Below are 453,388 nucleotides of genomic sequence, written 5' to 3'. Positions count from 1 at the left end.
ACAGACGCGAGCAGATGGCAGCGGAGAACGCCGCCGTGACACGTCGACGAACGCTACCGCCGACGCACGACCTTCGGCCGGGAGTCGCAGCGAGGCGGATCTATTGCTCGAAGCGGGCGTGCGACCCAGAGAGCGGTTCGTCGACCTGATAGAGGCCAACGGCGGCTGGCTCCGTCAGCAGACGCTCGTTGAGGCGACGCAGCTCGCACAGGCGACGGTGAGTCGGACGCTCACGACGATGGAAGAGGAAGGGACGATCACCCGCCGTCGCGTCGGCCGCGAGAACGTCGTCTATCTCTCGGGTCACGAACCGAGCGACCCCGCGACCGAACTCGACACCGGAACGGACGGTCGAACGTCCACGTAGTCGCGGGAGTCCCGCGAGCGGACCGTCCCCCGACTGCGCTCTCCCGAACCACTCGTCGCGGCCGCGTACCGGTCGCCCCCGACCGATATCCTCGCCCTACCGTGAGCGACTAGGCAGGCGCTAGCGGCCGCTCCGCCGCGCAACAGTCTGAAACTCATCGAAACGGTGTGTATGTGCTTTAGTCTCATGGAACGTCGACTCAGTCGATGGCCGCACAAGGGCATTCGGGTACGAACCGTGACCGAGTCCAGCGTGTGCAAGAGGTTCTGAGCGATCCCCGCCGGCGGAGCATCCTCCAAGAACTGGCAGCACTCGCCGACGAGGAGGTGAGCTTCGAGACGCTCGTCGACCGCGTCGCGAAGAGAGAGCCCGTCGACCGCGACCGACTCGCGAGCGACCTCCACCACATCCACCTCCCCAAACTGGCCGACCTGGGCGTCATCACCTACGACGCCCGGAGTCGAAACATCACTCACCACACCTGTCGCGTAGCGGACGTCCTCGCGCTCGCCAGCGAGGCGTTGGGGGGGCTCGATGAGTGACTGTCCGCAGGTCGACCTGACCACCCCGCTCCGTGATCTCCTGTCGGCCGTCGCCGAGCGCCCCGACGGAACGGACGCCGGCTACTTCTGTCGGGCCTGCGGGACGACGCTCGAGATCCACCAGGCCACGTGTCCCGACTGTGGCAGCCGTATGCTCGAGCCTACAGGCGGCATCGAGACTCGACGCGACTGACGCGTCTCGTTCTCGCGCCACCGAGGCGCTGCGCTTCTCCGGACTGCTCACCGCTCACCGACGGAGCCACCACCACGCTGCACCGAGGACGACGACACCGACGACGCCGACGAGCGCGACGACGGGGACGGTCGTCGTCGGTTCGACGATCTCCAGTCCGACCACCGGTGTCGCGGTCCGCGAGACGCCTCGCTCGTCCTCGTAGGTCAGCGTCACCGGCATCGGATGCGTCGTCGCGACGGCGTCGTCGTCGACGGTTACCTGGACGGCGACGCTCGTCGACTCCCCGGGTTCGAGCGTTCCGACGAACGCCGACGGCGCGTCGCTCGACAGCGGGTCGACCGGGTCGACGGACGCGCGGACGTCCGTGAGCGTCTCGTCGCCGACGTTCGTCACGAGGAGTTCGAGGCGGTTGTCGGAGTCGACTTCGACGGTCGAATCGACAGCCTCGACGGTGAGGACGTCCCGCCGCTCGCCGACGACGCGCGAGACGCCGATCCGGTCGCTGACCACGTCGTAGCCGCCGGGCGTCTCGTACGCGACGACGAACTCGAACCGGCGCGGACCGGGGTCGGCGTCGCCGCCGACGGCGACGACGAACTCGAACGGGACGCGGTCGCCGGGGGCGAGGTCGCCGAGCGGGTACTCCCGTTCGAGCGCCGTGAACGACTCGGGAGGTGACCGGACGACGAGGACGGCGTCGGTGACCGACCTCGACCCCGTGTTGACGAGTTCGCCGGCGAGTCGCCCCGTCGCGTCGACGCGGAGCGTATCGTTCACCCCCTGTATCGCGAACGTCTGTTCGGAGTCCGGACGGAAGCTCAACGTGAGGACGCGCGAACTGCGGTCGACACCCCGAGCGTCGCGGTAGTCGACGACGGCACGGAGCGGGTACTCGCGTCGAGCGGCGTCGGCGGCGACGTCGACGACGTACTCGGCACGTCGGGTCTCGCCGGATTCCCACGACCCGACGAACGCCTCCGCACGCGTGGCGTTCTCGACGAAGCGGACCTCGGGGTCCGTCGCGGTGATCGTGACGACCGCGTCGCGGGCGGTCTGGACTCCGTCGTTCGTCACGGCGACGGTGACCGTTCCCCGACTTCCGACTTGGACGTCGCTGTCGACGTCGGTGACCGAGAAGCGCGGGCGGTCGTCGACACGGACGACGAGTGTCAGTCGCCTCGTGACGTCCCAGTCGCTGAATCGGGGTTCGCGGTCCGGGTTCTCGGCGTCGTACCGGACGATGTGGGTGTAGGTGTACGTCACGACGACCGGGAGTTCGTAGCGACCGGGGTCGGCGTCGTCGTCGACGGTGACGGTGAACCAGTAGGGGCCGTGCGTCCCGGTCGGCAGCGTCCCGGCGGGATACCGGCCGGTGGCGACGGTGACGGGTGCCCTCCCCGGTCTGAGTTCGAGCGTCGTCGCTCGCGCGGTCGTCACGCGTTCCAGGTAGGAGGCGGGACCGCCGCGGTCGACCGACCCGGTGTTGGCGATGTAGACCTCGACGACGTTCTCTTCACCCGGGAGGAGGACGTTGTCGGGGGCGAACAGTTCGAGCTCCGGTTCGCCGACGACGGTCTGCTCCTCTTGGGCGGCCGCGGGGGGAACCACCGAACACAGGAGGAGGGCCGCGAGGAGGATACGGAGGGCGATCCGCATAGCGTCAGATAGGACTGTTACGACGATATATGTTCTCTCGACGCCTATCTCGTGGGTATGCCAGCACCCCCGGCGATCGAACTGTCGGGTCTCACGACGTACTACGGCGACGTCCGCGGGATCGAGGAGCTGTCGTTGACCGTCGACCGCGGCGAGATATTCGGGTTCCTCGGGCCGAACGGAGCCGGGAAGTCGACGGCGATCCGGACGCTCCTCGGGTTCCTCCGACCCACCGCGGGCGAGGCGTACCTGCTGGGAACCCCCGTCTCCGACCGTCGCGCGCTCATCGAGGTCAAACGCGAGATCGGCCACATCCCCGGTGACTTCGCGTTCTACGACTCGCTCACCGGTCGTCGTCACCTCGACTACTTCGAGCGCCTCCGCGGCGGCGACCGCCGCGAGGAGTTGGAGGAACTGTTTCCCGCGCCGTTCGACCGGAAGGTTCGGACGTACTCGCGGGGGAACCGACAGAAACTCGCCATCGTTCAGGCGTTCATGCACGACCCGACGCTCGTCGTCATGGACGAACCGACCGCCGGACTCGACCCGCTGGTCCAACAGACGTTCTACGAGTTTCTGGAGGCCGAGCGCGACCGCGGCGTGACGACGCTGTTCTCCTCACACGTCCTCAGCGAGGTGCGGCGCGTCTGCGACCGGGTCGCCGTCATCCGCAACGGACGGCTCGTCGCCGTCGAGGAGATCGACGCGCTGTTGCGGAAGAGCGGGAAGGTCGTCCGCGCGTCGCTCGCCGAACGGCCGCCGGTCGAGTCGTTCGCCCTCCCCGGCGTCGTCCGCGGCGAGTACGAGTCGGGGGGCGTCCTCCGACTCGTCGTCAACGGCGGCTACGACGAACTGCTCGACCGCCTCGCCGGTTACACGGTCGAGGACGTCGAGATACGGGAGGCGTCGCTGGAGGACGTGTTCATGCACTTCTACACCGACCAGGACGTCGACAGCGCGGACGACGGGACGACGCCGGGCGTCGACAGCGCGGGCGACGGAGCCCTGGACGTCGCTTCGACCACGGACCCGACCGATGTTTGAGATCACCGCCTTCGAGACACGTCGCCGCGGCCGACAGACGCTGCTGCTGTCGACGCTACTGGTGGCGACGATCGGCCTCGTCGTCGGTCTCTACCCCTCTATCGCCGCCTCCGGCATCGACTTCGAGGCGTACGTCGAGTCGTTCCCCCCGGAGGTGCGAAACGCCTTCCTCGGGAGCGTCGAGAACATCGGCACCGTCGAGGGGTTCCTCGTCACGGAGCTCTATCAGTTCGTCTGGGTACTGCTCTTGGGAATCTACTTCGGCTACGCCGCCGCCGGGACGGTCGCTGGAGAGATCGAGAACGGCTCGATCGACCTCCTACTCGTCAACCCCGTCTCCCGCTCGCGGCTCGTCGTCGGGAAGTTCTGTTCGCTGCTCCCCGTCGTCGTGGTCGTCAATGCCGTCGCGTGGGTGGCGGTGCTCGTCGCCGTCGCGCTCGTCGACGAGACGGTCGATCCGGTCGACCTGTTCGTCGTCCACGCGCTGTTCGTCCTCTATCACGCGGCGTCCGCGTCGGTCGGCCTGCTCGCGTCGGTGCTCGTCGACCGCGTGCGGGCGGCCCAGGGGATCGCCATCGCGGCCCACTTCGGGCTCTACCTCGTCGACAGCCTGACGCTCGACACCGACTACGAGTGGCTCGGCGACATCGCGCTGTCACGTCACTTCGACGTCGGCGAACTGCTCGTCGCGGGCGACGTCGACTGGGCCGGACTCGGCTACCTCGTCGTCGTCACCGTCGTGCTCGTGGTGGCGAGCGCCGAACTGTTCGAGCGGACGGACGTCGCCGCTTAGGCGGTCAGTTCGATCGCCCGCATCTGCTCTTGATAGCGGGTTCGGATGGTGACCTCGGTGACGTCGGCGACGTCGGCGATGGCCGACTGCGTCTCCTTCTCGCCGCAGAGCATCGAGGCGAGATACACCGCCGCGGCGGCGAACCCCGACGGCGACTTCCCGGCGTGGATCCCCTCGGCGGTCGTGTCTGCGACGATCTCCTCGGCCTTCCGCTCGACGATCGGCGAGACGTCCAGCTCCGAGCAGTACCGGGGGACGTACTGGCTGGGGTCGGTCGGTTCGACCTCGAGTCCGAGCTCCTGTGAGAGATGTCTGTAGGCTCTCCCGACGCGGTCGTGGTCGACGCGTGCGACCTCGGCGACCTCGTCGAGCGTCCGGGGGATCCCCCCGCGTCGCATCGCCACGTGGAGCGCCCCCGTCGCGACACCCTCGATCGAGCGTCCGCGGATGAGGTCCTCGTCGAGCGCGCGGCGGTAGATGACCGCGGCCATCTCCTGGACGTTGTCCGGCGCGCCGAGCGCGGAGACCATCCGGTCGATCTCGCTGAGCGCGAACTGGAGGTTCCGCTCGCCGGCCTCGTTGGTGCGGATCCGCTGTTGCCAGGTTCGGAGTCGGTTCATCTGCTGGCGCTTCTCGCCCGAGAGCGAGCGACCGTTCGCGTCCTCGTCTCGCCACCCGATCTCGGTCGTCAGCCCCTTGTCGTGCATCGCCGGCGTCGTCGGCGCGCCGACGCGCGACTTCTCCTCGCGCTCGGACTGGTTGAACGCGCGCCACTCCGGCCCGCGGTCGATGTTCTCCTCCTCGACGACGAGCCCCGTCTCCTCGTGGATCAGCTCGCCGTCCGCCGTGCGGACGAGTTCGTCGTCGTCGACCTCTTCGGGGTCGAGCCGTTCGTCCGACTCCTGCTCCGTCTCCTCCTTCGCCTTCGACTGCATCTTCGACTGCGTCTCGGTGTCCGACGGCCGGTCGTGTCGTGCCGACTGCGGACGGGCTGTGCGCTGCGTCATACGGCCGGGGCGACCCGTTGCTCACCTCGCTCGTGAGCCCCCGTCGACTGAGACCCGACACTGTCGATCGCTAACTGCGTATGGCATTCCGGCATGGACTTATGATAGATTCCACAACCCAAAAGGGCTTTTGGCTGAAATATTCTCAAGAAAAGAAGCTCTCGAGTGTACGAAACGGGAACGAAAAGCTCTCCCCGAAATTTTATTCCGAGTCTCGCAGTTTCGGCTCTGAAGGTGACGAGGTTCGAATCTCGGCCGACGCAGCTTCTCGGCTTGAGTGGACCGGCCGAGCGGCGACCATGTCGACCGGTGGAGGCTGCCGTTCCGACGAAACGTTCAACTCGTCGGACGGTGTCTCTCTCCGACAGTGAACGTCAGCATCATCGGCAGTGGCTACGTGGGGACGACGCTCGCGGCGTGTCTCGCGGATCTCGGTCACACGGTCACCGCGATCGACGTCGACGAATCCGTCGTCGACCGGCTCAACGCCGGCGACGCGCCCATTCACGAACCGGGTCTCGCCGACCTGCTCGCGGAGCACGCCGGCACCCGCCTCACGGCGACCACCTCCTACGACGCCGTCCGCGACACCGACGTCACCTTCCTCGCGCTCCCGACGCCGTCGCGCGAGGACGGCAGCATCGACACCGGTCTCGTCGAGCAGGGGACGGAGTCGCTCGGCGCGGCGCTCCGCGAGAAGCAGGGCTCACATCTCGTCGTCGTCAAGAGCACCGTCGTCCCCGGGACGACGGCCGACCGCGTCGCCCCGCTGCTCGAAGAGACGAGCGGGAAGCGACTCGGCGAGGGGATCGACGTCGCGATGAACCCCGAGTTCCTCCGCGAGGGACACGCGGTCTCCGACTTCCTCGACCCCGACAAACTCGTCTTCGGTGCCGAGCGCGAGGGGCCGATTGCGACGCTTCGGGAGCTCTACCGGCCGCTGACGGAGCGGGTGGACGTCCCGGTCGTCGAGACGGGCCTCCGCGAGGCCGAGATGATCAAGTACGCCAACAACGCCTTCCTCGCGACGAAGATCAGCCTGATGAACGAACTCGGGAACATCTGCAAGGAGTACGACGTCGACGCCTACGAGGTCGCCGACGCCATCGGTCTCGACGACCGCATCGGGTCGCAGTTCCTCGCCTCCGGCGTCGGGTGGGGCGGGTCGTGCTTCCCGAAGGACGTCGCCGCGCTCGTCGCCGCCGCCGACGCGGCAGGCTACGACGCGAGACTCCTGAAGGCCGCCGTCGACGTCAACGACCAGCAACCGAGGCGACTGCTCGCGTTGCTGGACGACCACGGCGACGTCGCCGGCGAACGAGTGGCCGTCCTCGGTCTCGCGTTCAAGCCCGGCACCGACGACGTCCGCGAGTCCCGAGCGATCCCCGTCATCCAGGGGCTGCTCGACCGCGGGGCCGACGTCGTCGGCTACGACCCCGTCGCGACCGACCGGATGCGCGAGCGGTTCCCGGAGATCGAGTACGCCGACAGCGCCGCAGCCGCGCTCCGCGATGCCCACGCCGCCGTCGTCGTCACCGACTGGGACGAGTTCGCCGCGCTCGGCGAGGAGTTCGAGGCGATGGCTCGCCCGGTCGTCGTCGACGGCCGACACATCGTCGAACGTCGGGACGGTCTCATCTACGAGGGACTCACGTGGTAGCGTACCGTCACAGCAGCGCTGCGAGCATCCGTTCGTCGATCGAACGGTGAATCGTCCGACGGATACGTCCCGCCGACCGTATCAGAATCGGGTACGACTGTTGCGCCGCCGGAAGGCTGCCCCTCTGCTCGACCGGGAGGCCGCTCCGTCGTCCGGTTCTCCCGACACGCCGGCGCGTCCGACTGTCTCGATACACGTCCCGTGAATTCGTACAGAGCTGAGATGCCCAGACGCTAGGCAGTGTAGAGTTATGTCGGCGATGCACGTACTCGTGGTCGACCGTCGACCTGCCGTGGGGTATCGAGCGGCAACCCGAGAGACGAACCGTGACGAAGATGCGACGAGACGGAGACGACCGAAGCGAGGAGTTCGACGTTCCCACAGCGACGGCGACGTACGACACGGAGTTCGGCGACGGCGAACCGGTCTCGTTGGCGGTCGTTCGGGCCGTCGCCGCTGTCACGGGCGTCGAGCCCTCGGTGTTGACGCCGCTGGGAGACTGTATCGAGACCGACGCGCTCGAAGCGCTGTTCGGGATGCCCGGCGGGTCGGTCGCGGTTCGATCGCTCTGCTTTCGGTACGCCGGCTGTCTCGTGACAGTCCGAGGCGACGGGTCGATCTCGCTCGCGGTCACCGCACGAGACTGACCCGAACACCCGGCGCGTTTTACATGACAGTAAACCCGAGTTGTCCCCGGGTCGCTCTCGCCCGAACCCGTTCGATGGCCGTCGATTCTCGCCTCCGTGGCGACGTCTGTGTTATCGGGTATAACAGAGTTTATACCTCACGAGGTGCTACTCTTTATCGTTCCGGGCCCCGCAATCGACCGGTTCGCGTGCCAAAACGACCGGCTTGCGACCCGGAACCTTCTACCGAACGGCGACGCCCGACGAGCGACGGCTTCGCCGCGCTCTCTGTGTCCGTCGATCGAGAAGGGGTCGCCGCGTCGGTCGTGAGATGAGCGTCCGGCCGAGACGAAGCGTGAGCGCCCTCACCGCCGCCGGAGGAGTCGGAACACCGACGCCGTTACCAGCAGACCGACGACGAGAGTCACGAGGACGACGCTCGGTCTCCCCGTGGCTCCGATGGGTGTCGCGGACGTGTCGACGGCGGTGTTCGAGACGTCGTCCAGCGCGGGCGCGCGGGTCTCTTCTCCCGGTTCGGATTCTGTCGTCGGTTCCGGCGTCTCGCTCCGGGGAGATTCCCGCGTCGGTGTCTGTTCGGGGGCGGGTGTCGGAGTGGGCGTCGACGCCGAGTCGACAGCCACCGCGAACGTCGAGAGCCCCGGGGCGGTGGCGGCGTAGCGACCGTCTCCGAGTTCGGTCGTCTCGAGACGGTGCCACGCCGACCCGTCGTACCGCCACAGCGACACCGTCTGATCTCCACCGACGAGCGTCCCGTCGACGGCGACCCGAACCGTGACGGTGTCGACAGCCGTACTCTCGATGCCGTCGGGCGTCACCGAGACGGAGGCGAGCGGTTTCGCGGCGGCGAGTTCCGGAGCCGCCTCGACGGTCTCGACCGTCGAGACCGTGATCGTGTACCGGTTCGTCTTCGACTGCGTCTCCCAGTCGAGACGGATCACGTCGACTCCACGCGACGCCGCCGACCGCGGGAGGTCGGCCGAGAACGACGTCGCGGCCGACCCCCGCTCCACACCGACGAGCGCCCCGTTCTGTCGCCGTGTGACGGTGATCTCGGGTTCCGAGGGGGCGTCGGCCCCACCACTGCTCGCGCTCCCGCTTCCGCCACCGCCACCGGACGACCGGGACGGTTCGGACACGGGGGTCGGAGTCGCCGTCGGTTCTGGCGTCGCCGTCGGCGCCGGGACTGGAGTCGACGTAGGGGTCGGCGTCGGTTCCGGCGTCACGGTGGGCGTTGGCTCCGGCGTCACGGTGGGCGTTGGCTCCGGCGTCACGGTGGGCGTCGGCTCCGGCGTCGCAGTGGGCGTCGGTTCCGGCGTCGCAGTGGGCGTCGGTTCCGGCGTCGTCGGTGTCGGCTCGACGACGCGGAACGTCACGTCCCCGTAGGCGTCGACACCGAGTTCGACTCCCGTCGGGTCGGCCAGTTTCGTCTCGGACTCGACGAGTCGAGCGGCCGTCTGCGTCCCACCTGCTCCGACGAACTCGAACGTGAGTTCGGCGAGCGCCGGTCCGTCGACGCCCCCCTCACGGAGTTGGTTGAACGTGACCGTCCCCTCGTCGACGTTGACCACCGGCGTCTCGAAGTCGTCCGTCCCGTCGACAGACCGCACCCGGAGGATGCTCGGGTCGAACGCGACCGTCGCCTGGTAGCCACCCACGTTCCGGGCGTCGGTCCACACTACGACCGTCGCCGTCTCGCCGGGTGCCCCGTCGAGCGTCCCGCCCTCGGCACCTGCTGTCTCGCCGACGCCGACCGTCGTGGTCGCGGCGACCGCGACGCCGACCGTCTGCATCGATCCCACCGCGACGAGGAGGACGAGCACGACCGAGAGGAGTCGGCCGAGTGAGGCGTTAGGCGTCATCTACCGCCCCGCTCCGATCCTGTTGCGGATCGCGACCGCGTCGGCGATGTCGACGTCGCCGTCGCCGTCGACGTCCGCGGCGGTCTCGTCGATCTCGTCGTCGTAGTGTGCGATCCGCCGCTGGACGAGTTCGACGTCGTCCGTATCGACGTCGCCGTCGCCGTCGACGTCGCCCGCGAGCGCCTCGTCTTCGGGGTCCTCCTCGCTCTCCCCGCCTCCACCGGACGGCGCGAACCGGTCGGCGAACCGAAGGTCGAACCCGAACTCGCTGTCGGCGTCGGTCTCGAACGCGTCGAGGGAGGGGGAGTACGTCCGGACCAGGATGCGGTCGTCGCCGTCGGCCCCTCCGCCGGGGAGGAAGGAGACGAGTCGCAGCCACCCCTCCCCCCCTCGTCGCCGCCGCTGGTAGTCGGCCATGATCTGGTAGACGAGTCGTCCGTCGTCGTTCTCCGACACCCGGAAGCTCTCCCCGCCGTTGCTCGAGAAGTGGCCGTTGAAGACGGCGAAGATCTGACCGTTCGTCCTGACGAGTTCCCGCCACGTCGTCTCGCCGGCGTTCCCCACCGCTCTGTTCGGGTCGGGGTCGCCGTCGACGGTGGTCTCCCCCCAGTTGCCCTGAACGCGCTCCATCCGGTCGCCGTCGTCTCTGAGATACGAGTGCGTGGTGACGAGGGTCGGACGGTCGGGGTACCGACGGAGCAGCTGCTGTGCCCACCCGAACGGAGTGTCCGGGTCGTTCGCGCTCCCCGGGACCTCCCACTCGAGGGCGAGGTGGAGGAACTCGTAGCCGCCGGCCGAGAAGAACTGGTAGTGGCTCAGTCCGTCGGGACCGCTGCCGCCGTACCAACTCCGTCCGTCGTACCGTTGGGGGCCGAAGTACGACCGGTAGTGTTCGATCGACCGCGGGTCGAACCAGCCGACCCAGTCGTGGTTCCCCGGCACCGTCGAGTAGGGGACGACGCCGTCCAGTCGGCCCATCACCTCGTCCATCCGCTCCCACTCCGTTCGCTCCGCGGGGTTCTCGACGACGTCACCACAGTGAGTGACGAAGCGGACGTTCTCCGCCTCGTGGTTGTCGACGACCCACCTCGCCTGGTCGTGGGCGTACGAGACGAGCGACGACTTCTCCGCGTACTTCTGCGTGTCCGGGAGGACGACCACCGTCCACGACTCCGAGGCCGCGTCCGCCCTGGAAGCCACGCCGCCGACGACGAGCGGGGTGGCCACTCCGACGCCGAGCGCCTTCAGTACCGCTCGGCGGCGGACCGAACGGCGGTCACTCCGCATCGCTGTCGAGTCGGTGCAGTCGAGTGTCGTCCCCCCCGTACCGACTCGTCGGCGGCGAGCGCGGAACCCAGTTGACGTTCGTGGACATATTCTCCCGCAAACGTATGTATGTCGCGTGCAAAAGTTATGATTCCTGTAACGATTAGCGTCTCACTACCGTCGACGTTTAACGCTCGATTGTCCCACGTTCGGCCCTTCGTACCGCCGCGATGGTCGACCGGCGAGGTGAGTCGTCACCTTCTCACGCTCGTCGTGACGGCGAGACGGGCGCCGTATCTGGTCTGCGGTGACTCGCTTCCGGCGTGTCGAAACCTGTCGTTTTCGCGGGGTTGGTGGGGCGACGAGACGGGTATCGAGTCGATTACTAAGTCCGTCGCCACCTTTGTCGGACGGTGACTATGCAACCGCTCCGACGAGTCCCCTACACGGCGGGTAGGCGACAGTCACCGCATCGACCTGTCTACGGGAGAGCTTTGCGACGACGCGACTCCACTGACCGACGCCACCCGAGCGTCGCCCGGGGAACCCCGACATGAGCTACTACGACTTCTTCGACACCTATCTCGTCGAAGTGCGTGGAGAGGGTGGACGGGCGGTCGACCAGCACCGACAGATGTACGACCACTTCCGCGAGCGGAACCCCACCCGCGAACCGGATCTCGTCGTCGAGTTGGCGACGGAGACGCCCGATCCCGACACCGTCCTCGGCACGCCGGGGTCGTACTACGGGCGCGACGGCGACCGGTTCGTCGTCCGGAAGGGGTCGAACTACATGACCGTCGACGCCGACTGGAGCCACGTCACGGTCTCACCCAACTGGGAACCGTTCAACGTGGTCTACCCGCTGGAGTACGAACTCAGACGCCGGTTCGTCGAGCAGGGGTTCGCCCTGGTCCACGCCTCCGGCGTCCGGCGCGAGGGGACGACGTTCGTCTTCCCCGCCTGGCGGAGCGCCGGCAAGACGAACACGCTCCTCTCGTTGCTCTCTTCGGGTGGCGACTATCTCGCCGACGACCGCCTCTTGGTGAGCGCCGACGGCTCGGTCCGCGGCTACCCGCTCGGGGTCAACATGCAGCCACACAACGTCGAGTCGTTCGGCGGCGTGACCGACACCGACCGCGAGGACGGCGATCTCAAGTCGCGGGTCGCCACCCTGGTCGAGCAGTACACCGACCGGACCCGCTCCGTCGTCGACGAGGGGCTGCTCTTCCTGACGAGACGGTTCCTCGACGACGGCCGCCGAACCTTCGCGAATCTGAGCGACGTACTGCCGGGGTCGGCGTTCGTCGACCACGCGACGGTCGACAACGTCGTGGTGCTCCGTGCGGCACCGACGAGCGAGACGGTCTCGATGGCGTCCATCGACCCGGAGGACGCGCTGACCGAGACGACGACGATCAACGAGTACGAGTGGAACACGTTGCTCCGGGAGTACTTCGCCGCCTTCGACACGCTGTTCCCCGGAGCCGAGAAGTCCGCCGAGTTCGAGTCGGTGCTCGCGAGCGAACGGCGGATCCTCTCGGAGCTGTTCGAGACGGTCCCCACCTACCGGATGCTCGTCCCCCGCACCCGCGACTGGATCGAGACGGGCATCGCCGACGACCTGGTCGACAGCCTCTCGGAGCTGAGCCAGCGGGTCGAGACCGCGCCGTGACCTGCTGTCGAGCCCTCGAACCCCGTTCGAAGCGACCCCGTCTTCGCTCTCCTTCTCGCCGCGAAACCACCAGTAGTCGGTGACTACCGCACCGTCGCGCGTCTCGCCGTTCGGTTAGCGACTGCCGAATTATGGCACTCGCTCCCGTGTGTGGAGACAGCCCATGGCCCGAGACATCGTCTGGATCACGCTCGAGAGCGTCCGACAGGACCACACCTCTCTCGGCGAGTACGACCGCGACACGACGCCGTTCCTCCGGACGCTGTCGGCCCGCCCCGACAGCGCCGCGTTCACGAACTGCTTCTCGCACGACATCTGGACGCGCTCGTCGAGCGCGTCCATCCTGACCGGACTCACGCCGTCGGCACACCGGACGTGGAGCGAAGACGCCCGCCTCTCCCGTGACGTCCCGACGGTCCCCGAGGCGCTCCGGGACGCGGGCTACCGAACGGCGTGTGTCTCGCCGAACCCACAGCTGAGCGACGTGACGGGGCTGGCTCGCGGGTTCGACTACTTCCACTACCTCGGCAAGCGCACGCTCCTCCGCGAGGCGGGGGTCGTGACGATGGCCCGGTATCTCGCCGGGCTCGACCGCCACTCCGCGGGCTACACGCGAGACACGCCGAAGCACTCCATCGGTTACCTCAACGCCGCGCTCGCCCGGCGACACGTCGACGCCGCGGTCGACGAGGGTCGACCGCTGTTCCTCTACGTCCACCTCGGCGACAGCCACCACCCGTACTACCCGCCGAAACCGTATCAGCACCGCTTCGCCGACGGGTTCGAGATGTCGGTCGACGAGGCGCTCGACGTCTCGATGGACATGTCGGCCGACCTCCACGGCCACATCGCCCGCGGCGTCCCGTTCGCAGACGACGAGTGGAACGCCATCCACGCGATGTACGACGCGGGCGTCTGTCACGTCGACGAGACGACACGGCGGATAGTCGACTACGCCGAAGCGCGGCTAGACGACCCCATCGTCGTCGTCACCTCCGACCACGGCGAACTGCTCGGCGAGCGCGGTCTCCTGGCGCACATGATCGCCGTGAACGACGCCGTCTCGCACGTCCCGCTCGTCGTCGCCGGCGTCTCCGGACTCTCGGGGTGGCACGACGAGATCGTCCAGCACGCCGACGCGATGCGGACTGTCCTCGCCGAGGCGAGCGTCGACGCCGACGTCCCGGTCGGCTTCGACCTCCGTGACGAGCGCCGGGAGTTCGCGGTGACGCAGCGCGGCGGCGACCGCGCCGCCGAGAAGCTGGCGAAGATAAGCGAGCACGACCCCGGGTTCGACGCCTCGCGGTACCACGTCGGCGACCTGACCAGCCTCCGCACCTCCGAGTACCGCTACTCGCAGAGCGACTCCGGCGTGGAACTGTTCGAACTTCCCGACGAGACGTACGACCTGCACGAGGAGCGGTCGGCGGTGCGCGACGACCTCGCCGCGCGCTGTGAGTCGTGGCTGGCCGAGTTCGGCGCGCCCCGCTCGCGGCGAGAGGAGCGTTCGGAGTTCGACGCGTCGATGGCAGCACATCTGAAAGATCTCGGCTATCTCTGAGCGTCTCGGCTCGGGCCGCGTCGCTCGACGTCGGACTGCCGTCTCCTATTCTTACTTATACGTTCACAACTGTCTTGTCGACCCGAACTGAACGGGAGCTATGGTCGACCGCAAAGCCCTCCTCGTCGGTCTCGTCGCCGGGTTGTTCCCGGTGACAGTTCTCTACGTCGACGGCTACTGGAACCCCCTGCTCGCACTCTCCGTCTGGTTCTCGTGGACGCTCGTCGGCTGGCTGCTGGTTCTCGTCGGCCGGACAGACGGTGTGAAGGGATCGCGGTGGTCTGCGCTCCACGTGCTCCTCGTCGTCGGCGGGGCGATGTACGGCGTCAACATGGATCTCCCGATCTCGGAGAGTCTGACCATCGTACTCTGGTTCCTCGTGTTCGGCGTCGGCTGGGCTGCGATGTTGATCGGCGTCCAGATCGGACGTGAAGGGACGGACGCCGCTGCCAACCCGACGGAGACGCCGGCCGACTGAGCGCCTCCGAACCGGCATCGACGAACGGCGAAAATCAGTCCGTAGTGTGACGTCTCGGCCGCCGCTGTGACGTCCGACTCACACCTCGACGTAGTCGAACCCGGCCGTCCGCCACCGTTCGGCGTCGAGACACGCGAGCGTGTCGACGACCAGCGGGCGGGCGACGAGGTCGCGGACGCGTTCGGGGTCGAGGTCGCGGAACGCGTCGTGTGCGGCGGTGACGACGAGCGCGTCGGCGTCTTCGAGCGCGTCGTCGAGGGCGACGAGGCCGAGCGTCCCGTCGTGGTCGTCGACGTAGGGGTCGGAGAGACGGACGTCGACGCCGTCGTCCGGGTCCGTCTGTCCGCCGTCGGTCGCCGTCGCCTCGAGTTCGGTTTCCGAGGCCGCCTGGATCGCCCGGAGTCGGTCGGCGAAGCGCAGTCCGGGACTGTGACGGCTGTCGTCGACGTTCCCCTTGTAGGCGACGCCGAGGACGGCGACGCTCCGCCCCGCGAGCGTGCCGAGTTCGGCCTCGAGGAGGTCGGCGACGAAGTCGACCATCCCCTCGTTGACGCGGCGGGCGCTCTCGACGAGGTCCAGCGAGTCCGACGACTGCCCGAGGAACCAGGGGTCGATGGGGAGACAGTGGCCGCCGACGCCGGGACCGGGGTGGAGGATCTTCACGCGAGGGTGGACGTTCGCGAGCGCGATGGCGTCGCGCGACCGGATGCCGTAGTCGTGGGCGACGCGTGCGAGTTCGTTCGCGAAGGCGACGTTGACGTCGCGGTAGGCGTTCTGCGAGAGCTTCGCGAACTCGGCGGTCGTCGCGTCGGGTGCACGGTGGATCGTCCCCTCGACGAGCGGTTCGTAGAGCGCGACCGCGCGGTCGGTGGACGCGCCGTCGACGCCGCCGACGATGCGGTCGTTGTGGACGATCTCGTACGTGATGTTCCCCGGCAGCACCATCTCGGGGCAGTGTGCGAGCGCGAAGTCGACGCCCGCCGTCAGCCCGGACATCTCGAGGAGCGTCGCGAAGACGCCCTCGGTCGTCCCCGGAGGGACGGTCGACTCGAGGACGACGAGGTCGCCCGGCCGAAGGAGGTCCGCGACGGTCCGCCCGGCGGCCTCGACGTAGCTGAGGTCCGCCCGTCTCGACTCTTCGTCGTAGGGCGTCGGCACGCAGACGAGATGGCAGTCGGCCTCGACCGGTTCGGTCGTCGGTTCGAACTCCCGGTCGAGCGCCTCCAGCACGAACGCCCGGAGTTCGTCCTCCGTCGTCCGGGGGTCGCCCGCCCGGAGTTCCGAGACGAGTCGTTCGTTTGGGTCGTAGCCGACGACCTCGTGTCCGGCGTTCGCGAAGAGCGCGGCCGTCGCCAGTCCGATGTAGCCGATGCCGTGGACGCAGAGCTTCATTGGAGCGTCTCCGTCGCCGTCGCCTCGGTCGGCGTCACTGTCGCCGCCGCCGTGTCGGTGTCCGTCTCGACCCCCGTCAGCGCGTCGAGGATCCGCTCGGCGGCCCGCCCGTCGCCGAACGGGACCGTCCAGTCGGGCTGCTTGCCGAGCATCAGCGACCCGGCGGCGACGACGTCGGCGGGGTCGAGTCCCGCGAGACAGTTCGCGCCGACGTACACCGTCTCGGGGCGCTCGGTGGTGTACCGAAGCGTCACGCAGGGTGTACCGAGGATACAGCACTCCTCCTGGACGCCGCCGGAGTCGGTGAACGCGAGCGCGGCCGTCGACTCCAAGCGGAGGAAGTCGAGGAAGTCCAGCGGGTCGACCACCCGAATCTGGTCGGGGACGTCGACGCCGAACTCGTCGAGCCGCGACTGTGCGCGCGGGTGGATCGGATAGACGACCTCCCGTCCGGTCGCGGCAGCGAACTCGGCGACGCCCGCGAGCAGCGACCGGAACCGGTCGGGGTGGTCGACGTTCTCGGCGCGGTGCGCCGTGAGGAGGTAGAACTCGCCCTCGTCGACGCCGAGCGTCTCGAGGACGGTACTCTTCTCCGCGGCGACGTCGGCGTACTGGTAGGCGGCGTCTACCACCGTGTTGCCCGTCACGACGACGCGCCCGGCGACCCCCTCGCGTTCGAGGTACAGCCGCGTCTCGTCGGTCGGAGTGAACAGGTACTCGGCCACGTGGTCGACGACGACCCGGTTGACCTCCTCGGGCATCTCGCGGTCGAAGCTCCGGAGACCCGCCTCGACGTGTCCGACGTCGACGTTCAGTTTCGCGGCGGCGAGCGCGCCGGCGAGCGTCGAGTTCGTGTCGCCCTGTACGAGCACGACGTCGGGGTCGACGTCGACCAGGACGTCCTCGACGCCTTCGAGCATCGCGGCGGTCTGCCGACCGTGGGAGTCGGAGCCGACGTCGAGGTGGACGTCCGGCGCTGGGAGGTCGAGCTGCTCGAATAACACTCGGTCTAACTCCCGCGAGTAGTGCTGTCCCGTGTGGACGAGCGTGAACGGGACGTCCCGGGCGAGACACTCGCGGATCACCGGTGCGAACTTGATGATCTCCGGTCGCGTCCCGAGCACGATGACGACGCTCTCGGGAGCCTCGCGGACTGTCATCGTTCGCTCCTCCGGTCGTCCGCCGTCGGTGGGGCACGTTGTGCTGTCATATGGCCGACTCACTGTCTCGTATCCAGGTCCGGGACGCGCTTTGTTATAGAGCGCCTGGCGGTACCACGTCACACGACCCACGAGCGGGCCGCACGCCACGTCGCCGTCCCGTCGGCTAGGTCGGGATTAACCGCTCTATTACAATGCCCCGAGCGGCCGTTCTCTCGTCGATGGAGTCCCAACACCGAACCGAGCCCTCACTGACGTTCCGCCACGAGACCGTCGACCCCGACCCGCCGTGCGCCCGTCTCGGCTTCTGTCTCGCCACCGACCTCACCGGCAACGGCCGCGACGACGTCATCGTCGGCGGGGCGGGCAAACCCTACCCCGGCAAGCAGTACGTGCTGAAGGCCAAGGAGAGTCGACTGCCGACGTTCGACGCGCTCCGGACCAGACTGGGGTTCGAGGAGATGCACCTGTTCTGGTACGAGAACCCCGGCTGGAAGCGTCACAAGATGGCTATCGCCCCCCACCTCGACGTCGGGGGCGCGCTCGGCGACGTCGACGGCGACGGCCGCCTCGACGTCGTCGCCGGACAGGGGATCCACCACAACGCAGTCTACTGGTTCGAACAACCGGCCGACCCCCGCGAGCGCTGGACGCGACACACCATCACGACCGACTTCGAGAAGTACCACGACGTGATCGTCGCCGACGTCGACGACGACGGGGACGTCGAGGTTGTCGGGCTCTCACAGGAGAGTCGCACCATCTTCTACTACGACGTCCCCGAGAACCCGTATCGGTCGCCGTGGCCCGCCTCGCACTGCCACGTCGTCGACGACGACGTCCGCGTCGAGGGGGTTCAGATCGTCGACGTCGACGGCGACGGGCGGACCGAGATCGTCGCCGGAACGTACATCTACCACCGGAACGACGACGGGACGTGGCACCGCGAGGACGTCCTCACCGACTGGGACGACGTCCGCGTCGCCGTGGGCGATCTCGACGACGACGGCGAGTTAGAGATCGTCTACTCGGAGGGCGACTCCCCGAAATACGGCTCCCGCCCCGGTCGTCTCGCGTGGGTCGACGGCCCCGACTGGACGCCGACGGTACTGCGCGGCGACCTGTTCTGTCCGCACACGCTCCAGTTGGCCGACTTCACCGGGAGCGGCCGCCTCGACGTCTACGTCGCCGAGATGGGACTCGGCACGAACGACTCCCCGCAGCAGCTGATCTTCGAGAATCTCGGCGACGGGGAGTTCCGCGAACACGTCGTCGAGACGGGGGTCGCCACCCACGAGGGGAAGGTCGCCGACCTGACGGGCGACGGCCGCCCGGATATCGTCGGCAAGTCCTACGGTCCGGACCACCACGTCGACGTCTGGTACAACGAGGGCTGATCGCGCCGTCGTCCGCCGCCTCCCGAGTCCTCCGCCACGTCTCCCCCGCCACCGGCTGACGACTCGTCTCCACATGGTTTAGTGTGGCCGAGCGAGTCTCTCCTCTCATGGACAAGTGGCGGCGGCGCACGGTCTACTACTCGATTCTGCTGACGGGGCTGATGCTCGGCTACGCCGTCCTCTATCACCACGGGATGCGCATCTTCGAGGGAGACGACATCACGTTCCTCCACGCGTTGCAGGTCGTCGTCGAGACGTTCACGACGACCGGGTTCGGCTCCGACGCCCCCTGGCAGAGTCCGGAGATGAACGCCTTCGTCATCCTGATGGACCTCACGGGCGTCGCCGTGATCTTCATGGCGCTTCCGGTGTTGGTGTTCCCCCTCTTGGAGGACGTCCTCTCGACGACCGTCCCGAAGTCGATCGAGAACGGGGTCTCCGACCACGTCGTCATCTGTTCGCACACCCCCCGAACCGACACGCTCATCGCCGAGCTGGACTCGTGGGGCGTCGACCACGTCGTCGTCGAACCGGACCGAGAGCGAGCGACCGAACTGTACGAGGACGACTACACGGTCATCCACGGGGACCCGGAGTCGGTCGAGGGGCTCGAACGGGCAGGACTCGCCGAGGCGCGGGCGCTCGTCGCCGACGTCTCCGATCAGGTCGACGCCAGTATCGTCCTGACCGCCCGAGAGGTGGCCGAGGAGATACCGATCGTCAGCGTCGTCGAAGAGCCGAACCGGACGGCGTACCACCGCCTCGCAGGTGCCGACACGGTGCTCTCGCCGCGTCCACTCCTCGGGAAGAGTCTCGCCTCGAAGGTGACGACTTCCGTGACGAGCGACCTGGACGGCGCTATCGACATCGGTGGCGACATCGAGGTCGCCGAACTCCCGATCCACCGCGGGAGCCGACTCGCAGGGACGACGTTGGCCGAGAGCGGCATCCGGGAACACGCCGGCGTCAACGTCATCGGCGCGTGGTTCCGCGGCGAGTTCGAGAGTCCACCCGACCCGAGGGCGGCGCTCACGAACGGGACCGTCCTGCTCGTGACCGGCCGAGAGGACCAACTCGAGCGGTTGAAAGAGCTCACGCTCTCGGAGATCAGACGGTTCGAACACGGTGAGACTATCGTCGTCGGGTTCGGGCAGGTCGGACGGACGATCGCCGACGCGCTGGCCGAGGCGGAGCTCCCCTACACGGTCGTCGACCGGACGGCGATGGAGGGGGTCGACGTCGTCGGCGACGCAACCGACCCGGAGACGCTGGAAGCGGCCGACATCGACGAGGCCCGGACGGTCGTCCTCGCGCTGCCCGACGACACGGCCGCCGAGTTCGCCACACTGGTGATCCGCGATCTGAGTCCGCAGACCGAGGTCGTCGCTCGCGTCGAGGAGGCCTCCAGCATCCAGAAGATGTATCGGGCCGGTGCGGACTACGTGCTGTCGCTCGCGACCGTGAGCGGCCGGATGATCGCGTCGACGGTGCTCGAAGACGAGGACGTGCTCTCGCTGGACCAGCAGGTCGAGGTCGTCCGGACTTCCGCCCCGAAGTTGGCCGGGCGGACCCTCGGGGACGCGCAGGTGCGCTCGGAGACCGGGTGTACCGTCGTCGGCGTCGAGCGCGACGGGCGGGTCCTCACGGATCTCGGCCCGGACTTCCGTCTCGAGTCGGGCGACGAGGTCGTCATCGCCGGGACGGACGAGGGGATCCAGCGGTTCACCGACTTCGCGCACGACTGAGAGCGCAGGAGCCTCACGACCGCCAGTACGACGGCGTCAACAGCACGAGCACCGGGATGATCTCGATCCGACCGACCCACATGAGAAACGTCATCAGCAGTTTCGAGGACTCGGGGAACGGGTCGTAGCTCTCCATCGGTCCGGCGACCCCGAACGCCGGGCCGACGTTGAAGAACGTCGCCGCGGCGGCGCTCATCGCCTCGAACTCGGAGATCGTCAACTCGATTCGCGAGCCGTCGACGACGATCACGACCGTCGCCACGATGAAGAACACGAGGCTCACGAGGGTGTACGCGTAGATGTCGCGGATCGTCTCCTCGTCGACGACGCTGCCGCTGAGGCGGACCGGACGGATCACGTTCGGGTTCGAAGCGGTGAACAGGTCGCGGCGGAACGCCTTGACGACGACCAGCCACCGGAGCGTCTTGATCGAACACGTCGTGCTCCCGGCCATCCCGCCGATGAACATACAGACGAACAGCAGATGCTTCGCGCCCGACGACCAGAAGTTGAAGTCCGTGCTCGCGTACCCCGTCGTCGTCACGATGGAGACGACCTGGAACAGCGCGTGGCGGACGACCTCCTCGAGGCCCGTGTGCGGGCCGCCGTCGACGATCAGCACGCCGCTCACGCCGAGCGTGAAGACGCCGAGGATAGAGACGTAGAACCGGAACTCGTCGCTGTTGCGGAGGCGGTCGACGTTCCCCTGCAGGACGAAGTAGAGCAGGATGAAACTCGTCGCGCCGGTCGCCATGAACGGGACGATCGCCCACTGGACGGCCGGGGAGAAGGCGGCGATGCTGTCGCCCCGCGGTGAGAACCCGCTGGTGGAGATGGTCGTGAACGCGTGAGCGACGGCGTCGTACAGCGTCATGTTCGGCGCGAGACCGACCAGGTGGAGCCCGTAGAGGACGGCCACCTGGAGGCCGGTCAGCCCGAGGTAGATCTTCCAGAGCAGCGCCGCCGTCTCCGAGATGCGCGGCGTGAGCTTGTTGACGTCTCTGGTCTGCGTCTCCGTCTCCATCAGCTGTGCTCCACCGACCGAGAGCTGCGAGAGCACCGCCGTCGCCAGGACGAGGATGCCGAGCCCGCCCATCCACTGGAGCACCGCCCGCCACATCAGGATCGCCCGAGAGTGGCGGTCGAACTCCGTGATGATCGTCGCGCCCGTCGTCGTGACGCCGCTCATGCTCTCGAACAGCGCGTTGACCGGTTCGGCGAGCACTCCCTCACCGGCGAGGACGAACGGGACGGCGCCGACGAGCGCGATGCTCAGCCACGTCAGCGACACCATCAGGAACGCCTCCCGCGTCCGCAGGTCGGGTTCGTCGGTCAGCTGTTCGAGTCCGAAGCCGACGACCGTCGTGCCGAGTATCGGGAGGGCGAACGGGAGGAGCGCGGTGCCGTCGTACAGCGCGAGCGCCAGCGGGACGAGCAGCGGCACCCACAGCCACTTGAGAATCGTTCCGACCAGCCGACAGCTCACCCGCCAGTCGACCCGGAGTCTCATGCGTCGCCTACGACGAGAGAGGGGACCGAGCGGCCGACGCGAGCGTCGCGTTCGACGGGTGAGCGACGCGCGATCCGCTCCCACCGCTCGTGTTGCCAGCGGCCGGCCGACGTTCGACGATCCTCCATACGGGAGTCGGGTTCGCCGAGAGAGCTGAAAAAACCTCGTCTCGCCGACCCGAGCGTCGAGGTGGCTCTCGCGCCGCTTCCCTGCACCTAAACAGTCACTCTGCGACGCGAGACGCGACGAGCATCTCGCCCGCCTCGACCATCTCCTCCAGCGGGTTCGAGTCGACGTCCAGCGGGAGGTCAACCCGCCCGCGGCGTCGCGCGGACTCCCAGCACGCGAAGATCAGTTCGGTCGCCTGCAGTGCGTTCTCGGCGGCGAGTTCCGGCCGTCGCCCCTCGTCGAGTGCGCTCACGACGTCCGCGACGGCCCGGTCGATGAACGTGGGGACGTCGGAGGTGAGTCGGTCCACCGGGAGGAACGGAACGCGGCTCCCCACCTGTTTGACGGTGCGCCCGACGAGCCCCGGCGTGGGGCCGTGGATGCCGTCGCCGTCCGTGTCGACCGTCTTCCACCCGCCGGACGTCCGCATCCGGAGGGCGGGACCGCCGTCGACGCCGATCTCGAGAGTCCCCTCGCTGCCGACGAGGCGCAGCTCACAGTTCAGCGTGCTGTCGGCTCCGGTCGAGGCGGTGCCGTAGACGCCGTCCTCGTAGCGCCACTGGGCGATGGCTCTGTTCTCGTTGTGGACGCCGAACTGGAGGTTCTCCTCGGAGTAGTCGATCTGTGCCATCACCCACTCCACCGGCGTCTGGTCGGTGACGTAGCCACAGAGGTCGAACAGGTGCGACCCGTAGTCGTAGAGGTTCGGTCCGCCGACGTCGACCCGCTCCAGCGCGCCGATCTCGCCCGCGTCGAGCAGTCGCTTCGCCTCCCGGAACGGGCCGCCGAACCGCCGCTGGTGGTTGAACGTCAGCTGGACGCCGTGGTCGTCGCAGACGCGCACCATCTCGCGGCACTCCGCCCACGTCTTCGCCATCGGCTTCTCGCAGTGGATCGCCCGGACGACGCCGCTCTCGGCGCAGCCGACGACGATCTCCGCGTGGACCGCCGGGGGGACACAGACGCTCACGACGTCCGGTTCGACCTCCGCGAGCAGTCGCTCGTAGTCCTCGTAGACGCGCTCCGGCGGGATCGCGAACGTCTCGGCGAACGCCCGCGCGTTCTCGACGACGACGTCCGCACAGGCGACGAGGCGACAGTTCTCGAGCCGTTCGTACGCCCGCGCGTGTCGGTACGCCATCGCATAACCGTTCGAGTCGGGGCTGTCCGGGTTCGCGCCAGTGCCGACGACCGCCACTGTGTAGGTCATCTCGCTCCCCCGTACGGACTCCGGTGAGATGAGTAGTCGTTCGATAACGTCGCGTCGACGGGCGGGAACGAGTGCCTACTCCCGACGCCGCTCAGGAGTGGGTCGACCGTTCGGGCGGTCGTTTGCCGAGCATCCCGCGGACGCGACCGGCCGTCCGGGCGAGGTTCCCGCCCGAACGGACGAGCGCGTGTTTCGCCGACCAGCCGAGGTAGTGCATCGGGTGGAGCACGTCGTGGGCGATCCTGAGCCACTGCCAGCGGGTGGTCTTCCCCTGTGTGTCCCAGAAGTACGGCGTCTGGCGTTCGAGTCGGTACTGTTTCTTCCAGTAGCCGAGGATCGAGTCGGTGTAGCAGTGGTGGACGAGCAGCGCCGGGTCGTAGTAGATGTCGTAGGCCGCGACGACCCGCTCGGCGAGTTCCTTCTCCTCGTGGCCCCACGTGATGTTCTCGTCCCAGTAGCCGACCGTCTCGAACACCTCCTTGCGGACGCCCATGTTACAGCCCCAGAAACGGGTGACGTACCGCGGCGACTCGCCGAAACTGTAGTGCGGGGTGAAATGTTTGGCGAAGATGTCGTCGCGTGGGTGGACGACCTTCCCCGCGTAGGCGGCCTCGCGGTCGAGCACCGCCGACGCCCGTTCGAGGTAGTCCGGACACGGCTGTGAGTCGTCGTCGAGGAAGACGAGTTTCTCGGCCGCCGCCTCTCGGATCCCCTCGTTTCTGGCGACCGTCACGCGCTCGTCGTCGCGGACGATCACCTCGTAGTCGTCGAACGTTCCGCGTTCGAGGTACGGGATGCACTCGATCTCGGCTCGTGGCTTCAGCGTCGCGATGATCACGCTCAGGTCGGGCATTGAATAGCTGTACTCACAGGCTGGCGGTCGATTAGTATAGACAACCTAACGGCGCGCCGTCGATTCGGCGGTCCGTCCGGCGGCGCGTCGGCGCGTCACCCCTCGTGGCGACGTCGACGAGACGGGTCAGCGGCGGACCGCCGAGACGATGCTCTCGAGGTTGCGGCCGATCCCCCACTCGAACTGCCGCTCGAAGAGGAACACGAAGAGGAGATACGAGACGACGCCGACGCCGACGGAGACGGCGAGTTCGGCGGCCGCCGGCAGGTCGACGCTCCCGTCGACGAACCAGACCACCCCGGCCATGAGGAGACTCGCCACGGTCGGGAGAGCGATCTCGCGGTAGACCTCGATCGTCCGCAGTTCGAGCATCCGGACGGTGACGTAGATGTCGAGCGGCACCATCGGGAACAGCGAGATGATCGTCACCGTCGCGGCCGTCCCGGCGATGCCGTACGCCTCGGTCAACGGCCAGATGAGGATCGCCATCAGCACGACGCGGATCGCCGAGAGCTTCGTGATGAGGTCGGGACGGTCCAGCGCCTTCCACACCGGGCCGAACGTCTGGCCGAGCGCGCGGAGGAACCCGTACACCGCGAGGATCTGCATCGGGAGCACCATCGACATCCACTCGGGACCGAAGAACGTCATCACGAAGTTCGGGGCGACGACGGCGATGCCGGCGGCGACGGGCGCCGAGACGAACGCGTTCAGCCGAAGCGTCTTGCGGAACGTCTCTCGGAGCATCGAGGCGTCGGTCTGTATCCTCGAGAAGGCGGGGAACATCACCGAGGAGACGACGCTCGTCAACTCGGTCGCCGGCGCGTTCGAGAAGCGGTAGCCGTACTGGTAGAACGCCAGCGCCGCGGGGTTGATGAACCAGCCGACGAACGCGTCGTCGCCCTCGCTGTAGAGGAAGTAGAGGATCGAGGAGCCGGTGATCCACTTGCCGTAGCCGACGAGTTGGCCGGCGGAGTCGCGGTCGAACTCCGGTCTCGGCCGGTAGCTGTGCATCGCGTACGACGCAGCCAGTCGGACGACGTCGGCTGCGACGTAGCCCGCCACGAACGCCCACGCAGTCGGTTCGACCAATGCGACGCCTACCGCGACGACGAACTGCGCGACCTCGCCGCCGATCCTGAGGACGAACTGCTTGTGGAACTCGAGTTTCTTCTGGAAGTACATCACGCCCGGGTTCGTCAGCCCGAACAGCAGCGGCGAGAGCCCGATGACGCGGACGAGATCGGTCGCACGCGGTTCGCCGAACAGCTGGGCGACGAGCGGTGCGCCCAGGAACAGCACGGTGAAGATGAGCGTCCCGCGCAGTAGCTCCAGCACCCACATCGTGTTCAGATGTTCGTCGACGTTCTCCTCCTCTCGCTGGACGAGCGCGGCGTTGAGCCCGAAGTTCGTGAACTTCTGGACCGCGCTCACCGAGAGCAGCGCGATGCCGACCAACCCCAACTCCGACGGGCCGATGAGCCGGGCGAGGATGACGAGCATCGCCAACTGGAGGATCCGACCGAAGGCGTTCTGACTCATCGCCCAGAACGCCCCCTTGACGACGCGCTCTGCGGTGCCCCCGCTCGGGACGATCCGATCTAGGAGCGACCGGTCCCCGCTCATCCTCGCACCTCTCCACCGACACCTGCGCTCATACACGAGTGACCGTGCTCGGACAGTATCGTTATGAATCCAGTAATGGACGGTACGCCGCGATTGCGGTGCGACGGCGACGTTTCGTCACCGCTCAGTGAGTGAGTTCGGCGTAGAGTCCCTCCAGCGAGTCGACGGCGGTGCGCCAGGAGTACTCGCGCTCTGCACGTGTGCGGCTCGTCCGCGCCATCGACTCGATGCGCGTCGGCTCCGACAGCAGCGACGAGAGCGCCTCCCGGAGCGCCTCCTCGTCGCCGGGGGCGACGAGGACGCCGTTGTCGTCGTCGACGAGACTCGGGATCGCGCCGACGGTCGTCGAGACGAGCGCGTTGCCACCGGCCATCGCCTCCAGCAGTGCGATCGGCAGGTTCTCCGCGTGCGTCGGCAGCACGAACACCGACCCCCCGTTCAGCAGTTCGCGTTTCCGCGCCTCGCTGACGTACCCCTCGTACGTCACCGCCGCTCTGCGTGCGGCCAACTCCTCGGAGAGATGTGACAGCGGTCCGGAGCCGGCGATCGTCACCTGCATCCGCACGCCCGCCTCGAGCAGGTCGTCGACGGCGGCGACGAACTCCGCGACCCCCTTGCGCTCGATGTGGTTCGAGACGAAGACGACGTGTGGGGGGGAGGCGTCGTACCGGGGGTCGTAGTCGGTCGGGTCGACGGCGTTCGGGAGGACGAACAGTTTGGCCGGGTCGACGTGGTCGCCGACCACGTCCGACCAGTAGTCCGAGAGGACGACGACGCTCGTACAGCGGTCGAAGACGAACGACTGGAACGCTCCGAGGAGTCGCGACTCCGTGTCGACGAACGTGTCGAACGACGAGCCGTGGACGTGGAGGACGACCGGGACGCGCCAGACGGACGCGGCGTAGAGGACGTAGGCGCTCGACTGGAAGAAGGAGTACCAGTGGCTGGTGTGGACGTGGACGACGTCCGGCGGTCGCCGGAACGGGAACCGGACGAGTTGGACGAACGCGAGGAGGGTCGCCCGGAGGAACTGCCACGGCGTCTCGCTGTCGGGGACGGCGACGTCGTAGACGCGTGTCCCGTCGCCGAGTCGGCGGCGCTGCTCGTGGATGTATCGTGCGATGCCGCCCGTCTGCTTCCCCGCCGGGCCGATCAACAGGATCTCTGTCGCCCGCATGAGACAGATGCTCGTCGCTCGACGGATAGTAATGCAGACGCTTACCCGAGCGAGAGCGAGTGTCCGCGGAGACGGAGACTCCACGGAACCACCGAGACGCCCGTTAGCCGAGCGCTAACCCCCTGCGGCCGGGGCGGTCGGTTCGAGCGGGAGTCCCCGCTGGTCGACGTAGTACAGCCGGTAGTCGCCGTTCGTCCGGACGCGGGAGATCCGGGGGTCGACCGCCTCGTCGACGCGCCGGAAGTCGTCGGACTGGTATCGCAGGCCGTGGAAGCCGACGACCTCGCGGCCGACGTCGCGGTCGGAGACGACGAGATAGTACGCCGGGAACTCGGTGCCGTCGCCGCCGCGGAACCGCGTCACGTTCTCGACGCTGTCCAGCTGCGGCCCCGGAACCCCCCAGAGCAGGCGGTCGGGCCGGTCGGCGTTCAGCGCGTCGGAGAACCGACCCGGCCCGGTTCGGACCTTCGCCAGCGGTGCCTCCTCGGGGAGGTCGTCGAACGTCGCGTCGTAGCCGACGAACTGCGTCTCCGGAGTGTGCGAGGAGGGGACGTAGATGTACGGCGAGGGGAAGTAGGCGACGAGCGACAGACAGACGACGAGCACGCCGACGACGGCGAACAGGGTGCGCCCCCGGTCGCCGACGTAGCCGTCGAGAGACCTCGACGCGTAGTACAGTCCGACCGCTCCGAGGATCCCGACGAGCACCATCGCGAACCCGAGGTGACGGAAGAAGTACGTCGAGACGTTGCCGAGGAACTGGACGGCGAAGAACGGGCCGAGCGTCAGCCCGGAGAAGCCGATGTAGGTGATCACCATCCCGCTGTCGCTCTCGCGTTTGTTCACCCGTCCGAACAGCCTCGCGGCGACGAGCGCGGTGGCGAGGGCGACGTACCCCACTTTGACGAGGAACAGTTTGGCGAACAGTTCCCAGATGCTGACCCCCAACCGGGCCGTCGAGTCGGCACGTTCCCGCGCGATACTGCCCGCCCCCTCCCCGGTGTCGAGGAAGGCCAGAAGCGAGTTCACCGTGTTCGCCGCGAACGAGTAGGTCTTCTCGTACTGGAGCGCCCAGTAGACGAAGATGAGGCCGACGACGAACACCTGTCCGACGAGCAGTCGCTGTTGGAACCGCGTCCCGTCGACGTCGTGTGCGGCCCGACGTCGGTAGACGACGCCGACGACGAGTATCGTCCCGAGGAGGATGATGACGTCGACGGCGACCTGCGGGTGGTAGAACACCATCGCGGCCAGCGGCACCGGCGAGAAGAGGCTCACCGCCGAGAGCCACGACGGGAGCGCGTCGTCGTCCGCGGCCCGGGTGACGTGTTTGAACGTCAGATAGAGGACGAACGGGAAGTACAGCGTCCCGAGGGTGTAGCTGTGGAACCCCGGATGCGTGCTGACGTTGTTCATCGGCAGCATCAACATCGCGGTGACGACGGCGACCGGGAGCACTCGCGGATCGCGGAGGACGACCCACACCGAAAGCGGGACGAACACGAGCGTCACCACCGAGACGGTGAGCATCGCGTACATCAGTCCGTACCGGACGGGGACGCCCATCAGCTGTGCCAGCGAGACGGCGAGCGCGTGGCCGCCGGGGTAGATGAGGTCGTAGAAGCCGAACTCCGGCCCGAGCATCGCCCGTGCCCACCCGAGATGCGTCAGCGCGTCGCCGGAGCCGTAGAAGTAGTAGCTCCGCAGGAACGGCAGCGCGAGGAACGCGACCGTCGCGAGGCCGGCGAGTCCGAGGCCGGCGTAGCGGCCGAGTCGGCCGCCGACTACGCTCGCCGTCAGACCGACGGTGGCGGCGGCGACCACGCCGACCCAGAAGAGGAGCGGGGTCGCCGTGTACAGCGACGGCTCGTACCCCGTGGCGGGGGCCGCTCGCGCCGCCAACACGCCGACCGCGAGCGAGAGATAGCCGACGGTGAGTCCGAGGCGGACGAGACGGCCGGGGGTCGGCGACTCCGTGCGAGACAGCGTCGTCAGCACGCCCTCCTTCCGACTCCCGACCGGATGCTCCGTCGACGTCTTTCGAGACATCTCACTCCCTCACTTCGTCGACCAGATCCGCGGTGAGGTCGACGACCTCGCGGTGGACGCGCTTCGCCGTCGAGAGATCCGACCGCGCGTCCCGGTTCGACAGCGACTCGACGTAGTCGACGATAGCCTCGGGGTCCCGCGAGTGGTAGACGTCGCCGGCCTCGATCAGCGCCTGATCGACGGAGATGCGGGTGCTCGGGAAGAACGACACCGCCGGCGTCTGCATCCGCGCGGCCTCGCGGGCCATCGTCCCCGACCCGGTGAGGACACAGCGAGCGTGCCACGCCAAGTCGAGTCCGGACAGCGCCTCCGGCGGGACGTAGAGCCGCGACTCGTCTCCCCCCTCGGCGAACGCGCGGTCGCCGCTGTCGCGCGGGAGGTAGACGACGTTGATGCCGCGGGCCGTCGCGTCGGCGAGGATGTCGGGGACGATGCTCTCCTCGGCGTCGACGTACGTCGCCGACAGCGCCTCCGGGCGGACGACGACGAACGCCTCGCCGTCGAACGGGAGCCGCTCCGGGAACGTCGGGTCCGGCTCGAACGTCGCGACGTACACGTCCTCCTTGTAGCCGTCGTAGCTGTGGACCCGGTCGGGGTCTGCACCGCGGTCGGTGAGCACCTCCGTCCGGAACGCCGCCGGAACGACGTTGTGAGTCGCCTGCGCCTCCAGTCGGTGGTACAGCTCCTCGGACCGGAGCCCGTCGACGTACGCGCAGATGTCGTTGTCCGTGTAGTGGATCGAGGGGACGCCGCGGGCCTTCGCCGCGAGGACGCACATCGCGTTTCGCGAGGAGAGCGCCACGTCCGCCGTCGGCATCCGGAGCGCGAGCTGTGCGGTCCGCAGCGGGATGCCGAGCTTCCGGAGCGTCGGGTTCTCGTAGTCCCTCCCGACGGTGCGGAAGTCGAACTCCAACTCGCGGGCGAGCGGCACCGTCTCGGTCTTCTCGCGGACCGTCACCGTCGTCCGGACGTCCGGAAGCGAGTCGGTCAACGCCTTGAAGAAGAACGGGTGACACGGGCTCGCGAGGTCGACCCACACGTCGACCGGGCGGTCGTCCGCTCCGACGTTCGTCGGCAGTCGGGTGGCCCCCACCGCGTCACTCATCGCCGCCCTCCTCGTCGGTCGCCGGCGTGACGCCGACCCACAGCGTCACCGAGCGGTACGCCGAGTCGAGCGTGGGCTGTTCCGGAGCCTCGCCCCGGTAGACGAGGTAGGCGACGCGGAGGTTCTCCCCCTCGAGCGTCGGCGACAGTTCGTGGGGTCGCTGCCAGCTCTGACCGTCTCGCAGCGTCCGCGAGAACTGAGTGAGCTCCGCCTGCTCGACGACGCGACCGGCGTCGTCCACCCGCTGGAGTTGGACGACGACGGTGTACGCGACCCGTCGCTGCTCGTAGTTCTCCACTTCGAGCACCAACGCCGCGGAGTCGCCGGGTGCGATCCGGTCGGGGTAGTCGCCGGCGACGAGCGACCCGTCGTCGGCCTCGGTCAGGATCGACACCTGCGTGAACGTCTCGCCGTCGTTGGGGGCGACGATCCCGGCGGTGACGACCACGGCGGCGACGACGATAGAGAGCGTGAGCGCGACGTTCAACGCCCGGTCGACGTTCGGAACGTCCCACAGCGCTCGGAGTCGTCGGACGTCGCCGAACGGTAGGACGTACCGGTCGCTCGGCGGGAGTCGAGCGCGGCGGAGGGCGCCGAACAGCGTTCCGAGGGCGGCCGTCGCGGCCGAGACGCCGAGGAGCGACGTCGTCGCGAACGCCACCGCCGCGTTCGCGGTGCCGAGCAGCCACGCGAACACGGGGACGAGCGCGACGCTCAGTCCGAATCCGACCGCGAGGCGTTCGAGGAGTGGAAGCCCCGCCCGGCCGGAACTGGCGACGCCGGCCATCGGCGACCGGACGTCACGGTCGGCAGAGACGGCTCTCTCGGCCGGGAACAACAGTGTCGTGAGCGCGTACCCCGGCAGAAAGAGGAGGAGCACCCCGCCGAGTACCGCCCGGACCGGACCGCCGACGCCCGCGGCGACGACGGCGACCGGGACGGCGACGGCGACGAGCGTCGCGACGACGTCGCCGACGAGCGCGACGAACGACCGGTTACGCATCGTCACCTCTCCGAACAGACGGTCTGAGTCGGCGGTCGACGCGGGGGGGACAGTCGAGTATCACTGCCACCTCATCGGGGACGGATCCGCTTTGTTATAGCTTCTGTAACGACGGACATCGTCGCTTACCGTCGGGCGTCACGCAGGGTCTCCGATACCGAGGGTCGGCGTCGCCGGCTGCGTGCGTGTCGTTCGCGAGCCGACTCGCGACGACTCCGAGACGACGCGTATCGTCCCGGAACGTTCCGTATAACAAAGTCGCCGAGCGCCGACCTCTCTGCAATGGAGCACACCACCACGCCGCTGGTCAGCGTCGTCATCCCGACGTACGGGCGGCCCGAGTTCCTCCCCGACGCCGTCGAGAGCGTCGCCGCACAGACGTACCCGAACGTCGAACTCGTCGTCGTCGACGACCACTCGCCGGAGCCGGTCGAACCCGTCCTCTCGACGCTGTCGCTCGGGACGCTGAAGTGGCGGTGTCTCAGACACGAGGAGAACAGGGGGGCGAACGCGGCCCGACGGACCGGGATCGAGTCGACCGACGGCGAGATCGTCGCCTTCCTCGACGACGACGACTACTGGGAACCGACGGCCGTCGAGCGGCTGGTCGAGGCGTTCGTCGCGGGCGGCCCCGAGGTGGGTGCCGTCGCCGTCGGCGTCCGCATCGTCGACGCCGACGGCGAGCAGATCGGCCGGACGATCCCGGAGTACGACGGCGACATCACGGAGCGCATCCTCCGCGGCGACCTGCAGGCGGCGACGTTCTCGCGGTTCGCCGTCCGTCGGTCGGCCGTCGAGGCCGCCGGCTACCCCGACGAACGGTTCCCGAGTTGGCAGGACAAAGAGTGGCACATCCGCCTCTCGCAGCGCTGTCGGTACGCCTCCGTCGCCGAACCGCTCGTCGTCCGCCGCGTGACCGGCCACGGGCAGATCACCGACGACTTCGAGCGGAAGCGCGACGTCTCCTACCCGCTTCTCGTCGAGAAACACGGTGCGTTGGCGGCGACGTACGGTCCCGACTGCGCCCGCCAGTTCGTCGGCCACCTGAACGCCACGCTGGGGTTCTCGGCGCTCCGGAACGGCTACTACCGCGACGCTGTCGTCCACCTGCTGCGTTCGCTCCGCTACGACCCGACGCGACGGTCGACCTACGGCTACCTCGCGTTGGCCCTCACTGGTCCCGTCAGCTACCCGCCCGCCCGTCGCCTCAAGCAGTGGCTCTCCGGACGACGAGGACCGGTTCCCGGCTGAACGCTCGGTGAGTCGTGCCGCTCGTCTCTGATTTCGTATCGCGTCTAACACTGTATACCTCGAGTGCTTGAGAGCGAAAACGAGCGAGTTCGTCGACCGATGGTCGTTCAGTCGTAGTGCGACTGCAGCCACTGCTCGACCGTCGTGATCCCCGACACCGCGCCGATGTGGTCGACGTCGCCGCTGAAGTGCTCCTCGGAGAGTTGGCGGAGCCGGTCGCCGTCGAAGAACTCGCGGTCGGCCGCGTCGTCCATGAGCCCCGTCAACGTCGCCGCGAGTCGCTCGTCGCGGATCGACCACTGACTCTGCAGCCGTCGGCCACCGTAGGCCGTCTTCCCGCGAACGCGCTGAATCGACGTCCCGACGACGAAGCCGGCGGCGTGGAGCCAGAGCGGTCGCTCGGGGGCGACTCTGGTCCGTTCGTAGGGGATCGACTCTAACCCGTACCCCAGCTGGCGGGTGAGTTCGAGTTTCGCCTCGGCGGTGCCGAACGGGATCTTCCCCTTCGTCGCCGGCACCCAGCCGACCCGCTGGTCGAGCGGCATCTTCGTCACCGCCCGAAGAAACTCCCCGTGAGCGAACGGGACGCGGGTCCCCGCGCGACTCCGGACGAGTTTGTTGCTGGCGAAGTCGCCCCGCGGGAAGTAGTTGCGGTAGTAGCAGTCCATCACCGTCTCGACGTACCCCGACTGCTGGCTCTTTGCGACCTCCTCGCGGTAGGTCCGGTCGAGGTCGACGTCGCCCGAAAGGATGCGATTCACGAGTTCCTTCGACGTCTGGTGTTTCGCACGGTAGAGTGCGTCCTCCGGAGAGTCGCTCAGTTCGATTGCGGCGCGGCTGAGACCGTCGCCCATCATCCCGCCCTGGCCACACGCCTCCAGCAGGATGTCGGTCGGGTCGGCGATGTTGAAGACGGCGGTGAGGTTCAAGAACGTCTGCCAGCCGAGCATCCCGTCAGTCAGCGTCACGGCGTCCGCAAAGTTGTCGACGAACGGGCCCGGGGTGAGTTCGACCTCCTCGTGTTCCAGTCCGAGGCGGGCGGCCACCTCACGGGCCAGTTCGACGTTGCCGCCGCCGGCGGGGTTGGCGTCGTACGTGTAGGTCAGGAGGTCGACGTGCTGGCTCAGTTCGCCGGCCATCGCGCGACTGTCGAGCCCGCCGGAGAGCCACAGACCGACCGAGCCGTCCATCGTCGCCGCGGAGTCGCGGATGCAGGTCCGGTAGGCGTCGACGAGGTTCGGCATGAACGACGACCGCGCCCGCGTGTCGAACTCGAACGTCCAGTAGCGCGTCTTCTCGACCTCGCCGTCGACGTACTCCAGCACCGCCCCCGAGTCGAGAAACGAAACCTCCTCGAGGAGCGTCTTGTCGCCCCAGACGTGACCGATCATCAGCAGGTCGCCGACCGCCCGCTCGTTCACCGTCGGGTTGTCGACCGTCGACGCGACCGCGTCGAGGTTCGACCCGAAGACGAACCCGTCGGCGAGCGTGTAGTAACAGGAACGTGTCCCGAGTTTGTCGGTGGCGACGACGACGCGGTCGCCGTCGGTACAGGCGACGACGAACGGGCCGTCGACGTGGGGGAGGACGTCGGTCGGGTTCTCGAAGACGCTGCGGAACAGTCCGCCGAGAGAGAAGCCGAGGTCGTCGAGGTTGGAGACGGCGCCGTAGAGCACGCCGGTCACCCCGTCACCGTCCCAGTGTGCCCAGCCGCGCGGGTCTCTCGTTCCGAGATGTGAGAGACCGAGCGCGACGTCGCCGCGAGAGAGCGTGACCGTCTCGGGGTCGCCGCTCGTCGGTGCGCTCGCGAGGAGGTCTGTCAACGTCGATTCCGAGAGTGTACCACCGATGAGTCCTGTCATTGCTAGAGCGGTCACGACACGAGGCTCGTGTGTGCTGGAGAGACGCTTCGTCCGGAGCGGTATTGGTTATACGTCCGCTACGTGACCGAAGTGGACGCCGTTTCGGCGTCGAGGGGGTCAGCCGCGCACCGTCGGCGGTGTCAGCCGTGCGACGCTGGCGTGCTCCGACCGTGACCGTCGGCGACGTCGACGGGGCCGACCCTGGCCGGCTGCCGGCGACGTCGACCCCGTGACATCCCGGTTCGCGGCCGTTGCCGTCGCGTTAACCGTGTTATAACAATGCGCTCGTCCGGCCAAGTCGACGTACCGACACATGTACACGCTCTCACAGCTGAAGCGGGCGGTCGAGACGCCGAATCTCCTCTTTCGCGAGGTGAACCGACTGTACCACACCCGCGGGAACAGCCGGTTCAACCCTAGCGGAGTCGACGTCTTCGCCGAGGAGTGGGACAACCTGCTGCTCCTCGACGCCTGTCGCTACGACATGTTCCGCGACCAGCACGCGCTCCCGGGCCGACTCGAGTCGCGCGTCTCACGGGGGTCGCACACGAGCGAGTTCCTGCAGGCGAACGTCGCCGACCGCGACCTGCGCGATACGGTGTACGTGACCGCCAGCCCGATGTACTACCGAAACAGGGACGCGCTGAACGCACGGTTCCACGAGGTCGTGGACGTCTGGAAGGAGGGCGGGTGGCACGACAGCTACCGGACCGTCATGCCCGAGACTATGGTCCGCTTCGCACTCGACGCGGCCGAACGCCACCCCGACAAGCGGCTGCTCGTCCACTTCCTCCAGCCGCACTACCCGTTCGTCGGCGAGACCGGAGTGGCGAACTTCGACCTCGACGACCTCGCCTTCGAGTGGGACGCCGCCTTCGACGACGGGTTCGGGTTCTCCGACGACCTGCTCCGACGAGCGTTCTGCGAGAACCTCGACGTCGCCCTCCCGCACGTCGAGGAGCTGATGCGTGCACTCCCCGGCAGGACTGTCGTCTCGGCGGACCACGGTCAGATGATCGGCGAGCGCTCCCGGCCGATCCCCAGCGTCGAGTACGGCCACCCGCCGGGCACCTACACCGAACAGCTGACGACGGTGCCGTGGCTGGTGTTCGAGAACGGCCCGCGGAAGGAGATCAGACACGGCGAGTCGACCGCTCCCCCGTCGAACCGCACCCCCGTGACCGCAGACCCGGTCGCGTCGACGACCTCCGACGGGTCGGTGCCACGGCGCGACGACTCAGAACCCGACGACGAACTGGTTCGGGACCGCCTCGAGAGCCTCGGTTACCTCTGAGGTGTCCCTCGTCGGCCTCGACTACGTCTGAGTCAACCGCGTCGGGACGGAACCGGCGTGTTCGGCGGCAGCCTCCGGGTCGCGTCCGCTCGACAGCGCCGTTCGTAGGAGACGTTGCTGACGACGAACTCCCCTTGCTGTGCGAGCAACCACTCTCCCTGTTGGGTCGTCAGCCACGTGTCCGTCTCGGAGACGTTGACGTTCCGGAGCGAACTCCCCGGAGACTCGACGAGCCTGACGACGTGCGTCGCGTCCGACACCGAGAGACAGCAGCCGTCGAGCGTGGAGTTGGGTCGACCGCTGATCTCGATCGTCGGGACGAGTCTCGTTGTCTGCCCCTCGACGACGATGTTCGTCAGCGTCACTCCCCACGGTTTCGCCGCCGTCTTCCCGAGACGGGGACGTCGCGGGTCGTCGACGCGGATCGCTCTCACGCCGGGGACGTCGATGCTGAAACGGCAGTTTCGCACCGTGAACGACCCTGCAGAGCCGTCGGCCCAGATCGCCGCGTTGGTCCTGAACGGTGCGGAGTCGTAGACGAACGAACAGCTCTCGATGACGCCGCCACGCTGTCCTCTGTTGCCCGTCTCCCAGATGATCGCGTTGGGGTTGATGTACTCGCCGACGTTCTCCGGGTGTGCGTCGTTGGTGTCGAGGCGGAACGTACAGCCGCGGACGAGCGTCCCCTTCCCACCGATTCGCAGCGACGCCTGGTTGTTGTTCTCGAAGCGACAGTCGACGACCTCGACGCGTCCCGGAGCGCGCGAACAGTAGACGGCGTTCGTCCCGGTGTTCGCGAAGTGGCAGTTTCGGATGCGAAGCGTCCCGACGTGGTCCTCGCCGAGCCAGAGACAGCCCGCGTTGGCGGTCCCGTCGAGCGCACCGTGTGAGACGATGTGCGTCGGTCCCGTCCGCACGTAGCTGTCGACGACGCCGAGCCCACCCACCGTGAGGATCTGCGGGCTGAGGTTGTCCAGCGCCCCGTGCTGGACGATGGGGTTGAAGCCGACGTGTTCGACGTTCTGCACGCGGAGTCTGTCGTCGAGGCGGAGCACGTTGCCGATCGACCCGTCTCCCGGACCGTGATCGAAGGTGACGTTCTCGAGGAGGAATCCGACGCCGCCGCCTCTGACGTTGACGAACTGCCGACCCTCCCGCGAGGGCGTTCTGAACACCACGTCACCCCGTGTGCGACCGCGACCCAGTATCCCGAGGTTGTCGACCGACTCGACGGCGTGGTTCTCGTCGAACCGATAGACGCCCGGTGGGAACTCGAGCAGCGTCCGTCGACGGACGAGAAACGACGCGAAGGCGTCGTCGATCGGTCTCTTCCCCGTGGGGTCCATCCCGAGGTCGGCGACGGCGTCGAGGACGCGGTCGAACTCGACGCCGTACCGGACGGTGCGCTCCGACCGGTCGGGGGCCGGTCCGGGTCTCGTCGTAACGGGGCCGGGTTCAGGTCCGGGGACGTGCGTGGGAGTCTCGGTCTCCGGTCGCTCGCGGACGATCTCCGAACAGCCAGCGAGAGCACTGACCGTCGCCACGGCGGCGACGAGTCCGAGATACTGGCGACGGTCGACTCCACTCACAGCTGCAGATTCTCTACGTGCGAGTTTCGTTATGGAGCCAATAACGGCTGTGTGGCCTGTTTTTGCCACGGAGAAGGAATATCCACGAAGACGGACTACGCCAATTCAGCTCCCGTTAATCGAGATAACCGAGATCGCGGAGTCGGTCGATCGCCTCGCCGTCGGAGTCGTCGTCTCCCCGCGTCGGAGTCGCCTCTGCGACCACGGTTCGACGCGTCTCGCCGTCGACGACGAGCCAGGGGACTTTCACGAGGCTCTCGGCGTACACTCCCGGCGGGTGGCCGTACATCTTCAGCGGGACGGGACACGGGGAAGGGTACTCGCCGACGAGGTTCCCGTGGTCGGAGGTGACGACGGTCCGTCCGGACAGTTCGTCGACGAGCCGCTGGACGTGCGGGAGGGCGACCTGGAGGTTCTCGCAGTAAGCGTTCCACACGTCTCGCTCGCTGACCTTCCCGCGCTGGAGCAGGTCCCACACGTTGAGGTGGTCGCTCGCCGCGGTGTCGCCGGTCGCCAGCCGACGCGAGAGTTCGATGCCCGCCTGGTCCTCGAACAGCGTCCGTCCGAGCTCGCCCACGAACGGGTAGTGCGGCTGGACGAAGTGGCTGACGATGCGCTTGTCGGGGTAGCGTTCGGCGGCCTCCAGCGTCGCCTCGACCATCGCCTCCGGGAGGACGGTGTTGAGGTCGTCGTCCCAGGCGTCCTTCCAGACGGAGACGACGGCGTGGAAGGGGGCGTCGAGGCGGACGTTCACCTGCGGGTTCGCCGTGACGTAGACGACGTCGTCGAACCGCCCCTCGCCGAAGTTCCGCCGGAGGAACTCCTCGGTGTTCGACCCGCGGGAGAGACGAGCGCTCAACTCGCCCTCGACGGTGTTGTGCTCGCGGAACATGTCGTAGCGACACGCGTCGAGCACGAGCAGGTTGTCCCACTCCTCGTCGACGACGGCGACACCTTCCCCGCGGCGGAGATACCGGAAGTACGGCTGGACGACGGCCGTCCGGACGGCGTACGGGACGCCGATCTCGCGCCACCACGAGCGGTCGTTCCAGTGGCGCTTCAGATTCGTGAGCAGTATCGAACGGTCCATCTCACTCGTCCCCCGTCGTCGCGGCCAGATACTCCGCGACGGCGTACGCCATCCACGCCTGACACCACCGCATCAGGGTGAACCGCTTCGTGTAGAACCGGCGTCGCTGGTAGTAGAACTGTCCCTCGCCGGCGTAGAGGTTCGCGAGCGCCCAGTCGAGGATGCGCCGCGCGAAGTCGGTGTCACCGGCTTTCGTGAAGACGAGGACGCCCTGCGCCACGGCGTGAACGTCACGCGGGTACGAGTGCGACTCGTCCCAGTTCGGCGCGCCGTTCGGGTCGAAGAGGACGTCACGATAGAACGACAACGCCTTCGACAGCGTCTCCTCGTATCGCTGCTCGCCGGTCACCTCGTGGTAGTGGAGATACGACTCGACGATGAACCCGTTGTGGTGGTTGTCCATCGACAGATGCGACGCCGACGGCGGGTCGCGGTACGGCCACCCGCCCAGGTCGGTCTGTTTCGTCGCGAGATAGTCCAGCAGCGCGGCGGCCCGCTCGCGGTACGATTCGTCGCCGAAGTAGTCGTAGAGGTCCAGCAGCATCCGCGCACCGATGGCCCCGCCGTTCAGCGTGTAGAAGGCTCCCGTGTAGTGGGGTTGGTAGACGATTCGTGCGCCGCCGTCCAGTTCCGTGTACTTGAGGTCCTCGAGGAGGAAGTCGACCGCCGTGCGTGCGATGTCGGCGTATCGGTCGTCGTGGGCGGCCAGTCGGAGCAACGCTCGCACGGCGTAGGAGGTGGGGATGACGTTCGGCGTCTCGGCCGGTCGCAGTTCGTCCAACTGCTGCATGGCGTGGCGGTGTCCCCCACAGAACCCGCTGTACCCCGGACTCCGGTTGTCGAGGAGCCAGTCGGCGAGGTACGTCGCCTCCGCGAGGTAGAGTTCGTCGTCGGTGTGCTCGTAGGCGGTCAGGTTCGCCATCGCGAACAGCGCAGTCCCCTTGAAGCTCCGCCGTCGCTCGACGAGGAACAGCGGTCTGACGTTCACCGGGGCGCGTTTGATCCCCTCCTGGACCGCGAGGTTGAGCCACTGGTTCTCCACCGGGAGCACTCGGAGGAGCCGACTGCTCATCCCGTCGAAGTAGTCGTACCCCGTGTAGTCACGGTCCCGGGCGTACGCGAGCACGTCGGTCAGGAGCCCGACCGACAGTTCGTCGGTTCGGTGTGGCGATTCGGGCGTCGTACCGTCTCGCGTCCGAAACGCTCGCGAGCGCGTCCGGACGTCGATCGAAGGGAATCGTATCATGGCCTGTGGTTCCGTACCGCGAGCGACCGCTCGGCAGCACGTCCGTGGTGTCAGCACTGCGGAGAGACTCTTTGTTATGCAGTGTGTGCCGGCTCCTCGATCACTGTCCGTCGGTGTCGTCTGCGGCGGCAACTCCGACCGTCGCGTCCGAGGCCGGGGGCGGACGGAGCAGTCGACGTGATTCGCTTCGGCGTGGCGTTCACAGCCACGGCGTTCCGACAGACGGTCGGAACGCCACGAGTATGGCGCGACTAACTGCGCCCGCCGAACCGGAAACGGTGTGATAACTATGTCGTCGACGGTCGACGAACAGTCGTATGACACTCAGCCGAACGTACCGCCTCGCGAGCAGTACCGGACCGGTCCCGTCGCGTGACCGGTCACTCGACGCCGCTACGGGACCCGCCAGACGCCGCTACGGGACCCGCCAGCGACGGAGGGGGTGACGTGATGGTCTCCGCGTCGCTCTCCTGGCTCGTCACCCAGCTGCGACCCTTCTTCGACCTCGTCGTCCCCGCGTTCGTCGTCGGCTTCTTCCTCGTCGCACTGGTCGCCATCGCGCTGAGCGACGACCGGACGGTCCGTAACAGCTACCTCGCCGGCTTCTTCGCGCTGCTCGTCGTCGTCAACCTGTTCGCCCCCGTCACGCCCGCGCCGGTCATCAAGTGGCACAAGTTCTCGGAGGTCCGCGGGACCGAGAAGACGGAGTACGTCTTCCGCGTCGTCGACGTCGACGGCGCAGAGCTCACCTACGACGACGAAGCGACGCTCAACACGGGGAGCGTCGCCCCCTCCTACGTCCGGCTGAAGATGCAAAACGAGTTCACGCCCGCCCAGAACGCCGAGACGGCCCAGTGGCTGTTGGACCGGGCGGCCGTCCACCGCGAACGGGTGACGAACCCCTCGCCGACGCGGTTCCTCTACTTCCCGCGGCACGCGATGGCCGACACGTGGACCCGCGAGACGGTCGCGGACTACGCGGAGTTCACCGGACTGCGGCTGTACCGAGTCGACATGACGCTCGCCGAGGACGGCACCGAGGTGACCGCCTACACCGAGACGCTCGTCTACGAGTACTACGAGGACCGTGGGACGACCGTCGAGATCGCCAGCGTCGACGACGCTGTGGACTCGATGGAGACGGACGACGTTGCAGACGTGACGAAGACGGACGACGTTGCAGACGTGACGAAGATGGACGACGTTGCAGACGTGACGAAGACGGACGACGTTGCGGACCCGCTGGAGACGACCGCCGTCCGGTCGCCTGCCGTCGTCCCCGGAGGTGCGCTCTCGTGAACCGCGACCGCCTGCGCTCGCTCGGGTCGGTGTACGTCAACTACGTCGCGAGTCCGGTCCGTGACTCGCCGGTCAACCTCGCGATGGCGCGCGTCGTCGTCGCGTTCTACGTGATCTGGAAGACGATCTGGATCGACTGGGAGGTGTACCTGCAGGTGCCCTTCGTCGCACTCGAGGAGTACGAGTTTCTGGTCCCGTACGCGTTCCCGCAGCTGCTCGTCGTCGAGAAGTATCTGCTCGTCGTCAGCGTCTGCCTCTTCGCGGTCGGCTACCGCATCAGAGCGACGGCCGCCCTCTCCGCGTTGCTCCTCGGCCACCTCGGCCTGCTCCGGTTCGCGATGAACGGGTTCGGCGGTGGCTCGGCCGTCTTCATCCCGGTGTACTTCCTCGTGTTCTTCGCGCTGTTCGCCCCGCAGGACGAACTCTCCGTCGACGGCGTCCGCCGGACGGGACGGCAGTCCGTCGAGTCGGTCGTCTCCCGACTCAAGGAGTCGCGCCCGCGGCGCTTCCGTGCGGACCCGCTGAAGTACAGCCTCCTCGTGCTCGGGGTTATCTACTTCGGGTCGGCCTTCGACAAGCTGTTTCCGAACCTCCAGAAGTTCCAACCCGAGTGGCTCATGCCGTACAACCTCTCGCGCATCGTCACCATCTTCCACACGACCCGCGACCAGCTGTTCCCGTTCACGCACGAGGTCGTGAACTACCCGCTTCTGATCTTCTTCTTCGCGGTGAGCACGCTCGTCCTCGAAGGAGGGCTCCTCGTCGCCATCCTCTCGAAGCGCTCGGTGACGCCGTTCTTCGTCGGTCTCACCGGGTTCAAACTCTCCTCGATCGTCCTGCTCGGCATCTTCTTCGGCGACGCCGTCGTCTTCTTCATGCTGTTTCTCGCGTGGGACGCGGCGTACCGCTACCTCGCGAGCGACCGGGCGGTCGACGTCGTGTTCGACGAACGCTGTTACTTCTGCGCCCGGAGTCTGTACCCGTTCGAGCTTCTCGACGTGAACGACACGATGACGTTCTACTCGCAGTCCGACCTCCCTGCGCGGTACCAGGACCGACCGGACGTCGACTACAGCAGCGCCATGTACGTCTTCGACGCCGACGGAACGCCGTATCGCGGCTACTGGGCGTTCCGCGAACTGCTCCGGCAGCTCGCCGTCTTCGCTCCGATCGTCTGGCTGATGGGGACGCGGCCGGTCGCCGTCGTCGGCGAACGCGTCTACAAGTACGTCGCCGCCAACCGGAGCAGACACTTCGTCTGTAGTGTCGACCTCGACACCGAACTGTGAGGTCGGGGCGGTCCGAGCGGGACTTGACAACGGCGACGACTGACGCTTCGGTCGGCCCGGTCGTTGATGACCGTCGACCGCGTACTCTCGACCGATGCGCTACTTCGGCTACGACGCCATCATCGACGAGGGCGACTCCATCCAGGCGACGTACGACGGCGGTGCCACCCACATCGGCGTTCTCAACGGTTACGAACCGGACGTCGACTCGTACCCGCTGGTCTTCGACGAGGACCGCCCGTTCGCCATCGAGGGCTGTGGACCCGGCGTCAGCCAGATCGGCCACGAGGACGTCGAAAAGGGGCCGATCGTCGACGTCTCGGGTCACGGTGCGCGGACCTATAAACGAGCACCCACGATACAGAACCTCTCCGTGGTAGGGGGGTCGCCCGGTATCCGTATCCGGTGTGCGCCGTACACCTCCGTCTCGAACGTCTACGTGACCGCTGCGGGTGACGGCGTCGCCGTCGCCGCCGCCGACCACAACTGCTACGGGACGAGTCTGTTCAACGTCCAGGCGTGGAACTGCGGCGGCGACGGCTTCCGCTTGGAGACGGACGCCGGCCCACACGCGACGCAGTTCTTCGGCTGTCAGGCCATCGCCAACAAGGGCGTCGGCTTCCGGCTCGACGGCTACAAGACGTCGATGCTCGGGGGGTCCGCCCAACTGAATCACGGCCACGGTATCGACGTCCGGTCGCCGGCCGTCTCCGTCAAGGACGCCTACATCGAAGGGAACGGTCGGCGCGAGGACTACCCGGTCGAACTCTACGGGCGGGGTGCCCACGGGCTGACCGTCGCCGACTGCTACTTCCACGGCGCGACGCCCCGGAAGGTGTGGCACGACCACGACGACGTCCAGCGAGGGGTCAACCTCCACGAGTCGAAGTCGGTGTCCGTCCGCGACAACGTGTTCCGGGGTTACGGCGACGCCTTCTTCGCTGGCTTCGACACGAAGGCACGACTGGAGGGGAACTTCGCAGTCGACGGGACGCCGCTGCGTTCCGGATAGCGAGCGCGTCGCGACCGACCGCGGCTACACGCCGAGTTCGTCGGCCAACTCGTAGAACGTCTCGATGGTCAGGTCGGGGTCGCCGTCGAACGGTTCGTACGGCGTCCCCTTCCGGTCGACCCAGACGCCCTGCATCCCGGCGTGCTGGGCACCCATCACGTCGAACCAACCGGCCGTGACGTGGGCGATCTCGTCGATCGGCGTGCCGGTTCGGGCGGCGGCGTGACGGTACAGTTCGGCGTCGGGTTTGAACGTCTCCACCTCGTCGGCGCTGATCGTATCCTCCAGTAGGTCGCCGATGTCGGCGTGGTCGACCATCGACTCGAGCATCTCGGGGTTGCCGTTCGAGACGACGTAGCAGTCGTACCCGCCGTCGCGGAGGCGTTCGATGCCGTCGCGGACGTCGTCGAAGACGTCGAGTTCGTGGTAGACGGCGAGGATCTCGTCGCGCTCCTCCTCGCTGACGTCGACGTCGTGGACGTCCAGCGCGTACTGGAGTGCGTCGCGGTTCACCTCGTAGAACGGCTCGTAGACGTCGATGTGGTTGCCGACGAACGTGTACTCCAGCGAGCGTGCCCGCCACAGCTTCGAGACGGGTTCGGGGTCGTCGACGCGCTCGGCCAGCGCCTGCTCTGCGGCGTCGACGTCGACGAGCGTGCTGTAGGAGTCGAACGTGACCGTCGTGACGTCTTCGGGGATGAACGACATCTCTCAGGTGGAGGTCGGAGCGCCGGCGCATTAATCGTGTGGCGGTCGTGTCGTCCGGTCGCCATCCGCCTCCTCGGTCACTCCACCGACCGGACGACGGGGTAGTCGTCGGGGACGGAGAACCCGTGGTCGCGGAGGCGGTCGCGGTCGGTGGCCAGCGAGTCGGCCCACGCAGTTCCGGCGTCGGTCAGGGCGGTCACCCCGTAGCGAATCGGCGCGCCGCGGACCGTCCGCTCGGGGAGGTCGAGACTGACCGTCGCGTACGTGTCGGCCCGCGTGGGGTCGGAGAAGTCGATGGCGGCGGGGAGGTCGACGAACGGGAGGTCGTGTTCGACGGCCATGTTCTCGTAGACGAACGCGGCGTCGATCTTCCCCGCCTCGAGCGTCCGCATGAGCGCCGTCTCCGGGAAGACGAGCGCGTCGTCGAGGAGGTCCGCAGCGGCGAGTCCGCGGTCGTCGGCGAGACGCATCGCGAGCACCGTCCGGTAGCCCAGCGGGTCGGCCTTCGGGTCGGTCTGCCCCACTCGAACGTCCTCGCGACCGAGTCCGGCCGCCCAGTCGTCCGCGATCGCGTCAGCGTGCGGCGATTCGGGGTCGTAGGCGAGGACGAGCGCGTTGGTCGCAAAGAGCGTCGTCTCGGCCGTGATCCCCGTAAAGAGGTCCGGATCGGCCAGCGCGAGCACGTCGGGGTCGCGTGCGTCGTCGACGACGAGGTTCCGCGCGGTCAGACTGCCGTGGGCCTCGACGTCCGCGCCGGCGACGTCGTCGGCGAGGACGAGCAGACTGCCCGCGACGAGCGCCCGTGCAGGAGTCGTCCGCGACTCGCGCGGGCCGCCGGTGACGTACTCGACGCCCTGCAGACCGACCGTTCCGAGCGTCCCGACGGTGAGTCCGCCGGCGGCGACGCGGCGGAGGAACCGTCGGCGGTTCGACGTCATGTGACGCAACTCTCTCAGATTTCGACATAGCTGTTTCGTAACTGGTGATGGTTACGTCGGACGAGGCGAGCGTCGATCAGGTCGTCCCCGACAGTCCCCGTCGAATCTCGATGGCCGCGAGGAACGACTCCTGTGAGACGGTGCCGACGATCCGGTCGCCCTCTTCGACCAACGCGTAGTCGGCCCCCTGCTGGCCGAGTTCGGCGAGCGTGTCGAAGGCGTCCGCGGTCGCCTCGACGCGAAGCGGCGGCGGCCCCATCACGTCGCCGACGGCGACCGCCTCGTGACGCTCTCGCGGGAGACCCCGGAGGTCCGAGAGTCGGACGACTCCGACCACGGACTCGCCGTCGACGACCGGGAACGCCGTCCGACGGCGGTGCAGCATCAGTGCGACGAACGCCGATACCGGGTCGTCGGCCGAGAGCGTCTCCGTCGAGGCGTCCATCACGTCGGCGACGGTCAACCCCGTCAGCAGGTCGTCGACGAGACTCGCTCTCGCCTCGCTCTTGGCCGCGCCGTAGACGAACAGCGCGACGAGGATGAGGATCGGGTTGAAGCCGACGACGCCGACGACGGCGAACAGGAGCGCGAAGGCGACGCCGATGCGGGCGGCGATCCGGGTCGCGATGCCGTAGGGACGCGAGCGGGCGAGCAGCGCACGGAGGACGCGGCCGCCGTCCATCGGGAACGCCGGCAGGAGGTTGAACGCCGCGAGCGTCACGTTGACGACGGCGAGCCAGCCGAAGACGAAGACGACGACGGGGAACCGACTCGGCACGAGCTGGACGACGGCGGCACAGCAGAGTCCGACGAGGACGCTCGTCACCGGGCCGGCGACGGCGATCCAGAACTCGCGGTCCCACTCGCGGGGGATGGCGGAGAACCGCGCGAGGCCGCCGAACACCCAGAGCGTGATCGACTCGATCTCGAGTCCGTACCGCCGAGCGACCCACGAGTGGCCGAGTTCGTGCAGCAGGACGCCGACGAATAGGCCGAGCGCGGCGGCGACGCCGACGACCCAGGGCGTGGTGCCGGCGCGGAGCACGGCGACGTCCAGCGGCGCGGGGGCGAACTGGTTGATGACACCGGCGTAGAGGGCGATCTGCTGACCGCTGCCGATGAGCCACGCCAGTATCGGGAGGAAGACGAGGAGCGAGACGTTGACCCTGATGGGGATCCCCCAGATTCGAGCGACCGTGTAACTCCGCATACCGACTCTACGTCGGCAACGGCATTGACACGTTCGCCGGTTGGCAGCCGAACGAACGCCGAGTGCGACGACCGGCGGAGACGAGCGCCGAGAGCACGTTTCCGCTCAAAACCCGTCTCCGAAGTCGTCGCCGTCTCCGTCTTCTCGTCGAGTGCGGCGTCGGTACGCGAGACGGGTAGTCGACGACTACCTGCTCTCGACCGCAGAGCGCGGATGGTTCTACACACGTTACGAGCCGTGTAACAATACCGCTCTCGCCCGTTGTGTGGGCTGTCATGCAAGCAGTCGTCCTCGCCGCCGGGAAGGGAACGCGTCTCCGTCCGCTCACGGCGGACAGACCCAAGGCGCTTGTCGCCGTCGACGGCGAACCGCTCCTCACCCACTGCTTCGAGGAGCTCCGATCGCTGGGCGCCGAGGAGTTGATCGTCGTCGTCGGCTACCGGGCCGAACAGATCATCGAACGCTACGGCGACGAGTACCGGGGGATCCCCATCACCTACACGTACCAGCGCGAGCAGTTGGGGCTCGCTCACGCGCTCCTGACCGCCGAGACGCACGTCGACGGCGACTTCATGCTGATGCTCGGCGACAACGTCTTCCGGTCGAACCTCGACGCCGTCGTCCAGTCGCAGAAGGAGGAGGACGTCGACGCGGCGTTCCTCGTCGAGGAGGTCCCCTACGAGGAGGCCTCCCGGTACGGCGTCTGCGTCACCAACGGCGACGACGAGATCGTCGAGGTGCTGGAGAAACCCGACGACCCGCCGTCGAACCTCGTGATGACGGGGTTCTACACCTTCTCGCCCGCCATCTTCCACGCGTGTCACCTCGTGCAACCGTCGGACCGCGGCGAGTACGAACTGCCCGACGCGATCGACCTCCTGCTCCGGAGCGGTCGCTCCATCGTGGCGATCCCGCTAGACGGGTGGCGTATCGACGTCGGCTACCCCGAGAACCGCGACGAGGCCGAACGGCGACTCGCCGACGAGCGGACGTCGACGCCGACGCCGCAGGCGGAGTCGGTCGAGGACTGACTCGAAGCGCCGGCCCCCGCTACCCCTCGCTCCGCCCGGCCGTGTCGACGACCGACCGCAGCACCGTCGGTGCCTCGTAGTCGAAGACGAGTTCGAGCAGGCCGACGGCGGCGACGTAGAGCACGACACCCGTCAGCACGAGCGCAGCAGAGGCGAACAGCCCCGCGTCGAGCCCGAACGACTCGCGGAGGCCGTAGACGCCGACTCCCATCGCCGCGCTCGCGAGCGCCGGGAAGCCGACGACCCGGAAGAACCGAGTGAAACTGCCGTCGACGGTCCGAACCGCGACGTACGAGGCGACCGGTTCGGAGAACAGCGCCGAGTTGACGACGACAACCGCCGCCGTCCCGGCGATGCCGTACGCCTCCGTCGCCGGGTAGATCAGTGCGGCGATGAGAAGCAGTTTTCCGAACTGGATCTTCGTCGCGTAGTCCGGGCGGCCGACCGCCTGAAACAGCGGTCCGGTCGTCGCACCGAGCGACCGCAACAGCCCCCACAGCGCCAGCACCTGCATCACGAGCGCCGCCTCCGCCCACTCTGGCGGTAGGAACGTCGCGGTGAACGTCGGCGCGACGACGACGATGCCGACGGCGGTCGGAAACGACAGCACGGTCGTCAGCGTGAGCGCCCGATAGAACGCGCTCCGGAGGCGGTCGACGTCGTCCTGCAGTTTCGAGTATGCGGGGAAAGCCACGCTCGAGACGACGTGGGTGATCTCGGTCGCCGGTGCGTTCGAGAACCGGTAGGAGAACTGGTAGACGCCGAGCGCGCCCGCCCCGAGGAACCAGCCGACGAACGCGTCGTCGCCCTCGTTGATGAGGTAGACGAGGACGCCGGAGGCGGTGATCCACTTGCCGTAGCCGAACAGTTCGCGCGCCTGTCCGAAGTCGAACGAGGGGCGCGGTCGGTAGTCGTGGATACGGTAGGAGACGGCGAGCGCGACGAGCGCACCGGCGACGTCGCCGACGACGAACGCCCACGCGCTGCGGAGGACCACCGCAGCGACGACGGTGACGACGGCGATGGTCGCCGCCTTGCCGACCTTGTAGACGAACTCGCGGTGGAACGCGAGGTTCTTGCGGAAGTAGACGACGCCGGGGTTCTCGAGCCCCTTCAGCAGGGGGAGCACCGCCATCGCCTGGATGAGCGGTTCCGCCCGTGGGTTGCCGAAGAAGGCTGCGACGAACGGCGCGGCGAACACCGCGACGAGACCGATACCCAGTCCGCGGAGCGTCCGGAGCGTCCAGGCGGTGTCGAGGTAGGCGTCGACGTCGTCCTCCCGGTGTTCGATGAGCGCCTCCTCGATGCCGAGTTTGGACACGCGGCGGAGCGCCGCGAGCGTCAGGAGGGCGAACCCGACGAGTCCGAACTCCGCTTGCGTGAGCAACCAGGTCAACGCGCCGAGCTTGAGAAACTGGAGTCCGCGCCCGAGTCCGTTGGCGAGGGAAGCCCAGATGCCGCTCTTGACGGTCTGTTCACCGACGCCCCCGCCGGGGATCAGCGTCGCGATCAGGCGTCTCAGTCGGTCGCGCATCGTCCCCTCACGGTCGCAACGTCGTGGGCAACGTCGCATAACGACAGCGGTCGGTCACGCACGTCGCCCTCAGACCTTCCCGACGACCGTCTCGACGTCGGTCGTCGCGCGGTCAGCGGCGACGGCGAGGTCGTCGGCACCCTGCTCGGCGGCACGGTACACTGCGAGCGTTCGGGCGGCGACGGTGTCCCAGTCGTTTCTGACCGCCCGCGTCCGGTTTCTCGCACCGACCGACGAGAGCTCCTCCTCGCGGACGCGCCGCATCTCGCGACGGAGACCGTCGGGGTCGTCGGGGTCGTAGAGCAGGTCGTTGGCCGACGAGAGCGTGTCGGGGAGACACCCCATCCGCGGGGCGACGACGGGACGCCCGAACGACATCGCGAGGACGGCGCTCCCGGAGGTGAGCACCCGCTCGAACGGGAGGACGACGGCGTCACTGGCGGCGAAGTAGTGCTGCACGTCGTCGTCGGGGACGAAGCCGAAGTCGGCGTGGACGCGGTCGGTTCGCTCACAGGCCGCGAGCAGTCGCGCTCGACGTTTCGGGTCCGTGGGCGGACGACCCGCCACGACCAGCCGGGAGTCGGGGTCGTCCAACTCGTCGAACGTCTCGACCAGTCGCCGAACCCCCTTGTACGGGCGGACGTTGCCGAAGTGCAGGTAGACGGTCGCGTCGGGTGGGAGCGAGAGCGCCTCGCGTGCCTCCTCGCGGGAGACGTCGTCGGGGTAACTGCCGATGTAGTTGCCGTGCGGGACGACGGCGACCTGCGAGACGTCGGTCACGGGGACGTCGTAGGTGTCGACGACCTCCTCGCGGGCGTTCTCGCCGTGCACGAGGAGTCCGTCGCAGCACCGCACGATCAGCCGTCTGACCGTCAACTCGATGCGCGGATGTCGCCGTTCGTGGTCGAGCGTGTTGTGAACGGTCCAGACGATCGGAACCCCGAGCAGTCGACAGACGGCGAGTTCGAACAGTAGCCGGAGACCGAGCACCAGCGTGACGAGCTTGTTGTGCATGACGAAAAGCGAGTGCGCCCAGTGGAGATGCAGCACGTCGGGCTGGTCGCTGAGCACCGACTGCAGGATCGGGAGCGGTGCCTCGTGGTCTCCCGTCCGGACGGCCACGCCCCGGTCTTCGAGCGCCTCCCTGAGCTCTCGCTGGTAGGGGTTGTCGTCGTAGTAGGGCAGAAAGAGGACGTCGAGCGGGGCCTGGTTCGCGGACACGTTTCTCTGAGTGGTTGTATTTCGCGTATCGGGATAAGTCCTGTTGATACAATCGTCCTCTCCGAACAACTTTCTACCCAAACATACATTCCAATCACCACCAAACCAGTGGACGATGACCGAACCAGCGGACGACGCCACCGACGTCGTCGTCGTCGTCGGCACCCGTCCCGAGATCATCAAACTGGCACCCGTCGTCCGAGCACTCCAGCGGACCGACCGACTGGAGTTCTCGCTCGTCCACACCGGACAGCACTACGACGACGAACTCAGCGGGACGTTCTTCGAGACGCTGTCGCTGCCGACGCCCGACCGATTCCTCGACGTCGGAAGCGGCGACCACAGTCGGCAGACGGCCGACGCGCTGGCGGCACTCGGCGACGTGCTCCGGTCTGACGACCCCGACGCCGTCCTCGCCCAGGGAGACACGAACACGGTGCTCGCGGCGGCGGTGGCGACGAGCAAACACGACGCCCGGTTCGGCCACGTCGAGGCTGGCATCCGGAGTTTCGACCGCGAGATGCCCGAGGAGGTCAACCGCGTCGTCGCCGACCGGGTGAGCGACTGGCTGTTCGCGCCGACGACGACGGCCGTCGACAACCTCGCCGCCGAGGGGATCGACGACGGCGTCGTCGAGACCGGCAACACCGTCGTCGACGCCTGTCTCCGTCACCGCGAGCTCGCCGTCGACCAGTCCGACGTGCTCGACCGGTTCGGGCTCGACGCCGAGGAGTACGTCCTCTCGACGATCCACCGGCCGCGGAACACCGACGACGAGACGCGACTGCAAACCGTCGTCGAGACGCTCGACGCCGCCGACCGGCCGGTCGTCCTCCCGGCACATCCGCGACTCCGGAACGCCCTCGACGAGATCGGCTTCGACCTCTCGGGATCGCTCCGCGTCGTCGACCCGCTGGACTACCTCGACTTCCTCGCGCTGCTCTCGTCGGCCCGCGTCGTCGTCACCGACTCCGGCGGCGTCCAGGAGGAAGCTTCCATCCTCGAGATCCCCTGTCTGACCGTCCGGCCGAACACCGAACGCCCGGAGACGGTGGACGCGGGAGTGAACGAACTCGTCGAACCGGCCGCCCTCGACGGTCGGCTCCGCGCCGTCTGTGAGTCCGAACGTCGGCAGATGACCGGTGCGTCGACGCTGTACGGCGACGGCGACGCCGGCGAACGGATCGTCGACCACCTCGCCGCCGAACTGGGTGGACGGCGAGTGCAGTGAGTGCGTTTATGTCGCTGCCGGGCGGCCGTCGAACCACTCGAATGGAGACGCACACGACCGCGACCGACGGACGGAGGCGACGCTGAATGCGCATCGGGATGGTGCTCCGGGGCTTCTTCCCGCACGACATCCGCATCGAGAAGGAGGCGCGGACGCTCGCCGCGGCGGGCCACGAGGTGTCGCTGCTCTGTCTCGGCAAGCCGGACCAACCGGCGACGGAGCGGTTCGAGGACATCGAGGTGCGTCGCATCCACCGCCGGGAGACGTACAACACGGTCCAGCGGACGCTCAAGACGTTCCGGTACGTGACGACGCTGTACGACTCCATCTGGGCACGTGAGCTGCGCGCGTTCGTCGAGAGCGAGGGTATCGAGGCGTTGCACGTCCACGACCTCCCGCTCGTGAAGACCGGGCTCTCGGTCGCCGAGGAGTACGACCTCCCGCTCGTGGCCGACCTCCACGAGAACTATCCGGAGGCCGCCCACCAGTGGCGCGAGGGGATGTCGCGGCCCCGACGACTCGTCCAGAAGACGTTCACGCCGCGTCCCCGGCTGAAGCGGTTGGAACGGAACTGCGTCCAGCGGGCCGACCACGTCGTCGCGGTCGTCGAGGAGGCCCGCGCGCACTACCTGCGCGACTGCGGCGCGGACCCGACGACGGTCTCCGTCGTCTCCAACACGGTCGAACTGTCGCGCTTCGACGACGCCGACCTGTCGGACGTCGTCGACGACGACGAGTTCGTCGTCTCCTACGTCGGGAGCTTCGGCCCCCACCGCGGCATCGAGACGGCCATCCGGGCGATGCTAGACGTGGTCGAACAGGTACCGAACGCGCGTCTCTTGCTCGTCGGGTCCGCCGGCGAGGACGCCTACCAGCGGCGGCTCGAACGCATCGCCGCCGAGAGCGGCGTCGCCGACCACATCACCTTCACCGGGTGGGTCGACTTCGCGGAGGTCCCCTCCTACGTCGCCGGCAGCGACGTCTCCTTCGTGCTCCACACGGAGAACCCCCACACGTCGACGACGATCCCGCACAAGCTGTTCCAGTACATGGCCTTCGAGAAACCCGTCGTCGTGACGGACGTCGGGCCGCTCGGCCGCATCGTCCGCGAGACCGAGTCGGGACACGTCGTCGCCGACGGCGACCACGACGGGTTCGCCGAGGCGGTGGTGGAACTTGCGACGGACGAAGAACGGACGAGAGAGCTCGGGCGGAACGCCCGTCGCGCCGTCGAGGAACGCTACAACTGGGCGAACGAGGGCGAGTCGTTGCTTGGCGTCTACGAGTCGCTGTAGTCCCGACTCGCCGCGTGAATTACCGACGCCGCGCCGTCCCCGTCAGCAGGTTCGACAGCGCCATCACGTACGACCCGACCTCGTAGGCACCCTTGAACTGCTGGTCTTCGACGTTCATCCGCCCGTCGGTCGTCATGAACCGCATCGGCACGCCGAGTCCGCTCGCGTCGGCGAGGTTCACGCCGCGGTCGTTCGTCGCGTAGATCCACTCCATCGCCTCGCCCACCTCTCTATCGTAGTTCTTCTCGCCGCCGGCGGCGTAGTAGTGGGCGACAGCGTTGACGAAGAACGTCTGGTGACACTCGTAGAGGAACTCCCAGTGCGGCGGTCGGCCGTCGCCGGATCCGAGTCGCCGGCGGAGCTCCGCACCCGCGTACGCGCGGTTCGAGGGGTCCTCCCAGACGAACGCGCCGTCCGACCGCATCCGTTCTTCGACCGTGTAGTCGAGCACCTGCTCGACGTTCTCCAGATAGCCCGTCCGTCCCGTCACCTCGATACCCCGCGCCAGCCCCCAGAGCGTGTACATCTGGTTCTGGTGGCGGCGAGTCGTCGGGTTGTCGAAGTAGAACAGCGTCTTCCAGGCGTTCTGCTGGTCGACGATCTCGTACATCGCGGCGTCGATGGCGTCGCCGACGGCCTCCTCGCCGGTGCGCTCGTAGAGGTAGGTCCAGCCGTAGAGCAGGAGACTGTCCTCGCTGTCGGTGAAGTCGAAGCGCCCCTCCGCGTGTTCGAACAGCGTCGTCGCCACCGAGAGATGATCGACGTCTTCGTCGTCTCCGTCGTCTCCACCGAACACGTCCGCAGCGAGGCTGAACGCGACGGTCAGCGGACCGATTCCGTAGCTCGGCATCGCGTCGAGCGTCCGCCCCTGGTCGATCTGGTCGGCGAAGTACGACAGTTGTGCACGGAGTTGCTCGTCGTATCGGTCGTCGCCTTGTTCGGAGACGCGCCACTGCAACAGTCCCATGAGCGCGAACGGCGCGTATCGCCACTCGTTGCGTCGAATCGGCGACCACCCGAGTCCGCCCGACTCGTCGATGTCGTACGCCAGGGCGCGGATCAGTCTGTTCTGGTCTGCGTCCCAGAAGCCGTTCGCCTCGGTCGGCCGGAACAGGCAGTCGAGCGCGTCGTCGAGATACGACTCGTAGTCGAGCTTCTGGACGCCGAAGACGAGGTAGGAGGCGTTCTCCCAGTCGTCCTTCTCGACCAGTCGCTCCGAGAGGTCGCCCGCGAGATCGACCATCGGCTCCTGGACGAACTCTGGGGCGTGCGAACCGTGAGCGTGGAGACGGAACGGGTACTGGTAGATGAGGTCGTAGTCCGCGAGTCGCCACATCGGGTAGAAGATCCGCTTGCCCTCGTCGGGCGTGTAGTAGCGCAGGCGGTACTTCCCGCCGACGTAGTAGGGCGACCGCGGCGTCGGGACGGAGAAGACGTACAGCCCGTCGCTCGTCGTCACCCGCCGCACCTCGTCGGTCAACGTCTCGACGTCCAGAAACCGCCAGTCGTACGGGCCGATCGAGACTGCACCGTCGAAGTGGTCGTCCGGGAACGGCAGTTTCGGCTCCTCGGGTTCGACCCACTCGTAGCGGTCGACGTCGTCGCCGAGCACCTCTTCGGCGTACTCGATGGCGTCGTCCGAGAAGTCGAGTCGCGTGACGTGGTCGGCGTCGAGTCCCTGCGTCACGTTCGACTCCGAGGCGATGTCGAGCACGCGTCCGCGTTCGCCGAGCAGTTCCCACGCCGACTCCTTCTCGGCGTCCCGCAGATACTGGAGCATCGGTGCGACCTCCGGCTGTTTCACCCACCGCTTGAGCACCTCGTCGCGCATCAGTCGTCTCCTCTGTTGACGCGACTGTCTCTTAACTGTGAACGTCCTAAGCGGTCGAGTCGCCTGGAACCGTGGCTCATCGTCGTCCCTCTCCCGGCTCGCGGCGACCGCTGCGACTGCCGTCGCCGAGGCGACTCAGCGCGAACCCGGCGTCGAGCCACCGGTCGGCGTCGAGCACTCCACGGGTGTCGACGACGGCCGCCTGCCGCATCCGTCCGGCCAGTCGGTCGGGGTCGAGGTCGGCGAACTCCGCGTGGCCGGTGACGACGACGAGACAGTCGCTGTCGGCGACGGCGGCGTCGATGTCGGCCAGCGGGTACGCGAAGTCGCCGTCGGCGACCCGCGGGTCCGTCGCGCGGACGTCGAACCCCTCGTTCTCGGCGAGTCGCAGCAGTCGGAGCGCGGGCGTCTCGCGCGTGTCGTCGACGCCTCCCTTGTAGGCGACGCCGAGCACCGTCACTCGGGCGTGAGCGACCGTGTCGACGAGTCGACGGACGTGTCGGAGCGCGTGGACCGCCATCGACTCGTTGATGTCGCGAGCGACCGAGATGAGCCGCGAGTCGGTCGTCGACTGCGTGAGGAACTGCGGGTCGATGGGGAGACAGTGGCCGCCGACGCCGGGGCCGGGCGAGTGAACGTCGACGCGGGGATGCTCGTTCGCCAACTCGATCGCGCGGCGCGTGTCGACGCCGTACTCCTCGCCGAGCAGCGCGAACTCGTTGGCCAGCGCGATGTTGACGTCGCGGTAGGTGTTCTCCATCAGTTTCACGAACTCGGCGGTCGTCGGGTCGGTTCGGTGGATCTCCCCCTCGGCGAACTCGTAGAGGTCGACCGTCCGCTCCCTGGACTCCGGATCGACACCGCCGACGAGGCGGTCGTTGTGGACCATCTCCTCGAGCGTCGCCCCCGGCGAGGCCCGCTCGGGACAGTGGGCGTAGCGGACGTCGCCTGCGGGACCGTCGCGGTCGAGAACCGGCAGGACGAGCCGTTCGGAGGTGCCCGGCGGGACGGTCGACTCCAACACCACGAGGTCGCCGGCGTCGAGTTTCGCGGCGACGGACTCGGCGGCCGCGCCGACGTACCGGAGGTTCGCGACCTCGGTCACCTCGTCCAACGGGGTCGGCGTCGCGATCAGGTAGGCGTCGGCCGCGGCCGGGACCGACGTCTGCGCGTCGAAGTCCCCTTCGACCTCCGCGAACAGCGTTTCGAGACCGGGTTCCTCGAACGGGAGCCCCCCCTCGTTCAGCGTCGTCACGACGTCCTCGTCGACGTCGACGCCGACGACGTCGCGGGTGCGTGCGAGCAACAGCGCGGTCGGCAGGCCGATGTAGCCGAGTCCGACGACGGCGACGGTCATCGGTGACTCCAGACGTAGTACGGTTCGGACATGTCCCAGCCGTCGGCCACCGGGGGGAAATAGGTTGCCAGTCAGCGGGTCAAAGGTAGCCGAGATCCTCGAGACGGCGCTGGGTGTCGTCGTCGACGTTCCGCTGGTGGTCGTCCGCTCGCGCCTCCCGCTTGTACGTCTCGACGTCGACGTCGAAGCGGGCACGTGCCCAGTCGGGGACGCTCGGGGGGGTCGCGGCTCCGTTCTCGCTCTCGCCGCCCGACGCCCGCTGCCGCTGCCAGCACGGTCGCGCGCGGTCGAGGTCGTACACGTCGACGCCGCCCTCGGAGTCCCAGACGGTCTTCGTCTCCGTCTCGTCGTAGACGCAGCGGAGCATCCGGTCCCAGTGGGCGGGGTCGCGCTCGAAGACGTCGGCGTTGTTCGGCGTCAGTCCGACGACCTCCGCGGGGATTCGCTCGGCGGTCACGTCGGGCGTCTCGCCGTTCGCGAGGCCGACGAGGAGGTCCCGTAGACGGAGCTGCGAGACGTAGTCGTCGACCGTCTCGGGACACTCGTGGCCGTCCGGCACGTTGACGACACAGAGCGGGACGTGGAGCACCCCCTCCGAGAGACTGGCGAGGTGGCCGAACAGTCGCTCGTCGGTCTCGGTACCGAGGTTCTCGCCGTGGTCGGCGGTGACGACGAACGTCGTCTCGCGCTCCGTGGCGGCCTGTACCCGGTCGATGAACTGCACCACCTTCCGGTCGAGGTAGTCGATAGCGGCCCCGTACAGCGCCCGGTAGTGCGCGAGGTCATCGGCGTACGCGTCGGGGTCGGCGAGGACGTCGCCGTTGTCGAAGCGCTCGGTCGTCCACGTCGTCGGCACGTCGTGGAGCGCGTCGTCGTACCCGCGGACGACCCGGTGCGGTTCGTGGGCGTCCATGAGGTTGAGGAAGCCGACGAACGGCCCCTCGGCGTCGTCGAACCGCCTTTCGGCCTCCCGGAGGACGACGTTCGCGCCGTCGTCGAACAGTTCGGGCCGGTCACCGAGCGGGCCGTGGCGGACGAGGTCGTTCGCGCGGAACAGCGCCACGTTGGCGAGACTCTTCGCTGGACTGTCGCTGTCGCGGATCTGCCGGAGGAGTTCGACGTACGTCCGGACGCCCTGGTCGCCGTGTTCACGGACGAACGCGCTCGGGTCCAACCCGTCGGGGAAGCGGTGGTAGCGCGAGACGTCACAGAACGCGTCGAACAGCGCGTCGAAGCCGTAGGCCGACCCGGCGTAGACGTTGGCGCTGACGCCGACGCTCCGGTGGTCGGGGAGGTCGCCGAGAAACGTGTCGGCGGGGTCGAGCGCCGTGAAGTCCAGCGCGTGGGTGTGGACGCCGTGCCGATGAGGGAGGCGTCCGGTGAACATGCTCGCGTGACTCGGGGTGCTCCACGCGCTCGCCGCTCGACACTGCTCGAAGGAGACGTCCGCCCGTGCGCGGAGACGCGGGGCGTACTCGTCGAAGTAGTCCTTGCGCACGGTGTCGAGACAGACGAGAACGACGTTTCGGGTCATCGGAGGCGAGAGGGTGGTCGACTCGACACGCGCCGGGCGGTTAAGCGTTCGCGCCCACGTCGCCCGGAAGTACGCCGAGGAACCGCTCGCGCATCCCTTCGTGGCCGAGGACGACCAGTCCGTAGACCGCCGCGCCGACGGCGACGAGACCGATCAGTCGCGGGGCGGTCGTCGGCGGCAGTTGCTGAGAGAGCGCGTAGACGACGACGCCCATCAGGAGCGCCGCCACGACCTGCCAGCCGATGGCCTCCCAGTCGAAGCGGACGTGGACGACTCGGCGGAGATACCACAGTTGGACGAGCGCCGCGACTCCGGCGGTCGTCACCGTCGCGACCGCCGCGCCGAGCAGTTGGAAGTAGCTGATGAGCACGAGGTTGAGCGCGAAGTTCGCCGCGAGCGTGGCCACGTTGACCCAGAAGGCGACGCGCTGGTTCTCCGTTCCCAAGAGCGTGCTCTGGACGACGTCCTTCGTCGCCTGCAACAGCTTCCCGGCGACGAGGACGGTCAGGACGACCCCGCCCGTCTCGAACTGGTAGAGCACGTCCATCGCCGCCTCGCCGAGGAGCGCCGCGCCGACGACGGCGGGGACGACGAGCACCAGCGCGTACGTCAGCGCCTCGGCGACAGCGTGTTCGACCCTGTCGACGGCACCCGACGACATCCAGTCGCTCACGGCCGGCGCGAGCGACGTCCCGATCGCCTGGCCCGCGAGCATCGTCACCGCGCTCACTCGCCACGCGGCCTCGTAGACGCCGACGGCCGACTTCGAGACCAAGACGGCCAGCAGGAGCGTGTCCATCCAACTGTACGCGAGAAAGCTCACCTGCATCCCCGCGGTGTACTTCGAGAAGTCGAACAGGCTCCGGAACGTCGCCCGACTCGGCCGCCGAGGGCGCGTCCGGAGCAGCGGCGTCCCGACGAGCACGGCCGCCACTTGCCCGAGAACGTAGCCGTAGACGAGGCCGACGACGCCGTAGCCGTCGAACACCAGCGCGACGCTCGCGCCGACCCGGACGAGTTCGCCGAGCAGTTCCAGCAGACCGCTCGTCGCGATCCTGCGTTCGCCGCGGAGCACGGCGATGAGGAGCTCTCGACCGGCCCCCAACGCGAGCGTGAGTGCGACCAGCGGTGCGACCGCCAGTTCGACGAGCGCGTTCAGTCGCCCCGCAAACAGCAGCACGCCCGTCGACAGCACGACGAAGGGGACGGCGACGAGCAGGAGCGCACCACCGAGGTAGACCCCGCGCTGACGGTCGCCGTCGGCTCCGCTCAGTCGTTTGATCACCGCGTTGTCGACGCCGATTCGGGTAAACACGCCGAGGACGACGACGACCGTCTCGAACGTGAAGTAGACGCCGAGCCCCGAGGCACCGAGTTCGCGAGCGAAGTAGACGGTGCTCAGAAACCCGGCGAGGCTGATGCCGATGCGGGAGGCGTACAGCGCGACGCTTGAGCGGTCGAGGCTCACGGCGACTCAGCGCAGCGAGGGGAGCGCGTCTCGAACGGTTCGGGCGGTCGACAGCGCGTCCGGACCGAACGGTGCGAGACCGAGGAGCGCCGCGTGGTCGGCCCGTGGCTCCGAGGCGAGCGCCTCAACGAACGCCGTGACGGCCTCCAGTCGGTCGTCGGCTTCCAGCGCGCGGACGCCGCGCTCCCGGGCCCACGCCGCGTGGAACCGCCGTTCGACGTCGGGACGTCGCGCGATGTCGGCGCGGAACTTCTCCCAGATCTGTCGCCGGCACCGGACGTCGTAGTCGGGGTCACCGGTGACGTTGCCGCCGTGGTGGGTCCGCTCGACGAGCACCTCGGGGACGAACGCCCACTCGAACCGCTCGGAGAGACGGACGGTGAGGTCCCAGTCGCAGGCGATCGAGAACGACTCGTCGAAGCCGTCGACCGCCTCGAAACACTCCGCGCGGACGAGTTGGCTGGAGTGCGGAATGATCGTGTTGCGGACGAGTATCTCGGGGTAGACGTCGCCGGAGTGGTGGCTCGCCACCCGCTGGACGACGTCGCCCGCCGTATCCCGGATGACGCCGCCGGTGTAGACGCCGCAGTAGTCGTCGTCGAGTTGCTCGAACACCGCGACCTGTTTCTCGGCTTTCGTCGGTCGCCAGCGGTCGTCGTCGCCGAAGACGCCGACGTAGTCGCCCTCGGCGGCGTCGACGCCGCGGTTCATCGTGTAGGGGATCCCTCGGTTCTCGTCGTTGTGGAGGACGCGAACCCGCTCGTCGGCGTCGTAGCCGGCGAGCACTTCGCGGGTGTCGTCGGTCGACCCGTCGTCGACGACGACCACCTCGACGTCGTCGTACGTCTGGTTCAGGACGCTGTCGATGGCACCGCAGACGTACTCCGCCCGGTTGTAGGTCGGAATCACCGCGCTGACGAGGGCCGTCATACGCGCACAGACCGGCGGCCGCCGCTTAGACCCACCGACTTCTCGGACCGTCCGGAAGGCCAAACAGTCTTACCGCCGCCGGATAACTGCCGAACCATGAGCGACGACACGGGTGAGGTCGAGACGGTCGAGTTCACCGACATCTACGTCGACGACGACATCGTCGAGCGCGCGACGGACGTGCTCCGGAGTACGCGGTACGTGAAGGGTCCCGAACTGGCGTCGTTCGAGTCGGCGTTCGCGGCGGCCTGCGGCGTCGACCACGCCGTCGGCGTCAATAGCGGGACGGCCGCCATCCTGCTCTCGTTGCAGGCGGCGGGCGTCGCCCCCGGCGACGAGGTGTTCGTCCCCGGCAACACCTTCTTCGCCACCGCCTCTCCCGTCGTCGAACTCGGCGCGACGCCCGTGTTCGTCGACGTCGACCCCGAGACCTACACGATGGACCCCGCAGACCTCGCGACGAAGGTCGAAGCGAGCGAGCAACCCGCCGCCGTCCTCCCGGTGCACATCTACGGCCAGCTCGCCGAGATGGACGAGATCCTCGCCGTCGCCGACGACCACGACCTGGCGGTCGTCGAAGACGCCTGTCAGGCACACTTCGCCGAGCGCGACGGTCACCTCGCCGGCACCGCCGGCGACGCGGGCGCGTTCAGCTTCTACCCCTCGAAGAACATGACCGTCGCGGGCGACGGCGGGATGCTCGTCACCGACGACGACGAACTCGCCGATACCGCACGACGGCTCCGCAACCACGGCCGCGACGAGTCGGGCACCCACCGGACGCTCGGGCTCAACTACCGGATGGACGAACTGAAAGCCGCCGTCGGCGACGAGCAGTTGAAACACGTCGACGACTGGAATACGGCGCGCAACGTCGCCGCCCGGCAGTACACCGACCGCCTCGCCTCGATTCCGGAGGTCGTCACGCCCCACGAGGCCGCCGACGCCTTCCACGTCTACCACCTCTACGTGATCCAAGTGCCGGCCGACGAGCGCGAGTCGTTTCGCGAGTATCTCGACGAGCGGGGTATCCAGACGAGCCTCCACTACGAGACGCCGCTGCACCGACATCCCGCCCTGGTCGACCGCGTCGACGACGCCGGGGAGACGACGCTTCCCGTCACCGAACGGCTGTACGAGCGCGTCGTCTCGCTGCCGATGCACCCCCGCATCACCGACGACGAACTCGACCGCGTCTGTACGGCTATCGAGAACTACTTCGCGGACGACGCGGGCGAAACTGGCGCACACGAGGGCGGCCGATGACGACGGCGGAGACGCCCGCAGGCGGGCTCGGCTACGCCGTCATCGGCACCGGCTACTGGGGGAGCAACCACGCCCGCGTCGCCGCCGAACTGCTCGAGGAGGGCGTCGTCGACGACGTGATCCTCTGTGACGTCGACGAGGAACGCGTCGCCGACATGGCCGACGACTACGGCGTCGCGTACACGACCGACCACACCGGACTGCCCGAGTTAGGCGTCGACGCGGCCACCGTGGCGACGCCGTCGCCGACGCACCACGCCATCGCGACCGATCTGCTCTCGGCCGGCGTCGACCTGCTCGTCGAGAAACCGCTCGCGCGGACGAGCGACGAGGCCTGGGAGATCGTCGACGTCGCAGCGGCGCACGATCGGGTGCTCGCCGTGGGCCACATCTTCCGCTACCATCCGGCGCTGTCGGAGCTGAAACGCCGCATCGACCGCGGCGAACTCGGCCGCATCAAGTATCTCACCACGAACCGCTACGCGTTCCGCGTCCCCCGCGAGGAGGCCGGCGTGCTCTTCTCGCTGGCCGTCCACGACGTCGACATCTACAACTACCTGCTGGACGACCGACCCGAGCGCGTCTACTGCGAACTCGACTCGACGGTCCGGGAGGGCGTCGACGAGACGGCGACGCTCACCCTCTCGTACGGCGAGACGACCGGCGTCATCAACGAGTCGTGGCACGTTCCCGTCTTCGGCAAGCGGCGAGACCTCACCGTCGTCGGGACGAAGCGGTCGGCGCACGTCGACTACCTCGAAGATACGGTCGTCGAACTGTACGACGCCGAGATCGTCGACGACGGCGACGTGCTCCGCCGCCGCGAGGAGGGGATGCGTCGCCACGAGACCGAACCGGGCGAACCGCTCCGCGTCGAGGTCGAAGCGTTCGTCGAGGCCTGCGAACGGCGGACGGAACCGCGCGCACCCGGTCGGGTCGGTGCGGAGACGGTCGAACTACTCGAAGCCGCCCGACGTTCCTCCGAGCGAAGCCAGGCCGTCGAGTTCGGCGATCGGCGCTAGCCCGGCGACGCCGCTCAACGACCGTCGTACCCCGCCTTCGTGAGGTAGATCTTCTCTCCTCCGACCCACGTGTACGGCGGTTCGTGCGGCGGGAAGTCCATCGACCGGATGCGGTCGTAGAGCGCCGTCGGGTCATCGGGGTCGGCGAGTTCCGCCGGGTCGACCTCCTTCAGGTCGTCGAGGCTGTCTTTGGTGTAGAAGTAGCGCGGGCCGTCGAACGCCTCTTGTGGCGTCCCCATCTCCAGCACGCTGTCGTCGACGATGGCGGGGAGCGCCTCCTCGAACAGGCTGACGGAGGCCTCCCGGACCTTCTCGTAGAGCGACCGGGCCGTGTCGTCCTCGGTGATCTCGGCGAACTCGCGGTCAACCACGTCGCCGGCGTCGACGTCCTCGACCATGAAGTGGAGCGTCGTCCCGTGTCGCCAGTGGTCGTCCTCGCGGGCGTTCATGATGGAGTGACTGAAGACGTTGCTGCCGCGGTAGCGGGGGAGTTCCGCCTGGTGGAGGTTGAGCGCCGCCTTCTCGGGGTGCGAGAGGAGCTCGGCGTCGAGGATGTTCGGATAGTAGACGCTGAGGAGGTAGTCGACTGGATAGTCGGTCACCGCTCGTTCCTCGTCGAGCGTGAGGACGGGATAGCCGTAGTCGAGCGCGAGGTCGTGGACCGACCCCTCCCACCAGTTGTCGGCGTCTCGCGGGTAGGTGACGACGACCTCGACCGTCACGTCGGGGTGGTCGTGGAGGCGGGTCAGACAGGTCTCGCCGAGTGGGTGACTCCCGAAGAAGGCGACGGATACCATGCTGTGGTTGACTCGACTCGAGACGGCGGGTAAACAGTACCGACGTCGACCGACCGGAGTCGGGCAGACGCGTTCGACTCGGAGGCTGTCGTCGTCTCGGACGTCGCCGACGCTGCCGACTCCTCCGGGACGAACAGATACAGCTCGACCTTCACGAACTGGTGGTGCCACACCTGCGTCCGGCTGTCGTCGACGACGTCGAGGACGCGCTCGCGCTCGGACTCGGAGGCGTGTGAGAAGACGAGCCACGTCCGGCCGCGGTCGTCGGTCACGTTCTCGATCTCCGCGGTCGGCGTCGGCGCGTATCCGGTCCCGGAGTTCTCGGCGACGACGCTCGCGACGGTGACGTCCTCGCGGTCGACGTAGTACTCGACGCCGTAGTCCGTCATCTGGTCCATCACCAACACGAAGTCACCCGACTCGGCGCGCTCGTCGATGGTGTTGCCGACGGCCCGCCACTGCTCTTTGTCGGTGTTCGTGTGGTAGAGCGCGACGGAGGGAACGAGACCGACGACGAGCACGACGACGAGGGCGACCCGCAGATACCGGTTCGGGACGTTCCGGACGCCGAACGCGACGAGCAGGTAGAGCCCGAGCGATGCGGCGATGGTGTACCGCGGCCAGAACAGCGGCGTGACGAGATACGAGAGCGCCAGCAGGCCGCCGAACGGGACGACGAACCACAGCAGCGCGAGCGTCAGCGCGTCGCGGTCGGTCGCGTCGGGGTCGAACCGTGCGCTCGTCACCGCGTCGCGGAGGCGCGAGACGGTGAGTCGGCGGGCGTCGCCGAACCGGACGACGGCGAGCGTCGCCGTCCCGACGAAGGCGGCGAACACGCCGGCGACGACGAGGCTGTTCGTCCCGCGCGGGTAGCCGAAGTAGTCGCTCACGGTCGCGACGGTGCCGTAGAGCGTCGGATACGGGATGTAGTGGTAGCGCGGCGCGCCGCCGATGGCGGCGACGGCGACGAGGATCGCGACTGGACTGACCAGGAGGCCGACCCCGTAGAGCCGTCTGAGCCGTCGCGTCGAGAGCCCGAGCAGTCGGTCGCCGGCGACGGCGTCGAGGCGGACGACGAGGTAGGTCACCTGTGTGAAGACGACGAACACGCCGAAGAAGTGCGTCGCGACGACGAGCGTCGCCGAGAAGAGGTAGACGAGCAGGTGACGACGGGTCGGGCTCTCGCGGAGTCGGACCAGCCAGTAGAACGAGACGAGCGTGAGCAGGGTGAGCAGGCTGTACATCCGCACCTCCTGTGAGTAGTAGACGTGGAACCGCGAGAGTGCGAGGAGCGTCGCGGCGACGAGTCCGACCTGGTGGTCGACGAGTCGTCGTCCGACGGCGTACATGGCACCGACGGCCGCGACGCCGAACACCGCCGAGAGGAGACGCATCGAGACCGCCGACTCGCCGACGAGGACGATCCAGCCGTCGAGGAGAAGGTAGTACAACGGGAGATGCGGCTGGACCTGTGGGATCTGGACGAGCAGTTCGAGCGGCGTCAGCTCCGCGACGAACTCGACGGTGACGAGCTCGTCGGTCCAGAGACTCTCGTAACCCAACCCGTACAGTCGAACCGCGGCGGCGACGACGAGCACCACACCGACCGCGCCGACACGCCGAAGCCGCTCGGACGCTCTCATTGGCTGTGGGCTCTCGGGCGGAGGGGAATAATATTCGGTTACTATCGTCGCGCGAGGAACGGTCAGGGTCGATCTCCGCCCTCTTGACGGCGAACGGGCGTTCTGCGCCGCAAACCTTCGGTTACCGGACTATCCGAAACTGTTGAAAGTCTCCTTATCTGGTTCATAACTACACCGGTGGGGACGCTACGGTGAGTCACATCCATGGCTATCCAGCGGCCACGAAACAGACGGCAGTCGGGTCGCGGTGGGTCCAGCGAGGGCGCATCCACGACGACGACGCAGCTCGGGAGTGACGAGGCCGCACGCGAGGTGTTGGCCGACCTCGACGTAGTCATGCTCTACTTCGACCCGCATCCGGCACATCGAGGGTTTGCCGACGCAGTCGACGCCGATCTCGTCCACTACCGGAAGCACTCGGCGGGACCGCTGTCGGGGACGGTCGTCGAGGACGTGCTCAACGGCCTCCGGCTCCCCGACTACGACGTCTGTCTCGTCGAGGGGTCGGTGCCGCTGTACGCCGCACTCGTCGGACGGGCGACGACCGAGACCGACGTCGTCTATCTGTGTGCGGACCACGGGCTCTACCACATCGGTCGAGACGACTTCGAGGGGAGTTCGGCAGTGAAGTCGCTCCTCGGCCGCTTCGGCGTCCCCGCCATCAAGGGGGCCGCCAGGTGGGGCATCGACGGCGTCGTCGCCGTCTCCGACTTCGCCGCGACGTTCACGGCCGACGTCGTCGGCGACGAGACGCCGATTCGCGTCGCCCACCCGTACGTTCAACCCGACGTGTACGAGAGCCTCGAGCGATGCGACCCGGCGCTCGACCGCAACGTCGCCGTCGCCGTCGGTCGCGACGAGCGGTACAAGGGGTTCGACATGCTCGTCGACGCCTGGTCGACCGTCCGCGACCACCATCCCGACGCGGAGCTCCACGTCGTCGGCGACGACCACCCGACGAGCTACGAGTCGACCGACGGAGTCGTCGTCCACGGCTACGTCGACCGGCTCTCGGAGGCGTTCGCGGAAGCCTCGCTGTACGTCCAACCTTCCCGGATGGACACGTTCCCCGTCAGCACGTTAGAGGGGATGTGTGCCGGTCTCCCCCCGCTCGTGACGACGACGACCGGGACGGCGTCGGAGGCGCGTGCGGTCGACGAGTCGCTGGTCGTCGAACCGACCCCCGACGCACTCGCGACGGGTATCTCGACGTACTTCGACCGACCGACGGACGACCGACTCGCACTCGCCGAGTACGCACGCAGACGGGGTCGGACGTTCGACGCCGAGTCGCAACGAGCGTCGTTTCGGGACGCCTTCGTCGACCTCGTGACGACACTCGACTGAACGGGGTTCGAGAAGCGTCTCGGTCAAAAGACGGTGGACCCGCGAGTGCCTGAGACCCGTGCGGGTCCGTAATGAAGAATTCTCTCTCGGAGGGTAGTTTCGCCGACGGTACCGGTCGAGCTCAGTGTCGCCGCTCGGCGTGGTCGGCGTCGAACGGACGGTCGTCGCGCGGAGCGACGCGCAGTTCGTAGTCGGAGTCGGCCTCCCGAGCGTCGAACACCAGCAGCTCCGGGAGAGAGAGCGGACCGTCCGCGGCGAGCTCCTCGGAGGCGACCTCCTGTCCGTCGACCAGGACGGTCGCCTCGCCGTCGAGTCGGAACGACGCGATCTCACCGGTGTAGCGGTAGCTGTGTCTCGTGTCGCCGATCGCGTCCTCGACGCTCGTCGACGGCAACCCGGCCGACTGCTGTGTCCCCTCGTCTCCCCGAGCGTCGATGCGGTCGGAGACGGTGAGCCGGTAGTTGGCGACCCCGTCGTCCGGACCGACGACGGTCAGCGTCTTCGGTTTCCCTCCCGTGAACGTCGTCGCCGCGTCGAAGTCCGCGAGGTCGACGCGACGGAGTTCGAGACTCGCCTCCCGATAGACTAGCAGCGTCGACCCGGCGTGAACGTCGGTCGACGCGTCGCGTTCGGCCGAGTCCACAGCAGGGTCGTCGTTCGAGCGACTGGCGAGGATGCCCGGGTTCTCACTCTCCGAGGCGTCGTCGGCCGACGCGTCGACGACGAAGCGTACGTCGCCGGTCGCACCGGCGACCGGTTCGACACCGACTCGCTTCTCCTCGTCGGTCTCGACGTCGTCCGTCACCAGATACTCCCCGGCCGGGAACGCGACGAGAGTGTCGTCCGAGAGCTCGGTCAACGCGTCGTCGATCGGCTCCTCGCCCGTGGGGTCCATCCCGAGGTCGTCGACGGCGTTTAATCGGTCGTTGAAGACGTCACTCGAACTCGTTGCGGCGACGGAGGTCGGCATCGTCGCCGCACTGACCGTCCCGACTGCGGTCGCCGTCGCACCGAGTCGCAGGTACTTACGTCTGTTAAGCAACGGTTTCTCGCTCGACGATGCGTCTCGCTGCTGAGACCCATCTGCCGGTTCGCGTGCCATACCTCTGGGTTGCGCGAAGTCGCCAATAAATGTTCCCATAACCGTCCCATCAAATTAGGTGAATGAGGGTGGAATTTATTATTGAATCACAGACTTTCAATATAACGATAATGTGTCGAACGACCGTGAACGACGGCGTACGCGTGGTCTCCGGGATGTTAATGCGCGACTACCGACGAGCACCGGGACGGTCGGAGTATGACACACAGCTGACTCACCGTGACGAGCGGCCACGAGTTTCTATCGCGACTCTCGGTTTACGAGGGCGTCGGGAGCGGTCCGTTCGACCGTTCCCGTCCGAGTCTCGTCGTCGCCCGCTGTCCGCTCAGCGCTCTCTGCTCGATAGCTCCGGCACGAACACCTGGAGATGTGCGTTCTGTCGTGCGTCGAAGACGATCGCCAGGAGGAAGAAGACGATCCCCGCCGCCAGCGCACCGGGCACCAGCCAGACGTCGACGGTGACGGCGTCGACACCCAACGCACCGACCGCGAAGACGAGTGCGACGAGCAGGGCGCCGAGGACGCTGACCCCGCCGAGCGCGTAGTAGAGCGCCGTCGGATGGAGTCGGTCGACGACGTACTTCTGTTTGAGGCGCCACAGGAAGTTCCGGAGGAGGAGCATCGACACGGAAGAGATGAAAGACGGGTAGCTGATGCCGCTCCGTTCCTCGCCGTACAGCGCCGGGTGTGAGACGTCCGCGACTCGGAGGCCGTGGACGTTGAGCGTGACGAGGAGGTCGTTCAGGAAGCCGTAGCGTTCGTACAGGTCGTCGAGGTCGATCGTCTCGAGCGCGTGGCGAGAGATGGCGGTGTAACCGTTCTGTGAGTCCGAGACGTGCCAGTAGCCGCTCGAGATGCGAGAGAGGAACGTCAGCGTCCAGTTTCCGAACAGCCGCCACGCACTCATCCCGAGCCGGCGGGGGTTCTCTCGGAGCCGGTTCCCCTTCGCGTAGTCGACCAGTCCGTCGACGACCGGATCGAGGATGCGAGGGAGGACGGCCGGGTCCATCTGTCCGTCTCCGTTCATCACGGCGACGACGTCGGCCCCGTCGGCGAGCGCGCGCCGATAGCCCGTCGTGATGGAGTAGCCGACGCCGCGGTTCCGCTCGTTGCGGATCGGCGTGACGAACTTCGTCCCCTGCTCTGTCGGTTCGGCCCAACCGTCCGCTCGGAGCGACCGCCGCGTCGCGTTGGCGGCGCGAGCGTGGTGACGGATCACCTCCCACGTGCCGTCTCGAGAGTGGTCGTCGACGACGTACGCGCGGTCGACGAACGCGGGCAGGGTGTCGATGACCTCGCCCACGAACTCGGCCTCGTCGTACGCAGGGACGACGACGGCGACGGTGTGTCCTCTGTACATCTCACATCACTCCGGGGGACGCGTAACGTGGCGGTTGCCGGTCGATACTCGGGGGTCTCGTCGGTCGGTAGGGTGGAATCATCGAAGTCGTAAGTCAGCAGCGACGCCCGTCGTCGACGGGAGTGCTTCTGTAAGAGACTATATCGGTGTGTGACTCTTTGTTATACGGCGGCTTCCCTGCGGACGGGACCGTATAACCGACCGACGGGACCGTATAAACGGCCGACGGGGCAGTGATCAGCGGAAAACGTCACCGTCAGTCGACGACCGCGGGATCGGACGGCCGTTCCGAGGCGACGGTCGTACAGCTCCGCGGCGGTCGGCAGCGTCGCTGTCGTCGAACTGACTGCAAGAGGAGCGTCGATCGACCGGCGACCGACGTCTAGTGACCTGTGAGTGAACGGGTCCGCGTGGTGCTCGACGGACGTTCCCGGCGACGAGCGAGACGTCCGTCGACGTCACTCCTCGTCGAGAAACTGACTCTCCCAGGAACGTCGCTCGCGGAGCGCCTGTAACCCCTCTTCGGAGATCTCGTAGTAGTTCGTTCGTCGGTCGTGTTGGCCTTTGTTGACGTACCCACGGTCGACGAGCGTGTCGAGGTTCGGGTACAGCCGTCCGTGTTTGACCTCACCGATATCTCGTTCGATGCGTTCTTTCACCATCTGCCCCGAGGGCTTGTCCGCTCCCGCGATGACGTACAGCAGGTCACGTTGGAAGCCGGTCAGTTCGAACAGACTCATCTGACAACAGAGTTGCACGGCATCGGATATTGTTAGCCACCCACGAACTCGCCGCCGCAGTCGACTTCGTCCGCAACGACTCTGGAGAACGAACGATTAAACAGAGAGACGAACTGGCGAGACTGTACTCGGAAAGTGAAAGACAGGACCGGGGGACTCGTCGTCAGGCACAGCGAACGGAGAAATAGCTCGATTATAACCAAGTCAACTGCTGCTTTTCTAGTACCAATGACTCCGAGCGAGCGAGCCGAGGACGAATCGAACTGCGTCCGTCGAGGGTACGGCCGCCGATGACCGCCGACGGGGGCCGGCTCTCGACGGACGCACTCTTCCAGATACTGGGCAACTCCCGTCGGCGGTTCATCATCCGCCACCTGTATCGGGCGAACGACCCGGTCGATCTGAAGCAGCTCGCCACGCTGATCGCGGCCGAGGAGGAGGGGACGACGCCCGAGGCTCTCACGGACGAGGAACGCCAGCGCGTCTACGTCTCGTTGTACCAGACGCATCTCCCGACGCTGACCGAGAGCGGACTGATCAGCTACGAGGAGAGCGAACGGACGCTCTCGCTCGACAGACGCGCGCTCGAGACGCACTGCGTCGAGGCGACCGCAGACAGGTGGCTCGTCGGGTACGCCGTCGTCGCGCTGGTCTGTGCCCTCGGCGGCGTCGCGTTCTCGCTCGGGGGAGTCGCCGGGGTCGGCGTTGCCAGCGGTCTCCTCCTCGTCGTCTCGCTCGCGCTCGCCGGTCTCGTCGTCGGGCAGTATCTCCGTCGGACGCGAACGTTCACGCGGAAGTGTCTCCTGTCGCTCGTCGACTGACCGACACGCGCCGTCGACGTCGTCGAGGGCGCGAGTAGTGTCGGACTAAGCGACGTCACCGTTCGACTCGTCGGACGATTCCGAGCGGACACGATAGCCACGGTGACGCTCTTTCTGCGTGACTCGTCTCTCGAAACGCCAAACGAACGCTCGAACGGAGAAACGCACTCGAACGCGGAACTCCGACGATACCACCGACGTACAGTCTCTCCCGACTGTGTTTTTTTCCCGTCAAGTAAGCTCAAAATATGACTATTCGAGCGCGAACCAATCAACGTATGCAGTTAATAGTCAACGATTTAATTATGTATGACGAACAACGTTGGTAGCTGTTGGGGAACAACAGGGCGGACGCCCGAACGTGCAGAACATACCGGAAAACGGGATGTTTATCGGTCACTCGTCGACCTCCGACGACGGCGCCCTGACGAGGATGCGGCCATCAGCCAAGGGGAAGGGAAATGGAACTCCAAACGATACGCTCACGAACCGTTAGCCGACGCGCCGACAGACAAACGACCGAACCGACGCTCTCGAAGGACGAACTCTTCGAGATCCTGAAGAACCAACGCCGACGGGACGCGCTCTCCTTTCTCAAGGAGAACGGCGGGGAGGTGAACCTCAGCGACATGTCAGAGTTCATCGCGGCCAAGGAGAACGGCATCGACGTCGGTGCCCTCTCGTCGAGTCAACGCAAACGCGTGTACATCGGCCTCTATCAGTGTCACCTCCCGAAGATGGCGAACTTCGGCGTCGTCGACTTCGACAAGGACCGAGGGACGATCGAACTGCTCCCGGCCGCCGAACTCCTCGACCCGTACCTCGACGACGACGTCGTCGCCGCCGACTCGAGCGCCGAGCTGCGGATGGGCGCTGCGGCGACCGTCGCCCTGGTGGTCGCCGCCGGACTCGTGGGCGCACCTGTCCTGTCTGCGCTCCCCGCTGCGGGGTGGGCGGTCGTCAGCACCGTCGCGCTCCTCCTGTTCGCCGTCACCGAGGCGGTCGGCATCTGACGGCCACGGACGACCGGACGACACGCTTTTCTCGATCTCACGCACCGAGCGTCGCTTACGACGTCTGCTCGGCTACGCCCGTGCGTTCTCGTTCCCGCTCCACCCGTCGGCGACTGTCGACGGCGAGCGGCGTCCGAGCGGGCGGTAGTCGCCGACGACCGCCGGTAGGTGACCGTTGTGCGCCCGGTCGAATCGACGGACGGCGTCCACGAAGACATCGATCGAGTCCGCTCTCGTGTGTCGTGAGTGAGCGAACGACTAACCCCGAACCGAGAGTGTTCAGCCACCTTATAACAAAGCGACTCGCTCCCCCTCTCCTCGGTATGACCGTAGCAATCCGTCCGTCGTCCGCTGTGGGAGGGCGACGATGACCGTGACCGCAGAGCCGACCGTGTTCGGCGGCGAGAGGGTCCGCGTCGGCGACGACACGATCGCCGACGGGACGGAGGTGGCGTGCTGATGTGCGGCATCACCGCCTGTCTCCGTGCCGACGGAAGTCTCGAACCGCTCCTCGCCGGGCTGAAGCGACTGGAGTACCGCGGCTACGACTCGGCCGGCATCGCACTTCAGAACGGCCACGGCATCGGTCTCGTCAAGTGTGCTGGCGAGGTAGATCTGCTCTGCGAACGGGTCGACGAGGGGCGTCTGCGGGGGACCGTCGGTATCGGGCACACCCGCTGGAGCACTCACGGCCCGCCGACCGACCGCAACGCCCACCCCCACACCGACGAACGCGGCACCGTCGCCGTCGTCCACAACGGGATCATCGACAACTACGCCGCCCTGAAGAGCGGGCTTCGGCGTCGTGGACACTACTTCGCCAGCGACACCGACACGGAGGTCGTCCCCCATCTCGTCGAGGAGGCACTCAACGGCGGCGCGTCCAACGGGGAGGCGTTCCGGGCGGCGATCGCGGCGCTCGACGGCACCTACGCCATCGCGGCCATCTTCGACGAGGAACAGGCGATCTACGCCACCCGGATGGGGTCGCCGCTCGTCTTGGGGGAGGGCGACGACGAGTGGTTCCTCGCGAGCGACGTTCCGGCGTTCGTCGAGTACACCGACCGCGTTCGCTACCTCCACGACGGCGACTTCGTGCGCATCACGGCCGACGGCGTCGAACTCACGGACGCAGACGGCGACGCCGTCGAACGCCCGCTGGAGACGGTCGACTGGGACCCCGAGACGGCCGGCAAATCCGGCTACGACCACTACATGCACAAGGAGATCCACGAGCAACCCGAGGCGCTGCGACGGACCACGCAGGGACGGGTGAACGCGCTCGCGGGAACCGTCGAGTTCGAGGAGTTCGACCCGGGACGGTTCGCCGACGTCACCCAACTCCATCTCGTCGGGATGGGTACTTCCTACCACGCCGCGATGTACGCGGCCTCGCTGTTCGCCACGCGAGGCGTGCCGGCCTACGCGTTCATGGCCGGCGAGTACAGTCTCGCGCAACCGCCGGTGACGGAGTCGACGCTCGTCGTCGCCGTCTCCCAGAGCGGCGAGACCGCCGACACGCTGGACGCCGTCCGGCGGGCGCGCAGCGCCGGTGCGCGGACGCTCGCCGTGACGAACGTCGTCGCCTCGTCGCTGACCCGCGAGTGCGACGACAGCCTGCTCATCCGGGCCGGTCCCGAGATCGGCGTCGCCGCGACCAAGACGTTCTCCTCGCAGGTGACCGCGCTGCTGTTGCTCTGCGAACGGATCACGGTGGACGTCACCGGGACGGCCAGCGCCGAGAGCCGCGAACTCCTCGAGTCGGTCGCACGGCTGGCCGGCGACGTCCAGGCCGTCCTCGACACGTCGACGGCGGCCGACGTCGCGGAGGCGTACGCCGGCAGCGAGGCGTACTTCTTCATCGGCCGCGGGGTGGCTCACCCGGTCGCACTGGAGGGGGCGTTGAAGTTCAAGGAGATCTCCTACGAGCACGCCGAGGGGTTCGCCGCCTCCGAACTGAAACACGGCCCGCTCGCGCTCGTCACCGAGCGGACGCCGGTGTTCGCCGTCTTCACGGGTCGCGACGACGAGATGACGCTCAACAACGTCAAAGAGGTGCAGGCTCGCGGCGCACCCGTCGTCGCCGTCACCAGCCACACCGACGGCGACGTCGTCGACGTCGCCGACGCGGTGCTGGCGATACCGCCCACTCACCCCGACCTCGCGGGCGTCCCGGCCAACGTCCAACTCCAACTGGTCGCCTACCACGCGGCGAACCGACTCGGCCGCCCCATCGACAAGCCGCGGAACCTCGCGAAGTGCGTCACCGTCGAGTGAGACCCGCCCGGACGCTGGTAGGGAGTCCAAGCCGGTCCGGTACGCTCTCCGACCGACCGCCCGCAGTCCCCCGTCGACGACCGTCTCCGGTGCTCGCGACCGGCGACGGCGCCACCCGACTAAACTGCTCGTTGAACGGACAGCAGGAGGCGATTGATTAAGCCGTTATGCGGACTATGACCCTACGTGTCAATGACTGCCGACCAGGCCGACAGCGCCGACGGATCGAACGGTGTCGATTCGACCGCCGTTCTCGACATCCTCGGCGACGCCGTCGCCCGCGAGATACTCCGTCTCGGCAAACAACGGGTCGTCACCGTCGAAGAGTTCGCCGCCCAGTGTGACGTCTCCGAGGCGACCGTCTACCGTCGACTCCGCCAACTCCACGATCTCGGACTCGTCGAGAAGTGCACCCAGTTCGAGGCAGGCATCGTGACCAAGGGAGCCTACCGGACGACGATGGACAACGTCACCGTTCGCGTGACCGAAGACGGCGTCACGACGGAGTCGGGCTCGGACGACAAGTTCGCCGACGCGATCCGGACGGTCAGGCAGACGATCGATCTCGACGGCGTCCAGTACGATCCGAAGGAGAACAGCGTTCAGGTCTCGTTCACGCTCGACGACGACACGTTCCGGACGTTCCTCGACCAGTACCTGTAAGCGAGACGAACGAAGCACACGTTCATGTGCGCTCAGTGGTAACATATACCGTGAAAGACGACGAGATCAAATCACCGGAGAAGGCAGACCAGTACGAGTACCTCGACAGCACCACGGAGGTCGTGTTCATGGTCGAAGACGGCACGGTGCTCACCTTCCGCGAGTATCCGAACGTCGAGGCGTTCGAACGAGCGGTCGAGACTGGCGAGTACGTCGGCGTCAACCAGGGGGTGAAGGAACTCCCCGACATCGAGGCGTTCCGGGATCTCGACATCTGATCTACTCGCCGAGCGTGGAGACGACGGGACCGACAGAAAAGATGATACACCGGGAGAGTCTCCTTCTGCACAGTTATGCGTAGGTACACCTTCGAAGGTAGCACGCCGCCACAGTCCGACTGATGGAACTCCTGTGGGCTGTCGCGTCGCTGGTCGGGAGCATCGTCGGTCTCTGGCTCGGTGCCGAGTGGCTCGTCACCGGTGCCTCGGCGCTGGCGCGTCGGCTCGGTATCTCCGAACTCGTCGTCGGTCTCACGATCGTCGCGTTCGGGACGGGACTCCCCGAAGTCGTCGTGACGCTCGACGCCGTCGCCACCGGTCACACGGATCTCGCCGTCGGCAACGTCGTCGGGTCGAACATCGTCAACATCGCCGTCGTCCTCGGCGTCGTCGCGCTCGTCCGCGCGTTCCCCGTCTCGCGGTCACTCGTCAGACGCGACGGGGTCGTCCTCGTCGGGACGACGGTGCTCGCGACGGTCGCCGCCGCCGACGGCCGCGTGTCGCGACTGGAGGGCGGCCTACTGCTCGCTCTCTGGCTCCTGTATCTCTGGTCGCTGTTCCGGAACCACGGCGAGGGTCCGCGCGGCGACTCCGGGGCGACGACCGAGAGAGAGCTCGCTCGCGCGGCCGGCAAACTCGTCGTCGGCCTCGTCGTCGTCGTCGGCAGCGGCGCGCTGCTCGTCGACGCCGCCACGACGATCGCGCGCTCGTTCGGCATCTCCGAGTGGACGATCGGCGCGACGATCGTCGCCGTCGGCACGTCGACCCCCGAGTTGGTCGTCTCGCTCCTCGCCGCCCTCCGCGGACGGTCGGGGCTCTCGCTCGGCAACGTCATCGGGAGCAACGTCGTCAACCTGTTCGGCGTGCTCGGGCTCGCGGCGCTCGTCGAGCCGCTCTCGGTGACGGCCGCCGCCTTCGGCGGGATGCTGTGGCTGCTCGCGCTCGTCGCCGTCTTCCTCGTGACGCTGTGGACGGGGCGGCGGCTCTCGCGGGTCGAGGGCGGCGCGCTGTTGGGGTCGGAGGTCGTCCGCTGGCTGCTCGGGTTCGGGTGAGCCTCAGAGCGGGACGCCGCCGAGCAGGAGGCCGGCGTCGACGAGGAGGAGCAGCGCGACCACGGCGGCGGCGGTAAACAGACGCCGGACGTCGTGAGCGGGCGTCCGAACCTTCCGCTCGTCGAGTCCGTCACGCAGTTTGCTCGCACCGACCTCGACGAGCGCCGCGAGGACGAACCACAGCGCGACCATCGCGAGCACGAGGTGGCCTCGCGGCGTCCCGAACAACGACTCGGCCGTGTAGCGCGTCCCGGCGAGGTGGCCACCCGAAAGGAGCAAGAAGAGCGCACTCGCCCGCGAGACGGTCGTCAGTTTGCCGACGATGGTCTCGAGCGGTGCAACGTCGATGTCGCCGCTCGCGGCCGTCGGGAGGACGGCGTAGCTGGTGAAAAGCACACTCCCGGTCCACAGTCCGGCGAAGAGCAGATGCGCACTGGCCATCGCGGCGTCGATCACTGCCATATCGCTCCCTTGGAGGGTCGGCACTTAGTACGGCCGATTTCGACGGACAGCGTGGCAGTAGGCCTCCCCTACCGCCCGTCGAGCGAGTACTCCTCCTCGTCCGTCGGGAGCGTTCGCCGGACCAGCGTGGCCGTCCCCCGTCTGAGTCGTTCGGAGACGGACTGCGAGGAGACGCCCAACTCGGCGGCGAGGTCGCCGAGGTCGACGTCGCGGGGGACGTCGAAGTAGCCGGTCGCGACGGCCAACCGGAGCGCCTCGCACTGTTTCTGTGAGAGTCCGTACGCGCTGTCGGACGCCGAGACGTCCGAGTCGAGCCCGTAGAGCCGCCGGAGCGAGAACGAGACGTCCTGTTCCCGACACAGTTCGCTGTACCGGCGGAGCGCGTCGTGGTCGGGGAACCGCTGTCGGACGTCGAGCCCCTCGTGTGTGGCGGAGACGGACAGCTGGGACGCACCGACCTCGACCCCGGCGGGAGACATCACGACCTCGGCCCGGGGGGAGATCTGGATCCGGTAGAGCCGCCGATCGTCCAGTCGTTCGAGCACGCGGAGGGAGGCGACCGACCGGTCGTCGTCGACTGCGGTCTCGAACGCCTCGAAGTCGCCGCCCTCCGCCCACACGAACAGCGTCGGCTCGCGGGGGTTCTCGGCGTGTTCGTGTTCGAGGTGGAGCGTCAACTCCGGAACGGTCCCGAGTGACTCCATGAGGGGGAGGCTCGGACTCGACAGCCGATACTCCGCGATGAGACTCATCAGGTGGCGTCGTCGTCCTCGCCGTCCGTGTCGTCACAACACCTCAGCTTCCCCGTCGCCAACAGCAGGAAGACGAGTCCCTCGACGCGAGCGGCCGTGTAGACCCACGGTTTGACCTCGAACTCCTCGGGCGTCTCATAGGCGAGTCGGGTCGCGACGTCGACGACCTGTTTCGGGAAGAGCAGTTCGACGAGTCCGAGCAGGGCGGCTAGTGTGCGAAGCATCTTCTCGGGGCTACGAACCGAGGTGACAAAAGTGGACGGTGACGAGAGGGGCCACTGCCGGTGCCCGCGATCACGAGATAGCGAGCAGTGCGATGGCGGCGACGGCGAAGAGGAGGCCGAGCAGTTTCGTCGCGGTGACCGACTCACCGAGGACCAGCATCCCCACCACCGCCGCGACGACGAAGTAGAGCGCGCTGACCGTCGTGACCACCGACGGCCGCCCTCGCTGGAGACCGATGTAGAGCGAGACGGTCCCGATCGCCGAGCAGACGCCCGCAAGGGTTCCGAACCAGACACCCCGCGTCGTCATCGAGATCTGCTCTCCGGACACGTGCATGTAGCCGACGACGACGGGGAGAGCGACCAGATACGACACCGTCGCCACCGTCGCCGGTCGCATCGACCTCGCCGCGAAGTTCGCGAAGATGGTCCATCCTGCCCAGGCGAACATCGTGATGACTGCGAAGACGAGTGGTCCGTTCATCTGTGTCGCGACGAACGGGGCGTCGACGGCCGCCGTTCGTCTCACTGTCCTCACTCGTGCACAAAGAGCGGTTCGGCCGACGTCGGCACCGGCACCGGTCCCGACCGCGGATCGGCGTGCCCTATCGGTCGCGGGTGACGACCTCGCCCGGGGCGACCCGGGCGTCCGTCGAGAGGACGACGCCCGCGTTGAGACTGGCGTTGATACCGGTCTTCGTCCCGTCGCCGACGACGACGCCGAACTTCCGGCGGCCCGTCGAGACGCGTTGGCCCTTCACCGTCGTCCGCACGTCCGCCCCGTCGTGTCTGAGGTTGGCGACCGTCGTGCCGGCACCGAAGTTGACGTCGCGGCCGAGCACGCTGTCGCCGACGTACGAGAGGTGACCGACCGTCGCCCCCTCCATGAGCACGCTGTTTTTCACCTCGACGGCGTGACCGACCTTCGCGCCTTCGCCGACGAGCGTCGCCCCGCGGACGTAGGCGTTCGGTCCGACCGACGCCCCCGCACGGATCAGCGCCGGTCCCTCGACGACGACGCCGGGTCCGACCGTCGCACCGTCCTCGACGACGACGTCGCCGCGGAGCACCGCACTCTCGGCGACGTCGCCGCGGACGTCGCGTTTCAGTTCGCCGAGCTTCCACTCGTTGGCCTCCAACAGCTCCCACGGCCGGCCGACGTCGAGCCAGCGGTCGAACGGGACCGACTGGACGTCGTACTCCCGGCAGGCGTGTTCGAGCACGTCGGTCAACTCGAGTTCGCCGCGTTCGCTCTCGCCGACGTCGAGCCACGACTGCGCCTCGGCGGGGAAGACGTACGCACCCGTGTTGACGAGATCAGACGGTGGCTCTTCGGGTTTCTCGACGACGCCCGTGACGGTCGACCCGTCCGTCGTCAACACGCCGTAGTTCGTCGGGTCGTCGACGCGGTACGACCCGACGGCGGCGTCGGTCCCGTAGAGCGCCGTGAGCGAGGGGACGTCGTACAGGGCGTCGCCGTTCAGCACGGCGAACGGGCCGTCTTCGAGATGGGCGGCGGCGGTGCGGACGGCGTCGGCCGTGCCGCGCTGTTCGGACTGGACGGCGTAGGTGACGTCGACGTCGTCGACGCGGTCCCCGAAGTGAGTTCGGACGTCGTCGGCCTCGTACCCGACGACGAGGACGACGCTGGTCGCGCCGGCCTCGATTGCCGCGGCGACGGTGTGGCCGACCAACGGTCGGTCGGCGACCGGGAGCATCGGTTTCGGGCGGCGCACCGTCAGCGGTCGCATCCGAGTGCCCTCCCCCGCAGCGAGTACGACTGTCTGCATACCCGGAGAGTCGCGACCCGACCCGATAGCGTTTCCGCCGCAGGAGAGCGACGACGAGCGCCGTCGCTCGGCGGCTGAAATACTCAAAAAGGACGACCGACGCGAGGCAGTCCGTGTACCCCTACCCGTGCTGCCTGTTGTCCGTCGTCCGATTTCCGTATCAGACAGACAGTCAGGGGAAGTTAAATGTCTTGTGCAACGCGTGGCGTCGTCTCGCACGCCGGAGACGGGGGACGAGCGGGTCCGCTGTTGGTCACTGTTTCACTGCGTTTCGGACTGTTTCGACTTGGGGACTGTCGGATCGAACCGACGTTCGTGACGGCTCCGAAGCGACGTGAACCGCGCGACGTGAACGGGTTTGAACGGAGTGAACGGCGTCGAACGAGACCGAACGGACGACCCGGTTTATCTCTCGTGCAGAGAGTCGGTGAGACACGAACATGAGCGCACAGGACAGTGCAACAGGCACCACCGAAGAGCCGACGAGCGAACAGGAGCACGCCGTCACCGATCTGTCTGCAGACGAAGTGTTCCATCTGCTGCAGAACGCGCGTCGACGGGCGGTCCTCCGATACGTGTTCACCCACGACGACGACGAACCGTTCGAGATGCGCGCCATCGCGGAGTCCGTCGCGGCGTGGGAGAACGACACGACGCTCCAGCGGCTCACCTCGGACGAGCGCCAGCGTGCGTACATCTCGCTCTACCAGTGTCACCTGCCGAAACTCGACGACAAGGGGATCGTCGACTACAATCAGAGCCGCGGCGTCGTCACTCCCACCTCCGCCGTCGAGCAGTTCCGACCCTACATCGACGTCGAGAGCGAGGACGACGCCGACGACGAGGCCGAGACCGAACCGACGGCCGCCGCGCCGCTCTCGGAAGAGTCGAACCGCTACTACGGGACGGCGACGGTCGTCAGCCTCCTCCTCACGGCCGTCTCGTGGCTCGGCGTGGCTCCCGCCGTCCTCTCCAGCTATCTCAGTTTCCTCATCACCGGGCTGTTCGCGCTGGTGACCGTCGGCGTGCTCCGTCAGCGGCGGTTCACCGCGGGATAAGACTCGTTCTTTCGAGCTCACCAGGCGGCGGCGTCGGCGGTCTGCTCCGACGCGGGGAAGGCGAGCACGCTCGCGTAGTAGAACAGCAACTGCGTGAAGGTGTGTGGCTGTGAGACCGCCGTTCGGATTCGACCGTCCTCTCGGATCCACGCCTCGCCCAGGACGTGCGTGTCGGGCGTCGCGTGGTTGTGAGCGATCCAACCGACGCCGCGTCGGACCCGAGCCAGCCGCTCGGGATCGTCGCGCCACCCGGTCGCGAGGGCGACGAGCGCCTTCGACTCGTACATCCCGAAGCGACGCTGCCCCGCCGTGGGTTCGGCGAACGAGGGTTCGACGACCGCCCAGACGTGGTCGAGGTGGCCGCGCATCCGCGGGTGGTCGGCCGCCGCGAACCGTGCGGGCCACGCGAGCGTCGTGTTGCCGCCGGTCCCCGGGAGGATGGGGAGCGCGCGGAGGACGTCCGGGGCGTGGCGGTGCTCCAGCAGTCGGTCGAGCACCGACTTCCCGCTGCTGTACGCCTCTGCCTCGGGGTCCCACAGGTGGGCGTCGATGGCCGCCTGGAGTTCGTCCCGTCGTCGACGGTAGCGCGCCGCGTCCTCGACGGCACCCAGCACTCGGGCGGCCGCGAGCGCGGAGTCGAGCGCCAGCCAGACCGTACTCGCGCCGTGGATCGTCCGCGAGGGGACGACGTTGTCGTCCTCGTGGGCGGCCCGGTGGAGGCCGGTCGTGGCGTCGCGGTAGCCCGCCAGGAAGTCGGCCGCGCGTCTGATCGCCGGGTAGACCTCTCGGAGGTAGCGCTCGTCCCCCGTCGCGCGGTAGTGATCCCAGAGCGTCCAGACGGTCAGCCCCGTCTGGTCGATCTCCCAGGGGATGGGGCCCCCGGCGACGCCGTCGGCGTAGTAGTTCATCACCCAGTTCCCCTTCGGGACGAGCGTGTGACCGAACAGACGGCGTTCGTCGGTCCGCTGGAGCGCCGCGTACCAGCGGTTGCGCTTGTCGGCCCACTCGGAGAGACCGACGACGTTCAGCACGTGGTTGCAGAACGCGCCGTCGCGCGGCCAGTCCTGCGCGTAGGGGCTCTGAGTGGCGATAGAGGCGACGATAGCTCCCGAGACGGGGTCGTAGTTGGTGACGAGCGTGACGAGCGCGCGCCGGGCGACCGCTCGGACGACGGGGTCGTCGGTGGCGGGCATCGGCGCGTCGGCGAGCAACGAGTCGAACCACGCGGCCTTCTCTGCGGCGACGGTCGACGGGTCGAGCGTCCGCGCACGGGCGAGGAGCGCCGAGACCGATTCCCGATCTGTCGCCGCCGCGACGACGACTGTCGCCGTGGCAGCGTCGTCCTCGAACGCGAGCGGCGTCGCCAACACGGCGGTCGGCTTCCCGCTGTGGGCGTCGTCTCCGGAGAACTCCCCCGCGGACGCGCTCTCGTAGGCGTCTCGCGCGTCGGCCGTCTCGTCGTAGCGAGGATCGAACGCGTCGCGGCCGACCTGGTGGTGGTCGCTCCGCTGGTCGAACCCCATCGCGACGCTGACTCGACGCCGGGTGTCGGTCGACTCGTCGACGCCGCGTTTGGTCGCGACGACGGCGTCGAGGTCGACCCGATAGCGAGCGTGGGTGCGGTCGTCGGGGTGGCGTCTGAGGTCGTGGGTCGGGCTCTTGGCTTTCTTCGAGACGCCGAGATGGAAGTGGGCGAACGCGAGCAGCGAGGCGAATTCGACGGGCGAGCATGGGTCTCGCCGGACCGTCACCGCCCGGAGAAGAACGTCTTCGTCGACGGCGACGGTGTCGACGACGCGGACGGTGAGACCGAGCGCGTCCGAGCGGTGTTCGGTGACGACGGTGTCCGATCCGTCGCCGTCGTACCGCTGTGTCGTTGCCCAGTCCCGGAGCCACGTCGTCTCGGCTCCGGCCTCCGTCTCCACGTGTAGACCGAGGAACATCCCCTCGTTCGGATGCGCCCCGTACCGGGGGTCGCTCCGACGCGTGGTGTGGTACTTCACGTGGTTGAAGAAGGACGGCCGCGGCCACCGAAGCACGGTGACCGTCCCCTCGCCGTTCAGCGCGACCGAGAGCCGCTGGTTCCCCGACTGGGCGTTGATGTCCGTCGGCCCGAAGAACTCGGGTGCCTCGCGCAGTCGCAGCGGCGGCAGGAGCGTTCGAAGGCTGCGCGTGAGTCTGCCACCGATCATCGCGGACCGTTGGCGAGGCGAAGAGATAACGTCACTGCCGACCGAGAAACACCGGTCCGACGACGTGTCGGTTGTCTCATCTGTCCCGTCGCGGTCCGTGGCCGGCGGACAGAGCACCGTCGAACCACTCGACGTCACCGAAACCGGGAGAGCGTCACCGAGGAAAGTATATCAGCTCGCATAACAATCTAGTACGTATTCTATGATCGCTGAACCGCCCAGTGACGCAATCTCCGAAGAGATCGAGTCATTGAGTCGACAGACGGGAGCGACGTCGTCTCCGACCGGAGGCGCATCGACCACCGCGGACACGGTCGAACCCGGGGACGTGACGGCTCTCCTCGGGGGTCTCGACGTCGAGACGAGCGAGGAGATCGAGATACCCGAGCGACTCGTCGACCAGGTCATCGGCCAGGAGCACGCCCGCGACGTCGTCACCAAGGCGGCACAGCAGCGTCGGCACGTGATGATGATCGGGTCGCCCGGAACCGGGAAGTCGATGCTGTCGAAGGCGATGGCGGAACTGCTGCCGAAGGAGTCGGTACAGGACGTCCTCGTCTACCACAATCCCGAAGACGGGAACCGCCCGAAGATCAGAACTGTCCCCGCCGGGAAGGGAAAGGAGATCGTGGAGGCTCACAGGGCAGAGGCGCGCAAGTCGGGGCAGTTCCGGTCGTTCCTCGTGTGGGGACTGATCCTCCTGATCCTCGGCTACTCGGTGCTCGTCTCGGGGCAACTGCTCTTGGGCGTTCTCGCGGCGGGCATCGTCTTCCTGCTGTTCCGCTCGACCGCCCGCCGCAGTAGCGCGCTGGTCCCGAACCTCGTCGTCACGGCCGACCCCGACTCGACGGCCCCGTTCGTCGACGCGACGGGCGCGCACGCGGGGGCGCTGCTCGGCGACGTCCGTCACGACCCCTACCAGTCGGGTGGCCTCGAGACGCCGAGTCACGACCGCGTCGAACCCGGTGCGATCCACAAGGCGAACAAGGGCGTGCTGTTCGTCGACGAGATCAACACGCTCGACGTCCGCTCCCAGCAGCATCTCCTGACCGCGATGCAGGAACAGGAGTTTCCGATCACCGGGCAGTCCGAACGCTCCTCGGGGGCGATGGTGAAGACCGACCCGGTGCCGACCGACTTCGTGCTCGTCGCCGCCGGCAACCTCGACGCGATGGCGCACATGCACCCCGCGCTCCGCTCACGTATCAAAGGTAACGGCTACGAGGTGTACATGGACGACACCACCGAGGACTCCCCCGAGATGCGACGGAAGTACGCGCGCTTCGTCGCTCAGGAGGTCGCCAAGGACGGCCGACTGCCGCCGTTCTCGCGGGCGGCCATCGCGGAGGTCGTCCTCGAGGCACAGCGCCGGGCGGGGCGCAAGGGGCGACTCACCCTCGAGTTCCGGAACCTCGGCGGACTGGTGCGCGTCGCCGGCGACGTCGCCCGCTCCGAGGACGCGACTGTGACCACCCGCGACCACGTGTTGCAGGCGAAGCGGCGCGCCCGCAGCATCGAACAGCAGATCGCCGACGACTACATCCAGCGCCGCAAGGACTACGACGTCGCGATGGTCGAGGGGTCGGTCGTCGGACGGGTCAACGGGCTCGCCGTCATGGGCGAGGACTCCGGCATCGTCCTCCCCGTGATGGCCGAGGTGACGCCTTCGCAGGGGCCGGGATCCGTCATCGCGACGGGCAAACTCCAGGAGGTCGCCAGGGAGGCCGTCCAGAACGTCTCGGCGATCGTCAAGAAGTACTCGGAGACCTCGCTCCACGAGCGGGACGTCCACATCCAGTTCGTGCAGGCCGGAGCGGGCGGCGTCGACGGCGACTCGGCATCGGTCACCGTCGCGACGGCGGTCATCAGTGCGCTGGAGGGGGTCGGCGTCGACCAGTCGACCGCCATGACCGGCTCGCTGTCGGTGCGCGGCGACGTCCTCCCCGTCGGCGGCATCACCCACAAGGTCGAGGCGGCCGCGAAGGCCGGCATGAAGCGGGTGATCGTCCCCGCCGCGAACCTGCAAGACGTGATGGTCGAAGACGAGTACCGGGAGCTGGTCGAGATCCTCCCCGTCTCGCACATCAGCGAAGTGCTCGCGTACGCCCTCGACGGGTCGCCGGACGTCGACTCGCCGCTCGGTCGACTGCTCGAGATCGCCGACACGGTGTTCGACGGCGTCGGCCGCGGCGGGAGCCCAAGCCCACAGTAGGCGGTCCCGCGACGTCGACGGTTCTCCCCTGTCCGGGTACTTTTAACTCGAGGCGACCAAGCGTGAGCCATGACGACGCCCTCCGGCTCCGAGTCGAGTCGAACCCGCGATCCCGACGAGGCGTTCTGTCGGGACTGCGGTGTGGTGATCAGCGCACGAGCCGAGATCTGCCCGGAGTGTGGCGTCCGGCAGCTACCGCCGCCGCGGTCGTCCGTCGACGCCGCGCTCGAGGGTGGCAACCCCTTCGTCGCCGCCGCGCTCTCGGCGCTGCTCCCGGGACTCGGCCAGCTGTACAACCGCGAGTTGGAGAAGGGACTCGGGTTCATCGTCGCGAGTCTCTTCGCCGTGCTGTCGGTGGTGATCGTCGTCGGGTTCGTTCTGTACCCGATCATCTGGGTGTACGCCATCTACGACGCGTACACGACCGCGGAGCGAGCAACCGTCGGCCGGGAGAGAGAGTCCACCTGGACTGCAGAGACGACGCGGACGGACGCCGTCGCGACCGACGACATCGACACCGACGACGCCTCGACGACCGATCACCTCGGGGACGCGGACCGTCCCACCGACGGAGAGGAACGGGAGTCGTCGAACTGAGCGGCTGCGCCGAACCGGACGACGGTGCCGTGTCGGTCGGTCTCCCGACCGCCAGATAGTCCCTGTCAGCCTTCTTGACGTACTGGATTTCGGGAGTATGTCGACCATACCGGCGCTGTACGCCCTCGATACTTATGCTACGTTCTCACGTGCCATCGTTCGGTGGGAAGAGAGATGCCAGCGTGTGCAACCTGTGGAGGATACGTGTCGCCCGACTTCGTCCGAGTGTTCGGAGACAACGACCGAACCGTCCGTGCCTGTCTCGCGTGTCGCGGAGCCGAGTCGAAGCCGACCGGCCTCGTCGACTCCGGAGAGCCGGACGCGGTCGACCTCGTCGCGACCACGTCGGAGTCGTCCGAGCAACTCGCCGCCCAGACGGACGCGACGGCGGACGACGAGGACGGACTGTCCGTCACGGTCGACGACTTCGACGACGCCGCCGACTTCGACGTCGTCACACCGGACTCGCCGACGGTGAGCGCGGACGCCGGCCGCTCGCGGTTCGGCTTCTTCCGAGCCGTGTTCTCCAAACAACGACCGTAGAATCGCGTAGCAACGGTCTCGAAAGATCCAGAAACGTTTCGCCGATCACGTTTTGCACCGATTCGAGACGAATCAGACGAAAATAGAATTCATATTGTTTACACTACTTGGGGTCGGCGTGCCTGGGGAAAGGTGGAGTCACCATGAGTACGACTGCACCACAGCCCGCCCTCGAATCGCCCTCCAAAGAGCTCCGACTGGCGAACTACCTGCGCGAGAAGACGGCCGAGAGAGGCGGCGAACTCTACTTCAAGGGGAAGTTCATCGCCGACGACGTCGGCCTCTCCTCGAAGGAGATCGGCGCGCTCATGCTGAAACTCGCCGAGTCCGCCCCCGACCTCGAAGTCGAGAAGTGGTCGTACACGAACGCCACGACGTGGCGCGTCGCGCTGACCTGAACGGTCGATTACAGAAATCGAGGAGAAAGCCCACTCCTTTAGGGGTGGGATGAATCCGACACTACACTTCACAAATCACAGACACAGCGTGGATAACGGTTGCTCCCGTCATCGCTAAGACAGTTCAGTCCGAGATTCAGAGTACAGCGAACCGATGAACCAAGAGGTCACAACCACCGTCCGCGTTCGGCTCCACTCGCTCACTCGACGGAAGGAAGCATTGCTCTCCCGAGAGTACGACGAGTTTCAACGAGCAGTCCACGGAGCCGACGACGTGAACCTCTACTCAGCGACGAAACAACAGGCAAGCAAGGTTCGCACAAACAAGAATCCACGAACGGACACCACGCAGCCTGTCGTTCTCAGAAACGACTGTATCACCATCAAGCAAGATGCTGACACGGTTCTCTCGAAGTGGTGGTTCAAAGTGCCCATCTACGACCCCGAAAAGGGACGTGGGAACAGTATTTGGTGCCCCGCTATCGTTCCCTCGAAGGATGAGTCGTTGATGGACGATAACACCATCCGTGACTCTGAGTTAATTTGCAAAGACGGCAAGTGGTACGTTCACCTCGTCTGCAAGCGGTCTGTGACCGTTGACGAGGCATACGACGACGTGCTTGCCGTCGATATGGGGGCGAAGTGGATTGCTGTCAGCACGTTCCTCTCCGACCGAGATACCCAATTCCACGGGAAGCGCGTTCGAGACGTTCGAGAACACTACAAGCAACTCCGAAAGTCCATCGGGAAAGCAAAGGTGCGACAGGGGAGGAAAGTCATCGCACGTCTCGGTGACAAAGAATCCCGAACGGTCGAAGATGCGCTCCACAAAGTCGCCAACGAGGTTGTCGCTCGCGCACGAGAGCGCAACGCCGTCATCGTCTTCGGAGACATGACGGGTATTCGCTTCGACAACGACGAGGAACGGTACGTCAACGACAAGACACACAAGATGCCGTTTGCGAAGATGGCGAATATCCTCACGTACAAGGCACACCTCGACGGTCGAGCGTGTGTCCCCGTCAAAGAATACGATACATCCGTGACGTGTTGGCGATGTGGGTCACAGAACACGAGTCGTGAGGTACAAGGCCGTGTCGAGTGTCACGCCTGTGGGTTGGACGATAACGCTGACAAGAACGGTGCAACGAACATCGGAAAACGAGCCATTGGCACGGATATCGGAAGCCCGCTGTCGATGGCGGGGGGCGTTGTGGCTCGCCCCGAAACGCAAGTCGTACTCAAAGGAACAAACGGTGAGATGGAACTTGCGAACTCCCTTTCAGACGTGGGCCAAACCTTCAGTGAAGGAAGCCCACGACGTTAGTCGTGGGAGAAGTCACCAGTCGACTTCGGTCTGTTCCGGCGTCAGACTCGCCGGCGTGACGCCGGTCGCGATCAGCATGACGCGCATCTCCTCGCCGACGTCCTCGTCGACGGACGCACCCCAGATGATGCGTGCGCCGGGGTCGACGCGTTCGTAGATGTCCTCGACGACGCCCTCGGCCTCCGCGATGCTCATGTCGGGGCCGCCGGTGACGTTCACCAACACGCCCGTCGCGCTGCTGATGTCGGCGTCGAGCATCGGCGAGCGCAGCGCCGAATTGATAGCGTTGTCCGCGCGGTAGTCACCCTCGCCCTCGCCCATGCCGACGAGCGCCATCCCGCCGCGACCCATGATGGTCTTGACGTCGGCGAAGTCGAGGTTGACGAAGCTCTCGGTCGTGATGAGCTCGGAGATCCCCTTCACCGAGCGCATCAACACCTCGTCTGCGACCTTGAACGCCTGTTCGACCGGGAGGTTACCGACCGCGTCCAGCAGGCGGTCGTTCTGGATGACGATGAGCGTGTCGCTCTCCTCGCGGAGTCGGGAGACGCCACCCATCGCGTTCTCCATCCGGACCTTCCCCTCGGAGGCGAACGGCATCGTCACGACGCTGATCGTCAACGCGCCGGCGTCGCGGGCGGTCGCGGCGACGACCGGGGCCGACCCGGTGCCGGTGCCGCCACCCATCCCGGCGGTGACGAACACCATGTCGGCGTCCTCGACGGTGTCGCGGATGTCCTGTTGGCTCTCGTAGGCGGCGTCCGCGCCGTTCTTCGGGATCGACCCGGCACCGCGACCGCGGTCCTGTCTCCCCTCCGCCCCGAGGAGGATCTTCTCGTCGGCGTCCGTCCCGACGAGGTCGTGGACGTCGGTGTTCGCCGCGACGAGCTTCGTCCCCGTGACGCCGACCTCGGCGAGTCGGTTGACGGTGTTACAGCCGGCACCGCCGCAGCCGACGACCGTGATGTTCGTCTCCAGCGTCTCGAGGATCTCGATCAGTTCCTCGTCCGTCATCCCCGGGTCGGTCGACGACGTCGTCGCTCCACCCAGTTTGCCGTTCGACGACGTCGCGTCGAACGTCTCGTCGTTCTCCAGATCCTCCTGGTCGTGGTCGGGCCATCCGCCGACGTCGTCGCCGAGGTCGGGTGTCTCCTCGGCAGAAGGGACGTCGACATCGTCGTTCTCTCGTGAATCCATTGAGTAGTGGGGGCTTTCGCCCCCGGGGGGAAAAAGTAGACGGCTGCGACCGGCCGGAGCACAAGAGATTTGATACGTCACTGCGTCGACCGTTCGTATGACCGTCTGCCCTCCCTCCACGTCCGCCGGCTGTCGCCCGTCGCTCGGATGGCCGTCTCTCTCCGCTCACGTCTCTCCGGCGGAGCCCACCGAGAGGTGGTGACGTCGTGTCGTCTGAACGACGGCGACAGCGAGGAAGCCAACGAACGCGACGGAACGTGCTGCAGGCCGGCCTCGTCGCGCTCGGCGTCGGACTCGCCGGCTGCAGCTCGTCGTGTCCCGACTCGGACCCACCGGACCCGGACGTCACCTTGCGAGTCGGGGGGACCGAGACGGGGACCACGGCGACCCCACTCCCCGAGCAGACGCACGACTGGTCGCAGTACCGCTTCGACGCGGGTCACACCGGGTTCGGCGACGGCAACACCGTCCCGACCGGAGAACCGCGCGTCGCGTGGCGTCGAGAGCTGACAGCGGCGGGCGCGTCCGACGAGGCCAGTCCGCCGGCGCTGGCCGACGGGACGCTGTACGTCGGCGGCGACAACGGCGGACTCACCGCCTTCGAGGCGACGACCGGAGAGCGACGCTGGACCCACGACCGGGTCGGCACGACGGTCACACCGGCCGTCGCCGACGGGTCGGTTTACGTCCACGACGCCCACGGCGTGGTCTCGCTGGCGACCGACGACGGCACCGTCGAGTGGGAGATGGCGCTCCCGTTGCCGACCGCCGCGCCGACCGTCCACCGCGACGTCGTCGTCGCGTCGGCGAAGCGAGGCGTCGTCGCGTTCGACCGCGAGACCGGCACGCGGCGGTGGGAGGCGGCCGCGAGTACGGCCGAGGGGCCGCCGGCCGCGTTCGGGTCGTCGGTGTTCGTCGCCGACGAGACGCTCGCGGCGTACGACCTCGCCGACGGGACGCGCCGGTCGCTGACGGTGGGCGGCCGCCGACCGAGTGCACCGGTCGTCACCGAGTCGACGCTGTACGTCGGGTCGTACGACGGCCTCCGCGCCAGCGCGCACGACGGTGACGGGCGGTGGAGCTACGAACGACAGACGGGCGGGTTCGCGACGCCCGTCGTCACCGACGAGCTCGTCTACGCAGTCGAACAGCCGCCGGAGGGACCGAGCGCCGTCTTCGCGCTCGACACCGACTCCGGCGAGCCGACGCCGAGGTGGTGTTCCTGGCTCGGCGAGGGGGTCGCACGGGCCGCGACGAGCGACGCCGTCCTCGTCGGAACGGACGACGGTCGCACGCTCCAGCAGTTCGCCTCGCGGTTCGGCGAGGCGGGATGGCAGCTGCGAGCGCCCGGGAGTCTCCGATCGCCGGCCGTCGGGACGGACGCCGTCTTCGCGACGACGGACCGAGGACAGGTCGTCGCACTCGCGGAGGCCGCGGATGCGTAGCCGACTCTCGTCGGAGACAGTTCGGCCGCGGTGGGTGCTGGCGTGCGGCGTCGCGACGCTCGTCGCCTGCGTCCTGGTGATCGTCGGGACGGTCGTCGAGACGCTCGTAGCGAGACCCGACTCGTTCGTGTTCCGCCCGCCCGTCACCCACCCGCAGTTCGTCCACTCGGTCGTCCTCCCGATCACGTGGCTGCTCGCGGCGTTCGGGTTCTGGGTCGGTCTCCTCGGTCTGTGGCTCCGCGACCGCCGAGCGTACGGGACGCTCCGTCATCTCCTCGCGTTCGCGTCGGTGCTCGGCGTCGGCCTCGTCGCGGTGGCGTCTCTCGGGTTCGCCGTGACCCACCTGAACGAACTCGCCGGCGACGTCGCCGAACCGACGGGGGTCGCGAGTGCGTTCGTCGCAGTCGTCGGCGCTGTGCTCGCGCTCGTCGGGCTGTGTCTCTACGGCCTCGTGTTGGCCCGCCGTGGCCCCGCACGGCGGGTCGGCGTCGCGCTCGTCGGCGGGCTCCTGCTGACCGCGGTCGCGCTCTCGGCGTCGGCGTTCGCGACCCTCCTCCTCGCTGTCGCCTTCGGGACGCTCGGCTACGCGCTCGTCGACGACCCCACACCCGCCCCGTCGCCGTCGGCGGAGCCGCGCTGACCGAGAGATACACGCTCCGTCGGTCCCTCTAGAGACGTGCCATGACAGTCCATCGCCCGGAGCCGTGGGTCGAAGCGTTGGCGACGGCGGTCCGACGGATGAGTATCGAGGTCGACGCCGCCATCGTCGAGGGGCGGAACGACGAACGCGGACTTCGCCGTGCTGGCTTCGAGAACCCGGTCTACCGGTGTGCGGAGGCCGACGGGCTCGTCGCGTTCGCCTCGTCGATCTCGGAGCCGGAGGTGGTGATCCTGACCGACTTCGACCCCGCCGGTCGGCGACTGAACGCCCGACTCCGCGAACTCCTTCCGGGGCGTCGCGTCCGCGTCGACTGGCGACGGCGGGTCGGGAAGACGCTAACGGCACACGGACGGCGCGACGTCGAGTCGCTGAACAACCTGTTCGGGCGGACGTGGTAGTCACTCCGGGTCGTTGAGGCCCACCGGAACGCCCTCCAAGGCACCCGGTGGGTGTGGAGTGTGGCATTCCGGTGGTGTCCATGCAAGACGCATGGACGATCGACTGTTTCTCGTCGAACCGGAAGAAACTACTGTTCGACGCTGGTCGAACGTCGAGAGACGCGACCCCTATCGCCGTCTCGGCGAGTCGCGGCCCGTCACTCCGCCGGTTCGGGACATCGACCGGCGACGAGGATCGTCATCTCCGCGTTGACCCGGGTGAGTCCTCGGCGGATGTTGTTGTAGTCCCGGTCTGCGGGAGCGGTCTGCGTTGGCGTTCGACCCATGACACACGCTCGTACGAGGTGTGTTCACTAAGCTATGCACAGCGTATCGGCCGTTGAACCGACGTGAACGGTGCGAAACAGTCCGAAACCGTCGGATGCGCCGCTGTCACCGATTGGCGACGTACCGTGCGACGACGGCGATGGGGATGACCGGGATCGCGAGCGCGGTCACGATCAACACGACGAGGATCACGGCTTTGGTCACCGTTCCCGAGTCGTCCCAGACGGCTCTGGTGATGTCGTCGATGCCACGGGCGACGCGTTGGAGTCGACTCGCCATACAGTCACTCGGCGGCCCACGCGCCTGTGTGTTGCGGCCGAAGCTGTCCGTGCAGGAATATACAGCCCACAGTCGGATACGCGAGGCGGGCCGACTGTGACCCAATGGCCTACGAGATGCACGACCCTGTGTGGACGGGTACTGCATACACTCACGACGATGCGGAGAGAGTCGGCAGCGAGGCGAACGCAGAGCGGTTCTCCGCCGTGGCGGACCACTATCTCCTCTCGGCGTCCGGGTTCCCACCGGAGCGGCCGGACGACCTCGAACTGCAGATCGTCGACGAAGAGATGAATCTCAACCGCGAACTGCTCCGCTCGGCGCGCACACGACTCCAGCGGCTGGACGACCTCGACCCCGAACCGAAAGCCGTCGTCGACGACAGACTCACGACGCTGCTCGCCGAGCACTTCGAGGACGCCGGGTTCGAGTAGCACGGACGTCGACGTCTCGTCTGCCGACTCCGATCGGTGCGCTCGGTGAGCGTCTTTGGATTTCTATAAGCGGCTATATTGGGTTCATAGTATTGTTCATGTCCCTCCTCGGTGAGTGTATGAGTATGCGAACCACCGGTCAGCCGAACTTCAGTCAGATTCGGGACGGACTCGCCCGTGTCGACGCCGAACTCGACGTCTTCGACGCCGACCGACTCCCCGAACCGGCAGAGCCGAGCCTCTAGCCGCTGCCAGCTCGACGTGCGACAGCCTCCGTCGTCGATGGTGAGGAGTCGGAGGGGCGGGCGAGCGGGTGCTTTTCTTCACGTTTGGCCGTTCAATTTACCACCTAGTAGTGTCGACTGATAACACTGTGTGGTGAAGACACACCACACCGGAACGCTCGTCCGAACGACTGCGAACCCACACCATGCACGACTGGATCATCTTCACCGCGGGCCGCCCAGAGTTCCTGTACGGGACGGACTGTACCGTCCTCGAGACGTACCACTTCGGCGACGACGTCGGATCGGCCGCCCACGTCGAGTGTGAGGACCCGCCCTCGACGATTCGACGCTGGGACCGTCGCATCCGAAGCGTCGAATCGAACCACGACATCGGCCTCCGGACCGCACTCGACTTCGTCACCGAGTCGAACGCCGCGGTCGCGACTATCGAAGACGTCCGACAGCTGCACGACGTCCCGACGGACGGAGCGACCGGTTCGGGACAGACGGTCGTCGCGATGGACTCCGGCGTCGACACGAGTCACCCGCTCTTCAGTGACACGTCGGTCCGCCAGGTAGACGTGACTGGCAGCGGGTCCGGCGACGCCGTCGGACACGGGACGGCCGTCCTCGGACAGACCACGCGACTAGCACCCGAGGCGGAGCTGATCTCGCTGCGCATCTTCGGTTCGGAGGGGCAGACGAAGACCAACGTCATCATGCGCGCCTACGAGTGGCTCCACGCACACGTCGACGAGTACGACGTGGTGAACATGTCGTGGGGGTCGAGCGAGGCGTCCGACCAGATCGATCGTGTCCACGACAGACTGGTCGAGAAGGGCGTCCGCGACGTCGTCGCCGCGGGCAACACCGGCGATACGAGCGGCAGTCCGGCGACGGCAGAACGGGCGTTCAGCGTCGGCGCCTGCACCGAGGGCGGGCAGATGGCCGAGTTCTCCTCCTACAACCCGCAGGGGGACAACCCCGATGTCGCCGCCATCGGGAAGGACAACCGCCTCGCGCAGGCCTCCGGGACGACGATGGGGACACAGCTCTCGGGACCGTGGGTGAAAGCGTCCGGAACGTCGTTCGCCGCACCCGAGGTCGCGGGGATGGTCGCGAAGTATCGCAGTCGGGAGGGGGCGGTGTCACCGAAGGAGATCATGACCGTCTTCGAGCGCCACGCCCGTGACATCAAAGGCGAACCACGGGACGGTGCGGGACTCGTCGACTACGCCGCGACCGTCGGTCGGTCGACCGACCCCGACGAGAGCGACGGGGAGTGGCCGACGACGACCGTGCGAGTCGCCGAGGCGGACGCGGGCGACCGACTCACGCTGTCGGACGACTGGTTCGCGTCGGGCGAGTACACGGCGACCCGTCTCAGCCAGTCGGCGACGGAGACGATACTCCATCTGACGCCGGACACGGGGAACGACGGCTCGGAGTAGCGCGACGGCCGCGTTCGGAGACGGTCACCTAGAGGAGCGCGGCCGACGCCCACTCGACGAGTCGATAGCCGAGAAAGACGCCGACGACGCCCATTACGCCCGCGAAGTTCGGCGGAGCGGGGATCGGGACGCCGGCAGCGTTGAACACCGCCCCGGTCAACATTCCAGTCAACGTCGCGAGAAGAACGAGCGTGAGGTCCATCGGTACCCACAGTGAGCAAACGGGTGCTGAAAGGCGTTACGAGAGGCATCGACACCGCTCCGTGTCGGTCTCGGTCGAGCTGTCAGCGCTGCGACGAGTCGTCCGGAATCGCGATGGCTTCGACCGTGAGTCGCCGGAGTTCGAGATCCTCGACCTGTGCGTACCAACCGCCGATGCTGTGTATCTCCTCGCCGTCGTCGACGAAGATGGTGACTTTGCCGGACACCTCCGAGAGCGAGGGGTACTTGTTGTCGACGGTCGACCCAGTGTAGACCAGATCGACGACCGTCCCGGAGATTTCGCGTTCTTCGCCGGTCGACGTGTCGAACCCGGAGACGGTGACGCTAATCTCTGCACCCTCGTGATACAGGGGTGCGACGTCGACGATCGCCTGTCGGATGTTCACGTAGGTGATCGGCGGTTCGGTCCCGTGGGTCGTGTAGACGATCTCCCACGGGTCCCACAGCGACGTCTGGTAGTACCAGTGAAAGACGTACGCGAGTGGACGGTTGTTGGCGACGATACCGAACTCGTAGCCCGAACCGGGCTGTGGCGAGAAACAGATCTTCGACCGGTCGACGAGCGCGACGAAGGGGGTCACGAGTTCACGGTAGCTCACCTCGGTTGCGACGCCCTCGAAGTCGTGGTCGGCGGGCGGGAGTCCATCGCTGTTGTTCTCCGGTGAGATCGAGACCTTGACGACGATGTCTCGACTGTGCGCCTCGTGGAGGACCGGCCGCAGTTCGTGGTACTGCTCCGACGTGACGGCGAGTTGGACCTCGTTTTCGGCCTCGCGGATGAAGCGTCGAGCCTGCTCGAGGACGGTGTCGAGTCGCTTGACGAGCGTCACGTCGTGTTCCCCGAGGTCGGGAGCCTCCCACAACTCTTCGAGTTCGGTGGCCGTCTCGGTGAACGAACTGGCGCGAGTACGGAGGTCTTCGATGATCGACTGCGGGTCGAGCGCACGTGCGCGAAGGCTGTCCTGTTTGTACGTCTCGATGAGCCCGTCGCTTTCGAGGTCGCGCAGCGTGTCGTAGACGCGCGACTTCGGGACACCGCTCGCTTCAGCGACCTCCGTCGCCGACGCGGACCCCTGTTCGACGAGCGTGAGATAGACGTCTGCCTCGTACTGGGTGAAGCCGGCGGCCTGGAGCGTCTCGCGGACTGATTCCTTGTCCATCTTACTCTCTCTAGCGGAGATGGACGTTAATTAGTTACTACTGTAGTTCCAGAGGGCGTAGTTCACTAACTCAGTTCAGATGCAATCTATTCACTACTCTAGTACCAATTCGGCCACCAGAATTTTATATTATAAGAATGACGGGGTAGACGTGTGTTAACGATGGTTACAGACCAATCCGACGACGGACTGACGCGGCGTTCGACGCTCAAACTCGGCGCGGCCACGGGAGCGAGTGCGCTTCTCGGTGGACTCGCCGGTTGTACCGGGGCGATGAGTGGCGGCTCCGAAGGCGGTTCCGGTGGGAACTCGTCCGGAGGCGGCAACGGCGAGTTGGTGACGAAGGATCGGATCGGACGGCAGGATGCATCACAGACGTTGACCCACTGGCTCCTCCCGACGGCGTCACACACACAGGAGGACAACCCCGAACACGGGAAGGTCTACGAGAAGTTCTTCGAGACGTGGGCGGAGAACCATCCTGACACGGCGATCAAACTGCAGTACCAGACGAACTTAGAGCAGATGAAGACGAAACTGCTCCAGCAGGCCGCCAAGGGGAACGCACCGTCGATGGCGCAGACGGACTCCTTCTGGGTGCCGAACTTCACCGACCATCTCCAACCGGTCACCGACGCCATCGACAACCCGGACGACTGGTTCCCCTTCGTCAAGAACGTCGTCGTGCAGGACGGCGAGTGGCTCGCCGTCTGGAAGAACACCGACTGCCGGGCGCTCTACTACCGGCAGGACATGATGGACAGACACAACGACGGAAACCCACCCGAGACGTGGGACGAACTCGTCGAAGTCGGCACGAAGATCGCGGAGAACGAGGGGATGAACGGCTACATGTACAACGGTGGTAAATGGGAGGCCACCACGTTCGACAACCTCGCGATGTTCTGGGCGCAGGGCGGCAATCTCGTCGACGACCAAGGAAAGCCCGTGCTCGACAAACCGAAGAACAAGGAGGCGCTGCTCAACGTCTTCAACTTCTTCAAGCGGACGATCGACTCCGGCGTGACGCCGAAGCGCGTCGCCAACATCAACGACTACGCGCTGCTTCGGAAGGCCGCATTGAACGGCGAGACGGCGATGTTCCTCGGCGGGAACTGGCAGATGGCGTCCATCAAACAGCAGGTCGAGAGCGAGGAGGACTGGAAGAACTGGAAGGTGGCGAAGATCCCACAGATGGAGGCCGACACCAGTGCCACCGGTACGGGCGGGTGGACCGTCGGTATCTTCGAGCAGGACGAGAATCTCCGCAAGCCCGCCCTCGACTACGCCGACATGTTCACCGACAAGGAGAACATGGGCGAGTTCTGTAAGAAGGGTGGCTACCTCCCGACGCGGAAGTCCGTCTTCGAGGAGGTGTCGTACTTCTCGGAAGACCCCTACATGCAGGTGTTCAAGAAACTGCTCGAGGACGGTCGTGCCCGTCCCGGCGTCCCCATCTACCTCACCATCTCCTCGGAGTGGCAGACGGCCGCCGGGAAAGTGATCACCGGGCAGGCCTCGCCGAAGCAGGCGGTGAACACGATGATCGGGAACGTCAACTCGGAGTACGAGGGGTAGTCGATGGCGTCACTCCTCGACTGCTCCGACGGTCACGGGGTCGCGTCCGTCGCCGAGACCCGACGTCGCGAGGCGGGTGATCCCGGATGGCCGTGAACAGCGAGCGGCTTCCAGACCACGTCGCCGGGACGGTGACGTCGATACGAGCGGTGGTCGGTAGACTTCAGCAGCATCCGCTCGGGTGGATCGCACCAGCGGCGCTGTTCCTCCTGGTGTTCCGCCTCTACCCACTCGTCGAAGCGGTGCGGATGAGCTTCACGAACATGAGTCTCGTCGACCCCGAGTACGAGTACGTCGGACTCTCGTCGTTCGTGGACGTCGTCACTGCGCCGTCGTTCTGGACGATGGCGGAGGTGACGCTCGTCTTCGTCGCCGTGAGCGTGTTCTTCCAGATCGTCTTCGGGATGATCCTCGCACTCGCCATCGACTACGGCGTCAAGGAGAAACTCTACGGGAGTGTCTCTACGCGTGTCGCCGTGCTCTCGGCGTGGGTCATCCCCGGCATCGTCATCGGCATCCTCTGGAAGATCATGCTCATCGAGACCAACTACGGCGTCGTCAACTACATCTTCGTCACACTCGGGTTCGACGTCGTGGCGTTCCTTTCGGACCCGCAGATGGCGCTGGTGTCGACGATCACGGCGAACACCTGGCGGGGCACCGCGTTCTCGATGATCATGCTCTACGCCGGACTCCAGCAGGTGCCGACGCATCTCTACGACGCCGCCCGCGTCGACGGCGCCGGTGCGCTCCAGCGGTTCCGGTACGTGACGATCCCGCAGATCAAACCGGTCGTGTTCATCAACCTCGTGCTCATCACCATCTACACGCTGAACACCTTCGACATGATCATGAGTCTCACGGGCGGCGGGCCGGGCCACGCCACCGAGGTGCTGGCGCTGTTCATGTACTTCGAAGGGTTCACCCGGTTCAACCTCGGAGAGGCGGCGGCGGTAGCGGTGTTGATGCTGCTCGTGAACGTCGTGATGACCGCCGTCTACATGCACGTCTTCATCGACGAGGAGGCGATGTGAGATGAGTGCGATCGATCTCCAGTCGCGGGTTGGCGGGGTCGCCGAAGAGCTCTCGGCGTACACGGTACTCACGTACGCCGTCTACGCGCTCGCGATGCTGTTCTTCCTCTTTCCCGTGCTGTGGGTCGTCTCGATGAGTCTCCGGCAGTCGGGCGAGGTGCTCACCTACCCGGTACAGTTCCTCCCGCGAGACGTCACCCTCGAACCCTACGTGCAGGTGATCCAGCGGTCGGAGATGCTGACGTGGCTGTTCAACTCGCTGAAGATCGCGTTGCTCGAAGTCGCGGGTATCGTCCTCGTCACGACGCCGGCGGCGTACGCGTTCTCGCGGTTCGACTTCCGCGGCAAGCGATACGCGCTGTTCGGCGTGCTCCTCTTTCAGATGATCTCGCCGGTCGTCATCGTCATCCCGCTGTACAACATGATGGCGTCGCTGAACATGCTCGACACCCACGTCGGACTCATCCTCCTCTACATCGGGCTGCAGGTGCCGTTCTCCATCTGGCTGCTCAAGAGCTACTTCGACACGATCCCGCAGGGGCTCGACGAAGCGGCACGCGTCGACGGCTGTAGTCGCCTGCAGACGCTCGTCTACGTGCTCCTGCCGTCGATGGCACCCGGTATCGCGGTGGTCGCCATCTTCAACTTCGTCTTCTCGTGGGCGGAGTTCGTCATGGCGTTCACCGTCCTCAGCGACTCGAGTCTCTACACCATCTCCATCGGTCTGTTCTCCTTCCAGGGGCAGTACAGCACCGACTGGCGCGTCATCGCCGCCGCGAGCGTCGTCGCGATGGCCCCGCTTCTCGTCATGTTCGTCGGTCTCCAGCGGTACTTCGTGAAGGGACTCGTCGAGGGGGCGGTGAAGGGATGAGCCGACCCGGACTGCACAGCGACGATCCAATCGACCACAGACAACCAGCAGTCGACCCTATCGATACATGTCACAGCTAACGATCGACACCCTCGTCAAGCGGTATCAGGACGGAACGAACAACGAAATCGTCGCGGTCGACGAGTTGAGCATCGACCTCGGCGAGGGCGAGTTCCTCGTCCTCGTCGGCCCCTCGGGCTGCGGCAAGTCCACGACGCTGCGCTGCGTCGCCGGTCTCGAGCCCATCTCGGAGGGGGCGATTCGGTTCGACGGCGAAGACGTCACCGGACAGACCCCCGAGGAACGAAACATCGCGATGGTGTTCCAGAACTACGCGCTGTACCCCCACATGACGGCGCGGGAGAACATGGCGTTCGGGCTGAAGATGACCTCGAACCTGTCGTCCGCAGAACGGACACAGCGCGTCGAGGACGCCGCCGAGATGCTCGGGATCTCGGAACTCCTCGACGACAAACCGAAAGAGCTCTCCGGTGGGCAACAACAGCGCGTCGCACTCGGCCGCGCCATCGTCCGCGAGCCCTCGGTGTTCCTGATGGACGAACCGCTCTCCAATCTGGACGCGAAGCTCCGGACGCAGATGCGGACGGAGATCCAGCAGCTGCAGTCGGAACTCGGCGTCACCACCGTCTACGTCACGCACGACCAGACCGAGGCGATGACGATGGGTGACCGCATCGCCGTGCTCGACGGTGGCGAACTCCAGCAGGTCGGTACGCCGCTGGAGTGCTACTACGAACCCGAGAACCTGTTCGTCGCGAACTTCATCGGCGAACCCTCGATGAACTTCTTCGCGTTCGAGACTGCGGGCGACACCCTGACAGACGGGTCGCTCACCTACGGCCTCTCGGGACCGCGACTGGACGCGGTCCGTGGCCACGACCGGGTGACGCTCGGCATCCGACCGGAGGATATCGACGTGGTCGAGTCGAGCAGCCCCCACTCTTTCACCGGCACCGTGCAGGTCGTCGAACCGATGGGCGACCAGAACTTCCTGCATCTGGACGTCGACGGGACCGAGATCACGGCCGCTGTCGACGGCGAGTACGACGTTCACGAAGGCAGTACACTCAGGCTCCGATTCCCCGAAGAGAAGATCCACCTGTTCGACACCGACTCCGGCGAGGCGATCGTCAACTGTCAGCGACACAATGCGACGATACCGACCGTCGCGGAGACGGGAGGTGAAGCGGCGTGAGCCTCAAACTCGCCGCCATCGGTCTCGGGCAGCTCTGCCTACACGAACTCGACGTCTACGACGAGATGGACGGCGTCGAACTCGTCGCCGGTGCCGACATCGCCGAGACCGGACGCGAGACGTTCGAGGATCGGTTCGACGCGCCGACGTACGAGGAGTACGAGACGATGCTCGCGGAACACGGCGACGAACTCGACGCGGTCAACATCGTCACGCCGCATACGCTCCACTACGAGCAGGCGATGGCGTGTCTGGAGCGCGATCTCCACGTCTTTCTTGAAAAGCCCCTTGTTACTGATGTCGACGCTGCACAGACTCTCGTCGAAACGGCCGAGACGCGAGGACTCGTCCTCGTCGTCGGCTATCAACGCCACTTCCATCCGGTCTACCAGCAGATCAAGGAGATAGTCGACAGCGGTCGACTCGGCGAGATCCACGCCGCGAACTGCTTCCTCGGACAGCACTGGATCCGGAAGTTCGGTGACGCCTGGCGGACGACCCCCGCACTCTCCGGCGGCGGCCAACTGTACGACTCGGGGTCACACCTCTTGGACACGCTCCTGTGGACGACCGAGACGACCCCGTTGTCGGTCGCCGCGACGATGGACTACCGCGACCACGACGTCGACGTCAACAGCGCGCTCTCGCTCACGCTCGAACGCGACGGGAGGCCGGTGACGGCGAGCGTCCTCGTCACGGCCGACGGCACGGAAGATCCCGGCACCTACGAAGGGCTCACCATCTGGGGGACGAACGGACGACTCACCTACAGTCGCGACAGCCTCACCGTCACCGAACGCGGCGGAGAGACCGAGGAGATTCCGCTGCCGGACGGCATCGACTTCAACTATCTCCTCGAGCAGAAGCTCACCGACTTCGTCGAAGCCGTCCGGGGCGACCACCCGCCGACCGTCCCCGGATCGTTCGGTCAGCGGGTCGTCGCACTCACCGAGGCGGCGTACGAGGCGTACGACACCCAGTCGACCGTCGACGTGAGCGAGTACCTCTACCAGGAATGCCAGACAGAGCCTACCCCCTGAGCTGTGACAACGTCGTCGCGCTCTCGGACGTGACCGAGACCGGGAGCACACTCGTCGGCAAGAACAGCGACCGCCCCCCCTTCGAGTGCCAACCGCTCGTCTACGACGACGGTGAGAGCCACGGGTCGAACGGGACGCTCGACCTCACGTATCGGACGATTCCACAGGCCGAACGGACGTACGCGACGCTCGGAGCTGCGCCGTACTGGTGTTGGGGGTACGAACTCGGGATCAACGAACACGGCGTCACCGTCGGCAACGAGGCCGTGTTCACCCGCGAGCTCGCGACCCGACTCGACGAACTGCCGGACGGGAAGAGTCCCGACGAGGCGGACGTCGCAGACGGGCTGCTCGGGATGGAGCTCGTCCGACTGGGACTCGAACGCGCCCGAACTGCCGAAGACGCGGTCGACGTCATCGCCCGGTTACTGGAGTCGTACGGCCAGTTCGGGTCGGCCGTCGCCGACGAGAGTCACGAAGACGGCGCGTACGACAACTCGTATCTCGTCGCGGACGCCACGGAGGCGTGGGTGCTCGAGACCGCGGGGCGACGCTGGGCAGCGAAGCGCGTCGGCGGCGGGACGGCCGCCATCTCGAACGAGTTGACCATCCGTCATCGCTGGGACGCCGGGAGCGACGACCTCGTGAGCCACGCCGTCGACAACGGCTGGTGGGACGCCGACCGCGAACCGTTCGACTTCGCGGCGGCCTACACCGACCCCGAGGTCCCCGCGCAGGTGTCGCGGATCCGACTCCAACGCTCGCGACAACTGCTCGAAGCGAGCGCACGTGACGGAGGAGTCGCCCGCGAGGACCTACAGAGCCTCCTCAGAGACCACTACGACGAGACGTTTCTGGACGGGCCGAAGTTCAACGCCGCGCTCCCCGACTTCCTCACGCTCTGTATGCACTCGTCGCCGGCGGAGTTCACGTGGGGGAACACCGTGAGTTCGGTCGTCTTCGACCTGCCGACCGACGACGGCGTCCCGACGACGTGGTGGACGCCGATACCTCCCTGTGTCGGGCTCTACGTCCCGTTCTACGTTCTCGGCGGCGAGGTTCCGGACGTCGTCTCGCGCGCAGGAACGGCCGAGCGGTCGGTGCGACCGCCGACCGGGGTCGCCCGCGACGAGTACCGAGACGGCTCCTACTGGTGGGAGTTCATGCGGTTGCTGCAGGCGGTCAAGGGTGACGACCACGGACGAGCGTTCGAACGGAACCACGCGATCGCACGGAGCGTCTTCGACGAGGTAGAACGGCAGTTCGTCGTGGAGGCCGCCGACGTCGAGCAGGAGGCGACAGAGCTGCTCCGAACTGGCGACCGCGAGGCGGCACGTACGCTACTCTCCTCGTTTACGGCCGACTGCGTCGCCGACGCACGGCGCGCCGTCGAGCGAGTCACCCGAATGGTCTCCTAAGCGGGAACTACTCGTCCGTCCCCGAGGGTCCCATCAACTGCCAGGCGTGGCTCACCCACTCGGTGTCGACGTCGAGCCACGAGTCGAACAGATAGTAGTGTACGAGCGAGTACACGGCGAGATAACCGACGACCAGGCAGCCGAACTTCTTGGCGACGTTGCTGAGCATACAAACGCTACGACCCCCCGACGCAAGAACGCTATGGTTCGATCCGTACAATACTCTACGCGGCTCCCCGCTCTCGACCGCGAGAACTCTCGCTGTTCGTCCGTGTCGGTTCCAACGACTTCTCGTCGAGCGTCTCTCGCGACTCGGACCGGAGACGACAGCCTCTGGTTGCGCTTTCCCCGTTCGAGCGGCCTCTCTGGGCGATAACCCTCTCGAACGGACACGATGGTCGGTGGGTGATGTCAGCGACGAATAATCGGAGAATCGAACTCGAGACGGCTCTTCACCACCGAAGACAGTTTCGTTGGAGAGTTGCCGGAGCGTGCAGTTCGACAGAGATGGTTGCACATCACCGTGTTCGGTGCGGTCCGCAGCACCGCGAGCGCGTCCCACCAGCGGGTGCGACGTTCGTCTCTCTCGGGAGCCAATCACACTCACCATCAGATTTAATGTATGGTGTTCACACTTGTTGTGTATGGACAGGCACACCGCCGAGCCGACAGCAGAGGCTCTCCCCGGTCCGAACGCGACGGAGTGGGTCGAGTTCCACACGAAACACGCCGCACCGAGCGAGTACTCCCACGAGTTCGTCTGGGACATCACCCGTGAGGCCGACGGACCGTTCGTGACCGACGTCGACGGCAACGTGCTGCTCGACTTCACCTGTCACATCGGTGCCGCGCCGCTCGGCTACAACAACGAGAAGGTGCTCGGGAAACTCCGCGAGTTCGACCTCGTCGAGCCGATGAAGATCGCCGGGCAGGACATGTACTTCGGCGCGGGCGAGACTCCCGAGGAGAGCGAGTTCCCCGGGTCGAGTCACCTGATGGAGAAGCTCTGTGACGTCTCCAGCCAGTACGGGATGGACACGGTGTTCCTCTCGAACTCCGGGGCCGAGGCGGTCGAGAACAGCATGAAGATCTCCTACGACAACACCCCACAGGCGAAGTACGGCTTCGCCTTCCAGGACAGTTTCCACGGGCGGACGTTCGGGACGCTCTCGGTGACGCGCTCGAAGGAGGTCTACACCCGCCACTATCCTGAGCTCTCCGGGATGCGGATGGTGCCGTTCTGTGACGACCGCGGCTGCAGCCCCGACAGCTGCGACTGTGGATTCTTCGCCGGCGAGGGCTCACAGCTGCGGACCATGCTGCATCCGAAGCACGGTCACATCAACCCCGAGGAGGTCGCGTTCATCGTCCTCGAACCGATCCAAGGCGTCGGCGGCTACCGCTTCCCCAGCACCGAGTTCATGCAGGAGGTCCAGGACGTCAAAGAGCAGTACGACATCCCGCTCGTCGTCGACGAGATCCAGTCGGGCGTCGGCCGCACCGGCGAGATCTGGGCGTCGGACCACTACCCGATCGAACCGGACATCATCGCCAGCGCGAAGGCGCTCCGCGTGGGCGCGACCATCTCCCGCTCGGAGCTGTTCCCGTCGGAGAAGAATCGTTTGGGATCGACGTTCGGCGGCGGCGACCTGCTCTCGTCGATGCAGGGCGTGTTCACGCTGGAAGCTATCGAGGAGTACGACCTCCTCGACAACGCGACCACCCGTGGCGAACAGGCCAAGGAGATGGTCCGCGACGCTGCCCCGGACTACGTCGAGGACGTCCGCGGGAAGGGGCTCATGCTCGCCATCGAGTTTGACACGCCCGAGCGCCGCGACGCCGTCGTCGAGGAGGCGCTCAAACGCGGGCTGCTCACGCTCGGCTGTGGCGCGAAGACGATCCGCCTGCTCCCGCCGCTCGATTCTACGGAACGCGAGATCGAACTCGGCGTCGGCATCTTCACCGACGCGATCGCCGCAGCGCAGTAGGCTCTCGTCGGCTCACGGACGATCTCTTCTCTCGCGGACGATCTCCTCTCCTGTCTCCGACGTCGTGCTCTCGAACCGGCCGACCGGACCGGACCGGAGAACTATCGTTCTCGCACGGCTACTGTGTGCATGGTCAACTTCCCACCCGAGTACTGTCCGTACTGCGGGACGGCGCTCTCGGCCGTCGACCCGCCGACGATCAGCCACTGTGACGCCTGTGACGACTACGTCTTCCACAACCCGACACCCGGCGGTAGCGTCGCCGTCGTCGACGGGGGACGTCTCCTCCTCGTCGAGGACTTCCGCGACCCCGGCGGCTGGAAACTCCCGAGCGGCCGATTCGAGGTCGGCGAGACGCCCCGGGAGGGCGCGATACGTGAACTCGAAGAGGAGACGGGGCTCTCCGTCGACCCCGCGGCGCTCACCTACTGCTACGACGCGACGGTCGAACCCGTAGAGGGGATGCAGTTGGTGACGATCACCTTCGCGACGACGCGCGCGGCGACCACGGGGACGCTCCGAGCGGGGTCGGACGCGACGGACGCACGGTTCTGGAGCCCCGCCGAGTTCGCCGCGTCGGACCACTCGTTCACCGAGACGCACGTGAAGCGGTTCGGCTCCGACAGTCTGTCCTGGTTGCACGGTGTCGCTCGGGCTGCGCTCGCAGCGGGAACCAACTCGGAGGCCGCGTCGCCGTCGGAGGAGTGACGCGACGGGGCGAGTCGACCCGACGTCGGGTCAGTCTAACGTCCCCGACGTGACGGTCACGCCGTCGAGCGCCTCGAGCGCGTCGACGACCGACTGGAGGTGGTCGGGACCGCTCCCTTCGATTCCCAGCCTGACGGGCGTTCGGTTCGGCTCGTCCGCTGCCGTCCGACGCGTTCGCTCCAGAACGTCCAGTTCGGCACCCTGTGACTCGACTGCCGTCGTCACGCTTCCGACGCCGGTCGGCCAGTCCGCGACGGCGACGTCGACGTCGGCGTAGCGACCGAGTTCCATCAGTCCGGCCCGCGCGAGTTCGCCGTGTTCGGTGAGGTTGACGTTCCCGCCGGAGACGACGGCGGCGACGTGTTCGTCGTCGACGTCGACCGCCCCGGACAGGAGCGCGGCGACGGGCGCGGCTCCGGCCGTCTCGACCACCGTCTTCGCCCGTTCTGCTAACAGCGTCAGCGCGACGCTCATCTCCGAGTCGCTCACCGAGACGACGTCGTCGACGCGTTCGCGGACGACTGCGAACGTCTTCTCCAGCAGGCGGGTGTCGGCGATCCCCTCGGCGACCGTGTCGATCTCGGGGAGTTCGCGGATCTCGTCGTGTTCCAGCGACGGCTTCGCGTGGTAGGCACCCTCCGGCTGGACGCCGATAACGCGGATCGAGGGATCGTGCTCCTTGAGGACGGTCGCGATACCGGAGATGAGGCCGCCGCCGCCGATGGAGACGAGGACGGTGTCCAGCTCGGGGAACTGGTCGAGCAGTTCGCGGGCCACCGTCCCCTGGCCGGCGATGACGCCCTCGTCGTTGAACGGGTGGACGAACTCCAGCCCCTCTTCCTCGGCGAGCTCCAGCGCGTACTCGTAGGAGCGTTCGTAGATGTCGCCCTCGACGACGACCTCCGCGCCGTAGCCCCGCGTCGCCTCGATCTTCGCCGCCGGCGTCACCTCCGGGACGACGATCGTCGTGTCGACGTCGAGGAGGTCGCCCGCGAGCGCGACGCCCTGTGCGTGGTTGCCGGCGCTGGAGGCGACGACGCCGCGCTCCTTCACGTCGTCGGGGAGTTGCGCCATCGTGTTGTACGCGCCGCGGATCTTGAACGACCCCGTTCGCTGCATGTTCTCGAGTTTGAGGCCGACCGACGCCGCGCCGCTCAGCTCGGCGAAGGTGGTCGAGACGTCGAGCGGCGTCCGGTGGGCGACGTCGGCGATGCGGTCGTGGGCGGCCGCCACGTCGTCGACGGTGACGACCTCCGGTGCGCTCGGGTCGCTCATCGCTCACCACCGACAGACAGCACGGCGTTCGTCAGCACGTCGACGCCGATCGAGAGGCTCCGCTCGTCGACGTCGAACGTCGAGGTGTGGTGGCTCGTCGGATGGTCCGTCCCGACGATGAGGTACGCCGCGTAGCCACCCGCCTCTTGGACGCGCTCCATCAGGAACGTGGCGTCCTCGCTCGCGCCGAAGTCGGCCGTCGGCGTCACCGTCTCGACCCCGTCGACGCCGCGGGCAGCGTCGGCGACGACGTCCACGAGTTCCGGGTCGCTGTCGGCGCGCGGCGACTCGCTGACGACGTCGACGTCGGCCGTACAGCCGTGCATCTCCGCGGCGGTGTGGAGCGTGTCGACGAGGTTCTCCTTCGTGTACTCCATCAGTTCCGTCGTCTCACCGCGTGCCTCGCCGAGGACGTTCACTTCGTCGGCGACGACGTTGCTCGCGGTACCGCCCTCCGCGCGGCCGATGTTGACTCGCGTCATCCCGTCGCTGTGACGCGGGATCGCGTAGGTGTTCTGGATAGCCGTCCCGAGTGCCTGCATCGCGTTGTCCCCCTCGTTTGGAGCCTTCCCCGCGTGAGCCGACGTCCCCTCGAACGTCGCGTCGACGTGGCACATCGCCAGCGGTCGTTCGATGCCAGCGACGACCTCGCCGGTGGGGTGGTCGAGGCCGACGTGCGCGGCAAGGAAGTAGTCGAGGTCCGCACAGTAGTCGCTCTTCGCCATCGGACAGCCGCCGCCGGAGACCTCCTCTGCGGGCTGGAAGAACACGGTGAACGTCCCTGCAAAGTCGCTGTCCTTGATCGCCTGGAGCACGGCGAGCCCCCACGTCATGTGGGCGTCGTGGCCGCAGGCGTGCATCGACTCGCCGTACTCCGAGCGGAACCCCTCGGCCGCCGGGAGGTGACCCCCGTCGGTCGACTCCTCGATGAACAGCGCGTCGATGTCGACGCGGAGGCCGACCGACGGACCCTCGCCGCGTTCGAGGACGGCGACGACGCCGGTGTTCCCCCCGGCCATCGTCTCCAAGAGCTCTTCGTCGGCCCCGCGCTCGCGTGCGCGGTCGACCCAACGTTCCAAGTCGTCTTCCCCGGGTGGGGCCATCCGGTCGGCCGGGTCGTACGCCTCGGGGCCGACCGCGAGGTCGTCGACGCCGATTCGCTCGATCTCCTCGACGAGGCGGTGAGTGGTGTAGAACTCCCGCCACGCGGGTTCGGGGTGTCTGTGGAGGTCGCGCCGTAACGATACCAGTCGGTCTGTGACCGGTGCGGACATATGAGCCACATTCACACTCGACACACTTAACTGTACACAGGATTCGTTGATGTCGAATACACAAAAAGACTAAGTTGAACAGTGACAATCACAGACTACGGACACGCGTCTCGCCAGACGCAGGTACGAGCTAACCATGAGTGAGCACGCCGACGTTGTCGTCCTCCGAGAGGGGACGGAAGGACTGTCGATGGAATCGTACGCCGACCAGCTGCGCGACCGACTGCCAGACGCGACGGTCGCGCTCGCCCGCACGCCGAAACAGGAGCGCGAACTCGTCGAGGACGCCCGCGTCGTCACGGGCAACTCCATCGACGAGGACCTGCTGGCGCGGGCGGAGAAGCTCGAACTGTTCGCCTGTACGTTCGCCGGGACGGACCACGTCCCGATGGACGAACTCGAGGCTCGGGGCGTCGCCGTCACGAACGCCGGCGGCATCCACGCGCCGGGCATCGCCGAGCAGGCCATCGGTAACATGCTCGTCTTCACCCGTCGCCTCCACGAGGGGTGGCGACGCAAACAGCAGGGGCAGTGGCGTCACTTCCAGTCGAACGAGTTCACCGACTCCACGGTGACGGTGATCGGACTCGGCTCGATCGGCCAGGCGGTCGTCCAGCGCCTGCAGGGGTTCGAGGTCGAGACGATCGGCATCCGGTACACCCCCTCGAAAGGTGGGCCGACCGACGAAGTGCTCGGCTTCGACGAGGACGACGTCCACGAGGCGCTCTCCCGGAGCGACTACGTCGTCGTCGCCTGCCCGCTCAACGACCTCACGCGAGGGCTCGTCGGGAGCGAGGAGCTAGCGACGATGCCGACCGACAGCGTCCTCGTCAACACCGCCCGCGGCGGCATCGTCGACACCGACGCGCTCGTCTCGGCGCTCCGTTCCAACAAGATCCGCGGGGCCGCCCTCGACGTGACCGACCCCGAACCGCTGCCGGCCGACCACCCCCTGTGGGGGCTGGAGAACTGTCTCGTCACCCCCCACACCGGCGGTCACACGCCGAAACACTGGGACCGACTCGCCGACATCGTCGGCGAGAACGTCGAGCGGCTCGGCTCCGGCGACGAGCTCGTGAACCAAGTGCTCGCCCCGGAGCAGAACTGACCGCGATGGCGACACAGGACCCCCGTCTGCAGGACGACGCGTCGGCCGACCCGGCCGCCGACGAGCGAGCGCAGTACGACTACACCGGCGGGTCGGTCGAACGGGAGGGACTCGTCGCCGACCTGCAGGCGCTCGTCGACGGCAACGTCCGCTTCGACGAGTACTCCCGACAGCTCTACGCGACCGACGCCTCCGCCTACGAGGTGACGCCGGTGGGCGTCGTCTTCCCGCAGTCGACCGACGACGTCGCCGCCGTCGTGGACTACTGTGCGGACCGCGAGATTCCGGTGCTCCCGCGCGGCGGCGGCACCAGCCTCGCCGGACAGGCGACCAACGAGGCGGTCGTCCTCGATCTGAGCGTCCACATGAACGAACTCGTCGACGTCGACCCCGAGGCTCGCGTCGCCGACGTCCAGGCCGGCGCGGTGCTCGCGGATCTGAACGCGACGCTCGAACCGCACGATCTGAAGTTCGCGCCCGACCCGGCCGCCGGCGACCGGAGTACGGTCGGCGGTGCGATCGGCAACAACTCGACGGGCGCACACTCGCTGAAGTACGGCAAGACCGACGCCTACGTCGAGGAGGCCGAGGTCGTCCTCGCCGACGGTTCGGTCGCGACGTTCGGCGAGGTGACGCTGGAAGAGCTCCGCGAGCGGGCCGACGCCGACGGCGACGTGGAGAGTCGGATCTACGCCGCGCTCGCGCACGTCGTCGACGAGGAGGCCGAGACGATCCGCGAGGTCTACCCTCAGCTGAAGCGTAACGTCTCCGGCTACAACCTCGACCGACTCGTCCGGGAGGCCGAGTCGGGGTCGGTCAACCTCGCGCGCGTCTTCGCGGGAAGCGAGGGGACGCTCGGCGTGGTGACGGCCGCGACCGTCTCGCTCGAACCGGTGCCCGAGACGAAGTCGGTCGCCCTCCTGACCTACCACGACCTGCTGGACGCGATGGCCGACGTCGACACCATCGTCCGCAACCACGACCCCGCCGCCGTCGAGGCGATCGACGACGTCCTCCTCGATCTCGCCCGCGACACCGAGGAGTTTGCGGAGGTGGCGGCGATGCTCCCCGAGGCGACCGAGACGGCGCTGCTCGTCGAGTTCTACGCCGAGGACGCGGACCACGGCCGACAGCAGGTCGCGGACCTCGTCGCCGACCGTGTACCGTCCGCGACGCCGAGCGTCGAGGGCGACGCCGACGCGGACGACGACGTGGACCGTCCGGCCGACGACCCCGCACGCGCCTTCGACGTGTTGGAGGCGTACGACGCCGAGGAGCGGGCGACGCTCTGGAAGCTCCGCAAGAGCGGGATGCCGATCCTCCTCTCGCGGACCACCGACGCGAAGCACATCTCGTTCATCGAGGATACGGCCGTCCCGACGGAGAACCTCGCGGACTACGTCGCCGACTTCCAGACGGTGCTCGACGAGAACGACACGTTCGCGTCGTTCTACGCCCACGCCGGCCCCGGCTGTATGCATATGCGGCCGCTCGTCGACACCAAGAGTCCGGCGGGGGTCGCTCAGATGGAGTCCATCTCCGACGCCGTGACCGACCTCGTCGTCGAGTACAACGGCTCCGTCTCGGGCGAACACGGCGACGGCCGCGCTCGGACGCAGTGGAACCGGAAACTGTACGGCGAGGAGGTCTGGCAGCTGTTCCGCGACCTGAAGACCGCCTTCGACCCCGACTGGCTGCTCAACCCGGGGCAGGTCTGCGGCGACGTCGACATGACCGAGAACCTCCGGTTCGGCGGCGACTACGACTTCGACGCCGGCTTCGACCCGGCGCTGAACTGGCGGAACGACAACGGCTTCCAGGGGATGGTCGAACTCTGCCACGGCTGCGGCGGCTGCCGCGGCCAGCAGGAGACGACCGGCGGCGTGATGTGTCCGACCTACCGCGCCGCCGAGGAGGAGAGCGTCGCCACTCGCGGTCGGGCGAACATGCTCCGGCAGGCGATGAGCGGCGACCTCGACGAGGACGCCGTCGACACCGAGTTCATGCGCGAGATCATGGACCTCTGTGTCGGCTGTAAGGGCTGTGCCCGCGACTGTCCCAGCGAGGTCGACATGGCGAAGCTGAAAGCCGAGGTCGAACACGCCCACCACGAGGAACACGGCGCCGGCCTCCGCGAGCGACTGTTCGCCAACGTCGACACGCTCAACGAACTCGGGTCGACGTTCGCGCCGCTGTCGAACTGGGCCGCGAAGGTGCCCGGCGCACGAACGGTGCTGGAGAAGACCGTCGGCATCGCCGAGGAGCGGTCGCTGCCGACGTTCCACCGCGAGAGCTTCGAGGAGTGGTTCGAGGCCCGCGGCGGACCGCAGGTGCCCGCCTCGGAGGCGACGCGGAAGGTGCTACTGTTCCCCGACACCTACACCAACTACAACCACCCCGACGCGGGGAAGGCTGCCGTCCGAGTGCTCGAGGCGGCGGGCGTTCACGTTCGCCTCCCCGAGGGCGTCACCTCGACCGGCCGCCCGGCGCACTCGAAGGGCTTTCTCGACCTCTCGCGGGAGCGGGCGGCGACGAACGTCGACGCGCTCGCCCCGCGGGTCGCAGACGGCTGGGACGTCGTCCTCGTCGAACCGTCCGACGCCGTGATGCTGCAGTCGGACTACCTCGACCTGCTGTCGGGGCGTGACGTCGAACGCGTCGCGGCCGCCACCTACGGCGTCTGCGAGTATCTCGACCGGTTCGAGTTCGGACTCGAGTTCGGCTCTGATTCGACGTCTACCTCGCCGGCGACCGATGCCGGCTCGGCATCTACCTCACCGGCGACCGATGCCGGCTCGGCATCGCTCACTTACCACGGTCACTGCCACCAGAAGGCGACGAAGAAGGATCACCACGCCGCCGCGGTGCTCGCCGACGCCGGCTACGACGTCGACGTGCTCGACTCCGGCTGCTGTGGGATGGCCGGCTCGTTCGGCTACGAGGCCGAGCACTACTCGATGAGCAGCGCCATCGGCGAGATCCTCTTCGAGCAGGTCGACGACAGCGACGGCGAGGAGGTCGTCGCCCCGGGTGCGTCCTGCCGGACGCAACTCGGCGACCGCGAGGGCGGCGAGACGCCGACCCACCCCATCGAGAAGGTCGCCGCGGCGCTCGGAAACTGAGTCGCGTCTCCGATCTCGCGGCTGTCCGTTCGGGGGTTCACCGCTGTCCTCTCGTCTCTCCGTTTCTCTCCTCTCACCGCTGTCCGCATCGCTCGTCGTCGACCGTCGACAGCAAAAAAAAAGCAGCAGCGGCGTCCGAACCGACCCGTGGCGTCAGGGCCAGAGGCCGCGCGTCGCTTTGGCCGTCGCGACGCGGTTGAGCGCGACGACGTACGCGGCGTCGCGCCACGTCACGTCGCGCTCTTCGACCTCCTTCCGCACCGCGTTCCACGCTTTCAGCATCTCGTCTTCCAGCTCCTCGTGGACCCGGTCGAGCGTCCACTGGCGGCGGTTGATGTCCTGTAGCCACTCGAAGTACGACACCGTCACCCCGCCGGCGTTGGCGAGGATGTCCGGGAGGACCGGGATCCCGCGTTCCTCGAAGATGGTGTCCGCCGCGAACGTCGTCGGCCCGTTGGCGCCTTCGACGACCAGGTTCGCCTGCACGTCGTCGGCGTTGTCGGCGGTGAGCACGTTGCCGACGGCCGCCGGGATGAGCACGTCGACGTCGAGTTCGAGCAGTTCCTCGTTGCCGAGTTTCCGCGGTGCGTCGTAACCCGAGACCATCCCAGGACGCTCGTCGTGGCCCATCACGTCCTTGGTGTCGAGGCCGTCGGGGTCGTAGATCGCGCCGTCGACGTCGGAGACGGCGACGACCTTCGCGCCCCACTCGTCGAGCGCGCGGGCGGCGTTGGCACCGACGCTCCCGTACCCCTGGACCGCGACGGTGGTGTCCTCGATCTCCCAGTCGTAGTAGTCGATCGCCTCCCGCGTGACGATGGCGACGCTGCGTCCCGGTGCCTCCTCGCGGCCGTACGACCCACCGATGACCGGCGGCTTTCCGGTGACGACGCCGGGCGTGGTCTCACCCTGCTGCATCGAGTAGGCGTCCATGAACCACGCCATCGTCTGGGCGTCGGTGCCCATGTCGGGTGCCGGAACGTCCTGTTTCGGTCCGACGACGTCGCGGAGTTCCTCGGCGAACCGGCGGGTGAGCCGCTCTTTCTCCTCGTTGCTCAGCTCCTTCGGGTCGACGGCGATGCCACCCTTCCCGCCGCCGAACGGGATGTCCATGACGGCGCACTTCCACGTCATCCACATCGAGAGGCCGATACACTCGTCGGCGTTGACCTCGGGGTGGTAACGGAGGCCGCCCTTGTACGGGCCACGGACGTCGTCGTGCTGGGCGCGGAACCCCGTCAGCACCTCCAGCTCGCCGTCGTCGCGCTTCAGCGGCACGGAGACGCGCTGGACCTTCGTGGGGTGTTTGAGTCGCTCGACGACGCCGTCGTCGACGTCGACGTGCGTCGCGGCACGTTTCAGTTGACGGCGCGCGGTGGTGAGCGCCGATTCGGTCGCCTCTTCGCTCTCTGTCGCGTCGACGTCTTCTGCGGTTGATTTGGACATGGTTACGTAGAGAACAGCTCCTGCGGGAAGTCTGCGAGCACTTCGGCGCCGTTCGAGGTGACGCGGAACGTCTCGCTGAGTTCGACGCCGAAGTCGTCGAACCAGAGACCGGGGATCATGTGGAACGTCATGTTCTCCTCGAGCACCGTCTCGTCACCGGGGCGGAGACTGGCGGTGTGTTCACCCCAGTCCGGCGGGTAGCCGAGCCCCATCGAGTAGCCGATGCGCTCCTCCTTCTCGAGGTCGTACTTCTGGATGACGTCGCGCCACGCCTTCTCGACGCGCTCGCAGGTGACGCCCGGTTCGGCGACGTCGAGCGCGGCGTTGACGCCCTCGACGACGATCTCCATCCGATCCTGCATCTCCTGTGGCGGGTCGCCGACGTACGTCGTCCGCGCGAGCGGGGAGTGGTAGCGATGCCGACAGCCGGAGAGTTCGATGATGACCGGGTCGCCCTGCTCGAACGGGCGGTCGGTCCACGTGAGATGCGGCGTCCCGGTGTGGTCGCCCGAGGGCATCAGCGGAACGATCGAGGGGTAGTCGCCGCCGTACTCGTCCGTTCCGTCGATGAGCGCGTTGTAGATGGCGCGCGCTGCCTCAGATTCGGGGACGCCCTCCTCGATGGCGTCGAGCCCGGCCGCCATCGCGTTCTCGGAGATGCGGGCGGCCTCGCGCATGTAGTCGAGTTCCTGTTCGGACTTCTTGACGCGGACCCAGTTGACGAGCAGGGTCGTGTCTTCGAACTCGGCCTCGGGGAGGTTCTGCTGCAGGCGGAGGTAGGACTTCGCCGTGAAGTAGTAGGCGTCCATCTCCAGGCCGATGCGCGCGTCGTCGACGCCGAGATCTTCCAGCACCTCGGCGAAGAAATCCATCGGGTGGAGGTCGTACGGCGACTGGACGTGGTCGTCGCTGTAGGCGCGGATGCTCTCCTCGCCGAGCCAGGTCGTCGCCCGTGCGCCGTTGGCGTCCTGTCCGCGACCGACCCAGACGGGTTCGTCGCGGTCCTGCGTGACGATGACCGCCTGGTGGACGTAGAACGACCAGCCGTCGTACCCCGCCAGATAGTTCATGTTCGCCGGGTCGGCGATCACGAGCGCGTCGAGTTCCCGTTCGCGCATCCGCTCTTTCGTCCGTTCGATTCGCCTCTCGTACTCGCCTGCGGTGAACACTGACTGTGGCATGCTACCCGTTCTCGAAAGTGGATTGGTCGAACAACTATTTTAATTTTTTGTGTACGACGATTACGGTTCGTGTGTATGGGTCGTGACGGTGAGATGGATTCCGGAGTTACGCAGAGACCCGGTCGTCGGGGACGACGCCGTCGTCCCACCCGCGGATGTCGTAGTACTCCTCCAGTGCGTCCTCGAAGCCCGGGATGTCGTACGGAAGCGTGTCGTCCGAGCGGTCGAACCCGCGCTGGTTGTTGAAGTGGCGTTCGAGCGTGACGATGCGGTCGCCGACGGCCAGCAGATCGTCGAAGTCGACGCCGAACAGCATCTCGTAGCGCTCGGGAGTCATGTAGTCCCGAGAGAACTTGCAGACGACGCCGCTGTCGTTGACGGCCATCTGGTTCTCCTTCTCGACGAGTCGCTGTGGCTTCCCCTCGAACCCGGTGGGGTCGTAGGCGTCGTGCTCGTCGACGAGCGGGTACTCCTGCGAGTAGAAGACGGCGTACATGTGGTCCGCCCCGCGGTTCGCGACGGCGTAGGAGAGCCCCTGTCCGTGGAGGACGCGCCCCTCGTGGGCCGCGAAGTCGAGTCCCTTCACCGTCCAGTTCTCGACGCCGAGGTCGTCGTGGACGCGGGCGATGCCCTCCGCGAGGTCGTCGCCGACGCCCTCCCGCTTCGCGATCTTCTCGACCGTCTCGTGGATCAGGTCGACGTCGCCGAACTCGTCTTCGGCGGCGAGGTAGGCGGCGACGGTGTTGCCGGCGGAGATGGCGTCGAGTCCGTACCGGTCACAGAGTTCGTTCGACTTCATCACGTCGACGATGTCGTCGACGCCGGAGTTCGACCCGAACGCCATCGCCACCTCGAACTCGGGACCTTCGGTCTCGACGCCGCGCTCCTCGTCTTTGGTCGGGAGTTTGCACGCGAACGCGCACGCCGAACAGGTGCCCTTCTTGTACTTCTTCTCCTCGATGGCCGACCCGTTGATCCCTTCGACGCCCTCGAACTGCTGTTCGGAGAAGTAGTACGAGGGGAGCCCGTCCAGTTCGTTCGCCAGATCCATCACCGCGACCGTCCCCTGTCGCTTCATGATGTGGTCGTCCGTCGCCGCCTCGCGGTGGATCTCCATCTGCGAGGCGGGGACGTCGATCTCGGGTGCGGAGTCGCCCTCGAAGGTGACCGCCTTCACGTTCTTCGACCCCAAGACGGCGCCGAGGCCGCCGCGACCGAACGCCCGCTCCTCGGAGGTCATGATGGAGGCGAAGCGGACCAGGTTCTCGCCCGCGGGGCCGACGACGGCCGTCTGGTCCGCGCCGACGCCGTGTTCCTCGTCGAGATACGACACCGTCTCGGGGACGGTCGCCCCCGCGAGGTCCGGCACCGACTCGAACTCGACGCCCTCGTCGGTGACGTGGAGGACGAGGAGTTCGTCGCTCTCGCCCGTGATCTCGACGGCCGCGTGACCCGCGTCCGCGAAGTTCCGCGACATGAAGCCGCCGGCGTTCGAGGAGACGAGTCCGTCGGTGAGCGGCGAGACGGCCGTCGCGTTCATCCGCCCGGTGAAGCTCATCGTCGACGCCTGCATCGGCCCGGTCGCGAAGTACAGGCGGTTCTCCGCGCCGAACGGGTCGGCGTCGAACGGGATGCGGTCGTGGGCGAGTTTCGTCGCGACGCCGCGACCGCCGATGAACGACTCTAGGACCTCGTCGATGGCTTCGGTCTCCGTCGTCCGCGTCCCCACGTCGATAGTGAGGAGCGGCCCCTCTGTGTGCAGCATGCCCGAGACAACGTGTCCCGCGGTACTTAATCCTTCACGAAATCTGTGTACGTCATCCGACGTTTCCGTTTTCGTCCCCCGGCCGATCAATCAGAAACTGTGTACAACCTGGGCAGTTTCTGTGGACAAATTATTTATGACTGTTCCTCATTGGCACACGTATGGCAGCAGGACCATCGATCGAGGAGCTGCACTTCGACGAGGCACCGTCAGTCGACTCCGTGCCCGGTTCGAAGTCGCGTGCGCTCATCGAGAAGCAACAGAACATCGACAGCAGCGCCGTCGCCTACCCCGAAGACATCCCGATCGCCTTCGAGGAGGGGAAAGGCGCGACCGTCCGCGACGTCGACGGCAACACGTTCATCGACATGTTCGCCGGTATCGGCGTGCTCAACGTCGGCCACGCGAACCCCTACGTGCTCGAGGCCGTCCACGAACAGACCGACAAGTTCGTCCACACCGTCGACTTCCCGACGGAGGCCCGCCTCGACCTCATCGAGAAGCTCGACGAGATCGCGCCGGGGGCGCTGCAGGGGAACAACAAGGTCGTCTTCGGCGGCCCGACCGGCAGCGACGCCGTCGAGGCGGCGATCAAGCTCGGCAAGTACAACACCGGCGGCGACGGACTCATCGCCTTCCGCGGCGCGTACCACGGCGCGACGAGCGGGGCGATGAGCGTCACCTCGAACAAGAAGTTCAAGGAGGCGTACACGCCGCTGCTGCCGGACGTGGTCCACTCGCCGTATCCGTATCCGCTCGGCCAGGACAAGGCCCCGCAGGAGGCGGTCGACCACGCGCTCGAAGAGCTGCAGGCGACGCTCGAAGACCCCTACGGCGGTCTCGCGAACCCCGCAGGCATCATCGTCGAACCCATCCAGGGCGAGGGCGGCGTCATCACGCCCCCGGAAGGCTTCCTGCAGGGCGTGCGTGACCTCGCCACCGACAACGACGTGCCGCTCATCTTCGACGAGATCCAGAGCGGGCTCGGCCGCTCCGGCCAGTGGTGGGCCAGCGAGTGGTACGACGTCACGCCGGACGTGATGACCTCCGCGAAGGCGCTCGGCGGCGTCGGCTTCCCGCTGTCGGCGACGATGTACGACGAGGAACTCGACACGTGGGGCTCCGGCGACCACGCCGGGACGTACCGCGGCCACGTCGTCGGGATGCGTGCCGGGACGCGCGCCATCGAGTACATCCAGGAACACGACCTGCTCGCCCACGCCCGCGAACTCGGCGAGTACATCCAGACGCGTCTGAAGGAGGCCGGTGACGGCAACCCGCACCTCGCGGAGGTCCGTGGCAAGGGGCTGTTCATCGGTGCGGAGTTCGTCGACGACGACGGCAACCCGGCCGACGACATGGCCGACGCGATCCAGGACTACTGCTTCGAGCACGGCGTGCTCGTCTGGAAGGCGGGTCGCCACGGCAACATCCTCCGCCTGCTGCCGCCGCTCGTGCTCACGCAGGAGCTCGCCGAGACGGCGCTCGACGTCATCGTCGACGCTATCGAGACGACCAGCGCCGCGAAACAGACCGTCTAACCACACCGCACAATGAGTTCAGAGCCGATCGTCACCGACGACGCACCGCGTAACGACAACCCCTACTCGCAGGGGGTCCGCGCCGGCGACACGCTCTACGTGTCGGGCTACGGTCCGGTGGACCCCGAGACGGGCGAGGACGTCGAGGGCGACGTCCAGGCGGAGACCGAACAGGTCCTCGAGAACATCGCCGCCACCGTCGAGGAGGCTGGCGGGTCGCTCGACGACGTGGTCAAAGTGACCGTCTACCTGACGGACCTCGACGATTACGACCGCGTCAACGAGGCCTACGGCGAGCAGTTCGCCGAGGAGCCGCCGGCCCGCGTCTGTGTCGAGGTCTCACGGCTCCCCGACGACGTCCGCGTCGAGATGGACGCCGTCGCTTACCTCGGCTGACGCTCCGCTGACGCACGCTCCCGAGTTCGTCTTCTCTCTCGCCGTGTTCACTCCGCGTCTGGACGTCACCACCGGACGCGTCTCTTCGAAAAGAAGCTGCGACGAGGCGGCTCCGCGTCAGTCGTTCAGCTCTTCGACCCTGCGGTTGCGCTGTTCGGTCGCCTCGTTCACCTTCTCCAAGAACTCGGTCATCTGCTCTTTCATCTCCGAGCGCATCGCCGTCGGCGAGAAGTCCTCCGACTCGGTCAAGAGCCGGACGAACGCGCGCAGCTCCTCGTCGGTGATCTCGTCGAAACTTCCGCCCTCCAGTTTGTCGATCACCTCGTCGACGTCGATCTGGCCGACCGGGTCGACGTTGAAGTCGACCGTCACCATCCGGTAGTCCGAGCCGGCGAGTTTCTGTTCGGCCCGGTTGACACCCTGTCCGAGCATGTCTTTGAACGGGACGTGGTAGCCCATCGTCCCGAGGTGGAGGAAGCCGAGCATGTCGATGATCCCCTGCGTGTAGTCGTCGCGCGCCTCCGACTCGGGGTTGAACACCGTCTCGCGGTCGCGGTCTTCGAGATGCTCGAAGAGGATGCTGAAGTCGAGGATCGCGTTCCGGAGCCGACGGCGGATCCGGTTTCGCTTCTGTTTCTTCGAGTGCTCGGTGTAGTCCGTCTTCCGCTCGAGGAGGAACTCGCGGTCGCTCGGCGTCAGGATCCCCCGTCCGCGGTCGGCGGAGAGCGCCAAGCGGTCGTGGGGACCGTCCCCGTCATCACTGTTTGCCATACACAGTTTGTGTAGACGAATTCAATTAAGGGTTACGAACGTATGCAGAAGTTGTTACTTCTCCGTCGTCCCCGATACGGAGTAATAGCGGTCCGAGAGCCTCCAGCGCGGGAATCGACGCCACGTTCAGGTTGCAAGTTTCGCTCGGCTCTCGATGAAATCAACAACATCCGTATACACCGTCTCCAGTAGCCGTAACATTTATCCTGATGATTCGTGATTGGTGTGGTGTGTCATGGCTCAGGAGGTACTGTGCCATGAGTGGTGGTCGTACGAGACATGAGATTGCAAGATATCGGCGACTGTGGTCGGACGGAGGCGTGTCTGCGCGAGAACTGTCGCAACACGCACGGTAGTCAGACCACGTCGTCCCGGCGAGACGGACAGCATCGCATCGGAGAGAACGACGTCGACGAGGGAGGAGACAGATGAGTCAACGGACCGACCAAGGAGCGGTCGAAGAGTTCCTCGACGAGATCGAACCGATCGTGTTCGCCTTCGGGGCGGGTATCACGCTCCTATTCGTCGCGGTCTTCGCGTTGAACCCGGAGGCGGCCGGGAGTCTCGTCTCGAGTGCGACCGACTTCGTCCTCGGACACTTCAACTGGGCGTTCCTGCTCGTGATGCTGGGGTTCGTCGGCTTCCTCGTCTTCCTCATCTTCGGGCCGTGGGGACGGCTCAAACTCGGTGACGAGACGCCCGAGTTCAGCTACTTCTCGTACTTCACGATGATCTACTCGGCGGGACTCGCCGCGGGTATCGTCTTCTGGGGACCGTCCGAGGCGCTCCTCCACTACTCGACCGTTCCGCCGCTGTACGACGTCGCGGCCAAGTCACAGGCGGCGATTCCGATCGCGGTGCAGTACTCGATGTTCCACTGGGCGATCGTTCAGTGGTCCTGTTTCACCGTCATGGGACTGGGGATCGGTTACTTCGTCCACGAACACGGCGCACCGCTCCGCGTGTCGGCCGTGCTGACGCCGTTCGTGGGTGCGGACAACGTCGACAACCTGGCCGGGAAGACGATCGACATCCTCGCCGTGTTCGCGACGCTCGGCGGCGTCGCGACGTCGCTGGGGTTCATCGGCAGTCAGTTCCTCACCGGTCTCGAGTTCCAGTGGGGAATCCAGCTGGGTGACGCCGGGACGATCGCGGTGATCACGGGGATGACGGCGCTGTTCACCGTGTCGCTCGTGCTCGGCGTCGACAAGGGAATCCGTCGGCTCTCGAACTTCAACATGCTGCTGTTCGGTGCGCTGATGGTGGCGACCCTCGTGTTCGGACCGACGTTCCGCGTGCTCGAACTCAGCACGCAGGCGACGGGCGGACTCGTCGGCGACTTCTTCGAGATGGCGCTGTTCGCCGACTACACGAACGGCGGGTCGTGGTCGAACGCCTGGACCGTCTTCTACTGGCTGTGGCCGCTGGCGTGGTCGCCGTTCGCAGGACTGTTCATCGCACGTATCTCCCGCGGTCGAAGCGTCCGCGAGGTCGCCTTCACCGGCATCGTGGCGACGTCGCTCGCGACGATCCCGTGGTTCGCAATCGTCGGCGGAACGGCGACGATCTTCCAGCACAACGGCACCGCGGACATCCTCGGTCCCGTCAACCAGTACGGCGAGGCCGTCTCGGGGTACGTCCTCTTCGGCGCGATGGACTTCATGGGACTGCCGGTCGGGACGCTGCTGCTGTTCGGGTTCCTCGTCCTCGTGACGACGTTCTTCGTGACGTCGGCGGACTCCTCGACGCTCGCCGTCTCGATGATGACCACCGGCGGGAAGGAGGAACCCTCCGCGATCAACCGCGTCTTCTGGGGTATCCTCCAGGGCGCCGTCGCGTCGATCCTCATGGTCATCGGCGGCGTGAGCGCGCTCCAGTCGGCCGCGATCATCACCGGTGGCCCGTTCGCCATCGTCTGCGTCATCGCCGTCGTCGGCCTGGTGAAGACGTTCAGCGAGAAGAGCGGAAACCTCCTCTTGACCGAGGAGGCGACGGTCTTCAGAAAACCGGACTCGACGAAGCAGTCCAGCTCGACCAAGGTCGCCGCCGGAACGGACGACGACTGACGACGCGGACGGTGGGTCGCCGACTCCGACGCGGTCTCCCGTCTCACAGAGATACAAGGAGGAAGCCCATGACTTTAGTCATGGGAGGAATCCGACCATGTACTTCACCAACAACGAGCAATGGCCAACCGACTCCCCCACGCCAATCCGAATTATCATAAAGAGACAGTTCGATATGTGAACTAACGATGGAGGAGATTCGCACCGTCAAAGTCAAACTCGACGTACCCGACGAGCGGTGCGACGACCTTCATCAGACGAAAGACCAGTTCCTCCACTGTGCGAACACCACCGCAGAGTGGGCGTGGAGACACCCAAACGACTACTGCGTGACCTCGAAACAGAAAGCCGAGAAAGCCCTCTACGAGCGACTTCGCACCGAGACAGAGTTGACTGCAAACCTCGTACAGAAAGGGATTCGACGTGCTATCGAGGCTACCAAAAGCGGTGTCGCACGACTCAAGAAAGGCGACAACACCAGCCAACCACACTTCGATGCGTGGAGCGTCGTCTACGACAAACGCTCTGCGACGTTCCATCGCGACCACGTTTCGCTCTCAACAGTGAACGGTCGTGTTGAGTGCGACTACGTGATTCCCAACGACGCCGAGGGGACGCCGATTGGTGAGTACCTGCTGAACGAGGACTACGAGTTCCGTATGTCCACGTTGCAGTACGACCGCTTCACAGAGTCGTTCTACCTCCACGCACGGATGCGCCGAACTGGAAGCGACGAGCAGTCCGCGACTACTTCTGACGTTCATCAGACTACGTCTGATGGAACCCATCAGAACGCAGAGCGTTCTGAGGACGCCAAGCACAGAACAGTCCTTGGTGTTGACCTGAACGTGGACGGCTCGATCGCCGTGACTTCTACGGGCGCGTTCATCGGAAACGCTGACGAGATGAATCATCGATGCCGAGAGTTTGAGAAGACTCGCGGGTCGATGCAACAGACGGGCACGCGGTCGGCGCACCTGTCGATTCAGTCGATGAACGACCGCGAACACCGTTGGATGCAGGACGAACTACATCGAGTCTCAAACCAGATTCTCGAAGAAGCTCGCGATCACAACTGTACCCATATCGCTTTTGAGAACTTGACTGATATTCGCAATCGGATGGCTGGTGCAAAGCGATTCCACGCATGGGCGTTCCGACGCCTCTACCAGTACGTCGAATACAAAGCCGAAATGCTCGGCATCGAGGTTGAGAAAGTGAGTCCCGCGTACACGTCTCGTCGGTGTTCGTCGTGTGGGTTTACCCACGAGTCGAATCGGCGGTCGAAACACCAGTTCATGTGTCAGAAGTGCAAGTACGAACTGAACGCGGACTACAACGCGAGCAAGAATATTGCTCGGAAACTGCTCAAGAAACTCCACTCGGGGCAGACGTCTTCGAGTGGAGGCGCACCCTGTCAGTGTGCGCTCACGTCAGGGACGCTGAACCTGAATGGCGAGTTCCACGCCTACTCCATTACAGAGGCAGAAGGGGAGTCCACTGACAAGCCCACGAGTTCACTCGTGGGTTACTGACGTATCGGCTTTCCTTTGCTCCTCTCGCTCCCACGAAGAGAGATCGCTCGGTCGAGCCGCCGTCGAGCGACCACACTCTGCTGCAGAACCGGGCGTTTCGGAGGGACGAACGTTTATATGCGGATGCCGTCTGCAGCGCACGATGGACTAGTCACGTGATTGACCGTGGTGAATTACATAACTAATATTGTAACGATACGGTGGCGCCCGACGTCTCTGCCGACGACGTGAGGTACTCGATCGTTCATCGCTCGCGAACGTTTATAACAGGACCGGCCAACAGCCGAGTGAGAAACTGCCTCCACAACAGTACACGGTATCTGTGTACTGTTTGACTGTATTCGATTCCATATTTTCTCTTTCACCATATATAGTGGGTATATAAGCCAAACGTCACTCTATCTCCACTAAATATTGTATAAGGAAACTGAGATCGGCACATGATATACAGATATTGTTAACACTCTTGTCTCGTTTCGGCGAGGGGGACGAACATAGTCCTAAGTAGGTCTGCAGGAATCGGTAGAGCATGCAACCGCGTCGCACGGAGAACGGGCTCAGGACGACCGAGATCTCGCTTCAACTGATCGAACACCTCGTCGAGACCGACGGGGCGACGTTGAGCGAACTCACCGCCGAGACCGACTTCGCGAAGAGCACGATCCACAACCACCTCCAGACGCTCGCACAGTACGGGTACGTCGTCCGCGAGAACAACCGCTACCGGGTCGGCCTGAAGTTCTATCACATCGGCGACTACGCTCGCAAGCAGAACACCGCGTACGACGTCGCAAAGCGCATCGTCACCGAACTGGCCGACGAGACCGAACTGGAGACGGATTTCACGGTCGAGGAGAACGGACGGACCGTCTCGCTGTACGACGTGACGAACTACTCGGACACGCCCTCGTTTCTCGTCGACGGGCGACTGTTCCACATGCACAGCACCGCATCGGGGAAGGCGATCCTCGCCGAGTATCCCGAACCCCGCGTCGACGAGATTCTCGACCAGTGGGGACTGCCCGCCGAGACCGACCGGACCATCACCGATCGGGACGAACTGCTCGCCGACCTCGAGCGGGTTCGCGAGCGGGGGTACGCACTCAACGAGGAGGAGGCGATAGAGGGGCTGTGGGCGGTGAGCAAGGTCGTCAAAGATCCGATCGGGCGCGTCTGTGGCTCGCTGAACGTCTGTGGACCGACGTACATCCACACTGACGAGCGCGAACGGACGATCGTCACGAGTCTCGAAGAGAAAGTCGCCGAGTTCGAACGGCGGATCGCCGAGCAGTCGCCGGAGAGTGGCTGAGGTCGCGTCGCTCCCGACGTCTTCGGCCACGTCGTCGGTCGAGAGGTTCCGGTCGGCCCCGACGTGGCGACGGCGGGCGTCGCGGTGGCCCGACGCACTCTCGGACTGCGCGGGGTCGAACCGGTTCGGCTTCTCGCGTGACCCCCGAGCCACACGACGTTACCGTCTGGCACGAGGAGGTGGCGTGTGAATCACCATGCAGCGATCGACGTCGGCACGGTCAGACTCAGCGCGTTGCTCCTCCGAGACGCGAAGTTCTTCGCGCGGACGGTCGACTCGGAGCCACTCGTCGACGTCGCCGCAGACGCGACGGTGGACGTCGGTGATCCGACTACGGCCGGCGTCCACGAGGTCGCCGTCGACACGCCGCTCGGCGCGTTCGACGCCGCGTATCTCCCCTGGCAGTGGGTCGGGTCGGATGCGCCGACGCTCATCTATCACCACGGAAGCGGCGAACGACCGTTCGACTTCGGGCGGTTCAGCTCGAACTCGTTTCGTCGACTGTTCGTCGGGGACGAGCGAGTGCCGGCCAACGTCATCGCCGTCCGCGCACCGTTCCACGCGGGGTCGAACGCCGAGTACGCCCGCGCGATGGGTGACCTCGAGAACTTCGTCGGGATGCTCGCGGCGTCGGCGGGACTCGTCGAGGCACTCGCCGCACGGGTCGGCGACCGGTCCGCTCGGCCAGTGATCGCCTCGGGGATCAGTCTCGGCGGCGTCGCGACGAACGTCCACCGCGTCTGTTTCGACCACGTCGACGCCTACATTCCCATCTTCGCGGGGGCAGCGCTCGCCGACCTGTTCGTCTCGTCGGCCTACCGCGCACTGACAGCCGAGTCGGCCCGTCGACAGTCGGCGAAACTTCGAGACGTCCTCGACTTCGTCGACTCGTTCACCGCTGTCGGCGACACCGACTGTCACCCGCTCTTGGCGCGCCACGACCGAATCGTCACGTTCGACCGACAGCGACCGAGCTACGACGAACTGCCGCTCTCCGTGGTGAACAAGGGTTGCGTAACTGCTACGAAAAACGGGCGTGAATGGTAGTGTTCGGTAGTAATTCTAATCCAAATTTTTATATGTATATCTAATCTACATAGTGGTAATGGCTGAGTTCACGTTCCAAGGCAAGGAAGCAATCACGAAGGAAGTCACCAAAACTGGGACGGGAGCACACGTTTTCGTCCCGAAAGAGTGGCTTGGTGAAGAAGTCGCAATCATCCGCCTCGACCAAGACTAATCACCACGAATGGCGTCCACACACCTCTCACTCCCGATTCACCTCCCGTTCAAGGAGCGAGAGCGCCACGCTCGATTAGACGCACTCACGACTAAGTAGCAAAAACGCTCATCAAGCGATACTGGACGCCAAACCACCTCACAGGGATTTCCGAATACTCGTATCAAGCGTGGAAATACTTTGACGAGGACGAAGCGTTTGCTGAGGTTGACTTGTACCTCCCGTCGCGGTACAAGCGGTGTGTGATGCAGAAAGTTGGTGAAACGCTTCGCAGTCATGCTGACAAACGCAAAGCGTTCCAGTCCATCCAGTCTGTTCTCCCCGACCACAAGATTCGCCGTATCCACACCCGACGAATCAAAGAACAACTCTGGGACTCAGAGAAATACATCAAATCGGGGTACGTTGACCTGCTCATCGGTCAACTCAACTCATACTACGACCGCCACGGTCAATTCCCTGAATCGTATTTCGAGATTCAGAACTGTCCATCGTACTCGAAAGGTGCGCTTCCGTATTCAGCAGACGACGGCCCGACGAGCGGGCAGGCTGTGAAATACGGATACAACGAGGATGCGCAGACGCTCACGGTCAAACTCAAAACACCAGACACGCTCGAACCGGAGACGCGGGGTGATTGGACGTGGATGGAACACGAACTTGAAGGCTACGAAGCGTTCCACGAACTCCTCGAACACGGCAGTCTCTCCGCACCTTCGTTCCACCCCACACAGACCAAAACAGAGGGCGAATATCACGAACTCTCGTTCCCAGTCGAAGTCGAACATCAAGAGAAATCTGACGACGTTAAAACTGTCTTGGCGATTGACGGAGGTATCCGCAAGGATCAACTACCGTCGTTGTCAACGAGGATGGTGAGCAACTCTCCGTCCCGTATTTCATCCAGAACACTGAGCGAGAACGGATGCGAAATCTTGCTCGTGAACGCAACCAACTCAACTCAAAGCTCACATATTTGCGTCGGAAAGGACGCGACCACACGAACTCGTTCAAGAACGTCCAAGCAGAGTACGAGCGTGTAAACAACAAAATCGTGAACAAGCGAGAGCAACTCGTTCACGACGTTGCGAATCAAGTCCTCGCACTCGCTCTCGTGTACGACGTGGATGCGATTGTTCACGAAGACCCACGGAGTCTCTCACCGCCTCGGGGTGAAGGCCAACTCTCGTGGAAACTCAGTTCGTGGGCACGCCGAGAGATTATCTCGAAAATCGAGTACCGGGCGGACATCGCCGGACTGCACGTGAAGCAAGTGCGTCCGGGCAACACGAGCCGGTCGTGCCCTAGATGCGGTTCTACTGGGCACACTGTGAAGTCGCCTGACCACTCGTTTGAGGTGTGGTGGGGCGGGCACTTCCGCTGTGACAACGCCCGCTGTGGCTTCCAAGCTGACCGTGACTACGTTGGCGCTGTGAACGTGGCGCGCGTGTTCTTCAGCGAGACGGCAACGCTGGACCACGATTTCACGTCTTCCTATACGGGAGACTTTGAAATCGTGCCAGCAAGCCGTTCCGCTGGCTCGCGTCTCGTGTTCGGTGAAGTGCCCCTCGCGTTTACTGGACAGTCGAAAGCGGTGACTGCTGGTGGCGGGTCGTGCTTCATAGCGCCCGCTGTCACCCCGACAGAGACGGAAAACAACAGTAGCAACTCTTGTGCATCAAGCCCAGCGATGCTTGGTATTCCCCGTTTTGTACGGGTCACTATCAATTGCTACCGAAAATAGGAACGGTCACGTGACGGGGTCGCTCGCGACAGGTGCGCTCCGGGAACACGTCTTGAACGTGGTGTCCACCTACGACGACCGGAACTGATCCCGAGTCGCTGGACTCGCATCACTGGCCGGACCCGTGTTCGTTCGAAACTACCGGTCTCTCGGCGTCTCTCACCAGCGCACCGCCGATTGCGCCGCCGAGAGTCGTCGCAGCACAGACGCCGGCGTTCATCAGGACGAAGAGCACCCCGACGTAGAGGCCGCCACCCGCAGCGGGAAGCCAGTTCAGCGGCCCGGGTCCGGGCGGTGCCGTGAGCTCTGCGCCGACCACGACGCCGATCAGGAGGACGAGTGTGAGGAGCGTCCAGAGGAGTCCACTCACGAGCCCCGTGATCGCCCCGCCTTTCACGCCCTCTCGCTGGCGGTATCCGGCGACCCCGCCGCCGACCAGCGGAGCGACCGGTCCGACCATCGGCACGAGTCCAACGACGATCATCGTCACCACCCCGAGCACACCGTTCTTGAGATATTTCGTCGCAACCATGCCTCTAGAGACGTGTGCAGAGTGCTCAACGGCGTTGTTGGCTCTCGTCGAGTGAGAATCGGCTCCGAGCGAACGGGAACGAGCGCGAAGGTGGGGTTCAGGGGCACAAGCTTATGTACTATTGACTGGTCAGACGTCTTGTACGATGAGCTCCCAAGAAGTACGTCTCCAGAGTACGGTCGCTGGGTTCACGGCGACCGGCAAGTTGCACACGCTGAGCGTTTGGTTCATCCTCGCACTCAGACTCATGATGGGACTCGCGTTCTTCCAGAGCGGGTTCGACAAGGTCGTCTCCGGGAGTTTCAGTGCTTCCGGCTATCTCCAAAACGCCCCGCCAGCGAACGGCAGTCCGGTTGCGGACCTCTTCGTAGCGATGGGTAACACCCCGTGGTTCGTGGACTTCGTCGACGTCGCCGTCCCGTGGGGTGAGGTGCTCATCGGGCTCGGGCTCGTCTTCGGCGTCCTGACCCGCCTCGCGGCGTTCTGGGGCGCGTTCATGATGCTGTTGTTCTATCTGGGGAACTGGGACATCGCGCACGGGTACATCAACGGCGACTTCGCGTACATGCTGGTGTTCCTCGCGGTCGCCGCCTTCGGTGCGGGCCGGATCCTCGGCCTCGACGCCTACATCGAGCAGTACGAGATCGACGGCCGACCGCTCGTCGAGCGCTACCCGTGGGCTCGGTATCTCCTCGGGTGAGATCTCGCCTCGAGATTCAGCTGACTCGACGACGTCGACGCGTCCTCAGCGCGTCTTCGATTCGCTCGACGACCGAGCAACGCTCGTCCGTCCCGACCGCCGTTCTGCAGGCTCGACGGCGAGCACGAACCGTCCCGTCAGGACGACAGCGAGCGCACTCACCAGACCGAAGACGACGATCATCGGGAGGGCGACGAGTTGACCGGCGCGAACCTGCAGCACCGCCATCGCCAGTACGGCGAGCCCCAACGTCGCGACTTTCACTAACAGCACGCCGGTAAACACGTACCCCCAGGGCCGCCGTCGTCGGAGCCAGTACGCCGACAGGAGGAACGCGGGGACGAGCACGGCCAGGTCAAGCGACTGGACGACGGGCGTCGGGAGACCGGTCCCGGCGAGTACGGCAGGGACAGTGTCGGCCAGCATCGCCGGGACGAGGTCGGCGAGCCACATCAGCCCCACCGCGACGGCGGCCAGCGACTGGAACCAGACGTACGGGGCGACGCTGTGGTCACCCACGGCCTCTTTCAGCGCCGTCGCGTCGAGTCGAACCACCCCGCCGACGAACGTGTACAGCGTCAGCGCGAACAGAGCGACGTAGACGAGGTAGAGTTCGTTGAACGCCGCCATCAACGCGTAGGTGGCGTAGGTGTAGAGGAGGTAGCCGGTCACGCCCAGCCAGACGACGTAGCCCCGGAGCGACCCGCGGACGGCGGCGGACAGGGAGACGCCGAGAGCAGGGACGGCCACCGCGAGCGTCAGGAGGTCCTGTCCGCGCAGTTGCGGGAGCAGAACGGCCGCGTCGCGATAGACGCCGGGAACCGAGAGCCCCACGCCGGCGGCGACGACGGTGAGCACGAGCGTCAGGACGGACGCGAGTACGTACGGTCGAGACGGAGAGAGCTGGCGATCAGTCACCGTCGACCTCCCGTGACTCCGAGGGTGTCGTCTCGGAACCGACAACGTCGAGACGCCCCTCGACGAACGAGGCGAACTCCGCGGTGAACTGTTCGACCTCGTCCCAGTCGGTGTACTCGTAGTCCCGTGTCGTGTCTGTATCGCCGGTGACGTCCTTCGCGATTCGCTTCAACACTGCTCGCTTGAGGAAGCCGTACTCCGAGTAGCGAAGCGCGCCACCGAAGATCGCGATTCGGTCCGGCCGCCAGCCGGTCGCTTCGACGAACTCGTCGACGTATCCCGCTGCCGCCGCCCGCTTCTCCGCGTCGGAGCTGACAGCGGTGAGACACACCTGGAAGAACCCCGTCGGGAGCGTCGCGAGCGTGTCGCGGTGGGTAGCGACGAACGTCCGAACCGCCGACTGGTGTCTGCCGCCGTGAATCGACGCGCCGACGAGCACGGCGTCGTAGTCGTCGACGTCGACCTCGTCAGCGGACCGAGCGACGTCGACGGCGACGACGGCGTGTCCGCGGTTCCGCAAGGCGTCGACGATTCGGTCGGCGACCTTCGCGGTCTGTCCCTCTCCGGTTCCGTAGGCGACGAGTATCGAAGTCATGGTCGTCCACTAGCCACGACGAGTCACAGACGGATAACCGACCGTCTCGATTCTCGGCACGTGAGAAGCTCTCGTTCGAATGGCACGAGCAGGGCTTCCGGCCGTCGTCTTCCGATTTCACCGCTCGACGACGGAACACGCACGGCGAATTACCGGAGCTCTTCGGTGCGACGGCGGTCGTCCCGGAGACGGTCTTCGCTGGAGTCGCGTCCACCAGCGGGAGACGACGGGTCGCCCTCGTACCCGACGACTTCGCCCCCGAGGCGGGGCCGCTTCGCGAGGTGGGTCGCCCCGTACAGGACGACGGTCCCGATGGCGATACCGACGAGCACGGCACTCGTCGTGGCCTCTGCGAGCAGGTTCAGCCACGGGTCCGGCACCCCACCTTGGACGAGCGCGTCGCGGTCGGCGGGGTGGTAGATGCCCATCGCGTTGATGCCGGCGTGAAAGACAGCGACGGCGAGAACGCTCCCGCCGGTCCCGTTGTACATCCACGTCCAGAGAACCGATCCCGCGAGGATGGTCACGACCCAGAGCAGTTGCTGGGAGAGCGGCCACCCGGCGTGCGTGGTGTTCGCGTTGAGGAACAACGGGAGGTGCCACCCGGCCCACGCGACGCCGACGAGGAGACTCGACGCGAGCGCGCTGTAGCGCTCCTGTAACACGGGGAGCATGAAGCCGCGCCAGCCGAGTTCCTCCTGTCCACCACCCCAGACGACCCCCCACGCCATCGCGAACAGGTAGATGCCGACCAACGGGAGCGCACCGAAGTCGACGGGGCCGCCGAAGAGGACGTAGAGGCCGCTCCCGGCGGCGAGGACGACGAAGGGGAGGCCGAGTGCGACGAGCCACCACTTCGGGCCGATCCGCCAGCGGAACAGCTGCGCCAGCCACGACCGGAGACTGCCACCCGACGCCCAGACCACGACCGCGGCGCCGAGCGGCGGACCGAACGCACCGAAGCCGACGAGGATCGACAGCGTCCACGAGGCCTGCATGTCCGAGAGCGCGAGCAGCGCCTGTACGGACCACGTGAACGCGTAAGTGACGAGGAGGAAGCTGGCGATTCGATGGCGGTCGATCCACGACCGGACGGGGGAGTTGGTGAACGACTTCATCGTCCTATCTATCGGCGCGAGAGAGACTAACCCGCCACCGTCGTTCTTAGGAGGTGAGAATAGTGACATTCACGAGCACGCTACCACGAGAAACGCTCGCTCGGCCGCATCTGTCTCTCGCTCCGTGGAAGCGATTCCCGATCGATGAGAACCGACGATACAGTGACAGCCTGAACTGACGTAACTCTACTCGTGATGATCCCGTTACAGATGCTCGGTGGACCGGAGATACTCGTCGTCCTGCTCATCCTCCTCGTCATCGTCGCGGCAGTCGGCGGGGTGTTGTACCTCCTGACTCGCGTCGGTGGACGGAACGAACGCCTCGACGAACTCGAAGCCCGTATCGACGAACTCGAACAGGGGCGAACGAACCACAGGTAGGCAGTCGAGGCACTGACCTCGACTGCTACGAGCGACTGGATGCAAACGGATGATCGTCTACAGATAAGCAAGGCGAGTGCCTCGGGGCTTGACCCCGAGGGTGAAGCCGACACTCAAACGTGTTCTGTACGTTCGATATACCGTTCAATCGTCTCGCTGGATACCTGTCCCGCCGTTCCGATGTAGTACGACTGTTCCCAGAACCCACCACCCCACAGATATTCTTCCAAATACTGTTCGTGCTGTTCCCACGTCTCCCGTGCTGTGATGCTCTTGACTGTCCGCACAATCTTGGTCGGCGCGTGCTTCGGGTGGGCGGAGAGGAACAGATGTACGTGGTCGGGTGAGATGTGGGGTCGTTCGAGAGACGGAGTCTCTCGTGATCCCGAAAATCGAAGATTTTCGGACGACGACAGTATCTCGTAGTCGTACTCGTCGCAAACGTCGCGGAAACTCGCTTCCAGAGATGCCTCGATTGGTTCGAGAACGTCTCGTGATGACGAGAGACCTGCGGTCTCTCGAACCACTTGACCACGAGGCGGTTCACCCCGTGATGGTGTGGCTGCTGGTGCTCGGCGGTTACCTGCTGGGTCGATCCACACGACGTACGGAGTGACGGATAGCCGGGGACGCGCCCGTCGCCGGTGACCTCTCGGCCGGCCCGAATGTCGTCACTCGCAGAGAATAGACAAACCTCTAAGATGTTTTCGCGTGAATGAGCGAATCGGGTGAACATAGAGTATGACAAGTACGAACCCGTTCAGAGACGTCGAGCGAATGTTCGAGCGAATGAGCCGCCAGTTCGACCAGATGCCCTGGGCACACCGAGAGGAGTGGGACGACCTGTCGTCGGCCGAGGGGATGCAGATCGACCTCGCCGACCACGACGACGAGTTCGTCGTCACGGCCGACCTGCCGGGGTACAGTAAGGACGAGATCGACGTCCAGTGTTCCGACAGTCGGGTGACGATCAGTGCGGAACACGCCGAGGAGACCGAGGAACGCGAAGAGAACTACCTGCGTCAGGAACGCTCACAGCGATCGATGCGGCGGACGCTGACGATGCCGGACCCGGTCGACGCAGAGGCGGTCACCGCCACCTACAACAACGGCGTCCTGACGCTCACGCTTCCGAAGACCGAACCGGACGAAGCGTCCCGGCAGATCGACATCGAGTGAGCGGGCGAGAAGACGCTACGCACCCGTCCCCGTCATCCACCACCCGTACATCTTCGCGCGTTCGTCGTCGGTCGGATGTTTCTTCGTGTGTGCGTACTCCTTGCCTTCGAGTATCTGCCGTTCGAGCGTGTTTCGAGCGAGATGGAGGGCGTGCGCTGCACCGTACCCCTCCCCGGTGCCGACGAAGTGACCCTTGTCGGTGAACAGGCGGATACGCGCCATGAGAAGCGGCGTCCCGCGGAGCTTCTCGTCGTGTCTGTGCAGGTAAACGTTCGCCTCCAGCACCCGCATGTCGCCGAACTTCCGGGTCGTCCGTTCGATCAGCTCCGAGAGCTCTCGGCGTGAGATGTCGTCCAACAGGTCGACACCGACGATCTGCACCGGCAACTGCGTCTCGTCGGTCCACGTCAACGACCGGAGGACGTCGGTCTTCGTCACGATGCCCGATGGCCGACCGTCGACGGTGACGACGAGCGAGGAGATCTCGTTCTCGAACATCGACTCGACGGCGGCGTCGAGTCGCTCGTGTTGCCCGACGGTCACGGCGGGCGTCGACATCACGTCGCGGACCGGGAGATCGAGCATCCGTTCGACGTCGCCGGCGCGCTCGCCGAAGCCGCCGTGTGACCGACCACCGGCGGCGACCGACGGCGGTGCGCCGCCGGCGGACTTCTCCATCTCCCGGGTCGTGAACCCGAGCAGGTCGAAGAGGCTGACGACGCCGACCGCGGTTCCGTCGTCGACGACCGGGAGGTGGGTGATGCGGTGTTCGCGGAGGCGATTGAGCACCTCACCGGTCGACGTCGCCGGATCGACGGTGACGAGTTCCGTCGACGAGACGTCTTCGACGGTCAGGACGCGAAGGAACGGGCGGACGTGTCGGAGGAGGTCGTCTGCGGTGACGACGCCGACGAGTTCCCCGTCGTCGAAGACGGGGAGCAGTTGGGCGCTGCTGCCGAGCATGAGACCGGCGACTCGCCGCACGTCGTCGTCGACCGAGACCTTCGCGACGTGCCAGACGAGGTTGCGGGCCTTCTCGTCGGGGTCGTGGCGGGCCGACGCCAGCTGTCGCTGGGTGACGACGCCGAGATACTCCCCGTCGTCGACGACGACGGCCTTCTGCGTGCTCTCTTGGAACGCACCGAGTAGCTTCGACGCGGGCGTGTCACCGTCGAACGATCTGTACGCCGTCGAGACGATATCCGTGATCTCCATCGTGTTTCACCTGTCAGACAGACGCGTCGGAGAGAGATGAAGTTCAGCCAATCAGTCGAGCTAGCAGACAGTCCGTGCCGACGGTGGGCGAGTCGCGTCGGTCTCCCTTCGTGTCACACAGTTATTACCTCGCTGACCGTCTGTGTCGCTATGGTCGACGTCACTTCCGAAGCGACCTTCCAGGTCACACACGACACCGAACCGTCCGAGACGCTCATCGCGGGGTTCGCCTCGTACGGACTGGCTGGGTTGACCGCCGCCAGTTTCGTCGTCGACGAGTTGGAGTTGGTCGAGACCGGTCACGTGACGTCGGATCAGCTACCGGCGTTCGCACCGTTCGAGAACGGGACGCCACGCCACCACTCGCGGCTGTTCTCGCGCGAGGACCTCGACATCACGGTGCTCGTGAACGACCTGTACATCCCAGTGTGGGCAGTCAACGGCTTCGCGAACGAGATCCTCGCGTGGACGGACGAAAACGGGGTCGAAGAGGTGACCGTGCTCTCGGGCGTCCCGTTCGTCCACAGACCCGGCGAACACGACGTGTTCTACGTCGCGACGACCGACTACCAGGAACATCGACTCCAAGACTCTGGTCTCGAACCCGTCGCACGGGGCTATCTCGACGGGGTGAACGCGAGTCTGATGAACCGCGGCATCGACTCGACGCTCCGGACGGGGCTGCTCGTCACCCCGGTCCACGAGCGCGCGCCCGACGTCGAAGCGTCGATCCGCCTCGTCGACACTGTCGCCACGCTGTACGACGTCGAGATCGACTCGGAACCGCTGCAGGCGTTCGCACGCGAGGTCGAAGAGTACTACCGCGACCTGGCCCAGCGGCTCGAAGCGGTCGAGGAACAGCACCAACCCGACGACCGGATGTACATGTAGGTGGCGATGGCCCCCCTCCGCGAGCGACTCGTCCTCCCGCTCCCGTGGGCGGCGACGATCGTCGCCGTCCTCGCCGTCGGCGTCTTCGCGGCGACGTGGTTCGCCGGGAACCCGTTCTGGGTCGTCGCGCTGGCGACACTCCTCGCCGCAGCGCTCGCCAGTGTCGGCGTCGCCGCCGCCGATGCCGTCCTCGCTACACGGACGGTCAGCGTCGTCGCCCATCTCCTGCTCGGCCTCCTCGTGTTGGCCGCTGCAGCCGTCGGCAGCCTGTTCGCCGTCGCCGAGGGCGCGCTCACGCAGTCGGCCGCCGCGCTCGTCGCGCTGGGCAGCGTGTGGCTCCTCGGCGTCACCCTCCTCGCCGCCGGTGTCTGCGTCCTACGGGAGGCTCACCGACCGCTCCGAACGGTCGCGACGGCGGGACTCCTCGTCACCGCCGTCTGGAGCGTCGTCGTCGCCGTCGCCGTGGGCGGCGTTCTCGTCGATCTGCTCACGGGCGTCGACGTCGGACTCCTGCAGGACCTCCGTGACGACCTGCTTCCGTCGCTGGCGCTCTTCGTCGCGTTCGTCGTGTTCCCCGCGCTCGTGTTCGGCGCCGACCTGCGCTCGGCGACGAGCGCGACGGCCGGAGGTCGCAACCCGACCTGATCGTCGCTCGCCGCCTCACCGTACTGCAGAGACGATCGACGCGACGAGTGCCGCTTCGAGCCCCGTCTGCGCGAAGCTCGGACACGGGTTGACGTCGACCGCGTAGGAGCCCTCGTCGGTCTCGACGAAGTCCACACCCAGCGCACGCATCTCCAAGCGCTCCATGAGCCGCCGTATCCCGTCGACGTGGTCCGGTCGCGGGGTCGTCCGTCCGAGGATCGCTTTCGACCCGAACAGTTTCGAGGTCGCCTGCAGGGTGACGGCCCGGTACTCGGCCCCGTCGTCGACGACGTAGTACTTGGAGTCGACGGGGTCACAGGGGAGCAGCTCCTCGTAGATCTCCCCCTCCCCGTTGAGACGGGGGGGATATCCCCAGTGGTAGCGAGACTTCGCGACGTAGTCGCCGGTCTCGGGTCGTTCGGGGGAGACCGTCGGCACGCGAAACCCGACGCTTTCGAGCGCACAGAGCGCGCTCAGCCGGGAGACACACACCATCACGCCGGTGGCGCTGTTCCACGTCGGAACCCCCCGACGCTCGGCGTCCAGAAGCGTCCGGACCGTCGTCGGCGTCGTACTCTTCGTGACGAGGAGCGAGAGGGTGCGAAGCGTCTCGGCGTCGACGCGACGGGCGGGGTCGAGAAACCGCACCTCGAACCCCCGTCCTCGGAGTCGGTCGGCGACGTCCGAGAAGACGGGGTGGTCGAGTCGGCAGGTGATCCCGATGGGGCCGGACGCGACGGTCATCCTCGGGTCCGGTCCCGGTAGGACCGCTCGAACGCCGCCACCTCGGTTCGGAGTCCGTCGCTCGTCTCGACCGGGTAGGAGCCCGGTTCCCGCAGCGACCGACACGACTCGGGGAGTTTCGAGAGCGTCCGCGCTCTCCGGTCGCGGATCTCCGACAACGGAGGGACGTCGTACACGAGGTCGCCGTCCTCGAAGACGGGGACGAGCAACTCCTCTCCTTCGAGTTCCTCGTCTCGCAGTCCGACGACGTCCCGGTCGAAACGTCCCTCGCGTTCGACGCGTCGGACGCTCTTCTCGCCCGGATACGTCACCTTCCCGGTCGAGAACTTCATCGACGGCTGGAGGACGCCGTCCCGTTCGACGGCGACGAGTTTGTAGACCGTCTCGAGTTTGGGCGCGTCGTCGCTCGTCGCCAGCGCCGTCCCGGGGCCGAACCCGCTCGCGACGCCGTCGCTCCGGAGGAACGTCTGTATCGCGTACTCGTCCATCCCCGAGGAGACGAAGATGTCGGCGTCCGGGCCGAGCAGGTCGGCGACGGTCTTCGAGAGGGTGACGAGGTCGCCCGAGTCGAGTCGCACGCCGACGTCGACGCCCCTCTCGGCGGCGACCGCCTTCGCGGTCCGTGCGCCGGCGACGGTGTCGTAGGTGTCGACGAGGAGGACCGAGCGGTCGCCGTACTCGTCGACGAACAGCTCGAACGCCTCCCGTTCGGTGGGGAAGCTCTGCACCCACGAGTGGGCCATCGTCCCGTACACCGGGATCCCGAACAGTTCGCCGGCAGCGACGTTCGAGGTGCCGTCGAAACCGCCGACGAACGCCGCGCGGGCCGCCTTCACGCCGGCGTCGAGTCCGTGCGCCCGTCGCGATCCGAAGTCGACGAGCGACTGTCCCTCCCCGTCGCGGTCGACGACGTCGCGCATCCGGGCGGCCTTGGTGGCGACGAGCGTCTGGAACCCGAGCTGGTTGATGAGCAGCGTCTCGAACAGCTGTGCCTCCGCGAGGGGCGCGGTCACCTCCACCAGCGGTTCGTTCGGGAAGACCGGTGTCCCCTCGGGAACCGCCCGGACGTCGCCGGTGAACCGAAACGACGCGAGCGACGAGAGGAAGTCGTCGTCGAACCCCTGTTCGCGGAGGTAGTCGAGCGCTCGCTCGCCGAACTGCACCGAGTCGAGATACTCGACGGCCTGTTCCAGACCGGCGGCGACGAGATAGCCGCGGTCGGGCGGGAGTTTCCTGACGAAGAGGTCGAACGTCACGGTCGGGTCGTGACCGTGAGCGTGAGACGCCTGCATCATCCGCAGTTCGTACAGGTCGGTGAAAAGCGAGCGCGTCTCCGGTGTCACGTCTCCGAACGTCGGTGCGCCCATACCGTAACGAACCGGGGCCGGACGAATATACTTTGGCGCGTCTCGCCTCGCTCTGACCGCTCGACGACGCAGACCGGGTGTAGAGCGCTGTCGCTTCGATCGTGTCCGGTCGTTCGCGTCGCCGAGCGACTATAATACCGTCGCCGTCGTACTCGCCCCCATGAGCGAGCGGGAGACATCGGACGACGAACGACCGTACGAGTGTGACCTCTGCGACGACCGGTTCGCGACGCGCGAAGAGCTGAAAGACCACGTCTGGGAGTACCACGAGATGGACGGGGACGTCCCGCCGTAGCCTCCCCGACGGTCCGCGTCGCCGCTCTCGCGTCACCGGTCGTCCCCGATCGGGTGTGGACGAACAGTCGGATGGAGCACCGTTTCGGGCCGAGCGAACACCGGCGTGTGGCAGGCGTTACCGCTCGAAATTCCGGAATGTCTCTTACATCGATAGCGCTGTAACGCAGCTTTCGCGGCGAGAACGAGGCGTCGGTGGCCGCGCTACAGGCAGGCTGCTCTCACTCGTACGACAGCCGCTGGAGGACGTAGCGGTACGTCCGTCCCTCCGTCCGGAGTTCGAGATAGTGTTCGCCGTCTTCCTGTCCGAGTCGGTCGAAGTGGTCGCCGAGCGCGCCCGGGTTCAACGAGTCCGGCGAGTTCTGCACCGCGAAGAACAGCGTCGCGGAACGGCCCTTCACGTCGTCCGTCTGCTTGGCTTTGACCGCGAGGAGTTCGCCGCTCTGCCGGACGTCGACGTCGCCGGTACACGCCCACGTGTGATCGAGATACCGGAGTTCCTTGCCACCGAGTTCTGCCCACTGAGTTTCGACCATACAGTACGTTCTTCGTCACTCCTCATCGTCTTTTCGGCGACTGGACAGGAACCCCGACGGTTCGTGGTGGCGATCGAGCCCTACCCGGACGAACGAGGTCGGCGACCAGCAAGAGCGCCAGAAGCGCGGTCGTCGCGACGATGCCGCCGCCGAGACTACTCCGGACGGGCTCCATAGCGTTATCTCGATTGCATTGCTGAAAAACGTATGTTCGGGCGCGAACGGATACTGTCCCGTCTGCCTAGAGGTTCCACGCGACGGGGAGCCAGAGATACGTCATCAGCGTCAGAAACAGGATGCCGAGCAGGTTCAGCCAGAAGCCGACGCGGGCCATCTGCGGGATGGAGACGTAGCCGCTGCCGAAGACGATGGCGTTCGGCGGCGTCGCCACCGGGAGCATGAACGCCAACGAGGCGGCCACCGAGACGGTCACCATCAGCACGACCGGCGAGACGGCGAGCGACGCGCCCAGACTCGCCATCACGGGGATGAACAGCGAGGCGGTCGCGCTGTTGGAGGTGACCTCGGTGAGGAACACCACGAGCGTCGCCACCGCCAGCAGGACCCAGACGAACTCGACGCCGCGCAACGCGACGAGCGTCCCGGCGATCCACCGGTCCAACCCGCTCAGTTGAAACAGTCGGGCAAGCGAGAACCCCGCCCCGAAGAGCAGCAACACGCCCCACGGGACGCGTGTGGTCGCCTCCCACTCGAGGAGGAACTCGCCTCGCTTCAGGTCGACCGGAACCAGGAAGACGAGAATACCGCCCACCAGCGCGACGGTCGTGTCGGTGACGCCCGGCGCGACGGGTTCGATGACGAACGGACGGAGCAGCCACCCGGAGACGACGAGCGCGAAGACGGCGACGACCCGCCGCTCGCCGCGGTTCATCGGGCCCAGCGCCGCCAACTGCGACCTGACGACGGCCCGACTCTCCGGTACCGTCCGCACCTCGGGTCGGAGGAGCGTGATCAACACGACCCAGGTGACGCCGAGGAAGACGACGGCGATGGGGAGGGCGAACACCATCCACTGGACGAAGCCGATCCGGACGCCGAGCGTCGACTGCGCGATCCCCGCGAGGATCGCGTTCGGCGGCGTCCCGATGATCGTCGCGACACCGCCGATCGAGGCCGCGTAGGCGATACCGAGCATCAGCGCGGTGCCGAAGTTCGACCGTGGGGGTCCGGTCTCGCCCGCGGCGAGCGGTTCCTGCGAAAGCTCGAAGTCGGGAGTCGCGGGCTCCGCCGACCCCCCGGACGCCCGAAACGCGTCGACTTGAGCGACGACTGCCATCCCGATCGGGACCATCATCATCGCCGTCGCGGTGTTCGAGACCCACATCGACAGAAACGCCGTCACGAGCATGAACCCGAGGAGCAGTCGGCGGGTGTCGTCGCCGACGCGGACGAGGACGCCGAGCGCGATGCGCCGATGGAGGTTCCACCGCTCGATCGCCAGCGCGACCAGGAACCCTCCGAGGAAGAGGAACACGACCGGGTCGGCGTACGGAGCGGCCGTCTCGGCGACGGACGCGACGCCGAGCGTCGGGAACAGCAGGATCGGCAGCAGACTCGTCACCGGGATCGGGACGGCTTCGGTCATCCACCACGCCGCGATCCAGAGCGTCCCCGCGAGGACGGCGTTGGCCTGTGGCGACAGTCCCGCTGGGGAGACGAAGAGTCGGACGACGACGAACAGGAGCGGCCCGAGCACCAACCCCCCTCGCTGCAGTCGCGTGTATCCGTCCTCGGTGTCAGTCATTCTATCTGTGACGACGTGTCGACGAGAGCGGCATAATAACTATGCACTCTCGACGCGACATCGGTCGCTCGGACGCGACTGCTGTCGTGCAGCGGGCACTAGGCCCAGCGGCTCGCAAGGCTCGTCGCCCGCTGCAGAGACAGCACGATTAAGTCATCACACGAACAGTTCGAAGACGATGGTGGGTGCGGATCACCTGTGGGCAGACGGCAACTCACTCTCGAGACGCGAGCTACTGGCGACGGTGAACAGTGTCGGACTCCTCTCGGCCGCAGGCTGTAGTACGAGGGAGTCTCCACCGTCGATCACCGCTCCGACGACGGCGCTCGTCGACGAGTCGATTCGCATCGAAGTCGATGGAGTCGAGCCACAGACGGCGCTGCACGTTCGGGCGAGCGCTCGTTCGCGAGAAGGAACCGAGTGGGTAGCGAACGCCCGTTTCGAAGCCGATTCCGACGGCACTGTCTCTCTCCCCGAGCAGGCCCCGACCGACGGCACGTACGAGGGCGTGGACCCGATGGGGCTGTTCTGGTCGATGCGGCCCGACGGCGCAGACCCGAACCGACCGCTCCCCCCGGATACGCTGTTCGTTCCAGCGAAGTCGGCCTACGACGTCACGCTCGTCGTAGAGGTCGACGGCGAATCTGTCGCCGAGCAGACGACGACGCGACGGCTGTTCGACTCCGACATCGAACGGCGGCCCGTCACCGACGACGCCCTCGTCGGTGAGTTCTTCGTCCCGCCGAGTGAGGAACCTGCACCTGCAGTCGTCCATCTCCACGGAGCGGGCGGGCGACCGCATCTCGCGACCGGCCGCTTGTTGGCCTCTCGCGGGTTCGCGACGCTGGTGCTGCAGTACTTCGGTGAACCAGACCCAGTTCCGAACGCGCTGACAGAGGTTCCAGTCGAGTACGTCGAGAGGGCGACGTCGTGGCTCCGGACTCACGACCGCGTCGCTGGCGGGGACGTCGGACTGTTCGGGTTCTCCAGAGGGGGTGAGTTGGCGTTACTCGTCGGCAGTCGGACCGACGACGTCGGGGCGGTCGTCGGCTGGGTACCGAGTGGAATCGTCTGGGAGGGACTCGGGTCGGGACGAACCCCGGCGGGGACGTCCGCGTGGTCGCGCGACGGCGACCCGGTACCGTTTCTCGAACTCGCGGACGCCACCCCGAGAGCACCACCGTCTCCGTCACTGCCCTACTACGAACCGGCACTGACCGACGCGAGCAGTGCCGCACTGGACGCGGCGACGATTCCGGTCGAGAGCGCCGGCGCACCCGTCTATCTGGTCTCCGTGACGGACGACAGACGGTGGCCGTCGACTGTGTTCTCCGAACGTGTCGTCGACCGCCTCGACAGAGCTGGGTATCCGCACGAGTACACCCACGAGCGGTACACCGGCGCGGGCCACTACCTCAGACTCCCGTCTCTCCCGACGGCAGGAACGACGAGAGACCAGTACCACGTCTACGGCGGTAGTCGGGCGGCGAACGCTCGTGCCAACGCCGCTGCATGGCACGGTACGCTGTCGTTTCTCGGACGAGCGCTCGGCGGACAGTCGCCCCGATAGCCGAGGGGCTAGAGTTTGCCCGCGAGGACCTTCGCGGCGGTCGCGATCGGGTCCCAGACGGGGCTGAACGGTGGCGCGTACGCGAGATCGAGGTTCGCGACCTCGTCGACGGTCATGCCGGCGTGGAGCGCAGTCGCGACCGTGTCGATACGCTTGGCTCCCTCCCGACCGACGACGCTCGCACCGAGGACGCGCCCCGTCTCGCTGTCCCCGACGAGAGTGACCGTGAGCTCCGTCGCGCCCGGATAATAGTGAGCACGGGCGGCGTCGGTGATCTCGACGGAGACCGGGTCGAATCCAGCCTCGCGTGCCGCCGACTCCTCGACGATGCCCGTCCGTGCCGCACCGAGGTCGAACGCCTTGACGATGGCCGTGCCTGCGATCGTGCCGACCTCGGTCGGCGTTCCCGTCACCGTCTGTCCGATGGCTCTGCCGGCGCGGTTCGCGGTCAACGCCAGCGGGACGTGCGTCGGTTCGCCGGTGACGACGTCCGTCGACTCCGCACAGTCACCTGCCGCGTAGACGGTGTCGTAGTTCGTTCGGCCGTACTCGTCGGTCGCGATCGCACCCGTCTCCCCAAGTTCGATCCCCGCCTCCTCGGCGAGCGCGACGTTCGGTGCCACACCGACGCCGACGACGACGACGTCCGCTGAGACCGTCTCGCTCTCTAACTGCACGGCGTCGACGCGGTCTTCGCCTGTGAACCCCGACACCGGGGTGTCGAGGTGGAGGCTGACGCCCTTCTCTCGGAGGTGGTCTTCGACGACGGTCGCGACCGACTCCCCGAACGGCTGGAGGACGTGCGGCAGCATCTCGAACGTGTGGACGTCGAGACCACGGGCGTCGAGCGCTTCGGCCATCTCGACGCCGACGTAGCCGCCACCGACGATGGCCGCCGTCTCCGGTCGCTCGGTCTCGACGTACTCGTGGATAGCGGCCGCCGAGTCCATGCTGTGTATCGTGAACACCCCGTCGAGGTCGATGCCGTCGAAGGGAGGTTCGATCGCGCGAGCGCCGGTCGCGACGAGAAGCGAGTCGTACGGCTGCTCGAACTGCTCGCCGTTCGCAGCGACGGTCACGGTCTGTGCTTCGGGGTCGATCGCGACGACTTCGTGACCCGTCCGCAGGTCGATATTTCGTTCCGTCCGGAACTCCTCGGGCGTGACCTGGACGAGGTCGTCCAGCGACTCGATCTCGCCTTTCACGTAGTACGGCAGCCCACAGGCCGCGTACGAGACCCACTCACCCTTCTCGAAGACGACGACGTCTAGCTCCGGCTCTGCGCGCTTCGCCTTGCTGGCCGCGCTCATCCCTGCTGCGTCACCACCGACGACGACGAACGTGTCTGTCATACCAGACGTACGTCCCGAACGACATAAGAACGATAGGCTCGTTCACACGTCGGTACAATCGTCGAAGCCGGTTTGTACCCGGAGCGTACGTCGCCGACGGTCGCACCGACGCGTCTGATCGCCTGAGCGTCTTCGTCTCGTCCCTCCGACGGAAGAGAGCGACACACGCGGAGAGATCTTTGCGCCGTGCTGTCCCTGTTCAGCTATAAGGTAGTGCTCGTCGTTGTATCCGCTCGTGGATGAGCCAGTCAGACACAGACGAGACGGTGCGTCGTGAACCAACTGCGATAACGTCGGAACCGCCCGGGTCGAACGTCGAGACCACCGACGAAGTGACCGTCTACGACGACGAAGTCGAACTTGAGCGGACGATCGGACTCACCGGCGGGGTCGCGATCGGCGTCGGGACGATGGTCGGCGCAGGCATCTTCGTCTTCCCCGGGCTCGCCGCCGGACGTGCGGGGCCCGCCGCGGCGCTGTCGTTCGCACTCGGAGCGGTCGTCGCCCTGCTCGTCGCGTTGCCGACCTCGGAACTGGCGACGGCGATGCCCCAGAGCGGTGGCGGCTACTACTTCATCTCTCGCGGGATGGGGAACCCGTACGGAGCGGTGGTCGGACTCAGTCTCTGGCTCGGACTCGTCTTCGCCTCGGCGTTCTACCTCGTCGGGTTCGGCCAGTACGCCGCCGCGATACTCGCCGAACTGGGACTCTCACTCGGGTCGTCGGCCGTGGCCCCGGCGCTGGCAGTCGCCGTCGGCGTCGGCCTGACGGGTGCGAGCATCGTCGGAACGGAGAACACCGCCAAACTCCAGAACGTCGTCGTCGGACTCCTCCTCGGGATTCTGACGCTGTTTCTCGCCTACGGCGGCCTCGATGCACTGGGCTTCTTCGGTCGACAGACGGTGCCGGAGACGTTCGCCCCGTTCGGCGTCCTCCCGATCCTGACGACGACGGCGTTCGTCTTCACCGCCTATCTCGGTTTCGCACAGGTGGCGACGGTCGCCGGCGACATCAAAAATCCCAGTCGGAACCTCCCGCGGGCGATGGTCGGGTCGGTGCTTCTGGTGGCGGTACTCAACGTCACGACCGTGCTCGTCGCGACGAGCGCGTTCGGCAGCAGCCGGTTGGCGACGTTCGGCGAGACGGCGCTCGTCGAGGTCGCACGGAGTTTCGTCGGCCTCGGGGGTGCGGTCACCATCCTGCTCGCCGGCCTCCTCGCGACGGTGTCGAGCGCGAACGCGTCGATTCTGAGTTCGTCCCGTGCGCTGTTCGCACTCAGTCGCGACGAACTCGTCCCGGCGGTCGCAGGGAAGCTCAACCGCCAGTACAACACTCCGCACGTCGCACTGGCGCTGGCGGGTGGGCCGATCGTCTTTCTCGTCGTGGTCGGTCGCGTCGAGGTGCTCGCCGAAGTCGCGTCGTTCCTCCATCTCCTGATGTACGGACTGATGTGTGTCACGCTGATCGTGCTCCGCCGGCGCTCGCCCGACTGGTACGACCCCGACTACCGTATCCCGGGCTACCCGGCGTTGCCGGCGCTCGGCGCGCTCGCCAGCTTCGGCCTCCTCGCGTTGATGCAACCGCTCTCGCAGGTCGTGGGGGTCGCCGTCATGGTCGGAGCAGTCGTGTGGTATCGGCTCTACGCGTCCGACGTCGTACTCAGGGGGAACCTCTGATCATGTCCGAAACACCAACTCCGACGACGGGTGGGATGACCGTGCTCGTCCCCGTACAGATTCTCGAAAGTGAACAGGTTCCGGCAGCCCTCATCGACGTACTCGCGTCGACGTCGGTAGTCCTGCTCGGCTATCACGTGATTCCCGAACAGACCGCGCCCGAACAGGCACGGGCGTCGTTCGGCGAGCAGGCACGCGAAGAACTCGACGACCTGGCCGCTGCGTTTCGGGACGCCGGGGGGACGGTCGAGACGCGACTCGTCTTCACCCGCGACCCGACCCAGACGTTCGAGCGAATCGCCGTCGATGTCGCTGCCGACGCGGTCCTCCTGCTCAACCCCGCGCCGAGCGTCGACCGCATCATGGTCGCACTCAGCGAGGGGATCAACACCGAGCGAATCACCGAACTCGCGGCTTCGCTGGCGCGCGGGTCCGACGTCACCGTCTCACTGTTCCACGTGGCGACGGCCGAAACCGAGCGGGAACGCGGCGAACGACTGCTCGCGGAAGCCCGCAACTCGCTCGTCGACAAAGGTGTCTCGTCCACCTGGATCGACAGCGAGGTGCTGGTGAGCGAGACGCCCGTGAAGGCGATCGTCGACGCCGCGTCGACCGGAACCGATCTCGTTCTTCTCGGGGAGAGTCGGCCGTCGGTTCGCGAGCTCGTCTTCGGCGAACCGTCGGAGCGTATCGCCGACCACGCGCTCGCGCCGATTCTCGTCGTCCGCCGACTGCCGGCGCTGGCCACCGACGAGACGGCCGACGAGGGGGAGGAAGACGGATGAAGCGAATCGACACGACGGCAGCGAACGGGTTCTTCGACGTCGTCGGTGGCACCGAACGGTCGCAGGCGGCGACGATGGTGCTCGCTCCCGGCCAGTCGACGGGTGGCCCGTCGAACGCCCATGCGAGGAGCGACCAGTGGCTCTACGTCGTCTCCGGGTCCGGGACGGCGACCGTCGAAGGCGAGTCGGTCGACCTCGAAGCGGGGACGCTGGTGCTCGTCGAAGCCGGCGAGACCCACGAGATAGCGAACACCGGGAGGGAGCCACTGGAGACGGTCAACGTGTACGCGCCGCCGGAGTACGCGCCTCGGGGCCGCTGACCGCGTCGACGTCCGTCGCTCGGTCGGTCTCCAGTTCTCTCTCGGCGGGAATCGACGGGTGAATTATGTCGGATGATGACAGACATATACCGTATGACGATAGATGAAATCACCGAGTACGACGTCGACCGGATGGACGACGAGGAGATCCGCGGGTTCCTGTCGAGTCACAGCGTCGGCGTGCTCGGACTGCCGACGGACGGCGCGCCCAGTCTGCGTCCGATGTCGTTCTGGTTCGACGGCGAGTCGGGACTGTATCTGCTCTACTTCCTCGGCGAGCGTAGCAGGAAGGTAGAGCTCAGCGAACAGGCGAACGTCGCCCGCTTTCTCGTCTACAGCGCCGAGACGACGTTCACCTGGCGGAGCGTGCTGCTCACCGGGACGCTCAGCGAGGTCCCCGAGAGCGAGTGGGAGACGGTACAGGAGGACCTCGATAACGCGTGGCGTCCGGACGCGCTCAGACAGGCGCTGGCCGACGACAACATCAGGATTTACCAGTTTCGGATCGACGAACAGACGGGGCTCAGATCAACGGGGATTCCGCCGGGGTTCGAAGAGGACCAGACCGCGTAGCTCCGATCAGAACGCCGTCCACCCCCCGTCGACGGGGATGTTCGCCCCGGTGATGTACGAAGCCCCATCGGAGGCGAGAAACGCCGCGAGGGGGGCGATCTCCTCCGGTTCCGCAGGTCGCCCCATCGGCGTGTGCGACCTGAGGAACTGGTAGAACCGGTCTTGCTCGAGCAGGTTCTCCGTCATCGGGGTGCGAACGAACCCGGGACAGATGCCGTTGACGCGGACGCCCTCGTGGGCGAAGTCGACGGCGACCTGCTGCGTGAAGTTCACGACGCCCCCCTTGGCGGCCGAGTACGACGTCGCCCCCTTCCCTCCTCGGAGGCCGTAGATCGACTCGACGTTGACGATGCAGCCCGCCGACTCCAACAGATGTGGCAACGCGGCTTTCGACCCGTGCATCACGCCGTCGAGGTTAGTCGAGATCACGTCGTGCCACTCCTCGAGGCTCATCTCGTCGAGACTCGTCTCGCTGCCGACCCCCGCGTTGTTCACCAGCACGTCCAGGCGATCGTGCTCGTCGACGACGCCCTCGACGAGGGCTTCGACCTGTTCGTACTCGCGGACGTCACACTGTCGGAACTCACAGCCGATCTCGTCGGCCGTCTCGTTCCCCGTCGACTCGGTCCGACCGCAGATGACGACCGTCGCGCCCTGCTCGACGTATTCGGCCGCGATCGCTCGCCCGATTCCCGACGATCCGCCCGTGACGATAGCTACCTTCCCGGAGAGCATGTCTCTAGTTCGACAGCAAGCACCATAACTCGACGCCCGCCTCGCGCGGTTCGTCGCGTGCTACGTCATCGCGTCGTCGCGAATCTCCGGATGTTCCCGGACGAACGCGACGAGGCGTCCGACGTACGACTCGAACGGCGGGCAGTCGATTCCCGTTCCCGCCAGCGCACGACGTGTGTTCGGACAGGCGTACCGCGTCGGGTGGTCGAAGTAGTCGAGCGTCGCCGATTCCGCAGGCATACCTCGCGCCCGGAGCGACCGCAGCAACCGCTTCACCGTCGGTTTCGGGAGCGGAACTGACAGGGTCCGGTGGCCGGTCGCCTCGGCGACGACGTCGACGAACCGTGGGATCGACAGCGGCGAGGGGTCGCAGAGGTGGTAGACCTCGCCGACGGTGTCGTCTCGCCGACTCAGGTGTGCGATCGCGTCGACGACGAAGTCCCGGGGGACGACGTTCAGTTCCGTCTCGGCCGCGCCGGGGACGGTCGTCAGCACGGACAGCGTCGACGGCTGGGCGAGGAGGAGCCGAAGCAGATAGTACGGGCCGTCGTACTTCTGGGTCGCACCCGTCTCGCTGTCGCCGACGACGATCGCCGGACGGTAGATCGTCGCCGGCAGACCCTCTGCCATCCGCCGCTGGACGAGCAGTTCTGCGCGGTACTTCGTCTCCTCGTACTGATTGTTGAACGTCTGTCCCTCCCGCAAGTGATCCTCGGTGAAGACGCCGTCGTACCGTCCGCTGACGTAGCAGGTGCTGACGTACTGGAGGCAGTCGACGTCGAGTTCCGCGGCGACGTCGAGGACGTGTTCGGTGCCGCGGACGTTCACCGCCTCCCCGACCTCGCGAGCCACCGCGAGGTCGTAGACGGCCGCGAGGTGGTACAGCTCCGTCACCGACGACAGGTCGTCGAGACCGTCGAGGCCGAGTCCGGGTTCGGTGATGTCGCCCTCGTAGAGTCGAATCCGCGCTCGGTCGTCTCCTTCGGTCAGTTCCGACGCGCGCCGCTCGGCGAGGTCGCGGTACTTCGGTTGGACGAGACACGCGACCGGGCCCGAGTCACGGTCGAGCAGTCGTTCGACGAGTTGCGAGCCGAGAAACCCCGGGAACCCAGTCAGGAGGATCTGCGGGTCGGTCGACGCGTCGGCAGTCATCGCCGCCACCGCCGGACGCGTCGCTGGAGGCCGAAGAGTCCGAACGCCGCATCGAGCGCCCACTTCGTCGCACTGCCCGAGGGAAACGCGATCGGGCCGAGGCGGGAGGTGGCGATCGTCTTCGAGTGGAGGAAGCGTCGCAGACCCTCCGGCCCGTGGCGGCGACCGAGTCCGGAGTCCCCGTAGCCACCCATCGGCGCGTCGATGGCCGCCCACCCGGAGAGGTAGGCGTCGTTGACGCAGACGGTCCCGCAGTCGAGCCGTCGCGCGACCGCCCGGCCGCGCTCGCGGTCGGCCGTCCAGACGCTCGCGTTCAGTCCGTACGGTGAGTCGTTGGCCGCGGCGACGGCCGCCGCCGCGTCGGGAACCGCCGTCACCGACACGACGGGACCGAACGTCTCCTCACAGGCCACGGTCGAGTCGGGGTCGACGTCCGTCAACACCGTCGGTTCGAAACAGAACGGTCCCACGTCGGAACGGTGACGGCCGCCGGTGACGACCGACGCACCGGTCTCGACGGCGTCCGCCAGGTGAGATTCGACCCGGTCGAGTTGGCTGGCGTCGACGAGCGATCCGACGTCGGCGCGGTAGTCGAACTCGGTGCCGAGCGAGAGGCGACGCGTCGCACCGACGAACGCGTCGAGGAACGCGTCGTACAGCGGTTCGACGACGTAGACGCGCTCGGCCGAGAGACAGAGCTGTCCCGCGTTCGTGAAGCAGGCGACGACCGCCCCCCGGGCCGCCTCCTCCACGTCCGCGTCGTCGAGTACGACCAGCGGGTTGTTGCCGCCGAGTTCGAGCGAGCAGTCGATCAGGTTCCGCCCCGCCCGCTCGGCGACGCTCCGTCCCGTCTCGGTGTTGCCGGTGAACGCGACGGAGTCGACCCGGTCGATCAGCGCCGGCCCCGCGACCGGTCCCGCACCCGTGACGACTTCGAGGACGCCGTCGGGGAGTCCGGCCTCCTCGAGGAGTTCGGCGAGCGCGAGCGCGACGAACGGCGTCTTCTCGTCGGGTTTGAGGACCACCGCGTTCCCGGCGACGAGCGCGGGAATCGCGTCGGTCACGGCCAGGGTGAGCGGGTAGTTCCACGGCGAGACGACGCCGACGACGCCGACCGGGTCGTAGCTCACGCGCGCGCTGGTCACACCCGGGAAGGCACCCCGGCGGCGTTCCTCCGCGAGGAGCGACGGACCGGCGTCCGCGTAGTACGTACACGACATCGGCACGTCGAGCAGTTCTTCGGCGGCTGTGCGACGAGCCTTCCCCGTCTCCAGTTGAGTCAGGTCGAGCAGTTCCTCGCGACGTTCGAGCACCAGGTCGCCGAACCGGTCGACGACGGCGGCACGGTCGGCGGGAGAGCGGTCGGCCCACGCCGACTGCGCCGCTCGCGCTCGATCGACGGCGTGGGCGACGTCGTCCTCGTCACACGCAGGCACCGACGCGAACACGCTGTCCGTCGCCGGTGCCGAGACGGGGATGCGTTCCGTGCCGGACGCGGTGACACGCTCGGCCAACGTTTCGAACCGCTCGGCCGACAGGGCGGTCGACGCGAACACCGACGTGGAGGTGGCTGTCTCTGACGACATAGCGGAACTATCTGTGAGAGAAACAGGTGGGGGAAGTACATAGCTGTCGGCCCTCTGACCGTCCGCGAGACACGAAGCGAGGGTGATACCGGCCGTGACCCTATCACAAAACTTAGACGGCGACCAGCGGAAGGGTCTGTCGTCTATGCCCTCCACGACGGAACTCGCCATCGAGGCGACCGACCTCCGGAAGAGCTATGGCTCCGAGACGGCGCTCGACGGTATCTCACTCTCGATTCCCACGGGGACGGTGTACGGCTTCCTCGGCCCGAACGGGGCCGGCAAGTCGACGACGATGCGCATCCTCACCGGGCTCTCGAATCCGACGGCCGGACGGGTTCGCGTCTGTGGGACGCCGGTCGAGGACCGACGGGCGTTCGTCCCGCGCGTCGGCTACCTCCCGGAGACGCCGCCGGTGTACGACGAGTTCAGCGCTCGCGAGCAACTCCAGTACAGCGCCGACCTCCGGGACATCCCTCGCGACGTCGCGCGCGACCGGATCGACCGATACCTCGAAGAGTTCGACCTCGCGGACGACGCCGACAAGCGTATCGGCAGCTACTCGAAGGGGATGCGGCAGAAGACGGCGTTCGTCCAGAGCGTCCTCCACGACCCCGACGTCGTCTTCCTCGACGAACCGACGAGCGGGCTCGACCCGCGGGCGGCGCGGCGTATTCGCGAGTCCATCGCCGACCTCGCCGACGCGGGGACGACCGTCTTCCTCTCGACGCACATCCTCCCAGTGGTCGAGGCAGTCGCCGACGAGGTCGGCGTGCTCTTCGAGGGGCGACTCGTCGCGGAGGGGACGCCGGCGGAGCTGACGGCGCGCGCCGAGACCGGTGCCGGCGGGTCGCTCGAAGACGCGTTCCTCGCGGTCACGAGCCACGTCACGGCGTCTCCGACGACGGCCGCGACGACCGCCGAGGACGACGGATGAGCCTCAGACGGGACGTCCGTCACGGCGTCCGCATCGGCCGGGCGGAGTTCGTCCGGAGCCGCCGCGAGTATCTCCAGGACAACCGTCGCATCCTCGGCTTCGTCGTCGCGCTCCTGTTTCTCGGCGGGAACCTGCTGTTCGCGCTGCCGGCCGTGTTCCTGCTCGGCCGGACCGCGCAGTCGGCGAGCGCGATCCCGTTTCTCGGTCCCGCGGCGTCGGTGCTCCCCGTCGGGCTGGTGCTGTTCGCCGCGTTGCGGACGGTCGAGCGGATCAGCGGCGTCGAGGGTGAGTCGTTACTGCTGACGAGCGTCCACCCGCGTGCGGTCGTCGTCGGCCTGCTCGTCGCCGAGATCGCGCGACTGGCGCTGTGGTTCGGACTGCCGATCGTCCTCGTCGCCGCCGTCTTCGCGGCGGGGCTCGGCGCACCGGGACTGCTGGTGACCGGGACGCTCGTGGTGTTCCCGTTGGCGTGCTGTGCGGCCGTCTGGGGGTACGCTCTCGGACTCGCCGCCCTCCGGGGGCTCAGACGGCTGCCGACGCTCCGTCGCTTCCTGAAAGGGGCGTCCGTCCTCCTGTTCGTCGGCGTAATCGTCGCCTCGCAGTTCGTCGGGCAGTATCTCGCGACGGTCGAGGTGTCGCTGGAGTCGCTGCTGTCGGTCCTCTCCGTCGCGCCCGTCGTGGAGTACGTCGCGCTGGCGTTCGTCGGGACGCCGCTGTCGCAACCCGTGGCGCCGAGTAGCGCGCTCGTCCTCCTCGGCGTGCTCGGTCTGACGCCGGTCGGACTGCTCGTCGCGGAGCGACAGGCGACGGCGCTGTGGTTCACCGACGCGCCGCGGTCGGGCAGCGAGTCCGACCGGTCGACCGACGAGCAGGAGTCGGCGTCACGTGAGACGGGAGCCGCGACCCGGAGCCACTTCTCGCCGCCGAAGCCGTTCGCGTGGACGGCCGCGGGCCGCGTCGCGTGGGGCGTCCTCGTCCGTGCCGTCCGCAAGCCGCAGGAACTGGTCCATCTGCTCACCATCGTCTTCGTCGCGGGACCGTTCCTCGGAACGGTCACGCAGACCGGCCTCGGCGGGGAGACGGCGCCGCTGTTCGGAGCCGGTCTCGGCGTCGTCCTCGGGGCGTACCTCTCGGGGGCGGCGTTCGGACTGAACCCTCTCGGCGACGATCGACCGCAGTTTCCCCTGTTGCTCCTGACGGAGACGTCGCCGCGGACGTACGTCGACGGGCGGGCGGTCGCCGGACTCGCCGTCGGTCTCCCGGTGGCGGTCGTGGTCCCTCTGCTCGCGCTGGCGGTCGGCGGAAGCCCGCTCGACGGTGTCGCCTTCGCGCTCGCGGGCGTCGCCGCCTGCCTCGCGGCCGCGCTCTTCGCGCTGGGACTCGGCTGTCTGTATCCGATCTACGACGCGCGAGAGGTCTGGGGGACGGAGACGGTCTCCCCGTCGACGCTGATCACGATGGTGTTCACCTTCGTCGTCGTCAGTGGTGCGAGCGTCGGCGTCTTCACGCTGTGGTTCGCGCTCACCGGGAACCTCCGGCTCACCGCCGTCGCCGTCGTCGGCCTCGGGGTCTACCTCGCGCTGACCGCGGGCGTCCCGTTGCTCTCGTACCGTTACGCCGTTCGACGGTATCGGCGGTTCATCTTCGACTGACAGCACCCGTCTACGCGTCCCGCTCCTGTCTCCCGTCGGGTGCGACGGTGAGCACGGGGACGGGCGACTCGCGGACCACCCGTTCGGTCACGCTGCCGAGGAGCGCTCGCGACAGGCCGGAACGGCCGTGGGTCCCCATCACCACGAGGTCGACCTCGTTCTCCTCGGCGTAGTCGAGGATCGCCCGGTGAACGACGCCGATCCGGACCGCCGCGACGACGGGGACGTCGGCCGCCTCGCCCGCCCGAACGACGGCGTCGACGGCGCTCTGTGCCCGCTCTCTGAGTGGCCGGCGGAGTTCCTCGACGTCGACGTCGGGCGGCGTCCGCAACCCGAGCTCGCCCGCGTCGACGACCGAGAGCGCGTGGACGGTCGCGTCGTACGTGTCGGCGACGTCGACGGCGTAATCGACCGCACGGGCCGCGGTCTCGCTTCCGTCGGTCGGCACGAGAATCGTCGAGTACATGTGAGACTGTTCGGTCACGATACAGATTAGGTTGTCGTCGAATCGGAGCCACGCCGCGTGACAGCAGCTATTTGGGGGCCAGTCGGCAACGGACCCCGTCAACTGCCTCGGGGTCAAGCCCCGAGGCTTGTCAGTGGACTCCCGCTCTACCCGAGTAACTCGGGAGGTCGGAATCGACCATTCGCGTTCAGCGTCCCTGACTTGAGAGCCAGTTGACTCGTGGCTCGTCCAGCACCAGACTTGAGCCAGTGCTGAACAAGACGCCACCCGATGTTTCGAGCAGCGTTATAATCACTGTGCAACTCCTTTCCGCATTTCAAGCACTCAAACTCGTCACCATCACGGTTGCCTTCGTGGGTGAATCCACACTCACTGTGACTGCACCGTTGAGACGTGTATGCAGGATTCACGTCATCCACGTCGATGCCGTATTCTTCGGCTTTGTAATCGACGTGGCGGTGCAGTTCACGGAACGCCCACTGCTGGAACTTACTGGCGTTCGAGATGCGCTTACGGATGTGCTTCAAGTTCTCAAACGCAATCGCTGTGCAATCGTTCTCCACCGCTTCTTGAACGAGTGCTTTGGAGATTCGGTGGAGGTAGTCTGCGCTCCAACGAGCGAATCGTGGCCCGATGCTCTTGATGGTGAGATGCGCCGAACGAGTGCCTGTCTGTTGCAGGTTCCCACGACGACATTCATACTCGTCACGGCGGTGGTTGAGGTAATCTGCATTGCCGAGGAACGTTCCCGTGCTGGTGACGGCCACGTACCCATCCACGTTTAAGTCCACACCGAGAACCACTCCGTTCTCGGATTCTTCGTCGCAAGAAGGGTTAACGTCTTTCTTCACGGCGACGTGGAGGTAGTACGTGTCATCGCGTTTGTGGAGCGTTGCTTCGGCTTTCTCCCATTCATCAGTCCAGTAGTCCTTGAACGGCGTCCCCTCTTCGTAGACTGGCGTGACGTATTCTGCAGTCACGCGCTTGTCTGTGGTGGCGAGGGATACATGGTCGTCGTTGTACGTAATGGTGCGTCCATTATACACGACAACACTTCCTCGGAACTCGGGTTTGCTGGCTTTTTCACCGTCTTCAAGGATTCTGTCTTTGCAGTTCCCGAGCGCCGTTGCAGCGAGATTCCTTGCGGATTGAACGAGGCTGGATTGGAGGGAGAGGTTCTCACGAACGTCAGAATATGTCTCTTTGTGGAGCGTGTTCTTGGTGTCCGTGATGTTGTAGGGGTTGTCGTTCCATCCGTGGTCAGCGACGTGCTGCGCTGCTTGTCGGAACTGCTCGAACGTCTCATCAAGGACTTCGTGGTTGTCCTCGGGAACGTTGAGTTTGAGTTGGATGTTCCGAACAACCTCCATACTTCATTAGTATAGGTTGAACTAGTTAAGACTACATGTTGGAGGAGTCGACCTTGCTATCGAGCGTGGTTTTGGAAGGGTAGTGTCGGCTTCCTCCCCGAGGTCAAGCCTCGGGGTATCCGCCTTGAATTTTCGATGAAACAGTCCAGGTTCCGCTATCTGGGGGTGCTCGACCTGCTTCTCGTCGCCGGGTTCGTCGCGCTGTTCGGGCCGGCGACGCTCGCGTCGAGTATCGTCCTGCCGGCGATGCTGCTCGCCGGCCTCTCGGCGCTGCTGGCCGGGAGCGTCGCCCGCATCGCGCTCGGTCCCGTCACGGTGTCGTGGCGGTACTTCGTCGGCGTCACGTACGCGCTGTTCGCGCTGGTCCTCCCCGCGAGTTATCTCCCGAGTGTCCTCGCCGGCACCGCGGCCGCCGCCGAGTGGCTGTTGTTCGTGGTGGGGGCAGTCGGTGGACTCACGCTGCTGTTCTACGGCGTCGACGTCGTTCGCGACGGCGGCAACTTCGAGATCGAGACCGACGTCGAGCGGACGATCGGCTGAGTCTGTCGCTACAACCTATATTTACGTGGGGGACAATCGGGCACCTGTGCCGCAGAACGAACGCATCGCGATCCTCGGCGGGACGTTCACGCCGATCCACAACGGGCATCGTGCACTCCTACACAAGGCGTTTCAGACGGCCAGCCACGACGGCGACGGCGACGGCCACGTCGTCGTCGGCCTCACGTCGACCGAACTCGCGACACAGATGCGCAACGAGTCGCACGCCGAACTGCTCGGGACGTTCGAGCGCCGGCAGAACGACCTCGAGTCGGAACTCGAGCGGACGAGCGCCGCCTACACGGCGTCCTACGAGATCATCGAACTGGCGGACACGCGCGGCCCCGCCGCGACCCGTCCCGACGTCGACGCGCTCATCGCCTCGCCGGAGGCGAAGGCCCAGCGTCGTGCACACGAAGTGAACCAACAACGCGTCGACAGCGGACTCGGACCACTGGAGATCCACACGCCGCCGTTCGTCGTCGCCGAAGACGGCGTCCGCATCAGCAGCACGCGCATCCGAAACGGCGAGATCGACGTCCACGGCCGGCTGCTGGACGACTCGGCGTGAAACCAGATTGCCGGAGCCGAGTGCGGTGTGCGTCCTCCACGGTCCACCCTCGACTTTGTACGTTTCGCCCGCAAACACGTTGTCATGACGCAGGACGCGCGAGACCGACGGACGACCGACATCGTCCTCTACGGCGGGAAAGGCGGCGTCGGCAAGACGACGTGTGCGGCCGCCCACGCGCTCGCACTCTCGACAGCTGAGACAGACACGAAGACGCTCGTCGTCTCGACGGACCCCGCCCACTCGCTCGGCGACGCCTTCGAGCGAGAGCTGTCCGGCGAGCCCGAGGCCGTGACCGACTCGCTTTTCGCCGTCGAGGTCGACCCCGAGAGCGGACAGGACGCCTACAGACGCGTCGTCGAGGCGCTCGCGGACGAGTTCCGCGAGGCCGGCCTGCGACTGGCCGACGACGACCTCGAACGGCTGTTCGAGGCGGGGCTGGTCCCCGGCGGCGACGAGGTGGCCGCCCTGGAGTACATCGCCCGCTACGCCGACGCCGACTACGACCACGTCGTCTTCGACACCGCGCCGACCGGCCACACGCTACGATTGCTCGACCTCCCCGAGGTGCTCGGCGAGACGCTGGGCGTCGCCGGCGAGGTACAGCGGCGCGTCCAGCGGACCGCTCGCGCGGCCAAGAGCATGATGTTCGGTCCGGCAGCCTACTGGGGGTCTCGTGACGAGTCCGACGAGGTCGCGTCGCTCCAAGAACGGGTCGACGCGGTCGGCGAACTGTTGCGCGACCCGACGCGGACTCGCTTTCGAGTCGTCCTCACGCCCGAGCGGATGGCGATCGCCGAGGCCGAGCGTCTCGTCTCCCGACTCGGCGAGGCCGCGGTTCCGGTCGACTCGCTGGTGGTGAACCGAATCTTCGAGAACGAGGCGGACTGTCCGTGCGACCGCTGTCGGCGCGACGCCGAACGACACGCCCGGCGGCTACGGGAGATCGACGACCGCTTCGACCTCCCGGTCAGACGGGTTCCGCAACTGCCGGACGAGGCACAGGGACTCGACGCGCTGTCGACGCTCGGTCCGTCGCTGAGCGGGTCGTAGTTGCCCTCTCTCGACTCGTGGGGAGTCTTTTTCCGCTACGTCGACGGATACTGTTCGACCGGCGGACGCTCCGAGTCGCCGTCGGCCTCCTCGTCGTACAGCAGTTCGCCGGCGACGAACTGTGCGGTTCGGGGGTCGTCGGGGTTCTCGAACAGCCGCTCTGGCGGGCCGATCTCGACGAGTTCGCCGCCGTAGATGAAGCCGACGCGGTCGGAGAGTCGCTCCGCCTGGTGCATGTCGTGGGTGGCGACGACGACGCCGACGCCCCGCCGTCGCGCCTCTCGGATCGCCTCCTCGAGGAGTGCCGTGTTGCGCGGATCGAGGTTCGAGGTGGGTTCGTCGAGGAAGATCACGTCGGGGTCGACGGCGAGCGCGCGGGCGAACGCGACCCGCTGTGCCTCGCCGCCCGACAGCGACAGCGCGTTCTGATCGGCCTTGTCGGCGAGGCCGACGGCGTCGAGCGCCGTCCGGACCGGGTCGGCGATCGACTCGCGGCCCACCAGGCCGCGGAGTTCGCTCCCGAGACGCGCCCGCCAGGACTGCCGGACGCGTCTCCCGTAGCTGACGTTCCGGTGGACGGGCGCGTTGAACAGACTCGGCTCTTGGAACACCATGCTCGTGCGCCGACGGACCGCGAGTCGTTCCTCCTCCGAGAGCGACCAGAGGTCGGTCCCCTCCCACGCGACCGTCCCGGACTCGGGCGGGCGGAACGCCGAGAGCAGGCGCAGGAGCGTCGTCTTCCCCGTCCCCGAGGGACCGACGACGGTGAGCACCTCGCCGGCGTCGACGCCGAGCGACACGTCGTGAAGGACGGTCTCGTCGCCGTAGCCGACGGAGACGTCGATCGACTCCAGCATCACGACGAACGCTCCCCCCGCCCCTTGTTGCGGAGCCACGACCCGAGCGCGTTCACGCCGAGGACGAGCACGAGCAGGACGACGCCGAGGACGAGTCCGACCTCGTACCGTCCCTGTCGGGCCTCGACCGTGATCGCCGTCGTCAGCGTCCGAGTGTAGGATTCGCCGCCGCTGAACACGATGTTGCCGCCGACGATGAGGATGGAGCCGACCTCGCTGATGGCGCGGCCGAACCCCGCGAGCACGGCGGTGACGATGCCGTACCGCGCCTCCTTGATGACGACGAGCCCGACGTCGAGTTTCGTCCCGCCGAGCGCGTAGGCAGCGTCGCGGACGGGTTGGGCCACCCCCTCGACCGCCGAGAGGCTGACGCTCATGATGACCGGCGTCGCGAGGACGAACTGCGAGGCGATCATCGCCTCCGGCGTGAACGCCAGATCGAGCGCGCCGAGCGGGCCGCTGTTCGAGACCATCATCAGGACGACCAGACCGACGACGACGCTCGGGAACCCCATCCCGGTGTTGATGAGCGCCGTCACCGCCCGCTTCCCGGGGAAGTCGGTGAAGCCGACGACGAGGGCGACCGGGAGACTGAACAGGGTGCTGAGCCCGACGGCGGCGACGCTCACCTCCAGCGAGACGAGGACGATGCTGACGATGTACGTCCAGCCGCCGTCGGGAAGCTGTACTTGCAGTGGGTGCATTGGTCTGTGTCTCAGTAGTCGGCCGGAACCGTCGTCTCGACCCAGTGGAGGTACTGCTTGTCACGCGCCGAGAGCTGCTGTGCCTCGCTCGCGGAGTACCCCTGTGGCACGTACTGTGCGAAGTCGGGTTTCTCGGAGACGGCGTTCGGGAAGAACAGTTGCGACCCGTTTGCGGTGTAGTTTTCGATCATCGACTGCGTCTCGGGGCTGGTGAGGAAGCCGATGTACGCCATCGCGGCCTGGTAGTTGACGTCGGAGTACTTCGCCGGGTTCACCGCCATCACGCCGTAGGGGTTCTTCAGGATGACTGGTCCGCCCTTGAGCGGTCCCTGGACGTGGACGACGAGTCCGATCTCGTTCTTCATCGAGAGGTACGTCCCGCGGTCGGCCAGCGTGTACGCACCCGACTGGTCGGCCTGGACGAGCGTGTCGCCCATCCCTTTCCCGATCTCGCGGTACCAGTTCCCGCTGGGTTCGACGCCGGCCTCCTCCCAGATGATGAGTTCCTTCTTGTTCGTCCCCGAGTCGTCGCCGCGGGAGACGAACGTCGACTGACTGTCGGCGATGGTCGAGAACGCCTCGGTGGCGCTCTCCATCCCGTTGATGCCCGCCGGGTCGTCCTCGGGACCGACGACGACGAAGTCGTTGAACATCACGTCGCGACGGTTCACGCCGAACCCGTCCTGCATGAACCGGTCTTCGGCGTTGCGCGCGTGCACGAGGATGACGTCCGCGTCGCCGTCGCGGGCCGTCCGGAGGCTCGCACCAGTCCCCTTGGGGACCGTCTTGACCGTCACGCCGTAGTTCTCTTCGAACACCGGGTTGAGCTTGTCGAGGAGACCCGTGTCGTAGGTGCTGGTCGTCGTCGCGAGCGTCAGCTCGCCGTCGCCGATCTGTCCCGACGCCTGTGCGCCGGAGCCGCCGTCGCCGCCCGTCCCCGTACTGTTCCCCGTCTGGTTCTGTGGCTGTTCCCCCTGTGACGTACAGCCAGCAAGTCCGAACACTGCGCCGGCCGTCGCCGCCTGCAGGAACCGCCTCCGTTGTATCGTCATGGGAACATCGATGGATGAGAGTCAGTTAACTGTTGTTGTTTCAGCGACGAATGTCGCTACTGGCCGGTAGTCGAGGAGCCGGAGGAGCGGAGAGACACTGTCCGTTCGGCGAGCCGGTCGGCCCTCCGGGCGAGAAAAACGGTGTAGTCGACGCTGTTCGACAGTTCCTGCGACCGCGGTCAACGCCGGCGTTCGACGCGACGACCGATCTCGCTGGCGGTGACGAGCGCGTCGCGGACCATCTCCGGCGTGACGTCGAACGGTTCGTTGTGGATCGTCTCGTCTTCGGCGCAGGCGGCCTCGGCGACGGTCAACAGCTCTTCGTCCGTCGGATCGTCGAGGCCGACGTCGGCGAGTTTCACGGGGAGTCCGACGTCCAGCGAGAAGCCGACGACGTCCTCAACGACCTCGTCGGACTGTCCCTCGAGTACCAACTGCGAGAGCGTCCCGACGTTGACCTTCTCGCCGTGGGTCGCCTCGTGGGTCGCCTCGAGCTGCGTCAGTCCGTTGTGGATGGAGTGCGCCGCCGCGAGTCCGCCGCTCTCGAAGCCGAGCCCCGACAGCAGCGTGTTGGCTTCGGTGACGGCTTCGACGCTCTCGGTGACGGCGTCGTTCTCGACGGCGTCGACCGCCGAGACGCCGTGTTCCCGAAGCGTCTCGTAGCAAAGTTTGGCGAGTCTGTGACCCGCGCGGGTGTCCTTGCCGCCGAGGATGTTGTCGCCGGCAGCGCGCATCGTCGCGTCGGCCTCGAACCACGTCGCGAGGGCGTCGGCGATCCCGGACGTGAAGAACCGGGTGGGTGCGGCGGCGACGAGCGCCGTGTCGACGAGGACGACGTCGGGGTGACGGTCGAGGAAGCGGTACGCCTCGAACTCGCCGTGCTCGGTGTAGACGACCGACAGCGCGCTGCACGGTGCGTCGGTCGAGGCGATGGTCGGCATGGCGACGACGCCGAGTCCGAGGTCCTCGCCGACGGCCTTCGCTGTGTCGAGCGCCTTCCCGCCGCCGGCACCGACGACGAACTCGGCCTGTGCGTCGGCCGCCAGTTCGCCGACGCGATCGATCTCGCTGCTCGAACACTCGCCGCTGAACATCGCAGTCGTGACCGCGGCGTCTCTCGACTGGAGACTCTCGGTGACGTCTGCCTCGACGAGATCCATCACGACCTCGTCGGCGAGCAGCAGCGCCGACCCGCCGAGCGACTCGGTGTGCGTGCCGATCTCCGCGGCGACGCCGCGGCCCTGTACGTACGACTCCGGGGAACCGAATATCTGTGCCATACCCTCGGAAGTTCGCCGCCTGCTCGAATAGTTCTAGGCCCGACTCTCACGGTTCGAGAACGAAGCCGACGCGTCGCCGGTCACGACCCCTTGAGCAGGTGAGCGAGACCGAGCGCCTCGGCGACGACCCACGCGACGAACAGGAGGTACGCGACGAGCAGCAGCCACGCCTCCGCCGTCGTCAACGAGAGGTCGGTCCGGAGCAGTGCGAACAGGAGGACCGTCGCCAGCGTGAGGACGCCGAGCATCGGCACCGCCGCGGAGAAGTTCACCGCCGTGCTCCCGGCGATGAGCACGCCGATCGGGATCGCCACCAGCAGGTCGAACGTGTTCGACCCGAGGACGTTGCCGAGGCTCGTGACGCTGTTTCCGTCCTGCGCCGAGCGGACGCTCACCAGCAGGTCGGGGAGACTCGTCGCCGCGGCGATGATCGTCACCCCGGCGAGGAACTCGGGGATACCGAACGTCTGCCCGAGCGACTCGACGCTCCCGACGAGCAGTTCGACGCCGACGAGGATGATCGCCAGTCCGCCGACGAGCATCCCCCACGAGCGTCCGATCGCACCCCCGCTGGTGTCGGCGACGGTGTCGGAGTCGGTGACGTCCTGCCACTGGATGAACAGATACAGCCCGTACAGAAAGAGCGGAATCGCAGCCAGCGGGCGGGTGACGGTCCCGGTGAGTTGGCCGGTCGTCGACGCCGGATAGTAGATGACCGACAACGCGAGCGTCACCACCAGCGCCGAGACGGCGATCATGTAGAACTGCGCCTCCTTGTAGACGACCGTCCGGTTCGTCTCGAGGTCCTCCGAGACGGTGAGTCCCGACAGTGCCGGGATGACGAGGATGTTGAAGATCGCAGAACCGACGATGGCGCCGACGCCCATGTCGAAGACGCCGGAGAGCGCCGCGACGACGACGCTTGCGAGTTCCGGAAAGCTCGATCCGACGGCGACGACGACAGAGCCCTGGACGACCGCCGGGAGGCCGTAGTACGTCGCGAGGCGGTCGGCCGACTCCTCGAGCCACCCGCTGCCGAACCAGATACAGACCGTGGCGAGTGCCACGAGCACCACGTGAACGAGTGTCGTGTCCGGAAGCACGGAATCGAGTACCATTCTCGGTGCCGACTTTGACGGTGGTCCCAAAGAGCGTACCGGCGTCGACCACACCGACGAGAGTACTCTATATTTCAATTTAACAGAAATTCATCTCAAGCGGATAGTTGACGTGGGTCGAACACCAGTTTTGCGTACCGGCGGCTGTCCGGTCGACGCCGACCGCCTGCCGTCGGAGAAACCTATGTCCAACGAACCAACGAACCTGTCCCCCGCTACGGACACTAGCCACTCGTCGCACAGCACGCTCGTCGACTCGGTTCTGACTCTCGGCGAACGGACCAAAGATGCGCTGCTGTTCAGTTCGACCTATCTCGTCGTCGTCGCGATAGCCGAGGTCCTCACCGTGATGGCCGCGCTCTCGCTGTCGTCGAGTCCGGCACCGCTCGTCGTCGGGCTGGTCACCTTCGCCGTCTACATGGGTGACCGACTCGCGGACGTCGACACCGACGAACTGTCGAACCCGCTGCAGGCGGCGTTCGTCCGTCGCCACGAGACGACGCTCTCGGTGCTCTCCGCGGCGGCGTACGGCCTCGCGATCGCGGTCTCCATCCTCGGCGGCCCGGTCGCACTCGCCATCACGCTGCTCCCCGGTGCGTTCTGGGTGCTGTACGCCTCGGAGTGGCTTCCGGAACTCGGTCTCTACGTCCGTCGACTGAAAGAGGTGCTCGTCCTCAACTCGGCGGTCGTCGCCCTCGCGTGGGCGGTCTGCCTCGTGTTCCTCCCGCTGACGTTCGCCGACGCCGCCGTCACGCCCGCCGCCGTCGTCGTCTTCGTCCACTTCTTCCTCGACTCGTTCGTCAACACCGAGATCCCGAACGTCAACGACAGAGCGGTCGACGAGGCCACCGGCGTCTCGACGCTTCCGGTCGTCTTCGGCGTGCGTCGGACCCGACAGATCGTCTACGGTCTCGATCTCCTCTCGGCCGGTCTCGTGGGATACGCGTTCCTCGCGGGACTGTTCTCGACCGCGGTGACCGTCGCCCTGCTCGTCGGTCTGGGCTACGCACTCGTCGTGGCGGCGTTCGTCGGCCGGACCGAACGATACGCGCGTCTCGCCGTCGCCGGCGAACTGAAGTCGCTCGTCGTCGTGGCCGTCCTCGGCGTGTCGCTCCTCTAGGTCCCGCACTCTGCCCGGCGCGACATCGTCTGTAACCAGACACTCTTCGTCGCAATAACCATCGCACGTTTGATATGTGCCCGCCGCGTCGGGGGCAGTAGCTGTGGATACTCCGCTCGTGCTCACCGTGGTGTTGGCCGCGTCGGTCGCCGTCGGGACGGCGGCGACGATACTCGCCTGGCGGGCACGACCGGAACCGGGAGCGACGCCGCTGGTCGGGTTACTGGTCGGACAGAGCTGGTGGTCGACGTGTCTCCTGTTTCAACTGCGCGCGCCGACCCGCGAGGCGGTGTTGCTCTGGACGGACCTCGCGTGGGTGGGTGTACTCACGATCCCCGTCGCCTGGCTCCTGTTCTCGCTGGAGTACACTGGCCGCGACCAGTACGTCCAACCCCGGTACGTCGGACTGTTTGCCGTCGTGCCGGTCGTCACGGTCGTCCTCGCACTCACGAGGCAGTACCACGACCTCCTGTACGTGACGTCCGTCTCGCTCGGGACGACCGGCGTCCCGGTCGTCGTGGAGGACGGTACGTGGTACTGGGTCGCCGCCGGCTACACCTATCTGCTCGGCGTCGGAGGGATGATCCCCCTGCTCGGCTTGCTGACGAGCGACGCCGCCCCGTTCCGCGGACAGAGCGTCGCGCTCCTCGTCGGACTGGTGGTGCCGTGGGTGACGAACCTGCTGTATCTCGGGGAGGTGCTCTCGATCGGCGGCGTCGACCCGACGCCCGTCGCCTTCGGCGTCTCCGGCGTCGCGTATCTCGGCGCGCTCACGCAGTTTCGACTGTTGGGGACGGTTCCAACGCCGAACGCACGGGCACGTCGGCTCCTCTTCGATCGGATGCAGGAGGGTGCCGTCGTCGTCGACTCGAACGATAACGTCGTCGACGTGAACGACAGCTCGCTCGACATCCTGGGGGTCGACTCGTGTGCCGTCCTGGGAGCCCCCGCAGACGAGGTCATCCCCGAGTACGACCGCCTCCCCGACGACGGGAAGCTCTCCGGCCATCTGACCGTCGAGACGCAGTTCGGCACCCGCCCGTACGACGTGGTCGTCACTCGGATCAACAACGTCCGCGGAACTCCGATCGGGCGCGTGATCCGGTTTCACGACGTGGGGCAACATCTCCGTCAACAGCAACGACTCGAGGTGTTGCACCGCATCCTGCGGCACAACATCCGGACCGAAACCAACGTCATCCACGGCTACGTCGACCAGTTCGCCGACGACGCCAACGCAGAGATCGTGAAGAAGCGGGCGCTTCGGATCGACGAGATCGGACAGAAAGGTCGAGAGGCCATCGAACTGTTCGACACGACGCGCGGAGGCGACCGCCCACGGTCGCTCTCGTCGCTCCTGGGCGACTGTCTCACGGACGCTCGCGACGAACAGCCAGCGGCCACCTTCACGTACGATCCGCTCGACGAGGACGTCGCCGTCGCCGGCGTCCTCGAGTCGGTCTTCTCGAACCTCCTGGAGAACGCCGTCGTCCACAACCCGAACGACGACCCACACGTCCGAGTCAGCGTCCGTCGCGTCTCCGACGCCGACCGCGTCCGCGTCGCCGTCGCCGACGACGGCCCCGGGATCGACGACTACGAGCTGCGCCCCCTCGAAGACGGAACCGAGACGCCGTTGAAACACGGGAGCGGGCTGGGGCTCTGGATCGTCAAGTGGGGCGTCGACGTCGCCGGTGGAACGGTTCGGTTCGCCGCGAACGACCCGACCGGACTCGTCGTCACGGTCGACGTCCCGACCTACGAGCAGCAGTGATCCTCTCCTCACCCTGATCGGCAGGAGTCGAACGTCGACTTCGGAAGTTCGTCGACGTCGCTCCCGTCCACCTCGTTTCTAAATTTTGTGTCTGAACGAAACTTATATACGAGCAGAGCACATACGGATTATTGTGCGTTGAGAGACGCACTCTCCCCACCACCAACCAGCAACGTCGGAATCACGACCGACGCTTTTCTCGTCGGTCGTGTTCGGGGGCGTGCCGCCCTGCGTGACCGCTCGCACGCAGGCCTTCGCTCCTTTCGTCTCAGTCTTTCACGCCACTCGGTACCGGCCGTGTTCGACTCATAGGGGTTATCGTAGCCAACCGGAAGAGCAGAGACGCCCGGCACGCAACGGGGTTCGATGCTTCTAGAGAACAACTATGAGATTCTCCGATAACCCCTATCAGTGTCCCAGCGACGTCTCGAGCTGGGAGACCTCGAGACGAGGGTCGGTCGTCGGAGCAGGCCGTCCCGACGAGAGTCAACCCCGCACCGAATCGACGCCGTGGTACCGCCGAGCGGTCGACTGCCCACGCCGAACGGCGATCGCTGAAACCGGGCGTTGTCGTGGTAATATACTGTTTCACGACTGTTGCAACGATGGGACAGTCTGTATCACATATGTGTCGGGGGCTCGAGGGTAGAGATACGATGAACGACACAGCCGTCGACATCCTGTATCTGGAGGACGACCCGCTCGCGAGTCGACTGCTCGAAGAAGTGTGTCGTTCCAGTCGGACGCGCGCAGACGTGCGGACGGCACGGAACCGCGACGCGGCAGTCGAAGCGTTGACCGCCGGGGAACAGCCGGATCTCCTCTTGGTCAGCCGGGAGTTCGGTGCCGGCCGCGGGCTGGCGACGCTCGAGTCGCTCCGCGAGCGCGTCGACCTCGAGTCAGTTTCGGTCGTCGTGCTCGGTCACTCCGACGACCCGGTCGACGTCACCGACGCCTACGAGCGTGGAGCCGACGCGTACGTCCAGAAGCCGCCGAACTTCAGCGAACTACTGAATCTCGTCGAACCGCTAGTGGCCGCCCCGCGGCGCGCAGAGATCGTGGGGATGTCGCCGCAGATGGTTCAACAGCCGCACCGCGAACGCGCTTGAACGGTCCGCCGAGACGAGCGATCTCGCGTCCCGACTGTCGGTCTCTCTTCGCTTTCTCTCTTCGGTCTCACGACCGTCCCATCGAACGAAACTCTCGCGTGACTAGAACAGCCCGAAGAGCCACTGGAGGATCCCGTCGAGGAAGCCGGAGTTGGAGCGGTCTGCCGGCGTCGGTTCCGACGACAGCGCCCCCGGCGTCGGCGTCGGCTCCGAGGATGAGGACGTCGGAGGTTCCGACGACGTCGTCTGACTCGTCTGCGACGTCGGCGACTGGGTCGGTGTCGGCGACTGGGTCGGGGTGGCGGTCGGCGTCTGCGTGGTCTCTCCCCCCGCGGTGTTGGATTCGTCGAGGATCCCCTGGTCGACGAACGCCTCTCGGAGGGTGACGATCTCGATGCCCCGCTGTTTCGCCTGTCGGATGGCGAAGCGGATGCGCTCCTGCGTCAGGTCGTCCGCGTAGTTGTGTCCGGCGAACATCCCCAGCATCCCGTCGCGCTGGACCGTATCGAGGAAGTCGGTGATCTCCGACTCCGACATACGCTCCTCACGGAAGTACTCTCGTCCGATGCGGTACGGGTCGGCGTCAGCTCCCGGGTTCAGTCCGTCGTAGTCGTAGTTCGCGACGCCGGCGTAGTGTTCTTCGACGATCTCCATCACGGCCGGTCCGCGGCGACCGTACGGGAAGACGAAGTTGTCGACGTCGAACCCCATCGACTCGAGTCGCTCCTTCGACTCTTTCGTGGCTCTCTCCAGAACGTCGTCGGTCAGTCGCTCGTAGGCGTCGTCTTCGACGGCGTACGACCCCTCGACCGGCTCTTCCAGGAGGAGGTAATCACCCCTTTCGTCGCTCTCGCCGCCGACCACCGTGGCGACCTCTCCTTCTTCCGTTTCCTCGTCCGTGATCAGGATAGTGTCGCCCGGGAACCCGCCGTGGAGACTCCGCTCCACGTAGACCCGCTCGTCGCCCGACTCGACGTCCGCGGTGATGGTGATCGGCCCCACCGCTCGGTGTTCGAACGTGTGCGACATGACCTCCCACCCGGCGTCCTGCATCTCCAACAGCTGGTCGCGGCTGAGTCCTTCGTCGTCGGCTTCGACGACGCTCACGATGGCGCCGACGCAGGCCGGCGCGTCCTCCTCGCGGTGGACGGGGAACGCCTTCGAGTAGTCCGACGCGGGACTGTCGTCGTAGACGAACACCAACTGTCCGTTCGATTCCTGAGCGCTGGCGACCGGGATCGCGCTGAGTCCGATACCGGCGGCGGCGGCCTGCACGTACTGCCGTCTCGTGGGAGTCACTGAGTTCATTCTGTAGGGCACCTTCGGTCTACCTCCGAGAGAACGTCGCAGGGCGTTTATTATGTGTCAGATAAACGAAGTAAGCATGTCCTACCCTCTCACGGATCGGCGTCGTCCCGAGCGGGCACCGAATCGAGCCCCTCCCGGCGAGCTGCCGCTCGCTCGATTCGACGGCCGTCGTCTGGCTCGGGTTACGTCCGGCTTCCCCCAAGGCGTTTGTCGCTCGTCCACGTTGGTCACGTGATGGTCGACGCTCGCGAGTACCACGAACGGACGAAACACTCTCCGGCGAGCATCCGCAGCGACTCGTTCTCGCTGGACTTCGAGAACCAGCCGCGACCGTACAAGGTGTACGAGGACCTGCCGCGAGTCACGCCCTCGGAGTCGCCCACACCGCCCACAGAACCGACGCTGTCGGCGATCGCGACTGCGACCAGCGAACCGGAGCATCCCCAGGGAGAGACCGCCGAGATCGACGCACGGACGCTCCACGCGCTCTGTCACTACGCGACCGGAGTCACGAAGGAGATCGAACGCCAGGGGCGACGGATGCGGTTCCGGGCCGCCTCCTGTACGGGGAAGCTGTACCACGTCGATCTCTACGCCGTCATTGGCGATCTCGACGGTCTCGACGCGGGCGTCTACCACTTCGACCCCGATACCGAGGTGTTCGACGTGCTCCGCGAAGGGGACTACCGCGGGGTGCTCGCCGAGGCGACGAACAGCCGGGACGTTGCGACCGCGCCGGTGACGTTCGTCGCCACCTCCGAGTGGTGGCGCAACGCCTGGAAGTACCGCGAACGGACGTACCGGCACGCCTTCTGGGACTCCGGAACGATCCTCGCAAACCTCCTGGCCGTCGCACACGGCGGCGGACATCGAGCGACGGTCGTCACCGGGTTCGCCGACGACCCGGTCGCCGACCTGCTCGGCGTCGACCCCGAGACCGAAGCCCCGCTCGAACTCGTCCCCGTCGGGAGCGGCGACCCCGTCCCCGACGCGCGGGCGGTCGACCCGATCGATCCGACGGAGCGGCCGCTGTCGGAGACGGTCGTCGACTACCCGTTGGTTCCCGACGCCTGGCGACAGAGCAGGCTGGCGGACGCCTCGGAGGTGGAGACGTGGCGTGACCGGGTCGCCGAGACCGTCGAGAGCGGCGTCGCCACGCACGGGGTAGGGGACGGCGAAACCGTGTCGCTCGACCCCGTCGACGCCGAGACGGCGTCGAGTCGACCCGTCGGTGCGACCGTCGACCGCCGGGGGTCGCTCCGCGAGTACAGCCACGACGCCATCAGCGCGCGACTGTTCGCGACGGTGATGGACCGTGCGCTTCGTGGCGTCCCGACCGACTGCGTCGCCGGAGAAACCGGACGTCTCCTCGATTGCTACTGTCTGATCCACGCCGTCGAGGGAGTACCGAGCGGAGCCTACCAGTACCACCCCGAGGAGAACGTCCTCGAACGACTGGGCGAGACGAGTCGTCGGACGGCGGGCCACCTCGCGCTCGACCAGTCGGTCGTCGGCGACGCCGCGGTGAACGTCTATCTGCTGGCCGACGTCGACGGCCTCGTCGAGCGAGTGGGGAACCGGGGCTACCGACTCGCTCAGTTGTTGGGCGGCGTCGGACTGGGACGGCTGTATCTCGCGACCTACGCCCACCGGAGACTCGGCGGTCGCGGGTTCACCTTCTACGACGATCTCGTCACCGAACATCTCTCACCGCGTGCGGAGAACCAGACGCCGACGACGCTGTTCGCGTTCGGGAAACCGGCCTGACCGTCACCCGCTGACGGGCGACTGGCCGGTCGCGCTCTCACCGCTGAGTCGCCCTTCGACGAGTGCGAACAGGGAGTCGAGGCCGATCGCCAACAGTGCCCCCGGGATCGCCCCCGCGAGCAGCTGTGGCGTGTCGAAAAGCGAGATGCCGGTGATGACCCAGACGCCGAGCCCGCCGCCGCCGATGAAGAACGCCAGGTAGGCCGTCCCGACGTTGAGGACGGCGCTCGTCCGGATGCCGGCGAAGATGACGGGGACGGCGAGCGGCAGCTTGATCCTCCGCAGGATCTGGTTCTCCGTCATCCCCATCCCGCGGGCCGCCTCGACGGTGCTCTCGTCGACGTTCTCGAGGCCGGCGACAGTGTTGGTCAGGATCGGGAGGAGCGCGTAGGTGAACAGGCCGACCAGTGCCGGCAGGAACCCCAGTCCGAGCAGGGGGAAGACGAGTGCGATGATGGCGAGCGTCGGGATGGTCTGTGAGACGTTGCCGACGCTCATGACGACGGACTTGGCCCGTTCGTTCCGCGTCGCGAGGATGCCCAGCGGAACGGCGACGACGATCGCCAGCCCCACCGACACCAACACGAGCGTCAGATGCTCCTCGAGGAGGCCGAGGAACTCGTCGGAGTGCGTCACGAGGTAGCTGTACGCCGCCGCGAGCGTGTCGAGCAGCCCCATCGGTTCAGGCACCCCCGTCCGACTGGTGGGCGCGGATGTCCGCCTCCGTGATCGACCCGACGACGTCGTCGTCTCTGACGACGGGCAGCGACGTCGCGTCGGCTTCGATCATCCGCGAGAGGGCGATGTCGACCGTGTCTGTGGGTGTGACGTAGTGGTCGCCGGTGCCGTCGGCGAGCGGCGCGGCCGTCGCGGGCGACGTCTCGGTGACACTCGCCGCCTGGTCCGTCGGTTCGCCGTCGGCGACGTGTTCCGCGTCGACGTCCTCCTGCATGACGTCGCGGACGGGCGTGATCTGCAACTCCTTGAGCGTCCGGTCGGCACCGATGAACTCCTCGACGAAGTCGTTGGCCGGGTCGTGGAGGATCTCCTGAGGCGTCCCGTACTGGACGAGTTCGCCCACGTCGAAGATGGCGATCTTGTCGCCCATCTTCAGCGCCTCGTTGATGTCGTGGGTGACGAAGAGAATCGTCGTGTCGATCCGGTCTTGGATCTCGAGGAACTCGTTCTGCAGCTCCTCGCGGGTGATCGGGTCCAACGCGCCGAACGGCTCGTCCATCAGGATGACGTCGGGGTCCGCGGCGAGTGCGCGAGCGACGCCGACGCGCTGCTGTTGGCCGCCGGAGAGCTCGGTGGGGTACTGGTCGCGATACTGCGCCGGCGGGAGGTCCATCAGTTCGAGCAGTTCGTCGACGCGGTCGTCGATGCGCGAGCGGTCCCACCCCTTCAGTTCGGGCACCGTCGCGATGTTCTCACCGACGCTCATGTGATCGAACAGGCCGATCTCCTGGATGACGTAGCCGATGTCTCGCCGGAGGTCGACCTTCTGGAGCTCTTGGACGTCGGTGCCGTCGTAGTAGACGGTCCCTTCCGTGGGGTCTTGCATCCGGTTGACGAGCGTCATCGTCGTCGTCTTCCCACAGCCGGAGGGGCCGACGAACACCGTCGTCGTCCCGCGTTCGACCGCGAAACTGATCTCCTCGATGGCGACGGTCTGATCCGAGTAGATCTTCGTGACGTCGTCGAACTCGATCATCGTCTCCCGCTGCGATGCGACTGTCGTGTCTGTCGTGTCTGCCGTGTCTGTCGGGTGCTGAGTCATGCTATCGACCTCTGGACGAGCTGCGTACCGAGCGTCGGTTCGACGTCCTCGCCGTTCTTGAGCCTGAACAGCTGTTCGAGGACGCGGAACGTGTAGTCGAAGGCCAGTGCCAGCAGCGAGACGACGACCGTCGAGACGACGATGGCCGCCGGGTAGGCCTCGCTGATGCCGTTGAAGATGGGGTCACCGAGGTTGTTCGCGCCGATGAACGCGCCGATGGCGGCGATGCCGACGAGGATGACGACCGCGTTGCGCACGCCCGCCATGATGACCGGGATCGCCTGCGGGAGTTGGAGTCGCCACAGCCGTTGGGTCTTCGTCATCCCCATCCCGCGGCCGGCCTCGATGGTCGCCTCGTCGACCTGCGTGAGTCCGAGGTACGTGTTCCTGACGATCGGTAGCTGCGCGTAGAGCACGAGCGCGATGACCACCGGAATCTGACCGATGCCGACGAGGGGGATCAACAGCCCGAACAGCGCGATGCTCGGCACCGTCATCATCATGCTCGCCCCCCAGAGGATCCCCTTCCCGAGGCGGTCGTCGTAGGTGCAGAGCACGCCGAGCGGGACGCCGAGGACTAACGCGAGCCACACCGAGTCCAGGACGACGATGACGTGGTTGACGAGCAGCTCCCACAGCAGCGACTGGTTCTTCAGGAAGTACTCGACGTAGGCGTCCACGAACAGGGGCAGCGAGTCGACGGGAACCGCCATCAGAGCACCCCCGTCCGCTGCAGGTACTCTTTGGCGACCGTCTGTGGGTTCACCTTGTCGAGTGCGACCCGCTTGTTGAGCTTCCGCATCTGGTCGGTGGTGAGCCCTTCGCTGATCGCGTTCAACGGTTCTCGAATCGACGGGTTGGCTTCGAGGGTGGGCATCCGAACCATCGGAGCCGCGTTGTACACCGGGAAGAACTTCTCGTCGTCTTCGAGCACCTGCAGGTCGAACTGGATGATCCGCGGGTCGGTGTTGAAGCCGACGCCGATGTCGGCCTCGCCGCCGCCGACGACCTGATAGAGGAGTCCGGAACCGATGTTCTCGACCTGTATCTGCTGCGTGTGACCGTCGAACCCGTAGTGCTTGATGAGACCCGGCCAGCCGTCCGCGCGACTCTGGAACTCCGCGTTCAGCGCGACCGTGACCCCCTCGTCGGTTTCCTTGAGATACGAGGCGAGCCCAGAGAGCGACTTCACGCCGGTCTCGTTCGCCCACTCGGGGTTCGCCATCAGCACGTACGTGTTGTTGAGCGGTGCCCGTCGCAGGAACGTGAGCTCGTGTCTCTTCTCGAACTCCTGTTTGACCTTCTTGTAGAGCTTCGCGGGGTCGGTGACGACCTCGTCGTGCTTCGGCGGAAGGGTCTGCCAAGCCGTGCCCGTGTACTCCCAGTACAGCTGTATCTCTCCGGAGTCGACCGCCCGGAAGTTGGTCGTCGTGCCGCCGAGACCGACCTGATCGCCGACGGTGAGGTCGGTGTTCGCCGAGAGCGCCTCGTAGGCGAGATAGCCGAGAATCTCCTGTTCGGTGAACCGTTTTGAGCCGACCTTGATCGAATCACTCCGCAACTGTGTCGCGAGGGTGAGACAGCCGGAGGTCCCTCCGACAGCCGCCGTCGCGGCGAGCCCACCCCCCTTCCTGAGCAGCCCGCGCCGTGTGTCTTGACTTGGCATACCATCTCATTCTGGAATGAGCACCCTAAGGGTTGACCCACACTAGTTCATCATTTATATACCGAGACGCTCGTGGGGGTGGTGGCGACGACGCCGTCACGCAGGCAAACGTGTCAAATGTGCCGGCAGAAGGTGTGAGACGGCTGTCACCGTCGAGAAGTGTCGACCCCCTCGCGTCGGGACTGTCGGACCGGGTTCCGCTCGCGGGCGACGTCGAGCGCCTCGGGGACGACCGCTGCCGACGCGGTCGTGACGCCGTCGGTGGTCTTGGCGACGACGTCGCCGCGTGGCCCCGCGATCAGGCTCTCGCCGGCGTGGTGACGCCCCGACTGCGACCCGAGGTGGTTCGACCCGACGACGTAGCAGGTCTGGTCCAACGCACGGGCGCGGCAGAGCAGTCGCCAGTCACGGTCGAACGAGCGACGCCACGCCGCGCTGACCGCCAGCAGGTCGCAGTCGGCCTCGGCGTAGGCGACGGCGAGTTCGGGGAAGTTCAAGTCGTAACACAGCAGGAGTCCGAGGCGACCGACGGGCGTGTCGACGGTCGTCGCCTCGGACCCCGCCGTGAACTGCGTCGCCTCCTCGCCCCACGGCTGTCGCTTCCGGTAGGTCGTCTCGACGCCGTCGCCGGAGACGTACACGAGCGCGTTGTAGACGTCGTCGCCGGCGGCCTCGGGGAGTCCGACGACGAGGTCGACGCCGGTGTCGCGAGCGACCGTCTGCACGCGTTCGGTCACGGGACCGGGGACGCTCGTCTTCGTGGCGGGGACGACGTCGAGGTCGTAACCGGTCACGCAGAGTTCGGGGAAGACGGCGACCGCCGTCGCCGCCGGCAGGCGCTCGGCGAGTCGCTCGATCCGGTCGAGGTTCGCGTCGACGTCGCCGACGGTCGGTTCGAACTGGCAGGCTGCGACACGAGGCTGTGTCATGGTCGCTCGCTCGACCTCCGTCGATGGAACATACCCTCACGTTGGCGCGTCGCCGGGGTAACCGTTCACCCCTACATCTCCACGACTTAAATCCTGAACAGGGACGGAAGGAGGTGTATAAATAGCCGCTACAAGTTCGCCCGGAGGCTTAGGGAGGTGTCCCTGTTTGTAGTTCACATACGATGTCACGACGACAGGCCGAGCAGTCGACCGGGACGGCGGATGCGGCGCCGACGCTCATCGACTGCGACATCCACCAGAAGTGGCGCGACCCCGAGGAGGTCGTCGCCTACCTGCCCGACCAGTACAAGGACCGCGGCGTGCAGTCGCCGAGCATCCTCTACGACAACGTCGCTGAGTTCTCGCGTCGCGACGCCGTCCCGGACGACGGGGGGCCGGCAGGGTCCAGTATCGAGAAGATGAAGGAACACCACTTCGAGGAGTTCGGCGTCGACTACGCAGTTCTGACCGGCAACTCCTATCTCAACCTCACCGCCCTGCCGAACCGAGACTACGCCGCCGAACTCGCGGTCGCGAACAACAAGTGGGCCATCGACAACTGGCTCGCGGAGGGCGGCCCGTTCGTCGGGTCGCTGTTGGTCGCCCCGCAGAAACCCGAGCGGATGGCCGAGATGATCCGCGAACTCGGCGACCACCCGCGCGTCGTGCAGGTCGTGATGCCGATGGCCTCCCAGCTGCCCTACGGCCACGAGTACTACTGGCCGATGTACGAGGCCGCCGAGGAGATGGGCCTGCCGATCGCGATGCACCCCTACACCGAGGGTCACGGCGTGACGCGGCCGCCGACGGGTGCGGGCCACCCGAACACCTACTTCGAGTGGCACACGCTCCTCGGGACGTACGCGATGGGTCAGCTCGTCAGTCTCGTCGCCGAGGGCGTGCTCGCGAAGTTCCCCGACCTGAACTTCGTCGTCGTCGAGGGGGGGCTCAGCTGGGTGCCGCACTTCATGTGGCGGATGGACAAAGACTGGAAGGCGCTCCGCGCACAGGTGCCGTACCTCCAGAAGCCGCCGAGCGAGTACGTCCGTGACCAGGTGCGGTTCACCACCCAGCCCATCGAGGAACCCGACGACCCCGAGCATCTCCTGCAGATTCTGAAGATGATGCACGCCGAGGAGACGGTGATGTTCGCGAGCGACTACCCTCACTGGGACACCGACTCGCCGCTGTACGCGCTGCCGCCGATGCCCGAGGAGATGGAGCAGGCCGTGATGGCCGGCAACGCACAGGAGCTGTACGGACTGCCGAACGACCCGACGAGCCTCCCGACCAACTGAGAGACAATGCAGAAACGATTCGAGATCTGTCCGACCGACGAACTGCCACCCGGCGAACGAACGATCGTCGACCTGAACGGCCACTCCGTCGGCGTGTTCAACGTCGACGGCGAGTACTACGCGCTGAAGAACGACTGTCCCCACCAGCGAGCGCCGCTCTGCATGGGGAAGGTGACGGGGACGACGTCGTCCGCCACGCCCGGCGAAGTGGAGTGGCGAGACGACGGGAAGATACTGCGCTGTCCGTGGCACGGCTGGGAGTTCGACATCGCGACCGGCGAATCCGTCTTCAACCCGCACAAGGTCCGCGCGCGGTCGTTCGACACGGCCGTCGAGTCGACACAGAGCGGCGAGGAGGCCGACGCCAACGCCACCGACGGTGGCTGTGACTGCGGAGCGAACATAGAGGGCGAGCAGCCGCCGGTCGACACCTACGAGGTGGACGTCGAGGACGAACAGGTCGTCGTCTACCTCTAACTCTGATGAACACCGAGCGAGCGGTCACGTTCGCACGGTCGGCGACGACCGCGGACGCTCCGGACGGCGTCGACGCACACGTTCGAGCGCGCGTGCTCGACACGCTCGCGGCCGTCACCGCCGGCTATCGACAGGACGGCGTCGACGTCGTCCGCGAGTACGCCACGTCCCATCTCGACGGGACGGAGACGGCGCGGGCGACGCTGCTCGACGGGTCGGGCGAGACGGTGAGCGTCGAAGGGGCGGCCCTCGCGAACGGCGTCGCCGCGAACGCACTCGACGTCGACGACGGCCACCGCGAGGTGAAGGGACACCCCGCCGCGGTGGTCGTCCCACCCGCGCTGGCGGCCGCCGAGGCGGTCGACGCGTCGGTCAGCGAGTTCCTCGACGCCGTCTTCGTCGGCTACGAACTCGCCGTCCGCGCGGGGCTGGCGATCCACGCGATCGACGACGTCTACACGGGGACGGGGTCGTGGGGTGCGGTCGGCGCGGCCGCGGCGACCGCCCGGCTGTTCGAGTTCTCCGCAGCACAGACGGCACACGCTCTCGGCGTCGCCGAGTACCACGCACCGCGGACGCCGATCATGCGCGGCGTCGAGCGTCCCGGGATGACCAAAGACGGCATCGGCTGGGGGGCGTACGTCGGCGTCGTCGCCGCGCAACTCGCCGAAGCCGGCTTCACCGGGTCCGGGACGGTCTTCGACGAATCGTCGGTCGACGACTCGCTGGGCGAGGAGTTCCACGTCACGAAGGGATACCTGAAACCGTACCCGTGCTGTCGCTGGGCGCAACCGGGTATAGAAGCCGTCTTGGACCTCCGCTCCCGAGAGAACGTCGACCCGACGTCCGTCGAGTCAGTTCGCGTCGCGACGTTCGAGGAGGCGACGACGCTGCAGACGCGACGGCCGGAGACGCCCGAGGAGGCTCAGTACTCCTACCCGTATCCGGTTGCTGCCGCGCTCGTTCGAGGGGAGTTCACGCAGGCCGGGCACGCGGCGTCCGCGCGGACCGACGCGGCGACCCTGTCTCTGGCCGACCGGGTCGAACTCGTCGTCGACGACGAGTTGGACGCCCGGTTCCCCAGCGAGTGCCTCGCTCGCGTGACGGTGGAGACCACCGAAGGGACGTATCGGTCGGACGTCACGCGCGGGCGGGGCGCACGCGACGCGCCGCTGTCGACCGGAGAGCGACTGCAGAAGGCGCGGCGACTCGTCACGCCGACGTTGCCGACGAGCGCCGTCGGCCGAGTCGACGACGCGCTCGGTCGCGAGTCGGCGGCGGTCGTAGAACTGCTCGAACCGTGGTGAGCAATCGCCCGTGACCTCGCGAGAGCGGGATACCGTCGCGCGACGTCTTTCGGAGGATTATCGGGCGAGCGGCCGGTAACGGTGACCAGTGACGAAACTCCCGACGCACGATGTCGACGACGTCAGAGACGAGCGGCCCGACGCCCGTCTCTCGGTCGCGATCTCCGGCGGGTCGATGGGCGGGCTGTTCACCGGGATCGCACTCCGCACGGCGGGTCACGACGTCGACGTCTTCGAGCGAGCGAGCGACGGACTCGAGAGCCGCGGTGCAGGGATCGTCGCACAGTCGAACGTCCGCGAGTTCCTCGAAACGCACGAGATCGCACGGCCGACGGCCCTGACGACGACCACGTCCCGCCGACAGTATCTGAACCGCGACGGCACCGTCGCACGGGAGCGCGCCGAGCGGATGGCGTTCACCGGGTGGGACGCGCTGTATCGGGAACTCCGCGAGGAGTTCCCCGACGACCGATACCACACGGGTCGTCGGACCGTCGACGTCGACCCCGGCGACGACCGGGCCGTCTTGACGTTCGAGGACGGGTCGACCGTCCGGGCGGACCTCGCAGTTATCGCGGAGGGCGGGCGCTCGACGACCCGCGAGCGACTCCTACCCGACGTCGAACCCGACCCCGCCGGCTACGTCGCCTGGCGTGGCGTCGTCCCCGAAGGTGACCTCCCCGACGGCGTCCGCGAGACGTTCGACGACGTGTTCGTCTTCTACGAGGGCGAGGACGAACTGATTCTCGGCTATCTCGTCCCCGGCCCGGAGGGCGGAACCGACTCGGGCGAGCGACGACTCAACTGGGTCTGGTACGACGACGTCGGCGGCGCGTCCGAACGGCGGCGACTGTTGACCGACGAAGGTGGCGAGTCCAACGAGTTCTCGGTGCCGCCGGGGCGGCTCCGCCCGGAAGTCAGCGCGGAGTTGCTCGCGGCCGCAGACGACCGGCTTCCGTCGGTGTTCGCCGATCTCGTCGCGGCGACCGACGACGCGTTCGTCCAGACCATCTACGACCTCACCGTCCCCGAGATGCGGTTCGGCCGCGCGTGTCTGCTCGGCGATGCAGCGTTCGTCGCGCGACCGCACACCGCCGCCGGAACGTCGAAGGCGGCGGCCGACGGCGTCGCACTCGCCGACGCACTCGATACTGGTGGCGACGAGCACCGAATCGAGGACGGCCTCCGAACGTGGAGTTCGGATCGGGTCGACGAAGGACGTCGGGTGGTCGAGCAAGGAATCCGGATGGGCGAAGGGTACATCGGCTGATCGAGCCAACCGCGGGGGTTCTGCTCATCATCGGTTGTTCTAGTGGGTCTTCCGAGACGGCCACAGCCGTTACCGGGCAGGCGACTCAAACGTCGAATCGATGAGCGACGCTGAACTTTCCGACCCCGAAGTCGACGAGAAGTACGACACGGGAACCGACGCGCTCGTCTCCCCAGAGTGGCTCTCCGAGCATCTCGACTCTTTCGAGTCCGACGACCCGGACTACCGGCTCGTCGAGGCAGACATCGAGTACGACGAGTCCTACGCGGAAAGCCACATCCCGGGTGCCGTCGGGTTCCGCTGGGGGACTCATCTGCAGGACTCCATCGAACGCGACATCCTCAAGCGCGCGGAGTTCGAGGAGATCATGGAGGATGCGGGCATCACGGAGGACACGACAGTCGTCCTCTACGGTGACGAATCCAACCAGTGGGCTGCCTACACCTACTGGCAGTTCAAATACTACGGTCACGACGATGTCCGACTGCTAGACGGAGGGCGTGCCCACTGGTTCGACAACGACTATCCGACGACCGACGAAGAACCCGACTACACAACCCAAGAGTACGAGTCCGCAGGCCCGAACGAGGAACTGCGAGCCTACCTCGACCGCGTCGAAGAAGTGGCCGCTATCGAGAGCGAGTCCTCTGCGGAAGGCCGTGCCGAGGTCGGTGAGGACTCCGACATCCCGATGATCGACGTCCGTTCAGGTGAGGAGTACCGTGGTGAAATCGTCGCCCCTGAAGGGAGCAAGGAGACGGCCCGTCGGGCAGGCCACATCCCGGGTGCGACGAACGTCACGTGGAAGGAGAACCTCGACGACGAAGGGCGGTTCAAAGACGGCGACGAACTGCGCTCGGTGTACGCCGAGCGAGGAATCGAGGGTGACACCGAAGTGATCACGTACTGCCGCATCGGTGAGCGCTCGTCGATCACCTGGTTCACGCTCCACGAACTCCTCGGCTGGGACACCACGAACTACGACGGGTCGTGGACCGAGTGGGGGAACCTCGTCCGTCAACCCGTCGCCGTCGAGGTCGACGACCCGGCATCGGCCGACGCCAAAGAGTAGCGAGTCGGCTCCAGTGAGTCGCTGATCGGTCTGGTCCGCCCACCGGACCCTCACGCTGGAGTGCTTTTTGACGAAATCGAAGAGGCGAGGTGTCAGTCGTGCTATCTCCGGCCGAGGTCTTCTCCCGGCAGATAGCCCGACGCCCTACGAGCGGTACGTTCTCTCCGAGGCCTACGAGTTCCGCGAGAGTACGCTTCGGTACGACGCGGCAACAGACGAGTTCTACCTCAACATCTCGACACGGCGGATAGACAGCGACGACGCGGAGGTTCTGGCAGATACCGGGCACCCCGACCAAACGGTCCTCAGTATCGATCTCGGCGTCAACAGTCTCGCAGTCGCCTCAACCGGGCGCTTCTGGCAGGGCGATGACTACGACCACTGGTGCCGCGAGTTCGAGAAGCGACGTGGAGAGATGCAACAGCGTGGCACCCAAGCCGCTCACAACGCCTTACTTCGCCTCGGTAAGCGCGAAGAAGCATGGCGGAAACAGTACATCCACACTGTCGCCAACGAACTTGTCTCGGAAGCCGTCGAACACGACTGCGACGTAATCGTGTTCGAGGACTTGACTGATATACGCGAGCGCCTTCCGCACGCGAAGTGGCATCACGTATGGGCGTTTCGACGCCTCTACGAGTATGTCGAGTACAAAGCGCCTGAGCAGGGTGTCTCCGTGGAGCAAGTCGCGCCGAACCACACGTCCGAACGTTGTTCTCGGACGGACTGCGGGTTCACGCACGACGACAACCGCTACGGGGAACACTTTGAGTGCCAGAAGTGCGGGTACGAGGCGAACGCGGATTACAATGGCGCGAAGAATATCGGGTTACGGTACGCCCGGAAACGACGACACAAACTCCGTTCCTCGCCCAAGTCGGGGGGCGGAGACGCAGAAGTAGACCTGCGTATAAATGGTGGGACGTTGAACGGCAAGAGTCACCGGCCTATTGCTGGCGACTGATTGCCGGGAGTCCACATCAAAGCCCCACCCTCAAGGACCGAGGCGCGTATGCGCCGAGGGAGTAGGGTGGGGTAGTTTACACAGCCGAGGCAGAGTCGCGAGACTTCGAGACCGGTATCGCCGAGTCGTGTGTACTCCATCTACCTCGCCTATCGCACCGATGGGCAAATAGTCACACGGCTACCCAGCACACGTCGGCGAACCCTCACCGTCGGACCGTCCCCTCGACCTCTGTATGGAGTGCCTGTCGGACGCCACCACCGGGCTTGAGAACCCGCCATACGACGCTCGGACGAAGTAGTGTAGTCGGGGGGCGCTCCAGCATCAGCACTTGGACGAACGCATCGGTCAGCGCGCCGTCCGAGTGGGCCTTCCGAAGCAACCGATTCAGATACCAGTTGAAGAAGGCAGCGCCGCGCGGCTTCTCGCCTGTCGTCTCCGAGAATCCGAAATCCGCGCCGACGGCCATCGTCCACGCGATGTCGACGAGTTCCGTCGTCCGGTCGAAGAACCGTGGTCCGGCGTCTGCACTCCCACCCGTCGCGAGCACGTCGTGAAGGAGGACGGCTTCGAGTGCGGCGACCGACATCCCCTGCCCGTAGATGGGGTTGAAGCTGGCAACTGCGTCGCCCACGACGACGAGGCCTTCGGGGAACCGAGACAGCCGCTCGTAACGGTACCGACGGTTGGCTGCGAACGGATAGTGGTGAATCTCGCCGTCGACCGGTGGATGTTCTTCGAGTAACTCCCGTATCTCTGTCGCCGGAACGCTCGCTGCGAAGTCGACGAAGTCGTCGTACTCCGTGGGAGGATGGTCGCCGTGAACGCCGTGGAGATTCACGAGCCACCGATTCGCTTCGACAGGAGCGACGACACCCCCACGAGTGCGAGGTGCCTCGGCGAGCGCGCCGAACGCCCGGTGGTCGTCAGCCGGTCGCTGGATGAACGTAGTACTGTAGGCGACGTCGATCTGTACCTCGTCCAAGGCCGGTGGTTGGTAGCCGTGATACTCGAGGAGGGCCGGCGTTCTGCTCGTCCGACCGGTCGCGTCGACGACGAGGTCAGCGCGGACCTGTTCGCTGTCACAGTCCTCAGTTCGAATCTCGATGCCTTCGACCGTGGTCTCCGTGTCGTCGAACAGGTAGCCGGTGAACTGACAGTCCGGCCGGAGTCTGATACGTCCGAGTGCGACGACGCGCTCGCGGACGATCTGCTCGTACACAGGTCGGGTCGCGGAGTAGATCGCGAAGGGGCGGTCGCCGTCGGCCAGGAAGTCGCCGTTGCTGTAGTTGTTGAACTCTGTCTGGCCGTCGACCTTCACGCCACCCGCTTCCAACACCGCCGCGCTGTATCCCGGGAAGAGATGCTCCAACGTTGCTCGCCCGGCCTCCCACAGAACGTGTGGTTGCTGCGCTTGCGGCACTCCTCGGCGGGGAGCGGGCACGTCGGGGAGCGAGTCGCGCTCGACGACGGTGACCTCGTCGAACCCATCGGTGAGCACACGAGCCGCACACAGTCCTGCCATGCTCGCTCCGATTACCACGGCGTGTGAGCCGACTATCTCGAGTCGAGTGCTGTCGTACTCTGGCATCGTGGCCAGCGTCATACGTCCCACACCCCCAGTTCGTGCTCGTAGCTCGGCTCTCGTCGTCTCTCGGCCGAGTAGTGCGTCACCGTCCGTCTGCCTGCTGCGTGCATCGTCACGACACCCGAGTAGAGATCGGTCGTCGACGGAGAAAACCGTAATCAGCACGCGATTGCTGTAGATCAGACGTCAGAACCGGGACTGTATCGGTGGTGCTAGCTGTCGTCGACGACGGTGCCGGTCTCGTCGAGCACGAACGTTCGCTCGTCTCCCTCGTACGAGACGGTGACGCCGAGTCGAGGGGGGTCCGTGGAGACGACCTCCTCGCGCCAGTCGAAGCTCCGCTTCATGGCCCTCCAGTCGTCGAGGACGTGTTCGATTCCGTGGTCGTAGTAGAACGAGACGAGCGCGGGATGGTCGTGGACGGGCGCCCAGCCCGGACTGCGCCACGCGAACTTGCAGGAGCGACAGACGAACGTGATGACGCCCGCGAAGTGCGAACTGCAGCGGTCACAGATAGCGTCGCAAGGGGCGTGGTCCTCACACACGGAGAGCGACCCGTCGACGCTCCCGCCGCACTCCGGACAGACGCCGTCGTTCATCGACTCGAAGCGGTGGATCGAGTAGCGTATCGTCGCCTCGAGAATCTCGTCGGGGTCACGGTCGCGAAGCCCCTCCGGCGGGAGGCTGAAGCCGAAGATCTCCCCACCACGCTGCGGCCAGTAGCCCTCGCAGTGGGGACACCGCGCCCACACGGTTCCGTCGGTGTAGACGATCTCGATCCGACGCTCACAGCGTGGGCAGGTCGCGGCGACGACGGCCGGTTCGAGTATCGGGTTCTCCGTCGCCGTTCCGGCGACGAGCGCGTGGACGATCTCGAAGCCGGGGGCGGTGAGTTCGTATCCGGACTCTGTCCGTCGAACGAAGTGGCCGGTCAGGCGGCCCAGATGGTAGTTGAAGTTGCCGGTGTCGTCGACGCCGACGCGGTCGAAGAGCTCCGAGAACGGGACCGCAGTGTCCGAATCGTACGGTTCGTGGGCTTCCCACAGCGCCCGCAGGATCGCCACCCGCGTCTCGTTGCCGAGGAGAGTGAACGCGTCGTCGGGCGAGAGCGATGGGGGTTCGCCGCCGTCGGGCGAGCACGGTGTAGACGTAGTCTCGTCGAACGAGAACGACATTCGTGAACGTACCACGGGGAGTGAGATAAGCGCCGTCCCCGACCGGCGTCGACCGCTCGGTAGCGGAGCGACTACCGTCGTTCGACCGTCCGAGCGACTCGCAACGCGGTCGCTTCGTCGTTCCACCCGGCGACGATTTGGACGCCGACGGGTTTGTCGGCGGCAGCGCCGCTGGGGACCGAGACGGCGGGATGCCCGCTGCAGTTGAACGGTGCCGTGTTCTCGACCGTCCGGAGCAGTCCCTCGACACCCGTGATCTCCCCGAACGCGGGCGCAGCCATCGGCGTCGTCGGCGTCACGAGCGCGTCGTAGGTCTCGAGGGCGTCACAGACCGTCCGGGCGAACGTCCGCTGGACGCCCTTCGCGGCGACGTACTCGCTCCCGTCGCCGTCGACGAGCACCCCGTTCGTCAGCAGCATCTGGACGACGTTCTCGCCGAACTCGCCTCGTTCGTTGGCCGCGGCGACCGCCGCTCGGAGCGGTTCGGTCGTTCCCGTCCCGGTGGCGTAGGCCGCGCCGTTCGTCCCCACGAACGACGCGAACTCCAGTCCGGCGATCGCGCCGACGGCGGCCGACGCCAACTCGTACCCCTCGAGTGACGTCTCCTCGACCGTCGCGCCGGCGTCTCGGAGTTCTTCGATGGAAGATTCGACTGCGGTGACGACGTCCTCCTCCGCGGCGTCCATCGCCTCCGTGACGACACCGACGCGGAGCCCTTCGACGCCGTCGTCGAGTGTCTCGGTGTACGCGTCGGCGTCGGGCGACCCACGCGTCGAGGGGTCGTTCGCGTCGGGGCCGGCGATCGCCTCCAGAACGCGGGCCGCCGTCTCGACGTCGCGGGCGAGCGGGCCGACGTGGTCGAGCGACTGCGAGAGGTCGACGACGCCGAACCGGGAGACGGTCTGGTGGGTCGGTTTGACGCCGACGACGCCACAGAACGAGGCGGGGATGCGGACGGAGCCACCGGTGTCGGTTCCGAGTGCGGCGTCGACGACGTCCGCAGCGACGGCGGCCCCGCTCCCGCTCGAGGAGCCACCGGGAACGCAGCCCTCGACGACCGGGTTCTCGATCCGACCGTGAGCACACGTTTCGCCGGTGGTGAAGAAGGCGAACTCGTCCATGTTCGTCGTGCCGACGAGCGACGCGCCGGAATCGAGAAGTCGGTCGACGACCGTCGCGTGGTAGTCGGGTTCGTACTCGAAGCCCGGAGAGCCACACGTGGTCGGAACTCCCGAGACGACGACGTTCTCTTTGACGGCGACCTCGAGTCCGGACAGCGGGCCGTCGTCTCCTTCGAGTTCGAACTCGTAGCGAAACGCGTTGTACGGGTCGGTTCCCGGCGAGAGCGTGCTCGGAGCGTCTGCCGTCGGCAGCGACGAGGGGAACGCCGCGTACTGTGCGGCCTGTCCGGCGGTCGCCTCGCGGAACGCGTCGACCGCTTCGTCGTCGAGTTCGATTCCGTGTCGCGCTGCGACCGCACGGACGTCCGCATCTGTGACGTCTGGCATATGTGGTATTCGACGACACACCATATGAAGCCTCGCTGACTCGACAGATGGGTCGACGCCGTCGAACACCGTCCCCGGCGGCGGAGCGACCCAGAGCAGTTATACACCCGCTTCACATCCATGCGAACGATGCTCACGGCGAAGGTGTGTGTCCAGTACGACGGCGACTGGACGGCGGAGCTCGCCCACTACGACGTCTTCGGTGAGTTCGTCGCGTCGACGTTCCGCAACAACCGTTACGTGGGGATGCTGGCGATCGAGTCCGAAGACTGCGACGCCGTCCGGGAGGTCATCGACGCACACGACACCGTCGAGACGATCGACGTCGTCGAACAGTACGAGACCAGCGAGGGGCGGTGTGCCACGACGATGCTGCTCCGCGGGCGGCTAACCGAGGTGACGCCGTTACAGTCGCTGATGTACGAGGGGTTTCTGCCGCTCGGCCCGACGCAGTTGGTCGACGGCTGTGAGTGTTTCGACCTGCTGTTGAACGACCGGGAGGAACTGTCGGAGGCCATCGAGTTGCTCTCGGCGTTCGGCGACGTGACGGTCGAGCGCATCACGCAGGACTTCCGACGCGAGATCATGCCGAGTCGTTCCGAGTGGCAGGAGTTACTGGCTTCGATCCCACCACGGCAGCGGGAGTTCCTGAACACGGCGGTCGAGAAGGGCTACTTCGAGATCCCCCGACAGGTGACGCTCGAGGAGGTCGCAGCCGAGATGGACATCACGAAGACGACCGCCTCGAACCACCTCCGGAAGGTGGAGCGAAAGCTCGTCGAGTTCATGTTGCCGTACATCAATCTGGCCGTGCAAGAGCAGTGACCTACAGGTCGCTGGCGTCCGTCACGTCGCCGGATGTAGTCGACGACAGAGACTTTGGTCCGCCGAAGCGAACGCTCGAGTATGTCACGTGCGACGTTCGAGATCTATCAAGATCGCGAAGAGCTGTGGCGGTGGCGACTCGTCCACGCCAACGGCAACATCATCGCCGACAGCGGCGAGGGGTACGCGAGTCGACAGAAATGTGAACAGGGGCTCGAGAGCGTGAAAGCGAACGCGCCGGACGCGGAGGTCGTGCGAGTCGACAACCGCGAGACGGACGACTGAGAGACCCGCTTCCTGCCTGTAGGGCGTCCCCATCGCCGCTAGCGTCGCACTCCGTCACTCTTCTTCGAGATCGGCTATCTCTTCGTCGGACCAAGTACGACGCTCCTCGGATGCAGAGAGTACTAATATTATTTTCACTATCGATTAACCATCAGTTACTTGAGGTTTAGATCGGGCGACGATATAGAAAAAAGTGAACAGGTTCGGTCTCTCGGTCATTCGAGGTAATCGTCCCGATCGAAGACGGTACCGATACGTTTTGAAGACGTTGATCGCCTCTCTCGATTCTGTGGACTGAGCCACAGAGTAAGGCTGCAGTTTCTCTCACTCCACCGAAATAACGCCCCACAATCGACTTTCTACCCACTACTACTAGAAATTTCGTAGGAAAACCATGGATATATCAATATATACGTACGTCTCGGAGATACTCTCTCAGATCACATAGTCGCGATGTCTCTGGATATCGAACTCACGTATGTCTTCGATATATCGAAATAAAATATATATCAGGTTAATTATAAACTCGGATGTCCGACGCTGAAAGGGACGGCGCGTCCGACGCACTCGACACTCTCTGACGAGCACGCGGATAGCGTCCACGAGACGGTGGGTGACGAATCGTCATTACAACACTATGCCAGTAACATCGTGCTGGCACTTGTCGACGAACGTCCGATCGAGATGTGTTTAGCGATCCGAAACGGCGCTCACCGATACGAGAGGTTGATGCTGACGACGTTGGCCGCTCGCATGACGAGGTCGGGAACGGTCGATTCGAGATACTCCCCTCGCATTCTACTCACGGGACCGGCGACGCTGACAGCGCCGCGGACGACGTCGTCGTTCGTGATGACGGGTGCCGAGACGCAGCGAATCCCCTCTGCTCGCTCTTCCATGTCGAGGGCGTACCCGCGCTCACGGATCTCTGCCAGGTTCTCGAGGAGTGCCTCCCGCGTACTCAGCGTCTGGTCGGTACTGGGCGCCAACCCGTGTTCGTCGACGATCTCGTGGACCCGTTCTTCCGGGAGATGTGCGAGGATTGCTTTCCCTAATCCCGTCTGATGGAGGTACACCCGTGAACCGATGCCCGTGTCGAGAGAGAGCGCGTTCTCGCCCTCTTTCCGGTAGAGGTAGAACCCTCTCCCGTGTTCTTCGACGAGGACGTTCCCCAGTTCGCCCGTCTCTTCGGCGAGTTTGTCGACTTCCGGCACTGCGACGTCGTAGATTTCGTATCGACTCTTCGTCTGTTCACCGAGTTCGAAGAGCCGAAGACCGAGCCGGAACTTGCCGTCCTCTTTGACGACGAATCCTGTCTCCTCGAGCGTCGTGAGGTGGTTGTGGATCGTCCCTTTCGTGATCTCGAGGTGGTTCGAGAGCTCCGTCACTCCTGCCTCGTCCAACTCTGCTAACTTCTCGACGATACTCGACGTCGTTTTGACCGCCTTCACCGGGTTCTTCGCTCGTCCCATACCCCTGCGTGAACATCCAGCCACAAAAAGCTTGTTTGGCTCCTCTAAACAGATTCGGTGGCGCGTCCCAATAAGCTGTTCCGCCGCGACAGCCCATCTAATTCTGCCTCTCTGGATACAGTCGAGTTTCAAGAGGGGAAATAAACCGTCAGTTCGAACTAACGACATCCGTCTCTGTGAGATCTGGTTTTGTAACTCTAAACGCCCATCTCGACTTCCCAGATCGGCGAAAGACTTTACAAGGGGTACAGTAGACATCTTGGTGTCCACTATGGATTACGAGATCGACGGAAACACGGCTATTGTCGCCGCATCGAGTAGCGGACTCGGTAAGGCGTCGGCCAAGGTTCTCGCGAGCGAGGGTGCCAACGTCGTCATCAACGGCCGCGACGAGGGACGACTCGACGAGGCGACCGAAGAGATACGAGCAGTCGCCGAGGGCGACGTACTCCCCGTCCAGGGCGACCTGACGGAGGCCGAAGACATCACGCGACTCGTCAACCGAACGGTCGACGAGTTCGGTGGTATCGACCACCTCGTGACGAACGCCGGCGGACCGCCGAGCGGTTCGTTCTTGGAGACTGACGACGACGACTGGTACCAGGCGTTCGACCTGCTCGTGATGAGCGTCGTTCGTCTCGTCCGCGAGTCGGCACCCTACCTCCGCGAAGGCGACGGCGGCACCATCGTCACCATCACCTCTCGAAGCGTGAAAGAGGCGATCCCGTCGCTCGTGCTCTCGAACTCAGTTCGAATGAGCGTCATCGGACTCGAGAAGACGCTGTCGAAGGAGCTCGCGCCGGAGGTGCGGGCGAACGCGGTTCTTCCGGCCCCCCACGAGACGGCCCGCCAACAGGAACTCATCCAGGCGGCCGTCGACCGCGGTGAGTACGAGAGCTACGAGGCGGGACTCGAGACCAAAGGCGAGATCAACCCACTCGGGCGCATCGGAGACCCGACAGAACTCGGCGACGTCGTCGCCTACCTCTCGTCGGAGCACTCGAGTTTCCTCAACGGTGTCGCGATCCCCGTCGACGGTGGACAAGGAGCGTCGAACCTCTGAGAGAACATGACACGATTAGCACGAACGATCGACGGTCGGCCGATGATCGGCGACGAGGACGGGTTCGTCCCACTGTCGTCTGTCGACCCGTCGCTCACGACGGTTCAGGACGCACTTCCACTAGCCGCAGCGGGTGAACTCCCGACGCCGGATCACGCCCCGAGCAGTCCCGTCTCCGCGGCACATCTCGCATTCGGTGCACCGCTCGAGCGACCGGGGAAGCTCTGGGGGATCGGACTCAACTACGCCGACCACGCGTCGGATCTGAACGAGGACAGCCCGACGGAGCCCGCGAGTTTCATGAAACCCGCGACTGCCGTGACAGGTCCCGGTGGTCCGATCCGGCTCCCGTCACGGGAGATCAGCGACCGGGTGACCGCAGAGGCAGAACTCGCCGTCGTCATCGGTCGAACCTGTTCGGACGTCGCCGAGGCCGACGTCGACGACGTCGTTGCGGGGTACGTCCCGGTGATCGATATGACGGCCGAGGACATCCTCGAGCGGAACCCTCGGTTTCTGACCCGGTCGAAGAGCTTCGACTCGTTTCTCGTGTTCGGTTCGGAACTGATCACCACCGACGAGGTCGGTGCCCTGGACGACCTCTCGGTCCGCACCGTCGTCAACGACGAGGTGGCCGCGGAGAACCGAATACGGAACATGATGACGCCGCCCCGGGAGCTCGTGTCGTTCCACTCGGAGGTCATGACGCTCGAACCGGGCGACGTCATCTCGACGGGAACGCCCGGTGCGAAACATATCGTTCCGGGCGACAGCGTCAGAGCAGAGGTAGACCGCGTCGGCACAGCGACAGCGAACGTCGTGAGATGATCTCGTTCGCTCTCGACTCGCCGGAAGAAATATAACCACCAATTGAGACACACTGACATACACCATGAAGATTGCAGAAGTAGAGAGCTTTGCTGTATCGATTCCGCTGAAAGAACCCGTCGCCTTCGCGACCCGCGTCGTCGAGGAACGCGACCACGCTATCGTCTACGTCCGGACCGAGGACGGTACCGAGGGCGTCGGATACACGCTCGGGTACGGCGGTGCCGACGTCGTCGCACAGGCCGTCGAGAGCGTTCTCGCACCGATGGTCGAAGGCGAGGACCCACGAGACACGTCGCGCCTCTGGCGCGAGATGTTCGACGGGACGGTCCAGATCGGCCGCAAAGGTGTGATGGTACGAGCCATCTCGTGTATCGACATCGCGCTCTGGGACATCAAGGCGAAGGCGGCGGGGATGCCGCTGTACAAGCTTCTCGGTGGGCACGCCGACGAGGTGCCGGCCTACGCGAGCGGTGGCTACTACCGTGAAGGGAAGGGTCTCGAAGGACTCCGTGAGGAGATGGAGACCTACGTCGAACGAGGCCACGACGTCGTGAAGATGAAAGTCGGGCGGAAGTCGCTCGAAGAGGAGGTCGAACGTGTTCGCGTGGCGCGTGAGGCGATCGGTCCGGAGCGGACGCTCCTGATGGACGCCAACGGGAAGTGGAAGAACAAACAGGAGGCCGTCCGTGCCTGCCGGAGGTTCGCGGAGTACGACCCCTACTTCATCGAGGAACCGGTCATGCCCGACAGCCTCGATCTGTACCGCGAGGTCAACGAGTCGCTCGACTACGCCGTGGCGGGCGGCGAACTGGAGTTCAACCGCTACGGCTTCGCCGACCTCCTCCGTGAAGACGCGGTCGAGGTCATCCAACCCGACGTGACGGTCGTCGGTGGCGTCACCGAGTGGATGCGCGTCGCCCACATGGCAGCGTGCCACGACATCCCGGTCGCCCCCCACTACAACTGGGACTTGCACATCCAACTCCTCGCGGCGATCGAGAACGGACTCTGGATCGAGTACTTCTACCGCGACTCGGACGTGAAGGCGTTCGACGACGTACTGACGTACCCCGTCGAAGCGAAAGACGGAATGATCGAACTCCCCCAGCGTCCGGGACACGGCGTCGAACTCGAACGGGACGCTCTCGAAGAGTTCCGCATCTAAGGGTCGAAACGAGCCGAAAAGGCGTCTTGTTTCAGAACTCCAATCGGTCGCCGACGGCCAGTTCGGTGATTGTCGGCGCGGCTTCGTCCGAGTGGGCGGCTACCTCCGTCCGGAACTCCTCGACCTCGTCGCTCCCGGGGACGTAGTGAACGGGCACCACGGTACTCTCGTCGAACCAGCCCGCTGCGACGGCGGCGTCGCGTGGCGGCAGCGGTGCCCGGTCGCCCGGTGCGCTCCCGACGGGTAAGAGCACGACGTCCGGCTCGTTTAGCTCTGCGAACAGTTTGAGGTCGCTGAAGAGCGACGTGTCCCCGACGTAGTAGAGGCTCGCGTCCGAACAGTCGAACTGAAAGCCGAGCGGGATCCCCGAGAGCCGTTGGTCTCCAGCGTCGAAGTACGAGAGGTGACGCGTCTCGAGGACCCTCACTCCGACCCCGTTCGTCTCGAACGCGTTCCCCCAGATGACGCGGTCGAGTTGCGCCTCCGGGATCCCTTCGCTCGCGAGGTAGTCGGCGACGGCCGGTTCGGTGTACACCGTCGCACCGGACGCCTCTGCGATCGGAATCGTATCGCCGAGATGGTCGTACGCGCCGTGGGTGACGAAGAGAGCGTCCACGTCCTCGAAGTCGGAAGGTTCCAGATCGACCCAGTCGGGTTCGACGACCCACGGGTCGACGAGAAATCGAGTGTCGTCGACCGTCAGGTCGAACGACGACAGTCCGTAGTACGTGATGGTCGGTACCGACGATGGCATGAGCGGTGTTCTCGTGGCCGATTACAAGACTGTTCCGGCGAGGTGGTGTGAATCTGACCTGAACACTTTTGTGGAGGGACGACAATCGGTCTCGTACACCTATGACCATGAACGTCCTATTGACGGGTGCGTTCGGCCGGGTCGGGACGGCGATCATCGACCACCTCGCCGACCGCGACGAGTACAACTTCACGTACCTCAATCGGTCGGATCGAGAGGAGTACGAGACGTTCGTCGCCGACGTTTCCGACTACGAGGAGATGCGCCCGGCGTTCGACGACCAAGACGCAGTCATCCACTTGGCGGGGTATCCGGAGACCGACGGGAGTTGGGAGCAGATTCTCGAGAACAACATCGTCGGGATGTACAACACGCTCGAAGCGGCGAAGGACGCCGGCGTTCCGAAGTTCGTGTTCGGCTCCACCAACCACGTCGTCGGGATGTACGAAGTCGAGTTCGCCCCCGAACTCTACGAACGCGACTTCGATCTGACGGTCGACGAGAACTCGCCTCGGCGTCCCGACTCGTACTACGGTTCCTCGAAATCGTTCGACGAGGACCTCGGCCGGTACTACGTCGAGAACGACCAATCGACCGAACAGTTCTACGCGCTGCGGATCTGTTCAGTTCGGCACGAAGAGTACGACCACCCCTACGGCGACGCCGAACACGGCGTCGACCAAGGGAAGTGGGAGCGTGGTAGCCCCGAGTACGAGGAGAAGGTCGCGCGGATGAAGGGGATGTGGCAGTCCCGTCGCGATCTCGCCCACCAGGTCGACTGCTGTCTGCAGGACGACGACGTCGAGTTCGACGTGTTCTACGGCGTCAGCGACAACGACCGTCGGTGGTTCGACATCGAGCACGCCCGGGAGGTACTCGGTTACGACCCACAGGACAACGGCGAGGAGTGGGACGCGCCACCGGAGGGGAGATAAATGTCGGAGAAACTTCTCCTCGACGTCGACCCCGGTATCGACGACGCACTCGCCATCCTGATGGCGCTCGGGAACGAGGACGTCGACGTCGTTGGGCTCACGACGGTAATGGGGAACACGACCGTCGAGAACACGACCCGAAACGCGCTGGCGCTTTTGGAGTTCGTCGACCGGACTGACGTGCCAGTCGCACGCGGGGCGGGCCGACCGTTCGCCGACGAACTCGTCATGGCCGAGTACGTCCACGGTCCCGGCGGCGTCCCCGACACCGTCCGCGAGGCGCTCCCGGATCCGTCGAACGAGCCCGTCGAGCAACACGCAGTCGAGTTCATCCTCGAACAGGCGGACGAACACGGCGACGAACTGACGATCGCGGCCGTGGGACCACAGACCAACCTCGCGTTAGCGCTCGCACAGGACCCCACCCTCCCCGACCGGATCGGCGGGATCTATCAGATGGGCGGCGCGCTGAAGACCACCGGTAACGTCACACCCCAAGCATCGTTCAACTTCTACGTCGACGCCGCTGCCGCCGCCCGCGTCGTCCAAGACGGGTGGCCGACAGTCGTCGGCCTCGACGTGACCGAACCAGCGTATCTCCCGCCGGCGGCACAGGAGCGTTTCCGCGGCCACGGAGCGTACGGCGACGTCGTCGCGGACATCCTCGAGTACAAGGCACAGGGTCCCGACGGGACCGTCGCCGAAGGTGGCTCCATCACGAGCGACGCCGTCGTCTTGGCCGGCATCCTCGGCGATCCGATCACCTACGGGGAGGCGTACGTGGAGATCGACACGACCGGCGGCCCGTCGAACGGTGCGACGATCTACGACGAACACGGCGTCTACGAGCAGCCACCGAACTGCACCGTCGCACTCGACGTGGACGTCGAGCGCTGCCGTGAACTGATCCTCTCCAACCTGGAGAGGTTGCTGCCCGGAGAACCATGAACCGCATACTCGCCGTCGTCGCGCCGACCGAGGCGGATGTGCAACTGCTCGAAGAAGCGGGCGAAATCGCCGCAGCGGCCGGCGTCGAAGTCGTCGTTCTCGCGCTCGCCATAGAGGGTGACGAACACACGTCGCTCGAGGCGATGCGTCGCTGGGAAGGGTTCGAAGACACCGGTAACGACGGGACGGACACCTGCCGTCGTTTCGCCAACCACCTCGGAACTCAGGTTCTCGAACCGCTCGGAGTCGAGTATCTCGGAATCGGGGAACCGGTCGAGAGCATGCGTCCCTCAGGCATGATTATCGAGGTGGCAGAGAACCACGGTTGTGACCACGTCTTCGTCACCAACCGCAGTCGGTCGCCGGCGGGCAAGGCGCTGTTCGGCGACACTGCGCAGTCGGTGATCCTGAACTTCGACGGGTTCGTGACTGTGCGAAGCGCCTGAGAAAAGAACCCGCCCTCCATCGCGATGGAGACAACAGCCAACGAAGAATACACAAACTAGAGTACCGCAGCGAGCGGGAATGTCGCTCTCGGGGACTCAGACGATTGAAACACCCACGAGAGGAATCCCACGACTTCAGTCGTAGGTGGATGCCAACCCGATACGGACTAACCTTCGTCGAAGTCTCGACAGACGGATCTAGTGATACGGGGTGCGAGTCCGTGATCTCAGTTCGGGAGGAAAAGAGGAACAGCAGACAGATAATTTCTCGGCTAGCTTGGGGGGATTCACCAAAGATTTAATATGAGGTAGTGGCCACAGTAGGCTGTCATACAATGTCAAGCACAGAATCTGCGACCAGTGGCGGCCGTATCGAACGACTACGAGAGAACATCGGCGAGGACTTCTCGACGACGACGTGGGTCCTCATTCCGTTAGGGATCGGTATCAACGCGATCGGTGGCTTCATCGCGAGTACGCTGAAGCTACCGTTGTTCCTCGACAACATCGGAACGATGCTGATCGGCATCTTGGCGGGGCCGTGGGCTGCCGCGCTCACTGGCGGGCTCGCGAACATCGTGCAGGCAATGCTCGGTAACCCAGTGCAACTGGCGTTCCTCCCCGTCCCCGTCGCGATCGGGCTCGTAACTGGGTTCCTCGCTCGGCGCGGGTGGTTCGACAGTGTGAAGAAGACGATCGTTCCAGCCCTCGTGCTCACGGTGGTCGCGACGCTCATCGCGACGCCCATCGTCGTCCTCGTGTTCGGTGGCGTCACGAGTTCGGGGACCAGCCTGGTCACCGCTACGCTCGTCGCGACGGGCCGCAGTCTCGTCGAGAGCGCGGCCACTGCCCAGCTCGGCGTCGAATTCGTCGACAAAGGTGGGTCGGCGTTCGTCGCGTACTTCATCGGCAAGTCGGTGCCGACCCGATACCTCCCACCCCAGGGGCAAGATATATACTCGTAGTTGTGGCAAGTAAGAGCACAGAGAGGCAGTATCGGCTCTCGTCGACTACCCCTACATAACAGATCAAACAATGTCTGAATCCGACACCTCGATTTACCAGCCCGGGGAGAGCATCCTCCATCGCATGAACCCAGTAACGGAGATCGTCCTCGCGACCTGTCTCTCGCTGGTCGTCTTCATCGTCGAGAGTTACTACGTTCCGTTGACGTTGCTGCTCGTCTTGCTGGCGTTCGTATTCGTCGCACGAGTTCACGGACTCGTGTTGAAACTGTACGCGGCCGTCGCCGTCCCCTTCGCGTTCTTCCTCCTGCTCATCCAGGGGATTCTCCTCACACCGACGGACGGAACCCCACTCGTCACCTTCTGGTCGGTGACGGTGTGGGAATCAGGGTTCGCACAGGCGCGACTCATCTTCCTCCGCATCAGCGTCCTCATCGTGGCGTTCCTCCTGTTCGCCACGACTGCGCAGCCACAGCGGATGCGAATCGCACTCATGGACAAGGGCGTCCCGAGCAAACTCGCGTACGTCTTCATCGCATCACTGCAGATCATCCCCGAGATTCGCGACCGGGCGGCGTCCATCTCGGACGCACAGCAGGCACGCGGCCTCGACACCGAGGCGGACGTACGGACGCGGATCACCTCGATCGTCGCGTTGCTGGCACCGCTGCTGATCAGTACGCTCATTGTGGCGAACACGCGAGCGCTGGCACTCAACGCCCGTGGGTTTCAGGCGACCGGCCCGCGGACGTATCTCTACGACGTTCCCGATCCGACGGGCGAGCGCGTGCTTCGCTATCTCGGCGGCGTCGCCGTGCTCGGCGCAGTCGTCTGGAGGGTGCTCGTATGAGTCTGATCGAACTGAACGACGTCACGTTCCAGTACGGGACGCAACCGGACGACGAGTACGCCGTGAAAGACGTCGACATCGACATCGAGTCGGGACAGTTCGTCGGTGTCACTGGGCAGAGCGAAGCGGGGAAGGCGACGCTCTGTCGGCTCATCTCCGGACAGATCCCCCACTTCTACCACGGGGAGCGCTCGGGGACGGTCTCGGTGGAGGGGATCTCGACCGACGAGTCGTCCGTCGGTGAGCTCGCTCAGAAGATCGGCTACGTCTTCGAGAACCCGTACGACCAGCTCACGGGAGCGACGTCGACGGTGCTCGAGGAGGTTGCGTTCGGGCTGGAGACACACGGGCTCACTCGCGACGAGATGCGTAGTCGAGCGCGAGAGAGCCTCGCCGCGATCGGCGTCGAGGAATTGGCCGAGCGCAACCCGATGCAGCTGTCCGGCGGACAGTGCCAGCGCGTCGCCATCGCCTCCGTGATCGCGATGCAGCCCGACGTGATGGTGCTTCAGCAGCCGACGGCACAGCTCGACCCCGAGGGGACCGAAGAGGTGTTCGAGGTCGTCGGCAGGATGAACGACGAGGGGTACACCGTCGTGATGGTCAGCCAAGAGATGGAACGGCTCGTCCCTCACCTCGATCGACTCGTCGTGATGGACGACGGCCGCATCGCGTTCGACGGTCCGCCGGACGAGGTGCTCGTCCGAGCCGCCGAAGAGGGACTGCCGGTCTCGGTCCCCGACCCGGTTACCGTCGGTCACCGACTTCGCGACGAGGGGCTCGTCTCTCGAGACGAACCGCTCCCGGTGACGGAGGCGGAGTGTCTCGCGGAACTCCGTCACGTCGTCGACCGACCGTCCGCTGCGGACGCGACGACGCGGGCCCCGACTGTGGACAGTGCCGACAACACCCTGTCTAACGGGGCGGCCGACCCGACAGTCGTCCTCGACGACCTCCATCATCGCTATCCGAGCGGTGTCGAGGCGTTGCGAGGCGTCTCGTTCTCGCTCGAGGAGGGATGTATCTGTCTCATCGGCCAGAACGGTGCCGGGAAGTCGACGCTCGTGAAGCATCTCAACGGGCTTCTCGATCCGACGGACGGGTCGGTGTCCGTCTGCGGGATGAACACGACCGAGCACACGACCGCCGAGTTGGCCCGTCACGTCGGTCTGAGCTTCCAGAACCCGGACGACCAACTGTTCCACAGCACCGTCGAAGGTGAAATCGAGTACGGACCGCGGAACCTCGACTTCGACGACGACGAGATCGACGAGACGACCGATAGAGCGCTGTCGCTGCTCGATCTGGAGGAGCGGCGAGAGCAGAACCCCTACGACTTCGGCCAACCGTGGCGAAAGCGAGTCGCCGTGGCGTCGGTCGTCGCGATGGACACCTCGGTCGTCGTCCTCGACGAACCGACGAGCGGACAGGACGTCCCCGGCTACGAGCAGCTCGGGACGGCGGTCGAACGACTCGTCGACGACGGAAAGCTCGTCGTCGTCATCACCCACGACATGGACTTCGTGCGCGAACACGCCGACCGCACGATCCTCCTCGCACAGGGACAAGTGATCGCAGACGGCGACACCCGCGACGTGCTGGGCGACGACGAGACGCTCGCTCGCTCGAACGTCCACCCGCCGACGATAACGCGAATCGGTCTCGAACTCGGTCTTGGACCACTCCTCTCGGTCGACGAGTTGTTCGAGACGATCAGCAGCCGAATCGACGACACGTCCGTGTAACTGCCCTCCGCATCGTACCCGAATTACACACCACACAACTCATGAATACGAAACTACTGCTCGATATCGACCCAGGTAACGACGACGCGATCGCACTGTTCATCGCTCTCGCCGCAGACGACGTCGACGTCGTCGGCATCACGACCGTCGCGGGGAACACCACGGTGGAGAACGCGACACAGAACGCACTCTCCCTGTTGGAACTCGTCGACAGAACCGACGTTCCCGTCGCCGCCGGAGCGGACCGACCGCTCGCTGACGAACTCGTGACGGCCGAACACGTCCACGGCCCGGACGGACTCCCCGAGGTGGTTCGAGAAGATCTCTCGGACCCCACGACGGAACCGATCGACACACACGCAGTCGAGTTCATCCTCGAACAGGCGGACGAACACGGCGACGAGTTGACGATCGCGGCGCTCGGGCCGCAGACCAACCTCGCGTTAGCCCTCGCACAGGACCCGAGTCTCCCCGAGCGCGTCGGCGACATCTACCAGATGGGCGGCGCGCTGAAGACCACTGGTAACGTGACGCCGCAGGCGTCGTTCAACTTCTACGTCGACGCCGCCGCCGCCGCTCGCGTCGTCCAAGACGCCCACCCGAAAGTCGTCGGCCTCGACGTGACGGAACACGTCTACGTCGACACGGAGGACATCCGAGCGCTAGCCGAAGAGGAAGACCCGCTGCCGACGATGGCCGCCATCTTAGAGTTCAGCATCGAAGAGGTCCGATCGAAGTTCGGACACGACGGCGGGCTGGCGAGCGACGCAGTAGTGCTTGCCGACATCGTCAACGACGCCCTCGAGTTCGAGGAGGCGTACGTGGAGATCGACACGACCGGCGGGCCGTCGAACGGTGCGACGATCTACGACGAACACGGCGTCTACGAGCAGTCACCGAACTGTGAGGTGGCGCTTGGAGTCGACGGCGACGCGTATCAGACGACGGTGCTCGATGCGCTCCGAACGTTCGGTGAGTGAGAGGAGGCGTTCGGACGGCTACTCTCGAGTGTAGGTCACGGTCCGCTCTTCTCCACCGCGGCTGACCGTCGTCTCCGCGGGCGTCGTCCGCGCAACTTCGACGCCACGACGGACGACACGCACGCGAGGCGCACGGCGACGGAGCGCGTCGAACGGATCCGCTGCGTCGAAGACGACGAGCGACCCCTCACACCCCGGTTCGAGTCCGTACTCTTCCTCGCCGACGATGGCGGCGTTCGCCCCCGTCAGCATCTCCCAGAGCGCGTCGACGTCGCTCCGGCCGTTCATGTGCGCGTAGTGAAGCAATACGAACGCCGCGTCGAGGGGGTCGCCGACGCCGTAGTGATACCAGGGATCCATCACCGAGTCGTGCCCGATGCCGACTGTGACGCCGCTCTCGCGGAGTTGGTCGATGCGAGTGTGGCCGCGTCGCCGCGGGTAGTCGTCGTATCGGCCCTGGAGAACGGCGTTGTCTGGAGGGTTCGTCACCACACTGACGCCGCTCTCCGCGAGCAGTGAGACGAGTTTGTTCGCGTAGGCGTTCGAGTACGAGTGCATCGCAGTCGTGTGACTCGCCGTGGTCTTCGCCCCGATACCCCGCTTGAGCGCCTCGCTGGCCAGTACCTCGGTGAACCGCGACTGGGGGTCGTCGGTCTCGTCGATGTGGAGGTCGAGCGGCAGTCCGTGTCTCTCTGCCAGATCGACCGCGATCTGGACGTCTTTGACGCCGTCCTCTCGTGTGTGCTCGTTGTGCGGAATGCCGCCGACGACGTCGACACCCATCTCGATCGCGTCGACGAGGAGCTCTTCGTGAGCGTCTTCGGTCAGGATACCGTCCTGCGGGAAGGCCACGACCTGGAGGTCGACGAGGTCGGAGAGCTCCGCTCGGAGCTCCACGAGCGCCTCGACGCCGGTCAGTGTCCGCTCTGTCGTGTCGACGTGTGTCCGCACGCGCGTGACGCCGTGGCTGACGAGCCACTCGATCGTCTGTCGTGCACGTCGCTTGACGTCGTCTGTCGTGAGTGACTCCTTGCGGGCTGCCCAGATATCGATCCCCTCCGCCAGCGTCCCCGACTGGTTCCAGGTCGGCTCTCCCGCGGTGAGAGTCGCATCGAGATGGATATGTGGCTCGGTGAGCGTCGGCGTCACCAACCGGCCGCTCGCATCGAACTGGTCCGCCGGATCGAACGTCGACGTATCGGCGGTCTTCGGGTCCGTTACGCGCTCTATCGTTCCATCGGTAATGACGACGTCCGCCGCCGACCCATCGAGTAGCGTCGCATCACGCACGAGATACTGTGACATGGACGTCCTTTCTTCCAACGGTTGTAAATCACTATTGCCAAGATTTTGACTGTTCGGCGGCGTCGAGTCGTCGCCTACGAGAGGAGACGGGCGACCCGCCGACAATGGTACCGTCGCGACGACGTCACTCCTCGATCGGATCAGGAAGCTGGGCCGAGCAGCCTTTTCACATCTTGTGTTGTGGTTTTTGCACAATAGTATTCGCCGAGCACACGACTAGAAAAGTCAACTCTACTCGAATATGCCTGTAAAGTAGGAGAATCTTTACTCTCTGTAGAGATCGATGTACGTACGAGTTTACAACTATCTTGCAATATTTACTACATTATCACTTCTACGGTGTTTTTATATACTATTTGACGAATTTGATCTACTACATCAAAATATCTTCTTTAGAGCCGATAATACATTGTTTTCAATTTTGGATAGACGATCTCGTCCTAATATTGTACTTACTACGCAATAGTATGGGAATAAATTTCTTTTTTACTATCCAGAAAACATTTATCGGTGTCCCTATGACGGTAAGTGAATGGCCAAGCATCGATCTGCCAGCGTCGACGATCTCGTCGACGACCTGGTCGTCGCCTCCAAGATCGACGAATCGGGTGCGGCGCGTGGGGAGTTGCTGAATTTCAGAAACCGACCATCCGACGAGACAGACGCTGCTACACAACTCGTCGAGTTGGCAGTACGGCTCGAGACCGGAGAAGTGACGAAAGTCGTCGCCCCAAAAAACCAGTTCTACAGAGTCCTGAACCGACAGGGGTTCACTATCGACGACGTTCATGCGCTCGACGTGTCTTCGACGACGATCCCGCTCCCGTTGCTCTGCACGTCCTTGGGAACGGAACTCGCGACACAGACAGGATCGACCACGAACTGGCTGGTGTATCTCGCTGTCGGATTCGTTGGCAGTATGCTTCTGCTTTCGCTGTTCCTGTAGCCCTCTCTTCTCTCCAGTCGGTGGAATAAGCTTCTAAGAACTGCGTCAGGTGGCGGCCTGACGCAAGCGGGGACAGCGGTGGTATGCCTGAGACCGGGAACGGGTCGAGTTGTTCCGTGACCGCTGTCACTAGCGTTCAACTGTGGGTTCGATATATGCCTTGTGGGCAGAGCTGTCTGTGAGAGTTCAATAACTTCGCTGTTCGAGAACCCAGATCTGTCGAAACGAGTGTGATGAGACAGATATAGAATAATTCAATATGTCATGAAATGATGTCTGACAATCAATACTGGTCGTGGGGGAAACTGCATAATAGCGCCCATATGAACTCACTAAACGCATTCAAGTATCAACAACTGAGTGCAACGATACCTGGTATATGTAATAATCGAGAGTGTATCCTCATCCACGCATGCATGATTTGACTGGCTTCCAGCGCGACCTCCTGTACGTTGTCGCTGGCTTCGAGAATCCACATGGCCTCGCGATCAAAGAAGAACTCGAACAGTACTACGAGAAAGAGGTTCACCACGGACGATTGTATCCGAACCTCGACACCCTCGTCAATAAGGGCCTCGTCGACAAAACGGAGAAAGACAAGCGGACAAACGGCTACCACATTACGAAACGGGGACACCGTGAGCTCACCGCTCGCGAGGAGTGGGAACAGCAGTATCAGTCAGCAACCCACAATTGAACTCGTAGGTGACTGATAATAGGGACCGTACTTGTCTCCGAGGGGATGAAAAACTGAGTCGCGGTGAACTCTCCGAATGAGATACTGAACGCGATGAACTCACCAGCCAGTATTACTGGGAAGATAATGGGGCTCCGTCACGATTGCCGTGAATCGTACGTCGAGGCGTCGAAATACCGATCAAGCGCTGTTGAGCTGTCAGTCTGCGCAAGCACTAGCTGTAGTTTCAGCCGTGCTTTGTGCGTCGGGAGGTCGTCACCGTGGTGGGCGCCGTGCGAAGCGAGCGTCTGTCCACCGCCAGCAGTTCCGTACACTGGTGCTGTCGACCCGGCATAACAGCGAGACGTAACAACGACTGGAATCCCCGCATCAATCGACTGCTCGACGGCATTCCCAAGCGACGTGGTCGCATTCCCTAATCCCGTTCCCTCGAGTACGATCCCATCGACGTCTGCTGCGATTGCCTCCTCAAGTTGTGCACTGCCGACACCAAGGCCGGATGTGACTGTCCGAACGGTCGCAGCCGCGTCGACGTCCTCGAGCGAATCTGAATAGCTTCCCGGTGCTCGATATAGCCGAATCGCCTCACGAGTGAGGACTGCAATTGGACCCTTATCGGGCGAAGCGAACGTATCGAGGGCGTGAGTGTGTCGCTTTGTGACGTCACGGGCCGCGTGAAGCTCCTCGTCGAAAGCGATGTACACGCCCCCCGTCGCGAGAAGTCGTTCGTCAGTAAGCACTCGTACTGCCGTCACGAGATTCGACGGTCCGTCGGCGCTCAGTTCGTCGGCCGATCGCTGTGCACCAGTGAAAACCACCGGCACGTCACTCTCGAGCGTCAAATCGAGTAGATATGCAGACTCTTCCATCGTATCAGTCCCGTGCGTCACAATAACTCCATCCGCCCCGTTTTCGATCTCCTGCTGAATTGCCTCTCGGAGGTCCTCAACTGCTTCGAGATCCATCGTGAAGCTTGGTCGCTGCAGAACCTCGCGGACCGTCAAATCCGCATACTCCTCCAGCTGCGGGATTGCAGCCACGAGTTCCTCGCTTCGTTTACTCGGTGCTGCTCCACTCGCGGTTTGGGTACTCGCAATCGTTCCACCAGTCCCCAAAATTGAGATACTGGGTCGCATCGTTCAATGGTCGCATCACACTGACAATAGTCTGTGGGAGACGGCAGCGACAGGAACCGAATCACCGACAGCTGCCAGTACGAGCAAGGATTTCTGGCTCAACTATCGTTATGATTCTGTCGGGTGAAGAACCACGTGCATCTTATGAGTAAAATTGATGTGGCAATCGGTGTCGACGCGGACTGCGTCGCTGGATGGCTTGGGTCGTATGGCGGGGCCGACTCACCCGCAGACCTCTCACGTGGACTCTCTGCTGGGAAAGAAGGCATCCCTCGATTAGTACAATTGTTCGAGGACCAAGAAATCGACACGTCGTGGTTTATCCCTGGACATACAATCGAGACGTTCCGCGACGAAGTAGATGCAGTCGCTGCTGGAGGTCACGAAATCGGTGTGCACGGATACTCGCACGAAAATCCGACCGACCTGGCTCGTGAGCAAGAAGACGAGATCATTGAAGCCTCGATCGACCTCATCGAAGATGTAACGGGAGAGAAACCAGTCGGCCATCGTGCCAGTTGGTGGGAGTTCAGCGAGAATACACCTGATCTCGTCGAGAAACACGGGTTCCTCTACGACAGCAGTCTCATGGAGACCGAATTCGAGCCGACATGGATGCGAAAGGGGGACTCTTGGAAGAAAATCGAGTACGAACAGGACGCCGAGACCTGGATGGAACCCTACGAGTACGGCGACGAAACCGATATCGTCGAAATTCCGATCAGCTGGTATCGCGACGACATCCCTCCGATGCTGTTCATCAAACAGCCGTTGTACCACGCTGGATACAAGGACCCCGCAATGATGTACGAGCAGTATTACAAGCGTCAGTTTGACTTCCTGTATAACCGCCGCGGCGCTGGCGTCTACACGTTCACGATCCACCCAGATCTCCATGGACTCCCACACATGATCTCTCACCTCGAGGAGTTCATCCAGTACGTCAAAGGTCACGAGAACGCCGAGTTCAAAACCCTAGAAGAGATCGCCCACCGGTTCAAAGACGACCCATCAGTGTACGAATCAGAAGGAGACTACGTGTAGTACCAAGTGCACGTCATCACTCACCCGACCGCACGACAGCATATGGCCGGGCGAGTGAATGTTGCATGAGCTGCCATATTCATCCCAACACCTCGAAAAGCGCCTGCTCTGTCAACAGTCTACTCAAGCGAACACACGAGTGGCGATGGCTCAGCTGAGGACGGGGTGTTTGACCGTCCCACAAGACAGCCAAGCTGATGCTACCACGCAAAAGATGCTTGGAACGTATCCGTCTTGAAACCGTAGGACTGAGCAGACGTTCGGCTTGAAATCCCATGATGGGATTCCCGCGACTTGAGGCGCGGAAGGTGGTCAATCAACGAACACGATCTGGTGCTAGAGCGTCATCTACGCATCAGTGTCTTCGTCTTCGTCTTCGTCTTCGCCCTCATCAGCGAGCTCCGTTAGCTCAGCGTAATTCCCAGAAACGGCGATACCGGTCTGCGAATTAGAATTCGACTGCCAGTTCGATTGGCTGGCCATGGAAGTACCCTCGTCACTATCGAACGTAACGGCCACAGCACCGGATGGTCCGTTGGCATTGCTCTGTCCAACAGATTGGCCTTGTTCGACAGTTGCTGAACTATTCTGGTCGACGGTCGTTGAGCTGTCCGGCTGAGCAGCCACAGAGCCAGCACCCATGATGAGGAGACTGCCAACTGCAGCGACGACAAACAGTAGCTGTGTAGTGCGCTTCATGTTTTGTTCTCTGTGAGCACGTTGCTCACACGAACACATGACACTGGGTTGCTACATGAACACCTCTTATTGTTCTTCTATACATACTGAGTTGTTAGAATTTTATGGGGCTTCTGAAAACGAATATATGACTTATATAGCGCAACTAATTATATATTCTCCGATACACCAATACTTATTAGATTTTCTATAAGTCTAGCTTTACCCGAATTTTATAGACTTTCGAACGAATATCTACAGATGAGTAAGGCGAGTGTCTCAGGGCTTGACCCCGAGGTGATTCACAAGGGGATGTGACTAATCAAACTGTTTCAACACTCGTTTTTCGGGTTCTCTACGGTTGCTTGGGCTTGCTGCACGTTTTGGTTCACCTGGTAGTTGACCTGTTCTGCCGTTGCACTGCCATCATTTCTCGCGACAGCGATCGCAGTGAATTGCTCAGAGACATTCAGCTGCTCAACAAACTGCGTTTGCGTAATGTCAGCCGCAGCCACCTGCTGGGTAGTCTGGTTGCTACCGTTATCGTATGCAACCGCCCAAGAGTCGTCACCGTTGACGTCCCAGCCAGTCACTACCTTCGACGCCTTCGACTGCCCAGTATCGACGTTTAGCGCCGTTGCTTCGGCAATCTGCGCATTGAAGTTCCCCTGGTAGCTGGCCTGGGTCGCTGTCGCTGTACTGTCATCAACGGCGACGGCAGCGGCGATATTCTGCGCATTGGCGTTCAGTTGCCGAACCGCTTGGAACTGCTCGATATCGGCCGCCGCAGCCTGGATGTTGGACTGCTCCGCTCCCTCCCGTGAATGGGACATGTCCTTCGCCGAGAAGTCACCCTCCATCTTCGCATGCGCAGTCACTTCCGTGAGTGATTTCGGATCGAAGTTGATCGCCGTGGCATCGGCGAGTTGCTTGTTCACGTTGAACTGGCAGGTAATCTGTCGGGCTGTCGCGACGCTTCCCTCGCCAACGGCAATGGCGATTGCGACACCCTGCTCACTAACGTTGAGTTGATCGACCGTTTGGGACTGGCCAACCGACGAGTCGGCATCCTGCGAGGATCCCTTACCAACGTTGGCTGCGAGCGCCGCAGCCGTCTGGGAGTTGTTGTTCTCCTGGTAGCTTCGTTGATACGCTTGCGAACAGCTGTCACCAACCGAGACAGCGACAGCGGCACTTTGGGTATTGACGTTTGCCTGTTCAACCTCTTGGACTTGATCGACCGTTGCCTCAGCAGACTGGTCACTCTCATACGTACTGTCACTGACGACCCAGCCAGAGAATTCTCGGCAGCCGGTCTCTCCAACGAAGACAACGTATGCGTTACCGACATCGGTGAATGTCCGCTTTTCTTGTTGCTGTGCTGTGTTTATCGACTGCGCGCTTCCGGCTTGCGTGTTCTCATTGTTTTGGTAGGTGCGCTGGATTGCCTCCGCTTCACCACCATCAATGGAAATCGAAACGGCAACATCCTGCTGTGTGACATTCAGCTGGGTGATGTCCTGAAACTGGATTACTTCCGTCGACGATTGCTGTGAGTTCGCCTTGATATCATAGATGTGCGTGTCAACCCACGAGTCGAGATCGGCTTCCGACGTCTCTGCACCGAAGACGAGGTACAAATCGTCCCCGTCCACGTGCATGCCGTCATGTGAGTCCGCAGTTGCGCGGTCAGCAGTGCTCGACAGAACGCCGGCACCCATCCCGGCTGCTGCGAGTCCTTTGAGATACCCTCTTCGATTAATCTTGTCTCTGCATTCGTTATTTTCTACCATGGCGCACTGTATCAATAGCCTGACTTACACTTTGTTATGAATGTCTTAGAAGATACACTTACCGAGTAACCCGTGATTACTACCGGCTGATACCGTTCTCTCCAGTTGAGCCGAAACAGAGATTGACCGGTTGATCTCCCAACGACCCGGTTCTCGTTTCATCGACTGCACTACAGAATCACAAGACGGCTCTCTATCAACAATGTGCTACACAAGAGCGTGCGTAGGAAGTATCGGATTCACTCTCGTTCCCAGAACGAGACGCCTCGCGTCTCGTCAACGCCATAAACGGCGAGGTTCTCTCCTTGTAGAAACATAGTGAGTTCTGTCTTGACTCTGCAGTACACGCCACCAATCTGATGGTCACTTAACAGACGATGTAAAATATTATATTGGTGTCAAATGAACTCAAACCATGACGACGATACTTCGTGGGGGAGCGGTGGACACATCAAGCGACATTACGTTCGCTGATGCACTCAAGCAGTACAAAGCGACGGGGAACAACACCCTCGTCGTCGGAACCTTTCCACAGACGATTGCATATCAACTGAGTCGCACCCATTTCGGAGCAGTTGAGGAGAGTCGCTATCGAGTCCTCGCAGTTACGAATCTAAACCAGGACACCATCGAACAACGGTTCCCCTCGGAGCTCTCTGCGGTCGATCGACACGACCACACGAGTGTGATTACGTATTCGACGACCGCTCGTGGTGGAACGGCAGCACCACAGTCCTCAAGGAGTGGCCTCTCGGGACCACAGCTCAACTCGGAGCGAGAAGCAGACCTTGATGTCTTTACACACGCACTCTTCGAAGAGATCGACTCGCACCACGCTGCTTCCACGGGTGGATTCGATCCAGCACAGTTGCGTGTCTCGCTGGATGGGTTAGAGCCGTTGCTAGGTATGTTCGGGACTGAGACAGTCGATTCGTTTGTTGCGGAACTCACTGCCGCCATCCGGACGTACGATGGGATGGGGCAATTCTTTCTCTCGTACCCCCGCTCGCATTCGGTCATCGAAACGCTCGAGCAGCACTTCGAGATTATCATGACGGTCGAGCAACAATCTGATGGCTCATATGTCCAAACGTGGGAACTTCCCGAACACAATATCCAGACGCGGGTCCCTCTTCAGACAGATTGATTAGCGACGGTACGAACTGCTACGAAACGTTTGGTCGGTGTAGATGAATGCCAATTGAGCCGAGAATAGAACAACGGGATGACGGTGTCGATGGAATTCGGGTATTTGACCCGATTGACCGACAGGAGTACTACTTCGAGACACCAAAGTCGGTCGTACCTCGGCCAGCGGCGACTGACGAGTTTATCGCGCCACTCGATACGGCTGCACGGATTCGTACTTCGGAGTTGGTGTTGCCAGATCTTACCACGGTCTATGTCCGAGATAGTACTGGCACGGTCGTCGACGAGGTCCAACATCTCTCATCAGCAACCCTCGAGAGCGACGAGTGGTACACCCTTGAGTTGGCTACACCGATCAAGCTCTATCTTCGTCTTCGAGGGCCACTCACAATTACGAACAGTGCCTACACCGAGGTAAGTTGTAAGCATACTCAGACAATCTTCATTGGTGCACGTTCATTCCATGAACAACCAGCGGGCACAATTGAGACACCAGCCGATCCAACGTCGGTGATGGAAGCACTCTCCTACTTTGGAAGTGCGCTCAAAACGACGTCGTGCGAGCGATCATATCCAACACTACGTGGACATCCACCGCTACTCGAAATCTCGGAGGAGAGGGATTCAGTGGTTACACCCGCGGGATTAGAACAGCCTCAGACAGGAGTCTCGATCCACGTTCCCCCAACTTGGGAGTCGGTATTCACTGTTGCACCGCTTGCGTACTACTTTGGGGCTCAGGTCAAGCCGACGTCAAAATCAGCTGAGTTGCGCACAACTGCTGGCGTCCGACATTCGTTGGCGGCACCGGATCTACAGTCGGCGGTAAATCGTGTTCTGAGACACGTTTTTACATTGGATTGTTGTACACGGTGTGATGGAATCTACAACGTCCAGTTGCAGGAGCGAGAGACGATTCTTGAGCAGATTGATGTCGATTTCTCTACCCTCTACAACCAACCACTTGCTGAGCAAATTGGGTCATATCTCAATATCCCGTGGGATATCCTCTCAGAGGTTGTTCCAACGTGGGAATTGTCTGCAGTGGTAACTGAGGATGCTCAAAATACACGGATGCTTCCCTTCCTTGCTGACACATTGGCACTGATGTCCACTCCAGGGAATGATGAGAGAACTCACGAGCCAGTTGATCAGCACACCAAAGCCGAAGCCGACATCCAATCTTTCCTTCGAGGGGCCGCATCAACCACCCGCGGCGACGATAGTTGGGTCGTCGATTCAGCAGTCCCTCCGCAATCAATAGCATCCACTGACGCACTCACACAGGTATGGATTGGTCCACGAAAGACTGCACCGCCAGAGTGGAACTGGACGGTCCCAATTGCACATCAAAATCGCCTTACTCGAGCTCAGACAGAGGGAAATCTCGAGATCGCCGTTGTCCTCAATGACACCGAAATGCGTCGTGAAAAAGAGTTAGTAGACGACGCCTATCGCGGTGATTCTCCGTTCGAAGTTACCATCTTCGATCATCCGACCACTGACGAATTAGCAACCGCATTGGAAGCTGACTTGGACTTTCTCCATTACATCGGTCACATCCGACGTGATGGGATGGAATGTATCGATGGGATACTTGACGTACACGATCTCGAAACCGTTGGTGTCGATGCATTCTTCCTCAATGCGTGTGCGTCACGAGAACAGGGACATGCGCTCATCGAACGGGGCAGTATCGCAGGAGTTGTGACGTCAACTGCAGTCGGCAATAACGGAGCTACAGAACTCGGAGTTACGTTTGCGCGACTGCTTAATGCTGGTTTCACCGTCTACTCCGCGTTAGACATTGCGCGAGGGCAAAGCGAGCAGGGACTTCGATACTCAGTTATCGGTGATGGACGACTAGCAGTTTCCCAAGCAGATAGTGGCGTTCCAAGTATTGTTGAGCTACAGCCTTACGAGGGGACAGAGGGAGAATATTCTGTCACCATGGAGACACACCCCAGCACTGGAAATCGACCAGGAACATGTCTTCTACCACATATTCCAGGTAATGATCGATATTACCTCTGCTTCGGTCCTCTAGAGGAGTTTACACTCTCTAAAGACAAGGTGCAACAATTCTTCTCAATGGAAGACTGTGCAGTATTATATCAAGAAGAGCTACGATGGGCTAATGAAATCGAATTGTAACTCTACGACGTTCAGGGGCCATTTAGTGCTGAGGCATGCCCTGCAAGTGCTGTTCCTGCCTGAGAAATGAGGAGGATAAGTGTGAACAATGCCCCGATCATCTTCGGATGCTGGGACAGATACGCTTTCATGTCGTTTGCTTCGGACATCACACTATCACCTGCAGCGCGGCACATATTTAATATATTTAATAAAATATGATATAAAATATATAAATATTGTAGGTCAGAAAATAAGAAATTGGTGCATAGAGAGACCAACCGGGGGCAGCTCTAGAAATATTGGGTTAACACTTCAAATAGCTGTTGTCTTTGGTGACGGTCGTCCCTGCGAAAGTTGCTGCCTGGTTGCCATGTGTGTGCAGCCACCCCTTCAAGAGCGAGCCCAGCAGAGTGAGTGAAGTATAGTAGAATATCTAACAGAATATGTGGCTATCGTATTTCTCAAAGTGAACGTTCTGATATTCCGGATAGTTGTGGGACACGTCACACTCTCATAAAAAATTATTATGAATACGGGGTGAGCAAGTTAGTCATATGTTGGCACGCGAAATTCTGGTTCGGTTGGTCGTATACCTGTTCTCATCCGACGAGATCCTCATTTACGAGCAACGGCGCTCTGGTGAGACCCTCGTCTCAGAGTGTCGAAACTGTGGGACGACGCTTGAGACGGTGAACACCTCGTGTCCAGAATGCACGTCGACCGAGGTTGCAATTCACCACATTTGAACACGCACTGTCGGTTGCGCAATTTTTGATGACTTGTTACTATGTTGTCTCCACAGCCTATCGCCTCTCGATAGGATTGAAGCAAATCCGCATCCCGGTCAGCTCACCGGTTGATACTTTTTGCTCGTTCGTGGTGTGGCTTCGTCGCGACAAACCGAGAGCAGTCTCTCGAAGCAGGCACTCAAAGCTTGCAGATCGGATGCAAAAATCGGTGACGTCTACTTGGGGGTTACTTCGGCCTCCTCGGTGGGCTGCTCACGAGTCGACTCAGGCGTGTAGGTGTTCATCCCGATGACAGAGTTGAGCGGACACTTCTGCGTGATGCCAGTCGCGGTGAGCACCGCTCCGACGAGGAGCGCAGCCCCCGAAAGCACCAACCCGAGTATACCCGCTGCGAGTGTGATGAGTCCGCCGAGCCCCGATCCACCGAGGATGATCAAGATCGGTCCCGCGATGAGCCGCGCGATTCGATCGTAGCCGCCAACGTTCTTTTTCATGTCTATTGCACCAACCCCTAGGTACGCGCTCTGAAATGATAAAGGAGCGACGTGGTTCCTTGCGTGTGAGAAGGCGCTGTTTCCACGGGAAGGGAGTGCTGTGTTCGCAGGTATCGACTTCAGTCGTCGGACGGTGCATGTTGAGAGGATAGCAGCTCCGAAGTGACGCCATGTGCCTCTCCTCCCCAATTGGGTTTGAGCGTGAGAACACCGAGAAGTAAATCGACGGGACAATCCACGAAACGGGTCTGGTAAGTGTGGGTCGCAGCAACAACTCCGACCCGCTACCCACTTCGTGGACGGTAATAGGAAGTCGGGCCGTGTCCATGCATGGGGTACAGGGTACAATGTCGTTGCGGGAAAAGCCCTGTCCTCAAGGAGTGACCGACCGTCGCAAGGCGGTCGGGAGCGAGTAGGGCAGGGTAGTTTACGTCCCGGTCGGGTTCGCTCCACGCTGTGTGCGTCCAGCCCGCTTGTCTATCGGGTCTTCGAGGTCGCCCATGACCTCCTCGAAGGCGTCCGTCGAGGTCAGGAGACCGACGATCTCGCCGCCCTCGGTGACGAGCGCGAGCTCCTGATTTTCCGTCTGGAAGCGGTCGACGGCGTCGCTGATTTCCTCGTCGGCTGGCAGCGTCATCGGCGACGCGGCGATGTCTGCGATGCCGACTTCGCCACTCGTGAGGTCCTCGAAATGGTTCGTGATCGTCGGGAGATAGACGATGCCGCGGAAGTCGTCTATGTCCTCGCCGACCAGTGGGTAGCGAGAATGGGAGTGTTCCTCGACGAGTGCGAGGTTCTCCTCGGGGGTATTCTCGGTCGAGAGCGCGACAATCTCCTCGCGCGGAACCATGATTGCCTCGACCGGGATCTCGCCAACGGCTAGCGCGCTCATCACCTCCTGCCGGCGTTCTTCGGGCACGTTTCCCTCTTCGAGGGCCGAGCCGAAGCGCTTGTAGAGGCCCGCACGCCCTTGCATGACATCCTCCTCGGTTTCGAGCCACGCGCCGGTCATCTCGACGCCAAACAGCGAAAGCGTCCATTTCGCTGCTCCGTCTCCGAATTGGATGACTGGCCAGATGGCCCGCGTCCACCAGTACAGCGGCGTCGCACAGTATCGACAGACCTGTTTCGAGCGCTCGACGCCGAGATAGGTCGGGGTCTGCTCGCCGTGGGTGAGATGGAGGAGGTTGACGATGAGAAACGCGAGGATGGCCCCTGCGCCGACCGATGCGAGAACGGTGCCGCCGAACAGCGGCTCGAAGATGGCCGTGAGTGCGGGTTCGGCGATGATACCGACCGCGATGCTCGAGAACGTAATCCCAATCTGACAGCTGGTCAAGTAGATCTCCAGGTTCTGAGTCATCTCCCAGGCGCGTTCGAGACCGGGTTCCATGAACTCCGCTTTGGAATACTGTCGCGCGCGGGTCAGCGCGAACTCGATGGCGACGAAAAACCCGTTGGCGAGAATGAGTAACAGACCGGCAATAAGCCTGAGGGAGACTTCGAGCGCAGTCATCGGCATAGTAAGTTACGTGAATGGCGACACGGAAAAACAGTTTGACCGCGAACTGATCCTTCGCACTACGACGAATCTCGTTCTCACGAGCGATCTCAAGCCGGGTCGCTCTGGGAGTCGAATCCCGATGCGTCGCCCTGGCGTTGTTCGCGCTGGTAGACGTCAATGGGGTCTTCGAGTCCGCCCATCACTTCCTCGAAGGCGTCCGTCGACGTTAGCAGACCGACGACCTGTCCCTCTTCAGTGACGAGGGCGAGCTCTTGATTTTCCGTCTGGAAGCGGTCGATGGCGTCGCTGATTTCCTCGTCGGCTGGCAGCGTCATCGGTGACTCGGCGAGGTCTTCGACGTCGATATCGCCGTTTTTGAACGCCTCGAACTGGTTTGTGATCGCCGCGAGGTAAACGACCCCTCGGAAATCGTCGATGTTCTCGCCGACCAGCGGAAAGCGGAGATGTGGATGCTCCTCGATGACCGCGAGGTTTTCCTCGGGGGTATTGTTGGTTGAGAGTGCGGCGATCTCCTCACGCGGCACCATGCTGTCACGGATGGGGATTTCCTCGACGACCAACGCGTTCATCACTTCCTGACGACGCTCTTCGGAAACCTCGCTGTCGTTGAGCATCGACCCGAGCTGCCGGTGGAGGTCTGTCCGCCCCTCGATATCCTCGTCGTCGGATTCGAGCCACGCGCCGGTCATCTCGACGCCAAACAGCGAAAGCGTCCATTTCGCCACCCAGTCACCGACGCGGAGAATCGGTCGAATGACCCACGTGAACCAATACAGCGGCGTCGCGCCGTAGCGGCAGACCTGTTTCGAGCGCTCGACGCCGAGGTAGGTGGGAGCCTGTTCGCCATAGATCTTGTGTACCAGGCTCACGATGATGTACGCCAAGATCACGCCTGCGCCAATCGACGCGAGAACGGTACCGCCGAACAACGGCTTGAACAGCGCTGCGAGCGCGGGTTCGGCGACGATACCCAGTGCGATGCTACAGGCGGTGATGCCGACCTGACACCCGGTGAGGTAGATTTCGAGTTCCTCGGTCATCTCCCAGGCGCGTTCGAGACCGGGTTCCATGAACTCCGCTTCGGAATACTGTCGGGCGCGGGTCAGTGCGAACTCGATGGTGACGAAAAATCCGTTGGCGAGAATCAACGCGGCACCCGCGACGAGACGGAGGAGTATTTCGGGTGCTTGCATTCAGTATAGATCAATCAATACGGCGTTGGGGCAAAAAAGCAGGGGGCAAACGGAGCCGGTTGCGAGGTTGTACTTCGTTTGGCCGTACTGATTTCTATCATTCAGACGCTTGGGACAGTTTGCCGCAGGCATGCCAATCTGCGCCCGCTCGCCTGGCCTTCCGGTCTCTGCGACGCTGTCCAGCTTTTCATCGCCTACGACTCCTGTTAAACAACCATCAAATTAGTATAAATCATACAACTAGATTATTAGTTAGCGGAGTTACACTATATCTGAGAATGGAATCAGTGGGCCAACAGAGAAGCGTACCAGCAAGCCAAGCGACCACTGGGATCGAACGGACGGACATTCATCACGTACTGAGCAACGACCGACGACGATATGTATTATCTGAACTGCAGGCGGCAACAGAACCACTGACCGCTCGGACGCTTTCGGAGTTGGCGGCCGAACGAGAAACCGGGGAGAGCCCCGCACCGAGAGACGTTCGACAGAGCGTCTACGTGTCGTTACTGCAAACGCATCTCCCGAAACTCAAAGAACTGAACATCGTCGCCGACCACGAGGACGGAATCACGCTGACAGCGCAGGCGAGTGTGGTCACAGACTATCTCGCCGCCGACTCGACAGCTGCGCGTCCGTGGGGAGCGTACTACTTTGGGCTCGCATCGATCGGGCTCGCTGTGCAACTCGCCGGGCTGGTCGAGATACCGCTTGTCGAGGAGGTCGCGTTTTCGGGTGTCGTCATCGTGTTAGTACTGTGTGTCCTCTTAGCTGCGTATCATCTCGCGAGCGATAGCGCCCTCGGCTCGAAGCTTATTTCGTGAGCACGACTCGGGGACACGCAGGTTTCTTTGTTAACGGAGACGCTCGTCTCTCGAACAGGAACACAGACGGTCCACAACACTAAACTGCTCGTTCGTGGAATCTGCAGGAAGACAATGCGGCGCCTCCTGGCTCTTGTTCCGATGTTACTGCTGGCGTCCATGATGCTGCTCGACACGACCGCGGAGATCGAGTGGCTATCTCTCCGGTGGCTGCTGGTCGGGTACGTGCTGTTCGGTGGCGTTGGACAGCTACTTCAGGGGTACGCTCGGGAGTCGATCAGCGCCAAATCTCTCTTGTACGTCGCTCCGTCGTCGCTTCTGCTTTCGGGGTTGCTCGCGATGGTGTTGCTCGTCCAGCGACAGGGATTCGACTCTGCACGCGAGGCCACACTGTTCGCCGTGTTGGTTCTGTTCGTCGTCTATCTCGGCATCCACCAGACACAGTGGCGCTTCCTGAAGTCGAGTGGCGTCTATCTCCTCGCGTTCGCGGTGTTGCTGGCCGTGTTCTTCGTTCACGCCGTCCCGTTGCGGCCGGGTAGTGGGCTCGCGACGTTTCCGCTGTTGGCGGGGTTCACGATGGGACTGAACCTGTTCGTCTTTCCGCGATACGTCTCTCGAGATGCGTTCCTCTGGGGGGTGAGCCTGCTTGCGGCGATTCCGACCGTGGTGGGGTTGCGGGCGTACACTCTCGGGCCGTACGAGATCGGGTCGGCGCTCGTCGACCTACGTGGCACGTGGCAGCCCCCCGGCGTGGGGGTGGAGCTTCGTGTGTTGGAGTCGGTGTTCGCGAACCCGAACACGCTCGGCGTGTTGGCCTTCGCGGGGACGTTCGCTGGCATCGCAGTAGCCCGCCGGACGTACGCGTCGGAGGGGTTACCGCTCGTCTGGCTGTTTCCGGTCGCGTTGAGTGTTCTCAACGGCGTCGGGTTAGTTTTGAGCCACAGTCGTGCGAGCTATCTGGCGTTTGGTGTCGCACTCGGATTCTACGCGATCGTCCTCCTGTTCGGTCGCGCCGTGATCCCCTTCGCGTTCACGCTGATGGTCGGACTCGTCGGGCTGTTTCTACTCGGAACGTCGCTGCCGATCGTCGGCGTCGACTCGTCGAACCGGTTCGTCCTCTGGGAGGCGGGCCTGCGAGCGCTGCTCGACGACCCGACTCTCCTCGGTTCGGGTATCGTCGATCCGAGCGGGCTGATCGCGCCGCACCTCCCGACGGAGATCCGCGGCACCAGCCCGCACAACTCTTATCTCTCGGTGTTCCTCCGCGTCGGGTTGCTCGGAGGAGCGGCGTATCTCCTCTTGACGCTCGGGACTCTCTTCGACGGGTTTCTTCACAAAGACCGGGTCGACATAGCGATGCTCGCGCTCGCCGTCGGATTCGCCTTCCACCAACTGTTCGAGGCCTACTCGCTGTTCGGATTCTCCGTCGGGGCGGTGTTGGGGTCGGTCGTCGTCGGCTATCTGGTTCTGGACGGCACGCTCTCGGCCGACGAGGCGTCGGCGACTTCGGTCTGAGAGAGCTTCCCGAGGAGCCGAGTCTCGGTGGATTTTAGATACTCACTCTGTGAGTGATACCAAATGACCGACGTCCGTGCGGCAACTACCTCGCTCCTCGAAGACCGGACCGTCACCGAGTCGACGCTTCGGGAGTTACTCGCCCTCGACGCGGACGGTCCCTGGACGTTCCACGACACGAGTCTCGACTCGGGGACGTTCGGCGAGATCGTGTCGGCGGGGATCGTCGAGAAGCGGGGGGAGGCGTATCAGATCGCCGACCGCGACGCAGTCCGGGCGGCACTGGACGACGAGCGAGCGAGCGATTCGACCGCAGCGAGCGACGTGTTCGGGTCCCACGGGTGGTTCGAGTCGTTCGACTTCGACGGGTTCCGCGAGCGAGTCGGCCCTCGTGCGACCGCCTTCCTCCTCGGCGCGTTGCTGGTCGTCGTCGCGTTTCGTCTGTTCTCGTTTCCGTCGGTGTTCCGAAACGGCGACGTGGTGTTGCTCGGCAACGACCCCTACTACTACCGCTACTGGGTCGAGCAGGCGGCCGCCACTGCGGGCGCGGATGCGTTCGATTTCGGGGCGCTCGCGGAGCTACCGAGTGGTCTGACGAAAGGTGAACCCCTGCTCGTCGCGACGCTGTGGTTCGTGAGTGCGCTCCTCGGGGGGAGTACTGACGTCATCGGTCTCGTCGTCGCGTGGTATCCCGTCGTCGCCGCCGTCACGACCGGCACGCTGCTGTACTTTACTGCGACGACGGTTTCCGGCGACCGTCGAGTCGGGTTGGCGACCGTCCTGATGCTCGCATTGATTCCAGTCAACGCCTATCGGACGGGGCTCGGCTTCGCCGACCACCACGCGTTCGACTATCTCTGGTTGGCACTCACCGCGTTGGCGCTCGTGAGGCTCCTCTCGGAGCGCGAGCGGTCGTGGCCCTACGCTGCCGTCCTCGGCGTGGCGGTTACCGGCCAACTGCTCGCGTGGGACAACGGCGCACTGTTGGTCGTCCCGCTCGCGCTCGTCGCCCCGCTGTACGCGACGCTGGAGCTTCGCCGCGATCGGTCGCCGCTCCGTGCAGGTGCCCCGTTGGTCGCCGGGCTGGCGCTCGCGTCGGTGCTCGTCTGGGGCGCACACGCGACGCTCGGCTGGCACTCGACGGTCGTCGCGTCCGTCCCCGCGCTCCTGTTCGGTGGGTCCGCGGTCGTCTTCGCTCTCGCCGAAGGCGCTCGCCGCGTCGGGCTGTCGGCGACGGCGCTCCTGGGAGCGGAGGTCGTCGGTGGCGTCGGACTGTTGGCGGTGCTCCCGTCGGCGTTGCCGGAGCTCTCACAGGGACTCGATCGCGGGCTCGACACGCTGTTCGCGAGTCGAGAGATCGTCGAGACGACGTCGCTCGTCTCCGGCGAGATGGGGACGCTCGTCGGGCCGCTGTTGCTCCTGGGGTTCATTTTCGCGCTCGGCCTCCCGTACGTCGGCTGGGCGACGCTTCGAGCGGTCCGGCGGCGTGACGCGCAGTGGCTCGCGCTGACGGTGTACGCCTGGTGGTTCCTCGCGCTGTCGCTCGTGCAACTGCGGTTCGCCGGCGAGTTCTCGGTGTTCCTCGCGCTCTTCGCCGGGGTCGGTTTCGTCCATCTGGCGTCCGCCGTCGACCTCGCCGAACCGGTCGGCCTGTTCGACGACGCGACGGCGTCACAGTCGCGACCGCGAGTTCGCGCGAACGGCGGGCAGGAGTCGGAGCTCCAGTTACCGTCGCGACGCGAGGCGATGTCGTATCTGGGCTTCACGGCGCTGGTGGGGAGTCTGAGCTTCGTCCAGATCCCGGTGAAGTTCAGTCAGTTGACCGTGACGGACGAGGAGTATCGGACGGCCGCGTGGATGCGCGAGTACGCCGACGAGAAGGGGTGGTCGTACCCCCAGAACTACGTCCTCAGTTCGTGGGGGATGAACCGCATGTACAACTACATCGTCAACGGCGAGTCGAAGTCGTACGCGTACGCGCGGAACAACTACGACAGTCTCCTGCGGGCGAGCGATCCGGCGGCGTGGTACGAGCGACTCCGGGACCGCGTCGGCTTCGTCGTGACGGGCGACGGGCCGGTCGGCGGGACGGTGGCGGCGAGGTTGGCGAACTACGGCAGCGAGAACGACGGACGCGACGCGCTGTCGCACTATCGGTTGGTGCACACCGAGGGGTCGCTCCGCGTCTTCACGCTCGTCGCGGGCGCGACGCTCACAGGGCAGGCCGACGGCGAGTCGGTGACCGCGTCGGTCGACGTCGACGTCGGCGGCGAGACGTTCACCTACGAGCAGACGGTGGGTGTCGGCTCCGACGGGACGTTCTCGATGACGGTTCCCTACACCGGCGAGTACGACGTCGCCGGAGGGACGTACGTCGTCGACGAGGCGGCGGTGACCGAAGGGACGGAGGTTCGGACGCGGCGCGACGGGGAGTGAGAACGCGTCGAGAACTGACTGTCCGGCGAACGGACAGGAGAGACCGAGATTATTTATTGCATGGACGACAGTGAACGCAGACATGAAGGCTGTCGTACTCGCAGCAGGTGAAGGGACGCGGCTCCGACCGCTCACGGAGGACAAACCGAAGGGGATGGTCGAGGTCGACGGAGAGCCGATCCTCACGCACTGTCTCACCCGACTGGCCGAGTTGGGTGCCGACGAGTTCGTCGTCGTCGTCGGCTACCGGAAACAGGACATCATCAGCCACTACGGCGACGCGTTCGAGGGCATCCCCATCACCTACGCCCACCAGCGCGAACAGAAAGGGCTGGCACACGCGCTGTTGACCGTCGAAGAGTACATCGACGACGACTTCATGCTCATCCTCGGCGACAACATCTTCGACGCGAACCTCGCCGACGTGGTGAAGCGTCAGCGAGAGGACCGCGCGGACGCGGCGTTCCTGGTCGAGGAGGTGCCCTACGAGGAGGCCGGGCGCTACGGCGTGTGCGATACGAACGACTACGGCGAGATCACGGACGTCATCGAGAAGCCCGAAGAGCCGCCGACGAACCTCGTGATGACGGGGTTCTACACGTTCTCGCCGGCGATCTTCCACGCGTGCCATCTCGTGCAGCCGTCCAATCGTGGTGAGTACGAGATCAGCGAGGCGGTGGACCTGTTGATCCGGAGCGGGCGGACGATCGACGCGATCCGAATGGACGGCTGGCGGGTCGACGTGGGCTATCCGGAGGACAGAGAGAAGGCCGAGAAGTTGTTGCGAGGGGAAGACGTAGAAACGGCAGAGACAGTCGCGGACTGAATACTGGCGGAACTCGGTGGATTTTTGCGGGCAGCGATGAGGAAAGAAACACGATGCAGATACTCGTCACCGGGGGCGCTGGCTTCATCGGTGGGCACCTCGCAGAGCGGTTCGCGGGCGACGGTCACGACGTCGTCGCGCTCGACAGCTTCGTCCCGTACTACGATCTCGGTATCAAGGAACACAACGTCGAGCGCGGCCGAGCGGCCGGCGAACGGAGCGACGGGAGCTACGAACTGGCTCGCGGCGACATCCGCGACGAGGAGTTGGTCCGAGCGCACGTCGCCGAGGCGGACGTGATCTTCCACCAGGCCGCCCAGGCAGGGGTCAGAACGAGCGTGGAGCAGCCCCAGACGGTCAACGAGATCAACGTCGACGGGACGCTCAACGTGCTGGAGGCCGCTCGCGACTCCGAGACGGAGCGGGTCGTCGTCGCGAGTTCGTCGTCCGTCTACGGCAAGCCGCAGTACCTCCCCTACGACGAGGCCCACCCGACGACGCCGGTCAGTCCGTACGGCGCGTCGAAGCTGGCCGAAGAGCAGTACGCGCGCGTCTACAACGAAGTGTACGGACTGCCGACGGTCTCGCTGCGTTACTTCACCGTCTACGGGCCGCGGATGCGACCGAACATGGCCATCAGCAACTTCGTCTCGCGGTGCACCAACGGCGAACCGCCGGTCATCTACGGTGACGGGACGCAGACGCGGGACTTCACGTACATCGACGACGTCGTGCGGGCGAACGAGACGCTGCTCGGCACCGACGCCGCCGACGGCGAAGTCGTCAACGTCGGGAGCACGGACAACATCTCGATCCAGACGCTCGCCGAGGAGATCCGCGACCAGCTCGCACCCGAGCTGGAGTTGGCGTACGCCGACCGTCACGACGCCGACGCCGAGCACACGCACGCGGACATCTCGAAGGCCAACGAGCTGTTCGGCTACGAGCCGACGACGACGATCCGAGAGGGGGTCGAACGATTCACCGACTGGTACGACGAGAACCGCGAGTGGTACGAGCCGCTCGTGCGGAACTCCTGAACAGTACGTCTATCCGTACTGATACGTGGTTCACAGACTTTAAGCTAACAGACTGCCCTCGTTGAAACGATGAAGACGAGGGTTCGGTATCGGGTCGCGAGCGTCTCCGGGACGGTCTTGCTCACGCTGTTCGCGGTGCTCCTCGTCAACGAGCCGGTCGTCCAGACGACGGTGACGACGGTCGTCCCCGTGGTTCGGCGGCTTCCGACGGCAGTGCTCTCGGGCGACGAACTGGAGTTGGCGCTGGCGACGACGGTTCTCGTCGTCGTCGGCAGTCTCGTCCCCCTGTTCAAGCCGCGACCGCGACGGATCCTCGACACCCTCCTGTTCGCACAGAAGCGAATCCTCGTCGCGGGGGCGACGCTGGCCGGGATCGGCTACTTCGACTACACGTACCGGCTGCCGCGGTCGACACTCACGCTGTCGGTGTTGGGGCTGCTGGTACTGTTGCCGGTCTGGTTCGTCGCGATCCGGCATCGACCGGCGGGCAGCCAGCGGGCGCTCATCATCGGCGACGACCCCGAGGAGATCGCGGACGTGCTCGACGCCATCGACGTCCCCGTCGTCGGCTACGTCTCGCCGCCCAGCCCCTACTACTCGGAGGCCGAAGAGCCGATCGTCGCGACGGCGACGGTGGCCGACGGGAGCGGGAACGTCCTGCTGGACGATCTGGACTGTCTCGGCGGGCTCTCCCGACTCGACGAGGTGCTCGTCGCGTACGACATCGACACCGCGGTGTTGGCGTTCGCCCAGCCGGACCGCGCGGAGTTCTTCGGCGCGCTCGACACCTGTTACGAGCACGGGGTGAAGGCGAAGGTCCACGGCGAGCACACCAACGACGTGTTGACGAGCAGTTCGCCGGGCGACGGGAAGATCGTCGACATCGACCTCGAACCGTGGGACTGGCAGGACTACGTGTTCAAGCGCGTCTTCGACGTCGCGTTCGCGGCGACCGGACTGCTGGTGCTCGCACCCGTCGTCGTCGCCGTCGCGGTCGCGATCAGACTGGACAGTCCGGGGCCGGTGTTCTACAGTCAGCAGCGGACCGCCGAGTTCGGCGAGACGTTCGAGATCTACAAGTTCCGGAGCATGGTGACCGACGCCGAGGCACAGACCGGCGCGACGATCAGCGAGGAGGACGCGGGCGGTATCGACCCGCGCGTCACCCGCGTCGGGCGCTTCATCCGACAGACCCACCTAGACGAGATCCCGCAGCTGTGGTCGATTCTGGTGGGGGACATGAGCGTCGTCGGGCCGCGGCCGGAGCGCCCCGAGTTGGACGCCGATATTCGAACTGGGGTCGTCGAGTGGCGACAGCGGTGGTTCGTCAAACCCGGGTTGACCGGGCTGGCGCAGATCAACGGCGCGACGGGTCACCAGCCGGCCGAGAAGTTGCGCTACGACGTCGAGTACATCCGGAAGCAGTCCTTTTGGTTCGACGTGAAGATCGTCCTCCGGCAGGTGTGGAGCGTGCTGGTCGACCTGAAAGGGGTTGCGGACGACTGACGGGTGTCTCTGGACGCTATCGAGGGTTTTAATCCGCCGTACTCGGTGGGCAGAGACGAATGAAGATCCTCCGCGTCGCACAGAATCTCTACCCCGAGGTCCCCGGCGGCGGCACGTACCACGTCCACGCGATGAGTCGCGACCAGGCGGCGATGGGTCACGAGGTGACCGTGCTGACGGTCACCGACGACGACTCGCTCCCGCGGCGAGAGGAGCGCGACGGCTACACCGTACTCCGTCGCTCGCCGACGGTCGAGCTGTTGGGCAACGAGATCTCCGCCGGCGTCGCGCGGGAGCTGGCGTCGGCTCGCGACTACGATGTGATCCACGCCCACTCGCATCTGTACTTCTCGACGAACCTCGCGGCGTTGAAGCGGCGTCTCGGTGATACGCCGCTGGCGATCACGAACCACGGCCTCTACTCGCAGACCGCCCCCGAGTGGGTGTTCGACGCCTACCTGAAGACGGTCGGGCGGTGGACGTTCGACAGCGCGGATGTCGTCTTCTGTTACACCGAGGAGGACGAACGCCGGCTGCGGGAGTTCGGCGTCGAGACCGACGTCGCGGTGGTGCCGAACGGCATCGACCAGACGCGGTTCACGCCGGACGGGCCGCGGAGTGAACTGATCGCTGCTGACGGGCCGGTCGTGCTGTTCGTCGGGCGACTGGTCGAAGGGAAGCGACCGAGTGATGCGGTCGAGGCGTTCGCGGGCGTTCGGGAGTCACATCCCGACGCCGAGCTGTATCTGTGTGGCGACGGACCGCTACGCGGGGAGTTGGAGGAGCTGGTTCGCGAGCGCGGGTTGACGGAGTCGGTGCAGTTCCTGGGTCACGTCGACTACGACGAGATGCCGCCGATCTATCGCTCGGCGGACGTACTCGTGTTGCCGAGTCGGGCCGAAGGGTTGCCGCGGACGGTGTTGGAGGCGTTCGCCTCCGGGACGCCCGTAGTCGCGAGTGACTTGGAGCAGGTCGCGCCGATCGTCGAGGAGGCCGGGGAGACAGTCCCAGTTGGGGACGTGGGGAGATTTGTCGACTCAATAGAACGGTTTCTGCGTGACGTAGATGCATACGACGAGAATCCTCGCGAATCTCTTGGCAAGCAGTTCAGTTGGGACCAAACAGTCAGAGAGACAACAAATAGATTAGAGAGCTACTGTAAATGACCGTATTCAGCGATTCGGGTTCTTGCAGCGGTACACGTGACGGAGATAAATCGCACATCGAGGGTTTCTAGACGAACAACTGCCTGGAGTCAAACTACCACGAGTATTCGTGGCAGAACTACGAATGCCGCCCAAACAAAAACGGCCGAACCCAGTATCGTTATCAGGAGGTATTGTGATACTGGTCGCTCGTAGAGATGGTCTAGGAATGTCGGTATGCGGCTAATATGCCAGTAATACATGAGTGCGATAATACTCAGGTACTGAATGAGACTTCGAGCTAGTCTGTAAAACCAAGCGTCCAATATCAGACTAACAGCAAATACGAGGATAAGCACTCCTATTGCGACCTCCAGGACTTCGGACTCAGATATCGAATATCCGTTGAGCCAGAGATACAGAATTATTCCTCCGGCTACTGCAGGGACGAAAAGTTCTGAATGCTCCATATATGTCCGCACTAAAGAGAACACCTGTCCAGGTGTATTGACCGAGAGAAACATCGACATACGCTGAGATTGGAAGGACTTTGCCTCCGCTGGTAAAAAGAGAAGAGCAGTTGCAAAAATCCCCCCCGTCAGTCCTGCAATAATCCATTCGCGAACCTTATTTGAGTGGAGGTAGACTATTGTCGTCGTAGCTGCTGCCAAGAAACCATAGAAGTATTGCGTTAATCCAATAACGCCGATTAAGAACCCCACAAGAAGAGCGTGGGTCATTGTAGTCTTGTTATTGGTCCTGTGTAGAATCCAAAGAAGTGACAAAAACAGTGGAAGGCAGTAGGTATAGTGCCAGAACCCAGTGCTATATGACGACGTCGCAATCGGGGTCAGTCTCCAAACTGCTGTTCCCGACAGTGCAAGCAGAGCCACTCGTCGGTTTGCGATCTCGTCAGAGAGCAGGAACACCACTGCAGGAATGAGCGTGAAGCTGGTCAGTGCTGCCGTGACGTGCGCCACCCGAAGAGCGAGGTCAAAATCAGGATTGAGAAAAGCATAGACGACTGCAAGCGGAAGATACCGCATTGGCGCATCAATTGTGACGAGTGGATTCGCAGTCTCCGCAACGTGTAGGGAGCGTCGGGTTATATGATAGGGATCTTCCCCATCTAAATTAGGAATTGACCATCCCAGTCTAATCGAAATGATAAATAGTGATATAAAGAGAACAGTTAAAAGAATAGTGTCTCGATTAGATTCGATTGACCGATAAAGATCCGCTGTTGATAATTGGACCACGTTTATTGTTCCGACATTTTGATTTGTAATGAGCTTTTCTGTCACTGTCGAACCGAATGGAATTGGGTGGCAGAATTCACAATAAATCTATCACTACTATTTATATTGTCGACCTGAGAAGTCGTTTATTCCTGCCCCCAATCACTAGCATTCGTGTTGAGAGTGTAATAGTCGGATAGGTTCTCTTAACCCCTCGTCAGGTGGTCATCGTGAGAAACCACACCCACTAAGGTGGCTGCCAAATCAGGCAGAACCAAGATGGAGAGCACTAAACGAACAGGGTTTGCGGTCTTTGCCGCCGCTTTTTGCGTGCGCCTTGCGGCAGTTCCAGCGTCGATCGCTGGCCTCAATCCCTATGCAGGAGGCGACGCGATCGGATTTGCAAATCACGCGGTTCGTGCGGCGATTCGCCTTTCGGATTTCTCTCCGCCAGTCATTGAATCCCTGCGAGATACATACGGCATCTGGGGTGCGTTGCTGTCTCCATTCTGGCTGATCCCTGGCCCGAGTCAGATATATGCGACCCTCGGGGTTGCCCTGCTCGGGTCGCTGTCGATCTACAACATCTATGTGCTTGCAACCCATCTTGGGAGAAGCGATCAGGCGGGTCTATATGCGACAATTCCCCTCATCTGTCTCCCCAGTTTCGTCTTCGTCGAGACAACGCTTCTTCGCGAGGCAGCAATCTTGTTCGGGATGACGACTGCAGCCAGAGTTCTCATTGCACCTGGGACACAACTTGGGCGATTCTCAAGAGGGTTTGTCGCCGTTGCTGTGCTGTCTGTGACCGTCTTCTTGCGCTTCGAGAACATTGTGCTTTACTCTGGATCGGTTATAATTGGGATGATTGCGTGGTATTACCCAAATCTGCGAAAACGCAGTATCGGTCGCCCTCTGTTAGCATCGGTGGGACTGATAGGTGTGGTCAGCATGTTCATTTTTGCCTCAAAGATAGCCACCTACTTCAACCAGATTCGAGAGGTCCGAGCTCGCGGACGGACGGCGTATCTTGGAGACGTCATGTTCTCTGGGGTCGCCGATTTTATTGTATTCTCGTGGATTGGAGTGGCCTACCTGCTGTATTCGCCATTCCCCTGGCAGGTCAAAACTATCTCCGATTTCATCATCATGGGTGAATCGATGATTCACCTGTTGTTCACTGTGTTCGCTGTTCTCGGCACTCGGATTGCATTACATCGAAAGATGCCACCAGTTTTGGCGCTTGTCGGCGCGTTTCTGCTGGGAGTAACAGTCTATGGGTTTGGAACGGCAAATGTCGGAACAGCTGTTCGGCATCGACAAATGTTCGTCTGGGTAATTTATTTATTCGGCGGGATTGGGTTAGCCAGTCGTATCCGAGGTACATTCTCGGAGTCAGCGGTTAAACGCTGATAAGTTTGGCGAACACGGAAACACCGCTGCCAACTACGATGCCAGATAAGTTGTTTAATTTGGATTGTATATCTGGTACACTGGGCGTTGGTATCTATTGTGCATGACGACAAATACCATTTGCACGCTTGAACAGAGACACATATCAATAGTAAATAGGGATGAAGAAGATTGAACGAACAAATGTTAGATGAACTAAAGTCCAAAATTCTGTGGATTATCTCGCTCGTAAGATATCCTGAAATGGTAAGATTTCTAATCAATATAGCTCCTGTTTCGACCTCGATTCAGACGGGGTCTGAAGTTGATATTGATATTAGATGTGAATTTAGTGGAGATATTCGTCTAAGTGATGACGTACGAATTGGGAGTCACTCGGTACTAAACGGAGAAATTGAGGTCGGAAAGGGAACAAATCTCAACGGCAGAAATGAACTACATGGAGATATTACAATCGGGAAGTATTGCGCCATCGCTCCTTCGGTTATGTTCAGGCAACATAACCATAGGACAAACAGAGCATCATTACAAGACAAATTCTACCGAGATATGTTCGATATGAGGCTTCCTCAAGTTTCTGACGGGGCGATTACTGTTGGCAACGACGTATGGCTTGGTTCACGGGCAATAGTCCTGTCTGGAGTGACGATCGGCGATGGGGCAATTGTAGGCGCGGGGGCAATTGTGACAGACGATGTGAAACCATATTCTGTTGTAGCGGGAGTACCGGCAACACACAAAAAGTGGAGGTTTTCAGAAGACATCAGAAAGGAGCTACTGAATCTTCAATGGTGGGACTGGTCAGATGAGCAAATAAAGTCCAACCGAGAGTTCTTCAAATCAGACCTTTCTACTGTGGATAGCGTACACGAACTCATAGAGCACTAACTACTCTAAGTACCCCAACTGTTTCAACCGATCTCGATCAACTTCGTGATTTGGCGTCCGGCTATTTTGTTTGAACTCAGGTATTGCTGCAAGAGCCTCGTCAACACTGAAATTTGGCTGACCGTATTTGATTTCAGATGGCAGGTGCGCTTTGAACATCTTCCAGTAATTACGCACAGATGAACTCCGAGCCAATGAGGAATGAGGCCCCTTTACGAGGTGGACACCAAACGAATACATTAGGCGATTTAAACGTGACCCGGTGTGAGAAACGTAACCTCCATTCTTGTCCCACGCACTTCCAGCGATATACGACTTCAGATGTTCGTAGCGCGTTTGCTTCCATACCTCCGAACGCACTAGTCGTTTAGAATCAGGGCTTCGCTGCCAGAGATTTACGCCGTCTGTCCTGTTTGGAAGCTTTCGTTCAAGTGCACCATGTGCAGTTGGTACAACATCTGTTCCAGATAGTAGAACATCCAATTCTTCGTTCAACGGCAAGCCAGCACCAGCGAATACTATGGGAATTTCGACTAACTCAGGGACCATTGGAACAGCGTGAGTGAATAGTTGACCGTGTTCGCCCAAAATCTCTCCATGATCGCTGATGAATATCAATAGCGTGCTTTCTAATTCACCTCTGTTCTCCAATTCGTCTACTATTTTCGTGAACCGGGAAGCTGACGACGAGACACTTTGAGAGTAGAGAGTTTGTAGCTTCTCAACATCCCGATTTTGTTTAAAAAACGAATGCATGTCGTCGTAGCGTTCAAAAGACTCACCATATGGGAAATGTCCCCCACGATCATGGTAGACGTAGACGAATGGCGTGCTTAATTCTTTAAATGGTTTTCTTGGTGGTGAAGCAAGTGCCTCTGGTCGTAAATAAAACTCTTCATCATAATCGTACACAGCATCTTCCGGACCAGAGAACAACGAAGGAAGAACTTGGATTTTCTCATCAAAAGACCATACTTGATGTCCTGATGGGTACTTGCCTGTCAAAATTGAAGGAACACTCGATCCGGTGAATGTGCTGGGGGCGATCGCCTTAGCGGTAATTCCTTGGCTCCGAACCTGGTCAGGAAGTGAATCATACCGAACAGAATCAGAAATAAAAACAACTACATTGTCGACACTCTCAACAGATGCAGCACTTTTTAAAGGTAATTGCGAGCTCATTAGTAGATTCTTCTCTGTTAGCGGAGTGTATTAAATTGGCTACTTAGAGATACGAACTTGCCCAAATTATAATCGAAGCTACTGTTAGAAACATGAGGATTAGATAGTTTCTTGAGAATGGGTGTGCCCCAGTCCGGGTATAGACCTGATAAGAATACAAAACATTCAGAAATATATACGAAATGGTTGTGGCTACTGCCGCACCAACGTAATCAAATTGAGGTACCAAGAGGAGATTTAGTATCAAGTTCGAGCTAGCGGTGAGTAAACCATCAATCATGATCAAACGGGACGAATCTGTCGCTTTTATTATATCAGAGGTAGGGCCAGTGATAGAGTGGAAAAAGAACCCAAAAGCGAGGATTGAAAGAGCAAAATTCCCAACTATGAACTCTTGCCCAAAAAACAGCCTAATAATTGGTCCAGGAAGAAATAGGAGTACCACAAATACCGGTAAAGTACCTAGAAAAATCCATTCTGTAGTAGACTGATAGTCCGATTGAATCTTATCATATTTATTTTTTGAATAGAATTCTGAAAATGTTGGAAGAAGGATATAGCTGAGACTTATCATTACAATCGAGAGGTGATGACCGAGCGGGTAGACGACGTTGTACACACCAACTGACCCCGTGTCGGAAAAGTAGGCAATTACAAATGTATCAACACCAGAATATATAACACTCATACCTGCAGAAATCCACAGTGGGAGGCTGTATGCTACGAGGTCTCTACGCATCTCAATCTGCCCGAGCTCCGAAAATAGAGGAGTATAGCGCGAAAGATAATACAAACCCAATGTTGCGGAAACCGCAAGCGACAGCGTGTGTGCCCCGGCGATAGCGACGGCACCTAATCCAAATAAACCGAAGAGACCAATAATGATCACACGGGATCCTTGCAGACTAAGATCGTCGATTAGAACTTTCGGAAAGGTTTGTTTATTCCCTCTAATCGCACTGACTGCAAGTTGACCTAAGTTTGCCACAGGTATTCCTAAAGCACATACACGAATAACGGGGGTCAGAGAAGGATCGCCAAAGACATCCGAGGAGAGCAAAGGTGCAAATAAGATGATGAGTAGTGAGATGAAAATAGAGACAGGGAATATTATTAAAGAAGCGGACACTAGGATATTTCGCTTCTCTTCGCGTGCATCGTATCGCGGGAGATAGCTACTTACTCCTTGACCTAACCCAACCATGGTTAAGGTTGATACAGCAGTTAGAATGGTTGTTCCAATAGATACCTTTCCGTAACCAATTTTACCTAAGTAGCGAGCAGCGAGTACTGAAACGAGGAAAGACAGCCCAAGCCGAGCCGCCATACCAAGGAAATTAATCCCCCCACTCCTCAAGATTCTTTCAAGTCTTGAGTGAGCCATACATAGGTATTCAAAACACTCGTCAAAGACCTTTGGAAGTCAAACGACAGCTTCGTCCACTACCATGGAAGCAATTATTTAAATACCGGTCAAATAAATTCAGACAAGAATGGTCAGCCGAGTTGTTGCCGTGTGTCCCTCGATAAGTCAAGGGCTCCAGGATTACTCCGAGAACCTTTATTCTGAGGTAATTCACGAAGTCGAGGACTTCCGTATGCTCTGTAACCATGAATATGCGTATTTGGAGAGAAACCCGTCAGCATGTCCGATATATGGGTCCGGACCGATCAGCGATGTTATAGCGACGATAGCGCAGTTGCACAAATTTGATCCAGACGTCGTTCACTCTCAGAGTACGAATTTAGGATTGCTATTCACACTTATTCTCTGCAAGACCTTGTTCGATTTCAAATTGGTGTTAACGCCACACAGTTCTAAGTCTCATTTTGAGCGACCAGTGTACGAGAAGTTCCAGACAGCGATTTACAACATCTGCAATGGGATAATTTGGCATACGACACAGGACGAGGAACGAATGACAGAAGCGGGTGTAACGACGCCGCAAACAGTTATCGACCACGGTGATTATAGTTTCTACACAGATTACCGGACCGACGTCACTCAAACCACGGCGAGAGAAGAACTCGGCATCGCGGACGAGACCCACGTGTTCCTGTTCTTCGGCTATCTGCGTCAGGACAAACGATTGGATCTCCTCTTGGAGTCCTTCGCTCATCTCCCAGACGTTCGGTCAGAAGATGCAACGCTCCTAATCGCTGGACAGTCCATTGACGACGAGCTCACCGCAGACTACCTCAAGAGAATCGACGAGTACGGTCTATCCGAGCGCGTCGAGACGCACATTGGGTTCGTCGAAAACGAGGACGTGCCGCTCTACTTCGAAGCAGCTGACACGCTCGTGACGCCGTACGATACGATCTCTGAGAGCGGCGTCGTCCACATCGGATTTGCGTTCGGTCTCCCGGTGATCGCGACCGAAGTCGAAGGGTTCGCTGAAAGATTCGAAGAAGGTAAAAACGGACTGCTAGTATCGCCGGACGACCGCGAAGAACTCACCGAGGCCTTAGCATACGCGATAGAAAACGAGACAGAGATGCAGGGGATGGGTACTCACAATCGGACACAGGCCGAAGAGAGTGGCTGGGAAAAAATCGCCCGAGAAACGGTCGAATTCTACGGACAATTATGAATCCGAGCGTCGCTGTACTGGCAGACAAAATTGTCCGTGGCGGAGGAGAGTCTCTCCTTCTAGACATCGTCGCTGCAATCGGCAGCGAGGTGGAGTTCGAAATCTGGTGTTTGGGACCGGTCGACGATGCAGTGCGACATGACTTCGAATGCCACGACGTCAACATCTATCGGGTCAGGAAGCAGCCGTACAGTGCGGCTGAAAAATATCAGCTAAAACCACTTCCGGCCGTGGTATCGCTTCTCCGAGAGCGGCGAGTAGACGTTCTTCACGGGTATTCACTTTACTGCAATGTTATCTCAAGGCTCGCGTCAAAAGTCGTTCCAGCTACGAAAAGCGTTAGTCACCACCACGGCGTCACAGACGCACTGTCGGTTCCCCGAATGGCGAACGTGGTTACTGGCAGGCTTTCTGATTGCACGATTTGTGTTTCCGAAGCTGTTTCCAGAGCGATTTATAATGACCCCGACTCACTTACCCGAAGGGTGGCAGGTGACGACATTCAAGTCGTCTACAACCCGATTGATTTCGACCTTCTCAACGAGAGTACGCAAAACTCGAATAAGGTCCTTCGGACATATAACCTCCAGCAGTACGACAACCTGATTGTCAGCGTCGGACGACTCACAGAGTCGAAGAACCACCGTACCTTGATTCGTGCAGCCGCTAATACGAATCCCGATTTAGGTCAGTTCGTCATCGTGGGTGGCGGTGAACTAGAGGAGAGCCTGAATCGCACAATTGAACAGTTCGGTGTCGAAGATCAGGTGACGCTGGTCGGACAAGTGAGCAGAAGCGAAAGTCTCGCTATAATAAGCGAGTCGGACTTGTTCGTGAGTACGTCGATTAGAGAGGGGTTCGGAATCGCATTACTAGAGGCAATGGCACTCGGAAAAGCAATCATCGCATCAGATATCCCAGCGTACAGAGAGATAGGCTCGACCGAATGTGTCTCCTACTTTGAACCGCGAGACGAACAAATACTGTCGAATGCGATTCAGGGGCTGTTGCAGTCGCCAGGGATGCGACATAAGAGAGAAGAACAATCAAGAAAAATGGCACAAAAATACAGTATTGACATCATTTCTCGGGTATATTCTCGGATATACGATCAACTGAGTTAAACAGAGTTGAGGCGGCATCCATCCCCTCTGCGAGGGTTCCTCGCTTCACAAAGAGAAGAGGACCCAACAGGAAGATAGAGAGACCACTTTGAACCAACGGGTATTTTTAATCTCAACTGCTATTTGTTCTTTAAATGTATAACTTCACCATTCATTCTACTCGTCGACCGACTGATCGCAGAGGAAGATGACCAGGCAGAACGTCGTCCTCATTGTGATGGACACGGTGAGAGCGAGTGACGCTCTTGGAGAGTACGACAGTCAACCGGCTGTCCCGGGAATCGAATCACTCGTTGAAGGTGGAACTCGGTTCATGAACAGCTTTTCACCCGCTCCGTGGACGCTACCCTCACACGCGTCGCTGTTCACTGGGACGTATCCCTCGAAGCACGGGGCTCACGCCGACCACAAACGACTCGACGGTGAACTATCGACGCTGGCAGAGTCGTTATCTGATGCAGAGTATGAGACTGTCGCCGTCTCAAACAACACCTGGATTAGTGAAGAGTTTGGATTTAATCAGGGGTTTGAGACATTCTACAAGACGTGGCAGTACGTCCAATCAGAGACCGACCTCGGACGGATAGCCCGTGAAGAAGAGGGGTTCCGGAAAGTGAGCAAAGCAACCAGAGCACTCTTCGATGGCAACCCTGTGACCAACATCGCAAATGCACTCTACGGTCAGTTTTTCAGGAAAAACGAGGACGACGGGGCTACTCGCACGAACGAGTGGATCGACAGTTGGTTGGCAGGCAGAGACGATTCGCGACCTTTCTTCCTGTTTGTTAACTATCTCGAACCACATCTCGAATACCGACCACTAGAGTCGTACGCGAATCGGCATCTTCCCGCGGACGTCTCGTACGAAGAGGCGATGAGTCTATCACAGGACGCCTGGGGGTACATCGTGGGAGACGTCGACCTGACCGAAGACGATCTTGACGTTCTCCACGCACTCTATCGAGCGGAGATCGATTATCTAAGTGAAAAGATAAATGAAGTCGTCCAAATGCTCAAGATGGCCGGTGAATGGGACGACACTCTCTTCATCGTCACGAGCGACCACGGTGAGAACCTCGGTGAACACGGGTTGATGGATCATCAGTATGCTCTCTACGACTCGCTCGTCCACGTTCCATTGTTCATCCATGGTGGTCCCTTCGAAGACGAGGTTGACGACCGCCTTATACAACTCGTCGACATCCCGCCGACAGTACTTGACGTGGTCGGCGTCGGATCTACGAAGATACGTGAGCAGTTCCAGGGGTTCTCATTCCATCCCAACGCCGATGATCAACGTGAGTACGCTATCGCCGAGTACATGGCCCCGCAACCGGCGATGGATGCACTTGAAAAGCGCGTCGGTGACCTTCCCGACCACGTCCGAAAATATGACCGATCGCTCAGAGCAATCCGTACTGATCGATACAAGTACATCCGCGGTTCCGACGGCTCACGGGAACTCTACGACGTCAAGAATGATCCCAGCGAAACAGACAACCTCTTCCATATTCGAGAGGACACCGCAGCCGAACTTGACGAAATCTTGGACGACTGGCTTGATTCCTTTGAGCGAGCAGAGAGCACGGGTGGTGTTTCGATGGACGACGAGACGCAATCACGACTTGAAGATCTAGGGTATCTTCAGTGACGAGGGAACAACGCCAAAACAAGTGTTTTTGCCGACCGCCGTGTTAAAATCTGCCTGACCCACCTGCCTGTAAGCCGAGAGATCTACAGCATAGTAGTGATTCAACCTAGGACAGGCTACCTATCGAATCTGGGGAATCTGATTCAGTTTGCCCTCCACAAACGACGCCAGCCCCTCACTAACCTCCACCCGCGGCTCGTACCCCAACTTCTCTCCGGCCTTCCCCAAATCCGCCACACTCCTCGCAATATCTCCCTCTCGACTTTCAGTATACACGATTTCGGACTCGGACCCAGTAACCGCCCGAATCGTCTCGGCCAACTCCCGAATGCTCACTTCGGTCCCCGTACCCACATTATACGCCTCCCCGACGTGCTCGGTCGTCGCCGCCAGCAGATTCGCCTGCACCACGTCGTCGACGTGCACGAAGTCCCGCGTCTGCGACCCGTCGCCGTGCACCGTAATCGGCTCGTCGTTCAGCGCCTGCTCTAAGAAGATGCTGATCACCCCAGAATAATCACCCGCGACCTGCCGCGGCCCGTAGATGTTGAAGTACCGGAGCGCGACCGTCTCCAGCCCGTACAGCTCGTGATACACCCGCGCGTAGCGGTCGATCGTCGCCTTGTCGATGCCGTAGGGCGAACTCGGCGTGATCGACTCCGACTCCGGCGTCGGCAGCGTCGACGCCTCGCCGTACACCGCCGTACTCGACGCCAGCACCACGCGGGCGTCGACCTGGCGGGCGTACTCCAGCACGTTGAGCGTCCCCGCGACGTTGATCGCGTGGGAGTTGATCGGCTCCTCGACCGACCGCGGGACGCTCACCAACGCGGCCTCGTGAAAGATCACGTCCGCGTCCGGGAAGCCGTCGAACGCGCCCGCGTTGCGGATGTCGTCGGTGAGCAGTTCCGCGCCGTCGGGGACGTTCGAGGTGTCGCCGGAGGTGAGGTTGTCGAGCACGTAGACGTCGTTGTCGTCGACGAGGCTGTCGGCGATGTGGCTGCCGACGAACCCCGCGCCGCCCGTCACGAGCACCGTGTTTCCCGAGAGCATATTTTTAGTTGCTCACACGTCTGAACTGGACGTAGATAATTGTTTTTCTGCAGACCGTCTCTCGCAGTAAACGTCACAGCGAGCTGTCTCGTCGGCGAGCGCCCTCACTCTACCGTGACGCTCTTCGCGAGGTTCCGCGGCTTGTCGATCGACCACCCCAGCCGCGCCGCCATGTAGTAGGCGACCAGCTGCAACTGAATATTCGCGAGCACGGCGCTCGTCCGCTCGTGTCCCTCGGGGATCGAGAGCACGTAGTCGGCGTACCGCTCGACGTCCGCCGCGCCGTCCGTGACGGCGACGACCGGCGCGCCGCGCGCCTCGACCTCCTTGACGTTCCCTATCGTCTTTCTCGCCTGCTCGCCATCGCCGGTGACGATCGCGAAGACGGGCGTGTTCTCGGCCACCAGCGCCAGCGGCCCGTGTTTCAGCTCGCCCGCCGCGAACCCCTCGGCGTGTTCGTAGGTGATCTCCTTGAGACACTCAGTTGAATCGTTACCCTACCTGAATCTAGGCCAGGCTGTTCCGATCACTTGTTGCGATTCAGTTGCGTGGTTTCAGTTTCTCTATCAGTCCGCTCAGCTGGTTCTGGAGGTTCGAACGCAGCACGTAGCAGTTGGATCGTTCGTGCGTCAGTGAGCGTCTCCAGCGAGACGCGAATCTGTGTTCCAAGGAGACCCGCGAAAAGCACGGCACTGTGAAGTACGACGTCGAGACCTCCGACAGTACCGGAAAGCACAGTGAGGCTGAGACTGATGAGCGCGGCGAAACAGACGATTACGCCCGCAATTCGAATCGGCGTCCGCCGAACCGCAGCGGCAGTCTCGGCTCCGACCCGAGCCAGTTGCGAGTGCTGTGCGAAGTGGACCGTGCGAATAAGTAGCCAGTCGAATGCTCGCACAAATGGCCCGACAGTCCGAGTCTCCCGAAGGTCGATAACGACGACCTGTGGGTCCGGTTCAGCGGTCAGCCAGCGATACAGGTAGCTCTCCCGACCCCACGTGAGGAAGAGTCGGTTCCTACTGACCAGCACCGACGTCGTGGCGACCGTCGAGACTGCGTTCTGGAACCGCCGAACGTAGTCGGCGAGCGTTGACTCGTCGACCCATCGACGGAGCGTTACGACAACAGCCCCGATGACGCCGATGACGGTCGACTGCTCGCGTGCTCGCGAGAGCGATGTTTCTGGCATTATGTTGACTCGCCAACCTCGGTAACGGTTCCTTTCACGGTGACGTTGCCGAAGTCAAACGACGCAGTTCGACCGATCTCGAGGGGTTTCTCTCCATACATCGTCTCGTTGCCCTGTGCGGTCGTCTCAAGCGTTACACCAAGCACAACGGTCTGTTTCTGGGGGTGCTCCCGCTCGTAGAGGTTTCCGGCTTCGTCTTCAGTGACAACTTTCGTCGCTGAAACGGATTTATTCTCGATTGCGACGATTCCATCTGTTTCGACTGGGCCGACCGTGAGCGCATTCGCAACATACGGTTGGACCCCCCTGATTTCGACTGTCGTGGCTGTAGACGAGACTTCTGGGGACGTGGATGTGTTATTTGGAGTCGGGTTTGGATCTTCGCTCTCACTGCCGACAACGAGGCCAACCCCTGCAACGACGACTGCTGCCACGAGGAGTACTACCAGTGCGTCGATGATGTTGACTGCACCGAACAGATTCCCTTGGTCATCAATGAGCTTCATGGGTACTCGGTTAGTCGTGGATTTTCACACTGTCATCTTAACCTGTTTGATACGCAAACAGACAATAAATTTCGAACCCGCCTCTTGACATTACTGTTTGAGTCAGGAGACCGAGGAAATCAAACATACTCGGATACAGACGATTTCGCCAACAACTCAGTCAGGCAAGTGTAGACTACAGTTCGTATACTGAATAAAAATCTGGACTTGCTGATCTGCGAGTAATAGCGTTCGTTACGAATGTGAGCGATTGGTTATCCTGCTCTAGTGCGTATACTTAGCACTATGATGCCATGGGGTCATGCCGCAGTTGGCTACCTCAGTTTCTCTCTTCTGTCCCGTCTGGGGTATCGCCGTGCACCGACTGGGGTAGAAACGATTGTACTGGGGTTCGGAACACAGTTCCCCGATCTCATCGATAAGCCACTGGCAGCACTCGGTGTACTCTCGTATGGCCGTTCGCTTGCACACTCGTTGCTTACGATGACGCTCTTGTTTGGTGTCCTCTTCGTCTTGCTCCGCGGGACACAGTACAGGAGCCTGCTCGTCCCATTTGCAGTCGGAAATATCTCACATGCGTTCAGCGATATTGGTGGTTCGCTGCTTCGTGGTGAGCACTTCGGGACGACGTTTCTGGTCTGGCCATTCACATTCGATGTTCCAGCGTACACAGTCCCTGCGTACTTCCAGAACCCGCTCGTACTCCACGTTCTCGGAGATCATACTGCACAGTGGGGGCTCGCCCTCATTGCAGCAGTCGTCTGGCTGCTGGAGGGAGGACCAACTCTGTTTCGTCAATTGCGCACTGAATTTGCAACAAAACAGCGCTGATGCTCCAGATTCGTCGTATCAGAACACGCTTCGAGCGACTTCTAAAAACGAGGTTAAGCTACTACGCCTATGACTCGCGCGCAGTGACGTTGACCCAGAGATGCACCTCTCGATACGAATTGTTCACTGTGGGGTTGGCAGGTGCCTCACCTTTGTAAAGCAGATACGTCAACCGAAGACGCTCTCCAGTGAGTTGCGGAGTAACATTGTGTTTACGCTGCCACGTCTCGTTATCCGCAAGTCGGGTCTGGAATCGACGAATCTCCTGTCGTTCGAGCACTTGTGTGGAGTTGTTCTGTACCTGCACTCGGTGTAACTCCGCAACAACGCTGTAGTTGAGTGTTTCGTGCTCGTTGTTTCCGATGCCGACGTAGAGTTGCTTACTCTCTCCGCGCGTGAATTCTGTTGGGTAATCATCAGCGACGAGTTCACCGTCGTCTGACTCTGTCAGTAGATAGAATTCAGAGAAGGACTCGCCTTGTTTTGGGACCGCAACTGCATACCCGACACTCGCTGTCGCCAATAAGAGACTCACAACGAGGACAATGTTGAGCGCACCATCTGCGCGCGAATCTGGCTCAAACAGCTCTCGTTTACTCGCACCAATCCACGCCTTATAGGGAACGCTGAATCGGTCGTCTTCGGGAACGCGCTGGCGACGCGATGAGGCGATGGCTGCTGAGATGATCGTAAACCCACCAACAGAAACGACAATCGGGAGGGTGCGAATTCCCCACGGCGTGAAATTGAGGATCAGGCCGATGAGCGGTACGATGGCGATGCTCGTCCCGAACGCAAGCGCAACACGCTCGAGGCTATCAATACCGCCGCGTGTTTCGATGTCCTCAAGCTCCTCATCGGGGAGTGGGCTCCCATCTTCGGGGGTGAGTACATGGTCGTCTGCTGGCTTATCGCCTGCTTCAGGGAACAACGCGGCAATGAATGCATACCCAGGCAGAAACAAGACGAACGGAAGACCGAGAATCACACGGAGGAACGAGTCGTTGATTCCCGGCACGAAGACAGCCCCGACAGTCAGGAGGACAAATGCGATGACAGCTGCGAGGTCTGCTGGGAGATGGCGGACGGTTGGAGGCAATAATAATTGCCACGTCCCGCGGTCGGTCATAATTATGCGGAACGAGTCACGGTTGAAAAATCAGTCGGTTAGGACTATCCGTTGAAACGAGTCGTTCGGTCAGTCGTTCTCGGTCGACTGATCGTCTGACTCAAGAATCCCTGAAGAGAGAGAAATAGCCGTTGTTGCCTCATCTGCTGATGGATTGTCTGGGCCGTACACGGCGCGCTCGTAGCGTTCCACCAATTCGTGAAGCTTGGTTGCGTGCTCGCCAACCTGTGCTCGATAGGCGTGATAGAGTTCCCAATGTGTCGCCGCTGCACCCAGTCCCAGATTCGTCGCAAATCGGTGCCGAAGTGCTTCATACGCAGCCTCGATGGCCGTTTCTGTCTGCCCACTCGCAACCCGTTCTCGAGCGAGTTCGAGAAGTGATGTATTCGTTTCTGGTGTGGGTGTCGGTTGTAACGGCGTCGCCGCAGACGTCTCGTCACTCTGGGGGGTCGATGCTGTCTCTGTTGTAGATTGACGGAGATATAGGAACCCGCCACCGGCGAGTAGTGCGACGATGATGAGCCCGCCACCGACCCAGTAGATGAGATTCGAGTCGCTCTCTGGTAGTGGGAGGTCATTCGTCGTGTCGCCAGTGGAAACTGTGATCGGAACCGTCGCTTTGGCTCTCGCACTGCCGAGGTTCGTTCCCTCGCCAGTATAGACTGCGGTTAGCCGCACGTCCGTCGAGCCACCAGCGACGACGTGCTTCGGAACGCGAATCTGTGATTGATACGTTCCGTCGGGGTTGGTCGTACTTGTTCCGACGAGCAAACCATTAACGAGGAACTTGATCTCTTGGCCACTGAGGGTGCGTCCATCTGCTGTCTGGAACTGTCCAGAAACAGGGATCGTCCGCCCGGAGCTTGCGCTTGTATTGAGTGTAAGTTCTGTCGGCGTTTGCTCAACCTGTACCGATTGCGTAGCTGGAGAGGCCGTCACTGCACGGTCGTAGATACCAACCCCGACGCGGAGCGCTTGATTACCGGCCGAGACGTTGGCAGGCAATGTTGTTTGGAAGCGGAAGCTCCCGTCGTCAGTTGTTTGAGTCGTTCCGATCGGAGTCGACCCAATCGACACTGTGACCGGAACCGACGGAACGGGTGTGGTATCCACTGCAAGGTCACCGGTGACTGTGAGACCCTCACCATAGGCTGTCGTCGAGGGAGCCTCAGCGAGTTGGAGTGTTGCCTCCGTCTGGGTGACTGCAACGTCGACCGTCTCATTGGCACCAAGGTAGATCGAGGCCGACTCTGGCACGTATCGGACCGTCATGTTCTCACTCGAGAGCGGCAGGACTGTCGGTCGGTACGTCAGCGAAAACGTCCCATCACTGTCGGTCGTCGTTGTCACATTGCGGCCGCCCGTCTCGAGACGGATCGTCTGGTCTGCAAGCGCTGTGCCGTCCTCGGTGGTTAGTTGTCCACTCACCTGTAGCGGCTCTTGAAACGATACCTGTGACTGACTGATCTCAACGTCCAGTTCTGTTGGCGTGAACTCCTCCTCAAGTACCGACTGCTCTTGGGTCGAGATGTCCTGTTGAATCTCGTCAACAGATTCCTGTGCCTCAGTGAAGTCTGCCCCAGTCTGATTCGAAAGTCGTGTGTATGAGTTGTTCAGCTGTGTCGATTGGCGATTTGATCGCTGAGCAAGGTTTGTGAGTTCACGCGCGAGTTCACGCGCACGCTCCTCGTTGCCGTTCTGTTTCGCCTCTTGATATGCATCGTATGTCTGGCGGAACTCACTGACAGTCGTCGTGTAGTTCCGTTGGGTGTTTTGGGTCGTCTCGAACCGATCTGCAGTCCGCTCATTGCCCGTCTCACCTGCGACGTCGATGTACTTCCCCAGTGTCTCAGAGTAGTCATCGCCAACGAGCTGTCGAGCTTGTTCGTACTCTCCTTGGCTCAACTGAACGCTACTTTGTCCCAGTCGTTCAGCAAGAATGCGTGCGAGATGTGATTCGAGTCCGGCGAGATTGCCATCCTGATTCGTCGAATCAGGATTTTCGTGTTGGACAGTCGTATTATTCTGTTGTTGGAAGACATCCGACTCGAGTGCTGCTTGCTCGGCGTGACTCACACGGGAGGAGGCGTGTGACGACCCCGTTGCTGCGGCAGGCGGGACACAAAGCGAGGTTAGTAGGACTACCGCAAGGATGAGTACCCGCCATCGTGAGTTGGGCCACGGGGTCACATCAAGACGATATCGATGACCGCATAAAGATACTTTCGTCTCAATCGACCACTAGCCCAAAGAAAAGAAATTGCGCAAGCTTCAATTGTTCCGCTTGGATTCATTCGGACGATGCACCCAACGCGTCGATACTGGACGCTGGCCGGACTCGGCGCGTTCTTCGTTCTATTTGCTGTCGTTATCGACCGTCCACTCGCGCTTGTCGGAGCTGTTGCTCTCGGGTCGGTCTTGGTAGTGTCGCAAGCGATGACGGTCGCGTCGTTCACGAACACTGACGACGGACTCTCAATCGAGTATTCGGTTTCTCAATCGCGCGTTGCCGTTGACGACACCGTCTTTGTGACGATAACTGCTCGACAGACAACTGTGAGTGACGTTGGTGTGACGGTAACGGCACAGCCACCGCTTGCTGCACACTCGGTTCCTGAATCCGATCGAAAACTCTCTCTCGCACCTGGTGAGACCTCGGAGACGAAATCGTTCGAGGTGACTGTTCCAGTGGCCGGTCGTGTCGAACTTGGCGAGCCGCGAGTCGAGTTGGCTGATGAGCAGGGCCTCTTCACCGAGACGTATCAGCGTGGCCCAACTGAGTCGTTTACTGTCGAACCACGTGCACCCCGCAATATTCACATCGGACAGGGAGGCGAACAGATGCTTGGCGCCTACGGTGACCATCCAATGAACCAAGCCGGTGCTGGCCTGACTCCCGCGGGCCTCCGACAGTACCTCCCCGGTGACACACTGAATCGAATCGACTGGAAGGCAACAGCCCGGCATGCCTCTCCGTACGTTCGTGAGTACGAGGTTGAGGCTGAGCGAACGACGCTACTCGTCGTTGATCACCGCGCAGCCATGAACGTCGGCCCAGCAGGCCAGACAATGTTGGATTTCACTCGGGAGGTTGCACTCGGTATTGTCCAATCAGCCCGGGAGAACAACGATTCACTTGGGTTCTACAGCGTAGGTGATGCAGGCTTAACGACAACGCGGCCGCCGAGTGCGACGTCAGGTGGCTATCGACAGATTCGTCGAACGCTTCACGAACTCACACCGACCCCACAGGAGACACACACAACCAGTGAACAAACGACTACCGCTCATCCGTCTACTGCACGGCAAGCGTCACAGCGACTTGCAAACGACCAGTCGATGTTTGCCGGTCGAATCCGGCCATTCCTTGATGCGAGCGACGTCTACGTTGAGCGGATTCAAGGCGATGCACTATTCGAGGCTGTTCGCCGGGCACAGATGCATGAGTCTGGAAAGACCTGGACCATTCTCGTAACTGATGATACCGAACGCGACCGGATTCGCGAGACTGCTCGCATCGCCTCGAAGCGTGGGCACAGTGTGCTCGTGTTCATGACACCGTCCATCTTATTCGAGACGGGGACATTGGCTGACCTTGAGACGACATATCAGCGGTACGTTGACTTCGAGGAGTTCAGACGTGAATTGCAGGACCTCTCTCGTGTCACTGCCTTCGAAGTTGGTCCGGGCGATCACCTGAGTACGATTCTGCAGATGCAACGTGCAGGCCCACAGCAGGGAGGGACAACCCAATGAGTACGTCTGTACACCCAAAGGAGGCAACTCCATGGTCGTGGTCACGGCCGACGCTTCTGGCTGGGCTTGGAACTGTCGTGACAGTTGCTGTGTGGGTGTGGCTCACCGGTCCGCTTGCGCTGCTGTTTGGCGGAGTACTCGCTGTTGGTGTTCTCGCTTTGTCTGCACCCTTTGCGTTCGCCCTTGGACAGGTGCTTGTCTTTGGGGTTGTGACCGACGGGACACCCGTTGGACTTCTCCTCGCTGAGAGTGGGTTATTTCTCATCTTACTCTCTGAATACGCGTCGACGACCCATTCGCGTCGTCGTCAACTTGCGACTGTCGCTACCATCGCTATTGGTGGCGTCGTCGGCTTCCTTGCCGTCGTCCTTGGTGGCGATGTGTGGGTCGTTACGATAGCTGGCGTCGTGCTTGCGTCGCTTATTGCCTACGGGCTTCATCGGTTCGAGCTCGTCCAACTTGACCTCGTTCTCGAAAATTCATGAGCCAACAACAACCACTCCAGAACGGTACTGGCACAGAGACAGAGGGTACTGACAATGACCTCCGGGCCGAAGTCGAACTGCTCGAAGAGGAGAACCGACGCCTTCGCGAGCAGTATGTTCGGGCCCGACGAGCGAGCTATCGACGAAGCGCCCTTGGATTGGGTCTCGTTGGTGGGATCGCCGCCCTCGGTGCCGTGGTGTTTCCGGCCGCACAGACCGTGTTGTTCGCACTGGCTGGAATCGGCATCTTTGCGGCCCTCTTGACGTACTATCTCACGCCCGAACGATTCATCGCCGCCGACGTTGGTGAGCGCATCTATACGGCGCTGATGGACAACGAGACGGCGCTCGTTCGTGAGCTTGGCTTGTCGGAGACGCGCCTCTACGTCCCGGATGAGGCGGAGACTGTCCGGCTGTTCGTTCCCCAGCACGCCGAGTACGACGTACCAGCTGACGACGAACTCGAATCGACACTCGTGGTCACAGAGAATGAGCGTGAACGTGGGCTTGCACTCATACCGACCGGTCAGAGCCTCTTTGAAGAGTTCGAGCAAACTGTGTCAGGCTCGCTTGGGTCGACGCCCCAGGAACTGAGTACCCAGTTGACGGATGCACTGGTGAATGTGTTTGAGTTGGTCGAGACGGCGACTGCAGAGGTAGACCGAGAGGATAGCCGTATCACTGTTGCAATAGCTAATAGCGCCTATCAGGTTGATGACGATGTTGATCACCCGGTTGCATCCTTCCTCGCGGTTGGTCTGGCGGTTGGATTAGAGAGGCCAATTAGGACGGATGTGTCGATCGATCCCAGCGATGACAGCGACGTCGACTTCCGTGTGACATGCCGATGGGACGCTGCATCAACCTCGACGTAGTGATCGCTGTCGCTCAAATCTCTCTTTGGAACCAGAACCGACGCGAACTCCGAGCGGCGCTACCGTGCTGAATCGACTGACGCCGCCTCGTCAGAATCGATGTTGTGCTGAGGCAACGGGACAGTATCGAGAATCTCGGACACAATTTCTTTGCGAGAGCGCCCACTGAGTTCGGCTTCCGTGCCGAGGATCAACCGATGAATAAGCACGTTCGGTGCGAGTGCTTTGATATCGTCCGGTGTGACGAAGTCACGGTCACGAATTGCGGCACGTGCTTTCCCGGTGTTGAGGAATGCGAGTGACGCACGAGGAGAGGCACCATGTTTGATGAGTTCCGACTCACGCGTCGCAGCGACGACATCGAGGATATATTCGTGGACCTTCTCATCAACGTAGACGTCGTTCACAGTCTCGCGTGCGGACAAGAGGTCATCCAGTGAGACCGTTTGTTCGACGGCATCAGGACCAAGCCCTGGGTTCGAGTCGAACCGCTTGAGCATTTCTCGTTCGTCAGTACGCTGGGGGAGGTCGACGATGTACTTCAGTTGGAAGCGGTCACGCTGTGCTTCCGGCAGCTCGAACGTTCCCTCCTGTTCGATTGGGTTCTGCGTTGCAACGACCATGAACGGCTTCGGGAGTTGAAGGGTGTCTCCTTCGATTGTGACTGTCCCTTCCTGCATCGCTTCGAGCAGTGCACTTTGTGTCTTGGGCGTTGCACGGTTGATCTCGTCTGCAAGGACAAGATTTGCGAACACCGGGCCGCGCTGCAGTTCGAACTGCCCAATGTTCTCTCGATAGATGTGGGTCCCCGTGATATCGGCGGGCAGGACGTCAGGTGTCATCTGAATCCGCTGATAGTCTAACCCAGTGGTGCGTGCAAAGAGATTCGCGATGGTCGTCTTTGCAACTCCTGGGACGCCCTCAAGAAGCGTATGTCCGCCCGTCAGCATGGAAATCGCAAGGCCTTCGACGACGTCTTCGTTGCCGATGAGAACCGTGCCAGCCTCATCACGGATGGCCTCGAAGACTGCTTTGGGATTACTCATTGTTTGATTCGTCTGATTGGCGGTCTAAAATACCTGTTATTACGCGTTGCATACGACTGGCTTCCCACTCTGGATGATGTTTCCGAAGATACGCGATGAGTGCTGCTTCTGTGCCATGGGTGCTCCAATCAGCCGCGGGGTAGTCGGGCTCAGTTCCACTCAGTCGACGAAGCACTCGTGGTGGCTGAAGCCAGAGCATGAGTGCGCCAACGCCAAGCGTGCCGACGAGGACTTGGAGAAGTGGCGTGCCACGAATCACAAGGAGTGCTACAGCGAGGGGCGGCTGTTGGCCCGCATGCGAGTAATCCAAGAGAACGTGTTCGTGCGCACCGAAGAGGTTCTGCGTGAACTGCTGGTTGCCCGGGCGTTCGAGCATTGCGTTAATGAACAAGCTGGGATCACTGATGACGATAACACGACCTTTCCCGACTGATTCGGTCGTCACAACCGGATACTGCTGGAGTGTCTCGTTTTCGTCGAGTTCTTCGTTCCGATTCGTATCGAGATAAGAGAACTCAGAGGAGCGTACGAGTACGCGTGACCCATTCGGTTCGATGACAGTTCCGTGATTGACCGTGAGTTGACTCACGTTCTGGGTGAGCGTGCTGTTGGTCACGTTCGTCGCCACGGGCATTGCAGGCGAACGGTAGTTGTTCCGCTCATCTCGGAGAGGCCGTCGGTCGACTGACGCATTTGCCCCGACTGTTCGCAGGAGGTCGTTGCTGTGTGGCCCATAATCCTCTGCAACAACGAGTGTTCCCCCTGCTTCGACGAATTGGGTGACACGATGTGTATCCGTCGTATTGTACGATTCGGCAGGCGAGAGTACGACGGCAACGGTCTGGTTTGTATCTGCTGTGTTGTAGGCACTCGTATTCAATGCGATTTCACTGCTTGCGCCAGCGGTCTCTGCTTGGTTTTGCAGCGCCGAGGCGCCGTCCCAGGCCGCGTTGTACACACCAAACGCTGCGGTTGATGTGCTGGCCGCAATAATGAACGCAAGTCCAACGACTCCAATGAGTGTGATGAGTAAGAGACGAGGGTAGTCATCACGAAGCTCACGCCACGTCATCTTAGAGCACTCCCTCCGGGAGGATCTCGAGAATCCGACGGACAACGATGTAGCCGAACACGGCGAGTCCCACAGCGATAATCCATTTGAGTCTGGCTCGCCACGTGGGCGTTACACTGAACGGAGCCGTGAGTTCTACCACGACGAGAAAGCCAATGAGACAGACGACAAAAAACAACTCGAGGGTGAGCGCATCGAGAAGTGCAAGCACAAGCAGTGCTGCGGTCATCCACGCAACCTGTGCGCGAATAAAGCGTTCTCGACGCGTGGTGACCATAGCCGGGACTGAGTGAGGGAGGCTTACTAAAGTATCGGAGTGTCTGTGGTGAATACAACCAGGAGTCACCAGCAGAACCGTTGAGATTCACAGCGACCGTGTGCTATTTCTACAGCGATATTTTGTTAAATCAGACCCGATCTCATCGAGTAAGTGTGCATTATTCCAGAACATAGATTCTCGTCTGAGATAATGACTGGTTAGAGCGATTTTTTGCAAACTCATAATAATTGACTGTCATGTCGTTGCTAAACCTGTATGCCAGACGAAAAGAGCGATACCGACAGTAGCATGAAGCGACGAAATTACCTTCGGGGGCTCACTGCCACAGGCATTGCTCTTGGTGGTCTCGGTGGACTCTCAACCACGTCCTTCGCACAAGAAGACGGGGCGATTCCAGCGTCCTTCTGTGGGCCAGCGAGTACGCCGCCAGAGTCTCCGCCAGGTGGACAGGCAGGACAGTGTATCGCCTGTGTCCGCGAGGCGTGTGAAGACGGGTCAGAACCGGTTGCTGTCGGCGAATTGTACTCCGGTCTGAACGGATTTTGCTTCACTGTCGCAGCTGAAGATATTCCGGACACTGCCGACTACCTCACGCTAAAAGCAGGAACAGAGTGCTATCTGGCAGCGGTTCCTGATGACCTCGAGGGTGAGGTGACGTTCTGCAAACCGGAAGAAGCCCCGGAAATCAGCAATGCCACGTTCTACACGTGCGGGGACGAGAACGAAAATCCTCCATCGGTTGACGACGTCACAGCGTCCTGTGACGAGGTCGTTATTACGACGTCGAACATCAACGGTGAGACGCTGGACGTAACGGTGGAGTTCGCTGATGGATCGGAAGAGACCTACGACAATGTGGCGGTCCAGAATGGTGAAGCAACGGTCGAGCTCCCTGGTGACATCAACCCTGTCCATGTGACGGTCACGTATCAGGACGACCAGATTCTGTTCGATGATGGTGTCGTAGCAGACCCACCATGTCCGGATGAGCCAGCAATCACCAACGTCGAGGTTACGTGCGCGCAGATTCTCATCCAAACCGCGAACATCGACGAAGAAGAGACGTTGGATGTGACGGTGACCTTCACAGATGACTCCACAGAGATGTACACGCCGCCGGTCAACGCCGAGGGTATTGCGACAGTTACGCTCCCCGGAGACCGCGATCCGGAACAGCTCCTCGTGGAGTACGACGGGCTCGTCTTATACGACCAGTTCGTCGAAGCGTCTGATGCACCGTGCACGGAACCAGAGCCACCGGAGTGCCCACCAGGACTCGACATTAAGTTCGAATGCAAACACGGTACCTGGCGGCCATATTCCAACGACGGTACCGGTAACGTGGCCGACCCAGATGTCTTCACGATCGACGGCGATCTGCAGGAAGTGACAATCTGTGCGCCCTTCCCGTTCGCAGCCGCCGCTGCAACGCGGACGAAGGGCAAAAAGAAACACCACCACCACGACGAGAAGCACCACCACGGGGAAAAGAAACACCACCACGAGAAGCACCATCAGGGTGGCCACTCCAAAGACTGTGTAGAACAGGACGCTGTTCTCGCCGAGTCTGTCGACGACCAATTCTGCGCCACAGTTTCCACGGGCAGTGAAAAGAACGCAGAGATTTGCTGGGTCCGCGTCTTCTGTCCAGACGACAACGGCGGTAACAACGAAGACGGCAAGAACGGCGGAAACAACGAGGACGGCGACAAGGTCGATGAGGGTTGTTAAAGCGAGCTGACTCACCCCCTCTCCTCTACTCGTTTACGGGCCCATAGTGTTGTTCGACTTTTCGAATATTTCGCTGCTGTACAGGCCTTCGACGCGGAATGTGCCGTGCTAGGGCTTCGAACGTTCCGTTAGTGGATCGAATAGTTCTCGCACACCAGGCACGTCGTCGTACCACCAGACGATGAGTGCGAGTGCGACGAGACCAAACTCGAATAGTGTGAATGGCTCGAACTCGAAGGCCAAGAAGTGCGCAAGAAAGCTCTTGTCAGTGTCGTAGACCGGAAGTGGAAGGAGTGGCCACGTGAGATAGGTGAGGCTTGCAAAGTCACCGTTGAGCAAGGGATATAATCCATCTGTAGCGAGATGCGAGAGATAGCCAATCCCGAACGCAAGTGCGTATCCCGAGCGGTTGTATCGGCGACTGACTTTGTGTACAAGCGCAATCACAAGCGACGCAGTGATGAGCGAGTGCGCGAGTGATCGTCCCGTTGGGAGAATCGAAACGGACCAGGCCAGTGGCTTGTCGATGAGGTCGGGAAACTGCGTCCCAACTCCAACGAGAATCGCGGCCATGCTGGTTGGTGAGTGATTGTAGGTCCGATGGCTATACAGTGAGTACAGGAGGTACCCCACTGCCGCGTGTCCCCATGGCCACATCTTGTCTGAATGTCTGGCTATGGCGTTCCTCAAACTATCGATAGAGACACAGTATTTCTTGACATCCTCTCGCGCCTAAACGCGGGGTATTCTCCTTACTCTTAATAAGGGCGTTAGTTGAGATATTCTCCGACTGAATATCGACCCCTAGGCTCATATTATTTCATTAACATTTAGAAAATATGCCAACGTGCCAGAACTGTGGTGCCACTGTCTCAAAACAATACGTCCGTGTCTTCACGCCGGAGAGTCTGGATAACCCACGAGTGTGTCCACACTGTCAAGACATGGTTCGAGCGGGAGCGAGCGTTCGGAACGCCCGTTCCCCCCGATAAGTGCAATCTGACTTGTCTCGTGGGGTTGCAGAAAGTTGAGAAGAAAGCCTCCGACTGTAGTCGTGAGAGAAGTCACAGCGGTGAGATTCTCTCCTCCAAGAAAGAGAAGTTAGCTCGGGAACTCGTTGCCGTAACCGTCGTAGTCGCCGCTAACACCCTCGTATATGGTGCTCCAGTACAGATTCAAGGAGCCACTAACGAGTTTGATACCTTCATAGCCCTCATACGAGCGAGCAGTGATCTTCGAAATCACGGTCCCATCTCCGTCGTTAATGATGGGATGATGGGTCGATTCGTAGGAGCCGTTAGCAACGACACAGTCGTTGGCGGTGAGTGTGAGGGCACGGCGGTAGCCTGGTCCTGGCTGTTTGATTGTATTCCCATAGAGCCGAGTTCCATCACGTTCACAGCGGATGGCATGTCGACCACCAGTTGCACCAGAAGCATCACCGGTAATGGTTGTTTCTTCGATGAGAACGTCTCCGTCACCCTCCTTCACCTCAATGGCCTGTCCAGGGCAGTTCATCTCAATGTCGACCTCGTGGATGGTGACGTCACCACTTCCGCTCGAAAGCTTGATTGCATCATTCGACTCGTCACTGGAGTTGAGTGTGATCGAAGTGTTCTCAATCTTTGCTGAAGAGCAGTCCGGCATCACGGTAATCGCGTGGCCGTTCGGCTCTTCGAGGACGATCTCACAGTTGTCCACCCAACAGTCCGACCCGCCGTCAAGGCGGATCCCACGCTGGTTGGTGTCGCGCTCGCGGTTGTTATCGATGACGACGGTCGCGTCCTGGATGGTACTCCCGTCACCGTCAAGGCGGATGTTCGCGGAGTTGCTGTTCTCGAATCGTCCACCGCGAACGACGACGCGACCGTCGCCGCCGGAGTCGTAGAGACCGTTGTCAGGGAAGCCACCGATTTCGCAGTCGCGTACCCAGAGTTCCCCTTTGTGGTAGGGACTGACGATGAAGCCGGTCGGTCCCCACTGAACGTCGGGGTTGCCGTCGCGATCAGTGTTTTCGGTCCACGCGCCGCCGTCGCGTATCCAGACTCGGTCAACCGCGGCGATCTTGTCGGGGTCAATAATGTCGACGAGCATCGGACCGTGGGTGCCGGCATCGTGCTCGCCGACGAAGTCGACGTCGTGGATGTAACAGTCGTTGACCTGTGCCTGAATCGCGCGCAGTCCGGTGTTGTCCGCACTGAAGTCAAACGTAAAATCACCGATACGGAGCCAGTCACCCGGTGCGTAGTACGTCCCAAGCTTGAAGATATGATGGGGCCCATCAAATTCATCAGCAGGAGCAGGGACAATCGTCGCATCATCACCGACGAGCCAGAGTTTGGTGAAGTCGGTGAATCGGATTCCCTCGTCGACGTAGTACTCGCCAGGCGGGAAGTAGATCTTCCTGTTGTTGCCGAGGACGTCGTCCAAGACAGGAGTGATGGACTCACTGCCAGTATTATCCGCACCGGCGTCGACGATATTGATCTGTTCGTACTCTGAGCTGGCAGCTGCACGTCCAGAAAGGACCGCTGTGCCAACCGTTGCCGCCCCGATCGTGCCAAGAACGGAACGACGGTTAACTGTTCGAGTTGGGGTCTGCTTTGGGGTCTCAGGCATGTCGCAACTCGTAGAAAGTATGTAACAATAATATGTATTGACTGATTATATAACCTACAGCAATAGTGTAAGGAGCTGGGGTGTTGAAATCACCTGAGTAGGTCACTAAGCCCCGTTCTCAACGAGTGCGTGAGTGCGAGTAGGGCGGGGGTAGTTCACTACTCTGTTATCGACTGGACCACAGAATCACGCAATCACTCTCCACTGACAGTGTGCTACACAAGAGCGATCACGGATCTCTCTCAGCACATCTTCGACCCCGACGGCGGTGTCGTGAGGTAGAGCGGATCATAGCCATCAGTTGTATAGACCAGATTGCTGGTTGTGAGCAGCTGTGTATGTTGAGCCGAACTGACCGTCTCGGGAGCCGCTGGGAAGAAATGGGCACCAGTTGTCGTCCACGATCGCTGTGAGACAAGTGGACAGCTCGGTCGAGGATTCCCACGCAACCACTCAATTGCGGGCGCCATCGTTGCGTTCTCGGAGTTCGCATAGTGAGTGGCGACATTAGAGATAGTATGATCGCTCGCGAACGACCCATTGACGTGTGTCGTCGCGAACGTGGCCGCCTGAAACTCTGATTCCATCGTCGTACTTGGATATGAACCGGTATCGAGGTTAACGTAGCCAAGTGGTGCAGTGACAAGCACAGTAATGACCAAGAGAGCGATTGCAGCGCTACCAAGGGCTCGCCTCCATCGGGACACCGTGTCCGTCGTTGGAAGTGCACACTTCGTCACTGCAAACCCAGCGAGCAGAAACACCGCAACGTGGGCGAACGTTGGCATGCGCATCACGGCACCGAAATACTGGGGAGTGAGCTCAGCTGTGAGCGCGTAGTAGGTCAAAGCGACCGGTGCAGCAACCAAACTGAGAACCAACGCCCCTGTCTCGTACGCTCTGACGAGCGGAAGTGCACGGCTTGCTAGCACAACCGGGATGAGAAACACAGCAAAGCCGAGTGCAATGAGTCGTGGAGAGGGGGCAGTCCCGGGGAAGATGGGCGTGAATATATTCGCGATGATGACGACGAACCAACTCCCAATCGATAACAAAAATGCGGCTCGCTGCAACCGCTTCGAAGTGCTACGGAGCCAGACCACCCCAATCGTGAGGACGATAATCCAGGCGAGTAAGAGGCCGGGATGGTCTCTGAAGAGTCCGCTATAGGTAATGGTGAGCCCAACGGATTCTGCAAATTCGAAATACGCCCAGAACCACAGCCAGAAGCCAGCTACGAGGCCGCCCCCGAGTACGATGATATCCCGAGAGAGCGTCCTTGTGACGTGAAGGGCGACCAAGGCTGTCACGGTCAGGACGGCGATGGTCGTACTCAGATTGTGAAGCAGTGGGAATACCCCCATGAACAGCGCCGTCAGTGCCATCCATCGCGGGTCCCGAGTCACGAGCATTTGGTGTGCAACATAGGCGAGAATCGGAACTAACAGCAGTCCGATTGTTTCTTCGTCGGGAACACCTGTCCGTCGAAGAAACACACCCTCGATAGCAAGTGAGAATCCTACGATCGCAGTTACGAGTCGGAGTCGTCGTCGCGACCACTGGAGTTCCCGACCGAGCAGGTAGGCGAGTGCAGCACCAACGACAGGTGCTGCAGCACCAACCATCGCTGCAAAGGGCTGGGCTGCACTGCGTGGTTCCAGTCCAGTCACTTGACTCACCATCGCTAATCCGATGGTGAACACGAACTCGTCGGCGTCGATACGAGAGAGCGGAAGCGTCTGCGTTACCGTTTCATGCGCAAGTGAGACGTATCGAAATCCATCGAGCGTCGCGGGCAACGGACTCCAGAACAACGGTACTAACCGAAGTGTGAGTGCAACAGCGAAGACGACCAGTGCGATGTCAAGATACGTTCCGGTCCGCTCCTTACTCATCTGTCTCACCTCCCGGCACTCGTGGTTGCAGAGCCGATAAGAGCGTGGCAGGCGGGGCGGAAATGAGCGAGGCGGTCGCAAGTACCGTCCCCAAGAGCGTGATGACGAGAGACCCACCCCAGACGGCGAGGAAGACAGTTGGACCGGGGAACGGCGAAAGGCGAACGCCAAAGACGACCAACAATCCAAGAGTGTCAAGCACAGCGAGTGCACTCACGGCAATGAGTGTTGCTACCCCGGTCGCGACGACTCCAATACGCAATGCATCACTGAGGACTATTTTGAGGATTCTCTGTGGCGGTGCACCCGTCGCACGATAGATACCTATAGTCCGTCGACGGGCCTGAACGGTCTGGGCAAACGTCGCTGTCGTCCCGCCGATCGTCATGATGCCGGCTAAGGCGACAAGCGTTGGCAAGACGAACTGGAAGTTCCCGAATGCGACTTCAACGGCCTGCCCAACCCCAGTTGTCCCAGTTCGACCACTACTCGCAATCGCAGCAGCAAGCCGGTCGTCGCTAGCGACGGTGTAGTTGGTTTGGGCTAGTGTGTCCTGTGCTGTCGTCGCTTCGACGCTGTATGTGCCTGCCGTGCGTCGGGGGAGGGTTATCGTCTGTGTCGTCTGCATTCCTGGTGAAAGTGTCACAGAGCTCGTCGTTTGTTTGCTTACACTGCGAACGGTAATTTTCTGAGTAAGCGTCTCGTTCCAGGGGTTATAAATCACGAGGTGAGCAGTCGGCCGGGTGACTGCACTCGGCGTATTTGGGCGAACACTGAGGTCTGCAACGAGTGACTTTTCTGCATCTTCCTCGACAGTTATCGAGTTGCGTGTGAGGGTTGGTCGTCCCTCAATGCGAGGTGCATATTCACCGGGTGCCTCAAGCGGAAGTCGTCCGTACCCACTTGCGTTCATCTGGATGCGTTGTTCGCCAACGATGATGGTTGCGTTAGGCAGTGCTGTCCCCTGCAGTGTCTGTGCCTGAACGAGCGGAGCACTATTTGGAGGAGCACGCTTCGGAAGCGTGGTGATACGTGCTGTCTGTGGAGAGACGACGTGAACCATCTTCGATTCGTTCTCAACGGTGAGACTGTAGTTACCCTGTGAGCCAGCGGAGAATTGATGGGTGATGGTACGCTTGTCGCCTGTCTGCAGTGTGAGTTCCTGGGCTGTCGTTTGATTGCGATACTGGATGGTAATCGAGTGTGTCTCTTGGGAAAGCGCGTCGTTTCGAACAGTAATCGTCGCTGTGAACGGCTCTCCTTCGGCGACAGCCGTGGACGTCTGAATATCGGTGACTGAAACACCTGTCGACAGTGCGTGATCAGTTGTCGGTAGTCGGTCTGCTCGAATGAAATGGACAGTTCCCTCGCTTTTCCCTGCAAGATGGCGTGCGGTCGGCAATGAAACCAAAAGCTGGTCGTCATATGGACCGGGCGCAGTAAACGTCCCCACGACTGTTACACGCGTGAAGGCTGGTTGGGTGGAGCCACCGAGCGTAATGGTGTCTCCAATTTGGATATCACGTGATTGCGCGAGATCTTCACCGATGACGGCCTCATCGACTGCTTGGGGACGAGCGCCGGTTGTGAGTGTCGCATCAGAGACGGCCGCGAAGGCTGAGAAGTTCGCCCCACGAGCGGGTAGTGGTTGATTCGCGTGTGTCTCGAATAAGAGGATCTCTGGACTTGCATTGATATCACGAGCCTTGAGTGGGTCTGCATAGCTGGCGGGAACGGTACTCGCGACAGGATGAATGCTGTCTTGTTCAGTGATGGTTGCACTGTCTGCAGCAGCGAATGCGCCCACGACTCCTGCAATTGATGCTGTCAAGATGACGAAGGCGATAAACACGGTGAGTGTGGCTGTCGTGGGAATCAGTGCGCGCCAACTGAGAAGTGTTGGTGAGAGTCGTGATCGCAGTGTCTCGTTCTGATTCACCGATGAGGGGGTTTTCGGTGTCGTTGTCGCTGTAATGTGAGCCGGCGGTTGTCGTACTGTCGACCACGCTGCAAGACCGCCTGCAAGTCCACCCACGGCAATGATGACACCAAATAGGGGGAGCAAGAGCTGGCTCGCAGTCAGCGTCACCGAGATTGGAAGCGACAGTGGGAGCCCAATTGCAACAGCTAGATTGACACCAGTACTGGGGACGATCGTCCCGATTGCAAACCCGAGTGCAACCCCGACACTTGTCAGGAGAGACGACCGGAGCGCAAAGAGGCTGAGCACACTCGTCGCTGTCGCACCTGTTGCTCGAATCGTCCGAATCGTCGTGAGTCTATCCCGGACGCTCATTCGCGTGACGCTGTAGACAGTAACCCCGACGAGGATGGCACCGCCACCTGCAATCACCGTGAGAACTGTGAGTGCTTGTTGTGTACCCGTAATGAAGAACTGAAGCGCCGAGAGAAGCGGACTCCCACTCACGCCTGCTTCGCCAGTCTGGAGTACAAATCCTCCCGTCTGTCCCAACTGATTGACGACACTTGTGTTGGCGACGTACCACTGGGGAGAAATCAGTGATGTCCCTTCTCGAGGTGTGACCGTGAGCGTCAGTGTATGGTTCGTCCCCTCAAGACGCATCGCCTGTTCACTTGTAATGGCCCCATGAGTGACGCTTTCAGGTGAGGGGGGTATCTGCTGTGCTGATGTCCATGAGCCAGATTCTACTTCTGGAGGAGGACTAATGACGGTTGCCGAAGTACCATCTGCCTGCTCCACGTGAGCAACAGGCAGGACAACTGCACCGTCTGATGGTCGCTCTTCTATGGGGGATTCGACATAGGTCACAGACCCTGGTGAGTCGAATTCTGCAGCAATTGCGGTTGTCTGTCCACCAATCGCAAGGACGAGCAGTGTCGTCCCAGTGAGAAAGGCAACCGTCACGGCGATTACGAGCACAGTGAGCCGGTCTCGCTGTGACCAGCGGGTTAACAGCGCACGTCGATATCCCATATCGCTCCTGAGACACTCTCGATATCGCCCGTATTGGGCTCGTCTGTGAAATGTTCTATGAGAGAAGAGAGAACAGCCATGTGAGAGTTGTCTTGTTATCTCATAGGAGACAGATAGTCGAATTAAATCCTTTGGTCAACTCGAATTGCGCGTACTACTCGCGGTTAAGCGCCTCAACAGGGTCAACGTGGGATGCTGAATACGCAGGATACAGTCCTGCGAGCACCCCGATACTAATACCGACACCAATTGCTGCGAGGACCCATTCAAGTTGGAATGTGAACGGAAGCTCAATGAGATCCGTCGTGATTTTCGCCGAGAGGACTCCAAGCGCAGTGCCAAGCATTGCACCAAGCACCCCAAGCGAAATCGATTCCACGAGGAAAATCTGGAGGACAGATCCACGAGAGGCTCCGATTGCACGCATCACACCAATTTCGCGTGTTCGCTCAGCGACGCTCACGAGCATAATATTTGCAATGCCGATTCCTCCAATAATCAACGAAAGGAGAGCAATTGCGGTGACGTAGAGAACAAACGTCTCTGTAACGTGCGAAACCTGATCGATCAGGTCTTCTCTGGTCTGCGTGCGGAGCTCCGTGCCAGTTGCTTTGAGCTCTCGTGCATCCGAAGACTCTGCGAGGTACGTTTCGACTTCAGTTTCTACTTGTTCGATCTCGTTGAGCGTCGTGACTTGGACGAAGAGCCGCTCGTAGACGAACTGCTGGGTTTCTGCATTGGGAGACGTCCCACGGCGAGTAGAGTAGGGATCTGCTGGTGCATAGACGACTGCTGGCGGTGCGTTATTATCGAGGCTGAGTTGGTCAGACGAGTCGATGATGCCAACGACAGTCGCATTACGCCTGTCTTCAGTTGATTGGCCCAATGTTATCTGATCACCGACGGAGACATTGCCACCGAGAGCCACAACTGCAGAGTGACTCAAGACGACTTCTCGCTGTCCGGGACGGAAGGCACGACCGTCGACAAACGGGTCGCCTCGGAGATCGAAATACGTGGGCTCAGTAATAATCACCCGCTGTGTTGACATCGAGTTATCTTCAGTTCCAACGGCAGTCAGTCCCATCCCACTGTAGGGAACGACTCGCTTAACGCCTGAAATTGCTTCTAAGTGTTCGATATCGTATTCGGTGTAGACACTTTGGCTCGACCCCAGCAGTGCAGAGTACTCATTATCGCCTCGTGGGGCGCTGAGTTGGATTATGTTTTGCTCGTCTCCAACGAAGGTGCTGATAATCTCAGCCTGCAAACTGGCTCCGAGTGTGACAAACAAGATGACGCCAGCGATCCCGACAACGACTCCAATCGTAGTCAGTGTTGATCGAAGCTTGTGATTTCCGAGGTTCGTCCACGCGAGCCGAATGCTCTCACGTACGTCCATTAATGGCGCTCTCTGAGCTGGTGTCAATCGACCCATCCTGTACTCGAATCACCCGATCAGCACGTGCTGCAACAGTACTGTCGTGGGTAACCACGAACGCGGTTTGCCCCTCGTTGTGAAATTCGTCTAAGAGATCGAGAATCGTCTCGCCGGTCTTCTGGTCTAAACTCCCTGTGGGCTCGTCCGCAAGGAGAATCGTTGGGTCATTAGCAAGTGCTCGCGCAATCGCAACTCGTTGGCGCTGGCCGGCCGACAACTCTTCAGGTGGATAATCGATTCGATGCTCGAGGCCAACTCGTTCGAGAAGCGAGCGTGCCCGCTCATGACGCGCTTGTCGAGTAACACCCGCAAACACCAATGGCAATGCGACGTTCCGCAGTGCAGATTGGTGAGGAATCAACTGGAATGACTGAAAGACAAATCCGATGTCGTCTCGCCGAATTTTGGTTCTCGCCCGTTCATCAAGTGTGGTTACGTCGCGACCATTGATGAATACCGTTCCCGAGGTCGGCAGACTCAAACAGCCAATAATATTGAGTAGCGTACTCTTTCCGGCTCCACTTGGACCCATAAGTGCGGTGTACGAACCAGAAGCAACCGCAAATGAGATCTCGTCGAGGACAGTGACTGCTTCTCCGTGGTGAAACTCCTTCGAGACCGTGTCTAATCGAATCGCTGGAGTGGTTTCGGAAGGCGAGAACGCTGTGAACATCGAGTCCAACTCGAGTGATATTGTAGGCGGTCAAGCAACTTAGTAATGTGTTGACACCTAACGTAACCAGAACCTACCGAGACAGTAGTTCGAGCTGACCGCATATTTTTTATTAATCCATTGTGGACGCAAATATAGAATGAGACCGAATCGGATAGTTGTCGAGTGGCCGTGAGCAGTACGCGCATGTTCTGTTCGTGGACGCGGAGCGAATCTCCCGATTGGCATGATGGGCAGTGGGAGGTACGATGAGCTATGCTCGTGCGCTGTTGACGCGGTGGTCTCGACGTGACCGACTGACGGTTGTGGTTGTCGCTGTCACAACTCTGTTTCTTGTCGGTACAGCGCTACTCTTGTTTGCGGCGACGTCTCAGATCGCGGCACTTGAGGATGACCTTGGTGGCTCTGCAAGCATCCGGTATGAGGCCTCCTCATCACCGACGCCAGAAAAAGGGCAAACAGTACTCCCAGTTGCCGATGTCCAACTCTCAGATGGGACGCAAGGGTTCGTTGTTGGAATCCCTGCAGATGCACCGTCTGAGCTGACCACAGCATCCGTAGAGTGGCAACCCGCACGTCTTCCACAGCCAACGAAAACAGTCTATGGTCCGCCCGATTCAACAACACAGCGCACGCTTCAGGGCACGGCGGGGACACAGACTGTTACGGTTGAATCGTATCCGAACTCGACGATTTTCCCTCGCTACTGGTACGCCGCCAATGTCTCGACTGTCAGCGACCTTGGACAAACTGGGTCGTTGGTTATCGACAATGGAGCAGACGGGTCAATGGTCTCAACCAGTGGTACACCCCTCTTAGCTGCAGTTCCGTTCCTTCTGGGTGGGATTCAGCAAGTAAATAGTATCCTCTCTTTGCTCGCGATTGCGGGGTCTGTGCTTGTTCTCATTTTCGTCTACAACGTCTCTTTGATGAGCGTGCGAGAGCGACTCGCAACGATACAAATTGTCCGAGCCACTGGGGGGCAACGCCGAACGGTATTGGCACTGTTCGGATTGCGAGCTGGTATCCTCACCGCTGTTGGCGTTGCACTGGGGTATGGGCTCGGTGTTGTTTTAACGAACTTGATGGTGAATTTCGCGATCGTCTTCAGCCTCCCGATTGCATTGGATCCGAGTGTCACACCAGCGGTTGTTCGGGTGTTGACACCGATACTCATCGGTTACATCCTTATTGGTATCGTCGCTGGGATCATCGCTGCGTGGCCATCAGTTCGAGGTCAACCAGCAACGATCGCCCAAACAACCCACCGACAGCGGAATCATTCGAGTCGAATTCCGGAGGCGCTCAAACCGTATCTCTCGTTGACGATGCTCAACTGGCGAGCGTTGATTCCTGCGACCGCGACGCTGACTGTGTTTGCCCTTGTTGTTGTGTTGATCGGCTCGCTTATCGGCGCCGCTGCGCCGCTCTCTGGGACCTCTGGGACGACAATCACTGAAGCTGGAACCACGAATCCACTCGGGAGTCAGGTTGATTCTCGGTACGCAGATGTGCTTCGCGCACAGGGAGTTGCAGCGAGCCCCGAAATTATTCTTGCACAACGGATCGATGGTCAGTCGTTCCTTGCCCGCGGTGCGAATTACTCGTCTTTCAAAGCGGTTTCGGAAACAACTCTTGTCGCTGGACGGGCCCCACAGACCCCTAGCGAAGCAGTCATTGGAAACGACCTTGCTCAAACGCTGGGCATTGATGTAGGCGATCAACTCACGTTAGGTGGCACAATTTCGCCAGCAGTCACGCGGGTTGAGATTGTCGGACGATTCGACGGAACAGGAGTCTACAACGACCAGTTGATTGTCCCACTCGAAACTGCTCACCACCTCTCGTTACGCGAAGGGAACGTCCACCTCATCCGAACGGAAGGTGGACTGCCCACAAGCGAGATGACGGGAAAGACCGGTGTGACAATCACCGATCTCGCGGCACCAAAAACGGCACCTGCTGGATCACCAGTGACCGTCGAACTCCAGATGCAGAACTTCGACGCAGAACCTAAAACACAGACCGTCTCGGTAGAGGTTGGCCCGAAAACGATCAACCGCACGCTGACACTCGCTGCCGATACGCAACGGGAGGTGACGGTCACCACCCAGATTGAATCGCCGGGAGAGTATTCCATTCAGGCGGGCAGTCACTCACAATCGCTCTCTGTGCGTGCTGCTGATTCGCTTACCCTCGAGGCGCTCCCATCGAAAGCACCACCGAATAGTTCACTGTTCGTCCCAGTCCGGACCCTTACTGGTGAACCGGTGCCGAACGCAACTGTCACACTTGGAGATTTCACTGCGCGAACGAACGCACAAGGGATTGCACGTTTGTCAGTCCCACCGACTAACGGTGCATACATGGTCGCCGTCGAGACAACAGACAAGCGTACCGTCACTCGGAATCTAACCGTCTCTTCAACTGCGAACAAGCAGCTGGCTGCCACAGTAAGTGTTTCACCAACTGAAGCAAGTGTGTTGACCCGACCGACAGTGACTGTCCAACTCGGGAACCGATGGAACAAGACGCTGACACGCAACATCACACTCGTTACGCCCTCTGATACGACAACTCGGACTGTGACGCTGTCGCCTGGCAATGTAACCGGGTATGAGACCACGCTTGGTGGTGGAACTGAGGATCGAGTCTCACCAGGGACGTACAACGTCCGGATTGTTTCGGATGGGGAGCAACTCGATACAGCGACGTACTCCGTCCATGGTGACGAACGAATCTTCTCAGCAGTTGCGAGCGGGAGTCAAATCAGCGACGGCAATGGTCTCGATCGGGTCGTCCAGACCGTCTTTGGCAACATCAACCTCGTTTTGGGGGGAGTTATGGTCTTAGCTGGCTTGATGACGATTGGCGGGACGACAACAACATTTGCGCAAGTCATTCATGCTCGACGACAGACCTTCGGAGTCTATCAAGCGACTGGCGCAAACGAAGATAGCGTTGTGTACACTGTCTTAGCTGATGTACTCCGTCTCTCGATCCCTGCTGTGATTATCGCTGTCACGTTAGCCTTCAGTATTCTCATCATCTTGCGAGCATCGGGGCAATTGGTCTTGTTTGGCATTCAGCCCTCACTCGCCTTACCTGTGGGTTTACTTGGGGCAGTGTTGGTTGCCGGCGTCGAGCTATCACTTGTCAGTGCGGTTCTTGCAGCAGTGCCACTCATGCAGAAGTCTTCTCAAGCGTTGCTCACTGAAGCGAGTGGTTCGAGGGACGAGGAGATCGAAGCGAGCATGGATGAATTCTACAAGTGAACTATTTACATGTTGATAGGAGGTTTTATTATGGCTGGGAAACACCGAATCTGATAATGAGTGAACCGGTACTGGAGGCGCGCGAACTCTCAGTTGAGAGAGGCCCTTCTCAAATTCTCGAAGATGTATCACTTGCGGTTGAATCTGACGCACGGCTCTTGATCCGAGGTCCAAGTGGGTCGGGGAAAACAACGTTGTTCAATGTGCTTGGTCTCCTTAGCGTCCCGACGTCAGGGGCTGTTTATGTGTCGGGAAAAGAAGCGAGTACACTCAAACCAAAACAGCGTGCACGGGTCCGTCGGGATACAATTGGGTTCATCTTCCAAGACTTCCAACTCATTCCTGATCTCACCGCTTTCGAGAATGCAGCGCTTCCCCAGGATCACACTGGACAAAGAGACGAAGAATGGCTTGAGACGCTCTTTGAGGAGCTTGCGATTAGTCACTTAACTACCCAGTATCCGGGAACGCTGAGCGGAGGCGAGAAGCAACGCGTTGCAATTGCACGAGCGCTTGCGAATCGGCCAGATGTGCTGCTTGCCGACGAGCCGACGGGTCAGCTTGACCCGGAGACCACTTCGCGTGTGCTCGAGTTTTTGCTTCGGTTGCACGAATCAACCGACACCGCACTCGTAACAATTAGCCACGATCCAGCTTTGGAACGAGAGTTCGATCGGACAGTCTATCTCGAGAATGGATCTCTCTATGACGATTCTCCCTCTAAGTCACAGCGACTGCACACTCAACCGTTGTAGTCAACGCAGGATATTTCTGAAATCGCTATATCGCGCCGCAAACGCTGATTGGACCCTGTTTCGAGATGATGACACGGCTATCCAATAGAGTGGTAGGGTCGATCCAAAGTTACTCTTGGAGAGCCACTATTAGAAATAAGTGTATATTAGAGAGGACAAAAGTGATATTCCAAGATTATTTTGTCGACTAGACAGATATTTGTCGAAACAGACGGGAACTCAATGAAATAAGCTCTGATTAACTATACGAGTAACTCCCCATCGAAGAGTTATGTCGAATACCGCATACTGCTCACACTGTGAACAGGAACAGGATCTCGTTGCTACAGTTCCTTGGCAATCAAACTCGTGTGCGGTCTGTGGAAATAATATCAACAAGAAAGTGAACTAGCGGATATCTTCCATACTTCTCGTTTGTGACCATCTTGGATTTTAAATGTAATAATTCAATCTTATAAATTCTTATTCTTCTCTTCGCTCATGTGTAGCACATTGTTGATTTCAGAGAGTCGCTTTGACAGCGTGTTTGAGTGCTTCTCGCCCAGATTTTTCGAAGAGTTCGCTGCGTAGCTGAAAGGCGCGAAAATACTGTGTCAACTTGTCCTTCGAGACGCCTCGATGCGGCGAGAGCCAGCGTCGCGCCAGCGACGCGTGGCTCTCGCAGGTGTTGACGTGAACGTCTCCATCCACGTATTCTCCGTCACCGTGGACGACGTACTCGCGGTCGAACTCCTCGTCGTCCTCCAGTGGGTCGTATGCCCGAAATCCGTCGGTGTAGACGGTTAACGACTCCTCCTCGTGATCCGCGAGGAGGAGTCGCACCCTCGATTCGTCGGCGGATTTCGCTGGGACGACGTATCGCTGTCCCGTTCCACGATCAACGATGGTGAAGACGGGTGGTTTGTCTCCCTCATACGAGCCACGTCCGCGCGTGGACAGGCCACGCGAGCGCGACGGTTGGTCGCGCTCGCGGCCTTTCAACCCTGCAGAGACGTACAGCTCGTCGATTTCGATTGGTCCAACAAGGTCGAGTTGAGGCGCGTCGAGCGCTCTGGTGAAGCGCTCGACGCGCCGGTGCATCGTCTTGTAGGTCACACCGATCTCTCGGTGAAGTTGGCGGAGACTCGTATTGAACCGCAGAAACACGTAGATCGAGAACAACCACTTGCGGAGCGCAACCTTCGAGTGGGCGAAAATTGTGCCCGTCTTATCGTTGAACGTGCGGTCGCAATTCTTACAGAGATAGCGTTGAAACGCCCCATAGCTGCCGTTTCTGACCGTCAGGTCAGAACGGCAGCGAGGGCAGGAAACGCCGTCACGCCAGCGAACCTGTTGGAGCAGGTCCGCTGCGAGCGATTCCGAGCTAAACACATCCAGCGGAATCATTCGTGTCGGACACCGCTAGCGCGGTGTCCTTGCCCTCTTCGATTTCAGAGCCACAGCTGAACGCTATCAACAATCTCCTACAGAAGAGCGCTTCTCTTTGAAATGTATTATCGGTGCAGATCATCGTTCAGAGAATTGGTATGCAGTATCGATTACAGTTTATGTACCACTCAATACACTGAGTGTGCAACTACCTTTGCTTCGCCTGTCCCCACGCTCCCGAAAATATTTTCTCTGACGATATCTCTAAAATATTGTGGATATAGAACATAACCTTGCTGAGAAAGCAAACATCCCGTATTGTGGAGACCAATTCCAAGAAGGCATCTATTAGGAGATATTCTAGGATTAATTCATTCACATCCACTCCTCGTTGAGGCGGGTACCCCGCAGTAGATGTGTACAAATACTCCACTATAATATCGGTAGTTCCCATCGGGTTAGCGGAGAGTCACAACTGGTAGGGTTAGATTCTCAGCAAGCGTCTGGATGGGTGATTGTGAGATTTCTCTACCATCCAGACACTTTCCTTACGGCTTCAGACCTCGAAACCTTAGCGGTCGGACTTCTACTGGAGCTTCCTCTCCCCGGAGTCGAAGCCGCAGTCTTCGACTCCGGGATCATCTGGGACACTGTTACCCAAGCAGCCGTTGATCAGAAGTCCATCAAGGCCGTTACCGACACCACTCGTCGGACCTACTCTGACGACTACACCTTCGAGCAGTTACACACTATTCCGGCTGACCAACTCGAAGACACTGTCAACAACCTGCTCGCTCAGCAAGCCGCGATGATCCTCGGCCCCACGCCGAGGATCATCTGTCTCGATTTCGTCGATATTCATTACCACGGCTGTCCACACGCTGAGGCTGGCGAACTCTGCCACACAAACCCCCGCGATGGCACCTCTCAGTGCCATCGCTATCTCGCTGGATTCGTTCTCTGTCGGGCAAAACCACTCATCGTCGCAGTCACACCCGTCCGTGGAGACGAACCGAAAAGCGACGCGGTCGAGCGTCTGCTCGACCACGTCGCAGCCCTTCCGTTTGACATCGCTGGACTCCTCGCTGACCGTGGATTCTACAACGGCGCGTCAATCCAGCGACTTGATGCAGTTGCACCGGTCGCCCTTCCAATCATCCGCCGTGGGAAACAGATGGCCGAGAAACTGGACACAACGGTCTCCTACTGGACGGAGTACGTGATGTACGAGGGAAGCGAGCGGGAACTGCGCTTCCCGCTCGCGGTCTGTGTCTCCTACCAGCAGGGGAACCGTGGCAAACACGGCTTGCTCGTCAGAGCGTATGTGGCGTGCGATCTGGCCGATCGCACGCCGAAGGAAGTCGAAGCTCTCTACCAGAAACGCTCGGCCATCGAGACAGCGTTCCGGACGATGCGCGAGGCACGTGCGCGGACAAGCACGACTGATCCGGTGGTTAGGTTGTTGTTCGTTCTTGTGAGCTTCTTGTTGCGGAATCTCTGGTTGATCGTCCGATGGGGTGTGCTCGCCACGCCGCGGCGCGGCGGGCGAGCACTCCCCGTCTGGTTTCGGTTCGAGGTGTTCCGCGAGTGGATTGACCACGCTCTTGACGAGACGTTATGTCGGAAATGGGAAGCCCCGACCAACCGTACCGGAATCCCGCTGACCTACAGCCAGCTGGACGCGGGCTGAATCTGCCCGCGTCCAGCAGCCGCCTCGTGGTGAGCGACAGCTGTGGATCTTTGTCCGGATGACGGCGTTCTCACGCTAGTGAGAGCGCCGTCTTTGCCCGAGTCATCGGATTAGTTCCTCTGATCGCGTTCGTTTGACTCCAGAAATCGAGTCAATAATCGAGAACGATGGGAACTACCGAATATGCACGGAATTACCAAGCAGCTTTCAGCGATGTTCTTCATTTGGCAGCAGATGCTGTCGTTCAAGAAACTCTCTCCAATGAAAGATTACAGCGCTAGCTTTGGCAAATGTTGTATATATTGTTTACCAAATTTACTATATTACTCCTACATAAATATCCGGGTTGGTAGAATTGGTCATTCAAGTAGTTTCTTTGAGCAAACCTCTAGCTCAGCGGAACGCATCGCGGTCCGATTTTCTAAACCACTTCAAGAGAATAGAGTGGCCTCACTAGAGACGGTTCAAAGGTGGAGATTGCAGCTACTCGACAGTCACGCTCTTTGCAAGGTTGCGTGGCTTGTCGATCGACCGGCCAAGCCGCTTGGCCGTATGATAGGCCACGAGCTGGAGTTGAATGTTCGCGAGCAGCGGGGCCATCCGTTTGTGCGTCTCAGGGATCTCGAGGACAGCATCGGCATAGCGTTCGGCGTCTGACTGGCCGTCAGTGACGACGATGACCGGTGCACCCCGAGCCTCGACCTCTTTGATATTCCCGATGGTCTTGCGGGCATTCTCGTCGGTACCTGTGACGACTGCGAAGACAGGCGTGTTCGGCGTCACAAGCGCCAGTGGACCATGCTTCAACTCGCCAGCTGCGAAGCCCTCAGCGTGCTCGTACGTGATCTCCTTGAACTTCAGCGCCCCCTCAAGCGCGACTGGGAAGTGCAGCCCGCGCCCGATAAAGAAATACGCCTCCGAATTGAGATACTCGTCGACGATTTCCTCGGCATTTGAGTCATCGAGGACGGCCTGAACGTCACCCGGGAGGTCACGGAGTGCCTCGATCAGTTCACGGCTGGTGGTTGTATTGCCAACTAACTTCTCGACGAGCAGATTCGCACCGATGAGTTGTGAGGAGAACGTCTTCGTCGCTGCAACCCCGATTTCGGGGCCCGCACGGATATACAGGACGTGATCACACTCGCGCGCTGCCGTACTGCCGACGACGTTCGTGAGCGCGAGAGTTTCAGCGCCACGATTGTTGGCATCGCGAAGCGCACTCATCGTATCGGCTGTCTCTCCGCTTTGAGTAATTCCGACAACCAGCGTATTGTTGGGAAGCGGTGGGCTTGCGGTCGCGAACTCACTAGCGAGCGTGGCTGTCGCCGGCACGCCAGCATCACGAAGGAGTGCCGCCGCATACAACGAGGCGTGATAGGAGGTTCCGCAGGCGACGAAGTGGACGTTGTTGGGGGCCTCAAGTTCCTCAAGTTCCTCGACGATGATGTGGCCTGCGAGTTCGTCAACACGCCCACTCAGACACTGCCGGAGTGACGCGGGTTGCTCGTGGATCTCTTTGAGCATGAAGTGATCATACCCGCTTTTGCCCGTCTGTTCGGCACTCCAGTTGACCGTCTTGATCTCTTTGTCGACGACCTGCCCGTCTTTCGAGACCGTATAGCCATCCTCTCGTAGCGTGACGAACTCCCCATCGTCGAGATAGACAACATCGCGCGTGTACTCGAGAAACGCCGGTACGTCGGAGGCGAGGTAGTACCCATCGTCACCAATCCCAAGGACCAATGGCGAGTCCTCGCGCGCGGCAAAGATCGCATCTTCACCCTCGATGACACACGCCAGGGCATAGGAGCCTTCGAGTCTCCCGACTGCCCGCTGGAAGGCGGTTTCGGGGTCGTCACCTTCTTCGAGATGTTTGGCGACGAGATGCGGGACGACCTCTGAGTCCGTATCACTCGAGAAGATGATGCCCTCCGCATGCAGTTCATCGCGCAGCTCTTGGTAGTTCTCGATGATGCCGTTGTGAACGACTGCGACTGACTCATTCGTGTCCGTGTGGGGGTGGGCGTTGCGGTCAGATGGCGGCCCGTGGGTACTCCAGCGGGTATGTCCAATGCCGACGTTCCCACTGAACTGGCTGGTGGTAACGACCTCTTCGAGCATCTCGAGTTCGCCCTCACGTTTCTTGATGTCGAGGGTGCTGTTTGCAACGGCAATGCCCGCCGAATCGTAGCCTCGGTACTCGAGTGTGGAGAGTCCGGACATGAGGATCTCAGAAGGGTTCGAGTTCGGGCCGACGTAGCCAATGATCCCACACATTATTCGCGCACCTCCATGTCTTCACGAACGTTACTCGTGATGTGGCTTCCTGGGTGAATTTCGGCATTTGGACCGATCAGAACACCCGGCGAGAGGGTGGTTCCACTTCCGAGGTGCGTCCGGTCAGCGATGACACCGCCGAGTGCAACATCCTCGTGGACTCGTGTTCCAATGCGGACATCGGCGGTGGTCCCAGCAATGGTCGTCCCAGCGTCGATTTCAGCGTCTTGTCCGGTCACACACTCGGAAAGTGTTGCGTTCGGGCCAATACGAGTGTCGTCGTCGATGACCGACGAAGACACGACAGCGCCCGCCTCTATGGTGACGTTTTGGCCGATTGCTGTGTCGGGACCGACGACCGCCTGCGGGCCGATGACGCTGTCCGGCCCGACGACGACCGGACCGCGGAGGGTAGCGTCATCGTGGATGAGTGCCCGTTCGTCGACAAAAATTCCATCCTCGACGAGCGGAGTGGCAATCGTCCCTGGGCGGACGAGTAGCGTCTTCGCAAGCGAGAGGAGGTCCCACGGATACGTTGCATCACGCCAAATCTCGTCGGTTTGGACGCCACGGACGAGCTCATCGTCATCGATGAGTTGAATCAGGGTGTCCGTCAGTGAGAGTTCACCATCCTGTCGCGGTGTGTTCTCAACTTCAACGAAAAAGGAGGGTGCAAAGGCGTAGATACCTGCGTTGAGGAGACGATATTCATCAGAGTGGGGCTTCTCTACGAGTTCCGTGATGTGGTCGTTCTCCATGCGAACAGCGCCATACTGGGGCGCATCGTCGCTCTCGATGATCGCGAGTGTGGCGACGTCTTCGACTGAGTGGGCCTCGATAACTTCGCTTACCGTCTGTGTGCTAATGAGCTGGTCACCGTTGACGACCAGGAAGTCTGCATCGATCGCGCCATCGGCTTGGAGGAGGGCGTGGCCGCTTCCGAGCTGTTTGTGCTGGTGGTGGTAGGTGAGGTCGTGGCCGCGGTACGTAGAGCCGAAATGATCCTGCACGCGTTCACGCTTGTACCCGACGACGAGATGGAGGTCGGTGATCCCGGCGTCGATGATGGCATCAAGGACGTGCTCTAAGATGGGGCGGTTGGCCGCCGGTAACATGGGTTTTGGGCGGTGTTTGGTGAGTGGGCGGAGCCGTTGTCCTTCGCCCGCTGCGAGCACGACGGCCGAGGCGACATTCATGCACTACGTCTATTTGGTCAGCTACTACAATCTTTCTGTCTTACAGGATGAATGTCTGGGAGTTTGAATAATTCATGGTGGATATGTCTATATTTATTCTAGATATAATATACAGAACCAACGTCTGTCTATTCATCGCAATAGAGTGTACAAGAAAAGTGAAATTACGATACTAGTCCTGACAAATGTTGCGTGCGAAGAGTGTCTAGTTCAGACGAATGTAGATACAAATCTGTTTTGGAAATGTCAGCCGAGTTCTTTGGCGACGACGCGGGTAGACTCAGAGAAGAGTTCCACACTCGGGGCAGTGTGTCGTAATTGACATCGACATCGTTCCAGTTGCGCCTCGTGAGATGGGTGCATCACAGTTCGAACAGTGGGGGTCTGCGTCGTCGACGTCGGCTGTCGTGTGTTCAGTCATTGGTCGTATTTGGGAGCGATTGACAAATATAGCTTTTCGCCATCGTCGCACTAGCTAGAAATAGTAACTACAATCGTAGTCATTACCTTTAACACGGATGTCCTTTGATAAGTTAACCGTCTCATGAAAGCAGTTGTTCTTGCAGGTGGCTACGCGACTCGACTCTGGCCGATCACGAAAGAACGCCCGAAGATGTTTCTGCCCGTTGGAGAGACGACCGTCATCGATCGGTTGTTTGCGGAGTTAGAAGCGGATGAGCGGATCTCAGAGGTCTTCGTGAGTACGAATGAGTACTTCGCCGAGGAGTTCGAGGAACACCTCGAGGTAAGCGACTTCGAGAAGCCAACGCTCTCGATTGAGGAGACGCGCGACGAGGATGAGAAATTCGGCGTCGTTGGGGCGCTTGCTGAGTTGATCGAGCGTGAGGGCGTCGAGGAGGATCTGGCTGTCGTTGCTGGAGATAACCTGTTTAGCTTCGAGTTTTCTGAGTTCTTGGACTTCTTCGAAGACCGTGAGTCGCCGACGCTCGCCGCCTACGACGTCGAATCACGCGAGCGTGCGAAGTCCTACGGGTTGGTTGAGTTGGATGGTGAGCAGGTCGTGAATTTTCAAGAGAAGCCCGAAAACCCGAAGAGTACGCTCGTTTCGATTGCGTGCTATGGGTTCCCCGCAGAGGTGTTACCACTCTTTGAGGAGTATCTCTCCGATGGGAACAATCCCGATGAGCCTGGGTGGTTCCTACAGTGGTTACAGGAGCGTGGCGACGTGTTTGCGTATTCGTTCGACGGCGCCTGGTTCGACATCGGCGCCGCAGAGGGGTATCTCGATGCAGTTGAGTGGGCGCTTGACGGTGAAGCGATGATCGCAGAGAGTGCGACAGTTGAGGAGAGTACCGTTGATGAGACTGTGCAGGTGCTCTCGGGTGCCGAAGTGAGTGACTCAAAGTTGTCGCGGACGGTCGTGTTCCCGGATTCGCAGATTCGGGATGCCGAGTTGGCGGATACAGTCGTCGATATTGAGTCGACGATAGAGGGTGTCGACTTGAATGAAGCTGTGGTTGGAGCGCACACGAAACTGCAGCAGAACTAGGGCTGCTCTGTCTCTTTTCAGAGTCTTAATATCTGATACCGCAAGAAGAGAGACCTGAGACTCGCGGCCAAAGAGTCGAGATCGCAGAAATTCTGCGTCTTGAATCTCCATTGGTAGCATCAATCGAAGACAGGACAGAGACACCGCTCCAAAATACGTGGTATTCAGAATTTCGAGGACTAGATGAACTGCTAAACCATCATTGCTAGTGACGTCTCGACAATCCCTGCAATGCGATTACTGAACAGGAATCGGTTTGTCGAGCTTGTGTTTGACGAGTGTCTTGAGACCCTCCTCAAGCGAGATCGTCGGTTCGTAGTTCAGTCCTGCACGAGCTTTCGAGAGATCTGCCAGACTGCGGTCGATGTCACCACCCCGGCTTTCTGTGTGAATGATCTCAGAGTCGGAGTCCGTGACGTCGCGAATGGTCTCCGCTAGCTCACGAATACTGATCTCGCTGCCAGTACCGACGTTATAGGCCTCACCGACATGCTCTGTGGTTGCGGCTTTCAGGTTCGCTTGCACAACGTCGTCGATGTGGACGAAGTCTCGCGTCTGTGACCCGTCTCCATGCACCGTAATCGGTTCATCGTTGAACGCTTGCTTGAGGAAGATACTGATCACGCCGCTGTAATCGCCAGCAGCCTGTCGTGGTCCGTAGACGTTGAAATAGCGAAGCGGAACCGCTTCGACGCCGTAGAGATCGTGATAGACCTGTGCATAGTGATCAAGGCTTGTTTTGTCGATTCCGTACGGGGAGGAGGGCTTCTTGGATTCGGATTCTGGCGTCGGGATTTCATTGGCATTCCCGTAGATAGCAGTGCTTGATGCTAAGACAATTCGCGCATCAACCTCACGTGCATATTCGAGTGCATTGAGCGTGCCTGCCATATTAATCGCATTTGAGCGCTCGGGTTCTTCGACAGACTGAGGGACACTGACAAGTGCTGCTTCATGGAAGATGAGGTCTGCATCCGGGCATGCATCAAATGCGCTTGCGTTTCTGATATCGTCATGGATGACTTCAACGCCATCCGGAACATTCGATCGCTTCCCGGTCGAGAAGTTATCCAAGATGTAGACAGAATTCTTCTCGGTTAATGCCTCTGCAAGGTGACTTCCAATAAATCCGGCACCACCAGTAATGAGGACTGTCTGATCCTGAATCATGTATGTGTAGAATGACAGATGCTTGTATATAAATCCACGTATTCAAGAAATACTATTACACCGACAGAAGACTCATATATGTCACTTGGTACCCTCTAGCGGAGCCGATATACGACGTACTGGCACTTGTCCTCGCTCCCAGAATTGTTTATCAAGAAAAGGTTTTGTTAGTTGAACCGAGTGAGTGAGATATAGACTGCAATGAGTTTGGAGAGTACACAATCTCAGGACAATATTACTGAGAATCCGGCACTTGGTGTCATCGCCACCAAAACAAACAGCGATGCCATTGCCAGGATGGTCTTACGAGCCCAAGAGCACTCACAGCAAGTCTTTGTTACATATGAGAGCGAATCTAATCTTGAAGCGGTCCGGTTTGCTGAGGAACTCGGGGCTGAAATCGTCCCCCCGCACGAGCCAGCACTTGGGAGCGATGAGTTGCGAGCGGAACTCGCAGCAAGCGCGCGTGCACACTCACATCCAGGGATCATCTTTGCGCCGACAAATGGAGCGCGAATCGACTATGAACGGAGCCAGAACAGACTCGAAGATGATACCTTTAGCGTCGACGCGGTTTTAGAATCTGCATCATCCAGTGACGATGGTTCAACGTTGACGATCGCTGCCATTCCAGCGTACAACGAAGGGCATGCTATTTCTGAGGTCGTCTCGGAAACGACGCCATATGTTGATGAGGTTCTCGTCATTGACGATGCGAGTTCAGATAACACTGCTGAACAAGCGCGCGATGCAGGCGCGACGGTGATTCAACACGCTGAGAATAAAGGCTATGGTGGGGCACTGAAATCCTCATTTGCGGCGGCTCAGCGTCGTAACGTGGACCATCTCGTGATTCTCGATGGCGACGGCCAACACGACAGTAGCGACATTCCGAAGCTGGTTGAGACACAGCAAACCGAGGATGCTGATATCGTCATCGGAAGTCGATTCGCCGACGGTTCAGAGACGAAGATTCCCCTGTACCGGCGATTTGGTCTCTTGATTATAAATCAGCTGACCAACCTGAGTATGGGCGTCGTTCGATCTGAGTCTCGCGTTGGCGATACGCAAAGTGGATTTCGGGCATACAATCCAGATGCGATTGAGTCGCTCGCAGCTGATGAGACTATTGGCGATCACATGAGTGCGAGTACAGACATTCTATATCATGCCCACAAGCAGAATTACGAGATTGCCGAGGTTGGGACGACTATCTCCTATGACGTTGAGGATGCAAGCACGCACAACCCCGTCTCACACGGCCTCTCTCTCGTTGGGAATATCCTGAAGACGGTTGAGCATGAGCGTCCAGTAACTGTCCTTGGAGTACCAGGGTTTATCAGCTCGTTTGTTGGCTTGGGGTTCGGATACGCTACCTTCTCGAATTTTATCAACAGCGGCACCTTCCCGATCGGATTAGCCATTACTGCTACCTTCTTCACACTCGTCGGAATCTTTGCGTGCTTTACAGCGATCATTCTGCATTCACTGAATACACATCTGTAGGGGGTATTTGATGGGTAGATAACTGACGGTGCTCAAAGAATAATACAGAACGCTCTTATGTAGCAAATGGTTGATAGAGAGAAGTCTCGAAATTTTGTAGAACGCTCTTGTGTTGCACATTGTTGATGGAGAGCAGTCTGGTGATTCTTGGATGCAGTCGTTGAGACGAGAATCGGGTCGTTGAGAGGTTAGCCGGTCAACCTCTGTTCGGTCTCGGCTAGAGCAACCGGTATCAACAATCTCCTACAGAAGGGGCAACTATAATTGTCAACGACTGCGCTAGACGCTTGACCGGCGAACACTAGCTCAGGAGAGAGGTTATTTATACGATTCCCTTTTGTACCTACTGAGTAATCGCCTTCTTGATTAGCATCCGCATTTTTTTATCGACTGTCGTAATAATGCCGTAGACAATCATCCCAACTCCGATCGCCACTCCCAATCCGACTATATCAGTGGGCACTGCTTCCCTTACTAAAACCACTGAACCAGCCATTATCAGCGAATATATAAGAATACGCCCAATATCTTTTTTCGGGACTGGAACTGAAAAAACTTCCAACCCCCTTGCGACCATTGCGATAGTGTAGAGGGTATATGCTGTCAGAGTACCTAATGCAGCACCAACGAGCTCATATTGCGGAATCAATATCAAATTAAGACAAACTGTTGCCATGATACTGACGAGTGTAATCGCTGATGTCACATTCACCTGTCCTGTCGCCTGCAGAATCCGCTTGAATATTGTGGCAATCGTGAGGAGAGGTTTCTGAACGACCAGAATTGAGAGGACAAGTGCGGCATCAGCATATTCGGGAGTGAACAATACCGAGAGCAACGGTTCTGAAAGAGCTATCACGCCCAGAGTTGCAGGAACCGTTAACAGAAGACCCAATACTACAGATTCTATAACACGTGTTTGGAGTAAATCCGTATTCCCGTTTGCGTGCAATTGCCCAAGGTTTGGGAGGAGTGCTTGGTCAAGACTTCCAGCGATTAATCCAACAAACATCGTTAATTGCCAACTCACCTCATAAAGACTCACAAACTGTGATCCGAGGAAATACCCAATGAGAAGTGTGTCTACCCAACTAAATGCACTCCATCCCAATGAAGAGATATAGTTGAATTTCGCATATTCCACAACGGAGCGAATACTTGCAATCGTGGGGGCAGACACAGTTGGCTGAATTGATAGAACGAGAATAACAAAAACTGCCAATCGATCAAGGACTAACGCTACTGCTAAGGCTTCAGCACCGGGCATTTGTTGACTAAGTACATAGCCTCCACAAACCCAAACAAGGCGTCCCACCAATGCGGCGGCCGACCCGGTGACTGGCCTCACTATCCCATCAGCATATCTGAGGCAGATTGTGCTGCTCAGCCATACTACTAATGCAACAAAGAGTAGCGCGGATGATTGAATGCCAATAAATTCATTTAATCGGTATTGGAATGTATAGATTAGGATGCCTGCTAAAGATATAGGGAGGATTATAATCACACTAGCAGCACCCAGAATTTTCTCAGGATCGTGGGATGTGCTAATGCGCTGAGTAACCGCCTCACCGACTCCCAAACCAGTCACCGCGGCACCGATGGCAATGACCGTGTGAAAGAGTAAATATTGTCCAAGTTCTGATGCCGAAACAACTCTGGTGAAGAGTGTCAACCCACCAAACGTTGTCACAGCTGTGAAAATTTTTAAGCCAAGAATGGCCGACGCTTGTGTGTTTGAATTGTTCACAGATAACCAAGTGACGCAAGCCGACTTTCAACGGATTGTTCGGAGGAACTCTTAACTAATTCAGATGGTTGATATGACTCAGAATCATGAGTTGATAAACAGACAAATGGGACTTCTCGAACGTTTCGCGTTCCAATATTTGGAGGGTGGCCGTAGATCCCCCATTCGCCAAATCCGTTGCCGTGGTCCGACGAAATGACAAAGTTGTTCGCATCGATATTATTAACCAATAACTTTAATTCGTCAAGAACAAAGGACAAGTTATCCTTGTATCCCTTCTCAACTTCAGACTTTGAGAGGTGTCCGCGTCTAAGTTTTGTCCAGACATCGGCGTTCCCACGCTCACCGGTGAACGACTCTCCAGATTTCGCAGACCCCATCTTTGTCTCACCGATGAACGGACAGTGCGGTTGCATGTAATGGACGATTAGTTTGTCTGTGGAGGGGTCTCGACCGTGCTTAATTGCACAATCTGTCACGACTCTTGGCGGCAGAGTACCGAGCTCGTTATCCCACCCATATTTCCAGACCTCGTCTAGTTCTGCAAACCAATCTTCGTTAAGTACCTCGTCGCTGTATGGATTCCCTACTACATAGGTTGTGTTTGAAATTTCCCTTTGCGTTGTTTCGGACAGTTTGTTCCGGTCTCCAAATGTGTCTCGCATCCAGAATTTGGTCATACTATTTACCGAAACTCGTGTTTCAATGTCCTCAGAGAGATAATCAAACTCTGATTGAAGCTGGCGAAGGGTGTCGGCCCTGCACCCGTCTAGAATTACAAACACATCCCATTTATCATTGTAGATGTGCTCTCCAGATATGAAGGTTCCTAATTGATGTAATTTGTGATATATTGGGTAAAAATTATCAATAGATCCTCTAATCCCATCTTTTTGAAATGATGAATGAAAGTCAGACAGCCAGCTTCCAATATCCATTGTATCAGTGGATGACCTTTTGAGTATTAATACTAACTCTCGGTCTTTGCTTGTGCGGGCCCTCCAACTGAAAGCGAGCGACGCACCACCGGAATGACCGCTGTCAAACTTGATACCAAACCACGTGCTGGAGATACACTAACTAAGTGACTGTCAAGTGACTTGGCTTTTCACGTTATTTGTTAGACAGTAGATTCGAAGCAGCTGTGACGCTTAACGACCGGCAGGGGTATAGAGGATTGAACGTCTCAGGACATGGTTGTGGTTCTAATGGATAGCATGGAAGGTGCGTGTCCTGTCACCAGACGTGGAAGCTGGTCAAGCAGATCCTCTGACGTCCTTTTTTAGGTAGAGACGTGCTTCAACTGTATGAATTTCGCCTTATCAAACGCAAACACAAAACCTGATAAATAAGCAAATGCTGTGAGAGTTAGCTCTGCTTTAGTTCACTCATATATAATTCTAAATAACTCTGATACATTGATTTGACATTAAAATTGGATCGGATCCAATTACGACAATTGGTGAATGTAGAATGATCATAACTTTCGATCTGACGAATGGCTGCTTCTGCGAATGTAGAAGTATCATATGCAGGTACTACAGCTCCGGTATTTTGATTGTTGATTAGTTCATCGTGAGAGCAGATATCAAACGCGACTACGGGAATACCATGCGATTGAGCCTCTAAAACAGTCAATGGACACGCCTCAGCTCTCGAAGGGAACAGAAGTACTGACGAATCGGAATAAAATGGTTCAACAGATTCTACTTTTCCGTGGACGGTGACATTATCTAATCGACTTAATCTCTGAATAATTGGCTTTGAGGAAGGGTTACCGACGACATCCAGTGTCGCATCCGATTTAGAGGAGATCTCCTTCCAGACTCTTGGGAGATGTTTCGCCTTTCTATCATCTACTGTGCCCACAAATAAAAATGAATTAGTATCTGAATATGAGACATGGTCTAGAACTTTAACACCATTATATACAAACTCAGACTGATTGAATCTCTTGTGGAGCTGTTGCTGAGAGTATTTTGACACTGCGACCGCTACGTCAGAAAGTCTAAGAAGAAGGTCATGAGGGATCTCTTGAAAGAGACCAGCAGCAAAATGCTTCTTACTCAAAAACCAGGAACGTGGCCAATTACTATGACTAGTAGCTATATGTGGTACTGAGACAGATTCAGCGAGGAATCCTAAATTATCATGACTGTGAATGATATCTGGCGGGTTCTCAGAATATAATCTTTTGATTTGAGTATATGCTGATAACGGATTGCTCTCTAACTTTATTGTCTCAATTCCTTCAGGCAGCCAGGGTCCCTCTGAAAGCCGATTACACATTATCCGAACTTCATGCCCTTCATTCATCAGGTTTTCAGAGAGATTTTTAATCACTTGGCATGTCCCATTCCACGAGACCATCCACCGGGAGTACATATCAATTATCATTTTAATTTTGGTTAGTTATTACGTTCTCATATACTTGCAAATACTGTTCTGCAGCATTTTTCCAGCTGAATCGCTTTGCTCGTTGGCTTGCGTTACTCTTGATCTGAGCGTACAAATTGGCGTCCGTTAATAATTCGAGGATAGTGTCAGCAATCTCTCTTGGAGTGTTTGATTGTGTCATAAGACCCGCATCACCTACAACTTCCGGAGCAGCACCAGCATTCGTATGCACAATAGGCGTCCCAGTTGCCATTGCCTCAAGGAATACTAGACCAAACGTCTCACTGGTAGAAGGCAGTGCAAATATACTTGCCTCGTTATACAGAGATCTTAGATCCTCATCATTCAAATCTTGTAGCAAGTGGACACTATGTGGGTGAGATTTAGCAATATCTTTGACAACAGATGACTGCTCTCCGCCCCCCACGATTGCTAACTCAACATTATTCTCATACCGCTGTTGGATCCTGTCAAATGATTTCAAAAGAGGAACTGTACCTTTAGATGGATAGAATCGTCCAACGAAGAGAATAATATCTGAGGTTGAGCTAAATCCATACTTTTCTCTCTGGAAATTAGAAGGATTTTGATATTTTTCTATATTTATTCCGTGATGAATAGCTGGCGACTTAACTCCAACCTCTTGTTCAAGACGGTTGCTAGCATAGTTTGAGACAGTAACTGGTTGGCCGTGGCCGCTGAGAATGGGTAGAAAGATACGTCTTTCAAGTACGTCATGTTTAAACCGATCAGCTAGAGTCCTTGTTTGGAAATCGATATCGAGTGAACCATGGATAGTAAAAACATATGGCGTATTAGTTAATAATGAACTGATTAGTGCTGCGGATCCAAAGGTCGCATAGTTTATATGTGAAATGTCATGTGAGCTCATCTCTCGGGAATGAGAGAGAAGCACTTCGGGGGTACTTGGAGTTGCGCGAATTTCTAAATTAGCAGGGATTTTGTCCCACCAATCGATTTCTTGAGGGTTGTCAACCGATAAAGGCGTAGGATAGAGAGTTACTTTATCACACATCGGCGACAGTGCAGACAGTAACTCTACAGTGAATCGACCAACGCCGCCATAGTTCACTGTAGACTGAAAAGCAATATCCATTTGTATTAGTATTAGAGTTCAGAGGCAATCTGCCGGACTGTATTAGTCACTTCTATTCGACCATCGTATTTTTCTCTCATATGTTTTTTATCTTCATTGAACAAGCCGGATTGTGGAGTGCCATCCATAGCTTTTGGAATTGGATGTCCTAACATAGAAAAAATAGTTGGTGCGAAGTCGGCTAGCCCAACCTCTGCATCATCCGTCGATGAGACATCTGGCCCTGACATATAGAATATCCCATTGCGGTCTTTTGAAGAAGTATGGCTCCACCACTTTTGGGGAGAGGTAACATAGGTGTTCGTCTGCATAGTCTGGGGGAAACTAAATCGATACCCCGGTACTGGTACGCAGACAAGATCCGGGCGAGAATCTTTTACATCGCCTGGATATGCACTATCCCCATCAATAACTTCATCGACGATGTTGTCTCCTGTTGTAGGATCCGACAAGTGGTTCAGGTCATTACGAAGATTAGCTTTAGTTGACTGGTAAGCTGTAGTGCCACGCTTATAATTCACGTATATTTGACCATCGCCAGCAACCGTATATGCGTCTGTCTTTTTCCAGTTAATGTCCTCTTCCGATATGGTTAGTATATCTTCTAAGTCTAGTAGCCCCTCACTATTACCTGAACGAGCGACGGTAAGTTTGATCTGTTCATATATCCCAAACCTTTTCATTAACTCTCGCACATTTTGATATACGTTATTATATAATGCTTTCTTTAATTGGGTTTGCGGTCGGTCTTTAAGATAAAGATATCCGTTTTGATAAAGCCACGAATTTAGATTAACCGCAGTATGAACACTATCATGGCCATGGTCTGATAATACCATGAGATAATCAGTCTCACCCAAGTATTCGGACAACCAACATAAGAATTCGTCATAAATCTCTAAGAGATCAAATATAGAGGAAGCATACTTTTCAGCTAGTTGGGGTTCGTGCTTCGGATGATTGGGGTCTAGTAGATGACCAATTTCATGCAAAAACACATCAGGCCCACTGAATACGATCGCTGACACAGAGACTGAGTTCTTTTTGATTAATTCTTTTGTGATAGTAGCCCTCTTTTGCTCAATTTCTAGAAAACGCTCAATATAGGATGAGAGATTTTCTTCACCATCACCGGGTGAATACCCTGTAATGGGAGCAAACTCAAATGCACCTTCAACGGATTCTATGGCTTGTTCTACCGACTCCGGATATGCAATTGAACCACCTTTGGGTGTCGTAATATGATCTGACACGTGGTAGCCTTTTGACTCAGATGGTGGATAACCAGGCATTATATTAATTACGCCGGATGAGACACCAATAGAATCTAAGTAATCCCAGAACGGGGTACTATGTTCTTCCAACGATTTTAAATCAGCAAATCTAGTATTGTGAGAATCACGATCTTTCAGGATGAAGTTAAAAATACCGTGGCTCCCGGGATTCTGGCCGGTAGAAAATGTACTCCAAGCCATCATTGAGAGAGGGGGAACAGTTGAGCGCGTAACCCCACTTGCGCCCTCAGTTTGCATTTTTTCTAAGGCAGATAGTCGGCCTTGATCAATACCTCGCTCAGCGATTCTGGGAGGTACACCATCGAGGCCGATGATAAATACCTGAGACGAACTTTCTGTCATTCAATATAACCGAGTTGTTGTAGTCGTTCTTGTACACCATCCTCTTCAGACGTAGAACTTGACTGTGGTGACCCTGCGTCGAATTCCTCTATAAACCTAGTCAAAATGTAATCCAGTAATTCCAACTCTGAATCAAAGTTGTCTAGCTGGTCTGCAATTGTCGAGAGTTCTTCACGGGTTTCTGGGTCAACACCAATTGCACCACGTTCTCCTGTAGTCATACTTGAGTTAGCGTGTGGTTTGAAGGCTAAAAAGATTATCTAACTTAATAGTAGAAAAATCGATGTATGATATGAATTATCAGGGAACATTTATGTATATTTGTGAATATGAGGCTGGCGTATTGAATTCTGGGACAATTTTTACGGATATAAGCAAGTTACAAGATAGATATTAACCTATGTGAAGTTACAATATTGTCAAGAGATCAAACGCAGTCGTAAAGTTCAATCCGTCCTGGAAGCCCTACTTTATCACACACTGGAAACTCAACGAGCGGCGTCAAAGAGAGTCTCACACACGATTCTAGTGCAGCATGCAGATGCGCTTGGACATCAGATCTTTGGTTCGCGAGAGCGCTTGCGAGAGATGCATCTGTAGCTCCTCGCGAGCACTCATTGGCGATTCTCCTTGCGTTTCGTATCCATCTTGCAATCCAAGCCATGCGAGGAGGTCGAAGGACGTCCACCCGCGCTCTTGGGCAATGAACGTGCACCACTCTTTGACTGTGTGGTCGTCGAGTGGTTGATGGTGGTCTAGTTTGCGGCCATTGAACACGACGATTGCGTCAGCTGGGCGGTAGTAGTGGTGGGTAGAACCTGTGCAGTCAGTGCCCAGTGTAAATGAGTTGGCAAGGGCACTAGTGAGGAGACCAGCTAGCGATGCGATACGCTCTTGTGTCGCGGCTTTCGTAGTTGACGGTACAATTTATTCAGTCATATCGGTTAATTTTTCTGATAACTCTTGGTCGCTAAGTTACCAGTCTAGCATCGCATCCGTCGTCTCATCAATCCACCAAAGGACAAAGAGGAATGAAACAAGCGTGCCGAAGACAATCCACGAGGGTATTTCTGCGGCATATTCAACCAGTGCCGCGCACCCTCCAAGAAGTAAAAAACAAAGGTAAGCCACAGGCCTCCGTGGATTTTCACGCCATTTGTAGAGTATGTCTCGTCGAGTCACGTCACAACTCTTAATCGCCGTGTTGAAAAAAACGTAGTATGAGAAATATGAGAGCATCTCGATCTCGAGGAATTAAATTGCTCTTAGTTCTGCTAAACTTGTCAGTTATGTCGGGAGTTGTGGGTTTGATTCACGAGACACCAGAACGCCATTTTTCAATATACACCGCATCACTACCCTCAACGGTTCTGGTTTTTTCAGCATTCATCATTCTGCTTGGGCTTGCTATGAGCGGTCATGGAAACCGAATTGGGTTCTTGAGCTTGCTGATTGCATTCATTGCGACCATCTCGTTTCCTCAAGCATTAGGTTACGCCTTTTTCGGGCGTGGGACCGATGCCCCGATCCATGCGGGCCACGTCAAGACTATTATCTCATCGGGGAACGTGCTGGAGTCTCTTATCTATCCTGTCCCTCATATCTTAGCGGCTAGCGTGGTCAACGTGACCCAGATCAATCCGATTCTTGGCATTCACGCCGCTAGTCTGGGTCTCATCTCGATGATGGTGGCTGGTGGGGCATTAATCGGCAGGCGGCATGGATTTGATTGGCGGCTTTGTCTGCTCGCGCCATTTGCACTTGTTCTCGCCGCTCCGAAAGACACCGGGTCATACACATACTTCAAGCCCTATTTACAGGCGGTTTGCTATTCGCTGTTTTTTATGGGCGTACTGTTTCTCCCTCTCCGTGACGTCCGAACGAAGTTACTCGTGATGCTCGTCGCCGTCGCGACAGTTTTTATTCATCCGTTGGTTTCATTAGTCGTCTTCGTCGGGTTGTTTGCTAATGCTGCTCACCACAATGGCTCGACAACATTTGTTTTACCTATCACGTTAGCAGTGGCACTCACAAGTTGGGTCACCTTTCGGGTGGAGTTTTTTGCCCGTGTGTTAGGAATCCGTTTGGTTTCCGCACTCTTGTCCTTCGGCCAATTTTTCACATCCGAATCGCTAACCCAAGAGCAAGCAACAACAGCGTCCAGCGCACTTGGAAACGTCGCAATCCTTGATTTGGTTCTTTGGGGGACAGCATTCGCTTTTGCCTGTCTCTTTGCCTTCGTCTGCTATTTGCTTCTCGTTCGCGGAGCTGTCATGAATCAAATCACTCGAGCAGATGGTCTAATCCTCGCATGGACGACTGTTGTCGGATGCTTCACTGCTGCGAATGCCGTTATAAATGTCGTCAACGTCCAACCTTGGAGGCCGATCCCAATGATTCTGATAGTTCTCGGACCACTTGCTGCTCGGGCAGCGTTTCACACTCGCAAGGGGCCTGCGAAGAAAGTTGCATTTGTTTGTCTCCTCATTTTGACGGCTGCTTCACTCCCGGCGATATATCTATCTCCGCAAAATGCGCATCCTAACGCCCAGATTCAGGAACCTGTGATTAAAGGCTTTGAATGGACGACAGCTCACAAAACCGATGGGTCAGTGGCGGGATACCGAACAGAGCCTGAGCGCTTCGTATCTTTTGCAGTCGGGAGAAAAACATACGAACAACGCGCCTCGGAGTTTAATACTAATCCAATCGATGATTCTTCAAATCAAACAAGCGCATACTTTGTGCATACAGAGTTTGACGAAGAGTATCCCACCCGCCTCTACCCATTCTTAGACCACGAGCAATTACTGTTTAATCAGACAGAGACCCCCCGACGACACAAAGTTTACAGCTCGGGATCTGCGGGATTCTACCTGCTCAATAACTAACGTACAAATGATGACGCATAGTTGTCAGTTGGTGATATCAACCTACAGGCCCGGTGACGATGGCTATACCACCAGACTGACTACCTCCTGTATCAGGGTCTAAGTCGCCCAGTTTGGTCTGAATTGTTGTTGCGTCGTCGCCACTCGTGATAAGAACAGTGTTAGAGACACGGTCTATATCTAACGTTCAGAGTGCCTTGTCGATGTTGTGAGTGAGACAGCCAACAACGAGTTCACGAAACTGCTTCCACCAGTGTCGAGACCGAACGAACCCACCGTACTTGCGTTTGAGACGGGAGTTTACTGTCTCGCTCTGGCTGCGCTGGCCGTAGAGACCGTGTCTATTCAAGCATTCCACGCCTTGTGAAGTAACGAGAGCTCACGATGCTTGATAAGCGGACGAAAACCCCCGTCACGAGCTAAGGTGTGTATTTTCTGGTCGTCGTATCCTTCGTCGCCAAGGAGAATCGCTACTTCACCGATATTTCGCTTGATAAGCGACGGCGCGATCTGGGTGTCGTGTTTTCTGGTCGTCGTCACGTGAAAGTCGATGAGCGACAGCTCGGCGTGCCGAGTGTATCGCGTGCTCAACGAACCGGAGTAACCGCGATTTCGGGAGGGCTTCTATCCGGCCAGACTACCGGACCAACCTGTAACTCTCTGTGGGATTTCAACAGAGCCGTTTCGAAGCATTCTGCCGAAGATTGGCTGGGTTTTAGACATATCCGCCATACGCCGGCGGAATGCACTGGCTTTTCCGTAGCTGTGCGTAAGAGCGGGAAAGAAAGAGATGTTCTGTTCAGTTTAGTCTACCTACACTCGTGAAGTGTGATCCGTTCTGGAAGTCCTACTTTGCCACACACTGGACATTCAACGAGCGGCGTCAAAGGAAGCTCCTCACAAGACTCTATTGCAGCATGCAGATGCGCTTGGACATCAGGGTTTTCGGTCCGCGAGAGCGCCTGCGATAGATGCATCTGTAACTCCTCGCGAGTGCTCATTGGCAAGTCTCCTTACGTTTCGCATCCATTTGCAATCCAAGCTGTGCGAGTGGGCCGAAGGACATCCACCCGCGCTCGTGGGCGACGAACGTACGCCACTCTTCGAGAGTACGACCATTGAGTGGTTGATAGTGATCCAGCTCACGTCCGTTGAACACGATGATTGCATTAGCTGGACGGTAGTAGTGGTGCGTCGAACCAGTACAATCTGTGCCCAAGGTGAACGAATTGGCTAAGGCACTAGTGAGGAGGTCAGTTAGCGATGCGGTACGCTCTTGTGGTGTAGTTGCTATGGCTCCCATTGTCACAACGTCTCCGGCTTTTCAATATTCGACGCTGCTAACATGCCGTGAAGCATATCACCATTAACTAACCTAACAAGACCGTCACTCGCAACTGCAGATTCTTGTGCGGACACAGCAAAGTCAGACGTTGTGACAACGACAGCTCGGTCAGCACGAAACTGCGGAATTGTCCCGATAGTTCGCTGAACGACATCTACTGTGACTGGGTGAGATGGCTGGTTTCTTTTGGTCTGAATGACAACAAGTGTCTCATCTTTTGTTGCCACAACATCAACACCATCATCACCAGAATCGGGTGTCACTGACGTTTCGTAGCCAAGTTCTTTCCACAATTTTGCGACCAAGTATTCAAACTGGCGTGGATGTAGCCCAAGTAATGTCTCGGTCTTCCAGAATTTGGATTCCTGAACAGGTGTTGGGAACTGTCCAGATTCTGTTGTAGTTGCTAATTTTTCATCAGCAAAGTTCGAACTTAGACCGAAAATGTCGGGCACTGAGTAGCCGAACGGGATGTAGACCTCTAAGCGGTATTTGCTTTGATTGGACGCATTGGTGGTAAGTCGTGCTGCTTCTCCAACGATCTCAGACAGCTTCTTCAGCGTTCGATGGAGCTGCTGAAAGTCAAGTCTCTGATCGCAAGCTTGACTTAGATTTGTCTTTAGGGTCTTGTTCGACTCAACACGAAGAAATGTACCTTCAGAATCCCGAGAGACGGTACCCCAATTGGGAAAGTTCGCTGCTAGCTCTTGAGAGCGGTAGTGAACAGCATACGGTTGGTCAGTTACTACTGTCGGTCCATACTGGATAAGCCGCGACATCTGTTTGAGAGATTGGACAACACCAGTCTGGGGACAGACAGGGTCAGTTTGCGTATCATCAAGTTCATCACTGCATGCATCGTTAGCTTTCATTGCCTTAGTGTTCCTGAGGCACCGGTCGCGTGTCCTCGCACGCGGCCATTTCTGTGGCAGGGCGCCTCATCAAACAGTAGAGCTCGCAGTACCATATAGTTTGGGATACAAACTTGATATTGAAATTGAGAGATTACAAGAGCTCCGAAACGATAGGCATACAATATGACGCTCGACATGGAAGACCTCAATGAAATTGATGTAACCCTTCTAGACATTCTTCAAGAGGGCCGAGTCACACCACGTCTTGCACAGAAACTAATCATTCAGGAGGGTATCAGGGAGTCACTTACGTCACAATATGTTGGACAACGACTCAAACGCCTCGAAGAGCATGGTTACATTGAGAACTTACTAGACACAGGAGTATATGAGTTAAGCGAGGACCCGAGAGAGAATTCATAATATCCCTAGTTGAGAGAGCTGACGCAGACACGCCGCGTTATATATTTGAAATTCAGATTGTAGCCACCGCTACGACCCTTTTGTGCCATCCTTGAACGCCCATCCGGGCTCACACTCACAACCGGAACACGACACAAACTACACACGTTGGGATTGCTCCCGCCTTGTTTGCCGGGTCGGTTAGTCGTCGGTCTCTGTCTCGAACGGCAGTCGACGGCAGTCTACGGAACACGCACAGACGAGTTCCCTCCCACACCATGTGACAGCCTTATAGATTGATATGAACGAGAAGGTGAGAGCGTACCGAGCACGCTTCGATCCCTGTCTTTTCGAATAGTATCGACTACACGACCCCGTTGACAGCCACGTTTTCCACGAACAGGGTATACCGAGTCGTGGGAACCGAGTACCCTACAGCGGGGACGACACTCACTGTTTCGCACAGTCACGCAGATCCGTCGCGGAATCGAGCCTGTGCGTTCCAAACTGGCGCCATCTGCTCACGCGCCGTGACGTAGACCGCATAGAGGTCATCGTAGTTCGCTGCCGCCGCCGGGGACGGCTCATACCTGGTGTCTGCCCCCAGCACGCTGTCTGTCCCCGCCTCGAGACTGTCGAACAGACCGATACCAACACCGGCGAACGTCACAGCACCCATCGCACCGGGTTCCGAATGCGCCGGCACAACGACCTCAGTTCCGAGACAGTCGGCGAGCAGTTGACACAGGAACGTCGATTGTGATGCGCCACCACTCAGCGACACCGACTGAGGCGCGCGTGGGAGATGCTCGATGCAGTCACGGAGTGCAAGGGCAAGTCCTTCGTACACATTCCGAACGAGATGAGCGGTCGTGTGATCGGGACCCAGCCCGAGAAACTGTGCACGTGCATCCGGGTTGGCAAATGGCCCCCGTTCGCCAGTCGTGCTGAGATACGGGAGATACAGCACACCCTCACACCCAACTGGCACTGACTTCGCCTGGGTTTCTAACTCCTCGAACGACAAGCCCGAACCGAGTTCCTCACGCACCCATTCGAGACTCCGCGTCCCAGCGTTCGACCCGATGGCCGTTGTCCATCGTCCATCGATGCCGATGGCCATGCCGATTCCAGACGTCGACGCACCTGGTCCGTCACTTAGCACTTGCGTGAACAGCGAGGTCCCGATCGAAGCCGCCCCATCCCCAGGGTTGACACAGCCGCTTCCAATTTCGGAGGCGACCACGTCGATTGCGCCGGCGACGACAGGTGTGCCCGCTGGGAGCCCGGTCTCCCGAGCAGCATCTGCAGTCACTGTTCCAACAACGTCCGTGGGAGCGACAACCTCCGGAATCAACTCCCCGTGTGTGCCCAATCCGACCTCGTCGAAGACAGCCGGGGTGAACGTCTCTGTTTCCTGCTCAAGGAACGGCACCGTCGCCTCAGATGTATCCGTCACACGCTGGCTGGTCAGGTTGAACGTGAGCCAATCCTTGCATGCGAACGCAGTGCTCGCTTGCTTGAGCGTGTCGGGTTCTTCAGTTGCGAGCCACCGAAGAAGGGGGAGACACATCCCCGGATACAGGGCTGACCCACACACGTCGACGAGTCTCTCGAGCGTGCCATCTCCCTCCCACGCCTCAAGCACACCTGCTGCACGACTATCCGACCACAGGATTGCATTCCGGACTGGCTCACCAGCCTTGTCGATGAGCCAACAGCCATCGCCCTGTCCAGTCACCCCCACGCCTTTGATTTCGACGTCGTCGTCGAGTGCTTCGATGACTGAGTGAATTGCTGTGGCAGTCTGCGACCACACTGTATCCATCTCTTGTTCGGCCCATCCAGATTCAGGAGTGAGTGATGGAACAGACTGCGTGCATGTACCGAGGATATGCCCACGGTGGTCGACAGCGATCGCCTTGATATTTTGTGTCCCTGCGTCGACGCCGATGAGGACTGCCATTGTGCTATGTGCCTGCCCGTATCGTCTTGAATCTGCACCACCCTCAGTATACAAAGACGCTCACAGTCGCGGTCTCAAGTACTCTTGCTGTGAACGCATTTCGACGCGCCGAACTACTGTCTAAAGAGTCTCAGTTCCAAGACAACCCATCCGAACCGTGGAAACCACCGCTTCTCTTCTGGCGTCACTTTGATTCGATAACTACTGTTCACGCCGGGGAGAATGTCATTGACTTCCAAAGACGAGAGACTTGACCACGACAGGAACGGTCTGGCTCGAGAGCATCGGGTCACCAATATCGAGATAATCACCATCGCTCGCAGCAATCTCGTCGATAACAACGAGCGGCGACAAGTCACTCGACGTCGCTCGCAGACATTGGGCGAGGGCTTTCGCACAGTTCTGCCTCAGAACGATGACGACTGGAAATTGCCTGTGAGTATACCCAGCGTCTGCATACCCCTTGGTGAGTGCCTGCGCAAGGGTCTGCATGCGGTCATACGAGAGCGAGCCAACGTCGGGAAGCGCCAACGCGAGCCCCGCCAACTGCTGTGTTTCATAGAGGCCGAACGCATGCTCCAAACACCGACACACTTCCGCAGTCAGCGCTCCACAATCCGTTGCAGTGAGTGACGCCTCGACGACGGGGAGGTTTCGCAACGGAAGGGCGTCTTCGTCGAGTGACACCGTCGTCCCACTGAAAGACGTCGTCTGTGTCCCGGCACCGATAACGGTCGCACGAATCGTCTCGTTCGGCGAGCGGTACTCAATTGGAGACGACTCAAGCCGGTCACGAATTGCTGCAGCCAGGAAAGTGCCGAAGTCCTGGTACGCGAACAAATCGTCGTCCGTACCCGAGACAATCAGCTGTCCGACGCCACCACTGACACAAATGCCATCAAGCGATCGAGAGTCGTACTCGCTATCCCCGATGGTGAGCGCCTTCGTGATCGAACTTCGCTCGGTTCCGTCAATAGTCTCGAAGACCGCATCAGCCATCAACGCTGCTAGTTCACGGAGCTCCCCTTCTGTTGGATGAGACCCAATTTCCAGAGAGAGGCCTGCTTCCTCGAGCAACTTCGCCGCTGGGGCAGAGACATGTGTAAGCGCCCCGCTCGCATCGAATCGGAGTAGTCGACCCCCGACGTCGAGACACCGCGTTTCGACGACCGAATCCCCTGCGAAGAGACACATGTTCGTTGTTCCCCCACCAATATCGACGTTGAGAATCGTCGCCTCGTGCTGTCGTGCCCAGGCGGCAGCTCCCGAGCCAGTCCCCGCTAAGACGGCTTCCAGTTCGGGGCCTGCCGTCGCAACAACGAACTCCCCAGCGTCGGCCGCAATCCGCCGCACCAGTTCTTCGGCGTTCGTCTTATAGGAGGACTCACCAGTGACGATGACGGCACCGCTGTCGATGCTCGCGGGCGTGTACCCGGCGGTCTCAAGTTCGGTCGTGACGAACTCCGCAATCGCATCGACATCAAGCGTCTGGTGGTCCACCAATGGCGTCTCGTAGATGGTGCCCCGATAGACGATGTCTGTATCCTCGATCTCAACGGTCACCGCACCGAGTCCTGTCGTCGAGAGGGTGAGCTCACTAATGATGAGCTGCGTCGTTGTGGTGCCAATATCGATACCGACGCTTGTCAGCGTGGGTGGCTCTCCAGCCATCACTCAGCCCCCATCACTCTAAGTCGAGGCCGCTGCCCTGCTGGTCATGCATCGTGGCTACGAGCTCGACAATCTGGGCGCCCGCTTCAATCGCTGGCAACCCATCTGGGTGGATGTTCGAGATCACCGATTTCTTCGCCGTCGGTTTCCCTCGCTCGGGGCCATACACCAGGTAGGCGCTCAGACTTTTGGCGGTGTTCAGCCCCGGTCGTTCGCCGATGAGGTTCACAACAATTTCGGCCTCGAGTTCCTCACCGATGGCATCCATTACGTCGACACGGCCGAACTCCACGAACAGCGGCGTGCCGACGGTAAAGCCCCGTTCTTCGAGTCCGTCAATGAGTATCGGCAGGAGGTCACCGATGTTCGCATCGACAGCAGTTGAACTGAGGCCATCACAAACGATGAGCTGGACGTCTGGGGCATGAATGCAGTCTTCACGAAGCTGTGTTGCTGTCTCATCACTGATTTCTCGACCCAAATCTGGTCGTGCGAGATATTCATCTTGATCTGAGACCCGACTCGTGATTTTCAGAAGCCCCGCTTGCTCGATGGTCTCCGCAGAGACACGCGTGAGGACGGCGTCGCGAGCTCGCGCATGATCAGCCCGAAAGGACAGCATCGATGCCGTCCGTGGGCGGCGGCCGCTGCGGCCAACCCCAAGTCGAGAGGGGCTTGCCTCAAGGATTCGATCAAGCGCTGTCTCATCGTCGCCGTCGGCACGCGATTCAGAATCGGTCATTGGTTTTGCTCCTGTGGCAGGTGTGCTTCGGGGTCGTCCAAGAAGATCGTCAAGTCGCCTGCCTTCGCGGTCAACTGGCCATCGTCGACGATGCCCATCGCTTCGAGCCACGACTCGAATTCCGGCGCCGGATGCACATCGAAGATATCCCACAGTGCAGCCGCATCGTGGTAGCTATTCGATTGGTAGTTGAGCATCGTGTCATCACCCATGGGGACGCTGATGAAGTAATTCGACCCAGCAGCGGTCAATAGGACGGCCAAGTTCTCGATGTCGTTCTGGTCGGCTTGGATGTGGTTCGTATAGCAGGCGTCGATGCCCATCGAAATGCCCGTCAGCTGGCCCATGAACACGTCTTCGAGTCCGGCTCGGATGACCTGCTTTCCGTCGTAGAGGTACTCGGGGCCGATGAAGCCGACGACGGTGTTCACGATGAACGGGTCATACCGCTTCGCCAGCCCATAACAGCGCGCTTCCAACGTCACCTGATCGACGCCTGCGTGGGCATTGCTCGAGAGCTCTGAGCCTTGGCCCGTCTCGAAGTACATGAAGTTCGGCCCAGCGGCTGTACACTCGTCTTCGCCAAACGCATACGCCTCATCGAGGAGCTCAACATCGATCCCGAAGCTCTCGTTCCCAGCTTCCGTTCCGGCGAGACTTTGAAACAGAAGGTCTGCAGGCGCACCGTTCGCAACCGCCTCCATTTGCGTCGTGATGTGCGAGAGGACACAGTTCTGCGTGGGGATCTCCCACGTCTCGATGAACTCCTTTGTCACCTCGAGGAGACGCTTCGTCTGCTCGGCGTTATCCTCGACGGGATTGATACCGATGACGGCGTCGCCAACCCCGTACGACAGGCCTTCTCGAATCGAGTTCCGAATGTTGTCGATATCGTCGGTTGGGTCGTTTGGTTGGAGGCGAAACGAGAGTGTTCCCTCGCCGCCGATGGTGTTGTTACAGCGCGCCGTCACGGTCATCTTCGAGGTTGCCTGAATCAGATCCAGGTTTGACATGAGCTTCGCGACAGCCGCAATCATCTCGCTCGTTAGCCCGGGACGAATCTCGGCGATCTCGTGTTCTGTTGTTTCTTCGGTGAGCAGGAATTCACGGAGTTCCGAGACGGTCCACTCACGAAGCTCCGCATAGACGTCTTCGTCAACTGCATCTTGGATGACGCGTGTCACCTCGTCCTCTTCAGAGGGAATCGCAGGGTTCTCTCGGAGGGTCGCCAGCGAAACTCGACTGAGGACGTCCTTGGCCGCCACCCGTTCGGCCGCAGAGTCTGCCGCAATGCCTGCGAGTTCGTCGCCGGTCTTCTCTTCGTTGGCCTTCGCTAAGACCTCGGTAAGTGAGTCGAACGAATAGCGCGTCCCGGTGATCGTGGACTCAAAGTCACTCGTCATCGGTAATCGTGGGGTGTGGGTCGCTCCAAGCGGTGTTGGTGAGTACGTACGCCACGCGTGGGCACGACTGGAGTCTCACGATCGGTGAGACGCTGGATATGTGTGTTAATCTCTTGCACCATATGTCGCAAGAGGTTGGAGAGTGTACTCTATAACTCTTTACCTGCTTATTCACGGCGAGCGGCAACCCCCTTCCTCGAGGAATGGGCAGAGCGAGTGAATAGGGCGGGAGCGGTGACGGAGTGCTGAGGGAGCAGTAGCAACCACGAGAGTAGGACAAAGCGAACCTCGGAGATGAAATAATTCTGTGTACAGCAAATGTATGGCAGGGAAAGTCATTACTACGGATATGGACATGACCGACACACCTGAAGGGATCCCTGCTGCGGGCGAGGAACCGCCTGCATTCGATGCGTGGGAGTCTCCGGAGGAGCTGCTGAAGGGTGGGACAACGAGAGAGCGACTGCTGGATGTTGTGATGCAGTTGCGAGAGCCGACGAAGGTGTCAGTGGTAGCTGAGCGTGCCGATTGTGATACAGAAACAGCACGAGATTACTTAGCGTGGTTTGCGGAGATGGGAATCGTTCGCGAGCTGTCGGGCCGACCGGTACGGTATGAGCGAAACGATTCGTATCTACGGTGGCGTCGAGTCGAGCAGATCCACGAGCAGTATTCGGAGGCAGAGATTGTCGAGCGCCTCAAAGAAACGGTCGAAGCGGCTGAAACGCACCGCGAACGCTTTGACGTGGAGTCGTCTGGTGAGGTCTCTCTGGTGGACACGAGTGGCGAGCAGTCGGTGGAAGAGATTTGGGAAGCGGTATCTGAGTGGAAGACACTGGAGGTGCGTGCGGCGTTGTTAGATGCGGCACGTCGTGATGAGTTGTTGGGTGGACCTGCTGGGAGCGTCGATATCTGAGTGAGAGTCAGACGGAACCGGCAGTATCGAGAGTCAGTAACCCACGAGTGAAGTCGTGGGCTTGTCAGTGGACTCCCCTTCTACCTCCATACTGGAGTAGGCGTAGAAATCGCCGTTCAGGTTCAGCGTCCCTGACGGTAGCGCACACTGACAGGGTGCGCCTCCACTCGAAGACGTCTGCCCCGAGTGGAGTTTCTTGAGCAGTTTGCGAGCGATGTTCTTGCTCGCGTTATACGAAACCAAGGAGAATACCTGCGCCATTAGGCATAGGATGAATGAATCCGACAATACCTTACACTACCCACCGCTCGATGACTCGGCTGGACATTCCACGCTCTAATGCGAAATTTTACAATACAACACTACATAACCTGTTATAGGGTGTTCCACGGATGCACATCCATCGCACCTACCGAGCGAAAATCCGCAACCACTCGCAAGTGGAGCGGATGTTCAACTTACACGGATGGAGTGCATCCAAACTGTGGAACGTTGCAAACTACCACTCCCGCCAAGTGTGGGATGAAACGGGCGAGATTCCCGACGATTCGGACTTGAAAAGCGAGTTGAAAGGCCATGACAACTACAAGGGACTGCACAGTCAGTCCAGTCAGCGCGTTCTGGAGGAACTCGCTGAAGCCTTCAACTCGTGGTACGGAAAGAGGAAGTCTGATAATCGAGCGAATCCCCCCGGTTATCGCAAGAAAAACTACTACGACGACGATGGAAACCGCGTCCACGAAGAACACCCTCGAAGCACGGTGACGTGGAAGCAGAAAGGCATTCGACACGACACCAAGCACAACCGTGTTCGTCTCTCAAAAGGCGCGAACCACAAAGACCACCCGAGAGACTGGGACTACATCCTCGTTGAATACGAGACTCGTCCAGATGTCACCGTCAAGAATCTGCAACAAGTCAGAGCCGTCTACGACGAAGTGAAAGATCGCTGGGAACTGCATCTTGTGTGCAAACACGAAGTTGAGACGCCCACTGCACCCGGTAGCGAAACGGCTGGCATCGACCTTGGTATCTGTAACTTCGCGGCGGTCGCGTACAGTTCCGAGCAGGCTGACTTGTACCCCGGCAACCGCTTGAAGCAGGATGGCTACTACTTCCCGAAAGAAATCGCCAAGTGCGACGACAGTAGTGGTTCTGAGGCCACTCGTCTTCACAAGAAGTGGTCGGAGCGTCGAACCCACTTTTTCCACTCCTTAGCGAAGCACATTGTTGAGAAATGTGTCGAGCGTGGTGTGGGTCGCATCAACGTCGGGAGGCTCGCTGGTGTCCGTGAGGATGAGAACGGTGAGTCGAAGAACTGGGGGCGGCACGGCAACCTTGACCTGCACGGATGGGCGTTCGACCGCTTCAGCAAGATACTTACATACAAAGCGAAAGTCGCGGGCATCGAAGTCGTAGAAGTGTCTGAACGCGACACGAGCAAAACGTGTTGCGTGTGCGGTAGGGAAGACGATAGTCAGCGCGTGGAACGTGGCTTGTACGTCTGTGAGTCGTGTGATGCGGCGTTCAACGCTGACGTGAATGGGGCGGAGAACATCCGTCTCGACGTGAACGAAAGTAACTCCGAGTCTGCGTCCAGTTTGGGCGAAGATAGGAGTACCGGCTGGTTGGCACAGCCCGGAGTCTACCTTCACGACTTGTCCAGCGGATTCCAACCGCAGGAACAAGTGGTAGACTGCAAACCCTAATATCCCAACCCAGCGGTGCGGTGCCGTGGGATTTCCGCGTCTTCAGGCGCGGGAGGATGTCAATCGCGGCGTGAAAGTCCGTGGTGACTCACATGCTTATAATGACTGTGGCACTGTTCGTCGTTGTTCGATCGAAGCAACCGACGACAACCGCACCGTACACCGCAGCACCCATTTCGATCTTCGAGCCGTCGCTTTCTGAGACGCCGCAGATCGACCCCGAAGCATACACCACACCCCCGAAGGCTGCCACGTGTCGTATCTTGGCTTCGATTACAGCTAACCAGTGAATTTCACCGCTGGAGACGCACTGTTGCGTATCAGTGGGCAATGATGGCACCAACGACCGGGAACAGATTATGCGGTCAATACCGCACGGGCAGCGAACACGAGGTTCTCTTTGCGCTCTCGGATACGTCTGTAGAACAAAGCCAACCCCGAAAATCCTGAAATAATTCTGTGCACAGTAGATATATGGCAGAGAAGGTTGTTAGTGCGTACATGGACATCACTGATACGCCTGCGGGGATGCCTGATGCGGATGAGGACCCGCCTGAATTCGATGCGTGGGAGTCTCCGGAGGAGCTACTGAAGGGTGGGCCAACGAGAGAGCGACTGCTGGATGTTGTGATGCAGTTGCGAGAGCCGACGAAGGTGTCAGTGGTAGCTGAACGTGCTGATTGTGATACAGAAACGGCACGAGATTACTTAGCGTGGTTTGCGGAGATGGGAGTTGTTCGTGAACTAGCGGGTCGACCGGTGCGATACGAGCGGAATGATTCGTATCTACGGTGGCGTCGAGTCGAGCAGATCCGCGAGCAGTATTCGGAGGAAGAGATTATCGAGCGCCTCAAAGAAACGGTTGATGCGGCTGCCAAATACCGCGAACGCTTTGACGTGGAGTCACCTGACGAGGTGTCCTTAGTGGACAGGAGTGGCGAGCAGTCGGTGGAGGAGATTTGGGAAGCGGTATCTGAGTGGAAGACACTGAAGGTGCGTGCGGCGTTGTTGGATGCAGCGCGTCGTGATGGGTTGTCGGGTGGGCGTGCTGGGAGCATCAATGCCTGAGGGGGAGTCAAACGGTACTGGCAGCATCGATAGCGATGTGTTAGAGCGGATTGGTCGGCGGTTAGAGAAGAGTGCTCGGTTCTCCAATGTTGAGCATCGCCCTTCGTATGCAGCGAATGCTGTGGTGGCTGATTTTGATGTGGGATATTTTCCGGCGCGTGTGGAGCGTGCATATCTTCGTATTCGCTGGTTTGTGACGGACGATTTCAACGTGCATTATTCCGAACAGTATCGTGACGGGAACTCGTGGGAGTGTCGGTGGGATCGGCATCCGAACAGTCACAACGACCGTGAGCATTTTCATCCGCCGCCGGACGCGGCGACACCTGGAGAGGATATGATGTTTGCGAGTGATTGGCGCGAAGTGATTTCATGTGTGATAGCAGAGCTGAGTGAGCGAATCCAGTCGTTCTGGGACTAGGCGAGCAGTTGCTCTTTCTGAGGGTCGTGTTCAGAAAGCGTCGAAATAAGCGCTGAACAACGTCGAGGAACTGGCATACCAACTTGCAGATCTGTGGTGTCTGGGGACGACACCTTGGATGACCCACTGTCAATTAACAACATACAGACAAATGAAGTAAATAAGATTGAACCATTGTCTGTGTTAACGCACAATGTTCGCTGAGAGAATATCCATCGCTCGACCGGCACCGTTGACACGACTTTCCACAACCGTCCAGTGGGTATTGACCGCCGGGCTCCTGTATTTTACTCTGGGAAGCGCACTCGTTCTTGTGGTAAGCGAGCTTACTACGCTGTCGACGACGACACTCCTCTTTTGGCATCCGAAGTTTCTCCCGGTCACGCTGACCACTGCGATTGGGATTGGAGCCGTCTGTGGCGCATTTTGGCCAGTGTTTAACGGTGATTCTGACCAACGAGAGATCGACCTTCTGATTCCTCGCTATCGCTGTGCGTGGTGGCTCACCGTTGGGACCGCACTTTGCATCCCAGTCTCTTTTCTCGGGGTCTTCACCGTGGCAGATTGGCTCACGAACGTGTTCGCGCTCGGTGGCGTCCTGTTGGTCCTGGTCTATACGTATGCGTACGACGTCGGAGCTGCGTCAGAAAACCATACCTGACGCGGAAACCCGCAGCTCTCTTGACGTCATCACCATCTCACCGAAGACGACACCACAGCAGACGCACAGTTGTCGACCCGCCCTGTCTGGATGACTGGATCACTGCTGAGCGACGACCTTGGACTAGCGATTCAGACTGCACTCGCGGAGGGAACGATTACGGAGATGGATGTCGCCACCAAGGCCGAGGCACTCGCTGGCAGCGAGCACCACGACAACGCGGCGGTCGACGATGCGGACACGCAAAGAGATCGACTAGGTTCGATATGAGTCGAATGACTTCAATCCATATGAAGACAAAAAACAAAGTACGAACTGTGTTATATGACCGAAGACGAATCGAACTCCGAGAGCCTGATGGAACGCCAGACGACAGGCGAAGATCGTGTACGGATGGTCGCCCGGCAGCTAGCTGAGCCGCGGACGGCAAACTGGATCGCGTCCGAAGCGGGCTGGTCACACGAGCCGACGAAACGCGTCCTCGGGCGGCTCGTCGACGATGGCATCCTCCACCGTGATGAAAGCGGGACGCACACAACGTATTACCCTGATTACCGCCGCCAAGCGCTGCAAGAAGCGATGCGGCTTCGGGACAGCGGACACACGGTTGAGGAGCTTACGGACCGCCTCGCCGACATGAAGACGCAGATCCGAGAGTGGGAGAGCGAATTCGACATCGAGTCGCCGAACCAACTTCGCGGGACGCTCGCCGATCAAACCCTTGATGCCGACGAGGGAGACCGTCGGCATGAGATTGCACGCGAGTGGGAACAGCTCCAGCGGCGCATCAAGATTATCGGATTCGCCATTCGCGAGTGGGACTTCCTCGCCCCAACGACAGACCCCGCTGATCGGGTGTCCGATAGGTAGGTGACGACTGGACAGTTGCCAAGACGGCTACAGCTCCCGTGTTCAAACCGACTCTCATCGCTTCACAGAGACTGTCGCCCGTTAATGACGGAGGTCGAAGCATAAGCACCGGACGAGCAACAAATTGCGATCTTTTGACAGGCATCACAATCACGCTCACTCGCGAGACCAATTGGTGGGTGGCGAAAGACGAGGACACGGGCGTCATCAGTCAAAGGAAGCCGTCAGGAAGTGCTCGAAAATCTCGATGAAGCGCTTTCGGGCTACCATGGTGAAAACGGGTCTCCGTGCGACCAGGACCTCCGTGAATTGGGAATCAACCCAGAGAACAGCACGTGTGGGTCTCTCGACGATTCGATAGCTTCGAATAACGATTGAGCGACACAGACGAGAAGCGTCTGTGTTCAGAAGACGATTAGATCCTCAGCACTCGCCTTCGGTAACATCTGGCCCGCTGCCGCCCTCGCCATCGCCACTGTGGCCGTCGCTCTCGTGTCCCTCCTCAGAACTATCACTGCCATCCCCAGTGCTGTCACCATCAGACCCACCATCGGAGCCACCGTCTTCATCCTCAACAGTCACAGTGTCGTACACTGTTTCACCGTCAGGGCCGAGGATAGCGATGGTATCACCGGGGTCGATGACTTCCGTGTCGTAGCCGAATGACACCGCAGCATCGGCGTTGCTCTGTACGGCGATGTTAATCGTGTCTCCCTCGGGAATGGTCGTTCCATCGGGGAACCGCTTAGTTTGACTCGCTTCCCCTTCGTACTCGAAGTCAATGATGAATCCCGAGAGGTCGATCCCCGTTTCGGAGGACAGTACGACCGCCTCTTCACCAGACGATCGCTCGATATCTGCCACAACGCCGTCGATCGTCACAGTGGGGTCGTCCGACGTCCCACCGTCACTCTCAACGGTGAACGTGTCGTACACTTTCTCGCCGTCCGGGCCAAGAATGGCGATAGTATCACCGGGGTCGATGACCTCAGTGTCGTACCCGAATGACACCGCTGCACCCGCGTTGGTTTGTGGAACCACGTTGATTACATCACCTTCGGGAATGGCCGTCCCATCAGGAAGCCGCTCGGATTGACTCGCTTCTCCTCCGTACTCGAAATCAATGATGAATCCAGAGAGGTCAATCCCCGTCTCGGAGGAGAGTATGACCGCCTCTTCACCTGCTGGGCGCTCGATATCCGCCACAACGCCGTCGATCGTCACAGTGGGGTCGTCCGACGTCCCACCGTCACTCTCAACGGTGAACGTGTCGTACACTTTCTCGCCGTCCGGGCCAAGAATGGCGATAGTATCACCGGGGTCGATGACCTCAGTGTCGTACCCGAATGACACCGCTGCACCCGCGTTGGTTTGTGGAACCACGTTGATTACATCACCTTCGGGAATGGCCGTCCCATCAGGAAGCCGCTCGGATTGACTCGCTTCTCCTCCGTACTCGAAATCAATGATGAATCCAGAGAGGTCAATCCCCGTCTCGGAGGAGAGTATGACCGCCTCTTCACCTGCTGGGCGCTCGATATCCGCCACAACGCCGTCGATCGTCACAGTGGGGTCATCTGACGTCCCACCACCGCCACCGTTGACGCTCGCGGTGTCGTACACTTTTTCGCCGTCCGGACCGAGAATAGCGATGGTATCACCATCGTCGTTGATGACTTCGTCTTCGTACCCGAAGGATACATCAGCATCTGCGTCAACCTGTGCGGCGACGTAGATCTCACCACCTTCAGGGATGGTCGTTCCATCAGGGAACCGCTTAGATTGACTCACCTCCTGTCCGTATTCGAATTCCATGATGAACCCCGAGAGGTCGATCCCCGTCTCAGAGCTGAGGACGAATCGCTCGTCCTCGGCGGAGAGTCCGCCAATCGTCACCGTAGACTCACTCTGTGCACCCACTGCTGCTGTCAGTGTACTACCAGCTACAACTGCGCCGATACCATACAGTGCCGTTCGCCTGTTCATCCGCATACTATGGACAGAATTGTCCGGTACAGTAACTATCCGCTGATTATTGTGCCACAATAGTCTCTGTATTCGATATTTCACCTCATCGCAAAACCCACAGAGAAGTTCCTACTCGATTACTGTAGTTGTCTCAAGCAAGTAGATGATCGCTCCGAAGCTGACGTTGCCAGTCAAAGAAATAACCCAACAGCCGACGAGTTACGCTGGACCAGAATATTCTCAAACATACAATATTTTATTCTTTATTGTCCTAAAAAATGTAGTTTCGGCATCAATCATATTTTTAACCGAATACAACACACGTAACTTGAGACAGTATGTGTGTTGTCAACATGGAACAAGAACCAGACACACACAACAGCTGTCTCAGTACCACCATGGATATACAGAAACCACCACATCCACCATCGACGACGTGGCTGCGACAACTCGAGACCTCTCGGTTCCTCCGACAGGGACTGACTGTGACGGTCGGCGTCTTGCTCGTCGCTGTGACTCCCGTCCTTGCACAGACCGACCCCGTCTGCACCGCTTCAAAGATTCCAACCATGCTCGAGGGCTTCTTCGAGATCACGACGGCGTTCGGCGTCCTCGGCGTTGCACTCATCTGGCAGGGCGACTCGCTGGTGGAGATGTTCACCATCGGAATCGACGAAAAGCGCACGCTGAAGCGCCACAAGCGAGCGGCACTCAAATCGGCAGTGATCCTCCTCGTCCTTGGGCCACTCTACACGGTCGCAGGGTCGATTATGGGCCTCCCACTCGCGTCGTGTATCAATCTCGTCCCGTGGTGAGTCACTGAGCGACCAGTGACTCCCAGAAACAGGCGGGCGACACGATGGTGCTCACACCTGAGTGTCGCACTCTGCATCGCAAGCCTTCTTGTCGGTGCGGTTTCGGCGACGCCACCAGCACCGAGTGACGACAATGGACTCACAAAAAACGAGTCGGCGACGCTGTGGTCACACGACCGTGATGCGTACGTCAACGAATCCACCTACCAGACGCAGTACAACCGCTCTCGGGTGCCAATGCAGCAGTTGGCCAATGGGACGGACATCTCGTTCACACGACCACCGAAGACCGCCGCGACGTGGACAGACCACGACTTCGAAGACCTGGCGGCCGGCGACGAAACCACGAGTGTCGCGCCGGCTCACGCCAACCTGAGCGATGGTGTCCTCATCCGGGACGCCCACGTGAGCACCTTCGCCATCCACCCCTCGACACGCGGGCATCTCACCCCGAGTGAGACGCCGCTGTACATCGCGCCGACGGGGTCGTTGCGAGCACTGGTCGACTACCGTGTTCGACTTCCGTCGACGAACAACAGTAGTGTCCGCGATTGGACCATCACCTCGCACGAAATCGAGTCGGTTCGGCTCTCCCATGAGGAGACGACGATCGCACAGACGACAGGACACACGCCTGTCCTCGAGTACACCCTCACAGATGGTGGCCCGACTACCCTCACTGTCGAGGCTGACATTGCGGTCACAATCGACAACGGCCTCATCTCCGAAACGGAGATGCTCACTGTCTCGGAGACACTCGAGGTGGTCGTCTACGACCTCACGGCGTACCCCCACTACACCACCTACCCTGACGGCGACAGTGGGGTTGCGATCTTCCAGAACCAGCCCTGGCAGGGATACATGCTGGATGCGAACGCGAGCGTCCGTGGGGTGTGGCGTTTCTACACCGCACGCGATCGCCGCTGGGATAGGCTGTCGGTGTCGACGGAGACAACCAACCAGACAGTCGACTCACCAGCGTTGCCGGTGTACGTCCATGCGTACCCCTCACGTATTGGCCCACGAGCCGAACCGCTTCGAGACGGCCCAGAACTCATCGACGTCTGGGGTGTCGAACATGCGTCACCGAACGAGACGCTCGGTTCGAACGTCGCCGTCGAGGTCGTCGATCAGCCGTATGCGACGTCCTACGGTGTTGCTGTGCGAGCTCAGAGCGTCGATCGCGATGCGTTGACCGTGAGTGGTATCGTTCGCGGTGTTAACGCGACCATCGTCGACGCTGCAGACAGCCACCGCACCTTCAGAGAGAGTAACCTCACGGTCACAGTCGTCTCACAGACGACGTCCGAGGCGACGCTTCGCATCGAACTCCGAGACAACGAGACGGGCGCGCCAATCGCACTCGCAGAGCATCCGCGACTCGACCCACTCAGCGAAGAGAGTCGAACCGGGTACATCACTATCGCAGGCAAGCGTGTGGAGACGAACTCCACGGGTGTTGCACTCATCACCGTCGACCAACCGGGCATCTACACGGCAACGTACCATCCGGGGTCGTGGCTGAGTACCGACCCAGCATACACCCCAGCGTCAGCATCGGCGCGATGGCATCCGCTCAGTTCGATTGATAGCTGGCTTGTATTTGTCGTTGAGGTCGTCTGGTGGGCCACCCCCTTCCTCGTGGCGCTGTACGCCGGACAGCGAGTGTTGACGTTCCTTCCCGGCAGCCGTATCGACAGATGACAATCACAATTCACGCTATGACACAACCAACACATCGACACAGACGAACCGTCCTCAAAACACTTGCAGGCAGCTCTCTTGCACTCATCGCTGGGTGTACTGGGAAGGCTGCGAAATCCGATGAGGCGAACGGCGGGACAGCCGGCCAACACGATGGCGTCCTCGAACACGTCGCGATCGAGAAGACGACACTCGTCGTCGAACTCGCCAACGACGACCCTGACGTCATTAACCTCATCGAACCCAACGGCGAACTCTGGAAATCACGTGACGTCGCCACTGGTGCAGAGCGTGTTTCCTTTGCAATCGGGACGTCCTACACACCTGGCGAGCATCGGGTACTCGCGGTGAAAGGCGACGAGTCGATTGCTGAAGTCGCGCTCGATATTCGACCCCAGTTGGAGATCATGGATGTTGGGCTCTACCGGAATCACCCAGAGAAACCGTGGGAGGAAGTGTATGGGGAAAGTCCGACTAACAGGTTAACAAATGCTGAAGCCTACGTCACCATCGAAAATAGAGGAAGTGGCCCTGACAGCGTGTCCCAACTATTGTTTCAGGGATTCCTCCCGAATAGTACCGAAGACCGCTCTGATAGCGGAATTCATAGCAAGAAGCGCGTTCTGATCACCGCGGGTGCATCGGACGACGTCTACAGCAATACCCTGCCGTTTGGAGCATCATTTGACCAAGATAGGGCTCAATGTTCAATAGAGGGATCAAGCGGTGAGTTTGTAGTCAAAATTCACTCAGATGTATCCGACCAGGAGATAACGAAGTCGTTCTCTATCGAGTATTCTGGCTCTAATGAGATGTCTGACTGCAAAATCGCAATCGAGGAGGCGTAAATAATGGTCGATCTGATTGACGTGGTTCTAGAAGGGTTCAAAAGGACTCTCGACTGGGTTGCCTTGCAATTCAATAAGTCTCTCAAGACGGGCTATGACGAGCTTTCAGAGTCACTATTTGGAACACCGACTCCAAGGACGGCAGGAGACTTCGTTTTCGGCACTCCGAATAATGAACCATGGGGAGCTATTCACGATTCACTCATTGGTGGCGAGGTGATGTTTCTCGCACTACTGTTGCTATTAGTCTCTGTTCAAGCGCGCCATCTACTGAGAATATTCAGTCTGGGCAGCGCCTACGAAATGCAGAGGGCGAAAAAGACAGCATGGACAGGAGCAGTTCTAATTATCACTTGGTACTGGCTGGCCGTCCTCTTTCTCCACTTAGTGGACGGATTTACGATAGCACTACTGCCTAGCTTGGGTTCTCTTGGCACTGCTTTAGCGAATCTTATTGGTGTCTCTCTCGCTAATCCCCTCTTCGGCCTGATCTTCGCCGCCATCGGCGGGCTCTCGATGTGGACGCTCCAGGCGCTCCTCTACCTGCGTGAACTCCTGTTGTACGTCTACCTCTATGCGATGCCGATCGCCTTTGCCCTCTCGTACGGCAACGTCCCCATCCTCGCGGACATTGCCACGGGCTTCTCGAGACGCTTCGTTCCGCTCGCTATCCTCCCACTCCCGGCGGCGATCGTCCTGAAGGGCTATGACCCCCTGTACCAGACAGGTGCCCTCAGCCCGCCGACAGTGTTCTTCAAGCATCTCGTCGCGACGAGCCTGCCGCTTATCGCGCTCTACGTCACGTGGAAGACGTTCAAATACGCCTCACCACTCACCGCACGCGTCATCGGGACGGCAACGCAGACGGCCGTCACCGTCGGCGCAGTCACCACAGGAGCGTACGTCGCCGGCGGGAGCGTCGCGACAACTGCCGCTCGCTGGGGGCCACGGGCAGCAGCTGGGCAAGCGTTCGCCCAGCGTGCAACCGCATACGCCCAAAACGACACCTCGACACAAGCGCAGCCCTCGTACAGACGAACCGAGAACGACCCTGACCCAACCTACCAGTAATGTCCGCAGATACTGACGCCGCATCCAGACGCATCATGAACCAGTTCGGTGACGCAAGCCGCATTCCCTTCCTCAACGTCGAGGAAGGCGACATCGGCGTGCTCGTTGCCTGTCCCACCGTCGGCCTCTTTACGGCCGCGCTCACCGGTATCGATACACTGGCACTGCCGTTCGTGGCTGCGGGCTTAGGCATCGGCGTTGCCATCGTCTACGTTGCCCCGAGTCACCTGACGGCGTGGGCGTGGCTTACCGATGTGTGGCGCTTCGCGAAACGACCACGGGCAACCTACAGCACACCCACCGACACACCCCACCCACGAAACGAAGGCGGCCTTGCCAACTACACGCCCTTCGCTCCCGACGAGCGAACCCAAGAGCTCACCAACATCGAGCGTGCGTGGCCTGGGACGGGTACGATCGAACGCACAGACGGCGCGATGGAAGCGTTCCTCGAACTCACGCCGGGCAATATGGACTTCGCGATGTCCACTGACTGGGCGAGCCTCCAATCGATCGCCGAAGACTTTGCGAACAACGAGCTGACCTTCCCATTGCGAATCCACACCACAACCCGTTCGTTTCCGGTGGAACAGTTGATCGAACAGATCGAATCACGACTCACCGACGAGGACGTCACGGCGAACCCCGTCTTCCGTGAGTTGCTCGAAGAGTACCGCGAGACACGGCCCGCCGAGATGCACGCCCGCGGATTGCAAGAGATTCGCTACTTCCTCGGCGTCGAAGTCACGCCACTCGAGGTGTACAATCGCTATGCAGACGAACCAACCCCTGCAGAGCGGCTGACGGAGTTTCCCGTCATCGGCGTGCTGTTCACACCGTTCGTCACGCGTCGGGAACGCCTCACTGACGAGGAGCGACGTGCGAAGATGGTCGAGAAACTTGATGAGCGAGTCGCAACCGTTCGCTCGGAGCTCGTCGAGCCGGCCTCTGGGTGGTCTGCCCGTCGATTGAGCACCGTCGAGTTGTTCGTCCTCACGATGGACTTCTGGAACGGCGAAGAACACACCTACAGCGACGCCGACTCCGTGCTTCGCACCGAGCCAGTAATGGATCACAGCCACCGCCAGGAGTCCCACCATGCATGAACTCCTCCTGCAGGCCGACCCGCGTCTTGAAGCACTCCAGCTGCAGTTCTTTGTGGTCACGACCGTCATGGGTATCGGCTCCCTCCTTGTGGCCAGGTTTGCCCGAGCAAGCGATGGGTCGTCACCGCGTATCGAAGGCGGTGAATTTGCAGCAGCGTTCGACGAGACTGACACAGTAGCTGACACGGATGCTGCATCCACAGAGCGCGATGCGCCAGCTGACCACACACCCGACGACGAGAGCGATGCGCCAGCTGACCACACACCCGGCGCCAAGAGCGATGAGCCAGCCGACTACACACCCGACGACGAGAGCGACACCAAAGCCGGTCTCGAGACTGTCTTTTTCGAGACCCTTGCGGAACACCACCAAACAGCCGTCGCTCCCGCTGCAATCGAGTGGGAGACACGCGCTGCCCGCGTGGGTGAGCAGTGGACGACGACCCTCTATGTCGCCGAGTACCCCGACTACCCGAGTGATGGCTACCTGAGCGATCTGTTCACGCTCACAGACGTCGAATTCGATGTTACCGCCCGAATCAGGCCGAAGAATCAGGAACGTGCGCGAAACGAACTCCAAGAGATTGCCGACGACTTGCAGGTTGATGCCGACCTCGAACGAAGCGTCCGGAGTACCTATCTCCAAGAACGAGCCAACACGGCGGCAGCGACGTACAACGCCGTCGAAAGCGGCCAGCACGTCTTCGGCCAGAGTATCCTCATCACCGTGCGTGCAGAGACACGGCCGAAACTCCGGGAAGCGGCACGGAAGATCCGCAGTACGCTTCGTGAAGACCCAGCGAATCTCACGCCGAAGACGGCGCTCTGTCGGCAGGATCTCGCACTGCAGTCAGCAGCTCCGATTGGGCCAAACGTCTTCGAGCGCGAATCAATTGCGCTCGGTGGCGCCGTCGGTGCACTCGTGGCTTCACCGCACAACGCGACGATTCTCGAACCCGGTGGGGTTGAGTTCGGCATTCACAGACGCACTGGCAACCCGGTCGTCATCGACCCGTTCGCGCGGGAAAATGGCTATGCGATGTTCGTCGTCGGCGACACCGGCTCGGGGAAATCCTTCGCCTCGAAACAGAACTTCATCCGCTCGATCGAACAGAGTCCCGACCGGATTGGGATCATCCTCGAACCGCTCAACAACTGGGCGGGCGTCGCCGACGCACTCGGTGCGACGCGCATCACCGTGGGTGGGACCTTAGGTCTGAATCCCCTGGAGATTCGACCAACGCCGGCGCACGTCCAGCGAGCGATGGGTGAGGACGCAAGCCCGTTCAACGAGAAGCTCGACGATGCGATGAGCTTCCTGACGAACTTCTTCGCGCTCAGGGACGTCTCACTTGACGACCGCCGCACCACTGTCGAACGAGCGCTGCGAGAAGCGTACTACCGCAAGGGCATCACAGACGACATCGCCACGCACGGCAACGAGAGCCCGACGATTCGCGATATGATGGACGTCTTCGAGGAGATGATCGAGACACCCGAACCGTTCGTCGTTCGCTCCGAAGCAGAGGTCGCGAAACTCCAAGCGGATGCGACGTGGTTACTCGGCCAGTTCCGTCCCTTTGAGAAAGGCGGCAGATACGAAAACCTCGGGAAACCCTCGGAGTTCGACATTCGCGACGAGAAGGTCGTCTATCTCGACCTTGCACAGCGTGAGGGCAGCGTCGACAGTTCTACCGCTTTGACGATGCAACTCCTCATCTCACTCGTCTATGAACGGGCCAAGTCGAGTGATGCGGAGATCGTCTTCTACCTTGATGAAGCGCGCTACCTGATGAAGGATACCGCGAGCCTGTCATTCTTAGAGACGGTGTTTCGCCATCACCGACATCACGACCTGTCGATTCGGCTCATCACACAGACGGTCGATGAGTTCTTCCAGCATCGCGAATCCGAGGCGATTCTCGACCAGTGTGCAGTCAAGCAGTTCCACCGACTCGACGGAATGGACGACCACTGGGCCGAAGAGTTCGGGCTCAACTATGCGCAGATGCGTTTCGTCCAAGATGCGATTCCTGGGAACGACGATACTGGCTATTCAGAGGCACTCGTCGGCGTCGACGGCGAGTGGCGCGGGATTCGCGTCCAAGCGATGCCACAGGAGAAGGCAGTGATCGACTTCGACCCACGAAGTGATTCGTCGAGTCGGACGTTCACGTCGCCAGTTGAGCACTCTGTAAGTGACACCGAGCAGGTCACACTCGATGGTGGCCAATCGAGGACAACAGAGGATACAGTGGATGCACCAGACCGACTCCACGAGAAGAGCTGAGCATAATCTAGATAATCATAATCCAGATTATGACCTTTTCAGACCGTGATAAGATCGTCGTAACTCGTGAACGAGAGCGTCGGTGCGGAATCTTCCGCATCGCCCCGTTCGAGTGCCTCGATGCCCTCGGTGACATCGTCGTGGAACTCAGTGGACGGCTTCACGGTTACGACGAGCGTTGATTCGGCTCGAAGCTGTTCGCGCTCTATCGGGTGCAGCAGCGGCGTGGTATTGTTCATGGGTATCACCGTAGTCTGATGGCTTCACTCAGCCGAAGCAGTATTCGAATCAATACCGCTGTTGAAACCACCGAGCAACTTCCTGCTGGAACTGTTCGAACCAGTGAAGATCGTTATGCAACACGTCATAGACCACATCGTGATTCACGTCCCCATATCGGTGAGCGAGGATGTTTCGAAACCCAGCCGCTTCTGCCATCTTCTCTGTGACTCCGTCTGAGATAATGTCTGCATTGCCGAGAGATTCGATTTCGCTCTTTGCTGTTCCACTTGGAGAAAGATCTTCGGCGGCGCGAATATGTTGAGCGAGGTCGACACAGGATTGTATAAGATTCATAAAAGTTCGCTCAACTGCACGCTGAAGGACGATATCTTCAGTGTACTCCATTTTCGAGACACCTCGCATCTGCTTCAGGTCGTTTGTGTACTCGTTGATATAGCGAAGCTTGTCGACCATGACATCCTCATTAACCATCTAGACGTCACCACGGGCGAGTCGGTCGATGAATTCACGGCGTTCTTGCTCTCGTTCGCTCGCACCTGCTTCATAGGCTGCGTTGACCTGTTGTTGATACGTTTCGACTTCCTGTTGGTCGCCCACGATGCAAACTCCGTCGCGGAGCGCGGCATGGGCGACGTGAATTGGGAGTGATTCGATATCGTTCACGTCAATGAATCCTTCCGCGTACGCTTGGAGGTCGGCATCGATACGATTGCGGCGTCGAAAGCGCTCGGTCTCGCCCATCTCCTCTGGAAACCGAAGTGCAATATCAACGTCCGATGCCGTGCCGGCTGTCCCTCTCGCATGGGAACCAAACAGAATCGCAAAACTAACCTCTGTTTGAACAAGGTACTCCCTGATAGCTTCGATGTCGATTGTCTCGGTAGGGGAGTCACCTGAGTTGGACATAGTAGTTCTTGAGGCTCTTCCGTGATATATCTCGTGAGGTGGTTGATTACTCAGGGCGATTCGCCGAATCCTCTATGCGACGAATCCGGTCAGTCCGCTCCATTCGCTCATAGACTGTCATCCAGTCTTCAATCTCCTCGTAGAGATTCGCCTGCTTGAGGAGACGTTCACCAAGCGGCGTCACTCGATAGAACGTCGAGGGTAAGTCACGGGAGCGCTTCTCGCTCCCGGCAGGTATCTCGTTTTTCTGAAGGACGCCCTTGTTCGAGAGTTCACGAAGATGGTACTGGAGACTCGACCGATCCGTCGACGGATTCCGGTATTCGAGTTCTTCGCGACTCAGCTGCCGGTCGGGATGGGCGAGAATCTGCTGAAGGATCTTGATTCGGACCTGCTGGAGGATGTCGCGAAGGAGTTTCCACTCTTGGTTGTCGCCGCCGACTGTGTGGGACTCGTCTGGATGACTACTCATGAGTGTCTGGCTGCTCACGTCCAACTCGGTCGTGTAGTGGCATAATTATTATGGTGAAGACTATAACAGTCAAAACTGCTGTAGTTCAGGTGCCACTAATTAGCAAAAGAGGATGTTCGGATCTCTGACGCCTCACACATCGTCGCACGCTCTGAGTCTCGCTTCGAGGAGGTCACACAACTCCCAGAGGGCACTGACCGGTGTTCGGGCATCCAGACTGCATGCTGAATAGTCATAGTCTTCGCTTGGCGTGAAACGTTCTTGGAAGTGGAACCACCCTTCGACGTGTGGGTTCGGCTCGTTATGGAAGCCACAGTCGTACCCACCAGACTCGCTGTAATGTAGCTTGAACATTGCCTCGAACTGTGTTCGAGGGCCTGCAGTGAGCAGATCTCCTGGGTCGGGACGCGAGTCCTCCTCGGCGACAGTTGGCGAAGGATGCCACGCGAGTCTGAGTGTTGCAGTCTCAGCGTCGCGACCAAAATACTCCGGTGTGACCGTTGCAGCGACTTCTGCATAGGAACCGGCTGGTTCGCCCCAGGCCGCGTCAACAGCAGGATGCTGTTCGAGTTGCTGGCGTAGCTGTCGAAGAATGTGGTGACGCTCGGCACCAGAATCCCATCCACTTGACGAATGCTCGTCAGTCATGCAGACGCAGGACGTGACGAACTGTAGGTGTCGTAGTGTTCGAGCGCATCGCGAACCACCGACAACCGATACTGTGCGTAGTCCCAGTTCGAGGCAACTTCGAGGCGGTCGCGTGCTTCATCTGGGGAAAGTTCGGCCGCGGCAATTGACGTCCTGAGTGCAGCAGGTGACTCGGCGTCATATCTGCTTGCGTACGAGGCGAGCTCCTCTTGCAGTTCGACCGCTCGCGTAGCAAGTTGGTCTTCAGTGTTCTCCTGAATGAGTTCCCGGATGTCCTGCGAGCGCGTATAGATGGCATCAGGGGAGTACCCCGTCCCTTGCTCGGTCGTGGCCGTCGCTAAGACACCGAGGTCAGCAAGTCGCACGAGGTGGCTCCGTGCAGTATTCTCCGAGACGTGCGCTTCGTCTGCGATCCACGCAGCAGTACGCGGTTCTGACAGTGTGAGGGCCACGCTCTTCACGCGGTCAAATGCGGTGGTCTGCTTAATCCACGTTTCGCTCATACACCATGTGTTGAGGTCAAAGTCAATAATTCTATCTCCAACTCAATTCGGGTGATAACTTTCTCGAGGTAGCGTTCGTCGACCGGTTCGCACACATCTCCAGCAGGGGAACTCATCAGGCTCGTAGTCACCGCCCTCATCGGTGCATCCAAGTCCGCAGGCAAGTACCCGAAAACAGCACCGGCATCGGCGACGACATACCTACGCGTCGCCTCAAGCATGGGCCGTTCGAATTGCGACAGCTACCCGGTGTCTACCGACCAACAAGGATCACTCGTGGAGACAGGTCCACTCGACAGACCGCTCGGACCACCACTCGTCGACAATCGTAGACTGCGCGAGATACTCGTTCGCGTCGATGCCAACGCGCTGGAACTGACAGAGTGCGGCTTCGAGCGAGAGGTCTGCATGTTCGACGGTAGTGGTTCGGTCGTAGTCGATCGACGCGTCGTTATCTGACGCTCCCGCGGCCTCTATACCAACGCGCTCAAGGAGTGCGTCATCGACCGCATCGAGTGGTTGATGGAACGACCAGCCATCGACGGAGAAACACAGAAATGGGTCGCCATCAATGTCGTGGTGTTCGAAGGCGACCTTCGCTTCACTACTCACGACGATTCGATGCAGTGCAACCGTTTTGACGTCGTAGAGTGCCTGTTTCCGGAGCGAGTGAAAACGTGCATCGCTGCCGCGACCCTCTGCATATGCAGACGCCGCCCGGTCTGCCTCCTGCTTTGCGTGTTTGTTGACGACGTACAGTGCCTCCAACACCTGTGCTGTCGGATCAAGTGGGTCGGCTTCGTCGAGTGTACTCACTGGTGTTGTCTGGGGCGGCTCGACAGCGAGTCCGGGACGCTTCGTTGGCCATGGATCAAGCTCACCGAGCGGTTCGAGAGCTGCAATCGTTCCTACAGTCAGTCTGTCGAGTCCGCTACTGCCCCGTCGAATCGCGGTGGTCGTCTTCGCGACGTACACGGAGAGTTCTGGCCGGTCGAATGGTGACCCAGGACCGTCGTCCCAATCGCGAGACGCCCAGACGTCGAGCATCCGTTGTTCGCCGTTGAGACATGCGTCAGGGTGTTCCCAGTGGTGCTCAAGCCCGATTCGTTGCCATTCGCTGTCACTCAGGTGGAGCAGTCCCATCAGGGACATGCCCTCATCTTCAAGCGAAGCGAAGTCAACGACCGCCTCGAACGACTCGACAGACGTCGTCGCCTGACAAACCGACTGGCCGTCGTACGGTTCCGTTGGGACGACCAGTTCGCTGTCTGTAAGCCACACGCGAACTGGGTCTCCGTCGTGTTCGATGAGCGTCTCAACGATTGCCTCCGGTGATTGGTGTGTGGTCATGTGGGTTCACTCGCTTCCGCCAAAGGCGTCCCTGAGTGTATGCGTCGTCATTGTTCCTGTGTTGTACTCCGAGCCGATGAGTGGTTGGTCGGCTTCGACGATGAGAGTGACTCCACGACTCTCACGGGGTACTTCATGAGCGATTCCTACGGCGGTTCTGTGTGTTGTTGGTGTCACAGTCGACAGCTCCTGATGAGCACGCTGTGAACGCGTACTCCGCACCCTTTGGGGGCCGATAAATACCGCTACTGTATCGCTGGTAAACGCTGGACGTCCGCTTGTCGACTACTCCGACAATCAGGGCTAATTGAGAATGTCGAACACGTCCACTGCTTTGTACTCCTTTCCACGTTGTTTTCCGGTTACCTCCTCAATAAGGCCGTCTGCTTCGAGATCATCGACGATTTTGTAGGCGGTCCGACGCGAGACATCGAGGTGTTCCACGAGATTTGGCGCCGTAAAGTAGGGATACTGGAGCAACTGACGAGCGAATTTAGCGGTGCTTGTGCTACCCGGGTACTCCTTCTCGTACCGCTGTTGAAGTTCACGAAGTTGATGCGTTCGGTTGTACGATGTTTCTGCTTGGCTCCGCAGTCCCTCGATGAAAAACGTGAGCCATTCATCCCACGCGCCGTCTTCGCTCACCGCACGCATTCGTTCGACGTAGTCGACTTTGTGACGGTTGAAATACGCGCTCGGATAGATATACGGACTCTCAAGATACCCTTCACTCGCGAGGTAGAGAATAATGAGGAGTCTCCCAAGCCGACCGTTGCCATCCGAAAACGGATGGACCGTCTCGAAGAAGTAATGAATGATGGCGGCATCGACGAGCGGATGGTACTGTCCACTCATCTTGAGATACGATTCCAGTGAAGTCATGAGCTTGTCGAGACTGCCCGGGGTCGGTGGAACGAACGGGCGCTGTCCGGGTCGTGGACTCGTCAGGTGAACCATGTGGTCACGGAGATCGCCAACGACGTCACCATCGTTACGAACGTTCCGTAGAAGCATCGAATGGAGTTCCTTGATAAGCGAGAGAGTTATTCGGTCCCCGTCCCTGATTCTGTCAAGACCATACGTCAGCGCATTCTCGTAGTTGAGCGCTTCCTGCAGGTCTTTTTCAATTGTCGTGTCAGACTCACCTGATGGGTGCTGTGTGTGATAGGCTTCAACCTCTTCATAATCGACGTCAGCCCCCTCGATTCGTGCAGATTCGACTGCTTCGATACGAATAAGCGAAGTATAAAGCACAGCAGAGAAGTCGACGGTCGAGCTAATGCCGTCGACACGGCCAATCTGATACGCACTATCGGCTACAAGTCGATGAGTCCGATCCGAGATCTCGGGCTTCGGCTCAACTGGAAGCGGGTCGGGAAGATAGTACGGATTGGGATGGTACGGTACGTACTTGCCCGGTGCCCGTTCGGGAAGTTCTCGAGTCGGCATTTCACTAATACTGGTATTCGTCCTCCCTTAGTATAGGTGTTTTTATACTATGTATATCTAGTCAGCCTATCCCAACTGCGGGACGGGAAGCCCCGTCGTTCACCACGGGGAGGGATTCTCCTACGAGTACACGAGCCGACTCACGCCGCTGTGCTCAGAGAAAAACAGTGAACCTTCATATGCCGCTATCCACTGAGTCTGGCTATGGACCGTGACACACTCGCACAGGCGTTGGAGTATGCGGACTTGACATCCTATCAGGCGGATGCATACCTCACTCTCCTCGGGATGGGTGTGTCGCCAGCGATCGAGGTCGGCCGTAAAAGCTCGGTCCCAGTCTCACAGGTTTACGACGTTCTTCGAGATTTGGAAGCGAAAGGATACGTCGAGACTATCGAACGGGAGAAGCTCCACGTCCGCCCGTGCGAGCCAGAGGAGTCGATGGCCGACTTGGAATCCAGAGGCGATCTCCTCCACGATGCGGCCGAAGAGGTACGCGAGCGGTATCGACAGCCGAGTCGCGTTGACACACGCGTCGGGGTCACGAAACGCGTCGAGACGGCCGTCGAGAACGCACAGAACCTCATCGGCGAGGCCGGAACCGTCGTCGAAGTTGCAGGAACGTTCGAGCAGTTACAGCGACTGGCACCCATGCTTCGGGACGCCCGCGAGCGAGGTGTCGTCGTTCGCGCCGCTGTCTACGTTGACGACGACCAGACACCGCCAGCGGAGTTCGATCCGACTGATGGATTCTCAGAGTTGCGGGCGTGTACCATCCCGGGTCCGTTCCTCGTCATCATCGACCGGCATCGGACGTGTTTTGCACCGAACACTCGCTCCGACGAGGACTACGGCGTCTTGATCAACGACCGCATCCTCCCATTCGTGTTCCACTGGTACTACCTCACCTGTCTGTGGGATTTGTATCCGCAGCTCTACGTCGACGATGCCGACAGGCTGACCTACGTCGCCCTCGAGGAGTTCATCCGCGACTACTACCCCCTCTTCGAAGACGACTACGAGTTGGACGTCGTCGTCAACGGCATCGACCTGGCGACAGAGTCGGCAACGACATTAGAGGGGACAGTACGAGACCTCTCGTTTCTCGGTGATGGACACCCGCGGGAGAAGCTGAGTCTCTCGGACCTCGGGTCTTACAAGACCGTCCGACTCGAGACCGAAACCGGCAGCGTCGTCGTCGGTGGCTGGGGGGCCGTCTTCGAAGACGTCGAGATGCGAACGATCTCGCTCGTCGGCATCAGCCCAGGGAAGCAACTGTTCCCCGACGACTGATCAAACCAGATCCTGCGTGTGCAGTCGTTTTCAGTCGACGACTGCCGTGAGCGACGCGTCCAGTGACTCACATCGAAGCGAGAGTTCACCCGACTCGAATCGACTGCTTCCATCCGGACGAACGACGTCGAACGCCTCGGCTGCAATCTCGAACTCGACGGTCGTCTCTTCACCCGGGTCGAGTGAGACTCGTTGGAAGCCGACGAGTTCCTCGACCGGCGTGACGACCGATGCGTGCTCACGACCGCCGAACAGGTGGACGACCTCCTCACCCGCTCGCTCACCCGTGTTCGCGAGTGTGACCGAGGCTGTAATCGATTCACCTTCGGCAAGCGACGCATCCGACACCGACAGCCCGCGATACTCGAAGTCGGTGTACGAGAGGCCGTGTCCGAACGCCCACAGTGGGTCGTACGACGGCAGATGCTCGTCGTCGCCGATCGGGTAGGGATGCGGGAGATAGTTGTGTCGGAGTGGGAGCTGTCCCTCCGAGCGCGGCACCGAGATCGGGAGTTTGCCGCTCGGGTTGTTGTGTCCGAACAGCGTCTCGGCGACTGCCTGTCCACCGTCTGCGCCCGGGTAGTACGCCTGGACGATGGCGTCGACGTGTTCAGCGGCCCACGGGATAGCGAGCGGTCGTCCAGAGACGAGGACGAGCGCCGTCGGCGTTCCCGTCTCGACGACCGCTTCGAGGAGCGTGCGCTGTGCAGCAGGGAGCGTCAGCGCCGACCGGTTCGGGAACGCCTCGGTCGGCCCGTTCACATCTTGCGGCCCGAACTCGTGGAGATACCAGTTCTCTCCGAGGACGACGACGGCAGCGTCGGCGGCTTCAGCGGCTGCGACTGCCGCATCGAGGTCAGCAGGTTCGTCGATGCCCGACCCACGCTCGAAGCGAACTGTCGTGTCGGCGTCGACGACGGCTTCGATGCCCTCCTTGATCGTCGTGCCTTCGAGTTCGTCCGCTTCTTTGAGGCTCCAGCCACCGACCTGGTTCGTCAGGTCGTCGGCGTTCGGCCCCGTGACGAGGAGGTCACCGACGTCAGACTCGAACGGCAGACAGTCGTCGTTTTTCACCAGCGTCATCGACTTGCGTGCCGCCTCGAGAGCGACATCTCGGTGGGCGTCGGTGCCGAGTGTGTCTGCGGATTCGTCGGTGTCGACGAACGGGTCCTCGAACAGTCCGAGGTCGGACTTGAGTTGGAGGACCCGACGGACAGACGCATCGACAGCCGCTTCGTCGACTGCGCCGGACTCGACGAGCGAGACCATGTGGTCGACGTGTGCGACCTCGCCCAGCGAGTGAACGTCGACACCAGCGGTGAACGACTGATAGATCGAGTCCTTCGGACTCGTTGCGACCCCGTGGTTCTCGTGAAGCATGTTGATGCCGTTCCAGTCGGACGCGACGTAGCCCTCGAAGCCGAGGTCGTCACGAAGGACGTCGGTCAGCCAGTACTGCGAGCCGTGAGAGGGTTCGCCGTTGATGGAGTTGTAGCTCGGCATGACGCCTTCGACGTCTTCGGCGAGTACCTTCTCAAACGGCGGCAGGAAATCACGGTAGAGCGACGAGAGCGACTTGTCGACTGGCGAGGCGTCTTCACCGCGTTCGGGTTCGCCGTACGCCGGGAAGTGTTTCGCCATCGCGGCGACGTCGACGGGTGCACCACGAATGCCGCGGGCTTTCGCCGCGGCGAGTTCCCCGACGAGATACGGCGACTCGCCGAACGTCTCGAAGGTGCGCCCCCAGCGCGGGTCGCGAGCGACGTCACAGGTTGGCCCGTAGGTGAGACTCGACCCCGTCGCAGCGACCTCGGTCGCCGTGACAGTGCCGATGTGCTCGGCGAGCGTCCGATCGCGGGCGGCTGCGACGGCCATGTTGTGCGGGAAGACCGTCGTGTCTTCGACGTACGCATGCCCGTGGATGGCGTCGACCGGGATGAGAATCGGAATCCCCAGTCTGGTCTCCTCGCGGGCGATGCGCTGGAGTTCGTTGGCGATGTCGACGACTTCCTCGGAGTCGCGGTGTGGGGAGGCGCCGTAGCCGAACGGGGTGACGAAGCCGATCCCGTGCTTGCGGACCATCTCTTCGGCGTCGTCGACGGTTCGGGTTTCCCCCATCGTGCCGACGTACGTGCCCGCAAGTTGGGCGGCCTTCTCGCGAAGCGTCATCTCGTCGAGGAGCGTCTCGACGCGGTCGTCTGTCTCGTCCGTCTGCGTCAGCTGTGTGTCGTGAGTCGTCATAGCGTTGTAGTGTTGGTAGTCGTCTGATTCGCGGCGTCGGTCACCGTCACGGCGACCGTCGTCGGCGTGGTCTTCGTCCGCAGGTCCGCCGTTCCCGAGGCACAGCACCCAGAGACAGCCGTCGTCGTCTCGTCCAGCACCGTCCCCGCGTCGTCACGGAGGTCGACTGTGACCGACTGGAGGTCGCCGTCGGCGTCCGAGACGGTCCAGTCGACGGTCGCGTTCGTCCACGGTCCCGTCGTGCTGGTTGTCGTCGACACCGAGTCGATAGTGGGTGCACTCGAGCCGTCGGAGCCACCCGAGTCCGAGTCGGAACTCCCGCCCGTCGTCGCCAGCGAGTTCGCCGGAACCGACAGCGACGTCTCATCGGAGAAGGTCACGGTCGTCTCCGTGTCGGCGGCGTTGTAGGCGACGTAGGTCTTCGCGGTGCCGTCGTCGAAGACGGCGGCGAGCGGTGTGTCAGCCGAAACACTGGCGTCGACCGCACCGAGACCGTCCATCGCCGTCAGCCAGCGGTAGGTGTGCGCTTTCGACTCGCCGAATTCGACGGCGTAACTGGACGCCCGCCCCTCGAAGAGGCTCAGGGCGTCGGCCGGGTCGCTGAACGCCCGGTACTCCCAGAGGATGTCGGGCCAATAATCGAAGTAGTCGCCACCGTTAGCGTCGACAAGTTCGGTGTACGTCGACGCTGCGGCCGCCCGATTCCGACCGAGCGACAGCGAGTGCCCACCGACGGGCAGTGCGTTGATGCCGTGGATGGCTTCGACGTCGTCGGTCCACCAGGTGTCGTACTTGTAGCCTGCACCCCACACGATCGCGGCGTAGCTGTAGTTCCACGACGAGGGGTGGTTCTCTTCGTCTACGTCGTACCAGTACTCGTCGACGGCGGCCGTCTCGTGAGCGACGAGATACGCACCGAGGTCACGGAGTTCGGTGTCTCCGGTGTACTCGCCGTACAGCAGGATGGCCGCGTACGCGTTGACGGCTTCCGACGAGGACTCCTGGTTGTTGCCGAGTTCGTAGCCGGCGTTGCCAGAGGCCCACGAGTGACCGGCATACGGACCGAAGTTCCGCAAGAACGGATACATCGAGTCCGTCCGCGAGGGGTTTGCGTAGTCGCGGATGACGTGGTCGATCATCCCGCCCCAGTTGGACGCGTCGGCCCACGTTGGGTTCCGCCGTGCGATCTCGGCGGCACCCTTCACATAGTAGCCATAGTGGAAGTGGTGGTCGTTGAGGTCCGCTCCAGAGCCGAAAGAATCGTTGTAGCCGATGAGCGTCCCCCACGTGTCGTCGTAGTAGAAGACGTCCTCCGAGTCGGTCGACCCCGAGACAGACGCATCGAGCCACGTCTCCAGATCGGTTCGGAGTGCCGTGACGAACGTGTCGGCGGCAGTCGTGTCGCCGACCTGTTCGGCGATGGGACGTAACTGCGCGAGCCGCTCGTAGTTCTTGCCCGTCCAGTAGGTTCCGTCACCGGGCGTGTCCGAACCAGTACGAACCAGCGGCGACTCCGCCTCGACGTCGTCGACGTAGCCAGCGAGCCGAGTCTGGTCGACACTGCCGACGTCGGGCATGTACGGCAGGACCGGTGGGAGCTCGAGGACTGTCTCGAAGGAGGTGCCAGTCGTCGTCTGCATCGTCCCGCGCGGGGAGACGAACGTGTCGCCATCCAGTGTGGCAGTGGTGTTCTTGTGCTGATGGGGGTAGAGGGCGGCGATAGTGCCGCTTGCCGACGACTCGGCGCGATCGGTCGTCTCGAACGTGTGGGTCGTCCGCACCGCACCGGCAGCCTCGTCGTAGCTCCACGAGACGGTAGTTCCCGTGATCTGGTTGTAGGCGTAGGATTCGTAGCGCGAGAGCGCCGTCGTCGTCGCCTCGGGAAGGACGCCAATCGTGAGGTAGCCGGCCCCGTCGAGCGCACTGGTCAGCGTCGCAGATTCGAGACCGCTCCACGTCGACCCGTTGGGGGCGAAGAGACCGTAGTGGTGGCCGTTGACCGAGACGCCGAGGACGTTCCCTTGGTCGGCCCAGACGGTGGGCGTCGTAGCGAACGTGAGTTCTGCGTCCCCGCCCGAGATTTCCGCGAACGCGAACGGCGACCCCTGCGTGAGGGTGACGTCGAGCGTCGGCGTCGTCGAGTCACCCGCTCCCCAGCGAATGTCAGTGTGCCAGTCACCGTAGCCAGCACACTGCGTGTCAGCGAATGAGCCGCCCGTCGTCGAGAGGGTGACGTCGGTGCTGTCGTCCATCGCAGCGATGTTGTCACGGTTACTGTCCCCCGAGTCGTTCGTGAACGTCCACTCCGTCGGGTGCGAGAGCTCCAACCCCTCACTCGTCGCTTGTCCGGCAAGTGGGTGTGCCCACAGCGGGGACCCGTACTGTTCGAAGAGGATGCTACTCCACCAGTCGTTCGTCGGATACGGTGCGGCGATGTCGCCCGTGGCGTAGACTGTCGCCGGTGGCGACCCCTCCCCGCTGGGAAGTGTCGTGGTGTAACTGCCAGCGCCGACGCTGACCACACTCGAATCTGCTGCGCGGCCCTCCGAAGAGTAGCCAGCAATGCTGGCCAGTCCGAGTGCGCCAACACCACCGAGGTAGTGGCGACGACTGAGTGAGTGTGTCATGATCGACTCGCTTGCGTTCGCGTCGTCTGTCGTGTGTTCGTCTGTCATGTGTGTCGTGTGCGTTACTTCTCCGCTCCGTCGAGCGGAGTGCTGTTCCAGTAGGCATCGTCGTCGGTCGATCGATAGCAGGCGACGCGGTGTCGCCCATCGTCGCTGACAGTGGCCACGTCCGGTGGCGCTTGACGGCACTGTTCAGTGGCGTTCGGACACCGGGTGTGGAATCGACAGCCAGCCGGCGGGTTCACCGGGTCTGGGATGTCGATCTCGCGGACGGGCGGCTCGGTCGGTCCCTCGTCGACGCCGAGCTCCGGCGTCGCCCACTTCAGCACCTTCGTGTAGGGGTGCTGGGGGTTCTGGAGCACTTCCTCAGCTGGACCGAGTTCGACGAGTTCACCGAGATACATCACGCCGAGGCGGCCACCCGCGTGTTCGGCGATGTAGCGTGCGTTCGAGAGGTCGTGGCTGATGAACAGGAAGGACGTATCGAACTCTGCTTGGAGTTCGAGCATCAGATCCATCATCTCGACGCGAAGGCTCACGTCCAGCGCCGACACGGCCTCGTCGGCGAGAATCACGTCCGGGTTCATCAGGAGTGCCCGGACGAGCGCGACGCGCTGTTTCTCGCCACCCGAGAGCTGGTGGGGGTAGCGATGAGCGTAGTCCTCCGGCGGCGACATTCCCACACGCTCGATGAAGTGGAGGATACGCGCCTCGCGGTCCTCCGGGCCGAGGTCGGGTTGCCACCGTTTCAGCGGGGCGGCGAGCGACGAGAGGACGGTCCGGTTCGGGTTCAGTGCCGCGCCGGGGTCCTGATGGATGATCTGCAGCGACCGACGAATCTCCTCGAAGGGAATCTCGGGGTTGGAGCCCCAGCCTTTGGCCTGCCAGATATCCTGCCCGCGATAGCTGATCGAGCCGCCGGTCGGTTGCTGGAGACCGACGGCCGTCTTGCCGAGTGTCGTCTTGCCGCTGCCGGACTCGCCGACGATGGCGACGACGTCGTTACTGTCGATGTCGAGGTCGACCCCGTCGACCGCACGGACCGTATCGCGAGCTGCGAAGGGGTTCAGACCGCTGCCGGCCTTCTCGAAGTGGACGTCGACGTTCGAAAGCGAGAGCACCGGCTCGTCGGCACTCATCGTTCCACCCCCGTCGAGAGGGGAATCTCGTCGTCGATGTCGCGCCAGTGGTGACAGGCGACCTCGTGGGTCTTCGTCACCGACTCCATCGGTGGCTTCACGTCCTCACACTCCGGTGTCGCCATCGGACAGCGCTCGTGATACGGACAGCCCGCAGGGACGGCAACTGGGTCGGGCGCAGCGCCCGCAATCGGTCGCATCTCCGAGAGCGGCGCGTCGAGGTTCGGCGTCGCATTGAGCAACGCACGGGTGTAGGGATGTTTCGGATCGCGGACCATCTCCGTTGTATCGCCGACTTCAGCGAACTCGAAGGCGTAGAGGACGCCGATACGGTCTGCGAGTTTGGTGACCAGCGGGAGGTCGTGTGTGATGAAGACCATCGTGAGGTCGTACTTGTCACGCAGTTCCGACAGCAGGCTGATGATCGACCGCTGCATGAGCAGGTCCAGCGCGGCCGTCGGCTCGTCCATGACGAGCACCTCCGGCTCGAGAACTAACGAGAGTGCGATGAGCACTCGCTGTTTCATCCCCCCGGAGAGTTCGTGGGGGTACGAATCGAGCACGCGGTCGGAGTCGAGATAGAGGTCCGCGAGAAGTTCCTCCGCACGTTCGAGACCCGCAGCGACGTCGTAGTCGTGTGCCTCGAGCGTCTCGACGAAGTGCTCGCGGAAGTCCATCGTCGGGTTGAACGAGCTCATCGCCCCCTGGAACACCATCGAGATTTCCTCCCAGCGGAGGGTCCGAAGCGGCCCCTTCTCGAGTTCGAGTACGTCGACCGACTCGTCGTCGGGCGGGTGGTAGGTGACGGTGCCGTCGGTACGACCCGGTTCGACGACGGCGTTCAATAACGCCGAGGCGAACATCGACTTCCCACTCCCGCTCTCGCCGACGATGCCGAGAATCTCGCCCCGACGGATATCGATGTCGACGTCGTGGAGGACACGGGAGGTCCCGCGGTCCATCTCGAAGGCGACCGACAGATTCCGACACTCGAGGACGACGTCGTCGGCGCTCGGATCCGTGGCGGCGTCGACGACTGTCGTGACCTCCGTGGGGGACGACTCGCTCATCGGTCACCTCCCATGGCCGGGGCTGGTGACGTGGGATCGGGCGACGCTGGATCGGATGAGGAGGTGTCGTCGGCCGTCGACGTCGTGGTCGCGTGTCGAGCGCGGACGCGGGGGTTGAACACGCGGTCCATCCCCTGGGCGAACAGGATGAGTGCCATCGACAGCAGGATGATGGCGACCATCGGCACGAGGAGCCAGTGGGCGGCCTCGAGCGTGAGCATCCCGCCGTTGGAGTAGGCCAGTTGGAGCATGACGCCCCAGTTGGCAATCTCCGAGAATGGCAAGAGACCGAGGAAGTAGAGCCCGACCGAGGCGAAGATGACCCCGCGCATGGCGTTGACCATGTTGATCATCACGAACGGCATGATGTTGGGGACGACCTCCTTCGCGACAATCGTGGGCGTCGACAGCCCCATCGCCTGTGCGGCCTCGACGTAGGAGGTCGAGCGGATGGTGAGCACCTGCGAGCGGATGGCCCGAGCCATCCCGGCCCACGCCTGCAGCGAGAGGACGATGCCGAGTACGACCGGGCTCTTCGGTTCGAGCAGTGCGACGAGGATCAAGAGCAGCGGCAGCCCTGGCAGCGTCATCACGATGTCGATGACTGTCGAGAGCGTCTGGTCGATGCGGCCACCGCTGTAGCCGGCGAGTGCGCCGATGCTCGTGCCGAGCACCGTGACGAACAGCCCGGCAGTCGCAATCATCGTGAGCATCCGCGGGGTGGCGTGGACCACCTGTTCGAGGATCCCACGGCCGACGTTGTCGGTGCCGAGTGGCCACTGCAGCGCCAGCCACGGGAGAGAGACACCGAACAGCTCTGTCGTCGTCAGCGCGTACCAACTCCCACCGACGAGCCCGCCCTCGAAGGGGCCGACGAGCAGTGGGGCCTGCCCGACGCTGGGTTCGGCAACGAGCGATGGACCGACCAGTCCCATAAGACCGAACCCGACGAGGAGCGTCACGCCGATCCGCGCGCGAACGTCGTTCCAGATGACGCGAAGCGGGGCGGCGAGCCAGAGGTCGAGCACGCGACGGACCCGCTCGGAGCGGGTCAACGAGGACTCGGCGACGGTCCCAAACCCGCCGGAACCGCTGGTGGCGAACGTATTGGAGTGGTTCTCACGGCTCATGCGGAGTCACCGCCTGTGGAGACACGTGGGTCGACGAGGCCGTACGTCAGGTCGGCGATGAACGCACCGACGACGACGGCAAGCGTGATGAGGATGAACCCGCCCATCATCAGTGGGTAGTCGCGCGCCTCGACGGCAGCGACGATGTAGTAGCCGAGCCCTGGGTAGGTGAACACCTGTTCGAGGATCGCAGAGCCGCCGATGACGCCGCCAAACGCGAGCAGCAACCCCGTGTACATCGGGAGGATCGCGTTGCGGGCGACGTACCGCAGGGCGATACGCGTATCCGAGAGACCACGAAGCCGAGCGACCCGGAGGTAGTCCTCACCGAGTACCTGGATGCTGTTGCCGCGCATGGCGAGGGCGACGCCACCGAACCCGGTGATGACGACGGCCCCGATGAGGAGACTCGCGTGATACATCGCGTCGGCGACGAACTGGAACGTCGCGACGGGTTTGAGGGGATCGACGATCGGCACGACCGCCGAGGAGATGTGTCCACTCGTCGGGAACCAGCCGAGCGTGAACCCGAAGATGTAGAGGAACAACAGCCCCGTCACGTAGTTCGGCGTCGAGTTGAGCACGATGCCGAGCCCCGTCGTGCCCATGTCGAAACGACTGCCCTCCCAGTAGGCCATGATCGAGCCAAGCGAGATACCGACGACGAACATGAGCAGGATCGCGACCGAGAACGCGAAGATCGTCCACGGGAGCGCCCCGCCGAGCACCTCGGCAACGGGGGCGTTCTGGCTGATCGACTGCCCGAGATCCCCCTGCAGGACACCGAGCACATAATTGAGATACTGCTCGTGGAGCGGCGCCGAAAAGTCGACGTTGATGTAGTTCGCGACTCGTCGGTTGATCTCCTGTTGGGAGAGACTGGGGTTGTTGCGGATGAGCTGGCCGCGGAGTTGGTCGGCGGGGTTGCCGGGCATGAGCCGGACCAGCCCGAACGAGAGCGACACCACGACGAACGTCGTGAAGAGTGCCTGGAGCGTTCGTTTGACGAAGTAGTCGTACATCTGTGACTCACTCCGGCTTGGCGGTCAGCTTGCCCTCACGGGGGAGGTAGTACTGTGGCCAGTCGACGATCGCGGCGACATCCTCGTCGGTAACGGTGTTCCAGTCGTCGGTCGTCAGCCACGACTGGTCGACCTTCTCCATCAGGGGCGCCATCGGGAGATGCTGGTTGACGATCCACGCGAGTTCCTGCGTCTTCTGTTTGGCTTTGTCACCGGAGAGCCCAGCGAGCTCCTCTAGTTCGGGCTCCAACTCGACCGTCCGAGTCTCGCCATTCGGGTTGCCGAGTGGCGGCACCTCTACCGAGCGCGGGAAGTTCAGGATATCCCGCGAGCGGAAACCGTTGAGGAGCTTGTTGAGCGAGAAGTACGGGTACAGCTTTCCGTCGGGCCATCCGAGTCCGGCGACGACGTACTCTTGGTTGCCGTAGATGTCGCCCCAGTAGGACTGACTCGGGTTGAGCGACGCCTCGATGCCGAACTCGTTGAGGTCCTGGACGATCGATTGGCCACCAGCGGTCCAGTCGTTCCAGCCAGCCGGAATCTTGTACGGGAACTCGAGGGGTTTCCCATCGGCGTCGACCCACGTGCCATCGGCTTTCGAGAAGCCAGCCGATTCGAGCAGTTGCGCCGCCTTCTCGGTGTTCGGCTCGTACTTCTCGAAGTCCGACAGCGAGTTCCCGAGCCACTCTTTGTAACTGCCGTCGAAGTTGCCCGGCAGTCCACACGGAACCTCGACGGGAACGTGCATCTTACTGCCCGCGGTCTGGGCGAGTTTCTCGCGGTCGATGACGTACTGGATCGCCTGTTTGACCTTCTGTTGGCTGTAGTGTTCATGTTCGTGGTTGAACATGATCCCCATCCCCCAGTTGGCGGGCATCTGGATCTCACGGACGTGGTCACCGTAGGACTGCGCGATGTTCTCAGGCGTGAACACGTTGTCGATGCCGTCGATACTGTCGGTTCGCAGTGCCTGCCACTGCTTTTGGTTCGACTGGAGGTAGTCCCACCGCATCTGCGCGAAGTTGATCTGGTCGGCATCCGGATGATCCGCAAAGCGCTCAGCAAGCAGTTCTTGGTTTCGGGCGTGGACGAACGCGAACGGTCCCGTCCCGTTGGGTTTCTCGAGCGTCTTCTCGGTGAGTCCCGGCGCCTCGCCGTCGGCCTCGTAGGCGTCGAGGAACTCTTGGAACTCTTCGCGTGGGGTGTCGAGCGCGATCGGTTTCAGCGAGTAGAGGAACACTTCTTTGGCGACCGGGCGTTTGAGCCCGAGTTCGAGCGTCGTATCGTCGACGACGCTGACGTCCTCGGGGGCGACGATGTTGCTGAGGGCGGCCCCGTCGTGAATGTCGAGTTTGAGTTTGAACGCGACGTCGTCGGCTGTCACCGCGTCGCCGCTGTGCCAGTGGTAGCCGTCACGCACCGAGAGCGTCACCGACTCGTCGCCGATCTCCCACTCGCTGAGGACGCCAGGCATGAACGTGCTCGTCGCCTCGTTGACGTAGAGGAGATTCTCGAACAGCGCGAATGCCGCCCGGTCGGGGTACTTCTGGCCGTACGGGTTGAACTGCATGTCCTTCGGGACGTTCGTCGTCGCCGTGACGAACGTCCGGTCGGTCATCGAAACACTGTCTGAGCTCTGTGTCGCGTCGTCAGCTGTGGCCGACGTGCCCGCGTCGTCGCCGGCGGCTTCCGTATTCGAGCCCGCACAACCGGCGACGCTGACGGCCCCAGCCACTCCAACAGACTGGAGGAAGCGGCGGCGTGTTTTTCGTCGGTCTCTCTGTCCCTGTCCTGTGTGAGTATTGGACATGGACACTCAATTCCCCTCGTAGTACATATGTATTTTTCATGATAGTTTTGGTGTAGGAGCCCAATAAATACTTTAGCTGATACTTTTGAGCAAGTCAGAATACGGCGTGGTCGCGCACGCCCGCGAGTCCACGATCGAGCAGGTCTGGTGAGGAGGGAGAACGGCTGTTACGGTTCGAACAGTCGCTGGCCGCGTCGGGCAGCGATGGCGAGACCGACGACCGTGAGGAGGATGACCCCCAGTGAGACCTGCAGGATGGCGTACTCGCTCGTGCCTGCCTCGACGAACTGGAACGCGATGACGAGGAGCACGAGCAGTGTCGCGTCAAGTGCGAACAAGACCGACAGGAAGTTCCGACGCATACAGACTCCCTGCGACCCATCTTCAAGAGGGTTCCGCCGGCGGGCGTCCGCCCGCCGACGCCGCTCACCAACAACGAGTTGACCAGTCCGACCATATTTCCAACACGGTAACGTCTCTGTGAGACCCTCACAGTTACAGTCTTCGTCGTCTGGCTCCGTCTGTTGCCTCTCATCCGACGTTTCCTCCGGAGGGGCACCACCATCAGCGACTGGCCAAGTCGTCGCTGCAGTAAGCACTGGTGTTCGAATTGCAACGGCAACGCGGTGTTTGCACGCCCCACTCGAAGTGTTCGTCTGCGGAACAGGTACAAGAGACCGGGATGTCATCCTCAATCCGAACGCGGTATTCGTAGGTTTCAGGATTCGTGCAATTGCCGTTTCGAACACGGACGCTGCGACTGCGAACTAAAAGATCGTCGTGCTACTCAGTTGGACGGACTGTCTCGCCATCTCGTGAGACCCGGTCGAACTCCACGAGATACGCGACACGGTCTCGGACTTCAGCGACGTCGAGGTCCAAATTGGCGGCCAATTCGTCGACAGTCCTCGGGCGATCGAGCGTTTGGAGCACTTCGAGCCCGCTGTAGTACCGCGTCGTCAGCCCTTGGATGCGGTCTTCGATGGGTGTGGTTACCCCGTACCGTTCTTTCAGGTCGATCAAGGCCTCGTTTGCGAACGTCGTGAACTGGTCGTCGTTGAGTTGCTCAATCTGGGCACTGAGCTCAGTCTGGACAACGTCATAGTCGAGTCCAGCCTGTACGAGCATATTTGTATCCTCGATGTCGTCGTCACGGCCTGCAACCAGTTTGAACAGGAAAATATCCTCGTTGCTAACTAAACGAACGGTCAGTTGATTCGTCGTGAAGAACGGTTCGCTACATTCTCGCATCCCATCGGTTAGCACGAGCTTGTTCGCCACCTGCTGGTTGAACATGTCGAGCCGGCACCCATCAGCATTCTCGACACAGCTCGTCGCTCCCAGCGCCCGGTAGTCGGAATCGAGTGATTGGACCTCTGAATACCCGAGGTCCATCATGACAGCCCACAACTGACCGTACGCGTCACTGTCTGGAACGACGAGGTCGATATCCTTGGTTGCATCCTTAAGATTGCGGAGCGACATTGCACCGCCGCCAATCAAGTAGACTGTCAGCTGATTCGACAATCCATCTGCGATGCGCTGGAACTCATCTTCAATGTAGTTGCGTCCGAATGTCGGCCTCATTGGGGAAGAGACACCTCGTAGTCAGCTGCCAACTCCTGGAGTTCGGACCACTCCGGGAGATCGGTTCCCTCACCGTTACCGTGCGTTTCGAGGTATCGAAGCAAGGCGTTGACCGTCCCTTCCAGTCCGTATTTTGCCGCTTGGTCTTGGAGTTCGTCTTCGTCGACGTCAACGTGGCTGAGAAGGAGGAGACAGTACGACCGGTAGCGGGGACCGTCGTCGATTAACAGCGTGTGACAACACAGCTCCGCCGGTGACACCGAATCGAGTTCCGTGGAGTAGCGGTAGTAGCGGTGACGAGTCAGCAGAAACTGGAGGTCGAACGCCGCAAAACGCGCAAGCCCGGTCTCATGGAAGTGCTCGGCGTCAATCTCCTGTTCCGTTTGAGCGAGAAACTCGTCGTAGTCCTCCCAGAGAATCGTCCCGTCTGGAGCAACCGATTCGAGGCGTTGGCGATGAAGGTGGTGTATGAGTTCACAGGCGAATTCATGCAGCCGGCTGAAGTCGCCGTTGAAGTGATAGCGACCGTCATCGGTACCGACGAGACCACGGTCTCGAAATTGTTTGAGAATTCGGTTGACAGTGTTGCGGTAGTTACCGCTCTGTTCAGCGATGTCGGCAACGGTTCGTGGCTGGTCACAATAATAGAGGACCTCGAGTGCCTTGCCCGTCAATAACTCGGGGAAGTCGATGTGGGAGTGCTGGCGGACGAGATCGTGGTAGATCTCGACCGCTCGGGCATCCGAAGCGATAATCCGCTTCCGGCGGCCATCGCGTTTCGTGTAGACTAACCCATGCTTGACGAGGTCTGTAACCGCCCTAGAGAGGTAGCTCTCGCTATAGTCCAGCTTCGTTGCCAACTCGGAGATCGTGTCGCCACGTTCGACGACAGCGAGGACCTCAAGTTCAATGCGTCGCAACACGCTGTAACATAATACGAACTTCATTTATAAAGAAGTTTCGAGTAGTGTTACACCAGACGGACGATTTGATTAGGAAATCTAGATTAGTGAAATCGTAGTTTTGTAAATCGAGATTCTACAAATCGAGATTCTATAACAGAGTGTATCGTACACTCCCAATGGAAGACCGTGTGTTCGTGAACCGCGACGACGAACTTGAGGCACTTCGATCGCGATATGCACGCGAGCAGGCGGAGTTCATCGTTGTCTATGGCCGCCGACGCCTCGGAAAGAGTGCGCTTGTTCGGGAGTCGATCAAAGACTACCCAAAAGCGGTCTACTGGCAAGCCACCGAGGAGACGCCAGAGGTTCAGCTCACAGATTTCGTTGACACAGCAAGCGAGTCGTATCCACACCTGACAGACATCAAGCGCGATTGGGAAGCATTGCTCCGAGCACTCGGTCGCGAAGACGCACTCGTTGTCATCGACGAGTTCCCGTATCTCGTGCAGTCCGATGAGTCACTCCCATCGAAGCTCCAGCGTGTCTGGGACACCACGCTTGAAGACACGGCGATGACGCTCGTTCTCGTTGGCTCTTCGATTAGCGTGATGGAAGAGAAGGTCCTCGATGGAGGCAGTCCACTATACGGCCGACGAACGCTTGCACTTGATCTGCCACCACTCGGGATTGGTGATGCGACAGCGTTGTACCCGACAGCCGACCCAGAGGAGCTGCTGGAATCGTGGGACGTCTTTGGCGGGACCCCCTACTATCTTCGCGCGATTGACCAGTCGAAATCACTCACAGCAAACATTCAATCGCTTATTCTGTCGGAGTACGGCGTGCTTCATACCGAGCCTGAGTTCCTGCTTCGAACAGAGTTCGGCATCCGTGAGCCACAGACGTACTACGCGATTCTACGGGCGATTGCGAGTGGCAAACGTGAGACAAACGAAATTGCGGGCTTCACAGGAGTCGATACGAATTCACTGAGTACCTATCTGACAAAGCTTCGTCGACTCCGATTGATTGAGCGCGATATCCCCGTCACGGCGAACCCTAACACGACGCGGACGAGTCGCTACCGACTGAGTGAACCGCTCTTTCGCTTCTGGTTCCGGTTCGTCTACGGGCAGGAAGAGAAACTCGTCCAGCTCGGTGAGGATGCCTACGACCAGCTTGTCGCCCCGAAATTCGCTGACTACATGGGCACGATGTTCGAGATCATCTGTCAGCAGGCACTCCCACAGCTCGTCCCGAAGTTGTACCAGAGGGTTGGCTACTGGTGGTATCAAGAGAACGAACTCGACGTCGTCGGACTTGGTGACGATGGCACCCTCGTCGCGGGAGAGTGCACGTACACGACGCGGCAGATGACAGAAGGCGACCTCGTAAGACTCGAGCAAACGGCAGCCAAGATTCGATGGACACCTCCGGAGGGAGGCGACCCAACCTACCACTATTGTTGTTTCAGTCGCTCCGGGTTTTCCACAGATCTCAAACAGGCTGCCGCGACTCGTGAAGGCGTCTCGCTGTTCTCCTCGAACGATATTGTCGAGAGATTTTGATTGTGAGCTTTCTCCTCGCCTTTCTGTAAACGACCACGGGTTGGGTGGCCTGTGGAACTCTCGCTGTTATCTAGTAGACGTATCTGAACACTCGAATCGGCTCCTCTCTGTGTTCTCCACATCAATTCAGGTCCGTAGTTTACTGCGGATCGGTGTTCAGATACAAACTCGAAGATTACCTATTTTAGAATAGCCTATTTCAAAATAGCCTATTTCAGAGTTGGCTACCCGGAAGTGTTATGCTGGTGTCTGGACGTGAGACAGCATGGACCGATTCGTGGACCGGGAGACTGAACTCTCGCGGCTTCGAGATTGCTATGACTCGGATGACGCTGAAATGGTCGTCATCTTCGGTCGTCGTCGCCTCGGCAAAACCGAACTCGTTCGACAGTCGCTGTCAGACCGCGACGACGCTGTACTGTACCAAGCGACCGAGACGACGCCACAGGTGCAACTCGACGAGTTCGTCGATGTCGCCTCAGAGTCGTTTCCTGGCGTCGACCGGATCAAACAAGAGTGGGAGTCGCTCCTTGGGTACCTGACAGAGCAGGATGCGATCGTCGTCCTCGACGAATTCCCGTACCTCATCGACGCTGACGGGAGTCTCCCCTCTGTCGTGCAGCGATTGTGGGATCAAGAAACCCAAGCGACTGCAGGAACACTCATTCTAGTCGGGTCGTCGATCAGCATGATGGAAGAGGCGACGCTCCTCGGCAATAGCCCGCTGTACGGTCGGTTCACCGAAAAAATCGACCTCCAACAGCTGGACTTCGACGCCGCATCCGAGTTCTTCCCGGACACCTATACACCCGAGAAGCAGGTGCTTGCGTGGAGTGTGTTCGGCGGCACGCCGTACTATCTTGACAGCGTCACACGTGACTCAGATCTCGGAACGATCATCCAACAGTCGCTCCTCTCCCAGCAGGGGTTTCTCCACAACGAACCCGAGTACGTGCTTCGCACTGAGCTTACGGAACCAAATCGATACTTTGCCATCCTGAAAGCGATCGCTGCCGGGAATACGACCACAAATGAGATTGCACAGACAATTGGAATCGATGGGAAGCAGATTTCGACGTACACGCAGAAGCTAGCGCGCCTCAGATTGATCGAACGTGAGGTGCCAGTCACCGAGGACAAGACAAAGTCACGTCGGGGTCGCTATCGGATTCTCGACCCGCTGTTTCGGTTTTGGTTCCGGTTCGTCTATGGGAACGAAGACCGGTATGACCGACTGGGCAGTGCTGCCTACGAGGCCGTTATCGAACCGGAGCTGGCCGATTTCGCGAGCCAAGAGTTCGAGATACTCTGTCAAGATGTCCTTCCGGACCTGTACCCTGCGGAGACGTTCATCGATATCGGCCGGTGGTGGTACAAAGAGCACGAAGTCGATGTTGTCGGTCTGACGAACGATGGCACGATGGTCACAGGCGAGTGCAAGTTCACGAACTCCTCGCTCGACTACAGCGCGCTCGCGTCACTCGAAACCCACACCGACGAGATTCGATGGTCACCAAGCGGTGAGTCGATAACGCATGAATATGCGCTCTTCGCCCGAAACGGGTTCACGCAATCGATCCGCGAGGCCGCCGCCGACCGCGACGACATCCGGTTGTTCGGCCTCGACGACATCGTCGGAGACGCTTGATCACCACTCAATTGCGGAGCAGAATTCACTAAGGCACTCCTCACTCCTCTCTTGTCATTGTCTTACAAATAACACTCCAAGGGACAGCTTCCCACCGACCTCGGTCGTGGCTGCCGGCCTCGCCAGAGGCCGGGAGCGGTGGGTGGGGAGGTGGGCTGTGGGTGGCTGGCGACGAAAAAGAAGCAGCCGAGGATGCCGACTACCGCACAGCCACCGTGTCGCGCTTCGCTTCGAGCACCCTCGTCGGCGCCGTCCGTCCATGCCGTGTCTCGTAGGTGTTGTAGAGTGCCTGCGAGTACTGTGCGACCTTCGATTTCGACGTCGCACACACCGGCCGTGCCGCCGCGACCACCTGCGCTTGGGTCAGACTCTTTCCAGGGGTCAGCCGGTCTGCCGCATACACCGCCGCCGCCGCAACCGTCAGGCGTGCCGTCCCACCGCCGACTGGCTCGTCATCCGCCATCCAAAGGAGATACCGCCCGATCTGGGCGAACTCGAGAAGCGTCCGCACGTCCACGACATCGCCCAGTCCTGCCAACACGGCGTTGACTGCTCCCGTCCGAACCGGCGGGTATTGCCCGACCAATCCACCCTCGATACGGATCTTCCGCGCCGCCGCACAGAGTCGCTCGTGGTCCGTCTTCGCGAACATGGCCACGTCTTCCGACCCGATGGGAAGCCCTGCTCGCCGCGCCGCCAACAACACCGCCCCACCCGCCAGCGACTCCCAGGCCATCCAGCCGCCCGGCAGTCGCTTCTCACTCGCGACTCGCATCAGTGCACACGCTTCCTCACGGACGTATCCCGGGAGTCCGAGATTCCCGCCGATCGTCTGCACATCTCGGAGCGCCTCGTTCAGCCGCGCATCCCGCTTGGCCATGCGCCGGTCGAGCCGTCGCAGCCAGCGCCAGCGACTCAGTTGCGTCCCCGAGAGTTGATTGCCGTAGCCATCACTTCGCAGGAAGAACGTCGTGTGCAGCCCCTTGTCGGCTCTGAACACCGTCGTCGGCTCGATGGCCCACTCTTGTCGTCCCGACCCATCCAGCTGCTTGTGCGCGCTTGATGACACCCCGCAGTCGACCGCGTCCGTCCGCACCACTAACCCACACTCACTGCAGATCGTTTCGATTCCAGACACACCGAGTCGCCCCGCACACTCGGGACACTCACTCGTCCGGTCAGTCGTTCGTCGCTCCAAATCTTCTTTACCGATGTTGCTGTAGTCCTTCATGGGTTTCTACCCGAAGGCGCGTCCACTACCGCGTCTTCTCCGACACTCACCACTACATGAGTCTCATCTCCGCCCAACGCTTCGTCACCGACATCCGCGCGTCTCGCTCGCGCCTTCGTGAGCGACCATCGGGAGCGAGCGAGACGCGCCTGTGAGGCCACAGAACCAGCACCGCGCGCCGGGGCGCCCACAGCGAGCGGCCAGCAGAGATAGTCTGTGCGCGTTTCGAGCACCGCAGGCGCGCAGAAACCGCCGGACTATCCTGCTGGCGGACCGGAAGGGTCCGAGCGACGCCCGGTGCGACGGCAGTCGCGCCGGGGACGGGACACGGCGAACGAAGTGAGGCGTGCCGTCTGTGGGCGGCAGGAGGCGAGCGGGGCGTGCCGTCGTGGACACATCGACCACACACGAGACGACCATGCTACACCGACACCACGGGTGGGATCGAAAGGGGCCGGACGCTCGGCGAACCCCGACCCCGCAAGCACCGCAGCGAAGCGAGGCGCGCAGCGGGGGTTCCGTACGCGAAGCGAACGGAAGCCAGCGAGACGCAGTCTCGCGTGGTCGCGGGAGTCGAGCGGTCGGGGGCTTTCAGGGTGTCTTGAGTCACGTTCCTCACCGTTGACGAGAACAACTCCCCAAGTATCGGAAGTTAACCCAATAGAGCCTTTGTACACAACGAAGATATCGTAGACAGCATGGGCACGATATCAACGCACGTTCCGGACGAGCTCGAAGAAGAGCTTGAAGAGTATCTCGAGTCGGAGAAACTCGACCGAAGCACCGGAATTCGAAAACTCCTCGCCGAAGGGCTCGAAGAGTGGCGACAAGAGCGCGCACTTGAGAAGCTCAAAGCGGGAGATGTCACCGTCTCGAAGGCAGCCGAGCGTGCGGGGTTGAACGTGTGGGAGTTCGCCCAACTCGCAAAAGAACACGACATCACGTGGGTCGGAAGCGACCACACAGCTGCTGACCTCAAGGATCTCTAACGTATAGCGAGTCTGGCGACGTAGGAGCGGTCTGGGTAGAGCTGAGCAACTGGGGGACAACACAGACAGAAACCCCATGAAGGTCAGTTGAGCGAGAGTGAAGACGTCAATCGAAGAGTTCCAAAACGTAGCGATAGATGGGTGCACCAAGCCAATCTCGTTGGTCTGCAATCGTCTCAAGCACAGCCGTTGCCTCATCATCCGAGAGCGCACCTCGCTTGACGAGTGCACGAAAGACAATCGGCGACAATGCGACGTCGCACTCGACAAGCTGTTGAAGCTCTAGCAGTGCGCGATAATCGTCGGTGATGAGAAATTGTGCATTGACGTTTCGAACCGCGAGAACACAACTGGCTTCGCCGATGTCGATTCGACTCGTCACCAGGTCTGGGCTCTCGACAGTAATCACCTCGATGCGATCTACATGAGCAAGTACAACTGCGGCTCCTCGTCCGTGGGGGGATCGTCATAGGTTGCAGTCTCTTCGAGTTCCGCAACGACGACAGATGTGGTTACGACATCGAATTCCTCAAGAAACAGTTCAAGAACGTCGCCGACGGCGAGTGAAACAAGCGCACTCGTATCTGCGACAATCATCTACAGATCTGCGAGTTTGTCTGCGAGCTCCTCACCGTTGTCCAGCACTTGTTTCGATGCTCTGACTGCTTCAGCATCTTGTCGTCCATTGACATCCTCCCGCGCGTGAACACGCGGGAATCCCACGGCACCACTACCGCTGGGTTGGGATATTGTGGTTTACGAGCCAGCGTGTTCTCGCGGTGAGAACGCACCGCTCTCTGAATCGAACACGAAGGTCGATGGCTGTGCCAACCAGCCGTTATCCCTATCACCGCCATCCGTAGCGAGACTCGGGAGTACTTTCTGTCGAATGTTCTCCGCTCCATTCACATCCGCATTAGCCACCATCTCACACGAATCGCACACGTACAGACCACGTTCAACGCGATTCGCCTTACGCTTGCGACCACAACACGAACACGACTTCGACGTATCTCGCTCGGACACCTGTTCGAGGGATATGCCCTCGGCTTCAGCCTTGTACTTGAGCAGCTTCGTGAACCTGTCAAACGCCCACGAGTGTAAGTCCAAGTTTCCGTGCTTGCCCCAGTTTTTCACGTCTCCGTCCTTGTCTTCACGGATTCCACCAAGGTCGCCAATCGCGATCGTTCCAACGTTTTCTTCGACGCATCGCTGAACGATGTGCTTTGAGAGCGCGTGGAAGTAGTGAGTACGACGAGCGGATTTTTTGGCGTTCAACCGCGTGGATTGCGCCGAAGCAGAATCATCACAGCGAGCGATGTGCTTGCTGAAGTAGTAATCATCCTGCTTGAGACAGTCCAACGGGTACAACTCCGCGAAACCATCTTCGTACGCGAGAGCAGCGAAGTTCTTCACACCAAGGTCTATGCCCACGGTGTTCTCACCGGGAGCATCTGGGACTTCAACGGCGAGTTTGCAGACCACGTGGAGTTCCCATTTCTGTCGAGAATCACTCCAGACTGCGCGGACTTGCTGGACGCTCCGTACGTCTTTCAAGTCCACGTCTGGGCGTGTCTCGATGTCGCAAAGGATGAAGTCAGACCAGTACTGTTTCAGGTTTCGACCCTTGGAGAGACGAATCCTGTTGTTCGTGGTATCTACTTTGAATCCTTTCTGCTTGAACGTGACTGTCGAACGCGGGTGCTGGTCGTTGTGTTTTCGGTAACCGGGCGGATTCGCTTTCTCATCTCCGTTTTGGCGTTTCCCATACCAACCGTCGAACGCTTCAGCGAGTTCTTCGAGAACGCGCTGACTCGATTGAGAATGTAAGTCAGCGTAGCGTTCGTGGGTTTTGAGGTAGGATTTCAAGTCGCCTTCTTCGGGAATGAGGCCAGTTTCGTCCCACACGCGGTCGCATGTCCAGCGACCGACGTTCCAGAGTTTACTGGCGGCGAAACCGAGCGGGTCGAGGTCTGACTGAACTTGCTCGTGGTTCCGAATGGACGCTACGAGTGTTCGGTCAACAACCTCACTCGCCATACATAACCTATATCGATAAAATTATATAATGGTTTGCATCTACGTCACGTGGAATATCCAGATTGGGTCTCGGCACGGTGGATTACGTAGAGTAGTGTCGGATTCATCCTGACCCTGAAGGGTCAGGTATTCTCCTTGTTCTCTATAAGGATCTCAGTCCTGTTTTTGTGCGTGATCTCTGCAGCGACATCCGCTTCCGTAATCAGCGCTTCTGGCAGTCGGAAATTGACTCGTTTCGTGCCCATATTGTACATCCCTTGTACCCACAAATTGGAGAATATACCGGTCGGTTCACTAGGTTCGCGCTACGGTGCTCCTGTTCACTGTCGTAGTGCTGAGACCGTCATCTGAACCGCGAACGGCCAGCTTGCAATGAAGCGTCGATTGGACACGTACTGGTTTCGTCAACGAGACAGTATTTTGATGCGAATAATCTCCGATGAATTTATCTCGTCGTGTGTGTTGTATGAGGTCAATATACACGACATGAGTCACACACCCGTCGACGACGACCCAGCACAGACGCCACAGGTACCACAGGCGACGCCAGCGGAGCGACCGGCACTCAAGATCACCCCCACGGACGACACGCTCACACTCGAGACCGTTTACACGCAGTTTAGGACGTTACACCGGCTTGCCCAACAGACCGACACAACGTATGTCGAGTGGCTGCTCGTCAAACCAACTGCGCAAGATGATCTCGAGTATTACCTCTCAGTGACAGATGAAGCCGTACTCGACCGGCTTCGACAGTTCGCACGGACGCTCTTTCCCGACACGTACGAACTCACAGCGACGACACTCGCGCTCCCGACGACGACACCCCAGCCCCAGCCGACCGACGCCGAAGACCGCACAGGCGACACGCCGACACTCCCTGTTGCCGGCATCGAGTTCCACGGCCACGCCGAACGCCGCCACGACTGGCAGTTGAAACTCACCGACTATGCCGACTTCGAGAGCGACCACCGCCGAACCCGCAATCCACTTGCGAGTGTCGTCGAGGCGATGGCCGCCGCTCCGGTCCCGATGGTGTATCAGGTGCTTGTCCGCCCGAAGCCCGACTGGACGGCCGCGGCAGCCCTGCGTCGCGATGACTTACTCACGTACGAAGATACGTTCACCCAACGCTGGTTCGGCAGTGTCGACGACCGCCCGATTCGCGAGCGCTCCGTCGACGAACTGGATCACAGCCACGCCGAACGCATCGCGCAACTCGATGCGAAAGACACACGCCGGTCGTTCGACGTGAACGTTCGTGCTGTCGCGATCGGCAGCGACGACGACGAGCAGTCGCCACACGACGTGATCGCCACCCTCGAGGCAGCCTTCAGCGACGTCGGCAACACCTACTACACAGTTCGTCCCCACGTCGTCACCGGCGACCCCGCTCACACGCTCTTTGAGCACATCACAGCACAGACGTTCCGCGCAGGGCCACGGTTCACCCGCCGACTCACACAACGATTGCCCATCACGGCCAACCACAGCCCCTGTCTCGTGGTCGACCCCGCCTCACTGCCGTCGTTTTGTCTGGTCGATGGGGCGCGACTCACCACCGCCGGCACGCGCGCACTCGATATCACACACGGCGAGGAATCGTCAGTGCCGCGACCACCCCTCGAGAGACTCTCGACGTACCGCACGCCAGGGCTTACCCTCGGACGACCACAGACTGCAGACCGAACGTCGGAGACAGCGCCCGTTGCACTCCCGCCGTCGTTGCAACCGCTGCATATCGCCTGGTTCGGCAAGACGGGCTCAGGTAAATCGACGTCGCTGTTGAACGCGATGCTCGATAATCACGCAGCCACCGATGGCGCAGACATCCTCATCGACCCGAAGGGCGGGGATCTGCCAATCGATTATTTGCGAGCCCACTACGCACGGTATGGGTCGTTGCGGAACGTCTACTACTTCGACTGTGCGAAGACACTGCCTGCGATCTCGTTTTTCGACATTCGCGAGCAGCTCGCCGACGGCATCGATCGGACAGCCGCCGTCGAAGACGTCGTCGACCATTATCTCGATATCCTGCGACAGGTGATGGGACGCGAGCGCTTCGACCGTGCGGTTCGCTCACCCGATATCATTCGCTATCTCGTGAAGGCGCTGTTCGACCCGGTCAACGGTCACGATGCGTTCGGGCACGACGACCTCGAAGAAGCAGCCGCACAGATGCACGACTCACGTGATGCGCCGCCCGTGAGCGACGACGGCCTCGCGCGGATGCTTGGGGGCATCACGACCAACAGCAAGCGGTCGTTCGACGAACTGATGCAAGGGGTCGCCAATCGGATCGAGAAGATCCCGGCCGACGAGCGTCTGGGTCACCTCTTCAATCACGTCGCTGTCGACGATGAGACCGATGACCCCGCCCGCCCACAGTTCGACTTCCGGACGATCATCGACGAAGACGCCGTCGTCATCTTCGATCTTGGCGCGTTGCGTCCGGAGGCCCAGCGCGTCATCACGCTCGTGTTGCTTTCACAGTTGTGGACAGCGTTGAAGCGGCGTCACCGAGCCGGCGATGCTGAGGCGTATCCACTGGTGAATCTCTTCGTTGAGGAAGCCTCTAGCGTCGCGGTCTCGAATCTCCTATCAGATTTGTTGGCTCGGGGACGGGAGTTTTCACTTGCGGTGACGCTCGCCATGCAGTTTCCCGCGCAGTTGCAGGCGGCCGACGTCGGTGCGTACGCAGAGCTGTTGAACAACGTCTCGACGATCGTCTCGGGGAACGTCGCCGTCGACGAGCGTTTCGAGCGGCGATTCGCGACGGCCGATATGGACCCCCCAGAGGTGGGTAATCGGCTTCGAGCGTTGCAGCGCGGGCAGTGGTTGGTGAGCCTCCCCGCACCGTTCGCCCAGCCTGAGCCACGACCGTTCGTCCTTTCCTCACAGCCGTTGCCACCGGGACATCCTGAAGGACCAATGCCGTTTTCGACACATGAGGAGCAACGCGTGGCCGCCGCGATCGAACGCGTCCAGTCGCGAACGCAGGGTCAGTGTGGGCTGTCGATTCAACAGCCCACCCAGCAGGTGACGGACTCCACAATAGACGAGGAGACCGCCGAAGACACAGCGTTACTCACTGAGTACCCACGAATTGAGAGTGCGTTGCCCCTGACGCGCCGACTGCCGACGTTTGTCACGTACAACGAAGCGAGCCATGCCCTCGTCTGCAACGGCTGTGAGAACCGCTATGCGCCCACGTTCGAGGGCATGTGTGATGCGCTCGAGTGCTGTTTCAGCCTCGACCGTGTCGACCGCGACGATATTCCAATTCATGCGCTCAATCTTACCCTCTCTGCGGCGGAGCGTGCCGAACTCGACTACTCCGATCGCCAGCTTGCCTTCCTCCAGGCGGTCTACAACGCTCATCAGGGCCGCTACGATACACTCGAATACGATATCGTCACCGACAGTATGGTTCGGCTCCGCGAATACGTTGACGTCGACCCGGCTGCTGTCCAGGAGCTCATCGACGATGGCGTCCTCCGAAACGACGGGAGTCGGCCGCATCGGCTGTACACAGTGTCAGCAGCAGGTCGCGAACTCATCCACGAAGGGCATCGCCGGGGACTCTCACACGGCGCTGGAAAGGGTGATCTAAGCGAGTCCAGTCAGCACGTCATGATGGTCGAGGTCGGCCGTCGATATCTCGAACAGGCGTTCGTCGACGACACGAATTCGCGTGTCGTTGAGGCCGTGACGTACCATTCGACTGCCGAGGGTGCTCGCTTGGATGCTGCCGGTCTCGATGCACAGGGGGAGGTCGTCATCGCACTCGAAGCCGAACGCGTGAACAATGATGTGAAGACCGGCGTTCCCGACGACTACGACAAGATGGCTGCGTGCGAGCCTGAGGAGGCGATTTGGATCACCATGAACCGACCGGCTGCTCATGAGGTGCTGCAAGCGCTCAATACGCCGGCTGCGGGGCTGCCTCGCGTCGAGAAGACATACAGCGAGAGCTCACAGCCGCGTCGCTTTGATATCGACACACCGGGCTGTACGGCCATCTATACAGTCCGCCACGTCCGCGACTCGCTGCTCGAGTCGTAGCCGTTGACTGGGTGCCGAGCGGTCGGTGCGTCACAGTGTTGCCGCCGTGGTTTTTCCACATTAAATAACATATATGCGTCACCTGCAGTTTCACACTTGAGGTGCGTTAATCGGGTTGAGTCACTGGGCGAGCCTGGGGCGAGAGCAAGGATCTCCTCGTTGTCTCGGAGTATCTAGGTTCCTCTAATCCCGTTGGAACAACTACTGGCATAAGTTTCTCCTTCTCATAGAAATAAGATTCAAATAGTAGTGTAAAGGATTACTTTACAATGATAACAGATGCGAACGGTAGTTCAGCTGAGAGGAGCCAGATAACGGTCGATATACCGCTTCAAGACAGCCGCTTATTCAAAGGAAAAGCCACAGATGACATCCTTCTGTTTTTAACTCGCCACCCCGACGAATCTTTCTCCATAACTGATATATCAAATATAGTTAATTATAGCAGACCGACAATCACCAAAACGGTCGATGTTCTCTCTAACAATGGCCTCGTCGTCGAGGAACGAGACGGGGCAAGTCGTCTCATACAGATCAACCGCGATCGATTACACATCCCGGACAACCCCTACCTCGAAATCCCGCAATCTGAGTTCCAGATTCCGGTAAAAGCGGCCACAGAGGCGATACTGGACGAGCTTGATGGCGTTCTGGGGGTTGTCCTCTATGGAAGCGTCGCACGTGGGGATGCCGACAGACGCAGTGACATTGACCTCTGGGTATTGGTGCGTGAGGACAGGATGAGCAACCAGCGGAAGGCAAACCAACTCAGGCAATCACTCGAAGCAGACACGTTCGACAGTAACCGCTATGCCTTCGAGATTGATGTCGAAGGTGTGCAAGCCGTCCCGAACTATCTAGAGGACCTACAAGAGATACTCCGGAATAGCATCGCCGTCCACCAAACAGCGGAGTTCAAAACGGTCTGTAATATGGTTCTGCACGGTGATATTGATGAGTGACCCAAATTCCGTCAGAGGGGCACTTGACGCAGCTGTTGACGCCTTCAACGAGGCAGGACACGGCATCCCGACACGAGAGCCCGAAATAGATGCAAATGCTGACTGGAAGACACAACTGACCAAAGGGTGTCGTCTCCTGGCCGCCGTTGAGGAGATCGAGAGTGGCGGCTACTACACCGCTTCCGTCGAATTGTGCTTCGGAATAATTGAGCGGTCTCTGGAAGCGTTTGCCATCGTGGAGGGAGGCGATACATTACGAGACTTCCAGACCGATTCACACGACCGTTGCTACGACCGGGCGGCGCAATTAGGTCTCTTCACGCGGGCGTTGACGCGTGAACTCAAAGACTTGTACGGAGATAATCGGACGGACAGTTACTACGGCGGTCGCCATCCAACGAAGCGGCAAGCCGAAACGATGCATCAGTTATCGCGTGAAGTCCACCGACACGTCACCAACCAGATTCGTGAAGGCGGCGTCTGTAGTTGCGGCTAATAAGTGATTCACTTCGACTGTCAAAGGAGCGTCTACTGACCAGCCGACAAATTCAGTCGTGGGGTACCGAGTGTGGCAGCGTTCAGTAGCGCTGCGACGGCGACGGTGCGTTCACAGTACTGATTGGGGGATTTTGTGTGCCGTTAAGCAGGTCTCGAGACGGTTCGGTCGGTCGTTGAGCATGCCCAACACCAGTATAGGTCCGGAAACATGGTGTAGTGTGAGGTGTGTGAGTGCTGGTTCTACTCGTTGCAGCGAATCAAGGGAGAGAGGGTGCACACGGCGGTATCTCGCCTAAAGGAACGTTCACGCCGTCGAAGAGTACTGTGTACGCCCCGCTGACTCTGCAGGCCGCCCGCGAGTCAAGATGCAGTGTGCGTCCTCATAGAGGCGAAAATCGAGAGACGGAACGGTACTGTGAAAATACAGCGCGGATGTTCGTTTGGCGAGCATATGCCGGTCCCAGCAGTTGTTGGTGAGCCACCTCACGAAAGATGCGTATTTCCCGGTATGCGCATATGGGGGACTTCTCTCGGCTGTATCCGATTCGTCTTATGCTGTCACTCTCCACTTGCGAAGGGTGGCTACTCACCCCCGTCTTTGACTGATTCACAGTACTAAAAACCGCAAGACGGAACGGTACTGTGAAAATTTTCGAGGGGCGGTGACCACAGCAAGACGTGAGTGGTCGCACAGCCGTGATCGCGTCAACCGTCTGTGACTCGCTCTTGAGTTGTCTTCCTCTGTGCATGGTGACGCTGCAATCGATGGGTGCACACTACAGTCGGCCAATACAAGAGTGTCGAGTCGTTATGCGATTTACCCCGCTACGAAGGTGCGTTCACAGTGAGTGGTAGACGTTCGGTGACCCACTCACGTCCGTGTCGTTGTGTGTCTACTCTTCGAGCGTCGCGCTGGGATTTGTTATCCACCTGTCGTTGGCAGAGGGGTGTTTCTCCCTTCTTCCCCTTCCTACCCAGTTCACACGGCTGTTATTCCGGACTTCAGACGATACTGTGAATCCCCTGTTGTACGTGTACACTCGCCGAGACACGCTCTTGACACCCCTCCGTGCGTGAGACCCGCTGTGAATCACAACGTCGTCCATCGACTCTTCGTCACACGATTGTTTAGAATAGCCAACAGAAATAGTTACGAGAGTATGTGTGGTAGTAACAAACACACCAATTACGATGCAACCAACGCTTCCTGACACAGCCACCGTTCCTGCCGCACTCCGCGATGTCGACCAGTGGGTCTGCTGGCGCACCCGCGATCGAGGTGCCGGAAAGCCCACCAAAGTTCCGGTCGATCCAACGACGGGGTCGTTCGCCTCAACGACAGACGCCGAGACGTGGGCATCCTACGAGACGGCACGCACAGCCGCACAACAGCGTGGAGAGGCTGGCCTCGGATTCGTGTTCACCGCCGACGATGCGTTCGTCGGCGTCGACCTCGATGACTGTCGCGATCCCGAGAGCGGCACGTTCGAACCCTGGGCAGCGGGGCTCATCGGGCAACTCGATTCCTATACCGAAGTGAGCCCCTCGGGAACGGGCTGTCACGTACTCTGTCGAGGGACGATGCCCACGAGCCGAAATCGAAGTGGCGATGTGGAGATGTACATGGAATCGCGATTCTTCACCGTCACTGGCGACCACGTCGACGGCACCCCCTCAACGATCAACCACCGAACGGCTGTCCTCGGTGCGATCGCCACAGAGTATCTCGCGGCGTCGGACACGGCGTCACCAGCGGCGTCGACAACAGACACGGCGGACGAACCATCATCGACGACGGCAACTCCCACGCTCAGCGATGAGGAACTCCTCGAGCGAGCGAAGACGGCTGCCAACGGTGCGAAGTTCACGCAACTGTGGGGTGGCGATACGAGTCAGTATGACAGCCACTCCGAGGCCGACATGGCGCTGTGTTGCTTGCTTGCATTTTGGAGTGGAGGGGATACACACCGAATGAATCGACTGTTTTGCCGATCAGGACTGTATCGAGACAAATGGGACGAGAAACACTTTGCGGACGGCAGCACCTACGGCGAGCGGACGATTCAGCGGGCGTGTAACCGCACGACGGAGCACTATACGCCATCGTCGTCGACGTCGACATCGTCGTCGGCAGCGTCAGCGACTGTGAGTTCGACACAGCCCGCATCGACACCCCGCGTACCCTCCACAGAGACGCCACATCCGGCTGCTGAGAACACCCTGCGCCGACTCACAACGACTGAAGAGACACTCGAGTACCTCGAGGAGCGTGTGAACACACTCGAAGAAGAGTGCGAACGGCTTCGAGACGAACTCACAGAAGCGCGTCAGCCTGTCACGACAGACGCCCACCAGACAGCCACACAGAGCGTGTTTGCTCGGCTTGGTCGACTCTTTCGATGAGTACCCAGTGAGTGACGTCGTGCAGAAACAGTGGACAAGTGGCTATTCTCAGATAGCCAATTTCAGCATAGCCTATTTCGAATTTGGCTACTCGATGCTATTCTGCTGGTGTCCGGACATCGGACAGTTACAGCGGGCATGTCGTCTGACGCATCACAGAGCAGAACATCTCATCGTCGAATTTGACCACATTCGATTGAGGCCATGGACCTAACCGGAAACGATACTGATGCGTCCGAACCTGGGCACTCGCTCTTCGCATGGTTCGGTCCGAGGAATTACACAGCTAGCCAGAGAACGGTGGCTCATGGAGCGGACACCAGCAGCCTTCGCCGACGCTCTGTCTTCGGGAGCGTCTAATCAGGTGAATCGTGCAGTGGACGAGGTCAAGAATATGGAACTCGAGGACCGAGCCGCGCTGTTCGATGAGTGCTTTGAGGTGTGCAAAACGCTCTACGAAGACGGTGATGGGTACCAGCGTCAGTCAGCGATTCGCTTCGCGGCGGCACTGTACCCTCGTCTTGCGTATCGAGCAGTCGGTACAGAGTTCACTGACGACGCACTCCCCGGAGAGTATACAGTCGAAGAGACGGCCACGCACCGTGAACGGCTACGAGAGCTGTATCTGAAGGCAATCGTCGACGACGATGGACGCGTTCGGCGTGCAGCCGCCAAAGCGTTCAAGGAGCTATCCCTGACTGCCGAGATGATCGGAGCCGGCGACGAACACCGAACGATGATAGCAGAACTCCAGTCGCTCGCAGCTGACTCCCCCGAGTCGAAAGCAAAGCACATTGAGCAGGCCTACGAGAACGTTGCTTTTCACGCGGAGACGTCATCTCCTCTGTTCTCCGATGAGACTCAAGAGAGTTTCGAGCAGACTGAGTCTCGCTCGATGAATCAGCTCGAACAATATCGGCGGTATCGCGAGGCTGGACAAGCGTTGAACACCAAAATCTTACGCGAATGTGTTGATCGCGAGGCGATTATGGAGTCGGCTCAGCTGCTGGGTATCGAGCGAGACGGCGATGCGCTACTGTATGACGCCGAGGCCGATATGACCGTCCACTACGAGTTCCTCCTCAACGAGTACCGCCAGCACGGCCAGACTCCCGTTCAGAGATACTACGATCAGGATCACTGGGAGACCGAGATTGAGCGAACGACTCTGGAAGCCCTTCTCGAAGCAGAGACCTCGCTGTTCACGATCACCGCAATCGACGAGACCAACAAGCAGCTGACCCTGACAGATCTCCTGGACGACGACAGGGACGAAATCATCGTGACGGACGTCAACCTCAGCAAAACTGCCAAACCCGGTGTGCTACTCTTCTCTCGACTGGTCCCCTACGACGAGTTCACCATGACCTCCGGCGTTTCATTTCCCTTCCCGGCGGACGAGGAGGATCGCCTGCTCCGTGAATACGAACAACAGGTCAATGATATTGAATCACAGTCCGAGTCAGTCCACCGCTTCGCGCGCTTCTTTGACCTCTATAAAGACGACGGGATCCACATCCAATACGAGTAAACTACCCCACCCTACTCGCGCTGACGCGCTCCTTGAGGGTGGGGCTTTCCCGTGGGTGTTGTTTCGGCCCTCCCCCCGTGCATGGACGTGGCGCGGTTCACGACGGCAGGTCAGGCACACGGAGGGGATTCCTGCGTGGTGTTCTGACCCGTGGTCTGCGTCCGAAGCCGTCTCACCCGACTTTAATTCCCGGTGGCCTCGAACGCGGCTGTTTCGCGGGCGCAGGATGCGCCTCAGAGGGACAGCGGCATCGGCCCCGAGTTTCGGCTCATTGCCGGGACGGTCTGTCCGGGGCCGGTCTACGGCGGCCCCTACGCCGGGACACGTTTGGCCCCGATGCAGTATGTCAAGCGTTGTCGTGGATGGTATTGACTGTTGCGAAACGCGCTTCCTCCCCACCCTGCTCGCTTCGCTCGCTGAGGGCGGGGCCTCCGCGCTACCGCGAGGTGAACCTGTCCCGAGGTCAAGCTCCAGGGTATCCGCCTTGAATTTTCGAGGAAATCACAGAAACGCTACACTGTCTCCTAGTGCCGCTTCTGTCAAGAGATGCTAGACAAAACCGGGAGACGTCACGGAATCAGATCTACCAGTTCACGATGGAAACCGCACTAGTTTCAAGAAAGCAAGTCAGTGGATTTCTGTTCCTGTGCGAAAACTCGTGAGGTCCTCAATGCGTTGTTCTAACTCTTCGATCTCATCTCGCAGCTCCGCTGCCTCTGGCTCTTCGGACCCCGCAAGCCGGTCTTTCAGTCCTTGCAGGCGGGTCTCTTTCACTTCCTCGTCGACCTCCGCCTTCCGAACGTATTCGCTTTCGGCAATCTCGTAGACGTCAGACTCCGATAGCGTTGTCACCTCAAGTGCTTCATCGACTTTTGTACGGTCGACACTCATGATGCGCTCGCGATCGATTCCTTCGGACTCAATCATCGCGAGGACGTCCTCGTCGTCTTTGAGTGTGCGATTGCGCCGCGACGTCCGTTGAACAGAGCCGTATTGTCCATGGACCGGTCGGTCATGGTGCAGTCGGGTGAGCAAGATGTCGGCAAGTGCTTTCCGCACATCATTCGCATTCCGCTGGACGTCCGATAGCAGCGTGTAGATATTCACCAGCGTCTCTGTCTCCAATTCGGATGGGTCGGTCACGTCATGGCGTTCGAGTGCATCGACGAGGAGCAGTGCATCTGAATACACTTCCAACCCGTCGGGCTCGGCACGCTCCTCTTCGTCAGGGTTGGGCTCGGAGTCGACAAGTTGCGTTACCGTTGATCCCTCCATCTCGAGAATGACTCCTCTGTCTTCGTTCACTTCAAAGCGTGGATGGAGACTCAACACGGCAGGATAGGGGTCTGCATCCGGTGGCAGTCGGTCCAGTCCAAACCCGGTTGGAGAATCCTGAATTCGGCCATAGAGCGTCTCGAACTGCTCGCGTTGCAGTGATCGCTTCTCACCTGACTCCTCGAAGTGGATGATAATGCGGTGTTCTTGGGTCTCGGCGATCTGAAATCGCTCGTGTGACAGTGGAGTGATGAGCGTCGCTCCATCCGGCAACTCATCGAGGTTCTCGAGCAGATTGTGCCAACTAACGCTGAACGGCATATAGGGGCTTTGCCTCTCGGGGGGCTAAACCTTGCTCCTGAGGCGACTCCGTGCTCGTTGCAACATCGCCTCTGCTTGCAACCCACTGATCGGAAGCGGAACCACTCACTAGCGCTGAGTCGGACGATCTCGACGACTTCGATCCCAGTAGTGTGGTTACTTGTTCGATGAGTTCTCACGCGTGGTAACGAATAACTCGCCGTCAACCTCATAGAGGTACCCCCGTAACAGGAGACGTTCGATCGCATATTCGGCATCACCTTCAGCGAATCCTTCCTCTCGAAGGTGACCCAGAGCTTCTTCAGAGGCAAGTCCCGCTGATGGCTCGATGGCAGTCAACAGGAGCTCATAGGCGTCTTCAGAAAGCGAGCCCAGCGATCGATCAGGAGTGTTGTACATCCAGGAAACAGCCTCACTGTGGAAGAATCTCTAGAAGCGCATTAATCTCACGGTGGGTTTCGGTTCGGGAGTCTCCGAAGACGGGCAAGCGGAGGGAAACAGTGGAGTAAGTCACGCATAAGCTGAGATGAGAAAGTTTGGTTGTGCACAGACTCAATTTCCTCATTCCTTCGGAAAAGAGTCCTCGATAAGCTGCCGCTGTACAGCGGTTCACCTCTTAACGAAAGACTGACGAGAGTCATAATGACGGACTGTATCGTTGCGGATTTGGCGGTGGTTTTCGATGTGCCGCCACGCTTCGCCGGCCGTGTCTTCGTCGGGGGTGGCTCGACAGCGAAGCGCGGTGTCCATTGTGAGTTAGTCCTCGGTGGTGGCTTTTTCGACAGTGAGTTTGAGTCGGTCTCGGGGGAGGAGTCCGAGCAGTTCTGAGGTTTCTTCAAGGATTGTGATTTGTCTGTGTTCTCGGAGAGTCACTGCCAGTTTGCGGGATCAGCAGCGATTGCCGCGAGATTGTCTGCGTGATCTCTTGCGTCCTCCGGGAAGAGTGTCGTAGTCCGGACATGGGTTCCGTGTGGCCCGATGTCCGTCATGACGTACGATTTGTGATCGGGATTAGCGTCGGTCTTCTCCTTCTGCTCGGCCTGCAGCGATTCGATTTCCTCACTCGCGGCTGGCGTGAACCGGTATCCGGTTCCCGCAATGTCACAGATAACATCGGCGTACTTGCCTTTGATCTTCACTTCGACGTACGGTCGTCGCTCATCGGCAGCGCGCTGGCGAGCCTGCTTGAGGGACTCAGACGGAGACGGCTCATCTGGTGGACGCTTGGCATTCCCCGTATAGTGGAGATATCGAATCGGCTCAACCTCGTCGATCGGCTTCTCGCGTCGACGATCCGTCTCTGGGGGATTTTCCACCTCGATCCAAGGATTGTTGTACTGCTGGGCACAGGCCGGACAGACAGTTTCGTCCAGATCGGTGTTGTACTGGGTCGCACTGTCGGCTTTGCCACACCACGAGCAGTCGCCCGTACAGTCGACGACCCTCCACGAGACATCGCGATACGGCACTAGTCGTTTCAAATTGACGATAGTGTTGTACCGTCTGGATGTCATATCGTCGATGGTTTGCTCGCAGTGGCGACACCACCGCGCGTCCGGACCACCAGCGTCGCTCGGCACGCCGACGGTTCCCCGCTCTGGGTGCGTCAAGCTGTTTTCGTCGAACTCTCTCGTCTCCACGAAGTCCGCAGAGTCGACGTGATGACAACTGTGTTTGTCCAGCAGGTGCCAGCGATCCGTGGGTGTCAGTCCCATTTCAGCCATTGGTACTCTCCAGATTGTCGCCGTCGGTCAACATGGTGGCCGAGAATCGGCGTTCGCTCATCCTCGTCACGGACGTCGTGCGGGTCGGTTGCATACATTGGGAGCGTCGACTCAGCCGTATCAACCAATCGCCTTGGCGTAGCTATCGATCATTCGGCTCGGTGCTACCGATCGCGTCCGGACTATACTTCGGTTCGGAAGCGCCACTTGGAATCAACTCTCCCGAGAGAGAGCCACCCTGTACATCGAGAAGCAATGGTCCGTCAACAGCCTGCAACTCCTGTTCGAGTGGTGTCGGATCGGCTCTATTCATGGCGTCGACATCTTCGAGGGCAGTCTGCAGTGCCGTCGCGTTCTCCTCGTCGACGTACGGAACAGCTGCCAGTGCATCGATATCTGCCTCTCGGATCGTATCGAGCGTCTCGAAGGTTTCGACGAGACCGCGAACGCCCGTCCGCCCAAGGCCGTGGATCTCGTCAGCCAGTTCGATCAGGACCAGATACGTGTCCACGAAGGTTTCGACTGCGAGGAACTGGTCGTTCACCCAGCTCACCGCTGCGTCGGGTGTTTGGACGGTCGTCTCGCCCAGCACCGACGAAAGTTCGTACTGCGCGTTCTCAAGGTCGTATCTGACTGAAATCTGCGTATCGCGCGGTACGGTCTCCTGATCAGGGTTGATACCACGGTAGTACAGAAATCCCATCCGTGTCGCAACAATCCGTTCGTCGTCGCTGCTTGAGAATAGTGACGCGAACAACTGCTCCTCCAGCCGGTCAGATTCCGCCAGCAGTTGGCTTGGTTCCGGAACGACGGCGACGATCCAGTCCGGCGGGAGCGAGATATCCAGCAAGGGATCGAGTTCGGATGCGTATTCGATCGTGGGCATACCGGCCCAACGGGTGCACCGTACTTCAGAACTCCTCCAACAGCTCATCCAGCATTGGCCGTAACTTGTACTTCCGATAGTGGTCGTCTCGCATCGTCTCGACGTAGTCACGCCACTCGTTGAGTTCGTCAGCTGCTCGTGCTGCCTCGCCGGCGCGTCTGAGCCAGCGAACAGCCGTCGTGTAACTGTCGTGTTGTCCCTGCTCTACGATTGGTTCGGCGTGGGATTTGCACGTGTTGATCACCCACTGCGGACGTACCTCCGTAACAGCCTCGACGACGGGTTCGATTACACTGGTCCGGCCCGTCCGATCCGCGAGTTCGATGGCCGCATCGTACTGTCCCTCGTGGAGAAACACCTCTACAGCCCGGCCAGCAGTGGTGCCGCTCGGCTTCGTCGTGCGGAGAAATGCCAGTAGCTCGGTCTTGGTGGCTTCCCAGTCGTCGTCGGCGAGTTCTTCGACTGCCTCGTACGTACTCAGCGACGGACTCGCCTCGAAGGCAGTGATGGCTGCGTCCAGTGCGAGTTCGCGGTCGCCAACACTGGCAGCCCGGTCGCGCAGCCACTCTGCGAGCGTCTCTTTCCGAGCGCCATCGAGTGTGAGACCGTGTTCGGCTACTCGCAGTGCCGCCTGTGTCTCGTCGTGAGTAGCGAGTGTCTTGGCCAACTCAAGTATCGCGTCCGGTGTCGAGAACCGCTCGATCGCGTAGTCGACTGCCTCCTCGATGCGTCCTTCTTGTACCAGCATCCTCGCGTACGCCCGGGTCTGGTTCGCCGCTGCTGCCAAGTTAAGATACTCTTCGAGACGGTCTTCTCGTTCAAGCACCGCCAGCCGAGCAGTGACGATATCGTCGTTGTACCAGACATCGTCATCCGCCCAGAATTCTCCCTCGTCGAGTTCGCCTGCTATCGCCCGCTGGATCCGTTCATCGTCCCATCCTTGAGCCGCTGCGTCTGCCGCAGCCAGCAACGTCGACTCGCCCATGTAGTACTCGAACTGCTCGTCCCACTCGATGAGGCGTTCCTCCCAGTCATCGCGATCGGACGCGGTCAACTCGGCCGTGAGAATCGCTTCGGTGAATGTCTTACTGAGTGCTTCGATCACCTCGAACACGCGAGGAACATCATAGGGAAGGAGATTGGCCCACCTGTTGTCCGCGAGTTCGTCCGTGACCGCTGCGAGCACCTCGAGTGCCGTCTCGCCGTCACCGGCCTCGATCGCTCTCCGTGCCTGTTCGATTAACCCGTCCAGTTCCTCAGCCATCCGTTCTGCCTCAGCGTAGGCATCGTTGTGTCCTCGCTGTCCCGGCTTCGGCAGTGCATGGTTCACTTGTCGACGTATCGACTCGGTATTCACGGACACAGCGGTATCGGGAGCCGTATCATCTGTAGAGGTGAGGCGAGTCTCGAGCCAATCGGTCACCTCCGGACGATTGTCGGCAAGTTCGACGAGCAGGTCTTGAAGTGTCTCTCGATCCGCGTTGGCGACCAGTTCCGAAATCGGTGGCCGATCGCGTACGCTCTCGGGATCACGGATGCACGTCAACAGCACAGCAACCCGGTGCTTGCAGATACCGCCGTGGTCGTAGGGACACGAGCAGTCCGTGCCAGCGACCCCAGCGTCGTCAAATTTGATAGTGACTGTGTAGGGTTGGTACTGACTCCCCGTGACGTCGGCTTGGACTGTCTCACCGCGTCGAGCCACATCACTGACCGCTCCCTGCTCGTAGTAGGACTGTCCCCGCTCGTAGGATTTGGATCTCGATAGTTCTCTAACAGTCGCTTCTGTCAGGGTGGGCCATTCCCCGCCACTCATGTGTCGACTGCTACGACGGCCCCGGTGTTATAGTCCTGGTGTCGTGTTGCTATGTGGGACCGTCTCAGACGTCGTCCGGGTTCCGCGACCGTCCAATCGCACCTGCGAGTGCGAGGAGATAGCCCACACCGTACTGGACGTCTGGATCGCGGACTCCCCGCGCGAGTCCGAGTGCACCGACGCGCTCGGGATCCTCGGCTTCGGCCGTGCCGACTCCCTCGAGGAGTCGCTGTACGCCATTTCGGGTCTCCGTGTCGGCTGCCGTATCGGCGACTTCGCCGAGCGCAGCGCCCGTGCTCGCGAGTTCGCGAATCATCTCGTCGCTGAGTGCGGCACTGCCCAGTGAAGCCACATGAGCTAGCTCCACGAGGTCATCAAGCGCGCCCGACTGCTGCAGCGTGAGGATCGTCTCGAGTGCCGCTTGGAGTTCCGCCCCGTTGTCGCCGACGGCTGCGGCGAGACCGACGGTCTCGTCGGTCGCGAGGCCGTCTGCAGACTCCGCGAGTGTCGTGGCCGTCCCCGAGAGTTCTCGGACCATTTCGTCACTGAGTGCACTCTCGCCGAGGGACAGCACGTCCAACAGTTCGTTCACGGCGTCGAGCCGTTCGACGAACGCAACGACTGCCGCCGGGTTCGCTTCGACCGCCGCTTCGAGCGCGTCACGCTGTGGTGGCTGGTTGTCTGACATGCTCAGAGCAGCCCCCGTGCGGTGAGCCAGTAGGCCTCGTTGTACGCCAGCTTCGACCAGTGCAGTTTCTGCGACGGCGGCGCCGGATTCGGCGGGTTCTCGTAGTCGAACGCAACGAACGACGCTTCATCCATGCCCGTCTCGAGGAAACAGAGCGTCTTTCCGTCGTACGACGCCGTCGCTGGGTAGCCACGGACGTCGCTGGATAACCGTTGTGCCACGACACCGGCCTGATAGTGTGCGACACTCCCCGCCTTCGGGACAGCGGTCTCGGCCGTATCACCGAGCGCGTACACGTCGTCTGCGTGCTCGGCTTCAAGGGTATGTTTGTCCACGCTGACCCAGCCGTTGTCACCGAGGCCAGCCTCCGTTATGAGGTCGACGCCGCGGTGTGGGGGGATACTGACGAGGAGGTCGTAGTCGATATCCGACCCCTCCATCGACGTGATGACCTTGGCATCCGGGTCGACCTCGTCTGCGTTGAAGGACGTCTTGACATTGATGTTGCGCTCCTCCAACAGTGGCATGGCCCACTCGGCGATCTTCGGGTTGCTGTGGACGTGGTTAATCGGGTACGTGTAGGTAATCTCGATCGCCTCTCGAAGCCCACGCTTGCGGAACCAATCGTCGGCCATGAAGACGAACTCCAGCGGTGCGGCCGGACACATGTGGGGCGTCCCGATGACGCTGAGCACGAGGTGCCCCTCGGTGAACGACAGCAGTTCCTCGCGAAGTGCCACCGCACCATCCTCACTGTAGTAATCGTGGCCGCCCTCGGCAAGCCCCTGGATCTCGTCCGGAGCGAGCGTTGCCCCCGTCGCGAGGACGAGCGAGTCGTAGTTGACCGGCCCGATGCCGTCGTGGTAGCGGAGCTGTTTGGCGTCGGTGTCGATGTCGCTGACCCGGGCGTTTCGAAGGTCGATGCGATCGTCGATGAGCTCCGAGAGGAGCCGACGACCATCTTCGGGTTCTCGTTTGCCGAACGGAACATAGAGCCAGACGGGCTTGTAGACGTGGTCAGGACCGTCGTTGACAAGCGTCACGTTGACGTCTCCCTCGGCTAGCTCGGTTGCAAGGCGCTCTGCGAGGGTGTTCGCCAGGACGCTACCTCCGGTTCCCCCGCCGATGATGACGATCTGGTGACTCATGGCTTCATCACGGCGAAGTCGTTGCTGTCGCCCTGTCCGATAGTCCCCACCACTGTCTTTCCTGACTGTTCGGCCCACGTGGGAACAGCACTAAGCGACTGGTCGGTGTCACGCAAGAACCGCACGAGTGCCCCCGACTCGGCGCGTTTTCTTGAACCGACGAGGACCATCAGCGGCCCAGGGTACGCTGTGCCCACCGTATCCACCATCTCGTCGAATTCCAGCTCTATATCTGACATTATCCGTCAGAAGTACCACCTAAAGACAGTTAATCATGTGGTATGTTCAAACACCACACATTCTACTTCGTCTATGCGACGGGAACGCGATACGACGACTTCGGCGATAACGCATTTGCCACACTCATCGAACCCACGTTAGCAGATTTTCGCAAACGAGACGTTTGAGCGTCTCTAGCAGTCGGCACTTCGCAAGTTGTACTTTGTGTGTCTGATTACAGAAAGTCCATGACTTTAGTCGTGGGAAAAGTCACTGCCATTGGTGAGTGTTGATCTCGCGAACACGAGATCGGCGTTGTTGGATTCACAGCCAGAGACACGCTCATTGCAGTCAAGTGTGAGTTCCAACAGGTGTCTTCGCCCGCAAACGCGACGAATCGGCCTTGGAGGCCGCGGTCATCCTGAGTGACGTCCAGCAAAAGCATCCGAAGCTTCTCGGCAGTCAGTTCCTCGACCAGGAATCACACCGTTCGAATCAACTGGTCTCGAATCGCCCGTTGGGTCGCTGCACAGGAGGCATCACAATCGGCGATGGTGGCCAATATCGGATGGTCGACCTCGAGATTCTGATACAGGTACAGCACGAATATCCGGTGTGTGATCTCGGAGTGTGGAAGTCGCGCCGTGGAGGCTTGAAGGAACGATTGGCGTCGTGTGACGAACTCATCACACCGTCTGCGGTATGTATCCAGTGTTTCGTGGTGGGCTTGAAGTTCGGGAAATCCGAGTGTCTCAAAGTATTCACTGTCAATCTCAGAGCGGGTTGCAGAGAGTTCCTCGCTCAGGGATTTCGTCTCCGCCACCAGCGAGCGCTCCTGCTCAAGTACGTGTTTCAGTACCTTCGTCTCTCGTTTTCGACTCGTTGCTTGTGAGAGAACCTCCTGTTTCACCTCGTCGGTGAACGATCCGTTCGAGCCGGGGGCAAGTGCAAACGCGACCGGCTCAGACAGTTCTTCGCTTATCGTCGTCACCACCGATTCTGAGTGCTCGAGGTCTTGTGTACTTTCGGCGCCGATCGTCTCATCGAAGATGGTCCGAACGGTCCGACAGGCATCGTCTTCGGCGGGTGCTGTGTGACTCGCAGTGTGCCCAGACGCCGTTGCGCGGGGCTGTGTCGCTGTATGTTGTCCTGTCTTCAGCGATGACACACGCGAGAGAAACCGCTCGATAGCCGACAGTCGGTCATCGATCGCCTGGTATTCGTCGTCCACACATCGTTGTGCGTCGGCAAGGCGGTCGTTCATGAGCAACCCCTCCCCACTGGACTGGTGGCGCTCGCCATTCGATGGGTGTGGGATGCGTCCCGCTCACGTTGGAAGGCGGTCCGTTCGGAAAGACGACGTAGAACCGCTTGGCCGCGATTGCCGCAGATCTCGACGGATGGTTGATTGGTATGAGTCATCATAGCGTGGCTTATTTTATTATCATCGGGTAGCGGTGTGAATCATATAAAGTTAAAGGCCAGCTGTTGCGATTCCAGAAATTACGCACATCTTCCATTTGCCCCGGGCTACCCGTGGCCAGATGTCGACGAATGCCTCAAAATGCACGTTACGAGAACCGTTGGAAAGGACAGCATTGCAGCTGGTTTCAGTTGTCGGTACTCTCTGAGGGCTCGTCTGGACGACTTCGATTCCAGACATTGTGGGATCCCCCCTTCTCGACGGAATCGAATCTCAACGGACACAACTCGCTGCGGAATTCGAACACCAGTGAGATGGTCACACTACGCTTCGAGTGGTTCGAGTGTTCTCTCCACTTATATACGAGACAGAGTGGTCGTTTCGAGTGTAGCGAGTCGCAGCCGGGTTGTCGAAAAACGAGACACCACCATTTCATCTACTCCGCTTTGTAAACCCGTGGGCAAATGGACTAGACGGGGAGTAGGAACGCTTCAGACTCCGTTTATTGGCAATAGTGATGTGTCCGTATTCACGAGATGGGTTCTACTTGCACCTCGTCAGGAACAGCTCAATTTCAGACAACGACCACGAAAGCGCACATGGCCCTCGCACCCATTGAGATGGTCGAAATTAGCACTCTATTACTCACAATGAGGAGAATTCTCGAGTGGAAGGGCAATCAGAATTATAGCATCTCGACGATGAGAGTACTCTCCTGAGAAATTGTCGCGCCACGGGTTTCTGAGACACACCACTGCTTCAAGTGAAGTGTCGGGTCAAATCACTCCGCTTTGCTTTGCAGTAGTCCGAATTTCGTTTAGCGTCCCCTCAAGTGAGAGTACATCTGTTAACGCCGTTAACGCACCCGTCAGTGGGACATCGAGCGAGTAACTGTAGTAGTTTCCTCGAGAGCCAGAGCGATTTTCTTCAGCAGACAAAATTCCGAGCATGCGGAGGTCAGACAGATGGTTGTGAACCGACCGCTGTGCCAACGATTCAACGCCGGCAGTTTGACACAACTGAGTGTACTCGTTATACACATCCCGCATTCGACACGGCGTTTTGCCTTGGGCTGCCTTCGAGACAACTGCCAGCAATACGTAATGCCCGTTTACCGTCAGCTCACGCATTCCCTCGACCACACGTTCTTTTTCTAGTTCTTCACGGGCATTCTCCACGTGGGAGCGCGTGATCTTTGAATCATCTTGGTTCTCCGCGAATTCACCTGCCAGTCGGAGCAAATCCAGTGCTTGTCGTGCACTCCCACTGTCTCGAGCAGCGAGCGCCGCACAGAGATTCACTGCACCATCTGTGTATCCCCCCTCCGACAGTGCGACGCCTACGCGAGATTCAAGGATGTTCTGCAGTTCGGGGGCATCGTATGGCGGAAAATGCAGTTCACGTTCACAGAGCGTGTCTTGTGCACGGGGATCGAGCCGATCACGAAACTTGAAATCATTCGAGATGCCGATGATGCCCACCTTGGCGTTGTTCAGTTTCCCGTTTGCTCGGGCCCGTGGGAGCTCATAGAGAAGTTCATCTCGCTCTCCGATTGAATCGATCTCGTCAAGAACGATAAGCACCGTTCCACCTAATGAATCGAGCTCGCGGTATAGCTTCTTGAAAACGGTCTGTTGAGGGTATCCAGTTGAGCTAATCTCTCCACCACTGGGACGAAGCTCATTGACGAGCTCAATAGCAACCTGATATGATGAGTTCAACGTCTTACAGTTCAATGAGACAACATGGAGATTGACGTCATCGTACTTCTTGACGTCTTCACTCAGTACAGACATTAGATACTCTGTGACTGCTGTTTTCCCCACCCCCGTATTTCCGTAGAGAAAGATATTGTTTGGTTCCCATCCATCGACAACCGGTTGGAGGGCGTCCATGTACGCGTCGATCTCCTCATCTCGTTCTTGGATTCGTTCAGGATGATACGACTCGCCCAGCGCGTCTTTATCTGTGAAGATGTTCTGTTTTCGCTCAAACCGACGCATTATCTTCTATTACTAGATGTCTTCATATAAAGCCACCCATTCAAGTGATTCAAGTGATTCGGCTGAACAGCCATGCACAGACACACCCCACGCTTGCAAGTGAAGCGAACTGTGAGAGAGGTCTGAAATGAGCGACACACCATCATTTCATCTAATTAGCTTACATAATTTCGAGAGTTGAGTTGGATTGCATTGGTCTAGCAGGCCTCATTCGCCCATATTCACTTGCAGAGGTGGTGTGTCCAAAGTCACGCCTGTAGGAGAAACACAGCTTCACTTGTAGTGATGGTGTGTCTGGGTTCCCTTTGTCCTCCAATCGTAGGGGTTTCACTTGCAAAAGTGGTGTGAGTGTGGCTGAAGCCACGCCCGTAAGGAGACACAGCTTCACTTGCAGCGGTGGAGTGTCTGTCTTCTGGTGGGTCGTGAAGCCATGTTCAGTGAGAGAATACTTTGGAAGCCCATGCGGGATACGACCACGAAGAGAGAATACGTTTTGCCAACTCACTAATCCGGACCCCAGTCTTCGTGACATGTCCAACGTCACTCAATACACACTCAGAGCGAACCTTCGGTGTTCAGACACCCAGCTTCCACTTCAAATCAGAGATGGGTGTTACTGTGATCTGCTTGAGTATGAGCGACGATCGAGTCGAGACAGAGAGTGCCTTTCGTGAGTAAACTCTCGGAAGAGATGGTGAGACATACACCCACAAACGAAATGACCCTTACCCCTCCGCCGAGAACAAACGAAATGTACTCTCTGAGTGGACTACAGAGAGCGCTTTCGGCGCTGAAACCACCAACGCAGAGCGATCTCTCATCGCCCCGGTGAACCACAGCAATGAGAACTGTTCCCCCAAGTGGGATGTCAACCAGGGATTGGTGCGTCTCATCCCAAGATGACAGTACATTTCGTGAGAAATCGTTGCACTACAGACTGTTGGAGATACACCACTGCTGCAAGTGGAGCGAACTGTGAGAGTGCAAGTCAGAACCGTCAACCTTCACTTGTAGAGGCAGTGTGTAAGGGACTGTAGTTCACGTCCGCTGGAGGGCGTTTCATTGCAGCGGTGGTGTGTCTGAGTGCTTCACTTGTAACGGTGGTGTGTACAGCCGAACCCACGCCCACAGTAGAGACACGCTTCACTCGCAAGCATGGTGTGTCTACCTGGCTACCTCATCGATACGAGAGTCCTAGTACCCGAAAACACACTTCTTTTACTCCAAACGAGGGGTAGGAGAGTGCACAGCAAGCGTCACCTATAACACTGGCTTCGCGACGCCGACACACTACTCTTCCGAAGCCAACTGCTCACAGTGGCACACCCCTCTTCCGGAGTTCAATTGAAAATCGGGGCTGAAACTCCCCGACAAACAGCGCGGACAGTCCACAGCGACTACAGAGGGTTTGGCCAATCGATATGTGTTCGCTCCGGAAGTCCGGTGTCCATATCAAAACTCGTGCCAGAGACGGTCTGGTGAAGAGCTTCGGAAGTCCGGTGTGTCTGTACATCGCCATTCGATTCCGGTCCCCCACTCGCTAGTCCGCCTCTTGCGACGTCGTCAGATCTAATCCGACGTCAAATTGCGCTCACAGCACAGCTTCGGTACTCACACAGCCCGTTTACACTTCGAACGAGGGATGGGTCATCCCATCGGTCCCTTCGAGTAGTCCTCCAAAAACGCAGCATGGAGAGTACGTTTCGTGAGTTACTCCGCTTGAGAGATGCTCAGACCCCGATAAATCTGGATGACGCGCTCAGACGAAACGACCCCACCTCGCTGTCGAGAACAGACGAAACGTACTCTCCGTGTGCGTCACAACGAGCGGGTGCCACTGGGGGGATACCACATAGAGCTCGCTGATCGAACCCCACGAACAACGGAAACGAGGGGTGTACTCCACTCACCAAATACTGGAAATACTGGAAATGGTGGTGTGTCTTCGGGAGCAGGGCAGTAGAACCACCACTGAACATGCCCCTTCTCTCAGGACGCCCACTGAACCGAAACCGACCAGAGAGTACGACAAACTCCCGAAATCGCGCCTCTTTCACTCAAAACGAGGGGTGTGCCTCAGACCCAGGGAGTACTTTTCGTGAGTATCCCTCGAGCTCGGATGCTCACACAGGAGGTTGCACGAGAAACGTCTCACACTCGAGTGGATCACCGGTCACGATTCCACCCCACTACCCACACGCTACAACCAACTCACACGTTCGCTTAGGAGTTCAATGAGCGGCAAGACGAATCCCGGTTCGAGCGCAAAGTAGACGATCCCCGCCAATAGCAGGAAGTTAGTTGTGACACCCGCAGTCAAGCCGAGAAGGGCGGCGCCGACAGGCGTGGAGCGCTCGGGAAGGCGACGCTGTACGAGAAGCCAGCCAGCGAGACACGTCGCCGCCGCGAGGTTCACCCACGCGTGGACCTGCGCTGCTTCACCAAGATTGGTGTTCAAGAGAATGAGAGCGACGACGAGCAGCTGGACGCCGATACAGACGGTGATGGCGAACGAGACAGCGAGGGTGCGTGGATACGCAAGGAGATCGTGGACCGACTGGAACCGGAACACAGCATACAGGAGTAAGGGCATCACGGGCAACAGGTACCGCACCGTAATCATCACGTGCAGTGGGAGTCGCGGGAGATAGAAGAGCACGAAGAGAACGGCGATGGCGGCGACCAGAAGGTCAGTGGCATGGCGAGCAGAAAGTGCACGACGACGAGTGATGAGCGTCACCACGTCGGTGCGGCGGAGTCGGCCCACGAGTGCCCCAGGAAGCACAACGAGCGCCGCGAAGATCGGCGCCGACTCAAGCAGTGAGAGGTTGATTGCGTGGCCCAGATCCTTGCGGGCGATGGCCTCGATGTAACCCCCGCGGATGAACACGTGATAGAGACGTGTGGGTTCGAGCACGGCAGTGAATCCTGCCGAGAGCATTCGCCAGAAGCGAGCGACGGCGGCGACTGCCGCAGCACCTGCCCGCTCACCTACTACTCGAGAGTCCTCTTCGAGAGGTGAATCTCTTTGTGGCGGTGCAGTGTCGCCAGATGGCGTTTGAGAAGACCCGGCCGGCGTGTCGCTCTCAGGCACTGGCTGGCCACCAGATCCGAGCAGTTCGCCGGTATAGCGCGGTAACACACGCGGCGGTTTGAATGGGTTCCCTGCAATGAGCAGGTTCGTAATCATGAACGGCAGCAACGAGATGACAAAGACCACCCCGAGAACCGCCAGCTCACGGGGAGAGTTCGAGTCGGCAGTGAGGAGGTCAACGCCACCAAGTGCGACAAACACGACGAGTGCTTCAGCAGGTTGGAGCCACGTGGCTAGCCCAACGAACGCATACGAGAGCGCACGAAAGCGGAGTGCCGTCGTCGAGTCCCGAGCAGCGCGACTCCGATAAAAGGCGTAGACGACGGTGAGGACAAGCGCCGCCATGTACGTATGCCGTTTTGGAATCGTCGCCCAGAAGCTCACTGGGGTGGCAAAGATGATAGCGAGGCCGGCTGCAAGGCCAATATATCGGCCATGAATTCGAGTGAGCAGGCGGTAGGTAAGTACTGCGACGAAGCCGGCCGCAATCATCGAGGTGAGTTGGAGCGCCAGCAAAGCAATCCACTTCTCATCGAGGTGGGTTGCAAAGGCAGTGTTGAGCGCGAATACCGAGAGGGCACAGACAGCGCCGACACGAGCTGCGAGGAGTTCACGGTTGAGAAGACGGCCTGCTTGGTAGATTGTAGCCAAGAACGTAAGTGACCACAGTCCGATGAGCCCAATCTGGAGGTCGCCAACAGCGGCCAGTCCACGGAGTGCATAGATCACTGGGAGTGAGACCACAATCTGGGCGTAGTTGCGTCCGTACCGATGGCCATGAGTGGTGATCATCCCCGGCGTCGCGCCCGACTCCGGTCCGTAGATGATATCAGTGACCGCAAGGTGACCATTGGCGAGGTTATACAGGGCGTTTGCGATGGTGTAGTTGTCGTTAACAAGGATGCCAACTCGCCAAAACAAGCCGACGAAGGTCAGTGACGCGAGGAAGAGTAGCAGGCCATAGTTGTCCCCAAAGAGCACTGTAGAGAGCCGCGTGAGGAGCGAGGTCTCTGTTGTGTCGTCGTGAGCGCGGTGCTGAGACCACCAGAAATCCATTTACTGACTTCCCCCACTCCCATCGACGACGATGGTAACGTTCTCCGTCGCGAGCGTTCGTGTCGTGTTGTTCGCGCGGACCGACAGGGTTGCCGTAGCCGGATAGGTTTGAGCGTCGATTTGGCTCGCTTCGATGCGACCGCCATGGACACCAAGAGTAACATTGCGGGGAGTTTCTGCGTCGACAGCGCTGACTCCTTGGGTTGTATAGCCCAACTCGGGGATTGCAATCTCGAAGGTGACTAAGACGGAGTTGGTGACCTCGTCAATATGGAACCGCGCTGGTGGAGATGCAAGTTTATAGACGCCTGAGCCGGCGACGCCTTTCTCCAGTCGATAGCCCTCTGTGGGGATTGAGACATTGGACGCGACGAGCGAGCCATTCTGGGCGTCAACTGAAGCAAGCCCACTTGGTTTGTGTGAATCAGTGGGCGTGAGATCAACCCCACTCACGAGCGGCCCACTCACGAGTATCACCGCACAAACACACAGCACTGTCGCGACGAGCGTGCGGTGAGGTGGCTTCATTTGCTTGGTGTGGGGTAATCAATTTGATAAAACTGCTGGTAGAGACAGTATTATTAGCTTGAATATCCCAGTATGGCAGACAGAATATATATCGGCGCGCGTTCAGGTTTCTCGGCCAGCGTCTTTATAAGTGATTGCTGGTGAGCGGAGAGTAACCTGTGATAGTTACCGGCATGTAAGGAAGTGGGGTAACTCGACGCTGTCTATGGATTTCGAAAGTTCCTTCGAAAATCTATATTCTGGAAATAAACACAGTCTTTATGTAGGTGCAGTTAGTTTTGGATGTTGAACACGTCACGAACGAACCACACTTCCCTACGCAATGCAGAGGGGCACTCCGGGGTCGACCCGTGCAGTCTGCCTCGGAGTGGGCTGGTGATGGGAGTCGTTTCAGGCGTGGGAGAAACAACACAATGCAAATCAGAAATCTGTTCAACAAAGAGGATCGTGCGGTCAGTCCTGTCATAGGTGTGATACTTATGGTGGCGATAACTGTCATCTTGGCGGCAGTTATTGGGACATTCGTACTCGGTCTCGGCGACAACATTCAGACGAACGTGCAAGCTGGTTCAACTGTTCAGACGAATGGTGTTGACCAAATTACGACGACGTTCGTTTCGGCGCAAAAGTCTGGGACCACGCTCACGATCGACTACAGTGGTGGCATTTCAGGCAGCCTTGATGCATCGAGTGAGACAGAGATAACCGATATCGGGAGCACCGCTGTCGCGACGCTTCCGAGCGGTAACTCTGGGACGGTAACGGTGACTGTGACGGCCCACAACGGCGATAGCCAGACAGTCATTATGACTAAAGAAGTCGAACTCGACAACACCGCATAATAGCGTTCCACACGCTCGATTTTTAACACACACATACCTAACCAACAAAGATACATACAGACCATACTACTACAGCGATTCAACTGAACCTACAAATCCGGCTCTTTGACGCCGTCATCGACTGTACGTCCGCCAAACCATCTGTTATTCAGAGGATGCCACACAATAGTTCTCAACCACCAGTATTCACAAACCCAACCGTGGATAAGACACACAACTGGTGGAATCACTGGACGACAAACAAATGGGGGCTGTCTAATCGCTGGGTAGCGGGTGTGAGACGTATTCTATGACACGCTCGTTATTCAAGCTATAGTTTGACTTCTCGGTTATATTCGAGATATAGACTCCCAAATTGTATGGTGATCACGACATAGTGTCACCAAATTATCCAGACAATTCGCATCCTTATATTCCTCGAACTTACGGAACTTAATTCGATGATGCACGTGAAGACTGCACCCGTAGCGTTCCCGATGATCAGCATCCGTCATTGAGCAGTTTGTATGTTGACATCGATACTGGTCACGACGGAGTGCCGCACGTCGCTGCGAGGGCCAATTTGGCCCATAGTAGATGTACTCACCTTCCGAATCTCCAATCCGATACGGCTCAAATCCTGCCTCCTCTAACGCTGCGCTCCATGTCCCGAATCGATAAACAAACGGTTCACGCGAAAATGATCCGTGTACTTCCATCTCCTCGCGTGTTGGAACACGACCTAACTCGGCAGCGAGTGCCTGCAGCTCGTCGATCAGTTCTTCTTCAGAGGCACGAGCGGGGTTCCAATCCCGATGTTCCAGCCCAGCAACGTCCCACGCGTTTGTCCAAGATCCGAAGGCTCGGAGGTATGCATCTGATGAGTGCTCTCCATGCTTGTCCATCTCAAACCGCGTTGGTGTGTGCCCGAGATCGTTAGCTAACTCTTGCAGCGACTGAATCAGAACGCTATCGCTGATGTTGTTCTGATGATTCGGAACTAGTCCAGCAGCCCGCAGTGCATCCTTCCACGAACCCCATTCGCGATAGTAGGGCCGTTGAGTAAACCGCCCATGCTCGTTCATTTCGATTTGTGTCGGTGACTTCTGCAACTCCTCAGCTAATTCCAGAACAGCCTCAATCAACTCCTCTTTCTCGATCCGCCGACTCGTCCGTCTTTCCTTCGACAACCCAGCGGCCTCTTTCGCCTCTCCCCACGATCCAAACGTCCGCAAATACGTATGCGCAGAATACTCGCCGTACTCGTCCATATCTTCAAACCGGGGTAGCCTGTCCAACTCCTCGTCCAGTCGCTGCAACTCCTCTACAAGCCGCTCTTCCGAAATCCCGTTCTCGTGATTCGTTCCCAACCCGGCAGCCTCAAGCGCCGCATTCCAACTGCCCCACTGCGTATAGTACGGCGTCGACGAGTGTGGGCCTTCCTCATTCATCTCCGTCCGCGTTGGCGTCTTCCCCAATTCCACTGCAAACGCTTGCAAATCCGCGATCAACGTCTCTTTGTCTCGTTTCGTCATTTGGGTTCCTCGCAGTCAGTGATGTTCATTCGAGCAGATCCGATCAGCTGCGCTGTGTGGGGTCAGGCCTCACCTGTCCACACAGAGTGGATAACCTGGCTAGCAGCGCTCGCTCTCCTCTCAGGATGCATCCACTCCCCTCTGGGAGCGAGAAACATGCCGTCCATCCACCCGCCGCTGGCGACGCTCCAAAACGGGGAACACGCATACATGTCGATTCGCTCGGGAAGTCCCTGGCAGCCACAGATGGCACACTCAATGAGTACAGTCATACAGCAGCCCCAGAGAGCGCATCGAATAGCCACTCAACAAGTGAACAGTCGTCGTATCGGCACTCATCCCAGTCGACGTGAGTAGTAGTGTACTCAACCCACCGCTCGATCTCCCGCGTGTGTTCGATGTGTGCGATAGTACCGTCGACGACGACCCATACCACCCCTAAAACGGCATCACAGTAGTGGAACCGTCCGTTCGCGTCTCGTCCGAGACAGTGTCGGTCGTCGGTTAAGACGTCAAGTTCTTGTCTGTCGAATTCGTGTTGCGACATGGTCTTACTCTGGCTGAGAAGACCAGTGCTCGCGTGCGACAACACGCGGGCGTTCTCTAATCCTGCAACGCCTCAAGGAACACGGCTTCTCTACCTTTGCATTATACTGCAAAGGGCATAAGTATTTCCTTTGCAGCTATCTGCACAGGACAAGAGGGATCAGTCAAACAGACTAATGCAGATGGCTGCAAAGGCCTTGCCAATGGCAGATCGTGACCGAGACACCGACTCCGGGCGCTATACAGAGACGTATCCACTGACCGCGTTTATTGAAGCACTCAAGTCACTCGGTGGTTCAGCCGGCACACAGGACGTCGCTAACGAAGTCGGCTGCAAGTATCGCACTGCGAACGCTAAATTGCATGAGCTGGATGACGAGGGGCGTGTGTCGTCACAGAAGGTTGGCAACGCATACTTGTGGACACTTGTTACCGATGAGTGACGATCGAAGTTGGGGTCCATTCGAGGATAGAGTCCTCGAAGTACTCGCTGGTAACGCGTCTGACTCGTACCAGCGAAAGACGCACTCGTGAATGTAGACTTACATGGGCAAGATCGAAGATGACATTGAGATGCTCAAAGAGCACAACCCGGGGTTACTCGAAGAACTCCGCGACGTCGTCTGCGAGGACTAAAAGAGAGTATCGTCGCCTCTGCGCACTTTCACTGAGACACAATCCAGAGCATGCCGTGTCGCGTACGCTGCGTGAACAGCTGTGCTCGACCCGTCACACGTCAACACACCGAATAACCGATACCACGCCTGAGGATTACCCCACTATGGCTGGAGGTCGTGGGCTACTCACAGAGCGTGAACGGGAAGCACTGGCTGGCGATGCATCTGATTTCTATCGCTACAAGACGCGGACGTACGTTCGACGGCGATTGCAGGAACTCGAGAAGGACGTCGAACGCTTGGAGGAACAAGACGAGCAACTCCTGGAAGAACTCCGCGACGTCGTCTGTGAGGACTAAGAGAGTCGGTCGCCGTTCCCTTCTCTCCCGTTCTCGACTTGCACTCTAAAGACTAGAGCCCTGCCAGACGTGCGCTACGGCCTCGTAGTGTGGCGTTCCCGCGGCGCCGATCACGACGCCGAAGCGATGGCGATGGCTGGGTGTGGAGTGGCAGTGCTCCCGTTCGATACGACCCGTCGGGGACCGGTTGAAGCGGAACAAAGAGCGGACAACGACAGCCAGTGGGCTCTCTGAGAGCACCGGGAAACGGACACAGCCCAGGAGAAGTTGAGAAAGGATGCACGAGGCGGGTCAGAGGCAATACCGCTGGCACCCTTCCATTCGTATCTATCTTAAAATAATATAATAATGCTTTGATCGCTATTATAATGGAGCAAATAAAGGTCGAAACGAGCAGGCAACGCCGAAGAAACGGGCTGGCCGAGAGCACTGCTGTACAAACAGATCTCCCGGCCGAAACACCAGACCACTCAAAGACCGAGAGCGTTCGATTGAGCAGGGAATCGTACGCTGGAGACACAGTCACGCCCTCGCAAGACTGCAGTCGGTTGTGAAACGCCAGGGGGAAGAACGCCACAGTGGTCCGGTCCTGAATTGCGGTGGCGCTGTCGCCCGCTGCGGTGTCGTCGTCGACAGGCTGACTGCCAGTAGCGGTGGGTCAGCTTCAGCATGCGACCGTCCGTTTGATTCGTCTGCCCGCGCCATCTCGAGGTCGATCACGTGGGTTTCGGCGGCGACGTACAGAGCGTGACCAGGACGCACTCGCCGGAGAGGCATCTCGCTCATACCAGCGAAAGACGCGCTCGTACGTACGGACTCACATTGGCAAGATCGGAGACAACGTCGAAGTGCTCACAGAGCACAACCCAGAGTTACAGAGATTCAAGGAGAATGCCTGACCCTTGAGGGTCAGGATGAATCCGACACTACCTTTCGCAGTCCACTGTTCGATAACACGGCAGGATATTCCACGCTGCATAATCCCTGTCTTCAAGTAATCCTACCGACATAGGTTATATATGGCGAAACAGGTCGTCACCCGCACCTACACTGCTTCCATACGGAACCAGTCACAAGTGCAAAACGACCTTGATTCGCTCGGGTTCTCAGCCTCAAAACTCTGGAACGTCGGACGGTGGACAATCAGTCGCGTCTGGGATGAAATCGACTACATCCCCGAACACGACGAACTCACCGCCTACCTCAAAAGCCACGACCGCTACGATGACCTGCATTCTCAGTCAAGTCAGCGAGTCCTTCAAGAACTCGCTGAAGCGTTCACCGGCTGGTACGGCAAACGACGCAACGGAGATACCAAAGCAAACCCACCAAAGTACCGCAAACACAACAACGAACACCCGCGAAGCACAGTCACGTTCAAAGACGCAGGCTTCAAACTCGACACCAAGTACAACCGCGTCCGACTCAACAAAGGCTCGAACCTCAAGGAGTACTGGTCGGACTTCATCCTCTGTGAGTACCAGACCCGACCCGACGTTGACCTCTCCACCGTGGAGAGCGTCCAACAGGTTCGAGTCGTCTGGACGGGAAGCGAGTGGGAACTACACTTCGTGTGCAAAGTCGAGAGCGAGGTTGCTGAATCACCTGGTGAGAAAACGGTGGGTGTTGACCTCGGTATCAACAACTTCGTCGCACTCGCCTACGAAAGCGGCCACAGCGAGTTGTACCCACTGAACTGCTTGAAGCAAGACGACTACTACTTCAGCAAGCACATCGCCCAGTGTGACGATTCGGACTCTGAGCAAGCCACGCGGTTGAACCAGAAGAAGTCGGGTCGTCGCACTCACTACTTCCACACCCTCTCAAAGCATATCGTCCAGCGGTGTGTTGAGGAGGGTGTTGGAACGATTGTGGTGGGAGACCTCTCCGGTATCCGTGAGGATGAAGAGAACGGCGAGTCGAAGAACTGGGGCAAGCACGGCAACCTCGACCTGCACTCGTGGGCGTTCGACCGATTCACATCGATGCTTGAGTACAAAGCCGAGATGCAGAGCATCACGATTGAGCGGGTGTCTGAGCGTGATACGTCGAAGTCGTGTTCGTGCTGTGGTCGCAAGCGTGACGGGAACCGTGTTGAGCGCGGCCTGTACGTGTGCGACGAGTGCGGGGCGGTGGCGAATGCGGACGTGAATGGTGCTGAGAATATTCGGCAGAAAGTATCTCTGAGTCCCGTCACGGATGGCGGTGATAGGAGTAACGGCTGGTTGGCACAGCCATCGACGTTCTTGTTTGACAAGGAAACTGGTGCGTTTGCACCTCAAGAACAGGTTACGTCGTAAACCATAATATCCCAACTCAGCGGTGCGGCGCCGTGGGATTCCTGCGTGTTCACGCGCGGGAGGATGTCAATCGACGAGGAGATACTGCTCGCTGTCTGGATTAGCGAGGAAGGTCGTCGCTTGACACACTCCCAGCTCCATTAAATCCTCAAGAAACGTCTCGTCGCGGTCGACTGCAGTCGAGGTGACGAGCTGTCGTGGAGGATCGAGTTGGGACTCATCGAGTGCGATTTCTCGAACGGTGATCTGTTTGTACTTCTGCTCTGCCTCGTCGCTAAAGACCCCGCTACGGAGCCACGTATTCACTTGGTCGATGAAGTAGAGCTCTTGCTGAAGCGAGAGGTTACCTGCAAGTTCGTTTCGGCGGTCGTGAATCGCTTCGAGTCCAGTGAGGCCTTCCGTGTGCGTCGTCGGGTTGAGGCGGATGACCCAGATCTCGTCGGGCTTCGCTGCGGCTGTCTGGGGGCCGGTCAACAAGTTTCGGATCGGCGGATTCTGTGATAACAAGCCATCCCAGTACGCATGGGTGACGTCACTGTCCCCAGGAAGGTCGACGGCGTCGAACAGTGGTGGCACCGCTGCGGATGCAAGTACAGCATCAATCGAGATCGGTCGCATGGGACTGTCAAGTTGGGGCGTTAGTGCCGGCTCGTTACTGGAGGGGGTTGGTGAGGGATCGGTGTTGGAGGGGGCGGTTTCAGGTCGATCGGTGAAGATATCGAAACTTCCGTCGGTGATATCGACAGCACTGACGAGAACAGTGGGCGTTGGGAGCGGTGGTTCTGCGTGCGCTGTGTCGACGATGAGATCTGCAAGTGGCGGTCCAGTGAGTTGGCCTTCGAGGGTCCGACACAGTCGTCGCTGTCCCTGTGCTGCGAGTGGATTGACAGCCGGACTAAGTTGCCACAGTGGGAACCCGTTGTTTCGAAGTCGTGATGACCAGACGACGCTCTCGTTGACCACCCGTTCAAGTGGAGTGGTTGCGGCAATATCGTTCCAAAATGAATCGAGTAACTGGCGTGCGTTGTCAGCACCGTCGGCTTCGTCGTCACCAATGCGAAGTCCATACCACGTGAGGACCGCACACATGGCGCCGCCGGAGGTGCCAGTGAGGGCAGTAATCTCGTAGTCAGACCCGTGTGCTGCGAGGAGTCGTTTGAGCACACCTGCAGTGAACGCCGAGTGACTCCCACCACCTTGGCACGCAATCGCGACGGTTGGGGAATGCTGCTTGCTCATTGAAATGCACGTACTCAAATCACCGACGTAAGTCGTGAAAAGTATGGACCCTACACAAATAGCGGCGGCCTGTACGCAAACGCGACCGCAGGCTACAGGGAAAGAGCGCTGCGCGTTTCAGAACCATCATGCAGCAGGATCGTGTCGTCTCGTCTAGTTCATGACACAGAAGTTAGGCCCGCGTGCACGAGAGCTATCGATTCCCTACTATGAGGAGGCCCTCCCGGCGCACGATCAGTTCCATGCCAAGCGAGTCCGTGACCTCGCACTTCGCTTAGCAGATGAATGTGCACAGACCGTTGAGAGAGACGTACTGGAGGCGGCCGCGTGGTTACACGATATTGGCCGGCCACGAGAACGAGTTGGGAAAATTGATCAGCATGGTGTATGGGCCGCACAGAAAGCGCCAGAACTCCTCGGATCCGAATTAGTCTCTGCCGCCCAACTCGAGGCGATCCAACACTGTCTTCGGACACATAGCATCCGGGTCAGTTCCCCAGAGCCCGAGACGATCGAGGCGAAACTGCTGTTTGATGCCGATAAACTGGAGGCAGCAGGCGCACGTGGACTCATCCGGTTGGCCTGTATCGTTGGCGAGCGCTCAGGGCGAGCCGGCGAGCAGTATGCGATCATCGACGATACCTCAGTGTCCGAAATACCCTCGGAGCTGCCCGATATCACCCTCGTACAAAAGTGGGCACGTGAGCGTCTTGAGAAGCTGTATACGGAACCGGGACGTCGGCTTGGTGAGTCTCGCTGGCAATTTATCGAGGAGTTCTTCACGCAGTTCGAGCGAGAGATCGGGCGTGATGGCGTGCAGTAACTCGGGGACAATTTGTCACGCACGACTCGGCTGATGCAACGAAAGCAATGAGACCTGCTCTGTCCTGTCATCGCGCCGAACAGCATGAATCAACAGTAACTTCTTTTAGGTGTCAGCAAAATCGTGTGACGGGACCACACATGACAGACTCTGCAAACTCGAATCGAGTAATCCTCGCAGCGTTGGCGACACTTATCGTCATGCTCGGGGCAATGTTGCTTGGAGGGACAGCCGGTCAAGTTGTCTTCTCATATACCATCATCACCTTCTTCGGACTCTATTTGTTGCTCGGAGTCCAGTCGACGGCCGAACGCTACGAGTGGACACCGTTTCTCACACTCGCAGGGGCCCTCGTCGGTGTATTAGCTGTCGTCTTCACTGCACTCTGGTACTTCCATTTTCAGAATCCAACGTACACAGACCCAACATATTGGCTGGGCTTCCCGCGAGCGACAGCAGTTGTCGTGTATGCGCTGTGGATGCCGCCGGCACTGCTGTTGATGTTCGCCTACCCCTACCTGTTTGAGCGGTTCATCTGGCACGAAGATCAGGCTGAACGCTTCGAGCAGATGGAGCGTACTCCAAGTCCGGCCGCGACGGGGGATGACTGAACTGATGGCTGTTGATTACATCATCGCTGGCATCGTCGGCCTCTATCTGGTCGGGATGCTTGCGGTCGGGGTGTGGGCGACACGAGAAACGAATAGTACGGCTGATTTCCTCATCGCCGGGAAGCGATTTGGAATCTGGGCGGTTGCCTTCTCGGCATTCGCCTCGATTATGAGTGGGTTCGGGTTCATCGGCGGCCCGGGATTGTTCTACCAGGGAGGGTATGCATTCCTGTGGATTGCCATCGCTGCCCCACTTGCGTTCCCAATCTCGTGGTTCGTCCTTGGCAAGAAAATGCGACTCATGGCCGAGGTTCGTGAAATCCTCACGATCCCGGATGCAGTGTATGCACGCTACGATAGCAACGCAGTGCGTGGTCTGACCGCTGTGTCAGTTTTGCTTGGAGTCATTTCCTATCTCGCCGTGCAACTGAAAGCGATGGGCTTCGTGCTGTCGGAGATTATCGGCACGAGTCAGTTTGTCGCACTGCTGATCGCAGTCGGTGTCATCGCCGTCTACACGGTTGGTGGCGGGATGATTGCTGGCGTCATGACGGACCTCGTTCAGGGCGTCGTGATGGTTATTGGGAGTATCGTCGTCTTCGTGATAACGCTCAACTATGGTGGCGGACTTGAGCAGATGAGCAGTGATATCGCAGTGAACGACCCGACGTTTGCCGGTGCCTTCGGGAGCTTCCCGGTGATGCTCGTGCTCTGTTGGTATTTCCTGTTCACGATTGGGAACTCCGGACAACCGCATATGGCGCACAAACTATACATGATTCGTGATGTGAAGCTCCTGAAGTGGGGAGCACCCATCGCGGGTCTGTCGTACTTCGCGTCGTCGCTGATGATGCTCGGCATTGGAATCAGTGTCAGAGCAAGTGTTGAGACTGGTGGTATTGCGGCGCTTGAAAATGCGGACGCCGCTGCTCCATACTTTTTGACGAACTTCACGCCCCCGGTGATTGCGGGTGTCGTATTTGCAGCAGCACTCGGTGCCATCATGAGTACGAGTGATGCGTTCATCAACATCGGGGCAGCCAATATGGCACGAGATATCCCGGAGAGTCTTGGCTACGAGTTTACGTCAGATAGTCAGGAACTGTGGGCACACCGAATTGCTGCAGCGAGTATCATCGTCGGGTCGCTCTTGTTAGCGTACTACGCACAGATTCTGGTCGGGTTGCTCGGTGTCGTCGGCTGGGCACTGTTCGCGAGCGCGATTGTTCCGCTGCTCGGGATTGGTCTCAATTGGGATGGTGCATCACGAGAGGGGGCCGTCGCTGCCGTTGCTGTCTCGCTCGTGTTGAATCTTGGACTTGCGGCAGCTGGTGAGTTCGTCGGATTTGCACTGCCAAATGGTGTCGTCATCGGTGCCTTCACACTTGTCGTGTCTTCGATCACGCTCATCGTGGTGAGCTTCATGACGTCCTCGAGTGCCCGTGAACAGATTGCGACGGATATCCACCGCGTCGTCACCAGCTAAGCGGCCCGCTCGTCTCTTCGATTTGTATTTCGTCCGTGAACTGCATCTCGAGCCGTGCAGCCAGCGATGTGGTGTCGTGCGACCGCTCGGGGTGATAGAACTCGTAGGACTTCGATGGAGTCTCGATGATCAGCCTCGGCTTGAACAGGACTGTTCCGCTGCGGAGTTCGAGACGGGTTACATCAGCCGTGTCGATAGCAAAGCTCCGATCGTTGGCGAGGAGTTTCTCGGTCGGTGCATCGCGCAGGGTCTTCCCGATTCGTGTCGCTTCTCGCTCTCGACCGTCGCGACGGAGCAGGAATGATTTGAATGACTCCTCGGCGTACGCTGCGTAAATGCAATCGCGTTCGAAGAATAATTCGTAGTGCTCGAATGTCTGTGGACGGATGCGATACCATTTGCTGGCCCACACACGGTCATCTTGCGTCGCCGATTCGGATGCATCGCTCATTGGTCTGTCGTCGCGGGAAGCTCACACGCTAACAGCAACGCTGCGTACGTTTTCCCTTGAGTATCGTAGCGGAGGCTCATCTGTCCACCACCGTCGAGGGCCTGTGTCCCGACGAAGTTGAACGCCTGAATATTCTCGAGGCGATAGCGGGTGACATCGCCGTCGATGATCCCCTCGAAGTGAGCTGCAACACGCGCTGCAGTGAGTTGTGCTTCGAGGCGCTCAAAGGCAGCCTCGTCGGTGGCGATGACGCCGATATTCACGCGATTGCCTTTGTCACCGGAGCGGGCGTGTGCGAGTTCACCCACCGTCGTTGGCTGGGCCCACTCACTCATAGAGAGTCACCTCTGGACTAATGGACTCGCGTGGGACGAGCGTTGGCCACGTGTCAATGATTGGTTGTGGTCGTGGCCGACCACCATCAGTGAGGCCAGTGACGCTCGGGGGACCCGCCATCGACAGTGGTGCAAACTCCATCCCGAGACGCCGTAGAGAATCCTTGTCGTGACTTCGTGCTCCAAAGCGGAGCAAGATCTCGTTGTACTCCTCACGGTCGGGTGCTGCTGGGCCGTGTGTTGCATCGTAACCGACATACTCGGCGTTAGTCGCGTCGATAGCCAACTCCAGCGCTTCGATTCGCTGTTCGAGCAGTTCAGTTGCTTTGCGTGCCTTTGTGAGCGCGTTGGGACGGGAGTACAGCAACTTTCCGTTCAGCTTGTAGCCGTTCTGATAGTGAACCGTCGCCTTGTACTGAGCTGGTCGTTCGGTCCCCGTGACCGCTTCGACGCGAACGGCATTGTCTCGAACTTGTGAAATAGTGGGACTGGTGAAGTCAGCGTGGACGTCCGGTGTTGTGTATGCTGTTGGGTCGCCAATCTCGTAGATGAGTTGCTCTTTCACCGTCTCGGTGCTCACGCGACCGCCCGTTCCTGGCGGCTTGGTAATCGTGATGTCGCCAGCCGACGTGACGTCTGCGATTGGATATCCGAGGTTCTCGAAGTCGATGGATTCCCAGTCGCCGAGGAAGTTGCCACCAGTTACCTGTGTGCCACACTCAATGAGATGACCAGCGACGACGCCACTCGCAAGACGGTTATAGTCGTCTCTGGACCACCCGTGTTCGTGGATGAGTGGTCCGAGGGTAAGCGCTGGGTCGACGACACGACCCGTGATGACGATATCGGCGCCAGTATCGAGTGCCGCTGCAACTGGGAAAGCACCGAGATACGCAACTGCGGTGACGACCTCGTCGACGATCGTCTCGAAGGATTCCCCAGTGTCCAGGTTTTGGAGTGACGTAGCCGAGTTAATCTCTTCAAGTGAATCGGTAAGGGTGTCACCAGTGACCGTCGCAACGGTCACATCAAGGTTGTTTTCGGCTGCAATTGCTCGAACTTGCTGTGCACACGCTTCGGGGTTGATGCCGCCAGCGTTCGTCACGACTCGAATCTCTTGCTCAAGGAGCTCCTTGAGATGTGGCTTGACGACGAAGCGAATGAAATCAGTCGCGTATCCCTGATCTGGATCCGACTCTTGGAGCCGAGCGAGGACGCCCATCGTCACTTCTGCCAGATACTCTAATTGGAGATAATCGAACTCGCCGGTTTCGAGGAGCCGTGTAGTCGCATCCGGGTAGTCCCCCCAGAAGCCAGCCCCATTCGCGATTCGGATACTCATTGAAGCTCGTCGGCGATAGCTTCGGCTCGATCTTGGCGAATCGCTTCTTCGGCGACCATCTGGGCTGCAACCTCCTCGACGAGGTCTTCAGGGACACCTGCTTGGATAGCGATGTTCTTCGCGTGGAGACTCATGTGCCCTGATTGAATTCCCTCTGAGACGAGTGCCCGAAGACCGGCATAGTTCTGGGCTAATCCGACTGCGGCCATCACGCCAGCCAGTTCGTCTGCGGACTCGACATCCAGGAGTTCCATCGCTGCCTGCGCAGTGGGATGAAGCCTCGTCGCTCCCCCGATAGTGCCAACCTGCATCGGAATCTCGATGCTGCATGCGAGACACCCCTCCTCATCCACTTCGTAGCTGGTGAGTGGGCCATACCCGCCTTGGGCAGCATATGCATGCGCTCCTGCTTCGATTGCTCGCCAGTCGTTGAACGTCGCCGTCGCAACGGCGTCGATGCCGTTCATGATTCCCTTGTTGTGAGTTGCCGCTCGATAAGGATCGGCGGCGGCAAAGGCCCACGCGTCGACGATGCGGTCACGGACTTCAGGGCCAGTAAGGTCAACATCCGAAGACGTGAGCACCGCTGGGTCGAGCCGACATCGGGCGCGAGCAAGGCGGCGGTCGGCAAGATTCGAGAGAATACGGAGTGAGACGTTCCCATCGGTGAGTCGTTCGATTTCTGGGGCGAGTGCTTCTGCCATCGTGTTAACGGCGTTACCGCCCATCGCATCCCGCACGTCGACGACGAGGTGTGTAATGACCATCTGTCCTGTCGGGGTGTCAATGACGCGAACCTCGAGGTCTTCACAACCGCCGCCGTGTTCGACGAGGACCGGGTCCTGCTCGTTTGCGAGCTCGAGGAGGGTCTCTTTCTCATTGAGAATCCGAACCTTGGCAGCATACGGATCTGCGACATTAGTGGCCTGTATCTGTGAGATCATAATCGGTCCCGAGACGTTAGTCTCGAAGCCACCAGTCTCTCGTGCCATCAACGCCCCATAGGACGCTGCGGCGACGACGCTCGTCTCTTCGACAGCCATGGGGACCAGTTTGTCGGAGCCGTCGATAACGAAGTTCGTCGCGACACTCAACGGATATTCAATCGTTCCGATGACGTTCTCGCTGACGTTGTCGGCTGCATTGATTCCGAGGCCCACCTTGTCAAGTGCTGACTCGGCATCTGCTGAGAGGTTAGCACGGTCTGCGATAGTTTGCAAGCGCTCTTCTGGAGATTGCTTGTAGAAACCCGTGATACGAGAATTCATGACATGAACCGTGTCTGAGTGGGATAGTAAATAATTACTGCAATCAAGAGTGTTCGTCTCACTCACAAAGGTATCAAGACGGGCTGGCCAAGAGCAGTGCGGCACAAACAGGACCTGCCGGCCGAAACACAGACGTACTCAAAGATCGAGAGTGTTCAATCAAGTAGTTGGTCACGCGCTTCGGACACAGTCACAACCTCTCAACAGCCACAGACTGCACGAGGTTGTGAAACGCTAGGAAGGGAAAGAACTCTGCAGTGGTCCAGAATTGCGTTGGCTAGGTCGTCATCTTCGTTGCCGTCGTCGTCGGCATACCGACTGTCAGTAGCGATGGGTCATTTCTCTCATGTCGACTGTCGTCTTGTCTCTTCTTTCCACGCGATCTCGGTCGGTCACGCGATGTGCATAGTAATGAGATGAACAGCGACTACCGCTCGAAGGAACTATTTATATAGAAAATGTTATCAAGTGCTAATCGAAGCTACAGATATGACATCTCTCGGACCGAAACTACTTGTCATCCTCTCGCTCACCTTGTTCCTCGTCGGTGGGATCGCGAGCAATCTGCTGTTCTGACCTCCAGTGTGTTCCCAATCACGGGATGAACCTGCACGTTGTCTGGGAGAGTCGCAGCAACCGTGCGAGAGGCCGTGCTTGTACACCCGTAGATGCGACTTAGCTTCAGCTGATGAGCCCCTCACTACGACCGCAGAGACCAACCCTGGCGCCGGGAATACGCGATCAGAAACGAGAGTGCTGCAACCAGCGACACGAGAGCACCGAGCACTGCAGCGACCCGCGTGGTGTTATCCATAAAAGCGAACGCTCTTATGTAGAACTCAGGAGTGACCCTGTAGCAAGGCAATCGACGACGATTTCGAGAGATGCGCCGACGAGGTTCAACGAGCGAATGAGTCCGAACGTGTGAGCGGCCTGCTCCAAGCCTTGCTTGGACAGGCCGCGGAACTTCCGCAGCCACGGTTTGACCAGTGAGAAGAGACACTCAACCTGGTTGATGTGGACGCCGTCGGCGGAAACGTACCGTTCGTCGTGGACAACGATTCGATGGTCGTACTCCATTCGCCGGTACGCTTGGAGACCGTCGGTCCAGACCTCTCCCAGCGGTTGGGAGAGGTCTTCAGCCTCCTGCATGACCGGCGCTAAGTCCGTTTCAAAGTCGATTCCAAGATGACCGCGAATCACCCGCAGCACGTCGCGGCAGGCCGCGACGAGCGTGATTTGATCACCGTGACGCCCCTTCCATCGTGAGCGCCCCGATCGGGATGACCCGCCGCGGTAACGGCTGTTCCGCGGCGGGTCTTGGCCTTTGTAGCCTGAACACACCGTGCTCGACTCGTCGACTTGCGTTGGCCCAGAGATAGCGTGTTGGAACTGCTCCCAGACGAGGGGGAAGCCGCGCGTGACCGCGGCTTCCACCTCTCGGATCGTGTAGTAGACAGTCTTGTACGCCCTGTCGAGCACAACCGCAATTTGAGAGATACTGAGCAACGTATCCGCATAGAGGAGGTACGTGAGAAGCACCTCACCGCAGGAGAGGTGCTTCTCGTGAAAGGGTGTCCCATAGGTGTAAACCGGTTTGAAATCGCAGTTTCGGCAGATAACGCGATCGGACGATTCCCACGTGTGGATGCTGGGATGGTCGCAGCGAGGACACGTGGTATACTCCCAGAACTCCTTGAGTCGCCGCTCGATGCCGGCATCGAGCGGCTCGGTGTCCAACTCGAACAATCCAATATCGACGAGCTGGCGAAGCATCCCACCGAACGCGGGCTGAGTCTGAGGCATAACCTCAAGTTTTCGGCTCGCTCACCGTAACTACACGGTCGTTCCGCAGCTCTACACAAGAGCGAAAGCGAATAACGAAGCGATCAAGAGAAACGATATCCAAATCGCCGTTATCGCAGTCCGTTTCGAAGTCATACGTTTTGCTACCAAGTTGTCATATAAATGACTTTCTACAGATGAGCAAGTCTAGTGCCTCGGGGCTTTACCCTAAGGCGGTTCACACTAGGCTCAGTTTGGTGAGGACAGGGCAGAGGACGTATCGACAGCTTGCACCACAAGTCTCGTATCTCAGACGCAGAGAAGTGGTAATTCGAGCGAGATCCGATCTCACTCCGTACATCCAGATAGAGAAGAGGATTCGATAGTGGCAAAAATCCAATCCTTAGCTTCTCTCAGTTGATGAGCTGGTGGTGCTCAGCTCAGCTGAGGTCGTCTAGCGCGGTCCGAACTGCGTCAACGGCCTCGCCGAGTTGATCCTGTGAGATCGTCAGTGGGGGCTGGAAGCGCATCACGTTCTTGTAGTAGCCGCCGACGCCCATGACGACGTTCGACTCCTCGCGAAGATGCTCGCCAACGGCGGCCGCGAGTTCCTTGTTCGGGCGTGGCGCAACGTGCTGTGGGCCACTCGTCCCTGGTTCGATAAGTTCGATACCCTGCATCAAACCGAGGCCACGCGTCTCGCCGACGACCTCATAGTCGGATTCGAGCGTATCGAGTTCACTTGAGAGCCACTCACCGTTTTCGCGGGCGTTTGCTACGATGCCGTTTTGGAGCTCATCGAGAGTCGCCAACGCGGCTGCGCAGGCAACGGGGTTGCCACCAAACGTTGAGAGATGATCGCCAGATCCGAACGCGTCGGCGATCGCTGTCGGGGCGGTGAATGCACCAAGTGGGAGGCCATTCGCGATGCCCTTTGCCTGCGTCAAGATGTCCGGTTCGACGTCGAAATGGGTGCTAGCGAAGAGTTCGCCAGTGCGGCCGTAGCCGGTTTGGACTTCATCAGCGATGAGAAGCGCGTCGTGATCGTGAGCAATTTCTTGGACACGCTTGAGCCACGCTTCAGAGGGCACGATGATTCCAGCCTCGCCCATGACGGGTTCAACGATGACCGCTGCGAGATCACCGCTCGTATGCGAGCCGATGACTCGTTCGAGAGCGTCGGCACAGTCAGCACCGCAGGTGTCGCCGTCACAGCGAGGACATCGGTAGGCGTATGGCGGCGCCGTGTGAGCAACGTCGTTGAGTGTGGGTGCCATGTCCTTCTTGTAGGCCGTATTCCCCGTGAGGGCGAGACTTCCAAGGGTACGGCCGTGAAAGCCCATCTCCAGAGAGATGACTTCTTTGGAGCCAGTGTACTTTCGCGCGAGTTTGATGGCTCCCTCGACCGCCTCTGTCCCGGAGTTACAGAAGAACGTTTTTTGGAGGTCGCCAGGCGTTACCTCGGCGATGGTCTCGGCGAGATCAGCGACCGGCTGGTTTGGGTGAACATACGAACAGCCGTGGACGAACTCTTCTAGCTGCTCGGTTGCGGCTGCAACGACGGCTTCGTTGCCATGACCGACGTTCGTCACCGAGATCCCAGAGAACACGTCGAGGTACTCATTGTCATCGAAGTCTTCGAGCGTGCAACCCGAGGCCCGCTTGACCGGGACGTTCAGCGATTTCCAGATGGGCATGACGTGGTTATCGTATGCCGACTCGACAGATGAATTCGTCTTCTGTCCACTCATGAAATCGTAGACTAAACTGTATTCTAATAAAGTATTCTATATGGGATTCAGTCCGATCGATTAGTCGGTTTTCGAGAGGAGGTAGACACTACGAGAGGTAGCCATGTTCATTTGAGAGTTTCAATGGCGGTACCTGATCTCAGTGAGCGGATCAGAATCGGTCGGTTTTTCTGTCGCTTCGGGGCAACTGCTATTCGAACCGTATTCTGGCAGGAGATCCTCGTTAAATCACCGTACGAGATGTTGTTCTAGGCACTGCGTTATTCTTGGATGGTGTTCCTAATTGCCACAATATATTGAACACAGTAAGGTATATAGCAGCGAAGTTAGAACGTGGGGATGTCAATCACAATCATGACTGGTGAACTCTCACGCGTGCTTTCCAAGCGCGATGTGTTCGTACTCGCACTTGGGGCGATGATCGGCTGGGGTTGGATCGTACAGACGGGCTATTTCATCGACCAGAGTGGCGTTACTGGCGCCATCTCAGCGTTTGTTCTCGGTGGGCTCATGGTGAGTGTCGTTTCGCTCATCTACGGCGAACTCGCCTCGGCGATGCCGTTCGTTGGTGGCGAGCACGTCTACAGTATGCGGGCGTTGGGCCCGGCCGGGTCGTTCGTTTGTACGTGGGCGATAATTTTCGGTTACATTAGCGTTGTCGCGTTCGAGGCGGTTGCACTGCCAAGTGCCCTCGCGTACATCGTTCCCAATTTCAACGTCTTCGAACTCTGGACGGTCGCTGGCCAACCTGTGTATGGAACGTGGGTCTTCACAGGCGTCGTCGGTTCCGCCGTCATCACATATCTCAATTATCGAGGAGTTCGCCCGGCGGCGCAGTTCCAGGCGATTCTCGCACTCATCATCACGTTATCGGGACTGACGCTCCTTCTCGGCGCACTGTTCAACGGCACCTCACCGTCAACCCCGCCATTCGCGAACGCCGGTCTCAGTGGTGTGTTTACGGTCGCCATTATGACCCCATTCATGTTCGTCGGCTTTGACGTGATTCCACAGGCTGCCGGTGAGGCTGATGTGTCACCGAAGCTGCTCGGCGGGCTCATCGGGCTCTCGGTCGTCTGCGCGGCCGCCTTCTACATCGCGGTCATTTGGGCGGCCGGACAAGTGGCTACAGGTACGACGCTGGTCGAAAGCTCTCTTCCCGCGGCGACGGCGATGGAAATCGCATTCTCGAGTAAGGCCATCGGTCGGATCATGGCACTCGCAGGTCTCGCAGGCATTCTCACGAGTTGGAACGGCTTTGTCCTCGGTGCCAGCCGAGCGATTTACGCGATGGCCGACTCGAAGATGCTTCCTGAGTCGCTCGCGACGCTTCACGACGAGCACAATACGCCGTCGACGGCGATTCTGCTTGTCGGGGGACTGGCAGCGCTCGCACCGCTGTTCGGCGAGCAGATGCTCGTGTGGGTCGTCAACGCCGGCGGCCTCGGCATGGTGACCGCGTGGCTCCTCGTCGTCATCTCATTCCTCGTGCTTCGATACCGCGACCCTGACTTTGAGCGACCGTTCAAACTCCCTGCTGGCTACGCTGTTGGAGCTGTTGCGCTGTTGTTAACGATTTTCTTCGTCGGTCTCTATCTCCCTGGGTCGCCTTCGGCGCTGGCGTGGCCCTATGAATGGGTGATGGTTGGCGCGTGGGGTCTTCTTGGTGCTGTCTTACTCGGAATCGCCGGTGGCCTCCCGACCCGGACGGAAGCAAAAGCGCATCTAAGTGCTCAACAACTCGAAGATTGAAGCGGACCGACCGTGATGGTGGTTAGTGGTCGGGACGGAAGCAACCATGTCAGGACACATTTGGAAGGAGCGCATCTTTCAGTTCTTCGAGATCGTAGTCGTTGAATGGGTTTGGTTCGTCTTTGATAGTCGTGATGACGAATGTCGAACTCGTCCGTGAGATCTCATCGATCTCTTCGAACTCTGAAATGAGATCTTCGACCATTGCTCGGGAGGCGAGATGGGAAATCAGGACAAAGTCGGTGTCGCCAAGGGTGAAGTAGACCTGATTGACGCCGGGGACGTCACCGAGTTTATCACCGACTTCCTCGTGGTATTTCGAGCCATATTCAGCCCGGACCTCTGTGATAAGTGTGAGGTTCAAGCCGGCCTTCTCGAAGTCAATGTCGAAGATGTCGTTTTTGATAATTCCGTCTTCCTGTAGTTTCTCAAGACGATAATGAACGGTCGACTTCGGAATACCGGTCTCTTCGGTTATCCGGTCTGGGCTCCCTGATTCGAGCGTCCCAATTGCTTTGAGAATTCGAATATCCTTCTCGTCCATGAACCATTGTCAGAAGTGCAGAGATATTATTGTTCTGTGTCCAACCTTCCGTGGAGTTCTCGGAGAATGGATGCGATGAGTGCGGACATAACGCAGCTAGATGTTGTCCTCACGAGAGTCGCCGTGAAGACAGTTATATCTGCATATCGTCGGGCGCTGACGGTCCAGTTGAACGCCTTTCGCTCGTATTCGCAAACTCGTAACCGAAGTCAGAGAGGCCGCTCTATCCGATCGACAATTTCCCTCGCAAGAGCGTCGCAGGGTTGTTGTTTCCACAGTCGTGATCGTGGTTCTCACCGCTATTCGCGTTCTCTGTGGTTGCGTGGGCCTGCTGGACGTTTTTGTTCACTTTGAAGTTGACCTGTTGTGCCGTCGTCTATCGCAACAGCAATCGCAGTGAACTGGTCGTTGATGTTGAGCTGTGACACGAACTGGAATTACGCAATGTCACCCTCAGCTACCTGCTGAGTAGTCTGACTGTTGCCCCTTTCGTAGGCGACTGCCCAGGTGTCGTCGCTTTGATGCCTGTTCTAGTCAAGACTTCACACGCTTTTGACTGGCCAGTATCGATATTGAGCACAGTTGTCTCGGCAATCTGCGCGTTAAACCAGAGAACATGATCTCTCATTCTGTTCAAGACTACGTTTTCAAAGGCCCTATTCAGGTGGCCGAGAAAGTAATAGATATGCCTGAGACTGCCTATTGTGCAATATGCAAAGAAGAGCAAGAAATTGTGAAGACGGTATCGTGGCAAGCAGACACGTGTGCTGTGTGTGGGAACAATATTGAACCCCTTCCAGCCTGAGACCCACTTCGAGAGTCGTAACGCCCTTGTCTCGGGAATGGGGCTTCCGACGATCGGTACCGTCTAGTCACTCGACCTGTAGTGGGACTCGTGTGTAAACTACCCCGCCCTACTCGCTCCCTCCCGCCTTGCGGCGGTCGGTCACTGCTTGAGGGCGGAGCTTTACCGCAACGACATTGTGCCCCGCGACCCCATGCATGAACGCGGCCCGGCTTCCTCTTCTCGTCCACGATTCGGGCGGGGGCTTTCAGGCCCGCCTTCGACCGTCCACGTAGATTGTCCCGCCGATTTAATTCCCGGTGTTCTCGTGCTCTACCCCAAGCGGGGAACGGGAGTCGGACCCGTTCGCGGTCGTCGTTCCCGAGTACAGGGCGAGAATACGACCTCGTAGCCGTGGAGGACTTGGACGCGAAGGGTTTGGTCGAACTCCTTGGAAACTCTCGGAACCGCGCTGGTGCGGCGTGGAGAACGTTCCTGCGAATGCTCGAATACAAGTGTGAACGTGAAGGAATACACTTCGTCGCGGTGAATCCGAGTGGGACGACCAAAGAGTGTACGGTGTCTCGACCGAGAAACCGCTGTGGGTGCGTGAACACTCGTGTCCGGCGTGCGGGTTTGAGACGGAGAGAGACGCGAACGCGGCGTGGAACATTCTTTCTCGCGGCATCAAGAAGCGGTTAGGAGCGGGACGCTCCAAATCAACGCCTGTGGAGACTGCGCTCCCTGTGGACACCTCGGTGTCTGCAAAGCGCGTCGTCGAAGTAGGAAGACCCATCACCAGAAGTCAGAGACTTCTGGTTAGCAGTCAGAACTCTTCGAGTTCTGACGACACCCTCAAGCGCGAGCAGTCAGGCGAGCGGTAGGGTGAGGTAGTTCACAGTACTGCTTGACTGAGAACACTCACAACAAAAAGAGCCAGTAATGAGAGGATGACAAGCAGTTTTGGTCCAATGGGTCTCATACCGAGGAAATAGTATGGGATATGATAAGTGTTTACTTTATCCTCTCCTCACTCACGACGACGATTCGAGGAGGTCGAGCTTCGCGACGAACCCGTCAGTCTCGCCGTCGTACGTTGCAGAGTCAGTGTAACCAGAGATGGCGACGAACCCGTCGGCTGTCGTCGTGATGGCGTGTGGGATCTCCGGGCGCTCGGTACCGAACGAGTCCGTCCAGAGCCGGTCACCGCTCTCTTCGATCCCACCGAGCCAGAGCAACGGCCCAATCACGTCGGTACTGCGCGTCCCGACGAACGCGTAGCCGTTCTCGGTCGCAGTGATGTCGTCTGCGGTGTACTCTTCGCCCTCTCGTCCGTACGTCTGTCGCCACAGCACGTTCCCTTGTAGGTCCGTCCGCACGAACAGTGCGTCCGTCGTGAACGCGTCCGCCGCCGTGGTCGTCCCGGCCAGCAGATATCCGTCGTCGGTCGAGATACAGTCGGCGAGACGGCTGTCTTCGCCCACCGAATACGTCCGTCGCCACTGCTCTCGTCCCGACCCGTCCGTCTTGATCAAGAGGAACTCGTGTGTGTCGTCCTCGTGGGTGACCGTCCCGGCGAGGAGGTACCCCTCGTCGGCTTCCACGAGCGAGACCGCTTCGACGACCGGACCGCCGCCGTAGGTGGTCGTCCACTCGACATCGCCCTCGGCACCGAGCGTCGCGAGTGCAGCCCTGTCCGCTGCGACGCCAGCGGCGGCGTACCCGCCATCGGCCGTCTGGATCACGTCGTTCGCGTGGTCGTCGGTACAGCCGCCAACGTGGAACCGTCTGGTCCACCGTTCCTCACCGCGTGGTCCCGTCTCGACGACGTAGAATCGGTCGTACGCCTCGCCAGCCGTCCGCGTCCGGCCGCAGAGGACGTATCCCTCACTCGCCGTTCGCGTACCTCCCGCGACGCTGTCGATTCTCGCATCTCCGAGCAGTTCGGTCCACTCTTTTTCGCCACCAGCGCTCCAGCCGTACTGCAGCGCTTCCGACCCACCGTCGACAGCGGCGAGCCCGAGCGTCGTGACCCCGCCGTCGACTGTCGGGATGGCGTCGCGGAACTTCTCGCGTCCGTCTCTGTCGCCGGTACGGTACCAGACGACGTCGCCCCCTCCCCCGAGGACTGGCGAGGAGGGCTCACCGTCGCTGTCGGGTGCTGCCGCACTGGGGGTGGTCCCAGCGGCCGCCAGCAGCCCGAGGACGCTTACGCTGCGGACCACGTCCCTTCTGTTCACTTGTAATTCGGTCTCCGTCGCCGTCTCGTCGTCGTGTCCTGTCATGGTCTTGCTCCGGATTCGGTCTGATAACTCTGTCGTCGTCTCAACTCGTCGGTCTACCCGTCCATCACGAGATACGAGACGGTCTCGTCGACGTGGCCGGTTTCTGTGTCGTCGCTCTGATCCTCTTCGAGATGGATGTCGACGCCGGACGTCGTCAGATTCTTCCACCGGACGGTAACGGTGTTCCACCCGTTGTACGACATGACGTCGGCGAGGAAGACGGGGCGGCTCTCGTAGGACCGCGTGAAGTCGACGTGCGTCCACGAGTCGTCCGCCGTGACAGTCCGAGCTTCGTAGTTGCGACCGTCGAACGAGTCACGGCCCCGTTCGAATGCCATCCAGCTCGTCATCTCGTCGTAGTGATACTCGCTTTCGTGACCGGCGTCCTCTTCCTGCAAGCGGTACTGGAACCCATCCGAAGTGGCGTTCCGAATACGCGCAATCACTGGATCGACACCGACGGTCGACTGCGGCATCGCGAACACCACCGGTGTCGTTGAGAAGTCAGTGTCGAACGAGACGCTGTGCCACTGATGATTGACGTGTTTTCGTCCGACTTCGACGTTGTTTCCGCCGTCTGCGGAGTACACGCCCGGGTTGGCCATGAGGAATCCGGTGCGTTCCGCGTAGTGGCGGTCGTTCAGGTACGGCCACTCCTCGACGCGTGCGTCGAAGGAGTTGCCGGTCAGCCCCTCGATGCGAACGTGAGCGGGGTCGTCACCGACGTGCGACAACGCGGGGGCGATGACAGCGGGATGCGAGTAGCGGTTGCCGACGGAGAACGTCTTCCAGTAATCCTCTAACCAGACCATCCCGGCGTCGAACTCGAACTGTGGCTTGCGAGCCTTCCGTCGCTGGCCGTACTGGGTCATCACGTGTTCGACGCAGTAAAGATGCCACTGGATCTGCTCGCTTGTCGTCGTTCCTTTTCGCGTCGTCTCACAGAGGAGCCCCGGCACGTCGAGGAGTCCCGCAACGCGGTGCATGAGCATGTCGCGGTCTGCGTCGAGCGTATTACCCATCCGATAGGCGGGCGTTCCGGTGAGATCGAACTCGCTGTTCAGATCGCCGACAGCTCGTTCTCCAGACGACCGAGCGGGTGAGCTCCACGTGGGGAACATCGCCTGGCCGACGCTGCCGTCGCCGGACTTGTAGATACCACGTGCCGAATGCAAGTCGAACACCCAGTCGGGGTCGTGTCTGACGACTTCGTCCCAGATTGCTCGTGCGAGCGGCGTTCGCGGGGTTCCGGATCGAGGAGGAAACTGCCGGTTCAGGTCGCCATTGTCGTTGTAACGACTAGTGTGCCTGATTGCGACTTCGTTGGCCCGTGGGACGACAATCAACTCTCCTCGATCGACCTGCCACGACGCAATCTGCTCTGCCGCCCGATACCCCGACGGTTCGTTTCCGTGGACCCCCCCGACCACCATCGTCGTCGGCCCGCTTCGATCAGACTTGTAGACGTGGACGTCCGTTTCGTACTCCGTTCCGTTCATCACCGAATAGCGGTTGGTCGTTGCCATCGTTGTAAACTGATTTGAGAGGTGAGACGACGCGTTCTCGAAGGAGCTCACAGTACCATCGGTTCCATCACGCTGATCCACTCACGGCCGTTCCAGACGGCCGGCCCCCAGAGTCCCTCACCGTCGCCGTTGTGGATCCCCATGTCGCCACGATAGCGGCCGTCCGTCTCTCGGAGGTCGGTCTCTTGGACTACTCCGTCGCTCCGAAGGCGGGTGAACTGGCTGGCGTCGCTGATAAGCGATGTGTCGTCGTAGGCATCGTGTGACGGCCGGTGAATGTCCAAGTCGTGGGCACCGCGCCCGTAGAGGAACGCGTCGGTGTAGTTGCGGTAGGTAGCATTTCGGATGTCGACCCCGGTGGTGTTGATGACAGCAATCGCGCGGTAGGCGTCGTCGAGTCCGTTTCGGCCGTCGCGAGCGAAGTGACCGTTGAAATAACAGTTGTCGACACTGAGGCCTGGCGATTTGTTGATGTAGATCGCGTGCGGATACTCCGAACTCGTTCCGTTCCCTTCGAAGTACGTCCCGTAGATGGTCTGCGAGCCGCCGGAGCGGGCGTCGATCCCGTAGCTGCCGTTGTTCTGGACGGTTCCGCCGTTCCACCGCGAGGAGTAGCCCCTGAGAAGGACACCCGGATGGTTGTTCCCATCGTAGTAACCGTTCCACAGAGCGTGACAGCCGTAGAACGTCGTACTATGTGGTCGTGCTTCGGTGCTAAGTCGGAACCCGACACCCCGACACGACCACGCGACGCAACTGCGGAAGTTGATGCCGAACGAGCCTTTGAACGCACCACTGGCGTCAGTGTACGGTTCGACGGAAACCCCGTGGGAGTTCGTCTGGAAGAAGACGAGATCCTTGTAGGTCGAGTATGGTGCTGCTCGGATGCGGAGGCCAATGTTTCCGCCCCGAATCTTCAACTTCTGGACGATCGCCTTGTTCCGATAGTCGTTCTGCCCCCGCCCGAGCACCTCGATGACGTTCTTCTCTGGGACGTGTCGAGCGTCGATGACCGACCCCGAGGGATGCCCACCGGTGAGGATGATCTCCTTTTCGGACTGGTCGATAACGATCGGAAACTCCTCGCCAGCCGTCTGGGCGTCGTACGACCCGTGGACGAAGACGACGTCACCGCTGTTGGCGTCGTCGTACGCGGCTTGAATCGTATCGTATCCGTAGTCGCCGCTGGCGACGATGCGACGTCCACCAAGGTTCAGATTCGGACCGATCTGAAGCGCTGCACCAGATGCTGATTGTAACTGACCAGTGGGTGGTGAGGCGTCGGCCGGGGTCGTGTCCCTTTCTCTGGCCTGTACACCTCCTACCGAACCGAGGATGGTACCGGCCGCCGTCGACTCGAGAAAAGAACGGCGCGACCAGCTGGTCAACCCGTCTTCGCTCTGCTCTGGCGAGTTCTCTTTCATCGTATACAGAGTTGGTTTCTTTCGTTTAGATGTTGAAAGATACGCACTGAATTGGTAACGACGAAGTTACTACTGTGAAAGTCATTCTCGAATTAAATAATTACCACTATACAGCTATTTTATCACAGTGAGAAGAGTTGTCGAATATACGCTCGCCCTCCATGGAGAACAACGACACCACCATCGAAGACATACAGGACGTCAGTAGTTTGCTCTCGAAGAAGTGGCGGATAAAGGTCATGTGTGCAGTCCGCAGTCAGGGGCCGTACCGATTCAGCGAACTGAAACGCCAGTTCGACATCTCCTCAAAAGTATTGACCACGTGTCTCAACGAACTCACGGACGCCGGTCTCCTCACCCGGACTGCCCACAGCAGCTCTCACGTCACGTACGAACTGACAGAGGCAGGCGTGAGTTTACTCGCTCTCGTCGACGAGTTGGGCGACTGGCAGAAACAACACCGGCAGGGGTCATGTCCGACCGTGCTCGTAATCGACAGCAACCCACAGTTGGCCAACCTGTTTACAGACTGGTTGACCCCGGAGTACGACGCCGATGGGGTGAGTCAGTCTCGTCAGTTAGACGCCGACCGAGTTCGGTCGGCAGACGTTGTAGTGTTTCACTATCAACCGCGCGCACCGATCGACGCTGCGACGTTACAGCGGTTTGACCGAGAAGAGTACGAGTACCGTCTCGTTATGATGGCAGCGACGAGACAAAAGGTCGCCGAGTGTGGCCTCTGTCAGTGCGCGTATGTTACTCCCCCCATATTGGAAGAGACGTTAACTTCACGCATCGAGACCGCTCTGAACTGCCGTTCCGCCGGCAACTGACGTCACGGTCGAATCTATTCACGTCGGTGTCGGCACCGAAACTCTCGAGGGTGCTACTCCTCGACGTCGGTCTTGATGACAAGTGCCGGGCGGTCGGTCAGTCGGAGGACGCGGTCGGTGACGCTGCCGAGGAGACTCCGGTACTCGTCGGAACGGCGTTTCGTCCCGAGGACGACGAGATCGACGTCCGCCTCGCTCGCGTAGTCGACGACGACCTCGTGCGGCGTCCCGTGTTCGAGTGCGTCGACCACCGTCACGCCGGCCTCGTCGGCCCGCGCTTCGATCCGCTGGAGCGTCTCTTGGCCGTGCTCTTCGAGCCCGTGTTCCGGCCCCTCCGCCTCGTCGACGTACTCGTCGCCGCTGTAAGCCGAGTAGACGCTCTCGTCGACGACGTAGAGGACGTGGAGCGTGGCCCCGTGTTCGGCGGCAGTCTCGATCGCGTGCGTTTCGGCGTTCTTCGACGCGACGGTTCCGTCGGTCGCAAGGAGGATACGCTCGTACATCGGGTGGAGGGTCGTCCGGACGAGGGATAAATGCCCGTTCCGGTTCTCACGCCGCCGGAGTTACCGGAACCCGCGCGGCCCCGCTGTCAGTCGCACATCTCACAGGTGCGCCGGTGGCGATAGTACAGGAGTCCCGCGAGGAAGACCGTCGTCACCGCGCCGAGCAGCGGACGGTACGGTTCGAAGTACGTCATCAGCGCCGACGACCCGAAGAGCGTGAGCAAGACGACGTTGCAGATCGGACAGCCGAACGCGAGAAATCCGCCGACGACGCCGCCGGCCGCGAAGCGGTCGTCGCCCGTGCCGACGGTGACTGGTCGCTGGGCGACGAACGCCCCCGCGAACACGGACGTCGTCGTGAGATACAGATAGTCGAGCGGCGTTCGCGGCACCATCCGAACGTAGAGTGGGTTCGGAATCAACCCGGTCACGACACCGAAGAGCACAAAGAGACCGACGGCGACGCCGACCCCTTCGAGCATTCGTCTCGGGAGGACCATGTGGTGACAGCTTCCATCGAGTGGCTGAAAAGAATGGCGACTGCCGTCGACTACAGGCTCACTGCTGTCCTTCCGAGGGGGGACACAGGTGACGCGCTCACTGCGTTCGACGCGCGGTTGTGGCGACCGCGGTAGCCGACCACCGAGCACTCAAGCCATAATGGGACTGGGAACGAAGACGTTTCCTGTGGTCTGACGGTCTCTAGCACGGCGGGGACACCGAGGAACGTCGTCCGACACGATTCGGTCGCCGATCGTAGTTGCGGAACCGTCAGTTCGGGTTCCACTTTCGGGACGACAGCGCGAGCGTGATCGTGGCGAACAGTCCCGTGATGAGCGTGGCGAGCCACCCGCCAGCGAGCGTGGGCGCGAGACCGAGACTGGAGGCGACGAGGAGACCCACGCTCAGCGCAGTCGCACCGCCGTAGTACCGCATCGGGATCGGCTCCTCGTCGGTCGCGTCGTCGGACTCGCGTGGTTGGTCGTCGACCACGAGATACTGTTCGACGTGGTCGAGAAGCGGCGTCGGCTCGACCCACCCCCGACTCTGGTTGTACTCGATGACGCCCGCTTCGTCGAGCTTCGGCAGGTGCGACTGGTAGAGCGCGATGTACACGCGCTGGCGTTCGTCGGACTCCAATCGCTCGACCGGCTTGTCGTTCTCCCAGGCGGCCACCTGAACCGCGATATCCCGCATCTCGAACGTCGTGTCGTCTCTCTGGTCGCACAGATACCGAACGACGGCACGGCGGCGACCACTCTGGAGGAGGTGAAAGAGTTCGTCTCTACCCAGCGACCGCTCTCGGGGGACCGTCGATGTCTCGTCTGTTGGAGGGCTGGCTTTTGTGCTCATCAGTCTGGGTTGTGTCATCTAACCAAGAGCTAATAAAACGAACAGACAGTTCGCCTACGTTCAACAGTCGGACACACCGTTCAGGTCTAGTGATCTCGGGAGTAATCAGACGTTATCGAATTTCAGAGAGTTTGCCCCATCCGTCACCGGTCGACGCCCACTGGGAATGGTGGCTCGGAGAGGTAAACCCACCACGTGGACGTGCGTGTGTTGTTCGACCGATACGACCGTGACAGTGTCCCCGAGCGCTGTCGACGGACTCGACACGACAGCGACTGCGAACGCCGAGTTCGCGCGCTGACCCGTCCCGGCGACCGCCCTTCGAGCCGTCGACGTGGACAGACGGGAGGAGAACAGCCAATACAATAGCTAAATGACTTGTTATTACACGATAACTACAACTTACGAGACAAAAAGAGAGTGTGGACGGGAGTCAATACTCCCCGTCCAGCGCCTCGAGTACCGACTGGACGTCGTCTTCGGTGTTGAAGGCGTGGACGGAGACGCGGACCGCGTCGGGGTCGGGCAGCGGTCGGATCACGATTCCCTGTTCTTTCAGCCGCTCGACGGTCCCCTCTGGGTCGGCGACGTCGACGGTGACCAGTCCGGATTCGGGCGTCGTCGGACTCAGGAGGTGGTCGTCGGGGACGGCGTCGCTCAGCGACGAGGCGAGGTCGTGGATCCGAGACTCGACGGTGTCGAGTCCGACGTCGCCCATCGTCTCGATCGCCTGCTGGAGGGCGACGTAGGGTGCGGGGTTCGTCGTCCCGATCTCCAGTCGTGCTGCGCCCGACTTCAGTTCGTACTCCTCGTCGGTCGGCGTGACGACGCCGCGATAGCCGAGCGCACGCGGGTGGAGTTCCTCGGCGAACGAGTCGTCGACGTACAGATAGCCCGCACCCCAGGTGCCGAGGAGCCACTTGTGGCCGGCGGCGGCGACGGCGTCTGCCCCCCATTCGTGGACGTCGACCGGCGTCTGTCCGACGCTCTGCACCGCGTCGACGAGGACGTACGCCCCCGCCTCGTGAGCGATGTCGACCAGCTCTTCGACGGGCATGCGCGTCCCGTAGTTCCAGGTGAGCGAGCTGAAACAGACGAGCTTCGCGTCCTCGACCGCCTCGCGGTAGGCGTCGAGGTCGAGTCGTCCGCCCGTGCTCTCGACGACGCGAACCTCGACGTCGTGTGTCCGCTCGAGTCGTTGCCACGGGAGGATGCCGGCGGGGTGTTCGAAGTCGGTGCGGACGACGACGTCGCCCGCCTCCCACTCGAGCGCGCCAGCGATACGGTTGATGCCGTCGCTCGTGCTCTGGGTGAGCGCGACCTCCTCCGTGTCGGCACCGAGAAAGTCGGCGACGGTCGCCCGCACGTCGTCGTACGTGTCGAACGCAGCCGGGTACATCCCCTCACCCGCCGGCGACTCGAACTCGTGGTACTCGAGGAACGACTCTGCGGCCTCGACGACGTGGCGTGGACTCGGACCGCTCGCACCCGTGTTGAGATAGGTGACCTCTTCGAGCGCCGGCATGTCGGCACGGAGTTCCGTCGGTGTCATGTTCTCTGTGAGACACCGGTGCAAGTAAGAACTAGTGGCTGGCTCACGACGGGGAAGAACCGCCGCAAGGTCTTTGTCTCGCTCGTCTTCGGAGCGGGGAGTCAGCAGAGCACAGCACTGCAGCGGAGTCTGACGAGCACGCTTCGAATGACAGTACCTTCGTCTCTTCACCTTCCCACTCTCGACCGAGTGCGGACGGAGAGTTAATATGTCGACCGAGAGATATACGCTTGGCTCGACATGGCTCCAGCAACCGTCTCACGGTGGGCACGACGCTACGTCCTCGTCAGCGCTGTGTCGCTCCTCTCGTGGCAACTCGCCGCTCTCGTCGGCGTTCCCCGCCGAACGGAGGTGTTGCTGGCGCTCTTCGGGTTCGTCCTGCACATGGTGTTCGGGAAAGCCTACTCGCTCGTTCCGAGCTACTTCGCCCGCACGCTCGCCTTCCCGCGTGCGCCCGCCGTCCAGTTCCCGCTCGTCGTCCTCGGCACCGGCAGCCTCGTCGGTGCGTCGTTGCAGGTCGGCCCGTCGTGGCTCGAACCAGTGGGTGCGCTCCTGTGGTCGCTCGGCGTCGCCGTCTTTCTCGGGACGCTCCTCTGGACCCTCCGGACGAACCTCACGGGACGCGAGACTGCGACGGGAGAGACGAACGTCGACCGACGACCGGTCGACCGAGTGGCAAACGGGTTCGTCCCCGTCGCCTTGCTCTATCTGACCGTCGGCAGCTACGAGACGCTCGCGCTCGCGACGTCGCTCCCGCCGCTCCTCGACGGCTACGGTCCCCGCGTGACGCATCTCCTCGCTGCCGGCACCGCCGGGCTGTTGATCTTCGCCCTGGGCTTTCGACTCCTCCCGCGGTTCTTGGTCGCACAGCCGCCGCGTCGACTCGTCGTGCTCGTCCTCGCGACCGGCGCGGTCGGACCGAGTCTGCTCGCCGTCCACCTCTGGAACGCGCCGTGGTTCTACCTCGGCGCACTGTTGGAGACCGTCGCAGTCGTCGGCTTCGCCCTGGGGTACGGGCTGTTGTTCGTCCGCTCTGACCGCCGACGCGTGGGGTTCTACGGTGTGCTCGCGGGCGCGCTCTGCGGCGTCGTCGCCGCCGCGCTCGGAGTGGGGTTCGCGGTCGGCCACAGCGCTCCGTCGGCCGTGCTCGCGCATCTCCGATTGAACCTGCTCGGCTTCCTCGGCCTCTCGATCGTCGGCATCGCCTACCAGTTCTACCCGCCGGCGATCGGAACGCTCCCGGGCGCGTCGAACCGCACCGCCTTCGTCTCGATCGGCGCACTCGCCGGCGGGCTCCTCGGACAGACCGTCGGACTCGTCGGCGGGGTTTCGGCAGCGACGACGCTCGGCGAACTGTCGACGCTGGTCGGTGCGGCGCTGTACCTCTTTCTGCTCGCTGCAGTGTTCCACGCACGGTAAAGCCGTTTTCGCGTCGTGAACTACAACGAACGCTGCTCACAGATATTTGCAAAATTCGAAGATATATTGAGCACAGCCGCGTAGATCGGCTATGGTCGAATTCGACCCTGCTCCGGGTTCTAATTCCGACGAACGACGGTGGCAGGAGGGAAAGGACACGTTCGATCGAATCTACGAGGTCGCCCTCGGAACTACAGCACCGACTGCGTACACGGAGATCGCGGAGCTCGCAGACTGTTCGCCGAACGCTGCGAGAAAGCACCTCGACCGGCTTGCCGAGATGGGTATCGTCCAAGCGGACCGGGACAGTCGTCCCGCTCGGTACACTCGGAACGAGGGCTATCTCGAGTGGCAGGACGCCAGTCGAATCGCGACCGACCTCACTGTCGAGGAGATCATCGACCGCGTGAGGGCACTAGAGGAACAGCGTTCTGAGTACGAGAGCCAGTTCGGGACGACAGACCCCACGGACGTGTCGGTCTTCGACCACGACGACCACGAGACGATTCACGAGCGGATGGTTGCGGTAAGCGACTGGCAAGGAGTGATTCGAGACATTCGGTTGTACGAACTTGCTCGACAGCTCTCGCAGAACGATGGCCATCTGCTCCCCGCGTAGATGAGTCCGCCACCAGAGGACTCGGACTCCGACTCGACTGGACCGGCGGACAGACAGACGCTGCGATTGCTGGAGCGACAGTTGACAGCCGACTCGCTCGTCCTCGAGACGGTGTTCGACCCAGATAGCTACGAACCACGACTGCTTCGAGCGACACTCGACGGCGGACGGTATCCCAACCAGTTGACCTCCTCCCGCGCCTAAAGTCGCGAGAACCCCACCATGGGATTTCAGGCCGAGCGCGGCCCTAAGGGTTCAAGACGCATACGTTCCAAGCGTCGCCTGCTGAGTTTCAGCATCGGCTTGGCTGTCTTGTGGGGCGGTCAAAGACCCCCCGTCCTCAGCCGAGTCATTGCCATTCGTGTGTTCTCTTGAATGGCTCTCTCCACTGAGGTAGCGGTTTGCAATATTGAGCGCGGCGTTAACGTCTGCTTGGTACTTCGAAACCCAACACTCCGAGTTGGAACACTTGAACGTCGCCTGCTTCGGGCGGTGGCCCTGTTGACCGCAACAGTGGCACGTCTTCGAGGTGTAGGCGGGATTCACCATTTCCACGCGAATCCCCCTCTCAGCCGCCTTATAGCGAATCTGCGCGTGCATCTTCGCAAAGCCCCATCCGTGGAGTCGTCGGTTCATGAACGCGCCGTAGTCCATGTTCTCACGGATGTGCGTCAAGTCTTCCAAAACCAGTACGGGATTGTCGAATTGGTCTGCGTAGGCGACGACCTCCGACGTGACCGTGTGAAGGATGTGGTCGATGTGTCGCCACAACTCGTCACCGTAAGATGCAGCGATACGTTCGCTTCCGCGTTGCTGAAGGCGTCGAGTCGCCGTGAAATACGTCTCACGGAGCTGTCGAACTATCTTTCCTTCGTCGTTCCAGAGGTTGGGAGCAGTCGGGGAGCCGCACTCGTCACGGTGACACACCGTTAACAAAGAGGCTTCCCCGATGTCTACCCCAATCGGCGTCTCCGCCGAACTGGTTTCTCGTTCCTCCACGTCCCGCGTAGCGACGATGTGGAAGTACCACTCACCGTCACGGTCAAACAGCCGACACTCACCCATCTTCGCGTCCCCTGCGTGCAGCGCTTCCAGCCACTCTCGTTGTTCGGGATTCGGTTGCGCAGGCACCCAGAGGTGGTAGTCGTCGTGGTGCGGGACTTTGACGTACCACTCGATGGCGTTCTGTGGCTTGTGGTCGAGCTTCGGGCCTTCGTTCGTGAATCGGACGGGATGGTCGTCGTGAAGCTCTTTCGCGTCGTAGCTCCCGCCACAGAGTTGCGGGACGTACTTCTTGAGCGCGTTCTTCGCGTATCCGCTCAGGTCGTAGTTGACCACCACGTCGTTGGCCACCGACTGTGTGGTGCAGTTGGCGTTGAACGCGGCTTCGAGCGCGTCTTGGTACGCTCGTTTTGTCTCACAGAGTTTCCGATGCTTGTGTGCGTTCGGTTCCACAAGCTTCAGTTCCAGCGTCTCGGTGAGTTCGGTCACTGTTCGTCCTCCTCGTGACGCTGGATGTACTTCTCGACAGTCTCACTTGAAACGTCCCCTGCTGTTCCCGCATAGTAGCCGCGTTCCCACTTGATTTTCTCGCCGTCGTGGTCGGCGTGGCGGTGGTTGTACTTCCGCGAACTGATGCCTTTGAACCAGTTGGCGAGGAGTGACGGGGCGTGCTTCGGTGGGCTACTGACGAACAGGTGGATGTGGTCGGGTTGAATGGTGAGGTCGATGATTTCCAACCCTTTCTCGTCAGCGATCTCGTGGAGGATGTCTCGCACACGGGTTTCAACGTCACCGACGAGTATCGATTGGCGGCACTTCGGTATCCACACTATGTGGTAGTTGAGGTTGTACGTTGCGTGCCGTGTGGTCTTCATCCGTACGACACACTATTCTTCTTCGATATCTTAAAACTCCCGTACACGGTCGGAAATCCAGCCGTGCAATCGTCAGTGGAGATGTACGCTATTGTCTGCTTGACCCGCGCCTGAAGACGCGGGGTACGCGCTCGCACTATGTATCATGGATACTGCCTGTCCGGCTCGGTCATGGCGTCGAGGTTCGTCGCCGTCTCGAAGATGACGCCGTTCAACTCGTCTGCGGTGTCGAAGTACCAGTACGGCACGTCGCCGTAGACGCCGCTCTGGAGGACGGGAAAGCCGTTGTCCTCGAACGTCTCGACCACCGACTCCGTGTCCTCGAACGCGAAGCAGGCGATGTGGTGGAGCCCTTCGCCGTGTTCGTCCAGATGTTCGGTGTAGATGCTCTCGCCCTCCTTCGGTTCGATGAGTTCGAGCATCGTCCCGCCGACGGTGGTGAGCGCCAGCGTCATGCTGTAGTCGCGGTCCTCGCCACGGAACGTCGTGTCGTGGAGCGTCGGCGGTTCGAACTCGTAGACGTCCCACGGTTCGACGCCGAGGAGCGCGCCGAAGCGGTCCATCCCGTCTTCGATGTCCTCGACGACGAACGCGACCTGTGTGATCTCCGGAATCTCGATACCGAGGTCTGGTACTGATGCCATGTCAGATAGTCACTGCCACGGACGATATATTGATTTGAAGTCGCCGAATACTGTCTGAAATTCCAAACTGTCAGATTCGGAAGAAGGAGTGAACGCACAGTTGGGTCGAACTCTCGATCCGAGAGGAGTCGACGAGCGTCCGGCGCAGGTGTGCTCACCCTTGGGCGGGGTCGGGGTCGTAAATCTCGGGATCTTCCTCGCCTTGCACGTCGATGGCGGCCATACAGCCCTTCCGCGCGACGCGGCTGAGTGCGTGGTCGACGAGTTTGATCGGTCCCGGGACGGGTGCCGAGAGAGTCGCGATGACCGCACTCCCCGGGACGACGGGCGTCGTCTGGACGTAGCGGTGCGGGTCCGATCGGATGGACCCGTCCGGGTAGAGTTCGTCGAAGACCGAGCCGATGGGGTGGAAGCTGCTGAGCAGGTTCGGCCCGCCGACGACGAAGTAGACGCGGGCGGTCTCGCCGACCGTCATCTGCATGTCGTTGTACCCCTGCGGTCCGATGGCGTACTTCTCCCCGTTGATGAGGACGTACGTCGCGTCCTCGCGTGCCATCGCCTCGAAGTCGAACTCGTGGTGTCCCTGTTCGCCAGTCTTTCCCGTCGTGTAGAGCTCGTGTTGGCCGAGGTAGAACTCGTGGTCGACCGGCGGCAGCCCCTCCTCGGGTTCGACGAGGATCGCGCCGAACATCCCCGCCGAGATGTGGTAATCGAGGTTCGGGACGGCACAGTGGTAGACGAACAGCCCTGGGTACGTCACTTTGAACGTGATGCGTTTCGTCTCTCCCGGCATCACCATCGTGTCTTCGGCCCCGCCGCCGGGACCACGGACCGAGTGGAGGTCGATGTTGTGCGGCATCGAGTTGTCCGGGTGGTTCGTGACGGTGAGGTCGACCGTGTCGCCGACCCGCGTGCGGATGAACGGCCCCGGGATCTGGTTGTCGAACGTCATGTACGTGAACGTCACGCCGGGTTCGACTTCGGCGACCAGCTCGCGAGTCTCGAGCTCGACGACGACCGTCTCCGGGGTCGTCCGCGTGATCGGGCCGGGGATGGCCGTGGGATCGGCTGCGATGCGGTCGACGTCGACGGGGAGCGCTCCCGTGAGCGAGCCGGGTGTGGCGACGGGGTCGACCGAGATCTGACCGGTGTTCGTCGTGCTGAGGCAGCCGGCGACTGCCACCGCACCGCCGACACCCATCGTCTGAAGGACCTGTCGTCGGGTCATAGCTGAAGCGGTCATAGTACGACTGAGCGTACGAGACCGACACTGATGTGTTAGATAGTTGATTCTCATACCCCGAGAAGGGGGGTGACTGGTTATCGGGCGTCGTCTCGTCGTCTCTGTTGTGACTAACCATGAGTTCGACAGACGCTGCTCCGACGGTAGCCCGACGTGAGTTCCTGCAAGCGACCGCCGGAACCGCCGTCGCGCTGGGCGTGTTCGGGACGGTGCCGACCGCACGGGCACAGACAGAGATCGACTTCGAGAGCTGGTTCGACGGCGTGGAGAACTACGACGGTGTCGTCGACCTGACGGGTGAGACGACCGTGACGGTCGCCGTCGGTGCCGAGGGGAACGGTGGCGGGTTCGCGTTCGGCCCCGCGGCGATCCGCGTCGACCCCGGAACGACGGTCGTCTGGGAGTGGACCGGCGAAGGTGGCGGCCACAACGTCGCCGCCGAAGACGGCGCGTACGAGAGCGATCTCGTCAGTGCGGCCGGGTCGACGTTCGAACACACGTTCGACGCCGAGGGTGTGAGTTACTACGCGTGTACTCCGCACAAGGCGATGGGGATGCGCGCGGCCGTCGTCGTGGGCAACGTGCTCGTCGGCGAGAGCACGTCCTCGCACCCGGAACCCGACTTCGGCGACTGGTTCGACGACGTCGACAACTACGAAAAGACGGTCGACGCGACGGGGCTCGACGAAGTCCGAATCGCCGTCGGCGCAACGGGAAACGGCGGCGGATACGCGTTCGAACCCGCGGCGGTCCGCGTCGACCCCGGAACGACGGTCGTCTGGGAGTGGACCGGCGACGGTGGCACGCACGACGTCGTCGACACGGAGGGCACGTTCGAGAGCGACCGTTCGAGCGAAGCGGGGACGACGTTCGCCCTCGCGTTCGACGGCGACGGCATCTGCCGATACGTCTGTGAACCGCACGCCGAGCGGGGGATGAAGGGTGCGGTCGTCGTCGGAGCAGGAGGACAGAACGAGACGACGCTGACTCCGCTCGGCCTGACGGCCGCCGGTGGTGGGGGACTCGTCCTCGGCGTCCCGTTCCTCTATGCGCTCTACCTCCACTACAAGGAGTTGGGTGACCAGCACGGGATCGCGAACGCGAAGGAAGAGCTTCGACGAAGCGGCGGCGTATGACATCTTCCTCGCCGTAAACGGCGAGGGTTCCTCGCGCTGAGGGTATCGCTTACCGACCCACGGAGGCAACTTGCGGATTCGTATGTACGACGGACGATCGAGACGTTCGACACCGATATCGACCGCTGTCGCTCGCTGTTCGCTGATTCTCACGGTGTAGGAACGACGTCGACGCTACATCTACCTCGGACTCGAAGGACGGCATACAGATGACGTTCGAATCCACTCACGACCGGAGACGAGTGTTGAAGACGGTCGGGGCTGCCCTCGTCGTCTCGCCGCTCGTCGCTGGCTGTATGGCGAACGCGGACGAACCGACACCAGAGTCGACACCGACGACCACGTCGGCGTCCGGCACCGACGCCGATGCGACGGATACTGCGTTCGGAGGGTGGCTCGACGGCGTCGACGACAGCGACACCGTCGTCGACCAGACGGGCGAGAGCACGGTCGAGGTCAGCGTCGGCGCTGCGGGCAACGGTGGCAACTTCGCGTTCGACCCCGTCGCGGTTCGCGTCGACGCCGGGACGACGGTCGTGTGGACCTGGACGGGGAAGGGGAGCATGCACAACGTCGCCGCCACGGACGGCACGTTCGAAAGCGAGATGAGTGGACAGGAGGGGTTCACCTTCGAGCACACGTTCGACGACCCTGGGACGTACAAGTACGTCTGCACGCCGCACGAGTCACTCGGCATGAAAGGCGTCGTGGTGGTGGAGTGACGATGAGAGAGACGACCCCCGCTGACAGTCCACAGTCGGGACAACTGCACACGACCTCGTGGTCGATGAACCTCGAGGGGCCGGAGTACGAAACCGACCGGGACCGACTCGTCGCCGACGCTCTCGACGCTGTCGTCCGCACTGCGAAGGGCTACCACGTCAACCTCGTCACGCACGCTGCACACGGCCACCCCGACACCTACCTGACCGACGAACTCGTGGCGACGTTCGGCGACGACGTACGACTCGAGTACGTCGACCAGTGTGGCTGTGGCGGCCACGTCACGCGTGTCACCGTCGCCGAGTCGGAGTGACGGCGGCGAGCGTTGCGGGACAGCGCGTGTTCACTATCCTAGCAGTTGGTTCAGCAGCTTCGTCTGTGCTGCAGAGAGATGCTCGACGAACGTGGATCTCGACACGCCGATTTCGGCGGCCACTTCCTTGGCGTTCGCCCCCTTCGGATACTCGAAGTACCCCATCGCGTGGGCGACCTCCAGCACCTCGAGTTGACGACGAGTGAACAGCGACCGATCGAGAAAGACGAGCGAGGAGTCGCCGTCGCTCGTCTGCGACTGGGTGAGTCGTCTGATGTGGACCGTTCCGTACGTGGCTTCCAACTCCGCTACGATCCGTCGGAGGGTTTCGGTGTCGTGTGCGAAGAACGCGAGCCGGAGCCGTCCGTGTTCGGCGTGGACGTCGCGTACCGGACAGTCGTACTGTTCGATCTGGTCACACGGACAGGTGTGGTCCACGTGACGGTGCGTCCGATAGACGCGCTTCGACTCGTACGAGAAGAGCGGTTCCATGTCTCCCGGGTCGTCACCCGATTCGACGGTGAACTCGACAGGTTCGAGCTCCGATCCGTTCGGGGTCCCCCGCTTCACCGACGTGATCGTCGAGTTCTCACTGAGAGCCGCGATCGAACAGGCACCTTTGGAGGCGAGCTCGATCTCCGCGTGTATTCCCGCAGCCATAACAGAAAGAGACTGACTATCGACATAAAATTTCGTTACAGACAGATTGAGAGTTATAAAAACCCGTGGTTCTGTGGGTTGTGAACTACCCACATACGAAGCAGTATTTTGTATCGTCGCTCGGCGGTCACACAACCGTGCAGTCGACCCCCTCGACCAGATCTCAGCTACCGTCGGGACGTTTCGCGATCAGTCGTCGAAGTTGGGGGGGTGTTCGAACCCCTCCAACACACTAGCGAGCCATCAAGATATGAGAAAGGAAACGGTCACAATCGGCGTCGTCCTGTTGGCTGTCCTCCTGCCGATGTGGTACATCGGCCTGCAGGGGGAGCCACCGGCAGAGGAGATCGAGATCGACCAGAGCGTATCCGAGATGCAACCGCTCGCGGGGTTCGTCGACACGCCGACCAAACTCTCGCCGAGTCAGGTCGGCGTCATCGTCTGGGTCGCACTCTTCGGACTCGTCGGCGTCCTCAGCGGCGCTCACCGATTCATGAACGAAGCCGTCAGACCCGACGACGACTCGGATGCCGCCGTCGCCGACGGTGGCCGAGCCGGTCTCCCGTGGTTTCAGACGGAGTCACGGTGGGTCGTCGAGTACCACGACTCTTCGGATGCGATCGAGGGAATCGTCGTGATGGGTGGGCTGACGATACTCGCGATCGTCTTCGCGGCGCTGTTCACGGGCGAGTACCTGACGCTCGCTCGAACCCAGTATTTCGGCGTCTACGCGGCGGGGATGTTTCTCTCGTTGGCCGCATCGACGATCGCGTACTACGCGTGGTTCATGCCACACGTCGAAGTGGCAGAACAGCGGGGGCACTGACCGATGCCCCCCTCACCTCACGACGACGGGCGAAACTCGACGGTCGACGACTCGCCCACCACGTGCTGTGACTGTCGGAGCGACGGCGGGCGGCCGAGCATCTACTCGGACACGAGAGCCTCACTCGTCCGCCGTGACTACGCCAAGATCCTCGCGACGATCGGTGGCCTCACCGCGCTGGGAAGTCTCGCCGCCCCACTCGCCGGCCTCACGCGCGTCTTCGAGCGACGATACACGGGTCCGATCTACTCGAACGGCGTCCCCCTCGTCGATAGCGACGGGACGCGCATCACCGAAGACACCCTCGCGATGGGCGAGGCGACAACCGTCTTTCCGGAACCCCGCCCCGGGATCGAGAAGGCCCCGACGTTGCTCGTCCGCTACCCCGAGGAGGCGTTCAGCGAGTCGACGCGGGCCGAGTACACGATCAGCGGCTATGCGGCCTTCTCGAAGGTCTGTACGCACGCCGGCTGTATGGTCTCGGAACGAGAGGGCGACGTCTTCGTCTGTCCGTGTCACTTCGGGAAGTTCAATCTCCAAGACGGCGCGAGCGTCGTCGGCGGACCACCACCCCGGCCGCTGCCGCAGCTCCCGATCACGCTCTCGAGCGAGGGGACACTCGTCGCGACCGGTGACTTCGTCGGCACAGTCGGACCGGGAGGTGAGTCGTGAGCCGTCTCACCCGGGCGTACGAGTGGTTCGACTCCCGATTCGACCTGCGGCGAGCCCAGACCTTCCTCGGGAAGGCGTTCCCGGCCGAGGACTCGTTCCTGCTCGGGGAGGTCGCGCTGTTCTGTTTCTTCGTGTTGGTCGCGACCGGCATCTTCCTGGGGTTCTTCTTCGAGCCGAGTACGAGCACCACCACCTACGAGGGGAGCGTCGCCCAGTATCAGGGCGACGAGTTGCCCGAATCGTTCGTGAGCGTCCTGCACATCACCTACGACGTCCCGTTCGGGATGCTCCTGCGGCGGATGCACCACTGGGCCGCCCACCTGTTCGTCGCGTCGATGGCACTGCACATGCTCCGCGTGTTCTTCACGGGCGCGTACCGGAACCCACGAGAACCGAACTGGCTCGTCGGAACTGGGCTCGCCGTCGTGTCGATGTTCGCCGCCTACACGGGGTACGCCCTCCCCTTCGACGAGTTCGCCAGCACCGCGACCGGCATCGGCTACAACATTGCCCTCTCGATACCAATCGTCGGTGACGCCATCGCGAAGCTCGTCTTCGGCGGACAGTTCCCCTCGAGCGCGACGATTCCGCGGTTCTACTTCCTGCACGTGTTCGTCTTGCCCGCGATCATCGCGGGGCTCATCGGCGTCCACATGGCGATCTTGGTCCGGCAGAAACACACCGAACACGCTCGCGACGACGACGTCGAGGGACAGCGACGAGTCGCGCGGGACGACGACAGCGTAGTCGTCGGACTCCCCGCCTTCCCCAACCAGGCGGCGGTCAGCGCGGTCGTGTTCTTCCTGACGCTCGCGACGCTGTCGTTGCTCGCCGGCTTCCTCCCCGTCCACAACATCGCGGAGTACGGGCCGAACGACCCGGCGGGGACGCCGGGACTGATCATGCCGGACTGGTTCTTGATGTGGCTCTACGGCTTCCTGAAGGTGATTCCAGGGTGGCTCAGTTTCACCATCCCGATCGTCGACGTCCACGTCAACACCGAGTTCATCGGAGGGATGGTCCTCCCCGGTCTCGTCTTCGCGGCGGTGTTCTTCTGGCCGTTCGTCGACCGGTCCGAAGAGCAGACGCACTTCACGGCGAGTCCCCTCGATCGGCCCTGGCAGACCGCCGTCGGAATCGCGGCGGTGGTGTTCATCATGATCGCCTCGATCGCGGGGATGAACAACATCCTCGCTGGGATTCTGGGAACGACCACCGACGCGATCACGACCGGTCTCGTCGCGTCGATGGTTCTGGGACCGCTCCTCGCGGGCGGCATCACGTACTTCGTCCTCGACGGGCGAGACGATCGAACCCGTTCGGATCGGAAGCCCCAGTCGACCGACGAGAGCGGAGGTGACGACTGATGGGCGTGATGCTCTCGGCGACGCGCTACCGTCGTCTCGACCGACTCACCAAACTGCTCGGCGTCGCGTTCGTCGCGATCGGTCTCGAGACTGGTGGACAGACGACGACTGGAATCGCGTTCGGTGCGCTCGGCGTTGCACTGGCAGTACTCACGGTTTTCATCGAGTGTGAACAATGACTGACGGACACGAAACCACGGAACGAGACGAGTCGAACACACTGCTGTCTGGCGTCGGCCGGCGAGGGTTCCTCAAAGGCGTCGGCGTCGCCGGACTCCTCGGCGCGTCGGGGGCAGGACTCGCCGACGACTTCCTCCAGATGGACGGCCTCGAAGTCGTCGACGACCCGATCGGTAACTACCCCTATCGCGACTGGGAGGACCTCTACCGCGAGGAGTGGGACTGGGACTCGACCGCCCGGAGCACCCACAGCGTCAACTGTACCGGAAGTTGCTCGTGGGAGGTGTTCGTCCGCAACGGACAGGTCTGGCGCGAGTCGCAGGCCGGCGACTACCCCCGTTTCGACGAGACCGTCCCCGACCCGAACCCCCGAGGCTGTCAGAAGGGGGCGTGCTACTCGGACTACGTCAACGCCGACCAGCGAATCAAGTACCCCCTGCGACGCACCGGCGCTCGCGGCGAGGGGAAGTGGCAGCGGATCTCGTGGGACGAGGCGTTGACCGAGATCGCCGAGAAAGTCGTCGAGGAGGTCACCGCAGAGCGGTACGACGCCATTAGCGGGTTCACGCCGATCCCCGCGATGAGCCCCGTCTCGTTCGCCTCCGGGTCGCGACTGATCAACTTGCTCGGCGGGGTGAGCCACTCCTTCTACGACTGGTACTCGGATCTCCCGCCCGGTCAGCCCATCACGTGGGGTCACCAGACGGACAACGCCGAGAGCGCCGACTGGTACAACGCCGACTACATCGTCGCGTGGGGGTCGAACATCAACGTCACGCGCATCCCCGACGCGAAGTACTTCCTCGAGGCGGGCTACAACGGGACGAAACGCGTCGGCGTCTTCACCGACTACTCACAGACCGCGATCCACTGTGACGAGTGGATCGGACCGACACCCGGAACGGACACGGTGCTCGCCCTCGGGATGGCCCGGACGATCGTCGACGAGGAACGCTACGACGAGGCGCACCTCAAAGAGCAGACCGACATGCCGCTTCTCGTCCGCGAAGACACGGGGAAGTTCCTCCGGAGTGCAGATATCCGCGACGACGGTGACGAGAACGTCTTCGTCATGCAGGACGCCGACGGAACGCTTCGGACCGCTCCGGGGTCGCTCGGGAACCGCGCCGGGAAGTACGACCCGGAGGCGAGCATCGAACTGGAGTTCGACCCGCAGCTGGCGGTCGACCGGACGGTCTCGACGGGCGACGGCGACGTCCGCGTCAGAACCGTCTGGCTGCGCCTCCGTGACGAACTCGCGACGTACACCCCCGAGTACGTCAACGAGGAGTCGGGAGTCGGCCGAGAGACCCACCAGCGTGTCGCTCGCGAGTTCGCACAAGCCGAACGCGCGAAGATCATCCACGGCAAGGGCGTCAACGACTGGTATCACAACGACCTCGCGAACCGCGCCATCCAGCTGCTCGTGACGCTCACCGGGAACCTCGGCCGGCAGGGGACCGGACTCGACCACTACGTCGGCCAAGAGAAGATGTGGGCGACCCACGGGTTCAAGGAACTGTCGTATCCGACGGGGAACGTCCGCGGCGTCGCGACGACGCTGTGGACGTACTACCACGCGGGAATTCTGGACAACACCGACGAGGACACCGCCCGGCGCATCAGAGAGTCGATCGACAACGACTGGATGCCGCTGTACCCCGCAGAGCGACCGAACGGGTCGCGACCCGACCCGTCGGTGATGCTCGTCTGGCGGGGGAACTACTTCAACCAGGCGAAGGGGAACGTCGCCGTCGAGGAGACGCTCTGGCCGAAACTGGACCTCGTCGTCGACGTCAACTTCCGCATGGACTCGACGGCGCTGTACAGCGACATCGTCCTCCCGACGGCCAGTCACTACGAGAAGTACGACCTCTCGATGACGGACATGCACAGCTACGTCCACCCCTTCACACCCGCTGTCGAACCGCTCGGCGAGTCGAAGACGGACTGGGAGATCTTCCGTCTCCTCGCCGAGAAGATCCAGGAGATCGCGACCGAGCGCGGCGTCGACCCCGTGCAGGACCGGAAGTTCGACCGCGAGATCGACCTCCAGTCGGTCCACGACGACTACGTCAGAGACTGGCTGACCGGCGAGGAAGGGGCGCTCGAAGCGGACAGAGCGGCCTGTGAGTTCATCCTCGACCACTCCGAGGAGACCAACCCACAGGACGTCGACGACCGGATCACGTTCGACCAGATCGAAGAGCAGCCGCGACGGTTCCTGGCGACGGGCGATCACTGGACCTCACCCATCGAGGAGGGCGAGGCGTACGCCCCGTGGAAGCAGTTCGTCCAGGACAAAGAGCCCTGGCCGACGTTCACCGGTCGCCAACAGTACTACATCGACCACGACTGGTTCCTCGACCTCGGTGAGGAGCTGCCGACGCACAAACGGCCGACGAACGAACAGGACCCCGAGGAATACCCGCTGCGGTACAACACCCCACACGGTCGGTGGTCGATCCACTCGACGTGGCGGGACAACGAGACGCTGTTGCGCCTCCAGCGTGGCGAGCCCGTCGTCTACCTGAACCCGGACGACGCTGCTGCTCGCGACGTCGAAGACGGCGACACCGTCCGCCTCTACAACGACCTCGGGTCGGTCGAACTCCAGGTGAAGATCTACCCGAGCGGCGAACCCGGGACGGCGCGGATGTTCTTCGCGTGGGAGAAGTTCCAGTTCGCCAGTCGCAACAACTTCAACACGCTCGTGCCCATGTACATGAAACCTACTCAACTCGTCCAGTACCCCGAAGAGAGCGGTGAACACCTCTCGTTCTCCCCGAACTACTGGGGACCGACGGGAGTGAACAGCGACGTTCGCGTCGAAGTCGAGAAAGTCGACGGGGGTGACGGCGAATGAGTCAGTCGGACCACCACGTCCACCTCGCCGACGGCGTCGACCACCAGGTCGCGATGGTGATGGACCTGAACAAGTGCGTCGGCTGTCAGACCTGTACGGTCGCCTGCAAGACCAACTGGACGCAGGGCGGCGGCCGAGAGTACATGTACTGGAACAACGTCGAGACCAAACCCGGCGAGGGGTATCCGCGGAACTGGGAGGAGTCGGGTGGCGGCTACGAGTCCCGAGAGCAGGCGCACGACCCGGCACACGGGAATCGGCGCGAGGGGACGATTCCGTCCCAAGAGGACTACGGTCGCGCCTGGGAGTTCAACCACGAACAGGTGATGTACAGCGGGAGCGACGAACCGCTCCAGCCCGTGGACAACGACCCCGAGTGGGGGCCGAACTGGGACGAGGACAAGGGTGCAGGCGAATTCCCGAACTCCTACTACTTCTACCTGCCCCGAATCTGCAACCACTGTACGCATCCCTCCTGTGTCGAGGCCTGCCCGCGGAAAGCGATCTACAAACGACAGGAGGACGGCATCGTCCTCGTCGACCAGGACCGCTGTCGGGGCTACCGCTACTGTGTCGAGGGCTGTCCGTACAAGAAGGTGTACTACAACGCGGTGAAGAAGACGTCCGAGAAGTGCATCTTCTGTTACCCGCGTATCGAAGGCGAGGGACCCGACGGCGAGGTTCGTCCCCCCTCGTGTGCGGCAGACTGCCCGCCGCAACTGCGCGTCGTGGGCTTTCTCGACGACGAGGAGGGGCCGATCCACAAACTCGTCAACGAGTGGCGGGTCGCGCTTCGACTGCATCCGGAGTACCGGACCGAACCGAACGTCTACTACATCCCGCCCTTTGCACCGCCACAGCACTCCGACGACGGCGAGACGCTCGACATCGACCGGATCCCGCGAACGTACCTCGAGAACCTGTTCGGCGACGACGTCCACGACGCACTCGACACGATCGAACGCGAACGCGACAAGGTCAGACGTGGCGGGTCCAGCGAGTTGATGGACCTGCTCACCACCACGAACCCGGCCCAACAGTATCGACTCGAGGTGTTCGACGATGAGTGATGAGGGTCGACTCGGGGTGTTCGACGATGAGTGACGAGGGTCGACTCGGGGTGTTCGACGATGGATGACGGCGGTGTCGGGCCGAGCGTCCTCGTCGTCAGTCTCGTCGTCGTCGCCGCGGTCGTCCCGGCGTTCGTCTCCGGTCAAGCGGCGTACGACGTCCCAGTCGAGTACGCTCCCGGTGAGGACGACACGCTCGCCGACCCCGGCAGTGCCGTGTGGGCGAGAGCGACGACCGTCGACGTCCCCGTCACGAGCGCGCCGAGCACGGTTCCGAACGCCGACAACACGTCCGTCACGCAGATCGACGTTCGATCCGTTCGGACCGACCAGCGACTGTATCTCCGACTCTCGTGGCCCGACGAGAGTCGGGACGCGAACAGCTCGGACCCACGGGAGTTCCCCGACGCGCTCGCGGTCCAGTTCCCGGTCGAAAACGACACGCAACCGGGGATCGCGATGGGCAGTCCGCAGAACCCGGTCAACGTCTGGTACTGGAGTGCAGACAGAGGCGGCGAGGAGCTACTCGCCGGCGGAGCGGGGTCGACGACGCGGTTCCAGACGGTGACGACGGAGACGACGGCGACCTACAAGAACGACCGGTGGACCGTCGTGTTCAGCCGCTCGCTGGAGCCGGACGGAGCGAACCGGACGACGTTCCCCGCAGACCGCGACACCGACCTCGCGTTCGCCGTCTGGGACGGCTCGAACGAGGAACGGTCCGGTCGGAAAGCCGTGAGCGAGTGGTACTTCCTCGCGCTGGGACCGGGGCCGCAGGGACCACCGTACGAGACCCTGCTGTGGACCATCGCGGGGGTCGCGATCGTCGCCGTCACCGCAGTCACCATCTCGGCGGTTCGCCGGACCTGAGATCATGTCTCGACACACTCCCCCCGACAGCTCGACAGGACCGGACGACGTCGACAGAGCCGCTGCCGCCAGAGGCGGCGTCTACGCACTCCTCGCACGGGCGTTCCGTGACCCCGACGAGGAGCTCTACGACCCGCTGACCGACGGGACGCTCGATGCGACGCTGCGGTCGCTCCTCGACGACAGCGGTCTCGACGTCGCGGCACCGACGCTGGCGACGACGGACGACTACGACACGCTCTGTGCGCGGTACAACGACCTGTTCGTCGTCGGCTTCTCCGAGGTGGTCGACCCGATGGACGGGACGATGTCCTCACAGGGACCGGCGGTTCCGCTGTACGAGTCGGACTACCGACCGGACGTCTCGTGGAACGACGTGAACCTCGACCTCGCGCGTGCCTACGAGTACTTCGGTGTGAACGTCGACCAGACCGACCGCGACAACCACGACCATCTCCGACTCGAACTCGAGTTCGTCGGCTATCTCTGTCGGCAGGCAGCAGTCGGCCACACCGACTGCCACCGTGCCCGACTCGACTTCCTCGACAGACATCTCCGCGTCCTCGCACCGGGTGTCGAAAAGCGGCTCGAGTCCGAACCCGGGACCGGCATCTACGGCGAGTTCGCGTCGTTTCTGGACCGGTTCAGTCGGACCGACGTCGACGACCTCGCCGAGCGGTTCGACGGTGGTGAGACAGGGTGAGCCAGCATCGTGACCACGACCGTGACCGAACGGCGAGCGTCCGATCTGCGACCACCGAAGCCGTCTCTCGCTCGCGGACACACACCCAGCAAGTCGAGACCGTCGCCGTGGCGGGTGCACTCGCGACGGTACTCGCGGTGGCTCTCGTCCGACTCGCACTGAACGCGCCCGTCTCGCTTCCGAGCGCGGTCACCGACGCCTACGACGTCGTAACCACCGCGGCACTCGTCGGGCCTGCCCTTGCAGCCCTCTGTCTCGGTGTGACCAGCGACCGACTGCCCTCGCGGGTCGGCTACCTCTGTCTCGGCGTGTTCGCGTTGCTCACGACGCTCACGTCGTCGCTGTCGATTCCGGCCGGCGTCGCCCTCGTCGCTGGTGGGGTGCTCGTCGTCTCGTCACGGCCGACCCGTCGCACGAGTCGGTCGTCCGTCGTCGCGGGACTGTTCGCCGTCGCGGTCGTGCTCGCTCTCGGGAGTGCGGTCGGCGTACTCTCCGTCTCGCTGCGGTCTCTCGGGACGACCGCTTGGCTGGTCGGGCTCGCCTGTACGCCGTTGCTGACGTCTCCGCGTCGAACTGAGCTCCTCCTCGGCGTCGCCGTCGCGGGCGGCGTCCTGGCGAGCGGTGTCGTCGCGCCGTTCGTCACGGGGGCGGTCGCACTCGTCGGCTTCGCCGTCGTCGGCGCGCCGTTCGTCCTCGTCGCCCTCGGAGTCGGTGGCGTGACAGCGGCACTGGTCAGTGCCGTCCGGGCAGGAGAACGAAGGCGTGCAGTCGGTCTCGGACTGCTGCTGTTCGCCGGAGTGCCAGCGACGATGCCACGAGCACTCGCGGTCGTCATCGGCGTCACACTCCTCGCGGACGAGCGTCACCTGGTGAGCGATGGTCACGCGGGAGGTGACGACCGATGACCGACTCCGACGACCCCGACTGTCCGTCGTTCGACCCCGACCGGCCGATGGACCCGGAGGAGGCAGCGGAGGGGCCGACCGACCCGCGCGTCCATCCGGAGGCGAGTCCGGGGTTCGACGACGACCGGGAGGGACTCGACGAGATCGAGGTGAGTCGCGACGTCACCATCGGCGAGGCGTCGAAGCGAGAGCTGTCCGCGAGCGACGTCGCGCCGCTGGTCGACGAGTCGGTCGCGACGAAACTCGAGTCGCTCACGCAGGGTGACGTCGTCGAACGACGACGCGCTGCGCTCGCACTCGCCGAGGCGGAGCGGAGCCGTCCCGTCGTCGACGCGCTCGCCGTCGCCGGGCGAACCGACGACGACAGCGAAGTCCGTCAGTTCGCCGTCGAGGCGCTGGGTAAACTCGGCGGTGAGCGGGCGGCGGTGGGTGCACTCCCGATCGCCGACGACGGCGACCCGTGGGTCCGCGCCGAGGCTATCGTCACGCTCGACCGCCTCGACCGGGTCGCACACGCCGAACGAATCGAAGACGGACTGACCGACGACCACCACGCAGTCAGACGGAACGCCGCCATCTCCCTCTTCAAACATCGTGGCGAAGCGATGTGCGATACGCTGCTCGAACAGACCGAAGACTCCAGCGAACGGGTTCGGGAGTGGGCGACGCATCTACTCGCCGGCGTCGACGACGACCGGGCCGAATCGCGACTGGAGGAGATCGCCGCAGACGACACCGAGTGTGAGATCGTTCGCCGGACTGCGGTCCACGCCCTGCAGACCGACGCCGGGAAGTTCCGTCGGCAGTTCCGGGGTGCACTCGACGAGACGACGCAGAAACTCCCCGGTGAAGACCCGCTCAACAGACAGCCAGAGCTCTAACCATGTCAGAACACGACTCACAGCAAGCGACGAAAGACGATATCGAAGCCGCACTCAGAAACGTCAGAGACCCCTCCCTCGACGTCGACGTCTTCGAGGCGGGACTCGTCGAGAACATCCGCCTCTCGGGCGGTCGCGTCACGATCGAAGCCGACCTCTCGGAGTTCAGACCGCAGGAGAGCGACGCGGTGATGAACACGATGTTGCAGGCGGTGTCGACTGCCCCGGGTGTCGAACGGGCACACGTCGAGCACGCCGTTCCTACGACCGACGGTCGGAGCGTGGGCGTCGAGGGCATCGACACCGTCGTCGCCGTGGCGTCCGCGAAAGGCGGCGTCGGGAAGTCGACGGTCGCAGTCAACCTCGCGTGCGCACTCGCCGGACGGGACGACGTCGGCGTGTTCGACGCCGACATCCACGGACCGAACGTCCCGTCCCTGCTCGAAGTTAGCGGCCCCATCTACTCCGACGACGACGGGAACCCCATCCCAGTCGAAACGAACGGGCTGGAGGTGATGAGCGTCGGGCTGATGGAGTCCGGCGCACCGCTCGCCTGGCGCGGCGCGATGGCGCACGACGCACTCACGGAACTGTTCGAGGACACTGCGTGGAACGATCGGAGTACACTCGTCGTCGATCTCCCCCCAGGGACGGGGGACGTCGTCCTGACGACGCTGCAGGAGGTTCCGATCGACGGTGTCGTGTTCGTGACGACGCCGTTTCACGCTGCCGTCACGGACACCGACCGCAGTATCGCCCTGTTCGAAGAGAACGACGTGCCGGTCCTCGGCACGGTGGTCAACATGGGGACGTACACCTGTTCGTCCTGTGGGGACGAACACTCGCTTTTCCCCGACGAGAGCCCGCTCGCCGACATCGACTCACCGGTCCTCGAAGAACTCCCGTTCACGTCGGAGCTCCAGCAAACACCGACGCCGACCGACGTTCCATCCGTCGTGACCCGACTCGCTGAACGCGTCAGAGATCGGCTGGACGACGTCTGGAACGTCGATCTCCCGGAGGGAGCACTCGACCTCCGGGGCGTTCCGTCGGCCGAGCGGCACGAACGGGTCGAACAGCGGTTCACGTCGCTCTCGTCCGGCGAGTCGTTCGTGCTCGTCAGCGACCGGGACCCGACGCCCGTTCGAAGCTTTCTCACCGAGCTAGTCGACGGAGACGACGAAACAGTCGACTTCGACCCGTTCAGAGTCGAACGCGCGACTCCGGAGACGTGGGTTCTCGAAACCGAACGTCCCTAAAAACGATGCCGGCGTGGCTTCGTCACGTGACGGCGATAAATTCCTTCAAGCGGTCCACGTGGAACTCAGCGGAATCGTGAAGTTCCCGTTCTCCTCGAGCAGGTACTCGTAGCCCGCATCGGGGTCGTTGGGGTCTGTGAACTCCTTCACCGTGGTCTGCTCTCCCAGCTTGAGCGTCGCAGTCGTACTCGTCGTATTCTCGACGCCGACGACCTCGTACGCACCGTTTCGCTCGTCGACGGCATCAGCGTACACCCACGACCCGACGAGCTTCTCGACGAGTTGGGCGTCGAGATCTCCGTTCGTCACCTGAATCTGGAGTGTGTTGTCGAGCGTGAGTTCTCGTGTGAAGTCTTCGACGACTCCTTCGACACGCGGTCGCTGCTCGATCAGCGTCTCACTACCGACGTCCAGCGTCGTTCCGTCGAGCAAGTACGCGTGCTCGTGGTTTCCACTGGCGTCCACCGAGTAGACCGCGAACGCGCCGTCGAACGTGAACACGTCGTCGACGGTGTGTTCGGTCGGCTCTCCGCTCGGCCGGACTGTCGCACTGGCGATGTAGTCTGTTCGCCCATTCTTCAGGGTGACGCGGACAGCACGGGCGGTCGGGTCGCTACTCGTGACTGGCACTTCGGTAACCTGCTCGATGAACCGTTCTCCGTCGTACGATTCGATCACCGACTGGAACGACGAGCTCCCGCCGAGAGCGCGTCGATGTGCGAGGAGGTATTTGAACGTCGCTGGATTGTTCCACCGTTGGGGTGGGTCGCCGCTGGCGATGGCGACGTCGTCGCACTGGGTGAGCATCGTCAACCGTAGCTTCACGTCTTCGGCGTTGTCCGGTCGCACGTCCCAGTGGTCGCGGACGTCCCACTCGACGCTGAACTGCGAAGCAGGGTCCGAGTCGCGCTCGACGTCGTACAGATAGTTGAAGCCGTTCCCGACAGCGTCGTTGTACTCCGTGTCCTCACCGTATTCGGGCTTCGGTACGTCCGTCCCGGCGTACGTTCCGCCATCTTGCGTCGAGAGCGCGAGATTCGTCGTGGTGACCTTCTGTCTCTCGGTGAAATCAGACTGGAGGAACTCGGTCTGGGTGCCATCAAGCGTGAACTCGTCGAAGTACAGGTCGCCAGTCTGTCCCTCTCCGAGAGCACCGAAGATGCCGACTTGTTCGTCGGTTTCGCTCGATAGGAGATACGATCCGCTCGCGTGGACCGATCCGCTCGCTGTCGATCGGAGCGAGATCTCGACCGCCGTCCCTTGCGTCGAGACGTCGAGTGCGTACCAGGCCCCCTTCTCCCAATCGTCCATCGAATCGTACGTCTCCCACTCGTTGTCCTCCGGATAGTACAGCCCGATCCGGGGGTCCTTCCCGGTGCTGTGATCACCGATCCCTGCACAGACGTGCCGCCCGTCTGCGTCTCGACCGAGATACACTGCCTGGACGTGATGCCAGTGAGTGTCCGTTCCAGTAGGTGACGAGTTGACGTACACGCTGACGTCCACGTCGGAACTGTTGGCAGTCGTGGACAGCCCGCGCCACTCGTGTGACCCTCCCGACGGGTCGAAGACCGTCGTCGACCACTCGCTCTGGTAACTCTGCTCTTGGGACACGCCCACGCCGCCGGTCCCCGCTCGGATCACGAACTCCGAGACGCCCTCCCGAAGTTCGTGTTCGAACTGATCGACGGGGACTGCCGGACCGTGGAAGCTGAAGTGGTGGTCGTCACCGCCGTCGACGTTGAAGAAGTCCACTGCGTAGGAGTTCTCCGTGTCGACGGTGACCTGTGCGGTCGTCCGTCGATACTGGTTCGTCCCACGATACGCGTCGGGCGCCTCGACGTCGAACAGTTGGACTCGGTCGGTGTGGTCGAACCGTTCTGGTGAGGCGACGTACTGCCGATCTTGCGTCTGCTCGTCGACGACGACCGTGTTGTGACTGATCGTGTTCGAGGTCCAGTTCCACCGCTTGGGCCAGTCACCCGTCTCTTCGGGATACCCGAGGTCGGGAGAGAGACTCAACCCGTGTCCGAACAGACCAATGTTGAGGGTGTCCCGGTGACAGTGACTGGTACCGTATCCCGAATCCGGACCGTAGGCGTTCCGCCCGTAGTACGTCCAGACGCCCCGTTCGGTGTTCTGTTCGGCTGACCCCGCTCGCAGTGCGGTGAAGCCGAACCCAGCGAGCTGCGTGCTATCGAGATCGAGCGGGCCGGACGAGTCGAGTACCGTGGCGATGGCGTCGCTGACGGCCTCCGGATCCGAGTCGTAGATACTTCCGCGGAGTCCTCCCGTCGACCGTCCGTTCCGAAGATAGATCCACTTGACGAGGTCGGTGTTCTCGTACGTCTGATACGCTCGGACGAGGTTGTCCGGGGCGATCGTGTTCCCGAAGCCAGGCTTCCCTGCTCCGGCGGTGTCGCCGAGTCGAGGAACGTACTGGTTGAGATATGTCAGCTGTGACTGGGTCAGGAACGTCTGCTTGAACTGGGGCGTTTGATACAGGTCCGCATTGGAGTAGCCGTCGTATCCGTTCAACACGTCGGCAGTGCCTTGCAGCCCGCCGCTGACGATACCGTTGTACTGGACGCTCTCCTCGTTCGCGAACCCGTCACGGTCGAAGTCGGTGAGCAAGCGCGAGAGGACGCCACCACCCGTGATGTACCAGTTTCCGTATGCGGTTCCGTCGGATTCTTTTTTCAGTTCTCCTGCCTTGAAGAGGAAGTCGAGCGTGTCGGCAGTGTAGCCGTCTTGGTCGTCTTGGATCACTGCCGACAGTGCCAACGTCTGTTGGTGGCTCCCGAAGTTGCCGCGGATCGTAGCTTGCTGGACTCCCGGGAGCATCTGTTTGACGAAGCCCTCTTCGATGTTTGTCCGGATGGCGTCTGTCGTGTCCTTCGCGGGCAACTCAGGATACGTCGTCGTCTTCTCGTCGAGAAACGACGTGAGCGTCGAGTCGACGTCGAGCGCCGGGAAGACCGCATCGTACCCCTTCATCACCGATTTGACCCAGTAGGACTCCCAGATCGACCCGACCTGTTTGCCTTGGCCGGTCCCACCGTGAGACGGATTCGGGAGTCCGTTTCGCTCCGTGTAGCCGCCATCCGAAAAGTAGACCGTGTCTTGGAGGTCCATCTCGGGGTACACGTCTGCGAGTCGGTCGAGGAGGACGGTTGCTGCGCGTGCATACCGCTCGTCTTCCGTGTAGATGTACGCCTCGTAGAGTGGTTCGAGCAGAGAACGAACGCCGTAGACGACGTTCCAGTGATGCGCCCACGCAACTGGTGTCCACCGGGTCCCTGCGGCACCGAGATCTCCCGACTCGTCGACCCACCCTAACCCGTCGTCGACGCCCCACGTCGACCCCATCTCGGGATGTTCCTCGTTGACGAGCAGTGAATCGTCGGCACGCGTCGGGTCGAACGTGCCCCGCTCGTCGAGACCACTCTGCCGATATGCTTCGAAGTCGTTGGTCGGAAGCGTGTAGTCGCCGTTAGTTATCTTCCACTGCTGACCCGGTTTCGCCGCGTACGAGACGTCGGACGCGGGGAACTTCACATCCCACTCGCTCGACCAGGGGTAGTGTCCCGCCGTCCCCTCCGCCAGATACGCCGCACGAGGAATGTGTTGTGACCCGACGTAGCGCCACAACTCGTCCAGCGTGTACTGGTCGAGAATGCTCTCTGCGACGTTCACGACCCGATCTCGCATCGACTTGGCCCAGCTGTAGGTGTCGACGTTGTCGCGAGCGGCTCGTCGCTTCGTCTCGGTGAAAAAGCTCGCACGCGTCTTCCGAGGCGTCGTTCCGGCTGCGGTTCCGCTGTGAGAGAGGAGCGCCCCGAGTAATCCAACGCTCGAAGTTTTCAGAAAGTCGCGACGAAGTAGTCCGCCGCGTTGCTCATCCGACCTCTCTTGCTCGAAGAGACCTGACAGAGCGGTTTCACTCTGAGTCGGCTCACTATCGTTATATTCCATTAAAATAGAATATCTGCTAAGATGTAATAAATATATTGATAATTCTACATCGAATAAACTTTGAACTAGTTGGAATTAACTACAAGTCAGATATGCTACCAATCAGCGGAGAGTCGGTCGTTCGACGAGAGCGACGTCACCCGACGACGACTGCGCCTTTCATCCCGAGTGTCTGATGCGGCGTGCAGTAATACAGATACGTGCCAGTACGTCCGAACCGCCGTTCGAACGACGCGCCCGCAGTCGCCGTCAGTCGACTCGACCGACTGCCATCGAGGAAGGCGACGTCGTGGGTGCCGCCCTGTCCCGTCCACTCCCAGACGACGGTCGTTCCGGGGGAGATCCGAATCGCGGGTGGGTCGTAGGCGAAGTTGCCACCGTTTCCGGCCGCACCGACCGCGACAGTCACCCGAGTACGACCGGTCCAGTCCACGATACCGGTGTAGTTGTCCACGTCGCGCATCCACGAATCGAGCGAGGTGGTGCTCTGTCCCGGCGTCTGTCGGTAGTGCGGCCCCATCCCCGTTCCGCGCTGTCCAGGTCCGTATCCCGTCCCACGTTGCCCGTGTGGACCCATCCCGTCGGGCGGTCCCATCGGCGAGTGAGCACCGCTACCTGCGCCCGGTCCGGGACCAGAACCCGGACCTGACCTCGATCCGGGACCCGGTCCTGCACCCGAACCAGGACCTGCACCCGAACCTGACCTGGGGCCTGCACCAGAGCCGGGACCGGGGGCCTGTTGCGGGGGCCGAACGATGGGGGCGGTACAACCGGCGAGAGACGTCGCGAGAGTCATCGCCGCCGTGCGGTACAGGAATTGCCGTCGAGTAGATGTTGTGATCGCCATGATGTTCCCCTAGAGAGACGACTGCGAACGATACAGTCGTTTGCCTCTCTTGGGGGTGGACTACCGATGACGCACCGAGTTATAAAAAGCAAGGAGAATACCCCGCCTTTAGGCGCGGGATGAATCCGACAACCTCTCCACAATCCACCGTCGATAGCAAGACTGGATATTCCACCGTTCTCAACCCCAGTCTTTACAAGAGACAGGAGTATAAGCGATTATACAGGCGTTCAGAATGTTGGAAGTCCACCGCACCCACCGAGCGAAAATCCTCAACCACGGACAGGTAGAGGAGTCGCTCGACCATCACGGGTGGAGTGCCAGCAAGCTCTGGAACGTCGCGAACTACCACTCCCGTCAAGTCTGGGAGGATACGGGCGAGATCCCCGACCACGGCGACCTCAAAAACGAGTTGAAGACCCATCCAAAGTACAAGGGATTGCACTCGCAGTCCAGTCAGCGCGTTCTGGAGGAACTTGCTGAAGCCTTCAACTCGTGGTACGGCAAGAGAAAGTCCGACAATCAAGCGAATCCGCCCGGCTACCGCAAGAAAAACTACTACGACTCGCAAGGCCGCCGCGTCCACGAGGAACACCCGCGTTCCACCGTGACGTGGAAGCAGAACGGCGTCAAACACGACACCAAGAACAACCGTGTCCGACTCTCAAAAGGAGCAGATCACAAGGAACACCCGAAAGCGTGGGAATACATCCTTGTCGAATACGAGACTCGGCCCGGTGTCACCGTCGAGAACCTACAACAAGTTCGCGCTGTCTACGACAAGGCGAAAGAGCGGTGGGAACTGCACCTCGTCTGCAAGGACGAAATCGAGACGCCCACCGCTCCCGGTAACGAGACGGCGGGCATCGACCTCGGAATCTGTAACTTCGCGGCGGTCGCATACAGCACCGAGCAAGCCGACCTGTACCCCGGAAACCGCCTGAAGCAAGACGGCTACTACTTCCCGAAGGAAATCGCCAAGTGCGACGACTCTGGTGGCTCAGAGGCGACTTGTCTGCACGCGAAGTGGTCGGAACGTCGAACCCACTTCTTCCATAGTCTCGCCAAACACATCGTTGAGAAGTGCATCGAGCGGGGCGTGGGTCGCATCAATATCGGGAAACTCGCTGGCGTCCGTGAGGATGAGAATGGCGAGTCGAAGAATTGGGGTCGGCACGGTAACCTCGACCTGCACGGGTGGGCGTTCGACCGATTCACGAACATCCTCGAATACAAGGCGAAAGTCGAGGGTATCGAAGTCGTGGATGTGTCCGAGCGTGACACGAGCAAGACGTGTTGTGTCTGCGGTAGAGAAGACGACAGTCAGCGTGTCGAACGCGGCCTGTACGTCTGCGAGGCGTGTGATGCAGCGTTCAACGCTGATGTGAACGGGGCGGAGAACATCCGTCTCGACATCAACAATAGCGAAAGTAACTCCGAGTCCGCACCCAGTTTGGGTGAGGATAGGAGTACCGGCTGGTTGGCACAGCCCGGAGTCTACCTTCATGACCTCTCCCGAGGATTCCAACCTCGGGCAGAGGTGGTAGACTGCAAACCTTAATATCCCAAACGCGGTCGGGATTCCTCCGCCTTCAGGCGGAAGAGGATGTCAACTCGTCTGAGTGCCTACAGAACGGTATGTCCGAGACACAGTTCACGACCGGTATCGACGGCGCAGTCGCAGAAAACATCGTCAGCGCCGCACGGACCAGTCTCAGCGACACGCTCCGAAATGTAGTGTACTTCACGCCGTCGTCGTTCGACGTCCTGTACGTTCGACAGGACCTCTACGACACACCCGACGACGCCCGCTCGGTCAAGCAACCGCTCGTCGAACTCGAACAGGTCGGGTTCGCGGAGGCTCCGGTTCGAACCGCTATCTTCCAAGAGGAGGAGTCGACGATCGGTCCCTACGAGTTTACCGTACGATTCCACCACGACGGCTTCGTCGTCCGCACGATCGAAGGCGACCACGGTGTCCTCTTCACCACGGACAGCATGGCAGTCACAGCGTTCGAAGAGGCGATCAGCGCCATCCGGAAACTCCTTCGAGACAGGTGATCGAAGACGGCTCCGCGGAAGTAGTGCGGTCGCATCGCCGTGTCGAGACGGACCCAACCTTCGAGGACGACTGTTCCGTTATCGCCCGTCGCCGAAGAACGCGGCCGCCGCCCCGTACAGTTCGATGTCGGTACCGAGCGGAGTGAGTCGAACGTCCGGGGGAGCAGCGAGGGCGTAGTCGCCCAGCCGTTCGTCGATCCCGTCGACGATCCACTCCGGATGCTCCAGTGCGACAGAGCCGCCGAGCGTGACGATTCCGGGGTCGTAGGCGTTGACAACTGCGCCGATTCCGGCAGCGTTGTACTGTGTGACTCGGTCGAGACACGTCTTGGCGACGGGATCGCCGTCGTCTGCGGCGGCGAACACGTCCGGTGCGGCGAGCGGCTGTTTCTCGCGAAGCGTCGACTCGCGGTCGTCGCTGGCGAAGAGGTGCCGAGCGAACTGTGGGATCCCGCGTCCCGAGCAGTAGGCCTCCCACGCGCCGCGGACCCCGGTGCTAGACAGCTCCCCGTCGGCGACGATCGGAATCAGTCCGACCTCCGCGGCGTACCCTCGCTCGCCCCGGAGCGGTCGGCCGTCGACGACGACGCCCGCGCCGATCCCCGTCCCGAAGGTGACGTGGACGACCGTCTCGTGCGGCTGTCCAGCGCCGAAGACCGCCTCACCGAGCGCCGCCGCCGTACAGTCGTTCGCGACGGTCGCCGAGAGTCCGAGTTCGCGCTCGATGGTCGACGTGACGGGAATGTCGTGGAGCGTCTCGCCGGCCGCCGTATCGAACTCGGCGATTACGCCTCGGCCGGCGTCGACCAACCCCGTCGTCGACACCGAGACGTGTTGGACGTCGTTCCCCTCTGACTGCAGTCGCGCCACGACGTCGACGAGGTGGTCCGTGATCTCTCTCGGGCGGGTGGCTTCGGTCCGGACGTCGCGCGGCCCCTCCGCGGTCGCCACGCCGTAGCGGAGACTCGTGCTGCCGACGTCGACGACGGCGACCGTCGATTCTGTGGTCACTGTTCGAGGGATGGTCAAAGAGTCAGTTCACCGTTTCGACCTTCGCTTGGATGATGTGGACCGGCTGTCAGAAGTTCCAACAGCCTCGATCTCGAATATCACTCCATGCATCTCGACGAGGAGACCGTCCGCGAGCGATGTACCGAGGCGGTGTTCGAGCGAGGACAGAACTACCGGCGAGAGGGACGCATCAAGCGACGCGACCGCGTGGGCGACGTCGTCACTGCCGTCGTCCGGGGGACACGTGCGTACGACGTCACCGTCGATGGGCTGGAGTCGACGCTCGACCCGCGGTGTACCTGCCCGTACGACGGTCCCGGTGACTGCAAACACGTCGTCGCCGTGCTGTTGACTCTCGTCGATGATCCACCAGAAGACGAAGCCGAGCGTCTCAACGCGATGCTCGACGACGTCTCAGAGGACGATCTGCGTGCGTTCGTTCTCGACGTCGTCGCTCCCAGACCGGAACTGCGCGATCAATTCGTCGCTCGATTTGGCGGCCCGACGGGCAAGTCGGTCGACGAGTATCGCACCGAGGTCGACGACCTGTTCGACGAGCACACCGAGGACTACCCGGTCGTCACTGGCGCGATCGACTTCTCGCGATTCTTCGACCTCGCCGAACAGTATCATGAGAACGGCCACTACCAGATGGCAGCGACCGTCTACCGTGCATTGTTCGAGGGGATCGACGACAACGTCGATCTCGTCGACGGTGCCTACGACCACTACGCTCGAAGCTTTCAGGATGCGCTCGATGGCTACGTCGAGTGCGTGACTGCAGCAGAGCTCTCTTCGGAGGAGTTCGAGTCGTTACTCGGGGTCCTCGATGAACGTGCATCGTCTGGGGCGGGCGTCCACCGTGACCGGTTTGCGGACGCCCACTCTCGGTTGACCAGTCGATGAGCGAACGACACGCAACCTACTCCCGTCGATCGAGAGTCCCGTACAGTTCTTCGTTTTGGATGTGAGTACAGAATTGTGCACAGACCCGACAGAGGTCGTCGGCAGTGGTGAACGTCCGAACACTGGCGTCCCACCGAGTGTGAACTGACCCGAGCATCGCACTCCGAACGTTCGGTTCGGTCACAACCATGAATCGCCGTGTTTGCGTTGGGGGAGTTGCCTCGCCGGCAGCACCCTGCATCTCAGTATCCGTCAACAAATCTTCTAACACGCTACCGATCTCGATGCCAACACCGAGATTGTCGCCGACCTGTGGTGCGACGAAGACGACCGCATTGCTCGCACGAGCAAACTCGATACTCTGTGTCGCGGCGTCCATCTCATCAAGAGAGATACCAACATCGATCGCGAGAAATGCGTTGAATCCACGGTCTCGGAGACAATCACGCGTCTCTTGAAGCAGTCGAAGTACCTCGTCCTCCGAATATTCGCCAGTGGTGGAATCCCACGTCGCGAACGACGGCAATTCGGTCTCCCCCCTACTGTCATCTGAGACGAGTGCACTAACGTCGAACGTGCGATACGGACCCATCAGGTAGACGAGAAACTGTTCACGACGTACTGGAGCAAGAGCCTCGGAGTCACCGATGCTACGGGGTAGATCGTTGATGATCCGTTGGCGCATCCAATCGTTTGTTTTCGCGCGCAGTGTATAAAGACAGGCGTTCTCAAAGAAATTCTACTAGAGAATAGATAAGTAGCTGTGTGAGCAATCTAGCGACAGAGGGAGTAGAGTATGGGCGAAACTGATAGTCGCGCAACAGACGACATCCGTCGACCAGAGCCACCGCTTCCAGAGGAGAGTGGATTGACGCTCGAAGAGTATCTCGCGATGCAGCGTGCGATCGGGCATCCGACGCGATTCCAACTGCTTCGGACGCTCGTCGCCAACGACGAACTGAGTGCGTCCGAACTCAAACACGCAGTCGACGTCGAGTCACACAACTTCCACTATCATCTCGACGAGTTGGTGGACGTCGGATTAGTCGAGAGGCGTAAACGGCGGACAGCCGATAGCCACGGGTTCTACACCTACTACCGTCCGACTGCGATGGGGCGGGGGATACTCGAGCATGGCGTCGAGGAACTGATGCGCCGAGAACGCGAGTTCAACGAACAGTACGCTTGACATCCTCTCTGTCCAGCTGGCAGACTTTTCTCTCTGAACTTCTGTACCTCTCCTACGACTGAAACCGTGGGACTATCGGACCGTCGTCACCGGAACCGGCGATTTCCGCACCAGCGCCTCCGCGACGCTCCCGAAGACGAACTCCTCGAGATGTGGTCGACCGTGTGTGCCGACGACGATCTGGTCGGCACCGTACTCGTCGACGGCCTTGAGGATCATCTCCTGTGTCCGACCGACCGCGGCACCCGTCTGGATCGCCGCACCGTGGTCGTCGGCGATGGAGTGGGCCGTCGCGAACAGGTCCTCGGTGTGTTCTCGCCGGTCTTCGAGCCACTCCTCCCACTCGCCGGGGTGGTCGCCCCAGCCGATGGCCGCCGTCTTGTCTTTGTGACTGTCGACGACGTAGAAGACGGTGATAGTGCTCGACCCGAACTCCTCGCAGGCGTACGCGAGCGCCTTCTCCGAGAGCGGCGAGCCGTCGAACGGGACGAGAACGTGTTCTACCATACTCTTTCTACGTCTCGTTGACAAATAATGGTTGCGAGTGTCAAGAACGTCTAGTCGTCGGAGTCGATGCGAGCGAGCGGGTCCTCGCGCGTGAACTCGTCGCCCTCCTCGACGAGTCGTTCGGTGAGCGTGCCGTCGACAGGGGCGGGGACGTCGACGCTCACCTTCTCGACCTGCACCTCACAGAGCGTCTCACCCGCCTCGACGGTCGCGCCGGGGCGGACGAACCAGTTGGCGAGGTAGCCCTCCTCGACGTCTTCGGCGTCCTCGGGCCAGACCGACGACGCGGAGACGGTCGCCTCCTCGCTCATTGCACCGACTGGACGGCGTCGACGATGTCCTCGACGCCGGGGTTGACTTCGTCTTCGAGCGGGCGCGCGTACGGGATCGGGACGTCCGGGATGGCGACGCGTTCGACGGCCTGCAGATCGTCGAGCGCGCCTTCGGCCGCCCGGGCAACGATCTCACCGGTGACGCCGAACGAGCGGTAGTCCTCGTCGACGACGACCAACCGACCGGTCTTCCGGACGGAGTCGAGTACCGTCTCGGTGTCCAGTGGGACGAGCGTCCGCAGGTCGATCACCTCCGCGTCGACGCCGTCCGATTCGAGTTCCGAGGCTGCTTCGAGCGCCCGGTGGACGTGCAGCCCGAGCGTGACGACGGTGACGTCCGCGCCCGCTCGTTTCACGTCCGCTTCACCGAACGGGATGGTGTAGTCGTCCTCCGGGACCGGTGTCTTCGGCCCCTCCGGCGAGGGCATCCAACCGAGCCCCATTAGGCGCTTGTGGAACATGTAGACGACCGGGTCGTCGTCGCGGATGGCCGCGTGCATGAGTCCTTTCGCGTCGTAGGCCGTACTCGGGACGACGACTTTCATCCCCGGAAGGTGCGCGAAGGTCCCGTAGAGCGTCTGGGAGTGTTGGGCGGCGTCGTTGTAGGTGCCGCCGACGGCCGTCGTCAACACCATCGGCACCGAGACGGCGCCGCCGCTCATGTAGGTGTTCTTGGCCATGTTGTTGTAGAGTTGGTCCATGGCGACGCCGAAGAAGTCGACGAACATCAGTTCGGCAATCGGGCGCATCCCGGCCTGTGCCGCGCCGACGGCGGCTCCGAGAAACCCCGTCTCGCTGATGGGGACGTCCATCACTCGGTCGCGACCGAACTCGTCGAGCAGCCCCGTCGTACTGCTGAAGATGCCGCCGTAGTCGGCGACGTCCTCGCCCATGAGAAACACCTCCTCGTCCTCGCGCATCTCGTGAGCGACGGCCTCGACCATCGCCCTGCTCATCGTCAGTTCGCGGTCCGTCTCGGTCTCGGCGGTCATCACTGCTCACCTCCGTTGGCCTCGACGTCTCCCTGCGCCGGTGGGTTGGTGAACACGTCCTCGTACGCAGTCTCCGGCTCCGGCTCGGGCTGGTCTTTGGCCCACTCGATGGCTTCCTCGACGCGCTCTTCGGCGCGACGCCGTAACTCCGCGACGGTCTCGTCGTCGACGCCGTATCTCGCGAGGTCCGCTTCGAGCCGCGTGATCGAGTCGCGGTGTGTGGCGCGGTCGACGTCTTCGTCGGGGCGGTACCCCTCGGCGTCGCCCATGAAGTGGCCCATCCGGCGGTGAACCTGTACCTCCAAGAGCGTCGGTCCGTTGCCGTCGCGGGCGCGACCGACGGCTTCTCTGGCGGCATCGTAAACGGCGAGTGCGTCGTCGCTGTCGACGCGGACGCCCGGCAGGTCGAACCCGTCGGCGCGCTGTGCGCCGTTCTCCACGTCGGTCACGCGGTCTTTCGGCATGCTGATCGCCCAGTCGTTGTCCTCGACGACGAAGACGACCGGCAGGTCGTGGACGCTCGCGAGGTTCAGCGACTCGAGGAACCCACCCTGATCGATCGCTCCCTCGCCGAGAAACGCGACGGCGACGGCATCGCTGTTCCGCTTCTTGGCGGCCATCGCCGCGCCGACGGCGGGCGGGACGCCCTGTGCGATGATGCCCGAACACGCGAAGTTGACGTCGGGGTCGAACAGATGCATGTGTCCGCCCTTGCCGCGGCAGAGCCCGGTCTCCCGACCGAAGATCTCTGCCGTCATTCGCTTCAGATCGACGCCCTTCGCGATGGCAACGTGATGCGGTCGGTGCGGCGCAGTGACGGTGTCGTCGTCGCGGAGATGGATACAGACGCCCGCACCCGACGCCTCGTGACCAGCCGCGAGATGCAACTCGCCGGGGATCGGCCCGGCGGAGATGTCGAACGCCGGCTGTTTCCCCTCGAGATACTCCTCCTGGAGCCGTTCCTCGTAGTGTCTCGCCGTGACCATATTCTCGTACATGGTCTGGAGTTCGGTAGCTGATGGCATGGTACACCTCCGAAGAGAGACTATTGCGTATTAACATTATGTAAACTGAAGAACTATACGTCCCGGGGCGAAGCGTGAGTGACTCGTTGTCCTCGCGGGTGCGCTCCTCTGTGTGCCCGCACTCGTCGTCGTCAATCTCGAACGGAAGCGTCGCCACAACGATCGACTCTCGAACACCGTCTACGGACACTCGTCAACTGCCTCGGGGGTCAAGCCCCGAGGCTTGTCAGTGGACTCCCGCTCTAACCGAGTAACTCGGTAGGTCGAAATCGACCATTTGCGTTCAACGTCCCTGACTTCAGAGCCAGTTGACTTGTGGCTCGTTCAGCACCAGACTTGAGCCAGTGCTGAACAAGACGCCACCCGACGTTTCGAGCAGCGTTGTAATCGCTATGCAATTGCTTCCCGCACTTCAGGCACTCAAACTTATCACCGTCACGGTTGTCCTCGTGCGTGAATCCACACTCGCCGTGACTGCATCTCTGAGACGTGTATGCAGGATTCACATCGTCCACGGCGATGCCGTATTCTTCGGCTTTGTATTCGGAGTGACGTTGCAGTTCCTTGAACGCCCATTGTTGGAACTTTGAAGCATTCGAGATACGGTTCCGGATGTGTTTCAAGTTCTCGAATGCAATTGCCGTGCAATCGTTCTCCACAGCCTTTTGAACAATTGCTTTGGAGATACGGTGGAGATAATCGGCGCTCCATCGGGCGAATCGGTCGCCAATCGACTGAATGGTGAGGTGGGCTGAGCGAGTACCTGTCTGTTGTAGGCTTCCACGACGACGCTCGTATTCGTCGCGCTTGTGGTTGAGATAATCTGCGTTGCCAAAGAATGCTCCCGTACTGGTGACAGCGAGGTAGCCATCCACATTCAAATCGACACCGAGAACCACTCCGTTCTCGGATTCGTCGTCGTAAGAATCAGGTTCAACGTCTTTCTTCACGGCGACGTGGAGGTAGTACGTGCCATCACGCTTATGGAGCGTTGCTTCGCGTTTCTCCCACTCGTCCGTCCAGTACTCCTCGAACGGCGTGCCTTCCTCGTTGACGGGTGTGACGTATTCGGCAGTCACTCGCTTGTCGGTTGTGGCGAGAGATACGTAGTCGTCGTTGTAGGTGATGGTTCGACTGTTGTACACGACAACGCTTCCACGGAACTCGGGCTTGCTGGTTTTTTCGTCGTCTTCGACGATTCGGTCTTTACAGTTGCCGAGCGCCGTTGCCGCAAGGTTGCGGGCACTTTGAACGAGGCTAGATTGTAGGGAGATTTTGCCACGGACATCAGAGTACGTCTCTTTGTGGAGCGTATTTTTGGTGTCTGTGATGTTGTAGGGGTTGTCGTCCCATCCGTGGTCAGCGACGTGTTGCGCCGCTTGTCGAAACTGATCGAACGTCTCGTCAAGGACTTCGTAGTCCTCTTTGGAAACGCTGAGTTTGATTTGGATGTTCCGAACAACCACCATACTTCATTGGTATTGGTGGGAATACTTAAAGTCACATATCGGGTAGAGAGTCAAGCTTGCTATTGAGCGTGGTTTATCTCATATGATGTCGGCTTCCTCCCCGAAATCAAGCCTCGGGGTATCCGCCTTGATATTTGATGAAGCTCTCTCAGACACTGCACCAGTTGACCGACCTCGCTCGACGCGGCACAGACCACAGCGACCACCTCTCGCAGATCGACTCGACCATCGTCGTCTCGGGGACGCGCGGAAAGTCGGGGCTGACGCGCCGACTCTGCGATGCTCTCTCCAGTCGCGACAACGACGTGCTGGGGAAGATCACGGGCAACCACCCGAAGATGATCCACAACGACGAGGAGCGACCGATCGAGCGGGACGGCCGCGTGACGCTCTACGAGAACGAAGCCGAGATCGGCAAGTACGACCCGGTCGACGCGCTCGTCGTCGAGAACCAGGCGATCGGTGAGTACACGACCCGACTGATCAACCAGCGATTCACCGACCCCGACGTCGTCGTCCTCACCAACGTCCGCCGGGATCACATCGACCGACTCGGAGCCAACCGGATGGAGATCGCCCGGTCTTTCGCCCGCGCCGTGCCCGAGGGGACGCACGTCGTGAACGGCGAACAGACCGAGGAGATACAGACGTTCTTCGAGGAGACGTTCGCCGATCGAGACGTGACGCTGACGCACGTCGAGGTTCCGGCGGAAGACAAGACGATACCCGGAGCCGAGACGGTCCACGCGGTCGACCACGTCCTCGACGCCGTCGACGAGCCGCGACTGACCGACGCACAGCTGCAGACGTACCTCGACGAGATGCGCGTCGACTGGACCCGCCTTGCGAGGGGTCGCGTGTTCAACGCAGCCTCCGTCAACGACGTCGACAGTACGGAGATGATCCGCCGTGCGCTCTGTCGACAGCGCGGCGACGTTGTCCAGCCGTTCCTCTATCTCAGAGGCGACCGACGCGCCCGGACGACCTCGTTCCTGAACTACCTCACGGAGCTGTACCGGGAGGGAGCCATCGAACAGGTCCGCGTCGCCGGTGAGACGACGGAGCTGTTCGCAGACCGCGCGCCGTTCCCGGTGATTATCCACGACGAGGAGCCAGCAGACGCGCTCGACGCCGCACTCGGCGACGGGTGGCCCGTGCTCGTCATGGGCAACACGGTCGCCGAGTACATGCGAGCGCTGGAAGCCGACATCGAGCGCCGCGAGGAAGAAGTCGCGCCGCCGGCGGAACTGGACGAACTCCTCGTGACGGACGACACCAACCCGGACGAGCTCGTCGCCGACCAGCGAACCGAAGCCGAACACACAGCAATCCAATCTGATGACTGACGACAACACGAATTCGACTGACGAATCGAGCAGCCTCCAGCGACGAGCGTTCATGAGCCTCGGACTCGCCTCCCCGGCGTTTGCAGGTCTCGGAATCACCGCACTCGACGCCCGACTCGGCGCTGCGGCGAGTACGTCGCAGACGGAGACGACGCTCAGTGCGGAGACCACACAGCGGACGGCCGACTCCGTCCGCGTTCACTCGCCGAAGCGCGAGCAGACCGAGATCCGAGACGACTACGACCTCGTCTCGGTGTCGACGGACCTCCTGGCGGAACTCAGCGTCGAGGTCGGCCAGCAGGTTCGAATCGGCCGAACCGACGACGAGTACGCCGTCTACACCGTCGCCGAGTCGCGAGACGAACCGAAACCGACCGTCCGCATGAACGGGACGGCCAAGTCGCGGCTCGCGCTCTCGGACGCCGAGTGGGTCGGACAACCCGACTGCCGTATCGACTGTCCGCGCCCGAAGGAGACCACCTCGGTCGCGAACAGGTCGTTCACGGTGACGGTGGAGTCGACCGTCCCGGCGACCGACCTCTCCGTCGACGAAGCGCGCGAACAGAGCGAGCTTGTCGAAGAGCGGACGTCGGGCGGAACCGACCTGCTCGTCCTCGCTCCCAACGGCGGCGACGTCGAACCGCGGACGGCCGCACAGGCGAAGCGACTCCGCGAGACGTTCACCGACGCAACCTCGTGGCTCTCACAGGGGTTCCGTGACGGCGGCGGTGCGTTCGTTCGCTGGCACGTCTCCTCTTACGACGTCCACCCCGCCTCGTTCCCCGAACTCGCCGCAGTGGCCGAGCGACGGTACGACCGGGCCGTCAGCTTCCATGGCACCTGTTCGGAGCGGATTCAGGTCGGTGGCGGCGCGTCGAAGGACGTCCGCATCGCAGTCCGCGACTGTATCAACCGACAGCTCTCGGACGAGGCATCGCCCGCGATGCTGGCGGACGAGCGGTACCGCGCAGACAGCGAGCACGTCCTCGTCAACCAGTTGACGGCGGACGGATCGAGCGGTGTCTGGGTCGGTACCCCTGTCGAAGAACGGAAACACGACTGGAAAGCGATCGTCGACGGCGTCGCGGCCGCACTCCGGTCGGACTGACTGCGATGCGCTCGTCGCCAGCGTCTCCGCTCGATCCGATCCGACTATGGACGGTGAGCCGACCGCAGGCGACGAGATAACGACAGACGACGAACGGACTGTGGACCGTCGGTCACGACTCTCTGACGTCTCGGTGGTCGTTTCTCCTCCCGTTTCGGCCGACGCATCCGACGTCGGCGTCGGGCGACCGTCGACCCCGACGGGTTTCCGTGACTCTTTGTTTCTCCGCGTTCACGTTCAGCTATCCGATGGTAGCCAGACCGAGCACGCCACAGCGCGTGCACGTGCTTCTCGTTGGGACGGCCGAGTGGGTCGACCCCCTCCGAACGGCTCTCGACGTCGACGCCGACTACCGGGTCTCGACCGTCGAGACGGCCGCCGAAGCCGAGACTGCACTCGACAGCCAACTCGTCGACACACTCGTCACGGCTGCCGACCTGCCAGACGGGAGCGGGCTCGACGTCCTCGACGCCGTCCGTGACGAGACGTCGTCGCTCCCGGTAGTGTTGTGTGCGACGTCGGGGAGCGAACGACTCGCCAGCGACGCCGTCGCCGCGGGCGTAAGCGAGTATCTCCCGCTCGCGGCCGGGACCGACCACGAGGAGAACGTCACGGCGATCCGTGAGGCACTCGAGCGGACGCTCGATTCGGTGCACACCACGACGACCGAACGAGCGCGCGCACGACAGTTCGACGCGATCTTCGGTGACGGTCGGACGGCGACGTGGGTGCTCGACGCCGACGGCGTGGTCACGCGAGCCAACGAGACGGCGAGCGAGCTCCACGGTGAGCGAAGCGAGGCGCTCGTCGGTCGCTCGTTCTGGTCGCTTCCCTGGTGGGGCGACGACGAGCAGACGGCCGCCGACGTCCGTCACCTCGTCGACGCCGCCCGCGAGGGATCGTTCGGAAACGCCGTCGTCACCACTCCAGAAGCGGCAGAGACGGAGACGGAGACGCAGATGCTCGAACTGTCCGTTCGCCCGGTCCTCGACGACCGCGGTCGCTGTGTCTCGCTCGTCGTCGAGGGCGTCGACGTCACCGACCGCGTCGGTCTCGAACGCGAACTCCGTCGCTCGGAGGAACTGCACCGCGTCACGCTCAACAACATGACCGACACGGTGTTGATGACTGACGAGGACGGCGAGTACACCTACGTCTGTCCGAACGTCAACTTCATCTTCGGCTACACGGCCGAGGAGATCTACGAACTGGGGACGATCGACGAACTGCTCGGCGAGGACCTGTTCGATCGCGAGGAGCTCGCCGCCGAGGGCGTCCTGAAGAACATCGAGTGCACCGCGACGGACAAGGCGGGACGCGAGCACACGCTGCTCGTCAACGTCCGAGAGGTGTCGATCCAAGACGGAACGCTGCTGTACAGCTGTCGCGACATCACGAAACGCAAACAGCGAGAGGAGGCGCTCACGACGCTCCAAGAGACGACGCGGGACTTCCTCTACGCACAGACGCGCCACGAGATCGCCCAACACGTCGTCGACGACGTCCCGAGCGTCCTCACGCTCGATGCGAGTGCCGTGTATCTGTTCGACGCCGACGCGACCGACCTCGTCCCGGTCGCGCACTCTCCGGCGATGGAACGGCTGAACGGACCGCTCTCGACCGTTCCCACCGACGCCGAAGGTCTCACGAGTTACAGTTTCGTGGAAGGCGAATCGCTGTTCTTCGACGACGTCCACGACTCGCCCCAGCTGGAGAACCCCGCGACCGACCTCCGGAGCGTCGCGTACATCCCGCTCGGCGACCACGGCGTCTTCGTCGTCGGCACCGCAGAACGTGGTCAGTTCGACGAGGTGACGCGGGAACTCGCAGATTTGCTCGCGGCGACCGCCGAAGCGGCGCTCGACCGCGTCCGGAGAGAGAGCCAACTGCGCGAACAGGACCGCGAGCTCCAGCAGCGCAACAACCAACTCACCGAGCTCAACCGGATCAACGAGATCATCCGCGAGATCGACGGGGCGCTCGTCCAAGCGGAGACGCGCGAGGAGATCGAACACGCGGTCTGTTCGCGGCTGACAGACGACGACCGCTTCGCCTTCGCGTGGATCGGTGCGGCCGACTCGCCGGACGAGATGCTCCACCCGCGAGCGTGGGCGGGTGCCGAGCAGGGGTATCTCGACAGCGTCTCGTTCCCGATCGCAGCCGACGGCGTCGAACCCGCGGGCAGAACCGCGGCCACAGGCGAAGTGACGATGGTTCGGCACGTCGCCGACGGGCTTCGCGAAGAGCCGTGGCGAAAGGACGCCCTCGCGCGTGAGTATCTCTCGGTACTCAGCGTCCCGCTCGCGTACGACGAGTTCACTTACGGCGTATTGACCGTCTACGCGGCGCGACAGGACGCCTTCGACGAGATGTCGCGGTCCGTGGTGGCGGAACTGGGCGAGACCATCGCCTCTGCGACGAGCGCTATCGAGCGGAAGAACGCGCTGTTGACCCCCTCGATGACGCGTCTGACGGTCGACGTCGACGACTCGGCGTTCGTGCTCGCACGGCTCGCCCGCCAAGCGGACTGCCGACTCACCTACGAAGGCGGTATCCAGCAGACGCCAGACGGAACCTCCATCTTCGTCACGGTCGAGGATGCTTCGGTCGATGCCGTCGAACAGGCGGCCGGCGAGCTCGTCGCCGTCAGCGACGTCCAGCGTATCAGCGCCGACGAGTCCGGCGGCGTCCTCCGACTCCGCCTGACCCAACCGTTCTTCGCGTTGGAGTTAGCCGACCACGGGGCCGTCCTCCGAAGCGTCACCGTCGACGAGTCGACCGTCGAGTCGAGCACACGTCTCGTCGTCGACGTCCCGAACAGCGTCGACAGCCGTCACATCACACAGCTCCTCGAAGAGACGTTCGCCGAGGTCGAACTACGGTCGAAACGGACGGTCGAGCGTGCCTCCAGCGACGAGCTCTCGTCGGCGTTCCTCGGCCGACTGACCGAACGACAGCTCGAAGTGGTGCAGATCGCTCACTACAGCGGCTTCTTCGAGTCGCCGCGAGCGACGTCCGGCGAGACGCTCGCCGAGGCGCTCGACATCTCACCGACGGCGTTCTACCGTCACGTCAGGACGGCCCAGCGCAAGCTCTTCTCGACGGTGTTCGAGGAGGGTGGCGTCCCAGTTCCCGCCGTCGACGGGCCGTAACCACGGGCTCGAATTGGTAGTTCACTATTCAACCACCCCTCCTTAGCTCGGTTCAGTACTCAACGGCTACGAATATTTGCCGCGGTCCGATAATACAGATGCGTATGAGAGACGTTGCTTACGACCCGGCGGCCGAATCGGAGTACGAGTGTTTCGACTGTGGCGCCGTGACGACCGCGAACACGAAACCGGAGAGCTGTCCCGAATGCGGCGGTGAGTTACGCAATCGGCTCACACCCATGGAATAACGCTGCTGCTTTCTTGCGTGAAGTCAGGCCGTTTGGACGTACTGATCTTCCCACTCTCGTCGAGACTCGAGAGCGTGACGACCGCTTTCCGTGAGGGTGTAGGAGTTAGTCCGTCGGTCGAGTGCACTCTTCTCGACGAAGTCGTTCTCGACGAGGGTGTCGAGGTTGGGATACAACCGCCCGTGATTCACTTCGTGTTCGTAGTAGTTCTCGAGTTCGTCCTTGATCGCAAGTCCGTACGGCTCCTCAATTCCACTGATTACATACAAGATATCGCGCTGGAATCCAGTCAACTCTTCCATCATTTGCATTGAGCAGACTCTCTTTCGAGCAATAGAATAGGGTACGACTGTTTCGGTGAGTTGGTGTCTGTTTCGGCGGCTCGGTCCTCTTTTAGGGAGTGGCAAGATGACGTGGACGCAAATTCGACCCACAGAGTTGCAAGAAAGAAACGAACTGTGTCCAGGGACGCGGGCAGACTCCTCCTTGATGAGACACTCTTTGTACCAAATGACGAAGACTTCACAGTGTTCCAACAGTTATTCCTGTCAGTTCGAGAACGCTCTGAGCGGGCTACTTTCGGCGATAGGCCGAGACGTATATCATGGTCCAACCACAACCGGCCGCTATGTTTGAGTGGTTGCGTTCTTCGTCGAACTCGCAACGGGCACAGGGTCGAATTCAATGGGTCTTACTCGGCGTCGGCGGACTCTTCTTCTTCGCAGGTGTGCTTCTCGTCGTTGGTGTTCCTGCGACCCCGTTCGGCGGGCTTGCCGCGGACGGCGACTCGGCGTCGACACCCGAGGTCGAGACCACGCCAACAGCAGCCCCGACGACTGAAAGCGGCGGTGAGTCTACACCCACGTCGACACAGCAGTCACCGACCGAAAGTACGGCTACTGCTGAGCAGACGTCATCCACGTCGACTCCAGCCGCTGGAACGGCGAATCAAACCAACAACACGACGAACACGAGCGCACAGGTCGTCCACCGCGTCAACGTCGGAGGACAGAACGTCAGTGCGAACGACAGCGGTCCCGCGTGGGCAGCCGACACCGACAACAACCCATCGCCGTATCTGAACTCGCGTGCGAGCGACACCGTCGTGCAGTCGACGCCGGACAACATCACGACTGAGGGGAACGTTCCACCCAATGTTTCGGACGCCGTCTTCAAGACCTATCGGTTCGATCGTGCGGGCAACGGACAGGCCGAGGAGATGGTCTGGCGCTTCCCGGTCGAACAGAGTGGTGACTACGAAGTGCGGCTGTATTTCCTCGAGGCGTACTTCACGGCTGACGACTCTGGCCGAGCGTACGAAGAACCGTACAGCGAAGGTGGTCCACGGACGTTCGGCGTCGCAATCAACGGTGAGCAAGTGCTCTCGAACTACGAACCGTTCGTCGAACACGGTCACGACGTCGGCGCGATGAAGTCGTTCGAAGTGACCGCCGAGAACGGGATGATCGAGATTCGGTTCCTGCGAGAAGCGGAGAACCCCACTGTCTCCGGGATCGAGATCGTGGAGACGGGGTCGGGTGAGGAAGCGGACGACTGAGAAAGGCGTCCCCTCGACGACGGCTCTTCGCTTGGTGGGACCGATTCGCTTCCGGAGGCTGTTCGGCAGATCGCCGCACATGGGTACGACGGTGTCGAACTGCTCGCAGACGAGCCACACGCGTTCTTTCCGGAGTTCACCGACGCGGAGCGCGCCGAACTGCTGTCGGCACTCGACGAGACGGGGGTCGCCGTGTCGAACGTCAACGCGAACACGGCGATGGGGTACTACGACGACGCGCCACCGTCGCCGTTCTTCGAACCGAGCCTCGTCACTGACGACGACGAGCAGCGACAGTGGCGTCTGGAGTACACGAAGCGGGCGATCGACCTCGCGGCCGAGACTGGCTCTCCCGCAGTGTGTGTCACGACGGGGCGTGCACTCCCAGGGAACCCCCCGAACCGTGCGTACGACACGTTGGTCGATTCGTTGCACGAACTACTGGACTACGCCGAGCCGCGGGACGTCGACATCGGCATCGAGTTCGAACCGGAGCTGCTGATCGAGAACACGGCCGAGACGCTGGATCTCGTCGAGCACGTCGATCGGTCGTCGCTCGGCGTCAATCTCGATATCGGCCACGCAGCGGTGTACGGTGAAGACCTCGCCGAGACGATCCACCAGACGGCCGGTCACATCACGGGGGTTCACGTCGAAGACATCGCAGGTGGGCGCCGAGGGAAACACTACCACCTGATCCCCGGTCTCGGCGATCTCGACTTCGAATCGGTGTTCGAGGCGTTCGACGACATCGGATACGACGGGTTCGTCACGGTCGAACTCTACACGTATCGGGATAATCCACACGTGGCGGCCGAGAACGCGCTCAACTCGCTCACACAGTCGGTGTCGTCGCCTCGCCGCGAGACGTAGCGCACAAAAACGACTCCGTCGCGACGCCGACGGTGGGGTCACGCGACCTACGACACGGTGACCGAGTGACCGTCGTCTTCCCGAGAGTCACCGCCGAACAACCAGCCTCAGAAGCGTCCGCACTCCCGGCCGGTCGTCGGCCCACCAGACGAGGACGGCGAGTGAGACGAGACCGAGTTCGAACAGCGTCATCTACCCACAACTGAAGTCGTGGGCTTGAGCGTGGGACTCCCCTTCTGACGACGCAATGTCGTAGGCAGTGTAATCGCCATTCAGGTTCAGCGTCCCGCTCTTGAGGGCGAGATGACCGTCGCCCAACCCCGAGGGGCGTTTGCCCTCGGGTACAGTTAGTAGTCGCAGCCCAATATTCTTGGCTGCGTTGTAGTCGCCGTCGTATTCTTGACCGCACTCGTTGCACTCGAACCATCCCGTCTTCGAGTCCCGATTCGTACTCGATTGGTGACCACACCGAGAGCACGTCTGACTCGTAAACGCAGGCGGGATCAGCTCGACTCGAATGCCGTACTCAGATGCCTTGTATGCGAGTAGTTCTTGCAGTTCTCGAAACGCCCATTGGTGCATTTGGCGTTTGATACGGTCGTGTCCGTTGCCCATTCGGTTCCGAATGTGTGTTAGATTTTCGACGGCGATATACGAACAGTCGTGGGAACGAGCCTCTTCAACGAGATGCCGAGAAATGGTGTGCAAGCGGTCCAAGACGAAGCGGTTTTCTCGTCCCGACAGTCGCGCGAGTGCTTGCTTCGCGGAACGAGTGCCTTTGTCTTGGAGGCTACGGCGGACTCGGAAGTAGTGGTTCTGTCCCCACAGTAGTTCGCCACCATCGAAGAAGCGTCCCGTGCTGGTCACGGCAACGTTCTTCTAGTTCAAATCGACGCCCATCACGCGGTTGCCACCGCGTTCTTCTACCTCTTTCAGGAGGACGATGTGGAGGTAGAATGAGTCGTCATCCCCGCGGTAGTGCAACGTCCCCATCCGCCTCTCGTAGTCGTCGTCATCGAGGTAGGACCGTTGGTAGTCCCCGATGACATATTCGACTGCGACCCTGCCGTTGATGGTCGAAAGCGTGGCTGACCTGTCTTTGATAGTCAGCGTACGCTTGTCGTAGACGGCAGATGGTTGCTTGAAGCGTGGAAGTGGTCGGCTGTTACCTTTCTTCCACTCAGCCACAGTGGACTTCATCGCTTCGACGGCTTTTGAGTACGCACGAACACAGAGGTTTGCGGGGAGGTCTGTCTCGTCTCGAAGGTCGTAGTACACCTTGTCGTGTATCTTTGACCTGTTGAGAATGAGGTAGCCGTCACCGTTACGACCGTGTTCGACGGTGTAGTTGCAGGCGCGATTAAACTGGTCGATGGTCTGATGGAGGTCATCCCGTCGCTCGTCGGGTACGTCGAGTTTGACGGGGACGGTTCGCTTAACCTCCATCGCAACTTCACATACGAGGGTGACTATTATACACGTTTGGGAGTCAGCCTTCCATTGCTGGTGGATGGTAGTCTGTTGTCGGGTTCCTATCACGACTAAAGTCGGGGGCTTCCTCCTCGAATCTCTGTGAACGGTTCGAGTTCGAACGTCAGAAAGTGCGCCAGGATGCTCTTGTCGGTGTCGGAGACAGGAAGCGGGAGCAGCGACCGGGTCCGCGTGGCTAGTACTCGACCCCAGTACCAGTCGATGTCCAGTCGAACTCTTCGATGCTGTCGTTGCCGCGGCCGTCCTCCTGGCTCTCCGCGACGAATTCGAGGACGGCCGCCACTTCCTCGAAGTTCTCGCCGCGAGCGAGGGTGTTCGTCTGCGGGTTCCAGTCGACGAACCCGTAGTCGTCGAGTGCGTCGAGGTGGACGCACCTGAGTTTGCGTTCGAGGACGTCGGGGTCGTCGTCGATGCCCGCGTGAGACGACTCTGGCTCGCAGTCTGGATGCTCTGATTCCCGGTCTGGAGGGGCCGTCGGGTCAGCGAGGAAGCGGAGAACGTATCGTCGGAAGGGGTGACCGAGTGCGTCGAACACCTCGTCCAGCGAACAGTCGGTCGGTGGCGCTGCGTCGGAAAGCGAACGCCGAGAGGCGAGACGAGCGAACAACGGAGCCAGTTCGTCGAACCGCTCGCCAGGAGTGATGGTGTCGGTCTCGCGGTCCCACTGGACGACTCCGACGTCGACGAGTCTCGAGAGGTGGTCGTAGCAGCGCCCTCTCTCGAGGAGGTCCGAGTCGTCGACGGGGTCGACGATCCAGTCCGAAGCGACGCCGTGTTCGGCCCCCTGATCGGAACCGGCGAGCGCCACGAGGAGACGCCGACAATGCTCGTGAGCGAGGAGGTCGAACGCCTCCTCGGAGAAGCGGTCGACTGTCACCAACGCGGTGTCGTCAGTTGTCATTGGATATCCTGCGGCGCGTTTGCGCCCAGTCACACGTATCGACGGTAGTAATACCGAAACGCGCCGTGGTTGACGTGACTACGTGTTTATAAGAATCCGACGTGACGATCGGTCAATCGACGGACACGGCGTTCGCGACGAGCGTCTCGACACCGTTGCGGATGCGTTTCGAGGCGGCTTGCGCCGTGATCCCCAACTCGTCGCCGATCTCCTCGAGCGAGGCTTTGCTCGGGGTTTCGAAGTACCCGCGTCTGTTCGCCACGACGAGTGCCTCTCGCTGGCTCGAGGTGAGACCGTCCAAGTCGTAGGCGTCCGACGCCGGCTCGCTGACGCGGTGGACGGTCAGCGGCACTTCGTTGTCGGTACACGCCTGCTGGAACGACGCGAGCGTCTCGTGGGTGGCGGCCCGTAACCTGAACTGCCACGCGTCGTCGGTTCCGACGGCCGACTCGACGATGACGTCGTGGCTGCGAACCGCTCCGAGGAACCCGTCACTGTTCAGCGTGTCGGCCCACTCGATGTGATAGAGCCGCTTGCCGGGGCCGACGTTGACCTCTCTGAGGCTCCCGACTCGAGGATCGCGACGCACCGACTCCTCGAACGCAGCGTAGTCCTCCGCCTCTGCCCAGAAGTAGGGCGCTAGCATCTCACCCGTCGGAACGAGTTGTGTCAACTCGATCCGGACGGGTTGGTAGTCGTTGAGAACCTCTCCGAGCTGAAGCGAGTCACTCGGAAGCGAAATCTCGGCGAGGACGACGCTCACGGTGGCCTTCCTCCCGAAGCGGGTCGTGACGAGACGGTGCTGACCTCTCTCCACGGCCGCAGTCGTAGACGCTCTCCCCGAACCGCCGTAACCGAGTCGTCCGGTAGGTGCGGTTTCACTGTCCTCGACGTCCTTTCGAGACCGCTATCCGGTCGTCCAGGGGAACGATGCGACCACCACCCGCTTCGGATACTGCTTTCACAGATAGCCATCGTGCACCCGGGTGTCCGGAGGACTTCTGCGGACAAAAGTTCGTTCGCCGATAGTTCCCCGGAAGGCCTCCCGTCGAGGGGTCGCTTTCGCATCGACCTCCGATCCGCGGAGTCGTGCGCCTACAACTCTCGGAACGGGAGCGTCGCCCGCTGACCGCTCGTGTAGGCCAGCGCGTCGGCCTGTGAGACGCCGTCGGGCGTGACGAGGTCCATCACGAGCGGCGCCTGGTCGACCGCGTCGGCCTTCGCGCCGCCGAAGACGTAGCCGGCGTTGGATTCGGCGACCGGTCGGAGACTGCCGCGGTCCTCTGATTGGACCATCGCGACGACCTCGAGGTCGGCGGCGTCGACGCCGTCGAACGCCTCGCGGTCGAGGCTCGTCGTCACGGTTCCGGCCGACGCGTCGACGCTCTCGGCGACGGACACGGCAGAGCCGTCGTCTCTGGTGAGCGGCGCACCGCTCGACGTCACCGCGCTCTTGGTGAACCCGCTGATCTCCAGACGGTAGTGCCACGGCCGCTCGAAGTCGACGTTCGCCCCGAGGTCGTCGAGGCTCTCGGTGCTGCCGCCCTCCTTCGTCGGGTCGCGAACCCAGACGACGAACAGCTGCGGCGAGAAGCCGCGGCCGCTCCCGAAGGCGTTGTAGAGGGTCTCGACCTCGAACGTGAACTCGTAGAGACTCGGCGTCTGCGCCACAGTGAACGACTGGAGGTCGAACGCACCGGGCCGGAACGCGTCGTTCGTCGGGTAGGTGTACGCGCCGGGGCCGTCGTCGTCACCCTGCGGGTCGGCGACGGAGGCGACGGTCACCGGCGGCTCGATCGTCACCGTCTCGGTCGCCAGCGTCGTCCCGTCTGCCGTCCGGACGGTCAGCTCGTACGTCCCCGGGTCGTCGATGGCGTACGAGAGCGTAGTCGACTCCTCGGTCGTGTTCGGCGGGAAGCGGACGTTCGTCGTCGCCGACAGCTCTCCGTCGAGGAGTAGCTCGACCGTCGTCCCGCCGACGTAGTCGCTGTCGTTCGACCCCGTGGCCGTGACGAACTGCTCTTTGACGAACGCCTCGTCGTCGACGTCGACCGAGAGGTCCTGCGTCGGTCGCTCGTAGGTCGGCAGGTCGGCGATCTCCGTCCCCGTCGCTCGCCGGAGTCTGATCGCCGTCCCGCCGGATTCGACCATCGACGCGAGGATCGTCGTGCTCGGGTCGACGAGCACCTCGTCGATCCGGACGTCGGTGAGGTTCTCGTCGAAGGAGGCGTCGACGCCGTCCGAGTAGATCTCGGCGACGTACTTCGGCCCCTTCGGTCCGCGGCCGTTGCCCGTCGTGCCGTTCGATCCCTTGGCGTCTCCGTTCGCGCCGTTTCGACCCGGACGCAGGAAGTCGAGCGGGACGTCGAGCGCACGCCCGTTCTCGTCGGTCATCGCGCCGACGTACCAGACGTCGTCTTTCTGCCGTGCGGTGACCATGTAGCCGCCGATCTCGGCGTCGAGCACCGTCGTGTCGTCCCAGCCGGCGGCCGGGACGTCCTCGACGAACTCGAAGGCGGGCACCGTCGATCCCCGAGTCGGCTCCGTCGCGGGCGTCGGCATCGACTCGCCGACGGGCGTCAGCGCCACCGAATCGAGGTTGAAGCCGCCCGTGTCGTCGCCGGTCAGCGTCAGCGCGATTTCGGTGTCGCCGGCGTCGAGCGAGACGGTCGTGGCGACGGTCGTCCACTCGTCCCAGTAGTCGGTCGGCAAGAGCGTGAGCCGAGTGCGCTGCTCACCGTCGACGGCGACGGTGACCGTCCGGGGCGTGTCCGCCGGGACGGCGTTGTTCTCGCTGTCGCTGGCGTACCGTAACTGCAGGTCGTAGTCGCCCGCCTCGTCGACGTCCGAGACCGTCCACGAGAGACTCGACCCCGTCTCGACGGTGTTGGGGTCGAACTCGACGTACCGCCCGCCCTGTGCGTTCGCCCACGTAGCCGCCCGCGCGAGTCCGTCGCGGTCGGCGAACTCGGCCTGCAGCACCTCGCCGACGTCGGCCTCGGCGTCCTGCTCCGCGAGGTAGGAACTCGGGAGATCCGCGACCATCTGCAGGCCGCTGAAGTAGGTCGGGTACATCGCGAGCTGTTTCGCGCGCGTCGTCTCGATGCCGCCGGACCCCGAGTCCATGTCGAAGATACCCGGCGTGTACTCGACGGGACCGCCCAGCATCCGCGTGAAGGGGAACGTCACGTGGTGCGAGGGGCTGACCGTCCCGAAGGAGTCGTACTCCTGGCCGAGCACGCCCTCGCGAGTCATCACGTTGGGGTAGCTCCGCCGTTCGCCGGTCGGTTTGATCGGTTCGTGCACCTCCAGCATCTGTCGGTGTTTGGCCGCCTCGCGGTAGACGAGGTAGTGGTGGTTGACCAGCGGCTGACAGTGGTGGTTGTACGTCGTCCCGTCGATGGAGACGCCACTGTCGGCGACGTAGCCCGTCTTGATCGAGCGAATGCCGAGGTCGTCGTAATCGGCGAAGGCGTTCGGGGAGTCGTCCAACTGCGACTCGTAGTTCGAGACGTTTCCGGCGGTCTCGTTGTGGGCCGTCATCTCCACCGGCGGGTCGAGTCGGCGGCCGAACTCGGTCACCGCCTCGATGTCGAAGTCCGGGTAGGTGTCGTCGAAGTCCATCGTACTCCCGTCGCCGGGGTAGGAGTCCCATCCTTCGTTCCACCCCTCGACGAGCACGCTCGGGATGCCGTGCTCGCTGGCGAACTCCATGTAGCGCTTCATCCGCCCGGTCTGGGCGCCGTGGTTGCCCGACTCCGCCCCCGTGTACTCCCAGTCGGCACGCCCCGTGATCATCAGCCACCAGACGCCGAGGAACTTCTGGGGTTCGATCCAGTCGGTCCCCTGCGGGAACTCCGCGGGGTCGCGCGGCTCGTTGAGGTTGACGACGAGACTCGACTCGACGAGTCCGCCCGGCGAGTCGGCCACCTGGAGCGTCCGCCACGGCGTCCGATGCGGCGCCGACGCCGTCACCTTCGTCCCGTCCGGCAGCGGTGCCAGCGTCGACTCGAAGGTGGTCGACCCCGCCGAGACCGGTTCGACGCCCATCGCCGCGTAGTCGACGAGGTTCGCCTCGTGAACGCTCACGTAGCAGTCCTCGGCGGCCTGCATCGTCATCGGCGTGTGTGCACCGCCGAACGGACTCCGCTCTCCGACCTCGCTCAGCGGCGACTCGGTGTACTCGTACTCGTAGCTGTTGAAGTCGTTCTGGATCCACCACGAGGTGTAGTCGCCCGCGAACGCGAACTCGGTACGTTCGGAACTGATCGTGAAGTCGCCGAACCCGCTCTCCTCGGGGAAGACGTATCGGAAGCCGACGCCGTCGTCGAACGCACGCAGTTCGAGCGTGAGCGCACGCTCCGCGGCCCCTGCCTCGCGAAGGCCGACGCGGAGCGCCTCGTAGTGTTCGCGGATCTCGTCGTACTGGTCCCAGACCGGGGTCCACGTCTCGTCGACAGTGGTTCGCTCGGTGCCGGTGACCGTCACGTCCGCGTCGAACGGCGCCTGACGCTGAAACTCGAAGCCGAGTACGGAGTCGTCGACGACAGTCCGCCCGTCGTACGCGACGCGATACGTCGGGACGCCGTCGGCGACGTCGACGGTCACCTCGACGCGACCATCCGGCGACGTGAGCGTCTGGACGGTCGAGTCGTCACCCGTCGTCACTTGTGTGGCCGTCTCGGCGGCGACGTTCAGCGAGAAGGTGGAGGCCGCGGCCAGCGAAGCCAACCCGCTCACGAACGTCCGTCGGTCGAAATTCGCTAACGAACGATTACTTCGTTCATCAACCATTACGAACGACAACCGATAGCACGGTATTAAATCTGGCGGGGCGTTGAGAGAACGTCGACGCCGGAGAGAGAAAGGCAACGGAGCGGTGGGGGAGGGGGAACTACTCTATCTTGACTGACGCGAGACGCTTCACTTCGATAGTGGTGTGTCTCCCTGACGACCCGACAGACCGAAGCCACCCTTACCCATTCGCCTCGTCGAATGAACGGTTCGGGGCAAACAACTTTGAGAACCCTTGCCAAAGTCCAACCACGAATGAGCGACGGGAGGAACGAGACCGCGACGGGCCAGTCGCGGATGGACGACCGGATCGCCCCTCCACCATCGTTCGTCGAGCAGGCGAACGTCACCGACCCGACCGTCTACGAGACGTTCGACACGGAGTGGCCGGACTGTTGGCGGCGCGCCGCCGACCTGCTGACGTGGACGCAGTCCTCCGAGTCGGTAATCGACGACAGCGGCGACAGCGACGGCGTCAGATGGTTCCCCGGCGGCCGTCTCAACGCGTCGGCGAACTGTCTGGACCGCCACATCGACGCCGGGCGCGGGAACCAGACGGCGATACAGTGGGAGGGGAAACTCGGTGAGACCCGGACGAAGACGTATCGTGAACTGCATCGGGACGTCAACGCCTTCGCGGCCGGACTGCGCGACCTTGGAGTCGAGGCAGACGACGTCGTCACGCTGTTCATGCCGGTCATCCCCGAGCTGGTCGTGGCGATGCTGGCGTGTGCGCGTATCGGCGCGCCCCACTCGGTGGTGTTCGCGGGGTTCTCCGCAGACGCGCTCGCGACACGGATGGAGCGCGCCGAGTCGGACGTGGTCGTCACCTGCGACGGCTACTACCGTCGCGGTAACGCCGTCGACCTACTGAGCAAGGCCGACAACGCCTGTCTCTCGGTCCCCTACGAGACGACGCAGGTGGTGGTCGACCGCCTCGGTGACGAGCGGTATCTCGGCGACCACCGACGGTACTGCGACCTGCTCGCGGCCCACGACGGCGAGACCGTCGACCCGGTCGAGCGCGCGGCCGACGACCTCCTGTTCTACATCTACACCTCGGGGACGACGGGCGAACCGACGCAGGTTCGCCACACGACGGGGGGGTATCTGTCGCACGTCGCGTGGACGAGCCACGCCGTGTTGGATCTCGAACCGCAGGACACCCACTGGTGTACCGCCGACATCGGGTGGATCACGGGTCACTCCTACGTCGTCTACGGCCCGCTCGCGCTCGGCGCGACGACCGTCCTCTACGAGGGGACGCCCGACCAACCGGAGAAAGACCGGTTCTGGAAGATCATCGAACGCAACACCGTCGACGTCTTCTACACGGCACCGACCGCGATCCGGGCGTTCATGAAGTGGGGGGCTGACCACCTCGCAGACTACGACCTCTCCAGTCTGCGCCTGCTCGGGACGGTCGGCGAACCGATCGACGAGACGGCGTGGCGGTGGTACTACGAGGAGATCGGCAACGAGGAGTGCCCCATCGTCGACACGTGGTGGCAGACCGAGACCGGCGGCATGATGCTGTCGACGCTGCCCGCAGTCGACGCGATGCGACCCGGCGTCGTCGGTCGACCGCTCCCCGGCGTCGAGATGGCGGTGGTCAACGGACTCGGCGAGGAACTACCCGACGGCGAGACGGGGCAGTTGGTCGTGACGAAACCGTGGCCGGGACAGCCGAGGTCGCTCTGTGACGGCACCGAGTGGGCACGACCGACACACGTGACGGAGAGCGTCGACTGCTGGCGCTACGCGACCGGCGACAGCGCGATGCGACACGACGACGGCTACGTCAGCCTGCTCGGCCGACTCGACGACGTGCTCAACGTCTCCGGCAAGCGCCTCGGGACGACTGAGATCGAGTCGGTCATCGTCGCCATCGACGGCATCGCGGAGGCCGCCGTCGTCGGCGGGGACGACGAACTGCGGGGGTCGACCGTCCACGCCTACGTCAGTCCCGAAGCGAACGTCGCCGGCGACGACGACCTCCGAACACGGGTGCGGGAGGGCGTCGCGGACGCCATCGGCCCCGTCGCCGTCCCGACGGAGATCACGTTCACGAGCGCACTTCCCAAGACGCGCTCGGGGAAGATCCTCCGACGGTACCTCGAGGCGATCGCGAACGGGGAGGACCCCGGCGACACGAGCGCCCTCCGGAACCCGGAGGTCGTCGGCGAACTCGAATCGCTCGTCGACAACTGATTTCGCTCGTAGTCGAAGTCGCGAAGCTATTCTCCGGTATTCGAGCCGGGACGGGATTGATATCCGTCGATCTCCAGGCAGCTAGCGACGTACTGGAGCCGAAGTCTTTTTCGTGCTCTTCGAAGAAAGCGAAACGAGAGATGACAGCCTCCGCGAGACGGGCGGTCCTTACACCGGCGGAGTTCGACCAGTTCCGACACGCGACCGAGACCTACCGGGAGGAGCTCGTGGTGGCGCTTGCCGGGCGCGTCGGACTTCGACCGGCGGAGATCGCCCGACTACGACTCGCCGACCTCCAGCAGTATCGCCGCGACGGACGACCACACTACCTGTTGACCGTCCGCGAAGATGACGAGGGGGAGACGCGGACGGCGTACGTCCCGCGGGACGTCGCACACGACCTCCGGAAGTTCGCCAACAGCCACGACAGCGACCCCGACGACCCCGTCTTCGGCGTGAGCGCGCGGCGGATCCAGATGCTCGTCTCGGCGGTGAGCGACCGGACGGCGACCGACCGGCTCCAGTCGGTGTCGTCGCGCGGGCTCAGACAGTCCTTCGCGTACCGACTCCTCGTCGACCAAGGAGTTGATCCGCGGATCGTGCAGGCGGTCGGCGGATGGAGCAGCCTCGACCGACTGGCGGCGTTTCTGGATCACCCGACCGAAGACGACATCCTCGAGGCGTGTGCGGCCGTCGAGGACCGTCCGCTTCGAGGCGGCGGAAGCCAGCATCACCGCCTCGCGAACAGGGACGGAGCGGCCTCGGCCTCGCGTACCGACCTCGACGGCGCGTCCTCGTTCTCGCGTCCCACTCCCGACCGAGCGTTCACGCGCCGGACGGATGAACTCGTAGCCTGTATCGAGGAACTCGGCGAGCGACTCGACGACGCTGCCACGCGCTCAGAAGTCGTCACCGCGACGTGTGCGGCGCTGGCGACCTGCTTCGACGGCGTCTGGTTCTGCGACGAGAACGGCGACCTGCGCGAGAGCGCCGGCGGGCGGACGGTCTCCTCGACGACGGTTCGGAACACACTGGAGGGGACGGACATCCTCGACGTGCTCGCCGACGGCGACGAGACGATCGTCGACGAGATCGTCGACGGTCACCGCTCGTCGGACGAACGACTCTGTGTCGTCGCCGTCCGATCCAGCGACGCGCTCCACGGCTATCTCTGCGTGGCCGATCAGACGTTCAGTGCCCCGAGCCGCCGCGTGCTCGCCGATATCGGACGACGGGTCGGACGGACGCTCGTCGCCGTCGAGCGCAAACAGCTCCTCCTGGCCGACACGGGCGTCGAACTCACCCTCCAGACGACCGCCCGCGAGTCGGTGCTCGTCGACGCCTCGAGTCGACTCGACTGCCGGTTCGAACTCGAAGGTGCGGTCCCGATGTCGGGCGGGTCACTGCTCCACTTCCTCACCGTCAGCGGAGCGAGCGTGGGCGACGTCCTCGAGTTCGTGGACCACACCGAGCAGGTGACTGACGCCCGTCTCATCCGCGACTACGGGTCGGAGGCACTCCTCGAGTTCGTCGTCTCGGGGACGGCGCTCGTCCCGACGATGGTCGAGACCGGCGGGTCGGTCCGCACGCTCACAGTCGAGGACGGCACCGCCCACGTGACGGGCGTCTTCTCCGGACACGGAGACGTCAGGAGCATCGTCGAACAGTTCACCGCGACGTTCTCGGACGCCCAACTGCTCTCGAAACGCGAGATCGAGGAGCCGGTCCAGACGACCGCACGCGTTGAGCACGTCGTCGACGAGGAGCTGACGGAGAAACAGTGGGCGGTGCTCCGAGCGGCGTTCCTGTCGGGGTATTTCGAGTGGCCACGCGGAAGCACCGCAGAGGAGTTGGCCGCCTCGATGGACATCTCGTCGCCGACACTCCACAACCACCTGCGCAAGGCCCAACAGAAGGTGCTGGCGGCGGTGTTCGCCGACGCCTCCGAGCGGTGAGACGAGCCACTCACTCTCTTCCTATGATACTGTCGACACGACGGGTCGGCCATCGAGTCGATACTAACTGTTTAGCCCCCTTCCGATCCGAACGTCGTGTCGCAGACGGGCGGCTCGAACGGAGAAAGCGTCGTATCAGCCCGTGAAATGCATCAATTCGGGGTTTTTCACGATTGTTAGCTAGTTAGGCGGGATGTTTATAAGGTTCTCTACTGCTTGTCAGAGTACCACATGTCAGAGGGTGACCCAGACGTCGAACTCGAAGCACGACTCGCCGAACAGGAACGGTTCGAACCGTCGTCGTCGTTCGTCGAGCAGGCGAACGTCTCCGACTCGGAGATCTACGACGAGTTCGAAGCGGAGTGGCCGGCGTGCTGGGAGCAGGCAGCCGACCTTCTCGACTGGGACGAGGAGTACGACACCGTCCTCGACGACTCGAACCCGCCGTTCTACGAGTGGTTCACGGGCGGGTCGCTCAACGCCTCGTACAACTGCCTCGACCGCCACCTCGAGGAGCGCGGCGACGAGGTCGCCATCCAGTGGGTCGGTGAACCGGTAGACGAAGACGACCGGAGCTACACCTACGAGGAGCTCCACCGCGAAGTAAACGAGTTCGCGGCGGCGCTGCGCGAGATGGGTGTCGGCGAGGACGACGTCGTCACGATGTACATGCCGATGGTACCGGAGTTACCCATCGCCATGCTGGCGTGTGCGCGCATCGGTGCTCCCCACTCGGTAGTGTTCGCGGGGTTCTCCGCGGACGCGCTCGCGACGCGGATGAACGCCGCCGAGTCGGAGTATCTCGTCACCTGCGACGGCTACTACCGCCGCGGCGACCCGCTCGAGCACAAAGAGAAGGCCGACGAGGGGCTCGACGGCGTCGACCACGACGTCGAGACGGTCGTCGTCGACCGCCTCGGCGACGCGTACGACCACCCGCTCGCGGAGAACCACTACGACTACGCCGAACTCGTCGCCGAACAGGAGGGCGCGGAGGTCGAACCGGTCCAGCGAGACGCCGAGGACATGCTGTTCCTGATGTACACGTCGGGGACGACCGGGAAGCCGAAAGGGGTCAAACACACCACTGGCGGCTACCTCTCGTGGGTGACGTGGACGTCGCAGTCCGTCCTCGACATCAAACCCGAGGACACCTACTTCTGCTCGGCCGACATCGGGTGGATCACGGGTCACTCGTACATCGTCTACGGGCCGCTGGCGCTCGGGACGACGACGATGATGTACGAGGGGACGCCCGACCACCCGGAGAAGGACCGCCTCTGGGAGATCATTGAGGAGTACGAGGCGGACCAGCTGTACACCGCGCCGACGGCGATCCGCGCGTTCATGAAGTGGGGTCCGGAGTACCCCGACGATCACGATCTCTCCTCGCTGCGGTTGCTCGGGACGGTCGGCGAACCGATCAACCCGCGGGCGTGGAAGTGGTACTACAAGCACATCGGCAACGAGGAGTGCCCCATCGTCGACACGTGGTGGCAGACCGAGACCGGTGGGATGATGATCACGACGCTCCCGGGCGTCAAAGACATGAAACCCGGGTCGGCCGGTCCGGCGCTCCCCGGACTCGACGTCGAGATCGTCGACACGCGGGGTGAACCCGTTGAGGCAGGCCGTGCGGGCTATCTCACGGTGAACAAGCCGTGGCCGGGGATGCTCCGGACGCTGTACAACAACAACGAGCGGTACATCCAGGAGTACTGGGCAGAGTACTCGGATCTCGACAGCGACGACCCCGACGACTGGGTGTACTTCCCCGAGGACGGTGCGAAGATCGACGAGGACGGCTACATCACGGTGCTGGGCCGCGTCGACGACGTGATCAACGTCTCCGGTCACCGACTGGGGACGATGGAGATCGAGTCGGCGATCGTCGGCGTCGGCGGCGTCGCCGAGGCCGCCGTCGTCGGCGGTAAACACGACCTGAAGGGCGAGGCGGTCTACGCCTACGTCATCACCGAAGACGGCTACGAGGGCGACGACGAGATGCGCGAGCGCATCGTCGAGGGCGTCGAAGACGCCATCGGCCCGATCGCTCGTCCCGAACAGGTCGTCTTCACTCCCGAGCTCCCCAAGACGCGCTCGGGGAAGATCATGCGCCGCCTGCTCGAAGACATCGCCAACGGCGACGACCTCGGCAACACGTCGACGCTACGGAACCCCGACGTCGTCGAGGACATCGCCTCGAAAGTCGGCGACGACTGAAAGACACACAACCGTTTTTCGATAGGACACACAGACGACAACACACGACAACCGAAACTATGACAGACAGACACAGGCACGATTCCGAGGAGCAGCCGTCGGTCGAGACCGACGGTGGCACGCTCACGCAGGCCGCACAGGCACATCGAAACACGAACTATCTCGACGAGGAGGTGAACCTCCTCAAACCGAGCACGGCGTTCATGCGGGACCACCTCAAGATGGTCTGGATCAGTTTCGTCATCTGGGCGCTCATCGTCTTCGGCCCGGTGACGGCGACGTTCCTGGCCCCCGACGTGATGACGACGACGATGCCGGTCATCGGCTTCCCGCTGCACTACTTCCTCGTCGCCTTCGGCGCACCGACCGGGGCGCTCATCCTGGCGGCCGTCTACGCCCGCCAGCGGGACAAACTCGACAAGAAGTATGGAATCGACCACAGCGTCGTCGACACGGACGAGCCCGAGAGCGGTGAGCCGAGCGAGGCGACGGCCACCGACGGAGGCGTCGACGGATGACGGTTCCGCTCCAGGCCGAAGCGCTCGACATCTCGTTCAAGCTCGTGCCGGCGATCATCGTCTTCTTGATGATGGCGTCGTTCCTCGTCATCGGCTACATCTTCAAGGTGGCCGACGCCGAGGGGATGTGGGTCGCCGGCCGCGGCATCGGTAACATCGAGAACGGGATGGCTATCGGTGCCAACTGGATGTCGGCCGCATCCTACCTCGGGTTGGCGGGACTGGTCGCCCTCTCGGGCTTCTACGGGCTCGCGTTCATCGTCGGCTGGACCACCGGCTACTTCGTGCTGCTGATCTTCCTGGCCGCGCAGATGCGCCGGTTCGGGAAGTACACGGCGCCGGACTTCGTCGCCGACCGGTTCAACTCGCCGACCGCCCGCGCACTGGCGGCGTTCACGACTCTGCTCATCGCGTACGTCTACTCAGTCGGCCAGGCCCGCGGGATGGGACTGGTCGGGCAGTACGTCTTCGGACTCGACATCATCCCAATGATCGTCGTGATGATGACGCTCACCGTCGGCTACCTCACGCTCTCTGGGATGCTGGGGGCGACGAAGAACATGGCCGTGCAGTACGTCATCCTCATCGTCGCGTTCCTCGCGGGCGTGTACGTCGTCGGCTTTACGCAGGGCTACTCGACGATCCTCCCGCAGATCGAGTACGGGATGCTCATCAACGACCTGAGCCGAGAGTTCTCGGCGCCGTTCGTGAACAACACCTACTACGTCTGGATCGCGACGGCGTTCTCGCTCATCGTCGGCACCTGTGGGCTGCCGCACGTGCTCGTGCGGTTCTACACGGTCAAGAGCGAACGGACGGCCCGCTGGTCGACCGTCTGGGGGCTGTTCTTCATCCTGCTTCTCTACTGGGGCGCACCCGCGATGGCGGCGTTCGGGGTCGACCTCTTCGCGCAGGTGAACAACCTCTCGCCGGAGGCCGTCTTCAGCGGCGAGCAGGCGATGTCCGGCGCAGAGGGTGACGTCATCGTCGTCCTCGCCGCACAGTTCGCCGACCTCCCGCGCTGGTTCGTCGGGCTCGTCGCAGCCGGCGGGATGGCAGCGGCGATCGCGACGACCGCCGGGCTGTTCATCACGGCCTCGTCGGCCGTCGCACACGACATCTACTCGGAGCTCATCAACCCCGACGCGACGCAGCGACAGCAGGTGCTCATCGGTCGTGCGACCATCGTCGCCATCGGCGCGCTGGTCACCGTGACCGCGTTCAACCCGCCGGCGCTCATCGGCGAGCTCGTCGCCTACGCGTTCTCGCTCGCGGGCACCGTGCTGTTCCCGATGTTCTTCCTCGGACTGTGGTGGGAGAACACCAACCGCCAGGGCGCGCTGGCCGGGATGACCGTCGGCCTCCTGCTGTGGATCACGTCGATCGTCAACAGCGTGCTCCCGGCCTACGTCGGCTTCCTCGCCGACATCGCCGGTGGCTCCGGACAAGCGCTCATCCCGATCTACGCACAGTACGTGCCGCCGATCGGCGCTGCGCTGGTCGGAACGCCGCTGGTCTTCCTCGTCACCATCGCCGTCTCGTTGGTGACGCCGGAACCGCCGCTGGAGACCAAACGGATGGTTCGACAGTGTCACAGCCCCGAACCGATGGGCCAGCAACAGACTGCCGAAGACATCGTCGCCAACAGCGATAGTGGCGGAACGCCCGCGGACGACTAACAATGTACGAACACATCCTCATCCCGACCGACGGAAGCAACACGGCGAACGTCGCCGTCGACCACGCTGTCGACCTCGCTTCGAAGTACGGCGCGCAACTGCACGCGCTGTACGTCGTCGACATCGACGCCGTGAGCTTCGGACTCGGAACCGAACAGGTCGACCGGATCACCCAGGGCAACTTCGGTGAAATGACCGAACTGCAGGAGAAAGCCGAGAGAGCCACCGGAGCCGTCGCCACAGCGGCCGCCGAGCACGGCATCGACGTTCACGAAGACGTACGCGTCGGAACACCGCACGACGTCATCGCCGACTACGCCGAGGACAACGACATCGACGTCATCGTGATGGGTAGTCACGGCCGGTCGGGCGTCCGGCGGGCGCTCCTCGGGAGCGTCACCGAACGCGTGCTCCGGTCGACGCACATCCCGGTGCTCGTCGTCGACGAGCGGAGGGACTGAGATGACCGACGCCGACTCGAGCGACGGCGGGGTCGTCGCGACCGTCCGCAACCACGTCAGCGAACATCGCGGCGGGATGGTCGTCGACCTCGTGTTCGCGCTTACGTGGGTGACGGTCGTCACCGTCCTGTTCCAGGTCGTCCAGGGACCGAACTGGGCCTACCAGCTGTGTCTCGCGTCCGGCGTCGTCGCTTACTACGGCTTCTTCACGTCGCTGTCGCTCGCCAAAGACCGACAGTCGGCACGGTAGGGGCGACCCGTCGCAACCGCTACCGTCGAAACGCCGCAGTTTTGTTCTTTCGGTACAATATTAATTCGATGAGCAGTATCCGTCCGGACGAGCTAGCCGACCGTCTCGCCGCCGAGACGGGAGATCGACCCGTCGTCCTCGACATCCGCCCGGAGTCGGCGTTCCGAGCGGGGTCCATCGAGGGCAGTCGCAACGTCCCCGTGTACGACGCGTTGCGACGGGGCGACGAGTCCGCACTCCGCGACCGACTCGCGGAGATTCCGAGCGACAGAGACGTGGTCGTCGTCTGCAAGATGGGTATCGTCGCCAACCGAGCGACTGCCCTCCTCTCTGAGGAGGGGTACGACGCGGTGACGCTCCGCGGCGGCATGAGCGGGTGGCGCGGCTACCGGAACGACTCGGTGAGATACAAACTCCGCTCGCTCCTCTGGAAACTTCGGTAGCGACGCCACTGGGGCTCGCCGCCCTGGCGTCGCCCGCGTCTCGACGACGTCTACGGTCTCGCCCGAACCGCGACGGGATATCGAGCGTGACGATACTTGCGCACTTCCTCCATCTATATGTATCTCTTGACCTTACCCACATTTGTATGGAAAGAAATGCGGAGAGAACGGACAGTCGTCTTCGCCGTCCACCAGTCACGGTAACCGAATCGACGGGTCGGGTGAGGTGATTCCCGTGTCACGTCCCTTGTCGACCGCGCCGGGCGCACGGTTGGCACCGGTTCTCGTCCGCCTCGCGCTGGCGATCCCGATGGTCGTCTCCGGCGTCGGGAAGGTCTTCGGCGTCGGCCCGAAGGCGATGGGAGTTTCCGGGTTCGCGGGGTTTCTGGCGAGTCTCGGCATCCCGCTTTCGACCGTCGTCGCGTGGGGCGTCGGACTCCTCGAACTCGTCGGTGGCGTGCTGTTGCTCGTCGGGTTGTTCGTCCGGGTGACCGGGGCGTTGCTCGCGGTGAACATGCTCGTCGCGACCGTCCTCGTCCACCTCCCCAGCGGCTACCCCGCGTCGGACGGTGGCGTCGAACTGACGCTCACGCTGTGTCTGCTTGGGTTGTCGCTCGTCGCGAGCGGCCCCGGTGCGCTCTCGCTCGAACGGACGTTCTTCGGCGACGAACTGCTCGCATCGACCGGACGCGAGTCGACGCGGGCCAACTGACCGATTCGAGGCCCGTCGTCTCGGTCTCGGCGTCGCAGTCGACGACGACCGGCCACATTGTATTTGAAAGGTCCGGCGCGTACTGGACGGTGTGCAGTCCCCTGGCCACATCGGCATGGCACTCCTGTTCGCCGTCCCTGCGTGGTTCGTCTTCTCCGAGGCGAAGGCGAGCCTGGCGTTCACCGCGCTGACAGCGTCGATGGGAATGTTCCCGGACGGCGACCTGGTGTTGATGCAGTACTTCTTCGTCGAACACCACGGACTGACGCATAGCTTCGTGTTCATCGTCCCGGCAGCGTTGCTGCTCGGTGCGGTCGTCACGGGGGGCTATCTCCTCGTCCGCGACGACACGCACACGTCGACGGCCGCCATCTACGCGTTCGCGACGATAGCGCTGTTCACGGGGATGACGGCCCACGTGGTCGCGGATCTGGTGACGACGCCCGACATCGCGCCACCGCTCAAACCGCTGTACCCACTCGTCACCGACCGGGTGATTCTCGACGTGGCGTTCGTCAAGTCGAAGCTGTGGAACCTCGGGACGCTCGCGCTCGGCATCGTCGCACAGGGTAGCCTCGCACTCAGAGCGTATCTTCGGTGATCATGAACAGACGAACGTTCCTCACGACGGCAGCGCTCGCGACGACCGGACTGGCCGGTTGTAGCGCGACCTCGACCGACAGCGGCGACAACAAACCTGGCGGCCAGCCGACGAAGACCACCTCGGCGAAGCAGTCCGGCGGACGGCAACTCGCGTTCGGCGAGACGTTCGACCTCCCGCAGGTTCGACTCACGGTCGAGGCTCCGCGTGCGACGAACCGCTACACGTACAGCGAAGACGGTGAAGAGCAGACTGCCGAGGCGGGAGAGGGGAAACAGTGGGTCGTCGTCCCGACTCGTGCGGAGAACACGACCGACGGACCCATCCGACTGCCGCTGACGTTGAACCTCAAAGGAGTCGTCCGCGAACGCGTCTTCCACCCCGGACGGAACAAGAGCGTCTCCGCGAAGTACATCGGCGGGAAGGTCGACGCCGGCGGGTCCCGCGAGGGCGACGTGATGTTTCTCACCCCAGCGGACGTCTCCGTCGACGAGTTCCGTGTCCACTACAAGGAGAAGCGGTCGAGCGGGTCACACGAGGCCTGGTGGCAACCGTCCGAGTGAGCGACGAGCGGCGACACTCCGACAGCCACCACGACTATCCGCACCGGCGGCCAACTTCTACTGTGCCCGACTTTGGAAACCCTGCCGGCTTCGACATCGCGACGGTGTTGACCGGTTCGGGACTTACCTTACTCATCTCTGCGGGTATCGCCCGGTACGGTCACCGTTTCGAGTACAGTTCGGGAGAGCTGTACGCGGTCGGCGGCGGACTCCTGATCGTCCTCGGTGTCGTGTTCGGCCTCCTGCTCGTCGTCACCGGCAACCGGTGAGACCCGTCGCTCGGAGACGAAGAAGCACTCGTCGAGAAGACCGGCGCGTCGGCGGCGACTACACGCCGGGCGTCGGGTCCGCTCGCGTCGGTTGCCCGCTAATTTCGCGGTAGAATGCGACCGAGAAGACCCCCAGGACGCTCCCGAACAGCGCGGTGCCGAGCACCGAGAGGACGACGTAGGCGACGGCGTTCACGGCCGAGAGCGACGGCGTCGCACCCATCGTCGGTGTCGGAAGGAGCACCGTCGAGGCGACACCGAACAGGAGTCCGAGCGCACCGCCAGCGACGACGGCGACGACGAAGTAGCCGACCGAACTGAGGAGGTTCCGACGGACGAGGCCGGCGCTCTGTCTGAGACTCGCGATCGCACCCGCGTTGTTCAACACGACCTCCTGCCCGTAGAACTGGATGAAGAAGGCGAACACGAGGTACGTGAGCCCCACGAAGAGCACGACGCCACCGGCGACGAGGAGGCCGCTTCCGCTCCCGGCCGCACCGACCGAGAGGACGCCAGCGAGGACGGCGGCGACGACGACGAAACCGAAGACGGCGTTCACGCCCAACACGAGGAGGTACGCCCCGAGCAACGAGACGTAGTACGTCTTCCCGGCGTCGAGGAACGTCCCGACCGTCGTGCGACCGTCGAGCGCCTCGTCGGCCATCCCGATCATCCCCGCCTGGACGAACGGGATCCCGAACGTGTAGAGGAAGAGAAACACGGCGGAGACCGCCAGCGAGAGGATCGGATCGAGCTGTTGAACGAGTAGCTGCGGTGCCTGTACGAGACCGAACAACCCGAAGAGGACGACGAGTATCGGGTTCCGTGCCAGCGCGGACGGCACGGTGCGGAGGGCTTCGATGACTGCCATTTCGGTTAGGTCGTTGACCTGTTGGTGGGATAAGTGTCGGGGGAAGAGCGTAGCACAGAGTATGTGATCTCCTCGACACACGAGCTGTCTCGCTCTCTCCGGTACGAACCTGACGGCAGAGACCCGAGCGTCGAGTCGAGTCGGCGTTCGGTAGTTCGCCGAAACGCCTCGATCGAGATCTGGATGGGTAGCCATAACGGTGATGCCTCTGTCAGCCGAAGAGACGGACCGTGACTTCGTATCGAGACATCGAGTCGAGAGTACGAACGAGGGTTCGAGCCGACAGATGAGCGAGTCCAGTACCGACCTGTCGAGGCGGCGATTTCTGGGGGGTCTCGGTACTGCGGCAGCCGTGTCAGTCGCCGGCTGTTCGGCGGAGGCCGAGACGCCACCGGGTGATCACCTTCGGCTCGGGACGCTCTATCCGCCGATCACGTTGGACCCCGTCGAGGCCCAGTACGTCGGGTCGAAACAAGTCATCAGACGGATCTTCGAGAGCCTCTACGTCTACGACGCCGAGGGCAACTTCCGCCCGCAGCTCGCAGCCGGGATGCCGACGGTCGAAGACGAGTCGACGGTCCGCGTCGAACTCCGTAGAGAGCCGACGTTCCAGAACGGGAACGCTGTCACCGCAGAGGACGTGAAGTACTCGTTCGAAGCGCCGGTAAGAGAGGAGACGCCACAGCAGTGGCAGGTCGACATGATCGAGTCCGTCGAAGCCGTTGACGACCGGAGCGTACGGTTCACACTCGAACACGCCTACCCAGCGTTCAGACACAGCCTGACGCTTCCGATCGTGCCGAAAGACGCCCGCGAGGCGAACAAAGAGAAGTTCGCGCGCGAACCCGTCGGCTCTGGTCCTTTCGAGATACGGAAGTTCAGCGAGGAGAAGAAGGCACAGACCGTCCGGTGGGACGACTACTGGGGATCGCAGTCGCCAGCAGTCGCGTCGTTCACGAGCGCCTACGTCGAATCGCCGATCGTGCGGCTGACGAGTCTGAAGACGAACCGGAACGACCTCGTCACGCCCGTGTCGCCGCTGTTGTGGGACCGAACGAAGCAGACGGACGGCGTCTCGCTGGCCACACGTGAAGGGTACACCTCCTACTACATCGGGTTCAACCTGAACGACGGGCCGACGACCGAGCGGACCGTCCGCGAGGCGATCAGCTACTGTCTCGACGTCGACGGGGTCGTCTCGGACTTCGTCGGACAGGCCGGAGAGCGACAGTACAGTATCCTCCCGACAGAGATGGCGAAACGGTGGGAGATGCCGCTCGAAGAGTGGCGTTCGATCCCCAACCGGAAGAACACGGAGCGCGCGAAGCGACTGTTTCGAGAGGCCGACGCCGCGAGCGGTCAACTCCGGATACTCACGTCGAAAGACCCTCAGTGGAAGGAGATCGCCGAAGCGCTCGCGGGGGGACTCCGCAACGCCGGCCACGGGGCGCTCGTCGAGGCGGTCAGTTGGAAGAAGTACCTCGAGAAGCGCCTGACGGGATCGGCGAAGGACTACTCCGTCTTCGTCGGAGGTGTGACCGGTACTCCCGATCCAGATTCGTTCGTCTATCCGGTTTTCCACGAGAACAACCAGGGGACGACCAACGGGATCTTCTACGACGAGGAGAACGTCATGGATCAGATTCTGACTGCAAGACAGACGACGGACGAGTCGAAGCGACAGCGCCTGTATCGGTCCGCGCTGACCACGTTACTCGAAGAACGGGTGTACCTCCCGGTGTGTTCGTTCCGGAATAGTTTCGGCGTCGACGAGACGGTTCGGAACTTCCGAGTGCACCCGAGAGCCGAGTTCAACCCACAGGTCACAACCGAGAGCGGCGGGGTCACGATCGACGATGAGTGAGAAGTTCGGTCTCCTGACGGCGGTCGCACTCGGTGTCGGCGGTATCGTCGGCGGGGGCATCTACGCAGCGATCGGAATTGTCGTCGCCGCCGCCGGCACCTTGACCTGGTTCGCCTACTCGCTGGCGACGGTCGTCGTCCTCGCCTGTGCGTACTCGTACGCGAAGGTCAACGAGATAACGGAGACGAAGGGCGGGTCAGTCACGTTCATCGAGGAACTGAGCGGTCGATCGACGGTCGCGGCTGTCATCGGTTGGACGCTCGTCGTCGGTTACATCGGAACGATGGCCATGTACGCCTACGCGTTCGGGGTGTTCGGTCGGATGCTCGTCGGAGCCGAGTACCTCTGGGGGATTCCAATCCGGCCGTTCCTCTCGATCGGCATCGTCGCCGTGTTCGTGGGAGTCAACCTGCTTGGGGCAGGTGAGACGGCCGCGATCGAGCGGTATCTCGTGTTCGTCCAGGTCGGTATCATCGCCGTGTTCGGGTTAGTCGGTCTCTGGTACGGGTTCGAACAGCAAACTCTCCAATTGGGGCTCTCGGAGTTCGGACTCAACCCGATCATCGCGGCCTCGGTCGGCTTCGTCTCGTTCGAGGGATGGCAGCTACTCTTCTACAGTCAGGACCAGTTCGACGATCCCAAAGAGACGATCGCGAAAGGGGTGTACGTCTCGATCCCGATCGCGGCGTTCGTCTACATCCTCGTCGGCTTCGTCATCACGAGTCTCCTCCCCGAGGAGGTCGTGGCGGCGCAACCGGAGGCGGCGTTGATCTTCGGGTCGCTCCAGATCGGCGAGTGGATGGCGATCGCGATCGCGATCGCCGCACTGATCTCGACGGCGAGTGCGATCAACTCGACGTTGTTCAACGAGGCCATCTTCGCGAAGAACCTGATCGCAGACGATATCCTCCCCCAAAAGATGGGCGACCCCGACGAGTCGGGGTCGCCGAACCGGACCGTACTCGTGATCGGCGCGTTGACCGCCGCCTTCTCTGCGCTCGGTAGTCTGGAGTCGGTCGTAGAGTTTGCGTCGCTCATGTTCATCGTCGTCTTCGGCGCGGTCAGTGGACTCGCCCTCGTGAACCGCGACGAGGCGGATGCGTCTCTCATCCCGCCGCTCGTCGGCCTCGTCGGGTCGTTCTCCTTCTTTGCGATGCTCCTCTGGTATCTGTACTCGCAGCTCCCTCACGTGTTCACTCTGGTCGTCGTGATCGCCATCGTCGTCTTCGGGATCGAGGCGCTCTACTTCGAGCGCCAGTCGATCGAGGAAGCCGTCGGAGACATCGAGGAACAGTTCGGGTGAGAATCGTCGCGACGAAGCCACCGGGGGAGTCCTTCGTGGGGCAACGAGGGAGGAACCGAGACGACCGCGCTCAGGCGAGCACTACCGTCACGACCAACCCGACGAAGCTCCAGAGCGCGACGCCGAACAGGAGGAAGACGACCGAACGCGAGCGGATCGACGGGACGACGCCCTCCTCGCTGCGCCCGGGCGTGAAGTCGCCGCGACCGAGCTCCGAGAGATCGCCGCCGCCCTCGCCGCTGACGTTCCCTTCGGCGGTGATCCCCGGCCCGGAGTCGCTCGCACCGGCGAGGATACCGCCGACGAAGAGCGTCCCGATGAGGAGCGGTAACAGCACGTACCGGACCGGGAACGCCGCAAGCGAACTCGCGCCGACCGCGGTCGCGACGACGACGGCGGCGACGACGCCGCCGTAGACCGAGAGTTCACGCTTGACGTACGATGGGACCATACCCGGTTTCTTTCACGGTGATATATCAGTATTCCGTCTACCGAGCGACCGCTGACGAGCGTCTTCGTTCGACGACGCTCGAGACTGGTCGCCGTCGACAGAGTCGAGCAGCCGCACACAACGACTATGTTGTCACACGTTAACATTCAACTATGTTCCACCCGGAAGGCGGGTCGCTCACCGACCCCGAGCCGAGACGACGGACGGTTCCGGCGCGAGAACACTACATCTGCGGGAGCGTCGCGTTGGTCGTCGTCGGACTGTTCGCGTTCGCCACCTACTCGCTTCTGGTCGGCGTCGCGATGAACTTCGGCGTGCTGGCGACGACGATGTTGGTGTTCGCTCTCGCGATCAGTTGGTTCCTGCTCTGGGAACTGTTCGTCGTCGCGTGGGAGTGGCGAGCGGGACGGTTCTCGCTCAGAGAGTGAGACTCGGACGTTCGTCGGCACTGAGCGGGGTCGAGCGGGACCGAGCGGTGACGAAACGTGCCGAGTGCGTCACTCGAGGTGCGTCTCGAACCCCTCGGTCTCCTCCAACAACGACGCGACCTTTCGGACGTGGAACTTCGTGGTCTCGGACTCCGCCCGCAGAAACGCTTGACGGAGATGGTATTCGATCTGACGGTGGGCCGCAGGTGGGTCGGCCATGATCAGTGTTCACTTCGACGCGTCGCCGGAACCTGAACGCGTCGCCAAACTGATTAGGTCAGCGTCGTCGGCCGTCGTTCCGACGAGAGAGTGTCGCGCGCCGACGGGAGCTCGAGCGGTCGGCGACACCCGAGAGGCAGCGGCGTGTCGACGCCGGAGCCAGCCGAGGCCCCCTTTTTTGTATCGACGGAGCGACTAGTGAGACGTGTTCACCGACCTCCTCTTTCCCACCGACGGCAGCGACGGAACGGCGCGTGCGCTCGACCACGCCATCGACGTCGCGGCGAGACACGACGCGACGCTTCACGTCCTCAACGTGGCGGACACGACTCGCGACAGCGTGACGAACGTCCGCGGCGACGTCGTCGACGCGCTCGAGGAGTCGGGGACAGGGGTCGTCGACGAGGCCGCCGAACGAGCGACCGACCGCGGCGTCGAGACGGTCACGACCGTCGAACAGGGCGAACCGTATCAGACCATCGTCGACTACGCGACGGCACAGAAGGTCGACCTCGTCGTCATGCCGACGCAGGGTCGCAGCGGACTCAGTCGCCTGTTGCTCGGCAGCACCACGGAGCGCGTGGTCAGACACTCGGACGTTCCCGTCCTCACCATCGGACCGGACGCCGACCCGACGTACCCGTATCACGACCTGTTGGTTCCGACCGACGGCAGCGACTGTGCGACCGCCGCGCTGACGTTGGGAGCCGACCTCGCAGCCCTCGACGACGCGACACTCCACCTGCTGTCCGTCGTCGCCGTCACCAGCCTCGGCGTCGACGTCCGGGCGGACATCCAGATCGACGCCTTCGAGGAGAGCGCCCACGACGCCGTCGACGAGGCGGCGACGGTGGCGACCGACGCGGGCGTCGACTCGGTCACGAAGTCCGTCGAGATCGACACGTCGATCCACCGGGCGATCCTCTCGTACGTCGAGGAACACGACATCGACGTCATCGTCGTCGGCACACACGGGCGGACCGGGTTCGACCGATACATGCTGGGGAGCGTCACCGAGAAACTCGTTCGCACCGCCCCGGTGCCGGTGTTGACAGTCCGCGACGAACCCGACGACGAGGAGTGAGCGTTCGAGACGAGGACGCTATCGTCGAGTGTCGCGCCGTCTGACGGGCGGTCGTCCCGTCGCCTGCGGTTCCCCATCTCGGCGCCGAGACTCCTTGCAAGCGAAAGCCACAGCCCTATCTCCGTGGCGGGTCGCAGTCACGAGTAGGACTCCTTTCGGACTCTCCGCAACTATGACAGACAGTTCTGACAACAGACGGCTCGAACGTATCGAACAGGGACTGGAAGTGCTCTTCGCCTCGGAGGTCGCTAGAGAGGTGTTCCGCGCGGTCGACTTCGAGGCGCTCTTGGCCGACGAACCGGCGGTCGACGCCGTCGACGTCGACCGGCTCGCGGAGGCGGTCGGGCGACCGCTCGGACGTGCGATCGCCCAGTACGTCGTCGACGGCGACGGGACGATCGGCGTCGCCAAACGGGCGCTCGGGAGCGAGATCGGCAGTCGGATCGCCGCCGA

General features: G+C 61.6%; 399 protein-coding genes and 8 pseudogenes (2 of these 407 only partly in view). 204 read left to right on the top strand and 203 right to left on the bottom strand.

What is annotated here, in order from left to right; all coding sequences use genetic code 11:
• The 3 genes from EOHIBHHM_RS10905 to EOHIBHHM_RS10895 form a co-directional block, all read left to right on the top strand.
• Nucleotides 1–367, top strand: the 3' portion of a protein-coding gene (locus EOHIBHHM_RS10905) for a helix-turn-helix transcriptional regulator (protein ID WP_497250447.1). 56 nt of this gene lie to the left of the window's left edge; the window shows 367 of its 423 coding nt (coding positions 57–423); its start codon lies off the left edge, out of view; the stop codon is at nucleotides 365–367.
• Nucleotides 368–621: 254 nt separating this feature from the next.
• Nucleotides 622–909 carry a DUF7344 domain-containing protein gene (locus EOHIBHHM_RS10900; RefSeq protein WP_497250445.1) on the top strand — a complete coding sequence of 96 codons (288 nt, stop codon included), beginning with the start codon at nucleotides 622–624 and terminating at the stop codon, nucleotides 907–909.
• Nucleotides 902–1,102, top strand: coding sequence for a hypothetical protein (locus EOHIBHHM_RS10895; protein WP_497250443.1), 201 nt, complete (start codon nucleotides 902–904; stop codon nucleotides 1,100–1,102). The genes EOHIBHHM_RS10900 and EOHIBHHM_RS10895 overlap by 8 nt, the downstream gene beginning before the upstream one ends.
• Before the next feature lie 54 nt (nucleotides 1,103–1,156).
• On the opposite strand, the gene EOHIBHHM_RS10890 is transcribed toward EOHIBHHM_RS10895, so the two are convergent.
• The gene (locus EOHIBHHM_RS10890) at nucleotides 1,157–2,761 is read right to left on the bottom strand and encodes a COG1361 S-layer family protein (RefSeq protein WP_497250441.1); all 1,605 of its coding nucleotides are present in this window, start codon (nucleotides 2,759–2,761) and stop codon (nucleotides 1,157–1,159) included.
• 57 nt (nucleotides 2,762–2,818) lie between these two features.
• Here EOHIBHHM_RS10890 and EOHIBHHM_RS10885 point away from each other — a divergent pair, with 57 nt between their 5' ends.
• Entirely contained in the window at nucleotides 2,819–3,805 is a 987-nt protein-coding gene (locus tag EOHIBHHM_RS10885; RefSeq protein ID WP_497250439.1) for an ABC transporter ATP-binding protein, read from the top strand.
• On the top strand, nucleotides 3,798–4,598 hold the full coding sequence (locus tag EOHIBHHM_RS10880) for an ABC transporter permease (RefSeq protein ID WP_497250437.1): 801 nt from the start codon (nucleotides 3,798–3,800) through the stop codon (nucleotides 4,596–4,598). Before EOHIBHHM_RS10885 ends, EOHIBHHM_RS10880 begins: the two co-directional genes overlap by 8 nt.
• Here the strand turns inward: EOHIBHHM_RS10880 and EOHIBHHM_RS10875 are convergent.
• Nucleotides 4,595–5,533 carry a transcription initiation factor IIB gene (locus EOHIBHHM_RS10875; RefSeq protein WP_497256981.1) on the bottom strand — a complete coding sequence of 313 codons (939 nt, stop codon included), beginning with the start codon at nucleotides 5,531–5,533 and terminating at the stop codon, nucleotides 4,595–4,597. The two genes, EOHIBHHM_RS10880 and EOHIBHHM_RS10875, sit on opposite strands and share 4 nt — an antisense overlap.
• Nucleotides 5,534–5,972: 439 nt before the next feature.
• On the opposite strand from EOHIBHHM_RS10875, the gene aglM reads away from it, so the two are divergent.
• Together aglM and EOHIBHHM_RS10865 are read left to right on the top strand one after the other, a co-directional pair.
• Entirely contained in the window at nucleotides 5,973–7,265 is a 1,293-nt protein-coding gene (aglM, locus tag EOHIBHHM_RS10870; protein WP_497250435.1) for a UDP-glucose 6-dehydrogenase AglM, read from the top strand.
• 335 nt (nucleotides 7,266–7,600) lie between these two features.
• Nucleotides 7,601–7,912 carry a HalOD1 output domain-containing protein gene (locus EOHIBHHM_RS10865; protein WP_497250433.1) on the top strand — a complete coding sequence of 104 codons (312 nt, stop codon included), beginning with the start codon at nucleotides 7,601–7,603 and terminating at the stop codon, nucleotides 7,910–7,912.
• A 344-nt stretch (nucleotides 7,913–8,256) separates the two neighbouring features.
• On the opposite strand, the gene EOHIBHHM_RS10860 is transcribed toward EOHIBHHM_RS10865, so the two are convergent.
• Together EOHIBHHM_RS10860 and EOHIBHHM_RS10855 are read right to left on the bottom strand one after the other, a co-directional pair.
• Nucleotides 8,257–9,771: a cohesin domain-containing protein gene (locus tag EOHIBHHM_RS10860; RefSeq protein ID WP_497250431.1), complete on the bottom strand. Its 1,515-nt coding sequence runs from the start codon at nucleotides 9,769–9,771 to the stop codon at nucleotides 8,257–8,259.
• Nucleotides 9,772–11,058, bottom strand: a complete 1,287-nt coding sequence (locus EOHIBHHM_RS10855; RefSeq protein ID WP_497250429.1) for a dockerin type I domain-containing protein — start codon at nucleotides 11,056–11,058, stop codon at nucleotides 9,772–9,774.
• Between the two features lie 532 nt (nucleotides 11,059–11,590).
• On the opposite strand from EOHIBHHM_RS10855, the gene EOHIBHHM_RS10850 reads away from it, so the two are divergent.
• The 3 genes from EOHIBHHM_RS10850 to EOHIBHHM_RS10840 all read left to right on the top strand — a co-directional run bounded on the left by EOHIBHHM_RS10850 (nucleotide 11,591) and on the right by EOHIBHHM_RS10840 (nucleotide 14,751).
• Nucleotides 11,591–12,712 (top strand): hypothetical protein, encoded by a 1,122-nt coding sequence (locus EOHIBHHM_RS10850; protein ID WP_497250427.1) that lies wholly within the window; start codon nucleotides 11,591–11,593, stop codon nucleotides 12,710–12,712.
• Between the two features lie 163 nt (nucleotides 12,713–12,875).
• A complete protein-coding gene (locus EOHIBHHM_RS10845; RefSeq protein ID WP_497250425.1) occupies nucleotides 12,876–14,273 on the top strand; it encodes a sulfatase in 1,398 nt (465 codons plus the stop codon).
• Nucleotides 14,274–14,373: 100 nt separating this feature from the next.
• A complete protein-coding gene (locus tag EOHIBHHM_RS10840) occupies nucleotides 14,374–14,751 on the top strand; it encodes a hypothetical protein (protein WP_497250423.1) in 378 nt (125 codons plus the stop codon).
• Between the two features lie 78 nt (nucleotides 14,752–14,829).
• On the opposite strand, the gene EOHIBHHM_RS10835 is transcribed toward EOHIBHHM_RS10840, so the two are convergent.
• On the bottom strand, nucleotides 14,830–16,143 hold the full coding sequence (locus EOHIBHHM_RS10835; RefSeq protein ID WP_497250421.1) for a nucleotide sugar dehydrogenase: 1,314 nt from the start codon (nucleotides 16,141–16,143) through the stop codon (nucleotides 14,830–14,832).
• The gene (gene wecB, locus EOHIBHHM_RS10830) at nucleotides 16,140–17,303 is read right to left on the bottom strand and encodes a non-hydrolyzing UDP-N-acetylglucosamine 2-epimerase (RefSeq protein WP_497250419.1); all 1,164 of its coding nucleotides are present in this window, start codon (nucleotides 17,301–17,303) and stop codon (nucleotides 16,140–16,142) included. The genes EOHIBHHM_RS10835 and wecB (EOHIBHHM_RS10830) overlap by 4 nt, the downstream gene beginning before the upstream one ends.
• A gap of 221 nt (nucleotides 17,304–17,524) precedes the next feature.
• Between wecB (EOHIBHHM_RS10830) and EOHIBHHM_RS10825 the strand changes: the two genes are divergently transcribed.
• Complete coding sequence (locus EOHIBHHM_RS10825; protein ID WP_497250417.1) at nucleotides 17,525–18,700, top strand: FG-GAP repeat domain-containing protein; 1,176 nt, start codon at nucleotides 17,525–17,527, stop codon at nucleotides 18,698–18,700.
• A gap of 107 nt (nucleotides 18,701–18,807) precedes the next feature.
• Nucleotides 18,808–20,445 (top strand): potassium channel family protein, encoded by a 1,638-nt coding sequence (locus EOHIBHHM_RS10820; protein WP_497250415.1) that lies wholly within the window; start codon nucleotides 18,808–18,810, stop codon nucleotides 20,443–20,445.
• A 13-nt stretch (nucleotides 20,446–20,458) separates the two neighbouring features.
• Here EOHIBHHM_RS10820 and EOHIBHHM_RS10815 read toward each other — a convergent pair whose 3' ends face one another.
• The 9 genes from EOHIBHHM_RS10815 to EOHIBHHM_RS10775 form a co-directional block, all read right to left on the bottom strand.
• On the bottom strand, nucleotides 20,459–21,955 hold the full coding sequence (locus EOHIBHHM_RS10815; protein WP_497250413.1) for a TrkH family potassium uptake protein: 1,497 nt from the start codon (nucleotides 21,953–21,955) through the stop codon (nucleotides 20,459–20,461).
• A complete protein-coding gene (locus EOHIBHHM_RS10810; protein WP_497250411.1) occupies nucleotides 21,952–22,083 on the bottom strand; it encodes a hypothetical protein in 132 nt (43 codons plus the stop codon). The genes EOHIBHHM_RS10815 and EOHIBHHM_RS10810 overlap by 4 nt, the downstream gene beginning before the upstream one ends.
• Nucleotides 22,084–22,178: 95 nt before the next feature.
• The gene (locus EOHIBHHM_RS10805) at nucleotides 22,179–23,333 is read right to left on the bottom strand and encodes a Gfo/Idh/MocA family protein (RefSeq protein WP_497250409.1); all 1,155 of its coding nucleotides are present in this window, start codon (nucleotides 23,331–23,333) and stop codon (nucleotides 22,179–22,181) included.
• Between the two features lie 91 nt (nucleotides 23,334–23,424).
• On the bottom strand, nucleotides 23,425–24,186 hold the full coding sequence (locus tag EOHIBHHM_RS10800; RefSeq protein WP_497250407.1) for a glycosyltransferase family 2 protein: 762 nt from the start codon (nucleotides 24,184–24,186) through the stop codon (nucleotides 23,425–23,427).
• 126 nt (nucleotides 24,187–24,312) lie between these two features.
• Entirely contained in the window at nucleotides 24,313–25,812 is a 1,500-nt protein-coding gene (locus EOHIBHHM_RS10795; RefSeq protein ID WP_497250405.1) for a lipopolysaccharide biosynthesis protein, read from the bottom strand.
• Between the two features lie 124 nt (nucleotides 25,813–25,936).
• A complete protein-coding gene (locus tag EOHIBHHM_RS10790; RefSeq protein ID WP_497250403.1) occupies nucleotides 25,937–26,989 on the bottom strand; it encodes a glycosyltransferase family 4 protein in 1,053 nt (350 codons plus the stop codon).
• A 114-nt stretch (nucleotides 26,990–27,103) separates the two neighbouring features.
• Nucleotides 27,104–29,038, bottom strand: coding sequence for a hypothetical protein (locus EOHIBHHM_RS10785; RefSeq protein ID WP_497250401.1), 1,935 nt, complete (start codon nucleotides 29,036–29,038; stop codon nucleotides 27,104–27,106).
• A gap of 1 nt (nucleotide 29,039) precedes the next feature.
• Nucleotides 29,040–30,143: a DUF354 domain-containing protein gene (locus EOHIBHHM_RS10780; RefSeq protein WP_497250399.1), complete on the bottom strand. Its 1,104-nt coding sequence runs from the start codon at nucleotides 30,141–30,143 to the stop codon at nucleotides 29,040–29,042.
• Entirely contained in the window at nucleotides 30,136–31,146 is a 1,011-nt protein-coding gene (locus EOHIBHHM_RS10775) for a DUF1616 domain-containing protein (protein WP_497250397.1), read from the bottom strand. The genes EOHIBHHM_RS10780 and EOHIBHHM_RS10775 overlap by 8 nt, the downstream gene beginning before the upstream one ends.
• Nucleotides 31,147–31,428: 282 nt before the next feature.
• Here EOHIBHHM_RS10775 and EOHIBHHM_RS10770 point away from each other — a divergent pair, with 282 nt between their 5' ends.
• Entirely contained in the window at nucleotides 31,429–32,397 is a 969-nt protein-coding gene (locus EOHIBHHM_RS10770) for a glycosyltransferase family 2 protein (RefSeq protein WP_497250395.1), read from the top strand.
• A 107-nt stretch (nucleotides 32,398–32,504) separates the two neighbouring features.
• Here EOHIBHHM_RS10770 and EOHIBHHM_RS10765 read toward each other — a convergent pair whose 3' ends face one another.
• A complete protein-coding gene (locus EOHIBHHM_RS10765) occupies nucleotides 32,505–34,259 on the bottom strand; it encodes an asparagine synthase-related protein (RefSeq protein WP_497250393.1) in 1,755 nt (584 codons plus the stop codon).
• A gap of 313 nt (nucleotides 34,260–34,572) precedes the next feature.
• Between EOHIBHHM_RS10765 and EOHIBHHM_RS10760 the strand changes: the two genes are divergently transcribed.
• The gene (locus tag EOHIBHHM_RS10760; RefSeq protein ID WP_497250391.1) at nucleotides 34,573–35,553 is read left to right on the top strand and encodes a hypothetical protein; all 981 of its coding nucleotides are present in this window, start codon (nucleotides 34,573–34,575) and stop codon (nucleotides 35,551–35,553) included.
• A 32-nt stretch (nucleotides 35,554–35,585) separates the two neighbouring features.
• Here the strand turns inward: EOHIBHHM_RS10760 and EOHIBHHM_RS10755 are convergent, their stop codons facing one another.
• The 3 genes from EOHIBHHM_RS10755 to EOHIBHHM_RS10745 form a co-directional block, all read right to left on the bottom strand.
• Nucleotides 35,586–37,142, bottom strand: coding sequence for a right-handed parallel beta-helix repeat-containing protein (locus EOHIBHHM_RS10755; RefSeq protein WP_497250389.1), 1,557 nt, complete (start codon nucleotides 37,140–37,142; stop codon nucleotides 35,586–35,588).
• Between the two features lie 115 nt (nucleotides 37,143–37,257).
• On the bottom strand, nucleotides 37,258–38,232 hold the full coding sequence (locus tag EOHIBHHM_RS10750) for a hypothetical protein (RefSeq protein ID WP_497250387.1): 975 nt from the start codon (nucleotides 38,230–38,232) through the stop codon (nucleotides 37,258–37,260).
• A 1-nt stretch (nucleotide 38,233) separates the two neighbouring features.
• On the bottom strand, nucleotides 38,234–39,478 hold the full coding sequence (locus EOHIBHHM_RS10745) for an antibiotic ABC transporter permease (RefSeq protein WP_497250385.1): 1,245 nt from the start codon (nucleotides 39,476–39,478) through the stop codon (nucleotides 38,234–38,236).
• A 450-nt stretch (nucleotides 39,479–39,928) separates the two neighbouring features.
• Between EOHIBHHM_RS10745 and EOHIBHHM_RS10740 the strand changes: the two genes are divergently transcribed.
• From EOHIBHHM_RS10740 to EOHIBHHM_RS10730, 3 genes are all read left to right on the top strand, one after another.
• Nucleotides 39,929–40,777: a hypothetical protein gene (locus EOHIBHHM_RS10740; RefSeq protein WP_497250383.1), complete on the top strand. Its 849-nt coding sequence runs from the start codon at nucleotides 39,929–39,931 to the stop codon at nucleotides 40,775–40,777.
• Nucleotides 40,774–42,066, top strand: a complete 1,293-nt coding sequence (locus tag EOHIBHHM_RS10735) for a DCC1-like thiol-disulfide oxidoreductase family protein (RefSeq protein ID WP_497250381.1) — start codon at nucleotides 40,774–40,776, stop codon at nucleotides 42,064–42,066. The genes EOHIBHHM_RS10740 and EOHIBHHM_RS10735 overlap by 4 nt, the downstream gene beginning before the upstream one ends.
• Nucleotides 42,067–42,160: 94 nt before the next feature.
• Nucleotides 42,161–43,078, top strand: coding sequence for a hypothetical protein (locus EOHIBHHM_RS10730; RefSeq protein WP_497250379.1), 918 nt, complete (start codon nucleotides 42,161–42,163; stop codon nucleotides 43,076–43,078).
• A gap of 24 nt (nucleotides 43,079–43,102) precedes the next feature.
• On the opposite strand, the gene EOHIBHHM_RS10725 is transcribed toward EOHIBHHM_RS10730, so the two are convergent.
• The 3 genes from EOHIBHHM_RS10725 to EOHIBHHM_RS10715 form a co-directional block, all read right to left on the bottom strand.
• The gene (locus EOHIBHHM_RS10725) at nucleotides 43,103–43,786 is read right to left on the bottom strand and encodes a haloacid dehalogenase type II (protein ID WP_497250377.1); all 684 of its coding nucleotides are present in this window, start codon (nucleotides 43,784–43,786) and stop codon (nucleotides 43,103–43,105) included.
• A 77-nt stretch (nucleotides 43,787–43,863) separates the two neighbouring features.
• On the bottom strand, nucleotides 43,864–44,724 hold the full coding sequence (locus tag EOHIBHHM_RS10720; protein WP_497250375.1) for a substrate-binding domain-containing protein: 861 nt from the start codon (nucleotides 44,722–44,724) through the stop codon (nucleotides 43,864–43,866).
• 76 nt (nucleotides 44,725–44,800) lie between these two features.
• Complete coding sequence (locus EOHIBHHM_RS10715; RefSeq protein WP_497250373.1) at nucleotides 44,801–45,934, bottom strand: site-2 protease family protein; 1,134 nt, start codon at nucleotides 45,932–45,934, stop codon at nucleotides 44,801–44,803.
• Nucleotides 45,935–46,209: 275 nt separating this feature from the next.
• Here EOHIBHHM_RS10715 and aglF (EOHIBHHM_RS10710) point away from each other — a divergent pair, with 275 nt between their 5' ends.
• Entirely contained in the window at nucleotides 46,210–46,965 is a 756-nt protein-coding gene (gene aglF / locus EOHIBHHM_RS10710; RefSeq protein ID WP_497250371.1) for a UTP--glucose-1-phosphate uridylyltransferase AglF, read from the top strand.
• A 19-nt stretch (nucleotides 46,966–46,984) separates the two neighbouring features.
• On the opposite strand, the gene EOHIBHHM_RS10705 is transcribed toward aglF (EOHIBHHM_RS10710), so the two are convergent.
• Both EOHIBHHM_RS10705 and EOHIBHHM_RS10700 read right to left on the bottom strand, forming a co-directional pair.
• Complete coding sequence (locus tag EOHIBHHM_RS10705; RefSeq protein WP_497250369.1) at nucleotides 46,985–48,499, bottom strand: lipopolysaccharide biosynthesis protein; 1,515 nt, start codon at nucleotides 48,497–48,499, stop codon at nucleotides 46,985–46,987.
• Between the two features lie 69 nt (nucleotides 48,500–48,568).
• Complete coding sequence (locus EOHIBHHM_RS10700; RefSeq protein ID WP_497250367.1) at nucleotides 48,569–49,720, bottom strand: glycosyltransferase; 1,152 nt, start codon at nucleotides 49,718–49,720, stop codon at nucleotides 48,569–48,571.
• A 115-nt stretch (nucleotides 49,721–49,835) separates the two neighbouring features.
• On the opposite strand from EOHIBHHM_RS10700, the gene wecB (EOHIBHHM_RS10695) reads away from it, so the two are divergent.
• Nucleotides 49,836–50,951 (top strand): non-hydrolyzing UDP-N-acetylglucosamine 2-epimerase, encoded by a 1,116-nt coding sequence (wecB, locus tag EOHIBHHM_RS10695; protein WP_497250365.1) that lies wholly within the window; start codon nucleotides 49,836–49,838, stop codon nucleotides 50,949–50,951.
• A gap of 86 nt (nucleotides 50,952–51,037) precedes the next feature.
• Nucleotides 51,038–52,246: a glycosyltransferase family 4 protein gene (locus EOHIBHHM_RS10690; protein WP_497250363.1), complete on the top strand. Its 1,209-nt coding sequence runs from the start codon at nucleotides 51,038–51,040 to the stop codon at nucleotides 52,244–52,246.
• Between the two features lie 19 nt (nucleotides 52,247–52,265).
• On the opposite strand, the gene EOHIBHHM_RS10685 is transcribed toward EOHIBHHM_RS10690, so the two are convergent.
• From EOHIBHHM_RS10685 to EOHIBHHM_RS10665, 5 genes are all read right to left on the bottom strand, one after another.
• Nucleotides 52,266–54,077 (bottom strand): class I SAM-dependent methyltransferase, encoded by a 1,812-nt coding sequence (locus tag EOHIBHHM_RS10685; protein WP_497250361.1) that lies wholly within the window; start codon nucleotides 54,075–54,077, stop codon nucleotides 52,266–52,268.
• Nucleotides 54,078–54,153: 76 nt separating this feature from the next.
• Complete coding sequence (locus tag EOHIBHHM_RS10680; RefSeq protein ID WP_497250359.1) at nucleotides 54,154–55,434, bottom strand: nucleotide sugar dehydrogenase; 1,281 nt, start codon at nucleotides 55,432–55,434, stop codon at nucleotides 54,154–54,156.
• A 79-nt stretch (nucleotides 55,435–55,513) separates the two neighbouring features.
• Nucleotides 55,514–56,968 (bottom strand): sulfatase-like hydrolase/transferase, encoded by a 1,455-nt coding sequence (locus EOHIBHHM_RS10675; RefSeq protein WP_497250357.1) that lies wholly within the window; start codon nucleotides 56,966–56,968, stop codon nucleotides 55,514–55,516.
• A 40-nt stretch (nucleotides 56,969–57,008) separates the two neighbouring features.
• Nucleotides 57,009–58,436, bottom strand: coding sequence for an oligosaccharide flippase family protein (locus EOHIBHHM_RS10670; RefSeq protein ID WP_497250355.1), 1,428 nt, complete (start codon nucleotides 58,434–58,436; stop codon nucleotides 57,009–57,011).
• 6 nt (nucleotides 58,437–58,442) lie between these two features.
• Nucleotides 58,443–59,366, bottom strand: coding sequence for a glycosyltransferase family 2 protein (locus EOHIBHHM_RS10665; protein ID WP_497250353.1), 924 nt, complete (start codon nucleotides 59,364–59,366; stop codon nucleotides 58,443–58,445).
• A gap of 96 nt (nucleotides 59,367–59,462) precedes the next feature.
• On the opposite strand from EOHIBHHM_RS10665, the gene EOHIBHHM_RS10660 reads away from it, so the two are divergent.
• Nucleotides 59,463–60,632, top strand: a complete 1,170-nt coding sequence (locus EOHIBHHM_RS10660; RefSeq protein WP_497250351.1) for a DegT/DnrJ/EryC1/StrS family aminotransferase — start codon at nucleotides 59,463–59,465, stop codon at nucleotides 60,630–60,632.
• Complete coding sequence (locus EOHIBHHM_RS10655; RefSeq protein WP_497250349.1) at nucleotides 60,629–61,654, top strand: Gfo/Idh/MocA family protein; 1,026 nt, start codon at nucleotides 60,629–60,631, stop codon at nucleotides 61,652–61,654. The genes EOHIBHHM_RS10660 and EOHIBHHM_RS10655 overlap by 4 nt, the downstream gene beginning before the upstream one ends.
• A gap of 14 nt (nucleotides 61,655–61,668) precedes the next feature.
• Here the strand turns inward: EOHIBHHM_RS10655 and EOHIBHHM_RS10650 are convergent, their stop codons facing one another.
• Nucleotides 61,669–62,451, bottom strand: coding sequence for a formyl transferase (locus tag EOHIBHHM_RS10650; RefSeq protein WP_497250347.1), 783 nt, complete (start codon nucleotides 62,449–62,451; stop codon nucleotides 61,669–61,671).
• A complete protein-coding gene (locus EOHIBHHM_RS10645; protein WP_497250345.1) occupies nucleotides 62,400–64,094 on the bottom strand; it encodes a glycosyltransferase family 39 protein in 1,695 nt (564 codons plus the stop codon). Before EOHIBHHM_RS10645 ends, EOHIBHHM_RS10650 begins: the two co-directional genes overlap by 52 nt.
• A 204-nt stretch (nucleotides 64,095–64,298) precedes the next feature.
• Here EOHIBHHM_RS10645 and EOHIBHHM_RS10640 point away from each other — a divergent pair, with 204 nt between their 5' ends.
• Nucleotides 64,299–65,441, top strand: coding sequence for a glycosyltransferase family 4 protein (locus EOHIBHHM_RS10640; RefSeq protein ID WP_497250343.1), 1,143 nt, complete (start codon nucleotides 64,299–64,301; stop codon nucleotides 65,439–65,441).
• A 121-nt stretch (nucleotides 65,442–65,562) separates the two neighbouring features.
• Here EOHIBHHM_RS10640 and EOHIBHHM_RS10635 read toward each other — a convergent pair whose 3' ends face one another.
• From EOHIBHHM_RS10635 to EOHIBHHM_RS10625, 3 genes are all read right to left on the bottom strand, one after another.
• Nucleotides 65,563–66,543 (bottom strand): hypothetical protein, encoded by a 981-nt coding sequence (locus tag EOHIBHHM_RS10635; protein ID WP_497250341.1) that lies wholly within the window; start codon nucleotides 66,541–66,543, stop codon nucleotides 65,563–65,565.
• Nucleotides 66,544–66,868: 325 nt separating this feature from the next.
• A complete protein-coding gene (locus tag EOHIBHHM_RS10630; RefSeq protein ID WP_497250339.1) occupies nucleotides 66,869–67,903 on the bottom strand; it encodes a glycosyltransferase family 2 protein in 1,035 nt (344 codons plus the stop codon).
• A 458-nt stretch (nucleotides 67,904–68,361) separates the two neighbouring features.
• Nucleotides 68,362–68,637 (bottom strand): PadR family transcriptional regulator, encoded by a 276-nt coding sequence (locus EOHIBHHM_RS10625; protein ID WP_497256979.1) that lies wholly within the window; start codon nucleotides 68,635–68,637, stop codon nucleotides 68,362–68,364.
• 296 nt (nucleotides 68,638–68,933) lie between these two features.
• Here EOHIBHHM_RS10625 and EOHIBHHM_RS10620 point away from each other — a divergent pair, with 296 nt between their 5' ends.
• Both EOHIBHHM_RS10620 and EOHIBHHM_RS10615 read left to right on the top strand, forming a co-directional pair.
• Complete coding sequence (locus tag EOHIBHHM_RS10620; protein WP_497250337.1) at nucleotides 68,934–69,464, top strand: DUF7344 domain-containing protein; 531 nt, start codon at nucleotides 68,934–68,936, stop codon at nucleotides 69,462–69,464.
• A 461-nt stretch (nucleotides 69,465–69,925) separates the two neighbouring features.
• On the top strand, nucleotides 69,926–70,477 hold the full coding sequence (locus tag EOHIBHHM_RS10615; protein WP_497250335.1) for a DUF7344 domain-containing protein: 552 nt from the start codon (nucleotides 69,926–69,928) through the stop codon (nucleotides 70,475–70,477).
• Nucleotides 70,478–70,549: 72 nt separating this feature from the next.
• Here EOHIBHHM_RS10615 and EOHIBHHM_RS10610 read toward each other — a convergent pair whose 3' ends face one another.
• Nucleotides 70,550–70,687: a hypothetical protein gene (locus EOHIBHHM_RS10610; protein WP_497250333.1), complete on the bottom strand. Its 138-nt coding sequence runs from the start codon at nucleotides 70,685–70,687 to the stop codon at nucleotides 70,550–70,552.
• 249 nt (nucleotides 70,688–70,936) lie between these two features.
• On the opposite strand from EOHIBHHM_RS10610, the gene glmS (EOHIBHHM_RS10605) reads away from it, so the two are divergent.
• The 4 genes from glmS (EOHIBHHM_RS10605) to EOHIBHHM_RS10590 all read left to right on the top strand — a co-directional run bounded on the left by glmS (EOHIBHHM_RS10605) (nucleotide 70,937) and on the right by EOHIBHHM_RS10590 (nucleotide 74,747).
• A complete protein-coding gene (glmS, locus tag EOHIBHHM_RS10605; protein ID WP_497250331.1) occupies nucleotides 70,937–72,754 on the top strand; it encodes a glutamine--fructose-6-phosphate transaminase (isomerizing) in 1,818 nt (605 codons plus the stop codon).
• A 192-nt stretch (nucleotides 72,755–72,946) separates the two neighbouring features.
• A complete protein-coding gene (locus tag EOHIBHHM_RS10600) occupies nucleotides 72,947–73,417 on the top strand; it encodes an ArsR/SmtB family transcription factor (protein WP_497250329.1) in 471 nt (156 codons plus the stop codon).
• Between the two features lie 50 nt (nucleotides 73,418–73,467).
• The gene (locus EOHIBHHM_RS10595) at nucleotides 73,468–73,695 is read left to right on the top strand and encodes a hypothetical protein (RefSeq protein WP_497250327.1); all 228 of its coding nucleotides are present in this window, start codon (nucleotides 73,468–73,470) and stop codon (nucleotides 73,693–73,695) included.
• A gap of 122 nt (nucleotides 73,696–73,817) precedes the next feature.
• Complete coding sequence (locus tag EOHIBHHM_RS10590; RefSeq protein WP_497250325.1) at nucleotides 73,818–74,747, top strand: calcium/sodium antiporter; 930 nt, start codon at nucleotides 73,818–73,820, stop codon at nucleotides 74,745–74,747.
• Nucleotides 74,748–74,750: 3 nt separating this feature from the next.
• Here the strand turns inward: EOHIBHHM_RS10590 and EOHIBHHM_RS10585 are convergent, their stop codons facing one another.
• The 5 genes from EOHIBHHM_RS10585 to glmU (EOHIBHHM_RS10565) all read right to left on the bottom strand — a co-directional run bounded on the left by EOHIBHHM_RS10585 (nucleotide 74,751) and on the right by glmU (EOHIBHHM_RS10565) (nucleotide 77,975).
• Nucleotides 74,751–75,209: a CopD family protein gene (locus EOHIBHHM_RS10585; RefSeq protein ID WP_497250323.1), complete on the bottom strand. Its 459-nt coding sequence runs from the start codon at nucleotides 75,207–75,209 to the stop codon at nucleotides 74,751–74,753.
• Nucleotides 75,210–75,277: 68 nt separating this feature from the next.
• Entirely contained in the window at nucleotides 75,278–75,961 is a 684-nt protein-coding gene (locus EOHIBHHM_RS10580; RefSeq protein ID WP_497250321.1) for a helix-turn-helix domain-containing protein, read from the bottom strand.
• On the bottom strand, nucleotides 75,961–76,185 hold the full coding sequence (locus EOHIBHHM_RS10575; RefSeq protein WP_497250319.1) for a hypothetical protein: 225 nt from the start codon (nucleotides 76,183–76,185) through the stop codon (nucleotides 75,961–75,963). The genes EOHIBHHM_RS10580 and EOHIBHHM_RS10575 overlap by 1 nt, the downstream gene beginning before the upstream one ends.
• Before the next feature lie 70 nt (nucleotides 76,186–76,255).
• Nucleotides 76,256–76,714: an EamA family transporter gene (locus tag EOHIBHHM_RS10570; RefSeq protein ID WP_497250317.1), complete on the bottom strand. Its 459-nt coding sequence runs from the start codon at nucleotides 76,712–76,714 to the stop codon at nucleotides 76,256–76,258.
• Between the two features lie 76 nt (nucleotides 76,715–76,790).
• Nucleotides 76,791–77,975, bottom strand: coding sequence for a bifunctional sugar-1-phosphate nucleotidylyltransferase/acetyltransferase (gene glmU / locus EOHIBHHM_RS10565; protein WP_497250315.1), 1,185 nt, complete (start codon nucleotides 77,973–77,975; stop codon nucleotides 76,791–76,793).
• A gap of 440 nt (nucleotides 77,976–78,415) precedes the next feature.
• Between glmU (EOHIBHHM_RS10565) and EOHIBHHM_RS10560 the strand changes: the two genes are divergently transcribed.
• Entirely contained in the window at nucleotides 78,416–79,033 is a 618-nt protein-coding gene (locus EOHIBHHM_RS10560) for a DUF7344 domain-containing protein (protein WP_497250313.1), read from the top strand.
• Nucleotides 79,034–79,050: 17 nt separating this feature from the next.
• On the opposite strand, the gene EOHIBHHM_RS10555 is transcribed toward EOHIBHHM_RS10560, so the two are convergent.
• Nucleotides 79,051–81,225 (bottom strand): glycoside hydrolase family 15 protein, encoded by a 2,175-nt coding sequence (locus EOHIBHHM_RS10555; RefSeq protein ID WP_497250311.1) that lies wholly within the window; start codon nucleotides 81,223–81,225, stop codon nucleotides 79,051–79,053.
• A gap of 202 nt (nucleotides 81,226–81,427) precedes the next feature.
• Here EOHIBHHM_RS10555 and lonB point away from each other — a divergent pair, with 202 nt between their 5' ends.
• The 5 genes from lonB (at nucleotide 81,428) to EOHIBHHM_RS10530 (ending at nucleotide 86,302) form a co-directional block, all read left to right on the top strand.
• Nucleotides 81,428–83,437 (top strand): ATP-dependent protease LonB, encoded by a 2,010-nt coding sequence (lonB, locus tag EOHIBHHM_RS10550; RefSeq protein ID WP_497250309.1) that lies wholly within the window; start codon nucleotides 81,428–81,430, stop codon nucleotides 83,435–83,437.
• 69 nt (nucleotides 83,438–83,506) lie between these two features.
• Complete coding sequence (locus tag EOHIBHHM_RS10545; RefSeq protein ID WP_497250307.1) at nucleotides 83,507–84,034, top strand: DUF5683 domain-containing protein; 528 nt, start codon at nucleotides 83,507–83,509, stop codon at nucleotides 84,032–84,034.
• 174 nt (nucleotides 84,035–84,208) lie between these two features.
• Nucleotides 84,209–84,577 (top strand): DUF7563 family protein, encoded by a 369-nt coding sequence (locus tag EOHIBHHM_RS10540; RefSeq protein ID WP_497250305.1) that lies wholly within the window; start codon nucleotides 84,209–84,211, stop codon nucleotides 84,575–84,577.
• Between the two features lie 143 nt (nucleotides 84,578–84,720).
• Nucleotides 84,721–84,975, top strand: coding sequence for a DUF7123 family protein (locus EOHIBHHM_RS10535; protein WP_497250303.1), 255 nt, complete (start codon nucleotides 84,721–84,723; stop codon nucleotides 84,973–84,975).
• Between the two features lie 154 nt (nucleotides 84,976–85,129).
• Nucleotides 85,130–86,302 (top strand): RNA-guided endonuclease InsQ/TnpB family protein, encoded by a 1,173-nt coding sequence (locus EOHIBHHM_RS10530; protein WP_497250301.1) that lies wholly within the window; start codon nucleotides 85,130–85,132, stop codon nucleotides 86,300–86,302.
• A 12-nt stretch (nucleotides 86,303–86,314) separates the two neighbouring features.
• Here EOHIBHHM_RS10530 and ftsZ read toward each other — a convergent pair whose 3' ends face one another.
• Entirely contained in the window at nucleotides 86,315–87,499 is a 1,185-nt protein-coding gene (ftsZ, locus tag EOHIBHHM_RS10525; RefSeq protein ID WP_497250299.1) for a cell division protein FtsZ, read from the bottom strand.
• A 206-nt stretch (nucleotides 87,500–87,705) separates the two neighbouring features.
• On the opposite strand from ftsZ, the gene EOHIBHHM_RS10520 reads away from it, so the two are divergent.
• Genes EOHIBHHM_RS10520 through EOHIBHHM_RS10510 form a run of 3 tightly spaced genes read left to right on the top strand, consistent with a single transcriptional unit; the run spans nucleotide 87,706 to nucleotide 90,003 of the window.
• A complete protein-coding gene (locus tag EOHIBHHM_RS10520; RefSeq protein ID WP_497250297.1) occupies nucleotides 87,706–88,944 on the top strand; it encodes an outer membrane protein assembly factor BamB family protein in 1,239 nt (412 codons plus the stop codon).
• Nucleotides 88,937–89,584 carry a hypothetical protein gene (locus EOHIBHHM_RS10515; RefSeq protein WP_497250295.1) on the top strand — a complete coding sequence of 216 codons (648 nt, stop codon included), beginning with the start codon at nucleotides 88,937–88,939 and terminating at the stop codon, nucleotides 89,582–89,584. The genes EOHIBHHM_RS10520 and EOHIBHHM_RS10515 overlap by 8 nt, the downstream gene beginning before the upstream one ends.
• A gap of 41 nt (nucleotides 89,585–89,625) precedes the next feature.
• Nucleotides 89,626–90,003 (top strand): toprim domain-containing protein, encoded by a 378-nt coding sequence (locus EOHIBHHM_RS10510; protein WP_497250293.1) that lies wholly within the window; start codon nucleotides 89,626–89,628, stop codon nucleotides 90,001–90,003.
• A gap of 197 nt (nucleotides 90,004–90,200) precedes the next feature.
• Here the strand turns inward: EOHIBHHM_RS10510 and EOHIBHHM_RS10505 are convergent, their stop codons facing one another.
• On the bottom strand, nucleotides 90,201–90,329 hold the full coding sequence (locus EOHIBHHM_RS10505) for a hypothetical protein (RefSeq protein ID WP_497250291.1): 129 nt from the start codon (nucleotides 90,327–90,329) through the stop codon (nucleotides 90,201–90,203).
• Between the two features lie 106 nt (nucleotides 90,330–90,435).
• Complete coding sequence (locus EOHIBHHM_RS10500; RefSeq protein ID WP_170864675.1) at nucleotides 90,436–90,609, bottom strand: hypothetical protein; 174 nt, start codon at nucleotides 90,607–90,609, stop codon at nucleotides 90,436–90,438.
• Between the two features lie 104 nt (nucleotides 90,610–90,713).
• Between EOHIBHHM_RS10500 and EOHIBHHM_RS10495 the strand changes: the two genes are divergently transcribed.
• The 3 genes from EOHIBHHM_RS10495 to EOHIBHHM_RS10485 all read left to right on the top strand — a co-directional run bounded on the left by EOHIBHHM_RS10495 (nucleotide 90,714) and on the right by EOHIBHHM_RS10485 (nucleotide 92,721).
• Nucleotides 90,714–91,043, top strand: a complete 330-nt coding sequence (locus EOHIBHHM_RS10495; RefSeq protein WP_497250289.1) for a hypothetical protein — start codon at nucleotides 90,714–90,716, stop codon at nucleotides 91,041–91,043.
• Nucleotides 91,044–91,162: 119 nt separating this feature from the next.
• The gene (locus EOHIBHHM_RS10490) at nucleotides 91,163–91,288 is read left to right on the top strand and encodes a hypothetical protein (protein ID WP_497250287.1); all 126 of its coding nucleotides are present in this window, start codon (nucleotides 91,163–91,165) and stop codon (nucleotides 91,286–91,288) included.
• 185 nt (nucleotides 91,289–91,473) lie between these two features.
• The gene (locus EOHIBHHM_RS10485) at nucleotides 91,474–92,721 is read left to right on the top strand and encodes a S8 family peptidase (RefSeq protein ID WP_497250285.1); all 1,248 of its coding nucleotides are present in this window, start codon (nucleotides 91,474–91,476) and stop codon (nucleotides 92,719–92,721) included.
• A gap of 28 nt (nucleotides 92,722–92,749) precedes the next feature.
• On the opposite strand, the gene EOHIBHHM_RS10480 is transcribed toward EOHIBHHM_RS10485, so the two are convergent.
• Nucleotides 92,750–92,923 carry a XapX domain-containing protein gene (locus EOHIBHHM_RS10480; RefSeq protein WP_089820570.1) on the bottom strand — a complete coding sequence of 58 codons (174 nt, stop codon included), beginning with the start codon at nucleotides 92,921–92,923 and terminating at the stop codon, nucleotides 92,750–92,752.
• An 82-nt stretch (nucleotides 92,924–93,005) separates the two neighbouring features.
• A complete protein-coding gene (locus EOHIBHHM_RS10475; RefSeq protein WP_497250283.1) occupies nucleotides 93,006–94,103 on the bottom strand; it encodes a TrmB family transcriptional regulator in 1,098 nt (365 codons plus the stop codon).
• A gap of 162 nt (nucleotides 94,104–94,265) precedes the next feature.
• Between EOHIBHHM_RS10475 and EOHIBHHM_RS10470 the strand changes: the two genes are divergently transcribed.
• The 6 genes from EOHIBHHM_RS10470 (at nucleotide 94,266) to EOHIBHHM_RS10445 (ending at nucleotide 101,260) form a co-directional block, all read left to right on the top strand.
• Nucleotides 94,266–95,681 (top strand): substrate-binding domain-containing protein, encoded by a 1,416-nt coding sequence (locus tag EOHIBHHM_RS10470; protein WP_497250281.1) that lies wholly within the window; start codon nucleotides 94,266–94,268, stop codon nucleotides 95,679–95,681.
• Nucleotides 95,682–95,767: 86 nt separating this feature from the next.
• Entirely contained in the window at nucleotides 95,768–96,715 is a 948-nt protein-coding gene (locus EOHIBHHM_RS10465; RefSeq protein ID WP_497250279.1) for a carbohydrate ABC transporter permease, read from the top strand.
• A 1-nt stretch (nucleotide 96,716) separates the two neighbouring features.
• Nucleotides 96,717–97,586 carry a carbohydrate ABC transporter permease gene (locus EOHIBHHM_RS10460; protein WP_497250277.1) on the top strand — a complete coding sequence of 290 codons (870 nt, stop codon included), beginning with the start codon at nucleotides 96,717–96,719 and terminating at the stop codon, nucleotides 97,584–97,586.
• 67 nt (nucleotides 97,587–97,653) lie between these two features.
• Nucleotides 97,654–98,802: an ABC transporter ATP-binding protein gene (locus EOHIBHHM_RS10455; protein WP_497250275.1), complete on the top strand. Its 1,149-nt coding sequence runs from the start codon at nucleotides 97,654–97,656 to the stop codon at nucleotides 98,800–98,802.
• On the top strand, nucleotides 98,799–99,842 hold the full coding sequence (locus EOHIBHHM_RS10450) for a Gfo/Idh/MocA family protein (protein WP_497250274.1): 1,044 nt from the start codon (nucleotides 98,799–98,801) through the stop codon (nucleotides 99,840–99,842). The genes EOHIBHHM_RS10455 and EOHIBHHM_RS10450 overlap by 4 nt, the downstream gene beginning before the upstream one ends.
• A complete protein-coding gene (locus EOHIBHHM_RS10445) occupies nucleotides 99,818–101,260 on the top strand; it encodes a C69 family dipeptidase (protein ID WP_497250272.1) in 1,443 nt (480 codons plus the stop codon). Before EOHIBHHM_RS10450 ends, EOHIBHHM_RS10445 begins: the two co-directional genes overlap by 25 nt.
• A 7-nt stretch (nucleotides 101,261–101,267) precedes the next feature.
• Here the strand turns inward: EOHIBHHM_RS10445 and EOHIBHHM_RS10440 are convergent, their stop codons facing one another.
• Complete coding sequence (locus EOHIBHHM_RS10440; RefSeq protein WP_497250270.1) at nucleotides 101,268–101,429, bottom strand: hypothetical protein; 162 nt, start codon at nucleotides 101,427–101,429, stop codon at nucleotides 101,268–101,270.
• A gap of 475 nt (nucleotides 101,430–101,904) precedes the next feature.
• On the opposite strand from EOHIBHHM_RS10440, the gene EOHIBHHM_RS10435 reads away from it, so the two are divergent.
• Both EOHIBHHM_RS10435 and EOHIBHHM_RS10430 read left to right on the top strand, forming a co-directional pair.
• On the top strand, nucleotides 101,905–103,248 hold the full coding sequence (locus EOHIBHHM_RS10435; RefSeq protein WP_497250268.1) for an aminotransferase class III-fold pyridoxal phosphate-dependent enzyme: 1,344 nt from the start codon (nucleotides 101,905–101,907) through the stop codon (nucleotides 103,246–103,248).
• Nucleotides 103,249–103,377: 129 nt separating this feature from the next.
• Nucleotides 103,378–103,956, top strand: coding sequence for an NUDIX domain-containing protein (locus EOHIBHHM_RS10430; protein WP_497250266.1), 579 nt, complete (start codon nucleotides 103,378–103,380; stop codon nucleotides 103,954–103,956).
• A 30-nt stretch (nucleotides 103,957–103,986) separates the two neighbouring features.
• On the opposite strand, the gene ilvA is transcribed toward EOHIBHHM_RS10430, so the two are convergent.
• Together ilvA and EOHIBHHM_RS10420 are read right to left on the bottom strand one after the other, a co-directional pair.
• A complete protein-coding gene (ilvA, locus tag EOHIBHHM_RS10425) occupies nucleotides 103,987–105,231 on the bottom strand; it encodes a threonine ammonia-lyase (RefSeq protein WP_497250264.1) in 1,245 nt (414 codons plus the stop codon).
• Nucleotides 105,228–106,505 carry an amidohydrolase gene (locus tag EOHIBHHM_RS10420; RefSeq protein WP_497250262.1) on the bottom strand — a complete coding sequence of 426 codons (1,278 nt, stop codon included), beginning with the start codon at nucleotides 106,503–106,505 and terminating at the stop codon, nucleotides 105,228–105,230. The genes ilvA and EOHIBHHM_RS10420 overlap by 4 nt, the downstream gene beginning before the upstream one ends.
• Before the next feature lie 136 nt (nucleotides 106,506–106,641).
• Here EOHIBHHM_RS10420 and EOHIBHHM_RS10415 point away from each other — a divergent pair, with 136 nt between their 5' ends.
• Nucleotides 106,642–107,613, top strand: coding sequence for a D-2-hydroxyacid dehydrogenase (locus EOHIBHHM_RS10415; protein ID WP_497250260.1), 972 nt, complete (start codon nucleotides 106,642–106,644; stop codon nucleotides 107,611–107,613).
• A 5-nt stretch (nucleotides 107,614–107,618) separates the two neighbouring features.
• The gene (locus EOHIBHHM_RS10410) at nucleotides 107,619–110,735 is read left to right on the top strand and encodes an FAD-binding and (Fe-S)-binding domain-containing protein (RefSeq protein ID WP_497250258.1); all 3,117 of its coding nucleotides are present in this window, start codon (nucleotides 107,619–107,621) and stop codon (nucleotides 110,733–110,735) included.
• A gap of 153 nt (nucleotides 110,736–110,888) precedes the next feature.
• Here EOHIBHHM_RS10410 and gdhB read toward each other — a convergent pair whose 3' ends face one another.
• The 3 genes from gdhB to EOHIBHHM_RS10395 all read right to left on the bottom strand — a co-directional run bounded on the left by gdhB (nucleotide 110,889) and on the right by EOHIBHHM_RS10395 (nucleotide 115,127).
• Complete coding sequence (gene gdhB / locus EOHIBHHM_RS10405; RefSeq protein WP_497250256.1) at nucleotides 110,889–112,181, bottom strand: glutamate dehydrogenase GdhB; 1,293 nt, start codon at nucleotides 112,179–112,181, stop codon at nucleotides 110,889–110,891.
• 2 nt (nucleotides 112,182–112,183) lie between these two features.
• The gene (locus EOHIBHHM_RS10400; protein WP_497250254.1) at nucleotides 112,184–113,362 is read right to left on the bottom strand and encodes a M24 family metallopeptidase; all 1,179 of its coding nucleotides are present in this window, start codon (nucleotides 113,360–113,362) and stop codon (nucleotides 112,184–112,186) included.
• 106 nt (nucleotides 113,363–113,468) lie between these two features.
• Nucleotides 113,469–115,127, bottom strand: coding sequence for an aldehyde ferredoxin oxidoreductase family protein (locus tag EOHIBHHM_RS10395; RefSeq protein WP_497250252.1), 1,659 nt, complete (start codon nucleotides 115,125–115,127; stop codon nucleotides 113,469–113,471).
• Between the two features lie 161 nt (nucleotides 115,128–115,288).
• Here EOHIBHHM_RS10395 and EOHIBHHM_RS10390 point away from each other — a divergent pair, with 161 nt between their 5' ends.
• Both EOHIBHHM_RS10390 and EOHIBHHM_RS10385 read left to right on the top strand, forming a co-directional pair.
• A complete protein-coding gene (locus tag EOHIBHHM_RS10390) occupies nucleotides 115,289–116,668 on the top strand; it encodes an aspartate aminotransferase family protein (RefSeq protein WP_497250250.1) in 1,380 nt (459 codons plus the stop codon).
• Between the two features lie 12 nt (nucleotides 116,669–116,680).
• Nucleotides 116,681–117,064: a RidA family protein gene (locus tag EOHIBHHM_RS10385; protein ID WP_497250248.1), complete on the top strand. Its 384-nt coding sequence runs from the start codon at nucleotides 116,681–116,683 to the stop codon at nucleotides 117,062–117,064.
• Nucleotides 117,065–117,181: 117 nt separating this feature from the next.
• Here the strand turns inward: EOHIBHHM_RS10385 and EOHIBHHM_RS10380 are convergent, their stop codons facing one another.
• Nucleotides 117,182–117,835, bottom strand: a complete 654-nt coding sequence (locus EOHIBHHM_RS10380) for a DUF8102 family protein (protein ID WP_497250246.1) — start codon at nucleotides 117,833–117,835, stop codon at nucleotides 117,182–117,184.
• A gap of 428 nt (nucleotides 117,836–118,263) precedes the next feature.
• Between EOHIBHHM_RS10380 and EOHIBHHM_RS10375 the strand changes: the two genes are divergently transcribed.
• The 7 genes from EOHIBHHM_RS10375 to EOHIBHHM_RS10345 all read left to right on the top strand — a co-directional run bounded on the left by EOHIBHHM_RS10375 (nucleotide 118,264) and on the right by EOHIBHHM_RS10345 (nucleotide 125,729).
• Nucleotides 118,264–119,901 (top strand): BCCT family transporter, encoded by a 1,638-nt coding sequence (locus EOHIBHHM_RS10375; protein ID WP_497250244.1) that lies wholly within the window; start codon nucleotides 118,264–118,266, stop codon nucleotides 119,899–119,901.
• Between the two features lie 188 nt (nucleotides 119,902–120,089).
• Complete coding sequence (locus tag EOHIBHHM_RS10370) at nucleotides 120,090–121,436, top strand: RNA-guided endonuclease InsQ/TnpB family protein (RefSeq protein WP_497250242.1); 1,347 nt, start codon at nucleotides 120,090–120,092, stop codon at nucleotides 121,434–121,436.
• A 529-nt stretch (nucleotides 121,437–121,965) separates the two neighbouring features.
• Nucleotides 121,966–122,745 (top strand): IclR family transcriptional regulator, encoded by a 780-nt coding sequence (locus EOHIBHHM_RS10365; RefSeq protein ID WP_497250240.1) that lies wholly within the window; start codon nucleotides 121,966–121,968, stop codon nucleotides 122,743–122,745.
• A 186-nt stretch (nucleotides 122,746–122,931) separates the two neighbouring features.
• Nucleotides 122,932–123,792, top strand: a complete 861-nt coding sequence (locus tag EOHIBHHM_RS10360) for a hypothetical protein (RefSeq protein WP_497250238.1) — start codon at nucleotides 122,932–122,934, stop codon at nucleotides 123,790–123,792.
• 58 nt (nucleotides 123,793–123,850) lie between these two features.
• A complete protein-coding gene (locus tag EOHIBHHM_RS10355; RefSeq protein ID WP_497250236.1) occupies nucleotides 123,851–123,985 on the top strand; it encodes a DUF2080 family transposase-associated protein in 135 nt (44 codons plus the stop codon).
• Nucleotides 123,986–124,230: 245 nt separating this feature from the next.
• Nucleotides 124,231–125,028, top strand: coding sequence for a hypothetical protein (locus EOHIBHHM_RS10350; RefSeq protein WP_497250234.1), 798 nt, complete (start codon nucleotides 124,231–124,233; stop codon nucleotides 125,026–125,028).
• Nucleotides 124,911–125,729 (top strand): zinc ribbon domain-containing protein, encoded by an 819-nt coding sequence (locus EOHIBHHM_RS10345; RefSeq protein ID WP_497250232.1) that lies wholly within the window; start codon nucleotides 124,911–124,913, stop codon nucleotides 125,727–125,729. The genes EOHIBHHM_RS10350 and EOHIBHHM_RS10345 overlap by 118 nt, the downstream gene beginning before the upstream one ends.
• 109 nt (nucleotides 125,730–125,838) lie before the next feature.
• On the opposite strand, the gene EOHIBHHM_RS10340 is transcribed toward EOHIBHHM_RS10345, so the two are convergent.
• On the bottom strand, nucleotides 125,839–126,261 hold the full coding sequence (locus tag EOHIBHHM_RS10340) for a DUF5518 domain-containing protein (RefSeq protein WP_497250230.1): 423 nt from the start codon (nucleotides 126,259–126,261) through the stop codon (nucleotides 125,839–125,841).
• Nucleotides 126,262–126,406: 145 nt separating this feature from the next.
• On the opposite strand from EOHIBHHM_RS10340, the gene EOHIBHHM_RS10335 reads away from it, so the two are divergent.
• A complete protein-coding gene (locus tag EOHIBHHM_RS10335) occupies nucleotides 126,407–126,961 on the top strand; it encodes a DoxX family protein (protein WP_497250228.1) in 555 nt (184 codons plus the stop codon).
• 45 nt (nucleotides 126,962–127,006) lie between these two features.
• Here EOHIBHHM_RS10335 and EOHIBHHM_RS10330 read toward each other — a convergent pair whose 3' ends face one another.
• The 3 genes from EOHIBHHM_RS10330 to EOHIBHHM_RS10320 form a co-directional block, all read right to left on the bottom strand.
• Nucleotides 127,007–127,879 carry a hypothetical protein gene (locus EOHIBHHM_RS10330; protein ID WP_497250226.1) on the bottom strand — a complete coding sequence of 291 codons (873 nt, stop codon included), beginning with the start codon at nucleotides 127,877–127,879 and terminating at the stop codon, nucleotides 127,007–127,009.
• Nucleotides 127,872–128,474, bottom strand: coding sequence for a menaquinone-dependent protoporphyrinogen IX dehydrogenase (hemG, locus tag EOHIBHHM_RS10325; RefSeq protein WP_497250224.1), 603 nt, complete (start codon nucleotides 128,472–128,474; stop codon nucleotides 127,872–127,874). Before hemG ends, EOHIBHHM_RS10330 begins: the two co-directional genes overlap by 8 nt.
• Before the next feature lie 149 nt (nucleotides 128,475–128,623).
• Nucleotides 128,624–129,592: a CPBP family intramembrane glutamic endopeptidase gene (locus EOHIBHHM_RS10320; RefSeq protein WP_497250222.1), complete on the bottom strand. Its 969-nt coding sequence runs from the start codon at nucleotides 129,590–129,592 to the stop codon at nucleotides 128,624–128,626.
• A 195-nt stretch (nucleotides 129,593–129,787) separates the two neighbouring features.
• Here EOHIBHHM_RS10320 and EOHIBHHM_RS10315 point away from each other — a divergent pair, with 195 nt between their 5' ends.
• Nucleotides 129,788–129,973, top strand: a complete 186-nt coding sequence (locus EOHIBHHM_RS10315; RefSeq protein WP_497250220.1) for a hypothetical protein — start codon at nucleotides 129,788–129,790, stop codon at nucleotides 129,971–129,973.
• Nucleotides 129,974–130,086: 113 nt separating this feature from the next.
• On the opposite strand, the gene tnpA (EOHIBHHM_RS10310) is transcribed toward EOHIBHHM_RS10315, so the two are convergent.
• Nucleotides 130,087–130,500, bottom strand: a complete 414-nt coding sequence (tnpA, locus tag EOHIBHHM_RS10310; protein WP_497250218.1) for an IS200/IS605 family transposase — start codon at nucleotides 130,498–130,500, stop codon at nucleotides 130,087–130,089.
• A 214-nt stretch (nucleotides 130,501–130,714) separates the two neighbouring features.
• Here tnpA (EOHIBHHM_RS10310) and EOHIBHHM_RS10305 point away from each other — a divergent pair, with 214 nt between their 5' ends.
• Nucleotides 130,715–131,152, top strand: a complete 438-nt coding sequence (locus EOHIBHHM_RS10305) for an Hsp20/alpha crystallin family protein (RefSeq protein ID WP_497250216.1) — start codon at nucleotides 130,715–130,717, stop codon at nucleotides 131,150–131,152.
• Nucleotides 131,153–131,167: 15 nt separating this feature from the next.
• Here EOHIBHHM_RS10305 and EOHIBHHM_RS10300 read toward each other — a convergent pair whose 3' ends face one another.
• Nucleotides 131,168–132,367, bottom strand: a complete 1,200-nt coding sequence (locus EOHIBHHM_RS10300; protein WP_497250214.1) for a CBS domain-containing protein — start codon at nucleotides 132,365–132,367, stop codon at nucleotides 131,168–131,170.
• Nucleotides 132,368–132,517: 150 nt separating this feature from the next.
• On the opposite strand from EOHIBHHM_RS10300, the gene EOHIBHHM_RS10295 reads away from it, so the two are divergent.
• Together EOHIBHHM_RS10295 and EOHIBHHM_RS10290 are read left to right on the top strand one after the other, a co-directional pair.
• Complete coding sequence (locus EOHIBHHM_RS10295; protein WP_497250212.1) at nucleotides 132,518–133,258, top strand: proteasome assembly chaperone family protein; 741 nt, start codon at nucleotides 132,518–132,520, stop codon at nucleotides 133,256–133,258.
• The gene (locus EOHIBHHM_RS10290; RefSeq protein ID WP_497250210.1) at nucleotides 133,259–133,903 is read left to right on the top strand and encodes a hypothetical protein; all 645 of its coding nucleotides are present in this window, start codon (nucleotides 133,259–133,261) and stop codon (nucleotides 133,901–133,903) included. It begins immediately after the preceding gene.
• Nucleotides 133,904–133,918: 15 nt separating this feature from the next.
• Here the strand turns inward: EOHIBHHM_RS10290 and EOHIBHHM_RS10285 are convergent, their stop codons facing one another.
• Nucleotides 133,919–134,647, bottom strand: coding sequence for an ATP-grasp domain-containing protein (locus EOHIBHHM_RS10285; RefSeq protein WP_497250208.1), 729 nt, complete (start codon nucleotides 134,645–134,647; stop codon nucleotides 133,919–133,921).
• Nucleotides 134,644–136,014, bottom strand: a complete 1,371-nt coding sequence (locus EOHIBHHM_RS10280) for a nicotinate phosphoribosyltransferase (RefSeq protein ID WP_497250206.1) — start codon at nucleotides 136,012–136,014, stop codon at nucleotides 134,644–134,646. Before EOHIBHHM_RS10280 ends, EOHIBHHM_RS10285 begins: the two co-directional genes overlap by 4 nt.
• A 160-nt stretch (nucleotides 136,015–136,174) precedes the next feature.
• Here EOHIBHHM_RS10280 and EOHIBHHM_RS10275 point away from each other — a divergent pair, with 160 nt between their 5' ends.
• Nucleotides 136,175–136,309 (top strand): hypothetical protein, encoded by a 135-nt coding sequence (locus EOHIBHHM_RS10275; RefSeq protein WP_497250204.1) that lies wholly within the window; start codon nucleotides 136,175–136,177, stop codon nucleotides 136,307–136,309.
• A gap of 220 nt (nucleotides 136,310–136,529) precedes the next feature.
• Here EOHIBHHM_RS10275 and EOHIBHHM_RS10270 read toward each other — a convergent pair whose 3' ends face one another.
• Nucleotides 136,530–136,844, bottom strand: a complete 315-nt coding sequence (locus EOHIBHHM_RS10270) for a hypothetical protein (RefSeq protein WP_497250202.1) — start codon at nucleotides 136,842–136,844, stop codon at nucleotides 136,530–136,532.
• 241 nt (nucleotides 136,845–137,085) lie between these two features.
• Entirely contained in the window at nucleotides 137,086–138,609 is a 1,524-nt protein-coding gene (locus EOHIBHHM_RS10265; RefSeq protein WP_497250200.1) for an SLC13 family permease, read from the bottom strand.
• Between the two features lie 178 nt (nucleotides 138,610–138,787).
• Here EOHIBHHM_RS10265 and EOHIBHHM_RS10260 point away from each other — a divergent pair, with 178 nt between their 5' ends.
• Complete coding sequence (locus EOHIBHHM_RS10260) at nucleotides 138,788–140,179, top strand: acyl-CoA thioester hydrolase/BAAT C-terminal domain-containing protein (protein WP_497250198.1); 1,392 nt, start codon at nucleotides 138,788–138,790, stop codon at nucleotides 140,177–140,179.
• Between the two features lie 8 nt (nucleotides 140,180–140,187).
• On the opposite strand, the gene EOHIBHHM_RS10255 is transcribed toward EOHIBHHM_RS10260, so the two are convergent.
• Entirely contained in the window at nucleotides 140,188–141,531 is a 1,344-nt protein-coding gene (locus tag EOHIBHHM_RS10255) for an FAD-dependent oxidoreductase (RefSeq protein ID WP_497250196.1), read from the bottom strand.
• A 239-nt stretch (nucleotides 141,532–141,770) separates the two neighbouring features.
• On the opposite strand from EOHIBHHM_RS10255, the gene EOHIBHHM_RS10250 reads away from it, so the two are divergent.
• The 4 genes from EOHIBHHM_RS10250 (at nucleotide 141,771) to EOHIBHHM_RS10235 (ending at nucleotide 144,885) form a co-directional block, all read left to right on the top strand.
• Entirely contained in the window at nucleotides 141,771–143,207 is a 1,437-nt protein-coding gene (locus EOHIBHHM_RS10250; RefSeq protein ID WP_497250194.1) for an APC family permease, read from the top strand.
• A gap of 2 nt (nucleotides 143,208–143,209) precedes the next feature.
• The gene (locus tag EOHIBHHM_RS10245) at nucleotides 143,210–143,992 is read left to right on the top strand and encodes a universal stress protein (protein ID WP_497250192.1); all 783 of its coding nucleotides are present in this window, start codon (nucleotides 143,210–143,212) and stop codon (nucleotides 143,990–143,992) included.
• Entirely contained in the window at nucleotides 143,989–144,312 is a 324-nt protein-coding gene (locus EOHIBHHM_RS10240) for a cupin domain-containing protein (RefSeq protein ID WP_497250190.1), read from the top strand. Before EOHIBHHM_RS10245 ends, EOHIBHHM_RS10240 begins: the two co-directional genes overlap by 4 nt.
• A gap of 93 nt (nucleotides 144,313–144,405) precedes the next feature.
• Nucleotides 144,406–144,885: a pyridoxamine 5'-phosphate oxidase family protein gene (locus tag EOHIBHHM_RS10235; RefSeq protein WP_497250188.1), complete on the top strand. Its 480-nt coding sequence runs from the start codon at nucleotides 144,406–144,408 to the stop codon at nucleotides 144,883–144,885.
• Nucleotides 144,886–144,891: 6 nt separating this feature from the next.
• Here the strand turns inward: EOHIBHHM_RS10235 and budC are convergent, their stop codons facing one another.
• Genes budC through EOHIBHHM_RS10220 form a run of 3 tightly spaced genes read right to left on the bottom strand, consistent with a single transcriptional unit; the run spans nucleotide 144,892 to nucleotide 148,358 of the window.
• Nucleotides 144,892–145,620: a meso-2,3-butanediol dehydrogenase gene (gene budC / locus EOHIBHHM_RS10230; RefSeq protein ID WP_497250186.1), complete on the bottom strand. Its 729-nt coding sequence runs from the start codon at nucleotides 145,618–145,620 to the stop codon at nucleotides 144,892–144,894.
• A gap of 60 nt (nucleotides 145,621–145,680) precedes the next feature.
• On the bottom strand, nucleotides 145,681–146,772 hold the full coding sequence (locus tag EOHIBHHM_RS10225) for an SDR family oxidoreductase (RefSeq protein WP_497250184.1): 1,092 nt from the start codon (nucleotides 146,770–146,772) through the stop codon (nucleotides 145,681–145,683).
• On the bottom strand, nucleotides 146,769–148,358 hold the full coding sequence (locus EOHIBHHM_RS10220) for a succinic semialdehyde dehydrogenase (RefSeq protein WP_497250182.1): 1,590 nt from the start codon (nucleotides 148,356–148,358) through the stop codon (nucleotides 146,769–146,771). The genes EOHIBHHM_RS10225 and EOHIBHHM_RS10220 overlap by 4 nt, the downstream gene beginning before the upstream one ends.
• Before the next feature lie 145 nt (nucleotides 148,359–148,503).
• Here EOHIBHHM_RS10220 and EOHIBHHM_RS10215 point away from each other — a divergent pair, with 145 nt between their 5' ends.
• Nucleotides 148,504–149,295, top strand: coding sequence for an ABC transporter ATP-binding protein (locus EOHIBHHM_RS10215; protein ID WP_497250180.1), 792 nt, complete (start codon nucleotides 148,504–148,506; stop codon nucleotides 149,293–149,295).
• Nucleotides 149,292–150,947, top strand: a complete 1,656-nt coding sequence (locus EOHIBHHM_RS10210; RefSeq protein ID WP_497250178.1) for a hypothetical protein — start codon at nucleotides 149,292–149,294, stop codon at nucleotides 150,945–150,947. The genes EOHIBHHM_RS10215 and EOHIBHHM_RS10210 overlap by 4 nt, the downstream gene beginning before the upstream one ends.
• Nucleotides 150,948–150,957: 10 nt before the next feature.
• On the opposite strand, the gene EOHIBHHM_RS10205 is transcribed toward EOHIBHHM_RS10210, so the two are convergent.
• Both EOHIBHHM_RS10205 and EOHIBHHM_RS10200 read right to left on the bottom strand, forming a co-directional pair.
• Nucleotides 150,958–151,413, bottom strand: coding sequence for a universal stress protein (locus EOHIBHHM_RS10205; RefSeq protein ID WP_497250176.1), 456 nt, complete (start codon nucleotides 151,411–151,413; stop codon nucleotides 150,958–150,960).
• Between the two features lie 146 nt (nucleotides 151,414–151,559).
• Entirely contained in the window at nucleotides 151,560–152,783 is a 1,224-nt protein-coding gene (locus EOHIBHHM_RS10200; protein WP_497250174.1) for an RNA-guided endonuclease InsQ/TnpB family protein, read from the bottom strand.
• Between the two features lie 135 nt (nucleotides 152,784–152,918).
• On the opposite strand from EOHIBHHM_RS10200, the gene EOHIBHHM_RS10195 reads away from it, so the two are divergent.
• From EOHIBHHM_RS10195 to EOHIBHHM_RS10185, 3 genes are all read left to right on the top strand, one after another.
• Nucleotides 152,919–153,323 (top strand): DUF7994 family protein, encoded by a 405-nt coding sequence (locus tag EOHIBHHM_RS10195; protein WP_497250172.1) that lies wholly within the window; start codon nucleotides 152,919–152,921, stop codon nucleotides 153,321–153,323.
• A gap of 46 nt (nucleotides 153,324–153,369) precedes the next feature.
• Nucleotides 153,370–153,894 (top strand): phosphopantetheine adenylyltransferase, encoded by a 525-nt coding sequence (locus EOHIBHHM_RS10190; protein ID WP_497250170.1) that lies wholly within the window; start codon nucleotides 153,370–153,372, stop codon nucleotides 153,892–153,894.
• An 84-nt stretch (nucleotides 153,895–153,978) separates the two neighbouring features.
• Nucleotides 153,979–154,947, top strand: coding sequence for an ArsA family ATPase (locus EOHIBHHM_RS10185; RefSeq protein ID WP_497250168.1), 969 nt, complete (start codon nucleotides 153,979–153,981; stop codon nucleotides 154,945–154,947).
• 35 nt (nucleotides 154,948–154,982) lie between these two features.
• On the opposite strand, the gene EOHIBHHM_RS10180 is transcribed toward EOHIBHHM_RS10185, so the two are convergent.
• The 5 genes from EOHIBHHM_RS10180 to EOHIBHHM_RS10160 form a co-directional block, all read right to left on the bottom strand.
• On the bottom strand, nucleotides 154,983–155,804 hold the full coding sequence (locus tag EOHIBHHM_RS10180; protein ID WP_497250166.1) for an amino acid ABC transporter ATP-binding protein: 822 nt from the start codon (nucleotides 155,802–155,804) through the stop codon (nucleotides 154,983–154,985).
• Nucleotides 155,804–156,508: an ABC transporter permease gene (locus EOHIBHHM_RS10175; protein ID WP_497250164.1), complete on the bottom strand. Its 705-nt coding sequence runs from the start codon at nucleotides 156,506–156,508 to the stop codon at nucleotides 155,804–155,806. Before EOHIBHHM_RS10175 ends, EOHIBHHM_RS10180 begins: the two co-directional genes overlap by 1 nt.
• Before the next feature lie 11 nt (nucleotides 156,509–156,519).
• Nucleotides 156,520–157,560: an ABC transporter substrate-binding protein gene (locus tag EOHIBHHM_RS10170; RefSeq protein WP_497250162.1), complete on the bottom strand. Its 1,041-nt coding sequence runs from the start codon at nucleotides 157,558–157,560 to the stop codon at nucleotides 156,520–156,522.
• A gap of 179 nt (nucleotides 157,561–157,739) precedes the next feature.
• Nucleotides 157,740–158,840 carry a glycolaldehyde reductase gene (locus tag EOHIBHHM_RS10165; RefSeq protein ID WP_497250160.1) on the bottom strand — a complete coding sequence of 367 codons (1,101 nt, stop codon included), beginning with the start codon at nucleotides 158,838–158,840 and terminating at the stop codon, nucleotides 157,740–157,742.
• 80 nt (nucleotides 158,841–158,920) lie between these two features.
• A complete protein-coding gene (locus EOHIBHHM_RS10160; RefSeq protein WP_497250158.1) occupies nucleotides 158,921–159,958 on the bottom strand; it encodes a sodium:calcium antiporter in 1,038 nt (345 codons plus the stop codon).
• A gap of 184 nt (nucleotides 159,959–160,142) precedes the next feature.
• Between EOHIBHHM_RS10160 and EOHIBHHM_RS10155 the strand changes: the two genes are divergently transcribed.
• From EOHIBHHM_RS10155 to EOHIBHHM_RS10145, 3 genes are all read left to right on the top strand, one after another.
• Entirely contained in the window at nucleotides 160,143–161,078 is a 936-nt protein-coding gene (locus tag EOHIBHHM_RS10155) for a UbiA family prenyltransferase (RefSeq protein WP_497250156.1), read from the top strand.
• A gap of 103 nt (nucleotides 161,079–161,181) precedes the next feature.
• Nucleotides 161,182–162,852, top strand: coding sequence for a sensor histidine kinase (locus EOHIBHHM_RS10150; protein ID WP_497250154.1), 1,671 nt, complete (start codon nucleotides 161,182–161,184; stop codon nucleotides 162,850–162,852).
• Between the two features lie 656 nt (nucleotides 162,853–163,508).
• Nucleotides 163,509–163,961 carry a response regulator gene (locus tag EOHIBHHM_RS10145; protein WP_497250152.1) on the top strand — a complete coding sequence of 151 codons (453 nt, stop codon included), beginning with the start codon at nucleotides 163,509–163,511 and terminating at the stop codon, nucleotides 163,959–163,961.
• Between the two features lie 102 nt (nucleotides 163,962–164,063).
• Here EOHIBHHM_RS10145 and EOHIBHHM_RS10140 read toward each other — a convergent pair whose 3' ends face one another.
• Nucleotides 164,064–165,281 (bottom strand): polysaccharide deacetylase family protein, encoded by a 1,218-nt coding sequence (locus EOHIBHHM_RS10140; protein WP_497250150.1) that lies wholly within the window; start codon nucleotides 165,279–165,281, stop codon nucleotides 164,064–164,066.
• A gap of 222 nt (nucleotides 165,282–165,503) precedes the next feature.
• Here EOHIBHHM_RS10140 and EOHIBHHM_RS10135 point away from each other — a divergent pair, with 222 nt between their 5' ends.
• The gene (locus tag EOHIBHHM_RS10135; protein ID WP_497250148.1) at nucleotides 165,504–167,036 is read left to right on the top strand and encodes a SagB family peptide dehydrogenase; all 1,533 of its coding nucleotides are present in this window, start codon (nucleotides 165,504–165,506) and stop codon (nucleotides 167,034–167,036) included.
• A 3-nt stretch (nucleotides 167,037–167,039) separates the two neighbouring features.
• Here EOHIBHHM_RS10135 and EOHIBHHM_RS10130 read toward each other — a convergent pair whose 3' ends face one another.
• The 5 genes from EOHIBHHM_RS10130 to EOHIBHHM_RS10110 form a co-directional block, all read right to left on the bottom strand.
• Nucleotides 167,040–167,714, bottom strand: a complete 675-nt coding sequence (locus EOHIBHHM_RS10130; protein ID WP_497250146.1) for an ABC transporter permease — start codon at nucleotides 167,712–167,714, stop codon at nucleotides 167,040–167,042.
• A 4-nt stretch (nucleotides 167,715–167,718) separates the two neighbouring features.
• Nucleotides 167,719–168,750 (bottom strand): ABC transporter ATP-binding protein, encoded by a 1,032-nt coding sequence (locus tag EOHIBHHM_RS10125; protein ID WP_497256977.1) that lies wholly within the window; start codon nucleotides 168,748–168,750, stop codon nucleotides 167,719–167,721.
• A 62-nt stretch (nucleotides 168,751–168,812) separates the two neighbouring features.
• On the bottom strand, nucleotides 168,813–169,529 hold the full coding sequence (locus tag EOHIBHHM_RS10120) for an ABC transporter permease (RefSeq protein ID WP_497250144.1): 717 nt from the start codon (nucleotides 169,527–169,529) through the stop codon (nucleotides 168,813–168,815).
• Complete coding sequence (locus EOHIBHHM_RS10115) at nucleotides 169,529–170,482, bottom strand: glycine betaine ABC transporter substrate-binding protein (RefSeq protein ID WP_497250142.1); 954 nt, start codon at nucleotides 170,480–170,482, stop codon at nucleotides 169,529–169,531. Before EOHIBHHM_RS10115 ends, EOHIBHHM_RS10120 begins: the two co-directional genes overlap by 1 nt.
• Nucleotides 170,483–170,628: 146 nt before the next feature.
• Nucleotides 170,629–171,411: a carbon-nitrogen hydrolase family protein gene (locus tag EOHIBHHM_RS10110; RefSeq protein WP_497250140.1), complete on the bottom strand. Its 783-nt coding sequence runs from the start codon at nucleotides 171,409–171,411 to the stop codon at nucleotides 170,629–170,631.
• A 182-nt stretch (nucleotides 171,412–171,593) separates the two neighbouring features.
• Between EOHIBHHM_RS10110 and EOHIBHHM_RS10105 the strand changes: the two genes are divergently transcribed.
• The 6 genes and pseudogenes from EOHIBHHM_RS10105 to EOHIBHHM_RS10080 all read left to right on the top strand — a co-directional run.
• Nucleotides 171,594–172,709: an amidohydrolase family protein gene (locus tag EOHIBHHM_RS10105; protein ID WP_497250138.1), complete on the top strand. Its 1,116-nt coding sequence runs from the start codon at nucleotides 171,594–171,596 to the stop codon at nucleotides 172,707–172,709.
• 6 nt (nucleotides 172,710–172,715) lie between these two features.
• Complete coding sequence (locus EOHIBHHM_RS10100; protein WP_497250136.1) at nucleotides 172,716–173,186, top strand: Rieske (2Fe-2S) protein; 471 nt, start codon at nucleotides 172,716–172,718, stop codon at nucleotides 173,184–173,186.
• A 5-nt stretch (nucleotides 173,187–173,191) separates the two neighbouring features.
• Nucleotides 173,192–174,493, top strand: coding sequence for an MmgE/PrpD family protein (locus EOHIBHHM_RS10095; protein WP_497250134.1), 1,302 nt, complete (start codon nucleotides 173,192–173,194; stop codon nucleotides 174,491–174,493).
• 88 nt (nucleotides 174,494–174,581) lie between these two features.
• The gene (locus EOHIBHHM_RS10090) at nucleotides 174,582–175,763 is read left to right on the top strand and encodes an FAD binding domain-containing protein (protein WP_497250132.1); all 1,182 of its coding nucleotides are present in this window, start codon (nucleotides 174,582–174,584) and stop codon (nucleotides 175,761–175,763) included.
• 100 nt (nucleotides 175,764–175,863) lie between these two features.
• Complete coding sequence (locus tag EOHIBHHM_RS10085) at nucleotides 175,864–176,835, top strand: sulfurtransferase (protein WP_497250130.1); 972 nt, start codon at nucleotides 175,864–175,866, stop codon at nucleotides 176,833–176,835.
• 118 nt (nucleotides 176,836–176,953) lie between these two features.
• Nucleotides 176,954–177,799, top strand: a pseudogene (locus EOHIBHHM_RS10080) (RNA-guided endonuclease InsQ/TnpB family protein); the annotation flags it as partial.
• Nucleotides 177,800–178,004: 205 nt separating this feature from the next.
• On the opposite strand, the gene EOHIBHHM_RS10075 reads toward EOHIBHHM_RS10080, so the two are convergent.
• From EOHIBHHM_RS10075 to EOHIBHHM_RS10065, 3 genes are all read right to left on the bottom strand, one after another.
• Nucleotides 178,005–179,390, bottom strand: a complete 1,386-nt coding sequence (locus EOHIBHHM_RS10075) for an FAD-dependent oxidoreductase (protein ID WP_497256975.1) — start codon at nucleotides 179,388–179,390, stop codon at nucleotides 178,005–178,007.
• Between the two features lie 209 nt (nucleotides 179,391–179,599).
• Nucleotides 179,600–180,562, bottom strand: a complete 963-nt coding sequence (locus EOHIBHHM_RS10070; protein ID WP_497250128.1) for a DUF7351 domain-containing protein — start codon at nucleotides 180,560–180,562, stop codon at nucleotides 179,600–179,602.
• Between the two features lie 71 nt (nucleotides 180,563–180,633).
• Nucleotides 180,634–182,070 (bottom strand): amidase, encoded by a 1,437-nt coding sequence (locus EOHIBHHM_RS10065; protein WP_497250126.1) that lies wholly within the window; start codon nucleotides 182,068–182,070, stop codon nucleotides 180,634–180,636.
• Nucleotides 182,071–182,199: 129 nt separating this feature from the next.
• Here EOHIBHHM_RS10065 and EOHIBHHM_RS10060 point away from each other — a divergent pair, with 129 nt between their 5' ends.
• Nucleotides 182,200–182,895 carry a helix-turn-helix domain-containing protein gene (locus EOHIBHHM_RS10060; RefSeq protein ID WP_497250124.1) on the top strand — a complete coding sequence of 232 codons (696 nt, stop codon included), beginning with the start codon at nucleotides 182,200–182,202 and terminating at the stop codon, nucleotides 182,893–182,895.
• A gap of 81 nt (nucleotides 182,896–182,976) precedes the next feature.
• Complete coding sequence (locus EOHIBHHM_RS10055) at nucleotides 182,977–183,180, top strand: HVO_2922 family protein (protein ID WP_497250122.1); 204 nt, start codon at nucleotides 182,977–182,979, stop codon at nucleotides 183,178–183,180.
• 710 nt (nucleotides 183,181–183,890) lie between these two features.
• On the opposite strand, the gene EOHIBHHM_RS10050 is transcribed toward EOHIBHHM_RS10055, so the two are convergent.
• A complete protein-coding gene (locus EOHIBHHM_RS10050) occupies nucleotides 183,891–184,652 on the bottom strand; it encodes an IclR family transcriptional regulator (protein WP_497250120.1) in 762 nt (253 codons plus the stop codon).
• 271 nt (nucleotides 184,653–184,923) lie between these two features.
• Between EOHIBHHM_RS10050 and EOHIBHHM_RS10045 the strand changes: the two genes are divergently transcribed.
• The 3 genes from EOHIBHHM_RS10045 (at nucleotide 184,924) to EOHIBHHM_RS10035 (ending at nucleotide 187,711) form a co-directional block, all read left to right on the top strand.
• Complete coding sequence (locus EOHIBHHM_RS10045) at nucleotides 184,924–185,715, top strand: SDR family oxidoreductase (protein WP_497250118.1); 792 nt, start codon at nucleotides 184,924–184,926, stop codon at nucleotides 185,713–185,715.
• A gap of 6 nt (nucleotides 185,716–185,721) precedes the next feature.
• On the top strand, nucleotides 185,722–186,543 hold the full coding sequence (locus EOHIBHHM_RS10040) for a fumarylacetoacetate hydrolase family protein (protein WP_497250116.1): 822 nt from the start codon (nucleotides 185,722–185,724) through the stop codon (nucleotides 186,541–186,543).
• 64 nt (nucleotides 186,544–186,607) lie between these two features.
• Nucleotides 186,608–187,711, top strand: a complete 1,104-nt coding sequence (locus EOHIBHHM_RS10035; RefSeq protein WP_497250114.1) for a mandelate racemase/muconate lactonizing enzyme family protein — start codon at nucleotides 186,608–186,610, stop codon at nucleotides 187,709–187,711.
• 31 nt (nucleotides 187,712–187,742) lie between these two features.
• Here EOHIBHHM_RS10035 and EOHIBHHM_RS10030 read toward each other — a convergent pair whose 3' ends face one another.
• Nucleotides 187,743–188,465, bottom strand: coding sequence for a metal-dependent hydrolase (locus EOHIBHHM_RS10030; protein WP_497250112.1), 723 nt, complete (start codon nucleotides 188,463–188,465; stop codon nucleotides 187,743–187,745).
• A gap of 107 nt (nucleotides 188,466–188,572) precedes the next feature.
• Between EOHIBHHM_RS10030 and EOHIBHHM_RS10025 the strand changes: the two genes are divergently transcribed.
• The 7 genes from EOHIBHHM_RS10025 to EOHIBHHM_RS09995 all read left to right on the top strand — a co-directional run bounded on the left by EOHIBHHM_RS10025 (nucleotide 188,573) and on the right by EOHIBHHM_RS09995 (nucleotide 195,334).
• Entirely contained in the window at nucleotides 188,573–189,400 is an 828-nt protein-coding gene (locus EOHIBHHM_RS10025; protein WP_497256973.1) for an NAD-dependent epimerase/dehydratase family protein, read from the top strand.
• On the top strand, nucleotides 189,401–190,348 hold the full coding sequence (locus EOHIBHHM_RS10020; RefSeq protein WP_497250110.1) for a nucleoside hydrolase: 948 nt from the start codon (nucleotides 189,401–189,403) through the stop codon (nucleotides 190,346–190,348).
• Entirely contained in the window at nucleotides 190,345–190,794 is a 450-nt protein-coding gene (locus EOHIBHHM_RS10015) for a universal stress protein (protein ID WP_497250108.1), read from the top strand. Before EOHIBHHM_RS10020 ends, EOHIBHHM_RS10015 begins: the two co-directional genes overlap by 4 nt.
• A gap of 335 nt (nucleotides 190,795–191,129) precedes the next feature.
• Nucleotides 191,130–191,759, top strand: a complete 630-nt coding sequence (locus EOHIBHHM_RS10010) for an ECF transporter S component (protein WP_497250106.1) — start codon at nucleotides 191,130–191,132, stop codon at nucleotides 191,757–191,759.
• Between the two features lie 70 nt (nucleotides 191,760–191,829).
• Entirely contained in the window at nucleotides 191,830–192,609 is a 780-nt protein-coding gene (locus EOHIBHHM_RS10005) for an energy-coupling factor transporter transmembrane component T family protein (protein ID WP_497250104.1), read from the top strand.
• Nucleotides 192,606–194,354, top strand: a complete 1,749-nt coding sequence (locus EOHIBHHM_RS10000; RefSeq protein WP_497250102.1) for an ABC transporter ATP-binding protein — start codon at nucleotides 192,606–192,608, stop codon at nucleotides 194,352–194,354. The genes EOHIBHHM_RS10005 and EOHIBHHM_RS10000 overlap by 4 nt, the downstream gene beginning before the upstream one ends.
• A gap of 41 nt (nucleotides 194,355–194,395) precedes the next feature.
• Nucleotides 194,396–195,334: a nucleoside hydrolase gene (locus EOHIBHHM_RS09995; protein WP_497250100.1), complete on the top strand. Its 939-nt coding sequence runs from the start codon at nucleotides 194,396–194,398 to the stop codon at nucleotides 195,332–195,334.
• A gap of 18 nt (nucleotides 195,335–195,352) precedes the next feature.
• Here EOHIBHHM_RS09995 and EOHIBHHM_RS09990 read toward each other — a convergent pair whose 3' ends face one another.
• Nucleotides 195,353–196,639: a cytosine deaminase gene (locus EOHIBHHM_RS09990; RefSeq protein WP_497250098.1), complete on the bottom strand. Its 1,287-nt coding sequence runs from the start codon at nucleotides 196,637–196,639 to the stop codon at nucleotides 195,353–195,355.
• Between the two features lie 532 nt (nucleotides 196,640–197,171).
• On the opposite strand from EOHIBHHM_RS09990, the gene EOHIBHHM_RS09985 reads away from it, so the two are divergent.
• Nucleotides 197,172–197,585: a hypothetical protein gene (locus tag EOHIBHHM_RS09985; RefSeq protein WP_497250096.1), complete on the top strand. Its 414-nt coding sequence runs from the start codon at nucleotides 197,172–197,174 to the stop codon at nucleotides 197,583–197,585.
• 412 nt (nucleotides 197,586–197,997) lie between these two features.
• Complete coding sequence (locus EOHIBHHM_RS09980; RefSeq protein WP_497250094.1) at nucleotides 197,998–198,282, top strand: PadR family transcriptional regulator; 285 nt, start codon at nucleotides 197,998–198,000, stop codon at nucleotides 198,280–198,282.
• A 137-nt stretch (nucleotides 198,283–198,419) separates the two neighbouring features.
• Here EOHIBHHM_RS09980 and EOHIBHHM_RS09975 read toward each other — a convergent pair whose 3' ends face one another.
• Nucleotides 198,420–199,418: an asparaginase gene (locus tag EOHIBHHM_RS09975; RefSeq protein ID WP_497250092.1), complete on the bottom strand. Its 999-nt coding sequence runs from the start codon at nucleotides 199,416–199,418 to the stop codon at nucleotides 198,420–198,422.
• Nucleotides 199,419–199,562: 144 nt separating this feature from the next.
• Here EOHIBHHM_RS09975 and EOHIBHHM_RS09970 point away from each other — a divergent pair, with 144 nt between their 5' ends.
• Entirely contained in the window at nucleotides 199,563–200,462 is a 900-nt protein-coding gene (locus tag EOHIBHHM_RS09970) for a polysaccharide deacetylase family protein (protein WP_497256971.1), read from the top strand.
• A 348-nt stretch (nucleotides 200,463–200,810) separates the two neighbouring features.
• On the opposite strand, the gene EOHIBHHM_RS09965 is transcribed toward EOHIBHHM_RS09970, so the two are convergent.
• Together EOHIBHHM_RS09965 and EOHIBHHM_RS09960 are read right to left on the bottom strand one after the other, a co-directional pair.
• Complete coding sequence (locus EOHIBHHM_RS09965; RefSeq protein ID WP_497250090.1) at nucleotides 200,811–201,161, bottom strand: hypothetical protein; 351 nt, start codon at nucleotides 201,159–201,161, stop codon at nucleotides 200,811–200,813.
• Between the two features lie 311 nt (nucleotides 201,162–201,472).
• Nucleotides 201,473–202,933: a hypothetical protein gene (locus EOHIBHHM_RS09960; RefSeq protein ID WP_497250088.1), complete on the bottom strand. Its 1,461-nt coding sequence runs from the start codon at nucleotides 202,931–202,933 to the stop codon at nucleotides 201,473–201,475.
• A gap of 415 nt (nucleotides 202,934–203,348) precedes the next feature.
• Here EOHIBHHM_RS09960 and EOHIBHHM_RS09955 point away from each other — a divergent pair, with 415 nt between their 5' ends.
• Complete coding sequence (locus tag EOHIBHHM_RS09955; RefSeq protein WP_497250086.1) at nucleotides 203,349–204,080, top strand: DUF7504 family protein; 732 nt, start codon at nucleotides 203,349–203,351, stop codon at nucleotides 204,078–204,080.
• Between the two features lie 47 nt (nucleotides 204,081–204,127).
• Entirely contained in the window at nucleotides 204,128–206,236 is a 2,109-nt protein-coding gene (locus EOHIBHHM_RS09950) for a hypothetical protein (protein ID WP_497250084.1), read from the top strand.
• Between the two features lie 11 nt (nucleotides 206,237–206,247).
• Here the strand turns inward: EOHIBHHM_RS09950 and EOHIBHHM_RS09945 are convergent, their stop codons facing one another.
• The 4 genes from EOHIBHHM_RS09945 to EOHIBHHM_RS09930 all read right to left on the bottom strand — a co-directional run bounded on the left by EOHIBHHM_RS09945 (nucleotide 206,248) and on the right by EOHIBHHM_RS09930 (nucleotide 210,179).
• Nucleotides 206,248–206,385, bottom strand: a complete 138-nt coding sequence (locus EOHIBHHM_RS09945; RefSeq protein ID WP_497250082.1) for a DUF7503 family protein — start codon at nucleotides 206,383–206,385, stop codon at nucleotides 206,248–206,250.
• Nucleotides 206,386–207,182: 797 nt separating this feature from the next.
• Nucleotides 207,183–207,461: a YgaP family membrane protein gene (locus tag EOHIBHHM_RS09940; protein ID WP_497250081.1), complete on the bottom strand. Its 279-nt coding sequence runs from the start codon at nucleotides 207,459–207,461 to the stop codon at nucleotides 207,183–207,185.
• Between the two features lie 427 nt (nucleotides 207,462–207,888).
• Nucleotides 207,889–208,977, bottom strand: a complete 1,089-nt coding sequence (locus EOHIBHHM_RS09935; RefSeq protein WP_497256969.1) for a CNNM domain-containing protein — start codon at nucleotides 208,975–208,977, stop codon at nucleotides 207,889–207,891.
• A 95-nt stretch (nucleotides 208,978–209,072) separates the two neighbouring features.
• Nucleotides 209,073–210,179, bottom strand: coding sequence for a CNNM domain-containing protein (locus tag EOHIBHHM_RS09930; RefSeq protein WP_497250080.1), 1,107 nt, complete (start codon nucleotides 210,177–210,179; stop codon nucleotides 209,073–209,075).
• Between the two features lie 278 nt (nucleotides 210,180–210,457).
• Between EOHIBHHM_RS09930 and EOHIBHHM_RS09925 the strand changes: the two genes are divergently transcribed.
• The 7 genes from EOHIBHHM_RS09925 (at nucleotide 210,458) to EOHIBHHM_RS09895 (ending at nucleotide 219,495) form a co-directional block, all read left to right on the top strand.
• Nucleotides 210,458–211,006 (top strand): DUF7344 domain-containing protein, encoded by a 549-nt coding sequence (locus EOHIBHHM_RS09925; protein ID WP_497250079.1) that lies wholly within the window; start codon nucleotides 210,458–210,460, stop codon nucleotides 211,004–211,006.
• 159 nt (nucleotides 211,007–211,165) lie between these two features.
• Nucleotides 211,166–212,521, top strand: a complete 1,356-nt coding sequence (locus EOHIBHHM_RS09920; RefSeq protein ID WP_497250078.1) for an O-antigen ligase family protein — start codon at nucleotides 211,166–211,168, stop codon at nucleotides 212,519–212,521.
• A 63-nt stretch (nucleotides 212,522–212,584) separates the two neighbouring features.
• Nucleotides 212,585–214,957 carry an STT3 domain-containing protein gene (locus EOHIBHHM_RS09915; RefSeq protein WP_497250077.1) on the top strand — a complete coding sequence of 791 codons (2,373 nt, stop codon included), beginning with the start codon at nucleotides 212,585–212,587 and terminating at the stop codon, nucleotides 214,955–214,957.
• 82 nt (nucleotides 214,958–215,039) lie between these two features.
• Complete coding sequence (aglF, locus tag EOHIBHHM_RS09910) at nucleotides 215,040–215,783, top strand: UTP--glucose-1-phosphate uridylyltransferase AglF (RefSeq protein ID WP_497250076.1); 744 nt, start codon at nucleotides 215,040–215,042, stop codon at nucleotides 215,781–215,783.
• 53 nt (nucleotides 215,784–215,836) lie between these two features.
• Nucleotides 215,837–216,823, top strand: a complete 987-nt coding sequence (locus EOHIBHHM_RS09905) for a GDP-mannose 4,6-dehydratase (RefSeq protein WP_497250075.1) — start codon at nucleotides 215,837–215,839, stop codon at nucleotides 216,821–216,823.
• Nucleotides 216,824–216,892: 69 nt separating this feature from the next.
• A complete protein-coding gene (locus EOHIBHHM_RS09900) occupies nucleotides 216,893–218,329 on the top strand; it encodes a sugar transferase (protein ID WP_497250073.1) in 1,437 nt (478 codons plus the stop codon).
• 59 nt (nucleotides 218,330–218,388) lie between these two features.
• On the top strand, nucleotides 218,389–219,495 hold the full coding sequence (locus EOHIBHHM_RS09895) for a glycosyltransferase family 4 protein (protein ID WP_497250071.1): 1,107 nt from the start codon (nucleotides 218,389–218,391) through the stop codon (nucleotides 219,493–219,495).
• A gap of 89 nt (nucleotides 219,496–219,584) precedes the next feature.
• On the opposite strand, the gene EOHIBHHM_RS09890 is transcribed toward EOHIBHHM_RS09895, so the two are convergent.
• Nucleotides 219,585–220,520 carry a hypothetical protein gene (locus tag EOHIBHHM_RS09890; protein WP_497250069.1) on the bottom strand — a complete coding sequence of 312 codons (936 nt, stop codon included), beginning with the start codon at nucleotides 220,518–220,520 and terminating at the stop codon, nucleotides 219,585–219,587.
• 471 nt (nucleotides 220,521–220,991) lie between these two features.
• Here EOHIBHHM_RS09890 and EOHIBHHM_RS09885 point away from each other — a divergent pair, with 471 nt between their 5' ends.
• Both EOHIBHHM_RS09885 and EOHIBHHM_RS09880 read left to right on the top strand, forming a co-directional pair.
• Nucleotides 220,992–222,125: a hypothetical protein gene (locus tag EOHIBHHM_RS09885; protein WP_497250067.1), complete on the top strand. Its 1,134-nt coding sequence runs from the start codon at nucleotides 220,992–220,994 to the stop codon at nucleotides 222,123–222,125.
• 171 nt (nucleotides 222,126–222,296) lie between these two features.
• Entirely contained in the window at nucleotides 222,297–223,013 is a 717-nt protein-coding gene (locus EOHIBHHM_RS09880) for a CatB-related O-acetyltransferase (protein WP_497250065.1), read from the top strand.
• On the opposite strand, the gene EOHIBHHM_RS09875 is transcribed toward EOHIBHHM_RS09880, so the two are convergent.
• Nucleotides 223,014–224,195, bottom strand: a complete 1,182-nt coding sequence (locus EOHIBHHM_RS09875) for a sulfatase-like hydrolase/transferase (protein ID WP_497250063.1) — start codon at nucleotides 224,193–224,195, stop codon at nucleotides 223,014–223,016.
• A 43-nt stretch (nucleotides 224,196–224,238) separates the two neighbouring features.
• On the bottom strand, nucleotides 224,239–225,579 hold the full coding sequence (locus EOHIBHHM_RS09870; RefSeq protein WP_497250061.1) for a flippase: 1,341 nt from the start codon (nucleotides 225,577–225,579) through the stop codon (nucleotides 224,239–224,241).
• 109 nt (nucleotides 225,580–225,688) lie between these two features.
• Here EOHIBHHM_RS09870 and EOHIBHHM_RS09865 point away from each other — a divergent pair, with 109 nt between their 5' ends.
• From EOHIBHHM_RS09865 to EOHIBHHM_RS09855, 3 genes are all read left to right on the top strand, one after another.
• Nucleotides 225,689–226,789: a glycosyltransferase family 4 protein gene (locus EOHIBHHM_RS09865; protein WP_497250059.1), complete on the top strand. Its 1,101-nt coding sequence runs from the start codon at nucleotides 225,689–225,691 to the stop codon at nucleotides 226,787–226,789.
• The gene (locus tag EOHIBHHM_RS09860) at nucleotides 226,786–227,913 is read left to right on the top strand and encodes a glycosyltransferase (protein WP_497250057.1); all 1,128 of its coding nucleotides are present in this window, start codon (nucleotides 226,786–226,788) and stop codon (nucleotides 227,911–227,913) included. The genes EOHIBHHM_RS09865 and EOHIBHHM_RS09860 overlap by 4 nt, the downstream gene beginning before the upstream one ends.
• A gap of 187 nt (nucleotides 227,914–228,100) precedes the next feature.
• Entirely contained in the window at nucleotides 228,101–229,564 is a 1,464-nt protein-coding gene (locus EOHIBHHM_RS09855) for a sulfatase (RefSeq protein ID WP_497250055.1), read from the top strand.
• 120 nt (nucleotides 229,565–229,684) lie between these two features.
• Here EOHIBHHM_RS09855 and EOHIBHHM_RS09850 read toward each other — a convergent pair whose 3' ends face one another.
• The 4 genes and pseudogenes from EOHIBHHM_RS09850 to EOHIBHHM_RS09835 all read right to left on the bottom strand — a co-directional run bounded on the left by EOHIBHHM_RS09850 (nucleotide 229,685) and on the right by EOHIBHHM_RS09835 (nucleotide 232,312).
• A complete protein-coding gene (locus EOHIBHHM_RS09850) occupies nucleotides 229,685–230,617 on the bottom strand; it encodes an NAD-dependent epimerase/dehydratase family protein (RefSeq protein WP_497250053.1) in 933 nt (310 codons plus the stop codon).
• A gap of 104 nt (nucleotides 230,618–230,721) precedes the next feature.
• Nucleotides 230,722–231,093: pseudogene (locus EOHIBHHM_RS09845) on the bottom strand (SIS domain-containing protein); the annotation flags it as partial.
• Between the two features lie 50 nt (nucleotides 231,094–231,143).
• Nucleotides 231,144–231,806: a hypothetical protein gene (locus EOHIBHHM_RS09840; RefSeq protein ID WP_497250051.1), complete on the bottom strand. Its 663-nt coding sequence runs from the start codon at nucleotides 231,804–231,806 to the stop codon at nucleotides 231,144–231,146.
• Complete coding sequence (locus EOHIBHHM_RS09835) at nucleotides 231,806–232,312, bottom strand: DUF4330 family protein (protein ID WP_497250049.1); 507 nt, start codon at nucleotides 232,310–232,312, stop codon at nucleotides 231,806–231,808. The genes EOHIBHHM_RS09840 and EOHIBHHM_RS09835 overlap by 1 nt, the downstream gene beginning before the upstream one ends.
• 285 nt (nucleotides 232,313–232,597) lie before the next feature.
• Between EOHIBHHM_RS09835 and EOHIBHHM_RS09830 the strand changes: the two genes are divergently transcribed.
• The gene (locus EOHIBHHM_RS09830; protein WP_497250047.1) at nucleotides 232,598–233,143 is read left to right on the top strand and encodes a metal-dependent hydrolase; all 546 of its coding nucleotides are present in this window, start codon (nucleotides 232,598–232,600) and stop codon (nucleotides 233,141–233,143) included.
• 67 nt (nucleotides 233,144–233,210) lie between these two features.
• On the opposite strand, the gene EOHIBHHM_RS09825 is transcribed toward EOHIBHHM_RS09830, so the two are convergent.
• Together EOHIBHHM_RS09825 and EOHIBHHM_RS09820 are read right to left on the bottom strand one after the other, a co-directional pair.
• Nucleotides 233,211–234,272 (bottom strand): DUF1616 domain-containing protein, encoded by a 1,062-nt coding sequence (locus EOHIBHHM_RS09825; protein WP_497250045.1) that lies wholly within the window; start codon nucleotides 234,270–234,272, stop codon nucleotides 233,211–233,213.
• 69 nt (nucleotides 234,273–234,341) lie between these two features.
• Complete coding sequence (locus tag EOHIBHHM_RS09820; RefSeq protein WP_497250043.1) at nucleotides 234,342–236,348, bottom strand: DUF4129 domain-containing protein; 2,007 nt, start codon at nucleotides 236,346–236,348, stop codon at nucleotides 234,342–234,344.
• Nucleotides 236,349–236,573: 225 nt separating this feature from the next.
• On the opposite strand from EOHIBHHM_RS09820, the gene EOHIBHHM_RS09815 reads away from it, so the two are divergent.
• The 3 genes from EOHIBHHM_RS09815 to EOHIBHHM_RS09805 are packed head-to-tail and all read left to right on the top strand — an operon-like array spanning nucleotide 236,574 to nucleotide 239,388.
• Nucleotides 236,574–238,028: a DUF58 domain-containing protein gene (locus EOHIBHHM_RS09815; RefSeq protein WP_497250041.1), complete on the top strand. Its 1,455-nt coding sequence runs from the start codon at nucleotides 236,574–236,576 to the stop codon at nucleotides 238,026–238,028.
• Nucleotides 238,025–238,513, top strand: a complete 489-nt coding sequence (locus tag EOHIBHHM_RS09810) for a DUF8163 family membrane protein (protein WP_497250039.1) — start codon at nucleotides 238,025–238,027, stop codon at nucleotides 238,511–238,513. Before EOHIBHHM_RS09815 ends, EOHIBHHM_RS09810 begins: the two co-directional genes overlap by 4 nt.
• Nucleotides 238,510–239,388, top strand: a complete 879-nt coding sequence (locus tag EOHIBHHM_RS09805; protein ID WP_497250037.1) for a DUF7982 domain-containing protein — start codon at nucleotides 238,510–238,512, stop codon at nucleotides 239,386–239,388. Before EOHIBHHM_RS09810 ends, EOHIBHHM_RS09805 begins: the two co-directional genes overlap by 4 nt.
• 59 nt (nucleotides 239,389–239,447) lie before the next feature.
• Here EOHIBHHM_RS09805 and EOHIBHHM_RS09800 read toward each other — a convergent pair whose 3' ends face one another.
• From EOHIBHHM_RS09800 to EOHIBHHM_RS09790, 3 genes are read right to left on the bottom strand one after another with little or no spacing between them, the layout of a single operon-like run.
• The gene (locus EOHIBHHM_RS09800; RefSeq protein ID WP_497250035.1) at nucleotides 239,448–240,434 is read right to left on the bottom strand and encodes an AAA family ATPase; all 987 of its coding nucleotides are present in this window, start codon (nucleotides 240,432–240,434) and stop codon (nucleotides 239,448–239,450) included.
• Nucleotides 240,427–241,506, bottom strand: a complete 1,080-nt coding sequence (locus EOHIBHHM_RS09795; protein ID WP_497250033.1) for a DUF4350 domain-containing protein — start codon at nucleotides 241,504–241,506, stop codon at nucleotides 240,427–240,429. Before EOHIBHHM_RS09795 ends, EOHIBHHM_RS09800 begins: the two co-directional genes overlap by 8 nt.
• Before the next feature lies 1 nt (nucleotide 241,507).
• Complete coding sequence (locus EOHIBHHM_RS09790; protein ID WP_497250031.1) at nucleotides 241,508–241,783, bottom strand: DUF8044 family membrane protein; 276 nt, start codon at nucleotides 241,781–241,783, stop codon at nucleotides 241,508–241,510.
• A gap of 258 nt (nucleotides 241,784–242,041) precedes the next feature.
• Between EOHIBHHM_RS09790 and EOHIBHHM_RS09785 the strand changes: the two genes are divergently transcribed.
• Entirely contained in the window at nucleotides 242,042–243,517 is a 1,476-nt protein-coding gene (locus tag EOHIBHHM_RS09785; protein WP_497250029.1) for a hypothetical protein, read from the top strand.
• 108 nt (nucleotides 243,518–243,625) lie between these two features.
• On the opposite strand, the gene EOHIBHHM_RS09780 is transcribed toward EOHIBHHM_RS09785, so the two are convergent.
• The gene (locus EOHIBHHM_RS09780) at nucleotides 243,626–244,174 is read right to left on the bottom strand and encodes a metal-dependent hydrolase (RefSeq protein ID WP_497256967.1); all 549 of its coding nucleotides are present in this window, start codon (nucleotides 244,172–244,174) and stop codon (nucleotides 243,626–243,628) included.
• Nucleotides 244,175–244,356: 182 nt separating this feature from the next.
• Between EOHIBHHM_RS09780 and EOHIBHHM_RS09775 the strand changes: the two genes are divergently transcribed.
• A complete protein-coding gene (locus tag EOHIBHHM_RS09775; protein ID WP_497250027.1) occupies nucleotides 244,357–244,509 on the top strand; it encodes a DUF7563 family protein in 153 nt (50 codons plus the stop codon).
• 109 nt (nucleotides 244,510–244,618) lie between these two features.
• Here the strand turns inward: EOHIBHHM_RS09775 and EOHIBHHM_RS09770 are convergent, their stop codons facing one another.
• The 5 genes from EOHIBHHM_RS09770 to EOHIBHHM_RS09750 all read right to left on the bottom strand — a co-directional run bounded on the left by EOHIBHHM_RS09770 (nucleotide 244,619) and on the right by EOHIBHHM_RS09750 (nucleotide 253,101).
• Nucleotides 244,619–246,136 (bottom strand): right-handed parallel beta-helix repeat-containing protein, encoded by a 1,518-nt coding sequence (locus EOHIBHHM_RS09770; protein ID WP_497250025.1) that lies wholly within the window; start codon nucleotides 246,134–246,136, stop codon nucleotides 244,619–244,621.
• Between the two features lie 242 nt (nucleotides 246,137–246,378).
• On the bottom strand, nucleotides 246,379–248,031 hold the full coding sequence (locus EOHIBHHM_RS09765) for a putative glycosyltransferase family protein (protein WP_497250023.1): 1,653 nt from the start codon (nucleotides 248,029–248,031) through the stop codon (nucleotides 246,379–246,381).
• Complete coding sequence (locus EOHIBHHM_RS09760; RefSeq protein ID WP_497250021.1) at nucleotides 248,024–250,933, bottom strand: ABC transporter permease; 2,910 nt, start codon at nucleotides 250,931–250,933, stop codon at nucleotides 248,024–248,026. Before EOHIBHHM_RS09760 ends, EOHIBHHM_RS09765 begins: the two co-directional genes overlap by 8 nt.
• A 208-nt stretch (nucleotides 250,934–251,141) precedes the next feature.
• Nucleotides 251,142–252,389: an ABC transporter permease gene (locus EOHIBHHM_RS09755; protein WP_497250019.1), complete on the bottom strand. Its 1,248-nt coding sequence runs from the start codon at nucleotides 252,387–252,389 to the stop codon at nucleotides 251,142–251,144.
• Entirely contained in the window at nucleotides 252,376–253,101 is a 726-nt protein-coding gene (locus EOHIBHHM_RS09750) for an ABC transporter ATP-binding protein (protein WP_497250017.1), read from the bottom strand. The genes EOHIBHHM_RS09755 and EOHIBHHM_RS09750 overlap by 14 nt, the downstream gene beginning before the upstream one ends.
• Before the next feature lie 248 nt (nucleotides 253,102–253,349).
• Here EOHIBHHM_RS09750 and EOHIBHHM_RS09745 point away from each other — a divergent pair, with 248 nt between their 5' ends.
• Both EOHIBHHM_RS09745 and EOHIBHHM_RS09740 read left to right on the top strand, forming a co-directional pair.
• A complete protein-coding gene (locus tag EOHIBHHM_RS09745) occupies nucleotides 253,350–256,376 on the top strand; it encodes an FtsX-like permease family protein (RefSeq protein WP_497250015.1) in 3,027 nt (1,008 codons plus the stop codon).
• A 56-nt stretch (nucleotides 256,377–256,432) separates the two neighbouring features.
• On the top strand, nucleotides 256,433–257,131 hold the full coding sequence (locus EOHIBHHM_RS09740; RefSeq protein ID WP_497250013.1) for an ABC transporter ATP-binding protein: 699 nt from the start codon (nucleotides 256,433–256,435) through the stop codon (nucleotides 257,129–257,131).
• 501 nt (nucleotides 257,132–257,632) lie between these two features.
• Here EOHIBHHM_RS09740 and EOHIBHHM_RS09735 read toward each other — a convergent pair.
• On the bottom strand, nucleotides 257,633–258,517 hold the full coding sequence (locus EOHIBHHM_RS09735; protein ID WP_497250011.1) for an IS1595 family transposase: 885 nt from the start codon (nucleotides 258,515–258,517) through the stop codon (nucleotides 257,633–257,635).
• A 499-nt stretch (nucleotides 258,518–259,016) separates the two neighbouring features.
• On the opposite strand from EOHIBHHM_RS09735, the gene EOHIBHHM_RS09730 reads away from it, so the two are divergent.
• On the top strand, nucleotides 259,017–260,189 hold the full coding sequence (locus EOHIBHHM_RS09730; protein ID WP_497250009.1) for an ISH3 family transposase: 1,173 nt from the start codon (nucleotides 259,017–259,019) through the stop codon (nucleotides 260,187–260,189).
• A 483-nt stretch (nucleotides 260,190–260,672) separates the two neighbouring features.
• On the opposite strand, the gene glmS (EOHIBHHM_RS09725) is transcribed toward EOHIBHHM_RS09730, so the two are convergent.
• Nucleotides 260,673–262,469: a glutamine--fructose-6-phosphate transaminase (isomerizing) gene (glmS, locus tag EOHIBHHM_RS09725; protein ID WP_497250007.1), complete on the bottom strand. Its 1,797-nt coding sequence runs from the start codon at nucleotides 262,467–262,469 to the stop codon at nucleotides 260,673–260,675.
• Nucleotides 262,469–263,665 (bottom strand): bifunctional sugar-1-phosphate nucleotidylyltransferase/acetyltransferase, encoded by a 1,197-nt coding sequence (gene glmU, locus EOHIBHHM_RS09720; protein ID WP_497250005.1) that lies wholly within the window; start codon nucleotides 263,663–263,665, stop codon nucleotides 262,469–262,471. The genes glmS (EOHIBHHM_RS09725) and glmU (EOHIBHHM_RS09720) overlap by 1 nt, the downstream gene beginning before the upstream one ends.
• Nucleotides 263,666–264,209: 544 nt before the next feature.
• On the opposite strand from glmU (EOHIBHHM_RS09720), the gene EOHIBHHM_RS09715 reads away from it, so the two are divergent.
• Nucleotides 264,210–265,175: a nucleotidyltransferase family protein gene (locus tag EOHIBHHM_RS09715; protein ID WP_497250003.1), complete on the top strand. Its 966-nt coding sequence runs from the start codon at nucleotides 264,210–264,212 to the stop codon at nucleotides 265,173–265,175.
• Between the two features lie 237 nt (nucleotides 265,176–265,412).
• Here EOHIBHHM_RS09715 and EOHIBHHM_RS09710 read toward each other — a convergent pair whose 3' ends face one another.
• Nucleotides 265,413–266,345: an NAD-dependent epimerase/dehydratase family protein gene (locus EOHIBHHM_RS09710; protein ID WP_497250001.1), complete on the bottom strand. Its 933-nt coding sequence runs from the start codon at nucleotides 266,343–266,345 to the stop codon at nucleotides 265,413–265,415.
• 201 nt (nucleotides 266,346–266,546) lie between these two features.
• Between EOHIBHHM_RS09710 and EOHIBHHM_RS09705 the strand changes: the two genes are divergently transcribed.
• The gene (locus EOHIBHHM_RS09705) at nucleotides 266,547–267,851 is read left to right on the top strand and encodes a glycosyltransferase family 2 protein (RefSeq protein ID WP_497249999.1); all 1,305 of its coding nucleotides are present in this window, start codon (nucleotides 266,547–266,549) and stop codon (nucleotides 267,849–267,851) included.
• A 343-nt stretch (nucleotides 267,852–268,194) separates the two neighbouring features.
• Here EOHIBHHM_RS09705 and EOHIBHHM_RS09700 read toward each other — a convergent pair whose 3' ends face one another.
• The 6 genes from EOHIBHHM_RS09700 to EOHIBHHM_RS09675 all read right to left on the bottom strand — a co-directional run bounded on the left by EOHIBHHM_RS09700 (nucleotide 268,195) and on the right by EOHIBHHM_RS09675 (nucleotide 274,973).
• Entirely contained in the window at nucleotides 268,195–269,601 is a 1,407-nt protein-coding gene (locus EOHIBHHM_RS09700; RefSeq protein ID WP_497249997.1) for an MATE family efflux transporter, read from the bottom strand.
• A complete protein-coding gene (locus EOHIBHHM_RS09695; protein WP_497249995.1) occupies nucleotides 269,598–270,539 on the bottom strand; it encodes a hypothetical protein in 942 nt (313 codons plus the stop codon). The genes EOHIBHHM_RS09700 and EOHIBHHM_RS09695 overlap by 4 nt, the downstream gene beginning before the upstream one ends.
• A 430-nt stretch (nucleotides 270,540–270,969) precedes the next feature.
• Nucleotides 270,970–271,971: a glycosyltransferase family 4 protein gene (locus tag EOHIBHHM_RS09690; protein ID WP_497249993.1), complete on the bottom strand. Its 1,002-nt coding sequence runs from the start codon at nucleotides 271,969–271,971 to the stop codon at nucleotides 270,970–270,972.
• Between the two features lie 28 nt (nucleotides 271,972–271,999).
• On the bottom strand, nucleotides 272,000–273,091 hold the full coding sequence (locus EOHIBHHM_RS09685) for a glycosyltransferase family 4 protein (protein WP_497249991.1): 1,092 nt from the start codon (nucleotides 273,089–273,091) through the stop codon (nucleotides 272,000–272,002).
• A gap of 35 nt (nucleotides 273,092–273,126) precedes the next feature.
• Nucleotides 273,127–274,752 (bottom strand): alkaline phosphatase family protein, encoded by a 1,626-nt coding sequence (locus EOHIBHHM_RS09680; RefSeq protein WP_497249989.1) that lies wholly within the window; start codon nucleotides 274,750–274,752, stop codon nucleotides 273,127–273,129.
• Nucleotides 274,749–274,973: a hypothetical protein gene (locus EOHIBHHM_RS09675; protein WP_497249987.1), complete on the bottom strand. Its 225-nt coding sequence runs from the start codon at nucleotides 274,971–274,973 to the stop codon at nucleotides 274,749–274,751. The genes EOHIBHHM_RS09680 and EOHIBHHM_RS09675 overlap by 4 nt, the downstream gene beginning before the upstream one ends.
• 1,086 nt (nucleotides 274,974–276,059) lie before the next feature.
• Between EOHIBHHM_RS09675 and EOHIBHHM_RS09670 the strand changes: the two genes are divergently transcribed.
• Nucleotides 276,060–277,643 carry a hypothetical protein gene (locus EOHIBHHM_RS09670; protein WP_497249985.1) on the top strand — a complete coding sequence of 528 codons (1,584 nt, stop codon included), beginning with the start codon at nucleotides 276,060–276,062 and terminating at the stop codon, nucleotides 277,641–277,643.
• A 187-nt stretch (nucleotides 277,644–277,830) separates the two neighbouring features.
• Here the strand turns inward: EOHIBHHM_RS09670 and EOHIBHHM_RS09665 are convergent.
• Both EOHIBHHM_RS09665 and EOHIBHHM_RS09660 read right to left on the bottom strand, forming a co-directional pair.
• Nucleotides 277,831–278,231, bottom strand: a pseudogene (locus EOHIBHHM_RS09665) (transposase); the annotation flags it as partial.
• Between the two features lie 717 nt (nucleotides 278,232–278,948).
• Nucleotides 278,949–279,860 (bottom strand): restriction endonuclease, encoded by a 912-nt coding sequence (locus EOHIBHHM_RS09660; RefSeq protein WP_497249983.1) that lies wholly within the window; start codon nucleotides 279,858–279,860, stop codon nucleotides 278,949–278,951.
• Between the two features lie 165 nt (nucleotides 279,861–280,025).
• On the opposite strand from EOHIBHHM_RS09660, the gene EOHIBHHM_RS09655 reads away from it, so the two are divergent.
• On the top strand, nucleotides 280,026–280,265 hold the full coding sequence (locus tag EOHIBHHM_RS09655) for a hypothetical protein (RefSeq protein WP_497249981.1): 240 nt from the start codon (nucleotides 280,026–280,028) through the stop codon (nucleotides 280,263–280,265).
• A 445-nt stretch (nucleotides 280,266–280,710) separates the two neighbouring features.
• Here the strand turns inward: EOHIBHHM_RS09655 and EOHIBHHM_RS09650 are convergent, their stop codons facing one another.
• The 4 genes from EOHIBHHM_RS09650 to EOHIBHHM_RS09635 form a co-directional block, all read right to left on the bottom strand.
• The gene (locus tag EOHIBHHM_RS09650; protein ID WP_497249979.1) at nucleotides 280,711–282,210 is read right to left on the bottom strand and encodes an FGGY family carbohydrate kinase; all 1,500 of its coding nucleotides are present in this window, start codon (nucleotides 282,208–282,210) and stop codon (nucleotides 280,711–280,713) included.
• A 225-nt stretch (nucleotides 282,211–282,435) separates the two neighbouring features.
• On the bottom strand, nucleotides 282,436–283,881 hold the full coding sequence (locus EOHIBHHM_RS09645) for an ethanolamine ammonia-lyase reactivating factor EutA (RefSeq protein WP_497249977.1): 1,446 nt from the start codon (nucleotides 283,879–283,881) through the stop codon (nucleotides 282,436–282,438).
• Nucleotides 283,882–283,894: 13 nt separating this feature from the next.
• Complete coding sequence (eutC, locus tag EOHIBHHM_RS09640; RefSeq protein ID WP_497249975.1) at nucleotides 283,895–284,623, bottom strand: ethanolamine ammonia-lyase subunit EutC; 729 nt, start codon at nucleotides 284,621–284,623, stop codon at nucleotides 283,895–283,897.
• Nucleotides 284,620–286,026 carry an ethanolamine ammonia-lyase subunit EutB gene (locus tag EOHIBHHM_RS09635; RefSeq protein WP_497249973.1) on the bottom strand — a complete coding sequence of 469 codons (1,407 nt, stop codon included), beginning with the start codon at nucleotides 286,024–286,026 and terminating at the stop codon, nucleotides 284,620–284,622. Before EOHIBHHM_RS09635 ends, eutC begins: the two co-directional genes overlap by 4 nt.
• A 349-nt stretch (nucleotides 286,027–286,375) precedes the next feature.
• Between EOHIBHHM_RS09635 and EOHIBHHM_RS09630 the strand changes: the two genes are divergently transcribed.
• The gene (locus EOHIBHHM_RS09630; RefSeq protein WP_497249971.1) at nucleotides 286,376–286,942 is read left to right on the top strand and encodes a DUF7342 family protein; all 567 of its coding nucleotides are present in this window, start codon (nucleotides 286,376–286,378) and stop codon (nucleotides 286,940–286,942) included.
• A 33-nt stretch (nucleotides 286,943–286,975) separates the two neighbouring features.
• Here EOHIBHHM_RS09630 and EOHIBHHM_RS09625 read toward each other — a convergent pair.
• A pseudogene (locus tag EOHIBHHM_RS09625) lies at nucleotides 286,976–287,176 on the bottom strand (RNA-guided endonuclease InsQ/TnpB family protein); the annotation flags it as partial.
• Nucleotides 287,177–287,334: 158 nt separating this feature from the next.
• Here EOHIBHHM_RS09625 and EOHIBHHM_RS09620 point away from each other — a divergent pair.
• From EOHIBHHM_RS09620 to EOHIBHHM_RS09595, 6 genes are all read left to right on the top strand, one after another.
• Nucleotides 287,335–288,651 (top strand): RNA-guided endonuclease InsQ/TnpB family protein, encoded by a 1,317-nt coding sequence (locus tag EOHIBHHM_RS09620; protein ID WP_497249969.1) that lies wholly within the window; start codon nucleotides 287,335–287,337, stop codon nucleotides 288,649–288,651.
• A 501-nt stretch (nucleotides 288,652–289,152) separates the two neighbouring features.
• Complete coding sequence (locus tag EOHIBHHM_RS09615; protein ID WP_497249967.1) at nucleotides 289,153–289,719, top strand: DUF7342 family protein; 567 nt, start codon at nucleotides 289,153–289,155, stop codon at nucleotides 289,717–289,719.
• Nucleotides 289,712–290,140 (top strand): toxin-antitoxin system TumE family protein, encoded by a 429-nt coding sequence (locus tag EOHIBHHM_RS09610; protein ID WP_497249965.1) that lies wholly within the window; start codon nucleotides 289,712–289,714, stop codon nucleotides 290,138–290,140. Before EOHIBHHM_RS09615 ends, EOHIBHHM_RS09610 begins: the two co-directional genes overlap by 8 nt.
• A gap of 751 nt (nucleotides 290,141–290,891) precedes the next feature.
• Nucleotides 290,892–291,071: a hypothetical protein gene (locus EOHIBHHM_RS09605; protein ID WP_497249963.1), complete on the top strand. Its 180-nt coding sequence runs from the start codon at nucleotides 290,892–290,894 to the stop codon at nucleotides 291,069–291,071.
• 54 nt (nucleotides 291,072–291,125) lie between these two features.
• The gene (locus tag EOHIBHHM_RS09600; RefSeq protein ID WP_497249961.1) at nucleotides 291,126–291,671 is read left to right on the top strand and encodes a DUF7342 family protein; all 546 of its coding nucleotides are present in this window, start codon (nucleotides 291,126–291,128) and stop codon (nucleotides 291,669–291,671) included.
• 231 nt (nucleotides 291,672–291,902) lie between these two features.
• Entirely contained in the window at nucleotides 291,903–292,049 is a 147-nt protein-coding gene (locus EOHIBHHM_RS09595) for a hypothetical protein (protein WP_497249959.1), read from the top strand.
• 45 nt (nucleotides 292,050–292,094) lie between these two features.
• Here the strand turns inward: EOHIBHHM_RS09595 and EOHIBHHM_RS09590 are convergent, their stop codons facing one another.
• Complete coding sequence (locus tag EOHIBHHM_RS09590) at nucleotides 292,095–293,663, bottom strand: lamin tail domain-containing protein (protein WP_497249957.1); 1,569 nt, start codon at nucleotides 293,661–293,663, stop codon at nucleotides 292,095–292,097.
• Between the two features lie 374 nt (nucleotides 293,664–294,037).
• Here EOHIBHHM_RS09590 and EOHIBHHM_RS09585 point away from each other — a divergent pair, with 374 nt between their 5' ends.
• The 6 genes from EOHIBHHM_RS09585 (at nucleotide 294,038) to EOHIBHHM_RS09560 (ending at nucleotide 301,473) form a co-directional block, all read left to right on the top strand.
• Nucleotides 294,038–294,454 (top strand): DUF7985 family protein, encoded by a 417-nt coding sequence (locus tag EOHIBHHM_RS09585; protein WP_497256870.1) that lies wholly within the window; start codon nucleotides 294,038–294,040, stop codon nucleotides 294,452–294,454.
• A 237-nt stretch (nucleotides 294,455–294,691) separates the two neighbouring features.
• On the top strand, nucleotides 294,692–296,158 hold the full coding sequence (locus EOHIBHHM_RS09580; RefSeq protein ID WP_497256868.1) for a DUF8186 domain-containing protein: 1,467 nt from the start codon (nucleotides 294,692–294,694) through the stop codon (nucleotides 296,156–296,158).
• A 17-nt stretch (nucleotides 296,159–296,175) separates the two neighbouring features.
• Nucleotides 296,176–297,006: a hypothetical protein gene (locus EOHIBHHM_RS09575; RefSeq protein ID WP_497256867.1), complete on the top strand. Its 831-nt coding sequence runs from the start codon at nucleotides 296,176–296,178 to the stop codon at nucleotides 297,004–297,006.
• A gap of 3 nt (nucleotides 297,007–297,009) precedes the next feature.
• Nucleotides 297,010–298,077, top strand: a complete 1,068-nt coding sequence (locus EOHIBHHM_RS09570; protein ID WP_497256865.1) for a TrbL/VirB6 family protein — start codon at nucleotides 297,010–297,012, stop codon at nucleotides 298,075–298,077.
• Nucleotides 298,077–299,183, top strand: a complete 1,107-nt coding sequence (locus tag EOHIBHHM_RS09565) for a TraC-like domain-containing protein (RefSeq protein ID WP_497256863.1) — start codon at nucleotides 298,077–298,079, stop codon at nucleotides 299,181–299,183. The genes EOHIBHHM_RS09570 and EOHIBHHM_RS09565 overlap by 1 nt, the downstream gene beginning before the upstream one ends.
• A complete protein-coding gene (locus EOHIBHHM_RS09560) occupies nucleotides 299,176–301,473 on the top strand; it encodes a VirB4 family type IV secretion system protein (protein ID WP_497256861.1) in 2,298 nt (765 codons plus the stop codon). Before EOHIBHHM_RS09565 ends, EOHIBHHM_RS09560 begins: the two co-directional genes overlap by 8 nt.
• Nucleotides 301,474–301,520: 47 nt before the next feature.
• Here EOHIBHHM_RS09560 and EOHIBHHM_RS09555 read toward each other — a convergent pair.
• The 7 genes and pseudogenes from EOHIBHHM_RS09555 to EOHIBHHM_RS09525 all read right to left on the bottom strand — a co-directional run.
• A pseudogene (locus EOHIBHHM_RS09555) lies at nucleotides 301,521–301,712 on the bottom strand (HVO_A0114 family putative DNA-binding protein); the annotation flags it as partial.
• A 49-nt stretch (nucleotides 301,713–301,761) separates the two neighbouring features.
• Complete coding sequence (gene hepT, locus EOHIBHHM_RS09550; protein WP_497256859.1) at nucleotides 301,762–302,187, bottom strand: type VII toxin-antitoxin system HepT family RNase toxin; 426 nt, start codon at nucleotides 302,185–302,187, stop codon at nucleotides 301,762–301,764.
• Complete coding sequence (gene mntA, locus EOHIBHHM_RS09545) at nucleotides 302,188–302,622, bottom strand: type VII toxin-antitoxin system MntA family adenylyltransferase antitoxin (protein WP_497256857.1); 435 nt, start codon at nucleotides 302,620–302,622, stop codon at nucleotides 302,188–302,190.
• A 46-nt stretch (nucleotides 302,623–302,668) separates the two neighbouring features.
• Nucleotides 302,669–303,094, bottom strand: coding sequence for a winged helix-turn-helix domain-containing protein (locus EOHIBHHM_RS09540; protein ID WP_497256855.1), 426 nt, complete (start codon nucleotides 303,092–303,094; stop codon nucleotides 302,669–302,671).
• A 644-nt stretch (nucleotides 303,095–303,738) separates the two neighbouring features.
• The gene (locus EOHIBHHM_RS09535) at nucleotides 303,739–304,245 is read right to left on the bottom strand and encodes a DUF7342 family protein (protein WP_497256853.1); all 507 of its coding nucleotides are present in this window, start codon (nucleotides 304,243–304,245) and stop codon (nucleotides 303,739–303,741) included.
• 270 nt (nucleotides 304,246–304,515) lie between these two features.
• Nucleotides 304,516–305,595 carry a hypothetical protein gene (locus tag EOHIBHHM_RS09530; RefSeq protein WP_497256851.1) on the bottom strand — a complete coding sequence of 360 codons (1,080 nt, stop codon included), beginning with the start codon at nucleotides 305,593–305,595 and terminating at the stop codon, nucleotides 304,516–304,518.
• Nucleotides 305,596–305,898: 303 nt separating this feature from the next.
• On the bottom strand, nucleotides 305,899–307,044 hold the full coding sequence (locus tag EOHIBHHM_RS09525) for a Fic family protein (RefSeq protein WP_497256849.1): 1,146 nt from the start codon (nucleotides 307,042–307,044) through the stop codon (nucleotides 305,899–305,901).
• A gap of 204 nt (nucleotides 307,045–307,248) precedes the next feature.
• On the opposite strand from EOHIBHHM_RS09525, the gene EOHIBHHM_RS09520 reads away from it, so the two are divergent.
• A complete protein-coding gene (locus EOHIBHHM_RS09520; protein ID WP_497256847.1) occupies nucleotides 307,249–308,337 on the top strand; it encodes a TrmB family transcriptional regulator in 1,089 nt (362 codons plus the stop codon).
• A gap of 30 nt (nucleotides 308,338–308,367) precedes the next feature.
• On the opposite strand, the gene EOHIBHHM_RS09515 is transcribed toward EOHIBHHM_RS09520, so the two are convergent.
• The 10 genes from EOHIBHHM_RS09515 to EOHIBHHM_RS09470 all read right to left on the bottom strand — a co-directional run bounded on the left by EOHIBHHM_RS09515 (nucleotide 308,368) and on the right by EOHIBHHM_RS09470 (nucleotide 321,886).
• Nucleotides 308,368–310,578: a glycoside hydrolase family 3 N-terminal domain-containing protein gene (locus EOHIBHHM_RS09515; protein ID WP_497256845.1), complete on the bottom strand. Its 2,211-nt coding sequence runs from the start codon at nucleotides 310,576–310,578 to the stop codon at nucleotides 308,368–308,370.
• Nucleotides 310,575–313,253 carry a glycosyl hydrolase gene (locus tag EOHIBHHM_RS09510; protein WP_497256843.1) on the bottom strand — a complete coding sequence of 893 codons (2,679 nt, stop codon included), beginning with the start codon at nucleotides 313,251–313,253 and terminating at the stop codon, nucleotides 310,575–310,577. The genes EOHIBHHM_RS09515 and EOHIBHHM_RS09510 overlap by 4 nt, the downstream gene beginning before the upstream one ends.
• 14 nt (nucleotides 313,254–313,267) lie before the next feature.
• A complete protein-coding gene (locus tag EOHIBHHM_RS09505) occupies nucleotides 313,268–314,344 on the bottom strand; it encodes an ABC transporter ATP-binding protein (RefSeq protein ID WP_497256841.1) in 1,077 nt (358 codons plus the stop codon).
• A complete protein-coding gene (locus tag EOHIBHHM_RS09500) occupies nucleotides 314,341–315,414 on the bottom strand; it encodes an ABC transporter ATP-binding protein (protein ID WP_497256839.1) in 1,074 nt (357 codons plus the stop codon). Before EOHIBHHM_RS09500 ends, EOHIBHHM_RS09505 begins: the two co-directional genes overlap by 4 nt.
• On the bottom strand, nucleotides 315,411–316,544 hold the full coding sequence (locus tag EOHIBHHM_RS09495; RefSeq protein ID WP_497256837.1) for an ABC transporter permease: 1,134 nt from the start codon (nucleotides 316,542–316,544) through the stop codon (nucleotides 315,411–315,413). The genes EOHIBHHM_RS09500 and EOHIBHHM_RS09495 overlap by 4 nt, the downstream gene beginning before the upstream one ends.
• Nucleotides 316,541–317,566: an ABC transporter permease gene (locus EOHIBHHM_RS09490; protein ID WP_497256835.1), complete on the bottom strand. Its 1,026-nt coding sequence runs from the start codon at nucleotides 317,564–317,566 to the stop codon at nucleotides 316,541–316,543. Before EOHIBHHM_RS09490 ends, EOHIBHHM_RS09495 begins: the two co-directional genes overlap by 4 nt.
• Before the next feature lie 7 nt (nucleotides 317,567–317,573).
• Nucleotides 317,574–319,184, bottom strand: coding sequence for an ABC transporter substrate-binding protein (locus EOHIBHHM_RS09485; protein WP_497256833.1), 1,611 nt, complete (start codon nucleotides 319,182–319,184; stop codon nucleotides 317,574–317,576).
• 359 nt (nucleotides 319,185–319,543) lie between these two features.
• Nucleotides 319,544–319,738: a hypothetical protein gene (locus tag EOHIBHHM_RS09480; RefSeq protein WP_089820461.1), complete on the bottom strand. Its 195-nt coding sequence runs from the start codon at nucleotides 319,736–319,738 to the stop codon at nucleotides 319,544–319,546.
• 421 nt (nucleotides 319,739–320,159) lie between these two features.
• Nucleotides 320,160–320,963: a DUF6036 family nucleotidyltransferase gene (locus EOHIBHHM_RS09475; protein WP_497256831.1), complete on the bottom strand. Its 804-nt coding sequence runs from the start codon at nucleotides 320,961–320,963 to the stop codon at nucleotides 320,160–320,162.
• Complete coding sequence (locus tag EOHIBHHM_RS09470) at nucleotides 320,960–321,886, bottom strand: MarR family transcriptional regulator (RefSeq protein ID WP_497256829.1); 927 nt, start codon at nucleotides 321,884–321,886, stop codon at nucleotides 320,960–320,962. The genes EOHIBHHM_RS09475 and EOHIBHHM_RS09470 overlap by 4 nt, the downstream gene beginning before the upstream one ends.
• Before the next feature lie 158 nt (nucleotides 321,887–322,044).
• Here EOHIBHHM_RS09470 and EOHIBHHM_RS09465 point away from each other — a divergent pair, with 158 nt between their 5' ends.
• Together EOHIBHHM_RS09465 and EOHIBHHM_RS09460 are read left to right on the top strand one after the other, a co-directional pair.
• Nucleotides 322,045–323,436 (top strand): ATP-binding protein, encoded by a 1,392-nt coding sequence (locus tag EOHIBHHM_RS09465; RefSeq protein ID WP_497256827.1) that lies wholly within the window; start codon nucleotides 322,045–322,047, stop codon nucleotides 323,434–323,436.
• Nucleotides 323,437–323,701: 265 nt separating this feature from the next.
• Nucleotides 323,702–325,084, top strand: coding sequence for an ATP-binding protein (locus tag EOHIBHHM_RS09460; RefSeq protein ID WP_497256825.1), 1,383 nt, complete (start codon nucleotides 323,702–323,704; stop codon nucleotides 325,082–325,084).
• Between the two features lie 199 nt (nucleotides 325,085–325,283).
• Here the strand turns inward: EOHIBHHM_RS09460 and EOHIBHHM_RS09455 are convergent, their stop codons facing one another.
• The gene (locus EOHIBHHM_RS09455; protein WP_497256823.1) at nucleotides 325,284–326,222 is read right to left on the bottom strand and encodes a transcription initiation factor IIB family protein; all 939 of its coding nucleotides are present in this window, start codon (nucleotides 326,220–326,222) and stop codon (nucleotides 325,284–325,286) included.
• A 791-nt stretch (nucleotides 326,223–327,013) separates the two neighbouring features.
• Here EOHIBHHM_RS09455 and EOHIBHHM_RS09450 point away from each other — a divergent pair.
• Nucleotides 327,014–327,304 (top strand): UPF0175 family protein, encoded by a 291-nt coding sequence (locus tag EOHIBHHM_RS09450; RefSeq protein WP_497256821.1) that lies wholly within the window; start codon nucleotides 327,014–327,016, stop codon nucleotides 327,302–327,304.
• A gap of 106 nt (nucleotides 327,305–327,410) precedes the next feature.
• On the opposite strand, the gene EOHIBHHM_RS09445 is transcribed toward EOHIBHHM_RS09450, so the two are convergent.
• The 5 genes and pseudogenes from EOHIBHHM_RS09445 to EOHIBHHM_RS09425 all read right to left on the bottom strand — a co-directional run.
• Nucleotides 327,411–327,713, bottom strand: a complete 303-nt coding sequence (locus EOHIBHHM_RS09445; protein WP_497256819.1) for a hypothetical protein — start codon at nucleotides 327,711–327,713, stop codon at nucleotides 327,411–327,413.
• A gap of 11 nt (nucleotides 327,714–327,724) precedes the next feature.
• Nucleotides 327,725–327,901, bottom strand: a complete 177-nt coding sequence (locus tag EOHIBHHM_RS09440; RefSeq protein ID WP_497256817.1) for a hypothetical protein — start codon at nucleotides 327,899–327,901, stop codon at nucleotides 327,725–327,727.
• Nucleotides 327,902–327,997: pseudogene (locus EOHIBHHM_RS09435) on the bottom strand (CopG family transcriptional regulator); the annotation flags it as partial.
• Nucleotides 327,998–328,060: 63 nt separating this feature from the next.
• Nucleotides 328,061–329,344 (bottom strand): RNA-guided endonuclease InsQ/TnpB family protein, encoded by a 1,284-nt coding sequence (locus EOHIBHHM_RS09430; protein WP_497256816.1) that lies wholly within the window; start codon nucleotides 329,342–329,344, stop codon nucleotides 328,061–328,063.
• Nucleotides 329,345–329,484: 140 nt separating this feature from the next.
• Nucleotides 329,485–329,589, bottom strand: a pseudogene (locus EOHIBHHM_RS09425) (CopG family transcriptional regulator); the annotation flags it as partial.
• 241 nt (nucleotides 329,590–329,830) lie between these two features.
• Between EOHIBHHM_RS09425 and EOHIBHHM_RS09420 the strand changes: the two are divergent.
• The 5 genes from EOHIBHHM_RS09420 (at nucleotide 329,831) to EOHIBHHM_RS09400 (ending at nucleotide 338,806) form a co-directional block, all read left to right on the top strand.
• On the top strand, nucleotides 329,831–333,412 hold the full coding sequence (locus EOHIBHHM_RS09420; RefSeq protein WP_497256814.1) for an ATP-binding protein: 3,582 nt from the start codon (nucleotides 329,831–329,833) through the stop codon (nucleotides 333,410–333,412).
• Nucleotides 333,413–333,681: 269 nt separating this feature from the next.
• Complete coding sequence (locus EOHIBHHM_RS09415) at nucleotides 333,682–334,374, top strand: nucleotidyltransferase domain-containing protein (protein WP_497256812.1); 693 nt, start codon at nucleotides 333,682–333,684, stop codon at nucleotides 334,372–334,374.
• The gene (locus EOHIBHHM_RS09410; RefSeq protein WP_497256811.1) at nucleotides 334,367–334,870 is read left to right on the top strand and encodes a DUF8154 family protein; all 504 of its coding nucleotides are present in this window, start codon (nucleotides 334,367–334,369) and stop codon (nucleotides 334,868–334,870) included. Before EOHIBHHM_RS09415 ends, EOHIBHHM_RS09410 begins: the two co-directional genes overlap by 8 nt.
• Nucleotides 334,871–336,063: 1,193 nt before the next feature.
• Complete coding sequence (locus EOHIBHHM_RS09405) at nucleotides 336,064–337,275, top strand: phage NrS-1 polymerase family protein (protein ID WP_497256809.1); 1,212 nt, start codon at nucleotides 336,064–336,066, stop codon at nucleotides 337,273–337,275.
• Between the two features lie 394 nt (nucleotides 337,276–337,669).
• Entirely contained in the window at nucleotides 337,670–338,806 is a 1,137-nt protein-coding gene (locus tag EOHIBHHM_RS09400) for a DUF7986 domain-containing protein (protein ID WP_497256807.1), read from the top strand.
• Nucleotides 338,807–339,433: 627 nt separating this feature from the next.
• Here the strand turns inward: EOHIBHHM_RS09400 and EOHIBHHM_RS09395 are convergent.
• Nucleotides 339,434–340,402 (bottom strand): DUF7983 family protein, encoded by a 969-nt coding sequence (locus tag EOHIBHHM_RS09395; protein WP_497256805.1) that lies wholly within the window; start codon nucleotides 340,400–340,402, stop codon nucleotides 339,434–339,436.
• A 156-nt stretch (nucleotides 340,403–340,558) separates the two neighbouring features.
• Complete coding sequence (locus tag EOHIBHHM_RS09390; protein ID WP_497256803.1) at nucleotides 340,559–340,801, bottom strand: hypothetical protein; 243 nt, start codon at nucleotides 340,799–340,801, stop codon at nucleotides 340,559–340,561.
• A 243-nt stretch (nucleotides 340,802–341,044) separates the two neighbouring features.
• Between EOHIBHHM_RS09390 and EOHIBHHM_RS09385 the strand changes: the two genes are divergently transcribed.
• Nucleotides 341,045–341,230: a hypothetical protein gene (locus tag EOHIBHHM_RS09385; RefSeq protein WP_497256801.1), complete on the top strand. Its 186-nt coding sequence runs from the start codon at nucleotides 341,045–341,047 to the stop codon at nucleotides 341,228–341,230.
• Nucleotides 341,231–341,271: 41 nt separating this feature from the next.
• On the opposite strand, the gene EOHIBHHM_RS09380 is transcribed toward EOHIBHHM_RS09385, so the two are convergent.
• From EOHIBHHM_RS09380 to EOHIBHHM_RS09335, 10 genes are all read right to left on the bottom strand, one after another.
• Nucleotides 341,272–342,126: a hypothetical protein gene (locus EOHIBHHM_RS09380; protein WP_497256799.1), complete on the bottom strand. Its 855-nt coding sequence runs from the start codon at nucleotides 342,124–342,126 to the stop codon at nucleotides 341,272–341,274.
• Between the two features lie 142 nt (nucleotides 342,127–342,268).
• Nucleotides 342,269–343,012 carry a helix-hairpin-helix domain-containing protein gene (locus tag EOHIBHHM_RS09375; RefSeq protein WP_497256797.1) on the bottom strand — a complete coding sequence of 248 codons (744 nt, stop codon included), beginning with the start codon at nucleotides 343,010–343,012 and terminating at the stop codon, nucleotides 342,269–342,271.
• Between the two features lie 25 nt (nucleotides 343,013–343,037).
• A complete protein-coding gene (locus EOHIBHHM_RS09370) occupies nucleotides 343,038–344,828 on the bottom strand; it encodes an SWIM zinc finger family protein (RefSeq protein WP_497256795.1) in 1,791 nt (596 codons plus the stop codon).
• A 64-nt stretch (nucleotides 344,829–344,892) separates the two neighbouring features.
• Nucleotides 344,893–345,516 carry a helical membrane plugin domain-containing protein gene (locus EOHIBHHM_RS09365; protein ID WP_497256793.1) on the bottom strand — a complete coding sequence of 208 codons (624 nt, stop codon included), beginning with the start codon at nucleotides 345,514–345,516 and terminating at the stop codon, nucleotides 344,893–344,895.
• 2 nt (nucleotides 345,517–345,518) lie between these two features.
• Nucleotides 345,519–346,664, bottom strand: a complete 1,146-nt coding sequence (locus tag EOHIBHHM_RS09360; protein WP_497256791.1) for an NAD(P)/FAD-dependent oxidoreductase — start codon at nucleotides 346,662–346,664, stop codon at nucleotides 345,519–345,521.
• Nucleotides 346,661–346,903 carry a sulfurtransferase TusA family protein gene (locus EOHIBHHM_RS09355; RefSeq protein WP_497256789.1) on the bottom strand — a complete coding sequence of 81 codons (243 nt, stop codon included), beginning with the start codon at nucleotides 346,901–346,903 and terminating at the stop codon, nucleotides 346,661–346,663. Before EOHIBHHM_RS09355 ends, EOHIBHHM_RS09360 begins: the two co-directional genes overlap by 4 nt.
• Before the next feature lie 461 nt (nucleotides 346,904–347,364).
• Entirely contained in the window at nucleotides 347,365–348,147 is a 783-nt protein-coding gene (locus EOHIBHHM_RS09350) for a DUF7260 family protein (RefSeq protein ID WP_497256787.1), read from the bottom strand.
• Nucleotides 348,148–349,082: 935 nt separating this feature from the next.
• Entirely contained in the window at nucleotides 349,083–350,309 is a 1,227-nt protein-coding gene (locus EOHIBHHM_RS09345; RefSeq protein ID WP_497256785.1) for an orc1/cdc6 family replication initiation protein, read from the bottom strand.
• Between the two features lie 2,200 nt (nucleotides 350,310–352,509).
• Entirely contained in the window at nucleotides 352,510–354,459 is a 1,950-nt protein-coding gene (locus EOHIBHHM_RS09340; protein ID WP_497256783.1) for a glycosyltransferase family protein, read from the bottom strand.
• Nucleotides 354,460–354,987 (bottom strand): hypothetical protein, encoded by a 528-nt coding sequence (locus EOHIBHHM_RS09335; protein ID WP_497256781.1) that lies wholly within the window; start codon nucleotides 354,985–354,987, stop codon nucleotides 354,460–354,462.
• A gap of 413 nt (nucleotides 354,988–355,400) precedes the next feature.
• Here EOHIBHHM_RS09335 and EOHIBHHM_RS09330 point away from each other — a divergent pair, with 413 nt between their 5' ends.
• Complete coding sequence (locus EOHIBHHM_RS09330) at nucleotides 355,401–355,829, top strand: type IV pilin domain-containing protein (protein ID WP_497256779.1); 429 nt, start codon at nucleotides 355,401–355,403, stop codon at nucleotides 355,827–355,829.
• A gap of 329 nt (nucleotides 355,830–356,158) precedes the next feature.
• Here the strand turns inward: EOHIBHHM_RS09330 and EOHIBHHM_RS09325 are convergent, their stop codons facing one another.
• Nucleotides 356,159–357,343: a homing endonuclease associated repeat-containing protein gene (locus EOHIBHHM_RS09325; RefSeq protein WP_497256777.1), complete on the bottom strand. Its 1,185-nt coding sequence runs from the start codon at nucleotides 357,341–357,343 to the stop codon at nucleotides 356,159–356,161.
• Between the two features lie 1,327 nt (nucleotides 357,344–358,670).
• On the opposite strand from EOHIBHHM_RS09325, the gene EOHIBHHM_RS09320 reads away from it, so the two are divergent.
• Both EOHIBHHM_RS09320 and EOHIBHHM_RS09315 read left to right on the top strand, forming a co-directional pair.
• A complete protein-coding gene (locus EOHIBHHM_RS09320) occupies nucleotides 358,671–358,865 on the top strand; it encodes a hypothetical protein (protein ID WP_497256775.1) in 195 nt (64 codons plus the stop codon).
• A gap of 1,019 nt (nucleotides 358,866–359,884) precedes the next feature.
• Nucleotides 359,885–361,165 carry an RNA-guided endonuclease InsQ/TnpB family protein gene (locus EOHIBHHM_RS09315; RefSeq protein WP_497256773.1) on the top strand — a complete coding sequence of 427 codons (1,281 nt, stop codon included), beginning with the start codon at nucleotides 359,885–359,887 and terminating at the stop codon, nucleotides 361,163–361,165.
• Between the two features lie 66 nt (nucleotides 361,166–361,231).
• On the opposite strand, the gene EOHIBHHM_RS09310 is transcribed toward EOHIBHHM_RS09315, so the two are convergent.
• The gene (locus tag EOHIBHHM_RS09310) at nucleotides 361,232–362,404 is read right to left on the bottom strand and encodes a patatin-like phospholipase family protein (protein WP_497256771.1); all 1,173 of its coding nucleotides are present in this window, start codon (nucleotides 362,402–362,404) and stop codon (nucleotides 361,232–361,234) included.
• 160 nt (nucleotides 362,405–362,564) lie between these two features.
• Here EOHIBHHM_RS09310 and EOHIBHHM_RS09305 point away from each other — a divergent pair, with 160 nt between their 5' ends.
• From EOHIBHHM_RS09305 to EOHIBHHM_RS09295, 3 genes are all read left to right on the top strand, one after another.
• The gene (locus tag EOHIBHHM_RS09305; RefSeq protein ID WP_497256769.1) at nucleotides 362,565–363,227 is read left to right on the top strand and encodes an HD domain-containing protein; all 663 of its coding nucleotides are present in this window, start codon (nucleotides 362,565–362,567) and stop codon (nucleotides 363,225–363,227) included.
• 140 nt (nucleotides 363,228–363,367) lie between these two features.
• Complete coding sequence (locus EOHIBHHM_RS09300; RefSeq protein ID WP_497256767.1) at nucleotides 363,368–363,838, top strand: hypothetical protein; 471 nt, start codon at nucleotides 363,368–363,370, stop codon at nucleotides 363,836–363,838.
• The gene (locus EOHIBHHM_RS09295; protein WP_497256765.1) at nucleotides 363,831–365,324 is read left to right on the top strand and encodes a sodium:solute symporter family transporter; all 1,494 of its coding nucleotides are present in this window, start codon (nucleotides 363,831–363,833) and stop codon (nucleotides 365,322–365,324) included. The genes EOHIBHHM_RS09300 and EOHIBHHM_RS09295 overlap by 8 nt, the downstream gene beginning before the upstream one ends.
• Here the strand turns inward: EOHIBHHM_RS09295 and EOHIBHHM_RS09290 are convergent.
• The 6 genes from EOHIBHHM_RS09290 to EOHIBHHM_RS09265 all read right to left on the bottom strand — a co-directional run bounded on the left by EOHIBHHM_RS09290 (nucleotide 365,314) and on the right by EOHIBHHM_RS09265 (nucleotide 372,256).
• The gene (locus EOHIBHHM_RS09290) at nucleotides 365,314–365,775 is read right to left on the bottom strand and encodes a hypothetical protein (protein WP_497256763.1); all 462 of its coding nucleotides are present in this window, start codon (nucleotides 365,773–365,775) and stop codon (nucleotides 365,314–365,316) included. The genes EOHIBHHM_RS09295 and EOHIBHHM_RS09290 overlap by 11 nt on opposite strands.
• Complete coding sequence (locus tag EOHIBHHM_RS09285; RefSeq protein ID WP_497256761.1) at nucleotides 365,772–366,110, bottom strand: AtuA-related protein; 339 nt, start codon at nucleotides 366,108–366,110, stop codon at nucleotides 365,772–365,774. Before EOHIBHHM_RS09285 ends, EOHIBHHM_RS09290 begins: the two co-directional genes overlap by 4 nt.
• A complete protein-coding gene (locus EOHIBHHM_RS09280) occupies nucleotides 366,103–367,452 on the bottom strand; it encodes an acyclic terpene utilization AtuA family protein (RefSeq protein WP_497256759.1) in 1,350 nt (449 codons plus the stop codon). Before EOHIBHHM_RS09280 ends, EOHIBHHM_RS09285 begins: the two co-directional genes overlap by 8 nt.
• Nucleotides 367,449–368,786 (bottom strand): hydroxymethylglutaryl-CoA reductase, degradative, encoded by a 1,338-nt coding sequence (locus EOHIBHHM_RS09275; RefSeq protein WP_497256757.1) that lies wholly within the window; start codon nucleotides 368,784–368,786, stop codon nucleotides 367,449–367,451. The genes EOHIBHHM_RS09280 and EOHIBHHM_RS09275 overlap by 4 nt, the downstream gene beginning before the upstream one ends.
• Nucleotides 368,787–369,548: 762 nt before the next feature.
• Entirely contained in the window at nucleotides 369,549–370,526 is a 978-nt protein-coding gene (locus EOHIBHHM_RS09270) for an IS1595 family transposase (protein ID WP_497256755.1), read from the bottom strand.
• 419 nt (nucleotides 370,527–370,945) lie between these two features.
• On the bottom strand, nucleotides 370,946–372,256 hold the full coding sequence (locus EOHIBHHM_RS09265) for an aspartate aminotransferase family protein (protein WP_497256753.1): 1,311 nt from the start codon (nucleotides 372,254–372,256) through the stop codon (nucleotides 370,946–370,948).
• Nucleotides 372,257–372,595: 339 nt separating this feature from the next.
• Between EOHIBHHM_RS09265 and EOHIBHHM_RS09260 the strand changes: the two genes are divergently transcribed.
• Entirely contained in the window at nucleotides 372,596–374,008 is a 1,413-nt protein-coding gene (locus EOHIBHHM_RS09260) for an APC family permease (protein WP_497256751.1), read from the top strand.
• Nucleotides 374,009–374,057: 49 nt separating this feature from the next.
• Here the strand turns inward: EOHIBHHM_RS09260 and EOHIBHHM_RS09255 are convergent, their stop codons facing one another.
• Nucleotides 374,058–374,552: an Lrp/AsnC family transcriptional regulator gene (locus EOHIBHHM_RS09255; protein WP_497256749.1), complete on the bottom strand. Its 495-nt coding sequence runs from the start codon at nucleotides 374,550–374,552 to the stop codon at nucleotides 374,058–374,060.
• A gap of 1,285 nt (nucleotides 374,553–375,837) precedes the next feature.
• Between EOHIBHHM_RS09255 and EOHIBHHM_RS09250 the strand changes: the two genes are divergently transcribed.
• Nucleotides 375,838–376,038: a zinc ribbon domain-containing protein gene (locus EOHIBHHM_RS09250; RefSeq protein WP_497256965.1), complete on the top strand. Its 201-nt coding sequence runs from the start codon at nucleotides 375,838–375,840 to the stop codon at nucleotides 376,036–376,038.
• Between the two features lie 332 nt (nucleotides 376,039–376,370).
• Here the strand turns inward: EOHIBHHM_RS09250 and EOHIBHHM_RS09245 are convergent, their stop codons facing one another.
• Genes EOHIBHHM_RS09245 through EOHIBHHM_RS09235 form a run of 3 tightly spaced genes read right to left on the bottom strand, consistent with a single transcriptional unit; the run spans nucleotide 376,371 to nucleotide 380,571 of the window.
• Nucleotides 376,371–377,621 carry a hypothetical protein gene (locus tag EOHIBHHM_RS09245; RefSeq protein WP_497256747.1) on the bottom strand — a complete coding sequence of 417 codons (1,251 nt, stop codon included), beginning with the start codon at nucleotides 377,619–377,621 and terminating at the stop codon, nucleotides 376,371–376,373.
• Nucleotides 377,622–377,674: 53 nt separating this feature from the next.
• On the bottom strand, nucleotides 377,675–379,147 hold the full coding sequence (locus tag EOHIBHHM_RS09240) for a M99 family carboxypeptidase catalytic domain-containing protein (RefSeq protein ID WP_497256745.1): 1,473 nt from the start codon (nucleotides 379,145–379,147) through the stop codon (nucleotides 377,675–377,677).
• 47 nt (nucleotides 379,148–379,194) lie between these two features.
• The gene (locus EOHIBHHM_RS09235) at nucleotides 379,195–380,571 is read right to left on the bottom strand and encodes a right-handed parallel beta-helix repeat-containing protein (RefSeq protein WP_497256743.1); all 1,377 of its coding nucleotides are present in this window, start codon (nucleotides 380,569–380,571) and stop codon (nucleotides 379,195–379,197) included.
• A 161-nt stretch (nucleotides 380,572–380,732) separates the two neighbouring features.
• On the opposite strand from EOHIBHHM_RS09235, the gene EOHIBHHM_RS09230 reads away from it, so the two are divergent.
• A complete protein-coding gene (locus EOHIBHHM_RS09230) occupies nucleotides 380,733–381,404 on the top strand; it encodes a winged helix-turn-helix transcriptional regulator (protein WP_497256741.1) in 672 nt (223 codons plus the stop codon).
• A 53-nt stretch (nucleotides 381,405–381,457) separates the two neighbouring features.
• On the opposite strand, the gene EOHIBHHM_RS09225 is transcribed toward EOHIBHHM_RS09230, so the two are convergent.
• The 4 genes from EOHIBHHM_RS09225 to EOHIBHHM_RS09210 form a co-directional block, all read right to left on the bottom strand.
• Nucleotides 381,458–381,907 (bottom strand): universal stress protein, encoded by a 450-nt coding sequence (locus EOHIBHHM_RS09225; RefSeq protein WP_497256739.1) that lies wholly within the window; start codon nucleotides 381,905–381,907, stop codon nucleotides 381,458–381,460.
• Nucleotides 381,908–381,993: 86 nt separating this feature from the next.
• Nucleotides 381,994–382,407 (bottom strand): hypothetical protein, encoded by a 414-nt coding sequence (locus tag EOHIBHHM_RS09220; RefSeq protein WP_497256737.1) that lies wholly within the window; start codon nucleotides 382,405–382,407, stop codon nucleotides 381,994–381,996.
• A gap of 271 nt (nucleotides 382,408–382,678) precedes the next feature.
• The gene (locus EOHIBHHM_RS09215; protein ID WP_497256735.1) at nucleotides 382,679–383,278 is read right to left on the bottom strand and encodes a DUF7344 domain-containing protein; all 600 of its coding nucleotides are present in this window, start codon (nucleotides 383,276–383,278) and stop codon (nucleotides 382,679–382,681) included.
• A gap of 415 nt (nucleotides 383,279–383,693) precedes the next feature.
• Nucleotides 383,694–384,812: an aminotransferase class V-fold PLP-dependent enzyme gene (locus EOHIBHHM_RS09210; RefSeq protein WP_497256733.1), complete on the bottom strand. Its 1,119-nt coding sequence runs from the start codon at nucleotides 384,810–384,812 to the stop codon at nucleotides 383,694–383,696.
• A 240-nt stretch (nucleotides 384,813–385,052) separates the two neighbouring features.
• Here EOHIBHHM_RS09210 and EOHIBHHM_RS09205 point away from each other — a divergent pair, with 240 nt between their 5' ends.
• From EOHIBHHM_RS09205 to EOHIBHHM_RS09195, 3 genes are all read left to right on the top strand, one after another.
• Nucleotides 385,053–386,231, top strand: a complete 1,179-nt coding sequence (locus EOHIBHHM_RS09205) for a hypothetical protein (RefSeq protein ID WP_497256731.1) — start codon at nucleotides 385,053–385,055, stop codon at nucleotides 386,229–386,231.
• Between the two features lie 91 nt (nucleotides 386,232–386,322).
• Entirely contained in the window at nucleotides 386,323–386,850 is a 528-nt protein-coding gene (locus tag EOHIBHHM_RS09200; protein ID WP_497256729.1) for a DUF7342 family protein, read from the top strand.
• Entirely contained in the window at nucleotides 386,851–387,054 is a 204-nt protein-coding gene (locus tag EOHIBHHM_RS09195; RefSeq protein ID WP_497256727.1) for a hypothetical protein, read from the top strand.
• Between the two features lie 51 nt (nucleotides 387,055–387,105).
• Here the strand turns inward: EOHIBHHM_RS09195 and EOHIBHHM_RS09190 are convergent, their stop codons facing one another.
• From EOHIBHHM_RS09190 to nirK, 4 genes are all read right to left on the bottom strand, one after another.
• Complete coding sequence (locus EOHIBHHM_RS09190; protein ID WP_497256725.1) at nucleotides 387,106–388,341, bottom strand: RNA-guided endonuclease TnpB family protein; 1,236 nt, start codon at nucleotides 388,339–388,341, stop codon at nucleotides 387,106–387,108.
• Entirely contained in the window at nucleotides 388,338–388,727 is a 390-nt protein-coding gene (gene tnpA / locus EOHIBHHM_RS09185; RefSeq protein WP_497256723.1) for an IS200/IS605 family transposase, read from the bottom strand. The genes EOHIBHHM_RS09190 and tnpA (EOHIBHHM_RS09185) overlap by 4 nt, the downstream gene beginning before the upstream one ends.
• A 143-nt stretch (nucleotides 388,728–388,870) precedes the next feature.
• Nucleotides 388,871–389,371 carry a VOC family protein gene (locus EOHIBHHM_RS09180; RefSeq protein WP_497256721.1) on the bottom strand — a complete coding sequence of 167 codons (501 nt, stop codon included), beginning with the start codon at nucleotides 389,369–389,371 and terminating at the stop codon, nucleotides 388,871–388,873.
• A gap of 154 nt (nucleotides 389,372–389,525) precedes the next feature.
• Nucleotides 389,526–390,599 (bottom strand): copper-containing nitrite reductase, encoded by a 1,074-nt coding sequence (nirK, locus tag EOHIBHHM_RS09175; protein ID WP_497256719.1) that lies wholly within the window; start codon nucleotides 390,597–390,599, stop codon nucleotides 389,526–389,528.
• Between the two features lie 131 nt (nucleotides 390,600–390,730).
• Between nirK and EOHIBHHM_RS09170 the strand changes: the two genes are divergently transcribed.
• The 3 genes from EOHIBHHM_RS09170 (at nucleotide 390,731) to EOHIBHHM_RS09160 (ending at nucleotide 392,786) form a co-directional block, all read left to right on the top strand.
• A complete protein-coding gene (locus EOHIBHHM_RS09170; RefSeq protein ID WP_497256717.1) occupies nucleotides 390,731–391,750 on the top strand; it encodes a halocyanin domain-containing protein in 1,020 nt (339 codons plus the stop codon).
• 209 nt (nucleotides 391,751–391,959) lie between these two features.
• Nucleotides 391,960–392,472: a halocyanin domain-containing protein gene (locus EOHIBHHM_RS09165; RefSeq protein WP_497256715.1), complete on the top strand. Its 513-nt coding sequence runs from the start codon at nucleotides 391,960–391,962 to the stop codon at nucleotides 392,470–392,472.
• Nucleotides 392,473–392,474: 2 nt separating this feature from the next.
• On the top strand, nucleotides 392,475–392,786 hold the full coding sequence (locus EOHIBHHM_RS09160; RefSeq protein ID WP_497256713.1) for a CGCGG family putative rSAM-modified RiPP protein: 312 nt from the start codon (nucleotides 392,475–392,477) through the stop codon (nucleotides 392,784–392,786).
• 33 nt (nucleotides 392,787–392,819) lie between these two features.
• Here EOHIBHHM_RS09160 and EOHIBHHM_RS09155 read toward each other — a convergent pair whose 3' ends face one another.
• Entirely contained in the window at nucleotides 392,820–393,446 is a 627-nt protein-coding gene (locus EOHIBHHM_RS09155) for a helix-turn-helix domain-containing protein (RefSeq protein WP_497256711.1), read from the bottom strand.
• Between the two features lie 250 nt (nucleotides 393,447–393,696).
• On the opposite strand from EOHIBHHM_RS09155, the gene EOHIBHHM_RS09150 reads away from it, so the two are divergent.
• The 11 genes from EOHIBHHM_RS09150 to EOHIBHHM_RS09100 are packed head-to-tail and all read left to right on the top strand — an operon-like array spanning nucleotide 393,697 to nucleotide 405,045.
• Nucleotides 393,697–394,272 (top strand): hypothetical protein, encoded by a 576-nt coding sequence (locus EOHIBHHM_RS09150; RefSeq protein ID WP_497256709.1) that lies wholly within the window; start codon nucleotides 393,697–393,699, stop codon nucleotides 394,270–394,272.
• Nucleotides 394,273–394,275: 3 nt separating this feature from the next.
• The gene (locus EOHIBHHM_RS09145) at nucleotides 394,276–394,944 is read left to right on the top strand and encodes a Rieske 2Fe-2S domain-containing protein (RefSeq protein ID WP_497256707.1); all 669 of its coding nucleotides are present in this window, start codon (nucleotides 394,276–394,278) and stop codon (nucleotides 394,942–394,944) included.
• Nucleotides 394,941–396,311 carry a cytochrome b gene (locus tag EOHIBHHM_RS09140; protein ID WP_497256705.1) on the top strand — a complete coding sequence of 457 codons (1,371 nt, stop codon included), beginning with the start codon at nucleotides 394,941–394,943 and terminating at the stop codon, nucleotides 396,309–396,311. The genes EOHIBHHM_RS09145 and EOHIBHHM_RS09140 overlap by 4 nt, the downstream gene beginning before the upstream one ends.
• Nucleotides 396,311–396,490 (top strand): DUF8120 family protein, encoded by a 180-nt coding sequence (locus tag EOHIBHHM_RS09135; protein ID WP_497256703.1) that lies wholly within the window; start codon nucleotides 396,311–396,313, stop codon nucleotides 396,488–396,490. Before EOHIBHHM_RS09140 ends, EOHIBHHM_RS09135 begins: the two co-directional genes overlap by 1 nt.
• On the top strand, nucleotides 396,487–399,357 hold the full coding sequence (gene narG / locus EOHIBHHM_RS09130) for a nitrate reductase subunit alpha (protein WP_497256702.1): 2,871 nt from the start codon (nucleotides 396,487–396,489) through the stop codon (nucleotides 399,355–399,357). The genes EOHIBHHM_RS09135 and narG overlap by 4 nt, the downstream gene beginning before the upstream one ends.
• Nucleotides 399,354–400,427: a nitrate reductase subunit beta gene (narH, locus tag EOHIBHHM_RS09125; RefSeq protein WP_497256700.1), complete on the top strand. Its 1,074-nt coding sequence runs from the start codon at nucleotides 399,354–399,356 to the stop codon at nucleotides 400,425–400,427. The genes narG and narH overlap by 4 nt, the downstream gene beginning before the upstream one ends.
• Nucleotides 400,428–400,487: 60 nt before the next feature.
• Nucleotides 400,488–401,297, top strand: coding sequence for an ethylbenzene dehydrogenase-related protein (locus EOHIBHHM_RS09120; RefSeq protein WP_497256698.1), 810 nt, complete (start codon nucleotides 400,488–400,490; stop codon nucleotides 401,295–401,297).
• Between the two features lie 4 nt (nucleotides 401,298–401,301).
• Nucleotides 401,302–402,000 (top strand): molecular chaperone TorD family protein, encoded by a 699-nt coding sequence (locus EOHIBHHM_RS09115; RefSeq protein WP_497256696.1) that lies wholly within the window; start codon nucleotides 401,302–401,304, stop codon nucleotides 401,998–402,000.
• On the top strand, nucleotides 401,997–402,905 hold the full coding sequence (locus EOHIBHHM_RS09110) for a DUF8068 family protein (RefSeq protein ID WP_497256694.1): 909 nt from the start codon (nucleotides 401,997–401,999) through the stop codon (nucleotides 402,903–402,905). The genes EOHIBHHM_RS09115 and EOHIBHHM_RS09110 overlap by 4 nt, the downstream gene beginning before the upstream one ends.
• A complete protein-coding gene (locus tag EOHIBHHM_RS09105; protein ID WP_497256692.1) occupies nucleotides 402,902–403,786 on the top strand; it encodes a HEAT repeat domain-containing protein in 885 nt (294 codons plus the stop codon). Before EOHIBHHM_RS09110 ends, EOHIBHHM_RS09105 begins: the two co-directional genes overlap by 4 nt.
• A 2-nt stretch (nucleotides 403,787–403,788) precedes the next feature.
• Nucleotides 403,789–405,045: a P-loop NTPase gene (locus tag EOHIBHHM_RS09100; RefSeq protein ID WP_497256690.1), complete on the top strand. Its 1,257-nt coding sequence runs from the start codon at nucleotides 403,789–403,791 to the stop codon at nucleotides 405,043–405,045.
• 45 nt (nucleotides 405,046–405,090) lie between these two features.
• On the opposite strand, the gene EOHIBHHM_RS09095 is transcribed toward EOHIBHHM_RS09100, so the two are convergent.
• Both EOHIBHHM_RS09095 and EOHIBHHM_RS09090 read right to left on the bottom strand, forming a co-directional pair.
• Entirely contained in the window at nucleotides 405,091–408,741 is a 3,651-nt protein-coding gene (locus EOHIBHHM_RS09095; RefSeq protein WP_497256688.1) for a heparinase II/III domain-containing protein, read from the bottom strand.
• Between the two features lie 415 nt (nucleotides 408,742–409,156).
• On the bottom strand, nucleotides 409,157–409,615 hold the full coding sequence (locus tag EOHIBHHM_RS09090; RefSeq protein WP_497256686.1) for a halocyanin domain-containing protein: 459 nt from the start codon (nucleotides 409,613–409,615) through the stop codon (nucleotides 409,157–409,159).
• Between the two features lie 487 nt (nucleotides 409,616–410,102).
• Between EOHIBHHM_RS09090 and EOHIBHHM_RS09085 the strand changes: the two genes are divergently transcribed.
• The gene (locus EOHIBHHM_RS09085; RefSeq protein ID WP_497256684.1) at nucleotides 410,103–411,428 is read left to right on the top strand and encodes an RNA-guided endonuclease InsQ/TnpB family protein; all 1,326 of its coding nucleotides are present in this window, start codon (nucleotides 410,103–410,105) and stop codon (nucleotides 411,426–411,428) included.
• A 77-nt stretch (nucleotides 411,429–411,505) separates the two neighbouring features.
• On the top strand, nucleotides 411,506–411,928 hold the full coding sequence (locus EOHIBHHM_RS09080; RefSeq protein ID WP_497256682.1) for a DUF7522 family protein: 423 nt from the start codon (nucleotides 411,506–411,508) through the stop codon (nucleotides 411,926–411,928).
• Between the two features lie 78 nt (nucleotides 411,929–412,006).
• On the opposite strand, the gene EOHIBHHM_RS09075 is transcribed toward EOHIBHHM_RS09080, so the two are convergent.
• Nucleotides 412,007–412,939 (bottom strand): ROK family protein, encoded by a 933-nt coding sequence (locus EOHIBHHM_RS09075; RefSeq protein ID WP_497256680.1) that lies wholly within the window; start codon nucleotides 412,937–412,939, stop codon nucleotides 412,007–412,009.
• Nucleotides 412,940–413,044: 105 nt separating this feature from the next.
• Between EOHIBHHM_RS09075 and EOHIBHHM_RS09070 the strand changes: the two genes are divergently transcribed.
• On the top strand, nucleotides 413,045–413,845 hold the full coding sequence (locus EOHIBHHM_RS09070) for an SWIM zinc finger family protein (protein WP_497256678.1): 801 nt from the start codon (nucleotides 413,045–413,047) through the stop codon (nucleotides 413,843–413,845).
• A 16-nt stretch (nucleotides 413,846–413,861) separates the two neighbouring features.
• Here EOHIBHHM_RS09070 and EOHIBHHM_RS09065 read toward each other — a convergent pair whose 3' ends face one another.
• A complete protein-coding gene (locus EOHIBHHM_RS09065; protein WP_497256676.1) occupies nucleotides 413,862–414,530 on the bottom strand; it encodes a DUF7509 family protein in 669 nt (222 codons plus the stop codon).
• A gap of 111 nt (nucleotides 414,531–414,641) precedes the next feature.
• Between EOHIBHHM_RS09065 and EOHIBHHM_RS09060 the strand changes: the two genes are divergently transcribed.
• Nucleotides 414,642–415,034, top strand: a complete 393-nt coding sequence (locus EOHIBHHM_RS09060; protein WP_497256674.1) for a winged helix-turn-helix domain-containing protein — start codon at nucleotides 414,642–414,644, stop codon at nucleotides 415,032–415,034.
• Nucleotides 415,035–415,106: 72 nt separating this feature from the next.
• Here EOHIBHHM_RS09060 and EOHIBHHM_RS09055 read toward each other — a convergent pair whose 3' ends face one another.
• From EOHIBHHM_RS09055 to EOHIBHHM_RS09035, 5 genes are all read right to left on the bottom strand, one after another.
• Nucleotides 415,107–415,541 (bottom strand): universal stress protein, encoded by a 435-nt coding sequence (locus EOHIBHHM_RS09055; protein ID WP_497256672.1) that lies wholly within the window; start codon nucleotides 415,539–415,541, stop codon nucleotides 415,107–415,109.
• 50 nt (nucleotides 415,542–415,591) lie between these two features.
• Nucleotides 415,592–415,852 carry a lipoyl domain-containing protein gene (locus EOHIBHHM_RS09050; protein ID WP_497256670.1) on the bottom strand — a complete coding sequence of 87 codons (261 nt, stop codon included), beginning with the start codon at nucleotides 415,850–415,852 and terminating at the stop codon, nucleotides 415,592–415,594.
• Entirely contained in the window at nucleotides 415,849–416,865 is a 1,017-nt protein-coding gene (locus EOHIBHHM_RS09045; protein WP_497256668.1) for an alpha-ketoacid dehydrogenase subunit beta, read from the bottom strand. The genes EOHIBHHM_RS09050 and EOHIBHHM_RS09045 overlap by 4 nt, the downstream gene beginning before the upstream one ends.
• The gene (locus EOHIBHHM_RS09040; RefSeq protein WP_497256963.1) at nucleotides 416,865–417,863 is read right to left on the bottom strand and encodes a thiamine pyrophosphate-dependent dehydrogenase E1 component subunit alpha; all 999 of its coding nucleotides are present in this window, start codon (nucleotides 417,861–417,863) and stop codon (nucleotides 416,865–416,867) included. The genes EOHIBHHM_RS09045 and EOHIBHHM_RS09040 overlap by 1 nt, the downstream gene beginning before the upstream one ends.
• 269 nt (nucleotides 417,864–418,132) lie before the next feature.
• Nucleotides 418,133–419,359, bottom strand: a complete 1,227-nt coding sequence (locus tag EOHIBHHM_RS09035) for an RNA-guided endonuclease InsQ/TnpB family protein (protein WP_497256666.1) — start codon at nucleotides 419,357–419,359, stop codon at nucleotides 418,133–418,135.
• 137 nt (nucleotides 419,360–419,496) lie between these two features.
• Between EOHIBHHM_RS09035 and EOHIBHHM_RS09030 the strand changes: the two genes are divergently transcribed.
• The 4 genes from EOHIBHHM_RS09030 to EOHIBHHM_RS09015 all read left to right on the top strand — a co-directional run bounded on the left by EOHIBHHM_RS09030 (nucleotide 419,497) and on the right by EOHIBHHM_RS09015 (nucleotide 425,213).
• Nucleotides 419,497–420,705, top strand: a complete 1,209-nt coding sequence (locus tag EOHIBHHM_RS09030; protein WP_497256664.1) for a Mur ligase — start codon at nucleotides 419,497–419,499, stop codon at nucleotides 420,703–420,705.
• Nucleotides 420,698–421,813, top strand: coding sequence for a poly-gamma-glutamate hydrolase family protein (locus EOHIBHHM_RS09025; protein ID WP_497256662.1), 1,116 nt, complete (start codon nucleotides 420,698–420,700; stop codon nucleotides 421,811–421,813). Before EOHIBHHM_RS09030 ends, EOHIBHHM_RS09025 begins: the two co-directional genes overlap by 8 nt.
• A 248-nt stretch (nucleotides 421,814–422,061) precedes the next feature.
• A complete protein-coding gene (locus tag EOHIBHHM_RS09020; RefSeq protein ID WP_497256660.1) occupies nucleotides 422,062–424,965 on the top strand; it encodes a bacterio-opsin activator domain-containing protein in 2,904 nt (967 codons plus the stop codon).
• Between the two features lie 98 nt (nucleotides 424,966–425,063).
• A complete protein-coding gene (locus EOHIBHHM_RS09015; RefSeq protein ID WP_497256658.1) occupies nucleotides 425,064–425,213 on the top strand; it encodes a rubrerythrin-like domain-containing protein in 150 nt (49 codons plus the stop codon).
• A gap of 23 nt (nucleotides 425,214–425,236) precedes the next feature.
• On the opposite strand, the gene EOHIBHHM_RS09010 is transcribed toward EOHIBHHM_RS09015, so the two are convergent.
• Nucleotides 425,237–425,515, bottom strand: coding sequence for a PadR family transcriptional regulator (locus tag EOHIBHHM_RS09010; RefSeq protein ID WP_497256961.1), 279 nt, complete (start codon nucleotides 425,513–425,515; stop codon nucleotides 425,237–425,239).
• 326 nt (nucleotides 425,516–425,841) lie between these two features.
• Here EOHIBHHM_RS09010 and EOHIBHHM_RS09005 point away from each other — a divergent pair, with 326 nt between their 5' ends.
• Nucleotides 425,842–426,771 (top strand): malectin domain-containing carbohydrate-binding protein, encoded by a 930-nt coding sequence (locus EOHIBHHM_RS09005; protein ID WP_497256656.1) that lies wholly within the window; start codon nucleotides 425,842–425,844, stop codon nucleotides 426,769–426,771.
• A gap of 45 nt (nucleotides 426,772–426,816) precedes the next feature.
• Nucleotides 426,817–427,644 (top strand): annotated as a pseudogene (locus EOHIBHHM_RS09000) (sugar phosphate isomerase/epimerase family protein); the annotation flags it as partial.
• Between the two features lie 192 nt (nucleotides 427,645–427,836).
• Here EOHIBHHM_RS09000 and EOHIBHHM_RS08995 read toward each other — a convergent pair.
• The 5 genes from EOHIBHHM_RS08995 to EOHIBHHM_RS08975 form a co-directional block, all read right to left on the bottom strand.
• Complete coding sequence (locus EOHIBHHM_RS08995; protein ID WP_497256654.1) at nucleotides 427,837–428,511, bottom strand: RNA-guided endonuclease InsQ/TnpB family protein; 675 nt, start codon at nucleotides 428,509–428,511, stop codon at nucleotides 427,837–427,839.
• Between the two features lie 12 nt (nucleotides 428,512–428,523).
• The gene (locus tag EOHIBHHM_RS08990) at nucleotides 428,524–429,090 is read right to left on the bottom strand and encodes a hypothetical protein (protein WP_497256652.1); all 567 of its coding nucleotides are present in this window, start codon (nucleotides 429,088–429,090) and stop codon (nucleotides 428,524–428,526) included.
• 220 nt (nucleotides 429,091–429,310) lie between these two features.
• Nucleotides 429,311–430,036, bottom strand: a complete 726-nt coding sequence (locus tag EOHIBHHM_RS08985) for a hypothetical protein (RefSeq protein WP_497256650.1) — start codon at nucleotides 430,034–430,036, stop codon at nucleotides 429,311–429,313.
• 112 nt (nucleotides 430,037–430,148) lie between these two features.
• On the bottom strand, nucleotides 430,149–430,799 hold the full coding sequence (locus EOHIBHHM_RS08980) for a helix-turn-helix domain-containing protein (RefSeq protein WP_497256648.1): 651 nt from the start codon (nucleotides 430,797–430,799) through the stop codon (nucleotides 430,149–430,151).
• 332 nt (nucleotides 430,800–431,131) lie between these two features.
• Nucleotides 431,132–434,830: a glycoside hydrolase family 97 N-terminal domain-containing protein gene (locus tag EOHIBHHM_RS08975; RefSeq protein ID WP_497256647.1), complete on the bottom strand. Its 3,699-nt coding sequence runs from the start codon at nucleotides 434,828–434,830 to the stop codon at nucleotides 431,132–431,134.
• Between the two features lie 255 nt (nucleotides 434,831–435,085).
• Here EOHIBHHM_RS08975 and acs (EOHIBHHM_RS08970) point away from each other — a divergent pair, with 255 nt between their 5' ends.
• The 12 genes from acs (EOHIBHHM_RS08970) to EOHIBHHM_RS08915 all read left to right on the top strand — a co-directional run bounded on the left by acs (EOHIBHHM_RS08970) (nucleotide 435,086) and on the right by EOHIBHHM_RS08915 (nucleotide 446,715).
• Nucleotides 435,086–437,041: an acetate--CoA ligase gene (gene acs, locus EOHIBHHM_RS08970; protein ID WP_497256645.1), complete on the top strand. Its 1,956-nt coding sequence runs from the start codon at nucleotides 435,086–435,088 to the stop codon at nucleotides 437,039–437,041.
• A gap of 140 nt (nucleotides 437,042–437,181) precedes the next feature.
• On the top strand, nucleotides 437,182–438,996 hold the full coding sequence (locus tag EOHIBHHM_RS08965; protein WP_497256643.1) for a bacterio-opsin activator domain-containing protein: 1,815 nt from the start codon (nucleotides 437,182–437,184) through the stop codon (nucleotides 438,994–438,996).
• A gap of 231 nt (nucleotides 438,997–439,227) precedes the next feature.
• Entirely contained in the window at nucleotides 439,228–441,219 is a 1,992-nt protein-coding gene (acs, locus tag EOHIBHHM_RS08960) for an acetate--CoA ligase (RefSeq protein WP_497256641.1), read from the top strand.
• A gap of 59 nt (nucleotides 441,220–441,278) precedes the next feature.
• Entirely contained in the window at nucleotides 441,279–441,737 is a 459-nt protein-coding gene (locus EOHIBHHM_RS08955) for a DUF4212 domain-containing protein (RefSeq protein ID WP_497256639.1), read from the top strand.
• Nucleotides 441,734–443,416: a sodium:solute symporter family transporter gene (locus EOHIBHHM_RS08950; RefSeq protein ID WP_497256637.1), complete on the top strand. Its 1,683-nt coding sequence runs from the start codon at nucleotides 441,734–441,736 to the stop codon at nucleotides 443,414–443,416. The genes EOHIBHHM_RS08955 and EOHIBHHM_RS08950 overlap by 4 nt, the downstream gene beginning before the upstream one ends.
• 2 nt (nucleotides 443,417–443,418) lie before the next feature.
• Complete coding sequence (locus EOHIBHHM_RS08945) at nucleotides 443,419–443,877, top strand: universal stress protein (protein ID WP_497256635.1); 459 nt, start codon at nucleotides 443,419–443,421, stop codon at nucleotides 443,875–443,877.
• Between the two features lies 1 nt (nucleotide 443,878).
• On the top strand, nucleotides 443,879–444,127 hold the full coding sequence (locus EOHIBHHM_RS08940; RefSeq protein ID WP_497256633.1) for a DUF8119 family protein: 249 nt from the start codon (nucleotides 443,879–443,881) through the stop codon (nucleotides 444,125–444,127).
• Between the two features lie 68 nt (nucleotides 444,128–444,195).
• Nucleotides 444,196–444,570, top strand: a complete 375-nt coding sequence (locus EOHIBHHM_RS08935) for a rhodanese-like domain-containing protein (RefSeq protein ID WP_497256631.1) — start codon at nucleotides 444,196–444,198, stop codon at nucleotides 444,568–444,570.
• 235 nt (nucleotides 444,571–444,805) lie between these two features.
• Nucleotides 444,806–445,282 carry a DoxX family protein gene (locus tag EOHIBHHM_RS08930; protein ID WP_497256629.1) on the top strand — a complete coding sequence of 159 codons (477 nt, stop codon included), beginning with the start codon at nucleotides 444,806–444,808 and terminating at the stop codon, nucleotides 445,280–445,282.
• Between the two features lie 91 nt (nucleotides 445,283–445,373).
• Complete coding sequence (locus EOHIBHHM_RS08925; RefSeq protein WP_497256627.1) at nucleotides 445,374–445,883, top strand: metal-dependent hydrolase; 510 nt, start codon at nucleotides 445,374–445,376, stop codon at nucleotides 445,881–445,883.
• 2 nt (nucleotides 445,884–445,885) lie between these two features.
• Nucleotides 445,886–446,446, top strand: a complete 561-nt coding sequence (locus EOHIBHHM_RS08920; RefSeq protein ID WP_497256626.1) for a hypothetical protein — start codon at nucleotides 445,886–445,888, stop codon at nucleotides 446,444–446,446.
• 62 nt (nucleotides 446,447–446,508) lie between these two features.
• Nucleotides 446,509–446,715, top strand: a complete 207-nt coding sequence (locus tag EOHIBHHM_RS08915) for a hypothetical protein (protein WP_497256624.1) — start codon at nucleotides 446,509–446,511, stop codon at nucleotides 446,713–446,715.
• Nucleotides 446,716–446,773: 58 nt separating this feature from the next.
• Here EOHIBHHM_RS08915 and EOHIBHHM_RS08910 read toward each other — a convergent pair whose 3' ends face one another.
• A complete protein-coding gene (locus tag EOHIBHHM_RS08910; RefSeq protein ID WP_497256622.1) occupies nucleotides 446,774–447,586 on the bottom strand; it encodes a DUF7847 domain-containing protein in 813 nt (270 codons plus the stop codon).
• A 286-nt stretch (nucleotides 447,587–447,872) separates the two neighbouring features.
• Between EOHIBHHM_RS08910 and EOHIBHHM_RS08905 the strand changes: the two genes are divergently transcribed.
• Complete coding sequence (locus tag EOHIBHHM_RS08905) at nucleotides 447,873–449,450, top strand: ABC transporter substrate-binding protein (protein ID WP_497256620.1); 1,578 nt, start codon at nucleotides 447,873–447,875, stop codon at nucleotides 449,448–449,450.
• On the top strand, nucleotides 449,443–450,753 hold the full coding sequence (locus tag EOHIBHHM_RS08900) for an APC family permease (RefSeq protein WP_497256618.1): 1,311 nt from the start codon (nucleotides 449,443–449,445) through the stop codon (nucleotides 450,751–450,753). The genes EOHIBHHM_RS08905 and EOHIBHHM_RS08900 overlap by 8 nt, the downstream gene beginning before the upstream one ends.
• Nucleotides 450,754–450,823: 70 nt before the next feature.
• Here the strand turns inward: EOHIBHHM_RS08900 and EOHIBHHM_RS08895 are convergent, their stop codons facing one another.
• Nucleotides 450,824–451,204, bottom strand: a complete 381-nt coding sequence (locus EOHIBHHM_RS08895) for a hypothetical protein (protein ID WP_497256616.1) — start codon at nucleotides 451,202–451,204, stop codon at nucleotides 450,824–450,826.
• Nucleotides 451,205–451,356: 152 nt separating this feature from the next.
• On the opposite strand from EOHIBHHM_RS08895, the gene EOHIBHHM_RS08890 reads away from it, so the two are divergent.
• Nucleotides 451,357–451,632, top strand: coding sequence for a hypothetical protein (locus tag EOHIBHHM_RS08890; protein WP_497256614.1), 276 nt, complete (start codon nucleotides 451,357–451,359; stop codon nucleotides 451,630–451,632).
• Between the two features lie 69 nt (nucleotides 451,633–451,701).
• On the opposite strand, the gene EOHIBHHM_RS08885 is transcribed toward EOHIBHHM_RS08890, so the two are convergent.
• Entirely contained in the window at nucleotides 451,702–451,851 is a 150-nt protein-coding gene (locus EOHIBHHM_RS08885) for a hypothetical protein (RefSeq protein WP_497256612.1), read from the bottom strand.
• A gap of 205 nt (nucleotides 451,852–452,056) precedes the next feature.
• Here EOHIBHHM_RS08885 and EOHIBHHM_RS08880 point away from each other — a divergent pair, with 205 nt between their 5' ends.
• Complete coding sequence (locus EOHIBHHM_RS08880) at nucleotides 452,057–452,935, top strand: universal stress protein (protein ID WP_497256611.1); 879 nt, start codon at nucleotides 452,057–452,059, stop codon at nucleotides 452,933–452,935.
• 172 nt (nucleotides 452,936–453,107) lie between these two features.
• Nucleotides 453,108–453,388: the 5' portion of a hypothetical protein gene (locus EOHIBHHM_RS08875; RefSeq protein ID WP_497256610.1), read on the top strand. 148 nt of this gene lie beyond the right edge of the window; only the first 281 of its 429 coding nucleotides appear in the window; the start codon lies at nucleotides 453,108–453,110; its stop codon lies off the right edge, out of view.

It is taken from the genome of Halogranum roseipondis, assembly GCF_059695585.1.
Note: the sequence above shows the minus strand (reverse complement) of the source record. Positions and strands in the feature narration are given on the sequence as shown.

What these genes read in the sequence shown, in the direction of transcription:
- EOHIBHHM_RS10640 (WP_497250343.1), top strand. Translation starts at nt 64,299, where the DNA reads ATGGCTATCCAGCGGCCACGAAACAGACGGCAGTCGGGTCGCGGTGGG.
- EOHIBHHM_RS10305 (WP_497250216.1), top strand. Translation starts at nt 130,715, where the DNA reads ATGACAAGTACGAACCCGTTCAGAGACGTCGAGCGAATGTTCGAGCGA.
- EOHIBHHM_RS09570 (WP_497256865.1), top strand. Translation starts at nt 297,010, where the DNA reads ATGGTCGATCTGATTGACGTGGTTCTAGAAGGGTTCAAAAGGACTCTC.
- EOHIBHHM_RS08990 (WP_497256652.1), bottom strand. Translation starts at nt 429,090, where the DNA reads ATGGAGGTTAAGCGAACCGTCCCCGTCAAACTCGACGTACCCGACGAG.
- EOHIBHHM_RS10345 (WP_497250232.1), top strand. Translation starts at nt 124,911, where the DNA reads ATGCGAAATCTTGCTCGTGAACGCAACCAACTCAACTCAAAGCTCACA.
- EOHIBHHM_RS09610 (WP_497249965.1), top strand. Translation starts at nt 289,712, where the DNA reads ATGCCTGAGGGGGAGTCAAACGGTACTGGCAGCATCGATAGCGATGTG.
- EOHIBHHM_RS09090 (WP_497256686.1), bottom strand. Translation starts at nt 409,615, where the DNA reads ATGGGACCGCCCGACGGGATGGGTCCACACGGGCAACGTGGGACGGGA.
- EOHIBHHM_RS09715 (WP_497250003.1), top strand. Translation starts at nt 264,210, where the DNA reads ATGAAAGCAGTTGTTCTTGCAGGTGGCTACGCGACTCGACTCTGGCCG.
- EOHIBHHM_RS09850 (WP_497250053.1), bottom strand. Translation starts at nt 230,617, where the DNA reads ATGCTCTCGGGAAACACGGTGCTCGTGACGGGCGGCGCGGGGTTCGTC.
- EOHIBHHM_RS09935 (WP_497256969.1), bottom strand. Translation starts at nt 208,977, where the DNA reads ATGACTGCGCTCGAAGTCTCCCTCAGGCTTATTGCCGGTCTGTTACTC.
- EOHIBHHM_RS10115 (WP_497250142.1), bottom strand. Translation starts at nt 170,482, where the DNA reads ATGCCAAGTCAAGACACACGGCGCGGGCTGCTCAGGAAGGGGGGTGGG.
- EOHIBHHM_RS09785 (WP_497250029.1), top strand. Translation starts at nt 242,042, where the DNA reads ATGCCAGACGAAAAGAGCGATACCGACAGTAGCATGAAGCGACGAAAT.
- EOHIBHHM_RS10685 (WP_497250361.1), bottom strand. Translation starts at nt 54,077, where the DNA reads ATGCGCGACGAGGTGCTCAAGCGGTGGGTGAAACAGCCGGAGGTCGCA.
- EOHIBHHM_RS10800 (WP_497250407.1), bottom strand. Translation starts at nt 24,186, where the DNA reads ATGCCCGACCTGAGCGTGATCATCGCGACGCTGAAGCCACGAGCCGAG.
- EOHIBHHM_RS10835 (WP_497250421.1), bottom strand. Translation starts at nt 16,143, where the DNA reads ATGAAGCTCTGCGTCCACGGCATCGGCTACATCGGACTGGCGACGGCC.
- EOHIBHHM_RS10000 (WP_497250102.1), top strand. Translation starts at nt 192,606, where the DNA reads ATGAGTCTGATCGAACTGAACGACGTCACGTTCCAGTACGGGACGCAA.
- EOHIBHHM_RS09560 (WP_497256861.1), top strand. Translation starts at nt 299,176, where the DNA reads ATGCATGAACTCCTCCTGCAGGCCGACCCGCGTCTTGAAGCACTCCAG.
- EOHIBHHM_RS09165 (WP_497256715.1), top strand. Translation starts at nt 391,960, where the DNA reads ATGACGTTCGAATCCACTCACGACCGGAGACGAGTGTTGAAGACGGTC.
- EOHIBHHM_RS09410 (WP_497256811.1), top strand. Translation starts at nt 334,367, where the DNA reads ATGAGTGACCCAAATTCCGTCAGAGGGGCACTTGACGCAGCTGTTGAC.
- EOHIBHHM_RS09300 (WP_497256767.1), top strand. Translation starts at nt 363,368, where the DNA reads ATGACAGACTCTGCAAACTCGAATCGAGTAATCCTCGCAGCGTTGGCG.
- EOHIBHHM_RS09755 (WP_497250019.1), bottom strand. Translation starts at nt 252,389, where the DNA reads ATGGACGTACGTGAGAGCATTCGGCTCGCGTGGACGAACCTCGGAAAT.
- EOHIBHHM_RS10750 (WP_497250387.1), bottom strand. Translation starts at nt 38,232, where the DNA reads ATGGACCGTTCGATACTGCTCACGAATCTGAAGCGCCACTGGAACGAC.
- EOHIBHHM_RS10675 (WP_497250357.1), bottom strand. Translation starts at nt 56,968, where the DNA reads ATGACCCGAAACGTCGTTCTCGTCTGTCTCGACACCGTGCGCAAGGAC.
- EOHIBHHM_RS09255 (WP_497256749.1), bottom strand. Translation starts at nt 374,552, where the DNA reads ATGGACGAGAAGGATATTCGAATTCTCAAAGCAATTGGGACGCTCGAA.
- EOHIBHHM_RS10030 (WP_497250112.1), bottom strand. Translation starts at nt 188,465, where the DNA reads ATGCCATCGTCGGTACCGACCATCACGTACTACGGACTGTCGTCGTTC.
- EOHIBHHM_RS08940 (WP_497256633.1), top strand. Translation starts at nt 443,879, where the DNA reads ATGACCGACGCCGACTCGAGCGACGGCGGGGTCGTCGCGACCGTCCGC.
- EOHIBHHM_RS09330 (WP_497256779.1), top strand. Translation starts at nt 355,401, where the DNA reads ATGCAAATCAGAAATCTGTTCAACAAAGAGGATCGTGCGGTCAGTCCT.
- EOHIBHHM_RS09905 (WP_497250075.1), top strand. Translation starts at nt 215,837, where the DNA reads ATGCAGATACTCGTCACCGGGGGCGCTGGCTTCATCGGTGGGCACCTC.
- EOHIBHHM_RS08905 (WP_497256620.1), top strand. Translation starts at nt 447,873, where the DNA reads ATGAGCGAGTCCAGTACCGACCTGTCGAGGCGGCGATTTCTGGGGGGT.
- EOHIBHHM_RS10295 (WP_497250212.1), top strand. Translation starts at nt 132,518, where the DNA reads ATGGTCGACGTCACTTCCGAAGCGACCTTCCAGGTCACACACGACACC.
- EOHIBHHM_RS09405 (WP_497256809.1), top strand. Translation starts at nt 336,064, where the DNA reads ATGCAACCAACGCTTCCTGACACAGCCACCGTTCCTGCCGCACTCCGC.
- EOHIBHHM_RS09750 (WP_497250017.1), bottom strand. Translation starts at nt 253,101, where the DNA reads ATGTTCACAGCGTTCTCGCCTTCCGAAACCACTCCAGCGATTCGATTA.
- EOHIBHHM_RS09585 (WP_497256870.1), top strand. Translation starts at nt 294,038, where the DNA reads ATGGATATACAGAAACCACCACATCCACCATCGACGACGTGGCTGCGA.
- EOHIBHHM_RS09385 (WP_497256801.1), top strand. Translation starts at nt 341,045, where the DNA reads ATGACGGACTGTATCGTTGCGGATTTGGCGGTGGTTTTCGATGTGCCG.
- EOHIBHHM_RS10730 (WP_497250379.1), top strand. Translation starts at nt 42,161, where the DNA reads ATGCGCTACTTCGGCTACGACGCCATCATCGACGAGGGCGACTCCATC.
- EOHIBHHM_RS09605 (WP_497249963.1), top strand. Translation starts at nt 290,892, where the DNA reads ATGACTGGATCACTGCTGAGCGACGACCTTGGACTAGCGATTCAGACT.
- EOHIBHHM_RS09495 (WP_497256837.1), bottom strand. Translation starts at nt 316,544, where the DNA reads ATGAGCCGTGAGAACCACTCCAATACGTTCGCCACCAGCGGTTCCGGC.
- EOHIBHHM_RS09915 (WP_497250077.1), top strand. Translation starts at nt 212,585, where the DNA reads ATGACCGACGTCCGTGCGGCAACTACCTCGCTCCTCGAAGACCGGACC.
- EOHIBHHM_RS10435 (WP_497250268.1), top strand. Translation starts at nt 101,905, where the DNA reads ATGGACAGGCACACCGCCGAGCCGACAGCAGAGGCTCTCCCCGGTCCG.
- EOHIBHHM_RS08950 (WP_497256637.1), top strand. Translation starts at nt 441,734, where the DNA reads ATGACGGTTCCGCTCCAGGCCGAAGCGCTCGACATCTCGTTCAAGCTC.
- EOHIBHHM_RS10100 (WP_497250136.1), top strand. Translation starts at nt 172,716, where the DNA reads ATGCAGAAACGATTCGAGATCTGTCCGACCGACGAACTGCCACCCGGC.
- EOHIBHHM_RS10395 (WP_497250252.1), bottom strand. Translation starts at nt 115,127, where the DNA reads ATGCTGCACACAGAGGGGCCGCTCCTCACTATCGACGTGGGGACGCGG.
- EOHIBHHM_RS08900 (WP_497256618.1), top strand. Translation starts at nt 449,443, where the DNA reads ATGAGTGAGAAGTTCGGTCTCCTGACGGCGGTCGCACTCGGTGTCGGC.
- EOHIBHHM_RS10340 (WP_497250230.1), bottom strand. Translation starts at nt 126,261, where the DNA reads ATGGTTGCGACGAAATATCTCAAGAACGGTGTGCTCGGGGTGGTGACG.
- EOHIBHHM_RS09310 (WP_497256771.1), bottom strand. Translation starts at nt 362,404, where the DNA reads ATGAGCAAGCAGCATTCCCCAACCGTCGCGATTGCGTGCCAAGGTGGT.
- EOHIBHHM_RS10205 (WP_497250176.1), bottom strand. Translation starts at nt 151,413, where the DNA reads ATGTACTCGACGATTCTCGTGCCGACCGACGGAAGCGAGACCGCGGCC.
- EOHIBHHM_RS09890 (WP_497250069.1), bottom strand. Translation starts at nt 220,520, where the DNA reads ATGCGGTATCTTCCGCTTGCAGTCGTCTATGCTTTTCTCAATCCTGAT.
- EOHIBHHM_RS09155 (WP_497256711.1), bottom strand. Translation starts at nt 393,446, where the DNA reads ATGGCTGCGGGAATACACGCGGAGATCGAGCTCGCCTCCAAAGGTGCC.
- EOHIBHHM_RS09795 (WP_497250033.1), bottom strand. Translation starts at nt 241,506, where the DNA reads ATGACGTGGCGTGAGCTTCGTGATGACTACCCTCGTCTCTTACTCATC.
- EOHIBHHM_RS10250 (WP_497250194.1), top strand. Translation starts at nt 141,771, where the DNA reads ATGAGCCAGTCAGACACAGACGAGACGGTGCGTCGTGAACCAACTGCG.
- EOHIBHHM_RS10145 (WP_497250152.1), top strand. Translation starts at nt 163,509, where the DNA reads ATGAACGACACAGCCGTCGACATCCTGTATCTGGAGGACGACCCGCTC.
- EOHIBHHM_RS10460 (WP_497250277.1), top strand. Translation starts at nt 96,717, where the DNA reads ATGAGTGCGATCGATCTCCAGTCGCGGGTTGGCGGGGTCGCCGAAGAG.
- EOHIBHHM_RS10275 (WP_497250204.1), top strand. Translation starts at nt 136,175, where the DNA reads ATGAGCGAGCGGGAGACATCGGACGACGAACGACCGTACGAGTGTGAC.
- glmS (WP_497250331.1), top strand. Translation starts at nt 70,937, where the DNA reads ATGTGCGGCATCACCGCCTGTCTCCGTGCCGACGGAAGTCTCGAACCG.
- EOHIBHHM_RS10585 (WP_497250323.1), bottom strand. Translation starts at nt 75,209, where the DNA reads ATGGCAGTGATCGACGCCGCGATGGCCAGTGCGCATCTGCTCTTCGCC.
- EOHIBHHM_RS10195 (WP_497250172.1), top strand. Translation starts at nt 152,919, where the DNA reads ATGAAACAGTCCAGGTTCCGCTATCTGGGGGTGCTCGACCTGCTTCTC.
- EOHIBHHM_RS10040 (WP_497250116.1), top strand. Translation starts at nt 185,722, where the DNA reads ATGACACGATTAGCACGAACGATCGACGGTCGGCCGATGATCGGCGAC.
- EOHIBHHM_RS10620 (WP_497250337.1), top strand. Translation starts at nt 68,934, where the DNA reads ATGACCGCCGACGGGGGCCGGCTCTCGACGGACGCACTCTTCCAGATA.
- EOHIBHHM_RS10575 (WP_497250319.1), bottom strand. Translation starts at nt 76,185, where the DNA reads ATGCTTCGCACACTAGCCGCCCTGCTCGGACTCGTCGAACTGCTCTTC.
- glmS (WP_497250007.1), bottom strand. Translation starts at nt 262,469, where the DNA reads ATGTGTGGGATCATTGGCTACGTCGGCCCGAACTCGAACCCTTCTGAG.
- EOHIBHHM_RS09965 (WP_497250090.1), bottom strand. Translation starts at nt 201,161, where the DNA reads ATGAAGCGCACTACACAGCTACTGTTTGTCGTCGCTGCAGTTGGCAGT.
- EOHIBHHM_RS10335 (WP_497250228.1), top strand. Translation starts at nt 126,407, where the DNA reads ATGAGCTCCCAAGAAGTACGTCTCCAGAGTACGGTCGCTGGGTTCACG.
- EOHIBHHM_RS09420 (WP_497256814.1), top strand. Translation starts at nt 329,831, where the DNA reads ATGAGTCACACACCCGTCGACGACGACCCAGCACAGACGCCACAGGTA.
- EOHIBHHM_RS10500 (WP_170864675.1), bottom strand. Translation starts at nt 90,609, where the DNA reads ATGGCGAGTCGACTCCAACGCGTCGCCCGTGGCATCGACGACATCACC.
- tnpA (WP_497256723.1), bottom strand. Translation starts at nt 388,727, where the DNA reads ATGAAGACCACACGGCACGCAACGTACAACCTCAACTACCACATAGTG.
- EOHIBHHM_RS10705 (WP_497250369.1), bottom strand. Translation starts at nt 48,499, where the DNA reads ATGCGCGACCGACTGAGACGCCTGATCGCGACGCTGATCCCCGGCGGG.
- ilvA (WP_497250264.1), bottom strand. Translation starts at nt 105,231, where the DNA reads ATGAGCGACCCGAGCGCACCGGAGGTCGTCACCGTCGACGACGTGGCG.
- EOHIBHHM_RS09145 (WP_497256707.1), top strand. Translation starts at nt 394,276, where the DNA reads ATGCCCCCCTCACCTCACGACGACGGGCGAAACTCGACGGTCGACGAC.
- EOHIBHHM_RS10400 (WP_497250254.1), bottom strand. Translation starts at nt 113,362, where the DNA reads ATGCCACAGTCAGTGTTCACCGCAGGCGAGTACGAGAGGCGAATCGAA.
- EOHIBHHM_RS10035 (WP_497250114.1), top strand. Translation starts at nt 186,608, where the DNA reads ATGAAGATTGCAGAAGTAGAGAGCTTTGCTGTATCGATTCCGCTGAAA.
- EOHIBHHM_RS10805 (WP_497250409.1), bottom strand. Translation starts at nt 23,333, where the DNA reads ATGACCTACACAGTGGCGGTCGTCGGCACTGGCGCGAACCCGGACAGC.
- EOHIBHHM_RS10085 (WP_497250130.1), top strand. Translation starts at nt 175,864, where the DNA reads ATGAGCGACGCTGAACTTTCCGACCCCGAAGTCGACGAGAAGTACGAC.
- EOHIBHHM_RS10300 (WP_497250214.1), bottom strand. Translation starts at nt 132,367, where the DNA reads ATGGAGATCACGGATATCGTCTCGACGGCGTACAGATCGTTCGACGGT.
- EOHIBHHM_RS09930 (WP_497250080.1), bottom strand. Translation starts at nt 210,179, where the DNA reads ATGCAAGCACCCGAAATACTCCTCCGTCTCGTCGCGGGTGCCGCGTTG.
- EOHIBHHM_RS10860 (WP_497250431.1), bottom strand. Translation starts at nt 9,771, where the DNA reads ATGACGCCTAACGCCTCACTCGGCCGACTCCTCTCGGTCGTGCTCGTC.
- EOHIBHHM_RS10785 (WP_497250401.1), bottom strand. Translation starts at nt 29,038, where the DNA reads ATGTCTCGAAAGACGTCGACGGAGCATCCGGTCGGGAGTCGGAAGGAG.
- EOHIBHHM_RS09205 (WP_497256731.1), top strand. Translation starts at nt 385,053, where the DNA reads ATGGCTCCAGCAACCGTCTCACGGTGGGCACGACGCTACGTCCTCGTC.
- EOHIBHHM_RS09480 (WP_089820461.1), bottom strand. Translation starts at nt 319,738, where the DNA reads ATGCGTCGGAACTTCCTGTCGGTCTTGTTCGCACTTGACGCGACACTG.
- EOHIBHHM_RS10350 (WP_497250234.1), top strand. Translation starts at nt 124,231, where the DNA reads ATGCAGAAAGTTGGTGAAACGCTTCGCAGTCATGCTGACAAACGCAAA.
- EOHIBHHM_RS10120 (WP_497250144.1), bottom strand. Translation starts at nt 169,529, where the DNA reads ATGGCGGTTCCCGTCGACTCGCTGCCCCTGTTCGTGGACGCCTACGTC.
- EOHIBHHM_RS10215 (WP_497250180.1), top strand. Translation starts at nt 148,504, where the DNA reads ATGCCCTCCACGACGGAACTCGCCATCGAGGCGACCGACCTCCGGAAG.
- EOHIBHHM_RS09490 (WP_497256835.1), bottom strand. Translation starts at nt 317,566, where the DNA reads ATGTACGACTACTTCGTCAAACGAACGCTCCAGGCACTCTTCACGACG.
- EOHIBHHM_RS09885 (WP_497250067.1), top strand. Translation starts at nt 220,992, where the DNA reads ATGGAGAGCACTAAACGAACAGGGTTTGCGGTCTTTGCCGCCGCTTTT.
- EOHIBHHM_RS08955 (WP_497256639.1), top strand. Translation starts at nt 441,279, where the DNA reads ATGACAGACAGACACAGGCACGATTCCGAGGAGCAGCCGTCGGTCGAG.
- EOHIBHHM_RS09245 (WP_497256747.1), bottom strand. Translation starts at nt 377,621, where the DNA reads ATGACAGGACACGACGACGAGACGGCGACGGAGACCGAATTACAAGTG.
- eutC (WP_497249975.1), bottom strand. Translation starts at nt 284,623, where the DNA reads ATGACCGATTCTGAATCGCGTGCCGACGGCGACGATGAGACAGCGCTT.
- EOHIBHHM_RS09790 (WP_497250031.1), bottom strand. Translation starts at nt 241,783, where the DNA reads ATGGTCACCACGCGTCGAGAACGCTTTATTCGCGCACAGGTTGCGTGG.
- EOHIBHHM_RS09925 (WP_497250079.1), top strand. Translation starts at nt 210,458, where the DNA reads ATGGAATCAGTGGGCCAACAGAGAAGCGTACCAGCAAGCCAAGCGACC.
- EOHIBHHM_RS10105 (WP_497250138.1), top strand. Translation starts at nt 171,594, where the DNA reads ATGTCACGACGACAGGCCGAGCAGTCGACCGGGACGGCGGATGCGGCG.
- EOHIBHHM_RS10745 (WP_497250385.1), bottom strand. Translation starts at nt 39,478, where the DNA reads ATGATACGATTCCCTTCGATCGACGTCCGGACGCGCTCGCGAGCGTTT.
- EOHIBHHM_RS09710 (WP_497250001.1), bottom strand. Translation starts at nt 266,345, where the DNA reads ATGATTCAGGATCAGACAGTCCTCATTACTGGTGGTGCCGGATTTATT.
- EOHIBHHM_RS09200 (WP_497256729.1), top strand. Translation starts at nt 386,323, where the DNA reads ATGGTCGAATTCGACCCTGCTCCGGGTTCTAATTCCGACGAACGACGG.
- EOHIBHHM_RS08975 (WP_497256647.1), bottom strand. Translation starts at nt 434,830, where the DNA reads ATGGTTGATGAACGAAGTAATCGTTCGTTAGCGAATTTCGACCGACGG.
- EOHIBHHM_RS09645 (WP_497249977.1), bottom strand. Translation starts at nt 283,881, where the DNA reads ATGGCTGGAGAGCCACCCACGCTGACAAGCGTCGGTATCGATATTGGC.
- EOHIBHHM_RS10665 (WP_497250353.1), bottom strand. Translation starts at nt 59,366, where the DNA reads ATGACGGCCCTCGTCAGCGCGGTGATTCCGACCTACAACCGGGCGGAG.
- EOHIBHHM_RS10045 (WP_497250118.1), top strand. Translation starts at nt 184,924, where the DNA reads ATGGATTACGAGATCGACGGAAACACGGCTATTGTCGCCGCATCGAGT.
- EOHIBHHM_RS09365 (WP_497256793.1), bottom strand. Translation starts at nt 345,516, where the DNA reads ATGTCAGACAACCAGCCACCACAGCGTGACGCGCTCGAAGCGGCGGTC.
- EOHIBHHM_RS09225 (WP_497256739.1), bottom strand. Translation starts at nt 381,907, where the DNA reads ATGTACGAGCGTATCCTCCTTGCGACCGACGGAACCGTCGCGTCGAAG.
- EOHIBHHM_RS10635 (WP_497250341.1), bottom strand. Translation starts at nt 66,543, where the DNA reads ATGGCACGCGAACCGGCAGATGGGTCTCAGCAGCGAGACGCATCGTCG.
- EOHIBHHM_RS10235 (WP_497250188.1), top strand. Translation starts at nt 144,406, where the DNA reads ATGACGATAGATGAAATCACCGAGTACGACGTCGACCGGATGGACGAC.
- EOHIBHHM_RS10780 (WP_497250399.1), bottom strand. Translation starts at nt 30,143, where the DNA reads ATGAGTGACGCGGTGGGGGCCACCCGACTGCCGACGAACGTCGGAGCG.
- EOHIBHHM_RS09215 (WP_497256735.1), bottom strand. Translation starts at nt 383,278, where the DNA reads ATGACACAACCCAGACTGATGAGCACAAAAGCCAGCCCTCCAACAGAC.
- EOHIBHHM_RS09375 (WP_497256797.1), bottom strand. Translation starts at nt 343,012, where the DNA reads ATGCCCACGATCGAATACGCATCCGAACTCGATCCCTTGCTGGATATC.
- EOHIBHHM_RS10065 (WP_497250126.1), bottom strand. Translation starts at nt 182,070, where the DNA reads ATGCCAGACGTCACAGATGCGGACGTCCGTGCGGTCGCAGCGCGACAC.
- EOHIBHHM_RS10380 (WP_497250246.1), bottom strand. Translation starts at nt 117,835, where the DNA reads ATGGCAAACAGTGATGACGGGGACGGTCCCCACGACCGCTTGGCGCTC.
- EOHIBHHM_RS10210 (WP_497250178.1), top strand. Translation starts at nt 149,292, where the DNA reads ATGAGCCTCAGACGGGACGTCCGTCACGGCGTCCGCATCGGCCGGGCG.
- EOHIBHHM_RS10820 (WP_497250415.1), top strand. Translation starts at nt 18,808, where the DNA reads ATGGACAAGTGGCGGCGGCGCACGGTCTACTACTCGATTCTGCTGACG.
- EOHIBHHM_RS09810 (WP_497250039.1), top strand. Translation starts at nt 238,025, where the DNA reads ATGAGTACGTCTGTACACCCAAAGGAGGCAACTCCATGGTCGTGGTCA.
- EOHIBHHM_RS09335 (WP_497256781.1), bottom strand. Translation starts at nt 354,987, where the DNA reads ATGAAGCCACCTCACCGCACGCTCGTCGCGACAGTGCTGTGTGTTTGT.
- EOHIBHHM_RS10475 (WP_497250283.1), bottom strand. Translation starts at nt 94,103, where the DNA reads ATGGACAAGGAATCAGTCCGCGAGACGCTCCAGGCCGCCGGCTTCACC.
- EOHIBHHM_RS09100 (WP_497256690.1), top strand. Translation starts at nt 403,789, where the DNA reads ATGTCAGAACACGACTCACAGCAAGCGACGAAAGACGATATCGAAGCC.
- EOHIBHHM_RS09290 (WP_497256763.1), bottom strand. Translation starts at nt 365,775, where the DNA reads ATGAGCGATGCATCCGAATCGGCGACGCAAGATGACCGTGTGTGGGCC.
- EOHIBHHM_RS09970 (WP_497256971.1), top strand. Translation starts at nt 199,563, where the DNA reads ATGAGTAAAATTGATGTGGCAATCGGTGTCGACGCGGACTGCGTCGCT.
- EOHIBHHM_RS10660 (WP_497250351.1), top strand. Translation starts at nt 59,463, where the DNA reads ATGAGCGACGACACGGGTGAGGTCGAGACGGTCGAGTTCACCGACATC.
- EOHIBHHM_RS09485 (WP_497256833.1), bottom strand. Translation starts at nt 319,184, where the DNA reads ATGACCGACCGGACGTTCGTCACGGCGACGACGAACGTCCCGAAGGAC.
- EOHIBHHM_RS10095 (WP_497250134.1), top strand. Translation starts at nt 173,192, where the DNA reads ATGAACACCGAGCGAGCGGTCACGTTCGCACGGTCGGCGACGACCGCG.
- EOHIBHHM_RS09235 (WP_497256743.1), bottom strand. Translation starts at nt 380,571, where the DNA reads ATGAAAGAGAACTCGCCAGAGCAGAGCGAAGACGGGTTGACCAGCTGG.
- EOHIBHHM_RS09315 (WP_497256773.1), top strand. Translation starts at nt 359,885, where the DNA reads ATGGCGAAACAGGTCGTCACCCGCACCTACACTGCTTCCATACGGAAC.
- EOHIBHHM_RS09115 (WP_497256696.1), top strand. Translation starts at nt 401,302, where the DNA reads ATGTCTCGACACACTCCCCCCGACAGCTCGACAGGACCGGACGACGTC.
- narH (WP_497256700.1), top strand. Translation starts at nt 399,354, where the DNA reads ATGAGTCAGTCGGACCACCACGTCCACCTCGCCGACGGCGTCGACCAC.
- EOHIBHHM_RS10505 (WP_497250291.1), bottom strand. Translation starts at nt 90,329, where the DNA reads ATGGGTCGAACGCCAACGCAGACCGCTCCCGCAGACCGGGACTACAAC.
- nirK (WP_497256719.1), bottom strand. Translation starts at nt 390,599, where the DNA reads ATGACCCGACGACAGGTCCTTCAGACGATGGGTGTCGGCGGTGCGGTG.
- EOHIBHHM_RS10445 (WP_497250272.1), top strand. Translation starts at nt 99,818, where the DNA reads ATGCCAGACAGAGCCTACCCCCTGAGCTGTGACAACGTCGTCGCGCTC.
- EOHIBHHM_RS10070 (WP_497250128.1), bottom strand. Translation starts at nt 180,562, where the DNA reads ATGTCGTTCTCGTTCGACGAGACTACGTCTACACCGTGCTCGCCCGAC.
- EOHIBHHM_RS09360 (WP_497256791.1), bottom strand. Translation starts at nt 346,664, where the DNA reads ATGAGTCACCAGATCGTCATCATCGGCGGGGGAACCGGAGGTAGCGTC.
- EOHIBHHM_RS10880 (WP_497250437.1), top strand. Translation starts at nt 3,798, where the DNA reads ATGTTTGAGATCACCGCCTTCGAGACACGTCGCCGCGGCCGACAGACG.
- EOHIBHHM_RS10545 (WP_497250307.1), top strand. Translation starts at nt 83,507, where the DNA reads ATGACGACGCCCTCCGGCTCCGAGTCGAGTCGAACCCGCGATCCCGAC.
- EOHIBHHM_RS10375 (WP_497250244.1), top strand. Translation starts at nt 118,264, where the DNA reads ATGAGTCAACGGACCGACCAAGGAGCGGTCGAAGAGTTCCTCGACGAG.
- EOHIBHHM_RS10110 (WP_497250140.1), bottom strand. Translation starts at nt 171,411, where the DNA reads ATGACACAGCCTCGTGTCGCAGCCTGCCAGTTCGAACCGACCGTCGGC.
- EOHIBHHM_RS09745 (WP_497250015.1), top strand. Translation starts at nt 253,350, where the DNA reads ATGAGCTATGCTCGTGCGCTGTTGACGCGGTGGTCTCGACGTGACCGA.
- EOHIBHHM_RS10590 (WP_497250325.1), top strand. Translation starts at nt 73,818, where the DNA reads ATGGAACTCCTGTGGGCTGTCGCGTCGCTGGTCGGGAGCATCGTCGGT.
- EOHIBHHM_RS09265 (WP_497256753.1), bottom strand. Translation starts at nt 372,256, where the DNA reads ATGAGTGGACAGAAGACGAATTCATCTGTCGAGTCGGCATACGATAAC.
- EOHIBHHM_RS09240 (WP_497256745.1), bottom strand. Translation starts at nt 379,147, where the DNA reads ATGGCAACGACCAACCGCTATTCGGTGATGAACGGAACGGAGTACGAA.
- EOHIBHHM_RS09015 (WP_497256658.1), top strand. Translation starts at nt 425,064, where the DNA reads ATGCGTATGAGAGACGTTGCTTACGACCCGGCGGCCGAATCGGAGTAC.
- EOHIBHHM_RS09220 (WP_497256737.1), bottom strand. Translation starts at nt 382,407, where the DNA reads ATGGTCCTCCCGAGACGAATGCTCGAAGGGGTCGGCGTCGCCGTCGGT.
- EOHIBHHM_RS09305 (WP_497256769.1), top strand. Translation starts at nt 362,565, where the DNA reads ATGACACAGAAGTTAGGCCCGCGTGCACGAGAGCTATCGATTCCCTAC.
- acs (WP_497256645.1), top strand. Translation starts at nt 435,086, where the DNA reads ATGAGCGACGGGAGGAACGAGACCGCGACGGGCCAGTCGCGGATGGAC.
- EOHIBHHM_RS10060 (WP_497250124.1), top strand. Translation starts at nt 182,200, where the DNA reads ATGCTCACGGCGAAGGTGTGTGTCCAGTACGACGGCGACTGGACGGCG.
- EOHIBHHM_RS09835 (WP_497250049.1), bottom strand. Translation starts at nt 232,312, where the DNA reads ATGAAGCTCATTGATGACCAAGGGAATCTGTTCGGTGCAGTCAACATC.
- EOHIBHHM_RS09345 (WP_497256785.1), bottom strand. Translation starts at nt 350,309, where the DNA reads ATGCGTCGGTTTGAGCGAAAACAGAACATCTTCACAGATAAAGACGCG.
- EOHIBHHM_RS09210 (WP_497256733.1), bottom strand. Translation starts at nt 384,812, where the DNA reads ATGACACCGACGGAACTCCGTGCCGACATGCCGGCGCTCGAAGAGGTC.
- EOHIBHHM_RS10790 (WP_497250403.1), bottom strand. Translation starts at nt 26,989, where the DNA reads ATGCGGGCGACAGAGATCCTGTTGATCGGCCCGGCGGGGAAGCAGACG.
- EOHIBHHM_RS09740 (WP_497250013.1), top strand. Translation starts at nt 256,433, where the DNA reads ATGAGTGAACCGGTACTGGAGGCGCGCGAACTCTCAGTTGAGAGAGGC.
- hemG (WP_497250224.1), bottom strand. Translation starts at nt 128,474, where the DNA reads ATGACTTCGATACTCGTCGCCTACGGAACCGGAGAGGGACAGACCGCG.
- EOHIBHHM_RS09250 (WP_497256965.1), top strand. Translation starts at nt 375,838, where the DNA reads ATGCTCGAATACAAGTGTGAACGTGAAGGAATACACTTCGTCGCGGTG.
- mntA (WP_497256857.1), bottom strand. Translation starts at nt 302,622, where the DNA reads ATGTCCAACTCAGGTGACTCCCCTACCGAGACAATCGACATCGAAGCT.
- EOHIBHHM_RS09815 (WP_497250041.1), top strand. Translation starts at nt 236,574, where the DNA reads ATGCACCCAACGCGTCGATACTGGACGCTGGCCGGACTCGGCGCGTTC.
- EOHIBHHM_RS10515 (WP_497250295.1), top strand. Translation starts at nt 88,937, where the DNA reads ATGCGTAGCCGACTCTCGTCGGAGACAGTTCGGCCGCGGTGGGTGCTG.
- EOHIBHHM_RS10385 (WP_497250248.1), top strand. Translation starts at nt 116,681, where the DNA reads ATGAGTTCAGAGCCGATCGTCACCGACGACGCACCGCGTAACGACAAC.
- lonB (WP_497250309.1), top strand. Translation starts at nt 81,428, where the DNA reads ATGATCGCTGAACCGCCCAGTGACGCAATCTCCGAAGAGATCGAGTCA.
- EOHIBHHM_RS08895 (WP_497256616.1), bottom strand. Translation starts at nt 451,204, where the DNA reads ATGGTCCCATCGTACGTCAAGCGTGAACTCTCGGTCTACGGCGGCGTC.
- EOHIBHHM_RS09945 (WP_497250082.1), bottom strand. Translation starts at nt 206,385, where the DNA reads ATGTCCGAAGCAAACGACATGAAAGCGTATCTGTCCCAGCATCCGAAG.
- EOHIBHHM_RS10315 (WP_497250220.1), top strand. Translation starts at nt 129,788, where the DNA reads ATGATCCCGTTACAGATGCTCGGTGGACCGGAGATACTCGTCGTCCTG.
- EOHIBHHM_RS10555 (WP_497250311.1), bottom strand. Translation starts at nt 81,225, where the DNA reads ATGATCGGTGGCAGACTCACGCGCAGCCTTCGAACGCTCCTGCCGCCG.
- EOHIBHHM_RS10825 (WP_497250417.1), top strand. Translation starts at nt 17,525, where the DNA reads ATGGAGTCCCAACACCGAACCGAGCCCTCACTGACGTTCCGCCACGAG.
- EOHIBHHM_RS10260 (WP_497250198.1), top strand. Translation starts at nt 138,788, where the DNA reads ATGGTGGGTGCGGATCACCTGTGGGCAGACGGCAACTCACTCTCGAGA.
- EOHIBHHM_RS09430 (WP_497256816.1), bottom strand. Translation starts at nt 329,344, where the DNA reads ATGGCGAGTGAGGTTGTTGACCGAACACTCGTAGCGTCCATTCGGAAC.
- EOHIBHHM_RS10185 (WP_497250168.1), top strand. Translation starts at nt 153,979, where the DNA reads ATGACGCAGGACGCGCGAGACCGACGGACGACCGACATCGTCCTCTAC.
- EOHIBHHM_RS09150 (WP_497256709.1), top strand. Translation starts at nt 393,697, where the DNA reads ATGAGAAAGGAAACGGTCACAATCGGCGTCGTCCTGTTGGCTGTCCTC.
- EOHIBHHM_RS09735 (WP_497250011.1), bottom strand. Translation starts at nt 258,517, where the DNA reads ATGATTCCGCTGGATGTGTTTAGCTCGGAATCGCTCGCAGCGGACCTG.
- EOHIBHHM_RS10650 (WP_497250347.1), bottom strand. Translation starts at nt 62,451, where the DNA reads ATGGTATCCGTCGCCTTCTTCGGGAGTCACCCACTCGGCGAGACCTGT.
- EOHIBHHM_RS10530 (WP_497250301.1), top strand. Translation starts at nt 85,130, where the DNA reads ATGAACCAAGAGGTCACAACCACCGTCCGCGTTCGGCTCCACTCGCTC.
- hepT (WP_497256859.1), bottom strand. Translation starts at nt 302,187, where the DNA reads ATGGTTAATGAGGATGTCATGGTCGACAAGCTTCGCTATATCAACGAG.
- EOHIBHHM_RS10690 (WP_497250363.1), top strand. Translation starts at nt 51,038, where the DNA reads ATGCGCATCGGGATGGTGCTCCGGGGCTTCTTCCCGCACGACATCCGC.
- EOHIBHHM_RS08920 (WP_497256626.1), top strand. Translation starts at nt 445,886, where the DNA reads ATGAACAGACGAACGTTCCTCACGACGGCAGCGCTCGCGACGACCGGA.
- EOHIBHHM_RS10775 (WP_497250397.1), bottom strand. Translation starts at nt 31,146, where the DNA reads ATGCGTAACCGGTCGTTCGTCGCGCTCGTCGGCGACGTCGTCGCGACG.
- aglF (WP_497250076.1), top strand. Translation starts at nt 215,040, where the DNA reads ATGAAGGCTGTCGTACTCGCAGCAGGTGAAGGGACGCGGCTCCGACCG.
- EOHIBHHM_RS10455 (WP_497250275.1), top strand. Translation starts at nt 97,654, where the DNA reads ATGTCACAGCTAACGATCGACACCCTCGTCAAGCGGTATCAGGACGGA.
- EOHIBHHM_RS10220 (WP_497250182.1), bottom strand. Translation starts at nt 148,358, where the DNA reads ATGTCGTCAGAGACAGCCACCTCCACGTCGGTGTTCGCGTCGACCGCC.
- EOHIBHHM_RS10175 (WP_497250164.1), bottom strand. Translation starts at nt 156,508, where the DNA reads ATGCACCCACTGCAAGTACAGCTTCCCGACGGCGGCTGGACGTACATC.
- EOHIBHHM_RS09395 (WP_497256805.1), bottom strand. Translation starts at nt 340,402, where the DNA reads ATGCCGTTCAGCGTTAGTTGGCACAATCTGCTCGAGAACCTCGATGAG.
- EOHIBHHM_RS09995 (WP_497250100.1), top strand. Translation starts at nt 194,396, where the DNA reads ATGAATACGAAACTACTGCTCGATATCGACCCAGGTAACGACGACGCG.
- EOHIBHHM_RS10490 (WP_497250287.1), top strand. Translation starts at nt 91,163, where the DNA reads ATGAGTATGCGAACCACCGGTCAGCCGAACTTCAGTCAGATTCGGGAC.
- EOHIBHHM_RS09875 (WP_497250063.1), bottom strand. Translation starts at nt 224,195, where the DNA reads ATGAGCTCGCAATTACCTTTAAAAAGTGCTGCATCTGTTGAGAGTGTC.
- EOHIBHHM_RS09320 (WP_497256775.1), top strand. Translation starts at nt 358,671, where the DNA reads ATGGCTGGAGGTCGTGGGCTACTCACAGAGCGTGAACGGGAAGCACTG.
- EOHIBHHM_RS09520 (WP_497256847.1), top strand. Translation starts at nt 307,249, where the DNA reads ATGGACCGTGACACACTCGCACAGGCGTTGGAGTATGCGGACTTGACA.
- EOHIBHHM_RS09070 (WP_497256678.1), top strand. Translation starts at nt 413,045, where the DNA reads ATGCATCTCGACGAGGAGACCGTCCGCGAGCGATGTACCGAGGCGGTG.
- EOHIBHHM_RS10885 (WP_497250439.1), top strand. Translation starts at nt 2,819, where the DNA reads ATGCCAGCACCCCCGGCGATCGAACTGTCGGGTCTCACGACGTACTAC.
- EOHIBHHM_RS10765 (WP_497250393.1), bottom strand. Translation starts at nt 34,259, where the DNA reads ATGACAGGACTCATCGGTGGTACACTCTCGGAATCGACGTTGACAGAC.
- EOHIBHHM_RS09990 (WP_497250098.1), bottom strand. Translation starts at nt 196,639, where the DNA reads ATGTCACAGTATCTCGTGCGTGATGCGACGCTACTCGATGGGTCGGCG.
- EOHIBHHM_RS09705 (WP_497249999.1), top strand. Translation starts at nt 266,547, where the DNA reads ATGAGTTTGGAGAGTACACAATCTCAGGACAATATTACTGAGAATCCG.
- EOHIBHHM_RS10285 (WP_497250208.1), bottom strand. Translation starts at nt 134,647, where the DNA reads ATGACCGTCGCGTCCGGCCCCATCGGGATCACCTGCCGACTCGACCAC.
- wecB (WP_497250365.1), top strand. Translation starts at nt 49,836, where the DNA reads ATGACCGAACCAGCGGACGACGCCACCGACGTCGTCGTCGTCGTCGGC.
- EOHIBHHM_RS09500 (WP_497256839.1), bottom strand. Translation starts at nt 315,414, where the DNA reads ATGAGCGAGTCGTCCCCCACGGAGGTCACGACAGTCGTCGACGCCGCC.
- gdhB (WP_497250256.1), bottom strand. Translation starts at nt 112,181, where the DNA reads ATGTCCAAATCAACCGCAGAAGACGTCGACGCGACAGAGAGCGAAGAG.
- EOHIBHHM_RS10850 (WP_497250427.1), top strand. Translation starts at nt 11,591, where the DNA reads ATGAGCTACTACGACTTCTTCGACACCTATCTCGTCGAAGTGCGTGGA.
- EOHIBHHM_RS09575 (WP_497256867.1), top strand. Translation starts at nt 296,176, where the DNA reads ATGACACAACCAACACATCGACACAGACGAACCGTCCTCAAAACACTT.
- EOHIBHHM_RS10125 (WP_497256977.1), bottom strand. Translation starts at nt 168,750, where the DNA reads ATGATCGAGTTCGACGACGTCACGAAGATCTACTCGGATCAGACCGTC.
- EOHIBHHM_RS10180 (WP_497250166.1), bottom strand. Translation starts at nt 155,804, where the DNA reads ATGCTGGAGTCGATCGACGTCTCCGTCGGCTACGGCGACGAGACCGTC.
- EOHIBHHM_RS09895 (WP_497250071.1), top strand. Translation starts at nt 218,389, where the DNA reads ATGAAGATCCTCCGCGTCGCACAGAATCTCTACCCCGAGGTCCCCGGC.
- EOHIBHHM_RS09675 (WP_497249987.1), bottom strand. Translation starts at nt 274,973, where the DNA reads ATGACTACAGGAGAACGTGGTGCAATTGGTGTTGACCCAGAAACCCGT.
- EOHIBHHM_RS10410 (WP_497250258.1), top strand. Translation starts at nt 107,619, where the DNA reads ATGGCGACACAGGACCCCCGTCTGCAGGACGACGCGTCGGCCGACCCG.
- EOHIBHHM_RS09635 (WP_497249973.1), bottom strand. Translation starts at nt 286,026, where the DNA reads ATGACGAGTGACTTTGAGTCCACGATCACCGGGACGCGCTATTCGTTC.
- EOHIBHHM_RS09030 (WP_497256664.1), top strand. Translation starts at nt 419,497, where the DNA reads ATGAAGCTCTCTCAGACACTGCACCAGTTGACCGACCTCGCTCGACGC.
- EOHIBHHM_RS10560 (WP_497250313.1), top strand. Translation starts at nt 78,416, where the DNA reads ATGAGCGCACAGGACAGTGCAACAGGCACCACCGAAGAGCCGACGAGC.
- EOHIBHHM_RS10025 (WP_497256973.1), top strand. Translation starts at nt 188,573, where the DNA reads ATGAACGTCCTATTGACGGGTGCGTTCGGCCGGGTCGGGACGGCGATC.
- EOHIBHHM_RS09510 (WP_497256843.1), bottom strand. Translation starts at nt 313,253, where the DNA reads ATGACAGACGAACACACGACAGACGACGCGAACGCAAGCGAGTCGATC.
- EOHIBHHM_RS08890 (WP_497256614.1), top strand. Translation starts at nt 451,357, where the DNA reads ATGTTCCACCCGGAAGGCGGGTCGCTCACCGACCCCGAGCCGAGACGA.
- EOHIBHHM_RS10715 (WP_497250373.1), bottom strand. Translation starts at nt 45,934, where the DNA reads ATGCGGAGTTACACGGTCGCTCGAATCTGGGGGATCCCCATCAGGGTC.
- EOHIBHHM_RS09460 (WP_497256825.1), top strand. Translation starts at nt 323,702, where the DNA reads ATGGACCGATTCGTGGACCGGGAGACTGAACTCTCGCGGCTTCGAGAT.
- EOHIBHHM_RS10165 (WP_497250160.1), bottom strand. Translation starts at nt 158,840, where the DNA reads ATGGCACAGATATTCGGTTCCCCGGAGTCGTACGTACAGGGCCGCGGC.
- EOHIBHHM_RS09505 (WP_497256841.1), bottom strand. Translation starts at nt 314,344, where the DNA reads ATGAGTGCCGACGAGCCGGTGCTCTCGCTTTCGAACGTCGACGTCCAC.
- EOHIBHHM_RS10015 (WP_497250108.1), top strand. Translation starts at nt 190,345, where the DNA reads ATGAACCGCATACTCGCCGTCGTCGCGCCGACCGAGGCGGATGTGCAA.
- EOHIBHHM_RS09105 (WP_497256692.1), top strand. Translation starts at nt 402,902, where the DNA reads ATGACCGACTCCGACGACCCCGACTGTCCGTCGTTCGACCCCGACCGG.
- EOHIBHHM_RS09135 (WP_497256703.1), top strand. Translation starts at nt 396,311, where the DNA reads ATGGGCGTGATGCTCTCGGCGACGCGCTACCGTCGTCTCGACCGACTC.
- EOHIBHHM_RS10680 (WP_497250359.1), bottom strand. Translation starts at nt 55,434, where the DNA reads ATGACCGTCGCCGTCGTCGGACTCGGCTACATCGGCCTGCCGACCGCG.
- EOHIBHHM_RS09900 (WP_497250073.1), top strand. Translation starts at nt 216,893, where the DNA reads ATGAAGACGAGGGTTCGGTATCGGGTCGCGAGCGTCTCCGGGACGGTC.
- EOHIBHHM_RS09440 (WP_497256817.1), bottom strand. Translation starts at nt 327,901, where the DNA reads ATGATTGTCGCAGATACGAGTGCGCTTGTTTCACTCGCCGTCGGCGAC.
- EOHIBHHM_RS10270 (WP_497250202.1), bottom strand. Translation starts at nt 136,844, where the DNA reads ATGGTCGAAACTCAGTGGGCAGAACTCGGTGGCAAGGAACTCCGGTAT.
- EOHIBHHM_RS09860 (WP_497250057.1), top strand. Translation starts at nt 226,786, where the DNA reads ATGAATCCGAGCGTCGCTGTACTGGCAGACAAAATTGTCCGTGGCGGA.
- EOHIBHHM_RS09350 (WP_497256787.1), bottom strand. Translation starts at nt 348,147, where the DNA reads ATGAACGACCGCCTTGCCGACGCACAACGATGTGTGGACGACGAATAC.
- EOHIBHHM_RS09650 (WP_497249979.1), bottom strand. Translation starts at nt 282,210, where the DNA reads ATGGCAGTCCTCATCGGCGTCGACGCAGGGACACAAAATATCAAGGCG.
- EOHIBHHM_RS09980 (WP_497250094.1), top strand. Translation starts at nt 197,998, where the DNA reads ATGCATGATTTGACTGGCTTCCAGCGCGACCTCCTGTACGTTGTCGCT.
- EOHIBHHM_RS09415 (WP_497256812.1), top strand. Translation starts at nt 333,682, where the DNA reads ATGATAACAGATGCGAACGGTAGTTCAGCTGAGAGGAGCCAGATAACG.
- budC (WP_497250186.1), bottom strand. Translation starts at nt 145,620, where the DNA reads ATGCTCTCCGGGAAGGTAGCTATCGTCACGGGCGGATCGTCGGGAATC.
- EOHIBHHM_RS10535 (WP_497250303.1), top strand. Translation starts at nt 84,721, where the DNA reads ATGAGTACGACTGCACCACAGCCCGCCCTCGAATCGCCCTCCAAAGAG.
- EOHIBHHM_RS09855 (WP_497250055.1), top strand. Translation starts at nt 228,101, where the DNA reads ATGACCAGGCAGAACGTCGTCCTCATTGTGATGGACACGGTGAGAGCG.
- EOHIBHHM_RS09770 (WP_497250025.1), bottom strand. Translation starts at nt 246,136, where the DNA reads ATGCCTGAGACCCCAAAGCAGACCCCAACTCGAACAGTTAACCGTCGT.
- EOHIBHHM_RS09955 (WP_497250086.1), top strand. Translation starts at nt 203,349, where the DNA reads ATGACGACGATACTTCGTGGGGGAGCGGTGGACACATCAAGCGACATT.
- EOHIBHHM_RS09055 (WP_497256672.1), bottom strand. Translation starts at nt 415,541, where the DNA reads ATGGTAGAACACGTTCTCGTCCCGTTCGACGGCTCGCCGCTCTCGGAG.
- EOHIBHHM_RS09780 (WP_497256967.1), bottom strand. Translation starts at nt 244,174, where the DNA reads ATGTGGCCATGGGGACACGCGGCAGTGGGGTACCTCCTGTACTCACTG.
- EOHIBHHM_RS08885 (WP_497256612.1), bottom strand. Translation starts at nt 451,851, where the DNA reads ATGGCCGACCCACCTGCGGCCCACCGTCAGATCGAATACCATCTCCGT.
- EOHIBHHM_RS10320 (WP_497250222.1), bottom strand. Translation starts at nt 129,592, where the DNA reads ATGAAGTCGTTCACCAACTCCCCCGTCCGGTCGTGGATCGACCGCCAT.
- EOHIBHHM_RS10465 (WP_497250279.1), top strand. Translation starts at nt 95,768, where the DNA reads ATGGCCGTGAACAGCGAGCGGCTTCCAGACCACGTCGCCGGGACGGTG.
- EOHIBHHM_RS09450 (WP_497256821.1), top strand. Translation starts at nt 327,014, where the DNA reads ATGGGCACGATATCAACGCACGTTCCGGACGAGCTCGAAGAAGAGCTT.
- EOHIBHHM_RS09260 (WP_497256751.1), top strand. Translation starts at nt 372,596, where the DNA reads ATGTCAATCACAATCATGACTGGTGAACTCTCACGCGTGCTTTCCAAG.
- EOHIBHHM_RS09465 (WP_497256827.1), top strand. Translation starts at nt 322,045, where the DNA reads ATGGAAGACCGTGTGTTCGTGAACCGCGACGACGAACTTGAGGCACTT.
- ftsZ (WP_497250299.1), bottom strand. Translation starts at nt 87,499, where the DNA reads ATGGATTCACGAGAGAACGACGATGTCGACGTCCCTTCTGCCGAGGAG.
- EOHIBHHM_RS09025 (WP_497256662.1), top strand. Translation starts at nt 420,698, where the DNA reads ATGACTGACGACAACACGAATTCGACTGACGAATCGAGCAGCCTCCAG.
- EOHIBHHM_RS10225 (WP_497250184.1), bottom strand. Translation starts at nt 146,772, where the DNA reads ATGACTGCCGACGCGTCGACCGACCCGCAGATCCTCCTGACTGGGTTC.
- EOHIBHHM_RS10770 (WP_497250395.1), top strand. Translation starts at nt 31,429, where the DNA reads ATGGAGCACACCACCACGCCGCTGGTCAGCGTCGTCATCCCGACGTAC.
- EOHIBHHM_RS09390 (WP_497256803.1), bottom strand. Translation starts at nt 340,801, where the DNA reads ATGTACAACACTCCTGATCGATCGCTGGGCTCGCTTTCTGAAGACGCC.
- EOHIBHHM_RS09775 (WP_497250027.1), top strand. Translation starts at nt 244,357, where the DNA reads ATGCCAACGTGCCAGAACTGTGGTGCCACTGTCTCAAAACAATACGTC.
- EOHIBHHM_RS10740 (WP_497250383.1), top strand. Translation starts at nt 39,929, where the DNA reads ATGGTCTCCGCGTCGCTCTCCTGGCTCGTCACCCAGCTGCGACCCTTC.
- EOHIBHHM_RS10365 (WP_497250240.1), top strand. Translation starts at nt 121,966, where the DNA reads ATGCAACCGCGTCGCACGGAGAACGGGCTCAGGACGACCGAGATCTCG.
- EOHIBHHM_RS10430 (WP_497250266.1), top strand. Translation starts at nt 103,378, where the DNA reads ATGGTCAACTTCCCACCCGAGTACTGTCCGTACTGCGGGACGGCGCTC.
- EOHIBHHM_RS09325 (WP_497256777.1), bottom strand. Translation starts at nt 357,343, where the DNA reads ATGACGAAACGAGACAAAGAGACGTTGATCGCGGATTTGCAAGCGTTT.
- narG (WP_497256702.1), top strand. Translation starts at nt 396,487, where the DNA reads ATGACTGACGGACACGAAACCACGGAACGAGACGAGTCGAACACACTG.
- EOHIBHHM_RS09805 (WP_497250037.1), top strand. Translation starts at nt 238,510, where the DNA reads ATGAGCCAACAACAACCACTCCAGAACGGTACTGGCACAGAGACAGAG.
- EOHIBHHM_RS10725 (WP_497250377.1), bottom strand. Translation starts at nt 43,786, where the DNA reads ATGTCGTTCATCCCCGAAGACGTCACGACGGTCACGTTCGACTCCTAC.
- EOHIBHHM_RS09045 (WP_497256668.1), bottom strand. Translation starts at nt 416,865, where the DNA reads ATGACCGCCGAGACCGAGACGGACCGCGAACTGACGATGAGCAGGGCG.
- EOHIBHHM_RS10155 (WP_497250156.1), top strand. Translation starts at nt 160,143, where the DNA reads ATGTCCAACGAACCAACGAACCTGTCCCCCGCTACGGACACTAGCCAC.
- EOHIBHHM_RS09475 (WP_497256831.1), bottom strand. Translation starts at nt 320,963, where the DNA reads ATGAGGCCGACATTCGGACGCAACTACATTGAAGATGAGTTCCAGCGC.
- EOHIBHHM_RS09865 (WP_497250059.1), top strand. Translation starts at nt 225,689, where the DNA reads ATGGTCAGCCGAGTTGTTGCCGTGTGTCCCTCGATAAGTCAAGGGCTC.
- EOHIBHHM_RS09870 (WP_497250061.1), bottom strand. Translation starts at nt 225,579, where the DNA reads ATGGCTCACTCAAGACTTGAAAGAATCTTGAGGAGTGGGGGGATTAAT.
- EOHIBHHM_RS10615 (WP_497250335.1), top strand. Translation starts at nt 69,926, where the DNA reads ATGGAACTCCAAACGATACGCTCACGAACCGTTAGCCGACGCGCCGAC.
- EOHIBHHM_RS10540 (WP_497250305.1), top strand. Translation starts at nt 84,209, where the DNA reads ATGCCAGCGTGTGCAACCTGTGGAGGATACGTGTCGCCCGACTTCGTC.
- EOHIBHHM_RS10495 (WP_497250289.1), top strand. Translation starts at nt 90,714, where the DNA reads ATGGCCTACGAGATGCACGACCCTGTGTGGACGGGTACTGCATACACT.
- EOHIBHHM_RS09370 (WP_497256795.1), bottom strand. Translation starts at nt 344,828, where the DNA reads ATGAGTGGCGGGGAATGGCCCACCCTGACAGAAGCGACTGTTAGAGAA.
- EOHIBHHM_RS09180 (WP_497256721.1), bottom strand. Translation starts at nt 389,371, where the DNA reads ATGGCATCAGTACCAGACCTCGGTATCGAGATTCCGGAGATCACACAG.
- EOHIBHHM_RS10010 (WP_497250106.1), top strand. Translation starts at nt 191,130, where the DNA reads ATGTCAAGCACAGAATCTGCGACCAGTGGCGGCCGTATCGAACGACTA.
- EOHIBHHM_RS09985 (WP_497250096.1), top strand. Translation starts at nt 197,172, where the DNA reads ATGGCCAAGCATCGATCTGCCAGCGTCGACGATCTCGTCGACGACCTG.
- EOHIBHHM_RS10600 (WP_497250329.1), top strand. Translation starts at nt 72,947, where the DNA reads ATGACTGCCGACCAGGCCGACAGCGCCGACGGATCGAACGGTGTCGAT.
- EOHIBHHM_RS10005 (WP_497250104.1), top strand. Translation starts at nt 191,830, where the DNA reads ATGTCTGAATCCGACACCTCGATTTACCAGCCCGGGGAGAGCATCCTC.
- EOHIBHHM_RS09005 (WP_497256656.1), top strand. Translation starts at nt 425,842, where the DNA reads ATGTTTGAGTGGTTGCGTTCTTCGTCGAACTCGCAACGGGCACAGGGT.
- EOHIBHHM_RS10795 (WP_497250405.1), bottom strand. Translation starts at nt 25,812, where the DNA reads ATGAGCGGGGACCGGTCGCTCCTAGATCGGATCGTCCCGAGCGGGGGC.
- EOHIBHHM_RS09040 (WP_497256963.1), bottom strand. Translation starts at nt 417,863, where the DNA reads ATGTACGAGAATATGGTCACGGCGAGACACTACGAGGAACGGCTCCAG.
- EOHIBHHM_RS10265 (WP_497250200.1), bottom strand. Translation starts at nt 138,609, where the DNA reads ATGACTGACACCGAGGACGGATACACGCGACTGCAGCGAGGGGGGTTG.
- EOHIBHHM_RS09515 (WP_497256845.1), bottom strand. Translation starts at nt 310,578, where the DNA reads ATGACGACTCACGACACACAGCTGACGCAGACGGACGAGACAGACGAC.
- EOHIBHHM_RS09540 (WP_497256855.1), bottom strand. Translation starts at nt 303,094, where the DNA reads ATGAGTAGTCATCCAGACGAGTCCCACACAGTCGGCGGCGACAACCAA.
- EOHIBHHM_RS09535 (WP_497256853.1), bottom strand. Translation starts at nt 304,245, where the DNA reads ATGAGCGAAACGTGGATTAAGCAGACCACCGCATTTGACCGCGTGAAG.
- EOHIBHHM_RS10810 (WP_497250411.1), bottom strand. Translation starts at nt 22,083, where the DNA reads ATGGAGGATCGTCGAACGTCGGCCGGCCGCTGGCAACACGAGCGGTGG.
- EOHIBHHM_RS09020 (WP_497256660.1), top strand. Translation starts at nt 422,062, where the DNA reads ATGGTAGCCAGACCGAGCACGCCACAGCGCGTGCACGTGCTTCTCGTT.
- EOHIBHHM_RS09080 (WP_497256682.1), top strand. Translation starts at nt 411,506, where the DNA reads ATGTCCGAGACACAGTTCACGACCGGTATCGACGGCGCAGTCGCAGAA.
- EOHIBHHM_RS10415 (WP_497250260.1), top strand. Translation starts at nt 106,642, where the DNA reads ATGAGTGAGCACGCCGACGTTGTCGTCCTCCGAGAGGGGACGGAAGGA.
- EOHIBHHM_RS10630 (WP_497250339.1), bottom strand. Translation starts at nt 67,903, where the DNA reads ATGTACAGAGGACACACCGTCGCCGTCGTCGTCCCTGCGTACGACGAG.
- EOHIBHHM_RS10895 (WP_497250443.1), top strand. Translation starts at nt 902, where the DNA reads ATGAGTGACTGTCCGCAGGTCGACCTGACCACCCCGCTCCGTGATCTC.
- EOHIBHHM_RS10370 (WP_497250242.1), top strand. Translation starts at nt 120,090, where the DNA reads ATGGAGGAGATTCGCACCGTCAAAGTCAAACTCGACGTACCCGACGAG.
- EOHIBHHM_RS09230 (WP_497256741.1), top strand. Translation starts at nt 380,733, where the DNA reads ATGGAGAACAACGACACCACCATCGAAGACATACAGGACGTCAGTAGT.
- EOHIBHHM_RS09630 (WP_497249971.1), top strand. Translation starts at nt 286,376, where the DNA reads ATGGACATGACCGACACACCTGAAGGGATCCCTGCTGCGGGCGAGGAA.
- EOHIBHHM_RS09830 (WP_497250047.1), top strand. Translation starts at nt 232,598, where the DNA reads ATGATGCCATGGGGTCATGCCGCAGTTGGCTACCTCAGTTTCTCTCTT.
- EOHIBHHM_RS09920 (WP_497250078.1), top strand. Translation starts at nt 211,166, where the DNA reads ATGATGCTGCTCGACACGACCGCGGAGATCGAGTGGCTATCTCTCCGG.
- EOHIBHHM_RS09355 (WP_497256789.1), bottom strand. Translation starts at nt 346,903, where the DNA reads ATGTCAGATATAGAGCTGGAATTCGACGAGATGGTGGATACGGTGGGC.
- EOHIBHHM_RS10050 (WP_497250120.1), bottom strand. Translation starts at nt 184,652, where the DNA reads ATGGGACGAGCGAAGAACCCGGTGAAGGCGGTCAAAACGACGTCGAGT.
- EOHIBHHM_RS10200 (WP_497250174.1), bottom strand. Translation starts at nt 152,783, where the DNA reads ATGGAGGTTGTTCGGAACATCCAACTCAAACTCAACGTTCCCGAGGAC.
- EOHIBHHM_RS09940 (WP_497250081.1), bottom strand. Translation starts at nt 207,461, where the DNA reads ATGAAAAAGAACGTTGGCGGCTACGATCGAATCGCGCGGCTCATCGCG.
- EOHIBHHM_RS08985 (WP_497256650.1), bottom strand. Translation starts at nt 430,036, where the DNA reads ATGACAACTGACGACACCGCGTTGGTGACAGTCGACCGCTTCTCCGAG.
- EOHIBHHM_RS10055 (WP_497250122.1), top strand. Translation starts at nt 182,977, where the DNA reads ATGTCACGTGCGACGTTCGAGATCTATCAAGATCGCGAAGAGCTGTGG.
- EOHIBHHM_RS09840 (WP_497250051.1), bottom strand. Translation starts at nt 231,806, where the DNA reads ATGCCAGAAACATCGCTCTCGCGAGCACGCGAGCAGTCGACCGTCATC.
- EOHIBHHM_RS10255 (WP_497250196.1), bottom strand. Translation starts at nt 141,531, where the DNA reads ATGACAGACACGTTCGTCGTCGTCGGTGGTGACGCAGCAGGGATGAGC.
- EOHIBHHM_RS09580 (WP_497256868.1), top strand. Translation starts at nt 294,692, where the DNA reads ATGCAGCAGTTGGCCAATGGGACGGACATCTCGTTCACACGACCACCG.
- EOHIBHHM_RS10160 (WP_497250158.1), bottom strand. Translation starts at nt 159,958, where the DNA reads ATGGTACTCGATTCCGTGCTTCCGGACACGACACTCGTTCACGTGGTG.
- EOHIBHHM_RS09960 (WP_497250088.1), bottom strand. Translation starts at nt 202,933, where the DNA reads ATGGTAGAAAATAACGAATGCAGAGACAAGATTAATCGAAGAGGGTAT.
- EOHIBHHM_RS09525 (WP_497256849.1), bottom strand. Translation starts at nt 307,044, where the DNA reads ATGCCGACTCGAGAACTTCCCGAACGGGCACCGGGCAAGTACGTACCG.
- EOHIBHHM_RS10020 (WP_497250110.1), top strand. Translation starts at nt 189,401, where the DNA reads ATGTCGGAGAAACTTCTCCTCGACGTCGACCCCGGTATCGACGACGCA.
- EOHIBHHM_RS10655 (WP_497250349.1), top strand. Translation starts at nt 60,629, where the DNA reads ATGACGACGGCGGAGACGCCCGCAGGCGGGCTCGGCTACGCCGTCATC.
- EOHIBHHM_RS10845 (WP_497250425.1), top strand. Translation starts at nt 12,876, where the DNA reads ATGGCCCGAGACATCGTCTGGATCACGCTCGAGAGCGTCCGACAGGAC.
- EOHIBHHM_RS10485 (WP_497250285.1), top strand. Translation starts at nt 91,474, where the DNA reads ATGCACGACTGGATCATCTTCACCGCGGGCCGCCCAGAGTTCCTGTAC.
- EOHIBHHM_RS09170 (WP_497256717.1), top strand. Translation starts at nt 390,731, where the DNA reads ATGAGTTCGACAGACGCTGCTCCGACGGTAGCCCGACGTGAGTTCCTG.
- EOHIBHHM_RS10440 (WP_497250270.1), bottom strand. Translation starts at nt 101,429, where the DNA reads ATGCTCAGCAACGTCGCCAAGAAGTTCGGCTGCCTGGTCGTCGGTTAT.
- EOHIBHHM_RS09270 (WP_497256755.1), bottom strand. Translation starts at nt 370,526, where the DNA reads ATGCCTCAGACTCAGCCCGCGTTCGGTGGGATGCTTCGCCAGCTCGTC.
- EOHIBHHM_RS10480 (WP_089820570.1), bottom strand. Translation starts at nt 92,923, where the DNA reads ATGGACCTCACGCTCGTTCTTCTCGCGACGTTGACTGGAATGTTGACC.
- EOHIBHHM_RS10280 (WP_497250206.1), bottom strand. Translation starts at nt 136,014, where the DNA reads ATGGGCGCACCGACGTTCGGAGACGTGACACCGGAGACGCGCTCGCTT.
- EOHIBHHM_RS10170 (WP_497250162.1), bottom strand. Translation starts at nt 157,560, where the DNA reads ATGACGATACAACGGAGGCGGTTCCTGCAGGCGGCGACGGCCGGCGCA.
- EOHIBHHM_RS09825 (WP_497250045.1), bottom strand. Translation starts at nt 234,272, where the DNA reads ATGACCGACCGCGGGACGTGGCAATTATTATTGCCTCCAACCGTCCGC.
- EOHIBHHM_RS10245 (WP_497250192.1), top strand. Translation starts at nt 143,210, where the DNA reads ATGTCCGAAACACCAACTCCGACGACGGGTGGGATGACCGTGCTCGTC.
- EOHIBHHM_RS10840 (WP_497250423.1), top strand. Translation starts at nt 14,374, where the DNA reads ATGGTCGACCGCAAAGCCCTCCTCGTCGGTCTCGTCGCCGGGTTGTTC.
- EOHIBHHM_RS10760 (WP_497250391.1), top strand. Translation starts at nt 34,573, where the DNA reads ATGTACACGCTCTCACAGCTGAAGCGGGCGGTCGAGACGCCGAATCTC.
- EOHIBHHM_RS10240 (WP_497250190.1), top strand. Translation starts at nt 143,989, where the DNA reads ATGAAGCGAATCGACACGACGGCAGCGAACGGGTTCTTCGACGTCGTC.
- EOHIBHHM_RS10130 (WP_497250146.1), bottom strand. Translation starts at nt 167,714, where the DNA reads ATGGGGCTGCTCGACACGCTCGCGGCGGCGTACAGCTACCTCGTGACG.
- EOHIBHHM_RS09380 (WP_497256799.1), bottom strand. Translation starts at nt 342,126, where the DNA reads ATGGCTGAAATGGGACTGACACCCACGGATCGCTGGCACCTGCTGGAC.
- EOHIBHHM_RS09695 (WP_497249995.1), bottom strand. Translation starts at nt 270,539, where the DNA reads ATGGATATTGGAAGCTGGCTGTCTGACTTTCATTCATCATTTCAAAAA.
- aglF (WP_497250371.1), top strand. Translation starts at nt 46,210, where the DNA reads ATGCAAGCAGTCGTCCTCGCCGCCGGGAAGGGAACGCGTCTCCGTCCG.
- EOHIBHHM_RS09035 (WP_497256666.1), bottom strand. Translation starts at nt 419,359, where the DNA reads ATGGTGGTTGTTCGGAACATCCAAATCAAACTCAGCGTTTCCAAAGAG.
- EOHIBHHM_RS09800 (WP_497250035.1), bottom strand. Translation starts at nt 240,434, where the DNA reads ATGAGTAATCCCAAAGCAGTCTTCGAGGCCATCCGTGATGAGGCTGGC.
- EOHIBHHM_RS09060 (WP_497256674.1), top strand. Translation starts at nt 414,642, where the DNA reads ATGGGCGAAACTGATAGTCGCGCAACAGACGACATCCGTCGACCAGAG.
- glmU (WP_497250315.1), bottom strand. Translation starts at nt 77,975, where the DNA reads ATGCAGACAGTCGTACTCGCTGCGGGGGAGGGCACTCGGATGCGACCG.
- EOHIBHHM_RS10890 (WP_497250441.1), bottom strand. Translation starts at nt 2,761, where the DNA reads ATGCGGATCGCCCTCCGTATCCTCCTCGCGGCCCTCCTCCTGTGTTCG.
- EOHIBHHM_RS10390 (WP_497250250.1), top strand. Translation starts at nt 115,289, where the DNA reads ATGGCAGCAGGACCATCGATCGAGGAGCTGCACTTCGACGAGGCACCG.
- EOHIBHHM_RS09765 (WP_497250023.1), bottom strand. Translation starts at nt 248,031, where the DNA reads ATGAGTAAGGAGCGGACCGGAACGTATCTTGACATCGCACTGGTCGTC.
- EOHIBHHM_RS09280 (WP_497256759.1), bottom strand. Translation starts at nt 367,452, where the DNA reads ATGAGTATCCGAATCGCGAATGGGGCTGGCTTCTGGGGGGACTACCCG.
- glmU (WP_497250005.1), bottom strand. Translation starts at nt 263,665, where the DNA reads ATGAATGTCGCCTCGGCCGTCGTGCTCGCAGCGGGCGAAGGACAACGG.
- EOHIBHHM_RS10720 (WP_497250375.1), bottom strand. Translation starts at nt 44,724, where the DNA reads ATGACGTCGAACCGCCGACGGTTCCTCCGCCGCGTCGCCGCCGGCGGA.
- acs (WP_497256641.1), top strand. Translation starts at nt 439,228, where the DNA reads ATGTCAGAGGGTGACCCAGACGTCGAACTCGAAGCACGACTCGCCGAA.
- EOHIBHHM_RS10875 (WP_497256981.1), bottom strand. Translation starts at nt 5,533, where the DNA reads ATGCAGTCGAAGGCGAAGGAGGAGACGGAGCAGGAGTCGGACGAACGG.
- EOHIBHHM_RS09590 (WP_497249957.1), bottom strand. Translation starts at nt 293,663, where the DNA reads ATGCGGATGAACAGGCGAACGGCACTGTATGGTATCGGCGCAGTTGTA.
- EOHIBHHM_RS09195 (WP_497256727.1), top strand. Translation starts at nt 386,851, where the DNA reads ATGAGTCCGCCACCAGAGGACTCGGACTCCGACTCGACTGGACCGGCG.
- EOHIBHHM_RS09050 (WP_497256670.1), bottom strand. Translation starts at nt 415,852, where the DNA reads ATGAGCGAGGAGGCGACCGTCTCCGCGTCGTCGGTCTGGCCCGAGGAC.
- EOHIBHHM_RS08935 (WP_497256631.1), top strand. Translation starts at nt 444,196, where the DNA reads ATGAGCAGTATCCGTCCGGACGAGCTAGCCGACCGTCTCGCCGCCGAG.
- EOHIBHHM_RS10645 (WP_497250345.1), bottom strand. Translation starts at nt 64,094, where the DNA reads ATGAGAGCGTCCGAGCGGCTTCGGCGTGTCGGCGCGGTCGGTGTGGTG.
- EOHIBHHM_RS09620 (WP_497249969.1), top strand. Translation starts at nt 287,335, where the DNA reads ATGCACATCCATCGCACCTACCGAGCGAAAATCCGCAACCACTCGCAA.
- EOHIBHHM_RS10510 (WP_497250293.1), top strand. Translation starts at nt 89,626, where the DNA reads ATGACAGTCCATCGCCCGGAGCCGTGGGTCGAAGCGTTGGCGACGGCG.
- EOHIBHHM_RS09295 (WP_497256765.1), top strand. Translation starts at nt 363,831, where the DNA reads ATGACTGAACTGATGGCTGTTGATTACATCATCGCTGGCATCGTCGGC.
- EOHIBHHM_RS09680 (WP_497249989.1), bottom strand. Translation starts at nt 274,752, where the DNA reads ATGACAGAAAGTTCGTCTCAGGTATTTATCATCGGCCTCGATGGTGTA.
- EOHIBHHM_RS10815 (WP_497250413.1), bottom strand. Translation starts at nt 21,955, where the DNA reads ATGAGACTCCGGGTCGACTGGCGGGTGAGCTGTCGGCTGGTCGGAACG.
- EOHIBHHM_RS09655 (WP_497249981.1), top strand. Translation starts at nt 280,026, where the DNA reads ATGACGCTCGACATGGAAGACCTCAATGAAATTGATGTAACCCTTCTA.
- EOHIBHHM_RS09340 (WP_497256783.1), bottom strand. Translation starts at nt 354,459, where the DNA reads ATGGATTTCTGGTGGTCTCAGCACCGCGCTCACGACGACACAACAGAG.
- EOHIBHHM_RS09085 (WP_497256684.1), top strand. Translation starts at nt 410,103, where the DNA reads ATGTTGGAAGTCCACCGCACCCACCGAGCGAAAATCCTCAACCACGGA.
- EOHIBHHM_RS09065 (WP_497256676.1), bottom strand. Translation starts at nt 414,530, where the DNA reads ATGCGCCAACGGATCATCAACGATCTACCCCGTAGCATCGGTGACTCC.
- EOHIBHHM_RS09660 (WP_497249983.1), bottom strand. Translation starts at nt 279,860, where the DNA reads ATGAAAGCTAACGATGCATGCAGTGATGAACTTGATGATACGCAAACT.
- EOHIBHHM_RS09285 (WP_497256761.1), bottom strand. Translation starts at nt 366,110, where the DNA reads ATGAGTGAGTGGGCCCAGCCAACGACGGTGGGTGAACTCGCACACGCC.
- EOHIBHHM_RS09600 (WP_497249961.1), top strand. Translation starts at nt 291,126, where the DNA reads ATGACCGAAGACGAATCGAACTCCGAGAGCCTGATGGAACGCCAGACG.
- EOHIBHHM_RS10135 (WP_497250148.1), top strand. Translation starts at nt 165,504, where the DNA reads ATGGTCGACGCTCGCGAGTACCACGAACGGACGAAACACTCTCCGGCG.
- EOHIBHHM_RS10865 (WP_497250433.1), top strand. Translation starts at nt 7,601, where the DNA reads ATGCGACGAGACGGAGACGACCGAAGCGAGGAGTTCGACGTTCCCACA.
- EOHIBHHM_RS09120 (WP_497256698.1), top strand. Translation starts at nt 400,488, where the DNA reads ATGGATGACGGCGGTGTCGGGCCGAGCGTCCTCGTCGTCAGTCTCGTC.
- EOHIBHHM_RS08965 (WP_497256643.1), top strand. Translation starts at nt 437,182, where the DNA reads ATGACAGCCTCCGCGAGACGGGCGGTCCTTACACCGGCGGAGTTCGAC.
- EOHIBHHM_RS10355 (WP_497250236.1), top strand. Translation starts at nt 123,851, where the DNA reads ATGGCTGAGTTCACGTTCCAAGGCAAGGAAGCAATCACGAAGGAAGTC.
- EOHIBHHM_RS09010 (WP_497256961.1), bottom strand. Translation starts at nt 425,515, where the DNA reads ATGGAAGAGTTGACTGGATTCCAGCGCGATATCTTGTATGTAATCAGT.
- EOHIBHHM_RS10075 (WP_497256975.1), bottom strand. Translation starts at nt 179,390, where the DNA reads ATGCCAGAGTACGACAGCACTCGACTCGAGATAGTCGGCTCACACGCC.
- EOHIBHHM_RS08945 (WP_497256635.1), top strand. Translation starts at nt 443,419, where the DNA reads ATGTACGAACACATCCTCATCCCGACCGACGGAAGCAACACGGCGAAC.
- EOHIBHHM_RS09160 (WP_497256713.1), top strand. Translation starts at nt 392,475, where the DNA reads ATGAGAGAGACGACCCCCGCTGACAGTCCACAGTCGGGACAACTGCAC.
- EOHIBHHM_RS09400 (WP_497256807.1), top strand. Translation starts at nt 337,670, where the DNA reads ATGGAACTCGAGGACCGAGCCGCGCTGTTCGATGAGTGCTTTGAGGTG.
- EOHIBHHM_RS09530 (WP_497256851.1), bottom strand. Translation starts at nt 305,595, where the DNA reads ATGACCACACACCAATCACCGGAGGCAATCGTTGAGACGCTCATCGAA.
- EOHIBHHM_RS10580 (WP_497250321.1), bottom strand. Translation starts at nt 75,961, where the DNA reads ATGAGTCTCATCGCGGAGTATCGGCTGTCGAGTCCGAGCCTCCCCCTC.
- EOHIBHHM_RS09565 (WP_497256863.1), top strand. Translation starts at nt 298,077, where the DNA reads ATGTCCGCAGATACTGACGCCGCATCCAGACGCATCATGAACCAGTTC.
- EOHIBHHM_RS09615 (WP_497249967.1), top strand. Translation starts at nt 289,153, where the DNA reads ATGGACATCACTGATACGCCTGCGGGGATGCCTGATGCGGATGAGGAC.
- EOHIBHHM_RS09975 (WP_497250092.1), bottom strand. Translation starts at nt 199,418, where the DNA reads ATGCGACCCAGTATCTCAATTTTGGGGACTGGTGGAACGATTGCGAGT.
- EOHIBHHM_RS09950 (WP_497250084.1), top strand. Translation starts at nt 204,128, where the DNA reads ATGCCAATTGAGCCGAGAATAGAACAACGGGATGACGGTGTCGATGGA.
- EOHIBHHM_RS10420 (WP_497250262.1), bottom strand. Translation starts at nt 106,505, where the DNA reads ATGTCCGCACCGGTCACAGACCGACTGGTATCGTTACGGCGCGACCTC.
- EOHIBHHM_RS09690 (WP_497249993.1), bottom strand. Translation starts at nt 271,971, where the DNA reads ATGGTCTCGTGGAATGGGACATGCCAAGTGATTAAAAATCTCTCTGAA.
- EOHIBHHM_RS08910 (WP_497256622.1), bottom strand. Translation starts at nt 447,586, where the DNA reads ATGGCAGTCATCGAAGCCCTCCGCACCGTGCCGTCCGCGCTGGCACGG.
- EOHIBHHM_RS10855 (WP_497250429.1), bottom strand. Translation starts at nt 11,058, where the DNA reads ATGCGGAGTGACCGCCGTTCGGTCCGCCGCCGAGCGGTACTGAAGGCG.
- EOHIBHHM_RS10470 (WP_497250281.1), top strand. Translation starts at nt 94,266, where the DNA reads ATGGTTACAGACCAATCCGACGACGGACTGACGCGGCGTTCGACGCTC.
- wecB (WP_497250419.1), bottom strand. Translation starts at nt 17,303, where the DNA reads ATGACAGTCCGCGAGGCTCCCGAGAGCGTCGTCATCGTGCTCGGGACG.